A 446868-nucleotide genomic window follows, 5' to 3' on the forward strand; every position below is an offset into this window, starting at 1 on the left:
GCGAAAATGCCAAGGCCTACTCGGATGAACTTGCAAAGGGGACGTTCGACATCGAACGCAACGATATTCTTCAAATAATTCGAAGAGACTTTGACGCTGCAGGAGTGGTTCAATCCGACGACCAAATTCTGGCGATCATGACCGAATCATGGCTGGAAGCCGGTGGAGACGCGGCGAACTCGGATGCCAGCGATGCCGCGCTGGTGCATATTGCCCGTACTCTCATGGGATGATGCCACCTGCAGGTCCGCGAATTCGTTATCGAAGATCGCTCTTGCCGTTCTTTCCGATCAACGCGCGAATGCGCTCGGCCACGGCAGGATCGACAGGATTGTAGACGACCAGGTTGAGATCGGGCCTGCCGTCCACTGCAAAGCCTGAATACTCCAATTCAATGTCGCCCAGAACGGGGTGTCTGAGGCGCTTGGTTCCTTCGCCATGGGAGATCACTTCATTCTCCCGCCAAAGGGCGGCGAATTCCTGGCTTGTATGGCAGAGTTCTTCGACCAGGTCCGTGATCTCCGACGTCGCTCCGGCACGGGCCACGTCCGCACGGAACGCTCCGACGACGAACCGGGCCATTGCTTGCCAGTCATGCTGAACGTTTCGGATCGTGCGGTTAGAGAACAATAGACGCAGAATGTTCCGATCGCCTGGGGCAAGTTTGTCGTAGTCCGTCATGACCACCGTGGCGGCCCGGTTCCAGGCGACGATATCCCATGCCGCGGTCCGCACCAATGCAGGGCTTGCATCAAGGGTGTCGATCAGACGCTGGAGGCGCGGACTGATGCCCTCAACCGAGCGATAGCGGACCTCGGGTGGATGACCGAGGCCGAGCATGAAAAGATGCTCACGCTCCGGTTCCGTCAGCATAAGGCCGCTTGCGATCCGGTTCAGAACATCGGGCGAAGGCGCGCCGCCGCGCCCCTGCTCTAGCCAAGTGTACCATGTGGAGCTGATATTGGCGCGCTGCGCGACCTCCTCCCGTCTCAGGCCGGGTGTGCGTCTGCGTCCGGAAAATCCGAAGACCGCCGGATCGAGACGTGCGCGACGATCCCGCAGGAATAGGCCCAAAGCATTGCTCTCGGTGGTCATGGCTTACCTGTTGGCGATTATAATAGGATAAACTCACTACTTTAACATCATAAAGGATAGCGTAATTGTCGGGTCCTTATCAATAAGGAGATATACCATGCGCATCTTCCTGACCGGCGCGACCGGCTTCATCGGATCGGCCATAGTGCCTGAGCTCTTGAAGGCAGGCCATCATGTCATCGGCATGACCCGTTCCGACGCCGGAGCAAGGACGCTCGAAGAGGCAGGCGTCGAAGTCCATCGCGCAACGCTGGAAGAGCCGGAGAGCCTGCGCCGCGGCGCGGAAAAGGCGGATGCCGTCATTCACGCCGCTTTCGATCATGACTTTTCCCGATTCGTCGAAAACTGCCAGAAGGACAGTCGTGCAATCCATGCGCTTGGCGAGGCCTTCAAGGGATCTGACCGTCCGCTGATCATCACCTCGGGCACGGGACTGGGCAATGCCGAACTCGGAAAGCCGGCATCGGAGGACATCTGTAACACCGCGCACCCCAATCCGCGTGTCGCCTCGGAACTGGCAGGCAACTTGCTGCTCGAGGCCGGAGTGAACGTTTCCGTCGTGCGGCTCCCACAGGTGCACGACACCTTCAAGCAGGGCCTCATCACCCCGCTTGTGGCGATTGCCCGGGAAAAAGGCGTCTCGGCCTATGTCGGAGAAGGCCGCAACCGGTTCCCTGCGGGCCATCTGCTCGACGTGGCGCTACTCTACAGGCTCGCGGTCGAAAGGGCCGAACCCGGTGCGCGCTATAACGCCGTCGGCGAGGAAGGCGTTGAAACTCGTGCGATCGCGGAAGCACTTGGCCGCGGTCTGAAATTGCCAACCGTATCGATTGAGCCGGAGAAGGCCGCCGAGCATTTCGGCTGGATGGCGATGTTTGCGGGGCTGGATTTCCCAGCTTCCAGCGCAAAAACGCGGCAGGTGCTCGGATGGCTCCCGAAAGGACCGGGCCTGATCGCTGACCTCGACGCAATGAACTACGACAATTTGGCGGCCTAGGTGTCACGCGGGAAGCTGGCGTCTGGATGGCGCCAGCTTCCCGGATACGCTCAAGGCGCGAAAAAGAAATGATCGTTTACCACGCTGTTTAAAGATGTTGCCAACTTATTCGGCGATAGTGCCCGCACTGGAAAGTGAAGGGACGCCGTGTTCAGCATCGCAACAGGACTGACAATCTGGTGTACGGAAGCGTTGACGCTTGCGTTCACGCTTTTTCTTGCCTGGCGATATGATCGGCAATCGCCTAACTATCTGATGTGGTCCGCGGGCTTCGCGGTCGGCGCGATCGGTTTCGCAATGGTTGCGGCACGCGGCTTCATTCCCAACATCCTGTCGATCGAGATCGGCAACGCAATTACGCTTCTTGGCGAAAGCGCCTGGATCGCCGGCTTTCGCCAGATGGACAAGCGCAAGCTGCAGCTGACCGCGCTGCTTCCGCCTTTGATCTGGACTGCTGGCGTGTGCCTGCCCTGGGTGGCTAGCAACTTCACCAACAGGGTCGCCCTTTACGATCTCTCCAGCGCAGTCGGCGCGACACTTCTTGTCATGGTGGTCTTGCCCCATGGCGAACATCGCGAGCAATCGCGAATCCATCTCAGCTTCATCTTTCTGACGCTCGCCTGCGTGAATTTCGTCAGTGCGCTTGCGATCGTGATCATGGGCTTTTCGGACGAAGTGGCGGCAATCTGCCGCGCCATTTCGGCCCTCAGCAGCGCTCTCATGATCACGCTTGCGATCGCGTTTACCGGACGTCTGCTGATGGAGCGCTCCGAACGACGGTGGCATGCGCTTTCGATCACGGACTACCTCACCGGTGCTCTCAATCGCAGGGGCCTGCAGGACGGCTTCCGGCAGATGACCGGCGATTCCGCCGACGGCTCCAGGAAGATTGCAGCACTTCTCTTCGATCTCGATCACTTCAAAAGCATCAACGATCGCCACGGCCATCAGGCGGGTGACCACGTCCTGTCTGAATTTGCCCGCATCGCAAAGCGTTTCATTCCGCGAGACGGCATCTTCGGACGCATGGGCGGCGAGGAATTCATCGGCTTCATCGTGGTCGACGACCAGACGGAAGCGGAAGTCATTGCAGAACTGATCCGGGCGGACTTCTGCCGTGTCCCGCTGCTCGCCGGCGCAGCCCTGATACCCGCCTCCGTCAGCGGCGGGATAGCTATCCTGCCGATCGCTGAGGCAGCATGGGACAATCTCGTTTCCGCGGCCGACCGGGCGCTTTATGCGGCCAAGAAAGCAGGCCGCAACTGCACGGTCGTCTTCGGCGAAGAGGAGGCCGCAAACGCGACCAATTCGCCCCCCGACCCCAACGGCGGCGAACTCGTTCCTACGCTCGACGACCAGATCCACGCGCTACGACGGATGGGGACGCTGTCGCGGATGTGAGAGAGGTTTGCACCGCTCTCTGTCTCCTCACAGATTACTCCTCGATAGGATGAAACGTGCACATTGCAGGCCGTGCAGCGACGCGGTCACCGGGGCCTCCCGCAAAAAATGATCCCTGTCTTTCCCTCTTCCCGCACTTGCGCTACTCCTGCGCTCATGATGATACCCCCAGCGCTTTCCATCGATCCCGCCACGCGTCAGGTCTCCCTCGACGGTCGAGACCCCGCTTTCTACAGCAACCCTAATGCCGTCTATGCCGCTCTGCATGCGCATTGTCCCACTTTCTATTGGGAGCAGCAAAAGCAGTGGTATTTCACCGGTTACGACTATGTGAACGGGCTGCTTCGCGACCGCCGCTTCGGCCGGCAGATCCTGCATATCGCAACAAGGGAAGAGCTCGGCATGGCCGAGCCGTTGCCGCATCTGAAAAACTTCGACCTTGCTGAACAGCATTCGCTGCTGGAGATCGAGCCGCCGGAGCACACGCGGCTTCGAACGCTGGTCAACCGGGCCTTCGTCTCCCGTCATGTGGAGAAGATGAAGCCCGAACTGGCGGAACTCGCGAACGGGCTGATCGACAAATTCGAAAAGAAAGGTGAAGTCGAGTTGCTTTCGGCCTTTGCCGATATCATCCCCGTCACGATGATTGCACGGATGATCGGCATTCCCGAAGAAATGGGCCCGCAACTGCTGAAATGGTCGCATGCCTATGTGCGCATGTATATGTTCGGCCGCACGCGACGGGACGAAGATGCCGCTGATCAGGCCGCCAGAGAATTTGCCGACTATGTGAAGAGCGTGATCAAGGAGCGCCGCGCCAATCCGCGCGACGATCTCCTGACCCATATGATCACGACAGAGCACAAGGGCCAATACCTGACCGAGGACGAGCTGGTCTCGACGACCATCGTGCTCCTCAATGCCGGCCATGAGGCGACGGTGCACCAGATCGGCAATTCGGTCCGCGTCATCCTTGAGAGCGGCTATGATCCGGCCAAGCTGTTCAGTGATGAAGGCACCACGGAACGGACCGTGGAGGAGACACTGCGCATCTGCGCGCCCGTCCACATCTTCCAGCGCTGGGCGCTGGAGCCAGCCGAAATCGACGGCGTCTCCTTCCAGCGAGGCGACAAGGTGGCGATGATCCTGGCGGCGGCCAACCTCGATCCGACAAAATTCTCCGATCCGCTGGCTTTCAAGCCTGATCGCAACGAGGCTCCGAACCTGTCCTTCGGCGCCGGCATTCATTTCTGCATCGGCGCGCCGCTGGCAAGGCTGGAGCTCAACGTCGTGCTGCCGATCCTTTTCCAGCGGTTGCCCGGATTGAAAATCGCCCGCACTCCCGAGGTCAAGGACGTCTATCATTTCCACGGGCTGGATAAGCTCGAGCTGACCTGGTGAAGTCAACGGCAGCGCTGCAGGCGGCTGCCGTTGCAACAATGATCGACGGTTAGCGGATGCCGTATCGGGCGGCCGGCTTGTCATGCGACAGGTTCGGGCCAAGGACGCCGCGGGCGGCATCAAGCGCCTGCCAATCCGCGGGATCGGGCAGCGACGGAATGGTGATCAGTTCGCCCTGATCGAAGCCTGCAAGGGCTGCATCGACCATGTCGGTCGCTTCCATGACCATCTTCGGGTCGAGATCGTCCACCGAACCGCCGGCGCGCTCGAAGATTTCGGTGCGCGTCAGGCCTGGCATCACGGCCTGGACCTTGACGCCCCTTTCTGCCAGCTCCGCGTTCAGCGACTGCGTGAGGCTCAACACATAGCTCTTGGTGGCGCTGTAGGTGCCGTTGAAAAGCTCCGGAACGATCGCAACGACAGAGGCGATGTTGATGATTGCGCCTTTGCTGCGCGGCGCAAAGGTCTGGGCGGCCGCAACGGCCAGACGGTTCACCGCAGTGATATTGAGCGCGATCAAGCGGTCGAGCGCATCGACATCGCTGTCGAGCAGCTTCAGGCCATAGCCGATGCCGGCATTGTTGACGACGAGCGTGACGGCGGCGTCTTCGCGGATCCGCTTCTCCACCTTGCGCACATCTTCAGCCACGGTCAGATCCGCCTGCAGCACATCCACCTTCACGCCATGCGCGGCGCTCAGGCGGGCACTTGCCTCGTTCAACCGGCCGAGATCGCGAGCGACCAAGATGAGGTCATAACCGCGCTTTGCAAGCCGCTCGGCATAGGTTGCGCCGATGCCAGACGAGGCGCCCGTGACGAGTGCCGTTCCGAGATTTTCCTTCGACATGTTCCAATCCTTTCGTTGATCTGGAAATTACTGGTATATGCCACTATATTGATGGGACGAGATGATTTTGCAAGAGGCGCCGTGAAGTTTATAAGCTGCGGCCAAGACCGATTGGACCGTCTCGCGCCTGTTGGCGTCACGGCACGAAGGAACGACGATGGAAAATCGAAAAGCGGAGCCCGACACCTGGGAACTGTGCTCCAACACAGCGGTGCGGCGCGCCTCGCGCCAGCTGGGACAGCTCTATGACGACGTCCTGGAGCCCAGCGGTCTGCGGCTGACACAGGTAACGCTGCTCATCCAGATCGACAAGATGAACGGGCCTTCGCTGAAAGCGCTGGCCGAGGCATTGGTCATGGACCTGTCGGCGCTCGGCCATACGCTGAAGCCGCTGATCCGCGACGGCTTTCTCGAACTGGTTCCCGATACGCAAGACCGCCGTGTGAAGCGGGTCCGCCTGACGCCGTTCGGCGACAGCAAGCGCCGTGAAGCGATCGGCCTCTGGCAGGAGGCCCAGCATCGCTTCGATCGCGTCTTCGGGACGGAAGCTTCAGCGGCGCTGCGCCAGACAATGGCGCTGATCTCGTCGAAGGATTTCGCTGCGGCCTTCCGAACGAAGCCGCAAGGGTGACTGCAACCATGGTATGGGGCTGCTGGATGATGCTAGCTGCGGCGGACCACTATATGCCCAAAACGAAAATGGCGCCCTAGGAGGCGCCATCCGTGAATTCCAGTATGGGGCCGATATCAGCCGTAACGACCGGTGATGTAGTCTTCCGTGCGCTTCACCTTCGGAGCCTGGAAGATCTGTTCGGTCGGGCCGTATTCGATGAGATCGCCGAGATACATGAAGGCGGTGTTGTCGGAGATACGGCTCGCCTGCTGCATGTTGTGCGTGACGATGACGACCGTGAACTCGCCCTTCAGCTGCGAAACCAGTTCCTCGACCTTGGCTGTCGAGATCGGGTCGAGGGCCGAGGTCGGCTCATCGAGCAGCAGCACTGATGGCTTGACCGCGATGGCGCGGGCGATGCAAAGGCGCTGCTGCTGACCGCCGGAAAGGCCAAGTCCGCTCTGGTGCAGCTTTTCCTTCACTTCGCTCCACAGCGCCGTGACCGTCAGCGCCTCTTCGACGCGGGCGTCCATTTCCGCCTTGGAAATCTTTTCATAGAGGCGGATGCCGAAAGCGACGTTTTCATAGATCGACATCGGGAATGGCGTCGGCTTCTGGAACACCATGCCGACCTTGGCGCGCAGATCGTTCAGATCGACGTCCTTGGTGAGGATATTGCGACCGTCCAGCAGGATCTCGCCCGAAACCGACTGGCCCGGATAGAGATCGTACATGCGGTTGAAGGTGCGCAACAGGGTGGACTTGCCGCAGCCCGACGGACCGATGAAGGCAGTGACCGCGTTCTTGCGGATGTTCATATTCACACCCTTCAGAACGCGATGGCCGTTCTGATAGGTAAAGTCGAGGTTCTTTACCTCAAGCTTCGCGAGCGCGGCATCCGACAGGGGGGCGGCGTCCTTCCCCGGCTGTGTGGTGACGCTCTGGAAATTGCTGTCGCTCATGTTCATGGTCGTATTCCTATCGTTCGGCGGCTGCGTCAATGGCGGCGGCCACTCAAGACACGGGCAAGGATGTTGAGGACAAGGATGGCAACGGTGATGATCAGCGCGCCGGCCCAGGCCAGTTGTTTGAGATCCTCGCCTGGATCAGCGGCGAGCGTATTGATGGCGACCGGCAGTGTGGCGATCGGACCGGTCAGGCCCAAATTCGTGAATTTGCTGTAGCCGGCCGTGAAGAGAAGCGGCGCGGTTTCGCCGCTGATACGAGCGACGGCCAGCAGGATGCCAGTCAGGATACCCGTCCATGCGGACTTGTATATGACCATGGTCATGGACTTCCAGCGTGGCGCCCCCAGCGCGGCGGTCGCCTCACGAAGAGCATTCGGTACCAGCAACAGCATATCCTGCGTCGTGCGATTGACAACAGGAAGGGCGATCAACGCCAGTGCAAGGATGCCGGCGATGGCCGAGTTGCCGTGCATCGGTACGACCACGGCGCCGTAGATGAACACGCCAATGATGATCGAGGGTGCAGACAGCAGGATGTCATTGATGAACTTGGCAACCTCGGCAATCTTGCTGCCATTGGCATATTCCACCAGATAGGTGCCGGCGAGAATGCCGATCGGCGCAGCGATCAGGATCGCGAGACCGGTGACCATCACGGTGCCGTAGATTGCGTTGACCAGGCCGCCACGCGAACCCTGTGCCGGGATCGACATCGTGAACACGTCGAGGCTGAGCGCCGTTACACCACGATAAAGCAGGGTCACAAGGATCACGCTAAGAAAGAATATGCCGAGGACGGCCGCGAGGAAGGACAAGGCCATCATCACCCGGTTCTTCCCGTAGCGCCGCGATACTATACCCTGACGAATTGCATTTTCCATGGTTTTTTCCTCAGAGCGAGTCGACACGGCCGATCATCCACCTTGCCAGCGCAAGCACGCAGAAGGAAAGGATGAACAGGAGCAGGCCGAGCGCCATCAAGCTTGAAAACTGCAGACCGTCGGCATCGCCGAAATTGTTCGCGATCTGGGCGGAAATGGTGGTGGACGGCGAGATGATCGACGATTGCAGACGGCTCACCGAGCCGACAACGAAAGTGACGGCCATGGTTTCGCCGAGCGCGCGGCCGAGGCCGAGCATGATGCCGCCGACGAGGCCGCGGCGTGTATAGGGGATCAGGATGTTGCGGGCCACTTCCCACGTGGTCATGCCCATGCCGTAAGCGGATTCGCGCAGCATCGGCGGAACGGTGCTGAACACGTCGCGGGAGATCGCGGTGATGAACGGCAGGATCATGACGGCCAGCACGAGGCTTGCGGTCAACAGGCCGACGCCTGGCGCTGGCGGCTGGAACAGCAGGCCGATCAACGGCACCTGGCCGAGCGTCATCATGAGGAAGGGCAGAATATAGGTCTGCATCAGCGGCACGAGAATGAACAGACCGACGATGCCGTAGATGATGGAGGGAACGCCAGCAAGAAGCTCGATCGCGGTGCTGATCGGACGACGCAGACTGCCGGGGCAGAGTTCCGTCAGGAAGATGGCAATGCCGATGCCCAGTGGAACGGCGATCAGCATGGCGATAACAGAGCTCACCAGCGTACCGACCAAAGCGGGCACAGCACCATAAATATTAACGGGAACACTCCACCTCGTGCCCCAAAGGAACGAGAGGCCGAATTGCTGGAACGTCGGCACGGCGTCGATGACGAGGATCGCAAGAATCGCCAACAGCAGAAGCACGACAAGAGCAGCCGAGCCAAGCGTCATAAAAAAGAAAATCCGATCCTGTGCCCGGAACTTCCTGGTGCTGGCGGTGGTATCCAGTGCCTTAAAGCCAGCCGTATGAGTCGCGTCGGCCATCGATTTGCCCCTTGTCCTGTGACGAAAGGCGGACAGGGCCATGCCCTGCCCGCCGTAGCTACTCAGCCAGCATTACTTGGCTGCGAAGTCCTTCTTCCAGGACTCTTCGACAACCTTAGCTACAGTTTCCGGAACCGGAAGGTAGGACAGGTCGGTTGCAGCCTTCTGGCCCTTTTCGTAGGACCACTTGAAGAACTTCAGAGCTTCTTCGTTGGCAGCAGCGTCAGCCGGCTTCTTGTAGAGCATAACCCAGGTCGAAGCAGCAATCGGCCAGCTCTTTTCGCCCGGCTGATTGGTGATGATCAGGTTGAAGTTCTTGGCGTGAGCCCAGTCAGCGTTGGAAGCAGCAGCCTTAAAGGTGTCGAGGCTCGGCTCGATAACCTTGCCGGCAGCGTTCTTCATCTTCGCGAAACCGATGTGGTTGGCGACGACGTAGGAGTATTCAACGTAGGAGATCGAGCCAGCCGTCTGGTTGACGGTGGTGGAAACGCCTTCAGAACCCTTGGCGCCGAAGCCGACCGGCCATTCAACAGCCGTGTCCGAACCAACCTTTTCCTTCCACTCCGGCGAAACCTTCGAGAGGTAATCGGTGAAGTTGAAGGTCGTGCCCGAGCTGTCAGCGCGATAAACGACGGAGATCGGCGTGGAGGGCAGCTTCAGGCTCGGGTTGAGAGCCTTGATGGCGGCGTCATCCCACTTGGCAATCTTGCCGAGGAAGATGTCGGCCAGCGTCTTGCCGTCGAGAACGAGTTCGCCGGCCTTTACGCCTTCGATGTTGTAGGAAACGACGATACCGCCGGAGATCATCGGGAACTGAGCAATGCCGTTCTTCTCGAGGTCAGCGTCGCTCATCGGCTTGTCAGAAGCGCCGAAAACGATCGTCTTGTCGAGGAGCTGCTTGATGCCTGCGCCCGAACCAACCGACTGGTAGTTGACGACGTTGTTCGTCGCAGCCTTGTACTGTTCAGCCCACTTGGACAGAACCGGAGCGATGAAGCTCGAGCCGGCACCCGTGATGTCTGCGGCCATAGCCGAAGCAGACATGGTAGCGACCAGGGCTGCGGAAAGGCAAAGTGAACGGATTTTCTGGTTAAACATGATAAACCACTTCCTCGAGTGATGAAAGGATGGCGGGCGGGAGTTCGGCGTATGTCGCCCCTATTGCTGTGACGTCCTCACCTGTTCTCCCGGCTACAAGGATGGCTCTATAGCCGCAATGTTTCAGTTTGATGACAATTCGGTGAAAGGCGGGTGACACATCCGGGAAGGGAAAATCATCGGGACGCATCAGGCATTTAAGCCGCCGTCCCGGTCATCGAAAAACTGGCGCCAGCGTCGCTATCCGGCTCAAATGTTGATGACCTTGCAGACGGGTTGTCAGAGCCGAACAACATAATCCTTGCGTGTGGTTTCGACGACTTCCCATGTGCCGGTGAAGCCCGGCTTGAAGACCATCCGATCCCCTGCCCGGAGATGGAATACGTTGCCATTATCTCCGGTTACGATGGAATATCCCGAAAGGATATGAAAATATTCCCATTCTTCGTAGATAAATCGCCACTTTCCCGGCGTCGCTTCCCATATGCCCGCATATATTCCGCCCTCGGCCTCGTCGAGGTTCCAGGTGCGGAACTGGGGGGCGCCTTCGATTACCCGATCGGCGGCCGGCGCCCCGATTTCGGGGGCCGATTCACCGGTTTCAAATCGTAAACAAGCTGTCATAAATCCCCTCCCCAGCGGCGAACCGCCTCCCCGTCAGACCTTCGCAAGCGACTGTTCGAGATCGGCGATGATGTCCTTGATGTCCTCTATGCCGATCGACAGGCGAACGACGTCAGGCCCAGCGCCGGCCGCGATCTTCTGTTCGTCGGTGAGCTGCTTGTGGGTCGTCGAGGCCGGATGGATGACGAGGGAGCGCGTGTCGCCGATATTGGCGAGATGGGAGAACAGCTGTAGCCCTTCGACAAAGCCTTTTCCAGCCTCGTAGCCGCCCTTGAGCCCGAAGGTGAAGACGGAGCCGGCGCCCTTCGGCGAGTAGCGCTGCTGCAAAGCATGGTTCGGGTCATCCTCCAGCCCGGCATAATTCACCCAGGCAACCTTGTCGTGGCCCTTCAGCCATTTCGCAACGCCCAAAGCATTGTCGCAGTGGCGCTGCATGCGCAGCGGCAGGGTCTCGATACCGGTCAGGAGGAGAAAGGCGTTGAAGGGCGAGATGGCCGGCCCCAGGTCGCGCAGGCCCAGCACACGGCAGGCAATGGCAAAGGCGAAATTGCCGAAAGTGGCATGCAGCACCATGCCGTTATATTCCGGGCGCGGCTCGGACAGCATCGGATAGTTGCCGGAGGTCGACCAGTCGAAGGTCCCGCCATCGACAATCGCGCCGCCCATGGAGTTGCCGTGACCGCCGATGAATTTGGTCAGCGAATGGATGACGATATCGGCGCCATGCTCAAGCGGACGAATGAGGTATGGGGTCGCCATGGTGTTGTCGACGATCAGCGGCAGGCCGTGGCGACGAGCGACCTCGGCGATGGCTGCAATATCGACGAAAGTGCCGCCGGGATTGGCGAGGCTCTCGATGAAGATGGCGCGGGTGCGGCCATCGATCTTGCCGTCAAAACTGGATGGATCGGATGGATCGGCCCAGCGCACATGCCAGTCGAAATTCGCAAACGCATGGCCGAACTGGTTGATCGATCCGCCATAGAGCCTGGTCGCGGCGACGAAATTGTCGCCCGGGCGCATGATCGCATGAAAAACCAGCATCTGGGCCGCATGACCGGAGGCGACCGCAAGGCCCGCCGTCCCGCCCTCCAGCGCCGCTACCCTCTCCTCCAGCACGGCCTGCGTCGGGTTCATGATGCGAGTATAGATATTGCCGAACTGCTGCAGCCCGAAGAGCGCGGCAGCATGGTCGGAATCATTGAAGACATAAGCGGTGGTCTGGTAGATCGGCGTGGCGCGAGCGCCCGTGGTCGGATCGGGTTGCGCACCCGCATGAATTGCCAGCGTGTCGAAACCCGGATTGTTTGCCGCCATGATGTTCTCCCGTCGCGATTTCTAGTCTTGGGAGAGGATCATAGCGCCTCACTCGGTAAAGTTAACCGCGATCTTTCCCCGATCCCCGGTTTCGGTAGAAAATCCATCGCGTTGGGAACGCGGCGGGCGACTGTTTCAGGCCGCGAGCAACCGCGGATATTCGATCGCCGGGCAGCGATTCATGACGACATAGATCCCGGCGGCTTCGGCCACCGATGCGGCTTTATCGTCACGCACCTCCAATTGTCCCCAGATGACCGACGGAAGCGGCTTCAATGCCAGGGCTTCGTCGACGACGGATTGAAGATATTCAGGCGCGCGGAAAACATCGATCATATCTATGGGCTCGGGGATATCGGCGAGCCTGGCGTAGACGGTCTGCCCAAGGATCTGCTTGCCGGCCTGCCCGGGATTGACGGGAATGACGTGATAGCCATGCGCCAGGAGATAGGCCATGACGCCATTGCTGGGGCGGGCCGGATTGGGAGAGGCCCCGACCAGTCCAATGGTCTTAACCTTGCGCAGGATATCGGCAAGGTAGGAATCGTCGTAGTGGTCATGGTTCATCACGTAGCCTCCGGCTGGATCACAACTGCGTTCTCAGGGCTTACCGCGCCGAGCCGGTTCGCCCATCTCTTCTTACATGGTCACGGAGATTATTCATGATGAGGGTCGAGCCAATGAAAAAAATCATTCTTGTAGGATTATTTGCAGTTTGCGCATCGACGCCGGCTTTGGCGATCGGCCGATATAATGCTCTCTCCTACACCTGCGCCGGCGCGCAGGATTTGATTGCGCACGAACGCGCGGTCATCTTTCGCTACCCTGCAGACCGCACGAAAAACATGACGCTCTACGACCGCTACGTGCTGGATACCCGCTCCTGCGACTTTGGCTACTATGCGTACCAATCCTATATGCCGACAAAGGACAACGGGACCTGCCCCGTTTACACCTGTCGGCCGGCGACCGATTTCGGTGGTCACGACAAGATAATCCCTTAGGAGTAGGAGGGGTTACAACCCACCGGGATCGGACGTGCAAGGAAATGCAAGTTTTTGCATTTCCCAAAAGTTTAGCAGGATTGAGCGCATGCCCTTGTTCTCTTTTTGTATGTGGTAAATTTCTCTTCTGTTCACTGCTCTATTAGAGACATCTCATAGTTGAGTGACCGCTTTTGATTGAACGCCCATGGTGCAGTGCATCATTTGCAAAAATTTGCGAGTATATTTTCCCAAAACTGAAAATAACCACAGATAGCCTAAAAAATATCAGATATTGCATCATTTTGCGGTAGATGGCGGCAAGTTCGCCACATCTGGCCAATCGTTGGCCCTGCCCGTTCTCGGGCAATGTACCCACGGCCCGTCCTGCGCTTTCGCTCCGGTTGCACGCGACCGCACGCAATGACAAACCAGAGCGGGACAAATCACCGGTTCCGGCGGCATCATGCCTGCCGGCAGGCCGGCATCGGGCTATTCGCCCGTCCAGACTGCCGGCCGCTTTTCGATAAAAGCGCCGATGCCTTCCCTGGCATCGGCCGTCATCATATTCTCGGTCATGACGCGAACGGCATGGTCGTAGGCGTCGGCCACAGACATATCGATCTGCGCGTAGAAGGCTTCCTTGCCGATCCGCTGGGTCAGCGGCGATTTCGAGGCGATGACATCGGCATATTTGTCGACTACCTGCGTCAGATACTGCTTCGGGACGATGCGGTTGACGAGACCGAAATCCTTCGCTGTCGAGGCATCAATCGTCTCGCCGGTCAGAAGCATTTCCATTGCCTGCTTGCGGTGGGCCGCGCGAGACACCGCGACCATCGGGGTCGAGCAGAAAAGGCCGATATTGACGCCGGGCGTGCAGAAGGTCGACGTATCGGTGCAGATGGCGAGATCGCAGGAAGCCACGAGCTGGCAGCCGGCGGCCGTCGCCAGCCCATCGATCTCGGCAATGACCGGCTTTGGCAAATGGGTGATCTTCAGCATCAGATCTGCAAAGAGGCGGAAGGTCTCCTCGAAGAAGGCACGACCGCCATCCTCGTCCGTGCGGTGCGCCGTCATTTCCTTGAGGTCGTGGCCTGCAGAAAAGACGTTTCCGCTCGAAGCGATGATGACGACGTGAACGGCCGGATCGGCGCCTGCGGCATCGAGCGCCTCCATCAACAGCCGGATCATGCCGATAGACAGGATGTTGGCGGGCGGATTGTTGAGCGTCAACCGCAGGACATTGTCTTTTCGCGTGACCGCCAGAGGCTGGGTGTCGCCCTCTTTTTCCTTCCGGAACGATACGACTTCGGCCATGGCCCCTCTCCCTCATTTCCGTCTATGCTAAGACCGTTCTGCCATAGGCCGAAGCCAAGAGCCAGCGGAAGCGAGGAGCCGACAATCGATGAAACCCGTCATGACGATCGACGAGATCCATGCTTTCCTGGAGACCGATTTTCCGCAGATTCACACCGAGGGCCGGGTATTTATTGTGAAGGCCGTTGAAGCGGGCCGGCTGAGGATGACACTCGATCCTTCGGACCGACATCTGCGTCCGGGCGGCACCGTTTCCGGCCCGACGCTGTTTGCATTGGCAGATGTCGCGGCCTATGCGGTCGTCCTTGCCCATATCGGGCCGGTGGCGCTTGCTGTCACGACCAATCTCAACATCAATTTCCTGCGCCTGCCGGCGCCGAAACGGCTCATCTGTGATGCGAGGCTGCTAAAGCTTGGCAAGCGGCTGGCCGTCATCGAGACCTCGATTTTCCAGGACAATGAGGAGGAATTGGTGGCTCACGCGACCGCAACCTACTCGATTCCGTCGCGCTAAATGTGTGGTATCATAATACACCATATTTAATGCATTGATTTTGCTTGCTTATTTTTGCGACCTTAGAAATCGGTCATATTGACGTTCCGGGGCGTCCGCTTTATAAGCCGCACCAGAACGCAGCCTTTCCGGGCTGCTTTCTTTTTGGCACGGGTCAAACCTGCCAAACCAAGCAACAAGAAACGCCCTGACGCCTTCGGGCCAAGGGATCCTAATAGAGAGTATTCAACATGGCTACCTTCTCCCAGAAGCCTGCAGAGGTTGAGAAGAAGTGGGTCCTCATCGACGCCGAAGGGCTTGTCGTTGGTCGTCTCGCTTCCCTGATCGCAATGCGTCTGCGCGGCAAGCATAAAGCTACCTTCACGCCGCACGTCGACGACGGCGACAACGTCATCGTCATCAATGCCGACAAGGTCGTCTTCACCGGCAAGAAGTACGAAGACAAGGTTTACTACTGGCACACCGGTTATGCCGGCGGCATCAAGGAGCGCACCGCTCGCCAGATCATCGAAGGCCGCTTCCCGGAGCGCGTCCTCGAAAAGGCTGTTGAACGCATGGTTCCGCGCGGCCCGCTCGGCCGTCGCCAGATGAAGAACCTGCGCGTTTACGCCGGCACCAACCATCCCCACGAAGCCCAGCAGCCCGTCACTCTCGACGTCGCCAAGCTGAACAAGAAGAACGTAAGGAGCGCCTGATAATGGCTGACCTCTCCTCCCTGAAGGAACTCGGCACGACCTCCGAAGCCGCTTCGGCTCCGGTTCACGTCCGCAAGGTCGACTCGCTCGGCCGCTCCTACGCGACCGGCAAGCGCAAGAACGCCGTTGCCCGCGTATGGGTCAAGGCTGGATCCGGCAAGATCATCGTCAACGGCAAGGACTTCACGTCCTACTTCGCCCGTCCGGTGCTCCAGATGATCCTGCGCCAGCCGATCGTCGCTGCTGCCCGTGACGGTCAGTTCGACATCGTCGCAACGGTTGCCGGCGGCGGCCTCTCCGGCCAGGCCGGTGCTGTTCGCCATGGCGTTTCGAAGGCCCTCACCTACTTCGAACCGGGCCTGCGCTCGGTCCTGAAGAAGGGCGGCTTCCTGACCCGCGACAGCCGCGTCGTTGAACGTAAGAAGTACGGTAAGGCCAAGGCTCGCCGTTCGTTCCAGTTCTCCAAGCGCTAATCGCTTTCGACATTATCGCATGCGAAAGGCCGGAGTTTTCTCCGGCCTTTTTTCATTTTTGGCTGACAGCAGAAGGCTCTGCCGCGATCAGTTGCTCAGAAGCCCGCGGCCTCAAAGCTCAGGTTTGTGGAAATAAGCCTCGAGCCGGTAGCCGTCGGGATCGATGGCGAACGCGGCGTAGTAGAACTGGCCGTAATCCGGGCGGATACCGGGCGGTCCGTTATCCTCCGCGCCATTCGCAATAGCGGCCTTATAGAAGGCGTCGACCGCTTCCTCGCTTGGCGCGACAAAGCAGAAATGCAAGCCCGACTTCATATCGGGAATGACGGGACGCTCGACTTGCATAAGCCAGAATGCCGGTCTTTCGGCGCCATAGCCACTCTGCACGCCGAAATTGGACTGGCGCTCATAACCGAGCGGCGACAGGATAGCGTCATAGAACTGGCGTGATTTTTCGATGTCTTTTACACCGATGGAGATGTGGTCGAACATTGGATGGGAACTCCTATTCGCTCTTGTGCGGCCGTGAAAACCATGCGCGCAGCACAACGGTCGCTTCCCAAGCCGCTCTGTTCAGTCTTTTCGTTCAGTCTGGCGGCAAACATCTTTCAAGCACTTTTCGAAGTCAACCGGATGCTCGTCGGAGGAGACAGGCTGGCGCTTGCAATCGCCGCACCGGTCGCTTACCCCTTCTCGGCAAAGGGAGCATACCATGCCAGATAGTGACCAACTGAAGCGCTTCGCTGCTACGCCCGAACCACCTTACTACGTCGTTGCCTTCTCCTCGATCCGCACCGAGGGCGATAACGGCTATGGCGCGATGGCGGACAGGATGGAAGAGCTGGCGCTGGAGCAGCCGGGCTGTCTCGGCCTCGAATATGCCCGCGACTCCGACGGATTCGGCATCACCAATTCCTTCTGGCGCGACGAGGACAGCATCCGCGCCTGGAAGGCCGTCGTGGCGCATCTGGCTGCGCAGAGGCTCGGTCGCGAGCGCTGGTACGAGCGCTATCAATTGCGGATCGCCAAGGTCGAGCGAGCCTACGGCTTTTCGCGCACGGACGAAATCTGAGGGGAACGACATGGAAAAGACGATCGACCATGCTTTCACGGCCAAGGACCTGACATCGGCCGCCACCGACCCGACCTATGCCGGCGTCCTCTCCTTCATGCGCCGCCGCTACACCAAGTCGCTCGACGGCGCCGATGCCGTGGTCTGGGGCATTCCCTTCGACGCCGCGACCTCGAACCGCCCTGGCGCTCGCTTCGGGCCGCAGGCGATCCGCCGCGCCTCGGCAATCTTCGACAACGACCCACAATACCCATTCCAGCGCGATCTCTTCGCCGAGATGGCGGTGATCGACTATGGCGACTGCCTGCTCGACTATGGCAATCACGCTGCAACGCCTGAGGCGATCGAAAAGCAGGCCGCGACCGTTCTCGACAGCGGCGCCTTCCTGCTCTCGCTCGGCGGCGACCATTTCGTCACCTGGCCGCTGCTGAAGGCCCATGCGGCCAAGCATGGACCGCTGGCATTGGTGCATTTCGACGCACACCAGGACACCTGGTACGACGACGGCAAGCGCATCGACCACGGCTCCTTCGTCGGTCGCGCAGCGCGCGAGGGATTGATCGATCCGGATCGCTCCATCCAGATCGGCATCCGTACCCATGCGCCGGAAGATTGCGGCATCACGATTCTTTACGGCCACCAGGTGGAAGATATGTCCGCCGCCGACATCGCGTCGCAGATCATCAGTCACACCAAGGGCGCGCCCGCCTATCTGACCTTCGATATCGACTGCCTCGATCCGGCCTATGCGCCGGGCACAGGGACGCCTGTTGCCGGAGGGCCGTCGAGTGCCAAGATCCTGTCGGTTCTGCAAAAACTGCACCAGCTCGATATCAGGGGCGCAGATGTGGTCGAGGTGGCGCCAGCATACGATCACGCCGATATAACCGCCATTGCGGGGGCGACGGTCGCGATGTATATGCTCGGGCTGCATGCCGAACGGCGTGCGGCCGGTCGCTGAGCGTAATATTGAAAGATGCCGCGGCCGTTATCATTTTGAATCAACAACATGGCAAACTGATTCCGGAAACATCCTCAACCCTTTGAAAGAGCAGGACTAAAATGACAGCGAAGATCTTCATCGACGGCGAAGCGGGAACGACGGGTCTGCAGATCCGCGAGCGCCTGGCTGAGCGCCGCGATATCGAGCTGCTGTCCATTCCTGCCGACAAGCGCAAGGACACGGCTGTTCGCGCCGAGCTGCTGAACGCGGCCGACATCGCGATCCTCTGCCTGCCCGATGAGGCGGCAAAGGAAAGCGTCAGCCTGATCAAGAACGACACGACCCGCGTCATCGACGCCTCGACGGCCTATCGCGTCGCCGAGGGCTGGGCCTACGGCTTTGCAGAAATGAGCAAGGATCAGGCAGAGAAGATTGCCACTGCCAAGCGCGTCGCCAACCCCGGCTGCTGGCCGCAGGGCGCTATCGCGACGCTGCGCCCGCTCGTCGAGGCCGGCCTCCTGCCCGCCGATTATCCCGTCACGGTCGGCGGCATTTCCGGTTACACCGGCGGCGGCCGCTCGATGATCGAGGACTATCAGGCAAAGGGCGAGGATGCGCCTGAGTACATGCCCTATGGCCTCGGCTTCAAGCACAAGCACCTGCCCGAGATGAAGGCCTATGCGAAGCTTTCGCATGTGCCGCTATTCCAGCCGGTCGTCGGAAATTTTGCACAGGGCATGCTGGTCAGCGTGCCGCTGCAGCTTTCGATCCTGCCGAAGCAGCCCAAGGGTGCGGATATCCATGCCGCTATCGCCGATTACTATGCCGGCCTGAAGAACAGCGTTGTTGAAGTTGCGCCGTTCGAGACCATCGAGCGCACACCGGATCTTAACCCGGAGATATTCAACAACACCAACCGCATGCGCCTGCATGTTTTCGGCAACGACGACACCGCTCAGGTGGTGCTGATCGCCGTCTACGACAATCTCGGCAAGGGCGCATCGGGTGCAGCCGTCCAGAACATGGACCTGATGCTCGCGGCCTGAGGCCGTGACGATCGACAGCATACCCGTATGTCTAAGAAAACGCTGGCACATTCGTGCCGGCGTTTCCATTGCCGATACGCGCAGCAGCCATGTCTATCGCGTCGAGCGCCAGGATGCCGATCCGGCCATCCTGAAAATCCTGAAGCCCGAGGGCATGAACGAACTGCCCGGCATGGCCTTCCTCGAATGGCGCGCCGGCAAGGGCGCGGTCCTGCTGATCGACCGTTTCGAGAATGCCTGCCTAGTGGAGGATGCGGGAAGGCAAATCCTTCGCGACCACTATACCGAACATGGCGACGAGGCCGCGATCGAGATCATTCTGTCGGTCCTCGCGGACCTGCATTCGTCATCACCGCTTCAGCCGCCGAAGGGACTCGTGCCCCTGCGCCGGCATTTCCAGTCGCTGTTCCAGGCGGTTGACCGCGGCGCTTATTCCGACCATGCCGATCTGCTTCGCTGGGGTGCTGCGCTCGCCGAAAGGCTGCTGGCCGAGCAGACCGATATTCGTCCGCTGCATGGCGACCTGCATCACGACAATATCGTCACCGGCGGCCCGCGCGGCTGGCTTGCGATCGACCCGCAGGGATTGATCGGCGATCCCGCCTATGACGTCGCCAATGTCTTCGGTAATCCTCTCGGCGGAGCGAAGGATATCCTCGATCCGAAAAGGATTGCCCGGCTGGCCAAGTCTTTCTCAGAAGTCCTTGGATGCTCGGAGCGCAAGATCTTGAGATTTGCAGGAGCCCATTCTGCCGTGTCGGTCTGCTGGTCGATGGCGGCTGAGCCATCGACTGATAGCCTGGAGAATATTGCCGAGCGCTCAGCCTTCGCACTCATCGTCCGGCGGATGCTCGGCAGTACGCACTGACCCGCGTCATGCCATGCGCTTCGTAAAGCCGGGCCTCCACGCCAAGGTCTCGCCCGGCCCGTGAACGGCCGCGAAGAGCAAGCCGGCCAGGAAGGTGAAGTGGTCGATAAAGAAGCCGAATTCAGCCTGGTTTCCGGTCCAGCGGTTAGGTCCGTGGAAGGAGAAGGCCAAGAATATCACGTAGATGCCGGCCAGCAGAGCGGCCTGCGAGAAGAAAGCGCCGGTCAGAAACGCCAGTGCCAGCCCGAGTTCGAAAAATGCGGCGATCCAGGCGAGAAACAGCGGAATTGGGAAGCCCGCAGCGGCGATGAAATTTGCCGTTGCCTGAATGTCGAAGAACTTGAAGCTCGTCGCCATGAGAAATACGGCTGCGAAAATCAGCCGCGCCACCAGAATTGCGATCGTCTTGCCCATAACAATATCCTTCCTTCCCTCAATGGGTGTTGTCGTCTCCACCCAAGGACGTAGGAAAGGTTCGTTTCCCGACATCCTTTCATCTCCGCAGAAAGAAATTCGGAAAAGCGGCTTCTGCCATATCGTCGAACTATGTGGAGAGCAGGAATATGCTACCTCTTCACAATGACGGCCTACGCCTCGAAGCAGGTCTGCTTCAGGGTGGCGGGCAAGGCGACATGATGGGAGACGAGACGTGGGAAGACTGGATGGCAAGGTTGCCTTGATTTCGGGCGCCGCCCGTGGACAGGGAGCGGAAGAGGCGCGGCTCTTTGCGGAAGAAGGCGCAAAGGTCATCTTGGGCGACATCGAGCATGAGGAAGGACAACGGGTCGCCCAGGAAGTGGGCGGGATCTATGTTCCGCTCAACGTTGCGAAGGAAGCCGACTGGATCGCGGCAGTGGCAGTTGCCGAAGAGAAATTCGGCGCGCTCCACATCCTCGTCAACAATGCCGCCATCCTGCGTCGGGCGCCGATCGAGGATTGCACGCTTGAGGAATACGAGCAGGTGATCGCGGTCAATCAGACCGGCGTCTTCCTCGGCATAAAGTCCGCCGTGCGGCTGATGAAACGGACGGGTGGCAGCATCGTCAATATCTCGTCCACGGCGGGCATTCGCGGGCCGGCAAACAACGTAGCTTATGTCGCCTCGAAATTCGCCATACGCGGCATGACCAAGGTGGCGGCAAACGAATTTGCCAAATACGGGATAAGGGTGAACTCCGTGCACCCGGGCCTGATCGAGACGCCGATGATCGATCCCTTTTTTGATGACGAGGCAATCAGGACCTTCGCGGCCCGGCAGTTGATCAACCGGTTGGGCACATCCCGCGAAGTTGCTGAAATGGTTCTGTTCCTTGCCTCCGACGCATCGTCCTATTCAACGGGCGCTGAATTTATCTGCGACGGCGGCGTGACGACGGGCAATCGTCCATGAGCGGTGGAATGGAGGCTCGTCAGGGTCATTCCTCGGTTCAAGAAGCCGCAGGCTCCCCGCCTCCACTGCGACCGGCAGGATCGGCATCGGAGGTGTTGCGGACATTCCTCAAGCTCGGCCTTACATCCTTCGGCGGTCCCATCGCTCACCTCGGCTATTTTCGTGATGAACTGGTACTGCGGCGCAAATGGATCAGCGAGACGGAATATGCCGATCTCGTGGCGCTCTGCCAGTTTCTTCCTGGGCCGGCCTCGAGCCAGGTCGGCTTTGCCCTCGGTCTGTTGCGTGCCGGCTTTCCGGGCGCCTGTGCGGCATGGACTGCCTTTACCCTGCCCTCGGCCCTGCTTTTGATCCTGTTCGCATTCGGGGCGGCAGAATTCGGCGGACCTGTTGGAACGGGACTGATCCACGGTTTGAAGATCGTCGCCGTTGCCGTCGTCGCCCAGGCCGTCTGGGGCATGGCGCAACGATTGACGCCGGACAGGCGGAGGGCCGGCATCGGCCTTGCGGCGGCGCTGGCCGTTATCTTCATCGGCAGTGCAGTGGGGCAGATTGCGGCAATCGTCTGCGGCGCCTTGGCAGGACTGTGGCTCTGCCGGGATCTGCCCGTTCCGGACAGCGATCATCTGGCCTTTCCGATCTCGCGGCGCGTCGGAGTGACCGCACTTGCCCTGTTCTTCGTCCTGCTGCTGTTCCTGCCTGTCGTATCGGACATGCTCTCGTGGCGAGGCCTGACGCTGTTCGATTCTTTCTATCGAGCCGGAGCGCTCGTGTTTGGCGGCGGCCATGTGGTCCTGCCGCTTCTGCAGGCGGAAGTGGTGCAGACGGGATGGGTCGGCGCCGATTCATTTCTCGCCGGATATGGGGCAGCCCAGGCCGTTCCGGGACCTTTGTTCACCTTCGCCGCCTATCTCGGCGCCGTGATGAAATCCCCGCCTAACGGGGTCGAAGGCGCGGTGATCTGCCTCATCGGCGTCTTTCTTCCCGGCCTGCTGCTCGTTGTCGGAGCGCTCCCCTTCTGGTCCGCCTTTCGCATTCGCCCATGGGCGCAGGCAGCAATGCGCGGCGCCAACGCCGCCGTGGTCGGCATTCTCGCCGCAGCGCTTTATGATCCGGTATGGACCAGCGCCATCCTCAATTCCCGCGATTTCGCGCTGGCGCTGACCGGCTTCCTTCTCCTCACGGTCTGGCAGACGCCGCCATGGATCGTCGTAGTGGCGCTGGCTTGCGGAGGTGTAGCGCTCGCCCTCTAGGTGCCATGGCAACGATGGCGGCAGTGAAAAGCTGCCACCGCGCCGCGTGGCATGCAGTCGTCACCGGATCAATTATCCAATTCCTGACGTCCTCGCTATCTCGATACGAAGCGTAAAACCACGACCTTGTTACCGTAACGTACTTACCTCGCTCCCTCTCTCATGTTTCGCTTGGCACCGCGGAGGATCGATCTTCGCGGTGCTGGAGGGTGACGTGAGCCTTGTCGACATCTTTGCCTGGATCGTTCTGGTCATTCTCCTGCTCAGCACGGTCGCCGTTATTGTCTTCCTCGCCATGTTGCCGGGGATGATTGCCAAAAGCCGCAACCATCCCTGGGCAAAAGCCGTGACCGTCGGCGGGTGGGTCACCTTGCTGCTCGGCTTTGCGCTCTGGCCCATCGTCTTGATATGGGCCTATGTCGACGTTCCGCGTGCTCAAGGCATGGAGCGCAAACCATGATCGTCGTCCTTCTGAACGTCTATCTGGTCATCCTTTTCTGCCTTGTGAAGCTGCGGATTGTTCCCTTCAACCTTTTCTGGAAAGTCTCGCCGGTCCTGGTGCTCCTGCTGCTTCTGATCGGGCTCTTCATTCCGATGGGCTGGGGTGCGCCCCAAGGCTCAGCGCTGGTCGTCCGTAACTCGGTGGCAATCGTTCCAGACGTCGCGGGCGAAGTGATCGATGTACCCGTGCTGGCAAACACATCGCTGAAAGCCGGGGACATATTGTTCCGGATCGACCCTGTCCCCTACCAGTCGAAGCTCGACGCCCTGAAGGCCCAGCTCGCACTCGGCCAGCTGAGGGTATCGGAGACGACGGAGTTGCGATCCCGCGGTGCAGGCCGTGCGTATGACGTCGAGCAAGCGCAGGCTGAGGTCGATCAACTGCAAGCAGAGATCGTCGAGGCGAAGTGGAACCTCGACAAGACCGTCGTTCGCGCACCCGCCGACGGCTATGTCACCAATCTTGCGCTTCGCAAGGGCGCCCGCGTCTCCAACCTGCCCTTGTCGCCCGTCATGGCCTTCATCGATACCGCGGAGACGATCATCGGCGTCGAGGTGCCGCAGATTGACGCCCGCTACATAGACACCGGCCAGCCGGTCGAAGTCACCTTCAAGTTCATGCCTGGCAAGGTCTATACGGGACAGGTCGAAAGCGTTCTTCAGGCGGTTGCCAGCGGCCAGACCCAGACTTCGGGCGCGGCCGTCACTTCCAGAGCGATCCTGAGCATGCCGCTTGTCGTTCGGGTGAAGCTTGATGACAACGGCTTCGCCGATCAGCTGCCTGCCGGAAGCACGGGAGTAGCGGCCATTTTCACCGACCATGTCAAACCCGCGCACCTCATCCGACGAGTGCTATTGCGGCAGGTCGCGATCCTGAACTACGTCAATCCTTTTTGACGGTGGTCATAAGCTGAGGCACCGACCGACAGCAACGGCGCACCTCAATCTCTGAGGGCAATTTCCGTTTCGCGCGGATATTCGCCATAGAACCCCCGCCAGTTGGCGATGGCGAAGCCGAAGACGATCAGTGCACCCGCCTGATGTGTCAGCGCCAGATGCAGCGGCACCTGCATCAGCAGCGTCGAGATGCCGAGTGCGGCCTGGATGGTCACAAGCACCAGAAGCACGATGGAGCGGCGTGCGTGGGTCGTGTGTGGCGCGGCATGCAGCGAGATCACCATGTTGATCAGCACCACGGCGAACAGCGCATAGGCGCCGAGGCGGTGAACATATTGCACCATCTTCGGGTTCTCGAAGAAATTGACCCAGGCCGGCATCTGGGCAAAGAGGCCGTCGGGCACGATCGCGCCATCCATCAGCGGCCAGGTATTGTAGGAGAGGCCGGCATGGAGGCCTGCGACAAGGGCACCGAGATAGATCTGGAAAAGGGCCAGGAAGGCGATGAGACCTGCAAGCCTGCGGGAATAGGGCATTGGCGCGGCATCACTGGAATGGGGCGACAATGCCCGCATGACCCACACACAGGACGCGAAAATCAGGCAGGCCATGACAAGGTGCGTGGCAAGGCGGTACTGGCTGACTTCAGTACGCGCTTCGAGGCCCGAGGCCACCATCCACCAGCCGATCGCACCCTGCAGGCCGCCGAGCAGAAAGACGCCGACCAGCGGCCAGCGCAGGCTCTTTTCAATGCGGCGGGTGACGATGAAATAAATCAGCGGCACGGCGAAGATGACGCCCATGGCCCGGGCGATCAGCCGGTGCGCCCATTCCCACCAGAAGATGCTCTTGAAGTCATCGACGGTGATGTCCTTGTTGATGATCTGGTATTGCGGGATGCGCTTATAGAGGTCGAACTCCTCCTGCCATTGCGCTTCGTTGAGCGGCGGGATGACGCCGTGGATCGGTTTCCATTCGGTGATCGAGAGGCCTGAATTGGTAAGCCGCGTCGCGCCGCCAACAAGAACCAGACAGAAGAGTGCAAAGACGACGAAACCAAGCCAGATGCGCACGGCGCGGCGATTGCGGTCCTGCCTTGCGATTTCGCTTAGGACGGCCTGTTCCGAGGTGAAATTTGCGACAGCCATGGTCTCTCCTTCGATCCGCATGTTGATTTGCCCGATAGGGCCGTGCAAAACAAGGCCCAAGGCTTTGCGGCATGCCGTCGCGGAAGAAACGCCGCGCCGATGCCAAAGCCGAAGGGGAGGAAGAAGACATGCCCGTACGCCTGCGCAAATTCATCGGTACGATCCTGCTGATCGTGCTCGTTCTCGGCTATGCCTGGCTGGCGAATTCTGTCGCGGTTTATGCGCTCGGCAACGCGCCCTGGTGGACGCAGTTCCTCTACTTCCTGCTCACCGGCCTCATCTGGATCCTGCCGGCCATGCTGCTGATCAAGTGGATGGCGGGGCCGAAGAAGCGGTAATCCCGCCCCGATTAACGCAGGGATAACCCTGATCGGCGGAAAATCCGCAAACTTCCGTGCCATAAACCAAAAATAGGCGAGCCAGGCCTATGGTCTCCAGCGTTTGGATTTACGGGAGACATCCGGTGCAGACGCCGAAGCTGGATATCGAAACTATGCCGGTCGCTAATGCCGCGCCTGACGGCATCGCTGCGTCGGCACGTCGGGCTGCGAATGACACGCTGCGGATCGAAGTTTTCGACAGCATGGAGCCGCTGGAAAGCGAGTGGCGGGCACTGGAACGCGACAATCTCGCCTCCCTGCATCAGGGCTATGACTGGTGCTCCGCCTGGGTCGCGACCTACAACAACCCGCTCGCGATCGTGCGCGGCTCGTTCGGCGCTCGGACGGCCTTCATCCTGCCGCTGGAAATCGTCCGCGCCAATATGGTGCGCAGCGCCCAGTTCATCGCCGCGCGTCGTAGCAATATCAATACGGGACTGTTTTCGCGGGAATTCCTCGAAGCGGCAGAAGGCGGGCTGACGGCCTCGCAGCGGGACGCGATCGCGCAAGCGCTGCAGGGCAAGGCCGATCTCGTGGTCCTGCAGAACATGCCATTGGGCTGGCGCGGGCGCAGGAGCCTCCTCTCCCATATGCCGCTGGTCGAAAACCAGAACCATGCCTTCCAGCTGCCCTTCCTCTCCTCTTTCGACGAGACGCTGAAGCAGCTGAACGCCAAGCGCCGGCGCAAGAAGAACCGTCAGCAGACGCGGCTGCTGCAGGATCTCGGCGGCTTCGAGCATATTGCCGGCGGGCCTGTTGACGAGCAGCATATGCTTCTCGATCTCTTCTTCCAGCAGAAGGCCGTTCGCTTCAAGGAGGCGGGGCTGCCTGATGTCTTCCAGTCGCCTGACGCAAAGGCCTTCCTGCATCGGCTGATCGATAGCGTCCGGAGCGACCCGTCTTCCGTGCCGCTCGAAATGCATGCGGTCCGGCTAAAGGGCACGCATGAGGGACACGTCCCGGCGGTTGCCGCGATCTCGCGCAAGGGCGATCATGTCATCTGCCAGTTCACCTCGATCGACGAAACCGTCGTGCCGGCATCGAGCCCAGGCGAGTTGCTGTTCTGGGTGATGATCGAGCATTTCCACAAGCAGGATGTCGCGCTCTTCGACTTCGGCATCGGCGACCAGCTTTACAAGCGCTCCTGGTGTCCTGCCGAAACGGTGCAGTATGATGCCATCCTGCCGATCTCGGCCCTCGGCCATGTCGCAGCCTTCGCGCAGCGCGGCGTCACGCGGACCAAGGCAGCGATCAAGGCCAATCCGAAGATCTATGGCTTCATCCAGCGGCTGAGGTCACAGGCAAGCCATGCGCCGACCGCCGAGCCGGTGGACAAGGATTAAGAAACGCTATGGCTGAGGTACATGAAAGCGCCGCATCTCTCCGTTTTCATGGGGACGACATTGATCCCGAAGAGATATCGCGCATCCTCGGCTGCCAGCCGACGAGCGGCGCGAAAAAAGGCGGTCTTTGGACCACGCCCAACGGGACACAAGTCGTGGCTCGGACGGGCCGCTGGCTGCTAAAAACGCCCCAGGAAAGCCCCGGCGATCTCGACAAGCAGGTGGCCGCGCTCTTTGCCGACTTAAGGGATGACCTCGACGCGTGGAAGGCGCTTGCGGGGCGCTTTCGCGGCAACATTTTCGTCGGCCTGTTCCTCTCCACCTATAATGAAGGAATTGGTCTCTCTCCGAACACGCTCAGTGCAATCGGATTGCGTGGATTGGAACTCCAGCTCGACATCTACAGTGGCCGCGACGACCCGGAGATCGACTAAAGCCGTCCAGTATAAGTTTGCTGAGCAGGACAGGCGAGCGCTTACGTCACGCAGCGTGGCGCTGCGTGCCCGGTTCGCCCTCGTCGCGCCAGCCGGACATCAGGATCAGATGTTCGTAGCCGGCCTTCTGGAATTCCGTCATTGCCGCAACGAATTGCTTCTCGTCAGGCTCCGGCATGGAGAGGACGATCTCGACATCCTTGTTGCGGGTTAGCCGTGCGACGCCATCGACATCGGCAGCGCCGCACTCGACCAGCACCAGATCATAGGCAGAAGACAGCGCTTCGAGGATGATCGACAGGCGGTCGGCTCCGCGCATGGCGCGGCGGAGATCGCTGGTTCCTTGCGGAACGAGATGGGCGTCGGACAACCGGTCCGGATGGATGGTGTCGACAAAGGCTGCTTCATTGCAAAGCAGATCGGTGATACCGGGCAGATCCGCCGCTTCAGCCATCAGCCGCGTCGGGCAGCCGGTGCCGGTCATGTCGACGAGGACGATACGGTGACCCGTATCGGCAATCGTGCGCGCCAGCATCACCGATGCCGTAGAGCCGTTGTCACCGCTCGGTGAGATTGCCGCCACGATCTTCGTATCCAGTCGGATGAGATAGTCGGCAACGGACTGGATCGAAAAGTCCTCTTCCTCCTCGGCAGGGGCGGACTGTTCGACATGAACGGATTCTTCCATTTCCCGAGCCAGTTCCTCGTCTGCCGCAACCGAGAGCATGCTCGCGGGTACATCGGCACGCTGGGCGACCGGCGCCGCGGCAACAGTCTCCCGCTCGACGACCTTCTCCCTGGCGTCGGTCGTTTCGGCTTCGACTTTGCCGGTTGGGCGCAGGGCGCGGCCGCTGAAGAGCTCCATCAGCATGATGACGATCGAGCTTAGGATAAAGGTTGCGAGCGTGGCGACGACGACGATCGGCCCGACCTTCGGAAAATAGGGATCGACCGGCTCGACAGCCTTGGAAACGACGCGGGCGTCGGCCGGGCTGGAGTTCTTGTCGGCGCGGGATGCGGCCTCGCGGTAGCGGGCAAGATAGGTCTCGAGCAGTTGGCGCTGGGCGGTCGCCTCGCGCTCCAGCGCGTTGAGGCCGACCGTGCTTTCGCCTGCCTGGGCGCTGGCGGCCTTGAGCTTGTCGGCCTGCTGCATCAGCTGCTGCTCGCGCAGATCGGCAACCTTCGCCTCGTTTTCGATGCTGGCGAGGATTTTCTGGGTCTCACGATCGATCTGCTGGCGGATGTCGGCGAGCTGGGCGCGCAGGGCCTTCAGGCGCGGATGCCCGTCCATCAGCGTCGTGGAGAGATCGGAGATCTGCGATTCCAGATTGGACTCTGTCGCCTTCAGGCGCTGCATGTTCTGCGAGCCGGAAACATCGGCAAGCGTATCGGTTGATCGGCCGGTGGAGAGCGCATTGCGGACTGCCTGTGCACGCGCCTCGGCATTGGCCTTGTCGCCGCGAACCTGGGCGAGCTGGCCGGAGATATCGGAGAGCTGCTGGCCGGCAAAGGTGTTGGTATCGCTGGTCTGCAGCAGGCCATTGGCGGAACGATAGTCGGCCACCTTCTTCTCTGCGTCGCTGACCTTCTGGCGCAGGTTTTCGATTTCAGGCTCCAGCCAGCGGGTCGCCTCGGAGTTGGAGTCCAGCTTCGCGCCGCTCTGCATGGAGAGGTAGACCTGCGCCATCGCGTTCGGGACGCTTGCGGCAAGCTGCGGGTCGCGGGAGGTGAAGGTGATGCCGATGACGCGGGAGCTGTTGATCTGGTAGACCTGCAGGCGATCGGTGAAAGCGTCCAGCATGCGCTCTTCAGGCGCCTTGTCCATGACGCTCTTCTTAAGGTGCAGCAGGACCAGGATCTTCGACATGGCCGAGCTTTCGTCGGGAGCCTCGAATTCCGGCTGATCGTAAAGCTTCAGATTGGTGATGACCTGCTTGATGAGATCGGCCGACTGAAGAATCTGCACCTGACTGGCGATATTGAGTTCATCGAGAACATTGCTCGACGTCGCATCCGCCCCTCCGGGCGCCGTCGTCGCAAAGGCCGGAGCGCGCTGCTCGATGAGAATACGGGTTTCGCTGCGATATTCGGGGGAGACGAGTTTGGCGATCACCAATGCGGCGCAAGCACCAATGACGGTGATGATCAGGACCCTTACGCGCCGCTGCCAGACAGCTCGAAAAAGCTGACCAAGATCAATATCCACATCCTGCTGGCTGCTGTTTACGCCGGACATACCCGTACTCCACACTATGAGTTCGCGAAAGCGTAAACGACCATGGTAACGCAACGGTTAATATTGGCCCTTCCCCGGCGTTACTGGCCCCATGTTACTTGTCGTAACGATATCAAATGGAATTGATCGGCCTCTTTACCCGCTGTTAACCCTAACGGATCGATAACAGCGTCATGATTTCCATCTTCCTGTGAGCATGCGGATGTCTTTCGCAAAGCCTAAGATTGTTCTGGCCCTCGGCATGGCTGCGCTCGGCGTAGGCCTCACCGGCTGCATGAGCTATCAGCCCGCGCCGCGGGCTTTCAATCAGGCAACGATCCAGCCCTATACGCTGGATAGCGGCGATCGGCTGCGCGTCACCGTCTTCGATCAGGAAGGCCTGACCAACACCTATACGGTGGATCAGGCCGGTTACATCTCCTTCCCGCTGATCGGTCAAGTCACCGCTCGGGGACGCACCATGCAGCAGCTTTCCGGCGAGATCGCCCAGAAGCTTCGGCAGGGCTATGTGCGTGATCCTGACGTCACGATCGACGTCGATCGTTATCGCTCGGTCTACATCATGGGCGAAGTTGGCCAGCCGGGCCAATATTCGTACGTGCCGGGCATGACGATCCAGAATGCTGTCGCAGTTGCAGGCGGATTCTCGAGCCGCGCCAACCAGGGCACTGTCGACGTTACCCGCAAGATCAACGGTCAGGTCATGACCGGGCGCGTCAACATTTCCAATCCGGTGCTCGCAGGCGATACGATCTACGTTCGTGAACGGTTGTTCTAACCATTCATGAACACCCCCCGCCCCCTCCGCATCCTTCATTGCTTCAGGTCCCCGGTCGGCGGAATTTTCCGCCATGTGCGCGATCTGGCGGAGGAGCACAGCAAGGCGGGACATGATGTCGGCATATTGTGCGACAGCTCGACCGGCGGCGAACATGAGGATCGGCTGTTCGATGACATTCGTCCTTATTTGTCGCTCGGGCTGACGCGGATGCCGATCCAGCGCTCCGTCAGCCCGGCGGATTTCGGGGCGCTGTGGGAAGGTTACAAGACAGTCAAAAGTTTGCGGCCGGACGTGCTGCATGGGCATGGCGCCAAGGGCGGCCTGCTTGCACGCGTCATCGGCTCAGCCCTGCGGGTGAACAGGTATCGCGTAGCCCGCCTTTATACGCCGCATGGCGGCAGCCTGCATTTCTCTCCCACCATGCCGCAGGGCAAGCTGGTGCTGTTTCTGGAGCGCTTGCAGGAGCATTTTACCGACGCGCTGATCTTCATCTGCGATTTCGAACGGCAGACTTACGAGCGCAAGGTCGGCATCCCCAAGGCGAAGACGAGACTGATCTACAATGGCATCAACGAGCGCGACTTCAGACCCATACCCACACGGTCCGACTCGGTCCATTTTGTCTATATCGGCATGCTTCGGGACCTTAAGGGTCCCGATCTCTTTGTGGACGCCTTTGCCAAGACCGAGCGGCGCGTCGGGCGGCCGCTGTCGGCGCTGATGATTGGGGACGGGCCGGATCGCGACAAATATCGCACCATGATGGTCGAGCGTGGCCTCGGGCATCGCATCGGGATATTGCCGGCCATGCGCATCGATGAAGCCTTCGCCATGTCGCAGAACGTCGTCGTGCCCTCGCGCGCCGAATCCATGCCCTACATCGTGCTCGAGGCACTTGCGGCCAGCAAGGCGGTCATCGCTTCCAGAGTGGGTGGTATTCCAGAAGCACTTGGGCTGGAAAGCCCGGCTTTGGCCGAGCCGGACAATGCCGATGATCTGGCGCGGGTCATGGCAGAGGCCGTGGTCACACCACGGTGGGGAGATCGTGTCATGCCCCCCACTGAATCCATCAAGTCTGTCTTCTCCGCGCCCGTTATGGCACGGGATGTCCTAAAACTGTACTATGAAATACTTGGCATTCGTGGCGATGCGTAAAATTTAACCTTTTCTTCTAAGCGTTCCTTAGGTGCTTTTCTGCTAGGTCGATTTCCGGCGAGGACCGGATATTCAAGACCATGAATCAGATAGACAAGCCTGAGCAATTCAACATCGAAAACATTCGCAGGCAGGTCTCCGAAGTACGGGCCCGGTCGGCTGACGAAAAGGCAGGCGAGACTACGCCTCCTGCCATCAATCCGTTTGCAGCCAAGATCGCCGAGCAGTTCCGCGAAGCCAACCAGACGCCTTCGATCATCATCGGGCAGTTTCGGCTTTTCGAGTTCCTGTCATTTCTCGCCATCGGACTTGGTGTCTCCTATGCCTATATCGATGCGTACGTGCAGCCCTTCCTGATCCAGGCGGCCGTCGCGATCGGGCTGTCTGCACTGACCGTCTTCATCCTGCAGGTGGTCGACGCCTATCAGATCCCGGCGCTTCGCGCTCCGCTTCATTGCGTGCGACGTCTGTTGCTGGCCTGGGGGGCATCCTTCATCCCGCTTCTCGTCCTGGTCGCGCTGCTGCGGGCCGGCTCGATATATTCCCCGCGCCTGCTCATTACCTGGCTTCTGACCGGTATCGTCTTCCTGTTCGTCGAGCGTATCGCCTTTGCCTATGGCATTCGCAACTGGACCAGAAACGGCGTCATGGAGCGACGAGCCGTCATCGTTGGCGGCGGCGAACCGGCCAGAGACTTGATCCGTGCGCTCGAAAGCCAGCAGGACAATGATATCCGCATCTGCGGCATTTTCGATGACCGCGGCGAAGGCCGCTCGCCGGTCGTCGTCGCCGGTTATCCGAAGCTCGGCACAGTCGTCGAACTGGTCGAATTCGCCCGGGTTGCCCGCATCGACATGCTGATCATCGCGCTGCCGATGAGCGCCGAGAACCGCATTCTCCAGCTTCTGAAGAAGCTTTGGGTGCTGCCTGTCGATATCCGGCTGGCTGCCCATGCCAACAAGCTGCGGTTCCGCCCGCGCGCCTATTCCCACGTCGGCGCCGTGCCGATGCTCGACATCTTCAACAAGCCGATCCGCGATTGGGATTCCGTCGCCAAGCGGATCTTCGACGTCTTCTTCAGCCTGGTTGCGCTTTCGCTTCTCTGGCCGGTCATGATCGGGGCTGCGATCGCCGTCAAGACGACGTCCAAGGGGCCGGTCTTTTTCATGCAGAAGCGTCACGGCTTCAACAACGAGATCATCAAGGTCTTCAAGTTCCGCTCGATGTACACCAACATGAGCGATCCGTCGGCGCGCAACGCTGTCACGAAGAACGATCCGCGCGTCACGCCGGTCGGCCGCTTCCTGCGCAAGTCCTCGATCGACGAACTGCCACAGCTTTTCAACGTGCTGATGGGAAGCCTATCTCTCGTCGGCCCGCGCCCGCATGCCGTCCTCGCGCAGAGCCATGACCGCACCTATGCCGACGTCGTCGAAGGCTATTTCGCGCGCCATCGCGTCAAGCCGGGCGTAACCGGCTGGGCGCAGATCAACGGCTGGCGCGGCGAGATCGACAATGACGACAAGATCAAGTTCCGCACCGCCTACGACCTCTTCTACATCGAGAACTGGTCTTTGTTCTTCGACCTGAAAATCCTCTTCCTGACGCCCTTCCGCCTGCTCAACACGGAAAATGCATATTGAGCGCTATCGCAACCACTACGCTGCACGTTCCGCAGCCGCAGCTTGCCGCCATGCGTCTTGTCGGCACAGCTTGCGTTGCGTTCGGTGTCTTTCTCTCCGGCTTCGTCATTGACGAGCCGGCGCCGTACGAGCTTTGGCTGACGCTTCTGATCGGCGTCTGGTTCATTCTGGGTCTGCGCATTTCGCGCAGCACCGCGCCGCTATTGGCCCTGTTCCTCACATTCAACGTCGGCGGCATGCTGTCGATGACGCAGATGCGGGATCTCACCAGCAGCGAAATGGACGCCCCCATTTATATTGCGGTGTCGACGTTCCTTGCGCTCAGCTCCGTGTTCTTCGCAGCCATCGTCGAAGACAATGCCAATCGCCCGCCGCTGATCTTCAAGACGCTGACGGTCGCGGCAATCATCACTTCGATACTCGGGATCATCGGCTATTTCCACGCCCTGCCCGGCTTCGAGATCTTCACGCGCTACGACCGCGCCATGGGCGCTTTCCAGGACCCGAACGTGTTCGGACCCTATCTGGCCGCGCCCGCGCTCTATCTGATGCATGGCATCCTGATCGGCGATCTGAAGAAGGCGCCGCTGAAGACGGTTGGCCTTGCGATCCTCGCATTCGGCATATTCCTGTCCTTCTCGCGTGCCGCCTGGGCGCTCTTTGCATTTGCCGCCGCGATGCTGATTTTCATCATGCTGCTCAAGCATCGCAGCAACGCCTTCCGCCTGCGCATCCTGATCATGTCGCTGACCGCCGTCATCCTTATGGTCACGGTGCTTGTTATCGCGCTGCAGTTCCATCAGGTCAGCGACCTCTTCTCGCAAAGGACGCAGCTGGTGCAGGATTATGACGGCGGCCACCTGGGGCGCTTCGAGCGTCACCGCATCGGCTTCACGATGTCGATGGAGAAGCCGCTCGGCATCGGCCCGCTGGTCTTTGCGACCATGTTCAACGAGGACGAGCACAATATCTGGCTGAAGACGCTGACCACCTATGGCTGGCTGGGCTTCTTCTGCTGGGTCACCATGATCTGCTGGACGATCTATATCGGCTTTCGCTGCCTGCTCAAGGAGCGGCCGTGGCAGCCCTACGTGATGATCGCCTGGATCGTCATTCTCGGCCATGTGGGCATCGGCAACGTCATCGACACCGACCACTGGCGCCATCTCTACATGCTGATCGGGATCGTCTGGGGCTGCTGGGCGCTGGAACAACGCCATCAGCATCGCCTCGCCCGGGGAGAAATCGTGACATGAACGTCAACGTATCGATCAAACGCCTCTCGCTGCTGCAAGTCCTGGAGCCGAGCGGTGGCGGATCCGGTCGCCATTTCCTCGATCTCTGCCGCGCCATGCAGCGCCGTGGCCATTCGGTAACCGCGATCTATTCGCCAGTCCGGGCCGAAGACGCGTTCGTTGAAGAACTGGAGGGAATGGGCCTCGACGGCGTGCTCCCCGTCATGATGCATCGCTCGCCCGGAATTGCTGATATTCCGGCCTGGTGGAACATCCGCCAGATCGTTTCGAAACACGGTCCCTTCGACCTGATCCATGGCCACAGTTCCAAGGCGGGTGCGCTCACGCGTCTGCGCCTGCCCGGGGTGCACACGCCGGTGATCTACACGCCTCACGCCTTCCGCACCATGGATCCGACACTGGGTTCCAAGGGTCGCATGATCTATGGCGGCATCGAGCGTTTCCTCGGCAACGCCCTCTCGGATCGTGTAATCTGCGTCTCGCGCGACGAATATGAGCATGCGCTGTCGATCGGCTTGCCTCAGGACAGATTGCGGGTTGTCGCAAACGGCGTCGCCTCGCCTCCTCCCGGTCAGCGCGCTGCTATCAGGTCTCGATACGGCATCGGCGACGACGCGCTACTGTTCGGCTTCGTTGGTCGACTGACTCAGCAGAAGGCGCCGGAGCGTCTGGTCAATGCCTTTGCCCGGATCGCGGCAAAGCTCCCGAACGCTCATCTGCTGATGATCGGCACCGGGGAGCTGGAGGCCGAGATCGACGCACGCATCAAGGCACTCGGGCTCCAGGGTCGCGCACATCTAAACAGCAGCATTCCCGGCGCAGTCGCGATCGATGCCTTCGACGCGGTGGTGATGCCCAGCCGCTATGAGGCCATGTCCTATGTAATGCTGGAGGCAGCAGCAGGCGGCAAGCCGCTGGTGCTGACGAAGGTCGGCGGCGCCAGTATGGTGCTGGAGGACGGGCGGAACGGCCTGCTCGTCGCCAACAGCGATGATCCGGAGCCGCTTGCCGACGCGATGATGCGCCTGGCGGATCCTGATATCCTGCGCCGGTTCACGGTTGAGGCGCGGCGGCGGAAGGATCGCAATACGATTGCTGGTATGGCTGACGAAACCGAGGAAATCTATTTCGAATTGCTGGGTTATCGCTCGCCGGCCCTCTTGAGAATGGGTGAGACGGCGCTACAATTGCAGGCATGATCACCTCTGCACAACTCCGCGGCGCCCGCGCCATGATCGGGCTTTCCATAGAAGAACTCGCAGCCGACAGCCGGCTGTCCGTCGCCTCCATCGAAGCCCTTGAAGCGGATGTCGGATCTGCCGAGCATCACATGCTTGCGGCGGTACGCGCAGCACTGGAGGCGCGAGGCATCCTGTTCCTGGCGAGCGGCAGCCAGGGGGTCGGTGGACCCGGCGTGCGGCTGAAATCCTGGGATGAAGAAGAAGGCATTAGGCCGGAAAACCTGAACGCCACGAACGACGACTAAGGCGACTTACGAACGCTCTCATGGAACCAGATTAGGATTTCGCGCGTTTATGTTGTGAAATCATCGGTTTACATGGGGGTTCGAAAGATGAATCGCAGCAATGGCCTGTATCTTATTATCGGCGCTTTGGTGGTCGTGGTCATCGGTCTTGGGACCTATATCTATCGCGAGCAGACCAAGCCCGAAGGCATCCAGATGAATATCGGCAAGAACGGCATCTCCGTCGAGCAGAATTGACGACGAGACTGCTGGGTCTCAGCGCTGATCAAGCCGCCAGGAATGGACCATTGCTTCCGGCGCTGAGACAGGCGCCGGCAGCATGAAGCGCTCTGTCTCGTTTGAAGGGTTGCGGTTTGCGCGCGTTGCGCGGACCGGCAACCCGTGACCGAAATCATCGAGCGTCACCAGTTCCACAATCGTCCTGCCGCGGCTGTCCTGCCATCGCTTGCGGGTGGCGCCGTTGCGTCGGTCGTCTTTCGCCTGCGCCCAGTCCAGCCCATGCAATGCCAGCCATTGTGATAGCGAGGCTTCAGCATTGCCGATCGCCACGACCTGGTCGGCGGCTCCGTGCCAGATGGAAACGGCTGGAAAGTTTACGGCGTCAGGGGAGACATGGTGCACGAACTGCGCCCATTCATCAGGCGTATGCTGCACCGGATTTTGCATGACATGCAGGGCAGACATCGCGTCCCGCGCGGAACCGAAGGGTAGACCGGCAACGATCGTTCCGGCGCCAAAGAGATCGGGATAGGTGGCAAGCAAGGCGGCCGCCATGGCGCCGCCAGCGGAGAGGCCCATGACGAATACACGATCAGCATCGATCGAATGGCGCTCGGACGCAAAAGCGATCATCTCCCTGATCGATCCCAATTCGCCACGGTCGCGTGTGACCTGGCTCGGCCGGAACCAGTTGAAGCATAGGTTGGAATTGTTGGAGGGCTTCTGCTCCGGATAGAGCACCGCAAAACCGTGCTGCCGCGCCAGTGCGGTCCAGCCGCTCGCCTGATCGAAATCCGCAGCGTTCTGCATGCAGCCGTGGAGAACGACGACCAGTGGCATGGCTTTGCCGGCCGGCCTCGGCGGCACATATTCCAACATCCTGAGATTGCCGGGATTGCGACCGAAGCCTGTTACCTCGACGAGACGCCGCGCCGGGGATCCTTGCCCGCGATCGGGCTGATCGGACCCAAAGGGAGATTCCAGTCCGGACAATATCTGTTGTTGAAAAGCAAAGGGGTCGGCGAGCAGACGGCTGAGCCGTGTGGGAAATTTCAGACGCATTCGGAACCTTTCCGGTTCGATCAGGAACCGTCACTTTTGCCGCCACCGCAATGCGATAATATTTGTGCACCGCAGCAATAATAGGGCAAAAGTTGCTTCCGGATAGGCCTAAAATGCCAAGCCGTCGAAAATCATCCAAAAGATGGAATTGATCGGTGGGGAATCAGAGATAGGCCTTGGCAAGGGCCAGCAGCTTTGCGTCTTCCTTGACGCCATGGCGATAGAGCTGAATGATCACTGCGCCGAGCCGTTCGGCTTCAGGACCCTTTCGGGCGATGCCCCGCTCCTTGCATGCCGCCGCCAGCACGCCGTCGAGCACGTCAAGATCGTCCGAAAACAACGGCAAATCCTGCGGATGAATGGAAGATTTCAACATCTACGCCGCCACTTCTTGCCAAAAATTAGATGAGACTGGGTTATCGCCAGCCCCCTCTTTTAGCCGCCGATGAAATGAGTATGCTCTCCGACCTTACCCTTGGCAAGAAAGCTTTTCGTGATTGGAACAAATAGAGCGGCGATGCGTTTCATGACTTTATTTGCGCTGTTTCCGAGAGCAAGTGAGGGAAGCGGCAAGGTCTTCACAGGTAAGCCAAAATCGGGTTTGCGCCTTACGATCCGATCTCGATCCTGGCGCATTCAAGGCGCCTGCCATGGGACCACTTTTCTGGCACTCCGGCAGCGCGGTTTTACTCATTCGGCTGCCATCTGCGGATTGCTGATGGACATGGTGGGCATCGTGGACGCCGAAAAGGCGTCCACGGGAGGAAAATCGATCTATCGGGGCATCTCGCTGCGGATCCATTCCGTGATCGAGGTTGTCTTCGGCTTCCATCCCAGATCCCTGGTCGCGATATGGCCCCTGACGCGGCTGTTGGAGCCCAGTCCGAACACGGCCATTTCACGTCCCCAGGTGGCAATAGCCTCGTCCGCTGACATGGATCCCGCTTCGCCCAGTTCAAGACGGTCGGCGACGGCACGCACGACATTGCCGAGTTCTTCCTCACCGCTTTCGACATAGAGGAAAGTGCCGGGCTTCGCGCTATCAAGGGCAAGCAGGTATAGATCTACGACATCGGCGATATGGACGTTGGACCAGCGGTTGAGGCCGCGTCCGATGTAGCGTGCCTTTCCTGTCTCGCGCGCGTTACGGGCGAGGCGCGGAACCTGGACGCTCTCGGCCGGAGTGCCGAGCGTGTTGCCGTAGATCATTGTGTTGCAGAGAACCACGGAGCGGACGCCGGACGCGCCGAGCACGAGCTGGTCGATCGCTACGCGGGCGACCTTGTCCGGCTCCGGCTCGATCTTGGCGTCTTCGTCATAGATGCTGTCCGAGGGCTCGCCCATGGCTTCGTCACCGACAATGCTGCTGCCGCTCGTATGAAGGAACGCCTTGCCGCTTCCCTCGATCCCCCTAAGGATGGCTTCGACCGCGCCGCGATGATCGCTGCTTGCGGTATTGATCACAGCGTCCGCCGCGCGGGCCTCTTCGGTGAGGAGCGAGGTGTCATCAAGGGTTCCGATCACGGGTTCGATGCCCGTGCGCACCACATCGGCCGCCTTTGCCTGATCGCGGACGAGGCCGCGAACGGTATGCCCCTTGGCGACGAGGGCAGCGCCGACCGAACCACCGATATAGCCGCTGGCGCCTGTGAGGAAGATTTTCATGTTCGAATTCCTTTCCGGGATGTTTGTCCTCATTCCAGATAGACATGTCGGGCTGCGATTATTATATCCGCAGGGAGAACACTTATTGTGAACTGCAGGACATAATGTCGAAGCTGGTCATGGAGCGCCTCGGCGAAATGGAGGTCTTCGTCCGCGTCGTGTACGAAGGCGGTTTCTCGAAGGCCGCGAGAAGTCTGGACCTGACCCCGTCAGCCGTCAGCAAGCTGATTGCGCGACTGGAGGAGAGGCTTGGCGCGCGTCTGCTGGTACGCACCACCCGCAGCCTGACACTCACCGACGAAGGCCGGGCGTTTTTCGAGGCAAGCGGCCGAATCCTTCAGGAGGTCAGCGACGCGGAAGATGCCGCCGCCTCCGGTTCGGTTCGTGGCAGACTGAGGATCACGTCCTCGCTGACGTTCGGCAACATGTTCGTGGTCCCTCACCTCGATGATTTTCTCGCTCGCAATCCGGACCTTGCCGTGGAGCTCGCCTTCACCGACGACCTCGTCAGCCTGCTTGCCCAGCAGGCAGATGTCGCGATCCGCATCGGGCCGCTCTCCGACAGTTCGCTGACCGCCCGCAAGATCGGCGACGTTCGCCGCGTGGTTTGCGCGTCGCCGAACTATCTCGACAAACATGGGGTGCCCGCCGTTCCGGCCGACCTTGAACCCCACCAATGCATGAGCTTCACGTTCAGGACACCCAAGGACCGGTGGCCTTTTCTGATCGAAGGAAACGTCGTGGAACAGTTGACGCCCGGCAGCATCGAGGTCAACAACGGCGAGACGATGCGCCACCTCCTGCTTGCCGGCGCCGGCATCGCCCGGGTCGGCCGTTTCATCGTCGCGAATGATATCGAGGCCGGCCGGGTCGTGCCTCTTCTTGAGGATTTCAATCCCGGCGACGTGGAGACGATCCATGCCGTCTATGTCGGCGCCGGCCCCCTGCCACGCCGCGTCCGGGCCTTTATCGACTTTCTCATGGAGGTTATCCCGCCCCGGCTCGCCGTTCTATGAACGGGTAACCAGGGCGGTGCAGCACCGCCATGCCGTGGCTCTAGGTTCGCAGGGACCGGAAGGATTCGCGCAATTCCTCGGTGAAGACGGTGGGCTGCTCCCAGGCAGCGAAATGTCCGCCCTTCTGAGGCCTATTGTAATGGATGAGCTTTGGATAGGCTTTTTCCGCCCAGCTCTGCGGCGCCTGATAGATCTCGTCGGGGAATGCGCTGACAGCCACGGGTATCTTGATACCCCTCGGGTCGAAGAAGCCGCCTGACGGAAAATGCGCGTTGTCCCAGTAAAGGCGGGCGGAGGAGATCGCCGTATTCGTCAGCCAATAGAGTGTCACATTGTCGAGGATATCGTCGCGTGTCAGCCCTTCGGGCTTACCGTCGAAGACGCGAGCAATCATGTCGTAGCTGCGGATGTCATGGTCGAGCATCCACGCTGCAAGGCCGATCGGAGAATCCACAATCCCGTAAAGGGTTTGCGGCCGATTGTTCATCTCGATCGCATAGCCGAGACCATTCTTGTAGAAATCGTCAAGTTGCTCATAGGCGTGCTTTTCGTCGGGCGAAAGATCCGCCGGCGCCGGCGCGCCCGATGCGAGTGCCTTGGCGATGTCGGCTGGGACGGTGGCGGCCATGTTGGTGTGAATGCCCAGCAATCCCGGCGGTTGCTGCACGGCCATCAGCTCGGAGATGGCATTGCCCCAGTCTCCGCCCTGGGCGACATATTTGGTGTAGCCGAGGCGGTCCATCAGTACGGCCCAGGCCTTCGCAATACGCGGCGGATTCCAGCCCGGTTCGGTCGGCTTGCCGGAGAAACCATAGCCGGGGATCGACGGAACCACGACGTGGAAGGCATCCGACGCAGTGCCCCCGTGAGCCGTCGGATCCGTCAGGGGAGCGATGATCTTCATCTGCTCGATGATCGAGCCCGGCCACCCATGCGTGATGATGATGGGCAGCGCATTTTCCTGTTTCGACTTCACATGGATGAAGTGAATCTCCACGCCGTCGATTTCGGTTACGAATTGCGGAAGGGCGTTCAGCCGCGCTTCGACCTTGCGCCAGTCATAGTTCTTGGCCCAATAGTCGGCGAGCTTTTTGATCGTGGCAAGCTGCACCCCTTGGGTATGGTCGTTCACCGTTTCCTTGTCCGGCCAGCGGGTCGCTACGACACGCTGATGCAGATCCTTGAGTTCTTTGTCGGTCGCGGAGAAATGAAAGGGCTTGATGGAGGCGCTATCATTGGTGGCGGCAAATGCTGCCGGCACGAGACCCGCGGCGCTGGCGGCGGCGGCAGTGGCAAGTATGCTGCGCCGGGTGACCGGCGATGATAGGGCCGACATGGCTTCCTCCTATGCGTTGGTGTTGATCTACGCGGCTTGAGGGTCGTCACTTAAATCGGGCTGCATTCAATAGCTTTGGATCGGCTTGGACCGGTACACCGGCGCTCTGAAGATCAGTCGCTCGTAGTCCGCGAGCATTGCCGGCTGCGGGGTCAGGATGGCCAATTCAGGACGGCTATTCTATTGTACCATGGTGTCGCCGATGGCCCAGCATTTGCGGGCACGGGTAACCTTGGGTTTGATGGCGTTCGCAGCCACGCCACCCGTCCACATTGATATGCTGAGTTTCCTCGATCAAGCGGGCCGAAGGGTCGCTTGATCGGTGCTAACTGTCAAGCAGCAACCACAGCCTTGCCGAGAGCGACCAGAGCAGTCTCGTAGAGCGTTCGGTCTCTCCAAAGATTTATTGTACCTCGGTTCCGGCCTTTGTTGTTGCCATCCGAACCAACATCCGCCGACACCTTGGTGCAATAGTCGTCCCCTCAATTTCGCGCGATGATCCACTCAGTCGACGGGCGACGAAGTCACCGGGCGGTCGACACAAATGCAGATCGGCAGTGAATTCGAGGTGATCTCCCCTGGATGACCGCCACGCGAACGGCTGCCGTTTTCGCATCCAGAGACACGGAGGCAGGAATGGATTCGAACAAGACCATCTTGATCACCGGCGCATCCCAAGGCATCGGCGCCGGGCTCGTGAAGACGTTTCTCGACCGTGAATACAACGTCGTCGCGACGTCGCGGAACATCAGCGAGACCGCAAGATTCGACCGATCGAGCCGGCTGGCGCTGGTCGATGGCGACATCGGCGACCCCACTACGGCGGAGAAGGTCGCCCGCACCGCCATTGAAAAGTTCGGATCGATCGACGCGGTTGTGAACAATGCCGGGATCTTTTTCACGAAGCCGTTCCTAGACTACACGATCGAGGACTTCAGACGGCTTTCCTCGACCAATATCGAAGGTTTCATCTATCTGACGAAGCACGCGATCCGACAGATGCTGCGCCAGAAATCCGGGGGAAGCATCGTCAGCATAACGGCATCGCTGGCCGATCATCCCATTGCCGGCATAACAGCCTCTGTCGCGATGATCACCAAGGGTGGCATCAACGCCATCACCAAAAATCTCGCCATGGAATTTGCGCGGGAGAAGATCCGGGTGAATGCCGTTGCGCCCGGCAGCGTCGAGACGCCGCTGCATGAGCGCAGTCCAAAGGACTTCCTCAGATCGCTATCGCCGATGGGCACGATTTCCAGTGTCCAGCAGATCGCCAATGCGGTCGTCTATCTGACCGAGGCAGAGGATATTACCGGGGAGGTGCTGCACGTCGACAACGGCGCACATCTCGGCAAATGGTAGGCGTGGGAAAAGCTGCCGGCATCGAGCCGGACCGTCGCCTGGTTGAGCTGGACATCGCCCTTCCACCTGCGCCGACGCCCTTCGGCGCCTATGTCGAGGCGATCCAATGCGGGCCTTTTTTATTCCTCAGCGGCATGCTTCCTGTCATCGGCCATGATCCGAAATATATCGGGCGGATCGGCGATGAGTTGGGAGTTGCCGAGGGTTACAACGCAACAAGGACGGCCTGCCTTAGCGGACTGGCCGCCGCGAAAGCTCACCTTGGTTCCCTCAACCGGATAAGCAACATCGCCAAGCTTGGCGTCTATATCGCCACCGCAGGCGATTTTCGAGAACATCCCAAGGTCGCGGACGGAGCGTCAGAATTGCTGCTGGAACTGTTCGGAACGGACAGGGTCCCTCCCCGCATCGTCCTTGGTGTCGCCAGCATACCGCTGGGGATGCCGGTCGAAATCGAGCTCGTCTTCGAGATCAAACCCTAGCGATCATCTCGCTTATCAACCTTCGTATGGAGAGAGTCATGGAAGTCAAATCACCTGCCCAGATCAAAGTTGACAAGCGCACGCCTGGCTACTGGCGGGTGACGTTCAACAACCCTCCATTCAACATCTTCGGGCCTGAAACCATTCCGCAGTTCGAGAAGGTGATCTCGGCCATCGAGACTGATCCGGACCTCAAAGTCGTTGTCTTCGACAGCGCCGTGCCGGGCTTCTTCCTGACCCACTACAATTTCACGCCACCACTTGCGGAATCCACCGGCCTGCCTTCCGGGCCGACAGGGCTTCATCCGCTCCCCGACATGCTGGTGCGGATCAGCAAGTCGCCGGTCGTCTCGATCGCCCTCATCCGCGGAAGAGCAACCGGCGTCGGCAGCGAGCTGGCGCTGGCAAGCGACATGCGCTTCGCAAGCCGCGAGAAGGCGATCTTGTCTCAATGGGAAGTCGGCGCAGGCCTGGTGCCCGGCGGCGGCCCGATGGCGAGGCTGCCACGGCTGATGGGACGAGGACGGGCGCTTGAGGTCCTGCTTGGGTCCGACGACATCAATGGCGATCTCGCGGAAAGATATGGCTATGTCAATCGTTCTTTCCCCGACGATCAACTGGATCCCTTCGTCGACGCACTGGCTCTCAGAATATCCGGCTTCGACCGGCAGGCGATCGCGGATACGAAGAGGCTGGTGGACTTTGCAAGCCTCCCCTCGAATCCCGAGATCGGGGCGGGCTGGGATGCGTTCATCACCTCGGTGCAACGCCCGACGACGCAAGCCAAGATCGGAAGACTGATGGAGATGGGGCTTCAGACGAATGCCGACATCGAAAGAAGGTTAGGCCATTACACCCAGACCTTGGCTGGCATATAGGCTGGAAGGTGCCCGCGCCGGCGGTCTATAACAGGCAGCGCGGGCACCCAACTCGCAGTTCTAGGAGTCGAGGCCGACGCCGAGCTTGGCGGACATTTTGACCAGATCCGGGAGAGAGCGTGCGTTCATCTTCCTCATCACCTGTCCGCGATGCGCCTTGACCGTGATTTCGCTGATACCCAGCTCGAAGCCCACCTGCTTGTTCAGCATCCCGGTCACGACGAAACGCATCACCTCACGCTCGCGGCGGCTGAGGGAATTATAGCATTCCCGCAGCACCTCCTGCTGGGCCTCCAGTCCCACCGTCTCGGCACTCCGTTCAAGCGCGCTCTCGATCGCGCCGATCAGGACCTCATCGCTGAACGGCTTCGTCAGGAACTCGACGGCTCCGGCTTTCATCGCCCTGACCGTCGTGGGTACGTCTCCGAATCCGGTGACGAATATGATCGGCATGTCTGCGCGATCTCCGGATACCAGCTCCTGCAGCTCGAGCCCGCTCAGATCCGGGAGATTGACATCCAAAATCAGACAACTCGGAACATGCATTCTCGGGAACGAGAGAAAGTCCTTCGCCGAACTGAACAGCTCCGGTCGCCATCCGGCCTGGCGGATGAGCAGTTCGAGCGATTCCCGTATCGAGATGTCATCATCAACAACGAAGACGACCGGCATGATATCTTTCGTGGCAACCGCACTCAGTTCTTGTGGTCTGGTCATCAGAAGCCTGTACATGCGATCTCTCCTTGACGTCGCCAGTTAACAAACAAATCAGTGGGATTGGAAAACGAGATCGAGCGCACCGCGCAGGTCGGTGTCGCTGAATGGTTTGAACAAGCACTCCACCGCACCGGACTCAAGCAAGGGCTCGCGATCCGCCTCTTCGCGGTGAGCGGTGATGAAAACGACGGGAATGGTCTTGCCGCGCCGGGTGAGTTCGCTCTGAAGTTCCGGCCCCGTCATCCCGGGCATTGCGATATCCAGGATCAGGCATTCGGTCTGCCCCAGAGCCCCGGAGACCAGGAACTCCTCTGCCGAGGAAAAGGCCTCGACCTTAAATCCGAACTCTCTGAGCAGGTCGGGCAGCGACTCTCTGACTGACTCGTCATCATCGACAACGGATACGAGGGAGGACAAGGGTTTCATGGCCGCTCCGCCTTACGCAAGACATGGACAGGGGCAAGCGAAATGGCTTCGGAAGCGATATCCGTTTGAGTGTAGGCAGGAACGGAAAACGCGAACGTGGCGCCTGGGCCGTCATTGGCCATCGCCCAGATCCGTCCCTTGTAGCTTTCAATGATAGATCGGCTGACGGAAAGGCCGATGCCCATCCCCTGCTCCTTGGTGGTATAGAAAGCCTGGAAAAGACGTTCACGCTCCTGGTCGCCGAAGCCCGGGCCGTTATCCTCGACCAGCAGGCAGACATTCCGGTCGCGCTGGAGTTCGGTGCGCATCACAAGATGCCTGGGACGATCACTGACCGAGCTCAGGGCTTCGGAAGCGTTGCGCAACAGGTTCATGATGACCTGTTGCAGCTGAATGCGGTCGCCGCTGACAAGTGGCAGGTCATCGGCGTATTTGACGTGAAGATCGACCTTGCCTCTGCGAAGGTCGCTCCACAGGAGTGCGACAACCTCACGCGCAGCCTCGTTTAGGTCAGTCTTCTCGACGACCGCAGCCTTCTTCCGGAACAGCGCACGCAGGCGCGCAATCACATCAGCAGCTCTGTTGCCGTCGCGGATGGTCCGACGCGCTGTCTCCAACGCGCCGGCAACATTCGGCGGATCGGCCGAAAGCATCCGCAGACAGGTGCTCGCATTGGTGACGATCCCCGCCAGCGGCTGATTGACCTCATGCGCAATCGATGCCGCCATCGTGCCGAGGCTCATAATCCGGGTCACTCTGGCAAGCTCGGTTCGAACTTCATCGCGCGATTCCTCTGCCAGGCGCCGCTGCGTGACATCCTGGACGGCCCCGAGGCACTCGAGCCTGCCGTCCCCGTGGTGGATGACATTGGCCGTTACCCGCACATGCTTGATGGCCCCGTCCCTGCCCTTCAGCCTGATCTCGTATTCCGAATTGTCCAATCCGTTGCGGACCTGCTCCATCTTTTCGGTCAACATCGCCAGGTCGTCGGGATGAATGCGATCGACGATATTGTTGATGCTCACCGCTGTACCGTCTTCGAACTCGAAGATTCGGTTCAATTCCTCGGAGAAAGTCATTTCGTCGGTATCGATCCGCCAGGAAAACGTACCCGTCAGGCTGATCCTCTGGCCTGCCGCCAGAAACATCTCGCTGCGCCGTATCCGCTCCTCTGCCCGCCTGCGTTCATCGATGTCCGTCAGGAGAGCATACCACCGGATGATGCCATTGCTTGCGTCGCGAAACGGCAGGCCGCGCACCTGAAACCAACGGTAGACACCATCAGAACGTCGCATGCGCGCTTCGAAATCATAGGGCTCTCCCGTGCCGATCGCCTTTGTAAAGTCTCTGATGACTTGCGGCAGGTCGTCGGGATGGACGAAGTCACTTGTCGCCCATTGCTTGAATTCCTCAAGTGTCAGTCCGGAGTATTTGACGAACTGATTGTTGACCGCTTCTACCTCGCCCAGCGGGGTAAAGATGGCGACCAGTCCCGAAATGCTGTCGACGATCAGCCGCGAGTTGCTCTCGCTGTCGCGAAGAGCAGCCTCTGCTCGTCGACGCTCGGCGATCTCGCGCCTGAGGGCCTCGTTGGTCGCCGCAAGTTCAGCGGTCCGCTGCGAAACCCTGGTGTCGAGTTCCGAGGCAAGGCGCCTCTGCACCGATAGCAACCGCGCTTCCTTCAGGGCTACCGTCGCCTGGTTGACCGCAACGCTGATCAGCAGCCGTTCTTCCCGCGACGGAAACTGAGGGCGACGGGAGCCCGCCACCAGAATGCCTTCCTCCCCCTGCATCCCAAGCCTCAGCAGGGCCACCGAGAATGCGATGCCGTCCAATGTCAGCACAGCTCTCTGCGGCCACGCCGCGAGGCTTTCACCGAGCGTTGAATAGAGCGCCTGCCAGATATCCTGGGATCGGCCGAACTGTATCGCATCCGCCATCCTGGCTATCGCAGACGGAATGCCGTCGCCTCCATCCGCCGAGCGCAGAAGCAGGAAGTCGACATCCAGCATGGTACGCAGGGCATCGGGCAAGGTATTGGCGATCTGGGCAAAACTGCCTCCGGCCCACATCGCTGAAAGCGTGAGAAGGCCGACAAGGTCGTTCATGCAACGGCGCAAGCCGTCGACCTCAGCGGAGGCGCGCTCAAGTTCCATCATCATTTTCTACCTCAGAACATGTCCAAGGGGACCCGGCGGCTCGTCGGCTGCGGAACTCTTCCAGGAACTGCGCGGGAGGAACGAAGAACGGATTTTCGTGCAATATCCCGCCGATGACGACCAGGGGATGACTTCTCATAACGTCCACGACGGTGTCGCCGCCGAATTTCGCCAGGTCGTAGACGCAGATCACCACGTCATCATGCTGGGACCAGACATCGTTGACCCGCGCTTCGAACTCGATCAGGTCGGCGACGTGGGAGCGACCGTCAGCGGCCCAGTCCATGTGGCAAACAATCCTGCTGAGCGGATATGGCCCCTCGGCATTGCCGCTGGCAAGTTCGGTAAAAACCGCAATCATCCGATCCTGATCAAACCGGCCGTCAGAGAGATAGGTGTCCGTATTGGTGCTGAGTTCCAATTGCCCGCTTTGCTCGGCCGCCTGCGTATTGATCCCGGCCTGTGAGAGCCGCTCGAGGTGGTTGGCGCGCTCGCCCGGATTGAGGAGATGCACAGCCTTGTGGCCACAGCAGAAACCATCGGCAATGAAGGGCAGAAGCACGCGATAGGCTTCTTCGTCGCTGTTGAAGAACGCGCAGACATGTCGTCGCTGGCGTAGCTCGAATCCGGCAAGGCGAACAGGCTCAGCATCAGATTTCACCCGAAACCCTCCACGTCTTGGTAACAACTTTGCCTGCCATCATGGAGGGCCGCATCAAGGGCGCATCGCCGGCCGCACTCCCCCTCGCCTCAGGATGCGCCTTTTGCGATCAAAGGTCTATTATTCCTTGGTGTCGATCTATCATTTCAGTCGCCCCATCTACCATTCCGCCGTCATGCGCCTAACATACAAGACGGCCCACAGAAACAATCGCAATATTGGCTTTCACCTCTACCGGAGAGACACTCCAATGATCGAAATACTCAGCCGAGACGAACTCGAGACCAGAATTGCCGAGGTCAGTGAAAACATTCGCACGCTGATCGAGCAGGCCGCCGCAGTCAGCGGACCCGCCGATGAAGAGCGGATCAACGACCGGATCGAAGAGCAGCAGGCGCTCTACGAGGAACTCGTCAAGCAGCGCGACGCCCTTGATCGATCGAAATAACTTGAGATTCCAATAAAGGAGCGCGGACAGAGTGGGTTTGCGCTCCCGTACTTGCCAACAACTCAAAGGGGGAGACCAGAGATGGCGGATTTCAAGGCCGAGGACGAAGCGATCGGAACGTTGATCCTAATGGAGGAACTGTTTCAAACCATGGTGAAAGCAGGCGTATTGCCGGCGGCCGATATGGCGGACGTGGTCCGCGGCGCGGTCGCGAGGCTGGATACGACCGATCATTTCGGTGCAGGCGCCGCTATCCGGCACTATTTCGAAAATTGGCTGTCGAAGTAAATGGAGCGCCGAGCTTCCACTACGAAAACTCGATTTTCGATTTTGACTAGGGATATCAAGGATTTAAATGGTCGGGGCGACAGGACTTGAACCTGCGACCCCTTGACCCCCAGTCAAGTGCGCTACCGGGCTGCGCTACGCCCCGACCTGCCGAAACGGCTTGCATGCTTTATGAAATTGGGTTTCCAAGCGCAAGCGGAAAATCGCACGGGCGTAAAAAATCGATCTCGGGGCAACGGGAAAAGACAAACGAGCGTAGTTGCCTGCGGAACCAATCCGGCCCCTATAGGCTTCCTCCTTCAAAGGAGAAGCCTTATGTCCACCAATGATCAGAATGTGAAACCCGAGCAACGCGCGCCGAAGGATGTTCACAGGATACCGGAAAAGCCGGAGCCCGCGGACGAAGAATCCGTTGCTACGCCGACGGTGCAGCCGGCTGGCGCAAAGGACAAAAGCGAGCGCCCGGTTGTCGATCCGATAACTGGTGGCGTCGTCTGAAATCGCTTGGGAAGCACGTCACATTCGAAGCAGTCACGGGAAAATGAGGCCTTGGTGCCGTCTTCCTTGAGGCACCCATGCGCGTCCACGGAAGTGGCATATTCGAACGCCAAGACCGTCGCGCCATCGATCATCATCGATGGCTTGACAGTGTGATGTATCGGTACACATTACCCCAATAATCAGGGGGATTTTAGGATGGGAATGAACGGACGTATCCTGATCGTCGAGGATGATGCGCTGATTGCCATGGTGCTGGAGGATATGCTGTCCGAGCTGTCCTACGAGGTTGCCGGCAAGGCAGCCGATCTGAATGAGGCACTGGCATTGGCAGGCAGCATCACATTCGACGCCGCAGTGCTTGACGTGTCACTGGCAGGCAAGAGTTCGCTGCCAGTCGCCAAGCTGCTCGACGAGAAGGGCAAACCTTATCTTTTCGCGACCGGCTACGGCAGCCTGCCTGATGGGATGGCAAGCGGCAATCATCAGGTGCTGAACAAGCCCTACCAGCTTCATCAGCTGAAGGCGGCGCTCGCCAGCCTTAAGACCACATCCTGATTGATATCGGAATTCAGCGCACCTGATCGAGCAGACGCTTGCATTCGAGAAGATCGTAGAGCGTTTCCTGCAGCAGGGCCCTGTCCTCCTTGCCGACGCTCGATTTGCCGAGAGAAACCTCCGGCATGTCGTCGTTGCCGCCGAAATTGAAAAAGCGGCGGCTGACCGGCGCCTTGGCTCTTCCGACGATCTGGTCGTCCTCGGGGCCGCCAACCCGCGGCTCTGCCGGCGCCGGCTCCTGGGCTGTCGAAAGCGCCTCGACGCTTGCCAGGTCGCCGTGGCCAACGGCAATGACGAACTTGTTGCCGTTCGTCTTCAGGAGCTTCTGCACGCCCTTGATCGTATAGCCATGATCGTAGAGGAGATGGCGGATGCCTTTGAGAAGATCGACATCTTCCGGACGGTAATAGCGCCGTCCGCCGCCGCGCTTCATCGGCCTGATCTGCAGGAAGCGCGTCTCCCAGAACCGCAGGACGTGCTGCGGCAGATCAAGATCATCCGCAACTTCGCTGATCGTGCGAAAGGCATCGGGGCTCTTGTCCATCGTCATACTCCCAACGCAGCATCAAACATGAAGGCGCTCCCTAGAACGACTCATCATATTTCAACGGTTTGCAGGAAGAAATTCAAGTCACATCTTGAATTGTTTCACAGCGAAACGACCGATACCCCACCGGAAAGGCAAAGAAAGGATCCCATTTCGGCAGACCTGGATATGTAGAATGATGGTAAGCGGACGCTGCTCAGGAGGCAGGGTTTTGCGGCCGTGCCTTTATCTTGCGGCTCGCATGCGACTTCAAAATCCGCGTCTTCAAGACGTTGGAAGCCTTGAAGGTCATGACGCGGCGGGGCGAGATAGGGACCTCTTCGCCGGTCTTCGGATTGCGACCGATGCGTTCATTCTTGTCGCGCACCTGAAATGTCGCGAAAGAGGAGAGCTTAACCGTTTCGCCACGGACGATGGCATTGCAGATCTCGTCGATAACCGTTTCGACAAGCTCTGCCGATTCTGTCCGGGACAGGCCGACTTTCCGGAACACCGACTCCGCCAAGTCCGCCCGCGTCACTGTCTTACCAGTCATGGTTCCCCGCCCGTTTTGCAATCGAATTTTGTGTAAGCCGCACGAGACTATTGCCCTTGCGCCAAGCGGTCAAGCTCTTGTTCGGAATCAGATTTTAGGTATTGGGCGCGCTACCAGCGCAGCAGAACCGCACCCCAGGTAAAGCCGCCGCCCATGGCCTCCAACATCACGAGGTCGCCCTTCTTGATGCGACCGTCGCCGGCTGCCGCAGCGATGGCCAAAGGGATGGACGCAGCCGACGTATTGCCGTGAAGATCGACCGTAATCACAACCTTCTCGGGAGCAATTCCAAGCTTCTTTGCGGAGCCTTCGATGATGCGGCGATTGGCCTGGTGCGGGACCAGCCAGTCGAGGTCATCGGCCGTCGTGCCTGTGGTGTCGAATGCCGCCTGGATGACGTCAGTGATCATGCCGACCGCATATTTGAAGACCTCGCGGCCCTCCATGCGCAGCTGGCCGACCGTGCCGGTCGACGACGGGCCACCGTCGACATAGAGCTTGTCCTTGTGGGCGCCGTCGGAGCGCAAGCTGGCCGTCAGCACACCGCGGTCTTGAGAAGTCCCCTCGCCTTCAGCGGCCTCAAGAATGAGGGCGCCGGCGCCATCGCCGAAGAGAACGCAGGTCGTGCGGTCCGTCCAGTCGAGGATGCGCGAGAAGGTCTCCGCGCCGATGATCAGCACGCGCTTTGCCAATCCGCCGCGGATATAGCTGTCGGCGGTGGTCACGGCGTAGACGAAGCCGCTGCAGACGGCCTGCATGTCGAAAGCAAAGCCGTGATGCATGCCAAGGCGGTTCTGAATGTTGACGGCCGTTGCCGGGAAGGTGTTATCAGGCGTCGAAGTGGCGCAGATGATCAGGTCGATATCGGCAGCGGTCAGGCCTGCATTGTCGAGTGCCGCGCGGGCCGCCTGCTCGCCGAGGGAAGCGGTCGTCTCGCCTTCGCCGGCAATATAGCGCTGGCGGATACCGGTACGCTGGACGATCCATTCGTCGGACGTTTCGACAATCTTCTCCATATCGCGATTGGTGACGACACGCTCTGGAAGAGCCGCCCCAAACCCGCGAACAACTGAACGGATCATGCTGATTTTACCTCGCCCTCATGCTGCTTCCGGCCCGATGGGTGGCTGCCGCTTGGCATGATATCTTTTAAGATCGTTTTCTATTTTCTGAGTAAGGCCATTCTTAGCCATGTCGTAACCGACATCGATGGCCGCGGCAAAGCCCTCGGCATTTGCGCCGCCATGGCTCTTGATGACGATGCCGTTGAGGCCGAGGAAGACGCCACCATTGACCTTGCTCGGATCGAGCTTTTCACGCAGGAGGTCGAACGCACCCTTAGCGAACACATAGCCGATCCTGGCAAGCAGCGTGCGCGACATAGCGGCCCTTAGATAGCCGGCGATCTGCTTTGCCGTGCCTTCCGCCGTCTTCAACGCGATATTGCCGGAGAAACCTTCCGTCACGACGACGTCGACCGTGCCCTTGCCGATATCGTCGCCCTCGACAAAGCCGGCGTAATCCAGCGATTCGAGATTAGCCTCGCGGATCAGGCGGCCGGCATCCTTGACCTCTTCCTGCCCCTTGATCTCTTCCACGCCGACATTCAGGAGGCCGACGGTCGGACGCTCGATCTCAAAGAGCGCGCGCGCCATGGCGCCGCCCATCAGCGCGAAATCGAGAAGCTGCTGCGAATCGGCTCCGATCGTCGCTCCGACGTCGAGAACGATGCTTTCGCCCCTGAGGGTCGGCCAGATTGCGGCAATTGCCGGACGCTCGACATTGGCCATGGTGCGCAGACAGAATTTCGCCATGGCCATCAGCGCGCCGGTGTTGCCCGCCGAGACGACGACATCGGCCTCATTCTTTTTCACAGCCTCGATCGAGCGCCACATGCTGGAGACGTAGCGGCCGCGGCGCAACGCCTGGCTCGGCTTCTCGTCCATGGCGACCGCGACCTCGCAATCGTGAAAGACCGATTTTCCCTTGAGCTTCGGATATTTATGGAGGAGCGGTTCGCATTGCTCCTTCAGGCCGTACAGTAGAAAGGTTATATCGGGATGCCTTTCCAGCGCCTTGGCTGCGCCGGGGATGACAACTTCCGGACCAAAGTCGCCGCCCATGAGGTCGAGAGAAATTCTGATCACGCGTCCCTGATCCTTGCTTTTCGCCACTTCCAGCGAAATTGGCGCCAAAATACCGTTTCTGCCTTCGCTTACAACTAATTTATGTCGAATGCGATGCAGGCTAGTCCTTTTTCCAGTCTTTCAACGCGGCAAAGGGGGAAGGTTTCCGGTCGGCCTCGCCGGAGTCTTCGATATGGCCATCGAATTCGATTCCGGGCTTGCGCGGATAGGGATCGATGGCGAGTGCTGCGAATTCGGTGACGACAGCACCGACATCGATCGTGTCGCCGCTGAAGCTCTCCGGCAGGTCAGGACCATCGGGATCGAGAATCATCTCGCCCGCCTCTCCCGACGGAGCGCGCGCAAGTTTGGAGCCTTCCGGAACGAAGATCTGCTCCAGGTCCTCGGAGATCTCGGAAGGAACCGGGTCGAGCGTCACGACACAGGCCTGAACGAGCTTTGCCCGCACGTTGCCCTTGACGCGGATGCCGTCGCGCTTCCAGCGAGAGATCTTCAGGTCGGCGGCGAGACTCTCTACGGACAGCACGTCCCAGAGCTTGGCAAGATCCTCCAGTTCGGACTTGTCCGCCTCGATATGCACGTCTACCGGATTGGCGGAGATATGGCCAACCTTCACCGGATAGGAAAAGGGGTTCTCCGGATCTCGCTTTGTCTTCGTCATCGTCTTCATCCTACGCCGGCAGCGGCAACGTCGCAGAGCCGGTCGCTATCTCGGTCTCCGAAACAGCCGTCAAATGGCGTTCGGCAACCATCATCCATTCCGCAAGATCATCCATCGCAGGAGCGCTCTCGTCTTGCTGCGGATAGATATTGCGTCGAAGCGCGGATGCCAAGGCCGCGCAATCATTGCCGTCCATCGCCGCCGCGTAGGATTCCAACCGCCCGTAGAACATTCCGGCAAGCTTCTTCATGCGCTTGGGCACGCTGTTGTCGCCGATCCCCAGTTCGCGGATCGAATAATCGATATCCTGGAAAAAGGCATCGACGATCTCCTGGGCGATCTCCTGCCCGCTCGTTTCGGACGAGCGCGTCCGGCGAAAGAACAGGATCATGACAACGGACAGCATTTCGAAGCGGCCCATGACCGTATCCGGCACAGCCAAACGCTCGTAGAAAACCGGCGTCCGCGCAATCGCGGTCAAAGCCGCATATTGCCGTTCGACGATGATGTGATTGTGGTTTTTTTTGCCAAAGAGCCCGAAGATCATGAAAATTCCCAGAATAGGCTCATTCTGAGCGCTGAGCGGCGTAAGGCCTTGTTGCATCCATCAGAAAGCTGGTTTACCGAAGCAGGCGCGAATTGCAATGCCGTTTGTGCCCGCTTCGAGGACCCGCCCCCCAACCTGTCGTCACGCACCTGCAACGATCGGTCATGAAGAGTGCCGGACAAACATCGCCATGGTTTTCCGTTTATCGCGGAAAGGCCACAATGATGTGCACAGCAAGGTCGGGCCGTTTTGGCCAGAGGATTGATTACATTAGGGGAGATGTCGTTGAAGAGACGGGATTTCAAGTCTGACAGAACTTTCATCAGCAACGCCGCCATCGCCCTTGTGATCGCGACCGTAAGCCTTTCCAGCTGCCAGACCAGTGAGGTCATCAACGGCGGCTACATTTTCGATCAGCAGTCGCTCAATCTCGTCCCGGTCGGTTCCAGCCGCGAGCAGGTCCTCCTGTCGCTGGGCACGCCGTCGACAACAGCGACCTTCGATAACGAAGTCTTCTATTACATTTCCCAGAAGCGCGTGCGCCGCGCTGCCTTCATGAAACAGCAGGTCGTCGACCAGCACATCCTTGCGATTTATTTCGACAAGGACGGCAACGTCTCGCAGCGAGCCGACTACTCGCTCAAGGACGGCAAGGTCTTCGACAACATCAAGAGCGTAACGCCGACGGGCGGCAAGGATCTTACCTTCCTGCAGCAGATTCTGCAGGGCAGCGGCACCGGTGCCGGCGCTGCGAAGAACTTCCTCAACAACCTCAATCCCGGCCAATAAGCCATCGGGCGACGGAACGAAAAACCCGCGAAGCTCTCGCTTCGCGGGTTTTTCATGCGGTTCGCTTCACTGCTGAAATCAGGCGAGAACGGCCAGCAGCAACAGCGCGACGATATTGGTGATCTTGATCGCCGGATTGACGGCCGGACCTGCCGTATCCTTGTAGGGATCGCCGACGGTATCGCCGGTCACCGACGCCTTGTGCGCCTCCGAGCCCTTCATGTGACGGACGCCGAGCTTGTCGACGAAGCCGTCTTCGAAGCTCTTCTTGGCATTGTCCCAGGCACCGCCGCCCGAGGTCATCGAGATCGCGACGAACAGGCCGTTGATGATGACGCCGAGCAGCGAGGCGCCGAGAGCCGCGAAAGCGGATGCCTTGGAGCCGGAAATGATCAGCACGCCGAAATAAACGACGAGCGGTGCCAAAACGGGCAACAAGGACGGGATGATCATTTCCCTGATTGCCGCCTTCGTCAGAAGGTCGACGGCACGGCCGTAGTCCGGGCGCTCCGTACCCTGCATGATTCCCGGCTTCTCCTTGAACTGACGGCGAACCTCCTCAACGATCGCTCCCGCCGCACGACCTACCGCCGTCATGGCGATGCCGCCGAAAAGGTAGGGAATGAGACCGCCGAACAGCAGACCGGCGACCACGTAGGGGTTGGAGAGATCGAAATTGATCGCCCCGATATTGGCGAAGTACGGGTACTGGTCGCCATGGGCCGCAAAATACTGGAGGTCGTTGGAATAGGCAGCGAACAGGACAAGCGCGCCGAGGCCGGCAGAGCCGATGGCGTAGCCCTTGGTTACGGCCTTGGTGGTGTTGCCGACTGCATCGAGCGCGTCGGTCGACTTGCGAACCTCCGGCGGCAGATGCGACATTTCGGCGATACCGCCGGCATTGTCGGTGACCGGGCCGAAGGCATCGAGGGCGACGATCATGCCGGCGAGACCGAGCATGGCAGTAACGGCAATGCCGGTACCGAACAGGCCGCCCAGCTGATAGGTGGCGAGGATGCCGCCGACGATGACGAGCGCCGGGAGTGCGGTAGATTCCAGCGAGACAGCCAGGCCCTGGATGACGTTGGTGCCGTGGCCTGTGACCGAAGCCTGGGCGATCGAGACGACCGGGCGCTTGCCCGTGCCGGTATAATATTCGGTGATGACAACGATCAGGGCGGTTACGATCAGGCCGACGAGACCGCAGACGAAGAGACGCAAGCCGGTAATCTCAAAATTGGCGACGGTGCCGAGCGAACCCCAGCCGACCGTCAGTGACGTCGCGGCGGCAAAGCCGATGATCGACAGGACGCCGGTTGCGATCAAGCCCTTGTAGAGCGCACCCATGATCGATCCGTCGGTACCGAGCTTGACGAAGAAGGTGCCGATGATCGAAGTGATGATGCAGGCGCCGCAAATGGCCAGAGGATAGGTCATGGCGGCGCTGAGAACGGGCGTGCCCGCAAAGAAGATCGAGGCCAGCACCATGGTGGCGACAACAGACACCGCATAGGTTTCGAAGAGGTCGGCCGCCATGCCGGCGCAGTCGCCGACATTATCGCCGACATTGTCGGCGATCGTCGCGGGATTGCGCGGATCGTCTTCCGGAATGCCGGCCTCCACCTTGCCGACGAGGTCACCGCCGACGTCAGCGCCCTTGGTGAAGATGCCGCCGCCGAGACGGGCGAAGATCGAGATGAGGGACGCGCCGAAGCCGAGCGCCACCAGCGCATCGACGACTTCACGCGAGCCATCCGGCAGGCCGAGTATCTTCGTCAGGATGAAATAGTAGATCGAGACGCCAAGCAGGGCGAGGCCCGCGACAAGCATCCCGGTTATGGCGCCCGATTTGAAGGCGATCTCGAGGCCGGCTGCCAGGCTGTGGGACGCTGCCTGTGCAGTGCGGACATTGGCACGGACGGAAACATGCATGCCTATGAAGCCTGCGGCACCCGAAAGGACGGCGCCGATCAGGAAACCGATGGCAGCTGCACCCGACAAAAGGAGCCATGTGGCGATAAAGACGACGACGCCGACAACAGCAATGGTTCTATACTGGCGCGTCAGGTAGGCCTGAGCCCCCTCACGAATATAGCCGGCGATTTCCTGCATGCGTGCGTTGCCCTGATCGGCAGCAAGCACCGATTGGGTTGCCCATATGGCATATACCACAGATAGCAATCCGCATACTATTACGCCTATAAGAATGCTCATGTTGCTTTTTCCTCTCCCCAAAAAGCCGGAAGTCCGACAGACCTCCGTGGCAGTCGGCAATGCGTGCCTCCCCCTCCAAGGATGGCAAACATGGCGCATGGCGAGATTGCTTTTGCGACAACGGCGCGTCAAGAGCGACGGGCCGGAAAATACGACCCTTCTTTGAAAGAATATTCGCAAGTAGTGCAAAGGTGCAAAAGGCTGGTATTGCACGTATTTTTACGAGAAGGCCCGATCGCCGACAACCGAGCGGCCGAAGTCGGCGTTGGGCTCGCTGGCGCATTCGGCCCGCGACAAATCAGCCTACTTCTTGACTTCGCCGCGAACCTGCTTGGCAATCCGGTCGAGAACGGCGTTGACGAGCTTAGGTTCGTCTTCCTCGAAGAAGGCGTGAGCGATCTCGACATATTCCGTCACGATGACAGGAACGGGCACGTCCTTGCGATCCAGGAGTTCGAAAGTGCCGGCACGCAGGATGGCGCGGACGGTGCTGTCGAGGCGGGAAAGAGCCCAATCGTCCTGCAGGGCGGAGCCGATCAACGGATCGAGCTTCTTCTGGTCACGGACGACACCCGACACGATGGAGCGGAACCAGGATGGGTCTGCCTTCAGATAGGTCTCGCCGTCCAGCTCCTGGCCCAGGCGATGCGCTTCATATTCGGCGACCACTTCGAGCACACCGGAACCGCCGATATCCATCTGATAGAGCGCCTGCACGGCCGCAAGGCGCGCCGCGCCTCGCTGGTTGGCCGTCTTTGCAGGTCGCTCGGCATCCTGATTGCTCATATCTTATGCACCCAACTTCTTCTTCAGGGCGATCATGGTGAGCGCCGCACGGGCGGCAAAACCGCCCTTGTCCTTTTCCGAACGGCGAGCGCGCACCCAGGCCTGGTCGTCGTTCTCGACCGTCAGGATGCCGTTGCCGATTGCCAGCGACTCGCTGACGGCAAGATCCATCAGCGCCCGCGACGATTCATTGGAGACGATATCGAAATGATAGGTCTCTCCGCGGATGACCATGCCGAGCGCGACATAGCCATCATACTCCGTTCCGCCGTTGTCGGCACCATCCAGCGCCATGGCAATCGCAGCCGGAATTTCCAGCGCGCCGGGAACGGTCACGACATCATAGGTTGCGCCGGCTTCGTCGAGGGCCGCCTTTGCGCCATCGAGAAGAGCGTCAGCCATGTCGTCGTAAAAACGTGCTTCGACGATCAGAATATGCGCATCAGAAGAGCTGGACATACATCACCTGCAGATGTGGGAGGGCGAAACGCCGAACAAGCGGCGGTCAAACCACGCCGCACCGCGCTTGGCAAGTGTTTTTCGGCCTTTCACGGGGATTTGGGGATCAGGACCGCAGAAATCGCGCCTTCCCCGATGGGGATCGGTTCTATAACAATTGGCGCCGAATTGGAGGGTATGAAATGAGCGAAGACCCACGTCCCGTTATCAACGTCGGAGAGCTCAAGCTCGAACATTGGACGCAAGGCGACTTCTTTGAAGGCCGCGATGCCTCCTTCGGTGCTTTGCTCGGACTGAAGGATCTCGGCATCAGCTATAACGAAGTGCCGCCAGGCAAGTCCGGCTGTCCCTTCCACAACCACCATGTCGAGGAGGAGATGTTCTTCATCATCAGCGGCGAAGGTGAATACCGGATCGGCGCGGACCGGATCGCCGTAAAGAAAGGCGACGTGCTGGCAGCCCCTGCCGGCGGGCCGGACACGGCGCATCAGCTGATCAATACCGGATCGGCTCCCCTCGTCTATCTCGCCATGTCGACCAAGGCGAAGGCGGAGATCGTCGAATATCCGGATTCCGGAAAATTCATGGCCAAGACCTATGCCACGCGCGAAAGGCCTGTCCGCTTCAGCTTTGTCGGCCGCGACGATACGGCCGTCGACTATTGGGACGGCGAGCCCGGCGCATAGTGCCGGGAGCCCGACAAGCATTCTTCCCTATTCGTTTTTGAAAGACGCCCTTTATGCCTGATATGCCGACCATTGAAACGGAACGCCTGATCCTTCGCCCGCATCGCCTCGACGATTTCGACGCCTGCAGCGCCCTGTGGGCGGATGCTGATGTCGTGCGTCACATCGGCGGAACGCCCTCGACCCGCGAGCAGAGTTGGGCGCGAATGATCCGCTATGCCGGGCTCTGGCACCATCTGGGCTTCGGCTTCCTGGCCATCGAGGAAAAGAGCAGCGGTCGGTTCGTCGGCGAGGCCGGCTTCCATGAAGTGCTTCGGGATATAGTGCCGTCCATCGAGGGGACACTCGAAGCCGGCTGGGCATTTTCACCCTCGGTCCATGGACGCGGCTATGCCACGGAAGCTCTTCAAGCCATGATAGGCTGGGCCGAGGCCAAACTCCCCGACCGCCGCATGACCTGCATCATCGCGCCGGAAAACGCCCCTTCCCTGCGCCTGGCGGAAAAGCTCGGCTTCCGGCAAATCGCCTTGACCACTTATTCCGGCAAGCCAACCATTCTGTTTGAGCGTTCAGCGGAAAACTCCGTCGCCTGATCCAATCGATCGATAACTGCAGAGCGTTGGGACAGCGAAACAGGTCCGTGGGGGCGGTTGCGGACGAGCCTGTGGTCATGTGCGCACGAGGAAGCTATTGCGGGTTCTTGGGATTTCTCTCCAGCACAACGGTCTGTGCCTGGGGGTGAAAACCACGTTTTTCGGCGACCAGCTTATATCCGGCGCTCAACAATACGTCCTCATGGACCGGATTGTTATAGATGGCGATGACCGATTGGTTCTGAAGCTTAGCCAAAACCGGGCGCAATATAGTCTCGTCAAAAGGGTGATAGAGATAGACGATAACGTGCCCACCCAATATGCTGTAGTCGAATTCGGTGGCGTCGGCGCAAAAGAAAGCGCCGTCCTTTCCAATGACTTTTCGATAGTTATATTTCGCCTGCTCAATCAGATAATCATAATAATCCATTCCATAGACGTTTTGCTCAAGGCGGCGCTTTCGAAGCATTTGCTTCCATTTGATCGCCACCTTCCCGCGGCCGCATCCGATATCGATGAAAGCGTATTTCTCAAAGTCCGGGCCGAGCTTGTTTCGGCATATCTCGAAACCGAAGACTATTTCGCTGGTCCAGGAACTCGAATAATGGACACCATGCGCCAAATTATTGATTCTGCTTGAAAAAGCGCCTTTCTGTACCTGTGTGATCGTGTCTATTCCATTGACGGCATCGAACAGTATGCGTTCCTTCACGTTCGCGTAGATCAGGCGCAGACTTTTCTGCCTGACATACTTCAGAATTGTCGATGGACCGCCGCCAAAAATTGAACCCATCCGCCACCTGCCGGCAAAGTTAGCCCCATTGGAAATTGATCGTCGCCTGACGTCTTCTTGTCGCGCGGCATGAGAGGCGCGATCTTGCCAAGCCCGACCACTCCGGCTGCGTCAGCGTCTCGTCGTCAACCGGCCCCATGACGAAAGCACCTCTTCCGCCCGTTCGATCGAAGGCGCAGCGGATGGCGCTGAGAAGCGTGTACCAGCCCACACCGGCGACCGCGTGCTCTGCGCCTCCTTCAAGATAGAAGATATGCCTTCCCACGTCGACGCAGGTAGCAAACCCTAGGACGGTCTCGTCTTTCCGACAAACGACCGACCGGATATGTTTCCTCAGGACTGCATATCGCAAGACATGCCGCAGCAGAGTCAACGGAATTATATTCCCGATCTTCTTCCTGAGAAACGTTGCGTTTTTTAATCGGAACAACGCGAGCGTATACTTAAGGCCATTTATGGCTTCGTATATTTTAAGTCTTTCCGCTTCTTGCGTGTTGTTTATTTTGTTGAAGTTACGCCGCGCGTTTGAACTGATGGACTTCCAATAGCTGCTCCAATCGGGCCAGGTCTCGAATTCGACAACTTCCAGATAGACGGGGCGAACATTCTTGATCTTTAAACCGTCTATACATGCCAAATCCTGATCTCTTGCGATCTCGGTAGACCACTCGGATCCGTAGATATATTCTCCGGGGCCAATATTTTCGAGCACCCCGAGCAATGCATCTTTCCAGAGATAGTTATAATCGGGCAACAACTGAATTTGGTCAGAGAACGTGCGAACGCTTGAACCTACCAAAACCGCACATTGACCTACCTTCAGCAATCCTCCTTCACTCTGAACAAAGAAATCAAATCTTTTTATGTATATTGCTCTACTAGCCAGTAAATAAAAAAGGTTAGCCCTATATAGGCATCGATAAGAAACGTCACACCTTCCCGCGAAAAGATCCCACTCTTCCGGATTAGATTTACTTCGCCTAACTAGTAATTTTAGTTCGACATGTGTGAGCATAAACTTTTTTTATATTCAATTCACGCATTTTTCAATATATCCGCTGATCGCTTTCGATTTTAATTTTTGGCGACACTTGATTTCTATTATCTTCTGGATGGTGCCGTTAAAGATTTTTTATTTCGGATCTTGCTTCTTCGGGCTCATAACCGAGCAGTTGAGCTGATTTCTGATCAAGATTCCCGATGGAGCGCCGGACACAAACAGGCCCGGCGCCCGATTGATCAGCTGATCGGCAGCATGCGCTTCAGGACGTCATCCTTCAGCAGGTAGTGGTGGGTCAGAGCCGCAACGGCGTGACCAAGAGCAAGGATAATGATTGTCCAAGCAGCGTAGTTGTGCAGCCATTCGAACCATTCAGCGAGCGGCTTGCTGGGACCAAAGAGGCTCGGAATGGAAAACACGCCGAAGAACATGAAAGGTTCGCCCTGCGCCCAGCGCAGGAGATAGCCAAGCACGATCTGCGCGGTCAGCAGGAGGTATAGCAGATGATGCATGCCCTTGGAGAGGACGCGCATCAGGCCTTGTTCGGTCGACGCCAGCTTGCGGCCGCTCGTGTTGCGCCAGTAGAGCCGCGCGATGAAGACCACCGTGAAAAGAATACCGAGGGAGATGTGCAGCGCCTGCAGGAACTTGCGCGGCGGCGAGCCTCTCGCAAACTCGTTGTTCCAGAGATAGGCGGCGACGAAAAGCGCGATGACGAGAAGCGCGGACAGCCAGTGAAGGGTGATCGTCACCCTGTCATATCGGGATTTCGGGCTTTCAACAGAAGTTACAAGGGTTTGGTCGACGGCCATGGGAGGTCTCTTCCTGCAGGTTCGAATTGGGGCTAAATCGAGGCCCGCGACATAACGCGCAGCAAAAAACCCTGCAACAGCAATAATTTAAGAGATTCTTGACAGTCAGGATTTCAATGCCGCTAAAATATGATTGAAATTATCATCTTAAGCCCTAAAATTTATGAGATTTACAGACAAGAATCCATTAATCACAATTGCGTGTGATCGAACTCATGACCTGCAAATGCAAGAGGGCGGAGATGATCTCCGCCCTGTTGCATGGATCCCAAAGCTCGACGAGATGGATCAGATGGCTTTCGACGCCGGGAATTCGGCAAGCCGCGCGGCATAGCGCGCCATGGTGTCGACCTCGAAATTGACGAAGTCGCCGGCCTTCCGTTCGCCCCAGGTGGTGACTTCGAGCGTATGGCGGATGAGAAGCACGTCGAAATCCGTGCCCTCGACGGCGTTGACCGTCAGCGATGTGCCGTCGAGCGCGATCGAGCCCTTGGGCGCGACGAAACGGGCAAGGTGTTCGGGGGCCCGCAGGCGGAAGCGGGTGGCGTCACCCTCCGCTGTTACCGACAGGATTTCCGCCTTGCCGTCGACATGGCCGGAGACGATATGGCCGCCGAGTTCGTCGCCGATCTTCAGCGAGCGTTCCAGATTGATATGGCTGCCGGACTTCCAGGCGCCAACAGTCGTCAGGCGCAGCGCCTCTTCCCAGGCTTCCACCTCGAACCAGCGACCGTTGCTGCCCTCTTCCGGCAGGCCGGTCACGGTCAGGCAGATGCCGGAATGGGAGATGGACGCGCCCATGTCGATGGTCGCGGGATCGTAATTCGTCGCAACCCGCAGCTTGATGCCCTCCTTCAACTCCGAAACAGTCTCAATCGTGCCGATATCGGTGACAATGCCGGTAAACATCAAAGCTCTCTTTCAAATTCATCGCTGCGATCCTCGCCGAACTGGCGCGTGGCGACATGTGTAAAACCGGAAGGCATATCGGTTGCCTTGAGCGGCGATTCAATACCGCCCTCGCCGATCATGTCCGGCCCCTGGAACAACAGGATTCGGTCGACCAGGCCAGCCTCAAGGAAAATGCGCGCCGTTCTGGCTCCACCCTCTACCAGAAGCGAGGAAATGCCGCGCGACGCCAGCCCCGGCAGCAGTTGATCCGGGTGATACGGGCGGCAATAGAGGATTTCGACGCCTGCGGCCTCAAGAGCGGCGCGGCGCACATCGCTGCCTGCCGCCTTTTTCCTGTCGGAGGGACTAAGATCCTCGTCGCCGCCCTCTTCGGGGGATACTTCCTCATTGGCAACGGAGATCACAGGCACTTGCCTGGCGGTCCGCGCGAGCTTGCCGGTGACGGGCAAATCAAGCCACGGATCGAGGACGATCCGGATTGGCGAGCGATGTTCGTCGCCGGGTATCCTCACAGTCAACTCCGGATCATCGGCAATAGCGGTTCCTATCCCGACAAGGATCGCGTCGCTCTCGGCGCGCAGGGTTTGGACTGCGGCGCGGGCGGAATCGCCGGTTATCCTTATCTGCCCCGCGCCCTGTCGGCCGATCATTCCGTCAGCGGAAACGGCAATCTTCAGAGTCACATAGGGCCGCTTGCTCGTCTGGCGCATAAGATAGCCGGCAAGTGAGCGGCGGCCCTCCTTTTCCAGAATTCCGGTATCGACCGTAATGCCAGCGTCCCGCAACATCTGAATGCCCCGTCCAGACACCCGCTCATCGGGATCGGTGACGCTGATGGCGACACGCCCGACCTTTGCCGCGATAAGCGCGTTGGCACAGGGTGGTGTCTTGCCGTAATGCGAGCAGGGTTCCAGAGTGACATAGGCGGTGGCGCCTTCAGCGCGTGCGCCAGCTTCGGCCAAGGCTTGGGGTTCGGCATGCGGACGGCCGCCGATCGCGGTAACCGCGCGCCCCACGACGGCGCCGTCCTTGACGATCACGCAGCCGACGGATGGATTAGTACCGGTCTGGCCGAGATGGCGGCGCGATATCTCGATCGCCTCCGCCATGAACCGTTCGTCGTCCGCCGCTGTTGTCATGGCTCAATGGTCCAATGGATCACGCGCTATCTTGGCATTGATCTCGGAAATAAGCTTCTCGAAATCCTCGGCATGCGTAAAATCACGATAGACCGAGGCATAACGCACGAAGCCGACGTCATCCAGGCTCTTCATGGCTTCGAGCACCTGCAGGCCGATCTGCTCGGAGCTGATTTCCGTCTCGCCGGAGCTTTCGAGGCGGCGGACGATGCCGGATACGGCGCGCTCGATGCGTTCCCGCTCGATCGGGCGCTTGCGCAACGCCACCTCGAAGGAGCGAACGAGCTTGTCGCGATCGAAGGGAACCTTGCGACCGGTCTTCTTGATGACCATGAGCTCGCGCAGCTGCACGCGCTCGAAGGTCGTGAAGCGGCCGCCACAATCCGGGCAGATGCGCCGCCGGCGGATGGAGGTATTATCCTCCGCCGGGCGCGAATCCTTGACCTGGGTGTCTTCCGAGCCGCAATAGGGACAACGCATGAGCTGGCTTAGCCCATGTAGTCGTACATCGGGAAGCGACCGGTGAGATCGACGACCTTTCCGCGCACCGCAGCCTCGACGGCCGCATTGCCCTCGTCGGAATTGGCAGCCTTCAGGCCATCCAGAACCTCGATGATGAGATTGCCGATTTGCCGGAACTCGGCTTCCTTGAAGCCGCGCGTCGTGCCGGCCGGCGCGCCAAGGCGCACGCCCGAGGTGACGAAAGGCTTTTCCGGATCGAAGGGAATGCCGTTCTTGTTGCAGGTGATGTAGGCGCGGCCGAGGGCGGCTTCAGCGCGCTTGCCCGTTGCGTTCTTCTTGCGCAGGTCGACCAGCATCAGGTGGTTGTCCGTGCCGCCAGATACGACGTCGAGGCCGCCCGCGATCAGCGTTTCGGCCAGCGCCTTGGCGTTCTTGACGATCTGCGCGGCATAGTCCTTGAACTCGGGCTGCAGCGCCTCACCGAAGGCAACGGCCTTGGCGGCGATGATGTGCATCAGCGGGCCGCCCTGCAGGCCGGGGAAGACGGCCGAGTTCAGCTTCTTTGCCAGTTCTTCGTCATTGGTCAGAATGACGCCGCCGCGCGGGCCGCGGAGCGACTTGTGCGTGGTCGTGGTGGCAACATGGCAATGCGGGAATGGCGACGGATGCTGGCCGCCGGCAACGAGACCGGCGATGTGGGCCATGTCGACCATCAGATAGGCGCCAACGCTGTCGGCGATTTCGCGGAAGCGCTTCCAGTCCCAGATGCGGGAATAGGCCGTGCCGCCGGCGATGATGAGCTTCGGCTTGGTTTCCTCGGCCTTGCGGGCGACTTCGTCCATGTCGAGCAGGTTGTCGCCTTCGCGAACGCCGTAAGAAACGACGTTGAACCACTTGCCGGACATGTTGACCGGCGAACCATGCGTCAGGTGGCCGCCCGAGTTGAGGTCGAGGCCCATGAAGGTGTCGCCCGGCTGCAGCAGCGCCAGGAACACTGCCTGGTTCATTTGGCTGCCGGAGTTCGGCTGGACGTTGGCGAAATTGACGCCGAACAGCTTCTTGGCGCGTTCGATCGCGAGTTCTTCAGCAATATCGACGAACTGGCAGCCACCATAGTAGCGCTTGCCGGGGTAACCCTCGGCATATTTGTTCGTCATGATGGAGCCCTGCGCTTCGAGAACGGCGCGGGAAACGATGTTTTCCGAGGCGATCAGCTCGATTTCATGCCGCTGGCGACCCAGCTCCTTGCCGATCGCGCCAAAGATTTCCGGATCGGTTTCGGCAAGCGAGCGATTGAAGAAGAGTTCGGTGGAAGCGTTTGTCATGGTGAAGGCTCCTGAACGGGAATGGCGAAGGTATTAGCGTTCCGCCATTCCAAGAGCAATACGATCAGCGACATTTGCTGGGCAAACTACGGTGAGACGAAATGAAGGAGAGGATGCCGAAGCCCGTGGCGGCATGCTGGTGGCATGTTCCAGCAAAATCCGGGAATTTCAGAACAATAGAGATAACTAAAACAGCATCCACGGATTGACAGATCATTACAGCCAGAGCTAGAAGAAATGACGGTTTACTCGCAGGTCTTCTCCAATGCGCATCGCTGGCGGACTTTTGCAATCGGGTGCATCAGTCGGTTCTGCCGTCGGGGGCAGAGGCGCAAAACTTGCCTGCAAGTCCGCAACAGCTCGCGATACTTCTATCTATATTTCAAGCTATATATTTGCAGTAATCGCCTCTGCTGCTGGACAATTTCGTCTCTGTATTTCCCATTATGAGATGACCTCTCGATCAAATCTTGCGATTTCATTCCCTAAATTTCCAAAAATATTTCCCGATATTCCGCCGCCCCGGGATTTCGGTCCTCTTGGCATTTGGTGTAACGTTTTATGCTTCACCTTTGCCATTCTTACCCTGTGAATTTGGACCATGCCCGGTTCGAAGACAGGTAGCGCTCACAAAAATGGGGGTCGTAAGAAATGTATTTTATTCTCTGGATCATCATTGGCTGCATCTGCGCGGCCATCTGCTCAAACATGGCCAGAAGCCGTGGACGCGGCAGCGGCCTTTGGGCGGTTCTCGGCTTTTTCCTGGGATTGCTGGCAATCCTGATCCTAGCGGTCATGGGGAATACCAACGAACGGCTCACGGTCAGTTCCGCCTCAAGGGGCGAGGAAATCGCTAAGCTCAAGCAGCTCCACGACGAGGGCGTGCTGACGGAGGATGAATTCGAGCAGGAAAAGCGCCAATTGCTGGCAAGGGGCTGAACGCCACGTGCATCGAATGGCCGGATTTCGGGATCCGGCCATTCGATGCACACGGATCAGCCACTGTTGCCGGCTGGATCAATCGGCTATTGGGCCTTGCGGCAAAATAGAGCGGCGGCAGCCCAAGAAAAAAGGGGCTTGCGCCCCTTTTCAATCACGAAAGTCTTTCGCCCTAGGCCTCTCCCGCAAGAGAGGGCTACAGGCAAATGCCGCTTACTGAACCGGCTGCTCCATGCCCTGCGTCGTGTCGAGCGCGAGTTGGGCGTTGCCATCGAGCTGATAGATGTCGTCACGGAACTGCACGACATTGTTCTGCATGGCCCAGGCGGAGATATAGGCGAAATACACCGGCACTTCTTCCGGCAACTCGATCGGCGTGTTGACGCGGCTGGCGATGACGCTCTCGATACGCTGGCGCGGCCATTCCGGGTTTTCCGACAGCAGCCAGACGGCAAGGTCGCGGACGTTCTGTACGCGCACGCAGCCCGATGAGTCGAAACGCATCAGCTTGTTGAACAGGCCCTGCTCCGGCGTGTCGTGCATGTATTCGTTGTTCGGATTGTGGAAGTTGATCTTCGTGGAGGCCATGGCGTTGTTCTTGCCCGGGTCCTGACGGAACATCAGGTTCGGCGCCTTGTCGGCATTCCAGTCGATCGTCTCCGGCGCAATTTCCGTGCCCTTGGGATCGAAAAGGCGGATGTTGTTCTTCGTGAGGTAGGTCGGGTCCTTGCGCATCAGCGGAACGATATCCTTCTCGATGATCGAGCGAGGCGCCGTCCAGTAAGGATTGAGCATGACCTCGTAGATCTTCGAATTGATGATGTGCGTCGGGCGGCTGATGCGGCCGACGATCGCCTCGTGGCGTAGCGCCACCTGACCATCCTGAACCGCTTCGACATAGGTCGCCGGGATGTTGACCATGACGTGACGGCGGCCGAGATCGGCCGGAAAGGTCTGCAGGCGGATGAGGTTGGTGTTCAGCTGCTGCAGGCGAACGTCAGCCGGCACGTTGAGCGCCTTGATCGTGTATTCGCCGAGCACGCCATCCGGCGGCAGGCCGTGACGGGCCTGGAAGCGCTTGACGGCACCGTCGACGTAGGAATCGAAGGAAGACGACATGCCAGCGCCGCGCGGCAGGTCGCCGACGATCGCCAGATGCTGGCGCAGAGCCTGGACGGCTGGATCGGTCACGCCGAGCTGCAATTTCTGCTGACCGGCCGGGTTAACCTGCGGCCAGCCGCCATTGGCAACAATGCTCTGATACTGGGCAATCGCCTGCTGGATGTTCGGAACCGAATTCGGGCTGAGGATCGGAGTGTTGGACAGCACCGGGATCGCGGTACGCGAGGCGGCGCCTGCATCGAACTGGTCGTCCCAGTTGCCGCGAGAGCGCGCATTGATCAGCTCATCTAGCGCCGATTGCTGCGCAAGGGCGGGGGCTGCCAAGGCTGCCGCACCAAAGGTTGCCGCCGACCGCAGGAAAGAGCGGCGCGAGAAAGATCCAGTTTCGTTTTTCTTCGACATGTCCCACCGTTAAAAGCTGCAGGGAATTTTGCCGTCCGCAGCCGAGAGCGAAATGAGTTTCAACTCATGCACCTAACGCAGTCCCTACCAATCGGTTGCCCCTGCACACCATAGAAACTTCGCGTCCGGACATCACAATATTGCGAGCCCAGAACGCAGGGCATGATAGATAGTGATCATGAAAGCGCTGGTTGCCGTGTCTTTCCGCTCTCACACCATTATGGCCAATTCGTGTTCCGCGGCATGAAACTTGCCTTCACGCGGGGTCAGGAGGCCGATAGCTCTGTGGATTGCAGAAAAACCACGGTATTGGCGGGGTTAATAGCGCAAGGCATCGGAGCGTCAATCGCTCAAATGACGCCGGTTGGCGCAATCCGCAAAGTTGCGGTGGAGCGTGGCAAAAACCGCACAGCCTAGAGATGCGGAATCCCAAATGGCAGTTCTAGCCCGGCCTGATATCGCCGCTTGACTCATTCATAGCTGTCTGGCTATACGTTAATTCATAGCCAACGAGGTATGAATTAGTGTCTGACGCTCATGACGTGCTCTTCAGGACCCTTGCCGATCCGACTCGCAGGGCGATTTTCGAGCGGCTGTGCCGTGAAGGAGAAAAGACGGTCGGGGCGCTGACGGCTCACGCCGGCGTCTCGCAGCCGGTCGTCTCGAAACATCTAGGCCTCCTGAAGCGCGCCGGCCTTGTACTCGACCGCCACGAGGGCCGCCAGACGCACTATAGCGCCAAGGTCGCAGCGCTTGCCCCGCTGGTCGACTGGACGAGCCAGATGGCCGGGTTCTGGGAAAACCGCTTCGACGATCTCGAAGACCTGCTCCAAAGGATGGACCAATGAACGAAGCATCGGCCGAGACACGCACCGTCGTCGTCGAGCGCAACATCCCTCACCCGCCGGAAAAGATCTGGCGCGCGCTGACGCAACCGCACCTGATCGAGGAATGGCTTATGAAGAACGACTTCAAGCCTGAGGTAGGTCACCGTTTCAATCTTCGAGGAGACTGGGGCGGCGTTCTGGACTGCGAGGTCCTGACCCTCGAGCAGAACAAGAAGCTCTCCTACACCTGGAATTACGTGCACGACGATGCTGCCTACGACCTGAGGAGCGTCGTGACCCTGACCCTCACGCCGACGAGCACGGGGACCCATCTGCGCATGGAACAGTCAGGCTTCAGGCCGGGCCAGAAGCAGGCCTACAACGGCGCGCATCACGGATGGCAGGGCTTCTTCGGAGCTCTCGAGAAAGTTCTGGCACGGATAGATTGAGGTCTGCCTGGCGCCACTCGATGACGAACATTTTAAAAGAACGGACGCACCGGAAAGGTGTCAAACGGAGGAAATACCAATGAAAATCAAGCTGACCACCCTATATGTCGACGACCAGGAAAAGGCACTGCGCTTTTACACCGACGTGCTGGGCTTCACCAAGAAGGCCGATTTCAGCAATGGGCCGTTTCGCTGGCTGACGGTTGCCTCGGCCGACGAGCCCGATGGAACCGAACTGCAACTCGCGCTCAACGACAATCCGGCGGCAAAGGCCTATCAGCAAGCCATGTTCCAGCAGGGCCAGCCCGCACTCATGCTCTTCACAGACGACATCAAGGGCGACTACGAGCGCATCAAGACGCGCGGCGGCGAGTTCAAAATGCCACCCACCGAGGTAACCGGCTCGACCATCGCCCAGTTGAACGACACCTGCGGCAACCTCGTTCAAATCACCCAGCTGGCGCGGTGGTAAGGCCGGCGTTCACCGGTCGGACAGATCCACGATAGGCAGCCAGTACTCAGCTTGTTCTCAACAGGAGATACCATTGAACTGGAACAAATATCTTCGGCAGGCCCACCGCTGGCTGTCGATCATTTTTACGCTGACGGTGATCGCCAACTTCGTTGCGATGGCACTGGGGCAGCCACCTTCCTGGGTGGTCTACTCGCCCTTGCCCCCGCTCTTCCTGTTGCTGTTCAGCGGGCTGTATTTATTCGCGCTGCCGTATGCAGCGACGCGGCGCGGCGTCGGACGGGTACGCGGATAGAAGTGCGTCGATAAGGCACGTCTCGAACACGCAACAAAGCGCAACGCGGCGTCTTCTCTCGCCCCGTTGCGCTCTTTTGTGCCATGCAGGAGGTCCGGTGGGCCGGAGGGAAGGCCGGCCTAGGCGGAGATTACAGGCGGTAGAGGATTTGGTCGTTCCAGAAGCGGTCGAGGCGCTGCAGGAGCTTGTTCATCTGGGTGAATTCGTCGGTGCCGATGCCGCCGACCTTGTCGATCGAGGCGATGTGGCGCTCGTAGAGGCGGCCCACGGTTTCGGCGATATCCTGGCCCGTCTCCGTCAGGCTGATGCGGACCGAGCGGCGGTCGATGCGCGAGCGCTGATGGTTGATGAAGCCGAGGTCGACCAGCTTCTTGACGTTGTAGGAGACGTTCGAGCCGAGATAGTAGCCGCGCGAGCGAAGCTCGCCTGCAGTCAGCTCGGAGTTGCCGATATTGAAGAGAAGGAGTGCCTGGACGGCGTTGACGTCGCTGCGGCCCTGACGGTCGAACTCGTCCTTGATGACGTCGAGAAGACGGCGGTGAAGGCGCTCGACAAGATGGAGGGACTCCATGTAGAGATCACGGATTTCTTCGACCTTCTGGTCACGCGGATTTGCAACGGCCTGCGGCTTGATTTTCGTGTTCATGATGACTGCCTCACTGTTTTGTTTGGCGGTGTTGGTTTTCTTCCCGCCTTGAGACAGACCCTATCGAATACACATAAAATTCTACTTAAACCGCAGGCTTAACAGCGTCTTACCGGAAACCCTTCGTTGTCTCAGGGTAAATCAACCATTACCCGTTGCCGCTGGCGGCGCTTTTCAAGCCATAGCGCGATACGGAAGGCGCAATAGAGAATGGCGACACCCCCGTGTAGGATCATGATCAGCGGATTATAGCCGAAGATCGCTGGCCAGAGGCCGTACATCAGGATCTGGCCGCCGGCGGCAACGATCCAGATGACAGGTCCCCAGGAGACCGTCAGCCACAATCCAAGCGCAGCAACCGGGAATACGACCGCAAGGCCGACGCCCGCGACTTTCCATGGAAGATCGAGCAGATCAAAGCGCGCATGTCCCGCCAGCGAGTAGCCGACGAGCATAGACCAGTATTGCAGACCGAACCAGAAGCAGACGATCGCGATCAGGCGCAGGAAGACGACGAACAGAATGTCCGTGAGTGTTTGTTTGGGCAGGGTCGAAGAATCAGGTTCCATACGCGAACAATAGGTGCGGGCCAACGGACGGGCCAGACCGATAATAAATGCGGCCTTTCGTCCGGTTTCGCATTACACTTACGACATGATAAGCAGTCCGCCAACCGCCCAGGTGGGCAGAACGCACAAACAAACAACATAGACAGATATGCAAGAAGGACGACGGGCGATGCAGGACAAGACGCATCTCGTTGACGACATAACCGGGCATCGCCGCATGCGGCGCAACCGCAAGGCGGACTGGACCCGCCGGCTGGTGCAGGAAAACCGACTGACAGTCGACGATCTGATCTGGCCGATCTTCCTGATCCCCGGCGATGGCATTGTCGAGCCGGTCGACGCCATGCCTGGTGTCAACCGCATGACGGTCGACAAGGCGGTGGAAGCGGCCAAGGAAGCAGCCGACCTCGGGGTGCCGGCGATCGCGACCTTTCCCAACATTGAAATGCACCTGCGCGACGAGACCGGCTCGAACAGCCTTGTCCGCAACAACCTGATCAATCTCGCAACGGCGGCCATCAAGAACGCCGTTCCTAATATCGGCATCATCACCGACGTGGCGCTCGATCCCTTCACCAGCCATGGCCATGACGGCATCCTGCGCGAAGGCGAGATCGTCAACGACGAGACTGTGGAGCAGGTGGCCAAAGCCGCCGTCATGCAGGCCGATGCCGGCGCCGATATCATCGCGCCATCGGAAATGATGGACGGGCGCATCGGCGCCATCCGCCGCGCGCTCGACGCCGCCGGCCACCAGGGCGTCGGCATCATGAGCTATGCCACGAAGTTTTCCTCCGCCTTTTACGGCCCCTATCGCGAGGCGATCTCGACCGGCGGGCTGCTGAAGGGCGACAAGAAGACCTATTACATCGACCCGGCCAACGGCACCGAGGCGATCCGCGACGCAGCCCTCGATGTCGAGGAAGGCGCCGACATGCTGATGGTCAAGCCCGGCCTGCCCTATATCGACATCTGCTGGCGTATGAAGGAGGCCTTCGGCCTGCCCACCTTCGCCTACCAGGTGTCCGGCGAATATTCGATGATCAAGGCGGCGGGCGCCAATGGCTGGATCGACGAAGAACGGGTGATGCTCGAAACCCTGCTCGCCTTCAAGCGGGCCGGCTGCGACGGTATTCTCACTTATTTTGCGCCTGCGGTCGCGCGGCTGCTTTCGAAGAGAGGCTAGTCGGGCCTCGGACGTCGACCCCATCGAACAGATTTGAGGACTCGCTTGTCGATAGCGATAGCCGCTGCTGACCGGGAGCGGCTATCGCTATCGCCTGAATACAGCGCCCCTCACATCAGGGCGCTGCGTCTTCGCCGATTTACCACTTCATACGGAAACCAGCAGTGCCGCTCAGTGCGTAGCTGTCGCCAAAGTCCTTGAGCGAGGATTTGGCCGCCACTTCGCCGTAGAGCGAGAAACGATCACCATTCCAATCGTAGGAAGTGCCGAGAGTAAGGCCTCCCCAGACGGGGTCGTTCTTGCTCTTGAAGCCGACACCCGACACATCGACCGTGGTGCGATCCAGGGCCTCGCCGTAGAGGTTGGCAATACCGTAGAACTTTGCCCGTGCCGTCTGGCCGTTGGCCCGCTGCCAGCTTTCCTCGCGGTCGAGCGCCACACCGAGACGGCCGATCAGGCTGTCGCCGTCGCCGGACGAAACCCTGGCGCCGAACCGGTCGTCAAAGCTGTCGAAATCGACCGCGGAATAGATGACCTGCGCCTGCGGCGTGATCGACCATGGGCCGGAGGTCGCAAAACGCTTCCCTGCCTCAAGGCTGAGCGCATAGCCGAAGCCCTTGTTGCTATTCTCCATCGTGCCGGCGAGATCGGATTTCAGGTCGCTGTCGTACCAGGTCAGCTGGCCCTGGGCGTCAGCATAGAAGCCGTCATTGCCATACCAGGTCAGCGTCGCGCCGCCGCCGTAGCCGTTGGTATCGACATCGCCGTTGCCGTAGAAGGAGCTGATATTGCCTGACAGGGTCTCGTAATGCGCGGTGACCCCGCCGATCAGCGTGCCATTGCCGTTCGTGTAGAGCTCGCCGTCGGCACCTGCCTGAAGCTTCCAGAAATCATAGTCGTAGCTGGTGGCGCTGGTGCTGGAATCCGGCTCTACCCTGCTGTGCAGACCCTCGGTCCGGATCCAGGCGCCTTCCGCTGCCGTGCCGGGTGCGCCTTCGCCATTATTGGACCATTGGCGGTTGCCGACACGCTGCTGCAGCGTCGGCAGCGTGTTCGCGTCGAGCAGCAGCTGCGCATAGGCTTCGTAGAGCGGGGCACCGGGCTGGTAGAGCGGCGCTGATGGCGTTGTGGGATCAGCCGGAGTGCCGGGAGAACTATCGGGATTGATCAGCGTCGAGCGGAGATACCAGTCGCCATCCGTCGGCGTGGAGACGCCATTCTTGTAGAGCCGATAGGCGTAGGCACCCCCAACAACGGCCTGGTCGCCCTGGAAGACATAGTCGCCCTGCAGCGTGAAGGTTCCGGAGGAGATGCCGCCGACGTCGACGACCTTGATGCCCTCGACGGTCGGCGCACCGGCGCCGCCGACATTGATCACCTTGACGTTCGTCGTACCGGCGGTGTTGCCCGTGACGACGAGGCGGTCGCTCGGCGAGGCGTCGTTGCCAAGCTCGGACTCGATCTCCAGCGTGCCGGCGTTACCGGTATAATTGCCTGATATCGTCAGCGTGCCGATCGAGTTGCCGGGTGCGATGGTGCCGTTGGCAGCAAGCGTGAGATCGCCGCCGAGGATACCGATCCCCTTCAACGTGCCACCGTCGGCGACGAGGTTCGTGCCAGTCACACCCGAGTAATCGCCATTGACGGACAGGACGCCTGCATTGATGGTCGTGCCACCGGTATAGCTACCGGTGCCATCAAGGCGAAGCGTGCCGTCGCCGCTCTTGGTCAGCCCGCCCGCGCCGGTCATCGTACCGTTGAGAGTGAGCGTCGTGCCATCGTCGGTCGAGATGGTGCCGGCGGAGTTCAGGTTCACAGCGCGGCTGGACGTCATGTCGGCCGTCGTGTGCAGGGTGCCGCCGTCGAAGGTCAGCGCACCAGTCGTGCTGCCGAGGTTCGCATCGCTGGAGATGGACAGCATTCCGCCCTGGATCGTGGTACCGCCGCTATAGCTATTACCGACCGTGCCGGTAAGGTCGAGCGTTCCGGCGCCGGTCTTGATGAGGCCACCCGCGCCGCTCAGCGAGCCTCCTGCGGTCAGGCTTGCTCCGGAAGTCACGTCAATGGTGCCATCGCTGTTGAAAATCATGTCGCGAGTGCTGGCTACGCTGGCGCCCGTCACCTGCAAGGTGCCCCCATCAAAGGTCAGGCTGCCGGTCGGCGCGCCGAGATTGGCATCGCTGGAGATGGACAGCGTGCCATCGGTCAATGTCCAGGCGGTTTCCTTGGAGGTCGTTCCCGTCAGGGTCCAGGTACCGGCTCCGGCTTTATCATAATGCTCGAAGCCATCATATTGGCCGCCGGCATCGAAACGGGAAACATCGAAGCTGTCGCTGGTCGTGCCCCCGAGCGCGAAGGTGTCGTCAGTGCCGCCGGCCACGATATTGCCCACGATGCTCGAGCCGGACCAGATTTCCAGCCTGTTGCTACCGCCGGTGAACTCGACGGCATTGCCGTCATTTCCGCCAACTCCGCCGCTAGAGCCGCCGGTGATCGTACCCTTGTTGACGACCGTTACGCCTGAACCCTTGATGCCCGCGCCACCGTTGCCGGAAGATGTTGTGGGATTTGTCGTCGTATTCAGTGTACCCAGACCACCCGCGCCGCCGGTGATCGAACCGCCGACTTCATTGATGATGGTTCCGCCATTCAAAATCTGCACGCCAGCGCCGCCATTGCCGCCGCCTGAGTTTGCGCTTGCTGACCCACCCGCACCTCCGGTCAGAGTTCCGCTGTTGCTGATGGTGCTGCTGCCGGTTAGCACGACAGCTGCTGCTCCTCCGCCGCCGCCGCTGCCGAAGCCTCGCCCGCCCGCGCCGCCGGTGACCTGGCCGTTTGCCTGAACCGTTACATTGGCATTCGAGAAAATGCCGACTCCGCCGCCGCCGCCGCCGCCACTGAGGGTGGGGCCTGTGCCGCCGGCCCCAGCGCCGCCCGTTACCTCCCCGGTTCCCGTCACGGTAACATCCGCTGTGGCCGACACACCCACGCCGCCACCGCCGTGTCCGCCCGCCATGCGTGCCGAGTTGCCAGTCTGGCCTGTGCCGCCTGCCCCACCCGAGATCGCCGTCGAGATAGTGGTGGCCGTCGTGACGCTCGATCCCATGGTACCCGTTGTGCCCGCGGTGCCATCAGGGCTGCCGACAGCCGTATTGACGGAGGATGCCCCACCTGCGCCACCGTTGCCGGTCGTAAGGTCGACACCGCCGCCACCGCCCCCGGAAAAGGCGGAGCCGCTGGTGGTGGCATCCCTGCCGGTCGCATCGGCCAGCGAGCCGTCGACACCACCGAGACCGCCTGCTCCAACGCCGATCGTCGCCTGCCGGCCCGCGCCGCCGTCAGCCAAGGCAGGCACCGCGCCCAGAACAACTCCGCCAGCCACGATTGCGACTGCGGAAACGCTGGCACCAAGCAACAGGGTCGGCTTGCCGAAATTGCGAACATGAAAACCAAATATTGGATCGAGCCCCTTCAGGGAGCGAAGAACTACCCCCTGAGGAAACTTCGATTTTCCGGTACCTCTGCTGCCCACGCCGCCGCCCATGACTGGCTCCTCAAAGTTGATTCGAGTATGAAATAAGTACGATTTTAAGGTGCACGTCTGTTGCACTTGGACGTGCCGATCGGCAACTATTCAACCGAGAAAAAAGCGACAAATTCTTGATCAAAAACGGCATATGTTGCGGCGCAGCAACAAAAATGGAAATGTGACATTATTGTAAATCAATGCGTTACACGTTTGTTAACCGAACGAACTATCGCTCGCAGAATCCGCTGGCAGCAAGCGAAATATGCGCTCGCTAGAAGCGTGACCACGGTGCTTCGCGATACCTCAATCATGACGGGCCGCGGCAACGCTCCAGAGTTTGAACGAGCGGGGACTTCGTCCGCAAATGGTGCACGGATGCACCAAGCTCGCGGGCATCCGTGGGGCGCGAGATCGGCCCGATCGCCGGCATGGTTCGGGTGGTCCGCTTATTGCATTCCCCCCTGCCCACACCATATTGTGGTGGACCTTTCGAAGGAGGAAGCAATGAGCTGGACACCTGCACCGATTTATGGAGCACCTGACGATTGGCGCGCCTATAGCGGCGTGCTCAGCAGGCGCGTATTTGCGTTCATCGTCGACTACATCATTGTCGCGCTTCTATGCATCCCGGCAGCGGTCGTGCTGTTCTTCGTATCGATCGTAACGCTCGGGCTCGGCTTCCTGCTTTACCCTGCGCTCTTCGTCATCGTGGCCGGCCTTTACTTCGGCCTCACGCTCGGCGGTCGCAACCAGGCTTCACTCGGCATGCGCGCCATGGGCATTGCGATTGTCCGCGTTGATGGGCGACCAATGGATTTCCTGACCGCCATCGTGCATCTCGCACTTTTCTGGATCCTCAACTCCGTGCTCACGCCGCTGATCCTGCTTGCGGGCCTTTTCATCGAGCGCAGCAGACTGATCCACGATCTTCTCTTGGGAACGGTGATTGCCCGGACTGCTTGAGGGCGCCGGACAACACTAAAAAACGCCCATGCCAGCTTGGTCACAAAAGGACCATCTGATAAAGAAAAGACGAAAACAACACTTCCGAAACCAAGGACGCTGTTGACGTTTTGTAATCTTGAGCCATGCTTGAAAAAAGCGCGACGCCGAATGAAAGGTTGACCAGCGGCAAATGAACACGCAGTCGACGCCATCCCCTCAGTTTTATCTGACGGCTCCGGCTGCCTGTCCCTATCTGCCGAGCGAGATGGAGCGAAAGGTCTTCACGCATCTGGTCGGACCGCGCGCAGCCGAGATGAACGACATTCTGACACAAGGCGGCTTCCGCCGATCGCAGAACATCGCCTATCGCCCCGCCTGCGAAGCCTGTCGCGCCTGTGTCTCCGTTCGCATACTTGCGGAGGAATTCGAGCCGACGCGATCGATGAAGCGGGTGATGTCTGCCAATTCAGATGTCGTCGCCACCGAATTTCCGGCGCAGCCCTCCAGCGAACAATATTCTCTCTTCCGCCGCTACCTCGACTATCGCCACCAGCAGGGCGGCATGTCCGACATGACCGTGCTCGATTACGCGATCATGGTCGAAGACACGCATGTGAATACCCGCATCATCGAATATCGCCGGCGCGAGGAAGGTTCCGGCCTTGAGCAGCGCCCCAAGGGCGAGTTGTTGGCGGCAGCGCTGACCGACGTCATGAGCGACGGGCTGTCGATGGTCTATTCCTATTTCAATCCCGACGAGGACCGCCGCTCGCTCGGTAGCTTCATGATCCTCGATCATATAAAGCGGACCCGTGCTCTTGGCCTGCCGCATGTCTATCTCGGCTACTGGGTCAAGGGTTCGCGCAAGATGGATTACAAGACCCGTTTCCAGCCGCAGGAGCACCTGACACCGCGTGGATGGGAACGGTTCGACCCCGCAGAGCTTGGGGCGGATCCCTTGTAAATGTCATCCTCAGCTTTGTCGGACCATAGAAAAGGCTTGCTGCTGACGGCTGTCGGCGGCTTGGCAATATCGTTCGACATGCCGCTCATCCGACTGGCGGAGGGGAATGTCTGGTCGACCCTCACCCTTCGCGGCACCATCATGCTGACGGCGACGGTGGTAGTCCTGGCGCTTCTGCGGCTGTTTTCGAAGGCGCGACCGGTCCTGATCCCCGGCGTATGGGGCCTTCTCACGCTGGTTTTCTACGGACTGACCACGGTCTTCTTCCTGGTCGCGATAGCCTATGCGCCCATCGCCAACATCGCCTTTCTCCAGACCTTCAATCCGATGTTCGGCGCGCTGCTCTCCTGGTTCTTTCTAAAGGAACGCCCCTCCGGCGCGACGCTTGTCGCCATGGGCGCGATGACTGTTGGCGTCGGGCTGATTGTCGGCGACGGGATGGCGAGCGGCCATCTCTTCGGCGATGCGATGGCGCTGTTGACGGCATTGCTGATTGCGGCCGCCATCACCATGACGCGCGCCTCGGGCCGCGACATGGGCTTCGTGTCGCTGATTTCAGCCCTCGTCCCGGCAGCACTCGGTCTTTATCACACCATCCCGGCGGGATTGTCGGTCAATCATCCGGTCTGGATCTTCATCGACGGCGGCCTCGTCATGCCGATCGCCTTCTGGTGCCTGGCGACCGGTCCGCGCTACCTCTCCGCCCCCGAGGTCGGCATGTTCTACATGCTGGAGACGGTGCTCGCACCGATCTGGGTCTGGCTGATCTTCGCCGAGGCGCCGACGCCGATGACCATGCTCGGCGGTCTCATCCTGCTGCTCGCGCTGATGGCGCATTCGCTCTGGCAGGTCAGGGCAAGGCGGAATGCCGCGGCTTGAGGCGGCAGTCTCCTGATGTTATAACTTTGTTATTACATCAGGAGAGCGAGCCATGAACGTCACCATCCGCAAGATCGGCAATTCGGAAGGCGTGATCATTCCGAAGGAATTGCTTGAGCAGCTTGGCGTCCAAGCCGGTGATGAACTTGATATCCGCGTCGAACACGATCGCATCTACCTAGAGCCTGTCGACAAAGATTTCGCGCGCCAGATGCGCGCCGCCTTCCTATGCATGGAGAAATATAAGGTCGCGTTGAAAAAGCTCGCCGATTCATGAGCTCTCGGTTGTTTCTCAGCCGAAGGCTTATCGACCGCGCGCAAGAACGACTGATCACCCGCTTCAAAGGAGCTCACGGACTGCGTGACGGTACTTTGTTGGAATCGGCTCTTGGGCGGCCAATCAACAAAGCGCAGTATGGCGACAGCAATGTCTTCGAACTCGCCGCCTCGTATCTTTTCGGCCTGATCAGAAATATGGCTTATGTCGATGGCAACAAGCGCATTGCTGCCGTCGCGGCTTTCGTGTTCCTTGCAGAAAATGGCTATCGCTTGGAGACGAGCGACGCGGCCCTGTATGTCTTTGTCCTAGCCGTTACGAACGGCGAAATCGACGAAGACGGGGCGACGCGCTTTCTTCAAGATTTTTCAATCCCGATCGGCCCCTGAGTCGGCCATCATGCCGCCAGCCCTCCCTCACCCCGAAAACTTGCCGCTGCGTGGGAAGCCCTTCGGCACGGTGCGGCCGGCGGAGGCGCGGTCGGCCAGCCATTCGGCGAGCTCGTCCTTGTTCTTCGTGAAGAGCCGGCCGGCGCTGTCTTCCCAGGTCAGGCCATCGGCAATCGCGAAGCAGCGGACGTCGGAAATGCCGCCGTCCTTGTAGCGCTGCAGGCGGACACCCTTGCCGCGCGACATTTCCGGGACCTGCGATAGCGGGAAGACCAGCATCTTGCGGTTCTCGCCGACGACGGCCATGTGATCGCCCCGGACGGGCAGGATCATCTTGGTTTCGTCGGGCATGGAGACATTCATGATCTGCTTGCCCTTGCGGGTATTGGCGGCCATTTCCGCTTCCGGCACGATGAACCCGTTGCCCGCGGTCGAGACGATCAGCATCTTGCGGCTTGCGTCATGAACGAAGGCGGTCAGCACATCCTGATCGTTTTCCATGTCGACCATGATGCGCAGCGGCTCGCCGTGGCCGCGGCCGCCCGGCAGCTTGTCGGCGCCGAGCGTGTAGGCCTTGCCGCCTGTCGTCACGATCAGGATCTTGTCCGTCGTCTGCGCCGGGAAAGCCACCTTGAGGCCGTCGCCTTCCTTGAAGGTCAGCGTCGAAGTATCGGAAATATGGCCCTTCAACGCGCGGATCCAACCCTTTTCCGAGACGACGATCGTGACCGGCTCCTTCTCGATCATGGCCTGCTGGATGGCCTGCTCGTCCGCCTCCGGCGCATCGGCAAACTGGGTGCGGCGGCGACCGAGTTCGGTCGCCTTGGCGAACTTCTTCTTCACCTCGCCGATTTCCCAGGCGACGGTCTGCCACTGCTTGTCGTCGGAAGCGAGCAGCGCCTCGATATCGGCCTTTTCCTTGCTGAGATTGTCGAATTCGGTGCGGATCTCGAATTCTTCCAGCTTGCGCAAAGAGCGCAGCCGCATGTTGAGGATCGCCTCGACCTGATTGTCGGTCAAACCCCAGCGCGCGATCATAACCGGCTTCGGCTCATCCTCCTCGCGGATGATGCGGATGACCTCGTCGATGTTGAGGTAAGCAATCAACAGGCCACCGAGGATTTCCAGGCGCCTGTCGATGGCGGCAAGGCGGAAGCGGGAGCGGCGAACGAGGACTTCGCGCTGATGGTCCAGCCACTCCTTCAGCACATCGTTCAGCGCCATGACCTTGGGGATGCGCCCCATGGAAAGCACGTTCATGTTGAGCGGAAAGCGGCTTTCCAGCTCCGTCAGCTTGAACATGGATTCCATCAGGATGGTCGGATCGACGGTCCGGTTCTTCGGCACCAGAACGACGCGGACGTCCTCGGCAGATTCGTCTCGGACGTCTTCCAGCAGTGGCAGCTTGCGGGCAAGCAGCACCTCGGCGATCTTTTCGATCAGCCGCGACTTCTGCACCTGGAAGGGAATCTCGGTGACGATGATCTGATAGCCGCCGCGGCCAAGATCTTCGGTGTGCCACTTGGCGCGGGTGCGGAAGCCGCCGCGGCCGGTCTTGTAAGCCTCGATGATGCTTTCGCGGCTGTCGATGATGATACCGCCGGTCGGAAAATCCGGACCGGGAATGAAGTTTTCGACCAGCGTTTCGACCGTCGCATCCGGATGCTTGATCAGATGAAGCGCAGCGTCGCAAAGCTCATGCGCATTATGCGACGGAATAGAGGTCGCCATGCCGACGGCGATGCCGGACGAGCCGTTGGCGAGCAGGTTCGGAAACGCGCCCGGCAGAACGACGGGCTCGTCGTCTTCCTCGTTATAGGTCGGGCGGAAGTCGACGGCGTCCTGGTCGATGCCTTCGAGAAGCAGCGACGCGACCTCGGTCATGCGCGCTTCCGTGTAACGATAGGCGGCGGCGCTGTCGCCGTCGATATTGCCGAAATTGCCCTGCCCGTCGACGATCGGATATCGCTGCGAGAAGTCCTGCGCGAGACGCACCAGGGCGTCATAGACCGATTGGTCGCCATGCGGATGGAACTTACCGATGACGTCGCCGACGATACGGGCGCACTTCTTGAACGCGGAATTCGACCGGATGCCCATCTCGCTCATCGCGTGAATGATGCGGCGATGGACAGGCTTCAGGCCATCGCGGACGTCAGGCAGCGCGCGGTGCATGATGGTCGACAAGGCATAGGCGAGATAACGCTCTTCGAGCGCCGCCTTGAGGTCGACCGGATGAATACTATTGTCGTCTCCGCCAGAAGGCGGCAAAATCTCTTGTCCCATGGGCTATGTGACTAGCCGAGATGCGCCAAAACGGCAAGGAAACAAGGCTATGCGGCTGTGGATGACGCCATGCATTCGCCGCGTTAAGCGGGCAAAGCATTGATTGAAACAATTGTAGGTCATTCTATTTTGCACTTTCATAAGACTTTTAGAAACGATCGAATATAAACCGCTCGACTATGAGCCAATCTCCGTTCAAATCTTTCGCCCCATACCAACGAGGAAACGCCATCATGAATTTTTACCGGACAACACGGCTGATGCTGTCGAGCGCCGCGATCCTGTCGTTCGCAAGCTCCGCTTTTGCGCTTGATGGCGTCGATCTTCTGAAGAAGATCAATGCTGCAAGCACTCTGCAGGGCAGCACGCTTGCAGCTGATGGCGTCGATGTCGAAGGCACCACTGTCACGCTCAAGGGCGCGACGATCAAGCCTGCCGCTACGCCCGATAAAGGCATCGCGCTCGGGAATGTGACGATGAACGGCGTCGCCGAGCAGAGCGATGGTGGCTACCACATCGACCAGGTGAGCTTTGCCGATACGGCCGTCACCGATGATGGCGTCAGCATCAGCGTTACCGACATGAAGCTTGGCGGCGTCAACGTTCCGGCCGATTCAACGAAGGGCGGGCTGGACTCCCTGCTGCTCTATCAGACCGCCCATATGGGTGCAGCGACGGTCACCAAGGACGGATCGCAGGTCTTTGCCATCAAGGAAATCAATGCCCACCTCAATCCGCGCGGCGATAAATCCGGCTTCGATTTCGATGCCGGCGTGACGGGCCTTATGGCAGACCTTTCCAAGGTCGACGATCCGAAGAGCAAGCAGGTCATCGAAGACATGAACCTGCAGCATCTCAACGGCAATATCAGCGTCAACGGCAACTGGGATCTCGGCCCGGGCACGATCAACGTCAAGCAATATGCCTTCGACTTCAAGGATATCGGCAAGCTCGATATCGCGCTGAGCATCTCCGGCTATACGTTGGACTTCATCAAATCGATCCAGGATGCCATCAAGGCTTCGGAAGCCAATCCGAACAAGGAAGAGGCGCAGCAAGCCATGGGTCTTGCCATGCTCGGCCTGATGCAGCAGCTGACGCTGAACAGCGCCCAGATCCGCTTCGACGATGCCTCGATCACGAAGCGCGCGCTCGACTATGCCGGCAAGCAGCAGGGTGTGACAGGGGAGCAGATGGCCAACACGCTGAAGGGCCTGACCCCGATCATGCTGGCGCAGCTCAACATTCCCGAGCTGCAGAATGCCGTGACCGCAGCCGTCAATACCTATCTCGACAGCCCGAAGAGCCTGACGGTCAGCGCTGCTCCGGACAAGCCGGTGCCGCTGCCGATGATCGTCGGCGCTGCGATGGGCGCCCCGAACACCATTCCGAAGGTCATTGGCCTCAAGGTCTCGGCAAACAACTGATCGCACTGGTTTTCCTGCTGAAAGGCCCGGCGGCCAAGCTGCCGGGCCTTTTCCATCTCCGTTAAATCGCTATAGTGCACGGCAAAGTTCAACTTCGATATTTTTCACTTATTACAGGCGGTTATCAGCACACGATGCTTTCATGGCTCGATCGCAAGACGGAGATCGTCGAAAGTCTCGACACCGGCCGCCGATTTTTCGAACCTGCCCATTCTGCATATTATAACGGAAAGCCAGGCCAGCCGATCCAGCTTCTGTTGCAGGCAAGAAGTGACTTTCTTTCCATATGGCGGCGCGGCGACTATGTGGAAAAGATCACCGATTTCAAACTCTTGGGCCGGCAGCTTGTCGTCGTTAACTCACCTGAGGCGATCCGCTATGTCGTCGCCAAACGGCACCAGAATTTCGAGCGCAAGACGCCGCAGATGCGCCGAGCACTCGAACACCTCTTAGGCGACGGCCTGTTCATCTCCGATAAGGAAACGTGGAAACAGCGCCGTCCCCTCGTCTCCGACATCGTCCACAAAAACCGGGTGCCCGCCTTCGGACCGGTCATGCAGAACACGACGAGCGAACTTGTCGAGCGTTGGCATGCACTGGGAGACGGCGCGAGTGTCAACGCGCTCCACGAAATGGCGGGACTCACGGCTGAAATCATTTCCCGCAGTATTTTCGGCAACCAGCTAGGCGAAGACGGCGCCAATGGCGTCACGGAAGGTTTCAGCAGCTATCAATCGCTGATTGATTCGATCAATATCGGCTATTTCCTCGGCTTTGACGAAGGCCTGCCTGTTCTGAAAACGCCGACGTTGCGGCGCTCGGTCAAACGCATCCATCGCATCATAGACAAGGTGATCGAGGATCATCTGGCCGGCAACGGCGATAACACCTCCATGCTTGATCTGCTGATCCGCCGTCAGCAGCGCAATCCGGAGCTGAAACTGGATGTCGTTGCGTTGCGCAACGAAGCGGCAACGATCTTCATGGCCGGCCATGAGACGACTGCAGCAACCCTGACCTGGGCCTGGTATCTGCTCTCAAAGGCCGCGTGGGTGGAAGAGGCAGTGCATGCGGAAATCGAAAGCGTCTGCGGCAGCAATGTACCAACCATAGATGACGTGCCTCGTCTCGACTGGTGTCGCGCCGTGATCGAGGAGACGCTGCGCCTCTATCCGCCCGTGCCGATCCTGGCGCGGCAGGCGACGGATGCCGACACGGTCGGCGGAGTTGACGTCAAGCCGGCGGCATTGGTGCTGATCGTTCCATGGATACTGCACCGCACGGAATCGCTTTTCCCTAACCCGCATGAGTTCCGGCCAGAACGCTTCATGAGCGGCGATGGCCCGACGCCATACAGCTATATTCCCTTTGCCGCCGGACCTCGCGTCTGCCCCGGACTGCAGTTCGGCCTGACAGAGGCGATCCTATGCCTGGCAATACTCGCGCAACGTTTTCGCGTGCGCATTCCCGGGGGTCACAAGGTCGAGCCGCAATGCCGTCTCACGTTGCGACCCAAAGGCGGCCTGCCGGCAACCATCCATCGACGTTGAGCCGAGACATGACTGAGGAACCCGCTCGGACTGAGCATCTCAGAAAACGGAAGGCTTGGACTTATGAGTCCCCTGTCGCGCCGCCATTCGCCGATTTTCGCGCCGGCGGAGAGCGGCGAAGGCTTTTCCTGAAATACTGGCTGCACGACAACATCGACAATGTTTTCGATATAGCAATGTTCTTCGCCCTGAAGCTGTTGCCGGCGCGCGACTGCTCGAATCTTGGTGCCTTTCTCGGCCGGTTCTCCGTTCCCCGCTGGCACAAGGCTCAGCAATCGCGCGCGAAGGAGAATCTGAAGGCGTTGCGGCCAGACGCGACCGAAGCTCAGATCGAGGCCCTGCTCCTTGCCTATGCCGAATCCCAGGGGCGGCAGATGACGGAATATTCCGTTGTCGACCGGCTGGCACGCAACGCATGCGGCATCCGTTTTCATGGCACGGAGAGATTCGCCGAACGCTGCGAACAGAGGCCGGTGATCTTGATCGCAGCGCATATCAGCAATTGGGAGGTTCTGACACACTGCCTCGTCAACCTGGGGCTTGTCGTCACGCTGAACTACGATCCGCCAAAACGCCGCGCCCGCCACTGGATCGTCAACCGCGTACGCAAGGGCGGAGGCCTTCGCCTCCTGAAGCCAGGCAGACATTCCGTGCGTCCCGCCCTGCGCGTTCTCGAAGAGAACGGCAATCTGCTTATCTTTTGCGACGAGGGTTTCAACGGGCGTATGCGTGCGCCCTTCTTCGACAACCCGCCGCACCTCGAAGGGAACTACGCCTTGATCGCGCGCATGGCCAGAAAGACGGATGCCCTCATTTACCCCGTCTATCTCGAGCGCGATCATGGCGTGAACTTTTCGTTCCACGCGCTTGAGCCCTTTAAGTTGCCGCCGGAGGAGAAGCCCGGCGATCGGCTGGCCGATGACGTACTGCTTTTGAATTCCGTCATCGAGCCGATCGTCAGGAGCCATGCCGCGCAATGGTATTTCATCGACAATCGCATGCCGGACCGCCACAAGTCCTGACGTCGATCGCGGTGTTGATGCAGAAGGCGCAGGACCTCTTTGCACCCCGCCCGAAGGCATTCTATTGTCGGAAGGTTTTGACTGCTCTGGGAGTATTGAATGTTGTCACGGCCGCTCTCGAAATTCTCGATGTGGTTCTATGGAGCGGTGGCGGCAGTCGGGCTTTTGACGGTCGCAGCACTCACCGTGCCTGACATGGATGCGCAAACCAGGCTTGATCTGCGGGTTTTGCTCGTCGTTGTGTGGGCGATCTTTGTCCTGCAACTGATCCAGGCAATGGTCGTACCGCGGGCAAAAGGCGCTGAAGCCGGAATGCCCGTCATCGTGATCGACGTGCTTGCCGTCCTGGTTCCTCTCGCCGCATTCCTGTTCGTCAGCGGGCGTGATCAGAGCCTTTATTGCGCCGTCTGGCTGCTGAAACCGTTGCGCGATTCGATTTTTTTCCGACTGCTTGGCAGGGTCGTGAAGAACGAAGCGCACAATCTCATCGGTGTCACCACGATCTTCGGCATCGTTCTTTTTGGTGCGGCGGTCGCGGCCTATGTCCTTGAGCGCGACGTTCAGCCCGATCAGTTCGGCAGCATACCCAAAGCGATGTGGTGGGCAGTGGTGACGCTGTCGACGACAGGCTATGGCGACGAGATCCCTCGAACCATTGCCGGACGCGTGCTTGCCGGACTGGTCATGATGAGCGGCATCGGCATATTTGGCCTCTGGGCCGGCCTGCTGGCCACCGGTTTCTACGAGGAAGTCCGGCGCCAGGATTTCGTGCGGAATTGGCAGCTGGTTGCGGCGGTGCCGCTGTTCCAGACGCTCGGTTCGGCCGCACTCGTCGAGATCGTGCGGGCGCTGAGGCCTCGCATCGTGCCAGCAGGCACGATCATCTGCCGCCAGGGCGAAAGCGGCGACCAGATGTATTTCATTGTCGAGGGCCGCGTCAGCGTCGCCACACCGAACCCCGTAGAGCTTGGGGCCGGCAGCTTTTTCGGCGAGATGGCGTTGATAACGGGAGAACCGCGTTCTGCGACGGTCAGTGCCGTCAGCGAAGTGTCGCTGCTCTCGCTCTTCTCCGTGGATTTCCAGATATTGTCGAGCAGCAACCCCGATATTGCCGACACCATCCGCAGGACCGCACTCGAGCGGCGTGGGGCAACGCCGAAGTCTTGAAGCCTTGCGGCGTTCAGCAAAACTGAAAGAAGTCCGTAAAATCCGGCATGAAAAACCGCCCGCAAAATTCATTGCGGGCGGTTCAGCATTTCAGAATATCGGCCTTGGGCCGCGCGCCCTGAGGCTAGCTCAATCCTTCTTGACCGGCGGGATCGGGCGGATCGCCAGTTCGCGCAGCTGCGTCGGGGTTGCCGGCGTCGGGGCGCCCATCAAGAGGTCCTGTGCCTGCTGGTTCATCGGGAACAGCGAGATTTCGCGCAGGTTCTTGGCGCCGACGAGCAGCATGACGATACGATCGATACCGAAGGCAGCGCCGCCGTGCGGAGGCGCGCCGTACTGGAAGGCGCGGTAGAGGCCGCCGAACTGTTCTTCCACTTCCTGCGCCGACTTGCCGGTCAGTTCGAAGGCCTTGACCATGACTTCGGGAAGCTGGTTACGGATCGAGCCCGAGGCGATTTCGAAGCCGTTGCAGACGGCGTCGTACTGGAACGCCTTGATCGTCAGCGGATCCTGGTTCTGCAGCGCCTCAAGGCCACCCTGCGGCATCGAGAAGGGGTTATGCGCGAAGTCGATCTTCTTCTCGTCCTCCAGCCATTCGAAGAACGGGAAGTCGACGATCCAGCACAGCTCGAAACGGTCGCGGTCGACGAGGTTCAGTTCCTCGCCGGCGCGGGTGCGGGCTTCGCCTGCGAACTTGTAGAACTTGGCCGGCTCGCCGGCGACGAAGAAGCAGGCATCGCCAGCCTCAAGGCCGAGCTGCGTGCGGATCGCCTCGGTGCGCTCTTCGCCGATGTTCTTGGCGAGCGGGCCGGAGCCGGCGATCTTGCCGTCCTCTTCCTTCCAGAAGATATAGCCGAGGCCGGGCTGGCCGGTCGACTGCGCCCAGGCGTTCATGCGGTCGCAGAAGGCGCGCGAGCCGCCTGTTTTGGCCGGGATCGCCCAGATCTCGACCTTCGGGTTGGAGGCGATCATGCCTGCAAACACCTTGAAGCCGGAACCTGCGAAATGCTCGGTCACGCCTTCCATGACGATCGGGTTGCGCAGATCGGGCTTGTCGGAGCCGTACTTGCGGATCGCCTCGTCATAGGGGATGCGCGGCCATTCCTTGGTGACCGGCTTGCCGTCGGCGAATTCTTCGAAGACCGAAGTCATCAGCGGACCCATCGTGTTCCAGACGTCTTCCTGGGTCACGAAGCTCATTTCGAGGTCGAGCTGGTAGAATTCGCCCGGCAGGCGGTCGGCGCGCGGGTCTTCGTCGCGGAAGCATGGCGCGATCTGGAAATAGCGGTCGAAGCCGGCGACCATGAGGAGCTGTTTGTACTGCTGCGGCGCCTGCGGCAGGGCATAGAAATTGCCGGGGTGGATGCGCGACGGCACGAGGAAGTCGCGCGCGCCTTCCGGCGAGGACGCCGTCAGGATCGGCGTCGTATATTCCGTGAAGCCGGCAGAGCCCATCTCGCGGCGCATGGCCGAGATCACCTGCGTGCGCTTGACGATGTTCTTGTGCAGCGTCTCGCGGCGCAGGTCGAGGAAGCGATACTTGAGACGAACATCTTCCGGATAGTCCGGCTCGCCGAAGACGGGGAGCGGCAATTCCTTGGCAGCCGAGAGAACCTCGATTTCCTGGGCGTAGAGCTCGATCTCGCCCGTCGGCATCGTCTTGTTGACGGTGTCTTCGGTGCGGGCCTTGACCAGGCCGTCGATGCGGATGACCCACTCGCCGCGGACGGTCTCGGCCGCCTTGAAGGCCGGGCTATCCGGGTCGGCGACGATCTGCGTGATGCCGTAGTGATCGCGAAGGTCGATGAACAGCACGCCGCCATGATCTCGGACGCGATGGACCCAGCCGGAGATGCGGACGGTCGAACCGACGTCGGACTTGCGCAGGGCGGCGCATGTGTGGCTGCGATAGCGATGCATAGTATCAATCCTGGGCTTGGCGGCCGGTGGCGAAAGCGCATAAAAGCACCTCGCCTGCCGACGATAAAATCGGGCGGAAAAGCGCATGACCCGCCTGATTTGTCAAGGCTTGAACGCGGTTGCGCACCGTAAGTCGCCTTTGGGCTTTCCGCTTCACAAATACGACAACGGCCTGGAATGCGGCAGTTTGGCGGCCCCGGGGCTATTGCTGAAAGTTCTGCTCAACTTTAAACAGGGGCGAATTCCTGACTGCCGGAGCGCCCAATGCCCATTCTCACCCGCCGCAACCTGCTGAAAGCTTCCGCCGTCGCCGGCGCCTATGGTGTTGGCCTGGGGCTTGCGGGCAGGTTTACCGCAGCGCAAGCGGCGCCCGAACCCATGGTGCTCAAGACGCAGAAGACCGAGGCCAAGATCATGGATGTCGGCCCCACGAAAAACATGCTGACCTGGGGCGAACACGGCATGCCGCCCGTTATCAGAATGAAGAAGGGCGAACCCTTTGCCGCGCGCCTCATCAACGGCATCGACGACCCGACGACGATCCACTGGCATGGGTTGCGCATTCCAAACAAGATGGACGGCGTGCCCTTCCTCACGCAGCCCTATGTCTATCTGAACGACGCGTTCGACTACGCCTTCACGCCGCCTGATGCCGGCACCTTCTGGTATCATCCGCATTGCAACACGATGACGCAGATGGGGCACGGCATGACCGGCGTGATCGTGGTGGAGAATCCGAAAGATCCGGTCTTCGACGCCGAGATCGTTCTCAATCTGCGCGACTGGCGCCTCGGCGGTGACGGGCAGTTCATCCAGCAGTTCAAGCCTCGCGACGCCGCCCGTGCCGGCACATTCGGCACAGTGCGCTCCGCCAACTGGCAGCAGCAGCCGCAATATGACGCACCGGCCGGTGGCCTCCTGCGACTGCGGCTGGCGATTGCCGATGTCACGCGCATCTATTCCTTCAAGCTCGACGGTGCGGCCGGAACGGTCATCGCCATCGACGGCAATCCGGTGCCCGAGCGCTTCACGCTCGATACGCTCGATCTCGGGCCGGGCGAGCGGCTGGAGCTTGCCATCCGCATGCCCGACGACGAGGGCGCCATTGTCTCGCTCAGCGACATCCACAGCACCAACCCGGCCGTGCTCGCCACCTTCCGCGCCGTCGGCAATTCGCTGAAGCGCGACGTGCGCGATCTCGGCCCGCTCGACGCCAATCCCGTCGCCAAGGCCGATCTTTCATCCGCCGAACATATCCCGCTGCAGCTCAGCGCCTCGGCCGACAAGGGTCCGAGCGACAGCATCTGCGGCTCGCTCGGCTATACGTTCTGGGCGATCAACAAGGTGGCCTGGCAAGGCGATACGCCCGATCCAACGGCGCCGCTCGCCGAGCTCAAGTTGGGCAAAAGCTATGTCATCGACATGGAAAACCTGACGCCGCATCTGCATCCCATTCACCTGCACGGAATGAGCTTCACGACCGTCTCTTCCAATACCAAGCAGGTGATGCCCCTGGTGTCGGACACCTATCTGATCGAGCCGAACGAAAAGGTGCAGCTGAGCTTCGTTGCCGACAATCCGGGTGACTGGCTGCTGCATTGTCACATCATAGAGCATCAAAAAACTGGTATGACGAGCTATCTGCGCGTCGTTTAGCCAGATGAGGCTTGCTTCATATTGACATATCAGACCGAAAGGGGAAGGAAGGTTAATCGAACTGTTTTCCGATGAATGTGTTGAGATGATCGAAACTACCGCCGAATTGGAGGCGGCCTGCAAAGAGCTGGCCAAGTCAGAATTCATTACCATCGATACCGAGTTCCTTCGCGAGACCACTTTCTGGCCCGTGCTTTGCCTCATCCAGATGGCAAGCCCGACCACCGAAGTTCTCGTAGACCCCCTCGCCCCGGGCCTTGATCTTGCGCCCTTCTTCGAGTTGATGGGCAATTCTTCGGTGCTGAAGGTATTTCATGCTGCCCGGCAGGACATTGAAATCATCTTCAATCGCGGCAATCTCATCCCGCATCCAATCTTCGACACGCAGGTCGCGGCCATGGTCTGCGGTTTCGGCGATAGCGTTTCCTACGACCAGCTCGTCAGCCGCATCAAGAACGTCCACATCGACAAGTCGTCGCGTTTCACCGACTGGAGCCGCCGGCCGCTTTCGGAAAAGCAGCTCGACTATGCGCTGGCCGACGTCACGCATCTGCGCGACGTCTATCTGGCGCTGCAGGCGCAGCTCGACCGCGAAGGCCGCTCTTCCTGGCTTGCCGAGGAAATGGCGATCCTGGAATCGCGCGAGACCTATGATATGCATCCCGACGATGCCTGGCAGCGGCTGAAGATGCGGCTGCGCAAGCCGCAGGAGCTGGCGGTGCTGAAATATGTCGCCGCATGGCGTGAGCGCGAGGCGCGCAACCGCAACGTTCCCCGTTCACGCGTGCTCAAGGACGACGCGATCTATGAGATTGCCCAGCAGCAGCCGAAGGACAGTGAGGCGCTGAGTCGCCTGCGCACGATCCCCAAGGGCTGGGAACGCTCTGCTGCCGGCAACGCGGTTCTGGAGGCGATCAACGAGGCGCTTGCGCTGCCCAAGGCTGACATGCCGCATGTGCCGCGCCACACGCAGGCGCCCGAGGGAACCGCGGCAGCGGCCGAACTCCTGAAGGTGCTGCTGAAGCTCACGGCGGAGAAGCATGGCGTCGCGCCGAAGGTCATCGCCAACAGCGAGGATCTCGACAAGATCGCGGCGGAAGGCGAAAGCGCCGAAGTCGCGGCTCTGCACGGTTGGCGGCGCGATCTTTTCGGCGAAACGGCATTGCAACTGATCCAGGGACAGGTGGCGCTGCGCTTCGTCGGCAAGAAGGTTGAAACCGTCAGTCTCTGAGGGCTACAGGGAGCAGTTACTCCTTTTCGCCGAAATAGCGGAACAGAATCTGCTTCCATTTTTCGTCATGGATGGCCTGAAGAATCGCGACGTCGATCGTGCGGCGGTAGCTGCTGTTCAGCGGCATCGCCATGGCATAGCTCTGAGGCTCGAAGACGCCGTCGAGCACACGCACGCTGCCTGAAAACTGCTGCTCCACCGTCCAGGCGAGCAGCGGCTTGTCATAGACGAAGGCGTCGAGCGCTCCTGATGTCAGCGCTCTCAGCCCATCCTGCACGGTGTTGAAATCGCGATGCTTGATGCGCTCCGCGTCAAGAAACCCTGTTGTCGCCGATCCCGCCAGCGCGCCAACCCGTACGGTCGGCAAATCTTCGACGCCGTTGACAAGCCCCCGGATCTGACGTGTCGTCAGGGCCGAGGTAACGCTGGCGGTGAAAACAGCGATGGTGATGATGGACACGACCATCCAGATAATCGCAAGCGCCCGCCCGGCGATCGTCACCGGAGCCCGATGGCCGGTGCTTGCCTGGGTCATCGCTTCGGCCGACCACCAGATGCTCGCGCCCAGACCCTTGGCTGCCGTCCCACCGAAATGTTCATTGTGACGACGCTCGAAGAGCCAGATCAGCGCGCCCACCAGAAGCGAAATGCCGATCAATGCGCCGGCCGCCTGCAGAAACCCGAAAGACGTCATCGTGCGGATGATCTCATGCCACACGGAAACGCTATCTGCCGGCACGGCGATGCCGAGGCCCGTGTCGTAGAAGGGCTGCGAGAAATCGACCATTCGCGCACGCTCGGCCGTGACGGTGATTGCCGCGACCGACAGGTCGTAGTCTCCACGCGTGGTTGCCTCGACGAGGCTCTGTACGGTGGGTTCCTCCACGAGCCTGAACTTGACGCCGAGTGTTTGGGCAACCTGCGTCCAGAGATCGATGGAAATGCCGGTCCACGTTCCGTCGGGACCTTTCATCGCAAAGGGAGGAGCCTGTTTGGTGCCGATGACGAGTTCGCGATTTGGGAAGTTTTCCGCGCCTCCCGGATCCGATGGTGTCTTTCCTTGACCGAGGGCCGGCGTCGCGAGCGCGATTGCGACGAGAAAGAATGGCAGGAGGGCCGGGCACGACAGCAATGGCCGCCGACGCCCGCTCATTTGGCGCCCGCGACCTTCATTGGCTTGGCCATCGACAAGGGTACTGAGACGACCGGAAAGACAGGCTGCCGGTCAGAACTTATATGAGCAGATTGAAAGAAAAAGCTGATAAATCCGATTGCTGGTAGAGCGGAGCATATCGTTTTCACAACACGTCTTCCTTGTGGTTACGATTAACTCTACTCCGCGTGTGTCCATGTCGCAACTCGGCAGTACATCGTGCTGTCGACACGGCAATTCGGGTTTCAGGGTTTGGCGAGCCGCCTGCCCCTTGGATGTGTCCGAGAGCATTCACTATATGATACCCGAAAGACGGCCCGGTTCCGCCATATGCTCGCCACTTGACGATTGCATCACGATGGCAAGGATAGAATTGGCAGGCGGACCGGGATCGGTCGGCCAAGGGATCGGACAGCATGGGTAGAGTACCATCAGCATTCAGCTGGGTTTTCATTGCGGTCTTCATCGCGGCAACGGGGTTTGCCTATAATTTCATATTCGCAGGACCGGCTCATCCTGCCATCGCCGTCGTATACGCCCTCTTCTGCGGCATGCCGCTGGTCGCCTTCGAGCGCGGCGCCATTCTGCCGCGCCTTTACCACTGGATGCACCGGCTGCCGACGCCGGTCTACGTCATCGTCGCCCTCGTTCTGGATTTCATCCTGATCAGTGTCGGCTTTGCCGCTGCCGGAACGGTTTTGAAATCCGTCGGGCTGATGTCAGCGACCTGGTCGGAGGTTACGATGTTGCCCGCAAGGGTGCTCATCTACGCGCTGACGATGACTGCCATTCTCATTCTGGTGCTCAGGGTCCGCGAGCTTCTCGGCCGCGATATTTTCCTCAGCCTGCTGACGGCCCGTTATCGCAAGCCGGTTGCGGAGGAGCGCGTTTTCCTTTTCGTCGATCTCGTCGGATCGACATCCTTCGCGGAGGAATTCGGGGATCTCAGGGCACAGCAATATCTGGCATCGCTGTTTTCGGATTTTGCAAGATCGGTTCGGCGCCACAAAGGCGCCATCGACGACTATGTCGGCGACGCGGCTATCATTACCTGGCCAATGGCACGCGGCGTAAAGGACGCCCGCTGCGTCCGCTGCATCTTCGACATATTTGACGATATCAAAACACATGAGGCCATGTGGCTTCAGACATACGGGCGCGTGCCGCAGCTTCGCGCCTCGCTGCATGGCGGCCCGATCATCACCGCGGAAATCGGCGTCGATCACCACAAGATCACTTATTTCGGCGACACGGTGAACACCGCAGCGCGGCTCGAGAGCCTTTGCAAGGTGCTGGACAAGCGCATCCTGATGTCGACAGATCTTGCCCGGCGGATGACGCTTCCCGGCAACGTGCTTGCCGAGGACTTGGGCGAACATGCCGTCAAAGGCCGGGACCAGACCGTTGGCGTAGTGGCGTTGCGAGGTCTCGGCGAAGAGACCAGTGTCGCTCCCCTTGGCCGAAACGAGCGTTTCCGCTCATCGGTCAGAACCGCCCCAGCCTGAGGTTGATCGACGCTTCGTAGGCCTTACCAACAGTCACTCAAGCTTCACCTAAGCGTTAATCGGCCGACACTACTCGCCTGTTAAGCGAGGAACGTTCATCATTCCTCATACACAGGTGACACGATGTCCAAATTCCTTTTTGCCTCCACGGCGCTCTTCATGCTGATTGCTGCTTCGGCCTCCGCCGAAGAGAAAGCCTTTCCCGCGACATTGACCTCGCAGGCCATCCTGCCGGCCAACACGATCGTTCCCGCACCGGCAGATGCGCCGGAATTCCTCAAGACCTCGGGCAAGTTCACGACACCGGACCGCAAGCGTACCGAAGCCCTCGGCACGATTCCCGGCATGGACGGCAATCGGCCGACTGGCCTTTCCCTGCCCTTCGCCGGCCAGGCCGTCCAAGGTTTTTCCGGCATCAAGACCATGCCTGACGGCACGTTCTGGACGCTGACGGACAACGGTTTCGGCTCCAAGGCCAATTCCAGCGACTCCGCGCTCCTCCTGCACAACATCAAGTTCGATTGGGACAAGGGCACGGTCGAGATCGTCAAGAACGTCTTTCTGTCGGATCCGAACAAGAAGGCTCCCTTCCCGATCGTTCTCGAAGGCGCCGACAAGCGCTATCTGACCGGCGCCGATTTCGACATCGAATCCATTCAGCCGGTCGCCGACGGTTTCTGGATCGGCGACGAATTCGGACCCTACCTCCTGAAGGTCGATAGCGAAGGCCATCTGACCGACGTCATTTCGACCACGGTCGACGGCAAGCCCGTCATGTCGCCCGACAATGCCATCCTCAGCCTGCCGGGCAGCCCCACCGGCAAGATGCCTGCCTTCAACCTGCGTCGTTCCGGCGGCTTCGAAGGCCTTGCCATGTCCAAGGACCGCAAAAAGCTCTACGGCCTGCTCGAAGGCGCGCTCGTCAAGGACGACGGCACGCTGGAACAGGCTGACGGCCACACCGCGCTGCGCATCATCGAATTCGATATCGCCTCCAAGGCCTGGACCGGCCGCACCTGGTTCTACCCCTTCAGCGATCTCGGCGAATCCATCGGCGATTTCAACATGATGGACGACACGACCGCCCTCGTCATCGAGCGCGACAATGGCGAAGGCACCGCCGACAAGGCCTGCCCGGATCCGAAGAACCCGAAGCCGGATTGCTTTGCGACGCCTGCCAAGCACAAGAAGATCTACAAGATCGAAATGACCGACGCGAATGTCGGCAAGGCAGTGCGCAAGATCGGCTATATCGACCTGATGCACATCAGCGATCCTGACCACAAGCGTCGCCAGGGCGGCGGCGAAGGCTTCTACGACATGCCTTTCGTGACTATCGAGAATGTCGACCGCATCGACGCGACCCACATCATCGTCGGCAACGACAACAACCTGCCCTATTCCGCAGGCCGTGCCCTCGACAAGGCTGACGACAACGAGTTCAGCATCCTCGAAGTCGGTGAATTCCTGAACGCGAAGTAGGTCCCATAAGCGGCGGCGCCATTCTGCAGTTATTGCGGAACGGCGCCTCCGGCGTGATCCTGACCTGAAGACCATCATAGAATGCAGGCGCTTTCGGAAGCATTCAGTCACCTGTCAGGAGAAACAACTATCTCCGACCCGGGCTGAAGCTGGCAGAAAGGCCGATTAAATGATGAAATTACCGCATTATGTTCTGGCTACATTCACCATTCTTTCCCTCGCCGCACCAACGTGGGCGGCCGGCACCATCAAGGTGATGGAGGGAGGCGAAGGCGGCGGACCGATGACGCTGACGCTCGATCAGTCGACCGTCAAAGCCGGGGATACGATATTTCTCGTCCACAACGACGCTATGACTGAAAATCATGAGATGGTTCTTGTGAAGCTGAAGTCTTCCGACCAAAACATCCCGTTCATCAATACCAAGCATCGCGTCGACGAGAAGCAGTTGAAGAGCATCGGCGAGGTTTCTGATTTGAAGCCGGGCGCAGATGGCCAAATGAAGGCCAAGCTTGTGCCTGGTTCATATCTCCTGCTCTGCAACATCAAAGGCCATTACGAGGCCGGCATGCACGCGAAGCTGACGGTTACGGAATAGCGAGACCACTCAGGCCAGGGCTCGCGATCCAATGCGAGCCCTGGATCAACGGCGGCGGACTACTCGACCCGTCGAACGCAAATGCCGCTGTCGATCGGCATCAATCAGATCATAGGAGCCATCACTTTGGAATCCTTCTCCATCCCGCAGCGTATTCTGCACTGGCTCACAGCCGCGCTCGTCCTGTTCAATCTGTTGCTGCCAGATGGCATGAACGAATGGAAGCGCGCCATCAGGCACACAGGCACGGCAACGGCCGATCAGGTCGCAGGCGCCAATATTCATGCCTATGTCGGCATCGGAATCCTGCTTCTGGTGATTGTCCGTCTTCTGCTTCGCCACAAATCGGGCGTGCCGGACGCCCCGGCAGAAGAGCCGGCGATCTTTACCTTCGCCTCAAAGCTTGCCCACGCCATCCTCTATCTGCTGCTGATCGCCATGCCGCTGACGGGCATGGCGGCCTACTATCTCGGCTATAACAGCGCCGGCAATATTCATGCCGATGTCCTGAAGGTCATTCTTTGGGCGGTCATCGGTACCCATGTTCTCGGCGCATTGGTCCACCAGTTCTACTGGAAGACCAACGTCTTGCGTCGCATGACGATCGGTTGAAGCGGGCGGCGTCCCGTCAGGCGTCCGACATGGCCGAGAACGAGCCTTCTTCCTCCGGCTGCTGGAACTTGAAGGCGAGCCGGCGGTTGGTGAGCTTGGCGAGTTGCTGCAGGCGGCCCTCGATGCGCTCTCCGGCGAAATCGTGATATTCCGGCGGCACGACGAATTCGAGGTCGATATCCGGGTTCGCCGAACGCTGGAAGGTCAGGTTGCGGACGACGCCGGGCATCGAGGCGGAGAACAGGTAAACGACCCGCAGGAGCCCGCCAAGCAGCTTGGCCCGCTCGATCAACTGCGGAGTTGCGATCGTCGCTAGCGGTCCGGTGGCGCTGTCATCGCTCAGTCCCTCGAAGCGATAGTAGTTCGCAAGCGCAATGAAGGCGCGGCCGGCATGGGTGATGCCAACGAAGGACGTATGGGCGATGATATTCAGCGCCTGCAGCCCGCGGTAGTCAGGATGCGCGCGCCAGCTGATATCTGCCAGAAGGCACGCGGCCTGACGATAACGGCTTTCCTCTTCGGTTTCGGTGATGCCGAAGAAGGGCATCATCCGGCCGGTCCAATCCGCCAGCTCTCTCGCATGCTCCGGCGAGCGGGCGCGCAATATAGCAAGCTCGGCGGCTGCGGACAGAAGCGGATCACTGGCGCGTTCTGCCTCGCTCAAGAGCGAATAGAGATAGCCTTCGCGCACGCCTTGCGCCGAGAAGGAGACCACTGACGGCTTCATGGCCGTCAGCACTTCCCTCATCGCGACGGCACCGAAGGGAAGCAGCGCACGCCGGTGCTTCGAGACCGCCTGGAAGGCCGGCTCCTTGCTATCCTTTGCCTGCTCGACCAATTCGAGAAAGCGCAGCATCTCGTCGAGCGGCACTTCGTAGCCCTGCATCATGTGCAGCGGGTACTTGCGGATTTCCATGTGCAGCTTGGCGATGTTTCGCCATGTGCCGCCCACGGCATAGAAAGTCCGGCCCTCGCCCTTTGCCAGCAGTTTTGCGGTCTTGACGTGCTTGCGGGCAAAGCTGTGAGCCTTGCTGATGGAACCGCCGGCATATTCCGACAGCCGCAAACCGCCGAGCGGCAGGGTGATACCCTGGCCGATCTGCTTTCCCTTGATGTCGATGAGTTCCAGGGATCCGCCGCCCAGGTCGCCGGCGATGCCGTCGGCATTGAAAAAGCCGCTGACAATGCCGAGCGCGGAGAACAGCGCTTCCTCTTCGCCCGACAGAACGCGAACCTTGCGTTGAAGGATCGTTTCGGCCTTGTGGATGAAGTCCGGCCCATTGCTCGCCTCGCGGGCAGCGGCCGTCGCCAGCACGTACATGGTGGCAGACCGCGCCTGGTCGGAGAGCGCCTTGAAGCGATGCAGGGCGCCGAGCGCGCGTGCGACGCTGTCCTCGTCCATCTTGCCCGTCAGCGCGATCCCCTTGCCGAGACCACACAGGACCTTTTCGTTGAAAAGGATCGTCGGCGAGCGGGAATGTCCCTCGTAGACAACGAGACGGACAGAGTTCGAGCCGATGTCGACGACGGAGACAGGGGCGACACCGGGAAGACGCCCCTGGGCTTCGGATTCAACCATGCAGTTCCAGTTTTATAGCTTGCGGCCTGACAGCAGGCCGGCGATGAGTTTCGGCGCGCTGGATTTCAGAGCCTCGCCGCGCCCCGAAAGGCTCGGATTGGTCATGAAATACTGCTGCGCGTTGAACGGTTCCTCTCCCTTGCGCACCTCCATGCGCCTGGATGTACCGTCGGGCAATATCTCGTAGCTTTGCTGGTTGTCAATGATGTTGCCGAGCATGATCTGGGACAAAACCTGCTCATGCACAGTCGGATTCGTCAGCGGAACGAGCGTTTCGACGCGCCGATCGAGGTTTCGAGGCATCATATCGGCCGAGCCGATATAGACCAGCGCCTTGTCGGACGGCAGGCCGTAACCATTGCCGAAGCAGAAGATGCGGCTGTGTTCGAGGAAGCGTCCGATGATCGATTTGACGCGGATATGCTCCGACAGGCCAGGCACTTGCGGGCGCAGGCAGCAGATGCCGCGCACGACAAGATCGATCTCGACGCCGGCCTGGCTGGCGCGATAGAGCGCGTCGATGATATCCGGGTCGACCAGCGAATTCATCTTCATCCAGATCGCGGCCGGCGCACCGTTCCCGGCGTGCTCGATTTCCTGCTCGATGTGCTTCAGGATGCGCGCGCGCAGCGTATAGGGCGAAACGGCGATCTTCATGCCCTTCTCTTCCGGCTCGCCATAGCCGGTGATGAAGTTGAAGATATTCGCCATATCATGGGCGATCTTCGGATCGCAAGTGAAGTAGGACAGGTCGGTGTAGATCTTTGCCGTGACCGGATGGTAGTTGCCGGTACCTAGGTGGCAATAAGTTCGCAGCTTGCCCTCTTCGCGGCGCACGACCATCGACATCTTGGCGTGTGTCTTGAGCTCGATGAAGCCGAAGACGACCTGCACGCCGGCTCGCTCCAGATCCCGCGCCCAGCGGATGTTAGCTTCTTCGTCGAAGCGAGCCTTCAGCTCGACAAGCGCCGTCACCGATTTGCCGAGGTCGGCGGCGTCGATCAGGGCGCGCACGATCGGGCTGTCGTTGGAGGTGCGGTACAGGGTCTGCTTTATCGCCAGAACGTCAGGATCGCGCGCAGCTTGGAGCAAAAACTGAACCACCACGTCGAACGATTCATATGGATGATGGACGACCATATCCTTTTCGCGAATGGCGGCGAGGCAGTCGCCGGCGTGCTCGCGGACACGTTCGGGAAATCGCGCATTGTAGGGTTCGAAGCGCAGGTCGTCGCGCGGCGCCTTGGCGATTTCCGAGAGGGTGTTGAGTGCCAGGAGGCCAGGGAGAACGGCCACGCGATTATCCGGAACGCCGAGTGCGGCAACGACGAAATGGCGCAGCGAGGCCGGCATTTCGGAATCGGTTTCGATGCGGATGACAGAACCGCGGCGGCGGCGCTTCAGCGCGGTCTCGAAGAACCGAACGAGATCTTCAGCCTCTTCCTCGACTTCGATATCGCTGTCTCGGATGATGCGGAACGTACCGGAACCCTTCACCTCATAGCCCGGATAGAGCCGGTGGATGAAGATGTTCACCACGTCTTCGAGGGTGATGTAGCGAATGACGTTGGTTGAATCAGGCAGGCGGATGAAGCGATCGAGCGCCGGCGGCAGGCGCAGCAGCGCGGTCATCGGCTCGCGGCCGTTCATGCTGGTCAGCTGCAGCGCGATCGAGAAGCCGAGATTGGGGATGAAGGGGAACGGGTGCGCCGGGTCGATGGAGAGCGGCGTCAGCACCGGGAAGATCGCGGCGTCGAACTCGCCGGCCAGCCACTGGCGATCGGTCTCCGACAGCGCGGCCGGACGGACGATCAGGATGTCTTCCTTGGCAAGATATTGCTGCAGAACGGCCAGCGATGCCTGCTGCTCCATCTGCAGATTGTCGATCTCGCGGAGGATGTCGTCGAGCTGTTCGGCCGGCGTCTTGCCGTCGGGGCTGCGAACGACGATCTTCTGGCGGACCTGGCCTTCGAGGCCGGCGACGCGCACCATGAAGAATTCGTCGAGGTTGGCGGCCGATATCGACAGGAAACGGATGCGCTCCAGGAGCGGGTGCGCCGTGTTGAGCGTTTCCTCGAGTACGCGACGATTGAACTGCAGCCAGGAGAATTCCCGGTTGATGAAACGCTGCGGACTGTTGAAGAGCTCGCTGACCGAGGGCTGAACCTCTGGCGCCAGAGCATTGGAGTCCTGATGTTCCGCGACTGTCGAGTCCATATTTCACCCACCTCCATTAGCTTCTCAGCGACCTATTACAGTTTGACGACGGAACTGTGACAGTCAATCCGAGGAGCCGGAATTTCCCAATTCATTCAATACTTCAGCGGCCAGCAGCCGCGTAATTCTCGTGCCGCGCGCCAAGGCCAGCCGATCGAGCCGATCGACGATGGTCTGCGCGGCATTCAGGGACCGTTCCATCCTGTTGACAATGTAAAGTACAAGTTTGTCATCGATGTAAAGCTGGCGATCCGCAAAGAGCTTGACGATGACCTGCGCCAGCAGGTCCTCGTCCGGTTCGCCGATCTCGACGACGGTCGCAGCCTTCAGTCGCGAGCGGAGATCGGGCAATGTCACCGTCCACGACATCGGCCAGAGACGGCTGGTCATCATCAGGCTCGTACCATTCTCCCGCACGCTGTTGATGACGTGGAAAAGCTCGGTGTCGTCGAAACCCTGCCGGCCCACATCCTCGAAAATGACGGGACTGTTGGCGGCAACGACGGCAGCACCAGAGCCGGCCTTAGGATGAATTTCCAAAGCGCCGCTTCTTTGACGCCAGATACTGGCCAGATGCGACTTTCCTGAGCCAACCGGGCCGGTCAGGATGACGACCGGCGACGGCCAACTGGGCCAGGAATCGACGATTGTCACAGCCGCACTCAGGGGATCGGAGATCAGCAGGTCGTCCCTGCCGCTCGCGGGATCGTGGGTAAAGGCCAGGGGAAGCTGCTCGGCGCCCTTCCACCTTGATCCAGCGCTCTTCGGATCGTTCATATTATTTGGTCTCGGGATTGCGAGCCTTCGTCCTCTGGACGGGCTCTTCGGGCGTGCGTCCGTGATAAAGGTCGCTTTCAAGGTAACGCGAAATGGCAAACCGGACAAGGACGCCACAGGCAGCCGCTGCTGGAACCGCCACCAGAAGGCCGACGAAACCAAAGAGCGCACCGAAGGCAAAGAGGGCAAACATCAGCCAGACAGGATGCAGTCCGACGCTTTCGCCCACCAGCTTCGGCTGCAGCACGTTGCCTTCCAGGAACTGGCCGGTGAAGAAGACAACGAGCACGAGGCCGACCCAGAGATAATCCGGCCAGAACTGCACCAGCGCCACACTCAACGCAAGAACCAGGCCGACCATCGAGCCGACATACGGAATGAAGCTGATCATGCCGGCGAAGAGGCCGATCAGCAGGCCGAAATTAAGACCGACGAGCGACAGGCCAACGCCGTAATAGACGCCAAGGATGATGCAGAGCGAGCCTTGGCCGCGAATGAAGCCGGCGATCGCCTGATCGACTTCGCTGGCGATCTGACGGACGGTCGCCACATGGTCGCGCGGAATCCAGGCGTCTACTTTGGCAATCATGCGGTCCCAGTCGAGCAGCATATAAAAGGCGACGACAGGGGTCACGATCAACAGCGAGATGATGTTGACCAGCGCCTTGCCCGAACTCCAGATCTGCGCAAACAGGCCGGCAATGAAGCTCAGGCCCTCCGACATGAGATTGGAGAAATTGTCCTTCAGCGCACCGGCCTGGCTGCGGATCCATGGCGGCAGGAAAGAAGTCTGCGCGTGTTCGACGAATTGCTGCAGCTGCCGCACATATTCGGGCACATGCTGCACGAAATCATTGAACTGGCTGACGATGATCGGAATGAAGATGGTGAGTGCCAGCGCGAAGATCAGGATAAAGGCGATCAGGATCACGACCGTTGCCATCATGCGGCTGAGACCGAGCTTTTGCAGGCGGTCCGCCACCGGATCGAGGAAATACGCAACCGCCATGCCGGCGATGAAGGGCAACAGGATCGAGCTGAAAAGATAGAGAAAAACGATAAAGGCGGCGAGCACCAGCAGCCAGAAGACAACCTGCTGCTTTAGGCCCGAACCGCTGACCTTATGTTCCATCATCTTCCCCGATTGCCGTTCAGCCGAGGTTAAGCACATAGGATGGCGCCTTTATTATGGTCAAGCGAGTTTACGCCCCGTCAGCTTCAGGACTTGGGGGTGGTCAGCTACGTCGAATGGCCGAGTTGCTACCATGCTGATCGAGCGTAAGATTTGCTTTACCTGGGGGACCAGGTAGCCGCCGAGATTCCGCGACGCCGCACCTCCTGCCAAAGTCTCGGCGGCTCCCTCCCCATCCTCGAAAGCGGGCTATTTCTCTTGCTCAGTTGCCGCGCTGATCGTTCGATGCGCAGTTTGAAGTATTCGTCGAGAACGCACCGCAGAAGCCGCGCCATAAAAATTTGAACACCGGCGGCGGCTTTGGCGATTGAGTACGGCCCGATACCTCTTAAAGGTGACCAGGCTTCCCAAAAGTTTCCCTACCAAAGCCGTGGCCATCCGCAATGATGGGTCAGCCGCACTCTCGCGGCGCAGGGCTCGTTGCGCGTCCCCACGCAATCCGTTCAAGCCGCGGATAGGCGAGCCCTGTCATTCCTGTTTGAGCCAACAGCAGCCGGCCAAAGCCTGTAAGCCCGACATGAGACGAATGTGCGAAGGGAGCGGAAAGCCTTCTCCGTACCCTTCGCGGTGTCAGATCAAGGCCAAGTTCGGGAGATGGTCAGGCTGCAGCGCTGAACCGAACTTCGCCGTCGTTCAGGAAGCACGTCTTGTTGAACAAGGTCAGATCTACCGGGTTCGGCAACCGGACGTCGTCCATATCAGGGCATGGTTTTTTCGACGGATCATAGGAACGGTCGATCTGGGAAATGAACACCATGATCAGTCCCCTCTCCCGAGCAAAGGATTTCAGTGCGCGGACCTGAACCATCAATTCAGGATTTTCGCGCCTCTGATCGAGCAGCTGTAGATAATCCACGGCGACCAGCATGCCGCGGGGCGCTAAGGCCAATTGCTCCATCATGTAGCCGGCGCTGACCGCATCGGAATCATCGAACAAGAAGCGATCGGCAAAACGCGCCGGATCGACCCCGATCGCGTTGAACCGGCTGAGGACATCTCCCTTTGTGTAATCAAGGGAGAAGAAGGCGCTGCGGTGGCCGGCCTTCATGGCTTCCACCGCCAGTTCGAGGCTCAGCAGGGTTTTGCCGTGCCCCGGCCGGGCGCCGACCAGCACCAGATCGCCCGGCGCAAGCCGCGGAAACAGCTTGCCAGCCGGTGCTGTCTCCGATGCTTTCGAGACCAATAGGCTCCAGCCTGCGAATCCTTCCTTGGCCGCAATGCGCTCAAGCGCCTCATGCAGCGGGATTTTTTCGTCACGGGACAGGAGTTTTGCTTTTCGCTTCAAATGATAGATAGGCGCAGACAGTTTCATCCAGAAACCTCCTATTGCGAGCCATGATCGCAACCCCTCCTTATGCCTTGTGCTCGAACAGTCGGTTTGGAGATCGACCAGCCCTGCATGAATGATACTTTCCCGAACGGAGGGGGGAGGCGTGGGCTGCGCCAGAATCAGATGATAGCTGAAACCAGGTTCGCCGGACATCCGCGCAACTGATGGAGTTGAAAAAATCGAGCTGGCTGGACACTCTCTTTTCAACCTGTCGTCCGCCTTGAACGCACGTTGACAAGGCGGCATGAATGGACGACGACGACTGCAAGCGGAAGGTTGGCCAGCGTCGCTTCAGGTTACCTCCGATCATAACGAGAGCCCTACCCTGCACATGCATATCCCTCCTGCCCGTAACTCCGCCCGTCTGCCTCTCCGCACAGAGACCATGCGATGAGCGCGACAGGCACAGACAGAATCATGCACGATATCGCCGCTGTCGGCGAACTGACGCGGCTGGCCGCCGAGCGCTATGACGGGGTCTACGTTTCCCTGCGCGCTGCGATGATGGAAGCGCTTTCGCAGGCCGCCGATCTTGGCGACGGCGCGCGTGCCGTCATGGACATGGCGGATGCCGCCGCCGGCGCCATCATGGAGCATTATCCCAACCAGCCCGTGCGCGCCTGTCGCGCCGGTTGCGATGCTTGTTGCCACCTCCATGTCATGATCCCACCGGGCATTGCCGAGGCGATCGCCGCCTATCTGACGGAGCGGTTGGAGCCGGAAGCCCTTTTGACGCTGCGGGGCGAATTGCGGAAAGCGGCGGATGCGGCAGCGGGTCTCGCCGATCCCTCGGCGCTTGTGCATCGCTGTCCGCTGCTCGGGGCCGATGGGCTCTGTACGATCTATGACGTGCGGCCGCTGACCTGCCGCGCCTTCACCTCGAGATCCGCAGCCGCCTGTCGTTCGATGGTCTTCGATCCCGAAAGCGCGGTGACGACGATCACGCAGAACCCGGCGCAATTCCGCGTTTATGTCGAGGCAACCGGCGCACTCGAACAGGCGGCACGCCTGCGGGGACTGTCCGCACAACAGAAAGGTCTTTCAGCGGCGCTGCTCGAGCTTTTGCCTGACTGAGATATTTTCGAACCGCAGGGAACGGGGAAAATACGCCCCTTTTGCCCTCAATCCCTTGCATAACAGCCCCCATCGTGCAATTGCGACCCGCATGTGACGCCGGTACATTGGCGTCTGGCGGACATCGGAGATCAGCATGAGCCAGTCTGGGAAAAACGGCCTGACCTATAGCGACGCGGGCGTGGATATCGATGCCGGCAATCTGCTGGTGGAGAAGATCAAGCCTGCCGTGCGCTCGACGCGCCGTCCCGGCGCCGATGGCGAGATCGGCGGGTTTGGCGGGTTGTTCGACCTCAAGGCTGCAGGCTTTACCGATCCTGTGCTGGTCGCCGCCAATGACGGCGTCGGCACCAAGCTCAAGATCGCCATCGACGCGGATTATCACGACACTGTCGGCATCGACCTTGTCGCCATGTGCGTCAACGATCTCGTCGTCCAGGGCGCCGAGCCGCTGTTCTTCCTCGACTATTTCGCGACCGGCAAGCTCGACCCTGATCAGGGCGCTGCAATCGTGTCCGGTATCGCCGCCGGCTGCCGCGAGGCAGGCTGCGCGCTGATCGGCGGCGAGACGGCCGAGATGCCCGGCATGTATTCGGATGGCGACTACGATCTCGCCGGCTTCGCGGTCGGTGCGGCAGAACGCGGCCAGTTGCTGCCGTCGGGCGATATCGCGGAAGGCGACGTCATTCTCGGCCTCTCCTCCTCGGGCGTTCATTCCAACGGCTTTTCGCTGGTGCGCAAGATCGTCGCCGTCTCTGCCCTTGCCTGGGACGCGCCTGCGCCCTTCGCCGAAGGCAAGACGCTCGGCGAAGCGTTGCTGACGCCGACCCGCATCTATGTGAAGCCGCTTCTCAAGGCGATCCGCGAGACCAAGGCGCTGAAGGCGCTCGCCCACATCACCGGCGGCGGTTTTCCGGAGAACATTCCGCGCGTGCTGCCGAAGCATCTGGCTGCCGAGATCGATCTGGCCGCAGTCAAGGTTCCCCCCGTCTTCTCATGGCTTGCCAAGATCGGCGGCGTCGAGGCGAAGGAAATGCTGCGCACTTTCAATTGCGGCATCGGCATGATCGTCGTCGTCGCTGCCGAGAACGTGGCTGCCGTCTCCTCGGCTCTGGAAGCGGAGGGCGAAACCGTGGTGACGCTCGGCCGCATGGTTGCCCGGTCCGAAGGCGCTGCGGGCACGATCTACAAGGGTACGCTCGCACTATGAGCGGTTCCGGCGTCAACGGTGCGCGCAAACGCGTCGTCGTCTTCATTTCGGGCGGCGGCTCCAACATGCTGGCGCTCGTCAAGGCGGCGCAGGCGGGTGACTATCCGGCCGAGATCGTCGGGGTCATTTCCGACAAGGCGGATGCGGGCGGGCTTGCAAAGGCAGAAGCGCAGGGCATCAGGACCTTTGCTTTCGTGCGCAAGGATTTCGCCAGCAAGGATGCGCATGAGGCGGCGATATTCGCCTGCCTCGATGAATTGCAGCCGGATATCCTTTGCCTTGCCGGGTATATGCGTCTTCTGACCGGCGAGTTCATCCGCCGCTATGAGGGCCGGATCATCAATATCCACCCTTCCCTGCTACCGCTCTTTCCCGGCCTGCACACGCATCAGCGCGCCATCGACGCCGGAATGCGGATCGCCGGTTGCACGGTTCATTTCGTGACCGAAGGCATGGATGAAGGCCCGGTTATCGGCCAGGCGGCTGTGCCTGTCCTGTCGGGCGACAGCGCGGAGGCGCTGGCAGGACGCGTGCTGACCGTTGAGCACCAGCTCTATCCGCAGGCGCTGCGCCTGTTGGCGGAGGGCAAGGTGCGGATGGAAGGTGGCAAGGCGGTGAGCGACGGTACGGGCGCCGGCTCGGCCTCAACGCAGCAGGTTATTTCGCTGCCGGTTAGTGACTAAGCTGTTGGCTTAGAATGGATGACTTCGGGGCTATGTCGTGAGAACCCCTCATCCGCCCTTCGGGCACCTTCTCCCCAAGGGGAGAAGACACTTGCGGCCTCAACATCGATCACATTGAACGTTTTTTTGGTAGAGGTGCCGGCAGTGCGGCATATATCTTCTCCCCTTGGGGAGAAGTCCCCGGCAGGGGATGAGGGGTTCCAATAGCCAACCCCGTCACCAACACCCGCCTCAAGCAACCATCAAGCAGCCGCCAGAGCCCGTAGCGGATGCAGCGTACCGTCGCTGTAAATCACACGGCCACTACGGAAGGTGGCGCGAATGCGATGGACGGCGCCGTGCTCGATTGCCACGAGATCGGCTTTCTGGCCGATGGCGATTTCGCCGCGGTCGGTCCAGCCGGCGGCGCGAGCGGCATTCTTGGTTGCCATGGCCACGGCGGCGGCGAGGCCGCCCTTGGCGACTTCGGCAAGCTTGAAAATGGCGGGGACGAAGGCTGCCGGGTGATAATCGGCAGCGATGATGCCGAGAACGCCGGCGCTGGCAGCATCCTGTGCGCTCAAATTGCCGGACATGGATTTGCCGCGTAGCGCATTCGGCGCGCCCATCAGTGTCCAGAGACCGCGACGGCAGGCTTCCTCGGCAGCGTCCATGCTCACGGGGAATTCGCTGATGGTCACGTTGAAGTCGTGCATTTCCGCGACCTTCGCGGCGCTATCGTCATCATGCGAGGCCAGCGACAGCTTGTGCTTCAGCGACAGCGCGACGATCTCGCGGAGCTTGGCTTCGATCTCGGGATTGCTGCGCAGCGCGATGCGCTTGGCGAGGATTTCCTCGGCCTGCGCGCGCGAGATGGAACGGCGCTCGGACATGCTGAGCAGATAGGCCTCGATATTGTTGTACTGCCCCTGCCCCGGCGTGTGGTCGGTCAGCGAGACCATGTCGACTTGGCCGGCATCGATCAGTCGCTCCAGCGTGGGTGCAGCACCGACATTGGTGATCTCGTAGCGGGCGTGGACGCGGTGGTCGATCAGCAGCTGGCCGTGCAGGCGCTTGATGCCCTCGATGACGGCGGAAGTCGTTTCCAGCGAGCGGACATGGCCGTAGACGCTTTCGGTCGCGAAGGAGACGGCGGCGAAGGCGGTCGTGACGCCCGATGCGGCGAGCTTCTTGTCCAGCTCGTGGATGCCGAAATCGATTGGCATCGTCGCATTCGGCCTCGGCGCGATTTCGCGCTCGATCATATCGCCATGCAGATCGACAAAACCCGGCATCAGAAAGCGGTTGCCGCCCTCGAAGGTCGCCGATGCGACCGGCTCAGACCTGATCTCGGCAATGACGCCGTCCTCGACCCGCACGGATCCGTTTTCGATCACCTCATCGGGCAGGACGAGGGTAAAATTGCTGAGCCACATCGATTTTCTCCTGAAATCCATAGGGTCGCACTATGCGACAAAGAGTTGAATGCGTTGAGACAACAACAGGAAATCCGCGCTATCCAGCATCGGCTGCCGTCATGTCGCCGATCTCCAGGCTGTTGTCTATGGTGAACTGAATGCGGTCTCCCGGCCACATGGCCTCGCTATAGGCGATCGGCACGCCGTTCAGATCGGCGTCGACCTTGCGGGTGACGAGGACCGGCTGGCGCGGTGGCAGGCGAAGGACGCGTGCGGTCTCTGCCGTCGGCATAGAGGTCGAGATGGCAGTCTTCAGCCTGATATAATCATGCACGCCATAGGTCTTGTAGATTTCCGTCAGGCGCTGCCGGCTGCGGCGGGCCTTGTCGATATCGGGAAAGCGATCGACAGGATGGTAGCTGACCGACATGTTGATCGGCACATCATCGGCGAAAGCGTAACGAACGATCATGTAAACCGGCGCGCCCGTCTCGATATGCAATGCCGCGGCGACGTTCTGCGGCGCAGGGACCATTTCTTCCCTCACCGGCTGGTCGGACGAGACGCGCCCCAGTTCAGCCAGATTGTTCGAGGCGCGCGTGCGCAGGGAAATGCGGTAGTCAAGCACGCCTGTACGCTGGACAAAGCTGCCCTTGCCGTGTTCGGTGCGGATCAAGCCTTGATGCGCGAGTTCCGCCAGCGCGCGACGCAGGCTGTGCCGACCGCCGCCGAAGCGTTCGATGAGCTTCGGCTCGCTCGGCAAGCGACTGCCATCGGGAAACGCGCCCGCTTCGATCCCCTCGCGGAGGCCGTTGTACAGTTCCTGCCATTCCACAACGGCGTTGCGTGCCACGGACAACTCATTCGAATGTCTTTATCGATGGTCCGGACGAGTAGACCGGATTCGTGACAGAAGAATGAAGGCTTCGCGGATTTTCGTGCTCCGGCCGGCACCGAATGCTCGGCGTAACGTATCGAATGTTGCATTTACCGTAACGTACTTACGCGATGTCCAAGGCCGATGCAGTCTTTCCCAGCAAAATGGCGATCCTGTCCCCGGCAGCGCCAAACCTCTGCAAAAAGGAGAGCAAGATGTTGGACAACCGGAAGAATATCAGGAGGATGCCATGAAGATCACATTCTCCAGAAGTTTGCGAGCAGCGACGGCGGCCGTCGCAATGAGTTTGACCTCTGTGGGCATCGCTCCCCTGGCATCCTATGCCCAGCAGGCGGCACCCGCCTCCCCGACACCTGCTCCGGCTGACACCGCCCCTGAGCAAACCGAGAAAACCGATAGCTCGAAGCCCAACATCCTTGTCATCTTTGGCGACGATATCGGCCAGACGAACATCAGCGCCTATTCCTTCGGTGTCATGGGTTACCGGACGCCGAACATCGACCGCATCGCCAAGGAAGGGTTGATGTTCACCGACTACTATGCGGAAAACAGTTGCACGGCTGGCCGCTCGACCTTCATCAGCGGCCAGGTCTGCCTGCGCACCGGCCTTTGCAAGGTGGGGATCCCCGGCGCGACAGTCGGCCTGCAGCCGCGCGACATCACTATCGCCCAGGCGTTGAAGCCACTCGGCTATGCCACAGGCCAATTCGGCAAGAACCATCTCGGCGACCGCGACGAATTCCTGCCGACCAAGCATGGCTTCGACGAATTCTTCGGCAACCTCTACCATCTGAATGCGGAGGAAGAGCCGGAGCGGCCCTACTATCCGAAGGACGATCAGGAGTTCGTCAGGACGAACTCGCCACGCGGCGTCATCCACTCCTATGCCGACGGCCGGGTGGAAGACACCGGCGCGCTGAACACGAAGCGCATGGAGACCATCGACGACGAGACGACGGCAGCCGCGATCGATTTCATGGGGCGGCAGGTCAAGCAGGGCAAGCCGTTCTTCACCTGGATGAACACCACGCGCATGCACGTTTTCACCCATGTTCGGCCTTCGATGCAGGGCCAGAGCGGCATGCCGGGCAATGAGTATGCCGATGGCATGATCGAGCATGACGGCGACGTCGGCAAATTGCTCAAGGCACTCGACGACCTCAAGATCGCCGACAACACGATCGTCGTCTACACGACGGACAACGGCCCGAACCAATGGTCATGGCCGGATGCCGCCACCACAGCATTCAGAAGCGAAAAGGACACCAATTGGGAGGGTGCCTTCCGCGTTCCCGCGCTGGTCCGCTGGCCCGGACACATCAAGGCCGGCGAGGTTTCCAACGAGATGATGTCGGGCCTTGACTGGTTCCCGACGCTTGTCGCAGCCGGTGGCGATCCGAACATCAAGGACGAACTGCTGAAGGGAACGAGCATCGGCGGAAACCAGTTCAAGGTTCACCTCGACGGCTATAATCAGCTTCCCTATCTCACCGGCAAGGAACCCAAATCGGCACGTCAGGACTTCTATTACTTCGACGATGACGGGCAGATGGTGGCCTATCGCTACAACAATTGGAAAATCGTCTTTTGCGAGCAACGCCAGCCGGGCGGCTTCCAGGTCTGGGCCGACCCGTTCGTCTGCCTGCGCGCGCCGAAGGTCTTCAATCTGCGCATGGATCCTTACGAGCGCGCAGATATCGTCTCCGACCAGTATTATGACTGGCTGGCGAAGAACGCCTATCTCATCCAATACGGCGTCTGGCGCGTGGCGCCCTTCCTGCAGACCTTCCGCGACTATCCACCGAGCCAGCGTCCGGCGAGCTTCAGCATCGATCAGATGATCGATAGCCTGATGTCCTCCTTGGAGCATGGCCCGGCATCGGCTGGACAATAGACGAAATCGAACGGGCGCGGTCGATGAGCCGCGCCCGTTCGGCAACCGGCTGCCATTGGGCGGCACGCCCATATTGCTGCACTCAACGGCAACGTCACGTGGCACAACAACTCATTCGAATATCTTTATCGATGGCTCGGGCGAATAGACCGACTTTTGGACAAGGAAAGAAGAACCGACGGCATCAAGTTTCAGAAATGAACGACCAGGCCCAGGATTGGGCCGTGCTCGACGATATCGTTCGTAAGGCTTCCATTCGAATAGTTGACGCCAAGCGCCCTGTAGCCGGCGACGGCGGAAATCGACTGCTTGAACTTGTAGCCGAGGCCCGCCATCACATCCCAGTCGAGATCGGCTCCGCCAGCGCCGATGAGGCCCCAGCCCGTCACGTAGAATTGAGGCGTAATCGAGTAAACGCCTTTAAATCCTGCCAGACCATCGACCCATGTCGCATCGTCGCGTGCCGAACGTCCACCTAGCGGCCCTCCGCTGAATGATATCGTTGTTTCCGTCCACCAGAGCTTTGCGCCACCGACGACGTCCAGGCGGCTCTCTTCGTCGCCTAGGACCGTATAGCCCGCTCCCATAAAGCCCGTGAAGGTTTCCTGCTTGAGGTCCACCGAGTCCGCGAGTACGCCTCGCGGCGTCGCAGAATCGGTTGTTATTCGTGAATAGATTATGTCCGTGACAACGCTGAATTTCCCATATCTGGCTTCGCCAGCCCCCATGAAGCCGAAATCGAGATCCTTCAGAATGTCTCCGAAGTTCTCGTCAATATGGACCTCCGGGAGCCCGAAGACGCCGGTGTCGCCATTGATCCCGGCAGCCCAGAAATAGGGCGCGAAGGAGAAGGTCCAGCGATCCGGCTGCTGTTGCTCGGCAGGTTGGGGTGCAGTGACCGGAAGAAGATCGGCGGCGTCTGCCGGTATGGTCGCCATGAGCGTGGCGCTGATCGGAAGTAGACCGTAGACGATCCAGCCGAGCAAAAACCTCGTAGAACGGCCGCCCAGTTGATGGCTTGCTTGCCTTCCGAAGTCGCCCTCTTTCATCGCACGCTCCCCTCAGACGCAGTACGCGATTAAGTGTGCGGTAATGGTTACACGACGGAAAGTTGAATGTCGATTGTGTATATTAGTGAAACAAATCAACGTCACCGATAGTGTTAAATCCGCAACGGGCCAATAGCGGAGGGTCGTTCTGCCTCAATTATATTTGTATACACGGCCCATTCTGCTGGCCATCATGTATAGTTCCTCCATCCGGCCAAAGCCTGCGCTGTTTCCCAATGCAGCCCAATCCGCCTTGCTCTCGGGATAATCAGCGGCCCTGATATGGGTATCGACGGCTGCAAATTCCTCGTCGGTGAGCGCGCTCCATTCCGTGCGGATCGCCGTGAATCGATCGAGCCATGCCGCCCGATCCTCGTCTTCGAGCAGCGTCGGCTCCCAGATGAGGAACAGACCGTTGCGGGGCAATATCGCGCGGATACGCTGCATGAACGGAAGCTTTTCAGCCGATGGCAGGTGGTGAAGAGACATGCCGACCCACACGACATCGACGGGTTCAGACCACTGACCGATGGCGTCGGCGAAGTTCTGGCAGCGTAACTCCACCGGGCACGAAAGCATCGCGAGCGCCTGTTTGGCGACGTCAAGAGATTGGGTGGAAATGTCGATGCCGATGTAGCGTCCGATATCCGTGCCGATCAGGGCAGCCGCAGACGAGGACGCCGTTCCACACGCCACATCCAGAAACCTGAAATGCTTCGGTGCCTCCCTGACCAGAATCTCGTGAAGCTTCCCATAGACCTCCCGGTGAAACATCAGATTTTCACGGACGATCTTCTGATAAATGGCGAGTCCTGCGGCAAACAGTTCCTGATCAGTCGACATATGCGCCCCCACGCTTTGTGACTTTGCCGTTGGGGATCATATCCCAGATCTGTCGATGTGACACCAAGGTTGCATTAGTCTTTTTGCATATAAATGCAATGCCGTCTCGGACCGACCACGTTTGGCGATCGGCAGCCGTCGAGCAATTGCCTTCCATACGTCGTTTGCCGGTGGTGCAGTAATCACTTTTGTGGAAAAGTGATTACTGCACGTTCAGAGGAAAAGCATGCTTCCCAATCCGTTCGATGACAAACGGTCCGAGGTTAAGACCAAGGCGGCGATAACCTATATCCTTCTCATCACCGCGAACGTTGCGGCCTGGGCATGGGCCTGGATCGCCTTCGCGGAGCGGCCGGTCCTGCTCGGCACGGCGTTCCTTGCCTATATGTTCGGGCTGCGTCACGCATTCGATGCCGATCATATCGCCGCAATCGACAATGTCGTGCGAAAGCTGATGCAGGAGAAAAAGAGCCCCTATTCCGTCGGGTTCTTCTTTTCGCTCGGGCATTCCAGCATCGTCGTTCTCGCCTCGGTCGCAATCGCGGCGACAGCGGCGACCATGCAGAATAGACTGGGCGATTTCCACGACATCGGCGGCGTGATCGGCACGACGGTCTCGGCAGCGTTCCTGCTCGTCATCGGCCTTGCCAATCTCTTCGTCCTCAAAGGCATCTGGGCGGCCTTCAATCGCGCCCGTCGCGGTGAAAAGATCGTCGACGAGGATCTGGACATGCTTCAGGCCGGTCGCGGCCTCATCGCCCGCATCTTCCGGCCGGTGTTTCGCGTCGTCTCGCGTTCGTGGCATATGTATCCGATCGGGTTCCTGTTCGGCCTCGGCTTCGATACGGCGACGGAAATAGGACTGCTCGGCATATCCGCGAGCCAGGCGGCGCAGGGCGTGTCCTTCTGGACGATCCTGGTCTTTCCGGCGCTGTTTACCGCCGGCATGTCGCTCATGGATACGACGGACAGCGTATTGATGACGGGAGCCTACGGCTGGGCGCTCGTCAATCCGATCCGCAAGCTCTGGTACAATCTGACGATAACGGCCGCCTCGGTCGTGGTTGCCGTCTTCATCGGCGGGCTGGAAGCGCTTGGGCTGATTGCCGACAAGCTTGGCCTGGAGGGCGGATTCTGGAGTTTCGTCGGCGAGATGAACGGCAACCTCGCCAATTTCGGCTACGCGGTCGTCGGCATATTCGTGGCGAGCTGGATCATCTCGACGGTGATCTATCGGTCCAGAGGCTATGACAGCTTGCAGGCCGGATAGGCTCATTCATGACGTGAGCGGCTCATCGACGGAGCTACGTGCCGCCGCAGAAACGCCACCCTGCGCATTGAGCGCCCGAGGGTGGCGTCAGCTTTTCAAGCAGTTTTATCGCTATCGTGTAACTGCCTCGTCTCAAGGCACCGATAGCTCATGAGCAATCAGACCGGGCCTGGCCCAAATCCGTGCAAGCCACCCAGCAGCCAAAGAATGAGCAGCACGACAATGACCAGCCCCAAGACGCCTCCGAGGCCCCTGCCGCCATATGAGCGGTGCGCATAGTAACCACCACCGCCACCAAACAGCAGGATCAGGACAATAATCAGAAGAATCAATCCCATACTGGCAGTTCCTTTCCGTCAAAACACAGGGTTGAAACGCTGTGAGATGCTGAAAGGTTCCTGGCACAGCCGAAGAATTGCCGTTCAACCGCTAGCGTGGGACACGCCTGCCAATCGCCGCATCGATGCAAGTTTTCTGTCGTCGGGGGCCAGCCCAGACGAAGCTCACTCGTAGCCATTATCGCCATATCAGGCCCCCAGGCTCGCCCTATTGAGCATCGCCCATTGCAGCAGCATGATCGTCTTGGCATCGAATATCTCGCCGGTCTCGACCATCCGCATGGCATCCGCGAGCGGCACTTCCATCACTTCGATATCCTCATGCTCGGAGGCAAGGCCACCACCGGATGCGATACGATCCGACGTATCAACCGAGGCTGCGAAGAAGTGGACGATTTCAGTGATAGCGCCCGGAGCGGTCATGGCCTTGAAGAGGAAGCGAACGCCGCGGACGCGGTAGCCGGTTTCCTCCATCGCCTCACGGCGGATCGCCTCTTCGGGTTGTTCTCCATCGAGCAGGCCGGCCGGCACCTCGATCATCCAGCCAGCATGGCCTTCCAGGCAGGCCGCGAGGCGAAACTGGCGGACAAGGACGACAGTCTCACGCTTGACGTCGTAGAGCAGAATGCAGGCGGCCGGCGTGCGGTGATAGATCTCCCGCCTCAGCCGATGCGTTTCGCCCTTCGAATCCCGATAGTCGATGTCGTAACTCGAAAGCTTGGTCCATTCGTTCGACAGCGTCCTGTCGCTGACGATTTTTACGCGCGCCTTGTCCTCGGTCATATCCTGCCTTCGCATTTGCTGTAGTCGGTGCTGCTCGCCTCCCTGCCCTGTATCAGACGGCGTCGCGGCGAAGCCAGACCTTGTTGTCGTGGACGGCGGCACCGCCAAAGGGTGCAATCGGATCGGCTCCGGTCAGGATATTGATCCCCTCGCCATCCACATGCGCCTTGTTCGGCCACAGACCCTCGGCAATCAGCACGCCGGGCTTCACCTCGGTCGTGACACGCGCGTGGATGCGAAGGTCGCCGCGGGTGTTGCCGATGCGGACGAGATCGCCATGTGCGATGCCGTAACCTTCCGCATCCTGCGGATTGATCATCACTTCCGGCCGGCCTTCTTTCTGGCGGGAGGTCTTGGTCTCCGAGAAGCTCGAATTCAGGAAATTGCGCGCTGGCGAGGTGGCAAGCCGGAAAGGATGCTCCGGATCGGCAAGCTCGATCACGTCGACCTGGTCGGGGAATACGGGCAGCTCGATATGCGGGCCGAGCATACCGATCGAGGCCGGCGGACGGTTCGAGGCCGGCTGATTGACCCAGTCCGGGCGGAAATGGAACTTGCGGTCCGCATGGGCAAAGCCGTTGAGGAAATGCGCATCCTCGAAATCCGGTTGGCGGTCGAACCATTTGTGTTCGAGGAAATGGTCGTAGTCAGGCAGGCCGCTTTTTTCGAGCATGCGATCGACCATTTCGCGGGCGGTAAAGCCGAAGCCGGGGCGATCGGCAACGCCGAGCCGCTTGGCCAGTTCCTCGATGACGAAGAGATTGGTGCGCACGCTCAGTGGCGGTTCGACCAGCTCGGGGCCGAGCAGGATATGGCTCTGGCCACCGGCCTTGTAGATGTCGTCATGCTCGACGAACATGGTGGCGGGTAGGACGATATCGGCCATTTCGGCCGTCTCGGTCATGAACTGCTCGTGGACGGCGACGAAGAGATCGCTCCGGGCAAAGCCGCGCTTCACCAGCCGCTGTTCGGGCGCGATATTCATCGGATTGGTGTTCTGTATCAGCATCGCCGTGACCGGGCCGCGATGACGCAGCGCCTCGGCATCGCCGGTCAGCGCGCGGCCGATCTGCGACTGGTCGATCATGCGGATATCGGGATCCTTCATCGAGCGGCCGATGACTTCCGAATTGTCCATCCGGAAGATATCGCCGTTGGAATAGAAGGCGCCGCCGCCCTCATATTGCCAGGAGCCAAGAACCGTGGCGACTGACGCAGCCGCATGCATGGCGACGGCACCGTTGCGCTGGCGGGTAAAGCCGTAGCCAAGACGGAAATAAGTCTTCCTGGTTCTGCCGATGAGACGAGCGAAGGCCTCGATTTCATCGACCGGCAGGCCGGTGATGCCGGCTGCCCATTGCGGCGTCTTCGATTTCAGATGCGCTTCGAGACCGGCGGGGTCATCGGCATATTTCGCCATATAGTCGCAGTCGGCATAGCCGTCGCGGAACGCGATGTGCATGACGGCGCAGGCAAGGGCCGCATCCGTGCCGGGCCTGACGATCAGCGCCATGTCGGCCTGCTTCATCGTCGGATTGTCGTAGACGTCGATGGCAACGATCTTTGCGCCGCGTTCCTTGCGCGACTTGATCGCGTGGGTCATCACGTTGACCTGGGTCGAGACCGCGTTGGTGCCCCAGAGCACGATGCAATCGGTGCGGGCCATCTCGCGCGGATCAGGACCGCGCAAGGTACCGGCCGCCATCAAGAAGCCAGTGGTTGCGGGCGCGGTACAGATCGAGGAGAAGAAGCCGGAATAGCGCTTGGCATGGCGCAGGCGCTCGATCGAATCGCGCTGCACCAGGCCCATCGTGCCGGCATAAAAATAGGGCCAGACCGCCTCGCTGCCATCCTTCGCCTCGGCCTTGATGAAAGCTTCGGCGATTTCATCAAGCGCGTCGTCCCAGGAGATCTGCTGCCACTGCCCCGCCCCCTTGGTGCCTGCGCGGCGCAGCGGATGCATCAGGCGATCGGGGTGATAGAGCCGCTCCGAATAGCGGGCGACCTTGGCGCAGATGACCCCCGACGTGTAGGAGTGATCGTTGGCCCCTCGCACCCTGCCGATCCTGCCATCCTCGGTCAGGTCGACCTCGAGCGCGCAGGTCGAGGGACAGTCATGGGGACAGGCCGTGTGGCCTATTTTCGCTTTGGCGTGAATGGGGGTCGCAATGTTCATGAGACTTCTATATTTCATGCCGGGACCGGCCAAAAGACCTCAAGCGGTCCATCACAACAAATCATGCGGGCTTCACTCGAAATGAACTACCGGCATATCTACCATGCGGGCAATTTCGCCGATGTGCTGAAGCACGCGATATTAGCGCGGCTCGTCCGCTACATGCAGAACAAGGACAAAGCTTTCCGCGTGCTCGACACCCATGGCGGCATCGGGCTCTACGATCTGTCCTCCGAGGAAGCGCAAAAGACCGGAGAATGGCGCGACGGCATCGGTCGCATCATGGAAGCCGAGCTTTCGCCGCAAGTGGCCGATCTGCTGGAGCCCTATCTGTCGGCCGTCCGCGAGCTCAATCCCAATGGCGGTGTGCGCTTCTATCCCGGTTCGCCGAAGCTTTCGCGCATGCTTTTCCGGCCGCAGGATCGCCTTTCGGCGATGGAGCTTCATCCCGAAGATTTCAACCGTCTGCACAGACTGTTCGAAGGCGACCATCATGTGCGCATCACCGAACTCGACGGCTGGCTGGCGCTCGGCGCGCATCTGCCGCCGAAGGAGAAGCGCGGCATCGTGCTGGTAGATCCGCCTTTCGAGGAGGACGGAGAATACGAACGGCTGGTGGACGGCCTGATCAAGGGCTACCGGCGCTTCCCGGGCGGCACCTATTGCCTGTGGTATCCGCTGAAGAAGGATGCACCGATCAAGAAATTTCATGAAGCGCTGCAGGCATCCGAAATTCCGAAGACGCTCTGCGCCGAGCTTGCTGTCAGGAGCGACCGCGACACGACGGGCCTCACCGGCTCCGGCCTGATCATCGTCAATCCGCCCTTTACGCTGAAGGACGAGCTGCACGCGCTGCTGCCGGCGCTGAAGGATATGCTGGCGCAGGACCGTTTCGCCTCGCACCGCGCCTTCTGGCTGCGCGGGGAAAAATGATAACGCATATGCGGCCGAAGGAACGGCTGTTAGTCCAAAGGTGATTTAATGAAGCTCCTCTTTTCCTCCACCTCTCCCTTTTCCAGCAAGGTGCGGATGGCCGCCCGTTATCTCGACATCGAACTCATGGAAGTCCGCGTCGACACCAATGCCGGCCCAGCAATCCTCGTCGACAACAATCCGCTCGGAAAGATCCCGACGCTTCTGACGGACGATGGCATCTCGATCTTCGATAGCCGCAGCATCACGCATTACTTCCACCGGATGAAGGGCAAGAAGCTCTACCCTTCGAAGGAGGCGAAGCGTACCGAAGCCGAGGTGTTGGAAGCCCTTTGCGATGGCGCTTGCGAATGCCTTCTCTCCATCGTCTACGAGCGGCGTCTCCGCAGCGAAGAAAAGGTGTTCCAGCCCTGGATCGACCGGCAATGGATGAAGGTCAACCGCACGCTCAACCATCTGAGCGTCGACTATCCGAAAATCGGCAAGAAGCTGCACGGCGGCCATTTCGCGCTGGCGGCGCTGATCGGCTATCTGCAGCTGCGCTTCGAGGGTCAGTGGGAAGACCATCACGGCGAACTCATCGCCTGGGCTCGCGCCTTCGAGAAAACCTTCCCCGACTATGCGGAGTTGAAGCCGCAGGCCTAAACAGGTTCAGCGGTTGCCGGCTTGTCGTGCCGCGTCTGCCTTGATGAAATCCACGAAGGCCCTCAGCGCCGTCGGCAATTGTCGGCGGCTCGGATAATAGAGGAAGAAGCCCGGATAATAGGGGCACCAATCCTCCAGTACGCGGATCAACTTTCCCTCAGCGATATGCGACTGCACCTGCTCTTCGAACAGATAGGCCAGCCCTGCCCCGTCGAGTGCTGCGCCCAACATGATGTCCTGATCGCCAAGCGTCAGCGGCCCCTGCACTTCGATCTCCAGTTCAATGCCGCCGCGCTCGAACTCCCAACGGTAAAACGAACCGCCGGCAAAACGATAGCGGACACAGGAATGGCTCTTCAGATCGTGCGGCGTCAGCGGCTTTCCGTGGCGCTCGAAATGTGAGGGTGCGCCGACCACGGCAAAGCGATGACGCGGCCCGAGCGGCACCGCAATCATATCGGCCGCAATGCTTTCCCCGAAACGCACGCCGGCGTCGAAGCCGGCCGTGACGGTATCGACAAAGGCGTCGTCGATCACCACCTCGACTTCGACCGCCGGGTAGGCTTCCAGGAAACGTGAAACGACCGGCAGAAGCGTCAGCCTCGCGGCGATGCGCGACGCATTGATGCGCAGCTTGCCGTACGGCTCGCTGCGGAAATTATCCAGATCCTCCAGCGCATCCTCGATGTCGAGAAAGGCGGGACGGATGCGGTCGAACAGCCGCTCGCCCGCTTCCGTCAACCCCACGCCGCGGGTCGTACGGTTGACGAGGCGCACATCCAATCGCTCTTCGATCGCACGCAGGGAATGGCTGAGCGCCGAAGGCGTGACGCCCAGCTCGACCGCTGCCCTGCGGAAGCTCCGGTGCTGGGCAATGGCCAGAAAGATGGCGAGGTCGCTGGATCGAACGCGTTTCATTGATGAGAAATTCTCAGCTCTTCATGGAAGAGAAAGTAGATTATCTCATCACGGGTCACAAGCTACCTTTCTCCTCGCAAGCAAATTCCAATCCTTGCCAACCCATTGAAGGAGAATGTCATGCGTGTTTGGTTCATCACAGGCGCTTCCCGCGGTTTCGGCGCCCTCATCACCCAGGAAGCCCTCAATGCCGGTGACGCCGTCGTCGCCACGGCCCGCAATCCGGAGGGCCTTGCCGCCAAGTTTGGCAACCATGCAAACCTCTTGACCGTCGCCCTCGACGTCACGAATGAGGAGCAGGCCAACAAGGCGGCGGAACAGGCGGTCAAGCGCTTCGGCAGGATCGATATTCTGCTCAACAATGCCGGCTTCGGCCTGCTGGGCGCGGTCGAGGAAGCCAGTGCTGCGGAGATCGAAAAGGTCTATGCGACCAACGTCTTCGGCCTTCTGAAGGTAACGCGGGCGGTCCTGCCCCATATGCGCCGCCAGCGCTCGGGCCACGTGCTCAACGTCTCCTCGATCGGCGGCTATGTCAGCTATCCCGGCTGGGGCATCTATGGTTCGACCAAGTTTGCGGTCGAGTCGCTTTCGGAAGCCCTTGCCATGGAAGTCGAAGCACTTGGCATCAAGGTGACGGTCGTCGAGCCCGGCTTCTTCCGGACGGACTTCCTCGACGACAGCTCGCTTTCCATCAGCCCGAGCTCGATCCCCGACTACAATGAAACGCCCGTCGGCGCGATGCGCGCTTTTGCGGCCGATCACAATCATGCCCAGCCGGGCGACCCTGCCCGCTTTGCAAAGGCAATGATCACGCTCGCCCATTCCGAAAACCCGCCGCTGCGTATGCCCTTCGGCAGCGACACCGTCGCGGCGATCGAAGCCAAGAATGCAAGCGTCGCGAAAGAGCTGGCCGCCTGGCGGGAACTCGCGGTCTCCACCGACTTCCCGAAGGACGCCTAAGACGATATCGCAAAATAGAAAAAGCCGGGGCGCGCGCCCCGGCTTTTCACGATCAGCGAATGATCGAAACTTAGAACTTGAGGCCGATACCGACCTTGACGCTGTTCTCGTCGTAGCCACGCGAAACGTTGCCGGAGTCGAGGTCGAAGTTCTTCTTCTGGTAGTCGGTGTAACGGTATTCAACACGAGCAGTAATGTTGTTCGTGATCATCGTTTCAGCGCCTACACCTGCGGTCCAGCCGACTGCCGTTGCGCTGTCGGAAGAAGTGGCGTCTTCAACCTTGTTCTTGCCGAGAGCAAGACCAGCCGTGCCGTACAGCAGGAAGGGGTTGAAGTCGTAGCCGAGGCGGCCGCGAACCGAGCCGTTGAACTCGTTCTTGTTCTTGTAACCGTCATGGGTGTTGTCGAGACCGGAGTAGCCGAGATCTGCTTCAACGCCGTAAACGATGTTGCTCTGTTCCCAGTTGTAGCCGGTATAGACCTGACCGCCGAAGGCGTAGCCATTGTCACCACCATGGGTGAACTTGCCCATGTTGTAGGTGCCAGCGCCACCGAGGTAGAAGCCGGCCCAGTTGGCTGGCGGAGGTGCAACGTCCTGGGCGACGGGCGGCTGCGGGACCTGTTCGACAGCGTCAGCTGCGTGAGCAGCGGTAAAGCCTGCAATAGCAAAGGTCGAGGCCATGAGGGTCACGATAAGCGTACGCATATTCCATTCTCCTTTTCATCTCGTTTCGCCCGGCATACTGTCTCTACACCCTAAGCATCACGAGTAATCACCAGATGTCCCTCCCGGATCGAGTGTCAAATTGGCGTCCAATTGAGGAATTGGAAGAGCCAAATTATGATATCATTGTGGCACACACATGGCTGAATTTCGATGTTGCTTCATCGCAACACAGAATCTATTAACCTTAATCATCCGTAAATCCAAGAATACATAAATTTACCCAACTATTTCTAAAGCTTTACACAGAACAACAAAGGTATGCATCGAATAAGGACAGGCCTTTTCAGATGATGTACCGGCATCCTATATGTGTGACGGTTGGGTAACGGCAGTGAAAAGGCAAGAACTTGAGCGACGGTAAACTGCGCAGCGCACTGATCACGGGCGCATCCAAAAGAATAGGCCGGGCGATTGCAGAAGATTTGGCGGCTAATGGCTTCGGCGTCGTCATTCATGCCAACCAATCGCTGAAAGAGGCCGATGCCTTGGTGACGGAATTGCGGCAAGCCGGCAAAAGGGCAATTTCGGCACGTGCGAATTTAAGTGATATTGCCGAAACATCGGACCTCGTCGAAAAGGTCGTATCCGAGTTCGGACCGCTCGATCTTCTCGTCAATAACGCCTCCATCTTCCAGGGGGATACGGCCCACCAATTCGATGCCGCGGCATTCGACGCCCATTTCGCGGTCCATGTTCGTGCGCCCTCGATCCTTGCCGCAGCCTTCGCACGCCAATTGCCGAAGGGTGCCCACGGCCTCATCGTCAACATCATCGACCAGCGCGTTTGGGCGCTCAATCCACGCTTCTATTCCTACATGCTGTCGAAGTCCGCGCTCTGGACGGCGACGCAGACCATGGCGCAGAGTTTTGCCCCCAATATCCGGGTCAACGCAATCGGGCCGGGGCCGACCATGCCGAGCGAGCGGCAATCGAAAGAGGATTTCCAGAGGCAGGTCGACGGGCTGATCCTGAAAGCCGGCCCGGGCCTCGACGAATTTGGGCGGACGATCCGCTTTCTTTTTGACACGCCCTCGATCACGGGCCAAATGATTGCCCTGGATGGCGGCCAGCATCTTGCCTGGCAGACCCCGGACATCTTGGAGAGCCTGGAATGAATGGACGAAAGCTGCCGGACGGCGGCGTTCTCTATGACGAATCGGAAGAGATCGAAGACGACATCGAGGTGGAAAGCGATGCCGCCCCCTCTCCCATTGCAGCCGTCGACTGGAACGAAGGCGGCAAGAACGAGAGCGGGCTGAAAGGCGCCGACCTGATCGCCGAGTTCGTCAAGCGGCTGCCGAACAGCCCCGGCGTCTACCGCATGTTTAACGAGGCCGGCGACGTTCTCTATGTCGGCAAGGCCCGCAGCCTGAAGAAGCGCGTCGGCAACTATGCGATGGGTCGCGTCCACTCCAACCGCATCGCCCAGATGGTTCGCCAGACGGCAAACATGGAATTCGTGACGACGCGCACGGAAACCGAAGCGCTGCTGCTGGAAGCCAACCTGATCAAGCGCTTGCGGCCGCGCTTCAACGTGCTGCTGCGCGATGACAAGTCGTTTCCCTATATCCTGATCACAGGTGATCACCGCGCGCCTGCCATCTTCAAGCACCGTGGCGCGCGGGCGCGCAAGGGAGAGTATTTCGGTCCCTTCGCCTCAGCGGGCGCCGTCGGGCGCACCATCAATTCGCTGCAGCGCGCCTTCCTGATCCGCACCTGCACCGACAGCGTCTTCGAGACGCGCACGCGGCCTTGCCTGCTCTACCAGATCAAGCGCTGTTCCGGCCCCTGCACGCACGAGGTCAGCGATGCGGGCTATGCCGAACTGGTGCAGGAAGCCAAGGACTTCCTTTCCGGCAAGAGCCAGAACGTCAAAGCGCACATGGCCGAGGAGATGAACGCGGCCGCCGAAGACCTCGATTTCGAGCGGGCGGCGATCTATCGCGATAGGCTTGCCGCGCTATCCCATGTGCAGAGTCATCAGGGCATCAATCCGGCCGGCGTCGAGGAGGCGGATGTCTTCGCGATCCATCACGAAGGTGGGATTTCCTGTATCCAGGTCTTCTTCTTCCGCACCGGGCAGAACTGGGGCAACCGCGCCTATTTCCCGAAGGCCGATCCGCAGTTGTCAGGCGCCGAGGTGCTGAACGCCTTCCTGGCGCAGTTCTACGACGACAAACCGGTGCCGCGGCAGATCCTGCTGTCGGAGACGGTCGAGGAGATCGAACTGCTGGCGGCTGCTCTCGGCGAAAAGGCAGGCCACAAGGTCTCGATCCTGGTGCCACAGCGCGGAGAGAAGAAGGATCTCGTCGATCATGTCGTCGCCAATGCCCGCGAGGCGCATGGACGCAAGCTTGCCGAAACGGCGTCGCAATCGCGACTCCTGGAAGGTTTCAAGGAAACGTTCAAGCTTCCCTACACCCCGCAGCGCATCGAGATCTACGATAACTCCCATATCATGGGCACGAATGCGGTCGGCGGCATGGTGGTTGCCGGGCCGGAAGGCTTCGTCAAAGGCCAGTATCGGAAGTTCAACATCAAATCGACCGACATCACCCCCGGCGACGACTTCGGCATGATGAAGGAAGTGATGACCCGGCGCTTCTCGCGCCTGCTGAAGGAAGAGGGAATTCCCGACCGCAGCGCTGTGCCTTCGGCGGCCGATGCGGCCGACCTGCCCTTCCCCGCCTGGCCCGACGTTATCCTCATCGACGGCGGCCAGGGACAGATGACTGCCGTACGGGCTATTCTCGAAGAGCTCGGCATCACCGACAGCGTGATCGCCATCGGCGTCGCCAAGGGCGTCGACCGCGAAGCAGGACGCGAACGCTTCTTCCCGCCGGGCGGCGATAATTTCACGCTGCCGCCGCGCGATCCGGTCCTCTACTTCATCCAGCGTATGCGCGACGAGGCGCACCGTTTCGCGATCGGCTCACATCGAGCACGACGCAAGAAGGAAATGGTGAAAAACCCGCTCGACGAGATCGGCGGGATCGGCCCGTCGAGAAAGAGAGCATTGCTGCAGCATTTCGGTACCGCGAAGGCGGTTTCGCGGGCGGCGCTTTCGGACCTGACGGCGGTCGAGGGTATCTCCGAGGCTGTCGCCAAGCAGGTTTACAATCACTTTCACGACGACGCCGCGAAATAAATCCGCGCAGTCGCAAATTCCACGCAATGGCGACGAAAAAACAGAAACAATGTTGACGCTAAAGCTCTAACACATCATCTACCGCTCCGACCCCAGAGAAAACGGTTTCCATGGCATCGCGCGCATATAGCATCCCCAATCTGCTCACCTATGGCCGCATCCTCGCCGTGCCGCTGATCGTGCTGTGTTTCTTCGTCGAGGGGAAGCTGGCGATCAGCAACACATCGCGATGGGTGGCCTTGTGGATTTTCATCATTGCCTCGATCACGGATTACCTCGACGGCTATCTCGCGCGCATCTGGAACCAGACGTCGAATATCGGCCGCATGCTCGATCCGATCGCCGACAAGCTCCTCGTCGCCGCGGTGCTACTGCTCGTCGCCGCCGACCAGACGATTGCGGGCTGGTCGATCTGGGCGGCCATCATCATTCTTTGCCGCGAGATTCTCGTTTCCGGCCTGCGCGAATATCTGGCGGCGCTGAAGGTCAGCGTGCCCGTGACACGGATCGCCAAGTGGAAGACGACCGCCCAGATGGTGGCCATCGCCTTCCTGCTCGCAGGCCCCGCGGGCGACGAGATTTTCCCTTATACGACATCGCTTGGTATATTGCTTTTGTGGGTCGCGGCGCTGCTGACGATGTATACCGGCTACGACTATTTCCGCGCCGGCCTGAAGCATATCGTGGATGACGAAGCATGACGCGACTTGTCTATTTCGCATGGGTGCGTGAACGCATCGGCAAGGCGGAGGAAGAAATGTCCCTGCCATCAGAAGTCGTGACCGTTGGCGATCTATTGAATCATCTCAAGGGACTGGGCGAGGAATATGAGATGGCGCTTCAGTTTCCCGAAGCCATCCGCGTTGCCATCGACATGGAACATGTCGAGCACGACGAGCCGATCGGGAATGCCCGCGAGATCGGGCTGTTTCCGCCGATGACTGGGGGGTGAGGAACGATCCGGCGGAGCCGGAGCAATCGATCTAGTGAATCGATTGCAGTGACGAACGCCCGGAGCCATGCAAAGGGCCGGGAAGTGTTGCATAGGAAACGCCCATGACCCCCACCATCCGCGTCCAACGCGAGGATTTCAACCTCCAGGCCGAAGTCGACAGACTGACCAACGGCCAACCCGGCATCGGCGCCGTCGTCACCTTTTCCGGCCTCTGCCGCGACGAAGGCGGCACGCTCGGGGCGCTGGAGTTGGAGCACTACCCCGGCATGGCGGAGGCGGAGATCACGCGCATTGCCGAGATCGCCATCGAGCGCTTCCACCTGCTGGGACTGACGGCCATCCATCGCTACGGCAAGATCGTGCCCGGCGAAAACATCGTGCTGGTCATCGCTGCGGCGTCACACCGGCAAGCCGCTTTCGACGGCGCCAATTTCGTCATGGATTTTCTCAAGACCTCCGCGCCCTTCTGGAAGAAAGAGCACGGACGGGACGGCACGGAAGGCGACTGGGTGACGGCAAGAGACGCTGACCAGACCGCCCGGGACAAGTGGCATAAGCTCTAAAGTCTTTCTAGGGTATCGCCCGCTCGCGCCGACTAAGCACCAGAACCAGAACGAGCGCCGAGAAGATCACCATTTCACGCCACATGAGGGGGCCATAGGCACCCCAGAGGGTTTCGGCCACGCCGACCAATGCAGCCCCGCCCGCCGATTTCAGCGGATCGGAATAGCCGCCGGCGGCGGCAATCATCAGGACCTTGAGGCCGAATAGCAGGCCTACACTGAAATCCATCGTGCCGTAATAGGAGGTCGACAGGATGCCGCAGAGCGTGGCGATGAGCGTCGATGCCCCATAGGCCACGAGGAAGACACGGCCGGCGCTGGCGCCGCACAGTTCGGCGGCGAGCGCATCGTCGGTGACGGCACGCCAGATGCGGCCCCAGGACGTGTATCGCATGATGGCGGCTCCACAGAGAACGATTGCGGCCATCAGCCCAATATTGAGAAGCTGCAATTGGGTGAGCGCCACCTTGAAGGCGCCGTCGTCCCAGAAGACGATCGACCGACTCATCAGCGGCGGCAGCCAGATGCTGCGCGCATTGGAAGCAAGCCGCGCCGTTTCGCCGAGGACGATGACCATGCCCAACGCTGCGACGATGACGGTGTTCGGCGATTTCTTCGCCAGCGGCTGCATGATCGTCCGGCCGATGAAGAGCCCTGCCCCGACAGTATAGACGGCAGCCAGTGCGCCTCCGAAGGCAATCGCCGCAGGCAGGACCAGAAACATCCGGTTGTAGCCGAAATCGGTAAAGAGCAGCAGGAGCTGGCCCGAGAAGGCATAAAGCGCGCCATAGCTGATGTCGGCACGGCGTGTGACGCCGAAGCCGATGGCATAGCCGAAAGCAAGCGCCGCATAGAGCGCGGCGAGCGGAACGGCATTTGCCAACTGCTGCAATAGATAGGCCATGGAGAACTCCGGCGATCGTCAAATAATAACTGGCAAAATTGCTTTTACCAGTTATATTTTGACCATGAGCTTTTCCTGGACCCCCCACCGCTTTTCCGGCGGCGCACTGGCGCTCGATGTCGCCAACAGCGTCATCCTGCGGCATGACGAGACGCGCCGGATCGATCGCTTCGAGGCACCGGGGCAGATTGAGAGTTTTCCGAAGGCGGCCGCCAATTTCTGTGCCGAGCGGGCGCTTTTCGGCGATATAATTCCTGTTCATGCGGACGGCAGACCGGGCTTCATCCGGCTGCGCGAGATGATCGACCGCTATTTCCGCGCCCGCGTTCTCAAGGAGCCAAGCAACGGGCTTCTGGCCGAGCTGCTGGCGGCGCTGTCGGAAACCTTGAGCCGAGCGCAATCACCCGAGGGACTGGATGCGGCGACCGTACATTCGACGCTGCGGTTGATCGCCATGCCCGACGAGGAACGGATGAAGATCTGCGGCAATTGCGGCTGGCTCTTCATCGACCGCAGCAAGAACAAAAGCCGGACCTGGTGCGACATGGCCGTCTGCGGCAACCGCGCCAAGGCGAACCGGCACTATCGCCGCAAGAGAGAGGAGGCGCCATGAGGAACCGTTTGATCACCGTGATGGCTGCGGCCGGACTTTTGCTCTCGGCCTGTCAGAGGCAGGCGGAGAACATGCTTGAGGTGACCGGTCATCTGTTCGTCTTCAACTATCGCGTGGCGAGCGCCACCTATCTACTGACGCTGAAGAAGACGTCACCGATCCCCGATGGGTCGAAGCTCGTTGCCGAATTCGAAAATCCGCAGGGTGGCGCGCCTCTCGTCCTGGATCAAAAGATTTTCCCGATCGATGAAAACATCTCGCTTCAGAGCGAGAACCTGCATTGCGTCCGCAAGGACCGGCCCTACTCCGTTAGCGTCAAACTGGTCGACAAGGACGGCAAGGTCCTGCAGGAGCTGAAGGCGGAATTTAAATCCGACGTCGATCAGTCGATACTGCCGAGCAAGCCGCTCGTCGTCGGCGCCGGTTATGAGAAGAACCCCGAGGTCTTCAAGGCCGATGGCACGACCGATTTTTCCAATACCGACAAATGCCCGGCATAGGCTTCACGGCACAACGCAAAAAGCCGGGACGAGCCCGGCTTTGAGGAGTCAATTCAAGGCATTCGCGCGGAATGCTGAAAGGCTGAATCAGCCGACGATTTCGGTGTCGGAGAACCAGTACTTGATTTCCTCAGCAGCGGTTTCCGGAGCGTCGGAACCGTGAACCGAGTTTTCGCCGATCGAGAGGGCGTGAACCTTGCGGATCGTGCCGTCAGCAGCGTTGGCCGGGTTGGTTGCGCCCATGATTTCGCGGTTCTTCAGGATGGCGCCTTCGCCTTCGAGAACCTGAACGATCGTCGGGCCCGAGGTCATGCCTTCAACGAGTTCGCCGAAGAAAGGACGATCCTTGTGAACGGCGTAGAAGCCTTCAGCTTCGCGCTTGCTCATCCAGACGCGCTTGGAGGCGACGACGCGCAGGCCGGCATCTTCGAGCATCTTGGTGATGGCGCCCGTCAGGTTGCGCTTGGTGGCATCAGGCTTGATCATCGAGAAGGTGCGTTCAATCGCCATGGGTCAAATCCTCTGTTTTACTGGAAAAGTGGGCGGTCTTTACCTGCCCCTTTGCCCGAAAACAAGGGGGACGCGCCAATTTCACGCCGCTGTCACAGTCGAGCGCATCGTCCCGCCAGGCAATTTCATGACTGGCGCCTAACACAACATTCAATTCATCCTTGAAATCATTTCATTGCCACGGAGGGAGCAAACAATGCCGAGACATCTACAAATGTTCGCGAACTATAACCGCTGGGCGAACCGCCTGCTTTTCGACGCCGCCGCCACACTGACCGACACCGAATACCATAGGGACATGGGCGCATTTTTCGGCTCGCTTCATCGAACGCTGGATCATCTGATGGTTGCCGACATGATGTGGATGCACCGCTTCACCGGGTCGGGCGACCTGCCGCAAACGCTCGGCATCGCGCTATACGAGACGCTGGAAACGCTTGATGCCGCCCGGCAGCGGCTGGACCAGCGGATCATCGACTGGGTCGCGATACTGGACGAGGCCGCACTCTCCCGCGACATCACCTACAGGCCCGTCACCCGGCCGATGGAATTCACCCATCCGCTTGGCCCGACACTCTTTCATCTCTTCAACCACCAGACCCATCATCGCGGCCAATGCCATGCCATATTGACCGCGCTCGGCAAGCCGAGCCTGGAAATGGACCTGATCTATTTCCTGCGCGGCGACGGTCAGGAATGGCTCTACGGCTAAATCCGGACCTCATCGCCCAACCATCCCTGATGAGTGCAGGTGACAGTGCCCGCAACTTCGCGTTAACTTCATCTGCTGATAGAGCAGGAAAATCATACCCGTAGCGCCCGGCGTTCATCCGGTTTTAACTGCCCACCCGGCTATTCTTATCGCAAAGAACCAGGGCCCTGAACCAGCGGGCCGATGCCGAACAGGGGGCAGGGATGGCTCATTCACATGCGGGCGCATTGGCGCACCATAGCGGAATACAGGACGCGGAAGCGCCGATCGATCTGCAGAAGATCGGCCACTACATGGCCAAGCTGAAGGTCCAGGGGCTGCCGCGCAACTATCAGCTCTTCCACGAAGCGCTTTTCGGCCATAACCGCGAGATCGCCGCCGAGATCGGCGCGCTCGGCTCCAATCCTTCCCAACCCATGCTCGACGAGATCGGCCTCAAGCATCGGCTCGTCAGCCATTGCGGGTTGGTGGCGGACAAATCCAATGCCGACGCCGCAGCGATGTTGCGCGAGGTTGCCAGCCAACTGAACGAGGGACTGCAAAAGAAGCAGGGTTTCATGCGCGCCGTCGAAACCGTCGCCCATTCGGTCGCGGAGGACCAGAACCAGAGCCTTGCCCAGTTCACCGCCGAGATGGATTTCCTCAACGCCTCGCTGACCAACCTCATGCTCTACGAAACCGAGCTGACGGAGAAGCTGAAGGACGAGATGGAAAAGCTGGAGGCGCTGGAGTCAGGCAATGCTGCAATCCGCGCCGCCGCTGCCACCGATCGCATCACCGGGCTGCCGAACCAGATCGCCCTCATCAACCGGCTGACTGACCTTTACGAGGACGGTCGCGAGGCCGGCACCGCGCTCTTCCTCGTCGATATCGACGACTTCCGCGCCTTCAACAACAAATATGGCCCCCAGCCTGCCAATCATCTCCTGAAGAAGCTGGGCATGGTCTTCCGCAAGTCGGTAAAGAAGAACGATTTCGTGGCCCGCCTCGGTGGCGACGACTTCAGCTTCATCTTCAGCGATGTCGGAACGGAGGATGCGCTGGCTATCGCCACGCGCTTGCGCGCATCCGTCGAGGAAAATCTGGTCTATGCGACCTCCGACAAGACCGACCCCGGCAGGCTGACGATCTCGATCGGCATCGCACTCGGCACGGACGCTTCATCGGCGGCCCAGCTGATGGGCCATGCCGAGAAGGCGCTCACCGCAGCCCAGGCCAATCGCCGCAAGCCGATCCAGATCTTCCAGCGATAAGGCGTCTACCAGTTGGTGAAATTGCCTGAGCACCAGGGATTGATAATAAGGGCATGCACCGCTCGCCGCGCGAGGAACTAAATCATTGCGAGATCGTTATGCGACCACCGCAACCGGGAGGTCCGCCATGCTCAAAGTTTCGCTCGCTGCCGCTTTAATAATAGTCGCCACACTGTCGTCCTGCGCCAATACCGCGAAAGGAATGGCAACCGATGCGAAACAGACCGGACAGGCGCTGGGTTCCAGCACAAGCGACGTCATGAAGGCGGGCGCAAAGGGCAACAAGGCTGCGCAATAAGCTGCGTCGACTGTGGCCCCCGTCCGCCGGGTGAACGGCGGAGATGCATCCCTGCCTGCCGACTTCGGCTAAAGCAGCATCGTAATTATGATCAGGTATTTCCTCCCGTATTGTTGAGGCGCCTGCTTCTCGACAATGCCAGCGTCTCGCTACGCACCGGAACGAGGCGGGAGTAGGGATGGCATATCAGCCATCCCCTCGCCGCTCGACCGTCAGTACCATGGGCATCGCCCAATTCGCGCTGCTTATCGGCCATCTGAGAAGCCTGACCTCGTCGCCATAGACCTGTGCCTCCCATTTCGCGTAGAATTTCCGCTGAAATCCATTCAGCCTCACGCTTTGGCAGGCGATCGGGCCGCCATCGAAGTTCAGCGCGATCTTCAGGTTCAGTGGCGATGCCTTCAGGAAATCGGCGAGGCGATCGAGTGGAAAGAAGGCTTCCTTGGTCGTGCCGACAATCATACGTCCATCGCCATCCTTGGCCACGAAGGTTCGGTTGGCGAGCCATCGGCTCTTGACCGGCACATGTGTCTCACCGTCAGGCCCGAGCAACAGCGGATAGGACACCATTGCATTGGTTGCACCTTGAAAAGCCGTTTGCCATGTCTGTGCGGACAGATCCTTGATGTCCGCGAAGCCGTCACCGGCAATGAAAACGCCGGCCTTGGCATCGTAGTCTTTCGGCCCCATCGGCACACCCTCGCTTAGCATCGGCGTATCCGGCGCACCTTTGAGATTGTAGTAGCTGCCGTTGACGATCAGCACCGCTTTCGGAAGTACCTTCTCCCATTCGTCGATGCCCATATTCCCGGCCGGCGCATTGCGCGCCACGAAGCGATATAGCGCGGGATCGATGCGATTGAGCAGGATGGTATCGACCTGACGGCCACCGACCATGACGGGAAGCTCGGAGACCTCGAAGCCCTTTTCCACCTCGCGCCAAGCAAACGGTCCGGCTGTGGCGACAGGTTCGGGATTGCTGAGGGATAGCTGCATTGCCGGCGAAAGGCGCGGATCATCGGCCTTGATGCTGATCCAGTATGTGCCGCCTCTCCGCCATATCGAATTGAAGCCATAGGCGGCCGACCGATTCCACAACCAAGCCGAAGCTCCCAGGACAACGACCAAAACAATGCCTACTGCTGCAAAGAAGACTCTGACTCTCAACGACATGTGATACTCTGAATCTAAAATTCTTCTTAAAATGGCGTTTTCAGAAATTTCACCGGAAGAGTTGCAGTCTGAACAAAGCTTTTTTGCGGCAACAATTCCGGCTCAAGACGATGCGCCGGCGGAACTCGTGCCTCCGACTGACCAAGTGGATGGACGACGCCGTGGATTTACAGCCAAACAAGCTATTCGCGTCCACCCGCTGAGCCCTTGCCTTCCCCGCCGACTTCGGCCAAAACCGCGCCATGATCACGATATCAGACATTTCCGCCCGTATTGCCGGGCGCCTGCTTCTCGACAATGCCAGCGTCTCGCTGCCCTCGGGCACAAAGGCAGGCCTGGTCGGGCGCAATGGCGCGGGCAAGTCAACGCTTTTTCGCATCATCACCGGCGATCTCGGCGCGGAGACCGGATCGGTCTCGATCCCGAAGAATGCGCGCATCGGCCAGGTGGCGCAGGAAGCGCCGGGCACCGAGGATTCGCTGATCGAGATCGTTCTGTCAGCCGACAAGGAGCGCACCGCGCTGATGGCGGAATCGGAAACCGCGACCGATCCCCACCGCATCGCCGAAATCCAGATGCGTCTTGTCGATATCGATGCACATTCGGCGGAAGCCCGCGCGGCCAGCATCCTTGCCGGTCTCGGCTTCAGCCAGGAGGCGCAGGCGCGCCCGGCATCCGCCTTTTCCGGCGGCTGGCGCATGCGCGTGGCGTTGGCCTCCGTGCTCTTTGCCGAACCGGACCTTCTGCTGCTGGACGAACCGACCAACTATCTCGACCTCGAAGGCACGATGTGGCTGGAGGATTATATCCGCCGTTATCCGCATACCGTCATCATCATCAGCCACGACCGCGACCTTCTGAACAATGCCGTCAACTCGATCGTGCATCTGGACCAGAAGAAGCTCACCTTCTATCGCGGCGGCTACGACCAGTTCGAGCGCCAGAAGGCCGAGAACGACGAGTTGCAGATGAAGGCGAAGGCGAAGAACGAGGCCGCCCGCAAGCATCTGCAGAGCTTCATCGACCGGTTCAAGGCGAAGGCTTCAAAGGCCCGGCAGGCGCAGAGCCGCGTCAAGGCGCTGGAGCGCATGGGCACGGTTGCGTCGGTTATCGAGGATCATGTCCAGCCGATCACTTTTCCGGAGCCAGACAAGCAGCCCGCCTCCCCGATCGTCGCGATCCAGGGAGGAGCCGTGGGCTACACGCCGGGCAATCCCATCCTGAAGGGCCTCAATCTCCGCATCGACAATGACGACCGCATCGCGCTTCTCGGCTCGAACGGCAACGGCAAATCGACCTTCGCGAAATTCATCTCCGGACGGCTTGAGCCAGAGAGTGGCGCGGTCAAGCTCGCTCCCAGCCTGAAGATCGGCTTCTTCGCGCAGCACCAGCTCGACGACCTCGTTCCCAACGAGACGCCGGTCGAACATGTGCGCCGCCTGATGCCTGATGCGCCCGAGGCGAAGGTACGCTCCCGCGTGGCGCAGATGGGCCTGGCGACCGAGAAGATGGCGACGGCCGCCAAGGACCTTTCGGGCGGCGAGAAGGCGCGCCTGCTGATGGGGCTTGCCGCCTTCCATGCGCCTAACCTTCTGATCCTCGACGAGCCGACGAACCATCTTGATATCGACAGCCGCCGGGCGCTGATCGAGGCGCTCAATGACTACGAGGGCGCCGTCATCCTGATCTCGCACGACCGCTATCTGATCGAGGCGACCGTCGATCGGCTCTGGCTGGTCAACAACGGCACGGTCACGACCTTCGAAGGCGATATGGACGAGTATCGCGACCTGATCGTTTCTTCCGGTAAAAAAAAAGAAGAAAAGCCGCAGCTAGCTGAGGACGCAGGCTCGAAGGCCGACCAGCGTAAACTGAATGCGGACCGCCGCGCCTCGCTCGCGCCGCTCAAGAAAAAGATCAACGAAATCGAATCCTTGACGGCGAAGCTGGAGAAACAGATTCAGGCGCTTGATGCAGAACTTGCAGATCCGGCGCTCTATGAAAAGACCCCGGCAAAGGCTGCCGACAAGGCCAAGCAGCGTGGCGAAGCGGCGGCAAAGCTGGCGGCTGCGGAAGAGCAATGGCTGGAACTTTCGTCGGAATATGAAACGGCGATGGCGGGTTAAGTCTAAGGGCCTGCGGGATTATTGCGCCCTAGCAGACGGCAGACACCCTCTTCACGTTGGATCAAAAATTGCGATTCACGAAGGAGTGAATGGCATGATTTGGAGAAATTTGATCCGAATCACGCTATCCGGTTCCATCACGGGTGGCGGCGCACGGCTGCCGAGCCCGCTTTTTTTGGGAAAGCTGATCACGTGCGGTCGACCTCAAGCCACTGGACTATTCGCAAGACTATCGGCCTCGCCGGCGTAGCGGCCCTCCTCTTTTGCGGCCCGCAAGCCTCCGTCGCGGCACAGCAGCCGAGCGTTCCGGCCTGGCTCAGCGCGCATGTCGGCTTCGGGCCGGGGCAGATCGCCTGGCCTGTGCTTTCGAGAGCGCGCGCGCTCTACATGCAGCGCGTCAGCGAAGGCAAGGTGAAGAACCCCTGCTACTTCGCGATGGACGCGACGAAGCCGAACGATCCGAGCGGCGAGAAGACAGGCGGCCGGTTCTACGTCATCTGCGAGGCCAGCCAGTCGTTTCGCGCCATTTCGGCCGGGCACGGCAGTGGCCGCGACCTGAAGGGTGCCGCCGATTTCTCCAATGGGCGGGAATGCGCGCGGAACTTCGGCAACGCCATGGATTCAAACCTGACGACCGGCGGCTCCTATATGACCAGCGAGGTCAAGACCACGTTCAAGGGCTATTACCGAGCTTCGGGCATGAAGGATGCAGCCTACGTGCGCTCGTTTCTGCAGTTTGACGGGGAAGGCGAAACCGCCAATGCCCGCCAGCGCGCCATCGGCGGCCATGCGGCTGCAAAGGTCTCGGGCATATGCATGATGAAGAACCCGCAAAGCCCCTATGCGAACCACGACGGATATGTTCCGTTCGGCACGCTGGTGACCTATGCCGGCGGCCGCAGCGACGGCTGCACCAGTTGGACACCCGCCGACGCCACGCAAGTCATGTCCATGACGAAGGACAATCCGACGACGCTTTATATCTACCCTGAATCGGCAGATATCGCCGCGGTCGCCAAGGCTGTGGGAACGCACGCCTCGTTGAGCCAGGCCGGGCTCTACTGGAACGACGATTGCCTGAAGGAAATCAGCACTCCGAAATTCTGGCCGAAGACGACGCTCGAGCCGATCATCGTCAAATACAAGCAGGACCATCCGCCACCGCCAAGCAAGCCTATTCCGATCTGCGCGACGCAGTAAGGCGGGGCCACAGGAGCAATCCTTTAACGGCTGCAACGTCTGACCGCTGCGTGTCTACGGGCGCGGGCTGGTATGGCGTTGGCCATCCCTTGCGCCTGAAATCGGCCGGAAGCGTCCCGTATGCCCCAAAGACACACTCCCTGTTTTGGTCCGCGTCTAAGGCCGGTTTCCCGCTCAATTTAAACCGAACGTTAACCATAATCGGAAAAATTACGCCCAACATTCATTGATTTATATGTTGAACGGTTCCGATGTCTTTTCGCGTACTGCTGGCAAGCCTTGCCATTTCCCTCTCCGTTGCCGGCTGTGCGACCAAACCTCCGGAATCAGCGGCTTCGCTGAAGACGGCCTATGCGGCGTCCCCCACCGAAACGAAGGCTCTGAAAGCCAACGATCCTGTTTCGATGGAGCCTTCCTCCTGGGGCGGCACACAAACCGCCGAGTTGGACCCGGTCACCACGCATTCCGTCTTCGGTCATCATCTCGCGGGGCGCACGCTCTACGTTTCCTCGCTCAGCGACATCAAGCTTGCCGACAAAGAAGTGATCCTGACCTTCGACGACGGCCCGATGCCCGGCAAGACCGAGCATATTCTGGCCGCGCTCGACGAATTCGGCGTCAAGGCCTCCTTCATGATGGTTGGAGAGATGGCGCAGGCCCATCCGGAGATCGCCCGCAAGGTGCTCGCCGACGGCAATACGATCGGCAGCCATACGTTCAAGCACCCCGATCTCGACAAGATGAGCTTCGACCAGGCGATGGCCGAGATCCAGCGCGGCGAAAACGCCGTGGTGAAGGCCGTCGGTTCAGACGTCAATTTCTTCCGCTTCCCCTATCTCGCCGATTCGAAGAAGCTGCGCGCTGCCGTTGCGATGCGCGATCTTGTCGTCATGGATGTCGATGTCGACAGCAAGGACTATTTCAGCGTGACGCCCGTCGCTGTCATGCAGCGGACCATGAACGAGCTGCACAAGCGCGGCCGCGGCATCATCCTGATGCACGACATCCACACGCGCACCGCAGCCATGCTGCCGACCCTGCTCAACCGGCTCGAAAGAGAGGGATACAAGGTCGTCACGCTGCGCTATAACAAGCGGCCCGTGTCCTCGGACGTCGTCGCGCAGGCGGACACCCGGACGATCCGCTGATCGCCGCGGAGAAACGTTTGCCGGCCTTGCTCGCGGCCGGCTTTCTGCTACAACACCCGCAATAATCATACTTTTCGAGTGAACCATTCAGAGCGAGCAAGCCCATGTCTGCCATCAACCTTGCCATCGTCGGCGTCGGCAAGATCGTCCGCGATCAGCATCTTCCCTCCATTGCAGCCAATGGCGATTTCAAGCTTGTGGCGACCGCGAGCCGGCACGGCACCGTCGACGGCATTCCCGCCTATACCTCGATCGAGGCGATGCTCGAGGCAGAGCCCTCTATCGATGCCGTCTCGCTCTGCATGCCGCCGCAGTATCGCTATGAGGCTGCCTACAAGGCGCTCGTCGCCGGCAAGCACGTCTTCCTTGAAAAGCCGCCGGGCGCGACGCTTTCCGAAGTAGCCGACCTGCAGGAGCTTGCGGACAAGCAGGGCGCCTCGCTCTTTGCCAGCTGGCATTCGCGCTATGCGGCCGCCGTCGAAGCGGCCAAAAGCTTTCTCGCCTCGACAACGATGAAGAACATGCATGTCATCTGGAAGGAAGACGTGCGCCACTGGCACCCGAACCAGGAATGGATATGGCAGGCCGGCGGCCTCGGCGTCTTCGACCCAGGCATCAATGCGCTGTCGATCGTCACCCACATCCTGCCGAAGCCAATGTTCCTCACCGCCGCGACCCTGGACTTCCCGGAAAATCGCGACGCGCCCGTTGCTGCCGACCTCTATTTCCGCAATGCCGATCACGTGCCCGTCCATGCCGAATTCGACTGGCTCCAGACCGGCAAGCAGAGCTGGGACATCATCGCCGAAACCGAGGCGGGCCGCATGGAACTCAACGAGGGCGGCTCGAAGCTGTCGGTCGATGGCGAGCTGAAATTCTCCGCACCCGAGGCCGAGTACCCGGCCCTCTACCGCCGCTTCGCCGAGATCACCAAGGCCGGCACGTCAGACGTCGACCTTGCACCCCTCCGCCACGTAGCCGACGCCTTCATGCTCGGCAAGCGCAAGGTCGTGGACGCGTTCTACGACTGAGAAGGCCGCCGAGATTGAAAAAGGCCTGGGATCGACCCGGGCCTTTTGTCGTTTTGCCGTCGAAATCCTGGAATCGGATGACGGCGACATCAGCCTGCCATTACGCCTTTTTTGAGCACTGGCATCCATCTTGCGCAGAATCACGGGCACGGGCATTTTCCAGATATGGCGTTTTTCCTGAAAGAGCTCTCCATCGCGATCGGTCTTCTGACCAGTGACCATTCACCGGTCGCCAATGCCGACGGTTGGAAAGACTATGTCTGGAGAATTCGCCCCGTTGATCAGTGCATTGCCAAGGATAAAAGAGGCTTCTGCCGGATCGTCGACGACAAGTGGGACTGGAAAAGGGACCAGCACTACAGCTTCGCTTTTCATATGGATGCGAAGTCAAACACGCTGACCGGCAATCTTAGCCTGGACAATCGTGATCCGATCGACGACGATTTTGTCTGCGTCGTCGCCATCTTCACCGACAAGAACGATGACGAAGTGGCTGTTCTTTATCAGAACTGGCATTCGCTCCATGGCCGCTCGATCGAGCGGGACGTGCCGGTGCGCCCTTCCCTGCCCGTCAGCTCGATCGTCAAGGTCGCGGTCGGCTCGAAGCAATGCGATGTTCATGCTTCGCCCGATGCGGCAAACTTCTATCGGACACGGCTGCAGCTGAACCAGCGATGAGTTGCCGGGCATCATTGCCGGTCGCTCACTTAGCCAGCCATTCATTCACCTAGAATGTCTGCAGAATCTCGTCATGGGTTGAGCCTGCGATAAAGCATTGGCTGGCTTCCCCGAGCATTTGCTGAAACTCGATATCAGTGTTGATTTTCTGATGGTCGCGCTCGTAGGCCTGCAGGTCGTCGTGCTGGGCGTACCAGAATATCCGGGTCGGATTGCCGGCAAGCGCGCGGCTTGCAACTATCTTGATGGCATACTTCTCTTCGATCAGCTTTGCCGCCTTTTTGACGAAGGCAAATGCGTCCGGGACTTTCCCCGGGGCGATCGCTGCACTGCGAATCCATGTGATCATGGAAGCTCCCTTTGGCTCTTGATGAAGACTTTGCGGGGAGGACACTAGGTCAGCCTGCTGTCAGATTTTGTCAGCAGCCTCAGGAGAATGATTGGGCAAAGTTTAAGCTATCTAGCTTCGAGTGCGGATCCCGTATCTGGCGGGCGACGTCAAGGTCGACGCTTGAGATTCGCGTCCTCGGGCTTTCCCCGGACAAATTCCAGCGCCACCGAACCCGCTCGTATGACTCCGTTCAAGCCGTAAATCGGCACGAACTCTATCTCCACGTCGGTATTCAACCATTTTCTCGGGTAATAGATACTACGTTCACACCGCTCCAGCAGGGGACGGATGATCAGGTCGCCGATCACATTCTGGTGGCTGAAATTCTCGAGTTCGAGATCAATGATGTCGTCTATCAACAAGGTCACGACAGCGTGCTTGCCAACCTCGCCATTCCCCATGCCCCAAATGTGAATTGAGATCCGGCTTGTGCTGCGTCTGTTGAGAATGACCTGCGTTATCTCGCCGTCGTGGAATATCGGGATATGGCCGAAATAGGCTGTAAGCTCATCGCCGCCGGGAAAGGCTTTCCAAGCATGTTCGTCCATGCGCTCCATGCCCTGTCGTCCACCTTTTTGAAGCCCTACGCCTTCTTCTCCCAGCGCCCTTCCGGGGTCTGCTGCCAGTAAGTGAGCTTATGCCCCTCGCCTTTCAGCTTCTTCCATTGCGTGCGGGCGCCTTCCAATTGGCCCTGGTCGTAGCCATCAAACATGAAGACCACGCGATCATAGGCCTCGACCGTCGACGCATCGGCGCCGTCGACGAGGAAGCGGACGGTTGCGGCGTTGCGGTTATCGGTGGTGGTCGTCAGCAACACCGGTTGCTCTTCCGGCATGTCGCCTTCGTCGGTCCCGTGCGGCAGAAAGCTGTCCTCGCGAAAGGTCCAGAGATGGGCATCGAGCAGATCGCGTCTTGCCGTCTCTCGCGTCTGGACGGCAACGCGCCAGCCCCGCTCGACGCTCTTGTCGAGCAGCGGCGGCAGCGCGTCTTCCATCTTCGATTCCGTCAGGTGGTAGAAAAGGACCTCGGTCACGCCGCAGCCTACTTCTCGCTTCCCGATTCGTAATTTGCCCGAACCAGTTCATCGAGCAGGCGTACGCCGAAACCGGAGCCCCAGGACTGGTTGATCTCGTCCTGAATGGAACCCATCGCCGTGCCTGCGATATCGAGATGCGCCCAGGGCGTTTCCTGGACGAAGCGCTTGAGGAACTGTGCAGCCGTGATCGAGCCGCCGTTACGGCCGCCGGTATTCTTCATGTCGGCGAACTTGCTGTCGATCAGCTTGTCGTAATCCCGACCGAGCGGCATGCGCCAGAGGCGCTCGTTCGTCGTCAGGCCTGCCGCTATCAGCTGGTTCGCCAACTGGTCGTCGTTGGAAAACAGGCCGGCATGCAGATTGCCGAGAGCGACCATGATCGCGCCCGTCAGCGTGGCGAGGTTGATCATGAATTGCGGCTTGAAGCGGTCGTTGGTGTACCAGAGCGCATCGCTGAGTACGAGGCGACCTTCAGCATCCGTGTTGATGATTTCAATGGTTTGGCCCGACATCGACGTGACGATGTCGCCGGGACGCTGCGCATTGCCATCAGGCATGTTTTCGACAAGGCCGATGACACCGATAGCGTTGACCTTGGCCTGGCGGGCAGCAAGCGTGTGCATCAGGCCGGTCACCGCGGCCGCGCCGCCCATGTCGCCCTTCATGTCTTCCATGCCGGCTGCCGGTTTGATCGAAATACCGCCCGTATCGAAGACAACGCCCTTGCCGATGAAGGCGACCGGCTTGTCCTTTGCCTTGGCGCCCTTCCACTGCATGATCGCCAGGCGCGGCGGGCGAACCGAGCCTTGCGCCACGCCGAGAAGCGCGCCCATACCGAGGCGGCGCATTTCGCGCTCCGTCAAGATTTCCACTTCGACGCCGAGCTTTTCGAGCTCCTTTGCCTTGGCCGCGAATTCGACTGGACCGAGGACATTCGGCGGCTCGTTGACGAGTTCGCGGGCAAGGTTGACGCCCGATGCGATCGCCTCGGAGTCGGAGAAGCTTTTCTTTGCCGCAGAGGCATTCGCAACGACGATCGTCACCTTGACCGATTTTGAACTCGCCTTGTCTTCGTCGTCATTCTTCTTGGTCTTGTAGGTATCGAAGCTATAGGCGCGCAACAGCATGCCCAGAGCGAAATCGGCTGCTGCCTTTCCGCTCGCCTCAGCGCCCGGCGTATCCAGGAAGATTGCGACCTTCTCGACATTCTTTATCCGCGCTGCGGCGGCGCCACCGAGCTTCAGCCAATCATGGGCATTAAGATCGGCCACCTTCCCGCCGCCGATGACAAAGATGCGATCCGCAGGCGAACCTTCCGGCGCGACGATGTCGAGCGCGTTCAGCCCCTTGGCAGAATAGCGGGCAATCCGCGCCGCCTTCGCGAAAACATTTGCCGGATCCGCGATCGCGGCACCCGCCGGCAACTCGTTGTCGATATCTTTCAAGAGAATGGCAAGACCGCCGCTCAGCCGTACTGACTTTGCGAAGGTAATCTCGAATTTTGCTGACATATCTGCTCCGGGGGAAGGCACTGAAAGTAATTGGACCTTATTAGCCTCGATCATTCAGGGTTTCCGCATCGAATACAAGCTGCTGGCGAATCTTTCGACCGGGAAATCCACCGAAGACCTTCAAATCCCTGTCATTTGGAGCTGCTAAAGGAACCCCGAAGCTTGTCTGCTGCGATGCAGCAAGTATCGCTTTTCGACGGAATTACCTTGATCATCAATTTTGAAAGCTCAGAACGAGGGGGGCTTTTACCGACCCTCTTGCGCCCGCAGACGGCTGGAGATGCTTTCATCCTCCTGTTCTGTCTCTGGTGGCTGCTGCTGGCTATTTTCGCCACCTTCCCTGAGATCGATCTGAGCGTCGCAGGGCTTTTCTTCAAACCCGAGCAGTGTCCGGTTGCGGTCAAAAAGATTTGCGGCGATTTCCCCTATGGTGAAGATCCGCATCTGCGTATTCTGCGCGAAGTCTTCTTCCAGCTGCCCTACGTCGTCGCCATTGCCCTTTGCTGGATGCTGTTCGACTGTCTGCAGCATCATGGTGCGACCTTCAATGTCGTGCGTGCCCGCAACCTCAAGATCGCGCTCGGCTCGCTGATCGTAGGGCCGGTGATCATCGTCAATCTCTGGCTCAAGGCGTTTTCCGGTCGCCCCCGCCCGCGGCAGACGGACCTTTTCGGTGGAATGCTCGATTTCGTGCATGCCGGTTCCTTTGCCGGCAAATGCGTGAGCAACTGCTCCTTCATATCCGGAGAGGCGGCCTCAGCGGGCTGGATGTTCTGCCTGATTTTCCTGATTCCGCAGCCGGCCCGCTCGGCTCTTGCGTTGCCGATCGGCGTTGTATCGATCCTCATCCCCGCCCTTCGGGTCGCCTTCGGCGGACATTATCTTTCAGACGCCGTGCTCGGCTGGCTTTCATCGCCCGTCATATTTCTGGCTCTTTTCGCGCTATCCCAAACGACACACAGCAGAAAAATTTCTGAATTTTAACGAAATTTTTTCAATCGGGTTGTCGCAAAAAAATATCAAACATCGTAGAGCAATGAATCTCTGCCGGGCCATCGTGCTGCGGTGGGGCATTGTATCCAAGGGCCGGCATGAAACTACTCGAGATATATATCATTCGGCGTGTCGGCCAAATGTTCCTGGTAGCCCTGCTGCCGGTTCTCGCGATCATCTGGACCACCCAGGTGTTGCAGCGCATCAATCTCGTGACCGATAGCGGTCAGTCGATCGGCTCCTTCGCGAAGCTCGCCACCCTCATCCTGCCGACCATCATTCCGGTCGTGCTGCCCTTTGCCATGGTGATCGGTATCGCTCAGACGCTGACAGCGATGAACAATGATTCGGAGCTGACGGTCATGGAGGCGGCGGGCGCGAATCGCAGCGTGATCATCCGACCGATCATGCTGCTTGCTCTTGCAGTGAGCGTCTTTTCCTTCTTCGTGGACAACATGGTCGAGCCTCGGGCGAAGGTTGCGGCGCGCCAGATGGTGGCTGCCGCCTATGCGGATCTGCTGTCGACCGTTATCGAGGAAAAGAATTTCCGGCGTATCGAAGACGGGCTTTACGTCCAGATATCGCAGCGCCTGTCGGGACGTATCCTCAAGGGCCTTTTCGTCGCGGATTCGCGCGATCCGGCCTCCGATCTCATCTATTATGCCAAGGAAGGTGCGGTCGATCCCTCCGGCACGTCACTGCTGATGAAGGATGGAGAAGTCCACCGCAAGACGCCCGATGGCAACGTTTCCATCGTCAAGTTCGCTTCCTATTCGTTCGATCTTTCGGATATGACGGCAAACAAGGGTCAGGCGACGCTGCGCTCGAGCGACCGTGATCTCGGATTCCTGCTTCACCCTGATCCAAACGATCCGGATTATCGGGCAAAGCCGGGCGGCTATCGGGCCGAACTTCACCGACGCCTCACGGATTGGGCTCTGCCTGCAGTCTTCGCACTCATTTCGCTTGTCATTGCCGGGGACGCGCGTTCGCACCGCGAGGCACGCCTGCATCCGCTGGTCTCGGCGCTAACCATCGCATTCGCGCTGCGTTGGGCGGATTTCTATGCCGCGAACCAGATCGAGAATTCGCCTTTCTATATATTCGTGCTTTACGCACTGAATATCGGGGCAGCCCTCATCGCGATTCTGTTGCTCAGTCGTTCGAAGCGGCAAATGATGCCGGCCACGATCGGCAGCCGCCTTTCCGCCGTCTGGGTTGCGATACAGGGGCGCATGCCGAAGAGATCGAGCGGAGGCGAAGCATGATCTTCGATACGCTCGGCCGCTACTTCTTTATCTTCACTACGCTCGGCCGCTACTTCTTCGTCCGCTATATGCTGACGACCTTCTGGTTCTTCCTCGGCGTCATCTCGATCGTCTTTCTGGTCGACTTCAGCGAAACCGCCGGCCGGCTTGCCGGTCTGCCGGGCTACACGGTAACGGTCGGCCTGGTGATGACAGCGGTGCGGCTTCCGCTTATTCTGCAGCAGACAGTACCGTTCATCGCGCTGTTCGTGGGGATGACGGTGCTGATCGCGCTCAACCGGCGCCTGGAACTGGTCGTGGCGCGCGCGGCCGGCGTTTCAGTCTGGCAGTTCATGACGCCCTTCGTAGGTGGTGCGATCGTTGTTGGCCTATTGACCATGCTGGCGCTCAATCCGGTCGCCGCCTGGGGACAAAGGCAGGCGGAAGCCATCGAGGGAGACCTGCGCGGCGATCCCTCCTACCGCAATACGCTCACTGTTCCGTGGCTTCGCCAGATCAGCGGCAAGGACGACGTGATCATCGGCGCCAAGGCCATCCAGAACAATGGATTAACACTTATCAACCCGGTCTTTATCCACTTTGATTCACAGGGGAACATCGTGCTGCGGCAGGATGCTGCCATGGCAAAATTGGAAGATGGTTACTGGCTTCTTAACAACGTCGTCGAGAGGGCGCCGGGTGAAATCCCGGCTCACAAGACAACGGTACAGGTTCGTACGAATCTGAAACAGGACTTCGTCTCCCAGCGTTTGGTAGATCCGGAAACCATTGCTTTTTATGATCTTTCTAATCGAATTACGATTGCAAAAGATTTCGGCATCTCAACCAAGGCGTTGGAGACACAATTTCACTCGTTGCTGTCGCAGCCATTCCTTCTGGTGGCAATGACGCTGATCGCAGCAACCGTGTCCCTAAAATTCAGTAGATTCAACCAATCACGTTCGGTGATTCTGGGTGGCATCATTTCAGGCTTCGTGCTTTATGTGGTCACCGTGCTTGTAAAGGCATTCGGAAGCAGCGGCGTGGTTCCCCCCTTCGTAGCGACCTGGATACCAGTCATCGTCGCGTTGGCTCTCGGGGCAACGATTCTGCTTCATCAGGAGGACGGCTAGTGGCGGTCAGTAACCGCAAGCGTATTGGCAAAATCGTAGCTGCCCTGCTCTCGGGTGCGGCTGCCTATGTGTTCGTCGTGGCGAGCCCGGTTGTCGTCTATGCACAGGCAAATGACGCGGCGGCAACAACGCCAGGCACGAAAGTTAAGGTTCCTGAAGGATCGAAGCTCGTTCTGTCCTCGAACGAGCTCATCTATAACAAGGATACGCAGATCGTAACGGCGAGCGGCGCCGTGCAGATCAATTACGGCGGCTACCGCATGGTGTCGCAGCGCGTCGAATATAATCAGAAGACCGGCAGGATGACGGCGACAGGCAATGTCGAACTGATCACGCCTGACGGCAACCGCATGTACGGTGACCACATGGATGTCACCGACAATTTCTCGGATGGTTTCGTTGACGCATTGCGTCTGGAAATGCCCGACAATACCCGCCTTGCCGCTGAAAAGGGCGAGCGCGTGGGCGGCACCCAGATGATCCTGACCAAGGGCGTCTATACCGCCTGCCTGCCGTGCTCCGCGGTTGGGCGTGCTCCGCTGTGGCAAGTCAAGGCGCAGCGTGTCGTGCAGGATGGCAAGACGCATACCGTCACCCTGCATCACGCCCGGATGGAGCTTTTCGGCCAGCCGATCGCATATGTCCCGTGGATGCAGGTTCCGGATAATACCGTCAAGCGGAAGTCAGGCTTCCTGTTCCCGAGCTTCGGCATCAACGAAAATCTCGGTTTCAGCGCCTCCGTTCCCTACTATTACGTGATCTCGCCAAGCATGGATGCGACGGTCACCGGCACGTATTATACGAGCCAGGGGTTCCTTCTGCAGGGCGAGGTTCGCAACCGCTTCGAAAACGGCACCCACACGCTGCGTTTCGCTGGGATAGATCAATCGAATCCCAACCAGTTCAACTCGGGCACGACTGACTCGAAGCAGACAACGCGCGGATTTGTAGCGTCCAAGGGCGACTTCAAGATCAATCCGCGCTGGGCGTTCGGCTGGGATGCGATGTTGCAGAGCGACAACGATTTTGCTCGCACCTACAACTTGACCGGCTTCAACCAGAGCACACATACCAACCAGGCCTATTTGACGGGCATTGGCAAGCGTAACTATTTCGACGCGCGGGCCTACTATTTCGACGTGCAGAATGCAGCGACGGACCCGGATCTTTCGGCCGTGACCGCCGAGAAGCAGCAGTCGATCGTCTATCCTGTCATCGACTATCATTATGTCGCGCCGGAATCCGTGGAAGGCGGCGAACTTTCCGCCACCGTGAACTTCACGAACCTGTCCCGCGATACGGCGAGCACGCTCAGTCCGGCAGACTTCAACAACAGATTCCTAGGCTTGTCCGGAACTGACACGCGCCTGACGACGGAAGTGCAGTGGCAGAGAACGTTTACGACTGACGAAGGCTTGCAACTGACACCGTTGCTCGCAGCACGTGGCGACGCGTTTGGCCTTGGTATGGATTCACCGAGTTCGCAGGGTCTATCCTATACGGGTAGCTTCGATGACAACAGCACTGCCACGCGCGGCATGCTGACTGCAGGGCTTGAGGCGAAGTACCCGATCCTCGTTTCGACCAGCAACAGCACGCATGTGTTCGAACCGATCGCGCAGATCTATGCGCGTCCGAACGAACAGCTTGCGGGCGAGCTTCCCAACGAGGATGCGCAGAGCTTCGTCTTCGATGCCACCAATCTGTTCGACCGCGACAAGTTCTCCGGCTACGATCGGGTGGAAGGCGGCACGCGCGCCAATCTCGGTATTCGCTATACCGGCAGCTTCGACAGCGGCTACAAGCTGCAGAGTATTGCCGGTCAGTCTTATCAGGTCGCGGGCATGAATTCCTTTGCGACACCCGATCTGGTCGGTGCCGGGGCGGAATCGGGTCTGGAGACGCGGAGTTCCGACTACGTCGGAATGGTGGGAGTGACGACGCCGCAGGGCATTTCGCTTTCGACCTCCTACCGCCTGGATGAACAAGATCTAAGCTATAAGCGCGGTGATACGGCCGTCAGCTATAGCAATCCGGATTTCCAGAGTTCGCTGGTCTATACTCATATTGCAGCTCAGCCGAACTATGGGTTCCTGGAGAACCAGGACGAAATCCAGGGCAGCGCCAAGTACAAGTTCAAGGACTACTGGTCGATCTTCGGTACGGTTTCGTATGACTTGAACAACGACGAGATAACCCGCGAGGGGGTTGGACTTTCCTACGAGGACGAGTGCACCATTTTCACCCTCGCCTTTATCTCGCGTAAGGACTCAACCAATGAGACGGCGAGCGACTGGTCGGTTGGCGCTCGCATCACCTTCCGTACGCTGGGTGATATCAATTTGGGTGACACTCAGAACACAACGTTCTGATCCAGAGGAGACGACCTAGCGGCTGCCGCCTGGTCGTCTCTTCCGTCGCGCGATTATAATCCACACTGGATGTCATTGTTTCGCCGCAAGGATTGTGCAATTCACGGTCCTTGCTGTAGATGTATGGCTCAAAATCGCCGGTGTCGTTCGACTTAATCCGTAGATGTGACGATGCCCGATACGCGACCTTTGGGAAGGGGTAATTGATGTTTTCTGCAAGGACACCGATGCGCGCCATGGTGATTGGAGCCGCCGTATTGGCGATGGCGGCAATTGCAGTGCCGCAGGCCTACGCGGCGACCGGTGGCGGTGGCAGCGAAGTGAAGGCTGTCGTCAACAACACCGCGATTACCAGCGGCGACGTCGCCAAGCGCGTCAACTTCCTGAAGCTGCAGCACCAGAAGGGCGATCTTGGCAAGCTTGCGGTACAGCAGCTCGTCGATGAAACGCTGAAGCGCCAGGAAATAACGCGTGTCCACATGTCTGTCAGCACGCAGGATGTCGATGCAGCCTTCGGCCGTTTCGCCACGAGCAACAAGATGTCCACCGAACAGCTTGGCCAGATTTTGGACAAGATGGGCGTCGGCGTCGACCATTTCAAATCCTATATCGCCGTTTCCATGAGTTGGTCCCGTGTTATCAATGCGCGCTACGGATCGGCCAAGATGTCGAACGACGACCTCGTCAAGCGCATGACCGAGAACAAGGAAAAGCCTGCGACGACGGAATATTTCCTGAAGCAGGTCATCTTCGTCATCCCGGCGGCCAAGAGGAATGCGATCACCGCGCAACGAAAAGCCGAAGCAGAAGCGTCGCGCGCGAAATTCCCCGGCTGCGACCAGGCCAAGGTCTTTGCTGCCACCATGCATGATGTCTCCGTTCGAGACCTCGGTCGTGTGCTGGCGCCCGAGCTGCCGGACGGCTGGAAGCCGCTGATCGAAAAGGCGTCGGGCAATACGACACCGACGCTGGTCACCGATCGCGGCGTCGAGTACCTCGCCATCTGCTCACAGCGGCAGGTCAATGACGACGTTGCAGCTGCCGCAGTCTTCCGCGCCGAGGATATCGGCAAGGGCGGCGATCAGGCGGTCAGCGCCAACGACAAGAAGTATATGGACGAACTGCGCTCCAAGGCCCAGATCCTCTATCGCTGATCGAGTTCATGTCGTCGCTCTTTTCGCGCCCCCTCGCCCTCACTCAGGGCGATCCCGCCGGCATAGGTCCGGACATCACGCTTGTGGCATGGACACGGCGTACGGAGCTTGGATTACCGCCCTTTCTTTTCATCGGCGACCCAAAAGTCCTTGAGAGCAGGATGCGGCAGCTCGGCTTGACCGTGCCTCTGCGTGATGCGGACGCCGCGACCGCTTGCAGCGCCTTTGCCAGCGCCCTGCCCGTGCTCCCCATTGCATCAGGCGTGGATGTCGTTGCCGGCGAACCGCATATGGCAACAGCCAAGGGAACGATTGCTGCGATCGAGACAGCTGTTTCCCTCAGCATGGCGGGCGAGGCGCTAGGGGTCGTGACCAATCCGATCGCGAAATCGGTTCTTTACGAAGCGGGTTTCGGCTTCCCGGGACATACGGAATTTCTGGCCGATCTTGCGATGCGGGCAACAGGAAAGCCCGTCATGCCGGTCATGCTTTTGGCCGGGCCGAAGCTTCGGGCGATCCCCGTCACCATCCATATCCCGCTGAAGGACGTTCCGGGTGCTCTGACGACCGATCTTATCGTCGAGACGTGCCGGATCACCTATGCGGACCTCAAGGCGCGCTTCGGCATTGCCCACCCCAGACTTGCGGTCGCCGGGCTCAATCCTCATGCGGGAGAGAACGGGGCGCTCGGTAAAGAAGACGATGCGATCATCCTGCCGGCGATCCAGACATTGCGGGCGGAGGGCATCGACGCTTTCGGTCCGCTGCCGGCCGACACGATGTTTCACGACGACGCCCGCCGCAGATACGATGTGGCGATCTGCATGTATCACGACCAGGCGCTTATTCCCGCCAAGGCTTTGGGCTTCGATGATTCCGTTAATGTAACACTGGGTCTGCCCTTCGTTCGCACGTCGCCAGATCACGGCACCGCATTCGGTATCGCCGGCAAAGGCGTTGCCAAAGAGCACAGCCTCGTCGCTGCGCTCAAGCTTGCGGCCGAGATCAGCCGCGCATCCGGAAGCCGTCTCTGATGGCAGCACTTGACGGCCTTCCGCCGCTGCGTGACGTCATCCAGCGTTACGGTCTGGATGCTCGAAAGGCGCTCGGCCAGAATTTCCTTCTCGATCTGAACCTGACGCAGAAGGTCGCCCGACAGGCCGGACCGCTCGAAGGCGTCACCGTTTTCGAGGTCGGGCCTGGCCCCGGCGGGCTGACCCGTGCAATCCTGGCGCTCGGCGCCAAGAAGGTCATCGCCGTTGAGCGGGACTCGCGCTGCTTACCGGCTCTGGCGGAGATCGCGGACCATTATCCCGGCAGGCTCGAGGTCATCGAAGGCGATGCGCTGAAGACCGATTTTGCCACGCTCGCTGCAGGCGAGCCGGTGCGCATTATCGCCAATCTTCCCTATAATGTCGGGACGCAACTGCTGGTCAACTGGCTCCTGCCACCGCAATGGCCGCCGTTCTGGCAATCGCTGACCCTGATGTTCCAGAAGGAAGTGGGCCAGCGCATCGTCGCTCGCGAGGATGACGATCATTATGGCCGTCTCGGCGTGCTCTGCGGCTGGCGAACGGAGGCCCACATGACCTTCGACATCTCGCCCCAGGCCTTCACGCCGCCGCCAAAGGTGACCTCGACCGTCGTGCACCTCACGCCGAAGGCAAATCCCATCCCCTGCCCGGTCGCCAAGCTGGAAAAGGTGACAGAAGCTGCGTTCGGCCAGCGGCGCAAGATGCTGCGCCAAAGCCTGAAATCGATTGGCGGCGAAGCTTTGCTTGTCAAAGCCGATATCGATCCGACGCGACGCGCCGAGACGCTGTCGATCGAGGAATTCTGCCGTCTGGCGAACTTCCTTTAAAGCTGGGCGATTTTAGAGCTTCGGCTCTTCTTCCAGCAGCCCGCGAACGAAATAGAACATGCCATGGCGGCGGTCACGACGCAGGCGCTCGGCGCGGACAATGGACTGCACCGCTTCGAAGGCAGCATTCAGATCGTCGTTGACGATGACGTAGTCGTATTCTCGCCAATGCTCGATTTCCGATCGCGAATTGGCAAGGCGCGTCTGGATGACAGCTTCGGAGTCCTCCGCGCGGCGATGCAATCGAGATTGCAGTTCGGTCATAGTCGGCGGCAGTATGAAGACCGAGACGACGTCGGCCGACATCTTTTCCTGAAGCTGCTGGGCGCCCTGCCAATCGATATCGAACAGCATGTCGCGGCCATCGGCCATCGCCGTTTCGACAGGCTCGCGCGGCGTTCCATAGAAATTTCCATGGACTTCTGCCCATTCGAGCAAAGCGTCGGAATCGCGCATCCGTTCGAATTCGCGCACGCTCTTGAAATGATAATGAATGTCCTCGATTTCGCTCGGACGGCGCTGGCGCGTGGTGACGCTGACGGACAGGCTGATCTGCTTGTCCGTTTCCAGCAGAGTACGGGCGATCGTCGACTTGCCGGCACCCGATGGCGATGAAATGACAAGCATCAACCCTCGACGGGCGATCTGAGTACGCGAGGTTGATACCGGCTTCATACCTACTCCAAATTCTGAACCTGCTCACGAAACTGGTCGATAACGACCTTGAGATCGATGCCTGCAGTTGTGACGGCGGCAGAGTTCGATTTCGAGCAGATTGTATTCGATTCCCGGTTAAATTCCTGTGCAAGGAAATCAAGCTTGCGGCCGACGGGGCCACCCTTTGCAAGCAACTCGCGGGCGGCCGCAATGTGGCCTTTCAGGCGGTCGATTTCCTCGCGCAGATCAGCCTTGGTGGCCAACAGGGCCACCTCGGCATGCAGGCGTTCGCGGTCGAGGCCGGATGCGCCATCCAGAAGCACGGCCACCTGGGCGACCAGTCTCGAAGCGATCTCGGATGGAGAGCGCGAAGGATCGCGCTCCACGGTCGCAGTCAACGTCTCGATGGTCTCGACATGACCAAGCAGCACCTGACCGAGCGCCCGGCCCTCATGCTGGCGCATGGTCCGCAAATCGTAGAGGGCGCCTTCGAGGCCAGCCATGATATCCGCGTCTCGTGCTGCAGCCGCCTCTTCGCCCTCTTCCGTCTCGCGGAATTCGACAATGCCGCGGATCGACAGAAGCGTGTCCAGCTTCAACGGAGCCGGGTCGATAACGCCCGCGAGTTGCTCGCGTACCGCCATGACGGCAGAGAGGGCCTGCTGGTTCAGAACAGCCTCGAAACGGCTCTCATCGGCGGACAGGGAGAGGGAAGCCTGGAGATTGCCACGCGCGAATTGTTCAGCGATCAGTCGGCGAATATCGGTTTCCAGCCGGTCTACGCCGGGCGGCAACCGCAGCCGCAGGTCAAGGCCCTTGCCGTTGACCGATCGCAACTCCCATGCCCAGCGATAACGCCCGCTTGTGCCTTCGCGCCGCGCAAAACCGGTCATGGACTGCAGTGCCATCCGAGCCTCCGTTAAATGCTATGAGGTCAAGTCTCAATTCGTCTTCTTCCTGGGCTGTGCCCCGCCGCCGCTCGCACCCGCAGCGCTGCTGGCGTCATCGGGCTGGCCGTCGACCGCGATCGCGCTCGGGTCCTGGCCCTTCTCCGCCAGTATCTTACGCCACCGCTTCACGTTCGCATTGTGCTCTTCGAGCGTCGCGGCGAAGACATGGCCGCCCGAGCCGTCAGCCACGAAATAGAGATCCTGCGACTTCCAGGGGTTGGCGACGGCCTCGAGCGCATCCTTGCCTGGATTGGCGATCGGCGTCGGCGGCAGACCCTTTATGATGTAGGTATTGTAAGGCGTCTCTTTCTTGAGATCCGACTGGTAGATCGGGCGATCGGTCGGCTTGCCGTCACCACCGAACAGGCCGTAGATGATCGTCGGATCGGATTGCAGACGCATGTTCTTGCCAAGACGATTGAGGAAAACGGACGCGACATGAGCGCGCTCGTCGGCAAGTCCGGTCTCCTTCTCCACGATCGACGCAAGGGTCACGAAATCCTGCTTGTTGGCGATCGGAAGATTCTGATCACGCTTCTCCCAGATCTCGTCGACGAGCTTCTGCTGGGCCGCCTGCATCTGGTCGACGATTTCCGACCGCTTCGTTCCGCGCGAGAACTTGTAAGTGTCCGGCCTGAGGCTGCCTTCCGGAGGCAGCGCCGAGGGCAGATCGCCTTCGAGGACCGGATCGGCCTGCAGCTTGTTAAACATCTGGCGAACCGTCAGTCCTTCCGGCAGCGAGACCGAGTAGAGGATCGACTTGCCTGATTTCAGCAGTTCCATGATATCGCGCATGGAAGCGCCAGCCTTGATCTCATATTCGCCTGATTTCAGCGTCTCGCCGTCGTGCAGATGTGTGGCGGTCAGGTAGCGGAAGACACGCGCATCGGAGATGATGTTGCTCGCTTCCAGACGGGAGGAGATCTCGCTGATACCCGCACCATTGCGGACGATGAAATTGGTATTCGTCGTCAACGGGCCGGCCGCCTGATAGACCGAAAGGGCATAGTAGGTGCCGGCAATCGCCAATGCGAAGGCGAAGACGACCAGCGTCATGAGGAAGTTCAGGAAAATGACGGTCTGGCTGCGTGCCTTCCGGGAGCGCTTCGGAGGCTCGGGGACACGTTCAGGGCGCAAAGCTTCGCTGGCCGATTTTGGAATGATCGGCCCTTTCTGCCCCGTCTGGCCTTCGTGGCCGTTCGGGGCGCCGCCGCCCTGGTTCGTATCGCTCACCAGCAATCCCTTCTTTTTGTCATTGCCTGCTCTTTGGCCAAGCAATGCGGCAAAAACAGGTTCAGGAGACATGGAGGCCCCGTTAGCCTCCATCTCGAGCCGATCAGGACCTGTCGTTATGCCTCATAGCGACGCAGCACAAGTGACGCATTGGTGCCGCCGAATCCGAACGAGTTGGACAGCGCTACGTTTATTTCTCGCTCACGAGCCTTGTGCGGGACAAGATCGATCGCCGATTCCCGTTCGGGATTGTCGAGGTTGAGTGTCGGCGGCGCAATATTATCGCGGATTGCCAGCGTCGCAAAGATCGCCTCGATTGCACCGGCGGCCCCCAGCAGATGGCCGGTGGCCGACTTGGTGGAAGACATGGAGATGCGCGAGGCGGCATTGCCGACGAGGCGCTCAACCGCGCCGAGCTCGATCGTATCGGCCATGGTCGAGGTGCCATGGGCATTGATATAGTCGATGTCGCCCGGCGTGATGCCGGCACGCTTCAGAGCCGAGGTCATGCAGCGGAAGGCGCCCTCGCCGTCTTCCGACGGAGCGGTGATGTGATAGGCGTCGCCGGACAGGCCGTAGCCAACGACTTCGGCATAGATCTTGGCGCCACGCGCCTTGGCATGTTCCAGTTCTTCGAGCACCACGATGCCCGCACCTTCGCCCATGACAAAGCCGTCGCGGTCGCGATCATAGGGTCGCGATGCCTTCTGCGGATCATCGTTATGCTGGGTAGAAAGCGCCTTGCAGGCGGCAAAACCGGCCAGCGAAATACGGCAGACAGGCGCTTCAGCGCCGCCGGCCACCATGACATCGGCATCGCCGAGCATGATCAGCCGTGCTGCGTCGCCGATCGCATGGGCGCCAGTCGAGCAAGCGGTGACGACGGCGTGGTTCGGGCCACGCAGCTTGTGACGGATCGAAACCTGGCCGGATACGAGATTGATCAGGCGACCGGGAATGAAGAAGGGAGAAATGCGGCGAGGACCCTTGTCGCGAAGCGTATAGCCCGCCTCGACAATGCCTTCGAGACCGCCGATGCCGGAGCCGATCATGACGCCCGTCGCAATCTGATCTTCGTCGGTGGCAGGGTGCCAGTTCGCATCGGCCAGCGCCATGTCGGCAGCGGCCATGCCATAGATGATGAAGGGATCGACCTTGCGTTGCTCCTTCGGCTCCATCCAGTCATCGACATTGAATGTGCCGTCGGTACCATCGCCAACGGGAATGCGGCAGGCGATTTTGGCGGGGAGATCCTCGACCTCGAATTCGGTGACAAGACGCGCGCCGTTGTGGCCAGCGATCAGCCGTGACCAGGACACTTCAGTGCCGCAACCCAATGGCGATACCATGCCGGTACCAGTGATAACGACACGTCTCATCGACTGCGGGCCCCCGTCTTTTTCTTCATGTCATGCGTCGCAAAATACATCCGGCACCCCCGGACGAAAAAGGGCGGACTCCCGGAGCCCGCCCTTTTCAACCACAAGCGATTAAGCCTGGGCCTTTTCAATGAACTTTACAGCGTCGCCAACCGTCAGGATGGAGTCGGCAGCGTCGTCCGGAATTTCTACGCCAAATTCTTCTTCGAAAGCCATGACGAGTTCAACGGTGTCGAGCGAGTCCGCACCGAGGTCATCAATGAAGCTGGCGCTTTCAACAACCTTGTCGGCATCGACGCCAAGATGATCAATAACAATTTTCTTCACGCGTTCTGCGATATCGCTCATGTCGGTTTTCCTCGACCTTATATCCTAATCAGAATGCCGTATGACATCCCTACCCTGTTTCAACCTGCGGCGCCTAAGCACCGCCGCTGGCAAACTCGTTCAACCCGGCTTTCATATCCGGACCAGCCATTGAAAAACCGGCCGATCCGTCTGCATCATTCGGGCGACTGTTCACAGTCATGGCCCGCTTAACACGGTTTAAGTCTGTCGCAAAGCCAGAAAATCAAACGTGTTGCGTTGCTCAACATGCTATTGGAACGAAAAAACCTCCCAACAGCCAATTCCTTTTTAGATCATAGCCATGCCGCCGTTGACGTGCAGAGTCTGGCCCGTCACGTAGGCTGCTTCAGACGAGGCGAGATAGGCGACAGCCGAGGCGATTTCGCCGCCGGTTCCCATCCGCTTCATCGGGATGGCGCCCATGATCGCTTCCTTCTGCTTGTCGTTCAGCTTGCCTGTCATCGCGCTTTCGATAAAGCCCGGCGCCACGCAGTTGACGGTCACGTTGCGCGTTGCGATTTCCTGCGCCAGTGACTTGGTGAAGCCGATCATACCTGCCTTGGAGGCACAGTAGTTTGCCTGGCCCGGATTGCCGGTTACCGCAACGACTGACGTGATGTTGATGATACGGCCGTAACGGCGGCGCATCATCGGATGCGTCAGCTCGCGCGTCAGGCGGAAGGTCGAGGTCAGGTTGACTTCCAGCACGGCGTCCCAATCCTCGTCGCTCATGCGCACGAAGAGACCGTCCTTGGTGATGCCGGCATTGTTGACGAGGATGTCGACGCCTTCCAGCTCTTCCTCGGCCTTGGCGCCCAGCGCCTTGACTTCGGCGCGGTCCGACAGGTTGGCCGGAAAGATCTTGACGCGATCGCCCAGCTCGCCTGCCAGTGCCTCCAGCTTTTCGACGCGCGTGCCATGCAGGCCGACGATCGCGCCTTGGCGATGCAAGAGCCGGGCGATCTCTTCGCCGATCCCGCCGGATGCGCCGGTTACCAGGGCCTTGCGGCCGCTCAAGTCAAACATCGTGTTGTCCCTCTTTTTCGAGTTTCGGCTCAGCCGAGCAAGCCGGCAAGCGCTGCGTCGATATCGGCAGGCGTGTTGACCGCAACGCCGTTGACCGATTTGTCGATGCGGCGGGCGAGACCCGTCAGCACCTTACCTGCGCCGATTTCATACAAAGTTGTCACATTGTTGGCGGCGAACCATTCAACGGTCTCGCGCCAGCGAACCTGTCCTGTCACCTGCTCGACGAGCAGGCCGGCAATCTCCGCGGCATCGGTGACAGGTGCTGCGCGAACGTTGGCGATGACGGGCACGACCGGGTTCGACTTGGCAACGCCGGCCAGCGCCTCGCGCATGGCCTCGGCTGCCGGCTTCATCAGGGTCGAATGGAAGGGCGCGGAGACCGGCAGCAGGATGGCGCGCTTGGCACCCTTGACCGTTGCAAGCTCGGCCGCTTTTTCAACAGCCGCCTTTTCGCCCGACACGACGATCTGGCCGCCGCCATTGTCATTGGCGATCTGGCAGGCGCCGACAGCAGAAGCTTCTTCGCAGACGGCCATCACATCAGCATGTTCCAGCCCGATGATTGCGGCCATCGCGCCGACGCCGACCGGAACCGCCGCCTGCATGGCATTGCCACGGATGCGCAGCAGACGTGCCGTGTCCGCAACAGAGAAAGTGCCGGCTGCGCAAAGGGCGGAATATTCGCCGAGCGAATGGCCGGCCACATAAGCAACGTTTGCCTTCAGATCGAGGCCGCGCGCATGCAGCACGTGAACGACTGCCATCGAGACGGCCATCAGCGCCGGCTGGGCGTTGGCGGTCAGCGTCAGCTTGTCTTCGGGGCCGTTGAAAATGACGTCGGAGAGCTTTTCCCCGAGCGCGTCGTCCACTTCTTCAAAGACGGCGCGGGCTTCTGCGTAGTTGTCGGCGAGGTCCTTGCCCATGCCGACGGCCTGGCTTCCCTGGCCGGGAAATGTGAAAGCAACGGTCATTATATTGGCTTCCTTGGGGTCGTTTTGCTCCCAATTGACATTCTTCCTCCCGGAGTCAATAGCGCAAGGCCTGCTTTTCCAGGCTTTTGCCGTTGCGAAGGCAGTAGATTTTCCTATTGCGCTTGCGTCTTTCCTGTCTTACTTCGCCTGATCCTCCCAGATCGAGTTTTCCCGATATGACCAAGGTTTTCCCATGAAATATAGGAATTTAGGCCGCACCGGCATCTCCGTTTCCGAAATCTGCCTGGGCACCATGACCTGGGGCACGCAGAATAGCGAAGCCGAAGCACATGACCAGATGCACTACGCCGTCGAAAAAGGCGTCAATTTCTTCGATACAGCCGAACTCTATCCGACAACGCCCGTCTCGGCCGAGACGCAGGGCCGCACCGAAGAATATATCGGCACCTGGTTCGAAAAGACCGGCAAGCGCAGCGACATCGTGCTTGCAACCAAGGTTGCCGGCACGGGCCGTGAGTACCTGCGCGGCGGCGAAGGCGCCGACGCCAAGAACATCCGCCTTGCGATCGACGCCAGCCTGATGCGTCTGAAGACGGACTACATCGACCTCTACCAGGTGCATTGGCCGAGCCGCGGCCATTTCCACTTCCGCCAGAACTGGCACTACAACCCGTTCGGCCAGGATCGCGAAGCCGCAATCGCGAATATCACGGAAATCCTTGAAACTTTGGGCGAGCACGTGAAGGCCGGCAAAATCCGCGCGATCGGGCTTTCCAACGAGACGACCTGGGGTATCCAGAAATACCTGACGATCGCTGAGCAGAAGGGCCTGCCGCGCGTCGCCACGACACAGAACGAGTATAATCTTCTCTACCGGCACTTCGATCTCGATCTGGCGGAGCTTTCACACTATGAGGATGTCGGCCTTCTCGCCTATTCGCCGCTCGCTGGCGGCATTCTCTCCGGCAAGTATGTCGGGGGCGCACGCCCAGAAGGTTCGCGCGGCTCGATCAACCGCGATATCGGCGGACGCCTGCAGCCGCTGCAGGAACCGCCTGTGAAGGCCTATCTCGAGATCGCCGCCAAGTATAATCTCGACCCGTCGAAGATGGCGCTGGCTTACTGCCTGACCAAGCCCTTCATGGCCTCAGTCATCATCGGCGCCACCACGATGGGCCAGTTGGAGACCGATATCGCATCGGTCAACGTGACGCTCAGCGACGAAATCCTGGCCGAGATCGAAAAGGTGCACCGGCTCTACCCGATGCCGATGTAACGGAGTTCGCCTTATCCCTCTCCCGCAATCAGGGAGAGGGAATTCGCGCTGTTGGGGCTTCGGTGGCGCATGCCCTGAGCTCGAACAGCTCCGTCTCTCCTGTGCGCCCCTTGACGCTGACTGTCCCGATGGGAGCGAGCTCGAACATTTCGCCGACCAGACAGCGGACCTCGCCGCTTACAAGGATCGAAGTTCCATACTGCCGATTGAGGCCCTCGAGACGCGAAGCGACGTTCACCGTGTCTCCAATGGCGGTATATTGCCGACGTGTCTCGGCGCCAAAACTGCCCACAACGGCCGGTCCGGTATGCAGGCCGAAGCGGGTGAAGAGTATGGAGCGGCCGGCCGCCTCATTGGCGGCGTTCATGACGTCGATCGCCGCTTTCATCGCAAGAGCGCAGCGGCAGGCATTTTCGACATGCCGATCATCGGGAAGCGGAGCGTTCCACATGGCAAAAAGCCCATCTCCCATATACTGAACAATCGTGCCGCCGTGGCGCTCGATGATATCGTTGAGGGCTTCGAAATAGCTCGATAGAAGGGCGACGACTTCCTCTGGCGAGCGCTGTTCCGCAATGGTGGTGAAATCGCGTATATCGGTGAAGAGCACCGTGATCTCCTGCCGGACCGCTGCACCCACGACGGCCTGGCCTGCAGCGACGATCCTGCGCACAAGCTCCCGCGGCACATAGAGAGAAAAGGTCCTGATGGCATTGCGTGCGGAGCTCTGCGCCTTTGCGAGTGCATTGACCTCAGAAATGAAGGAATGCGTGACACGGCTTTCGCCAAATTCGAGCTTGCCCATGTGCCTGGCTTCTTCGGCAAGGGCATACAATGATCTGCTGATCAGCCTGGAGATGATGAGCGCTGCCAGCACACCCCCGGCCAGAAAGACGACCGCGATCGCAAGGTTGCGCTTGAGCCTGCGTTCGACGGGGGCGACCAACTCGTCGAGCGGCGCAGCTATGACGACTGAATATTTGCCAGCCAGCCCAGCGACCTCCTGGCGAAAGATCTGCGCCAGATATTCGCGCCCGTGTACCGGAAAATGCACGACCTCGCCCGTTCCCACGCCGTTCGCTGATGCGACTAGTTTGGCAATTGGCGGAATTGCGGGATCCGCCTGCGCCAAGGTTGTAACCGACGGTTCCTGACCGCGACGCAGCTCGCTCCTGATTTCATTCATGACATCCTTGTCGGAATGAGCGATCAGGCGGCCTCTCGGGTCAAAGACGTAGCCGAGGGCCCGCTTCGAAAGCGCGCTCACGTCGACAATCTCGCCCAGAGTTAGCAACAACACATCGGCCGCGATCACCACGCGGTCGCCCTCCCCTGCGGGCGTCGCCAGCGTCATCGTCAACAACCTGGTCGATGCCGAGACATAGGGGCCGACCGATACCGTCTTGCCCTCGCCAAGGGCTGCGAGATACCACGGCCGATAACGTGGATCGAAGATATCATCACGGTCGGCGTGGCTGCTGATCGGACGCGTATCCCTGTCGTAGAACGTCCAGGTCGTATTGGACCCCCCATCAATCTTCGTGATCACTCGGATTGCAAATGCTGTCTCCTTGGGCGTGTCCAGATCATTTCGCCATTCCGGATTTGCTGCGACATTGACAGCCTGCACGAAGCTCCCATCTGGATAAGCCGCATATACGCCGTCGATGCGGAAGGATGACTGCAAGATTTTCAGCAGAAAGTCCTGTTTTGCCTTCAGATCCTCTGGTGGCGCAGTCAGCATTTCCGGAACGACCGAGCCGGTTCCGATCGCAGCGTTTCCGCTGTTGAACACCTGAGTGTAATCCTCGATCGCGCGAAGCCCAAGCTGGCGCATCTCGGCCTCGCCGGTCGACAAGGCCGTAAACTTTCCTTGTTCGTAACCCATCCATACGAGTGGAAGCGAGGTGCAGGCGAGCAGCCCCATGATGATGACGCTCAGATGCAGCCGTAACGGCAAGGCCCACTCAGAGAGTGTGTCCTTCTTCTCGCTCCGGGCCTGCATCGCATGGCGTTTCATGCTCGACCATCCAGTACCACTGCAACTGCAACCAGAACCCGCATCAGGCCGGGCCTACGATCAAGTTGTATTAGCAGGTCCAGAACTACAATTGAATATCCCGAAAGTACTCCAACTGATGCTTTCCGCGTGTTGAGCGGCGATTAGATCAATCCCGCTCTTGCCTTTCATTCAAAAATCCGTATAAGCCGCCCTGTTCGCAAACCCGGTCTTCTGGCTGGTGGCTGAACGGAGGGCCGGTCTCACCATGGTGAGATCGTTCGGAACGGAAGCGTTCCAGCCTCCCGTGTCTCCGCTCTCGACCGTCTCGGAAACGCTTTTCTTGCCTGGGTCCGCCCATCAGGAGCAGTCGTTGAGGCTTAGCCGCCGAATATCGGGTTGAACCAACGCAAGAAAGGCAAAGCTGTCATGGCTCTTTATGAACATGTATTCCTTGCCCGGCAGGATATTTCCGCTCAGCAGGTCGATGCCCTCGTAGAACAGTACAAGGGCGTGATCGAAGCAAACGGCGGCAAAGTCGGGCGTATCGAGAACTGGGGCCTCAAGTCCCTCACCTACCGCATCAAGAAGAACCGCAAGGCTCACTACGCCCTGATGGACATCGACGCTCCGGCGGCTGCCATCCAGGAAATGGAACGCCAGATGCGCATCAGCGAAGACGTCCTGCGCTACATGACGATCGCTGTCGAGAAGCACGAAGAAGGCCCGTCTGCCATGATGCAGAAGCGCGATCGTGACGACCGTCCGCGCCGCGATGGCGACGATCGTGGCCCGCGCCGCGACTTCGGCGACCGTGGTCCGCGCCCGCCGCGCGAAGGTGGCTTCGGTGACCGTGAAGACCGTCCGCGCCGTCCGCGCGAAGACCGCGTATAAGGAGATCTGAGAATGTCTGAAGCTTCCTCCGCACCGGTCCGCCGCCCGTTCCATCGCCGCCGCAAGACCTGCCCGTTCTCGGGCGCAAACGCTCCGCGGATCGACTACAAGGACGTCCGTCTTCTGCAGCGCTACATTTCCGAGCGCGGCAAGATCGTTCCTTCGCGTATCACGGCCGTTTCCCAGAAGAAGCAGCGCGAACTCGCTCAGGCGATCAAGCGCGCCCGCTTCCTCGGCCTGCTGCCGTACGTCGTCGCGTAAGCGACCGACAACTTAGAATTCGAGGGAAGGCATCCGTGCCTTGCCTCACTCCTTCCACGATGGGCGTGGATCGAGACCGTTAAACCCCATGTTGAGGCTCTTCCGAGATTGAATCGGAAACTTCCTCTAACTGCTTGAACAAGCAGGACAGCGACGTGAACAGATTGAACCCAAGATTGCTGATGATCGGCGCGCTCGCCGGCCTGACCGCCACCCTGCTCGTGCTCGGTGCGGATGCGCAGCCGTCTTTCAGTGCGGTTCTCTACGCTGCTTCGGCACTTCCTATCCTGATCGCCGGCCTCGGCTGGGGCAATGTCGCAGCGATCGTTTCGATCGTGACCGCGTTCGTGCTCGGTGCGATTGCCATCTCGCCCTCCTTTGCCCTGATCATGACGCTGGTGACGCTCGCGCCGGCCGGGTGGCTCAGCCACCTCGCCAACCTGGCGCGGCCGGCTTCCGAGCTTGGCGGGCCGGACCATCTGACGGCCTGGTATCCGCTTTCGGATATTCTGCTTCACCTTTGCGCTCTCGTCACGGTCGCAGTCATCGTCGTCGGCTTCATGATCAGCTACGGCCCGGGCCTTACCGACCAGATGGTCGATGCGCTGATGGATTCGGTCAAGCAGCAGGAGCCGGCCTTCACGCCTGACCCGGCCTCGATTGCTCAGACGAAGTCGCTGGTGGTCTTGATGCTGCCGGCACTGCAGGGTGCGATCTGGGTTCTCATGCTCTTTGCCGCCTACTATGTCGCGACGCGCATCGTCACGGCGTCGGGCAGCAATCTTCGCCCGCGCGAGGATATTCCCTCCACGCTGAGGATGAACCGGAATTCGATCTTCGTCTTCCTCGCCGGTCTGCTTGCCTGCTTTGCGGGCGGCGTTCCGGCAATGATCGGCGCCACGCTGTTTGGCGCCTTCGGTGCCGGTTTCCTGCTTGCGGGATTTGCAGCACTTCACTTCCGCACCCGCGGAAAGGAATGGCGGCTGCCGGCCCTGATCCTCTGCTACCTGGCATCGACCATGGTCATGCCGATCCTCTTCATCCTCGTTCTGGGGCTCGCCGACACGCGCAAGGCGATCGCGCTGACCCCGAACAAGGATGGCAATGCCTCGAAACAACCTGATACGAAACTCTGAAATCGAAAGGACAAGAACATGCAAGTCATCCTCCTCGAACGCGTACCGAAGCTCGGCCAGATGGGCGAAGTGGTTAAGGTTCGCGACGGCTTTGCCCGTAACTACCTGTTGCCGCTCGGCAAGGCCCTGCGCGCCAACGACGCCAACAAGAAGCGCTTCGAATCCGAGCGTGCGACGCTCGAAGCCCGCAACCTCGAGCGCAAGAGCGAAGCTCAGACCGTAGCCGACGTTCTCGCCGGCAAGTCCTTCATCGTCGTGCGCTCCGCCGGCGAAACCGGCCAGCTCTACGGCTCGGTTGCTGCCCGTGACGTCGTCGACATCCTGGCTGCCGAAGGCTTCAACATCGGCCGCAACCAGGTTCACCTGAACACGCCGATCAAGGCTATCGGCCTGCACAAGGTCACGATCGCGCTTCACTCCGAAGTCGAAATCGAAATCGAACTCAACGTTGCCCGTTCCGCTGAAGAAGCAGAGCGCCAGTCCAAGGGCGAAACCCTCACTTCTGCCGACGCCATCTACGGCGTCGACGAAGATGCACTTCGTCCGGAAGATTTCTTCGATCCGGAAGCTGACGGCATCGAAGACGAAGAAGCTTGATCGCTTCTCAGTTTTAGAAATGCGAAAGCCCGGCCATGTGCCGGGCTTTTTGTTGATCGGAAAGATTCAGCGGCTACCGCGCGGCCCCGGCCGGCTGGGGTTGCGAATTCTTGTCGATCGAGACGACGACGGACATACCAGGCGACAGAGATGCCGCAAGCGGCTGGCCTGGGTCGATGGAAATGCGAACGCCGACGCGCTGGGCAATCTTGGTGAAATTGCCTGTTGCATTGTCCGGGCGGATGACGGCGAATTCGGAGCCTGCGGCTGGCGAGAAGCTCTCGACATGCCCGGTCATTCGCTCATGCTGCAGCGCATCGACGGTAAAGTAGGCCGGCTGGCCGACCTTCATGCCGTCCAGCTGCGTTTCCTTGAAATTGGCGATGATCCAGACGTCCTGGGGCACCAGCGACATCAGCTGTGTGCCCGCCGTCACATACTGGCCGATGCGCACACCCACTTCGCCGACACGGCCGTCTTTCGGAGCGACAACCGTCGCATTTTCCAGGTCGATGTTCGCGAGCTGAACGGCAGCCTCCGCATTGCTGACACCCGCTTCGAGCGAGGCGCGGTTGACGATGATGGTCGTAAGGTTCTCGTTGGACACTTCGACCGCCGCCTGCGCCTGATTGACCGAGGCTTTCGCCTGCTCCAGCGTTGCCTGCGCGGTCTCAGAGTCGCTGGTGGTCGAGACACCCTTGGCGACCAATGTTGCCACACGATCCCAAGCGAGCTGCGCCCGCTTTTGAGCGGCATCGGCGCTGTCGACCTGGGCTTTGCTTGAGGCGATGCCGGCCTTTGCAGCAAGTTCCTGCTGTCTCGAATTGGCCAGGGCGGCCTTCTGGCCATCGAGCGCTGCCTGCGCTTGCGCTACCCTTTGCACATAGATGCGGTCGTCGATCTTCACCAGGATCTGGCCCTGCTTCACGACTTCGTAGTCCTTGACCGGCACGTCGGTGACGTAGCCGCTTACCTGGGGGCTGATCGTGGTGACATAGCCTTTGACATAGGCGTTGTCCGTTACCTCCACCGAGGTCTTGAAGGGCGGCAGATGCCAGGCATAGAGCACCAGCATCACTCCTCCCACTCCGGCGAGAACGGCAACGACTTCAATCGGGGAACGGACGAGCTTCGACATGGAGCGCTTTCATTTCCTCATGCGTTGGATGTCGCTTCAGCCACCGGCTCTGTTGCCAGACGGGCTTTCACGGCTCTGAAGACGAGATGCAGGATTAGACCGGCCAGCGCCAGCACAGCGATGACGCCGGCAACGAAGAAGGCGTCGCCATAGGCAAGCGCATTGGCCTGAAGCGTGACCTGGATGCCGAGAAGCGCCAGCCCCTCGCCCTTCAGGAGCGCGGCGTCGCCGATAACCTTGCTGTAGGCGGCGGAAAGCTGGCTGGCACGCAGGGCGACGTTGGGATCGGTGAGCAGCACGTGTTCAACCAAGACGTTCGAATGGAATTTTTCCCGGATGGTGATCAGCGTGCCGAAGAAGGCCGACCCGATCAGACCGCCGATGCTCTGAGTAAAAAGAAAGATCACGAAGAAACTGACGAGATAGGGGGGCCCCTTGGCGAAGGCGGCTTTGAATCCGTCCGATATGGTCGGCGGTAGGAAGAGCGCGGCACCCGCCGACATCAGGGCCTGGCTCAGATACATTTGCTCGGGCCGCGTCAGGCTGGTCAATTGACTGTCCATGAAAGCGCCTGTCGCCATCATGATCAACGCGGGGATCTGAATCTGCCAGGTGAGACCGTAATTCATCAGGGCCGCGCAGATGAAGCCACCCACCAGCGAAAAGGCCAGGATGATCCAATAGAGGGTCATCAGCTGATCGTAGAGCAGGTTCGCGACGTTCTGGTAGTAGGTCCAGACGCTGTACGTTTGTTCGGCGATGATCAGGCGAAAGACCAGCAGAACACCCGTCATGTGGATATTCGGCCAACTACAGAGCCAGCGGACGTCTATCAGCGGCAGACGCCGGTGCAGGTCGATCACCATCGCCAGCACGATCGTTACGATGGAGACGACCAGGACGATGCCAAGCCAAGGTACTTCGAGCCACCAATAGACGCGTCCGACCGAGAGCGCGACCGCCAACGCGCCGAAGCCGACCGCGATCAACAAATAGACGAGGATATCGCCGGGTACGATGACCTTGACCCTCGGCGGCGCGGTCAGCGGCAGCAGGTAGATGATCGGGATGACGAGCAGCGCCAGCCCCATCTCCAGCGTATAGAGGCCGCGCCATTCACCGAAATCGAGCAGCGACGGCGAAACAAGCCGCGTGACGGGAGCGGCAAGCGTCGTATTCATCATGGCAAGGCTGACGCCGACCGTCAGTTTCTTGGCCGGCGTAAAGGCCTCCAGCATATAAAGAAAGCCGAGCGTGGAGAGCGGCGCCGAGGCAATGCCGCTGAGGAAGCGCACGACGATCGCCGACTGCAGATCCGACACGAAGAGATTGAGCAGCGAGGCGATGACGAAGCCCATGATGCTGATCTCGGCGAAATTACGGATACCGTACTGCATCCGGATTTTCACCAGGGCGATGGCGAGGCTGACATTCGGCGCGAGATAGGCTGCCGACAACCATACGGATTCCGTGGTCGTCGCGGCGATCGAGCCCTGGATCTGGGTGAGATTGGCGAAGGCGAGGTTCAGACCCAGTCCCTGGGTCAGGAAAAACAGGACAGAGGATAAAAAGTAGAGAAACGCCTTCCATTTCGGAACAGGCGGCGGCGCGGGGGGAACGGCCGGTTCAACAGGTGCGGCCTCTTTCGCTTCCTCTTCTGGAAGCTCGACGATCCGGGCCGCCTCGGCACTCATGCCTTCACCTCACCCTTTGCCGACATTCGGGAGGTTCGCGGCCATGGCACGGATGACCTTCAGGGCGACTGCGATATCCTCGTCCGATATTCCCTCCAAGATATCCGAGCGAACGCTTGTCGCAAGCGCATCTATCTCGGCGGCGATCACTTTTCCGGAATCGGTGGTGTGAATGAGCTTGGCGCGCCGGTCCGCCTGAGCAGCACGGCGCTCGATGAAATTCTGCGCTTCCATCGCATCGAGGATGCGAACCAAAGTTGGCGTCTCGAGTTCGAGCTCGTCGGCAAGCTCGCGCTGATTGATGCCATCGCGTTTCGAGAGCGCAAAAAATACGCGTGCCCGCGCCAATGTCATGCCATGCTCGCGCACGAGAGCATCGAAGCTCGCCCGCAACTTTCTGTTGAAGGACGACAGTTCATCGAACAGTTGGCGGTTCGTCGGCTTCCCGGACATTATGGCCGTTTCATATGATTAGTATGCTAATTTATACCAGTCGATGTAACCGGCTTCCAATTCACATTCAAGGAAGTTTATCACATGGGCGGATGCAAGCATCCCTAGATCCGGCTAATATCCCGCTGTGGTTGGTGTGCGCAGCGATTCGCCTGAAACGACCCGTTGCAAGGAAGCGACAACAGCCTTTTTTGTTTATTTGGCTGCTCCCTGTGGATGAGTGGAACAACGTGGAATAGGTCGGGTGAACGAGGCCCACGCGCTCGTTATTCCCCTGGTGCTGTTGACCCGGCGGCGCTATGGCCGCAAACCTCGGACCCACAAAAAGAGATCGAGACAAACGACGATGAATGAAACCGCGCGAAAGATCGCTGCCGTTGCCACCGCTGAACAGCACTACCGCGAAGCGCCGAACAATATCGAAGCCGAGCAGGCGCTTCTGGGCGCGATCCTGGTCAACAACGACGCCTATTATCGTGTTTCGGATTTCCTGAAGCCGGTTCATCTCTATGAGCCGCTGCATCGCAAGATCTTCGAGGTTGCCGGCGACATCATCCGCATGGGCAAGACCGCGAACCCCGTCACCATCAAGACGTTCCTGGCGGCCGACGACAAAGTCGGCGACCTGACCGTCGCGCAATATCTCGCCCGCCTTGCCGCCGAAGCCGTCTCCATCATCAATGCCGAGGACTATGGCCGCGCGATCTACGATCTGGCGCTGCGCCGCGCGCTGATCACCATCGGCGAGGACGTCGTCAACATCGCCTATGACGCCCCCCTCGACATGCCGCCGCAGGCGCAGATCGAGGATACGGAGCGCCGTCTTTTCGAACTGGCCGAAAACGGCCGCTACGACGGCGGCTTCCAGTCCTTCAACGACGCCGTGGCGCTTGCGATCGACATGGCGGCGGTTGCCAAGGAGCGCGATGGCGGCCTCTCCGGCATTTCGACCGGCATCCATACGCTCGACAGCAAGATGGGCGGATTGCAGCGTTCGGACTTGATCATCCTTGCCGGCCGTCCCGGCATGGGCAAGACCTCGCTTGCGACCAACATCGCCTATAACATTGCGGCTTCCTACGAAGGCGAAGTGCAGTCGGACGGCTCGATGAAGGCCAAGAACGGCGGCGTCGTCGGCTTCTACTCGCTGGAAATGTCGTCCGAACAGCTCGCCACACGTATTATCTCGGAGCAGACGGAAGTTTCCTCCTCCAAGATTCGCCGCGGCGACATCAATGATGCCGATTTCGAAAAGCTGGTCGCCTGCTCGATGATGATGCAGAAGGTGCCGCTCTATATCGACCAGACCGGTGGTATCTCGATTGCACAGCTGTCGGCCCGCGCGCGTCGCCTGAAGCGTCAGCGCGGCCTCGATGTCCTCGTCGTCGACTACGTCCAGCTGATGACCGGCTCGGGCAAGTCGAACGAAAACCGCGTTCAGGAAATCACCCAGATCACCACCGGCCTGAAGGCGCTCGGCAAGGAACTCAACGTTCCGATCATCGCGCTGTCCCAGCTCTCACGTCAGGTCGAAAGCCGCGACGACAAGCGGCCGCAGCTCTCCGACCTTCGCGAATCGGGCTCGATCGAGCAGGACGCCGACGTCGTGCTCTTCGTGTTCCGCGAGGAATACTATGTGAAAAACTCCGAACCCCGCGATCCGGCCGATCCGAAATATGCGGAATGGGAAGCGCAGTTCGAAAAGGTGAAGGGCACGGCTGACGTCATCATCGCCAAGCAGCGCCACGGACCGACCGGCACGGTGAGGCTCGCCTTCCAGGCCGAGTTCACCCGGTTTGCCGACCTCGCCGATTCGTCCTTCATCCAGTACGAGGAACATTGAAAACGCTTGGCGGCGCAGAGCAGTCATGCGCCGCTTGAGACTTTCTATCGACAGAAATCATCTTTACTCTGGCCGGAGATCATCCCCCTCCGGCCACTTTTTTTATTCAAGGCGATTCCATGACAGATTTCTCCGACGACTACGATGCCTTTGACACCGCCGGCGTGCGTCTGACAGTCGATCTGGGAGCCATCGTCGAGAACTGGCGTGATCTGGCCCGCCGCTCCGGACGGGCGCGCACGGCCGCCGTCCTGAAGGCTGACGCCTATGGACTCGGCACGGAAGATGTCGGTGAAGCGCTCTATCTTGCCGGCGCGCGCGACTTCTTCGTTGCGACGGCGGAGGAAGGGGCAACGCTTCGCCTCTATGCGCCGGACGCGCGCATCTTCGTACTGTCAGGCATCTGGCCCGGCATGGAACGGCTCTTCTTCGAAAACGATCTCGTTCCCGTCATCGCGTCGGAAGAACAGCTCAGCTTCTGGACGGCCGTGCTTGCCGATTATGGCGACTACCCCTGCGCTTTGCAGGTCGACACCGGCTTCAACCGCCTTGGCCTGTCTGTCGACGAGGCGCTCATGCTTGCCGACGATGTATCCCGGCCGGCAAGCCTGGCGCCGGTGCTGATCATGAGCCACCTTGCCTGTGGCGACGATCCCTCCCATCAGATGAACAGGCAGCAGCTTGAATCATTCCGGAAGGTTAGCGCTGCATTCGAAGGTATCGAATCAAGCCTGGCAGCCTCGGCCGGCATCTTCCTGGGCCCGGAATATCACTTCGATCTCACCCGCCCCGGTATTGCGCTCTATGGCGGCGAGGCAGTCAGAGGCATTGCAAATCCGATGCGGCCGGTCGCAACCGCCGAGGCCAGGATCATCCAGACGCGCTCAGCCAAGGCGGGCGAAGGCGTCGGCTACGGCCAAGCTTTCCAGCTGACGCGCGACAGCCGGCTCGCGGTCGTCGCCGCAGGCTATGCCGACGGTTATCTCCGCAGCTTCTCGAGCGGCGGCGTACCCCTGCGCGACGCACTTCCGCAGGGTGGCAAGGGCTTTATTGCCGGCCACCGTGTCCCAGTCGCCGGTCGTATCGCCATGGACATGACGATCTTCGACATCACCGATGTTCCAGAACATCTGGTGCGGGCCGGCGACTATATCGAGCTTTTCGGCAGCAACATCCTCGTCGACGATGCAGCCCGTGCGGCGGGTACGATCGGTTACGAGTTGCTGGCCAATATGGGGCTGAGGCACCAGCGGCGCTATATGGCCGAGGAGCAGGAATAGAGCCGGAAACTTCCTAGCGTGTGCTGATCGCAAGCCGGATGCCGAGGGCGACGAACAGCGTCCCGAGGCCGCGATCCAGCCAAAGCCCGAATTTGCGATTTCGCGGGAGCGCTCCGGCAAGGCGCCCGCCGAGCAGAACGAGCGGCGGCTCTATGAAGGCGGCAACTGCGATGATCAGGCTGCCGTGCAAAAGCAGCTGAGCCCAGGCGGGACCGGCGCCCTCGACGACGAACTGCGGCAGGAAGGCCAGGAAGAAGATGGCAACCTTGGGATTGAGCAGGGATACGAGAATTCCCTGCCGGTAAATGCGGCTTTTGGCAGGCGCTTGATCCGTCTCCCTGATCCAGCCGCCGTCGCCCGTTGAGCGCAGTGCCTGTATCCCCAGCCATATCAGATAGGCGGCACCAATCCATTTGACCGCCGAGAACGCAAGCGCCGATGCGGCCAATATTGCCGACAGGCCGGCCGCCGTCATCAGCACGTGAATGCAGGCGCCGCTCCATACGCCGAAAAGTGCGGCAAAGCCGGAACGAATTCCGCTTTTGATCGTATGACCCAGTATGAAGGCGATATCCGGACCCGGTGAGAGATTGAGCAATACCGCGGCCGATACAAACGTTACCCAATGCGCAAGCGTATAATCGAACATCTCTCACCATCCATTCCGTCCCCAGGGAATGCTGTCACCAATGCCGTTGATACGGAAATCATTAGTTTTGATCCTTCAGGAAAGTCATTATCTGGCAGTCGGCAGCGATTCGGATCGATTTCCGGAGCGCTCGAAAGTGAAAGCGGCATTTAATGGCGAAGAGCCGAACCCAATTCATCTGCCAGAACTGCGGCGCGGTCCATAATCGCTGGGCCGGCAAATGCGATGCCTGCGGCGCATGGAACACCATCGTCGAGGAAGACCCGATGGGCGGCATCGGCGGCGGTCCTACAAGGACGCCGCGCAAGGGCAAGCCTGTCACGCTGACTGCACTTTCGGGCGAGATCGAGGAAGCCCCCCGCATCCATACCGGCATTTCGGAACTCGACCGGGCAACGGGAGGCGGCTTCGTGCGTGGTTCCGCGGTGCTTGTCGGCGGCGATCCCGGTATCGGCAAGTCGACGCTGCTGATGCAGGCGGCCGCCGCCCTTTCGCGACGGGGCCACAAGATCGTATACGTCTCGGGCGAAGAGGCCGTCGCGCAGGTCCGCCTGCGCGCCCAGCGGCTGAAGGCCGACGATACCGACGTGATGCTCGCCGCCGAGACCAATGTCGAGGATATCCTCGCGACGCTGGCCGAGGGCAAGCGGCCCGATCTCGTCATCATCGATTCCATCCAGACGCTGTGGAGCGAGCTTGCCGAATCCGCGCCCGGCACCGTCACACAGGTTCGCACCGGCGTGCAGGCCATGATCCGCTTTGCCAAGCAGACCGGCTCCGCCATGGTGCTGGTCGGGCATGTGACCAAGGACGGCCAGATCGCCGGCCCGCGCGTTGTCGAGCACATGGTCGACGCCGTGCTCTATTTCGAAGGCGATCGCGGCCATCACTATCGCATCCTGCGCACCGTCAAGAACCGCTTCGGGCCGACCGACGAGATCGGCGTCTTCGAAATGTCCGACATCGGGCTTCGGGAAGTCGCCAATCCGTCCGAGCTTTTCCTTGGGGAGCGCAATTCCAAATCGCCAGGTGCTGCCGTCTTTGCCGGCATGGAGGGCACGCGTCCGATCCTGGTCGAAGTGCAGGCACTGGTTGCGCCGACATCGCTCGGCACGCCGCGCCGTGCGGTCGTCGGCTGGGATTCGGCAAGGCTGTCGATGATTCTCGCCGTGCTCGAAGCGCATTGCGGCGTGCGGCTCGGCCAGCACGACGTTTATCTCAATATTGCCGGTGGTTATCGCATTTCCGAGCCTGCAGCGGACCTTGCGGTAGCCTCTGCACTGGTTTCATCCCTGGCCGGTCTTGCCCTTCCGGCGGATTGCGTCTATTTCGGCGAAGTCAGCCTGTCGGGCGCCGTTCGGCCGGTTGCACATACCGCTCAGCGCCTCAAGGAAGCCGAGAAGCTGGGCTTCTCTGCGGCGCTTCTGCCGACCGCTTCTGCCGAACTGCCGAAGGGCAATGGCGGACGCTGGAGCGAGATCGACAGCCTGCCGGATCTGGTGGCGCGTATCGCCGGATCGAAGGGCGCGCTCAGGCAGGCGGAAGACGACGATTGATTCTTTCATCGCCCGCAGGCGATGATACGGAATAGGCATTGAGGCAGACGGCGGCCATGCCCGTCATGGCAAGTCTTGGAGTGGATTGTATATGCCCATTACGATTTTCGACGGCATTGTTATCGGCGTCGTATTGTTTTCCGCCGTCCTTGCGATGGTGCGCGGTTTCTCCCGCGAAATTCTCTCGATCGTAAGCTGGGGCGGCTCGGCGGCGGCCGCCTATTACCTCTATCCCCTGCTCGTGCCCTATGCGAAGCGCTATACGGATGATGAGCGCATCGCGATCGTCGGATCGGCCGCAGTCGTCTTCCTGATTGCGCTGATCGTCATTTCCTTCATCACCATGCGGATCGCCGATTTCATCATCGACAGCCGCATCGGCGCGCTCGACCGGACGCTCGGCTTCCTGTTCGGCGCGGCTCGCGGCCTGCTGCTTCTCGTCGTTGCTGTCGCCTTCTGGAACTGGCTGGTCGATCCGGCCCATCGCCCGGCCTGGGTCAACAATGCAAAGTCGAAGCCGTTCCTTGATTCGATGGTCGTGAAGCTGGAATCGGCGCTGCCGGAGCAGCTGGCGCAGATGATCCGCACAAACGTCATCGACAAGATCCAGCCGGAAAAGGGCGGACAGCAGCAGGATGACGAGGACAATGGCGCGAGCAACGATAGCGCGCCGTCCGACGATGCGCCCGCGCAACCCGCGGCACCGACCGCACCGCAGAACAGCAATTGATAGTGTTTGGCGCTTGACCCCAAGGGAAACAATCGCCATTTGAGCGAAACCGACGACAGCCATCCGGCCAGGCATTTTGCCCGGCCGGATTTTCAGCTATTTTGGACACAGCCGTTACGCTGCCAACCGACCCCATCGAGAAAAAAGGCCCGCACCTATGAACGAGTCCCATTCCTTTTCGATCAAGGACGATCTCGACGGCGACACGCTGCATGAAGAGTGTGGCGTCTTCGGTATCCTGGGGCATCCGGATGCGGCTACGCTGACTGCCCTTGGCCTTCACGCCTTGCAGCATCGCGGCCAGGAAGCTGCCGGTATCGTCACCTTCGACGGCAAGCAGTTCCATACTGAAAAGCATATGGGCCTTGTCGGCGACCATTATACGAACCCGGCCGTGCTCGCGAAGCTCCCGGGCTCGATATCGATCGGCCATACGCGCTATTCCACGACCGGCGAAGTGGCGCTGCGCAACGTCCAGCCGCTCTTTGCCGAGCTCGAAGTCGGCGGCATCGCGATCGCCCACAACGGCAACTTCACCAACGGCCTGACGCTGCGCCGCCAGATCATCGCGACCGGCGCGATCTGCCAGTCGACGTCGGACACGGAAGTTGTCCTGCACCTGATCGCCCGCTCACGCCATGCCTCAACGACCGACCGCTTCATCGACGCCATCCGCCAGATGGAGGGCGGCTATGCGATGGTGGCCCTCACGCGCACCAAGCTGATCGCCGCACGCGATCCGATCGGCATCCGCCCGCTTGTCATGGGCGAGCTCGACGGCAAGCCGATCTTCTGCTCCGAGACCTGCGCGCTTGATATTATCGGCGCCAAATACATCCGCGACGTGGAAAACGGCGAAGTCATCATCTGCGAGATCCAGCCAGACGGCTCGATTGCCATCGATGCGCGCAAGCCGGCCAATCCACAGCCCGAGCGCCTCTGCCTCTTCGAATACGTCTATTTCGCCCGGCCGGACTCGGTCGTCGGCGGCCGCAGCATCTATGTCGCCCGCAAGAACATGGGCATCAACCTCGCCAAGGAAGCGCCCGTCGACGCCGATGTGGTCGTGCCCGTGCCCGATGGCGGCACGCCCGCGGCGCTCGGCTATGCGCAGCAGAGCGGCATCCCCTTCGAATATGGCATCATCCGCAATCACTATGTCGGCCGCACCTTCATCGAGCCGACGCAGCAGATTCGTGCCTTCGGCGTCAAGCTCAAGCATTCGGCCAACCGGGCGATGATTGCAGGCAAGCGCGTGGTACTCGTCGACGATTCGATCGTGCGTGGCACCACGTCGCTGAAGATCGTGCAGATGATCCGCGATGCCGGCGCCAAGGAAGTGCATATTCGCGTCGCAAGCCCGAAGATCTTCTATCCGGATTTCTACGGCATCGACACGCCTGACGCCGACAAGCTGCTGGCCAACCAATATGCCGACACGGAAGCGATGGCGAAATATATCGGCGCCGACTCGCTTGAATTCCTCAGCATCGACGGCCTCTACCGCGCCGTTGGCGGCGAGGATCGCAATTCCGCCCGTCCGCAATTTACCGACCACTATTTCACCGGCGACTATCCGACGCGGCTTCTCGACAAGAATGGCGAGACCGCGGGCCTCAAGCTTTCCGTAATGGCCAGCAACGGTTGATGTCTCGACTCTTTGGCTGATATGGGGCATTCCCTTGCCCCGCATCTCGGAGGAATGAGGCATAATGACGGTCAATCTGAACGACAAAATCGCGCTGGTGACAGGCGCTTCGCGCGGTATCGGCTATTTCACCGCGCTGGAACTCGCCAAGGCGGGAGCGCATGTGATTGCCTGTGCCCGCACGGTGGGCGGCCTCGAAGATCTCGATGATGCGATCAAGGCTGCCGGCGGCTCCGCGACGCTGGTTCCCTTCGACCTTGCCGACATGAAGGCCATAGATGCCCTGGGTGGTTCGATCTTCGAGCGCTGGGGCAAGCTCGACATCCTGATTGCCAATGCAGGCGTGCTCGGCACGATCTCGCCGATCGGCCATGTCGAGGCCAAGGTGTTCGAGAGGGTGATGAACATCAACGTGACTGCCACCTGGCGGCTGATCCGCTCGACGGAGCCGCTTTTGATGCGCTCCGACGCCGGCCGCGCCGTGATCCTCTCGTCCAGCGTTGCGCATACGGCTCGTCCGTTCTGGGGTCCCTATGCCGCCTCCAAGGCTGCCGTCGAAGTGCTGGCCCGCACCTGGGCGGGGGAAACGCAGCGCACGGCGCTGAGGATCACCAGCGTCGATCCCGGCGCCACCCGCACGGCCATGCGTGCCCAGGCCATGCCTGGCGAGGATCCGGACACGCTGCCGCATCCGCGCGAAGTGGCACAGGCACTGCTGCCGCTCGTTTCACCCGACTGGACGGAGACGGGCAAGCTGTTCGTCATCAAGGAGAATGCCCTGAAGGACTACCGCCTGCCGGAATAGGCGGCAGCACCAAAGGTGTCAGCCGCCCGTAAGCGTGCTCGTCGTGACCAAACTGGCACCGGCGGAAGCAAATTCGCGATTGTGCCGCCGGATGATTTCGGCGGCATTTTCGACCGGGCTATCCAAGGTACTGTGGGCATCGGAAACGATCGTTACCCCCAGTCCCGCACCCATGGCGCCCTTCATCGTTGCCGCCACGCAGAAATCAGTCTGTGCGCCCAGCAATATAACCTCTCTGGCGCCCTGCCCCATAACCCATTCACCAAGCGCTGGATTGCTGAAAGCATCGCCCACGCTCTTGGAAAACGTCGGTTCATCCTTTACCTGACCGAGGGCAGGCCATATCGGCCAGCCCGGTTCGCCAGGAGCCAAAGGGTCTCCTTCCGGGCCGTCATGCCTGACGAACGCGATCTTGCGTCCCTCCGATCGAGCCCAGCCGATGATATCTTTCGCACGAGCTACCGTGCCGTGGGCATCATGGATCGGCGGTTCGAGGAGACCGTCGAACATGCCGGTCTGCAGGTCGATGACGATCACGGGTGCGAGGGTGGGTGCTTCTTGCTGTGACATGGTCGGGAAGCTAACGCCGTTGGTTCTTGCGTCAAGGATGAGAGTGGTAAGAAAGAGGACGGCAGAATTTGCGTTCGCGGCGCCCCCGGCCCTTCGCCTGGGCTTCGGGCGTTCGGCGCTGCAATCGATTCGCCGGATCGATTGCTCAGGCTTCTCCCGACCGCTTTTCCCCCCCTTGACCAGCCCCGGCTTCCGCGCCATAACGCTGCTCATGAAAACGGTCGTCTGCATTATTTGCCGGAAGATTATTCGCTAGCGTTACCGCTGGCCTGGCCGTTTTCGTCTCCCAGATACCCAAGATGACAAACGTCCCGGTCCGCCGGTGGATGCATTTTGAATTGCATTTGGGAGATGGGAATGGGCACGGTGCTCAAGCTTTACAACACGCTGACACGCGAAAAGGTCGATTTCAAGCCGATCGATGCGGACAATGTCCGCCTGTATGTCTGCGGCCCGACCGTCTATGACTTCGCCCATATCGGCAACGCCCGCCCGGTCATCGTCTTCGACGTACTGTTCCGGCTTCTGCGGCATGTCTATGGCGAAGCCCATGTCACCTATGCCCGCAACATCACCGACGTTGACGACAAGATCAACGCGCGGGCTCTGCGTGATTTTCCGGGCCTGCCGCTGAACGAGGCCATCCGCGCCGTCACCGAAAAGACGGAGACGCAGTTCCTCGAGGATGCCAAAGCGCTGGGAAGCCTGGAGCCGACGATCCAGCCGCGTGCGACCGATAACATCGCGCAGATGGTCGAGATCATCGAAAAGCTGATCGCCAAGGGCCATGCCTACCAGGCGGAAGGCGAAGTGCTGTTCGATACGAAATCCATGGCGGATTACGGCCAGCTCTCGAAGCGCAATCTCGACGAACAGCAGGCCGGCGCCCGCATCGCCGTCGATGCGCACAAGAAGAGTCCGGGCGATTTCGTGCTCTGGAAGCTGTCAGACGAGAACGAGCCGGGCTGGGAAAGCCCCTGGGGTCGCGGCCGTCCGGGCTGGCACATCGAATGCTCCGCCATGAGCGGTCGCTATCTCGGCGACGTCTTCGACATCCATGGCGGCGGTCTGGACCTGATCTTCCCGCACCATGAGAACGAGATCGCCCAGTCGCGTTGCGCCCACGGCACGGATGTGATGGCGAATGTCTGGATGCACAACGGCTTCCTGCAGCTCGAAGGCCGCAAGATGTCGAAATCCGAAGGCAATTTCGTTACCATCTATGAGCTGCTCCATACGGAGAAATTCGGCGGCCGCAAATGGCCGGGCGAAGTGCTGCGGCTGGCGATGCTGATGACGCATTACCGCGAGCCGATCGATTTTTCGGTAAAGCGGCTGGAAGAAGCCGAACGGCTGCTCGCCAAATGGCCGGCGGCTGAGCCAAGCACGGTTGCTCCCGATGCAACGGTGCTGGCTGCGCTCGCGGACGATCTCAACACCGTGGCTGCAGTTCAGGCGATCCATGCCCTGGCGCAGGCTGCAAACGCCGATCCGGCCCAGCTCCCCGCCTTTGCCGCAAGTGCCGCCCTTCTCGGCGTCCTGCCGGTCAAGGCAGAGGTGGACGAAGCGGTCGCCGAGGCGGTGGATGCGTTGGTCCAGATGCGGCTGGAGATGCTGAAAGCGAAGAACTTCGCCGAGGCGGACAAGATCCGCAACGACCTTGCCGCCAAGGGCATCCAGCTGAAGGACGGCAAGGATGCCGCGACCGGTGAGCGGGTGACGACTTGGGAGTTGAAGCGGTGAGGTTGTGCGGGCGATAATTTTGGCCTATGCTAAGGCATATGCCAACGGGAGAGCGTCATGGATACCGAACGACATGTGAAGCTATTCAGGAACGGCCGCAACCAGGCCGTTCGCATTCCCGTGGAATTCGAGCTTCCGGGCAATGATGCGATCATGCGCAAGGATGGGGATCGGCTGATTATCGAGCCGGCCAAGACATCAGGCCTGTTGCAATGGCTTGCCACGATCGAACCGTGGGACGAAGAGTTTCCCGATGTCGACGAGGGACAACTCCCGCTTGAGGATGCCGAGTTGTGAGCGATCGCCGCTATATGCTCGATACGAATATCGTGTCGCACATGATCCGCTATCCGGATGGCCCGGCCGTGAAACAGGCGTCGCTCGCGGGCGAGGAGAACCTTTGTGTCAGCGCCCTTGTGGCATCAGAATTGCGCTATGGCGCCGCGAAGCGCGGATCTAAGAGACTGACGGCTCTGATCGAGAACATTCTGAAAAGATTGGACGTCATTCCTTATGATGATCTGGCGTCACACCGCTACGCCGCGATTCGCAGCGAACTCGCGCGCAGCGGCAATCTCATAGGTCCTGTTGATCTCTTTATCGCCGCCCATGCTCTCGCCCTCGACTTGACCCTGATCACCGACAACGTGCGCGAATTTTCACGCGTTGGCGGCCTTGCAGTCGAAAACTGGCTGGCGGAGGAGGCGTAACATGACCGACCGACCCCACACCGGCGGCTGCCAATGCGGAGCCATCCGCTTCCGCGTCACGGGCACGCTCACAGATTCCTCCGTCTGCCATTGCCGCATGTGCCAAAAGGCGTTCGGCGCCTATTATGCGCCCCTGGTTTCCACCCGCGGCGCGGAACTCACATGGACGCGGGGGACGCGCAAGACGTTCCGCTCCTCGAATTTCGTCGAGCGCGGCTTCTGCGCCGATTGCGGCACGCCGCTGACCTATGAGGCGCCCGACGGCGTTGCAATCGCGGCCGGAGCCTTCGACGATCCTTCGGCGCTGCCGCCCGTCGTGCAGTTCGGCACCGAGGGAAAGATCGGCTTTGTTGACCACCTGCACGAGCTGCCGGGACATGCGACCGAAGAGGATGCCGAAGCGGCTCCCTTTGTGCTTCAGATCGTCTCCTATCAGCATCCCGATCACGATACCGAAACCTGGCCACCGGAGAACCATCATGACTGACGTTGTGCGAACAGGCGGCTGCCAATGCGGCGCCGTGCGCTTTCGCATCAGGGGAGCGCTCGGCCGCCCCTCCATCTGCCATTGCCGGATGTGCCAGAAACAGTTCGGCGGCTTCTTTTCCGCGCTGGTGACGGCGCCCGAGGAGGGGTTCGAATGGTCGCGCGGAGAGCCGACCTATTTCCAGTCCTCGGTCAACATCGAGCGCGGTTTTTGCAAGGATTGCGGCACGCCGCTGACCTATCGCCATCCCGGCGGCCTTGAACTTGCCATCGGCAGTTTTGACGACCGAAGCGACCTTGCCCCGCAAATCCAAGTAAACCACGGCGCGCGCCTGCCCTGGGTCGAAACGATCTTCGACCAGCCGCTGCATCAAGACCCCGATTTCTACGCCCGGCAGGAGGCCATCATCTCCTTCCAGCACCCCGACCACGACACCGATGTCTGGCCCCAGCAAGGTTTGAAACTATGACCGAACTCCTGCGCACGCTCTATCCCGAAATCGAGCCCTATGCCTCCGGCCATCTTGATGTCGGCGACGGCCATGTCATCTATTGGGAGCGTTGCGGCACGCCCGGCGCAAAGCCGGCCGTCTTCCTGCATGGCGGCCCCGGCGGCGGCATCTCGCCCAGCCACCGCCGCGCTTTCGATCCTGATCTCTATGACGTCACGCTGTTCGACCAGCGCGGTTGCGGCAAGTCGACGCCGCATGCGGACCTCAACGCCAACACGACCTGGCATCTGGTTGCCGACATCGAGCGGCTGCGCGAGATGGCAGGCGCCGAGAAATGGCTCGTTTTCGGCGGCTCCTGGGGGTCGACGCTGGCGCTCGCCTATGCCGAGAAGCATCCGGAGCGGGTTTCCGAACTCGTGCTGCGCGGCATCTACACGCTGACGCGGGCGGAACTCGACTGGTACTATCAGTTCGGCGTCTCGGAAATGTTCCCGGACAAATGGGAGCGCTTCATCGCGCCGATCCCGCCGGAAGAGCGGCACGAGATGATGGCTGCCTATAACCGCCGCCTGACGCATGCCGACAAGGCGATGCGCCTGGAGGCCGCCAAGGCCTGGGCGATTTGGGAAGGCGAGACAATCACCCTTTTGCCCGAGCCCTCGACCAGCAGCAAGTTCGAAGACGCTGAATTCGCTCATGCCTTTGCCCGCATCGAGAACCACTTCTTCGTCAATGCCGGCTGGATGGACGAAGGCCAGCTGATCCGCGATGCCTACAAGCTCAAGGATATTCCTGGTGTCATCGTCCACGGGCGCTACGACATGCCCTGCCCGGCCAAATATGCCTGGGCCCTGCACAAGGCCTGGCCCAAGGCGGAATTCCACCTGATCGAAGGTGCCGGCCATTCCTTCTCCGAACCCGGCATCCTGGACCAGTTGATCCGGGCGACGGACAAGTTTGCTGGGAAGTAAGCACGACACCTGCATGCTCGCGGCCCCGTCTCTCTAAGACGTGGGGCCGCGACACATGACGACAATCAATGCCCGGGAGGCATCGCGGTGACCAAGGAAAGAATCTACCTCTTCGACACGACCCTGCGTGACGGGCAGCAGACGCCCGGCATCGATTTTTCGGTCGAGGACAAGATTGCGATCGCCACCATGCTGGACGAATTCGGCATCGACTATGTCGAAGGCGGCTATCCGGGCGCGAACCCGACGGACACAAGCTTCTTCAGCGAGAAGAGGACGCAGAAATCCTCCTTCGTCGCCTTCGGCATGACCAAGCGCGCCGGCGTTTCCGTGTCCAACGATCCGGGGCTTGCAAGCCTGATCCAGGCCAAGAGCGATGCGATCTGTTTCGTCGCCAAGAGCTGGGACTACCATGTCGAAGTCGCGCTCGGCATTTCCAACCAGGAAAACCTCGACTGCATCGCCGAGAGCGTCAAGGCGGCGGTCGCGGCCGGCAAGGAGGCGATGGTCGATTGCGAGCATTTCTTCGACGGCTACAAGGCCAACCCCGCCTATGCGCTCGACTGCGCCAAGACGGCCTATGAAGCCGGTGCGCGCTGGGTCGTGCTCTGCGACACCAATGGCGGCACGCAGCCGCCGGAAGTGCGCGCCATTGTTGAATCCGTCATCGCCCATGGCATTCCGGGGCGCTGTCTTGGCATCCATGCGCATAACGATACCGGCCAGGCGATCGCCAATTCGCTGGCGGCCGTGGATGCCGGCGTGCGGCAGGTCCAGGGCACTCTCAACGGCATCGGCGAGCGCTGCGGCAATGCCAATCTTGTCACGCTGATCCCGACGCTGGCGCTGAAGAACAGCTACAACGAATTCTACGAGACGGCGATCGATGCCGAGCGGCTGCAGGGGCTGACGGGGCTGTCCCATGCCTTTGACGAGTTGCTCAACCGTTCGCCCGATCATCAGGCGCCCTATGTCGGCGCCTCGGCCTTTGCAACCAAGGCCGGCATCCATGCCTCTGCGCTGCTGAAGGATCCACGCACCTACGAACACGTGCCCCCGGAAACCGTCGGCAATTTCCGCAAGGTCATGGTGTCGGACCAGGGCGGCAAGGCCAATTTCATCAATGCCCTCAAGCGTCGCGGTATCGACGTCCCGAAGGACGATCCGAAGCTCGACATGCTGATCTCCATCGTCAAGGAACGCGAGGCCTCTGGTTATGCGTACGAGGGCGCGGATGCGAGCTTCGAGCTTCTGGCGCGCCGCACGCTCGGCACGATCCCCGAGTTCTTCGCCATCGACGGCTTCCGCGTCATGGTCGAGCGCCGCTTCGATTCCCATGGGCGGATAAAGGTCGTCTCCGAAGCCGTGGTAAAGATCGTGATCGACGGGCAGACGCTGATGTCTGTTGCGGAAGCCGAGGGCCCTGTCAACGCGCTCGACCTGGCGCTGCGCAAGGATTTCGGCAAGTACCAGCACGAAATCGACGATCTTGTTCTCGCCGACTTCAAGGTTCGTATCCTCAACGGCGGCACCGAGGCAATCACCCGCGTCCTGATCGAATCCATCGATTCCAGCGGCGTGCGCTGGTGGACGGTCGGCGTTTCGGAAAACATCATAGACGCCTCCTTCCAGGCGCTGATGGATTCCGTCATCTACAAGCTGATGAAGAACCGGCACATGGCAGGCAGGATCGCGGCGGAATAGACACGTCCGCCGCATCAACGGCCTTGAAGGCATCGTCAAGGAAATGAATTGGTCCATTAGCAGTAATTGAGATACACCCGGCCGCAAAAGATCGGGATGGAACACCTCAATGACGAGCGATATCTCCACGCCGGCCGCCAGGAGCGACGACGGGACACGCGGCTTTCTCTATGTGCTGACGGCCTACCTGCTTTGGGGCGTGCTGCCCTTCTACATGAAGGCGCTGGGGCACATTCCGGCCATGGAGGTCATTGCGCACCGGATCGTCTGGTCCGTGCCCGTGGCGGGCGCCGTTCTCCTCTCGCTCGGGCGATTGGGTGACCTGAAGGTCGCATTGCGCACGCCGCGCACCCTTGCGATGGCGTCGATGACGGCCATCCTCGTCACCATCAACTGGGGCACCTATGTCTGGGCAATCGGCAACGGCCATTCGCTGGATGCGGCCCTCGGCTATTTCATCAATCCGCTCTTCAGCATCGCACTCGGCGCCATTCTGCTGAAGGAGAAGCTCGGAAAGGCGCAAATCGCCGCGATCGTGCTTGCCGCTGTTGCGGTCGTGATCCTTGCGGTCGATGCCGGCAGCCTTCCCTGGGTTGCCGTTGCGCTGACACTGTCTTGGGGATTCTACGGCTTCTTTCGCAAGACGCTTCCCATCGGGCCGAACCAGGGCTTTCTGCTCGAGGTCCTGCTGCTCAGCCTGCCGGCGCTTGCCTATATCGTCTATCTCGAAGCACAGGGCGAAGGGCATCTCTTTCGGACCGGCACCTACGACACGTCGCTGCTCGTCGGCTGCGGGCTGGTCACCGCCCTGCCCCTGATGATCTTTGCCAATGGCGCCAAGCTGCTGCGGCTCTCGACGATCGGCATCATGCAATACATCGTGCCGACCATGATCTTCCTGATCGCCGTCTTCGTTTTCCAGGAGCCGCTCGGCACAGCGCGGACGATCGCCTTTCCGCTCATCTGGGCGGGGCTCGTCCTCTACAGCTGGTCGATCCTGCGTCAGAGCCGCAAGCGCTGACGCGGACCAGACAGCGTTAACGAAACCTTTTCAGAGCTTGGCGAGAACGTCTGCCGCGCCGCTGCGGCTGCCGCGGATCTCGTCCGCCTGCTTGCGAATCGCCGGGATGATTTCGGGGACGGTATCGATGACCAGCGGCTGGACGCGATGGGCGGTATGGATGAAGCCCGACTCGTTCATATGCCGAATCAGCTCCATCATCGGATCCCAGAAACCGTTCACATTGGCAAAGACCATCGGCTTCTCGTGCTGGCCGAGCTGTGCCCATGTCATGATCTCGACGATCTCTTCCAGCGTGCCGATGCCGCCCGGCAGGGCCACGAAGGCATCCGAGCGCTCGAACATGGTGTGTTTGCGCGTATGCATGTCAGGGGTTATGATGAGCTCGTCCAATTGACCCAGCGAATGGCGAGTCGCTTCCATGTCGACGAGGAATTCCGGGATGATCCCGGTCACCTGACCGCCATTGGAAAGAACGCCGCTTGCGACCGCACCCATGATTCCTTTGGTGCCGCCGCCATAGACCAGCCGCAGTCCGCTTTCGGCGATAGCTTTGCCCAGTTCACGGCCTGCAGCGATATGGGAAGGATCGCGTCCCGGCTGAGAGCCGCAGTAGACGCAGATGGATCGAATTGGCACAGATTCTTTTGTCATGTGACCAAACAACTATGCTGCAAGTGCTCCGTCAAGAAAATTAAAGGAAAACTTGCGTGCAAGCATTCGGAAATAGCTGAGAAAGCTTGTAAAAAACGCGGAAATCGTTAGCAATTTCAGAAGTTGCTGCGGCGATGCCGCCTGGAGAGGAATGATGATGAAAAACCGCGCCGGCTTGCTGGCATTGTTGGTCCTGGTGATAGCGAGCGTGATCATGATCTTTTTCGTCATGCCGAGGCTCGGCATCGACAAAAAGCCGGTCGGCGATGCCATCAACCAGGCAGGCGACGCGGTGAAGAACATCATTGCCGACACCCAGAAGGCAGGCGATGCGGCAAAGGACACTGCGAAGGCCGTTCAGAACGACGCGACCAATGCTGCAGATGCGACTGATACCGCGACCAAGCTGGGCGGACTGACCACGACTGCGGCGAAATCCCTGGCGGACCTGAAAACGCTGTTCAGCGCCGGCAATAGCCCGGCAGCCGAGGCTCTGGCCACCGCCAAGACGAATACCGTCTCGGCGCTGCAGGCGATCGTCGACTTCGCGCTGCCGCAAGGCTCCAATGCCGCGACCACCGCGCTCGTCACCCAGGCGCATAGTGGTGCCGGGAGGGCGCTCGGGATCATCAAGGCTCTTCCGGACAATGTCGCCGACGCGCTCGCGGCAATCACCAAGGCAGAGGCCGACCTCTTCGGCAAGCCGGAGCCGCAGGCACAGGCCAATGCCGGCCCGCGCAAGCCCTCTTTCGACGTCCTGCGCGTCGAGCCTGATGGTTCGACCGTCGTTGCCGGGTCTGCCGAACCCAATTCCAAGCTGCAGATCATGGACGGCGACAAGGTCATCACCACGACCGATGTCGGTCCGAGCGGCGATTTCGCCGCCGTGCTCGACAATCCGCTGCCGCCCGGCGACCACGAGCTGGTGCTGAAGGCGATCGGCAAGGACGGCAATGCGCTGACATCAGAGGAAGTTGCCACCGTTTCCGTGCCCAAGGACGGCAGCACGCAATTGCTTGCGATGGTCTCCAAGCCGGGTACGGCAAGCCGCATCATCACGGCACCGACCGCCAAGCAGCAGCGGGTCGCATCGGACGCACAGCCGGCCAATAACGGCAACGGCAATGCCGGCAGCGACAAGGCAGATACCACGATGGCATCGGCATCGCCGACGACCAATCCGCCGCCGACCGCAACCGCTCCGGACAATGGCGTGACGACGGATACTCCCGACGTCATGGTCAATGCGGTCGAGATCGAGAACGACAAGATATTCGTGGCCGGCAGCACACGGCCCCGCGCCAAGGTCCGCGCCTATGCCGACGACAAGCTCATCGGCGAGGCAGCAGCGGGGGTGGACGGCCATTTCGTCATCGACGGGACGATGCCGCTCGCCGTTGGCGATCACAAGATCCGCGTCGATATCGTCGACGCAGCCGGCAAGGTCCTGGCGCGCACCGCGGTCAACTTCAACCGGCCTGCGGGCAACCAGGTGACCGTGGCCGCGCAGACGCCGCCGGCAGTAGGCAATCAGCAAACCGCAGATGCTTCGATGGTGCCGCTGGATGAAGGCGAGCTGGGCAAGCTGAAGAACGATACCAACAAGGCCTTCGGCCTGCTGAAGAAGCTTTATGCCGATGGCAAGACGCCCGGACAGGAGGAGCTTGCCGCGGCTCGTTCGGGCACCGAGATTGCCCTGAAGTCGCTTGCAGACTTCCGGCCGGCGATCGACGCCAGCGTTGCGCTCAGAGACGCATCCGCGATGGTTTCGAGCAGCGCCGCCAAGGCACTTGCCTATCTGCACGCGCTGCCGGGCGATCCGAAGTCGGTGGGCAATGCGCTGGCTCGGCTCGACCAGATGATCGCCGAGATCACCAAGCCGGTTGCCGATGTGCCCGCCCAGGCGTCGGTACAAACGGCATCGAACGATCCGGACGGAACCAAGACCTATCAGCAGGCGCCGCTCTCTCAGAGCAACAGCGCCGTCATTATCCGGCGCGGCGATACGCTCTGGCAGATCTCCCGCCGCACCTACGGGCTCGGCGTCCGCTACACGACGATCTATCTCGCCAACGAAGACAAGATCAACAACCCGGACCGCATTCTACCTGGCCAGGTCTTCGGCGTGCCGAAGGACGCGCTGCCGAACTCGGAAGAGCTGCATCGCAAGCGTATGTCCGGGCAGCATCTGTAAGCCGGATTTTTCCGATCAGGCCGGTGTTTAGACACCGGCCTGTCATTTCCTTACCTATAAAAATGATATAAGCGTGCCGCCGACCTCCCGGCCCGCCGAATTCCCGACGCGGCCCTCAGGTGCGCCGCGCGATGAGCAAGCTGCCATCCGGCGCCTTAGACATCGTGCCGGAGACCCCTGATGGCAGAGCGCAAGAAGACCATATCGGCGGATTCGAAGAATCCCCTGCAGACGATCATCAATCTCTGGCCTTACATGTGGCCGGAGGGGCGCATGGATCTAAGGATGCGCGTCGTCTGGGCTTCGGTATACCTGCTCATTTCGAAATTCGTGCTGCTGCTCGTCCCCTATTTCTTCAAGTGGTCGATCGATGCGCTGAACGGCAAGCTGGACATGCAGGGCATCCTGCCGACCTTCATGATCGGCGCTATCGCCCTTGTCATCGCGACCAACATCACGCGCCTGCTGCAGCTCGGCCTCAACCAGCTTCGCGATTCGCTCTTTGCCAGCGTCGGGCAATATGCTGTGCGCCAGCTCGCTTTTAGAACCTTTGTCCACATGCACCAGTTGTCGCTGCGCTTCCATCTCGAGCGCAAGACCGGCGGTCTCTCGCGCATCATCGAGCGCGGCACAAAGGGCATCGAGACGATCGTCCGCTTCACGATCCTCAATACCATCCCGACCTTCATCGAATTCCTGCTGACGGCGATCATCTTCTGGCGTGGCTACGGTTTCTCCTACCTGGCGATAACGGCCGCAACCGTCTGGCTCTACATCTGGTTCACTGTGCGGGCGAGCGACTGGCGTATTTCCATCCGCCGCTCGATGAACGACAGCGACACCGAAGCAAATACCAAGGCGATCGATTCGCTGCTCAACTTCGAAACCGTCAAATATTTCGGCAACGAGGAGATGGAGGCGCGGCGCTTCGATCAATCGATGGAGCGCTACGAAAAGGCCGCAACCGATGTCTGGACGTCGCTCGGCTGGCTGAACTTCGGCCAGGGCGTGATCTTCGGTCTTGGCACCACCGTCATGATGGTGCTGTCCGCCTATGCGGTCCTCAACGGCAAGCAGACGGTCGGCGATTTCGTTTTCGTCAATTCGCTGCTGCTGCAGCTTTCCGTGCCCCTCAACTTCATCGGCTTCGTCTACCGCGAAATCCGCCAGGGCCTGACTGATATCGAGGCGATGTTCGATCTGCTCGAAGTCGAGCCCGAGGTGAAGGATGCGCCCGACGCGGTGGACCTAGATATCAGCCGGGGCGCGATTGCCTTTAACGACGTGCATTTCGCCTATGATCCGGCGCGTCCCATCCTCAAGGGCATTTCGTTCGAAGTGCCGGCGGGAAAAACGGTTGCGGTCGTCGGCCCATCGGGTGCGGGAAAGTCGACCCTGTCGCGGCTGCTTTACCGGTTCTACGACGTGCAGGAAGGCGCAATCACCATCGACGGCCAGGATGTGCGCAAGGTGACGCAGAAGAGCCTGCGCACGGCAATCGGCATGGTGCCGCAGGACACGGTGCTCTTCAACGACACGATTGCCTACAACATCCGTTATGGCCGGCCGGGAGCCGATGAAGCGGCGGTCATGGCTGCGGCTGACGCTGCCCAGATCAGCCATTTCATTCGCATCCTGCCCGAGGGTTTCGACACCAAGGTCGGCGAACGTGGACTGAAGCTCTCCGGCGGCGAGAAGCAGCGCGTCGCCATTGCCCGCACGATCCTGAAGGCGCCGCCAGTTCTCATCCTCGACGAGGCAACGTCGGCGCTCGACACCACGACGGAGCGGGAAATTCAGGCGGCGCTGGACGTCGTCTCGAAGAATCGCACGACGCTGGTCATCGCGCATCGTCTCTCCACCGTCATCGGCGCGGACGAGATCATTGTGCTGAAGAGCGGCGAGATCGCCGAGCGCGGCACGCATGGGGAACTGCTGGCGCGAAATGGCCTCTATGCCTCGATGTGGGACCGCCAGCGTGAGGCAACGCAGGCCGAAGAGCATCTCAAGCAGGTTCGCGAGAACGACGAACTTGGCGTCGTCAACAGGCTTGCTCCGGCAACGTAAGGGGCTGGTGAAGATCGGCGCAGGGGGTGACGGCCCCTCCAGCATTGCTCATGACGGCGTTTGCCTGTAGTCAGCGTCTTCCGGAACAATTGCAGGAGTTCGCGCTCGATGAGTTTGCACAATACCATACGCAACACGATAGTCCCCGTGCACAAGGAGGGTTATCCCTTTGTCCTGGGGTTCTTCGTCGTGTCGCTGGTGTTGGGCTGGCTCTTCAAGCCGCTCTTCTGGATCGGCCTCATCCTGACGCTCTGGTGCGCCTATTTCTTCCGCGACCCTGAACGGATGACGCCGCAGGACGACGATCTCGTCATCTCGCCGGCGGACGGAAAGGTCTCGGGCGTACAGATGGCCACGCCGCCGGCCGAGCTCAATCTCGGCTATGAGCCGATGCTGCGCATCTCCATCTTCATGAATGTCTTCGACTGCCATGTGAACCGCTCGCCGATGCGCGGCCGGATCGAGAGCATCGCCTATCGCGAGGGCAGCTTCCTCAATGCGGATCTCGATAAGGCAAGCGAACAGAACGAGCGCAACGGCCTCGTCATCGAGACACGCCACGGCCAGGTCGGCGTCGTACAGATCGCCGGCTTCGTCGCGCGCCGCATCCTCTGCTTCGTTCACCCGAGCGAGCCCATCGATGCCGGCGAGCGTATCGGCCTCATCCGCTTCGGATCGCGCGTCGATGTCTTCCTGCCGGCCGGAGCGGTCGCGCGGGTTTCCCTCGGCCAGAAGGCGGTCGCCGGTGAAACGGTGCTTGCGGAGTTCGGCTCCACAAAGGGTCCGATCGTCAGCCGACGCAGCTAGCCGGCAGTGGGAGAACAAGAGATGAAGACACCGTTCCCACCCTTTGAGCCCAATGGTCCCAACGACGAGGCGCGCGGGCCGCGTCTCAGGGAAATTCCGTTGCGGCTGATGGTGCCTAATCTCATCACAGTGCTTGCCATCTGCGCCGGGCTGACCGGCATTCGTCTTGCCTTCGAAAACCGCTTCGAGCTTGCCGTCACCATGGTTCTGGTCGCGGCTTTCCTGGATGGCGTCGACGGGCGCGTGGCGCGCCTCATGAAGGCGTCGTCGAAATTCGGCGCGCAGATGGATTCGCTTGCCGACATCGTCAATTTCGGCGTCGCGCCGGCCCTCGTCGTCTATGTCTTCGTACTCGATCAGGCGCATACGATCGGCTGGATCGCCGCATTGATCTACGCTATAGCCGCGGGTCTCAGGCTCGCCCGCTTCAACGTGATGGCCGAGCGGGAAAACAAGGCGTCGTGGCAATCGGAATATTTCGTCGGCGTCCCCGCCCCGGCCGGCGCAATGCTGGTGCTGCTGCCCGTCTATGTCGGGTTCCTGGGTTTCGAGCAGACGACTGCCTTTGCGCTCGGATCGGCCGCCTATACCGTTATCATCGCCTTCCTGCTCGTCAGCCGGCTGCCGGTCTGGTCGGGCAAAAGCGGCAGCCGCATCCGTCGCGACTTCGTGCTGCCGATGATGCTCGGCGTGGTCGTCTATGTGGCGCTGCTGATGAGCTACACATGGCAAGTCATGGTCGTGACGGTGGTTTGCTATCTTCTGTCGCTGCCTTACGGCGCGCGCCTATGGCAGAAGAAATACGGCACCTACACGATCAACGGACCTGCGGATCCGGATGTCGACGATGCCAATGACGACATCGGTCGTCATATTTAACGGAAAATAAACTTCTAAATTAGACATTTATAGACTTCGTTCCCAACCGCGTGGCTCGCGGAATGTGGTGTGCAGTCACAAAAGCTGATTGGCAAATGCCTCGGTTTTGTCGCGATTTACGATGAAAAGCACAATCACAAAACGATTCTAGGGAACACGTAAAGGAGAGAGTATCGTGACCTCGATTAAGGATAGCATCGTCCGCCTCGTTGAGCAGCAGCCGGTGAAGACCGATCTTGCAGCACTCTATCGTCCGCTCGGCCTCAAGGCCGTTCTGGCAGCCCATGTCGTGCTGAAGAGCAAGCCGCTCAATAAGCAGACCGCCTGAACCCGGCTCCTAGTCGCCGGCAAAGAAACGGACGAGCAGGCTCAGCGCCAGCAACCCCATGACAATGCCGATCACGATATCCAGAACCCGCCATGCGGCGGGTCTGGCGAAAACCGGCTGAAGCAGCCGGGCGCCATATCCAAGCGCAAAGAACCAGACGAACGACGCCAAGGCCGCGCCGGCGCCATAGGCCACTCGGCCCGCGCCCTGATAGGCGGCCGAGAGGCTGCCGAGCAGCACCACGGTATCCAGATAGACATGCGGGTTGAGGAAGGTGAACGCCAGGCAGGTAGCAACGGCTGCCCGCAGGCTCAATCCATTGCCGGTTTCGGCGCGCATCGCATGCGGCTTCATGGCGCGGCGAAATGCGATCACGGAATAGCTGCCGAGGAAGATCGCGCCGCCGAGGGTCACGACCTCGATCAGTACCGGCGACCGCGAGACCAGGGTGCCGAGACCGCCGACGCCAGCCGCGATCAGCACAGCATCCGACAACGCGCAGATCAGGCAAAGTACGAAGACATGCGAGCGCAGGAGACCCTGGCGCAGGATGAAGGCATTCTGAGCGCCGATTGCAATAATCAGGGACGCGCCGAGGAAGAAGCCGGAGACGGCAGCGGACAAAGACAACATAAAGAGATTTCCGTGGAAGACAGGGACTGCAGCGGATCAGAGAAGGCTCAATTGGCCATCATCGGGATCGCGCTTCTTCGGCGGTTTCGTCGGCGGCTGGACGGCGACAGGCTCCTGGAGTTCCGGCCCCATATTGGCGACCTTGTTGACGCGGTCGGAAACCGGGATCGCCTCGAAGAAATCCTCCTGCACCGGCGCCATGAGATCGGCGACGTCGCGAGGCTCCTGCGTCTTGCAGTCGAGCCAGCGGGAAAAATCCTGCGGCTGGATGACAACAGGCATCCGGTCGTGGATGGACGCCATCATGCCGTTGGCGGCCGATGTCAGGATCGCGCCGGTATCGACTTCCGAACCGTCGGCGGATGACCAGGTTTCCATCAGCCCGGCAAAGGCGACGACACCGCCGTGGCGCGGCCGGACCCAATAGGCCTGCCCCTTGCCGCCCTCTTCTTTCGAGGGGCGATGCCATTCGTAAAACCCCGATGCGGGTACCAGGATGCGCCGGTGGCGCATGGCGGCGCGGAAGGAGGCCTTGCCGACAGCGGTCTCCGCACGGGCATTGATTAGCAGCGGAAATTCCTTCGGGTTCTTGACCCAGGAGGGCGTCAGGCCCCAGCGCACCAATAGGGCTCGGCGCTCCGGAAGATTGCTGCCCGGCTCTTGCCGCTCGCCCGATATGACGATGAGGATGGGCTGTGTCGGGGCAATGTTGTAGCGCGCGGGAAAGCCTTCGAGCTCATGGAGATCGAAATACTCCGCCACGTTTCCGGGCACCGCCGTCAATGCATATCGTCCGCACATGCCGTTTCTCTTGCATCGCTGGCACGTCAGGTCAAGGATCGCGGCTCAGCCGCGGGGTCCAAACAGGATGATTGCCGTCCCGGCAAGGCAGACGGCCGCGCCTGACATGTCCCAGCGATCCGGCGTGCGCCCCTCGGCCAGCCAGAGCCAAAGTACGGAGGCTGCGATGTAGATGCCGCCATAGGCCGCAAATGTCCGCCCCGCCGCCTCGCTCGGCACCAGCGCCAGCAGCCAGGCAAACAGCGCCAGCGAGACCATGCCCGGCGCCAGCCACCAGACAGGTTTTGAAAGCCGCAGCCACGCCCAGAAGGAGAAGCAGCCGGCGATTTCGGCCAAGGCCGCGAGGGCATAAAGGGCGTAGGTGATCATGATTGGATCGTCCGGGAATCGGAATTGTGAATGCTCATCGAGCCTAACGAAAGCATGCCCGGGAAAGTAGGAGAAACGCGCTGGAAGCCTTGGTCATCGCATGGCATTGTCTGCTCTTCCTCGACCTTGTTGAAAGCAATATGAGCTCCTCCCCCCGCCCCGCCTCGTCAGCCATCCTGCAACGCGATGGCCGTTTCCTGCTGGTGCTTCGCCGCAATCCGCCTTCGGCCGACATGTATGCTTTTCCCGGCGGCCGCGCCGAAGAAGGTGAGATGCCTGACGAGACGGCGTTGCGCGAATTTGCGGAGGAGACCGGGATCATGGCGCGCAATCCCCGGCTTTTCAGGACCTACGACCTGCTGACGCGCGCCGAAGACGGGACTGTCAGCAGCCATTTCTTCCTCTCTGTTTTTCTCGTCGATGCCGATGAGGATCAGGTGGCGGTCGCGGCCGATGATGCGGCCGATATCGGCTGGTTTACGCTGGAGGAAATCCGCCGACTGCCGGTCCCGCCCAGCGTGCTGGAATGTGCGGAACTCATCATCAGCAGCTAATAAGCGTGGAGAATCGGGGTTCTGCCTTGCTCAGGTCATGTGCAGGGTATCAACTGTGGATATGATTCTCTGCCGCACTGTCGCCGCATCTCTGCTGTTGTCTGCCCTCGTCGTAGCGGCGGGGCCCGCATTTGCTCAGCCCAAGGCTGATACGGCGACCGTGGCGACGCCGCCGCCCGATATCGAGCGTCCGGCGCCTTATGACGACGATCTGCTGCGGCTCGCCGAAGTACTTGGTTCCGTCCACTACCTCCGCAATCTGTGCAATCCTGGCAAGGAAGATCACTGGCGTGCGGAGATGCAGCAACTGCTGGATTCGGAAACGAAAGACGAGCCGAAACGCAAGGAACGCCTGACCGCAGCTTTCAATCGAGGCTACCGGTCCTTCGCATCGGTCTATACCGATTGCACGCAGCAAGCCATCGTGGCAGAGGAGCGCTACCGTAACGAAGGTGCAACACTTGCCACAGAAATAACCGCGCGCTTTGGAAATTGACGTTTTATTAACCCCTTTTCACGGCGAGCCGTGTCGTTTTAGGAAAAGGCTGATAAAGTCGTTAACCGAGCGGTAAGGACATGGACGCCTCAAGGAAAGAAGCAATGGAACCAAGCCTCAACGACATCGACGACATGATCGTCCACGAAAAGATGCAGGCGGCTCTGGAGTATCAGAACGAAGCATGGGCGGACGGCATGGCCGATGGAATCGAGCCGGAAATTATCGCTGATGCAGCGATCGCACATGCGATCCGCGAAACGATCCGCATCAAGGGTGAACAGGGCGCTGAGGCCTTGCTCGAATCGTTGCGGGAACGCATGCTTGCCGGCGAGTTCTCAATGAGCCGCACCCTGCAATAACCGCAAGAGATGTTCCATGCGTCGCTTAAAGGGCAATGATCTGCAACGATCGGTCGCCTCGCTTCTGGCTGCAACCACTGTTGTGGCTGGCTTTGCCTCCCCATTACCCGCCCTTGCCTTTTCCTCGCTGCATGTGAGTCCCCTTGCGCCTGCGCAGGCAGGTAGGGAAAAGCCTGTGGAGCAGGCGCTGGAAGCGCCTTCCAAGGGCATTCCCATGCCGGATCCGCTGGTCAACAATCAGGCGGGTCAGGCTGCGTCGAGCGACAGTTCCGCAAACCCGACGCCCGATGGCAAGCCCGCCGAAGTGCTGTTCGATATCAACAAGGCTCCGGAGCCGGTGCGCAAGCTGCGCGAGGCGATCGTCGAAGCGGCTGCATCCGGCGATCTCGAGCGGTTACGCCCCCTTATGAATATCGGCGGCGGCCTCAATCAGACACAGGTCTCGGCAGACGATCCGGGCGAAGACCCGATCAAGACGCTGCATGATCTCTCGGGCGATCCTGACGGCATCGAGGTTCTGTCCATCCTACTGGATGTCATGTCGACCGGCTTTGCGCATGTCGGACAGGGTACGCCCAACGAAATGTATGTCTGGCCCTATTTCGCCGAGAAGGACATCAAGACGCTTAGCGCACCTGAGAAGGTCGACCTGATGCGCATCGTCACGGCCGGCGACTATTCGGACATGCTGGAATTCGGCGGATACAATTTCTACCGGGTCGGCATCACGCCCGACGGGAAATGGAAATTCTTCACCGCCGGCGAATGACGCTGGCGGCTCCAGTGAAAACCTGAAATCGAGAATCGATTCAAGGGCAACGCCTCCTTGCCTCAGGCTTTGATTCATCCTGCTCAACCGCCACTTCATGCTCGCTGCCGGAACTTGCGGTTCAGGCGTTGAGCGCTTACCTGTTGCTTAAAGACATGAACACGATGGATCGACCATGACCGCCGTATTTCTTGAAGGCCGCCGACTGCTCCATGTAATTGGTGCGGATGCCGAAAGTTTTCTGCAGAATTTGATCACCACCGATCTTTCCGCGCTCGGCACCGATGATGCAAAGCCGGGGGCGTTGCTGACGCCGCAGGGCAAGATCCTGTTCGACTTCATGATCTGGCGCGACGGAAGCGGTTTCGTCTTGGAAACCGATGCGGAACAGCAAGAGGGCTTGCTGAAGAGACTGACCATGTACCGGCTGCGTGCGGCCGTCGAATTGAGCGTCGATGAGGTCGAGGGCGTTACCGTCTCCTGGGGTGACGACGCGTCGGAAGGCCGGGAAGACAGCCGCTTTGCCAAGGCGGGCATCCGGCTGCTGCGCCGCGTCGGCCAGCATGGCGCTGATGCGGAAGCGCTCTATGAGGCGCTGCGCATCGAATGCGGCGTTGCTCTCTCGGGCGCGGATTTCGCCCTTTCCGACGCCTTTCCGCATGATGTGCTGATGGATTTCAATGGCGGGCTTTCCTTCCGCAAGGGCTGCTATGTCGGCCAGGAAGTCGTCTCCCGCATGCAGCATCGGGGCACGGCCCGCCGTCGCGTCGTGATCGTCAGTGGCGAAAACGCGCTGCCTGTGGCCGGAACTGAAATTTCGGCTGGCGGCAAGCCGATCGGCACGCTCGGGTCGGTGGTCGGCAACCATGGACTTGCGATCGTGCGGATCGACCGGGCCGGCGAAGCCATGGCAGCGGAAACGCCGATTCTCATCGGCGATGTGAAAGCTTCCCTGGCGCTGCCGGCATGGTCGGGCCTTGCCTTCCCCGCCAGTGCCGACGAGGCGACGGCGTGACGGACGCCCCGCGCGCATGGCAGCGCATGCTTTCCGGCCGGCGACTGGATCTACTTGATCCGTCGCCGCTGGATGTCGAGATCGGTGACATCGCCCACGGCCTTGCCCGCGTTGCGCGATGGAACGGGCAGACATCGGGCGAGCATGCATTCTCCGTCGCCCAGCATTGCCTCGTGGTTGAGACGATTTTCTGCAGGCTCGGAGCGACCACGGCGGACGAGCAACTGGTCGCATTGCTGCACGACGCGCCGGAATACGTGATCGGAGACATGATCTCGCCCTTCAAGTCGGTCGTCGGCGGCGGTTACAAGGCGGTCGAACACCGGCTCGAAGGCGCAATCCATCTGCGCTTCAGCCTTCCGGCCCACCCCTCCCCGGAACTCAAGGATCGCATCAAGAAAGCTGATACCATCGCGGCCTATTTCGAAGCGACGCTGCTTGCCGGCTTCAGCCGTGAGGAGGCGAAGAAGTTCTTCGGACAGCCGCGTGGCATTACGCAGGATATACTGCCCATCGATCCCATGCCTGTCATGGAGGCCCAGAGGCTCTTCTGCGAGCGTTTCGAAGCGATCGAAGCCGTGCGAGCCGACGCCAAAGCGGGGCTTCGTTCATGACGACCATCATCGTCTCTCCCCTCGCCCGCATTGCCGAAATGGCCGTCCGCCATGGCGCCCGCGAGATGATCAGCCTCATGGCCAAGGAACAGACCTTTCATCGCCCAGCGGTCATTCGGGCTGATCGGCATCTGCTCCTCAACATGAACGACATCACATTTGCCGGCACCGGCGATCTCGTGGCGCCCCAGGAATTACACGTCCGGCAGATCATCGATTTTGCACAAAGCTGGGATCGGAGCGCACCGCTGGTCGTCCATTGCTGGATGGGCGTCTCCCGCTCGCCGGCGGCAGCGCTGATCGCAATGCTCGCCGTTCATCCGGAAGAAGACGATCTCGCTTTGGTGGGGCGTCTGCGGCTCGCTTCGCCCTATGCCACGCCGAATGCGCGGCTTATTCAGATCGGCGACGCGATGCTCAATCGTGGCGGCCGGCTCGTCGAAGCGGTCCGCTCGATCGGCCGTGGCGCGGATGCCGACGGCAACGCCCCCTTCATTCTGGCCTCGGAAACCGAGAAACTCTTTGGTTGACTGACCTGACGGTCGCCCCATCTACCCCGTTCGACCTTGCGTAACGGATAGACGGCGGACATATGGAACAGCAGGCAACGGACTTCATCGTGGCAACACGGACCGCGCTCAGCCAGGCGAGCGCCCTTGCGGTCCAGTATTCCTTCTCGGTGCTCGGCGCCCTCATTCTTCTCATTCTTGGATGGGTGCTCGCGGGCATCGTCAGCCGCTCGGCCTATGAAGGACTGTCTCGCATCCACGGCATAGACGAGACCCTGGCGCGTTTCTTCACCAACGTCCTTCACTACGCGCTTCTCATCCTGGTCTTCGTCACCGTCCTTGCGCAGTTCGGCGTCCAGACGGCCTCGATCATCGCCACGCTGGGTGCTGCAGGCCTGGCAATCGGCCTGGCCTTGCAAGGCACGCTGCAGAACATCGCGGCCGGCATCATGCTGCTTGTGCTGCGGCCCTTTCGCGTCGGCGAGTATATCGAGACGGGAACGATCACCGGAACCGTGAAGGAGATCGGCCTTTTCGCCACGGAGCTGACGACCAGCGACGGCCTTTATCGGCTGGCGCCCAATTCGACGCTCTGGAATACGCCGATCACCAACTACAGCCGCGAGCCGACCAGGCAGCATCAGGTCACAATCGGAATTGTCTCGAAAGACGATCTGGAGGTTGCGCTTTCCACGTTGCTGGATCTCGCAAATGCCGAGCCTCGCATCCAGAAGAGGCCGGAGCCGCAGGCATATGTCAACAGTATCGGCGCGACGGTCAGCATAACATTACAATACTGGGTCAAGACCGGCGAGTGGGCGAGCGTCAGCCGCGAAATGATCATGAGGGTGAAGCGCACACTCGACGAAAAGGGCATAGCCATCAGCTGAGTGATTGTCCCCGGCGGAATCGGACAGCATCGCCCGACAAAAGAAAACCCAGGCCCGATCGGGCCGGACCCGGGTTCAGAAGATAGAGGCTCAATCAGGCGGAAAGAGCATCCGTCGGGTCGGAAGCATATTGACCATAGGTGTTCTGGTAGACGCTCATGGCCGCCTGCATCTCGGCAAGGAGATCATCCGACGAATTCTGGCCGGAGGTTGCTGGGCCGGAATTGCTGCCATTCGAATTGGACGGCTCCAGCGAGAGGACATCCGCAGCTGCCGAATCCGTCGAACCCAACACGTTGAGCCCTTCGGAGAACTGATCCTTATCGAGAGAGCCCGCGTTTTGGGTATCGAGCTTCTTGAACAAGGCGGTAGCATCGTCCGCGCTCATGTCCTTCGGGCGCCCGGCGACGAATTCGTCGGACGAAACCTTGCCGTCGCCGTTCGTGTCCATGCTCGCAAAGAGCTGATCGATCGGCGACTGATCCGTGGTGCCGTCGGTCGACGTGCTGCCGGACTGGGAGGCGCTGCTCTCCTGCATCTGCAGCAGCATGCTCGCCAGATTACCGGAAAATTTATCGGTCGCGCTCGGATCGCTGTTGTCATCCTCGTCGCCAAGGATGCTCGCCGAGAGAAGACCGGACTTCGCTGCCGCCTGCAGTTCTTCGGCGGAAACAACGCCGTCGCCGTTCGTGTCGAGCGGGCTGATATAGGCTGCGCTCGTGCTTGAACTGCTTCCGACGGAAGAAATACCACTCATATTGATCTCCTATAGTGGACGCGGCCGGGCCTTGCCCACGCCGCGTGAGAGGATTGCTGAAAATCAAATGTTGGGAAAACCGATCCGCGAGGGGAATGAGAACGATTCCCGCCCATCACACTGCGCATTCATCGCGCCCGGCACATCTCGGCTTTGCTTGTTCGGGGTCGCCCCCACGCTTTCCGGATAATCCCAGGACCAAAATGCAGGCAAAACCCCACATCAGCACCAGTCAGCACAGCTCACGCCCTATCCTTCAAACAGCAAGGCGATCATTGAAAGGCGATGATTTTCGTCAGCAGTCAGATCTGAGGATAGATGCGCAGAACAAGGTTGCCCGAGGCTGGCGGCCTCCTTGTCTTTCGCAATTCCGGATGCAGCCGCGCCTTTACTCGACGACTGCGCAGGCAAGCCGCTTCCCCGAGGAACCACTCGGCTGGCTGCGATTGTCGTCCGAATTCTCATGAATCATCAATGTGCGCCCGCGAATGGCATTCTTGTCGTCGAGCGTCACCATGCCGTTGAAGACCTGGGCGCGCAGCACGCCGTCCTGTCCAACATATTGGTTCGGCATGTCGCCCGCATGAGGGCCATTTGCCGCCAGGAGGCCGTGTTCCGCCTTGTCGGGATTGAAGTGCCCACCTGCCGAATCATACCCGTGGGCGGCATCGCATTTTCCCATCTCGTGAATGTGGAACGCGACCCACTTGTTGGCCGGCAGTCCCGAGATCTCCAACTCGATCAGAACCCCTGTTTTCGAAGCTGTCAGTGCTGCGCGACCGGATTGCTTGCCGTCTTCGCCGACGAAATTCGCCACTGCCGTCTGCTTCTCCTGAGCAAGGACGGGAGAGCCGGCGGCAGCGGCGAGTAGCGTAATCACGAGAAGCGCTTTCATGGAATATTCTCCTTCCAGGGTTTTTATTCCAACGCATCGAGGGAAAAGCTGTTCCGAGATATGAGCATTCCGCGGTAAGCCATAAGCAAAACGGCCCGTCTTTTGGACGAGCCGTTAAAACATATCACGAAATATCGCGGATCACGCAGCCATAGTACTCACGTCATACTGACCATAAGTGCCGCGATAGGCATCGCTTGCTATCTCGAGCCCGGAGTCCGTTGCCGAGCTCCCTGGCGTTGCGGCACCGTACGCTTCCTGCTTGCCGTTCGGAGCCGATTGAATCAGCAAAGCTATGATATTGCTCAGTGCAGCCTGGGAATTGCCGCTGCCGCTATTGGTGCTGTCATCGCCATCTTCGCCGAGAATTCCCGGGCGTTCGCTGGCTTGGATTTCTTCTTGGCTAAGCACGCCGTCACCATTCGTGTCGAGACGCGAAAGCGTTCCGTGAAAGGCATACGAACTACTGGATATGGAAGAAACATGGGACATACAAACCTCCTGAAGAAGGAGCCGCCTCATGCGACGTCGTTTGTACGCAATACAATTCGTTAACAGACAATAAGAATCTAATAAGCTGATTCGCCCAATACTTCAAAACAAATTCTTAATGGGAATTAACGATAATTTCCAAGTCGTAAACGCTCTGGATCGGGAACATTCGTCAAACCCTGGCTCGCCGAGATTGCGAGGTTTGGATGGCCGACGGGTTTCTTCATTCGCCGGCCAACATCTCTTCGCCCTTCTGCATCAACCCGAAAAAGGTCCTCCCAAGAACTGGAAGCGTGGCAGGACGCGGGTGCAGGAAGTTCGTTTCTTGCGCCCCAAGAAATGCCCTAAATTTTTAGGGGATTTTTCCCGGCCGGCCTCAGATTGACGGCATATTTAGTCAGTTCCTACATTTTTCCATTCTAAAGAATATGGAAAATCTTGTATCTTTTCAATATTTTGCAACTGATTATTAATAGGCGATGATCACTGTGCATCGATAGCGTGACAGCCGTGACCCGGTGATAGCAACCGGGCAAAGCCGTCGGATTACCTCGAGCGAATTTTCTAATTTGAGTTTTCGGAGAAAGGCATTCGATGCGCCTCATGCGCAAAGACGCCATCGGGTTCGATGCGAGGAAAGACAATGCAAACGTCCGGCATGAGCGTCGGGTTCGCGTCGGGGGATGTTCTCTGCTCAATGGATTCAGGGAGACCGCCCCTTATGCCGGATGCTGAGGCGCTCCTTAGAGAACAATACCGCCGCGCCGTTAAGAAAGACGGATCGCTGGACCAGCAGCGCCTGCTGGATATGATCGTCGATACATACCGGGAGCAGCGTACCGAAATAGTACGCACCGACGATGCGATCCACGCGATTCATCTCCAGAATATCTCGCTGAAGGAAGAACTCGCCGATACTTCCTCCAACCTGTCGAAGCAGAACGCGATCATCGAGGCGATCGTTCACAATCTTCCGCTCGGACTGAGCGTTTTCGACGCCAATCAGAGGCTCGCCGTCTGCAACGCGCGCTTCCGCGATCTTTTCGGCTTTTCAAACAAGGACGTCGAAGTCGGTACGCCGATCGCAACGTTGCTGTCGCGCGTTCCGGGGATAGAGCATACCACCGGACAGCCTATGCCGGCACGGCCGGTGAAGCGCCTTCCGAGAGGAACGAAACTGCGCCGGCGCGAATGGCAGATGCATGACGGCCGATCGATCGAAAGCATCGTGACGATCCTGCCCGACGGCGGCAGCGTCTCGATCCACGAGGATGTCACCGACGAACGCAGGGCCGCCGAGCGAATTGCTTATATCGCTCATCACGATCCGCTGACGGGTCTGCCAAACCGCATCAAGTTCGGCGAAGAGGTCGAGCAGGCCCTGGGCAGGCTTGGGCCGGGAGAGCGTCTTGCTCTCGTGCATCTCAATCTCGACCGGTTCAAACTGGTCAACAACACGGTCGGCCTATCCATCGGCGACGACATCCTGCAGCAGGTCGCCGAACGGCTTCGATCGAGCGCCGGCAGCCGAAACATACTTGCGCGGCTTGGCTCCGATGAATTCGCGATCCTGCAGGTGGGGCGCCAGCAGCCGCTGAATGTCACCGCACTTACGGAACAGATCAGCCGCGAACTGGCGACGCCCTTCATCGTCGGCGACAAGCAGGTGGAACTCAGCGTTTCGGCCGGCATCGCGATCGGTCCGGAGGATGGCGCCGAAACCCACATCCTGATGAAGAATGCCAGCGTCGCGCTTGCGCATGCCAAGGCGGATGGCGGGCGACGCAGCCGCTTCTTTACCGGCGAGATGGAAGCGCAGATCCAGGTGCGCCACGCCTTGGAAGCCGACTTGCGTCACGCGGTGAAAAACGAAGAGTTCGAGCTTCATTACCAACCGCTCTACGATGTCGCGCGCGCCCGGATCTCCGGTTTCGAAGCGCTGTTGCGCTGGAATCACCCCGATCGCGGCCGGATATCGCCGATGGAATTCATCCCTCTTGCCGAAGAGATGGGGCTGATCGCCGATATTGGCCGCTGGGTATTGCTGCAGGCCTGCCGCGATGCAGCCAAATGGCCGGGCGACATCAAGGTCGCTGTCAACGTATCGGCCATCCAGTTCCGCAATGGCGATCTTCCGGGCGATGTCATGGCCGCCATCGCCGCCGCCAATCTATCGCCCTCGCGGCTTGAGCTTGAAATCACCGAAAGCGTCCTGATGGAAAATCGCGATCAGACGCTGCCGACGCTTCATGATCTCAAAGCCCGCGGCATCCGCATTTCCATGGATGATTTCGGCACCGGCTATTCATCCCTCGGCTATCTCAGAAGTTTCCCCTTCGACAAGATCAAGATCGACAAATCCTTCGTCAACGACATCATCGACAACAGGGAAGCGCAGGAAATCATGCACGTGATCATCCTGCTCGGAAATGCGCTCGGAATGCGCGTCACCGTCGAGGGGGTCGAGACGAAGAGCCAGTTCGACCGGCTGCGTCGGGAAGGATGCGACGAGATCCAGGGCTATTTCATCAGCCCGCCGAAACCCGCCGCCGATGTCCCGGTTCTTCTGGCCGCGCCCCTCGCCTCCCTGTAGTCAGCGGCTCTCCTGGGAATTGCACAGATTGTCTGTGCCCGGTAGGAACGATGGACGATCCGATTCCGGGAATGGCCAATGGACACGAATTCTATGTCGGGAGCATTCGCCCCGTTCGAGACGCTTGCAGCACAGCTTGTCGCCCACGCAACCGAGGGCGATGACGGCTCGCATGACATCGCGCATATTCTGCGCGTCTTCCGCAATGCGATGCGCATCCAGGCAGAGGAAGGCGGCAATGCCCGCATTTTGACGGCCGCCGTGCTGTTGCATGATTGCGTATCCGTCGAGAAGAATTCTCCGCACAGGGCTCAGGCTTCGGCGCTGGCCGCCGAAAAGGCCGCTCGCCTTCTTGGGGAACTCGGCTGGACCGAGAGCGATATCGGCGCCGTGGCACACGCGATCACCGCGCATAGTTTCTCTGCGAATATTCCGCCCGAAACGCTGGAAGCCAAAATTCTGCAGGACGCGGACAGGCTGGATGCCATCGGCATGGTGGGTGCGGCTCGCTGCTTCTATATTGCCGGTCGCATGGGCTCCGGCCTCTACGATCCTTTCGATCCGATGGCCGAGAACCGGCCGCTGGATGACAAGCGCTACGCCATTGACCATTTCGAGACGAAGCTGTTCAAACTGGCGGATGGGTTTCAGACCGAGACCGGCCGCATGTTGGCCCGCGAGCGGCATGCGCGGCTGAAGACTGTACTTGACCTGTTCATCGAGGAAATCTGAGAGCGCCATGCTGGTCAGCGATCTCTTCATCTATCCGCTCAAGAGTGCACGCGGCATTGCGAGGACCTCCTCGCCAGTCGATGCCTTCGGCCTTGTCGGCGACCGGCGGGCGATGATTGTCGATCCTGCAGGCCACGGCATCACCCAGCGCGAGTTGCAGTCCCTGGCGCAGGTCGGCGTCGAGATCGGGCCTGATCTCATTCGCCTGACCAAGGACGGAAAGGCGGATATCATCGCACCGCTGCCGCCGGCCGACAGACGCATGGATGTCGATATCTGGAAATCCGTCATCAGCGCCGCGATCGCCGATGACGAAACGAACATCCGGCTCTCCGAATGGCTGGGGCGGGATGTGAAGCTTGCCCATTTCGATGGGCTTGCAAGGCGTTCCGCAAGTATCGAGTGGGCCGGCGACGATACGCCCGTCACCTTCGCTGACGGCTATCAGATCCTCGTGACGACGACGGGCTCGCTGAAGGCGCTGAACGCCGATCTTGCGTCTCATGGCGAGGGATCGGTCGGCATGGAGCGTTTCCGCCCCAACATCGTCATCGATTGCGACGAGGCCTGGCCGGAAGATCGCTGGGTAGCGATCGAGATCGGCGGCATCCGGCTTGATCTTGTCAAGCCTTGCGCGCGCTGCATCATGACGACACAGGACCAGTTGAGCGGCTCTCGCGAGGTTCCCAATCCCATGCCCGCAATGGGCCGCATCCGCATGTCCGCCGACCGACGCGTGCCAGGCCCATTGTTTGGCTGGAATGCAGTTCCGCGGAGCGAAGGGACCATTTCAATCGGGGATGCCGTCACCGTCATCGAGACGCGTCCGGAAGGCTGGGCGTTCAAAATACGCAATCGCGCCTAGAGCATTTCCGCTCTTCTTCGAATCGCGGAGGCGCTCCATCTCTTTGACTTGACGCAATTCTGGACGCAAAACCGTGTGACACTTTTGCTGGAATTGCTCTGGCCTTATTTCCTCTTGAAGCGGCCCGAAGTCGCTCAGGCCGAGATCTTGCCGGACGGATGGGAATCGGCCTTCTCTTCACCGTTCAATGCCTTGAGTGCCGCCTGGATGAAGCCGTCGCGCGCGGCGCCGAAGTCGAGACCGCGCGGCTCGTAGACATGGCGATGCAGAAAGAAACCGGTCATGCGGAAAGCGGCGGCGAGGCTCTCGCGATCGGCAGCTCCGCCGTCTCCCGTTCTCAGAAAAGCCGGTAGCGCGAACATCTTGTCGGCCCAGGGCGCACCGGCGCTGCGGCAGACTGCGCGACCGGATTTGGGCGAGACATAGGCCAGATCCTCGCGCGTGCCGGTCGCGGCGCATTCGGTCAGGTCGAGACCGAAACCGAGATCGTTGAGAACCGCAAGCTCGAAGCGGACGAAAAGCTCGCCGGCATCGGCCGGATCGTGAAGGTTTTCCAGGATGACCGCCAGTGCGTCATAGAGATGCGGATGCGGGTCCCGCTCAGGCAGCAGGCGCAACAATGCGCCCATGGCCTGGACGCCATAGACCGAGGTCGCGGCTTCCATCAATCGCGCCGCCCTGAGCGTGACCGGCTCGATGCGGAACTCGCCCAGATGTTCGTGCAGGCGCGCACGCCATGTCACGTCGACCTCATTGCCTGCCTGCAGCACCGGCTGCATGGAACGCGACCGCCCGGAACGCACCATGCCGAGGTGTCGCCCGCGATCGCGCGTCATCACCTCGGCGATGACGCTGGTCTCGCCGTGACGCTTGATGCCGATGATGATTGCGTGGTCCTGCCACTGCATGCAGGGTTCTTCCTATGAACGGTCCGATTCCATTTTAGAAGAAAGAAGCGGCGCTGTCATTGACGCCGACAAGGCTCACGCGAGGCCCAACGCTTTCAACCCAGGTCGCTGAGGCCGACGCGCGTGGGGAAGACCCTGTTCAGGAATGCCAGCATGGCGCCTTCATTGAAGGGCTTCACCAGCAAGGGAATATGCTGCAGATCTTTCGGGAAATCCTGTGTGTCGGAATAGCCGCTGACGAAGCCGAACGGTATCCCACGCTCGATCAGTATCCGCGCGAATCCAAAACTCATCGCTTCGCCAAGATTGACGTCGAGCATGGCGCAATCATATTGCCCGCTGTTGATCGCATCGGTTGCCTGGGACAGGTTTCCGACGATATCAACCGTCTCAGCGCCAATCTCCCGAAGAATCTCCTCGGCCTCCATGGCAATGATCAGGCTGTCTTCAAGAATGAGAACCCTGCTCGCCATCATGATAAAGCTGCTTCCATATACGCGCCCCCGCAAGCGCTGTCTGGCCTAGATTCCCGCATCGATTCCTCTGGCCCCACACGGCCCGTTGTCCTTCCGGATAGCGCCCGCCAATCCGTGTTTCTCAGCCGCAATTCACTGCTCGTTAATAAAATCTAAAACTGGTCGAAAAGTGACAATGTCGTCAACCTATTCCGTTCCCACTCATCATAGCATTTAAAAAAGACACTGCGCCTATAGGAATGCTAGATAAAGGGCCGCCTGGTTTCGCCGAGGCCTTCCCAGCCAGCCAGTTCCGACAGGCCCTCACCGTTCAGAATTTCGCATCCACGCTCCTGCCAGCGGATCAAACCGCGCTGCGCGAGCTTCTTGAGCGTCTTGTTGGTATGAACGATCGAAAGGCCCAGCGTATCGGCTATGTGCTGCTGCGTAATCGGCAGGAAATCCTTTGTAGAGAATAGCTTGAGCACCGTGGCTCTTTGGTACAGGTAGGCGAGCAGATAGGCGGCCCTTTCAAGCGCGGTCCGCCGCCCGACACTCAGGAGATGCTCATCAAGGATGCGCTCCTCACGCGCTGCGATCCAGGTGAGATCGAAGGCAAGGGACGGATGCGTGTTGTAGAGCGTCATCAGCTTGTCTCGCTCGAAGACGCAAAGCGTCACCGGCGACAGCGCCTCGACCGAATGCTGCATTTCCCCCATGATCGTGCCCTGCAGACCGACCAGATCGCCGGCCATTACATAGTTCAGAATCTGCCTTCGACCATCTTCCAGGGTTTTATAGCGGAAACCCCACCCGGAAAGCACCGTATAGAGATGGGCACTGTGCGAACCTTCGACAAGGATGGTTGCGCCGGCATCGATCGCGAGTTCGCCGCGCTTGAAATGCGAAACAAAATTTAACTCGTCCGGGGTGAATTCTCGGAAATGCGGCAAGTCTCTTAGCGGACACATCTCGCAGGATGTCTTCAAGGCATGCGTAGCTGGCGTCTTGGCCATTGGTGACCTTATGAAATTTCGGCGGGACAGCCCCTCACGCCCAGGCAGTTTCAGACACACTAATGCACAAAACCGAGCCCAGTTCTACGATGATGTTTCCTGTCGGGAATACTGTCCGCCAAGTCTCACGGGGTCAAATGGCGCTTCCTCAACGAGGAAATTCGAGGCCCATTTCGCGGAAGCGTTCGGGATCGTCGCCCCAGTTCTCGCGCACCTTGACGAACAGGAAGAGATGTACGGGCTGTTCGAGGATTTCCGAGAGTTCCTTGCGCGAAGCGGTCGAGATCGCCTTGATCGTCTCGCCGGCCTTGCCGAGCGCGATCTTCTTCTGGCTTTCACGCTCGACGTAGATCACCTGCTCGATGCGAACCGAGCCGTCCTTGCGCTCCTCCCACTTTTCCGTTTCCACATGCGAGGAGTAGGGAAGCTCCTGGTGAAGGCGCAGGAACAGCTTTTCCCGGGTGATTTCGGCGGCAAGCTGGCGCATCGGCAAATCGGAGATCTGGTCCTCCGGATAGTACCAGGGTCCTTCCGGCAAGGTTGCGGCGAGATAATTCATGACGTCGTCGCAGCCGGAGCCGTTTTCGGCCGAGATCATGAATGTCTGGTCGAACTTGATCTTCTCGTTGGCGGCAGCGGCGAGCGCCAGCAGGTCTTCCCGCTTGACGCGGTCGATCTTGTTGAGAACGAGGATTTTCGGCTGGTGGACTTCGTTCAGCCCTTCCAGAATGGCCTCGGCATCGCCGCGCAAGCCGCGCTCGCTGTCGATCAGCAGCATGATGAGATCGGCATCCTTGGCGCCGCCCCAGGCGCTCGTCACCATCGCACGATCGAGACGCCGGCGCGGCTTGAAGATGCCTGGTGTGTCCATGAAGACGATCTGCGCGTTGTCATGAATTGCGATGCCGCGCACGATGGCGCGCGTCGTCTGCACCTTGTGGCTGACGATCGAAACCTTCGCGCCGACCAGCCGGTTGACCAGCGTGGATTTGCCGGCATTTGTCGGGCCTATCAAGGCGACAAAGCCGGAATGGGTCGGACGATCATTGGTTTCGGGCGCGCCGTCGCCGGGCGCCATGTCTTCGTTTTCTGTCATTCTATCCGTCATTTCCTGGCGGGCAACGCCTGCCATACACCTTCCCGCTCCAATATCCGTGTCGCGGCCACCTGTTCGGCAGCGCGCTTGGAGCGGTCTATTCCGGTCTCGGGCGCAGTTCCGGCAACTTCCACCGTCACTGTGAAGCGGGGATCATGGTCCGGTCCGCTGCGCTCTTCAACCCGGTAATTCGGCGTCACGCCAAACTTTGCGTGCGCCCATTCCTGCAATTCGGTCTTGGCATCCCGTCGGGCGCCGTCAGGATGTATAGCACGGCCTTCCCAGTAGCGCAGGATGAACTTGCGCGCTACCTCAAGTCCGCCATCAAGGTAGAGCGCTGCAATCAGGCTCTCGACCACATCGGCGCGAACGTTCAGCATCCGCTTGCCTGTCAGCTTCTTTACGTCGGCGCCGGTGCGGATGAAGAGATGCAGTTCGAGCTCGTCAGCGACCTGCGCGCAGGTTTCGGCGCTGACAAGCTGATTGAGGCGAACGGAAAGCTCACCCTCCGAAGCAGCGCCGAAGGTCTTGAACAGCAATTCGGCGATGCAGAGGCCGAGCACGCGGTCGCCCAGAAACTCCAGCCGCTCGTAATTGGCACCCTTGACGCTACGGGCACTGGCATGGGTCAGGGCCCGGTCTAGGCGCTCCCTTTCCGCAAACTCATGTCCTATGGCAAGTTCCAGCCGGGCACGGTCCGCCGATGAGAGCGTCAATGATTTCGTCATTCGACAACCTTGAAGAGACGGTCCCAACGCATGTTGGTCGGCCATTTCCAGATCTCGCGGAACGAGGTGTCGTTGCCGAGCGAGAAGAAGATGATGCTGGCGCGGCCGACAAGGTTTTCCGCAGGCACGTAACCGACGTCAAAACGGCTATCGAGGGAGTTGTCGCGGTTGTCGCCCATCATGAAAAAGTGGCCCGGCGGAACGATGAATTCCTGGGTGTTGTCGCCGCGGGAAACCGGGGACTGATCGAGCGTATCGTAGGTCTTGCCGTTATCCAGCACTTCCTTGTAGACGGGCACGTCTTCGCCGGGATCGAGCTTGTAATCGGACGTAAAGGTACCATCCGGCTGGCGCGGCACGGCCTTACCGTTGATGTAGAGGATATCGTCCTTGACCTGGATATGATCGCCGGGCAGACCGACCACCCGCTTGATGTAGTCGATGTCAGGGTTGGGCGGGAAACGGAAGACCACGACGTCGCCGCGCTTCGGATCGCTGCCGAAAATACGGCCGCTGAACAGGTTGAGACTGCCGGGCAGCGAATACTTCGAATAGCCGTATGCGAACTTGTTGACGAAGATGTAGTCGCCGACGAGAAGCGTCGGCATCATCGAGCCGGAGGGAATAGTAAAAGGCTGAAAGAACACCGTTCGGATGACCAATGCCAGGAGCAACGCCTGGATAATGACCTTGATGTTTTCCAGAAGGGCATTCGATTGTTTTTCGGCTTTCTCGGACACGCGGTCTTATTCCTTTTTCGCACACCCACGGCGTAATTTGCTGAGGCACTCTCTAACCGCTTCATATCACGGCGGCAATGGTATGAACATTAAAAGCCGTCAAGGGGAGCGGATCACGCCTGGGATGGCAGGGCTTCGATGATCACAAAGGCTTGAGCCAAAGGAAAGTCATCCGTTATCGTCAGGTGGATTGCGGCATGGTGGCCTTCAGGCAGCATGGAGGCCAATCGGCTCGCCGCTCCGCCTGTCAGTTGCATCGTGGGCTTGCCGCTCGGCAGATTGACGACACCCATGTCACGCCAGAAAACGCCCTGGGCCAGCCCGGTGCCGAGAGCCTTGGAACAGGCCTCCTTGGCAGCAAAGCGTTTCGCATAGGAGGCGGCCCTGTTCTTGCGCCCATCCGACTTGGCGCGCTCGATATCGGTAAAGCAGCGCTGGGTAAAACGCTCGCCGAAGCGCTCGATCGACTTCTCGACGCGCCTAATATCGATCAGATCGCTGCCGATCCCGATGATCATGAGAAGGACCTCTCTTCTGGCATGGTGAAGCCGGCGCTCCGTCAGACGCTGGAAGCATTGTCCGCAGCGAGCGTCATGCGCGCCCGCGCACGCTCCATGAGACGATGCCTTCGCCGCGTCTGAAAACTCTTCACGCCATAATATGTCACGGCGTAGACGATGACGCCCGAGATGATCGCCGGAGGAATCCCGCCAATCAGCATCGGCTCCAGCACCGGGCCCCACAGTTGCGACAGGTCGAGCTTATGGAACAGTGCCGGCAGGTCGATGCCGTTCTGCTGGCCGCCATCCCTTTGCAGGATGATGTGGCCGATCTCCCAGGTGATGCCCCAGATGAACGGATAGGTGATCGGATTGCCTGCCGCGAGACAGCCGAGCGCTGCCGCAACCAGATTGCCGGCAACGAGATAGGACAGGACGATCGCCATGATGATGTGGACGCCGATGAAGGGCGTCCAGGAGACGACGATGCCGGCGGTAAAGCCCGCCGCGATCGCGTGCGGCGACGCAGTCAGCCGCACGATGCGCTTCTGGAAGTAGAGAATCGGGCGATGGAACCCTTTGCGCGGCCACAAGGCCTCGCGCAACTTTTCCTTTAATCCCGGTGGTTTTCGGCGACGGAACAACATGTCGCCTATGTAGTGCAACGGACGCCGCCATGACAAGGGCGGCAAGACATATTACGCAGCCAATAGCCTGTTGCAGTTCTTTACTCGCAAGGGGCGTTGCGAATCTGCCGCCCCTACACCAACTTCAAAGTATTAATCAGCTATTAATACCGACGGAACAGGCCGCGGTCTACCTGGCGCTGACGATACTCAAGATCAAAGCGGTCATGCGAGTTGTTCAGGTAAGCCATTTCACGTTCTTCAACACTCGGAACGCGCAGGGCACGGGCGATCTTCTTGATAGGGGTAAACATTGGTTCTTCCTTTTTTCGGTTTCGATTATCCGATGACCAGAAGATAGGCCCTGCAAAGATTAATTACCACCTCTCTAAAATAGAGACAGCCATGCTTAGGACGCATGTCTAAGCCTCCATATCGGAGAAATTGATCATAAAACGATCACAAAATGTGCAATCGCCTCCAAAATGAGGCGATAGAGCGGCTTAACTATTCGTAAAGCCGCTTTACCGTGGCGATGCAATCGAGCTCCTTCAGCTGCACCAGGAGCTGGTTGAGCTGCCGGAGATCCCAGACTTCGACATCGAGCTGCATTTCCGTAAAGTCCGCCGCCACCCTCACCGTGTTGAGGAGGCGAATGTTGACATCGATGTCAGCAACGGTTTGGGCCACCTTTGCAAGCGTGCCGGGCTCGTTCAGTGCATTGACGAGGATGCGGGCGGCGAAGCGGGATTTGTTGGCTTCGTCGAGATCCCAGCGCACGTCGATCCACCGCTCCGGCTCATCGTCGAAGCGCTGCAGGACCGGCGACTGGATCGGGTAGATGGTGATGCCCTTGCCCTTCTCCATGATGCCGACGATCCGATCGCCCGGAACGGCTCCGGTCGGTGCGAAATGCACCTCAACATCGGAGGCTAGCCCGCGGATCGGCAATGCCTCGGCTCCCTCTAGAACGGCGATGTCCGATGTGCTTCCATCCGGGATCTTGAAGATCATCCCCGACGCGCTGCGCACGTTGAACCAGCCTGCATCGCCGGCGGGCTTGACGGTTACGCGCTCGTCCTGATGGTCGGGATAGACGGCGCGCAACACATCAAGCGACGACATCTCCCCTCGCCCGACGGCGGCGATCGCGTCTTCAACGTCCTTTTGGCCGAGACGATGCAGCGCCGGTTTGAGGCCCTCACGGGAAAAGATCTTGCCGGCTCGCTCGAAGGTGCGCTCCAGAATGCGATGGCCGAGGCCGGCATATTGCTTGCGGATCGCCATGCGTGTCGCACGGCGGATGGCAGCGCGCGCCTTGCCCGTCACCACGATCTCTTCCCAGGCGGCGGGAGGAACCTGCACGCCTGACCGGATGATCTCGACTTCATCGCCATTGTTGAGGCGAGTAACCAGCGGCATGATCCGGCCGTTGATCTTGGCGCCGACGGTCGTGTCGCCGATGTTGGTATGGACCGCATAGGCAAAGTCGATCGGCGTCGCACCGCGCGGCAGCGCGATCAGCTTGCCCTTCGGCGTGAAGCAGAAGACCTGGTCCTGGAAGAGTTCAAGCTTGGTGTGCTCCAGGAATTCTTCGGGGCTATCGCCTTCGGCCAGAGCCTCGATCGTATGGCGAAGCCAGGAATAGGCATTGCTCTCGCGCGACAGCAGTTCGCCCTCGGCGTTGACGCCTTCCTTATAGAGCGTGTGGGCCGCAATGCCGTATTCGGCAATCTCGTGCATGCGCCGCGTGCGGATCTGCAGTTCGATACGCTGGCTGGACGGACCGACGATGGTGGTATGCAGCGAGCGGTAATCGTTCTGCTTCGGCGTCGAGATGTAATCCTTGAAGCGGCCGGGAACGACGCGCCAGCGCGTGTGGACGATGCCGAGTGCGCGATAGCAGTCGGGGATATCTTCGACGAGCAGCCGGAAGCCATAGACATCGGACAGCTGCTCGAAGGAGAGCGACTTCGACTGCATCTTGCGAAAGACCGAATAGGGCTTCTTCTGCCGGCCCTTGACCACCGCGTGCGAGAGGCCGTTGACGACAAGGAGATCGCTGAGCTCCGTCTCGATCTTCTTGACCAGACCCTCATTGCGCCGCGACAGCTCCTCCAGCCGCTTGGTGACCGTGTCGTGTGCCTCAGGGTTGATATAGCGGAAAGAAAGCTCCTCCAGCTCGTCGCGCATGTCCTGCATACCCATGCGGCCGGCGAGCGGCGCATAGATATCCATCGTCTCTTCGGAAATGCGGGCGCGCTTTTCCTGCGACATGTGCTCCAGCGTGCGCATGTTGTGCAGCCGGTCGGCAAGCTTGACCAGGAGAACGCGGACATCGTCGGAGATGGCAAGCAGGAGCTTGCGCAGATTTTCCGCCTGCTTCGCCTTCTTGGTGACGAGGTCGAGCTTCTTGATCTTCGTCAGGCCCTCGACGAGACGACCGATGTCTTCACCGAACAGCTCGTCGATTTCGGCGCGCGTGGCGGTCGTATCTTCGATCGTGTCGTGCAGGAGTGCTACGGCGATCGTCGATTCATCCAGGTGCATGTCGGTGAGGATGGCGGCGACTTCGAGGGGATGCGAGATATAGGGGTCGCCGCTGGCACGTTTCTGCTGTCCATGCTTCTGCATGGCGTAGACGTAGGCTTTGTTGAGAAGAGCTTCGTTGGCGTCGGACTTGTATTTCTGCACGCGCTCAACGAGCTCGTATTGCCGCATCATCCAACGTTACTCCCAGCAAAAAATAAAAGCGCGCCGTTCGGACGACCGGCGCACGCAATTACTCATATTATCGCTCTGGGATAGAGCATCAAGATTGACGATTAGTAATCGTCGCTCTTTTCCGGCGGAACAAGGCCTTCGATACCGGCAAGAAGCTCTTCTTCCGACATCTGATCGAAGGTGACCGCTTCCGGCTGGTCTTCGTCCGCATCGCTTTCGGTCGAAGCGACAGCGCCGGCAGCAGCAAGGCTTGCCGGATCGGGTTCCGGCTCGTCGACTTCGACATGCTTCTGCAGCGAATGGATCAAATCTTCCTTGAGATCGTCGGGAGAAAGCGTCTCTTCAGCGATTTCGCGCAGAGCAACGACCGGGTTCTTGTCGTTGTCGCGGTCGATGGTAATCGCAGCGCCCTGCGAAACGAGGCGGGCGCGATGGCTGGCGAGCAAAACGAGCTCGAACCGGTTCTCTACCTTATCAATGCAATCTTCTACTGTGACACGGGCCATTGCCTGTCCTTTACGGTCATGATGTCTTCGACATGTCTGGAGTTAGCATGCCCGATACAATCAAAAGAAGGCAAATTCAAGTTTTTCCTGCCTCCCCCCTCCCAATTGCTTGTTCTTACGCTAAAATTCCTTATACAAAAACACGCATTCTACTTATGGTTGCTTGGAATATCCCGAATCGTGCCCTAAATCTCGTTTATATGAATGATTCATAAAGTAAGTGAATTATTCCGCGCCATCGCGCAAAGCTTTGTTTTGATTGCATTTTGGCGAAGGTAATTGCGTTTTTGATAACAATGGATAAGCAAGTGATGTTTGACCCACGCGAAAAAATTGCACTTTTCATAGATGGCGCCAATCTCTACGCTGCATCAAAGAGCCTTGGCTTCGACATCGACTACAGGAAGCTGCTGAAGGCCTTCCAAAAGCGGGGCTATCTGCTGCGGGCCTATTATTACACGGCCCTTATCGAAGATCAGGAATATTCCTCGATCCGCCCGCTGATCGACTGGCTCGACTACAACGGCTACAAGGTAATTACCAAGCCTGCCAAGGAGTTCACTGACTCCATGGGTCGCCGCAAGATCAAGGGAAACATGGATATCGAGCTGGCCATCGACGCGATGGAACAGTCCGAAACCGTCGACCATCTGGTGATCTTTTCCGGCGATGGCGACTTCACCACGCTGGTCGAGGCGCTGCAGCGGCGGGGCCGAAAAGTATCGGTCATCTCGACGATGGCAACACAACCCCCGATGATTGCCGACGACCTGCGCCGGCAGGCCGATCACTTCATCGACCTCATTTCCCTGAAGGCCGAAATCGGCCGCGACCCGTCCGAACGGCCCGTCCGCCAGACGGAACCGACGACGACAGAGGCCGATCACTAAGTTCAGTGGGTTGGCGGATATCCGCCAACCCACTCCGCTTCCATCACTCGGCCGGCGGCAGACGTGTCAATTCGTCGGCGCTGTCGAAGGTAAGATCGTCCTTGCCAGTCCTCACACCAAACGTCGTTCCATGACTGCGCAACGACCGCTCCGAGATATCGATGAGCGGCTGCGCCTGGATCTGGTGAGCGAGCGGCAGAGATTCGCCATGCTCTTGCGATGAGGGATCATTCACGAGGATGCTTGCGCGTTCGCCGCGGGCGACTTCGAGCTGCCCGGCCATGATCGCGCGCTCCGCTCTCAGTTGACGAATTTCGGCTTTGGCAATTTCGAGGCTCGTCCGCAGCTGGTCGACATCATGACGGTCGGTCTCTGCGCGCATGTCCATGTCGCGGCGCAAGGTCTCTGTCTCGCGGTCGCGTCGGCTACGGAGCCCTTCGGATTCCTTCAGCCGAATGGTCAGCTCATTGCACTGCGCAGCAAGGTCGCGGCGGGCGGCTTCGCTTTCGGCTGCAGTCGTACGGACCCGGGTAAGCTCCGACTCGAACCGCTCGGCGCGCGACGAAGCCGTTGCAAGATCGGACCGTACGCGCTTCAGTTCGGCCCTTGCGGTCTGCAGCTCTTCATCGGTCATCTTGTTGCGGCCATTGGCCGTCAGCAACAGCTTCTCGACGAGTTCCGCCTTGGATCCTACCGCTTCCTGCTTGGTGTTAAGCTGCGCGATCTCCAGAGCGGAAGAGGCCTGCAGATTTTCAAATTCTTCTTCAAGCCGCCGATGCCGCTCTTCGAAGATGGAAAGCTCCTGCTTGAGGCCTGAAGCGCTGGATTGGAGATTGCGAACCAGAGCCTCTTGCTGGGCGAGGCTGCTTCTCAGATGGCTTCTCTCTTCGTTCAGGCGCGCCAGTTCGCGGGTATGAATCCCGTTCTCCCGGCGCGTGGTCTCCATCAGAAGCTGATGCGCTGTCGTTTCCTGGTCCAGCTTGTTGCGCGCAGCGGCGAATTCGCGGCTGCGCAGGTCCAGCTCCTGCTGGGTCCGCTTGAGAAGCGTCGTCGCCTGATCATATTGACCGGCCTGCTCGGCCAATTCCCTTTCGACATCGAGCAGGCGCGTTTCGACGATCGTGAACTCCTTGCTCTTCACTTCATGCAGGGCCTGCAGCTTCACAAGTTCGTCGTGCACTGCCTCGATCTCGATAAGGAGCTGCGCGTTGTCCGACCTCATCCCCTTGTTCTCAGTGGCGAGGCGAACGCTGTCCTGCTCGAATTTGCGGCGGGCGCTACCCTCGTAGTCCAACAGGGAGGTGACACGCGCGCACTCGGAGCGCAGTGCGCCGACTTCGTCCAGCGAGCGGCTGTGGGCTCCAAGCAAGGAAGACACACGCTCCTGAATGGATGCCAGGCTGGACATCAACTCGTGCGAGGACTGCTGATTTTCCTCCAGCGCGGAGCCGAATGCCTCATAGTCGGAGACGTCAGGAGCAACAAATGGAGCAGCTACGGATTCAGTGGCCAGTGTAGATACCGGAGCGAAAACGCTCTCGTTCCTAGGCATCGCAAATCCGCCCTTTGCGCTGTCCTCGTTGCGACGAAAAAAACTTCTGACCATCCGTAGACCCCATTGGATATGAAATTTCTATAACGCTTCTATGTCGATATGATTTTGTACTAATAAAGGAGATTATGCACCAATAACTACTTTAGCTTTTTGAGTTAAACTCCCGGTTGGCGCAAGTAAAACGCGCCTAAGATTGCAAGTCAAAGACAGCGCGCCGGCGGAGGATGATCCGCAAGGGGAAATCAACAGCTTTTTTCATCGATCGAAGAAGGCGCCAGAATCCCGGGCTCATCATTCCCCTGATTATTGAGGGGAATGATGAGTGCGAGCCACAGCGAACTCAGATTCCTGCCAACGCGACGGTCGGCAGGAATGCACAAACTCACTCTGACGAGATGATACCGGCAGCAGTTCGGCTCTGCGGTTCAGCCGTTGTCCTTGAGCAGGCGGCTCTTCTGCCGGTTCCAATCGCGTTCCTTTTCGGACTCGCGCTTGTCATGCAGCTTCTTGCCCTTTGCCAGAGCCAGTTCCAGCTTGGCGCGGCCCTGGTCGTTGAAATAGATCTTCAACGGGATCAGCGTCATGCCTTCGCGGTTTACCCCGACACGCAGGCGACCGATTTCGCGCGACGACAGCAGCAGTTTGCGGCGGCGGCGGGGCTCATGGTTGAAACGGTTGGCCTGCAGATATTCCGGCAGATAGGAATTGATCAGCCAGATTTCGCCGTCCTCGTCGGATGCATAGGATTCGGCGATGTTTGCCTTGCCTTCGCGCAACGACTTGACCTCGGTGCCCATAAGCATGAGCCCGGCTTCATAGGTGTCGATGATCTCATAGTTGAAGCGGGCCTTGCGGTTCTCGGCCACAATCTTCTTTACGACGCGTTGGCTGCCTTTGGGTGCCATTGTTCCATCCTCGAAATTCCAGCAGCGACTTGCGCATACGAGAATGCGGGGCCCACTGACTTACAAGCCTTAAATAAGCGAGCGCGTCGATAATGTGAAGACGGCAGCGGGAGACACGTCCTGTGCCCCCCGTCATCTCTTCAGTTCAGGAGACCTGCGTGACGCATGGCGGCGTCGATTGCGGCTTCCGTGGCTGGCTCGAGCGTCGACATCAGCGGCGAGCGGACGTTGCGGCTCATGCGGCCGAGGCGCCAGAGGCCGTATTTGGCGCCGCAGACGCCGGGCTCCATGAAGATCGCCTTGTGCAGGGGCATCAGACGATCCTGATACTCCAGCGCGCTTGCATAATCGCCGGAAAGCGCGGCGGCCTGAAACTCTGCGCTCAGGCGCGGCGCGATATTTGCCGTTACCGAAATGCAGCCGACGCCACCATGAGCGTTGAAGCCAAGCGCCGTTGCATCCTCGCCGGACAACTGACGGAAATCCTTGCCGCAAGTGATGCGCTGCTCCGAGACGCGCTCGATCTTGCCGGTCGCATCCTTGACGCCGACAATATTGGAATGAGCGTTTGCAAGCGCGCCCATGGTCTCCGGTGACATGTCGATGACCGAACGGCCCGGGATATTATAGATGTAGATCGGAAGCTTCACGGCCTGCGCGACCGCGGAGAAATGGGCGAAAAGGCCCTTCTGCGTCGGCTTGTTGTAATAGGGCGTCACCAGGAGAATGGCGTCGGCGCCAACCTCTTCGGCGTACTGAGCCAGTTCGATCGCTTCGCGCGTATTGTTGGATCCTGCGCCTGCCATGACTGGCACCCGCTTCGCGGCGACCTCGATGCAGAGCTCGACTACCCGTTTGTGCTCAGCATGAGACAGGGTCGGCGATTCACCGGTCGTGCCGACGGGCACGAGCCCGCTGCTTCCTTCCTTGATCTGCCAGTCGACATGGGACGCGAAAGATGCCTCGTCGAACTTGCCTTCATCGGTGAAGGGAGTAACGAGAGCGGGAATGGATCCCTTGAACATGCAAGTCTCCTCAAGGCCGGACATTCATGCTTCGGCCGCATTCCATAGTTATGAATCCGCGCACCATAAAGCGACGACTTGACTGCGACAAGCGCGCTTTGCATGGTTCAGGGCAAATTCCGATATCATAATTGATTGAAATTCAGTGCCTGCGCTAAGGTTTCGTTAAGATGCCTTTCGGCAAATGGAGGGGGCCCGATTTTCTTGTTGCGAGTACCTGGATGAAAAAAACCGTCCTGATCCTGTCCGCCGCTGGCATGGCCTTCGCGTGGAGCAGTGTCGCATCGCAACTTCCTGGGCAAAACGTACCGACGCCGGGCAGCAAACCGACCACCGACGTGGCCATGACCGTGCCGGAAGAGGATGTCATCACCGGCTCCATCCCCCGGCCTTCGGGGGAAACGCCGGTCAATAGCGACCTCAAGGTGGGTCTTGATGCCCTCTCCTCCAAGAACCCGCAAAAGGCGCTTTCCGTTCGAGACGGGATGGCTGCAGGCTCGCTGGATCGACACATCCTGACCTGGGCGATCGTCACATCCGGCCAGCCCGGTGTGCCTTCGGCCGAAATCGCCGCTGCTGCGCGCGAATTGTCCGGCTGGCCCGGTCTCGGCAGCCTGCGCGGAAATTCCGAACGCGCGCTCTATAATGAGAACCCGCCCGCCGACCAGGTGCTTGCCGCCTTCGGCAATACGCTGCCGGAAACACCTGAAGGTGCCGTCATCCTCTCTCGTGCGCTTGTGGCGCGCGGGCAGTCGGCAAAGGCTGCCGGGTTCATCTCCAGGATCTGGCGCACGGAAGCGCTCGACAAGCCGTTCGAAGACAAGATTCTCGTAGAATTTTCAGGGCTGCTCACCGTCGCCGACCACAAGGCGCGCATGGACCATCTTCTCTATCGCGACCGGACCGCACAGGCGAAGCGGTTCGGCGACCTCGGCAAGGCCCAGCCTCTCTATAATGTGCGTGCCGCCGTCAACAATCGCGCCGCCAATGCCGGTGCGCTGCTCAACGCTATGGACCCGAAATGGCGCAGCGATCCGGGCTATCTTTTCGCGCGTATCGAATATCTGAGACGCCAGGATCAATATGACGACGCCGCAGCCCTGTTGCGGCAGATGCCGCGCGACCGCGCAGCGCTCGTGAACCCCAGCCAATGGTGGGACGAGCAGCGCATCATCAGCCGCGGACTGATGGATCAGGGCGAGTTCAAAGCCGCCTATAACGTCGTCGACAGCAATGTCGCAACGAGCGCATCCGATATAGGCGAAGCGGAATTCCACGCGGGCTGGTATGCGCTTCGCGGCCTGCAGAATGGCGCGGCGGCGGAAACGCATTTCCGCAAGATACTTGACGTCTCCAAGGGGCCGATTTCGATGTCGCGCGCCTGGTATTGGCTGGGCCGCTCTGCGGAAGCCGGCGGGCCGGGCAAGGCTGCCGACTTCTATGTCAAGGCTGCCGGCTATCCCAGCACCTTCTATGGCCAGCTTGCCGCCGAAAAGCTCGGACGCAGGACGCTCGACGTCACCTACCCAACGCCGACGCCTGACGACAGGCAGCATTTCCAGTCACGCGAGGCGGTGCAGGCAATTTCTCGCCTTGAGGCGGCCGGTTACGGCTGGCGGGCCGATGCTCTCTATCGCGCGCTCGCCCAGCAGCTGCAGAGCCCGGGTGAGATCGCCATCCTCGCTGCGCGCGCGGAACGCGCCGGCAATCACCAGCTTTCGCTGCAGGTCGGCAAAATCGCCTATAGCCGCGGCATCGACGTCGCCGCGCTCGCTTTCCCGATCGGCGTCATTCCCGATAACGCCAATATTTCGGGTTCCGGCAAGGCGCTTGCCTATGCCATCGCCCGGCAGGAAAGCGCTTTCAATCCCGAGGCCGTATCCGCGGCAAATGCGCGTGGCCTTTTGCAGCTTCTGCCGAAGACGGCAAAGGCCGTGGCCGACCGCCATGGCATTGCCTACTCCGCGAACAAGTTGACCCAGGATGCCGGCTACAATGCAACGCTCGGCGCGCACTATCTCGGCGAGCAGATCGACGCATTCGGCGGTTCCTACATCCTGACTTTCGTCGCCTATAATGCCGGCCCCAACAAGGTTCCGAACTGGATCAGCCGCTATGGCGATCCGCGCGGCAAGTCGCTCGACGATGTCATCGACTGGATCGAGCGGATCCCCTTCCCCGAGACGCGCAACTATGTCCAGCGTGTCATGGAGAACTACCAGGTTTACAAGGCGAGGCTCGGCCAGAAGACCGATATCGAGCACGACCTGGTCTACGGTCGAGGCTAGGCACAGCAGCCCCCTCAACGCATCTGTCGCAGTCTGAGACACCCTTGCGTGCGTATCCCCTAAATTAGAGGGGGTTACTCGAAGGGAGTAGGTTGTCGAAACCCCTAAAATACAGTTACAACTGTCGCGCGGAATGACGTCCGCGAGGTGCGCCGATGACCAGCGATTATGAAACTGGCTTTCTTGCTCGGATATTCACGGCCTCTGATGGGCTGAAGCTCTATGCGCGCGACTATGGACACGACAACCCATTGACCGCCGACCGCGCCCCCGTTCTCTGCCTGCCGGGGCTGACGCGAAATTCCCGCGACTTCCACCAACTTGCTCTGATCCTGTCGCGCGATACGATCGCGCCGCGCCGGGTGATCACGGTCGACGCGCGCGGCCGCGGCCTTTCGACATGGGACGACGACAAGAGCCATTACAATCTGAACGTCGAGGCGGATGACGTGCTTTCCGCCTGCGCCGTTTTCGACATAGCGCAGGCTGCCTTCATCGGCACGTCGCGCGGCGGCCTTGTGCTGCACATAATTGCTGGCACGCGCCCCGATATTCTGAAAGCTGTCGTGCTAAACGATATCGGCCCGGTTCTGGAAACGGAGGGATTGCACGACATCCGGACCTATCTCAATCGCGAGCGGAAGCCTGCGGACTGGGATGACGCTGCAGAGATACTCAAGGAGAATCACGGCGCGAGTTTTCCGGCGCTGATCGCGGACGATTGGCAGGACATGGCCTACGCCATCTATGCCGAGATCGAGGGAAAGGTTACGGCGGATTTCGATCCGGCAATTGCGACGCAAATGCTGGCGCTCGACCTGGACGCGCCGCTGCCCGATCTCTGGCAACAGTTCGACGGCTTCAACAGCATCCCGATGATGGTGATTCGCGGCGAGAATTCAAAGCTTCTGTCGGCCGCGACGGTCACGGAAATGGAAAAACGGCATCCCGGCATGATCGCAGTCGAGGCGATGGGACAAGGTCATGCGCCGCTTCTGCATCTCGACAATATTCCGCACGCGATACAGAGCTTCCTGGCCGCAAATTCATAAAGGCGGTTTGCCGCTAGGGGCGCCGTCCTCAGAGCGTTTCTGCTCTTCCCCGAAACACTGACGGGCTCAACTCTTTGTTTTTCCGAAATTGCGGACACAGGGTCGCCGCGGCCGGAATTGCCTCAGCCTTGAAAACGAAACTGGCCCGGGTGGGAGACCGGGCCAGCCTTGATTGATCGGAGGTTAATCAGATCAACTTGATATTAGAAGTTACGCTGGAAGCGGATTTCGCCAGCCCAGGTGTCTTCGTTCAGGCTGTCGTAGTTGACGTAGGTGACTTCCGGCTCGATGGTCAGGCCCTTAACCGGGGTGAACTTCACGTTCGTCGTAGCTTCGAAGGTCTTCAGGTCGTTGTAAGCGAGCTGAACGTTCCACTTGAGCTTGTCGTTAAGCGGAACGCCAACGCCACCCCAAACTGCCCAGTCGCCCCAGCCTACACCAGCGCCGCCAGCAGCAGCGTACTTGTTCAGCTTGTCGCCCTCGGTGTTCCAGCCGCCCATGACGAAGGCCTGAACGCCAGCGATGTTGGCGTCGAGGCGAGCCTTGATAGCGCCTTCTTCGACAACCGAATCGTAGCCGCCAACAACCTTGAAGCCGAACTGCTTGGTCGTGTAGCCGAAGCCGAGGACGCCGTCCGGAGCGTAGTGGTTGGAGCTGTCTTCGCCGTTAACGCCCTTTGCGCCAGCGCCGGAGTTGTTGTCTTCAACCGAAGCTACAGCCGTGAAGCCGTTGCCAGCGTCGTAAGTGTAGGTGATCTGGTTCAATTCGTCGGTCGAGTTGATACCGTATTCGATCACGTCGTCGTTGATGACGTCGCCGGCGTAGCCGAGGTAGGACGAATACTGCGAGTCAGCCTTACCAACCAGGAAGCCGCCGAGGCTGATGTTGCCCCAGAGGAGCTTTACAGTCGTGGCATTGCCTTCGCTCCAGTCGAAGCGATAGGTCTGGTCGGTCTTCAGAGCACCCCATTCCGTGTCGGTAGCGGTGTCCATGCTGAACTGGTTACGCGTATGCCAGAAGGTACCACGGCGATATGCGGACTGGCCCTCAACAGCGTAAGCGTTACCCCAGGTACCTTCGGTACGGATGTAACCGCCGAACTTAAGGCAGGTCTCGGTACCAGGAATGTAGAAGTAGCCAGCGCCGTAGGCATCGCAGATGCGAACGTATTCGAGCGGCTCCGGCTCGGCAGCAACAACAGCGTCGGCTGCATGAGCACCGGATACTACTGCCAGAGCGGCAGCGGAGCCGAGAAGAAGGCTCTTGATGTTCATAGTAACTCCAGTTCTTAAAATAATTAGGTATGAGAATTGGCGTCTGCTTTGACGTACCTACCCTACCCCGGTTCAATGGATCCCTTGCGGGAGAACCAAGACGCTCCGGCCTTGTTTCCGAAGCTGAAATTACAGATCGAATTTTACAGAGCAATATCAACGGCAGACTATAGCGTCATATGACAGCGCGTTTGGAATATCGCGTTGCACAAAAAACACGTCACATAATTGTCACAAATAGAGAATGATAAGATATACTTAGTATCTAAGTCTAAAAACTGGAATATTGGGAAATAATATTGCACATAAATCGATTATATGCTTCTGTAGCACCTCAATATATACTTTTATACTACATTAGTATTTAATACTAAGCTAATTTATCTATTTCTTATTTATTGGCCAATTCGACTGCACGTGGGAGTGATTCTCGAAGAGAGTTCTCGATCGACGAAGAGTGTTCGCAAGCGACAAGGCACAGACCAAAAAAAAGCCCGGCTCGAAAGCCGGGCTTTTCCATTGGCCGAAGCCAACGATATTAGAAAGTACGTTCGAAGCGGAGGATACCGGAAACGGTGTCGTCGCTGATGTAGTCGTAGTGAACGTAGGTGATTTCCGGCTCGACGAGCAGGCCCTTAACAGGGGTGAACTTCAGGTTCGTCGTAGCTTCGAAGATCTTGCTGTCGCTGTAAGCGAGCTGCAGGTTCCACTTGAGCTTGTCGTTGAACGGAACGCCAACGCCACCCCAAACAGCCCAGTCGCCGATGCCGCACTGGGCTTCGTTAACAGTACCGTCCTTGGTGCAAGCAGAAACGTTCTGGTTGGTGCCGGCATACTTGTTCAGCTTGTCGCCGTCCGTATTCCAGGTACCCATCAAGAAGGCTTCTACGCCACCGAACTTGGCATCGAAGCGAGCCTTGATAGCGCCTTCTTCGACGATCGAGTCGTAACCGCCAACAACCTTGAAGCCGAACTGGCCGGTCGAGTAGCCGAGACCAGCGACGACGTCAGGAGCGTAGTGATCCGAGCTGTCTTCGCCGTTCGCGCCGGTAGCGCCAGGGCCAGAGTTGCTGTCTTCCAACGAGATCACGCCCGTGAAACCGGTACCGGAATCATAGTTGTAGGTGATCTGGTTCAGTTCGTACGGGCCGTCATAGATCACGTCGTCGTTGATGACGTCGCCGGCGTAACCAACGAACTGGTTGAAGTAGGAGTCCGTCTTACCGACGAGGAAGCCGCCGAGGCTGATGTAGGACCACAGCAGGTTGGTGCTGGTGGCGTTGCCGTCATTCCAGTCCCAACGGATGATGGTTTCCGTCTTCAACGCACCCCATTCGGTGTCGGTCGCGGTGTTGACGTTCAACTCAGCACGGGTGTGCCACTTGGTGCCCAGGCTGCTGTCCGGGTTGTAAGCGTCGTACCACTGACCTTCGGTACGAACCTTGCCGCCGATCTTGAGGCAGGTTTCGGTGCCCGGGATGAAGAAGTAACCAGCGCCGTATGCGTCGCAGATGCGAACGTATTCCAGCGGTTCTGGCTCAGCAGCAACAACAGCGTCTGCTGCATGAGCGCCAGATACTACTGCAAGAGCAGCAGCAGAGCCGAGAAGAAGGCTCTTGATGTTCATATTGACCTCCAATCAAGTTTCAATCGGATCTGAGAACTTGCCCAAAGGCAATTCCCTGCCCCAGCTCCGTGTTTCAAGAAGTCGGACGATCAACGCCCTTGCTTCCGAAGTTGAAAATACAAGACGCCGTCCGTCACGCAATCGACATCTTGCTAGAACGGGGTGTTTGCCCAAGCCTTCCACAATTCCTGTTGCCGAAAGGACACAAGTCCATCATGCGGCCCGTCGCTTTCTTTATAGTTCGTTAAGAAAAGCCTTACGCGGCAGGAACTTAACCGGCTTCGGCAAGGGCGGGGCTTTCCATGAGCCGGACGCCAGCACCCTCACCCCCCCTGACTTAAGGGACATCATAGCGGCCAAACGGGCCCAGCCGTGCCATCTTCCGACGGGAATTCACGGATCTGAACGCTTGTTGAGGCACGTAAACGCTTTGAAAAGCCGTTCGAGACGGATCCGATTCGGAGAATCAGCACCCTGTCTGCAACCATCTCGATTAGGCGCTGCCATATGGGCCGATCGACTTGGAAATCATGGTCGTTGGATTTGGCCAGTTGGGACCAGATAGATAAGCGACGGAAAAAAGGCCCGGAGGGAAACCGGGCCTTCTCTCTTCTCTGATTGGAGGTCAATCTAATCAGGTCAGAAGTTGCGCTCGAAGCGGAGGATACCGGCAACAGTATCGTCGTTGATCGAGTCGTAATGGACGTAGGTCAGTTCCGGCTCGACGAGCAGGTTCTTGACCGGGTTGAACTTCAGGTTCGTCGTAGCTTCGAAGATCTTCGAGTCCGTGTAGGCCAGCTGCAGGTTCCACTTCAGCTTGTCGTTGAACGGAACGCCAACGCCACCCCACAGAGCCCAGTCGCCCCAGCCGCAAAGCTCGGGACGGTCGGCCGGGCAAGCCGAGCGGTCCTGGTTGGTGCCGGCATACTTGTTCAGCTTGTCGCCATCGGTGTTCCAGCCGCCCATCAAGAAGGCTTCCACGCCGCCGAACTTGGCGTCGATACGAGCCTTGATGGCACCTTCTTCAACGATCGAGTCGTAACCGCCGACAACCTTGAAGCCGAAGTTATCGACCTTATAGCCGAGACCCGCGACAACGTCAGGAGCGTAGTGGTTTTCCTTGTCGTCAGTCCACCAGCCGGCACCGTAGGAAGCCGAATCCGTGGATGTGGAGTTGCTATCTTCCAGCGAGATCACGCCGGTGAAACCGGTGCCGCTGTCGTAGCTGTAGGTCAACTGGTTCAGTTCGTACGGACCGTCATAGATCACGTCGTCGTTGATGACGTCGCCGGCATAACCGATCCACTGGTTATACTGAGAGTCCGTCTTACCGACGAGGAAGCCACCGAGGCTGATGTAGGACCACAGCAAGTTGGTGCTGGTGGAGCCGCCGTCGTTCCAGTCCCAACGAACGATGGTTTCCGTCTTCAACGGACCCCATTCAGTGTCGGTCGCGGTGTCGACGTTCAACTCGGCGCGGGTATGCCACTTGGTACCAACCCGGCTGTTCGGATTGTAGGCGTCATACCATTCGCCTTCGGTACGAACCTTGCCGCCGATCTTGAGGCAGGTTTCGGTGCCCGGGATGAAGAAGTAGCCAGCGCCGTATGCGTCGCAGATGCGAACGTATTCGAGTGGCTCCGGCTCCGCAGCGACGACGGCGTCGGCTGCATGAGCACCGGAGACTGCTGCGAGTGCAGCAGCGGAGCCGAGAAGAAGGCTCTTGATGTTCATTTTAACTCCAATCTGGTGTCGATTGGGCATGAGAATTCGCGTCAGAGCGACGCGTCCCCCCCATCCCAGTCCTAGTTCCCTAAACAGACGAAGCACTAAGCTTCGCGTATGATTTGTGGCCTTATGATCAGCCTATTGCAATATGTACTAAGGCGGACTGAGTGTTCTACAGGGCACAAGTGCGCGCGATGTTGCAAAAAGCACACAAACCGTGATCGCGGCGGGGCGACTTCTTTATATTCCCTTAAGATTGAGGAGGATGGCATGCGTTAGCCCGCACTTGCGCGGCGCGTCCGGTTGCCCTTCGAGGGCAGGATTCTGTCTGGAATGAAATTAGCCCGGTAAAAGATCAAGCTCAGTTGAAAGGCTGAAATGTCCGGGAAACAAGAATGGCGGAGAAGATGGGATTCGAACCCACGATACCCTCTCGGGTATACTCCCTTAGCAGGGGAGCGCCTTCGACCACTCGGCCACCTCTCCGGTGGGAGCCCTGATAGGGCCATTCGCCGGGATAATCAAGTTGCAATTTGCCGGCTGATAAATTTCCCCAAAAGCGACCTTAGACGAGAGGGCGCGAAGCTGCTTTGGTTGGGCAATATCCGATCAATAGCTGGGCGGTGTCCGATCTTCGTTGACGTCCGCCTGCCGGTAACGGCTGGAAAGGCGTTGGAGCGCTGCCGAGAATTCGGCCACATCCGCTCCGACAGCCACGAAACTCGCGCCAAGCTCCAGATAGCGGCGATTGAGCTTTTCGTCGAAGGTCAGGATACCCGCGGGCTTGCCGGCCTTCAAAATAGCAGCGATTCCCTTTTCTATGGCCGCCTGGACCTCAGGCGCGCCGAGATTGCCGGGAAAGCCCATGTCCGCAGCCAGATCGGCCGGACCTATGAAGACACCATCGATGCCGTCGATCGCAGCGATTCGTTCGATATCGGCCATCGCAGCGCGAGTTTCGGCTTGAACGACCAGGCAGATGTCGTCTTTGGCTCTCTCCGCATAGTCGGCGACGGTACCGAAACGCGAGGCACGCGCGATCATTGCGCCCATGCCTCTGATGCCATCGGGCGGATATCTGACGGCGCGGACCAGCGCCTGCGCCTGTTCGGCAGAATCGACCATGGGAATCAGCAGCGAACGGGCGCCGATATCCAGCGCCTGCTTGATCATCCAGGTTTCGCCGACCGGCAGGCGAACCACCACTTCGGACGGCGACCCCTGCAGCGCCTGGAGCTGCGCCATGATGCTGCGGAGATCATTCGGGCCGTGCTCGCCGTCGACGACGAGCCAGTCGAAACCGGCATAGCCTGCGAGTTCGGCGGCATAGGCATTGGCCATGGCCAGCCAAAGTCCAATGATCGGGCGGCGGTCGCGCAATGCGGCCTTGAAGCCATTCGGCGGAAGGGTCATGGGCTTATCCAAGCAAGCTTTTGAGATCGGAGGCGGGGTCGGCAAGGACGGCACGGTCCGGATTGAGGCCGGTTTCCAACAGTTTCTTGCCGGTTACATAGGCACGGGCGTCGTTGATCGCATCGACGGCGATCAGCTTACCCTCTTTGAAATACCAGACGGAGGCCGAGCCTTCGCGAGAGCCGGCGCGCAGCAGCGTCGAATCATAACCCTGGTTGAAGCCGGCGATCTGCAGTTTGACGTCGTACTGATCCGACCAGAACCAGGGGTTCGGATCATAAGCTTCATTGCCGCCGGCGATGATTGCGGCGGCAGCCTCTGCCTGGTCGACAGCATTCTGCACCGATTCCAGGCGAATTCGCTCGCCGTTCCATGGCAATGCCGCACAATCCCCGACCGCATAGATTGCTGGATCCGACGTGCGGGCAAGCGAATCGACGACAATGCCGTTTGCGACTTCGAGACCCGCTTCCTTGGCGAGCTGATCGTTCGGCACGACGCCGATACCGACAATGACGAAATCGACCTCGATCGTAGAACCATCGGAGAGCTCGGCGGCGGCGACGCGGCCATTGCGGCCGACAAGGTGTTTCAACCCGGTCTTTTCGCGGATGACCACATCGCGGTCCTGATGGATCACGCGCATGATATCGGCCGTTTCCTTGGCGGCGACACGCTGCAAGATGCGATCGCCCATCTCGATAACGGTGACCTCGAGGCCGCGATGACGGGCAACGGCCGCAGCTTCCAGACCGATATAGCCGCCGCCTATTATAAGGACTCGGCGCCCCGCCCGCATTTCGCCCGCCAGGAGATCGGCGTCGCGCTTGTCGCGGGCGACGTAGACCCCGTCGAGATCGCCGCCGACTGCAGCCGGCAGGCTGCGCGGAGTCGAGCCGGTCGCAAGCGCCAGCGTCTCATATTCAAGCCTGGAGCCATCCTGGGTGATTACGATTTTCTTGTCGCGGTTGATCTGCTCGACCCAGGTGGAGAGGCGAATCTCGACATCATTGTCGGCATACCAGTGCTCGGGCCGAAAGAGCAGACGATCAAAGCTCATCTCGCCGAGGAGATATTTCTTGGTAAGCGGCGGACGCTGGTAGGGAAGACAATCCTCAGCGCCGATGATGGTGATCGGCCGCGTGTCCTTCAGCGCCCTCAGTTTCGCAGCAAGCGCAAAACCCGCCTGCCCTGCCCCGACGATCACCAACCTGCCCGTCACGATCCGCACTCCTATATATAAGGAGAGGTTTCGCCCTTCGGCGAACCTTTCTCCCTCATTGCTGGCAGGCGTAACGCCTCTCCGGGAAGGCGTCAACCATGGGCGAGTTGTAAGGTAGGATGGGGATGGCTGAGGGCAATAAGCAATTAGCCGGGCAGCTGAAAATCAGCCCGCGATCTCGATCCACCGCCTCTCGTGGAAGGATTGCGCCATGGCATGGACAGACTTCTCGATGCGCAACCCGTTGGCAAAATCGACCGTCGATGAAGGCTTGCCTGAAATGGCATGGATCAGCTCGTGGCATTCGATGATCTTCAGATCGTTAAAGCCGAGGCCGTGACCGGGTGCGGGAATGAACCGCTCATAGGGATGGTGGTCAGGTGCCGCCAATATCTTGCGGAAACCCTGTTCCGTTCCCCGCCCGTTTGCCTGGTAGAGTTCGAATTCGTTCATCCGCTCCTGATCATAGGCGATCGAGCCTTTCGAGCCATAGATCTGCAGAGCGATGCGGCCCTTGCGACCCCAGGCGGCGCGGTTCGCCATCAAAACAGCGGAGATGCCGCCGCCGAGCCGCATCAGAACGCTTGCCGCATCGTGATTCTCGACCACTCGACGACCGCCCTCCTTCAAGGGACGATCCGCGTAGGGCTTCAACATGTCGGTGATGACAGCCTCGACATGGCCGAAGAGGAACCAGAGCAGCGACAGCGGATGAACGGCGAAATCATCGAGCGCGCCATAACCGGAAGACAGCTCGCTCTTCCAATAGAAGAGCGCTTCCGGATCGGCCATGAAATCCTCGTCCATCTCGACACGGACGTGGTTGACGGAGCCGATAGCGCCTTCGCCGATCAGTTGCTTTATGTGCCGCATGATCGGGTTCTGTATGTAATTATAGCCGAGGACCGCGACCTTGCCCGAAGCCTCGGCGGCTCCAAGCATGCGTTCGGCGGCATCGTAGGAGGGCGCCATCGGCTTCTCGCACCAGACATGCTTGCCCGCCTCCAAGGCAGCAATCGCCATTTCGGCGTGGAACTGATTCGGTGTGGTGACCGAAACGACATCGACCTCAGGATCAGCGATGAGGGCGCGCCAATCGGCCGTTGCCTTCTCGAAGCCGAATTCGGAGCCACGCGCCGCTGCGAGTTCCGCATTGGCTTCGGCGAGATGAACGAGCCTCGGGCGCTCCACGTCACCAAAGACGGTCTTAACAGCATTCCAGGCCAGGGCATGACATTTGCCCATGTAACCGGTCCCGATCAGACCAACACCCAACGGTTTCATGCATATCCTCCTCAAGCCCTCTCCGCTTTAATGCGATTTTTGGAATATTTGGACCGTTTTTACAAGGTGGGATTCTTCGCGCCGATGGCGCAGAGCGCTTGGATTTCGCGATTAATCACGATAATTCATATGCTTAAAAATATTCGTGCCGTGACCGTTGAAATCCGCTATGGTCAAAATATGGAATGTTTATTTCATTGACGGATGAAATTCGCGAAGGGCCAGCGATGGATAATGAGGTAAAGGCACAGCCGAAGGTGCCGCGTGATTTCGAGAGCCTGCGCAGCACCATCATCGAGCGAAAGAATGCGATGCCGAAGCGGCTTGCGCAGGTCGCAGCCTTTGCCCTCAGCAACCCCGACGAAATCGCCTTCGGCACGACGGCCAGCATCGCTGCCGCCTCCGATGTGCAACCCTCGACGCTTGTGCGGCTGGCCCATCATCTCGGCTATGAGGGCTTTTCCGATCTGCAGAGCATCTTTCGCGAACGCCTGCGCGACCGGACACTGAGCTATGAAGAGCGGCTGATTTCGCTGGAAGAGGCCGGCGGCGAAGACGAGGATGCCAATCTTCTCTCAGGCTTCATCACGGCGGCCAGCCAATCGATCAACCGGCTTGCCGCGACCGTCGAGACCGACACTTTCGCAAGGGCGGTCGACATACTGGCAGCGGCAGAAACCATCTATCTAATCGCCAAGCGCCGCTCCTATCCGCTGACGGCGCATATGACCTATGCCTTCTCGAAACTGAATATCCGCCACCAGATCGTCGCCTCGCCCAACGGTGTCGATCCCGAACTCGTGCAGTTCGCCACGCCCAAGGACGCGGCAATCGCCGCCAGTTTTTCCCCCTATGCAGCCGATAGCCTTGTTCAAAGCCAGGAGCTGGCGAACCGCGGCGTTCCCGTGATCGCGATTACCGATTCGGCCTTCTCGCCGCTTGCCGCCTGCGCCACGCATTGGTTCGAGATTGCGGAGGCGGATTTTGCCGGCTTTCGCTCGCTCTCGGCGTCCATGGCGCTCACCATGGCCCTGCCTGTTGCCATTGCCGAACGGCGGCGCAAACGTTCCGGCACAAAACACACTGCGCGGAAAATGGAATAAATATTCCGAATTGACAAAATATCGGAACCAATGTTTCATTATGCCAACCAGATGCAGACACCGGGAGATGTCTGCCGCGATCTTTACGGGAGGACATCATGGCGCCATCCAATCCCGGCTCCTCGCCGGAGCCAACCCTCGATGTGATCACCATCGGCCGTTCCTCCGTCGATCTCTACGGTCAGCAGATCGGCTCGAGACTCGAGGACATTGCCAGCTTTGCCAAATCGGTCGGCGGCTGCCCGTCGAACATTGCGATCGGCACGGCGCGGCTGGGGCTCAAATCGGGTCTGATCACGCGTGTCGGCGATGAACAGATGGGCCGCTTCATCCGCGAGCAGGCGGCGCGCGAAGGCGTTGCGACCGATGGGATCGTCACGGACAAAGAGCGGCTGACGGCGCTGGTGCTTCTTGCCGTCGAGGCGGAAGGCGTCTCGCCGATGATCTTCTACCGCAGCGACTGCGCCGACATGGCGCTTTGCGAGGAGGATATAGACGAAAGCTTCATCCGTTCGTCCGGTGCCGTGCTGGTATCGGGTACGCATTTTTCCAAGCCGAACACCGAAGCTGCACAGCGCAAGGCGATCCGCATCATCAAGGCCAACGGCGGCAAGGTGATTTTCGACATCGACTACCGGCCGAACCTCTGGGGTCTTGCCGGCCATGCGGAAGGCTTCGAGCGCTACGTCAAGTCCGATCGGGTTACCGACAAGATGAAGACGACGCTGCCCGACTGCGATCTCATCGTCGGCACCGAAGAGGAAATCCTGATCGCATCCGGCGCCGACGACGTGCTCGGAGCGCTGAAGGAAATCCGCCGCCTGTCATCGGCAACAATCGTGCTGAAGCGCGGCGCCATGGGCTGCATCGTCTATGACGGACCGATTTCCGACAATCTCGAGGATGGCATTGTCGGCCAGGGCTTTCCGATCGAGGTCTTCAACGTACTCGGCGCCGGCGATGCCTTCATGTCCGGCTTCCTGCGCGGCTGGCTGAAGGGCGAAGCGCTAAAGACCTGCGCCACATGGGCGAATGCCTGCGGCGCCTTCGCGGTCTCCCGCCTGCTCTGCGCGCCGGAATATCCGACCTGGGCGGAACTCGACTTCTTCCTGACCAAGGGAAGCAAGCACCGGGCGCTGCGCAAGGACGAGACGATCAACCACATCCACTGGGCTTCGACCCGTCGAGACGAGATTCCGCTGCTGATGGCGCTGGCGATCGACCACCGCTCGCAGCTCGTCAGCGTCTGCGACGAACTCAACGTGCCTTATGAGCGAATCGTCGCCTTCAAGCGGCTGGCCGTCGAGGCTGCCGCGCGCGTCGCCAATGGCCGGCAAGGCTACGGCATGCTGATCGACGAGCGATTCGGCCGCGACGCCTTCTTCGATGCCGCAACCAAGAACTTTTCCTGGATCGGTCGTCCGGTGGAGCTGCCGGGCTCGAAACCGCTGCGCTTCGAATTCAGCCAAGACATCGGCTCTCAGCTGGTGGAATGGCCGACGAACCATTGCATCAAATGTCTCTGCTTCTATCATCCCGACGATCCGGCGGATCTGAAGACCGAGCAGCAGGAGAAGCTCCGTACGCTCTTTGAAGCAGCGCGCAAGGTCGGCCGTGAGCTGCTGGTCGAGATCATTTCCAGCAAGAACGGACCTTTGACCGACGACACCGTCTCGACCGCCATGGAAGAACTCTACGCGCTCGGCATCAAGCCGGACTGGTGGAAGCTGGAGCCGCAGGCCTCGGCGGCGGCATGGAAAAAAATCGATGCCGTGATTGCCAAAAATGATCCATGGTGCCGCGGTATCGTGCTGCTTGGCCTGGAGGCGCCGGCGGAGGAATTGCTGAAAGGTTTCGAGGCGACGCTCGCCGCACCATCGGTCAAGGGCTTTGCCGTCGGCCGGACGATCTTTGCCGATGCCGCCCGCGCCTGGATGTCTGGCGGCATGAACGACGAGGAAGCGATATGGGATATGGCCGGACGCTTCAGGCATCTGACGGAAGCGTGGCTTAGGACGCGCGGTTTGAATTGAGAATTTACCCTCCCCTTGAGGGGGAGGGTCGAGCGAAGCGAGGGGTGGGGTGATCTGCCGCGATCTCATACGTTGAGGCGTGTCACCCCTACCCGCGCGTTCCGCGCGACCTCCCCCCTCAAAGGGGAGGTTAAGGCAAATAGAGCGAAGGTTCGGGAGGACCCGATGGGCAAGACGATCAGACTGACGATGGCGCAGGCCGTCGCACATTTCCTCGCCAAGCAGATGACCGTGATCGACGGCAAGACGGTGCCGATCTTCGGCGGTGTCTGGGCGATCTTCGGTCACGGCAATGTCGCGGGCATGGGCGAAGCGCTCTACCAGGTTCGCGAGGAACTGCCGACCTATCGCGCCCATAACGAGCAGGGCATGGCGCATGCCGCGATCGCCTATGCCAAGGCGAGCTTCCGCCGGCGCTTCATGGCCTGCACGACCTCGATCGGCCCCGGTGCGCTCAACATGATCACTGCTGCGGGCGTTGCACATGTCAACCGCATCCCCGTCCTCTTCCTGCCCGGCGACGTCTTTGCCAATCGCGCGCCCGATCCCGTGTTGCAGCAGATCGAGGATTTCGGCGACGGTACGGTTTCGGCCAATGACGCCTTCCGTTCCGTTTCCCGTTATTTCGACCGGATCACCCGACCCGAGCAGATCATGTCGGCGCTGAAGCGGGCCATGCAGGTTCTGACCGATCCGCTCGATTGCGGTCCCGTCACGCTGGCGCTCTGCCAGGATGTCCAAGCCGAAGCCTTCGACTATCCCGAGAGCTTTTTTGCCGAGCATGTCTGGACGCATCGCCGGCCGCAGCCTGACGCCGATGAACTGGCCAACGCCATCGCCCTGATCCGCAAGGCCGAACGGCCCGTGATCATCGCCGGCGGCGGCGTGCTCTATTCACAGGCGACCAAGGAGCTGACGAGCTTTGCTGAAACGCACGGCATTCCCGTTGTGGTTACCCAAGCCGGCAAGTCGGCGATCGACGAACGCCATCCGCTGGCGCTCGGCTCCGTCGGCGTGACGGGAACCTCAGCCGCCAATGCGATTGCCGAGGAAACCGATCTTGTGATCGCGGTCGGCACGCGCTGCCAGGATTTCACGACAGGTTCCTGGGCGCTCTTCAAGAACGAAAAGCTTCAGATGATCGGGCTCAATATCGCCGCCTATGATGCCGTGAAGCACAATAGTCACCCCCTGGTGACCGATGCCCGCGAGGGGCTCAAGGCCCTGTCCGCCGGCCTCTCCGGCTGGAAGGCATGGCCAGCGCTCTCTGAGAAGGCCGCGAGCGAAAAGAAAGTCTGGATGGAAGCCGCCGCCAAGGCGATGGCGCCGACCAATGCCGCCCTGCCCTCGGATGCGCAGGTCATCGGCGCCGTGTCGCGCACTATGGGCGGCGAAAACACGATCCTGCTCTGCGCCGCCGGCGGCCTGCCGGGCGAATTGCATAAGCTGTGGCCGGCCACCGCGCCGGGCAGCTACCACATGGAATACGGCTTTTCCTGCATGGGATACGAGATCGCCGGCGGGCTCGGCGCCAAGATGGCGCGGCCGGACAAGGACGTCGTCGTTATGGTCGGCGACGGCTCCTACATGATGCTGAATTCCGAGCTGGCGACCTCGGTCATGCTCGGCCTGAAGATAACTATCGTCCTGCTAGATAATCGCGGCTATGGCTGCATCAACCGCCTGCAGATGGCGACCGGCGGGGCTAACTTCAACAATCTGCTGAAGGATGCCCGCCACGAGATCATGCCGGAGATCGACTTCCGGGCACATGCAGCTGCAATGGGTGCGGTTGCAGTCAAGGTCTCCTCGATTTCGGAGTTGGAACAGGCGATCGAGGCTTCGAAGAAGAACGACCGCAGCTCCGTCATCGTCATCGACACCGATCCGCTGATCACCACGGATGAAGGCGGCCACTGGTGGGATGTCGCCGTGCCCGAGGTCAGTCCTCGCGATGAGGTCAACAAGGCCCGTGCGGCCTATGAGAAGGCGCTGACCGCGCAGAAAATCGGCTAAATGGATACTGAGCGTTAGCGCAAGGAGCCCCTCATCCGCCCTTCGGGCGCCTTCTCCCCGTTGGGGAGAAGGGGGAACGAGACGGCGCGGCATCCCCTTCTCCCCACGGGGGTCCGAAGGACGGGACGAGACCGGTGGCTCGTCCCCGGGTGGCGGCAGCCGGATGAGGGGGCCGCGCTCACTGATTTGAGAGAATGACGAGGAGAAATAGCAATGAAGGCCAAACTCGGCATGTCGCCCATCGCGTGGTGGAACGACGATCTTCCTGAACTCAGCGACGACGTATCGCTGGAGGAATGCCTGCGGCAATCACGCGGCGCCGGCTTTACCGGCATGGAACAGGGACGCCGCTTCCCCAATAATCCCGCCGAGATGCTGCCGATCCTGCGCGCGGCTGACGTCACACTCTGCGGCGGCTGGTTCTCGGGCACGCTCGTCAATGAAGAGCTTGCCTCCAACAAGGACCGCATCGGGCCGATGATCGAGCTCTTCAAGGCGGTCAACGCGCCGTGCATCGTCTATGGCGAAGTCGGCCGCTCGATCCAGGGCGACCGCTCGAAACCGCTCGCGACCAAGCCACGACTCTCGGACGACGAGATGAAGGCCTATGGCCGCCGCGTCACCGAATTCGGCGAATGGTGCGCCGATCAGGGCATGCCGCTTTCGTACCATCATCACATGGCCGCGGTCGTCGAGACGGAGCCGGAACTCGATGCCTTCATGCGCAACTCAGGCGCGGGCATTCCGCTTCTGCTGGACGCAGGGCACCTCGCCTTTGCCGGCGGCGACGTGCTGCGGGCGATCGACAATCACCATGCCCGCATCAACCACGTTCACGTCAAGGATATCCGCCAGCCTGTTATCGACGGGCTCGATCGTAACCGGCAATCCTTCCTCGACGCGGTGGCGCTCGGTGCCTTCACCGTGCCGGGCGACGGCTCGCTCGATTTCGGCGCGATCGTCAAGCGCTTTGCCGATTACGGCTATGAGGGCTGGTTCGTCGTCGAGGCCGAGCAGGATCCGCGCAAGGCGCCGCCGCAGAAGATGGCCGAGATCGGCCATGCGGAGCTGATGCGTGTGATGACGGCTGCGGGCTATACGGTGGAGACGGAAGGGTTTCCGAAGGGGTGATAGGGTCGCAAGGCCTCTCCCCAACCCCTCCCCACAAGGGGGAGGGACTTAATTCGCGGCGCCCCCTCGCCAAATTCGGGCCTCCAGCTGAATGCAATGTGTCTGCGGGAATGCAGACGGTGCAGCGGGTTGGCCCCTCCCCTTGTGAGGAGGGGTTGGAGAGGGAATTTCTCGAAACAACTGAGGAGAAACACCCATGCCAAACCTCAAGGTAAAACCATCCGGCACCCATGGCCGCGTCACGCATGTCACTCCCGAAAACGCGGGTTGGACTTATGTCGGCTTCGACATGCATCGGCTGAAGGCGGGCGAAACCGTGTCGGGCGAGACGGGCGAGCGCGAGGTCTGCCTCGTCTGGGTCAGCGGCAAGGGCACGGCGAAGGCAGGCACGCGGGATTTCGGGCTGCTCGGCGAGCGCATGAGCCCGTTTGACGGCGCGCCGCATGCGCTCTACATCCCAATGGAATCGACATGGACGGTCATCGCCGAGACGGATCTCGAGCTTGCGGTCTGCTCGGCGCCGGGCGGCGGCAGCTATGAGGCGAAGGCGATCCCGCCGGGGACGCATCCGGCGCTGACACGCGGCAAGGGCACGAATGTGCGCTACGTCAACAATATCATGCCGGAGGACGACGGCTCGGCGCATTCGCTGCTCGTCGTGGAGGTGATCACGCCGGGCGGCCACACCTCATCCTATCCGCCGCACAAACATGATCAGGACGACCTGCCGAACGAGAGCTTTCTGGAGGAGACCTATTACCACCGGCTCAACCCGCCGCAGGGCTTCGGCTTCCAGCGAGTCTATACGGACGATCGCTCGCTCGATGAGGTGATGGCGCTGGAAGACGGCGACGTGACGCTGGTGCCCAAGGGCTACCATCCCTGCGCCGCCTGCCATGGCTATGATCTCTATTATCTCAACGTCATGGCCGGGCCGAAGCGCGTCTGGAAATTCCACAACGCCGTCGAGCATGAGTGGCTGTTGAAGGCGTGATCCTCGGCTTCTCCCTCATTCCTGTGCTTGTCACAGGAATGAGGGTCAAGTTTGCCGGCGCGGCTGCACTATCAAGCGGCACGCCTCATCAAGCGGGCAACAACCCATACCGCCAGCCGCGCGCCTTCGCGAGCCTTGAGAGCACGACGGCGCCGATGACGAGCATGCCGCATTCCGCAAAGACCGGAACCATCCAGATGCCGATTTCGCCGAAGATGCGCGGCAGCAGGAAGGTCAGCGGCAGTATGAAGACATAGGGCCGCGACAGGCCGAAGATGGCTGCCCTCTTGGCATCACCGATCGCCTGAAAATATCCTGACAGCACGATCATCTGGCCGAAGAGGAAATAGGCGCCGACCGTCCAGGGCAGGATGCGGGAAACCTCGGCGATGAGAACGGGATCGGCGACGAAGATGGCGCCTAGCCGGGTCGCAAGACTTTCGACCGACAGCTCTACGGCGGCGCAATAGATGAGGGCCGACAGAAGCGCGATCTGCACGCTGCGCCCAACGCGATCCATTCGTCCGGCGCCAAAGTTGTTGCCGCAGATCGTTTGGAAGGCGATGTTGAGGCCGAGCAGTGGCAGGTAGGCGAAGGTCATGATCCGGGTGATGATGCCGTAGGCGCCGACGGTCGCGACATAGTTCGAGCTTTCGAAGAGCGACAGGTTGAAGATGACCGCCGCCGATCCCAGCGAAATACCGATGAAGCCGAGGCTCATCGGCGCGCCCAGCGCGATGATCGCCTGCCATTCGCGCGGATGAAATGTCCTGATGGGGCGAAGTGCCGAGGCATGCCGCCAGCGGAAAAGCAGGACGGCCGCGAGGCAGATCGCCTGCGCGGCAACGGTGCCGATGGCGGAGCCTGCAACGCCCCACTGCATGACAGCAATGAGGAACCAGTTGGCGAGGATATTGAGCAGCGTCGAAGCAAGCGTGACCGCCGTCATGAAGCCAATCCGCCCCTCGCATCTGAGGGCATCGATGTTGAGCGACAGGAAGAAGGCAACCGGCGAGGAAGCGATCATGACCGCCATGAACTGCCCGGCATAGGCCGCGACTCGGCCATCTCCCGCTGCCGCCGCTTCTATGATGCCGGGGCCGATCAGCCAATAAACGGCGTTCAGCGCTGATATAACAAGGATAGCAAGGACATGGGCAGCGGCGAAGGTCTGGCGGGCAGCCTCGCGATTTCCGGCGCCGAACTGGCGCGCCAGGATGCTCGCCATGCCGTTCGACACCAGCGACTGCAGCGCCACCATCACCATCAGGCCGGGGAAGATCAGCGTCACGGCCGAAAGCGCGTCGGGACCGACATAGGCTCCGAGAAAATAGGCATCGACCACGGCAAAAAAGCCGCTGATCGTGGTGATCAGGATGATCGGCGCTGCCGTGCGGGCAAAGACCTGCGGCAGCGGGCCGGTGAGAAAGCTATTCTGTTCGGGATTGTCTCTCATCTTGTAAAATCCATTAATCGGCCTCCCGCGAAAGCGAGATGGTCGACGAGAACCACAGGTTGACGCAATTAGAGGTCGAGCACCAGATGCGGCACACCATTCGACGTCTTGCGCGGCGAAATGCCGTTCTCGTCGATTTGGGCGTTGATGCGCTGGCGGAAGGCCGAAAAGCTCTCGAAGGTCACCACATCCACGGGCTCGTCGAAGTGGATGGTGATTTTGTATTGGCCGCTGCCGGAAAGTTCCTGCAAGGCGAGCACCTTGCCGGTAAAGGTTTGGTCGAGATAGCGGCCCTGGACCTCTGCGCCGACCGAAATTCGGCTTGCCGGCGGCGTGTTGGGCTTGGCGGCGAGCGCCGACAGCGTGTTCCAGTCGCGCGCGCCATGTTGCTGCGCCACGAGTTCAAGTGCGGCGCTATGCGATACGGGCGTGCCGCGATCGGTCATGGCCTGGCGCAAACGCTTGGCCTGCGCCTTGAGGTCGTCGATGGAGGGATAGAGAGTCGTCACGGATTCTGGCCTTTCAAGGCATGCCATTTCGACTTCGCAGGGGGCTCGCATTACCAACAGTCAGCATGCACCGGATTGGCTGTGACGTGTCTCAACAAGGCTTCACCATGGACTCTTCGTCCGCGAGCGGCAGGTGCCTTGAACCGACAGGTGATATGCGTGAAATAGCCGGCAATGTCAATTCAGCGCCGGATGAGCCATTTGCTCACCTTGGGATGAGCCATTTGCTCACCTTGGAATGTCTCATCTGCCTGTTTTTCCGACACCGGCCACAAAAATTGTGCAACAATATCTTGCATTTGAGTGATCTAGGTCGGGCTTTCTAAACAATCATGTCCTATTCTGATCCCATAAAAACAGCGGAGGGTAACATGCCCTTTCAGACGCACCTCGACAAGCAGCATCCCCAGCCCGAACGCGCATTGGAAGAATTCTCCATCGACCGTCCCGGGGGCATTATCCTCATCGGCCATCATCTCAGCACCAGCCAGCAGATTCGCTGCCTCATTCGCACGATCTCGCTTTCGGGCGCTGTCATAGAGGTCAATTCCGGGATCGAAGTGCCCAACCACTTCTTCCTCGAAATCCTCGGCATCAAGGACGAAATCGGCTCCACGCTCGTCAAGCGCGACGGCGCCATGGCGACCATCAGCTTCAACATGCTGCTCAATCCGGAATTCCTGCATCACGTCCTGCGGCTGGACTTCGAGACCAGTCACTGAACGGCAAAGGCGCGGCCCGCCCAAGCGGACCACGCCTTGTTTTTCAGCTTAGCAGGGGATGTCAGGCTGCAAGATGCCGCTCGATCTGATCGATGGGGAAATTCGTCAGGTCTTTCGGGACCTCCACTGATATCGCAGCCTGTACGTCGGCACTAAAATTCGCGCGCAAGGCGCCGAGCGCCTTCGGTGGCGCTACGATCACGATCCGCTTTGCCTCCTTCTCATGCACCAGTTCGTTCAGCTTTGTTGCAACCTCCTTCAGAAACTGCTCTTCTGCCTGATCGTGCCAACTGATCTCTTCGACGGCACTGCCGCTCATGCCATCCGCGGCATGCGACCGGCCCGGCTTGTCGGTTCCGATCTCCCGGTCCGCCTCGTTCGGTTGCGTCAGGGTTTCGTGCACCTGCAGGTTCAGCAGTTCGGCGTCGCCGGCGTTTTGCAAGATCAACGCTTTGGCACCATCGCAAACCACCACCCACGACTTCCACGGAACCGTGATTCTATCCATTGTTCTGTCCTCGCAATGTTTGTTCAGCGCATCCTTGCGATGTGCCATCTCACCATGGACTAACGTCCGACGGCGCGGAGGGTTCGAAGAAATGTGGCAGCATTTTACCTGCGCCTGCGCTCCAGCGTTGATGGGGCACCCCGACACGGCAACCCTGCAGAGCAGACGGCGAAAGACCGCGAGCGGGGCCACTCACAAATCACGGAGTTTCTAAAATTCTAACGTTCTCGTTGACGAAAGCACAAAACCTTCGTGCAAGCCTCGCCGGTGTAGGATCGAAATCAGTTCGATCGACAACGAGGAATGACTATGCTTCGCGCAACGCATCTGGCTAAGGTCAAATCCGAAGTTTATGAGCACCAATGGGAGCGCTTCTATGTGCAGCGGCCTGCACGCCTCGTCGCGGTGCGACCCTGTCTGACAGGGGTTTCCATTCGTAGCGCAGAGATCATCGATATCTCCCAAGGCGGCGCCACATTCGTCGTCGGCACGACTGTCGGGCTGTCGCAGCATTACTATCTCAATATTCTCGGCCTTGCCTATCGTATCGGTTGCGCGGAGAAGCATCGCAGCGACAACAGGGTCACGGTCCGCTTCATCAATCTGCTAACTCCAGAGACGCTCCGCCTCGTCGTCCGCGCCGATTTCATGATCGGCAATACGGAGGCAATGGCGGCGCGCGGTATTCGTAGGCACTGACGCCAGGATCACTCGGACTGTTGCAACGGCGATGCAAGCGCCTATTGTGCGTGCGTCTTGCAAACAGTCCGGGAAAACAGTCAGAATGTCCGCCTTCTCGCGCATCACGCCGCTGATCAGCGCCCTGCCCTCCACAGTTCCTTTCGTCGGTCCGGAAGCGCTGGAACGCCAGCGTGGCCTGACCGTCCAGGCCCGCATCGGCGCCAATGAAAACGGCTTCGGCCCAGCGCCCTCGGTGCTGCAGGCAATGCGCGAAGAAGCCGGCGATATCTGGAAATATAACGATCCGGAAAACTTTGCGCTGAAGGAGGCACTGGCCGCCCATCTCGGCGTCAAACCGGCCAATGTCTGCGTTGGCGAAGGCGTCGATGGACTGCTCGGCCTGATCGTCCGAATGGTGGTCGAGCCGGGCACGCCTGTCGTGAACTCGCTGGGCGGCTACCCGACCTTCAATTTCCACGTCGCCGGATTCGGCGGCCGACTGGTCACCGTTCCCTATGTCGATGATCGCGAGGACATCGGTGGCCTTCTCGACGCCGTCAAACGCGAGAACGCGCCGCTGGTCTATTTCGCCAATCCGGACAACCCGATGGGAAGCTGGTGGGATGCCGACAAGGTCGTAACCTTCGCGCGGGCATTGCCGGAAACCACGCTTCTCGTGCTCGACGAAGCCTATTGCGAGACGGGGCCGGCAAGTTCCGTGCCCGCGATCTCCGACCTGATCGATATGCCGAACGTGCTGCGCACCCGCACCTTCTCCAAGGCCTATGGCCTTGCAGGCGCTCGCGTCGGCTATGTCATCGGCACGCCGGAGACGGTTCTCACTTTCGACAAGATCCGCAATCATTTCGGCATGAACCGGCTCTCGACCGTTGCGGCACTCGCGGCGCTGAAGGACAAGGCCTATCTGAAAGACGTCATCGGCCGCATCCATGCGGCGCGCGAGCGCATCGGGAGGATCGCTCGCGACAACGGGCTTTCGCCGCTCGCCTCCGCAACCAATTTCGTGACCATCGATTGCGGCCGTGACGGGGTCCATGCGAAAGCCATCGTCGATGGTCTGATCCAGCACGGCGTCTTCATCCGCATGCCCGGAGTGGCGCCGCTCAACCGCTGCATCCGCGTCAGCGTGGGGCCGGATCGCGATCTCGATCTCTTTGCCGAAGCCCTGCCGAAAGTGCTGGGCACGCTTCGATAGCGCATAAACGAAAAGACCGCGCCGGCCTTGTTTCGACCGGTCGCGGTTCTTTCATATGGCCGCCGCCCCTGTCCGGATTGCGGCCGCTTCCCCCTCTTTTGAGGTTGTTATTTCTGGAGTCTCGTTGAACTGCGCCGAGTTGCCTCAGTGCATCGTCATCCATTCGCGAGCGGCGCGAAGGGCAGCAGCCAGTTCCATCTTGGAGAGCGTAGCACCGACGTCGGCGCGCAGCTCGGCCGCACGATCGCTGCCCTTGATGGCGGCGATGTTGAGCCATTTGTGCGCGGCGACGAGATCGATGTCGCAACCGCGGCCGGTTGCGTACATCAGACCCATTTCACAGAAGACGTCGGCGTTATTGTCGCCACCCATGGTGGCCATTTCAGAAGTCGTCATTTCGAAGCGTGCCATTGGTTTTAATCCCTGTTTCAGCCTGTTGGTTACTACCCTGTCTTACCTTCCGGACCGCGCTGTCTATCGCAGCTTTTTGTCCTTCCGGGCGGCGGGTTTGCCCCGCTCGTTTGATGGCTTCACTATCGCAGACGGCTTTCAAAAAACGCCTAAAATGCATGATTAATTCGATGCAAACAAAGTGCAAATGCTTGGTAAACTTGGGTTTTTGTTAAACATCACATCCCTTGCAAATTAAGGACTTTTGCGAGACTTTTACGAAAAATTCAGACTTGGATTTAAACGGATTATTCACCCTAAAATCAGCTCTCTTTCGAGCCGATGTTATTTTCTTCCCATCAGAAGCCCCGCAAATCCCGGCTTTTCGAGCTCGCGCTTCCACCGTTCAAGGGCATCGCACCGGTATGATGTTCAGTCGCTCCCGGTATTCACCAAGCTGAACGCCCGATGAACCCGCCTCTCAGCAACGGTTCAGCCCAACCATGTCAAAACTGCGTCAACGATGGGGCAGGTTCAGATGCAGGACACGAGTATGGTCGTCATGGCGCGGCGTTTGGTAATTATCATGCTGTTTGGTGCGATCTTCGCATTCACGTTTTCGACTGCCGTTCAATATGGCGGCCGCAGCGGGGCACAGTCGCATTTCGGCGCCAGCTTCACCTGCGTGCAGCAGGGAAGCCCATATTGCACGACAATCCAGTAAAAACCGGCGGGCCAGTAAGAATCGGCGGGTAGGAGACTAATTTCCGTCCAATCCGAGCAAATCCGCTCGAAAATAGCGGCGAAATCTTCCTTTGGGCACCTTCGCGTCGTTTGCTTGTCAAGGACAACCCTCTATAATGCGCCATGACAAAACGAATCTCTTCTTTACTCGACATCTCCTCGCCACCAGCATTTCATCCGCAAAGCTTCGACGACCCCGCAAAGGCCGTTGAGGTCATCATAGAGCTTTACGAGCGCAACACCGCTTTCCTGATCAACAGCTTCGCTGAGCTGGCGAAGGGCGCGCCGATCGAGCAGCGCTACCGCGCCTTCTATCCGCAGGTCAGCATCGAGACGACAAGCTTCGGCCATGTCGACTCCCGCCTCTCCTATGGTCACGTCACGGCTCCCGGCGTCTATACGACGACGATCACACGGCCGAAGCTTTTCCGGCATTACCTGGAAGAACAGCTTGCGCTGCTGATCCGCAGCCACAATGTGCCGGTCGTAGTTTCGGAATCGGCGACGCCGATCCCGCTGCACTTCGCCTTCGGCGAAGGGGCACATGTCGAGGCTTCGGCTTCGGCCTTCGTCGATATCCCGCTGCGCGATATCTTCGATACGCCCGACCTCAACACCACGGACGACGAAATCGCCAACGGCGAATATATCCCGCCGCCGGGCGAGCCCTCGCCGCTTGCCCCCTTCACGGCGCAGCGCATCGACTATTCGCTTGCCCGCCTCGCCCACTATACGGCGACGAGTGCCGCGCACTTCCAGAATTTCGTGCTGTTCACGAACTATCAGTTCTACATCGACGAGTTCTGCAGCTGGGCCCGCAAGCTGATGGCGGATGGCGGCGACGGCTACACCGAGTTCGTCGAACCCGGCAACATCGTCACCAAGGCCGGCTCCAGCCAGCCGGAGACGGATGCCGTGCTTTCGCGGCTGCCGCAGATGCCTGCCTATCACCTCAAGAAGAAGGGCCATGCCGGGATCACGATGATCAATATCGGCGTCGGCCCTTCCAACGCCAAGACGATCACCGACCACGTTGCTGTGCTCCGCCCGCATGCCTGGCTGATGCTTGGCCATTGCGCCGGCCTGCGCAACAGCCAGCGCCTTGGCGACTATGTGCTGGCTCACGCCTATATGCGCGAGGATCACGTGCTCGACGACGATCTGCCGGTCTGGGTGCCGATCCCGGCGCTGGCCGAAGTCCAGGTGGCGCTCGAGGCGGCCGTTGCCGAGATCACCGGCTATGAGGGCTTCGAGCTCAAGCGGATCATGCGTACCGGCACCGTCGGCACGATCGACAACCGCAACTGGGAACTGCGCGACCAGGCAGGGCCCGTGAAGCGGCTCTCCCAGGCGCGCGCCATCGCACTCGACATGGAGTCGGCAACGATTGCCGCCAACGGCTTCCGTTTCCGCGTTCCCTACGGCACGCTGCTTTGCGTTTCCGACAAGCCGCTGCACGGCGAGCTGAAATTGCCGGGCATGGCGACGGCCTTCTATCGGACACAGGTCAACCAGCATCTGCAGATCGGCATCCGCGCCATCCAGAAGCTGGCGGCCATGCCGACGGAAGCGCTGCATTCGCGCAAGCTCAGAAGCTTCTTCGAGACCGCTTTCCAATAGACCTGCCGCGGCTCATTCCGCGTCGGACGGACCTTGCAAACGATCGGCTGCAATTGCCTGCAGCCGGTCGTTTTTGTTTTCATAGGCCAGGTTCAGCGACCCGACCATAAGGGCAAAGACCCCGAAGCCTATGGCAAGCCGCCAGCCGAGGCCTTTCATCTCCCCCGACTGCATGAGTTCTTCTTCCGTCAACCGTCTCGGGCGCAACAGCGCGAAACCCCAGGGGTACATGAGCGTCTCTCCTCATTTGACATGACGGAAGCTTATCGAATGGGGAGTCGCGTTTTCGACAGCAGTCGATGATCGAAAAAAATCGAATGTGAAGGCATGATGGCTGTCGATTTGCCCGATGCCCGTTCGTCCATGTCCGTCAGCAGATGCAGGGAGGAGAATCCGATGAAATATCTTTGTCAGGTCTGGTTCGAGAGCGCGAAGCTCGAAGCCATGTCGAAGGAGGAGAAGGAGACGCTGGACCGGGACTCGTTGGCTTATGACGAGCGACTGGTGGAGAGCGGGCATATGATCGTCGCCGAAGCGCTGCAGTCGCCACGCTCGGCGGTAACAGTCAGAATGCGCAATGGCGAGATCTTGGCGACCGACGGTCCCTATGCCGAAACCAAGGAGCAGCTCGGCGGCTTCATCCTGATCAATGCCAAGGACCTCAATGAGGCGATCCGCATTGCCGGCGGCATCCCACTTGCCAAGATGGGCAGTATCGAAGTCCGGCCGATCCATTCCTTCGACAAGTAAGCCGGGAGGCGATCATGAAATTTCTCTGCCAGGTCTGGTTCGATACCGCCGAGATCAGCAACATCTCCGAAGAGGACGGCAAGCGGCTGACCGCCGACTCCATCGTCAACGACGACAGATTGCGAGCGAGCGGACATCTCCTGGAAGCGCAGGCGCTTCGCGCACCTTCCACGGCGATGACAGTCAGCGTCAGGGATGACAAGATGTCTGTCACCGACGGCCCATTTGCGGAGATCAAGGAACATCTCGGTGGTTTCGTGCTGATCGAGGCCCGCGACATGGAAGAGGCAATCCGCATTGCGGCCACCTTCCCCGTCGCCAGATATGGCAGAATAGAAGTCCGTCCCGCCTATTCGATCAAGGAGGAGTGTTGAGCCATGCGTTATGTCTGCCTCATTTATAATTCCGCCGATACCGACGGCACGCTGACATCTGAGGAAACCGATGCGCTGATCAAGGCGCATTTCAGCTTCGACGACACACTCCGGCAAAGCAGCGCATTGATCTATGCCGACGCGCTTGAAATGCCCGACAAGGCATCCGTTCTGCGCGTGCGCGACGGACATGTTTCCCTGACCGACGGTCCCTATGTCGAGACCAAGGAGCATCTCGCCGGTTTCTATGTGATCGAGGCGGCCGACGATGCCGAGGCACGCGAGATCGCGGCCAGCATCCCTTCAGCCCGATATGGCGCAGTGGAATTGCGGCCTGTCCGACTCCTAACATTGCCGGAATGAGGTATCCCGTTTGGAGACAGTGATCGAGGAGGTTTACCGATCCCAGTCGCGGCGCGTGCTTGCGACGCTGATCCGCCTGCTCGGCGATTTCGACCGTGCGGAGGAAGCCTTGCATGACGCCTTTGCCGCGGCGGCGCGGCAGTGGCCGGTCGATGGCCTGCCCGGCAATCCCTATGCGTGGCTGGTGTCGACCGGCCGCTTTCGCGCCATCGACCAGCTACGGCGACGTGCCCGTTTCGACGCTTCGCAGGCTGATATCGTCGACAGCCTTTATCCGGAGGGCGAGATGATCGAGAGCATCGATGGCAACGAGATCGAAGACGACATGCTGCGGCTGATCTTCACCTGCTGCCATCCGCTCCTGCCGAGAGACGCGCAGATGGCAATGGCGCTGCGGGAAATCTGCGGCCTGACGACTGAGGAGATCGCGCACGCCTTCCTCGTGCCTGCACCGACGATTGCACAGAGGATCGTGCGGGCAAAGAGCCGTATCCGTACGGCCAACCTTCCCTACGAGGTGCCGGACAAGGCCGCCTTACCGGACCGGCTGGGAGCAGTGCTGCACGTGATCTATCTCGTCTTCAACGAGGGATATCTCGCCTCGTCAGGCGAGGAGCTGATCAGGGCCGATCTGGCCTCGGAGGCGATCCGCCTCGGCCGGACGCTCGCCGGCCTGCTGCAGCACTCCGAAATCTCGGGCCTGCTGGCGCTGATGCTGCTGCAGGATTCGCGGCGGTTTGCCCGAACCGATGCGAAGGGCGAGCTCATCCTTCTATCGGATCAGAACCGCTCGCTCTGGAACAGGGAGATGATCCGCGAAGGGCTGGAATTGGCAGACGATGTCCTGCGTAACGGGGAGATTGGCCCCTACACGCTACAGGCAGCGATCGCGGCGGAACATGCCCGTGCGGCGCGGCCGGAAGACACGGACTGGAGCCGGATCGCAGATCTCTACGGGCGCCTGCTCGAGATCCAGCGCTCGCCGATCGTCGAGCTCAATCGGGCCGTGGCGATTTCGATGCATGAGGGACCGGCGAGCGGCTTGCGGCACGTGAATGCCATTCTGGAACGCGGCGATCTCCAGAAATATCATCTTGCGCACTCCGCAAGGGCTGACTTTCTGCGCCGGCTGGGCCGAACCGAGGAGGCGCGGCAGGCCTATGAGACCGCGTTGATCCTTTGCCATCAGGCTTCCGAACAGGCCTTCCTGCGCCGGCGACTGGCCGAGCTTGCGGCAAGCAAAGAGGATTAGGGTGTAAACCCATGAACTTGGCGGCATATTAATGCTAACGCTTGCCTGACAAATCTCGATTTTCCAGTATATTGATGGGAGACTTTTGTTTTGAGCGTCTTTGGGTTTAGCAAAACGGAGAAGGTCTGGGGGCTGAGACGCAGCATAGTCCTGGATATGATCGGTTGGTGGATCGAGCAAGCCGGGCCTCGACCGTATCTTCTTAAAATCAAGCAGAGCTACGACCACGGATACAATCACGGTGACCTCACGGAGGTTGAGGACATCGATAAGGCCGAGTTGCGCGATTTGGTGCAGTTGATGTTGAAGATCGGTTACGAGCGCCAATTGCGACGGGACGAGGCGGCGACATCGCGAGTGCGGGAGAGCCTAGCTGAGTTTCTGTGGCTTCTTAACGGCGAGCTTGAAGGTACGCCATTTCATCAGCAGATGGACAGCTTGGAATAGCCTGATCGGCCGGTCAGTCCACATCTGGCTACGCGTTTATGATTGAACGTCCTAGCGCCCGATCAGCGCGTTTTCCGCTTGGGCACGAGAAGCGCCAACGCCGTGCCGGTCAGGGCTGACACGACGATCAGGAGATGGGTGTTGATGCTTGCCTGCGCCAATATATCCAGCGCCTCCTTCTGCCGCGATGCGCCGAAGGCGATGGCGCCGGCGGTAATGCCGGCGGGATAGGTTCCGACGCCGCCCGGCGCATGCACGGGGAGAACCGACGAGAGTTCACCGCCGAGCGCGCCGCCGAAGCTTGCGGCAAATGGCGCCACCTGCATCAGGCCAAGCGCCCAGGCGAGGACCGCGACCTTGACCAGCCAGTTCACGATTGTCGTCATCCACGCGCGCGCAAAGGCAGCGGCATCTGCCGGCAGGCCGCGCTCGATTTCGTCCACCAGCGCCTTCGCCTTGGCGGGCAGCACCTTTGCAGCAAGCCGGATCAGCGGTCGTCTCAGCGCGAAGGCTGCGACGGGTACCAGCAGGAAGCAGAGCCAGACGACCCAGGCAAGAATGCGATGAGGCGACGCGATCGCAAGGCCGACGCCCGCTGCAGCGAGCAAGGCGTGAAGATCGAGAAGCCGCATGACGAGGAGCGCCGACGTGGCCCGGGCCAACGGGATGCCGAATTCGGAGCGCATCAAGACGGGGAAGCTGGTTTCTCCCGTGCGAAAGGGCATCATGATGTTCAGCAGATTGTGTATCTGCGTGACGCGGAACAATGTGCCATAGTGGCCAGCCGTTTCGCGCGGAAAATAGTCATAGAAGCGCCAGGTGCGAAGAAAATAGGTACTGGTCAGCAGGAGCAGCGCGACCAGTATCGGGACCACGCCGACTTCAGCCCACTGCGCCAGGATGGAATTCCATCCCCAGAACCACTCAATGAATGCGGCATAGGCGAAGACGACGACCAGTGTCAGCAGCATCATGCGGTTGCGAATAAACCAGGATTGTCGGCTGGCAACCATCGGAGTCTTCATGTAGTTAAGGCCCAACACGAGCGACGGCTGGCAGCCGGACATACCGCTCAATCCGTCCGACCGTTTGACGGTCTTTTAGGAGAAAGAAGAGTTGCAGACAACGGCAGAGTCTATCCGGGCAGTTACGGATGCAGCGGGCCCGGTCGAGCTTTCGCTGGTCGTGCCGGTTTTCAACGAGGAAGAAAGCGTCGGGCCACTGATCGAGCGCATCACTTCGGCGATGGTCGGTTTTTCCAGGCCTTGGGAACTGATCCTTGTCGATGACGGCAGCACCGATGCCACCCTTGTCAACGCTCGCCGTGCTCTCGGCCAGGAAGGCCTGGTTCTTCGCATCATCGAGCTGCAGCGCAATTTCGGCCAGACGGCTGCCATGCAGGCCGGTATCGATGCCGCGACCGGCCGGCTGATCGCCACCATGGATGGCGACCTGCAGAACGATCCGAAGGACATCCCCTCGATGGTGGCCGAGCTGGAGCGGCGGGAGCTCGACCTGCTCGTCGGCTGGCGTCAGAACCGGCAGGACGGCCTGTTTCTTCGCAAGATCCCGTCCTGGTGCGCCAACTATCTGATCGGCCGCATCACCGGCGTGAAGCTCCACGATTACGGCTGCAGCCTGAAAATCTACCGCGCCTCGATCATCAAGCAGGTGAAGCTGATGGGCGAGATGCATCGCTTCATCCCGGCCTGGGTCGCAGGCGTCGTTCCGAGCTCGCGCATCGGCGAGATGGTCGTCACGCACCATGCCCGCCAGCACGGCAAGTCGAAATACGGCATCTCGCGCACCTTCCGCGTTATCCTCGACCTGCTCTCGGTCATGTTCTTCATGCGCTACAAGGCGCGGCCGGGGCATTTCTTCGGCTCGCTCGGGCTTGGGCTCGGTGCGCTTTCAGTGCTGATCCTGCTGTGGCTTTTCGTTTCGAAGTTCATCTTCGGCGACGATATCGGCAACAGGCCGCTGCTGCTGGTCGGCGTGGTCCTGCTCTTGGGATCCGTGCAGATGATCACGACCGGCATCCTCGCCGAAATGATCGCGCGCACCTATTATCGCGACGACGCATCGCCAAACTACATCGTCCGCAAGATCTTCGATCGGGATAATAAGGATGCATAAACTTCTGGTCCGCCGACCAGATGCCGTCATTCTTCTGATCGCCGGCTACTTCGTGCTCGAATTCCTGACGCGCATGGCGATGCCGCACAGCATGCGCTACGACGAGTCGCAGCAGGTCTTCTTCTCGCAATGGCTGACGCTCGGCTACGACTCCCAACCACCGCTCTACAACTGGCTGCAGACGCTGTTCATATCGATGTTCGGCCTGTCGCTGGCGGCGATCTCGATCGTCAAGAACATCGTCCTGTTCCTGATCTACCTGACCTATTACAAGCTGGCGCGGCTAGTTCTGTCAGACAAGGTCTTTGCCGTCATCGCGACGCTGTCGCTCTTGACCATCCCGCAGTTTTTCTGGGAGGCACAGCGCGATCTGACCCATACCGTCGCGCAGCTGCTGACGATCAATCTCTTCCTCTACGGTATCATCCGCACCCTGAAAGCGCCGTCGCTGACGACCTATCTCTTCATGGGCGCAGCGCTCGGCCTCGGCATGCTGTCGAAGTACAATTTCGCGCTGCTGGCAGCGGCAGCCCTTGTTGCGGTTTGGATGCATCCGCAGGGCAGAGCGCGGCTGTTCGACAAGCGTTTCCTGCTGACGGTCGTCGTAGCAGTTCTCATCTTTCTGCCGCACGGCCTGTGGCTCGTCCACAATCTCGGTCTCGCCTCGGGCCGCACGCTCGGGATCATGGAGCAGGATGCGCCGAAAGACGGCATCATAAAGATCATCCAGGGACCGCTTGAGTTCATCGAACTGGTGGCGGTCATCTGCGCGCCGACGCTCGTGTTCTATTCGCTGGTCTTCGGCAAGACGCTCTTTGGCAACCTGCGCCAGACGGACGAATGGACGCGTTTCTTCGAAACGCTGCTGCTGGTCATCGGACTACTGGTGCTGGTGCTGATCCTCGGCATCGGGATGACGGCACTGCGCGACCGCTGGCTTTTGCCCTTCCTGTTCCTGCTGCCGATCTATCTCTGCCGGAAGATGGAGATCGCGGGCGTGAGAGGCGAGGATTTCGCCAAGCGCTTCGTCTATATCCCGCTGGCAATGATGCTGATCATCCCGACACTTCTGCTGACGCGGGTGACTTTCCCCGGGCTCTTCAAGTCCTACGAAGCCTACAACGTGCCCTATGCCGCCTTCATGCAGCAGGTGGTGACCGAGGAAGGCAAGAAGCCGGGTCTGGTCCTGACCGACGACTGGTTGCCTGCCGGCAATCTGCGCCTGCAGGTTCCCGATGTGCCTGTCATGTCGATGTTCTTCTCGAACCTGAAGATTGGCTACCAGTGGACGGCCGACAAGCCCATCCTGCTTGCCTGGCTGCCGAAGAAGGGTGCGGATGACATGCCGGCCACGCTGACCGCGTGGCTGCACGACACGCTAGGCCCGGACTATGCCGCTCCGGCAGTCAAGCAAGCGCAGGTTCCCTATATCCACGGGCGGGATGGCGATACTTACCGCTTTTACTATTCGTGGGTCTATCCGAAGTAAGACCGCCGGACGGCCGGGACAAAAGCAGAAAGCCTAGGCTCGCCGCTCCTGCCAGACGGCGTCGAGCGCCTGACGGGCGATACGGACCATCGTGTCCACCTCTTCATGGGTGATGATCAGCGGCGGAGAAGCCAGCATACGGTCGGAGGTTGCGCGTAACACAAGCCCGTTTGCCAGCGCGTGATTGCGGACCGCCGTGCCGGCCGCATCCGGCTTGGCGAAGCGGCGGCGGGTCTTCTTGTCGGCCGCAAGCTGCAACGCGCCCATCAGCCCGACACTGACAGCCTCTCCCACCATGTCATGATCGGCAAGGCTGCCCCAGGCCTTCGCGAAATAAGGGCCGATGTCGTCGCGGACGCGCCCGACCAGCCGCTCCTCCTCGATGATCCGCAGGTTCTCGAGGGCCGCGGCCGCACAAACGGGATGACCGGAATAGGTGAAGCCGTGATTGAATTCACCGACCTCGTTGATGAACACATCGGCGATGCGGTCGCTGATCAGTACGCCGCCGATCGGCAGGTAGCCTGACGACAAGCCTTTGGCGACGGGGACGACATCGGGCTCGACGCCATAATATTGATAACCGAACCATTCGCCGAGCCGCCCGAAACCACAAATGACTTCGTCGGCGACCAGAAGGATGTTCCGCGCCTTGCAGATACGGGCAATTTCCGGCCAGTAGGTCGCGGGCGGGATGATCACTCCGCCAGCGCCCTGGATCGGCTCGGCGACGAAAGCGGCGACATTCTCTTCGCCGAGTTCGTCGATCTTCTCCTCCAACTCCCTTGCGACCTTCAGGCCGAATTCTTCCGGCGACAGATCGCCGCCCTCGGCATACCAATAGGGTTGGTTGATATGAACAACGCCCGAGATCGGCAGGTCGCCCTGCTCGTGCATGTATTTCATGCCGCCCATGCTGGCGCCGGCGACGGTCGAGCCGTGATAGGCGTTGCGCCTCGCGATCACGATCTTCTTCGTCGGCTTGCCCACCGCACCCCAGTAGACGCGCGCCATGCGGAACCACGTATCGTTGGCCTCGGAGCCTGAATTGGTGAAGAAGACATGGTTGAAATGCGCGCCGGCATGGGCACAGACCTTCTCCGCCAGAAGTGCTGCCGGCGTGGTCGTCGTTCCGAAGAATGTGTTGTAGTAGGGAAGCTCGTTCATCTGCCGCGCCACGGCCTCGGCAATCTCGGTTCGGCCATAGCCGATGTTGACGCACCAGAGGCCGGCAAAGCCGTCCAGATATTTCTTGCCCGTCGCATCGAAGATGTGCGAGCCCTCCCCGCGCTCAATGATGCGCGTGCCCTCCGCGTTCAGCTTCTTCATATCGGTGAAGGGATGAATATGGTGGGCGGCGTCGACGGCGGCGAGGTTGGACGGGCGGCTTGTGTCGGACATCGTTTGCAACAATCCTTCATCTGCTTGGCCTTGGGGCGGCTTGCCCCGGGGGTCCGTTCGGAAAGGCGGAATTGAAAGGCCGATCCCGATCGTTTACGACCATGACGTCGGCAAGGGGGATTTTCAAGAGCATGTCGGATGGAACTGCAACCGGAAAGACAGGTGGCGGCATGCCTCGGATCGAGGTGCTGACGATCGACATGAATGGCCGGTTGCGCGGGAAGCAGTTGCCGATCGATGCCGAAAAGAAGATTTGGGAGGGCGGCGTCCGCCTGCCGCTGTCGACGCAATCGCTCGACATCTGGGGCGACGACAATGACGATCTGACCGGGCTGTCGCTGACAATCGGCGATCCGGATGGAACCTGCGTTGCCGATCCGCGCACCCTGGTCGACATGCCCTGGGCTGCGGCGGGATCGCGGCAGGTGCTGGCAAGCATGTACGAACTCGACGGCCGGCCGAGCTTCATGGATCCTCGCGCCATCCTGTCTGCGATGGTCGACCGCTTCAAGGCGATGGGGCTGACGCCTGTCGTCGCGACGGAACTGGAATTCTACATTGTCGGGGATGACTGGCGCGAGCGCGGCATCCCCTCGCCGCCGTCAAAGCTGACCTATCGCGGCGAACCGAATGGCTTCCAGCTCTACGACATGGATGCGGTCGACCTGCTCGACGACTATTTGGAAACGCTGCGCAACTATGCGAAGGCGCAGAACCTGCCGGCGGATGCGACCACTGCTGAGTTCGGCCCCGGCCAGTTCGAAGTGAACCTTTTGCATCGCGCCGATGCATTGGCTGCCGCTGACGATTGCATCCTGCTCAAGCGGATTGCCGAGCAGGCAGCGCGGCGGCATGGTTTCAAATCCACCTGCATGGCCAAGCCCTATACGGACCACGCCGGATCCGGCCTGCATGTGCATGTCAGCGTCATCGACGAGCAGGGCCTCAACATCCTGGATGCAGCGGGTGGCGAGCCAACCAAGCTGAAGTCCATCTGCGCCGGCCTGCTGCAGACATTGCAGGATGCACAGCTGGTTTTCGCGCCCTTCGCCAATTCATACCGACGCTTTCAGCCGGGCTCCTTCGCACCAATCGATCTGACCTGGGGGTTTGGCCATCGCGGCACCGCCGTTCGCATCCCCGAACAGAATGGACCGGGGGCACGAATCGAACACCGTGTGGCCGGCGCCGACGCCAATCCCTATCTGGTCGTGGCCGCAATTCTTGGTGGAATTCTGCGCGGGCTGGAATGCGATCTAGATCCCGGCGAGGAGACGACGCCGAGCCATGTGCCAACAGATGCGCCAAAACTGACTCACGACTTCCTGACTGCCGTCGAGCGTCTTCGCGCGTCCGTCTTCATTACCGACATCTTTGGCGATCGCTATCAACGACTCTATGGCGACACCAAATACAAGGAGGCGGTGCGCCATCTGCGAACGGTGTCGGACTTCGATTATCGGACCTACCTGCCGCGACTCTGATCGGCGTGCCCAGAGCATTTCCGAACGCAAACCGCATGACACTTTTGCTGGAATTGTTCTAGACGGCTTCGCTTTCCGCTTCCCGGGCCAGCCGTCTCGCAGTCCCCTGCCTTACCATCACCTTCAGCTCGCCTGGATGCGCCCTTAAGGAAACGTCCTGTGCCAGCGGTGAGAGTTCGCCATCCATGACACAGTTGGCCTTGGGACTCATTTTCGGGAAATGCAGGTCCAGCATTTGCGTATGCATCACCTTGAGGTCGGCATTCTCGCGAAAGCGGCCGCGCAACATGTCGACGGCCAGGCGGGCGACGCCTAAGGGCTTCATGGGCTTTGCGGTGTAGAAACCGAGCGTGCCTGTCGTCAGGTCGTCGGCATAAAACAGCGTGTTTTGTCCGAACGGATTATTGGACACCGATATCGCGGAAACATGCCGGCGCTCGCGAATTTCGTCAGCGCAGAACTCCACATCGAATTCCGGAGGATTGAACACGACGCCGAAGGCGGCGCGCATGCTTGCCGACATCTTGCCGATGCGGGAGCGATAGGTGAAGTTGTTGCGGTACCGGACCATGCGGGCATGCATGCCCGCCGAAAACTGGTGGATGAAGGGCCTGCCGTTGGCGCTGCGGATATCGACATGTTCGACATCGCCATAGGCCAGCACGTCGAGAACATTCCATATGTCCAACGGCAGGCGCAGTGAGCGAGCAAACAGGTTCATCGTGCCGGCCGGGATGACGCCCAGCGCAATACCATTTCTCCAGGCAACGCTGGCGGCCGCCGAAATTGTTCCATCCCCGCCGCCGGCGACGATGCCATCGATATCGTCACGTCGGGCGGCGCGCTGCATTGCAGGGACGATATCCCTGCCGGCGATTACGATGCCTTCGAAATCGTGGCCCGCCTCACGAAAAACCTGTTCCGCCCTCTGCTCATAGACAGCCATGTCAGTCGTCCTGAACGTACCGCCGTCGCGATTGAAAAAGCCGATCAGTTTCATCGAGGATCCCGGTTTTCCTCAGCCCAGCACCCGCGCCAAACATGACGCGCAGGGCAGCCGTGACACTTTCAATCTGCTCCACAATTTCATCCCTCGATCGATGCCGTTTCAAAGGAATTCTACAGGAGCCTGGCGCATCTGAAGGACAACCCACTCCTTCGATGCATCTGGAGAAATGGTCTCCCCAACAGCCATTTCAAGCAGTTGACCCATTCCTTTCACGATAAGAATCAACCGGAGGTCGCTGCACCAGCGCAAGGCACTTATGCACCGAGCGCCATACTGCACTGCAAAAAATGCACACGACAGCGACAAGCCCGTGAATCATAAGTCTTATTAGGGCGTTTTGCGCCTTCCCAACCAATTTTCCAATATGTCGTCCCAGCCCCCAACCGTCACGATCGGCTCGCTTCAGACGATATTTGCATGACAAGCGCCAAGGAGCAGCCGTGAGCGATATCGCAGTTGAAACACTCGATTCGGCAAGCGTGGCGGAAGCCCCTTCTGGCGCTGCAATCGCGCTTGTCACGCTTGCGCTTGCGGTCGGAAGCTTCGGTATCGGCACCGGCGAATTCGTGATCATGGGCCTGCTGCCCAATGTCGCCGACACGTTCGGCGTTACCACGCCGCAGGCGGGCCATGTGATCAGCGCCTATGCGCTCGGCGTCGTCATTGGCGCCCCTGTTATCGCAGTTCTCGCCGCAAAGATGGCGCGACGCACATTGCTTCTTCTGATGATGGCGATCTTTGCGATCGGCAATATATCCAGCGCGCTTGCCCCGACCTTCGAAAGCTTCACCATCCTGCGCTTCATCACCGGCCTGCCGCATGGCGCCTATTTCGGCGTTGCGGCGCTGGTGGCCGCTTCGATGGTGCCCGTTCAGCGCCGCGTCCGCGCCGTCGGCCAGGTGATGCTCGGACTTACCATCGCTACGCTGATCGGTACGCCGATCGCAACTTTCCTCGGTCAGCTTTTGAACTGGCGCGCCGCCTTCATGATGGTCGGCAGCATCGGCATCGTGACCATGTTGCTGATTGCCCTGTTCCTGCCGCGCGACAAAGTCGAGGAAGGCGCCAGCATCGCCCGTGAACTTGGAGCGCTCCGCCGCATACAGGTCTGGCTGACGCTTGGCGTCGCAGCGATCGGCTTCGGCGGCATGTTTGCGATCTTCAGCTACGTGGCTACGGCAACGACCGACGTCGCGCGTCTGGGACCCGAAATGATCCCCGTCGTGCTGGCACTCTTCGGCATCGGCATGAATGTCGGCAATATCGTCGGCTCGCGCCTTGGCGACATTTCGCTGAAGGGAACGATCGGCGGCATGATGGCGCTTAACATTTTCATCATGGCACTCTTTGCCCTGACGGCTGCCAATCCGATCATGCTGTGCCTTTGCGTCTTCCTCGTCGGCTGCGGCTTTACCGCCTGCCCGGCCGTTCAGACGCGCCTCATGGACGTCGCTGCCGACGCCCAGACCCTGGCTGCTGCATCCAATCACTCGGCGTTCAACATCGCGAACGCCGTCGGCGCATGGCTCGGAGGTCTCGTGATTTCCTGGGGCCTTACCGCCGCTGCAACGGGTTATGTCGGCGCGGTTCTCTCCGCTGCCGGCCTCGTCGTGTTTGCGATCTCAGTTTCCCTGGAGCGCAACGGCCGGACCGCATAGGACTTCTGCGGAAACGTCGCGAATGTGGCGCCCGTCCGGGCGGCAGAAGACATATTCATCACCCCAAGCCGCCAATGCCAGTATGACGGGCTTCAGCGTCTGCCCAAGCGGTGTCAGCGCATATTCCACGCGCGGCGGGACGACAGGATAAACGGTCCGCGACACGAGACCGGACTCTTCCAGTTCCCTCAATTGCTTCGTGAGCATGCGCTGCGTGACCGCAGGCAGCTTGCGCCGCAATTCGTTGAAGCGCAGCGTGCCGTCCATAAGATGGAAAAGGATGACGCCCTTCCATTTTCCATCGAGAAAACTCAGTGTCGCCTCGACCGGACAGCCCGGGAAATTCTTGAGCAGCTTGGCGCGGGGGAGCGACATTGACGGTATCCTTTTTGGTACTACGTACAGAATTTGTGCATTCTTGCGCTTATCGAACATAAGTCGCATCTAGCCTCCGTGCAACAAACACAGGAGTTCCCCATGCGCGCCGTCGGCTACAAGACCCCGCAACCGATTTCCGCCGAAACCTCGTTGATCGACATCGAACTTCCAGTCCCGGAAGCCCGAGGTCGTGACCTTCTGGTCGAAGTGAAAGCCGTTTCCGTCAATCCCGTCGATGTGAAGGTTCGCGCGAACGCCGCGCCCGAATCGGGCCAGGCACGCGTGCTCGGCTTCGACGCCGCCGGCGTCGTCAAGGCCGTCGGATCAGATGCGAGCCTCTTTAAGGTCGGTGACGAGGTGTTCTATTCGGGCGTCATCAACCGGGCGGGCTCCAATGCCGAGTTCCAGCTGGTCGACGAGCGCATCGTCGGCGTCAAGCCGAGGAGCCTCGACTTTGCGGCAGCGGCCGCCCTGCCCCTGACATCAATCACAGCCTACGAGACGCTGTTCGACCGGCTGAAGGTCCAGGATCCCGTTTCCGGCGCGGCGAATGCGATCGTGATCATCGGCGGCGCCGGCGGCGTCGGTTCGATCGCCATCCAGATCGCCCGCACCCTGACCGACCTCACGATCATCGCCACCGCCTCGCGGCCGGAAACCCAGGCCTGGGTGAAGGAGCATGGCGCTCATCATGTCGTCGATCATTCCAAGCCGATCGCCCCGCAAATCGCGGCACTCGGTATCGGCGCACCCGGCTTCATCTTCTCGACGACCAATACCGATCGCCATATCGCCGATATCGTCGAAGCCATCGCGCCGCAGGGCCGCTTCGCCCTGATCGACGACCCGAAGGTGATGGATGTCATGCCGTTCAAGCGCAAAGCGGTCTCGATCCATTGGGAACTGATGTTTACCCGCCCGCTCTTCGGCACGCCCGACATGATCGAGCAGCACAAGATCCTCAACAAGATCTCCGAGCTTGTCGATGCCGGCAAAATCCAGACGACGCTGACGGAAACTGTCGGCACGATCAATGCCGCGAATCTGAAGAAGGCGCATGCCCTCGTCGAGAGCGGCAAGATGAAGGGCAAGGTCGTTCTGGCCGGCTTCTGACCCTCACCCTTGAGCTGTCCGGCCGCCGGAACAAACGCGGCCGGATTGCGTTTTTACCTTTTGGAAACAGAAATTTAATCCTCGGTTCAGGCTGTTAGCCGCCAAACTAAAAACACGCTGCGACATTCTGGCATTAACCCACTCCGTCTCTTGACTTTTCACGATATCGGAGCGACCTATCGCCACGTGGAGAACATGCAGTTTTTCATACCGATTAACCGGAGCCATCTCACGATGCCTAGCGACAGTAGTAGTCGATTGCCTTTGCCGTCCGCGGCGTTCGTGCTCTGACCGACTCCTGTCGGCTCGCCACGATCTGCTGCGACGGCGGATCGACAGAAAGGCGAGCATATGAACATCAACAGCTTTCCTATCCGGGCTGGTAACGCTGCCCGCGCCCTCATGGGCAACACCCGCGGCACTTCGATCGCGGAACGCGTTGAGGCGCTGAACGCGCTTAGCGTGTCTGAAGCCGCTCGCACCATTTCGCACATGCCGCTGGAACGGGCCGTTGCGGTCCTCGACCGGCCGGAACTGCGCAATGCAGCACCCGTGCTCGCGCATATGAGCGCCGATGCGGCAGCCAAACTGCTTCACGGCATGTCGAATGACCGCGTTGCAGACGTCCTGCTCGAAATGGACGACGACATCCGCGCTCACCTGTTTTCGCGGCTCGATGAGCCCGTCCAGGTCGCGATCTCGCACCTGATGGGCTATCCGCCGCGCACGGCAGGCAGCATCATGACGACGGAATTCGTCAGCGTCTATGCCAGCTGGACCGTTGCGCAGACGCTGGATCACGTTCGCCAGGTGGAGCGTTCGCGCGAAACCGTTTATGCGATCTATGTGTTGGATGACGACACTCATGCCTTGCTGCATGTGGTTACCCTGCGTCGTCTCATCACCGGCCAGCCGGACGCCTGCATTCTCTCGATCGCCCAGAAAGGTACGCCTATCACGGCAAGCCCGCTGATGCGTCAGGAAGACGTTGCGCGCCTGATCCGCAAGCACGATCTGCTCGCCCTGCCCGTCACGGATGAAAACGGTCATGTGCTCGGCATCGTCACGGTCGACGACGTGATCGACACGATGATTGCCGACACCACCGAATCCGCACAGCGTTTCGGCGGTATGGAAGCCCTTGGCAAGCCGTACATGAAGATCAGCTTCGCCGGCATGATCCGCAAGCGCGCCGGCTGGCTCTGTGCCCTCTTCCTCGGCGAGATGCTGACGGCAAGCGCCATGCAGCATTTCGAAGGGGAGCTGGAGAAGGCTGTCGTGCTGACGCTTTTCATTCCGCTGATCATGAGCTCTGGCGGCAACTCAGGTTCGCAGGCAACGTCGCTGATCATCCGGGCACTTGCTGTCGGCGAGTTGAAGCTCTCCGATTGGTGGCGGGTACTGCTGCGCGAAATTCCAAGCGGCATCGTGCTCGGCGCCATCCTCGGCATCGTCGGCATGGCACGCGTCATCTTCTGGCAGCAGACCGGCCTCTACGACTACGGTCCGCACTGGCAGCTGGTCGCCTTGACGGTCTTTGCCGCCCTTGTCGGCATCGTCACGTTCGGCTCTCTCTCCGGCTCGATGCTGCCGTTCATATTGCAGAAGCTGCGTCTCGATCCGGCAACGGCATCTGCGCCCTTCGTCGCAACGCTGGTCGACGTCACCGGGTTGGTCATCTACTTCTCGGTGGCGTTGCTGATCCTCAGCGGCACGCTGCTCTGATCTCAATCCAACGGGATTTCGAAGGGGCCGGAGACGGCCCCTTTTTTCATGCGCCTTCCGGCAGCTTGAGCACGCCGCCGGTCTTCATCGTGCGGATCGCGAAATTCGAGCGGATATCGCTGACATTCGGCAGGGTCAGCAGCGTGTCGGTCAGCAGCCGCTCATAGGCAGCCAGATCTTCCACGACCACTTCGGCCAAGAAATCCGCCGTTCCCGATATGAGGAAACAGGAGACGATCTCCGGGATGGCCAGCAGCGCCGCCTGCTGCGCCTCGGAATTTTCGCGGGTGTGATGTGCCACCTTCAATTCGACAAAGATCGTCAATCCGAGACCGACCTCCTTTCGGTCGATGTCCGCACGGTAGCCGCGGATGACGCCCGATTTTTCGAGGTTACGAATACGGCGCAGACAAGGCGACGGCGAAAGGTTTACCTTTTCTGCAATCTCGACATTGGTGGCGCGCGCATCCTCCTGCAGGCATTTCAGGATGGCGAGATCGAATTTATCCAGATTTGGCATCTTTTGTAATTCTGATGATAGAATTTGGCAGATCATTGCTGATAGCACGATTTTGACGCCATAGATAGCAAGGACATGCCCTGCCCATTGGCAGTATCTTTTTCTTCGACCGGACAGGATCCGGATGGAGAAAAGGAGTAGATCGATGAGCGCTCTGACATTTTCGACCGAGAAGTCTTCGTCTCCCGCCGCAGGCTATGTCGGCGGGGCCGTGACAGTGCTGATCTGGGCCACCTGGATTCTCGCCACGCGCCACAGCGCCGCGACCAAGCTTGGGACGATCGACATCGGGCTCATCCGATATGGCATTCCGGCGATCGCTCTCGCGCCGGTCTGGCTGAAGACCGGTCTGTTGCCGAAGCAGGTTCCGTTGAAAATCCTGGCGCTGATGGTCACTGGCGCCGGGGCAGTCTTCTTCCAGTTGACGACGCACGCGATCCATTCCACGCCCGCGGCCTCCGCCGGCATTCTTTTGGGTGGCTCGATGCCGCTTGCAACCGCACTGATCGGCGTCGTGCTCTTCAAGGAGCGCCCCGATATCACGCGCTGGGTCGGGCTTGGGGCAATTGTCGTCGGCGTCACGATCCTGCTGTTGCGCAGTCTTTCCGATGCGAGCCTTCCCGGAACGAGCTTCATCTTGCTTCCCGCCGGCGCCGTCCTCTGGGCCTGCTACACCCACGCCTTCCGCCGCTCCGGCCTCACCGCCATCCAGGCAAGCGCGCTGATCGCCATCTGGTCCTTCCTGATCAACCTGGCACTGGCCTTCGTCTTCGGCACATCGCTGATGGAGGTGCCGCTTCCGGAAATCGGCCTGCAGGCGCTGAGCCAGGGATTGCTGTCAGGGCTTGCCGCAACCGTGGCCTACGGCATTGCCGTGCAGCGGCTCGGCGGCACACAGGCAGCGACCTTCACCGCGATCACGCCGGTGCTGGCAACGATCGGAGGCGGCGTGCTGCTCGGCGAAGAGATCGGTTTTGCCGAGATTGCCGCCGCCGTCATCACCGGCGCGGGGGTGGCATTGTCGACAGGAATTCTGAGCAAGCGGTAGCGCTGCATCTCCAGCGAATATCTCAAGCGTAAAACGGGCCGAAAAAACAAAGCGGCCCGTCGTCGTTATTCTCGCGAAGCGCGTCTATTACATATTCGGATAGACCGGCCCCTCACCGCCCTGCGGGGGGACCCAGTTGATATTCTGGTTGGGGTCCTTGATGTCGCAGGTCTTGCAGTGGACGCAGTTCTGGGCGTTGATGACGTAGGTTTCCTTGCCGTCCTTCTCCACCCATTCATAGACGCCGGCCGGACAGTAGCGGGTCGACGGACCTGCGAAGATGTCGTGCTCGGACGACTTCTGCAGCGCCATGTCCTTCACCTTCAGATGGACCGGCTCGTTCTCCTCGTGATTGGTGTTCGACAGGAACACCGAGGACAGGCGGTCGAAGGTGAGCACGCCATCCGGCTTCGGATAGGCAATCTTCTTGTGCTTGGCGGCCGGCTCCAGCGACTGGGCGTCCGTCTTGCCATGCTTCAGCGTGCCGAAGAAGGAGAATCCGAAGAGCTGGTTCGTCCACATGTCGAGGCCGCCAAGGCCGATGCCGACGAGCGTGCCGAACTTCGACCAGAGCGGCTTGACGTTGCGCACCCGCTTCAGGTCCTTGCCGATCGCCGACGAGCGCCACTCGTTCTCGATCTCGATGACCTCGTCGTTGGCGCGGCCCGACGCGATCGCTGCCGCGATCTTGTCGGCGGCCAGCATGCCCGAGAGTACAGCATTGTGGCTGCCCTTGATGCGCGGCACGTTGACGAAGCCGGCCGAGCAGCCGATCAGCGCGCCGCCGGCAAAGGTCAGTTTCGGCACGGACTGATAGCCGCCCTCGGTGATGGCGCGGGCGCCATAGGAGAGCCGCTTGCCACCTTCGAATGTGCCGCGGATCGCCGGATGTGTCTTGAAGCGCTGGAATTCTTCGAAGGGATAGAGATAGGGGTTCTTGTAGTTCAGGTGCATCACGAAGCCGACGGCGACGAGATTGTCTTCCAGATGATAAAGGAAGGAGCCGCCGCCTGTATTCATGTCCAGCGGCCAGCCGAACGAATGCTGAACGAGACCCTGCTTGTGGTTTTCCGGCTTCACCTGCCAGAGTTCCTTGATGCCGATGCCGAATTTCTGGGGCTCGGCATCCCCCGACAGGTCGAATTTGGCGATCAACTGCTTGGCCAGCGAGCCACGCACGCCTTCGCCGATCAGCACATATTTGCCGAGCAACTCCATGCCGCGCGTGTAGTTGGGGCCGGGCTCGCCATTCTTCTCGATGCCCATGTCGCCGGTCGCAACGCCGATGACGGCACCTTCGTCATTATAAAGGACTTCGGTTGCGGCAAAGCCCGGATAGATCTCGACGCCGAGACCTTCGGCCTTTTCGGCCAGCCAGCGACAGACGTTTCCGAGCGAGACGATGTAATTGCCGTGATTGCTCATCAGCGGCGGCATGATGAAATTCGGCAGGCGGATCGATCCGGCCGGACCGAGAAACAGGAAATGGTCGGCGGTGACTTCGGTCTTGAAGGGATGCCCCTCCTCTTCGCGCCAGCCGGGCAGCAGGCGGTCGATGCCGATGGGATCGACGACGGCGCCGGAAAGAATATGCGCGCCGACTTCCGCCCCCTTCTCGAGCACGACGACGGTCAGATCCGGATTGACCTGCTTCAGGCGTATCGCAGCCGACAGGCCGGCCGGGCCTGCGCCGACGATCACAACGTCGAATTCCATGCTCTCGCGTTCGGGCAGTTCACTTGCTTCGGTCATTCAAATCTCCGCCGGTCGTATGCGACCCCATTTCCCCGTTTTGGCTTTATCTCTTGTCAAAACATAAAGGGATTGTCGAGCCGTCAAGCGACAGGCAATGGCTCAATTCGCACCTGATGAAAGTGGTGGGCACAATCGCCCGCATATGCCCTTTCAATGTCTGCCCGCCTCGATCATAAATTCCCTGATATCGAAGTTGGATTTCGCAGAGAAAGGCCCCGTCATGGATCTCGGTATAAAGGGAAAACGCGCACTCGTTCTGGCTTCTTCCAAGGGCCTCGGTCATGGCATTGCCGTCGCGCTGGCGCGGGAGGGGGCAAATGTGCTGCTTTGCGGCCGCAGCGGCGAGATCCTTGAGGCAAACTGCGCGGCAATCAATGCCGAGGGCCACGGCAGAGCCGACTGGATATGGGCTGACCTCACAGACGAGAATTTCATTGCGACCGTCGGCAGGGGCGTTGCCGACAAGTTCGGCGGCCTTGATATTCTCGTCAACAATAGCGGCGGCCCGACACCGGGCACGACCGAGGACATGACGGAGGAGAAGCTGGAAACCTACTTCATCTCCATGGTCGCACGCATCATCTCGCTGACGAACAGCCTGCTGCCCGGCATGAAGAAGCAGGGTTGGGGCCGTATCCTGACCGTCGCGTCCTCCGGGATCATCGAGCCGATCACGAACCTGGCGCTCTCCAACACCATGCGACCGGCTCTCGCCGGCTGGAGCAAGACGCTTGCAAGCGAGGTTGCGAGCCACGGTATAACGGCCAATATGCTCCTGCCGGGAAGCATCGCCACTGCCCGCCTTAACGACATCGACACTGCGAACGCCAAGCGCACGGGTAGAAGCATGGACGATATTCGCGCCGAAAGGCAGGCTCGAATCCCCGCCGGACGCTATGGGCGAGTCGACGAATTTGCCGCTACCGCCGCCTTTTTGTGCAGCGAGCCGGCGAGCTACATCACCGGCGCAATGATCCGCTGCGACGGAGGTGCGGCCCGATCGGTTTGATTCTCACCGAGATATCTCGAAAATGTGAAGGGCGGCGCCCTGCCCGCCGCCTTGCAATCATATTGCCGCTCCGGCGCAGATTCGGAGCTGCAGCCATCCATTTGAATGACAATTGACGCCTTAAGAGGCCTTTGAAGCGCTTCGAATGACAGTTTCAGCATCAAAAACCGGAGCTTTTTATCGTCCGGATGATGCACCGCAACATGACCGCGCCCACCAAAGCTTTCCAAGCTTTAATTTTTCGGCTGGGTGAACTGTGTTAAGTTGAGCGTGAACTAGCGTTCATAATTTGACGTTATAGGGATGAGAAAATTGTCCCAGAATGGTGGTTGGTGGCGATGTGATTGGCTGTGGCGGCCTGTAATTTGTTTTGCGCCGCAAAAAGTCAAATTGCCGGTTACCGCTTGCGCCCCACAACTCGCCTCGACCGGTTCTTAAATATGAAGAAATTTTGGCTTACCTTCGGCATTCTCATTGTTGCCGCCTTCGCGGTTTGGTCCTACCGCGATCGCATTCCTTACGTCTCAGCGCTCATCGACAAAGCGTCTGCTGCGACGAAAAGCGGCGACACGACCACCGCCTCCAAGTCTAAGGCCAAACAGGCCGGGCCGATCAGTGTAAAGACGGTTGCCGCTGTCAAGACCGCGCTGCCGATCGATGTTTCGGCGACCGGATGGGTAGTGCCGATCGACTCGACGACGATCGCGGCGCAAGAAGCCGGGCTGATCACGCAGATCGCGGTTAAGGACGGTGCGACCGTCAAGGCCGGCGATCTGATCGCCAAGCTCGATCCGCGCACAGCGCAAGCTGCCGTCACCAAGGACCAGGCAAATCTTGCCAAAGACCAGGCAAACCTGGCCCAAGCCGAAACGGCATTGACCCGCGCAAATAGCCTGCTCACCAGCAATGCCGGCACTCAGGCGACCGCCGACGAAGCCCGCGGCGCGCGAGACGCAGCCGTCGCGACCGTGAACGCCGACCAGGCACAGATTGCTTCGGATCAGGTTCTCCTCGAACACACCGATATCCGCGCGCCCTATGACGGCCGCCTCGGCGACGTTCAGTTGAGCCTTGGCGCCTATGTCAACCCCGGCACCGCAGTCGTGACCATCAGCAAGTACGATCCGGCATACATCAAGTTCACCATGCAGGAAAACAACCTGCGCGAACTGCAGGAGCAGATGGCCGCAGGCCCGGTCAAGGTCACCACCGTTCCACGCTCCGCGCAGGGCAAGGCCCGTACCGGAACGATCACCTTCTATGACAACACGGTTGACCAGGCTTCCGGAACGATCGCCGTCAAGGCAACCTTCGAGAACGCCAACGGCGCTTTATGGCCGGGACGCTCCGCGAACGTCATGGTCCATTTTGCCGACAACGAGCAGTTAGTCGTTGTTCCGACCGTTGCGGTCAGCCCCGGACCGGATGGCTACATCGCTTTCGTGGTGAAGGACAACAAGGTCAAGGTCACGCCGGTGACGATTGCGCGCGCCAACGGCAGCCGCACGGCCGTCGCTACGGGCCTCTCGGTCGGCGACCATGTCGTCGTCGAGGGCCAGTCGCAGCTGAACAACGGCACCGAGGTCAAGGAACAATTCAGCGACAATCCGAGCGAGAAGGTCGCCTCGGCCGATGATGGCAAGACCGAAACCATCGCAGTTGGAGCACAGCAATGATCCCAGCCTTCTGTATCCAGCGACCGGTCGCCACAACGCTTCTTGCCATCGGCGTGGTTCTGGCCGGTCTCGCCGGCTACCAGCTCATCCCCGTCGCGGCGGTGCCGCAGGTGGACTTCCCGACGATTAACGTTTCGGCCCAGCTGACAGGGGCCTCGCCGCAAACCATGGCGACATCGGTCGCCACGCCGCTCATCAAGCAGTTCGAGACGATCCCGGGCATCAGCGAAATTTCCTCGACGAACTCGCTCGGCAATACCAGCATCGTGCTGCAGTTCAACCTCGACCGCAACATCGACGCCGCCGCAGGCGACGTGCAGGCGGCGATCTCGACCGCACAACGGAAACTACCGAACAATCTGACCACGCCGCCGAGCTACAGGAAGACCAATCCTGCCGATGCGCCGGTCATGCTCATCGCCGTACAAAGCGATACGCTTCAGCGCAGCAAGCTCGACGATATCGCCGAGAACATCATCGCTCCATCGCTTTCGACACTGCCGGGCGTTGCCGAAGTGAACGTAAACGGCGCGCAGACCTATGCCGTGCGTATCGACGTCGATCCGAACAAGCTTCTCGATCGCGGTATCGGTATCGATTCGGTCAATAGCGCCGTCGTCAACGCCAACAACCAGGTCCCGGTTGGTACGCTGCAAGATGCCGCGCAAAGCATGACGATCAATGCGGATACGCAGCGCGTCAACGCCGACCAGTTTCGCACGCTGGTTATCGCCAATCCCAACGGCAATCCTATCCATCTCGGCGATGTCGCCGATGTGCAGGACAGCGTCCAAAATCAGAATATCGGCAGCTGGTACGATGGCCAGCGGGCGATCATCCTGGCTATCCAGCGCCAGCCGGACGCCAATACGGTTGATGTCGTCGACTCCATCTACAAGACGTTGCCGAAGCTGAGCGCCGAAATGCCGGCTTCCGTCAAAATGACCGTCATGAACGACTCGGCCCAGCCGATCCGCGAGGCCATTTCCGACGTCAAGTTCACGTTGATGCTGACCATCGGCCTCGTCGTTCTTGTCATCTACCTGTTCACGGGCCACGTTACGGCAACGATCATTCCCGGCCTCGCCGTGCCTCTATCGCTGATCTCGACCTTCGGCATGATGTATGTGCTCGGCTACAGCGTCGACAACATCTCACTGCTCGGATTGACGATCGCCGTGGGCCTCGTGGTGGACGACGCGATCGTCATGCTGGAGAATATTCTCCGGCATATGGAAGAAGGCATGCCTGTGCGGCAGGCAGCCCTGAAGGGTGCGGCTGAAGTCAGTTACACCATCATCTCAATGTCGATCTCGCTGATCGCGGTCTTCATCCCCATCCTTCTGATGGGCGGTGTCGTCGGCCGCATCTTCAACGAGTTCGGCATGGTCGTGGCGATTGCCATCGTCTCTTCGGCCATCGTTTCGCTGACCGTCACGCCAATGCTTGGCTCGCGTCTCTCCAGCGCCCACAGCCATCCTCCCCTGCCTGTCCGACTGTTCAACAAGGGCTTCAACTGGACTGAAGTGAATTACGGCAAGGGCGTCGAATGGTGTCTTCGCCATCGCGTCACAGTGATTGGATGCTTTCTTGCCTCGGTGGCTCTGTCCGCCTATCTCTTCGTCACCTTGCCGGCCAGCTTCTTCCCACAGGAAGACATCGGTCGCCTGCAAATCTCGACCCGTGCTCGCCAGGATATTTCCTATCCGGCCATGCGTGATCTGCAGAACCAGGCCGCGGCCGCGATCAAGGCAAATCCGGCTGTCGAGCATGTGATGTCGGTTGTCGGCGCCAGCGCTCGCCAAACCCTCAACAACGGCACGATCTATGCCCAGTTGAAGGATAAGAAGGATCGCGAGCCGCTCGACAAAACGCTGCGTGAAATGCGCGCCGCGGTGTCGCAGATTCCGGGCATCCAGGTCTTCATCAACCCGCAGCAGAGCCTGCGCTTTGGCGGACGCCAGACCGCCAGCCAGTATCAGCTCATCATCCAGGCCCTCAATGCTGACCTGACGAACCAGTGGGCCAACAAGATGCTGCAAGAAATGCGCAAGGATCCGCGGTTTACCGACGTGACCACCGATGCGCAGTACAACGCGCTTCAGGCCAATGTCGTCGTCGACATGGAAAAGGCAGCCGCCTACGGGATCAACAACAACCTGCTGCGCACGACGCTCGAAGAGGCCTTCTCCGACTACGCAGCTGCGCAGATCCAGTCGACCGGCGACAGCTATGACGTGATCATCGAATACGATGCCAACCAGCCCTGGGACGACCAGAAACTGTCGCGCATCCATGTCACGTCCTCGAAGGGTGAGCAGGTTCCATTGTCGGCCTTTGCGCACATCGTACGCAATACCGGACCGGTAACGATCAACCAGACGGGCCAGCTCGTTTCAACCACCGTGTCCTTCAACCTGCCGGCCGGCGAACCGCTTGGCGACGCAACCGGCGTGATCGAACAGATCAAGAAGGACATCAACATGCCGGCTGACGTCTTCACGTCATACGGCGGCACGGCACAGATCTTCCAGCAGTCGCAGGGCAGCACGCCTTACCTGATCCTGGCGGCCGTTCTGACGATCTATGTGGTGCTCGGCGTTCTCTACGAGAGCTTCATCCATCCGCTGACCATTCTTTCCGGTCTGCCGGCTGCCGCTCTCGGTGCACTGCTCGCGCTCAAGCTTTTCGGCTTCGACCTCTCGGTCATCGCTCTCATCGGCTTGCTGATGCTGATCGGTATCGTGAAGAAAAACGCGATCATGATGATCGACGTGGCGCTGGAAACATTGCGATCGACCGAGGGCATATCGCCGATCGAGGCGATCCACGAAGCCTGCGTGCGCCGTTTCCGCCCGATCATGATGACGACGTTCTGCGCTCTGCTCGGCGCTCTGCCGATCGCGCTCGGCGGTGGTGCGAGCTCGGAGCTGCGCCAGCCGCTCGGTATCGCTGTCGTCGGCGGTCTGGTCGTCTCGCAGGTCCTGACGCTGTTCATCACCCCTGTCATCTTCATCGAGATGAACCGACTGAACAATTTCGTCGGCCGCCTCGGCCGCAAGAAGCACCAGGAGCCGGAAGAACACGTTCCGACCGCCATCGCGGCGGAGTAAGACGGGAATACATCATCGAACGGGCGCCCATTCGGCGCCCGTTTTGTTTGAGCCTTGCGCTTGAAGCTTAGCCATGCCATGACGCGCCCTCTTTGATGAAAGGCGCGTCTCGCCTTTTCCGGGGCTCCGTTCCCCTTCCAGACATTTTTGGCAGTAAGGAGTGCGAGCATGGCTCAGGCACTGGGTTTTGACTTCGGTACGACGAATACGGTGCTGGCGCTTGCCGACGGGCGCGACACACGGTCGGTCGCGTTCACCAGCACGGCGGGTACGGCAGACAGCATGCGCACCGCGCTGTCCTTCATGAAGGATCCTGATCTCGGCGCCTCTGCGCTGAAGGTCGAGGCGGGGCATGCCGCGATCCGGCAGTTCATCGACAATCCAGGCGACTGCCGCTTCCTGCAGTCGATCAAGACCTTTGCGGCAAGCGCCCTCTTTCAGGGGACCTTGATCTTTGCCAAGCGCCACTCCTTTGAAGACCTGATGGAAATCTTCGTGCGCCGGCTCCGCGCCTATGCAGGCGAAGGCTGGCCATCGGGCATCGGCCGCATCGTTACCGGCCGGCCAGTCCATTTTGCCGGCGCCAACCCCGATCCGGCGCTTGCCACCCAGCGCTATAACGAAGCCCTATCGCGTTTCGGATTTCCGGAGATCCACTATGTCTACGAACCCGTCGCCGCCGCGTTCTATTTCGCCCAGAACCTGAAATCAGATGCGACGGTCCTGGTTGCCGACTTCGGCGGCGGTACGACGGACTATTCGCTCATCCGCTTCGAGACCAAGGCCGGAAAGCTGACGGCGCAGCCGATCGGCCATTCGGGTGTCGGTGTAGCCGGCGACCATTTCGACTTCCGCATGATCGATAACATCGTCTCGCCGGAGATCGGCAAGGGCAGCCAGTTCAAGAGTTTCGACAAGCTGCTGGATGTCCCCTCCTCCTACTATGCGAATTTCGGCCGCTGGAACCAGCTTTCCATCTTCAAGACCTCGCGTGAGTTTGCAGAATTGAGGAAGCTGGTGCGCACCAGCATGGAACCGGAAAAGCTGGAGACCTTCATCGAGCTTGTCGATCACGACGAAGGCTATCCGCTCTACCAGGCCGTCTCGGCGACGAAGATGGCGCTATCGGCGACTGACGAAGCAGAGTTCAATTTCCCGCCGCTCGGGGCCGCCGGGCGCAAGACGGTACGTCGCGCCGATTTCGAGAGCTGGATTGTCGATGATCTGGCACGGATAGAAGGCGCGCTCGACGACGTCCTGGAGAAGACCAACACGGCCGTAGGCGATATCGACAAGGTCTTCCTCACGGGCGGCACATCGTTCGTTCCCGCCGTGCGGCGCATTTTCACCGAGCGCTTCGACGCCGATCGCATCGAGACCGGCGGCGAACTGCTGTCCATCGCCCACGGTCTGGCGCTCATCGGCGAGCGTGACGACATCACCCAGTGGACCGCATAGGGAACGGAGCGTTGACGGGTGAAGACGCCCTTCCCTACCTGCCGGCACTTCGATAGACTTTGCCCATGATCTCCGCCAACGACCTCTCCCCGGCCGAACTCGCCGCACTTCTGCATTTCCATGCAGATGCCGGCGTCGACTGGTTGTTGGAGGAAGAGCCCGTCGACCGCTTTGCGGAATTCGAGGCAATGAAGCTAGCGCGGCAAGGTGCGCGCACAAGCCAGCCGAGAATTGACACGCCGTCGCAGGCGCCTGCGTCAGCCGCTCGCGCGCAGACGGAACGCCGGCCCGCCGAACGCCAACCGGCACCTTCGGCCTCACCACAATCGCGCAATGCGCCAGCCATTCCCGACGATCAGGCTATCGAGCAGGCAAGGTTCGCCGCCGAGAGCGCACGCTCGCTCAGCGAACTGAAGACAGCGCTGGAAGCCTTCAATGGCTGCAATCTCAAGAATAGCGCCCGCTCGACCGTCTTTGCGACCGGCGATCTGGAAAGCCGCATCATGGTGATCGGGCCGATGCCTGGCGCCGACGACGATCGCGAAGGAATTCCTTTCGCCGGAAAGGCCGGGCAGATGCTGGATCGGATGCTCGGGGCTATCGGCCTTAATCGCCAGCAGATCATGCTAACGAACGTCATTGCGTGGCGGCCGCCGGGCAATCGTGCGCCCTCGGTACCGGAAATGGAAATATGCCGACCCTTCATCGATCGGCAAATCGCGCTGGCGGAGCCGAAGGTGCTGCTGCTGCTCGGCAACTTCACGGCGCGATTCTTCTTCGGTGGCAATGACACGATTCTTGGGGTTCGTGGCCAGTGGCGCGACGTCTGGATATCGGGAACCAAGATACCGGCGATGGCGAGCCTCCATCCACAGGAATTGCTCACCGCCCCAATCAACAAGAGATTGGCCTGGAACGACCTTTTGGCGTTCAAATCGCGTGTTCGGACGGAATTCCCCGGCTAAAGTTTCGGCAATATTAAAGTAAAATGAAACAAGCCATGTATTTTTCGCATAGCAGTACCACATTTGGGCACATTGCAGAATCAATGCTGCACTGCAATATTAGCGTTGTGTCTTGGGAGGAAACCCGATTGTCAGGAACCAAGGCCATGACCGCACGCTATCGTCCTATCCATTGTGGGTTTGAAACCCTCCGCCATGCCAGCGAATCGGCACGCAACAGCCAGACCTACCGCCGCATCGGTTCCGCTGCCAATGAGCAGATGATTGCCCGGGGCACAGGTATTTCCGCGCGTGTTGCCCGTCCAACAGCCATTTTCTCCGATTTTCGCGAGTGCTGATCTGTGCTTGTCACCAACATCATGCAGGGCCAAGCGCAGCTGAAATCCAATGCGATTTCGGCAAGGGCAGGATGAAAATCCTGCCCTTTTTATTTTCGCATTTTCAGTAGACCTTTTCATCACGCAAGCGCCGGGCAATTTGCCCGGCGTTTTTTATGTGCCGCTTGCGCCCATATCCTGGGTCGCCCAGGCAAAGGCTTCGTCGACAATCGAAAGCTTGACGGCCTGCCAGCCGCAATATTCGTCGAGAAAATCGCGTGACATCCACAGCTGCGTTTTCTTCGGAGGATCGTACCAGCCGACGCAGCCTCGACCAGCCGCCTTCCGCAACAGTCGCTGCAGATGCGTTCGCGACATCATGAATTGTCCGGCGAGAACACGCGTGTCGATCCGGCCGATATCAATCTGCTCACTGTTCCGAACCTGGCAATCGAGGTTAGCGATCAGATGATCGACCACCAATCCACCCGCTTCCGTCCACAGGAAGAGCCCTACCCGCTCCGGTGGCTCGCGCCAACGAAGATCGTTCAGGCAATTGCGAGCCACCCGCGGCTGCAAGAGATGCATGAGGTGCGGGTTGGCGGAGAGGACATCGGCGCGATTGCCGTTGTCGAGCAGATCGAGTGCGGCCAGATTGGCAAGGCACCATCCGAACATCGCCTTCTGACTGACATCAGTTGGCACATATCGCCGTGGACGGCGTCCCTCCTCCTCTGAAGGGGAGAGGATGAAGCGATAGGTCTTCAGCTCTTCGATGAAACTCAGAACGGTATTCCGGCTCGCGACGCGATATTCGGTGATCGCATCCCTCAGGCCCACCGTGGTCAGCCCCGAAAACGGCTGGGCCGGATCACGCTCGTGATGGAGCGCATAGGCAACCTGCGTCAGAAGCCAGCGTTGATGGGACGCGAGAAGACGGGCCAGCCTCGGCCCATTGTCAAAGCGCTCTCGCAGAGTTTTCGCCAGAAAGCGAAGGGAAGGAACAATGTTGGGATGACGAGCAATCTGCTCGGCTGGGAGCGTCAAGATGGGCCTCCTCATGCGCCCAAAACACACAAAAGAATTCTTCCGGACAAGAACGTCCGGCTTATATTTTCGTTCGAGATGCCACTCCAGGCAGGACCCCGGAGCATCACATAGCATGCTATAATTGTGCGAAAGCTCCGATCATGCAAGATCATTCACTTATAAATTATCGCTGTTCTCCGAGCAACGCTGACCGTCGCAAAGACGTGCTTCGGTGTCCATGATGTCGCTTGCGTCAGTGCCTGTCGCGATTGATCGCGCCTGGTTCGTAGGATAGAGCAAGGTTCACTCTGAACGCGGTCATCCACTCAAAGACTGGAAATCCCATGCTGGTCAGCCTCGTCTCGATCGCCAGTCTCATGTTGTCAACGCTGTTGATGATGATTGGCTACGGTCTCATGAACTTCGTCGTGCCGATCCGCTCTGTCGCGGAAGGTTGGTCGACCTTCACGATTTCCTGTATCGCAACGGGCTACACGTTCGGGTTCACGATCTCGTGTATCATTACGCCCAAATTCGTCCAGCGCGTCGGTCACGTCAGGGTTTTCGGGGCGTTGATATCGCTGCTCTGCATCGGCGTTCTGCTTTGTGCGCTTATGGTGGATTGGCGCGCCTGGATCGCCTTCCGCTTCATTAGCGGTTTCGGCATAGCGGGAAGCTATCTCATCATTGAAAGCTGGCTCAACGAGCGTGTCACCAACGACAACAGGGCGACGATCTTTTCCGTCTACATGATCACCTGCCTTGTCGGGTCGATCGGCGGCCAATATCTCGTTCCGCTCGGCGATCCCAAGACAACCTATCTCTTCATCCTCTGCGGCGTCATCTTCTCGCTTGCCATGTTGCCGACGGCCCTGTCGACGGCGCAATCACCGACGCCGATCGCCCAGGCCAAATTCGACCTGCCGAAACTATACCGGCTGTCGCCGATCGCCTTCGTCGGCTCACTTCTGTCGGGCGCTCTCTCGGGCACCTGGAGCAGCCTGGGCGGTGTCTACACGCAGAATATCGGGATGAACACCGCGCAGGGCGCCACGCTTCTCTCCTGCGTTCTGGCGGGCGGCGCGGTTTCGCAAATGCCGATCGGGCGCATTTCCGATATGATCGACCGACGCATCGTCATGATCGTCTGCGGCGTGGTCGGTGTCATCGCCTGTGTTTCGATGACGCTCCTCAGCGTGGAGTCGCAGGTCGCTCTCTATATAGGCGGCTTCTTCGTGGGCACGATGCTCTACCCGATCTATTCCATCAACGTCGCCCATGCGAACGATCGCGCCGCGCCGGACGAATATGTGACCATATCGAGCGGCATCATGATCCTTTACGGTCTCGGAACGGTTTCCGGACCGCTCGTCGGCGGCGCCTTGATGCAGTTTGCCGGCCCCCCCGGACTTCTGTGGTTCCTTGCCCTCGTCTTTGCATTTTACGCCGGCTATGCCGGCTGGCGCATGGCAATGCGCAAGGCGAATGAAGGCCGAATCGAAAAGACGGGCTTTCAGTCCCTGCCCATTCCGGTCCGGGGGACCGATGCGACGCCACGTTCCGCGATATCGCCAAGCGAATAGTTAGCCGCCCACCGGCGGCAGCACGGCTGCGTTCAATTTCCGGTGAACAGACGGCGACTTCGGCCACAAATAAAACTTGCGGTAACCCTGCCAGCAAAACTTGGAAACTCCGTCGAGAGGCTTTAAGTTTAGTTCAGAATTTAATGTAATTGTACCAACAGAAGTCTCCATCCGACGTCTTACCCCGAAGAGCAAAACCGGGGACGGCAGGCCTGACCAGGAAACACCATGCGCACAGATACCGGCCAGATCATTAATCTGGCAGACTACCGTCCCACCGATTTTGTCCTTGAACGCGTGGATCTCACCTTCGAGCTCGATCCCACCGAAACCAAGGTCGAAGCCCGGCTGATCTTCCATCGCCGCGAAGGCGTCGAGCCGAGTGCTCCGCTTGTTCTCGATGGCGATGAACTCACGCTCTCCGGTCTCCTGCTCGACCAGTCGGAAATTCCGGCCGAGCAATATACGGTCCTGCCGGAAAGCCTGACCATTCGCGATCTTCCGGCAACGGCTCCGTTCGAAGTGACGATCACCACGATCATCAATCCGGAAGCCAACACCCAGCTGATGGGGCTTTATCGCACCGGTGGCATCTACTGCACGCAGTGCGAAGCGGAAGGTTTCCGCCGCATCACCTATTTCCCGGATCGACCCGATGTATTGGCGCCCTTTACGGTCAATATCATCGCCGACAAGGCTGCGAACCCGTTGCTGCTGTCGAACGGTAATTTCCTCGGCGGCGCCGGCTATACCGAAGGCAAACATTTTGCGGCCTGGTTCGATCCGCATCCGAAGCCGAGCTATCTCTTCGCACTGGTCGCCGGCGATCTCGGCGTCGTGGAAGACACTTTCACCACGATGTCGGATCGCGAAGTCGCCCTGAAGATCTATGTCGAGCACGGCAAGGAGCCGCGTGCAGCTTACGCCATGGACGCGCTGAAGCGCTCCATGAAGTGGGACGAAGAAGTCTTTGGCCGCGAATATGATCTCGATATCTTCATGATCGTCGCCGTCTCCGACTTCAACATGGGCGCGATGGAGAACAAGGGCCTCAACGTCTTCAACGACAAGTACGTCCTTGCCGATCCCGAGACCGCGACCGATCAAGACTACGCCAATATCGAGGCGATCATCGCGCATGAATATTTCCACAACTGGACGGGAAATCGCATCACCTGCCGCGACTGGTTCCAGCTCTGCCTCAAGGAAGGCCTGACGGTCTATCGCGACCACGAGTTTTCCGCCGACCAGCGCTCGCGCCCGGTCAAGCGCATTGCCGAAGTGCGGCACCTGAAATCCGAACAGTTTCCGGAGGACAGCGGGCCGCTCGCCCATCCGGTCCGCCCGACGAAATATCGCGAGATCAACAACTTCTATACGACCACGGTCTACGAGAAGGGCAGCGAAGTCACGCGGATGATCGCGACCTTGCTCGGCAAGGACATGTTCAAGAAGGGCATGGATCTCTATTTCGAGCGGCATGACGGCCAGGCCGTAACGATCGAGGATTTCGTCGCCTGCTTCGCTGAGGTCAGCGGCCGCGACCTCACCCAGTTCTCGCTCTGGTACCACCAGGCTGGAACGCCGCTGGTAACGGCATCCGGCAGCTATGATGCCGCCGCCAAGACATTTTCGCTGTCACTCGAGCAGATGATCCCGGCAACGCCCGGCCAGTCGTCCAAGGAGCCGATGCATATCCCGCTGCGGATGGCGTTACTTTCCGAAGACGGTTCGCTGATGACGCCAAGCTCGGTGACATCAGCGGAACTGACCGACGATGTACTGCATCTGAAGGAGCGTACGCAAACCGCAGTCTTCCATGGCATCCCGTCCCGTCCGGTCCTGTCGCTGAACCGCAGCTTTTCGACGCCGATCAACCTGCATTTCACACAGAGCGCCGCCGACCTGGCGCTGGTTGCCCGCTTCGAGACCGATCACTTCGCTCGCTGGCAGGCGCTGACCGATCTGGCGCTGCCGAACCTCTTGCAGAGTGCGCGCGACGCCCGCCAGGGCGCGCCGGTGACCTGCGATCCCGCCTTCATCGACGCGCTGCTGGCAGCTGCGTCGGACGAAAGCCTGGAACCTGCCTTCCGCGCACAGGCTCTGAGCCTGCCGAGCGAAACCGACATTGCGCGCGAGCTCGGCAGCAACAATGATCCCGACGCCAACCATGCCGGACGTCAGGCGGTCCTCACCCAGATCGCCGAGGCTGGAAGGGACATCTTCGCCGCACTTTACGAGAGCATACAGACCCCGGGCGACTTCAGCCCGGATGCAGCCAGCGCCGGCCGCCGGGCTCTGCGCAATGCCGCACTCTCCTATCTGTCGCTCTCCGACAACGTACCAGCCCGTGCCAAGGCGGCGTTCGACGCCGCCAACAACATGACGGATCTCAGCGCCGGGCTGACGATCCTTGCTCATCGTTTCCCGGATTCGCCGGAAGCGCAGGAGGCGCTGTCGACCTTTAAGGATCGCTTCGAAAACAACGCGCTCGTCGTCGACAAGTGGTTCGTGATCCAGGCAGGCATTCCCGGCGCAGGCGCGCTCGAGCGCGTTCAGGGCCTGATGGAAAGCCCCCTCTTCAAGCGCACCAATCCCAACCGTGTGCGCGCCCTTATCGGCACTTTCGCGTTCGGCAACCCGACGGGCTTCAGCCGTGCCGACGGCGCCGGATATCGCTTCCTGGCCGACGAAATCCTCGACATCGACAAGCGCAATCCGCAGCTTGCCGCACGCATTCTGACCTCGATGCGCTCATGGCGGTCGCTGGAATCAGATCGTGCCGACCATGCACGTTCAGCCCTGATGCAGATCGATCGCGCGGCAGATCTTTCGACCGACGTGCGCGATATTGTGGAGCGCATTCTCAAGGAATGAATCGGCGCTTGCATGAGTGATTCGCAAGGCGGGTGTTTTTACATCCGCCTTTTTTCGTTGAGCCTTGCAACAATCGTTACGGTGCCGACTCGTTCGCGAAGAAAATCGTGCGCGTGCAAACAGTTAAGAAAGTTTTACCGCAGGCTCTGGACAAGGCGAATCAGCAATGATTCATTACGACAGGTTCGGGCGAGCGGCGCAGCGAATCATACGAGGGACAAGGCTAACGAGATGGTGGACGTGCGGCGGGCAACCGCAGCCGATGGACGGCTGCGTGTCAATTTCGGCGGGCTGAAATCGTGGCATGGCGGCCTTTCCGGCCGGACAGGATTGAACGCCGCCGCTGTCTCACGGCGCTTTCCCCAGATCGAACTCATCCTGAGACGTGCCATCCCCATCCTGATCGTTGCCTTTCTTGCTGTCGTCGCTGCGTCCCGCATGTTCGGCATGATGACGGAGCATTCGCGGATAGAGTCGGCTTCGCGGCATGCAACGTCGCTCTCCGCTGCTGCCGCATCCGCCGCCTTCTCCAATGATCCCGGTCTGTTTCAGGCCGCGGATCGTGGATCGGCCGAAAAAAGACTTTCCACCTATCTGCCGCAGGACCGGCTCGACGGCGGTGCCTTCATCCTCCTTGTGCAGGCGAGCGGTCGGGTCTTTGCCTCATCCGCAGCGGGCTCGTCCTATGTTGGTCTTTCGATTTCCGATTTCTTTCCCGAGGTTTCGGCCATCCGTCACTTCGGCGACCGCGCAGGCGTGATAGAGACAACGATCGCTGGCGCTCCCTACTACGCGGCAATCTCCCTCATCGGCGACCGCGGCGATTTCATCATCTCGGCGGCGTCGCTTAACCAGATCGACGAGCTCTGGCGGCAGGAACTGACCCTCAACGTCACGCTTTTCGCCGGTATCTCGTCCATCCTTCTCGTCATCCTCTATGCCTATTACACGCAGGTCCGCCGGGCCCGCGATGCGGACGAGATTTTCCTGGAATCCAACCTGCGCGTTGAAACCGCCCTGTCGCGTGGTCGCTGCGGGTTGTGGGATTTCGATTTTTCCAGCCGCGAATTCTTCTGGTCACGATCCATGTACGACATGCTCGGCTTGCCGGCATCCGACAAGACCCTGTCCTTCGGCGATGCGGCGCGGCTGATGCATCCGAACGACAACAGCCTCTACAAGCTCGCCCGCACCGTCGCCAAAGGCAATGCCGGCCAGGTCGATCAGATCCTGCGCATCCGCCACGCCAAAGGCCACTACGTCTGGATGCGGGCTCGCGCGCAGGTCATCCGCACCAATTCCGGCCGCGTCCACATGATCGGCATCGCCATGGACGTCACCGAGCAGCACCGTCTGGCGCAGCGCTATGCAGAGGCCGACCAGCGTCTGGCCGATGCGATCGAATGCACGTCCGAGGCCTTCGTCCTCTGGGACAAGAACGACCGGCTGGTGATGTGCAACGCCCACTATCAGCAGGCCTACGGGCTGCCCGACAACGTGCTCGTTCCGGGCACCGAGCGTTCGGTTGTCAATGCGGCGGCGGCCCGCCCCGTCATCGAGCGACGCATCGCCGATCCCGATCGATCCGGCTACTCGCAGACAACAGAAGTGCAGCTCGCCGACGAGCGCTGGCTGCAGATCAACGAGCGCCGCACCCGCGACGGCGGCCTTGTCTCGGTGGGCACCGACATCACCCTCCTCAAGCGCAACCAGGAGCGCCTACGCGAATCCGAGCGCCGCCTCATGGCGACGATCAACGACCTCTCAGCGTCGCGGCAGATCCTTGAACGCCAAAAGGCCGAGCTTTCCACGGCCAACACCAATTATCTGGCCGAAAAAGATCGTGCCGAGGCCGCGAACAAGGCGAAATCCGAATTCCTCGCCAACATGTCGCACGAGCTTCGCACGCCGCTGAACGCAATCCTCGGCTTCTCGGAAATCCTGCAGAACCAGATGTTCGGCCCGCTCGGCTCCGGGAAATACAACGAGTATGCCAAGGATATTCATGACAGCGGCAAGCATCTGCTGAACGTCATCAATGATATTCTCGACATGTCGAAGATCGAAGCCGGCCATATGAAGCTTTTCTGCGAGAAGATAGATCTTGCACCGCTGATCGAGGAATGCCTGCGCTTCACCTCGGTACCTGCAGCCTACAAGGATATCGTCGTCGAGCAGCGCATCTCGTCGGATATCAGGCTGGTCGCCGATCGGCGCGCCATGAAGCAGATCCTGCTCAACCTTCTCTCGAACGCCGTGAAATTTACCAATAATGGCGGACGGATCGCTGTACGCACACGGGAAACCCGCAACGGCGTGGTATTGACAATCGCCGATACCGGCATCGGCATTCCGAAATCGGCTCTCGGCAAGATCGGCCAGCCCTTCGAGCAGGTTCAGAGCCAGTATGCCAAGAGCAAGGGGGGCTCGGGTCTCGGCCTTGCGATCTCCCGCTCGCTCGCCTCGCTGCACAATGGCCGCATGAAGATCCGCTCATGGGAAGGCCAGGGGACGGTGATTTCCGTCAGCATTCCCGACCAGGGCAACGGCCGGACCACCGCCGTCTAGAGCATTTTCGCTTTTCTTCGAATCGCGGAAACGCTCTACCTATTTGATTTGACGCAATTCCGGACGCAAAACCGTGGCACGCTTTTGCTGGAATTGCTCCCATTTCATGCAGCGACGGTCCGCTGAAAGACAGCACGCACCGCCTTCGACAGCCGCCGCAGCTCTGCTTCCAGCGTCCTGATATCAGGGCAATCCCCTGCCCGGCAAACCAGCTCGATCAAGCCCGCCGGCGCCTTTTCCGGATCGAAGGGACCGTCGACACACAGGCGAATAAGCTGCGACAGATCCGTATAGAGCCGCAACGCCTCCAGGCAAAGATCGAGATCATTTCGATCCATCAGCCGCTCGCCCAGCTGCCGCAGCGCCTCATCGGTGCTGACGCCGTTGGTATTCAGATGCAGGGCTTTCGCGGGCGCGATCAGTCGCAGATATTGCGCGATAAACTCGATATCAATCAGCCCGCCGGGAATGAGTTTCAGATCCCAAATACTGGCTGGCGGCTTCTCCTTCTCGATCAGCGCCCGCATCTCGGCGACGTCTTTGGTGATCTTGGCCAAATCCGGTTGAGTTGACAGCACCTCGTCAATAACGCGCTCTGCATCACTGATGAGACCGGCGTCGCCGGATAGAAGACGGGCGCGGCTCAGCGCCATGTGCTCCCAGGTCCAGGCTTCCTCGCGCTGATACTTCTCAAAGGAGTTGATGCGGGTTGCGACAGGGCCCTTGTTGCCCGATGGTCGCAAGCGCATGTCGACCTCGTAAAGCACGCCTTCTGAAGTTGGGGCGGACAGCGCGGAAATCAGCCGCTGGGTGATGCGCGTGAAATATCGCGTTGCATCCAACGGCTTGGCGCCATCGGAATCGTCCGCGGCATCATCATAATCATAGAGCAGGATGATATCGATATCGGAGCCGGCCGTCAGTTCGAAGCTGCCAAGCTTGCCCATTCCCATCACGGCCACGCGACCGCCTGGATAATTGCCATGCGCTGCCCTGATCTCCTTCAGAACGGCATCAAGCGCGGCTTCGACGATCAGGTCTGCCAGATGGGTGAAGGCATGCGCGGCCATGGCGCCGTTGATCGAGCCTGTCAGCAGGCGGATGCCGATCAGGAAGCGCTGCTCGGAGGCGAAGATGCGCAGCCGGTCGAGCGTTTCCTCATAATAACGCGCCGGCGCCAGAAACCCCTTGATCCGCTCTGCCAGATATTCCCGCGTCGGCAATTCTGCCATCAGGCCGCGATCGAGCATGCCGTCGAAGACATGCGGCTTGGCCGCGATGATCTCGGCGAGGCGCGGTGCTGACGACATGATGTTGACGATGAGGGACAGCAGCGCCGGATTGTTGCCCAGGAGCGAGAAAAGCTGGATGCCGGCCGGCAGTCCGGAAATGAAGTTGTCGAAACGCAGCAAAGCCTCGTCAGCCCGCTTGCTTTCGCCGAAGACGCGAAGCAGTTCCGGTATCAGTTCCGTCAGCCGCTCGCGCGCCTCAACCGATTGCGTGGCGCGGTAACGGCCGTAATGCCAGGTGCGGATGACCTGCGAAATGTCGGAGGGCCTTTCGAAGCCGAGCCTGCGAAGGGTCTTGAGCGTATCGGGATCATCCCCCTGCCCGGTGAAGACAAGATTACCCGTCTCCGTCGACAGCCTCGCCTCCTGCTCGAAAAGCTGGGCGTAGCGATGCTCCACGATCCTCAGAATGGACACGAGCCGCTCGGAAAAGCTCGACGTGTCATCGAAACCCATCATGAAGGCGATGCGCTTCAGCTCTACCTCCGTTTCGGGCAGAAGGTGGGTCTGCTCGTCGCGAACCATCTGGATGCGGTGCTCGACATCGCGCAGAAACCAATAGGCCTCTATCAGTTCGTCGCGTGTTTCGGCATCGATCCACTTTGCCTTGGTAAGCTCCCCCAAGGTCTGCTCGGTCGCGCGGGACCGCAATGCCGGCATTCGCCCGCCGGCGATCAGCTGCTGCGTCTGGACGAAGAATTCGATCTCGCGGATACCGCCTCGCCCAAGCTTGACGTTGTGGCCCTTCACGGCAATTGCGCCATGTCCCTTGTGAGCATGGATCTGCCGCTTGATGGAATGGATGTCGGCGATCGCGGCATAGTCCAGATACTTGCGGAAGACGAAAGGCACGAGGTCGCGAATGAAGGCAGCACCCGCGTCGAGATCGCCGCCAACCGGGCGCGCCTTGATGAAAGCGGCACGCTCCCAGTTCTGGCCCCTGCCCTCGTAATAGATCATGGCCGCATCGACGGGGATGGCGAGCGGGGTTGAGCCGGGATCGGGCCGCAGACGCAGGTCAGTGCGGAAAACATAGCCATCGGCCGTGCGCTCCTGAAGGATGCGCACCAGGCGCCGCATCAGCCGCGGGAAAATGTCGATCGCATCGTCGGGATTGGGAACGATGCCCGCCGTTTCATCGAAAAAGACAACGAGATCGATGTCGGATGAATAGTTCAGCTCTTCCGCGCCAAGTTTTCCCATGCCGAGAACGATGACGCCGGAGCCTGTGCTCGGAGTGGAGGGATCGGGGAGCACGAGCTTGCCGCTTTCGTGCGCCGACAGGAGCAGGTGATCGATGGCGGCGGAAATGGCAGCTTCCGCCAACGCGCTTAGCCACCAAGTCGTCATGCGGCCATCGAAGATACGGGCGAGATCCGCAAGCGCAATCAGGAAGGAAGCCTTGCGCTTGGCGATGCGCAGGCGGCTCATCACATCCGATTCCGAGGGCGACCCTGCGCCTTCGGAAGGAAGCCACGCCCGCCGCGCCTCGGCGACCAGTTGCTCGATCTGCGGTTCCAGGGGTTCGCTGATTGCCGCCGCCAGCAACGCGGGATCGAGGTTGGCCATTTCGCGCAGATGCGGCGACAGGGTCAGAACGCTGACAACGAAATCGCGCAGAGGCGTTGCACCATCGACAAGGGCGGCAATCGTCGGCTCCGTCGCGCCGATAGCCTTCAGATCGGCCAGCGCGGATTTCGCCTCCGTCTGGTTGAGAGGCCGCAGCAGCGCGGATGGAACGTCCTGAATGCGATGATCGGATTTCGTCATGCGGCTTTTCCGATTGATGGGACAATGGCGGAAGCCGCAGGAGGAATCACGAAGCGGCCTGCAGCCTAAACTAGGGCCAGCTTTCGTTTGCGCCAATAGTGGACTTGGCCGGAACGCCGACACATCAAGCAGGACGGCTCAGGCGGCCTTTGCGGGAAATACCATGCTGGCCGTCAGGCCCCGCGCAACCATATTCTCGGGATCGGTATCAGAGAGCTGCAGCTTGCCGCCGTGAAGCTCCATCACGGCCTCGATCAGGGAAAGGCCAAGCCCCGTGCCGGGTTTGGAACGACTTTCATCCAGCCGGTAGAAACGCTTGATGACGTCCTCGCGGCTCTGTTCGGGAACGCCGGGGCCGTGATCGGCGACGCAGAGGTGAACGCCGTCCGGCTTGCGCGCCAGCCTCAACACGACTTCAGGCTTGCCCGCGCCGCCGGGCGCGTATTTGACCGCATTGTCGATGAGGTTGAAAATCGCCTGACCGATGAGTTCACGATTGCCCTGCACTTCGACGCTGGGCTCGATATCTGTCGTCAGCGACAGGCCCGCCTCTTCGGCAACCGGCTCGTAGAGTTCGGCGGTATCGGCAACGATCGAGGAAATATCGACCGCCGTCATCTCCGCCGCAACCGACCCTGCCTCGACGCGGGAAATCATCAAGAGCGCGTTGAACGTGCGGATCAACTGATCGGATTCGCCGATGATGCCCTCGAGCGCGATGCGACGCGCCTCGTTGTCGCGGGTTTCAAGCGCGTCGGCCGCCTTGTTGCGCAGCCGGGTCAGCGGCGTCTTGAGGTCGTGGGCGATGTTGTCCGAAACCTGACGCAACCCCTCGTTCAATTTCTCGATGCGCTCCAGCATATTGTTCAGCGATCCGGACATGCGATCGAACTCGTCGCCCGATCCGCCGACCGGCAGACGCTGGGAGAGATCGCCGGCCATGATCTTGCGGCTGGCGTCGGTCATCCGGTCGATGCGCTTCAGCGCATTGCGGCCAATGCCGAACCAGATGACGAGCGCGCCGAGCCCCATGATGGCAAGCGCCAGCATCAGCGCCTGGCGGACAAGTAGACGGAAGCGCTCGGGTTCGCCGAGGTCGCGGCCGATCAGAATGCGCAAACCGTTATCGAGGGTGAAGATATTGGCGAGCGCCAGATGCCGCCGCTCCGCTCCGGTATCCGTATAGCGCTCATAGAGGAAGGGAATTTCCGTCCAACCGGCGTCGTCGAACACGCCCGGCTGTACCGAAGCGACGTTGCCGGCCAGGATGTCGCCGGACGGGCTGGCGATGACATAGAGATTGGCGCCCGGCTGTCGGGAGCGACGCTCCATGGTGCGCAGCAGGAGGTTGAGCCCGCCCGCGTCATAGGCACGCTTGACCTGGTTCACTTCCTGCTGGACGGCATCACGGATCTGCCCGGTCAGCAGACGCTCGGACATGGCCGTTACATAGAAGACAAGGGTGGCTGCGCAGAGCGCAAACAACAGGATATAGAGGGCGGAAAGGCGGACTGCGGTGGACTTGAAGAGGACGCGGAAGCGACTCATCCCTCGTCCTTGATCATATAGCCGGCACCACGGATCGTCTTCAGGATGGGCTGGTTGAAGTCCTTCTCGATCTTCGAGCGCAGACGGGACACGTGGACGTCGATGACATTGGTCTGCGGATCGAAGTGGTAGTCCCAGACATTTTCGAGCAGCATGGTGCGCGTCACCACCTGACCGGCATTCTTCATCAGATATTCGAGCAGGCGGAACTCGCGGGGTTGCAGGAGGATCTCCTTGCCGCCGCGCCGAACCTCGTGGGAGAGCCGGTCGAGTTCAAGATCGCCGACGCGATAGAGAACATCCTGATCCGGAGATCCCTTTCTCCGGCCGAGGACTTCGACGCGGGCGAGAAGCTCGCTGAAGGCATAGGGCTTCGGCAGGTAGTCGTCTCCGCCGGCGCGCAGGCCGGTCACACGGTCATCCACCTGGCCGAGGGCGGAGAGGATGAGGACAGGGGTGTGCACTGCCTTGCGCCGCAGCTCGCTGATGACGGAAAGTCCATCGCGGCGCGGCAACATGCGGTCGATGACGATGACGTCATAGGTGTTTTCGGTGCCCATGAAGAGGCCGCTCTCGCCATCGCTGGCGTGATCCGCAACAATACCGGCCTCACGAAAAGCCTTGGTCAGATAGGCAGCCGCTTCGAGGTCATCTTCGATAATCAGAATCTTCATGTGCGTGACATTACCTGCCGGTCCCGCTTCTGCACAACCGGATTCGGAAGGCTCGATAACGTGCTGACTACCTGTGGTCATCTTTTCACCCATGAACTGATTATCGATCGCAAGACCCTAAGCAAAGAGCCGCGCAAGCCGTCAGCCTGCGCGGCTCCTTTTCATTCAATGGGACTGAAATCAGCCCTGACCGTTGATCGAAAGCGCGACGAAGCGGCTTCCGTCATTCGACTGGATCTGGAAGAGCGCCCGGGTGCGGCCGTTCTTCTTGGCATCGTCGATAGCCTTGGCGATATCCTGGGCGTTGGTGACGTCCTGATTGTTGACCGAGGTGATCTTCTCGCCTTCCTTCACGCCCTTGTCGGCGGCATCGGAGTCCGGATCGACGGAGGTGATGGCAACACCCTTGCCGTCATCCGACGGGCCGACTGCCAGGCCGAGATCGGCAAGAGCCTTCTCGGAAGCCGGCTGCTGCGGCTGGGGCTGCTGCTGATCCTTGTTGTCATCGGAGGCCTGGTTCTGGTCTGCCGGCAGCGTGCCAAGATCAACCGTAACCGACTGTGCCTTGCCACCGCGCCACAGCGAGACTTCCACCTTGGAGCCCGGCTGCATCGCACCGATGCGACGGGCGAGATCGCGCGGATCCTTGACGGTTTCGCCATTGACCGCCGTCACGACGTCGCCGTTCTTGATGCCGGCCTTCTGGCCCGGAGAGCCATCCTGCGGGGAAACGACCAGCGCGCCGCTTGCCTCGGACAGGCCGACGGATTCGGCGATATCCTTGGTGACGGGCTGGATCTGTACACCGAGCCAACCGCGGGAAACATTGCCCGACTTGATCAGGTCGGCCACGACGCTCTTTGCAGTCGTGGACGGGATTGCGAAGGCGATGCCAACGCTGCCGCCCGACGGCGAGAAGATGGCGGTGTTGATGCCGACGACTTCGCCGTTCAGGTTGAAGGTCGGACCACCGGAGTTGCCGCGGTTCACGGCGGCATCCACCTGGATGTAATCGTCATAGGGGCCGGAGCCGATATCGCGGCCACGGGCCGAAACGATACCTGCGGTGACAGTGCCGCCGAGGCCGAAGGGATTGCCGACAGCCACGACCCAGTCGCCGACGCGAACCTTGTCGTCATCCGCCCACTTGACGTAGGTGAACTTGCGCTTGTCGTCGACCTTCAGGACGGCGAGGTCGGTGCGCGGGTCCTTGCCGATCAACTTGGCATTGAGTTCGGTACCGTCATTCATCACGACGACAAATGCCGCGCCATCCGAGACGACGTGGTTGTTGGTGACGATATAGCCGTCTTCGGAGATGAAGAAGCCGGAGCCTTGGGCAACAGGACGCAGACGACCCTTGCCTTCGTTCTGGCCCTTCTGCTGGTTCTGCTGGTTGTGACCGTTCTGCTCCTGGCCGAACTGGCGGAAGAACTTCTTCAGCGGATGATCATCGGGGAGCTCATCGAAACCACGGCCGAGGCCGAAGGAATCATCGTCATCCGCAACGGGATTGACGCGGGATTCAACGCGAACTGAAACGACGGCCGGAGAAACGGCATCAACGACATTGGCGAAGCTCGGAACCTGGGGAGCCTGAACGCTGACAGCGTCGGCATAAGACTTGGTGATTTCGAGCGGAATACCGGTCGCGAGAACGGCGACAGCCAGACCAGCAACTGCCGAAGCCTTCACGGCGGTGCTGCGGGACAAACGGTCCTTAATATTCCTGAACATGTGGGTACCTTCTCTTCTCTCGTCTGATTTTTATTGGACCGGTGAGACCGGCGGCGATCAGTTGATAGTGCGAATATAGGAAGTCTGAGGTTACAGCGAACTGTCTGAGGAATGAAAAGTTCGTAATGTGGCGGAATGTTGCGCTGACGGTAAAATTCCTCGAGCGAACGTTACTTGCCGAGTATTTCGTCCAGGCGCGTTTCCTCCTCCGCCGTCAGCCGGGTCCCTGTCGGCTTGCCGGCACGGCGCCTTGCGAAGACCACGAGGGAAATGCCGCCGAGGACGAACAGCGCGATCGGCGCACCCCAGAGCAGCCAGGTCTTTTCGCTGAAACGCGGCTTCAGCAATACGAACTCGCCATAGCGCGAGACGATGTAATCCACCACCTGCCGGTCGCTGTCGCCGTCCACCAGACGCTTGCGCACCAGAAGACGCAGATCGCGGGCGAGATCGGCGTTGGAATCATCGATCGACTGGTTCTGGCAGACCATGCAGCGCAATTCCGCAGAAATCGTCCGGGCACGCGCCTCGAGGGCCGGATCGGGCAGGACTTCGTCGGGAATGACAGCGAAGGCTGGCAGCGGGGAGAGAAGCGTGAGCGCCAGCATGAAAAGAAGTGCGAGCCACCGCTGGAGTTGGACCCGCCTCCTCATTCCGCAGGCTCCACCACGTGCACGACCGCGGCCTTCGCGGCCCTCGTCCGCCTGCTCGGCGCGCCCACGCGAAGACGGCGGTCGCTGAGCGAGACGATGCCGCCCAATGCCATGATGATTGCGCCGCCCCAGATGCAGATGATGAACGGCTTCCACCAGATACGAACGACCATGCCGCCATCCCTGCTGGCATCGCCGAGCGAAACATAGAGCTGGTTGACGCCAAACGTCAGGATGCCGGCTTCCGTGGTCGCTTCACGCCGCGCGGTAAACAGGCGCTTGGCCGACGAAACCTCGGCAACCGCCACGCCGCCGCGGATAACGGTGAAGTGGCCGCGGTCCTCGGTGAAGTTCGGGCCGACGCCGGCCTGCATGCCATCGAAGCGCAGCGTGTAGCCGCCAAGCTCCGCCGTGCCGCCTGGCTTCATTTCAGTGATATTCTCCGTCTGGAAGGTGGAGACAGCAACGATGCCAAGGACGGTGACGCCGAAACCGGCATGGGCGAGCGCCGTGCCGAAAGCCGAACGTGGCAGGCCGCTCAAACGGCGCCATGCGACATCCAACGAAACCTTGCCGACGCCGGCACGAAACCAGAGATCGGCGACTGCGCCGAAGATCAGAAAGAAGCCTGCGGCGAGACCGAGGATCGCCAGAACCGGGCCGCCATGCTTGACGTAGAAAAGCACCAGGCCGGCGATGAAAGCCAGGATCGCCGCGACGTAGAGGCGCTGCATCGCGCCCAGCAGATCGCCGCGCTTCCAGGCAAGCAACGGCCCGAACGGCACGGCCACCAGAAGCGGCGTCATCAACAGGCCGAAGGTCAGGTTGAAGAAGGGCGGGCCGACGGAAATCTTGTCGCCATTCAGCGTTTCCAGCGCCAGCGGATAGAGCGTGCCCGTCAGCACCGTGCCGCAGGCGACCGTCAGGATGAGATTGTTCAGCACCAGCGCGCCTTCGCGCGAAATTGGCGCAAACAAGCCCCCCGACGTCAGGACCGGCGCACGGAAGGCGAAGAGCGACAGCGCACCGCCAATGAAGATCAGCAGAATGCAGAGAATGAAGACGCCGCGGGTCGGGTCGCTGGCAAAGGCATGCACCGAGGTCAGCACGCCGGAGCGGACGAGGAACGTGCCGAGCAGCGACAGGGAGAAGGTCAGGATCGCAAGCAGCACCGTCCAGATCTTCAGCGAGTCACGCTTTTCCATGACCAGCGCCGAGTGCAGCAGCGCCGTGCCGGCAAGCCAGGGCATGAAGGATGCGTTTTCGACCGGGTCCCAGAACCACCAGCCGCCCCAGCCGAGCTCGTAATAGGCCCAATAGGAGCCCATGGCGATGCCGAGCGTCAGGAACGTCCAGGCGGCAAGCGTCCAGGGCCGCACCCAGCGAGCCCATGCCGCATCGATGCGACCTTCCATGAGTGCCGCAACAGCAAAGGAAAAGCAGACCGAGAAGCCGACATAGCCGAGGTAAAGCAGCGGCGGATGGATCGCCAAGCCGATATCCTGCAGAACCGGATTGATATCCTTGCCCTCTGCCGGCGCCGGATTAAGGCGAAGGAAGGGATTTGAAGTCAGCAGGATGAAGACGAGGAAGGCAACCGATATCCAGGCCTGCACCGATAGTACATTGGCCCTGAGAGTATCCGGCAGATTGCGGCCGAAGAGCGCAACGAGCGCGCTGAACAGCGACAGGATCAGCAGCCAGAGCATCATCGAGCCTTCGTGATTGCTCCAGACGCCTGACACCTTGAAGATCACCGGCACCAGCGAATGCGAATTCTCCCAGACGTTTGCGACGGAGAAGTCGGAAACGAGATAGGCGTAGGTAAGGACGCCGAAGGAGAAGACGACCAATCCGAACATGGCGAAGGAGCCGGGAATGGCAACGTCCATCATCGACTGGTCCAGACGTCTGGCGCCGAGTGCGGGAACGATCGAGACGATGATCGCGGTCGCCAGTGCCAGAACCAGCGCGTAATGCCCGAGTTCGATGATCATTGGCTTGCTTCCTCGCCCTTCCAGACACCATCAGCCTTCAGCTTGTCGGCGACTTCTTTCGGCATATAGCGCTCATCATGCTTGGCGAGCACGCTATCGGCAACGAAAACATTGCCGCCGGGTTCAAACTTGCCCTCGGTAACGACGCCCTGTCCCTCGCGGAAGAGATCAGGCAGGATGCCCGTATATTTGACGTTGACCGTGTCCTTGCCGTCGGTCACGGCGAACTGCACCGTCGTTCCGTCGCCGCGGACAACGCTGCCTTGTCCGACAAGCCCGCCGAGCCGAATCAAGGTACCGGGGCTGACGGGATTCTTGGCAATGTCGGCCGGCATGTAGAAATAGGCGACCGACTGGCTGAAGGCGAACATGACGAGCAGCACGGCCGCAATGATGAAGCTCATGCCGCCGCCGATCACGGCCAGACGTTTCTGTTTACGGGTCACCGCTGCGTCTCCTCCGTCGCAACACCGAGTTCCTTTCCGAGCGCCAGAAGCTGCTGCCCCTGCCCGCCATCGGCCGGGAAGGCCGACAAGCCGCGCTTTAATGCATCGGCCGCGCGGTCCTTGTCATTCAGCACGGCATAGGAGCGGATGAGGCGCATCCAGCCTTCGAAATTGTCGGGATTTTGGCGGAGTTTGGCATCGAGACTGTCGACCATGCCGCGGATCATCTGCTGGCGGTCGCCCGAATTCATGGTGTCGGCGGTCGCGACCTCGTCGGCGCTCGGATTGCCCGGAGCATCCGGATTTGCGGCCGCAATCTCGGGCGTGCCGCCGTTCTTGGCGATATGCTCGTTGACGAGCGGCAGCCAGGGCGCACCGGCGGGCGATGCCTTGGCAAGAGCGACAAAGGCGTTCTTCGCATCCGCCTGCTTGCCATCCTGCTCCAAAGCCAGCGCCAGATAGAATTCGGCGCGCGGATTGTTGGGCTCCAGCGACAGCGATTGTTGCAGCGCCTGCCGCGCATCCGCCGTCACGACGCCATCGGAGGCCGCAATGAGGGTTTCCGCCAGACCTCCGAGACGCTCGGGAGTAGGGCCCAACAGGCGAATGGCATTGCGATAAGCAAGCTCCGCATCGCCGACGCGCATCGACTTGAAATATATCGGGGCAAGAATATCCCAGCCCTTACCGTCGTCGGGGTGTTCGGCGAGATGCCGTTCCGCCTGGGCGACAAGCACGGCCATGTCGTTGCCCGGATTTTTCACGCGCGCCGACAGCGGCTGCGACGGCAGGCCCGGATTGCCGACCGTCAAGTAAAGACAGAGCCCGATGGCGGGCAATAGAAGGATGATGAAGGCCTGCGTGAGACGATAGGTCGATGCGCGAGCCGGCTTGCCGGCGACCGGCTGGGCAGTCGAAACGGCAAGCAGCCGGCGGCCGATTTCGGCGCGGGCATAGGCTGCTTCCTCCGGGGTGATCAGGCCGCCGGTGAGATCGCGATCGAGTTCGCGAAGCTGGTCTCGATAGACCGCAGCCTCGCCGGCACGGCCACCGTCTGCCGCCTTTGCTATGCGCAGAAGCGGATAGAGCAAAACGGCGCCGACACCCGCCGTCAGAACGGCCACGAGAATCCAGAAGAGCATAGACGCCCAATACTTTACCAGGGCGCTTATTCCAACCGTGAAAGCGGAAATGACGAAGATTTGAGGCGTTTGGCCGCGATTCTCGGCCGCTGCACACGTTTCTTGAACGATCGTATATTGGTAACTGTTGATAATAGTTGTTAGTCGTGCGGTTAAATCTTATGATTGGGGAAACGGAGGCCAACCCAATGGCGAGCTTTGCCCTAAACGAACACTATGAAGAATTCATCCGAAAGCAGCTCGAAAGCGGGCGCTACAACAATGCGAGCGAGGTGGTAAGAGCTGGTCTTCGCATGCTGGAAGACTATGAAGATGCGCGCGAGCGCTGGTTGCGCGAGGAAATTCCGAACCGCTACGAGGAAGTCAAACGTGATGCTTCCAAGGCGGTCACCCTGGACGCCGCCATATCGCGTTTCCAGGCAAAGCACACCGCCGAAATGAAAAAAGCAAAATAGCGATGGAATACGTCGTCAGGCTCCACGAACGTGCTGAAGCCGAACTCGATCAGATGTATGACGACATAGCCCTAGTGGCTGGTCCCGAGATCGCAGGAAAATATGTCGGCGGTCTCTATGAGCTGATCGGCGGGCCGGCAACTTTTGCAGAACGGGGCACCGTGCGCGAGGGTCGTATTCCCGGGCTTCGCGTCATCGGATATAGACACAGCGTTTCGATCGCCTTCGTCGTCGAAAAAGACCAGGTGACGATCTTAGGCGTTTTCCGTCGCGGAAAGAACATAACTTCGGAAATTCTGGAAGACCGGATTTAGCTCAGGCGCTATTTCCAGGCTTGCTTCTATTTCAATTCAGCAGCGACCACGTCCCATCGTCATTGCGGCAAGCAGCGCCGCGCGCCTGGGTCTGGTTGCCGCTGACGGTCACGGTATGGGTATATTGGCGGCAATTCTGCGAGCCGACCTGATAGGGCGCTGCGGCCACGACCTGGCCGCTGACGCCCCGACCGCTCCAGACGACAGGCTGGCCGCCCGGGGCAGCTTCCAGAGCGCGATACTCCGCTTCAAGCGCGCGCTGCTGATCGCTATCGCTCAATTTCACGCCCGTACGGCCGACAATGCCGCCATCCAGCGCCTTGATATAAGGGGCGGAGGGGCTCGGCTTTGATGGAGAAAGCAGGCTGAGTGTTCCACCTGTCCCACTTGTTCCGTGCGTCGTGTTGCAGGCGGAAAGGGCGGCCATGACAAGAAACAGGCTTGCGGTCGTACGTGGTATGCAGCGATTCATGCAATTCAACCAGATTGGGGGACGAACCGGGTTAACGTATACTGCGATGCGGCATCCTCATGATGCGCTTCGCCTTTCTGTCATTAGAGCGAGTGTCACGCAACATCCTTCGTCACTCCCGGCAGAATAAGACTGGCCCTCAGGCCACCCCATGTGCCGCGGGAAAGCTCCAGCCTCCCCTGATATTCATTGGTTATTTCGCTGACGATCGAAAGGCCGAGGCCTGTGCCCGGCTTGCTTTCGTCCAGACGGCGGCCGCGCTTCATCGCTTCGCGAATCTGGTCCGGCTCCAGTCCGGGTCCGTCATCCTCGACGACAAGTTCGACCCAGGATTTTCGAGCCGGATCGATGCCCCTCACCTCCGCTGGCGCCTCGCTGGCTGCGACACGAACCTTGTGCTCGGCAAAGCGGGCGGCATTTTCGAGCAGATTGCCGACCGTCTCCTCCAGGTCCTGCTGCTCCATCGCAAGCGCGAGGTGCGGCGTGACTGACAGCTCGAACTCCTTGTCGGCATTCAGGCGACGCATGACGCGCACCAATCGCTCAAGAGCCGGCTCGGCATCGGTGCGCGCAAGCACGGACTCCCGTTGAGCGGCGATGCGGGCGCGGTTGAGATAGGACTGCACCTGCCCTTGCATGGATTCGGCCTGATGCTTCACGAGATCGCCATGGGAGCGCTCGAGCACCCGCGACTCGTTGAGCAATACGGCAATGGGGGTCTTCAGCGAATGCGCCAGATTGCCGACCTGCATGCGCGCCCGCTCGACGATGCGCCGGTTGCTGTCGATCAACGCATTGACTTCGTTGGCAAGGGGAAGGATTTCGCGGGGGAATTCCCCCTCCAGCCTTTCGCGATCGCCGGCGCGGATGCGCTCCAATGCCCGACGCGCCTTATCGAGCGGCCTGAGCCCGTAAAGAATGGCGAGCGCGTTGACGATCAGGCTGCCGACACCGAAGCCGGCCAGCGCCAGATAGAGGCTATGGGAAAATGTGCGCACATCGTCCTCGACGACGGCGATATTGCCGGTAACGCGGAAGCGCGCTGCGCGGCCGTCGGTATCGAGCACCACCTCGGTTTCCGCAACCTGGACGTGATTTCCGAAAGCATCCGTGACGATGTAATAGCGCTCGTAATTCTTGTCGAACGGTGCCTCAAGCACTGATAGGACAGGCAGGGTCGAAGCACCGAGCGACGGGGAGACGAGCGGGGCCGCCGTATAAGTGCCCAGGGGCTCGACCATCCAGTACCAGCCGGTCTTCGGCTGGGCGAAACGCAGGTCGCCGAGCTGCGGGCTGCCGGCAAGGGCACCCTGGTCGCCGATCGTCACTGAATTGATGACGTTATAGAGCTGGGCGCGCAGCAGATCCTGAAAGCCGCGCTCGGCGCTCTTGCGATAGAGCGTCGAAATAACAAGACCGATCACCACGAGCGCTACCGCCGACCACAACGTGGTCAGCAGCAGCACACGCGCGGTGAGCGATTTAATTCGCAGTGGACGGGGCTTGGATTCGATAGCCTAGTCCTCGCACGGTCTCGATCAGGTCCACGCCCATCTTCTTGCGAAGGCGGCCAACGAAAACCTCGATCGTGTTGGAATCGCGGTCGAAATCCTGGTCGTACATATGCTCGACCAGCTCCGTGCGAGAGACCACCTCGCCCTTGTGATGCATGAGATAGGCTAGGAGACGATATTCATGAGAGGTAAGCTTGAGCGCCTTGCCGTTGACTGTCGCCTTCGAACTCTTGGTGTCGAGGCGAACAGGGCCGCAGACGATTTCGGAAGACGCATGGCCGGCAGCGCGGCGGATCAGCGCGCGGATGCGGGCGAGCACTTCTTCGACATGGAAGGGTTTGGCGACATAATCGTCGGCGCCTGCATCGATGCCGGCAACCTTGTCGCTCCAGCGATCACGGGCAGTCAGGATGAGAACAGGCATGCTGCGGCCGGCAGCACGCCATTTTTCAAGCGCGGTGATCCCATCCATTTCGGGCAGGCCGATATCAAGGATGATCGCGTCGTAGGGTTCGGTTTCGCCGAGAAAATGGCCCTCTTCGCCATCGAAAGCGACATCGACAACATAGCCGGCCTCTTTCAAGGCCTCGGCAAGCTGACGGTTCAGGTTGATATCGTCTTCAACTACGAGAATGCGCATGTTTCCGCCCAATTTTTAGCCGATTCGCGAGGCCTCTGCGGAGCTTACTACATCGGCACCTTCACGGTCACCTTGCGTGGCCGCTGGCCGTTGCCCTGGACGAGAACGGTGATGACACAGCTGTCACCGGATGGCTGGGCGGAAAGAAGCTGCCCCCCGGTCTTGGCGACGACCTGGGCGGCAGCATCGCTGCAATCGCCGCCGGCGCGCGCGACCAAGGTCGGCGTCGTCACCGGCAGCACAGCCGACCCCGCCGTAATGGCGGCCGCTGCTGCTACGCTCAAGAGTGATGCCATGCTCATACTTCCACAGGGACATTAACTTGAGCGAATATGTACCCAAACCCGCCTGAATGGCAAATGAATGGGTGGTAACTTTCTGTTGGGCAACCGCTCGACTGGGTGCCAGGCTATCAGATTGATTTAATTGCGGAAGTTGCCGTCACTCGGCCGTAGATGGCGACCAGACTGCCCACCGCGCCGGCGATTGCGACCGCCGAATCGGCGATGGTGGATTGGTCCGCCGCGCCGACCTGAATGCCGGTGAATTGCAGCGCCGAAGCACCAAGCGCGAGCAACGCACCCCACACGGTTTTCGAAAGATACCACTGCTTGACGTCTTCCATGGAACACTCCTTTTTGGGTTGGAAGCTAGGGGGTGACGATCGCGACAGCCGGGATGCCAAGCGGCACCCGCTGGCCCATCTGGGCGACGATCACCTGAAGTTGAGATTGTTTCGCGCCAAAATCGGCGAGTTCTTCGGCGGCGGAATAAAGCCATGTCGGCTGCGTCACCTCGACCTGCCGAACGACCTCGCCGCTCTTCATGATCTGCAGCTGGTAGCGCTCCGTCGGCTCATCGAGCGGGATATCCGGCGGGATCCAATTGTCGGCATCGATGCGGCCGCGCCTGATCCAGCTGATCGCCACCGCGCCATTATCGTCGCGACTGGCCGTGATATGGACGGGCGACAGCGGCGTTTGCGCGCGCAGCCCACCCTCGAAGACAAAGGGACCTGCCATGCCCTTTGCGCCGGCCGCTTCGGCGATCCAGTTGAGGGCAAGGCCCATTTCCTCGCTGGCGAGCCCAAGCGGCTGGACCGCATCATCGAGAAAGACGATCGTCGCTCCCGCTTCAGCGCCCGATGCCATCGCAGCCTCGGTGCCGGCGAGCCCGCGCAACAGGCCCGTGAGCTGCCATCGATTGGCGGCAATCTCTTCGGCGTTCAGAAAGGCGCCGATCTCCCAGACGCCGCTGATCGCCTGCAAGGCGAAGAGATTGCCGCCGTTCAGAACCGAAAGTTCAGGCAGTGAACTCAGCCCATCGAAGGGCAGATCGACGAGGAGCGGCTGCGACCAGTCGAAACGACCGCTCACGCCCGCAACGACGGGGGCGACCAAGCTCCCGATCTTCGCCGGCTTGTCGAGGAGAACCCGCGTTGCATAGCCCTCCGATGACGGAGAAGCGGAAAGCATCGTGGTTCGCCAGGGTTTCGCATAGGCCGCCCCGCGGGCGAAACTCGAGGCATCGCCGCTTGAAAATTGCGGCAGATCCATGAGCTCGACGATCGGGGCAAACAGGCTGGAAGCGATGCCGGAGGAATTCCGGCCGGATCGGCTGCTTTCGGCAGCGACGCCGCCGGCAAGCGGCGCGAACTCACGCGCCTCAATCTTGCGTGACGTGCCATCCTCGATGCGGGTCACAAGAAAGCGGCCATCCGGCCCATCCTCAATATCAAGCACATCGCCGGGCTGAACGGCGATCTCGGTCGGCGCAAGGGAGAGTGTCAGCGAGCGACGCGAGATGCGGTTGTCGCGCAGCAGAGCCTCGGCCGCCGCCAGCGCGGCCTCCTCGGGCATGGTGGCGCCGAGGTCATAGCGCAAGGTGCGATTGGACGAGGACGGCGCACGGCGCGATCTGACGCTCGATTGCTCATAATCCGCGTCAGGATCGAAGAAGGTGACGATCGCGTCGGCGGCATAGTCGCTGTCATGGCCGCGGACCTCCTGCCAGAGCGGCTGATTGTCGAGGTCGGCGACCGTCGTGATCGGAATGGCCGGCAGGCTGGCGCGTGTGCGCGAGCGGAAACGCAATACGCTGCCATCCTCTATCACGTCGATCTGGAAGACCTCCAGCAGCGGATCGATCAAGCTACGGGCGGAGGTGACGTCGCCCTGGACATATCCGGTCAGATCGCCGCTGACGTCAGACACGTCGAAATCGGTAAAATTCTGATCCCGCAGGATTGCCGCAATTATATCGGCCAGCGTCCCGGAGCCGAGCCTGCCGTTCAGCCAATGGCCGGTGCGCCAATTGCCGCCGTCGCTCCAGATCGACGTGTCCAGCGGAAAGGCCGGATAGGGCCGCGCATCCCAGGTCCAGACGAAGATATGGGTGGGATCGACCATGCCTGAAGGCGCAGCAGCGCTGCTCCAATGGTCATGATGCGCTTCGAGAAAGCGGCGCTGTATGCTGTCGGCACGCATCCGGTTGGAGAAATAGGGTGCGGCCGACTCGACGGACTTCGGATCGAGGAAGACATTCGGCTGGTTGGCGCCCTTGTCGATGGCAGGGCAGCCGAGCTCGGTGAACCAGATAGGCTTGCTGCGCGGTGACCACGCCGTCGCAGCGGCATGCTCGGCGCCGCCCGTGCGCTCGTGATGCGGATTGGACCACCAGCTTTCGATATCCTTGTAGCGGAATATCCAGGGCTTGCCCGCCAGACCATCTGAAATAGCGGATCTCTTGCGATCGAAACGGTCTGCATCGCTGGCACAATACCAGTCGAAGCCTTCGCCGCTGGTAATGGCGGCACCCATGGCCGCGAGATCGTCGGAAACCTTGAAGCCATCAGGATTCGGTGCGGAGAGATCGTCGTCCCGCCAGTCGGCCAGCGGCATGTAGTTGTCGATGCCGATGGCATCGATGTCAGGCGAGGCCCAGAGCGGATCGAGATTGAAATAGACGTCGCCACTGCCATCGGCGGGATGGTAGCCGAAATATTCGCTCCAGTCGGCGCCGTAGGTCAGCTTCGTTCCCGGTCCGAACACTGCCCTGATATCGGCCGCCAGGGTCGCAAGTGCCTGTACGAACGGAAAGCTGCCGCTGCCATCGCGCAATTGCGTCAACCCGCGCAGTTCGGAGCCGATGATGAAGCCATCGACCCCGCCGGCGGCTGCGGCCAGATGGGCGTAGTGCAGCACCAGTCGCCGATAGCCCTCATCGATGCCGTGATAGGCGATGGATTGCCCGTCCACGGAGAAATCTCCGGCTGACGCATTGCCGCAGAAAGCCGTAATCTGCGCGCCCGCGGCACTGGTGCGATCCGCCGTGCCGGGCTGACCAATCGCGGGGAAACAGGTGATCCGCCCTCGCCAGGGATAGGTGGCCTGACCGGCGCCACCATAGGGATCCGGCAGCCCGTTACCGGCCGGGATATCCATCATCAGGAAGGGATAGAGGCAGACTTTCAGCCCGCGCGCCTTAAGGTCCGCAATCGCCTGAAATACGCTGAGGTCGTCTGGTGTGCCGCCATAGGCAGGCCCGCCATCGCTGAGGCTGATCAGATGGGCATCGGCGCGCGAGATGCCGGACACGGACCAGGGACTGCTTTCGCTATCGCGGGCATTGGCCTCGACACCAGGCACGATGCGGCAATTGCCGGCGCGCAGATCGGTTCCGAACCAGGCGACGACGAGCGCCACGCTTTCGAGATTGGGGCAAAGGGCAGTGAGTTCGTCCAGCGAGGCCTGCCAGTCCGTGGAAGCCGTCAGCACGTTGCGGTTCATGATCCGGGCGCTGCCGGCGCCGGTCTTCTCGGTCACATCAGTGGTGGCGTAGCCATGTTCCGTCGAGCCGGGAACGAGGGTTACTGCGCGGAGCTGGCTCTCAAGCCGGCCGATCGGACGCACCACCTCGAACTGGAAGAGCGGAATGCGGTTGCCGTAGGGGTCAAGCGGCAGATGATCGAAGACGACATAGGCAAGGCCGCGATAGGCCGGCGCATCACCCACCCCCTGCTTCGCCTCGATCAGCGGGTCCGGCAATTGCGTCTCGCTGCCGGTGTAGACCCGCATCTCGATTTCGGTGAGATCAATCTCCTTGCCGTCGGCCCAGACGCGGCGGATGCAGGCGACAGGCCCTTCGCAGAGCCCGATCGCGACATTGGCGAAATAATGGAAGGTCTCGACCTTCGGGCCGGTCGCCTTGCCGCCGGTGCGCTCGGTCGACACCTGTTCCTCGAAGCGCGTCGCCCAGATCAGCGTGCCGCCGAGGCGCGCGCTGCCATAGAGACGGCTGATGCCCGTGCCTTCATCGGCGCCCGGAATGCGCGCAGTTGAAAGCCGAGCGCCCGATATCGTCTGGCTGCCGTTGATCAACGTCTTGTCGAGAACGCTGCCGGCAAGAGCTCCTGCAGCCTGGCCGATGATCGCGCCGACAGGACCGAGCACGCCGCCGAGCGTTGCGCCGGCCGCCGCAAAGAGAATGGTTGCCATTGGGGCTCCTGAAAAACGGCGCGTTCACGCGCGAATAGTTCGCGCCGACAGACGGTCGGCTTGAAAATGCTCTTTAAAATTGCACTAAATTGGAGCGATCGAGCGCTGAAACAGCGCGTGCCGCACGGGCCGGCATATCGGTGAATAGACCGCGCCGACCTACGTCGGAAGCTTCATGACCCAATCCCGTTGAGCATCGGTGTCTGGGATTGGCAAACCTCTCGCCTTTTCGATTGCCGATAGCGCTGCAGAGGGAATGACGCCCCTGGCAATCAATATGGCGGCGGCCATGACAGAAGATCGACCGATCCCGGCTCGACAATGAATGGCGACCGTCTTGCTTTTGCCCGCCACCTCTGTCGCGAAACGCATGGCAAATTTGACATCGTCGGGAACACCCCGATCGGGAATGGGGAACGACAGAAATTCAACGCCGTTGTTCTCGCAGAGCGCTGCCTCCATGCCCAGCCCGAGATCGCCCACCTCGTCACGTTCCAACAGGCTGATGACGATCTCCACGCCTGAACGCTTCCAATGCGCGACCTCGTCTTCCAGCCAGTCACCTGCTCGCGGCCTCGCCATAATGGCAAGTTTGTATGGGCCAGCAGCCTCGATCCAATAGAGTTCTGAGTGCATTTGTCCGATTAAACCTGGTGCCGCCGACCTTTGCAAGACGCAACCAAACCTGGCTTTTCATCGATCTGGAAACCGGAAGGTGCCGGCAATGCGTCGTCGCCAGGAGGGCACGAGAGCGGAGCGGACGACGGTTGCCTGTTCGTAGGCGTGAATGAAATGCCGCCCGGCGCAGAGGATGCCGGCATGCTTGGCGGCACAATCGGGCCGCCAGCGGAACAGCACGAGATCGCCCGGCGTGCCTTCGCTTATCGGGATCGAGGGCCCGAAATGGCGGATCGCGGCGTTCATCAGCCGCTCTTCGCCATTCCGTTCCGCCCAGTCGCGGGCATAAGGACCGGGCAGCTCCGGATCGCGACCATAGAGTTCGCGCCAGATGCCCCTCACAAGTCCGAGGCAATCGCAGCCAACGCCCTTGGTGGAGCCTTGATGGCGATAGGGCGTGCCGATCCAGCTCTCGGCGATCGAGAGCACTTGTGCCCGAATATGCTCACTCATGAAAACAACGGGCTCCCGTCATGCAGGCTGATGCCGTCGGCATAGGTGTAGGCGAAATCGGCGCCGGGCATGTGGGGAAAACCACGGAAATTCTGAGGGTTGGCGAATTTCGCGCGGCAGGTCGCAAAGGCCTTGTCGCATCCTGCCGTCAACACGATGCAGTCGCCGACATCGGGCATGATGTTGAGCGGCAGCCAAAGCGTCACCTGCAATCCGGCATTGGTTGCTGCATGGCTGTCGATATCTGCCGAAAGCCCCGCATTCGCGCCCTCAACGAAGGTCAGCTTGCCATGCGCGAAGAAGTCAGCCGCGACGTCGCCTGTGCCTGACAAGACAAGCCGCGTCGCGTCCAGCACCGCCGCGACGGTCCCTTCGGCCCGATATTGCGGCAGGCCGAGATCGATGCCGCATCTGGCATCGCCGAGGACGGCGTCGCAGCGCCTGACGTAAATGCGGCCCTGCGGCTCGGAAAGCCTCGCGGCAAAGCTGCGCAGCTCCGCCTGGAACTGACCGGTCTGCGGCGTGACTTCGCCGATCTCCTGTACTTTGAGCAGCAGATGTTGGTCCGGCACTGCCCAGTTGACGAGATAGACCTCGACGCGTGCTCCGTCATAAAGCCCGGCGTTCAGATCCGCCTCGGTGATCGCATCATGGGAAAAGCCGCCGGCGACATTGCTGGTTGCCGCCGGCAATCCCGCCTCTTCCTCACCATCGCTGGCGGAAAAGCCGCTTGCGGCCAGGAACTGCGTGCCGGCAAAGCTGAGGTCATGGTCATGCTCGGTGAAACCGAGGACGACGCCATCGCGGCGGAGAACCCGCCAGCAGTGACAGAGCGTGGTCGCATCGCCGGACAGATGCGCGGCCAGATCAGGATCGATCGCTCTCAAGGGATGATCTCCATCAGGGGAATGGACGGGATGCGGCCGGCATTGAAGGCCGACAGGTTGATGTCTATGCGGTCGATGGCGAAGCGGACGGGGACATCGAATTCGAAACCGGCGGTGATGGTGTGGCCAGCCGGTGGGATAGCGGTTGGCTGCAAGGTGACGATCCCTGTTGACGGATCGCAGGCAACATCCGCCGCTGGCTGGATCACGCCATTGACGGCGACGATCACTGAACCCGCGACCGGCTTTGCGATTGAGCGCACGGAGCGTCCATCGGCATCGCCATAGGCTTTCGCGAGCTGGAAGCCCGTGGCCGAGCCATCGCCGGTCCCGATCACTTGATCCATGGCGGTGATCGGCGCGCCGGGACGTCCGGAGGTGAAATCGACCGGATCGCGGAAACGAAAGCCATAGAGTTCGCCGCTACGCGCCTCGAAGAATTCCAGGACGTCGTAGAGATCGGCGACCGAGCGAATGCCCGAACCGGCATCATAGCTGCGGCGAGCGTCGCGCCAGCGGCTGTTGCGGCTCTCCCGGCCGTTCGAGAGATTGACGATATCGGTGCGCCTGATCGGGCCGCCTGATGTCGCCAACGACAGGCGCAAGGGGAAGCGGACCTCGTGAAACCCTGACGTCATGGATGTCTCCTCAGAGATTGCGCTGGCCGCGCATCGCCGTGCGGGCCAGCATGGCCGAGATCTGCGCTTCGCTTTTCTGAAAACTCTGCGCGTCCGGCGTCGAGACGTTGAAGACGATCTGCTGCGATCCGCCGCCTGATGTCGCGACACCCAGCGAACCGTCCGAGCCGCGCTTCAATGGCAGGACGGCTTCGGTTCCCGCCTCGCCCATCAGGCCGAGATCGCCACCCATCGGGAAATAGGTGGGCGAGGAGACTACCCCGCCGTCGGCAAAAGCCGTCACCCGCCCCGGCACGCCGCCCTTGGCGAAGGCGAAGAGATTGCCGATGCCGCTTGTAAGGCTCGTCACGCCGCCGCCGATTGCCGTTTCGAGCGGTTTCAGCCCTGCCGAGAGCGCTATATCCGTCAGGCGATTTCCGAGGCTTTGCAGGACGGTGTCGAGGCTCTTGCCGCCTGTCGTCGCAGAGGTCAGCGCGCTCGCCAGCGCAGAGCCGAAGGAGCGGGAACGGCTGTCGAGATCGTCGAGGGTTTGCTTGAGGGTATCCGCCTGTTCCGTCGTGGCGGAAAGGTCGGTGTCTTCGATGGGCATGGTGTGTCTCCAGATGTGGCCGATGTTTTTCGCGCAGCCCCTCACCCTACCCCTCTCCCCGCATGCGGGGAGAGGAGACATGCCCCATGCAACGTTCGCGAGGGAGGAAAGGCAGGCGGCATATCCCTTCTCCCCGCAAGCGGGGAGAAGGTGCCGGCAGGCGGATGAGGGCGCCGCACAACGCTACCGATCCGGAAACCGCTCCATCATCGCCCGCAATACCTGCCGATCGAGCCTCGCGGCCCTTGGCGATAATCCGCCGGCCATGGCGTGGAATTCGATCGGGGTCATCGCCCAGAAAGTCTCAGGCGGAAGCCGCAGCAGGCAGAGGCCGACATGCAGGACACGGCGCCATGGAAAAGGCTTTGGCGCATGAGCGTCCACGGTGTCGAGGGCCTCGCCGGCTGCGGCTAGCGGGGGTCCGGGGCTGCGTCGGCTCCCTCCCCCAGGAATGTCGCCGAAAGCAGGTCGCGGACGAGTGCGGCATAGGCCGCGATCCCGCCCTCGATGCCTGATGCCGCGACATCCTCATCAGAAAACAGATTGCCGCCGCCGCGAAGGCCTGCGCCGATGATGCGGACCATGTCGGACGCCTTCAGCCGGCCGGCGGAAAAGCGCGTGGCGAGGCCGGTCAGGTCGTCGACGGCAAAGGCCGCCTCCAGCTCGGCAAGCGCGCCCAGCGTCAAGCAGAGGATGCGCCGCTCGCCGTCGATGACAGCTTCGATCTCGCCGCGGTGGCGATTGGCGCGGGCAGATGGTCTCGGTCGTAGCATCAGAGCGCCCCGAAACTGATAACGCCCGCCGATTCCAGCGCGATGTCGAACGTCACCTCGCCATTGTGCTCGCCGGAATATTCGAGTGCCGTCGCCTGGAATGGGCCGCTGACCGTGCCGAAATCCGGAATGACGATCTGCCAGGAGAGGATCGAGCCGTTGAAGAAGGCATTGCGGATCAACTCGTCCGACGCCTGATCCTTGAACAGGCCGGAGCCGGAAAGCGAGGCGCGCTGCACCCCTGCTCCTCCCAGGAGCTCGCGCCACCGCCCGGCGCTTTCGGCATCGGTTATATCGACGGTCTCCGCATTGAACGAGAGCTTCTTTGTCCTCAGCCCGGCCACCGTCTCATAACCGCTGCCATTATAGATTTTCAGGAGCAGGTCCTTGCCCTTCTGCGCCGCCATGGCGTGGTCCTTTCAAAGAAAAGCGCCCCGGCTGGAGCGTTGTACCCGATTTGTTCGATTTGGCCTTTCGCGTTGCAGTTGAAGCTGCTATCGCTCCGGGGCTTTTCATTCACTTCATTTCAGAATCCATGCAGAACTCATTTTCGCTCCGCACCTCGCAGACGATCGCCGTGCTCGCCGTCAGCCAGTTGATCGGCTGGGGCACCACTTTCGACATGCTCGGCGTGATGGGCCGCATCATCGCGCCTCAACTGGCACTTCCGAACGAGGTGATCTTCGCCGGTCTCACGGTCATGATGGTGATCAGCGCGCTTGCCGGCCCCGCCACGGGGCGCTGGCTCGGCCGTTACGGCGCGGCAAAGGTGCTCGCTGCCGCGTCAGTCACCTTCGCGATCGGCCTGCTGCTGCTCGCAGGAACCACCAATATCATGGTCTACACTGTCGCCTGGGTCGTGATCGGCCTCGGCGGCGCGCTCGGGCTCTCGGCGCCCTGCTATACGGCGGTCGTCGAGCGCGAAGGCGCGAACGGCAAGCGCGTCATCGCCATTCTCATGCTGTTCACCGGTCTCTCGGCCACCATCTTCTGGCCGATCCTGACGCTGCTCAACGATGCCTTCGGCTGGAGCATCACCTTCCTCATCTGCGCGGCTTTGCACATTTTCGTCTGCCTGCCCCTGCATCTCTTCGGCCTGCCGAAACCGGTTGCCAGCCACACGCAGGGAGCGGCGGCCGAAACGCCGCCGGTGGAGCTGACGCCGACCGATCGCCGCAAGGCCTTTCTGCTGATCGCAGCGGCCACCACGCTCTGCAGCTTCATCAGTTTCGGCATTGCGCCGTCGCTGCTCGAAATGTTTCGCCAGTCCGGCGCAACGCCAGCCTTTGCGCTGCAGCTGGGGTCAGCACGCGGCGTGATCGGCATTTCGGCCCGGGCGCTCGACATGCTGCTCGGCAAGCGTGGCAATCCGATCCTCACCTCGGCCATGGGCGTCGGCCTGATGCTGTTCAGCTTCTTGATGCTCCTGCTCGTCCCACCATCGACATCGCTGCTCATCACTTTCGTTTTGATCTATGGCTTCGGCTCCGGCGTGCTCGCGGTCGCCCGCGCGCTGCTGCCGCTCGCGCTTTTTTCGGCGAAGGAATACGGTCTTCAGTCGGGCCGCCTGTCCACGCCGCAGAACCTCGCCAACGCGATTTCACCCGTCATCTTCACCGCCATGCTCGACTACGCCGGCGCCGGTGCGACGATTCTTGCCTGCGCGGGCCTCGCCGCTATCGCAATGGTTTTCGTGATTGCCCTGATGGGGCTTGTGCGCAACGCGGTTCCGAGTACGCAAGCGGCGTAAGCGCTAGCCCTCCGTCACCGCCCGAAACCGCATCTCGGCGCAGAAGAGCCGCGTCTTCGGCTCGCGTCGCGTTTTCGTCGAGACATGCTGCAGGTTGATCAGCCTGTGGGTTGCAAGCGGCAAGGCCGCATCCTGCAGAAGCGCGACGATCAGGCCGGCGATCATCTGCGCCTGGCGTTGGCCCTGCATGTCGGACCATGACTGGAGGATCAGCAGATGCTCCTCGCCCGGCTCGGTCGCGGTCGAATAGTCGTTTGTGGTGACCTCGGCGATGACGAGGACCGGCAGGTGTCTGCCAGAGACCAGCCTGTCGCTGATGCCGTCGGGACCGATCAGCGCCATCAGGTCGGCATTGGCGGCGAGCGTGGTGCAAATGGCCTGGAGCAATTCGTTGGCGGCGCTCATTTTCCGCTCCTTTGAGGGCGTGGTGTTGCGGGCGCTGCAACCATCTGCCGGAGGGCGGCTGCGAGATTCGGGATCGTGATTGTCGCAAGAACGCTCATCCGCTCTTCTCCTCGCAATGGCAGATCAGGTATCGCCTGGTTTCATCAGGGTCCTGCGTGGCGCCGATCCAGAAGATGCGGGCGCCCTTGCGCAGTCGCATGCCGGCTGCAACGTCGCTGCGCCACCTCAGCCAGATGCGATGGGTGAGCGTGAAGGTCTCGCCGCCTGCCTCCTCTTCCACGGTGTAGGTCACCGGTTCGATCAGAGCCCAGGCAGCGGCCCTTTCCTCGAAGACAGTGGTTGCGCCGCCCTGGCCATCCGGCGTTTCGACGGGAGCCTCCAGCTCCAGCCGGGCGTTCATCCGGCCGGGATCGAAGAAAGTCGAGCGCATGATCACAGACCCCGCAGCAGGAAGGGCGCGATCAGCCGGTCGTATCCCGGCGGGACCAGGGCCGGCTGGTCGTCCGTCGCGACCACACCGCGGCAGGAGAACATCTGCGCGACATGGGTAAGCATCGCTCGCTTCAGCGTACCGGGAACATCGGTCGCGGATGCGCCGAAGCCGGCGGTGAAATCGACTTCGATGCCGTTGATGACACGACCGGGCCGCACCCGCTGTGTCAGCATCAGCCGCGCCGGGCGTCCCTGCCCATCCAGCACATGGCCTTCGAGCGACACGGAGGATGCCGCGCCGTCTCCATCGTAAATCGTCACGGATTCAATGGATTGCACCGGCCCCCTGGCAATCTGAATCACGCCGTCTTCAGAAACTGAATCAAGATAGAGCCGCCAGCCCTGCGTCATCAGACATAGGCCAGTGGTGCGCTCCAGATGCTCGCGGGCGACGCGGATCAGCGCGGTGACGAGATGGTCTTCGTCCGGCGTATCGAGGCGCAGATGCGCCTTGGTCTCGGCAAGGGTCAGCACCTCCGCCGATGGCGGGGTGATCAGGGCGTAGGTCATGGACGTGTCCTGCTTTCTACCTCCCCCTTGAGAGGGGAGGTCGCAGCGAAGCTGCGGGTGGGGGTGATGGGTGGGGATCATCCCACCCGGACCTTCGGTCCTCCGGGCGAGCCACTGGTCTCGCCCGTCCTTCGGACTCCCCTCAAGGGGAGGGTAAGTCCTCAGCTCGCCGCAAACTTGATGAGCTTGATTGCCTCAAAATCCTGCACGCCGCCGCCGACACGCTTGGTCGTGTAGAACAGCACGTAGGGCTTGGCGGAATAGGGATCGCGCAGGATGCGCACCCCGGTGCGGTCGACGACGAGATAGCCCGACCGGAAGTCACCGAAGGCGATGGCGAAGGCATTGGCTGCGATATCAGGCATGTCCTCGGCCTCGGCGACCGGGAAGCCCATCAGCGAGGCGGGCTGGCCGGCTGACGCAGGCGGCTGCCAGAGATAGTGGCCGTCCGCATCCTTGAACTTGCGAATTGCCGCCTGGGTGCCGCGGTTCATGACGAAGGTGCCGTTCTGGCGATGGCCGGCCTTCAGCGAATAGACCGCATCGACCAGCACATCGGACGGACCCGTGGCGCTGAAGGCGCCGGCAGCGCCCGTCGGGACATAGCCGATATTGCCCCAGCTCCAGGCAGCTTCATCGACCGTGGGATAGGAGAGGAAACCCTTCGGCTTGCTGACGCCATCGCCGGATACGAAGGCAGCGCCCTCCTGCTCGGCAAAGACGATGTCGATCTCGCTCGAGATCCAGGCGTCGATGTTGACCGCCGCATCGTCGAGCAATGCCTGGGTGGCCGCCGGCATGGCATAGAGTTCCATGGTCGGGAAGGTCAGTTCGGCGAGCTGCGGCGTCGATGTCTGCGGGCGGGCAGCCGTCTCCGCCACCCAGCCGGCGGCGAGACCCGCCGTCGTGAACGGCTTCTTCAGCACCGAGCCGGAGACCTGGCGAACGGTTGCGAGCGAACGGAGCGGCGAGACCACGGAGAGGCGGCGACCGATTTCGCTGTCGGTCTCGTCAGGTACGAGATAGCCGCCATCGCCATCCGAGCCGACCGAGAGCGCCTTTGCCTCGAGCTCGCGCAGGCCCGTCTCGTCGCCGCGGCGGATATAGGTCTCGAAGGCGGCCTTGTGTTCGGCGGTCTCCGGCGAACCGGCACCCGACCGACCAAGCGGCGGGCGGGCCTTCTTCAGCGCCAGCTGGTCCAGCACCTTCTTCTGCTCGTCCATGGCGCGGTTGATGCGGTCGACCTTGTCGCGGGTGACGACATCAGAGGTCAGCTTCTGCTCGATCTCGCCGAGGCGGCGGTCGTTTGTCTCCTTGAAGGCCTCGAAAGCCTCCATGAAGTCGTCGAAGGCGGCCATCATGGTGTCAGGCACGGCCTTGATTTCCAGCTCGGCACGCGCGTGAGCCTTGTTGGCGATATGCTCATTCATTAAGATCATCCTTATCTGAATAGTTCTGGGTCTGAAGTTTCAGGGTCTGAAGGTTTCAGTCATCAACATCCGGGCTGCACGCCGCATCTGGCGGACAAGCTCGGTTTCACGATCGCGGAACCACCGCGCATTCTTGACGTTCTGAACGCGGGCCGAGGGCAGCATGGGGAAGGTCACGACAGAGATCTCCCAGAGGTCGGCCTCCAGGATGCGGCGCACGCCGGACTTGGCATCGGTCCTGGCGCGTACGGTGCGAAAGCCGATCGAGAGACCGTCGAGAGCCGCATTCTTCAGCAGCTGATGCACCTCCCTCGCCCGCGCCACGCCATCGGCGAGCACGCCCTCGACATAGAGGCCGCGACTGTCCTCGCGGATCGTCTTCCAGGCGCCGATCGGCTCTGAGGGATCATGCTGGAAGAGCATACGCACGCCCTCCGGGCCGCGCTCGGATAGGGACTTGCGAAAGGCGCCGCGCTCGACCGTGTCCTTGCCGAGATCGACTTCGCCGAAGACGCTGGCGTAGCCGGAAAACGTGCCGTCCTGTCTCAGCGCGCGCAGCTCGAGGCTGGCGAACTTGCGGGTGTCGGCGCCGGTCGCCGCACGCGTGCGAAAATGCGCCTCGGCGGTGCTCAAGGTCATGGCAGGCTCCTGATTGTCTGATGGGATGTGCGGGGGGTGCCCGGGATTCCTGATGGGATGAGTGTCGTTGTTCCAAAACCGCTGCGCAGTTCTGGGCAGCAAGCATCAGCGGCCGAAGCGGCCGGCGACGCGATGGAGGATTCCAAGCCCCCACCAGGCGCAGAGGCTGGCGGCGGCGGAACCCGACACCATGGTCTCAAAGGCCGACAGCGTATCGGAAAGCGCCAGCCGTTCGGCGATCCACACGCCGGCCGGACCGCCGAAAATGATCCCGCAGGCAAGGCCGGTAAAAAAACGGCTCGCCGCCTCCCGCCTGTTCTTCGGCAGGAGATAAATCAGCGACACGGCGGCACCCGCCGACGCACCGACCGCCCTAGCCGTCCAGAGCCCGGCATCGTTGGAAAAGTCAGCCATTTTTAAGCTTTCCTGAATAGAATGATTTCATCGATGCGCGAACGGCGCATCCGAGGCCGGCGGCGATGCAACCGGCCAAGGATCGCCTGACCTCGGCCCGGCGCCGCGGTTTTCATGAGTCTTGTGAATCGGTTGGAGCGAAGCCTTCGGAAGTTGAGTCCGGGACTTCAGGGATTGAGTGAGCGTGCTCCCGACTTGTCCCCACTATCCAAGCATCGAGACTACGCCGGTAGCGATGTCGTAGCGCGCGGCGACGACCTTCAGTTTCCCCTGCTTTGTGGCATCAGCGATCACGGTCGAGGTTCGGCTGAGCAATGTTGCCTGCATCTTCGCGTTCGCATCGATGGCGGCATCAAGATCGTTGCCTGCGGCATTCACGGCCGGCCAGATCGGCGCGTAGAGGGCACCGATCTGGCCGGGAACGGCTTTGCCCTCGATGGTCGCCTTGACCGCACCGCAATTGCTGTGGCCAAGGACCATCAGCAGATTAACGCCGAGGACTGCAATGCCATATTCGAGGCTGGCGGTGATTTCGGGCGTGGCGACATTCCCTGCGACGCGCACCACAAACAGGTGCCCGATGCTCTGGTCGAACACGAATTCGACCGGCACCCGTGAATCGGCGCAAGACAATACCGCCGCGAAAGGCTCCTGCTTTTCCGCCGTCTTGGCCTTCAGGATGGCAAGGTCCTCATTCAGGGACTGAAGTCGCCCTTCGGTGAAACGCTTGTTTCCATCCATCATTGTCTGAAGCGCCTCGTCAGGCGTCATCGTGCTCTGCGCTGATGCCGGCCTTGCGGATAGAGCGACCCCACCGGCCATGACTGCCGCGGTCCCGAGCGTAGTGCAGAGGAAGCGGCGACGCGAGAATGCCGCGTCTCCGCCGCGTGCCTCCCCTGAACAGGCAGTGCAGCCGCAGGCCTCACCAAAATGTTGCGCTATAGTGCTCATCTTCCCCTCCCAAGGCTGATCGTGTCGAAGAGCTGCCCTGCATGGCAACGCGAGTGCCGCTCTTTCGCAAGTAGCCAAAATGGATGAGTAGTGAAGCCTCCCTTTCAAAATTGCGGGTTGAGCGACCTTCGACGGCCACCAAGTGGCACCCTCAATAACCCACTGCCTGGCGCTTTTCCTCATCCGTCAGGAAGTCGGCATTGCCGACCCGCGTCCAGAGCTCGCTGCGCTCGGCGGCAAGCCCGGCGATCTGGTCGAGGTCGGGGGTGAGCTTCAGCACCTCGCCATAAGCACCTGAGAACCAGGCGGAAAGTGCCGCTGCCGTGCGGGTGAGCAGCGGCAGGACGGTCAGGCGGTAGAAGGCGCGGTTGGCCTCCTGGTAGTTGGCATAGGTGTTGTCGCCAGGAATGCCGAGCAGCATGGGCGGCACGCCGAAGGCGAGCGCTATGTCACGCGCCGCACCGTTGCGCGCCTCGACGAAATCCATGTCCTTCGGCGAAAGCCCCATCGACTTCCAGTCGAGCCCACCCTCGAGCAACAGAGGCCGGCCGGCGCGCATCGGGCCGGAATAGCCGTCGTCGAGCTCCTGCTTCAGCCGCTGATATTGATCAGGCGAAAGATTGCCGCCTTCCTTCGGTTGGTAGACGAGCGCACCCGACGGCCGGGCGGAATTGTCGAGCAGCGCCTTGTTCCAGGTGGCCGCAGAATTGTGCAGGTCGAGCGCTACCTGGGCTGCGGCGAGCGGCGGGAAGCCGAGATGGTCGTCGAGCGGATGGAAGAGCTTCAGGTGCAGCAGCGCCAGCCCTTCCGCCTCCGCCGGAAACCGCCGGACGAGCCCACCGGCGCGATATTCATAGGCCTCCGGCCAGCCGTCCCGACCCTCGATGACGCCGATGCGATCCGGCCGCAGCAGGTGCAACTCACGCAGCTCGGAGCCGACCGTGAGCGGCTCGACATAGGCATTGCCTGATAGCAGCAGGTGGCCATAGAGCGCCTCGAAGAAATCCGGGCCGCCCATGCGGGCGTTCGGCTGGCGCATCAGGGACAGCAGCGGATGATCCGGGAGTTCACGGTCGCCGACATAGAGCAGCCAGACGACCGAAGCAGCGGCCTCCGCGACCAGCCGCACCGAGCGATGGGCGACCGGATTGCGCATGAAGCCCTCGCGGGCAAGGGCCGAATAGGAGCGGCCAGTCCACTGCGCCCTGCCCTCGCCGGCGAGCGCCACAAGACCGCCCGATGCCTTGGTTTCGGGCATGGCTTTGCGGCCCGCCGTGGTGCGCCACGGCAGAGAAAAACGGATTTTCATGTTGGGCTCCCTTGGCGTTTCTCTTAAAGGGCGTGCTCTGCCTCGACTTAGGTTTTTGCCGGCGACCTTCATTTCGCCTGTGACTACGAGGACGATGGAAACGGGTTGCAGCCGCTGATATGTCTTTTCGGACTTGGGAAGCAGAGGAGATCGTAATGCCGAAATTCACTGTCAGCATCGAATTGGAGATCGTTGCCGACGACGAAGCCCATGCTGCCGCGCTTGGCTACAGGGCTCTGAGCGACAACCCTCCTCCGCTCGCCTACACCGTGACCAATGCCAATGGACAGAGCAAAGACATCATGGTGGATAGAGAAGCCGCTGAAATGTTCAGAGAGACCGACGACACGTTCAAGATTGCCGACAGCCTGTTTTCGGTCTTCAAATAAAAGCGATAGTAGCAGTCGCGCCTTCAATCAAAGACGTCACGCGACCCCGCCCCTCGTTCCGATTGTGGCAGATCAACTCCGAACGAAGCCGGAGGAAGGCATGGGAGCATCCGAACCTGACTGCGGGCCAAACCGATTTGATCCCGGCGTCGAACGAGAGCAGAGGAAGACCAGAATTGTGATCGTCCCAACGATCGGGACAAGCATAAAAAAGTACCATGCGCCAGTGCGATCGGTATCGTGAAGGCGACGAACGAAAACTGCGAGCGACGGAAGACAATGTATCAGCCCAACGAGAGTGCCGATGATCATGAAGCGCGGCCTGCCGGCCCAGAGAACGGTGTCCAGGCCCCATGACCCCATGTTGAGGAGCGTCGAAACAAGCATGAACATCCAGAATTCAGATCTGGTGGCTCGACCGCTGAAGGTCGCGTATTTCGACATCGCCGCAATATAGGAATGCATCAAATCTTCCCCTGCTTCGGGTGTTAACCCATTAACTTCTGATGCAACCTATTGCAGATTTTTGTGAAAGTCGTCAGCAACTCTCGCGAAAGCCGAATATTTCCCTACAATGGTGATGCGACCTCGGCGAGTGGTTATAGTGTAGCGGAAGATTGTCGACCCAAAAGTGCTGCCTTCTCGGCCACATAGCCGGATCTCAGTGCAGCTCATTCAAAATATTGCGGCAGCTTTTCATCAATTCCAGGATATTTTCCTCGGTTAAAAGATGAGTTCGAGCGACTTCATCAGCCACGTACGCGAATAATATTTTCTTTTGGAAATCTGCTTCGCAAACGACGCTTATCGTCGCGTATTCTTTCTCTTTTTTGTCTATCAGATATTCTTTTCTTAAAAACTCGTACCCATAGAATGGGAAAACACTTCTGACCAAGCGTTTTAGCATCTTCGGCTCACTTCCATACTGGATGTAAAGTTCGATGATGACCTTCAATTCAAAATTTTACTACCATGAATTGGGAAACGGCAGGAGTTTAACCTCTAGATCCGCGTCCTTACCGCCTTGTCCGTATCATAGTCAGCGGCATAGCGCATTTCGCGGATGGGGCGGACGCGGGAGGTGGAGAGCTGGTAGTTCGGATGGGCCTTATAGGCGGCAAGTGCTTCCTCGTCGTCGAACTCGCCATAGACGACGAGATCGATCTCGGTGCCGAACTGGTCGGTCTTGACGTTGGTGCCGATCTCCAGCAGCCGCGCATGGGGGATTTCCGTCAGGATCGACAGGCCGGCGCGCACCTCGTCGAGATTGGCGCTCGATGCGGTGAAGAAGACGATATGGCGGATCATGGCGACGCTCCCGGAATGCAGATGTCGCTGCGCGATATCACGCCGGTCCGGGCAGTTCAACGATCGAGCTACAGGTCACACCGTATAGCTGATCGCGGCATAGTAGGCTTTCGCGTCCACGGCGACCCGGTCGCCGGGCTCGCCGGGATTGACGATGCCGCGGGCGCCGACCCAATTCGCGGTCGTTCCCTTGAAGTAGTCGGACAGCTTCTTGCCGGTGAATTTTCCGTTGATCATGCCGTCGAACAGGATGTCGACCGCCTTTGCAGGTTTGAGCGCATCGGTCGGCGTCGCGATACCGAATTTGGCATAATTCGCCTTACCGGTGATCTGCACCAGGCCGCGACCGCGATAGCGCCAGCCGTCACCGCTCTCCTCGTTGCCGTTTCCGATCTTATTTGCGTAGGCTCGGTTGGCGATCCTCTCCGGCTGGTGCGCATAGTCTTCGGCCTGCGCCACGGTGAACTTCGCCGGGAAGACCTGGCGCAGCCGCTGCGCACTGTAATTCATGTTCTCTTCGATCGGCTGCATGCCGGCACCGGCCTCGCGGTGAGCGGTCCCCATGATATAAGCGAGCCAGCGGTCGTCACTCGCCGAATATCTGGCCTCCCATTCGTCAAGAATGGCCTCATGGCCATCCACCTGCTGTTGGTTGAGGCCGTTCGGATAGAGCCTGTCATGCAGGTGGTCGAAGAAGAAATCCCGGTTGATCTTGCTCATGCTTCGTTCCTCACAGCTGTCAAAGGCAGAACGCAAAAGTCGCAGGCTGCGCGGAAATTCGCGCCTCGTTTTCGCATTGCTCTTGATCGGTTTCATCCCCTTGGGCACGCCTTCCGGCGCCGCCAATTCGATTGTATATTTTTAAGATACAACCCGAAAGCAACCCAGGTGTTACATGGCTGAACACACCGAATGGGCGTTTACTAATCCAAAAGATTATTTTCTTTCAATCGTTTAAAATAAATTCAATCGTTTAAAGTTTAGTAGACCCTGATTTACAATTCAGTTTCCATGTGGAACCTTCGTGCTCGTTCGACGTTTCGTCGCCGTCCAATCAAGAGAGGATCACATGCAAAAACAGACTGCACCGCAGCCCACCATTCCCCAGCATGTCGTCGAGCGCATGGAAGACGAATGGCGCCAGATGCGGCCTGTCCGCGAGACACCTCCTGCCAAGCCGGCACCGCAGCAACCGGCCGAATAATCGCCGGATCACCCGGATCAAATGCCCCGTACGCGGGGCTCTCCATTTCCCTCCAGCATCAGTGCCGTCAGCGCCCAGACCAGGGCATCCAGCCGGTCGGGCGACCGGCCTAAGGACAATCCGTCCGGGCCGAAATCGCACATCTGGTCTTCCAGAGCCGTAAACCGCGCCGCATGGGCCACCCGGCCCTGCTCGTAGAGCGCTGCAACCGGCTCGGCCCGCAGGAATTTTCCCCGTGTGGCCCTGACCGTCGAAACCGGCAGGACGGCGTCGACGCTTCTGAGCATCGCCGCCACCATATCGCCGCCCTGGTTGATCTCGGCGACGACCCGGTCGGCATCGAAGCGGCGATAGGCGCGCACCACGGCCGCCGCCCAGGCGGCTGGGCTTGCGCCCTCCACTGAGCAATCCGCCAAGACAACCGCCCGGCCGGAAGCTTCCAGTCCAGCGACGACAATACCGCAGCACGATTGCGCGCCGGCAGCCGCCGGCGGGTCGACCGCGACGACGATGCGTCTGAGCGCGCCGGCAAAGCGGATCGTGACCGCCTCGATGGCCTCGCGCTTCCACAGCGCATCCTCGCGATCCTCGATCAGCTCGCCGTCCAGTTCCTGCCGGCCGAGCCGGGTGCCGCCATAGCGGGCGGAGAGCGCATCGATGAAGCCGGGCGCCAGGTTATCAGTATTCGACAGCGTGCTCATGCGGGTCAGCCGCGTTCCGCCATCGGCCATCAACCCTTTCAGCAGCGGCACCGGCCTTGGCGTCGTCGTCACCAGTTGGCGCGGCGCCGTCCCCAGTCGCAGGCCGAATTGCAGCATGTCCCAGGTCTCCTGCCCGTGCTTCCATTTGGCAAGTTCGTCGCACCAGGCGAAATGAAACTGCGGCCCGCGCAGGCTCTCGGGATCTTCCGACGAAAAGAGCTGCGCCACCGCGCCGTTCGGCCAGACGAGCCGGCGGCGCGAGATTTCGAATTCCGGTCTCTTTGGCCCGGCGATTCGGCAGATGCCCGAGACGCCGTCGATCATCACCTCGCGGGCGTCACCGAGCGTTTCGGCGACAAGCGCGATGCGCAGATCCGATCGTTCCCCGGCGCTGGCGATCGCCTGCACCCATTCGGCGCCGGCCCTCGTCTTGCCGGAACCGCGACCGCCGAGGATGAGCCAGGTGCGCCAGTCACCCTTGGGAGGCTGCTGATCCAAACGGCCGGCAATGCTCCATTCCCTCGGCGAATGATCGACATGGGCCATAGCGGCGACCGTATCGGCGATCTCGGCATCCAGCGACGATCCGTTTTGCTGCGAACCATCGGACGAAAGATGGGTCCCCGCCATCGGATCGTTACTCTCACCTATGGTGCTGTCGATCGCGGCCGGCGGGAGCGGTTCACGCTCCATGTCCGCTGCCAGCTTCCGGCCGGAATTCAGTCCTGCATTCGCCTGCCGGCGCAGGCTGTCGATTGTGTTCATTCGCGCTTCATAGGCATCAAGACATTCTCGCAGCCGCCGAAGCAGCTCATCGGTCGAACGGTGTTTGAGCGGCGGGCGTTCGGATGGCAGGCGGGCCGGTGTCGGCAATTGCATCGTCCGGTCCGGATTGCCCTTCAGCGCCATCCCCTGCCCGGGCGCTAGCAATGTGCTCACGCTGCTTGACAATCGCGTCCACGCGCTCCTGGACCCGTTTCTCGATGAGCTCCATGAGAAGCCGTTTCTTTTCCTCATATCCCAGGCTGTCGGCATTGCGCTCCGCCTCCATCTCGCGGTCGCGCGCCAGCTGTCGCTGCAGCGCATCGACCTTTTCCAGCGTGCGCACGATCAGCGACATGGCGTCCGTCGCCGCCTTGATATCTGCGCGGGCAAGCTTTGCCGCCGCGTCGTCCGCATCGGGTCCGCAGAGCAGCTCGGCCGTGGCCCGGAGCTTGCGGAAATGATCGAACTGCTCGCGCATCTCGCGCGTCATATCGTTGAGGAGAAGTCGCAGGTCTTCGGGCGGCACATCCGCTGATTTCGTTTCCAGAAGGATATCAGCTGCCTGCCGACGACATTCCGCCTCGCTCCAGCCGATCTCACCAGCTTCGAGCCACCCGTCATAGGCCGGTTTCTCCGGCCATGCGCCAAACAGCGCCGGATCGAAATTGTCGATACCCTGCATGAAACCCTCCGGACGCGGAAAGACGCCGCCAGCCCGAAAGCTGCGGAGACCACGGTCAACGATGTTCTGAAACTCAGCGGATGCGCGGCCTTACGGATCAGCTTCCCGAAACCAGGAAGCGATGCCCTGCAGCCGCAACTTTCCGACTATGCCTGAACCCTATCAAACCACCGTCACGCCGTCAAGGATTATTTTCCTATCCTTGCGATTTTTCTTCCGACCGAAGTTCGAGCGGGGATCCCAGATGGGGATTATCGGCTCCGGCGGGCGACGCATCGGCCGCTTCCGCCGGAGCCGAGTTCGTCAAACCTGCTTGTCGATCTTTCTAAACTGCCTTGCGCCCTTCTTGTAATCCGGGCGCGGCGCGTCGGATTTGATATCGGTCAAGGCTACGTCGAAGCATTCGTCGAACAGGAACATGCGCCATTCCGAAACCGGCGGCATGCTGCTCTCACCATCCACCTGCCAGGCATTCATGGCCGACTTGAAGGCCGTCGTCGTTCCGACCGTGTGGACCTCCACCACGCGCGGCAGGCCCTCATAGGTCAGCGAGAGGCAGATCCCCTTTTCGATCGCCGAAATCGCCAACGCCTTATTCTGGGTGGCCTGCGCAAGGTTCTTGGGCTTGTAGTTCTTGATTTTGTGGGCGACTTCGCCAGCCCGGAAAGATGATTGATTGGCCACGTTCTGCTCTCCTTCATAAACTGAAGGGATAGTTTATACGATTCTGACGGGGACGTACGGGGATAAAGGACGAGACTACTTTCCTATCCGCCATTCGTTTTGATTAGACCCGCACCACCCGATCGCGCGATTGTGAGAGCTCCTTGCCCAGCGTATCGTGCCCCCGGTTTTTTCGCGACCATTGGGGGAATTCGAGATGCGATCCAGTCATTTCATGGCAGCCATGCTGCTTGCTTCCTGCTGTCTTGGCGCCGCCTCCCTGCAGGCGGCCGAAAGCACTGTCGCGCGGGGCAAATATCTCGTGCAGGTCGGCGGCTGCGGTGATTGCCATACGCCCGGCTATTTCCTCGGCAAGGCCGACGAGAGCCGCTATCTCGGCGGTTCCGATGTCGGCTTCAAGATACCGCCTGGAACGTTCGTCGGCGCGAACCTGACGCCGGACAAGGAGACCGGGCTTGGCAGCTGGTCGGTCGAGCAGATCGTCACCGCCATGACCAAGGGCCAGCGGCCGGACGGACGGATGCTGTCCGAGGTCATGCCGTGGCGCGACTTTGCCCATCTGACGCCTGCGGATGCCAAGTCGATCGCCATGTACCTGAAATCGCTGCCGCCGGTGAACCACAAGGTCCCCGGCCCGCTCGGGCCGAACGAAAAGCCGGACTTTCCAGTGCTGACGGTGGTTGCGCCCTGATATTGCGGAATGCCCTCATCAGCCTTGCAGCATTCGCTTGTGTCATTCAGGCGGTATGATAGGCTTCAAACGCAATGAGACGTTGCAACTAATTTCATTCCGAGTGAATTCCCGAGATTTTTTACACCCTTTAGAGGAGATATCCATGTCTAAGATGATGATTCTCGGCGTAAAAGGCGAAGACAAACTCTGGCTGGTCGACTTCGAGGCGGGCAGCGTAACCGCCATGGATGGAACGCGGGAAGACTATATGGCCCGCCGTGACGCGGAAGGCGCCACCTCGGACGTAGACGTCGCGGTTGCGGTTGAACCTGCTGAATCCGCATTTTCGGGCCGTATGTACAAGACGCCGGAAAATGCCGAGTTTACCCTCGTATTCGACACTGAAGAGGCGGCATTTTCCGGGCAATATTACAAAACTCCAGCTTCCGGCAGCTCTGCTGTAGACGTCGCGGTTGCCGTCGAAACCGTCGAATCCCCATTTTCGGGCCGTCTTTACAAGACGCCGGAAAATGCCGAATTTAGCCTCGTATTCGATACTGAAGAGACGGCATTTTCCGGGCAGTATTACAAAACTCCAGCTTCCGGCAGCTCTGCCACGGAACGCTCGTCTCACTGACGCGCCGGCCCGACTCGGGCCCGCAAGGGCCTGAGTCTCCTGGACCACAGAGTTTACGGCGCAACATTGACCACCTATTCCGATCGTATCTGTTCGCCTGATGAGACGATGGCGCGTGTCGTGCCGCTCCTCAGCCGATATGGAATAAGTCGCCTGGCTCGGCTGACGGATCTGGACAAGATCGGCATTCCGGTCTGGAACGCGATCGCCCCGAACTCCCGCTCGATCGTGATCAATCAGGGCAAGGGAATAGAGGACATCGACGCAAAGGTCTCAGCGGCGATGGAAGCCCTGGAACGCGCGGTTGCCGGCGATCCGAAGCTTGAGTTGCGCAACGCCAGTCAACGCGAACTGTTATCCGAAGGTTTTGGTGCCGAGACACTCGATACGCTGATTTTGGCTGGCCAACGCGAAGTCCATCCGGAAGAAAGTTTGTCGTGGACGATCGGTTTCGACATCCTGCAAAAGCGCCCCACCTGGGTGCCTGTCAACGCGGTCCAGCTCGACGACAGAAGCGTCAACAGGTTCTGGCAGTCGTCGGACGGCCTGGCCTCGGGAAATACGCTGTCGGAGGCGACGTTCCACGGGCTATTGGAGCGCATCGAGCGGGATGCCGAGATTCTGTCGCAATTCATCCCCGCTGAGGAGCGCAGGCTGAATTGCGTAGACCCGAAGTCTTTTCGGGATCCGGTCGTCGACAGCCTCGCCGCAAGGGTTCGCGCAGCCGGTTTCAGGCTCCAGATGTTCAACATCACCAGCAATGTCGGCGTTCCCTGCATCGAGGCTTTTATCGCCCCGGCGATGCCGGCCGGCGGCGTCATGCGCTACATCGAGATGACGCAGGGTGCCGGAGCCCATCCCAACAGCGTGCGCGCCGCAATCCGAGCTATCACCGAGGCAGCGCAATCGAGGCTGACCTATATCAGCGGGGCCCGCGACGACATCCTTCCGGAAACATTTGTCCGGCCGCTTCCCGATCATCTTCTCAAACTTCTTTCCATCGAGCCAACGGAAGCTCCCGCCAAGTTTGAGACCATTGCCGGAACGACGGTCGATGAAATGCTGTCGTCCATCGTCGACCGGCTGGTCGCGGTTGGGATCAAGTCGATCATCGTCGTAGACCTCAATCCCGGCGAAAAAGCTTTCAGCGTCGCGAAAGTCATCGTGCCCGGGCTGGAAAATCCCGACGGGCGACGGAAACGAAGGCTTGGACCCCGGGCGCTCAAGCGGATCATGGGGGCGAGGTGAAAATGCGTAGCCCCGGTGCTGACGGTGGTCGCGCTTTGTCGCAAAAAACATTCGTTAGTCCCGCCCGGCTTCCAGATCGGATCCGGCGGTGACGGGCGGTCCCATCAAGAGGTTGACGAGCACCAGCAGGGCGATGGCGCCGAACATGCCGACGAGGCGGTCGATCGCCGGCAGCAGGCTCGACGGCGGTCCTGATCCCTGCACCAGCGTCAGGATCAGTGCGACCGCAGCCTGAATGCCGAGGCCGGAAATGCCGTAGCGTCCGCTCTGCACCTGCATGGCCACGAAGGTGCCGGCCATGATCGCCATCAGCCATGGGAGGAGAAGCTGCATCAACGGCAGGGCCTGCAGAGCAAGGCCGATGGCGCCGCCGATCGCGCAGCCGGCGGCGCGCTGAAGCATGCGCTGGTTGATTGCCCGCTGGTCGGCGTCGGCAAGGCCGGTCAGGACGGGAACCGCCATGACCGCGCCGATCGATATGGCCATCTGGCTGAGATTGGGCAGCTCCAGCTGTCGCCAGATCAGCGGCACGAAGGCGATCGTCGTGCCGGTGCGCGTCGCATGGGACAGGACGTGCCAGTTGGGACCGAAAAGGCTGCCCCAGCCGGGTGCTGCAGGCGGCGCCTTTCCCTCCGGTGGAGCGAGCAGCCACGTCATCGACAGCGCAACAACCGTGCCCACAACGATCTCGGTTGCGCGATAGAATGCGATGGGTAAGGCCATGTCAGGATCGTCCAGCGCGCCCAAAATCACCATGACGGCCGTGATTCCGCCCAGCAGCCAGGCATAGCCGTGCGGGCTCAGAAGCGCGCCCATGATGGCGAGCGTTCCGGCGCAAAACAATAGCAGCATTGTGGCGAGCGGATCATAGGCCGCCCAGGGTGTAAGGATGAAGCCTGCGAGCGCCCCTACTGCCGTACCGATGATCCGCATTGCACCCTTCTGCAGCGATTGCGGGTGGCTTGCCTGCGTGCAGACGAAGGCGCTGATGCCAGCCCACCAGGGGTCTTCGAGCCGCAGCGCCAGTGCCGCCAAGATCGCGACGCCGACGGCAAGGGCAGCGTTCGTTGCCTGCCTTGCCCGGGGACCGGAAAGCGTCAGTTCGGCCGCCTCGGCGCGGATCGCCTTTGCCAGTTCCCCGATCATTGGAAGATCAGCGCACGGGCATCAGCGCCCATGTAAAGCATGAGACCGGCCGGCGGATCGACCAATGTCAGCGTGACCGGAAAGCGGCGCTTCAGCCGGATCCAGTCAGTTGTCGGCGCGACGTAGGGCAGAAGCCGACCTTCTGCCTCGTTGCGGCTGATGCCGCGCGCCACACCTTCGATACGGGCGCGGTAGAAGCGCCAGGGATGGGTGTCCAGCCATACCCAGGCGGTTTCGCCCTCGTGGAGGCCGGCAATGTAGCTTTCCTTGTAGTTGGCGACGATGCGCCAGCCTGCGGCATCGACGATGCCGATCAGCGGCGTGCCTGCCGTCGCAGTATCGCCAGGGTTGACGCCGAGATTGTTGATGGCGCCATCGGCCGGCGCGCGGATCTCGGTCTGCGTCAGCTGCCAGTCGGCCAGATCGAGCGCGGCGCGGGCCGCGGCAACGGCAGCGGTGCGCATTTCGAGCGCCCGGTTTGCCCGATCGAGGCCAACTGTATCGCCGGTGCCGTTCGCAACACCCGTCTGCGCGACCTCAACCGCGTCGCGCGCCGCATCCAGCTCTGCTGTTGCGACCTGCAGCGCAGCCTTTCGCCCGGCGACAGCGAGCCTGAAGGGCGCATCGTCGATAACGGCCAAAAGATCGCCCTTGTGCACATCCTGGTTGTTCTCGACATTCACGCGAGCGATCACGCCTGTCACCTGTGGCGCGACCGCGATGAAGTTCGAGGCGACATAGCCGTCATCGGTATAGGCGACCAGCGATGTCAGGACCTGCCAGAGCGCGAAGACGGCCAGAATGCCGGCAATTCCGACCATGAACCTGCGAAGCCGCTGCCGCCGGACTTTCGAGGCGACGGGCAGCACGGCGGTCGGATCGTTCTCAGGGGTCCCAGCGGTCATTCTGCCACTTTGCCGCGAATTCGATCTTCTGCCAAGACCACCTGCCGGCAGCACAAGACGGCTCGCCTATACATTTGATTATACTAATATTATAATCCCGGCATGACCAGGGAGGAGCTCATAGCCTTCGCGCTCAATCTGCCGGAGGCCACCGAAAGCGCGCATTTCGAGAGGCGGGCTTTTCGTGTGCGCGGGCGGATTTTCATGACCTTGCCCGGCGGCGATTATTGCGTGGTGCGGCTGAAGCCCGACCAGCAGAAGATGGCGCTCGCGATTGCGCCTGACGTGACTGTTGTCGTTCCCGGCGGCTGGGGCGAGCGTGGGGCGACGCGGCTCTATCACGCGGCCGCCGACGACCGCACTGTGCATGACCTTGTCCAGCAGGGGTGGAAGAACGCAGCACCCAAATCACTGATTTCGAAGGAAGAATAGGCGGCGCTCGGCCATTCGCCTTTGCGGGCGGCTCGGCTGGATCATCGGCGTTAGAACCTTGTTTCAGCTACGGCGCTCAATTATTTGGTTGCGCATCAGAATTGAGTTCGAGCATCGCTCGAAATTAAACTTTCCCGTTCTCTCTTCAGCCTATATTGTATTTATACGGCTTCGATCAAACGGCCCCATGCGTTCCACCGCACTCAAGTATCGTTTGCCTCGCCTCCATGCATAGTAAATTCAATATGGTATTACTGCAAATTTTGAACTTTATCTAGGAATTACAAATGCCGGAATATGCCATGTATATTCTTCTAGTTCCTTTTGTTTTATTTGCAATATATCGGAGATTTAGGACACTCAAGAAAACTCAACGATGGAAAAAAGTCGTAGCCATTGTCGATAGCTCATATACTCGAGGCGCCGGAGAAGGATCGCAAGATTACGTCGATGTGCACTACGAACTAGGTGGGCAAAAATTTCGCGTCACGCGTGTTCGCCACGAACAAACATTCAATATTGGGGACAGCATAAACCTCTTAGTCGACCCAGAAAATCCGGCAAACTGCATGACGGATACGACCGCTCTGATCGACCGCTTCTTAAAGCCGCATCTCGCGTCCAACCTCTAGATTTTCTTCTCCATCTGTTCCTCCGCATCATCCCCGACCGTCAGCGGCCAGTCGACCACGTAATCCTCGTAGTCCTCGATATCGATGCCCTCTTCGCTGATCGTGCGGCCGCGCGCGGAAATACCGGCCTGATGGACGGTTTCTGGATCGCCTGAAATCAGCGGATGCCACCAGTAGAGGTCGCGGCCCTCATTGACCAGCCGGTAGCCGCAAGTGGGCGGAAGCCAGGCGATGTCGGGGACATTTTCCTTGGTCAGTTGCACGCAATCGGGCACGAAATCCCAACGATTGGGGTAGCTGGAGCAACGACAGCTCTCGCCATCGAGCAGCTTGCAGCGGATCGAGGTGAAATAGACGTCGCCGGTATCCCATTCCTCCAGCTTGTTCAGACAGCAGAGGCCGCAGCCGTCGCAGAGGCTTTCCCACTCCTCGGTGTTCATCTCGGCCAGCGTCTTGCGCTTCCAGAAAGGCAGTTCGTCCATCATTCCTCGGTTCTTGGCCTCAGTTCTTGGGCCTTTGTTCTCAAGTCTCAGTCTTTGGGGCGCTAGCGCAGACGTGACCATAAAGCACAGCCCGCCGCATCTCTCTTGTTCTTTTCCCCAAATCAACCAATTATTCAATCAGGCGCGATTATGAGTGAATCCTGACCTTCTTAGGTCGGGTTCGGCAAATCAGGCCAATTCGGGCGGGAATTCGGGACGTGCAGGATCCAACCAATCCAGAAGAACAGCCGGAAGGCCGCAAGCCAAGGAAGCGGCACCTTCTGCTGCGCATCGATTCCTGGATCGATTCCACGGTCTGGAACGCCGGCTTCCGCGCCGCCGAAATCTGGGAAGACATCACCATCTTTTCCCGCCGTTTCCGCGCCCGCGGCTGGAAGCGCATCGTCTTCGAGCTTGCCGGCGAGGCCATGACGCTCGGCGTGGCAGGGACAGTCGTCATGCTGGCGCTTGCCATGCCTGCCTTCGAGGCTACACAGGGAGATTGGCGCAATCGCGGCAATTTCGCCGTTACCTTTCTCGATCGCTACGGCAACGTCATCGGCCATCGCGGCATCATCCATGAAGATTCCGTGCCGGTCGATCAATTGCCCGATTATTTCGTCAAGGCGGTCCTGGCGACCGAGGACCGGCGCTTCTTCGACCATTTCGGCATCGACGTCTTCGGCCTCTTCCGCGCATTGACCGTCAATGCCCAGGCGGGCGGCGTCGTCCAGGGCGGCTCGACGCTGACGCAGCAGCTCGCCAAGAACGTGTTCCTGACCAACGAGCGCTCGATCGAACGCAAGATCAAGGAAGCCTTCCTCGCCATCTGGCTGGAAGCCAACCTCTCCAAGAAGGAAATCCTCAGCCTCTATCTCGACCGCACCTATATGGGCGGCGGCACCTTTGGCGCTGCTGCCGCGGCGCAATATTACTTCGGCAAGAGCATCACCGACGTCAACCTTGCGGAGGCGGCCATGCTCGCCGGCCTCTTCAAGGCGCCGACCAAATATGCGCCGAGCGTCAACCTGCCGGCTGCCCGCGCCCGCGCCAACGACGTGCTCTCCAACCTCGTGCAATCAGGCTTCATGACCGAGGGCCAGGTGATCGCCGCTCGGCGCAATCCGGCCTCCGTCGTCGACCGCGCACAGTCCGAATCGCCGGACTTTTTTCTCGACTGGGCTTTCGACGAGGTGCAGCGGCTTTCCTCCCGCTTCCCCCAACGCACGCTGATCGTGCATACGACCGTGGACATGAGCCTGCAGAAGGCGGCCGAGGACGCTGTCGAATCGAGCCTGATGCAATATGGCGAGCAATATCACGCCAAGCAGGCGGCGAGCGTGCTCATCGAGAACGGCGGTGCGGTGCGCGCCATGGTCGGCGGGCGGGACTATGGCGAGAGCCAGTTCAACCGCGCTACCAAGGCACTGCGCCAGCCGGGATCGTCGTTCAAGATTTACACTTACTCGGTCGCGATGGAGAACGGCATGACGCCGGCGACCACCATCATCGACGCGCCGATCTCCTGGGGCAACTGGAGCCCGCATAATTTCGAAAACCGCTACGAGGGCAAGGTGACGCTGTTGCAGGCGATCACCCAGTCGATCAATACGATCCCCGTGCGGCTCGCCAAGGAGCATTTCGGCATCCAGCCCATCCGCGAGATGGCCAAGCGCTTCGGCGTCGAAACGCCGATCCGCAACGACAAGACGATCCCGATCGGCACGTCGGAAGTCACCGTTCTCGACCAGGCGACGGCCTATTCCGTCTTCCCCGCCGACGGCATGCAATCGCGCCGCCACGGCATCCAGCAGATCACCGGCTATGACGGCAAGGTTCTCTACGATTTCGACCGCGACGAGCCGCCGCCACAGCGCGTGCTGTCGGAAAAGGCGCTGTCCTACATGAACACGATGCTGATCAACGTGCCGCAAAACGGCACGGGCCGAAAGGCGCAGCTCGATCATGGCATCCTGATCGGCGGCAAGACCGGCACAACGTCTGCCTATCGCGACGCCTGGTTCATCGGCTTTTCCGGCAACTACACCTGCGCCGTCTGGTTCGGCAACGACGACTATACCTCGACCAACAACATGACGGGCGGCATGCTGCCGGCCATGACCTTCAAGAAGATCATGGACTATGCCCATCAGGGCATCGTGCTGAAGCCTATCCCAGGCATCGAGAATCCGTTCCCGCCGCAGAAGCCGCAGACGGTTGCCGCCAAGAAGCCGGCGCCGCCCAGCGACCAGCCGGTCCAGCCGCCGCCCTTGCGCCCCCGCACGCTCTCGGCGGATTCGACCAAGATCCTGCACGACCTGGGCCAGAAATTGCGGGAAGCAACGCCGCTCAATCCACAGAAAGTGGCGACCGCCGGCTGACGATGAGCCGCGTTCAACGGGGCAAATGAACGACATCCCTTTATCGATTTAGCGAGCCGGTAGATCACGGGCGGCGGCCGCAATGGTCAGCCCAGAGCAAGGCGTGGCCATTACGATAAGCTTTATTTATAGTTTATGCCCCGCCCCACCTATCCCCCTAGTTGAAAGCCGCTTTTTATGGGCCTGCAGCTTGATCATACCGCATCCCACCCATCAGCGCTCGTTGCCATCCTGGAACAGGTTTCCAGCTTCATGGACGCCGGTGACGACAATGCCGCCATCGCCGCACTTCTCTCCGTGCAGGAGCCTGTCCGTCTGGATCCTTCCGCATGCCGTACACTTGCCAATCTGCTTCTGCGTGCCGGCAGGCCGCAGGATGCCATCTTCTGGTTCGATGCCGTACTTAGCATGAGCCCGGGCGACGCCGAGGCAATCGCCGGCCTCGGCACCGCCTGCCAGGCTGTCGGCGATCTGACACGGGCGTTGCAATGCTGCGAAGCGATCCTCGTATTCCGCTGGAAGGATGCCGATGCCTGGTACGATCATGGTGACGTGCTCGCTCGAATCGGCCGGCTGCCTGAATCGCTTGTAAGCCTCGACCGCGCGATCGAACTTAAGGCCGACCACGTCCCGGCGCTGACGAAGCGCAGCCGGGTCCTCTCGGTGCAGGGCAAGGTCTCAGAGGCGGTATTCTCGGCCTTGCGCTGCTGCGACCTGATGCCGAACGATCCGGCGCCCTGGCTCTTGGTCGGCGATATACTCAAGGAGGGTGACGACCTCGGGCGGGCGATATCGGCCTATGAAAAGGCGCTGACGATCGCCCCCAGGGATGTTGTCTGCCTTTGCAAGAAGGCACAGGCGCTGAAGGATGCCCGGCAGAAGAAGCTTGCCGTGACCTATGCCCGCACCGCGCTTCGCATCGAGCCGAACCACAGAGAGGCGCTGCTCCTATGCGGCGGCCTGGAGCACGATCTTGGTAACGAAGAAGCAGCGCGCGCCTGCTTTCTGAAGGTCGCGACTTCAGGAGCCGCCCGCAACTATACGGCCGAGCGCCGGCCTGCCAGTTTCAAGGCGCTGATGCTCTTTTCGCCACTATCCGGCAATACGCCCTATGAAGACCTGATCAGCGACAGTTCTTTCGACACCGATGTCATCCTCATCCTGCCCGATCATCACTACGACCCGCAGACAATAAGCGCGGACACCGACGTCGTCGTCAATCTGGTGTCGGAGGCGGATCTCGGACGCGATATCATTGCATCGCTGGTGGACTTCGCCGATTCCCTCGGAAAGCCCGTGGTCAATCATCCCCGGCTGATCCTGCAGACGGATCGCGCGACCATCGCGGAGAGCCTTGCCGCCATATCGGGCGCGATCATGCCGGCAACCGTCCAGGTCGAAGCCGCCGTCCTGCGGCAAATCCTGCGCAGTGGCGCGGTCACGAGCATCCAGACGATCGTCCGCCATGCCGGCACCCATGGCGGCGACAAGATGGAACTGGTTTCGACGCCGGAAGAGTTGCTTGCCTTTGCCGAGGAAGCCGGAGACCAACCGCTCTACCTCACCGATTTCGTCGACTACAGGTCCGCCGACGGCTACTTCCGCAAATATCGCTTCGTCTTCGTCGGCGACGAGATTTTTGCCTATCACCTGGCAATCGGCGATGTCTGGAAAGTGCATCACATGTCGACGCGCATGGCCGATGTCGCATGGATGCGCGACGAGGAAAAAGCCTTTCTGGAGCAGCCGGATCGCGTCTTCGGGGCGGAAGCCATGGCAACACTCGATGCCATCAGGCGCAAGGTGGGGCTCGATTATTTCGGCATCGACTGTTCGCTGGATGCCGAGGGCCAGGTCGTGGTGTTCGAAGTCAATGCTTCGATGCTGATCCATCTACACAACAAGGATTTTGAGTACAAGACGCCGCATGTGATGAAGATCAAGGATGCTTTCGAGCGCCTGCTGCAACGCCGGGCCAACGAGGGAAAAGCGCCCGCACCGGATTTGCCGCAACCTGCTGCCAAGGCGGGATAGAGCCACGCCCTACCCCGCGTTTGAGCTAATCGAGCTCTTCTCGCAGGAATTATCGGCGAGGCCTTCCGGCGTCGCCGAGCAAGAGCCGCCGACAGACATCACGAAATCCATCATCGGGTTCACGCGGAACCTCGGTCTTCTTCGTCCAGACGATTCGCGCGCTACGCGGCATCGTTCGTCCGGCAAGCAGCCAATAGATGAAGCCACTTGCGCAGCCGATTATGATGGAGGCCACGCCAACGTGGCTGGCCAAGAGCGAACTCGAAGGCGGCGGCGGTGGGCCGTAGCTTTCGAGCAGCAGACCAAGAAACCCGCCGGATAAAACGTAATAGAGCTTATTTCGCAAGCTCATCACTTCACCGACGACAATGATCAGGCCTGCAGGAAAGAAAAGCAGGTAGACGACGAACGGAAATGCAACCGCAGCAAACTCGATGACGGCAGCGAAATCGCCAGATGTCCCATAATGTTGCGGCGCCGTGTCCTTGATCACCATGAAGGCGGCCATGAGGACGCAGGCAACGAGCACGGCGGCGAGATAGCCGCCCAGAGCGACTGCGAAGCGAACGGAAACATAGGCCACAGATCTCCAGCCAAGATCTGCAGCCTGTATCAACCCGCCGTATACTATGCCGAGCCTCTCAAAGCTGCGCATCAGAGATATAGGGTTCCCACCTTCAGCCGCTTTGACTGTATCACGGGTCATCTGCGCGATCCAAAAACATATCATTCCTGGGTTGCAAACTGGGAGCGACCGGCAACGGGATTGAACGTTTTTGGGGTGTGCCAGATTGTCTTTGAATATTAGGGAAGCTGCCGGTGATAAGCTCTCGTTAACCATCCAGCGGGTATAAAAAAGGATCAATTCGACCGATTGCGAGCACCCCCGTTTTTGTAGCCGAGTAGCCATGTCCATCATCCATGCCTTCAGCGCGAATAGCGGCCGTCTTATCGAGCTGACGTTCGGCCCCGGATCGCCCAGCCGGCGGCAACATTCGACGGGTAAAGGGCAGGCGAAACTGGCGAAATCCCGTATCCTCGTGCTCGTCTGCGCCCTGGCGATTGCCTATGTCGCCATCTTTACAAAGCTCACCTATCTGGCAATGACGCCGGAGGACCTCACATCGTCCATTCCGCCAAGCCAGGCGCCCGCATTCCGTCCAGACATCGTCGATCGGAACGGCGAGCTGATGGCGACCGATATTCGCACCGTATCGATGTTTGCGGAACCGAACCGCGTTGTCGACGTCGATGAAACGGTCGAGAAGCTCGCTGGCGTCTTCCCGGATCTGGACAGAAAATCCCTTTACCAGAAGCTCTCGGACAAGCGGTCGCGCTTTGCCTGGCTGCGTCGGCAGCTGACGCCGAAACAGCAGAACGCAGTCCTTGCGCTCGGCCTGCCGGCGATCGGGTTCCGCCCGGAAGTTAAACGTTTCTATCCCGGTGGTCGCACCGCCGCGCATATCCTCGGCTATGTCGACATCGACAATCACGGCGTGGCGGGGATGGAGAAATATCTCGACATGCAGGGTCTCTCGGATCTGGCCGCAACAGGCATGACGCCGAGCGACGCCGCGCTGCAGCCCGTGCGACTGTCGGTCGACCTGCGCGTCCAGAACATCGTCCATGACGTTGTCGCGGCGGCACCTGCGACCTATCAGGCCCAATCGGCCGGGGCCGTCATCCTCGACATCCATACCGGCGAAGTGCTGGCCATGGCCTCGGCCCCGGATTTCGATCCCAACGACCCGCAGACCGACGTCAAGGGCTGGCTGAACCGCATGTCGAACGGCACCGACGAAATGGGCTCGGTCTTCAAGACCTTCTCGATGGCGATGGCCTTCGATACCGGCACGGTCAAGCTCACCGACACGTTCGACGCCAGCACGCCGCTGCATTACGGCGGCTTCACCATCCACGACGACCGCGACGTGCCGCGCCGGGTACTGTCGATCCCGGAAATCTTCCGCTACTCCTCCAACGTCGGCACGGCCAAGATGATGGAGAAGGTCGGCATGGAGAACCAGCGCGCCTATCTCAACCGTTTCGGCCTGCTATCCAGGATGGACACCGAGCTGCCCGAGGTGGCGAAGCCGAGCCAGCCGAAGGTCTGGAAGATGATCAACTCGCTGACCGCCGCCTTCGGTCACGGCGTTGCCACAACGCCGATGCAGACGGCGGTTGCGGGTGCTGCCCTCATCGACGACGGCAAGCTGATTGAGCCTACCTTCCTGCCGCGTACCCAGGAAGAGGCTGAAAAGACCGCAAAGATCGTCGTCAAGCAGAGCACCAGCGACGTCATCAAATATCTCTTCAAGCTCAACGGCGAACAGGGCTCGGGCAGGATGGCCGATGTTGCCGGCTTCCACGTCGGCGGCAAGACCGGCACGGCCAACAAGGTCATCAACGGCGTCTACTCGCACAAGCTGAGCTTCAACTCCTTCCTCGCAGCCTTCCCCATAGATCACCCGAAATATGTGGTTCTGTCCTTCATCGACCAACCGCTAACGGGCGTGCACAACCTGAACCTCGCCGCAGAGACGGCCGCACCGATGGTTCATGACATCATCAGCCAGGCGGCACCGCTGCTGGGCATCGAACCGAACTTCGGTAATGTTCTGGCTTCGTATTGAGGGCTTGAGGAAGCCGCGTCTTGGCAAGCGGCCAGACGACACACGGCCGCGCTCTAAATATGCATGATTGGGTAGCCCGTTGCCATCAGTGGCGGGTCACGGCTGAAGCGGTCGTCAATGGAGTAAGAACCAAAGCTTAACAAGGACCGGTATCGTCACGCCGGCGATCGCGACTATGCCTGCCTGCCGTAGCAGCCTGCGCCCTAGTTTTATCTGCCTTTCCCGCTTTTCGGCGAGCGAAGCCGGCTTTTCAGGCGCGGATCGGAGTCGTGTCCGTTTGGCATTCAGCCAACAGGTATCGAAGATGGCCCCCATTGCGACAATGGCGACCAACCACTGAAATATCGCAACGCTGAGCCCACCGCGGACATAGAAATACAGGCTGAAAAGTGCCACGGCTGAGACACTTAGGATCAGCGTCCTTACGAGATCGCCGCCCTTGATTTCACTTAGCATATCCAAAACCTCAGCAGACTAACGCGTAGTGACCACGTTGCAGGTTGCTGAACAGCGTTCAACTTTGCAATCAAAAATTGCTGCACAAAACATCTATGCCTAATGATGGTAAATAGCCGCTTATGCCGCCATTCTCGCGTTAACATCGCCAGGGATGGCTGGTGGCATTTGCTGCCTGACATAGCAAATATGACCTCCGATGTAATTGAGACACCTCCTGGCGGGGCATAGTTTCCAGGCATCTCAAGACGAGATCGGCACTAACCGTGCCGGAGAGATGCCTCACGAAACATCGGAGAATGAATAATGACCGAGAAGACGTTTACCATGCGCGAAGCCCCGGAATGGCTGCTTTCCTTCTGGAGGGAAATCGACGACAAGACTTTCGGCGAAGGCTTCGATTGCTTTGCTGAAAATGCGACTGCCAATCTCGGCATCGCCGAATGGAGAGGCCGCGAGACGATCCGCGAGAGCCTGCGTGCTTTTATCGACACGGGCTTTACCGCCCATCACGACGTGACCGAGTATTGGGATGGCGGATCGCTGAAGGTGTTCCGCGGCTTTGTGACAATGACGCCGGACGACCGAAGTCACCCTGTCGTCAAGCCCGTCATGACCCACTTTTTCTACATGGACGAAGCAGACCCCACTAAAGTGCGCCACTGGTTTGGCTCCGTCGGTCCGGTTCAGTTCTGATCTTTTCGGTTCGAGCGTTTCCGTTCGGTACCGTGCGGATATGGAAACCAACATGCCTCGCGGGCCCTTTCCTCCTCGAAGGGACTGCGAGGCATAAGCACAGGGAGGCCTGCATGAACGGCAACGGGAGAGGCATGGCGATATCGAGAGAGCCCGGACCATTGCTGCGTCACTGGCGGGAAGTGCGCGGCAAGAGCCAACTCGACCTTTCCATGGATACCGGCGTGTCGCAGCGTCACATCAGCTTTGTGGAAAGCGGCCGCAGCGTTCCCAGTCGCCAGCGGCTGATGACGGTTGCCGAAGCACTGGAGGTGCCGTTTCGCGAACGCAACACGCTGCTGCTGGCGGCCGGCTACGCGCCGCTCTATTCGGATGACTCCTGGGATGCACCCGACATGCAGCCCGTGGTGGAGGCCTTGCGTCGAATGCTCAGACAGCACGAGCCCTTTCCCGCCGTTGTCATGGACCGCTACTGGAACGTTGTCATGTCCAACGACGCAGCGCCCCGCTTCTTCAATTGCTTCGTCGACATGGCAGAGCGCAAGCTGCCGCGCAACCTGCTGCACCTGATGTTCGACCCCAAAGGCATGCGCCCCTTCATTCAGGGCTGGGCCGAGACCTCAAAGAGCCTTCTCGCCCGTGTACATCGGGAATCGATCGGCCGGGTGATCGATGACAAGACGAGGGAACTGTTGAAGACCTTGCTTGCCTATCCCGATGTCGATGTCGACTGGAAGGCGCTTGACGCTCCCGCCAGCACGCCGATCGTTCCGCTGAATTTCGTTAGGGATGGCACGACGTTGAGCTTCTTTTCGCTGATCACGACAGTCGGCACGCCGATGACGATCGCGGCTCAGGAATTGAGGGTCGAATCCCTATTTCCGACCGATGCGGAAACGGAAAAGCTCTATGCCGAGATGATGAAGGACGCACCAATGCCGGTCCTGCCGACGGATCACTGAACGAGCCTCGACCTACTCATTCCGTGCAATTGCCGGACGCCGAAACCGACCAATATGGCTGCCTGCAGAGGTATCGACGCTCCGGATGATGCGTTGCGGCCCACGACGTCCACAGGGAGGTACTTATGGACGATACGGCGATTTTGACGGTTCCTGTTTTCAGCACTCTATGCAACGAGGCTTTCCGGCTCCGGCGCGAGGTATTCATCGTCGAGCAGAATGTGCCCGAGGAAGAGGAATTCGATGTCGGGGATTTCACGGCCTTTCACGTGGTGTCCATCGGTTCCGGCGAAGTCCGCGGGACGCTGCGGGTGATCCATGCCGAGGAGCATGTGAAGATCGGCAGGGTCGCCGTCGGCATCAGGTGGCGCGGATGCGGCATTGCCAGCGCCATGATCGGCTACGCGATGGAAACCCACCGCGCGGCACGCGACAACCGCTTCTACCTGACCGCCCAGAGCGACAAGGTTGCGCTTTACCAGCGCTTCGGCTTCACCGCATTCGGCGATGAATTTTTCGATGGGGGAATGCCGCATCTTGAGATGAAGAACTACTGATCGTGTTTCCTCGCGCGCACTTGATTGTCTCCCACTATCTTTGACATACAGGCCGACGGTGTCCGGCGAGGAGAAGCCTGTGGTCAAGCGACAAGAAGCAATCATAGGCCATTATGAACGGTCGTGGGGGACGCGTCCGCAGAAGGTAGATTTCTCCGAGGGACCGATCCATCAGCTCCCGCCCGATTTCGCGGTGTTAAAGTTCGGCCCCAGCGCTGATCGAGACATGTGGACCTATTCAACTGCATGCATGTCGCAAGAAGGAGATAAGAAGGCGCTCGAACTTCATGTTCATAGTCCCTACGAAACTGACGACGTGGCTGAACTGCTCGTGGCGACGGCGCATTATCACAGGACCGGAGCGATCCTGGATCTAGGTCATTCCGTTAATTTCGGCCGCCCTTGGTTGAACCATGCGCGCGCTGATCATGGCCTTATCTTGTTGCCCTATTTGGACGGGCCAAGCCTCGAAATCTTCAATTTGGAAGGCGGCCCAATTCATTTCTATTGGCTTCTGCCGATTACGCGAGAAGAAATCACATTTAAGAAAATACATGGACTGGAAGCATTGGAGACCGAATTCGACAAAGTTGGTCTCAAATATTTAAGCCCCGACCGCGGCAGCGTGGTTTGAGCGTTTCTGGTAGAACGCGAGCTTATTGCGATACAATAGATTGGAATTGCCGAAGATGAGAGTATTTCCTCAGATCACCTTTTTCGTCGCTTCTATTTTGGCCTCTGTATCTTACGCACATGAGCTAGGGCCAATACCAGAAAATGCGGGATTGGGCATAGCAGCGGTAAGCATGAATGTCGCGATGGTCTGCGATCTACAATTCAAGCGTCCGGAAATGGTTCGTGATGCAAAGGCCCTTTTCTTAAAGTTCGCGAAGAAGGAATTTAAGCAGCCAGAAGTTGCGACCGAGAGGGCTTTCGCTTATCTGCGACGTCAGGTGACGAGGGAGCGATTGGCTGAATATCACAAACAAACCCCGAAAAGTTGTGATGAGTTTTCAAGAATGTTCCGTCGGGAGCTTTCCCGCTGACCAGCGGATCGGCTTTGGCGGCCAGAAGCCGTCATCAGTGATGTTTTTCCAGCGCTACAATGGTTTCGCCCTGTCTGCCAGACCATTCCGACGCGGCCAGAAAGAAACCATTGGGGTAATCGTCAAGATGGTGTTTCCCATCCTCGAAAAGGTTGGGCTTAATAGCCTTCCAGTAATCGAAACGGTCTGATTCGGGCACCCAACGGAGCCTCTTTCCGACGTCTGCCTCAACGAACTGTACAGGCCCAGCTTTCAGCAGCGTCCTGATGTCTTCGGTCGTCAGGTCTCGAACCTTCCGACCAAAGTCGCCCTTGTCGTCCCAAAGGACTTCCAACGGCATCGTTAAAGCCCACCCGTATAAATCGCGGTGCAAACGTCCGTCCACCATTCAACTCCCCATCGATAGCGGCGGCCCTCCCAAGGAAAGCAGTCGGCCCATGGCGATCATTGCGCAGCCTCACCGACGCGTCCAGTGTACGGCGACAAGGCGAAATGCAAGCGCGACGGCGCAGAGACCCCACGGCGCCATGACTAGGTAAGATGTGGCGGTCGCACCGACACATTCGCTTTCGTCAATTTGACAGCTTTGAGCGACACCAAGCCACAGGTACATTGCTGCAACCGACACCGAGAGAGCGGCGAATATCAGGGATGCCCAAGTCCACACACCTCGGCGCATAAATGACGCGGAAATGATAATTGCCAAACACGGAAGTATCGTAAGCCCCAATAAGGAAGTCATGTCTGGCCCCGGCTTTCCCATGACGTGCCGGCGGCAAATGTAGCTGCTTCGCAGACGATCGCAATGGTCGCTCATGGGGCCGTGAGCAGACTCAGGTCAGGCTGGCAATCGACCATTTCCCCTGACCGTAAGGACCGGGCGGTCGACGTCCTCGATGGCACTTGCCGTCGAATTCCTGAGATTCGCCTTTCTCCGGTGGAGCGCGCACAACCCTGCCTTTCCCCTCATTGCAGAATCAGGGATAAGCTATTGGTTCCAATAGTCACGAGGAAACCAAGGTGTTCCGGGTTCCCCTTCTGGTCGCGCTTTCGCTCGTCATAGCTTTCGGCGGCGGCATCATGTTCACGCTTTATGCGCTGGACGCGACCGCCGGCTTTGGTGCGATCAGGCTGGGTGCCTGGGAGGCTTTTCCGAGCCTGCACACTGCTGAAGCAGATCCTTACGCCAAATCCCATCGCGCCCGCGCCGGAAGATTGCTCTATGGCACCGCGGAGGGCCTCGTCTTTACCGCGCTCGATGACGATAGCGGCGGCCGGCTGACGGCGGGCTGCCGTTACCGCATCAGCGGCCAGACACCCCCTGCCCGTCTCTGGACGCTGTTTACGGCCGGCGAGGACAGCGAGCCGCTGCCGCCGATCGAAGGCCGTCCTTCGGCGCTCAATTCCTGGACGGTGCTGCGCAATGCGGATTCGAGCTTCGACATTACCGTGTCGCAGGACGCCCATGCCGGAAACTGGCTGGCGCTGCCCGCATCCGGAGATTTCCGGCTGGTGCTGACGCTGCTCGATTCCCCCGCCGCCGGCAATTCGGGACTGATCGACCTTTCCATGCCGAAACTCGAAAAGATCGGTTGCGGCCATGTTTAGGATCATCTCTGCCGTTCTGACGGGGATTTTCGGTGCGGCCCTGCTCCACCTCGTCATCATCCTGTCGCTGCCGCATTTTTCCGATCGCGACGCCTATACGCGCGTCGAGGATGAAGGGGACGAGAACCACTTCTACATGCTTGATGACAAGGATGACGATGCCGGGCTTTCCAACGGCGATCCCTATATCAGGACGGCGGTCTGCGCCTTCGATATCGGCGACCAGCCAATCCGGCTGACGGCGGCCGGCAAGGTGCCGTTCTGGTCGCTCTCGATTTACGACAGGGCTTCGAACGAGGTCTTCAGCATGAGCGACCGGACGTCGGTCGGCGGCCTGCTGGACGTTCTGGTCGCCTCGCCGATCCAGCTGACGACCCTGCGCAAGGCGCTGCCGCCGTCGCTTTCCCAATCGATCCTTGTGGAGATGCCTCATCCTGAGGGCTATGCGGTGCTGCGGACGATGGCGCCGCAGTCAAGCTTTGACGAAGCCGCGCGCGGCTTCCTTGCGGAAGCGGGCTGCGACGTCTTTGACGGCAGTTAGGCGACACGGGAGGGGCCGACCGTCGCGCCGTCTGCGAAGTCTATTTGTTCTTTGCCCGCTTCGGACCCGTTCCCGGCCGATTCGAGCTTGCTTCCAAGCGCTCGTAGCGCACGCCGGTGAAGAGAAGGATCTTCGCCTCGACCGGCTCCTTCTGCACGCGCCGCGGCATGCGCGACTGGCGTTCCAAAAGGGAAATGACCTTTGCCATGCTCGTCTCCAATTGCAGCTCGAGACGGATGAACTCGCGATTTATTTCATCCTGCCCGCTTGCGGCGGGCTGACGCTCCTCTTGAGAAACCGGGCCTTGCCCATCTCCGGAGGCATTTGCGTCCTTTCTCACGGCATTTTCATGCTTACTGGATACCGTGGCATGACCGCTGACCCTTCAGCGATCATGAGAATCAGCATACGATCAAATACTGCAAATCGCACTGTTCCAACCCGAATTGAGACACACCATAGTTAACAGAACGCTAATGTGAATGACGCGATCCCGTGATCGCAGCATCGCAGATAAAATAACGCAGCGTGTTGCGATTTGGTTTCATCGGTTTGGGCAAAAAAATTGCGAGGGTCGAACCATAAAGTAATATAAAATCATATTCTTAAATAAAACCAATGGCTCACCAGCCGCTGGGAACAACAATTCCAACTGTTGCAAAAAAGTGTCACGCAAATATAATTTGCCAATCACTAATTTAAGCGTATGGTGCGCAAATCGGTCGGCAGGGACCGGTTCAAGAGATCATAGGTGCTCTTGCCTTTTATGCGGAGGACACGTGATGACTTTATTTATGGGTTCGCCCTTTTCCTTTGAAGATGTTGAAGTTATGCGCGGCGCGCTTGATAGCTGGTGCGTGGAAAAAAGGATCGACGTGAAAAGCGCGGACGCACAGTTTGCGGCCTCTGCAGCGATCGACCTCTTCCAATCGGGCCACAACACCGCCGAGAAGTTGCTGGACGCATTGCGGGAACACAGGGCTCTGTAGGGCTTCATCTCTTCTGCCAGTGGATCATCCGAAGCGCCTCACGGGGCGCTTTTTTGATGCGCGGGCGCGCGCCGGGCCAAGTTCCCCGAAAATGCGCTAAGCCACCAAATTTTCTTATTTTCGATGTTCACAAAACCGTCATCTTGGCGCAAGCTACGCGCGTAACTTTGATTAGGATTTTAATAAAGTCTTCACGAGCTGTTAACCTTGCGAGCCTTACTCTTTCCCCATAACCAGATCTGGATGACCGTCTACGCGTCGGTTCCGTCCGTGTTGGCTCGCCCGGAGAAAGAGATGCGGGCAAGGCGATACGGTTTCGGGATAGCGCCCCCGCCGATGCGTCCTTCGGTCCGGTTCCCGTCCTTGTTGTTCTGCGTATCTGTATGGGTGTTTGCGTGCGCGACCGGTTTCGAGACCTTGAAGGACCGCTGGCTGTCCGGAAGAAGGACGTTGTCCTGATGGCGACCGTCACCAGCTTCGAAAGCCTTTCGCATCCGTCGAAATCCGAACTCCGCCAATTCGCCGAGTTGTTCACGCCGCTCTTCCAGGCCTCGTCTGAGGAAGCCAAGCGTCAGGCGGTGGCAGCTTTGTCGCAATGCGCGCATGTGCCGCCGGCCGTCGCGCTCTTCATCGGCTGCCAGCCGATCGGCATTGCCGCTCCCTTTCTTGCCAGCTCCCAGATCATTGACGACGATACGCTGATCACGATCGCCCGCACCCAGGGTGCTGCCCATGCTAAGGCGATCGTTCGGCGGGAATCCCTGTCGCCGAAGGTGATCGACGCGCTTGTCGGCCTGCGGCAGGCCGAACCTCGCCGCGACCCGCTGGCCGTGGACACGATAGAACCTCTTGCGGCGCCCCCGCGGACCGTGGAAAGCCAGGTTCCGGCAATCGAGGCCGCTGAACCCGGCCGCCTTGAGCGCGAAGAGGCTTTGCGCCGCGAGATCAAGCAAATCGCCAACCATCTCGCCCATGAGCCCGACGACCGTCTGGGGCTGCGTACCCTCTCGCAGGTGCAGGAAGCGCTACTGGTACGCTTTGCCCGCGAACGTGAAGCGACCCATTTCGCCACGACCCTTGCCGACGCGCTTTCCGCAAGCCGCTGGCTTGCGGAGCGCATCATGCTGGATCTCTCCGGCCAGCAGCTTGCGGTAACGCTAACCAGTCTAGGCATGAATTTCCCCGACGCGGTCTTCGTGCTTGAGCACTTCTATCCGCATCTGGCCGAAATCAAGGGCAGCGTCAGCCGTGCATGGCATGTGCTCGAAGATGTCGATCCCTATGAGAGCGACGAGCGCGTCGAAGCCTGGCGCCGGGCCGACAGCTACACCTACCTGCCGCCGGAAGAACCTGCCGCGCCGGCAGCGTATGCCAGCGAGCCGCGCTTCATGCGCCAGGTGCCGCCGGCCCGCGACATGCGCAAGCTTTCCAAGGCTTTCGGCCGGTCGCGCTAGGCCGCCCTGCTCTGGCCTCTGGGCAGTCGCCACTCGATGAACGGCATATTCACCTAATGTTCAGATCGCGATGACCATATTCAATATGGTTTTTTTAGCTGATTCGAACGCTCCTGGTAGTGGTTGGATCCAGCACTTCGGAGTTGGCAATGATCAAAAAAGCAATGCTCTCGGCTCTCGTTCTCGCGACACTTGCGGGAAGCACGCTGGCGACCGTCAGTCAGGCGCAGGCGCAGCAATATGACAATTCGCAATGGCGTCACCATAACGACCGGTACGACCCGCCACCGCCGGACCGTCATCACCACCATCACAACAACAATGGCGCTGTCATTGCCGGCGGTATCGCGGCAGGCGTGATCGGCGGCATCCTGGGTGGTGCGATTGCCAATGGCAATGCCGGTTATGCTCCCCCTCCTCCGCCTCCGCCGGAATGCTGGTTCGAAAGACGGGCTGTCCAAAACGAATATGACGACGGCTGGCACTACGAGCGCATGCGCGTCTGCAACTGATATTGCAGACATACCGATATCTTAAAAGTCCGGGCGGGACGAACCCGCCCTGACAGCCCCCTGGGGTAAGCCGGGGGTCTCAGGCGCCGTTTGCGAGCGGTACGATATCGGCGATATCGTCAGCCTCCAGTTCAACGATCCACAAATCGGAATCGAATCTCGCCTCGCGGTCGAGCATCTCGCGAATCGCCTCGGCGCTTGTGCGCGCAAGACGGATTTCGAACAGGCGATCGCCGCTTTCATCCGCGTCGAAGAAGCTTTGCGGCGCCGGCCCGTAGAGCGTTTCCAGGCCATCGCGGAAGCGCTGACGGATGAAGATCGCGCCTGCCTCCTCTGCCCCCTTGCGCTCGACGGCGGCGAAATCGCCCCGACCGAACACACGGCGAAGCAGAGCGGATACGAAGATATCGGTGCGCAATCTCATGGCAGAGCTATAGCGGCGCTGCCTCGAAGTGACAATCGACTTCGATTCAACCAATCGCCTCATGCCTGGTTCGTCCCGGACTCACGTCCTGGCGGCGTTCTGTGCGGCCTCGAAGACTTCGCGTGGGGACGTCGTACCCGCAACGTGCTCTGTACCCTCGGCTCCGAGGTCCATCCATCCTGCGTTCACGGCCTCAAACATTTCTTCGGCAGGCCCGGTGTGGCCCTTGGGGATACCGAATTGCTCGAACGCTTCCGCCCACCTTGCACGCGGGATGGCAAAGGCTTTCACGTCGAGCTTCAGGACTTCGCCCAGTTGCCCAGCGACCTGATCGGCACTGACCATTGAACCAAGCTCGATGATGCGCCGCCCTGTCCACGCCGGTCTGGTCAAAAGGGTTGCGACCTCCGCGCCGATATCTTTCGTGGCGACCATGGTCGATTTCCGGTCAGTCGGATTGTAGTAGACTGGCAGCGTTCCGCCTTGGGCAACTTGCAAGCCGTAGAGGAAATTTTCGAAGAATCCGCCTGCACGCACGAAGGCGACGGGAGACGTCAGGTCGCGAAACCCTTGCTCCAGAAGCGACAGGGCTGTGATCATTCCGAGCCCGCTGGTTCTGTTCGCACCCATCGACGAGAGCGCTACTACTCGCGGCGGCGCTGCATTGGTGAGTGCTGCAACATAGTTCGCAATCATGCCCCGCGCTTCCTTGTAGTCAGGTGACGGCGCCCATACAGAAGGCAACATCACGAACGCACCTTCGGCGCCTTTGAGCGCCTGCTCGATGGCCGCCGCGTCATTCCAATCGCCGTCCACCAGTTCCACGCCCCGGTCAGCCCAGCTTGACGCCTTTTCGCGATTACGGACGAGTGCACGCACTTTCTGGCCCTGCGCCAACAGATGTTCCGCCGTTGCGCCACCCACTTTTCCGGTAATTCCCATGACTAAAAACATGCGTATTCTCCTGATTTCCTGGGACAAAGCGTTGCCCCCTGTTGTTTCAATGGATGAGCGGCAGAACGGCCCGGATACGGGGATCGCGAAGGTAGAGGCCGCCCCATGTCGTCGCGCCCAGAAGCAGGGAAATAAGTTCCGGCGGCGATCCCAGTTCACCGATACGGACATGGGCGCAGATCGCGCCTCCTAGAAAGCCGGTCACCAGGATCGCGCCGAGGACGGCGGTGGCCGGAATCGCGTAAAGGATGGCGCAGACGAGTATGATCGGACCCACGATGCGGGTCAGATCCATCGCGAATCCGGTTTCCTGCAGCATGCTCGCGATCTGTGCCGGCGCGAAAAGCTGAATAGTGCCGTCTGCTATCAAGGCGACGACGACAAACGCACTCACTATCCGCCCGGCCCACGGGGCGTGATCCCTGGTCATAGCGTCAGGCACATGATGGTGGTTCATAGTTTCGGACATTGTCATTCTCCGATGGGGATTTTGATATGCGAAACTTACTGTGTCTCCCAGATGTGATAAACACCAAGGAAAGGAACTCACCGTTCTCTCAGAGGAGAACAATACCGAGGCAAGGAAATGCAGAACCTCGAACCCATACTTATATTCGTAACGATAGCGGAAATGGGGAGCTTCACCCGCGCAGCCGATAGCCTGGGCATTCAAAAGGGACGGGCGTCAACGGCGGTCCGGAAGCTGGAAGAAGATGTCGGGGTCAGACTCCTGCATCGGACGACGCGCAGCGTGCAGTTGACGGAGGACGGACGGGCATTTCATGTCCGCGCCCGCGCTCTGCTTGCCGAAGTCGATGACCTGCACTCGATGTTCGCAGGCGATCGCGTGGCGCTCCGCGGCCGTCTAAGGGTGGATTTTCCGACCGAGGTGGCGCGGATGACGATCGTGCCGGCCTTGCCGGATTTCATGGTGGCTCACCCGGAGTTGGAGCTGGAAGTGTCGAGTAGCGATCGGCAAGTCGATCTGGTTCAAGAGGGATTCGACTGTGTACTGCGGCTTGGACCCATAAGGGACGAGACGCTGATTGCCCGTCCACTGGGCCTGTTGCGCATGGCCAACGCTGCCAGTCCGGCCTATCTGGCCCGCCACGGCGTCCCTCGATCGCTGGAAGATCTTAAGCGTCAGGAACATCGGACAATTCATTTTTCAACGATGCTGGGCGCAAGACCCTATGGATGGGAATATCCGGACGGCGACGGCTACGCGACGCTTCAGCTTCCAGGGACGCTACACGTCAACAGCGCGCAAACCTATGAAGCCGCGGCCCTTGCTGGCCTCGGCCTGATCCAGGCGCCACTCTTGGGGATCGGTCGATACCTGGAGAGTGGAGCGCTTGTGGAGATCATCCCCGATTTGCGTCGCCGGGCGCTCCCCGTGTCCCTCGTCGTAGCACATCGGAGCAATCTGTCGCGCCGAGTCCGCGCATTCATGAAATGGATCGAAGGTGTGCTCACGCCGTATCTGGAATAGCGTGACGAACATTTTCCTCTGGCTCTCCAAATCAACATTGTGGGGGTATGTCTGGCCGTTATCGGACGGCGCACGATTTCGACTAGCCGGCCGCCGGCGGCCCCGTGGGCGGTATCGCCGATCAGAGCGCGCCGATATCCTGCAGCTTCTTCAGTACGGCGACATCGGGTTCGCCGGTTTCGGGCAAGCGGTAGTGCTTCTGGAAATGCCGGATCGCCGCCTTGGTCTGATCGCCGGCCACGCCGTCGATGCTGACATTGCTGTAGGCGATATTGCTCAGGCCCTTCTGGATCTGCATGACCAGCTTGGCCGTATTCGTCGGGTCGGACGAATTGATCGGATCGGTGGGCGGCTTCTTCGGTGAAGAAGCGGTCTTGACGTTCTTTTCCGCGCTCATGATCGCGGCTGCGACCGGATCGACTGCGACAGCCTTGGAGTGAAGGTCGACCGGCGGGCGTTCGGCCGGCACGGTAGCCGTCGGCTTGGCGCTTGCAGTGTCGGCCGCAATCCCGCCCGTCTTGTCGCCGGCCTGCAGGGCGGCCAGCAGTTCGGGGCTTGCTTCGCCTGTCTGGGCAAGGCCCGCGGTTTCCTGGAAGAAGATAATCGCAGCTGATGTGCGCGGCCCCATCACGCCATCGGCATTGCCGTTGTAGAGGCCGAGGCGACCCAGCGCTGCCTGCACATCGGCGACAAGCTTGGCTGCAGGCGTCGTGGCGGCAGCCGTCTGTCCGGCCGGGGCAGAGGCTGCAGCCGGGGATGTCGCCGCATCCTCGTCCGGACGCTCGATGCGGAACGTGGTGACATCGGCGGGGTTCTGCTTCTGCATGCTGAAGAAGGGTCGGCGGCCGAGCGAATTCGGCGAGGACGGGTCGCGCGTGCGGAAGAAGGGCGACGGATGCGTGCCCGGCTGATACCAGAGGGCATTGGCAGCGACGAAACCGAAGATGACGGCAAAGGCCATGGCGCCGCCGGCGATCGACGGATAGCGGCCGATCATGCCGCCGAGCGCGCCTGCGCCGCGCATGCCGAGGACCCCGAGCATGCCGGCACCGCGCAAGCCGAGCGTCCCGACCGCGACTGCCCCCTGGGAGGCCAGTCCCGGCTGGCGCCGCTTGCCCTTTCCCTTAGGCGATTTTCGCTTCCGCGTGGCCATCTACGTCTTCCTTCATGCCGCCATATGTCGTGCGGTCTTCTGAAAACTCCATTGCATTTCTGAGGCGTGGGGGGAAATCCACAGTCTTGTCCTGGTATCCCTGCTGACGCTCCGCGCCCACGGCGCCCGATCCGTCCAGTGGGATGAGAATGGTGATCGCCGTCCCTTCGCCGGGGGCACTCGAAATGGTGAAGCTGCCACCGTGCAGCGCCACAAGGCCCTTGACCAGCGACAGGCCGAGACCCGTGCCCTCGTAACGGCGGGTATATTCGTTCTGGATCTGCACGAAAGGCTGGCCGAGATTGGCGAGCTTGTCGGCCGGGATGCCGATGCCGGTATCGCTGACGGTCAGCTTCAGCATGTCGCCTGATGCCGCCGCATCGACGCTGACGACGCCGCCGGCCTCCGTGAACTTAATAGCATTGCCGACGAGGTTGATGAGAACCTGCTGGAGGGCGCGCTGGTCGGCCACGACCTCGCCAAGGCCGCGCTGCACGCGGCTGGTCAAGGTCAGGCCCTTTTCCTTGGCCTGCAGGCCGAGCATGGCCTCGCATGCCCGTATGGAAGCGCCGATCGAGAAGGGCTCGACCAGCAGTTCGTAGCGGCCCGCCTCGATCTTGCTCATGTCGAGCATGGTGTTGACGACGGAGAGCAGATGCGCGCCTGATTGACGGATCAGCCCGACATATTCGCGCTGGCGGTCGTTTTCGAGCTTGCCGAAATATTCTCCGATCAGAATGTCGGAAAAGCCGAGGATGGCGTTCAGCGGCGTGCGCAGTTCGTGGCTGACGGCAGCCAGGAAGCGGGATTTCGCATCATTGGCCGATTCGGCTTCCGATGCCTTGCGGGCGGCCTCTTCGCGCAGGTACTGCTCATGGCTGACATCGCGCGATTGCGTGACAATGCTGCGCAACGCGCCGTCAGCATCGCGTCTGGCTGTCATGTCCACACGAATATGGACGAATTGATCCCTGTCGGCGCCAACGGTGTAGCGCTCCAGGCGCAGGTCGATCGTCAGGGCGTCGCGGCCCTGCCGCAGTTCATCGATCGCCTGGAGGAAGACGATACGGTCGGAAACATGCACCTGCTCGATGAAGCCGCGACCGCGCGGGCTGCGCATCCAGGCAAGGAATTCGGCGCGGTCGCGGCCACCTGTTTCGGTGACATTGGCCTGCGGATCGAAAATGAGCACGAGGCCGGCGGCGGCTTCGAGCATCAGCTCTTCCTGCTGTTCAGCGACGGCAGGCGCGATACCCGGCAGCGGCTTCTGGCGCGAAAGCGCGATTCCGCCGACGGATGAAAAGAGGAAGGCGGCGCAGACGGTGGCAACGCCGGCGGGCAGTGCCACGGCAGGGCTCGTGATGAGGGAGAGGCCGGCGGGAACGACGAGCATCGCCGCCGACGACATGAGGGCAAGCCGGCGCAGGATCGCGAGTTCCCGCTCGCGCACCTCGCCGTTACCACTCGTGCGTGCGAGCCAGCTTCCGCCTGCCCTATCCACGAGGGCAACCGCCCTGCCAACAATGTCACTCAATACGCGCAAACTAGACTCGCACAAACGCCATTTAACGGGCCGACAATAGGCCTTCGCGGCTTAAAGAAAGGATAAGGTGAGCGGGCGCCAGGGCCGCGAAAAAGGCCGAAAATCCCATTTTGAGGCAAGGACAAGCGGCTTTGTCTCTTGTGGTTAATGGGGGGTAAGCGACGGATTTATCTTGCATTTCGGCTTTGCGTTAACCTTTGTGGCAGTCGCGCTCCGCAATAGTCGCGGCTTTTCAGGCAAGGCCCTGCCCACATGCTTAACAGCAGTCGCTACAATTTGACGAAAATGCGTCTCAAATGCCGATAATTCGAATTTGAGCCAAATTTGCCGAAAATACGTCCCAGTTTTGAAAAACGATGTCAGCATCTACCGCGTAGGGTTCAATCAACGCCGGACAAACCGGTTCGATTCGGCACCAAGACCGAACGATAAGACAGGATGGGCAACACGATGTGGTTTCTGATCAAGACGGCCTTCTGGTTCTCGCTGGTACTGGTGCTCCTGCCGGTCTTCAGCTCGCAGAGCACGTCCAGGCTTGAGAGCGATCCCAAGGTGCAGGTTTCCGATGCGGTCTCGGCTGCAACCGGCGCGTTTCAATATGTGAGTGCCCTCTGCTACGAACGCCCCGACGTCTGCGTGAAGGGTGGGGAGACCCTGACCGCACTTGGCTACCGGGCCCGCGAAGGCGCCCGCGTTGCCTATGAATTCCTCGATCAGCAGCTCGGTAGCGGCCAGTCCGGCAATAACAAGATCGGCGAGAAGCTCGCAGCCGCCGCCACGTCGCTGAAGATCGACCCCGCAACCATCAGCAAGATCGAGCAGGCAGCGGCATCACAGCCGATGCCGGCAAAGCTTGCTCCTTCCGAAACCGCCGATGCCGTCGTGACCGGCACGGTCTCGCATTCCTTCATTCCGGTGCCGCTGCCGAAGCCCGCCATCTGACATTTCTTGGATCGCTGCCGGTTCGTTACCTTGGGCGGCATCCGCAAAGCTTCATCGGGCCGGCGCAAGTGCCGACCGACCCGATGCGTGACGTGCCTGCCTGTTGACTTTTTCAGCTTGTTGCTGCGCCGTGAGGGAGCCCATCCCCCACGGCGTTCTTTTTTGCATCGGGTTCAAATTCCTTCGGATATGACCTATATGCGGAGCGTAGACAGACAGGACCGGCATGATGGCGACGCTTGAGCAGATCATTGAAGACTTTTCCTTCCTCGACGATTGGGAAGACCGCTATCGCTATGTGATCGAGCTCGGCAAGGCGCTGCCGCCCCTGCCCGAAGAGAAGCAGACGCTGGAAAACAAGGTGATGGGCTGCGCCAGCCAGGTCTGGCTTGTGACCCATACATTGGGCAATCCCGATGATCCTGTCATGACTTTCGAGGGTGATTCCGACGCCCATATCGTCCGCGGCCTCGTCGCCATCGTCCTTGCCACCTATTCCGGCAAGCACGCCTCCGAAATCGCCAAGCTCGACGCGATCGAGGTCTTCGGCAAGATCGGGCTGGTCGAGAACCTCTCCACCCAACGCGCCAACGGCCTGCGCTCGATGATCAAGCGCATTCGCGAAGAGGCGATGCTCAGGGCTGCCGCATAGGCCTTCATTGCTATGTGCGCCGGAAGCGGCGCGCTCGTTTCTTGCAAGCTTGCTGTGCTGATCCTATTCTGCCGACGGACCCGGACGCGGGTAGCATCCGTTTCGTCGGCAACGCGTCCGTATAAATATAAAGATCCGGCAATAACCTCGCGTGGGCTCATGTGGAGATCAAAATGGCGGACACGCGCGAGACCGATTCCATCAGAACCCTTCTGAGTTCCAAGCCCCGGCCGGTCGGCTGGGCCGAACGGCGACAGCGTCTCGACGAGGTCGGCGCGATCTGGCCCGTCGCCGACGATATCAAGCTTGAACGTGTGGATCTGGGCGGGGTTTCCGCTGAATGGTCGATCGCGCCCGGCAGTGACGCATCCCGCGTCCTGATGTTCTTTCACGGCGGCGGTTATTGTTCGGGCTCGATCATCAGCCATCGGCGCCTGGTGACGGAGGCCGGGCGGGCGGCGGGAGTTCGAACTTTGGCTGTCGGCTACCGCCTGGCACCCGAGAACCCGTTTCCCGCAGCGCTCGACGATGCGACGGCTGCCTGGCGCTTCCTGCGCGAGAGCGGCATTGCGGGCGAAAGCATTGCCGTGGGCGGAGACAGCGCCGGCGGCGGACTTACCGTCGCGCTGATCAGCCGGCTGCGCGATGCGGGCGAAGCGTTTCCCGCTTGCGGCTGGCTGATATCGCCCTGGACCGACCTGACGATGTCGGGCGAGACGCTCGCCACGAAGGACGCGGTCGATCCGCTCATTCATAAAGCCTATCTCCACGAGCTTGCCGACGCATACCTGCCGGCTTCGACCGATCGCAGGGACCCGCGCGTTTCGCCGCTCTATGGTGAGCTGAAGGGTCTGCCGCCGCTCCTCATCCAGGTGGGCTCGGCCGAAACGCTGCTTGCGGACGCGACACGGTTCACAGCCGCTGCCGGCGAGGCCGACGTGCCTGTCACGCTGGAAATCTGGCCGCAGATGATACACGCCTGGCCGCTTTGGAACGCCAGGCTGGAAGCCGGACGCCAGGCCTTGGCATCCGCCGGACGATTCCTGAGCGCCCATCTTGGACCGACGGACGATCGACCATCGTCTGAGGCGACAGGTTGAGAAAGAAATGGCCGATCCGCGTTTATCTGACCGGATCGAACCGGCTGACCTCGAGGCCGTTGCCGACAGGCAGGAGGACGCTCGAAATGCCCGGCTTCGCGCGAACGGCGACGCCATACTGCTTCACATAGTCATCTCCGGGCCAGATCATGTTGTCGGCGACGATGATCGCGCCCGGATTGAGCTTGGGATAGAAACCCTCCAGGCATGGCAGATAGAGATCTTTCCAGAGATCCACGAGCACGAAGTCGATGCCATGCGACAACTCGGCGATCATCTTGACAGCATCGCCCACCCTGAAGTCGATGTGCTTCGCCAAGCCCGCCCTCACTGCCATATCGCGGGCGTAGGCAGATTTATAGTCGTGCAGTTCCATGGTGATCAGCCGGCCTGAAGAGGCGCGCGCCGCCTCCGCCAGCCAGATGCCGGAATAGCCGAAGGAGGTGCCGAGCTCGAGAATGGTCGGCTTACCCAGGCTTTTTGCAAGGATATTGATGAACTGACCGGTCTCGGGACCAACAGCGCGCATGCGCCTGTCCTGTCCGCCATCGCGACCGCCGGGAGGGACTTCGGTTGAGCGGCTCTCCTCTTCCACGATCATCTCGTGATAAACGTCGAGCACGGCCTTGATCTGATCGTCCATGGCTTCCTCTTGAGATCTCTGGCGACATCTGGCCCGAGCCGGAGCGACGGGGAGAACTGTCTCTCTGGGAGCTATATAGGCACCTTTCGCCGACGGCATCCCTCCAAAGCAAGGAAATGCCGTCTGCTAAAGCTCAGGCCGATAGTCATCCGTACCCCAATGCTGCATCTGATGCGTCCGCCGCGGCGGCGGGGCATAGTGCCGGGACAGGGCCATCAGCGCGGTGCGGAGCATCAGCTTTGCCGAGCGGGCTGGCCATTGGCGCTCGCGTTCCACCGTCTCCAGTCCCTTCATGAAGCAGCAGACATCAAGGGCGACGCCTGACAGTTCCGGCCCCATGGCTTCGATCGCACGGTTGACGGCAAGCCGCGAGGCAACAGCGCTGTCGGCGAGATCCGCCATGCCGCCGCGTCCGCGCTTGCCATGCGATGAGAGACGCGGCTCCCAGGAGGCCGTGACTCTCGGCTGAAGCTGGGCGCGGGTAAAATCACTTGCCAGATGCTCGCCTGCCGCAATCGCCTCCGCCGGCAGAAAAGGCGATCCGTCGCGATCCCTGAGGCGGGAGAGCGGGCCGAGCGGCGATTCGGACAGATTGACCCGCACCTTCTGCCGCCCGCCGTCGATGTCGATCGTCCCGCTTTCGATCTCGCCATGCTGGGCAAGGAAAGCCTCCTCCTTGTCAGCGGCTGCGCGCCGCAGGAAGGCGCGTGCATCCTTCGTGAGCTTCAACTGGGTTCCCCTGCGGGAGATGAGGCCGAGAGCTGCGGCGCGCTCGACGACCTGGGGCCGAAACACCTGGCTGCGGCCCTCGGCGGTTTCGATATCGACATTCCCGTCATTCCGCATGCCGACGACGGCATCGCTGCTGCCCAGCAGTTTCAGCAGGCGTAGCAGTTCTTTCCTTTCGCTTGCCACTGCTGCCTCATTCATGCGCTGCACTCCCCGAAGTGCTGAAAACGGACGTTACGATGCGCTCCACAGCGGCGACGAAATCGTCGAAGGCAGGATCGTCGCGACGGTCTTCCACCACATGGCAGGCATGGCCGACCGTGGTGCGATCCCGGCCGAAGGCAAGGCCGATCTCGTGAAGCGGGATCTGCAGGGCGACGTGGCAGACATACATGGCGATCTGGCGCACATGGCAGAGCGTGCGGCGGCGATCGCGCCGCAATTGCACGCGCGCGCCGACAAGGGCGACCATCTCGCTTGTCATGTGGCCGACGATTCGGCAGATGCTGCGCACCGGGAGGGACGAAGGACGCGGGATCACCGCGGCCTCATCACTCAAGAGCGCCTCGTCGCTCGGGGTCGCAAAGGACGAAAGGACGGGCGGCGCCTTGGGCGACCCGGCCTTGCCGACCGGGTTTTTATTGAGGGTCATATCAACTACTCCTACGAAATAGGAATTAATTCATACACCCTAGAGCATGAATGGGGACGAGCGGAACAAGCCAACCACAACTTAACATTGTTTTCTTTGGTATTTTCCGCATATCATGGAAAAAATATGGGATTATTTTCCTCTTTCAGTTCCCTTGAGGCCGGCACCGACAAACAAAAAACCGGGCACGAAGGCCCGGTTTTAAGACATTCTGAATGCGATGCGCTAATTAGCGGCCGCCGCGCTTGCGACGCTGGCCGAGGCCCATCTCCTTGGCGAGGCGCGAACGGGCTTCCGCATAGGCGGGCGCGACCATCGGATAGTCGGCCGGCAGATCCCATTTCTCACGGTATTCCTCGGGCGAGAGGGTGTGGTGTGTCATAAGGTGACGCTTCAAGGACTTGAAGCTGCCGCCGCATTCCAGGCAGGTGATCTGGTCGTCCTGAACGGATTTGCGAACCGAGACGGCAGGCTTCTGCTTTTCAATCACGGTGACTGCAGGGGCCGGCGTGGACGTATTGCTCAATGCGGAATGCACGTCGGAAATCAGATTCGGAAGGTCGCTTACCGGAACCACATGGTTGCTGACGTAGGCGGCGACGATGTCCGCGGTCAGTTCAACGAGTAAATCCGGCCCGTTGCCAAGAGCCACATCTGTCATAGTTTTCTCCTGTTCATATGCTTGCCCAGGCAGACCTTCCCTTCAAAAGGTCTGCCTAAATTCGTAGCGTTTTCCAGCAAAGAGAAGAGAAATTCACAGCCATTCTGGAACCCAGATGAAATCCACCCCTAGACTTCAAGCAGTGAAACCTACTTCCATACCGTCCGATGAGAGAATCAGCAGAAGCGGCATTGCGCCGCTCTCCTGCTCCGGAACAAAGCCTCAGACCTTGCTATTGTTTCAAGAAACATCCAAGCATCTGGTACTTAATGCCGGCCTGTAATAACTCAACATCAGAACTCTACTTGAATCTGAATTAGCATTCTTTCTGCAAATGTCCAATTATTATTTCTACCAGTTCTTGGCAAAATTTCTCACATATTAAGATCTCATAATTAAGATCGCAAATTTGCATTCCCTTTACAGACAATGAAATCGTTGCGAATGCTCAGTTTCGCAAAGCATAAGTTTTATTTTTCGTTCAGATCATCGCGCACGGATTGTGACGACAAAGAATAGCCTGCCTTATAGGCAGATCTGGCTAAAAGATGGGCTGAAAGCGGCGCGGTCAAGATAAAAAATAGAATACCTGTCATGGCCCGAACGAAGATCGGCAAGCCTTCAGCCGCGATCCCCACCGCGAGCAGCAGCAATCCCGAACCGACCGTGCCGGCCTTCGAGGCTGCGTGCATGCGGCTGTAGATATCAGGCAGACGAACGATGCCGATCGCGGCGATCAGGCAAAAGAGCGAGCCGGCGAGCAGCAGCGCAGACACTACGAATGCCAGAACGATCTCCATCATGCCTTTCCCTTGTTACCTTGGCCTCTGCCGCCTTGGCCCCTGCGATTCGCGACCTTGCGCATATTCCTGGCTTTTCCCTGTCCTTTTCCGACCTTCTGCGTAACCGTTTTTTCTCCGTGACCCCTGCCCGATTGCGGCGCCTGTGCCAGAATGAAGCGTGCAAAAGCGACGGTTGCAAGAAAGCCCACCAGTCCGAGCGCGATGGCGATATCGATATAAAGCGCAAACCCCGTCTTGACGGCGATGACAGCGATGAAGCCGATGGCGACGGCGACAAGCATATCGAGGCCGAGTACGCGATCGGGCAATGTCGGCCCGGAAACCACGCGAAAGATCGTGACCAGGAAGGCGAGCCCGAGGATTGCCAGCGAGAGCGTTGCCGCAATGGAGATTATGCCTGAAGGCGTCATTGGAATGCCTCCCGTATCTTCCGTTCGAATCCCTCCGCGATCGACCGTTTCAACCCGTCGGGATCGGAGCAGTCTAGCGCATGCACATAAAGCGTCCTTCGATCGTCCGATACGTCAACCGACAGCGTGCCCGGCGTTAGCGTGATGAGGTTTGCGAGCAGCGTGATCTCGAAATCGCTGTCGACTGTGAGTGGGAAGGCGAAGATGCCCGGCTTCACCATCATGTTCGGCCGCGTGACCGTCATCGCCACGGCCCAGGCCGATTTCAGAAGCTCGCGCAGGAAAAGAATGGCGAGCGACAGGATGCGCCACATGCGTCGCAAGCCCAGTCGGCCGCCATAGGGAACTCCGACAATCGCGAGTACCGCCGCCGAAAGGACGAAGCCAAGCAGGAGATTGGGAACGGAGGCGCTGCCTGTCATGGCGGCCCAGACGATTGCCAGCAAAAGGCTGAGGGTCAACGAAATCATTGCCCTCCTCCCGGAAAGACGGAAGCCAGATAGGCGGCGGGATCGGTCAGGTTCCTCGCAGCACCTTCGGTCAGGTGCAGAAGCGGCTCGGGAAACAGACCGACGGCGATAATAAGCGCGGTCAACGCTCCGAGCGCACCCATCTCCTGCCAGGCCGGCGATTGCGCGGCCGCGCCTGTGTGCGTCTGCCCGGTTGCGACGGGGATCTGGCGCGGACGCCAATAGGCAAGCAGGAAGAGCCGGCCGAAAGCGATGGTGGTGAGGAAGCCGCTGACGAGAATAGTCGCAGCCAGCCATCCGGAACCGGCATCCAGTGCCGCCTTGACCAGGATTACCTTCGGCCAGAAACCGGAAAAGGGCGGCAGGCCGGACGCGGCAAGGAAGAGAACCAGCGAAAGCCCGGCGAACCAACCGCTTCTCCGCCAGAGACCGCCGAGCTCGATTACCGAATAGCTGCCGCCGAGCCTTGCTGCCTCACCGGCCACGAGATAGAGCGCCGTCATCAGGATGATGGAATGCAGCGCATAGACGATCGCCCCGTCGATGCCATCCGCCCCTCCGAGCGCGATGCCGGCCAGCATGTTGCCGATGCCCGAGATCACGACATAGCCGAAGAGCCGGCGCATGTCGGTTTCGGACAGCGCGCCGAGCGCGCCTACGATCATGGTCAAGCCTGCAACCATGCCGACCAGCGAAGCGAGTTCGGCCCGCTCGACGGGAAACAGCATGACCAGAACCCGGATCATCGAATAGATGCCGACCTTGGTCAGCAGCCCGGCAAAGAGCGCCGAAACCACGATTCGCGGTGTATGGTATGACGCCGGTAGCCAGAAATTCACCGGAAAGGCCGCCGCCTTCATGCCGAAGGCGATGAAGAAGAGCGCGGCGAGCGTCATCAGCGGCGCTGTGCCGCCGAACTGTCTTGCCTTGGCGGCGATATCCGCCATGTTGAGCGTGCCGAAGATCGCATAGAGATAGCCGACTGCGATCAGGAAGATGGTCGTCGCGATCAGGTTCAGCACCGCATATTTCAGCGCGCCATCGATCTGTTCGCGTTCGGAGCCGAGGATCAGCAGGCCGAAGGACGAGATCAGCAGCATCTCGAACCAGACATAGAGATTGAAAATATCGCCGGTCAGGAAGGCGCCGCTGACGCCGGCAAGCAACAGCATCAGGAACGGATAGAAGCCGTAGCGACGGCCCACGTCCTCGATATCGCCGAGTGCTGCGACGGCTGCCGCAAGCCCTACGATAGCCGCCGCCAGCGCCATCAGCGCGCCGAAGAGATCGACGGTGAACGCTATCCCGAAAGGCGGCAGCCAGCGGCCCATGACCATCGTCACAGGACCTTCGTTCGCCACCCGGTAAAGCAGGCCGGCGTCGATCAGTACAAGCAGGACTAAGCCCGGAATCGCGATCCAGCCATGGATGCTCGTGCGCTCCCTCAGGATGAGGAGAAGGGCGCCGAGGCCGACGCAGAGCACGACGGGGAGGACGACCAGCCAGTTGCCTGGAGGCACCGGCGCGGTGATCATGGCGGCGGAGAGATCGATGCTGGCGGAAGTGGCCATGTCAGGCGGCCTCCCGCGACCTGTTGCGGCATCTGCTCAGTCCTACGCGGGAGCTACCCCCCTCTGCCCTGCCGGGCATCTCCCCCACAAGGGGGGAGATCAGGGATGCGAGCAACCACGAACCATTCGCATCAGAGAGAGAGGCGAGACTGAGTACCGAGGCGAGAGCAAGACGGCGCAGCACACCAATCTCCCCCCTTGTGGGGGAGATGCCCGGCAGGGCAGAGGGGGGTACCAAGTGCACCAGTGCAACCATCATCCTCAATACCCCATCGGCGGCAACGGCCGTTCCCGCGGTTCGGCAGTGCGCATCTGGTCGGTGTCGTCGGTCTTCAGCGTCTGATAGGCGCGATAGGTCAGCACCAGCAGGAAGGCGAGCAGCGAGAAGGATATGACGATCGCGGTCAGGATAAGGGCCTGCGGCAGCGGATTGGCCGCATCTGATGGCAGCGTGTCCATGCCATCAGGAATGATCGGCGGCACTTCGCGCGTCACGCGGCCTGCTGTGAAGAGCAGCAGGTTGACGGCGTTGCCGAGGATGGCGATGCCGAGCATCAGGCGGATCGTCACCTTCGACAGCATAAGATAAAGAGCGGCTGCGAAGAACAGCCCGACGAGGATGGCGAGAACCGGCTCCATCATTCAGCCTCCTGTTCTTCCAGCGCAAGCGCGATCGAGGTGATGGCGCCGAGAACGACGAGATAGACGCCGGTATCGAACAGCAGGACGCTCGAAAGCGGCACTTCGACGCCGAACAGGTGTGGATAGATGCCGAGGGCCGTCATGAAGGGCACTCCTGACATCGCCGACAGCAACCCGGCCGCGGTCGCTCCCAGCAGGCCGAAACCGGCAATGGTAAGCGGATGAAAGAACAGAATGCGGCGCACGGCGGTAACCCCATGTGCGATCGCGTAGATGGCGAAGGCGGAGGCTGCGATCAGCCCGCCGATGAAGCCGCCGCCCGGCTCATTATGCCCGCGCAGCAACACGAAGACGGAAAAAAGCAGCATCAAGGCAGTCAAAAACGGTGCGACGGTGCGGAAGATGAGCGTGTTCATCAGCGCTTCACTCCGATGTCGGCCGGATGATCCGGCGCGTCATCCACCAGCTTGCGCTCGGTGCCGGCCTGCAGCCGGACCAGCGCCAGAATGGCAAGGCCAGTGATCGTCACCACGGCGATCTCGCCGAAAGTGTCGGTGCCGCGGAAGTCGACGAGGATGACGTTGACCACGTTGGCGCCGTGCGCGATCAGCTTGGAATAGTGGTTGAAGAAATCCGTCAGCCTGGCGTCGAGGGGAGCCTCGGTCGTCCGCATCAGGAACAGGGCGAAGCCGAGACCGCAGGCGATAGCAATCGTGGCATCGACAACCATCCGCGCCGGCGGCCGGCGATCGGTGACGGACAGTTTCAGCCGTGTCATGACCAGCGCCAGGATCACCACCGAAAGCGTTTCCACCATGAACTGGGTAAAGGCGAGATCAGGCGCCCCGAAGAGGAGGAAGATCAGGGCGACAGCAAAACCCTGGATGCCGAGCGAGACAATCGCCGTCAGCCGATCCCTTGCGGCAACGACGGCGGCAAGGCCGATGACCGATATCAGGAAGATCGCCGCCTCGTGCCACTGGATATCGACCGGCCAGGAGGGCATCGACGGCAGTTCGCCATATTGGAAGGCGGGGATGAGCAGGGTTGCGCCGAGGCAGATGAATGTGACCATGGTGTAGGTCCTGAGCCGCCCCGGCTGCAAGAATCGCGTGACCGCATAGGCAAACGTCACCAGGCCGCCGATGAAACTATCGAAGCCGTGGTTCGGCCCTGGACCCAGCGCGCGCATCACGATCGACATTGCGAAGCGGGCACGATCGAGCTGCCAATAGACGACGATGCCGATCACGACTGTCAGCAGCGAGAGCGCGAGCGGCAGGCCGAGATGCGGTTCGAGCGAAATCGAGATCGTCGTCGCCTGCCCCTTCACCACTGTCGCCATCGGCGACGAGACATAGGCATGGGAGAGGTTCGAGAAGAGTGCGAAGGCAAGGCCCAGCAACGCCAGCACAACCGGCCCGAGCCATAGCAGCGGCGGTGCCTCGTGCGGCTTGTTCGGCGTTTTGCTCAATGTGCCGAGGAAGGGTTTCATCGCCACGGCAAAGGCGACCGCAAACATCAGCGCATTGCCGATGACGGCAATTGCGGTGAACGCGACCGAGCGGAGATCGCCGTGGGCCAGCGCCGTATAGATTTCCTCTTTGGCAAGAAAGCCGAAGAATGGCGGCAGGCCGCCCATGGATATGGCAGCGCCAAGCGCCGTGACGAAAGTCAGCGGCATGGCGTTTCGCAGACCGCGCAGCTTGGTGATATCGCGCGTTCCGGTCTCATGGTCGATGATGCCGGCGACCATGAAAAGCGCACCCTTGAAGAGCGAATGGGCAACAAGATAAAGCACCGCCGCTTCCACGGCATAGGGCGAGCCGAAGCCGGTCAGCATGACCAGCAGGCCGAGCGAGGAGACGGTCGTATAGGCAAGCTTCAGCTTCAGGTCCGTCTGGCGGATGGCGAGCAGCGTGCCGACCAGCAGCGTTACGCCACCGAAAACGGGCAAGATGATTTCCCAGGCCGCGGTTCCGCCCATGACCGGGTTCAGCCGCATCAGCAGATAGACGCCGGCCTTCACCATGGTCGCGGAGTGGAGATAGGCCGAAACAGGCGTCGGCGCCTCCATGGCGTTCGGCAGCCAGAAATGGAACGGAAACTGCGCCGATTTCGTAAAGGCGCCGCCGAGCACGAGGATCAATACCACGAGATAAAGCGGGCTGGCGCGTAGCCGATCGCCCGATGTCAGCAACTGCGACAGTTCCGTGGATCCAGTCAGGTTCCAGATCAGCAGCAACCCGGCAAGCAGCGCAAGGCCACCTCCGCCCGTGACGACCAGCGCCTGCAGCGCTGCGCGGCGAGAGGCCTCGCGCTTGTGGTCGAAGCCGATCAGCAGGAAGGAGGTGATCGACGTCAGCTCCCAGAAGACGAACAGCATCAGCAGGCCGTTCGATACGACAAGACCGAGCATCGATCCCATGAAGAGAAAGATGAAGGAGAAGAAGCGGCCCTGATCCGGATGGCCTTTCAGATAGCCGCCAGCGTAAAGGACGATCAGCGCGCCGATGCCCGTTATCAGCAGCGCGAAGGTCAGCGACAGCCCGTCCAGCAGCCAGGAGAAACACAGGCTGAGACTGGGCACCCAGTCAAACCCGGCGACGACGGATCCTCCACCGGCAATTGCGGGAAGAAAAGTCGCGAAATGGAGGAATGCGAGGGCCGGGACAAGTGCCAGCAACCAGGCGGCGTTGTGCCCGAGCGCACGTGTCAGCACCGGCGCAACCACAGCGCCGAGAAAGGGCAAACACAAGGCTAGGAACGTAAGGCCCGTAAACCCGGCCATATTTCCTCCTGGAGCACGGAATCAGGCAAATCAAACGTTCCTCCGGGATAGGCAAAGGGTGACGCTCGCTCAAGAGCCGAGGTCAATAAAGCGGGGTATAACCCCGGAAATCGACCATAGACCCCCTGCTACCCAGGGGTGAACCTCACACCGGCATCAGGATTCGCAACGCTTCGCCACATTGTTTGACCAAAAGCCGGGCACACTCCTTTCGCCGGTAGGGAAAAAGGGGCCCATGTCATGACCGTCACAACGATCTATCCCAAGGTCGAGAAGACCGATTCGGAGTGGAAACAGCAACTCACGCCCGAGCAATATCGCATCACGCGCCAGCACGGAACGGAACGCGCCTTCACGGGTCCCCATTGGGACTCCTTCGAAAAAGGCCTTTACCGATGCGTCTGCTGCAACGCGCCGCTCTTCAGGTCCGACACAAAATTCGACTCGGGTTGCGGCTGGCCAAGCTATTTCGAGCCGGTCTCATCAGGCGCCGTCACCGAACACAACGACACCTCCTATGGAATGGTCCGCACCGAGATCCGCTGCGGCACCTGCGACGCCCATCTCGGCCACGTCTTTCCGGACGGCCCGCCGCCGACGGGGTTGCGCTACTGCATTAACGGGCACGCGATGGTGTTCGAAGCAGAGGCAGCAAACATGGATGAGCCAAGCCGGGATTGCGCCTAAATTATTGGAACCGGGGCAAAGAGATGATCGAATAAAACAGCTCCGTTGGCTGTTCACTTCCGGTCGCGCGCATCGTGCGCCGACTGCAAGAAGGGATCGACCTCACATGTTGCTGAAAGCCATCTCCTCCATCGCTTTGCTCGCCCTAGTCTGCCTTGGCGTTTCCGCCTGCACGACTGCAGGGGGCGGCTCCAAGCCCGCGCAAACCGCGGGGTCGACGGGCGGCGGCGGATACTAAGATCTGATTGCCGCTTCCTTGCGGATATAGATCATCGATGCGATCCGGCGTCAGAAAGACGTCTTCCCGGCGGATGACGGATCGCCTTGCCTTATCCTGCCTCAGACTGCCTCGGGGACAGCATCGAATGCTGTCTTATGCCATCGACAATCTCCTCCGCCGCGAGCCGGCCCATCAACGGCGCGAGTATGACGCCAGGATGGCCCACGGCTACATAAGCGCCCTCGACGTCGGGCAGGAAGCCCAATCTCGGCAGGCCATCGGAAAATATCGGGCGTTGGCCAACGACCGCTTCGACGAGATGCATGTCATCCGGCGCTGCGAAGCGTTTCCTGATCTTCGTAAGCGCCCGCTGCCCAACTGCAGCGGGCGAGTTTTCCTCCGCATCGTCTCGATAGGCTGCGGCAACGAAAAGCGAATGATCGTGCCATTGCCTGACCTCGAGACCGGGGCCGCAAAGGATGCGGTTGATGAACGGCGCTGAGGCGGAATAGCGCAGTAAGACTGCCGGCGAGCTTTCGACGCCGATATCAGCGCCAAGTGCCGAAGCCAGTCTGCCTGTCGCGACGCCGGCAGCCAGCACCACGATATCAGCCGACTGGGAGCCACTTGTCGTCCGGACGCCCGTCACCTTGCTGCCTGAAGTCTCGATGGCGATTATCGTCTCGCCGAAATGCGCCGTTGCTCCAGCGGCCTGCGCGTCTTTTACGAATGCGTCCGTCAATGCCGCCGGGGACAGGGCGAGATCGCCGGGTGAATAGGCGGCGCATGGCGGAACGTCGCGCAGATGCGGCTCCAGTTTCGCGATCGTCACGGCATCCACCAGCTCGACGCCTGCCCCTTCCGCCTGATGCTCGCGGATCAGTTCCTCGGTTTCTTCCGCAGTCTCCAGCCAAACCAGCGAGCCGGGCCTGATATCGCAGACGGCATCGGGAAGGACCGTGGCCAAACGCCGGTATTCTTCGACGCCGTCGCGCCGGAGACGATAGTCCTCCGGACGGGTTGCGGGAGAGCCGTTGATGAAATTGATCCAGCCGAATGCACGGCTTGTTACGCCGGATGCCGGTCGCGGGCCTTCATCGAACAGATGCACGGATGCGCCGCGACGGGCGAGATGCCAGGCGATGGCAGCGCCGACGACACCCGCGCCGATGACGGCAATGCGTAAGCCTTGTTTCGTCATCGTCATACCCCGTTGGTCGCCGGCCACTTACAACCAGCGCGGGATAACGATCGCATATGACATATGAATGACGGACCTGCGGCCTATCGGGCTTTATCGATGCGCAGTTCCATGCAGGTCAGGTCCAGCCAGCGGCCGAACTTGATGCCCACTTCGGAAAAGGTGCCGGCGATGCGGAAGCCGAGCTTTTCGTGCAGGCGGATGGAGGCGGTGTTTTCCGCTTCGATGCCGGCGATCATGACGTGGATTTCGGCAGCGGCTGCCCGAACGATCAGTTCGCGCATCAGCCCCTCGCCGATGCCCAGACCACGGCAATCCTTCTCGACATAGACGGAATGTTCGACGGTGTGGCGATAGCCGTCGAAGGCGCGCCAGTCGCCGTAGGAGGCATAGCCGGCGACCTTGCCGTTGCGTTCGGCGACGATGACGGGAAAGCCCCTGCCCTTGCGCGCCTTGAACCACTCGCGGCGGTTTTCGACGTCGACCAGCGTCTCGTTCCAGATCGCGGTCGTGTGCTCCACGGCGTGATTATAGATGTCGCGGATCTCCGGTAGATCGGCTTCGGTGGCATCGCGCAGCAGCACGGTCTGGTCCATGGATCGGTCCGTCATCTTAAATTGGAATATTCGGCACATACGCCGCGAAATCAGCGAAGTAAATCAGCTATTTCCGCATGGCTCGCAATCAAACTGTAATCTTTTTGAGCTAAGTTTGTAACGTTCCCTAAATCGGCACGAGATTCTTGCTCAGAAATGCGCTAGTTTCGTGCCGATACCCCTCTTCGCCTCCCGGTAATTGCAATGCTTCCGCGCATTCTGGCCATCCTGCTGCTTTCTGCCGCTCCGGCTTTTTCGGCCGATTGGTGGCCCTATGACAATGTGCGCTACGGCTACACGATCGAGCTGCCGCCGGAATTCGGTCTTTCGATCTATCCCGACAGTGGTGACGGGCTGACGCTGACGCCGGCCGACCAGTCTGCCAGGCTTAGGGTCTTCGGTACAACCGTGCTCAACGGCGACCTGGCATCGGAAGCAAAGATCCGCATGGCGGTCGCCAAGGTCGACGGCTGGCAGATCTCCTATTCGAAGCTGAGTTCGCACGGCGCAAGCTTCTCCGGCATCCGCCAGGACCGTATCGTCTATGTCCGCGGCGTGGCGCTCTGCAATGGTGGCGCGGCCTTCTTCCAGATCGATTATGCGAAGGCGGACATGCACCGTTTCGACGCTGTGGTCATGCGGCTGGTGCGCAGCCTCCAGCCGATCACGAAATGCACCAACAGCACGCAGGCTTTCAAACATTTGCCTGCGACAGGCTGAAACAAGTCAGCACTGCAGAGTAATGGACCGCGGCTGCGGCAACGACGAAGCCGTGCCAGATGGCGTTCTGGAAGCGCAGCTTTTCCCAGACATGGAAGATGACGCCGAGCGAATAGATGACCCCGCCGATCAGGATCAGCGCCATGGAGGTCGTAGGTATGCGCGAGGCGACAGGTTCCGCAACCAGGATGCCACTCCAGCCCATGGCAAGATAGAGCAGAATCGCCAGCCGATCGTAACGGCCGGGAAAGCAGCATTTCAGGCAGATGCCGGCCGCCGCGAAGAGCCAGATCGCAATCAGCATGGCGCGTAGCAGCGGGTCGTCGGCGCCGCGTTCCAGAAACGGCGTATAGGTGGCGGCAATCAGCACGAAGATCGCCGAATGATCGAAGCGCCGCAAGATCCATTTCGTGCGCGAAACCGGCCAGATATTATAGGAAAAGGACATGGCCAGCGTGAGGACCAGGCCAAGGCCATAGATCCAGGCAGCCGCGATCTCGCCATAGGAACTCCAGACCGTTGCATAGAAAATGAGGACGGTGGCGCCGATGACAGCGAATATGACACCCACGCCATTGACGATGGCGTCAGCGATCAGCTCATACCTGTCGTAAGCCCAGCGGATTCCGTTGAACTCGGTCATGCGCGCCATTCCCTTCGATCCTTTTGGATCGTTGCATCTCTTGAACGGCAAGGCAACGGGACGCGGCGCCGGACGCGGTAAAACTTCGTGAACGGCTGTCTCAGTGCCGATCGATCAGGACCGAGCACCGGGCGTGGCGAACGATCCGGTCGGCATTCGCTCCGAGAAAGTAGTTGGAAATATCGGGAACATGCGACCCGAGCACGATCAGATCGGCATCGCGTTCGCCGGCCACCGTCAGGATCGCTGAAGCGCATTTTCCGGCGCGGACCTCCACGACGGCGCGGATACCGGTCTTTGCGCAGAGCTCCTCGAGCTTCTTTTCCGCGGTCATGATGGCCCTGTCGACATAGTCCTGGGCCAGATCGGCAACGAGATAGCCCGGCACGTCTTCGATGACGCTCATGACAATGACTTCGCCGTCTTCGTCCGCCAGTGCGTCAGCCCGGCAGAGAATCCGCTTTGCCCTGTCCATCTTGGCGATATCCACCGCAGCGATGATCCTTTTATACATCTGAAATCCCCATGCCTTTCACCGAAAACGTCTTTGCGATTAGACACCGAAGACGGCGATAATTCCATAATAAGAATCGAATCTACCCCGGATGCTGTCAACGAATAGTGGACGCTTCATCATCAAAAAGCAGGCTTCTGTGAACAATCAAAATCCGGCATAAAGATTCCAAGTACAGCGGGCCAATGGAACTTGAGGGGATAGAGCCGGCGCCTATTTACAGGCCTGCCACAGGCGACATGCTTGTCGCCCGCGCCGGTCCCTCCCCCTTCACAACGGCGGCCCCACAACAGCGGACAGAAACGATGACCGAACACGAAACCTCCTATGCACTGACGCGGCCCGCCTATGTCGGCCAATCGCATCTTGTGGTGACGGACCTTGCTCTGGTCTCCGGCTTTTACCAATCGATGCTGGGGTTGAAGGTCATCGAAAAGACGCCGAGCGGCGAAGTGCTTGGCGTCGGCGGCCAGCCTCTTCTGACGCTGACGACGGATGCGAATGTCCGCGCTGCGCCAAGGAATGCCGCCGGTCTCTTCCACACCGCTTTCCTGCTGCCCGATCGCGTCGAGCTTGCCCGCTGGCTGCGCCATGCAGCGCACAACAATGTCGCGCTCGAAGGGGCTTCGGACCACCTCGTCAGCGAGGCGATCTACCTTTCGGATCCCGAGGGCAACGGTATCGAAATCTATGCCGACCGGCCGCATGAAAAGTGGAAGTTCCATCAGGATGGCATGGTGGAGATGGCAACGCTCAGGCTTGACCTGCAGGCACTCTACAACAGCGCGCCCGACGACAGCTGGGACGGCATGCCCGACGGGTCGGCCATCGGCCACATCCACCTTCAGGTCGGCAACATTCCGGAGGCAGACGCCTTCTATCGCGACGTGCTGGGGCTCAAGCTGATGGCACGCTATCCCGGCGCCAGCTTCTTTGCGACCGGAAGCTACCATCACCACGTCGCCGCCAATATCTGGAACAGCCGCGGCGCCGGCGTGCGCACCGAGCATATGACCGGCCTCTCCGACTACACGCTGCGCTTCAACGACAAGACCGCGCTCGACAAGGCGGTTGCGAAGCTCGACGAACTCGAAATCAAGAGCGAGAAGCGTGACAGCGGCGTCTCGCTCAGGGATCCCTGGGGTATCGGCCTGACGCTGACGGCGTAAGACCGATCGGAGCGGGATGCGCGTCTAGCCCTTCCTCGTGGAGAGCCACATTTCAAACTGATCCACGCTGTCGACTCCTCCGTCGACGACCGCCTCGTAGACATGCGCGCTCGGGATCTTGTCTGATCTTGCCGCCAGCTCGCGCTTGATCGTCAGGATGATCCGGCGGTGCTTGTCGGTGATACGTGGCAAAAGCGTCCGCAGGTGCAACAGATCCGGCTGCCGCTCGGGTTGATCGACCGCCCATATATCGACCGTCCAGTCGGCTCCCTCTTCGGTGCGGACGTTTAGTCCGAGGTAGAGCCCGTCGGGATAGGATGCGGGTTCCTTGTTCCAGCGACCCGTGTCATTCCTGAAGCGGACGGAAACCACGTGGCTGTCCATCAACATCAGCCTTGCCGCAATCTGAGCGAAGGCGGCGCGGGTTTCCGGCCCGAGGTTCTCGCAGATGACGGTGATATCTATATCCCGTCGAACCATGAGCCCCATTGCTGAACTCCCCACCCTTATCGGGCGACCGAGATCGCGAAGCATCGTTTCCAATTGCAGCAGGTCGGCAACCTGCTCTGCTTCCTTTTGAAGAAGGCTTTGCTCTTCCAATGAATCAGACATTCGTCACCCGGCAACAGCGCATGTTGCCTTCCTATTGCCGCGTCATGTCAGCTATTTAAAGTAGAGCCGATCTGGAAGCAGAGCGTCTTGGGATGATCGACCGTTGCCCATCAATTTCATTGGCTGGACGTCATCATCTGGTTGTAATAAACTTCTAATACTCATTCCATAACGCAACTTTTAATAGATTTCACAGCTGATCTCGATCGCATCGTTCCTGCATATTGACTGAGGGTCCGCATGCGGACCGAGGGGGCAGAATGACTGTGGAGGACTCCAAGCGTGTGCGTTTGGTCGCACAGCAGGTTGCAGATGCAAGCTCGCCTGACGTGCAGGCGGATATCGACGCGCTGAAACAAAGCCGCGAACAGCCTGCCTGGGTTCAGGAAGCCGGCAGCGCCATGACAACGCGCTATGGCGGGCTGCGTGCATTGATGAACCCGCCACCACCGGTCTACGAAGAGGTCGAGGCCAGAGCAGCTGGCGATGTCGGTGGCGTACCATCTGGGGGTGGCGGAGCCCGAACGGCAGCCCCGCCGCCGCCTCCGGGCAATGACGAGACCATCGTCTTTGCGGTTGGGACGCCGGTTTTCCTTGTTCGAAACAACGTGGTCGATATCGATAGCGCCCGGCAAGAGGCCGTTGCCTGGCGACGCCTTCTCACCGCGAATGCCGCGGTCATCAACAGGACAATGGTGTCGATCGGGCGGGTCGATGTGAGCAATGCCGACCGGGACTATGCCGGCACGGCCTGGGTGATCGATGACGGTCTGGTCGTGACCAACCGCCATGTCGCAAATCTCTTTGCCGAGGCAAGTGGCACCGGCTTCAAATTCAGGATCGGTTTCGACGCGCGCCACGAGATCGGCGTGGATGTCGATTTCCTCGAAGAATTCGGCAACGCTGCCTCCGACGAGGTCAAGATCGACCGCATCGTATGGGTGGCGCCCGAGAATGGACCTGACATCGCCTTCCTGAGGCTCGAGCAGATGTCTTCACCGGTCGGCCGGCTGAAACTCGACCTTTCCGACGAATTCCCGCAAGCGAAACTGCCGGTCGCGGCGGTCGGTTATCCGGCCAGCGATTCCCGTTTTTCCGACCAGACGCTTGCCAACAAGGTTTTCGGCGGGGTCTTCAACAAAAAGCGGCTTGCCGTCGGCAATCTTCTTGGCGTTGGGGATGACTTGCTTACCCATTCCTGCGCGACCTTCGGCGGCAATTCCGGCTCGCCTTTGCTCGACATCGGAACAGGCAAGGTGACCGGACTTCATTACCGAGGCGTCGAATTCATCGAGAATGACGCCATACCAGCCGCAGTGCTGCGGCGCTGCCTGCAGCGGGCGCGCGGACTGCTCGCACCGTCGACGGAGGAACTGAAAATGAGCGAACAAGGCAGCGGTAGCAGCGGTGGCGGTGGTGGTGGCGGAGGCAAGGTGACCTTCACGGTGCCGCTGAAGATTACGATCGAGCTGGACACGGCGACGCTGCAATCGGCCATTGCCGCGGCCCCAGCCGGCGGCTTGCCCATTGCGACGGTGTCGGCCACAACAAGCAGCGCTCCGACGCCGCCGGCTGATGCGATCGTATCGCCGACGAAAGAGCAGGTTCAGTCTGCGGTGCGGACAGCGCACACGCTGCTTGCCAACCGCGAAGATGTGGTCGCCATCAAGCCCGGTTACCGCTTCGAGAACGGCGAGATCACCGACCAGCGGGCGGTGGTCATCGCGGTGAAGCGCAAGATCGAACCGGGCGCGCTGGAATCGCGTGGCGTCACCCAGCTTCCGAAATATATCGACGGCGTACGCACCGACGTTGCCGTTGCCTCGGCAGCGGACATGCTTGGGATCGACCTTGGCGATGAGGCATTCACGCCGAGCTGGCACACCAGCTACAAGCCGCGGCCGGACCTGCCGCTGACGCGCCGCAAGACCAATACGAAATTCGTCATCCATTCCGGACCGGATGCGAGCTGGCCACAGCTGGGCGCGTTCCTGTCACAGACCCGCAAGTCCCTTGTCGTCGCAATGTATGATTTCGGCGCGACCAACGTCGCCGACGGCGTGCTGGATGCCGTGAAGAACAAGACCGAGACCATGTCCCTGGTGCTGCAGATGGGCGGCAAGGTGCACACGGGCGATCTGACCGATTACGAGGCGGTCGCCAAAATCCGGCAGGCCAAGGGCGACAAGTTCGATTTCGCCCCGGCGAGCGTCGGCAAGACCGGCATTTTCGATTCCGCCTACCATATCAAGGTAGCAGTGCGCGATCATACCGCCATGTGGCTGTCGAGCGGCAATTGGCAAAGCTCGAACCAGCCGAACATATCGCCGCTGACCAAGCCCGCGGATGCCGCCTCGGCGCTGCGGCTCTACAATCGCGAATGGCATGCCATCCTGGAAGACGAGGCACTGAGCAAGCTCTACGAGGAGCATATCCTGCGCGACCTCGATGACGCCAAGGCAACGCCCGAAGCGGAGGTCGCCGCCGAGCCGATGGTCTTCCTGCCCGCGGACTTTGCCGGCGAGGCATTGGAGGCAGTGCAGAAGCCGCGCTATTTCGAGCCGATTACCGGCGAACGCGAAATCGACGTCCAGCCGGTTCTGACGCCCGACAACTATATCGACACGGTCGTCCCCTTCATCCAGTCGGCCAAGACCCGGATATTCTTCCAGAACCAGAGCTTCAACACCAAGACCGTGGGCGACGGGTATCGGCGACTGCTCGACGCATTGCTCGAAAAACAGAAGGCGGGTCTCGACGTGCGCGTCATCTTCCGCAGCTTCGGCTCGGAAGACCGCGATACGATCAGCAATGCAAAGGACTACGGCTTCGACAGCAAGACAATCAGAATACAGAAGAACTGCCACACGAAGGGCATCATCATCGACAGCGAGGCGGTGCTCGTTGGAAGCCATAACTGGACGACCGCCGGAACCGGCTTCAACCGCGATGCCAGCCTGATCTTCTACGATGCCGAGATCGCCAAGTTCTACGAGGAAATCTTCCTCTACGACTGGGGCAGGATCGGGCCTGCCAAAATCAACGACAATCTGCCGCCGCCCATTCCTGTTACATCGGACAATGAAATGGCGCCGCCGCCCGGATATGTCGCTGTGCCGCTTTCGGCAGCACTTGGACGTTAGAGCTCAGTCGATATCGGTCGCTGGAACAGAACCGACCCAAGCGCGTTTATGTCGCAACGCAATGGGGCTTCGGGGAAACAAACCAGGATGGGTATCGCCAGTGGCATCCGCAAGCAGGCGGCAAAGACGGCGGCCGAGCGCCAGATGCATCTCAGCAGCTGGGCAAGGACGCTGAGAGCTGCCACCGAGGAAATGGCGAACGAGGCGCCGGTCCGTCGCGTAGAGAAGGACGGACTTGATGTCGTTTCCGCCTGGTCGATCATCGGCATCTTTCTCGTCCTTGCGGTCGCCGGCCTTTACCTGATGTCGACCATCCTGATCCCGATCACGCTTGCCGTCGTCGTCGGCATGATCCTCGGCCTAGTGGCAGAGAAACTGAGCAAGCTCGGTGTGCCGCGCATCCTGAATGCACTGTTGCTGTCGACATCAGTCGCACTTCTCATATTCCTGGCGGTCAATACCATCGTCGGACCGCTTGGGTCGCTCGCCAAGCAGGGACCGGACATGGTCCAGAAGTCGATCGATCGTGTATTGCCCTTCCTCGAAGGGATTAAATGGTTGCACATCACGCCGCAGACTTTCGAAAGCGGACCGATGTCGATCAACGCGCTTCTGGAAAATACCGGCAATATCCTGCATGTCGTCGCCGGCAACCTGACGCCGGCGCTTGTCCAGGGACTGGTCTTCTTCGCAGCGCTGCTTCTGTTTCTCGTCGGCCGCGTCAATCTGCGCAAGACCATCATCATGGCCTTCTCGGCGCGCGAACACCGTCTGGCCGCCATCCGCATCATCAACGCGGTTGAACAGGTGCTCGGCTTCTATTTCGCTACCGCCGCGCTGATCTATGCCTGCCTCGGCGTCGTCATGACGATCATTGCCTATTTCGGCGGGCTGAGCGTGCCGGCTCTCTGGGGCATCTTTGCTTTCGTCTCCAGTTTCGTGCCCTTCCTCGGGATTGCTGTCATGACAACTTCGGTTGCGATCGCCGGAATTCTGACCCACGACACGCTCATCATCGGGCTGATACCGGCGGCGGTATTCTTCTGCTTCCATCTTGCTATGGAAAACCTGATTTTTCCTGCCGTCATGGGTCGACAATTGGAGCTCAATCCCTTTCTTGTTTTTCTAGCTATCCTATTTTGGACATGGATGTGGGGAGCCGTTGGGGCTATGCTGGCGCTGCCGCTGTCACTGATCGTGATGGCTGTCGTCAGCGAGCTGTTCGTCGAGGAAAAGGCTCAGCCGCAACTGCCGAAATAGATGGTTTCAATATATGCGACGACCGGGGAGTCATCACATATCATGTCGTCCGAGATGCCGCTTCCGCAGTCTGCTCAAGGCCAGTTGGTCAATGGCCGTTCCCTCTGGGGACGGGCGGCGGCCAGGCCGATCTATGCGCCGCTTCGCCAAAGCCTCTCCTTTGACGTGGCAATCGTTGGCGGCGGGATCACCGGCGCGCTTGCTGCTGAACATCTGACGGCACGCGGCCTTTCAGTCTGTGTCATCGATCGGGAAACGCCTGGCTTGGGCAGCACGGCGGCAAGCACCGCCATGCTGCAATGGGAGACCGACACGCAGCTTTCCGAGCTCTCGCTCTTCTACGGCTTCGAAAAGGCGGCGGCGATCTATCGTCGTAGCGCGGTTGCCGTTTCCGGCCTCGCAAAACTGATCGATCGCCTCAACATCATCTGTAAATATCGCCCGCGCTCGTCCCTCTATCTCACCAGCAGCCCCGGAGGCGCCCGTGAGTTGCTGCAGGAGCTGGAACTGCGGCATCGGGCGGGACTGCCGGGCGAATATCTCTCGCACCCCTATCTGATGACGGAATTCGAGATCGAGCGGGATGGCGGCATTTTCTCGCCCGGCTCGGCCGAGGTCGACCCGCTGCTGCTCACCTGGGGATTGCTGGAAGTCGCCCTGAAGCGCGGCGCACGGCTTGTGAGCGCCTCGGCGACCAAGCTTCACAGCGAGGGCCAACGGGTTACCGTCGAGATGGACGGGCCTTACTCCATCGAGGCCAGACACGTGGTGCTGGCGACCGGCTACAGCATGCCTGGTATCGACATGCCGAAACTGCATCGGTCTACCTCGAGTTGGGCGATGGCAACAGTGCCCCAGGATCGGTCGCGGCTCTGGCGCGAGCGGGCGCTGATCTGGGAGGACAGCCATCCCTATCTCTATGCCCGCACGACGGCCGACAATCGCATCGTGATCGGTGGGGAAGATGACGAGACGATCGATCCGCAGGCCCGCGAGGCCAAGGTGCCGGAAAAGATCGCGACCCTGCGGGAAAAATTGAAACTGCTATGGGCGCAGGCGGATACGCGCGTCGATTATGCCTGGTCCGGCACTTTCGGCACGACGTCGGACGGATTGCCGCTGATCGGGCCAGTTCCCGCTATGCCCCGCGTGCTCGCTGCCTATGGCTATGGCGGTAACGGTATCACCTTCTCCTTCATGGCGGCGCTGATGATCGGCGCCATGGTCACCGATACCCGTCGCGACTGGTTCGACGATTTCGCGCTTGACCGGCCGGAACCGGGATTGGGGATGCGGCACTATGCCGGCGGGGGCGACCCGCTCATGGCCACCGTACCGCATTGAACGCGCTGGAAAGCGCAGCTTGCCTTCAGGTATTAGCCCTCAGCGAGAATTGGGAAAGCGCATCACTGCGTCGTGTCGTCGTCGCCGCTCTCGGCGATATCCTGCAGGCGAACGAACTGCACACCCTTCGCCTTCAACGCCAGAATGCTTGCAGCCACGCCCTCGCCTGAAGCATGGGTCGGCTGGTTGATGTGCGAAATGATGACGTCGCCGTCCTTGGCGGAGGCATATTGCTTCTCGACCATTTTCGGGATCAGCGAGGCGCCGGCATCGCCATTCACGGAATAGCCGGCGATGCGGTATCCCATGGCGCGGATCTGCGCGATCGAGGACAGGCTGTATTTGGCGGTGGCGCCGCGAAACCAGTGCGGCTGCGGAATGCCGTGCGCGACCATGGCGTCCGCCCCACCCTTTACCTCCTGGGCAACCGCTTCCGGCGAACCGGCGGCAGGGATGCCGTAGACGAGGGTCGGGTGATCCACGGCCGGGATATGGTTCTGGCCGTGATCCTCCAGCTCGAACTGCTCGGGATGGGCAAGGAAGATGGCAAGCGTTTCCGGATTGGTCTTCAGCCAGCGGGCGGTGACGAAGATCGTTGCCGGAATGTGTTGCTCGAGCAGCGTATTGAGGATACGCGGATCGGTCTTGCCCATGCAGGCATCGAAGGTCAGCGCGATGCGCGGCGCGCCCTTGCCCGATCGTGTCACATGCAGATGTGGTTCCACCAGCTTGATCGCCGAGGCATTCTGGACTGGCTTGCTAGGCAGGGTCGGCAAGGGCTCGACCGTTGCAGCTGACGCGGCCGAGGCTGCGGAAAGCAGTAGCACTGACAATGCGATCTGACGGATCATGGAGGCGGCCACCATTCGATATAACAAGCAGGTCCGGCGCAAATCTTGCTCGGCGACATACCGCCGCTTGCGTCCGGCAACGCCATCCGCCCGCAAGCCGTCGGAAATAAGGCAGTTCCACAGATATTGCACGAGGGTCGCGGAACTTTCCGGTAATTTTGAACCGCGGCGTTTTCGGCATCTTCCATTGCCGGTCAGGTGGCGCCGCCATTTTGAGATCCCTCCCAGCGCTCTTTGAAATCCAGCGTTATAGCCCCGCCGCCGGGCCGTTTGCCCGGAGACGAGACGTTTCGTTCGGAAAGATAAGGAAGAAGCCCGCCGACGCGGTTCACGATAAAGGGCGGGATACTTCCTTGACGCCTTTACACAGTCATAGCGGCATCAACGCGCTCCAGAGCGAGGGGCCGAGATACCCTATTCCAGCTCTATGACTTCAGCGCTTCAAGCGCTTCCGGCAGAGTGGATCCGGGGTTGTCCTTGCAGTAGTCGGCAACCTTTTCTGCGTTGGCGTGTGCCTTGTCGCCGTCAATCATCGCGTTGCCTGCTTTGCCGTGAACGTAGCCGTTCACCCACATCGCGACACCGATTTTCTTTGCCGCGGGCATTGCGCCGACCTCCTTGCAGGTCAGCTTCGACATGTCCACTTCCGCGGCCATTGCCGGGCCAATCAAGCCGATACCTGCGAGTGCGAGTGAGATTGAAAGCAAGCGTCTCATGGTCGTCCTCCCAAAGTTCGCCCCTCAGGGCAAGTGGTTGTACCAACAATTGCATTCCTTGCTTTGGAGAATTGCAAGAACGACACGACCGCAACCGTATCGGTCAAAAATCGCTCTAAAGCAAACTAAGAGAATACCACAATTCCATTGAATCAGTATGTACAAATATCAAAATTATGGAATTAATTCGATTAACGTGAGGCAATTCTCACAATAATACAGTTATAATTGCATTTTCTACATATAAATTATTCTATTTTTGATGGAGATTTACAACTTTCCGGAGGATCTGCTTCTTGCGCAAACCTCGGACTCGCAAGGCTTGGGCGGTTTGAAGCCGCTATCGGCGGAAACGGGAAAGCTGCTCGGCACGCCAACCAATTACCAGTCTTCGGCGTGACTTAATCTCGGACTTTCCGCCGTGACAAGCTCGACGCGCTGACCGGCGATGTCGATGACGGCACGATCACGCCGGCCCCTCGAATAGATACGCGAAGTTCATCTCCTGTGGGAAAGCGCTGATTTTCTACCGCTGACATCTGGTCGTCTTGCAGCCGTCGCAATAGTTCGCAGGTGCCCCGCCGTCTGAAGGGGCAGACGCCCGGTTTTTGTGCACAGCGTCCGGGTAGTGAATTGCAATGACAAGACCTGGAGATGTTGAAATGAAAAAGCTCATCGCGTCCGCGCTGCTGGCAGCGGGACTCCTTGGCGGCCTGGTGGGATCGGCGAATGCCGCTTGCGGCTCGGTATCGATCGCCGAGATGAACTGGGCATCCGCCGGCGTTGCGGCGAATGTCGACAAGATCATCCTCGAAAACGGCTATGGCTGCTCGGTCGATCTCGTCACCGGCGACACGCTGCCGACCTTCACCTCCATGGACGAAAAGGGCCAGCCCGACGTAGCACCTGAGCTCTGGATCAATGCGGTCCGCACGCCGCTCGACAAGGCCGTCTCCGAAGACCGGCTCGTCATTGCCGCCCCCCTGCTCTCCGACGGCGGCCAGGACGGCTGGTGGATCCCGAAATTCATCGCCGACGCGCATCCCGACATCAAGACGGTTCAGGACGCGCTGAAGCATCCCGAACTTTTCCCAGCGCCCGACGATCCGTCCAAGGCCGCGATCTACGATTGCCCGCCCGGCTGGCAATGCCAGTCGTCGCTCGAAAATCTCTACCGGGCGCTCGACATGGAGAAGAAGGGCTTCAAGCTCGTCGACACCGGCTCGGCCGCCGGCCTCGACGGCACGATCGCCAACGCTTTCGAGCACAAGACCGGCTGGCTCGGCTATTACTGGTCGCCGACCGCCATCCTCGGCAAATACGAGATGGTGCGCCTCTCCTTCGGCGTTCCGCATGACAAGGCGGAATGGGACGCCTGCACCTCGGTGACCAATTGCGCCAATCCGAAGGTCAATTCCTATCCGGTCTCCGAGGTGTACACCGTCGTCACCAAGTCCTTCGCAGACAAGGCGGGCGTTGCGATTGATTATCTCAAGACCCGCAAATGGACCAACGACACCGTCAACAGCATCCTCGCCTGGCAGACCGACAACCAGGGAACCAACGAGGACACGGCCCGCCAGTTTCTGAAGACGCGGGAAGACGTCTGGACGAAATGGGTGAGCCCGGATGTTGCCGCCAAGGTGAAAGCTGCGCTTTGAGCCGGATCTGAACGGGCGATTTTGAATGAGGGCCCGGCGGATGCGTTTCGCCGGGATAGCCGCAAGCAGTTGTCCGCCGCCTATGCCACCGTCAGCGACAGGAGATGGCTGATTTCATCACCCGCGCTCCTTTGCATCCTTAACGTGCTTGCAATAGTCTCCATGCCATGATCGGTTGGGTCAATGACGACTCAATGCGAAAGTGATGCAAGATGAGCGGCGAAGTGGAACTGAACGAAGCGGGAAATGTAAAAATTTCCCCTTTGTTGGACTATGAGACGCATTTGATCCCCGGGGTCGCGGTCATCCTGCGCATAGGCTATGCGGAGGACATGGAAGGAATGCAGTCGCATACCACTGAGCACCTGCAACTTACGCTGACGCCGGGACAATGCCGATCGCTTGCGGAAACCTTGCTCAGGGCGAAATCGCAGGTCGAGGCGCAATCGAGCATCGCAGCGCAGGCTGGGGCCGCTAACCCTTATCAAAATTAGCCGCCAGGGCACGTAACGCGTCCCGGTGTGGGACAAGGGGGCCCAAACAGGGGAGACCGCTGCCAGATCTCATCTAATGTCCGGCAACGGCCCCAGGCCCATGCATCTCCCAAATGGGCTACGGAATATATTATATTCCTAATAATACCATATTCCCATGTGGATGATCACTTTTCCACGATATTCACAGAGCTGATTGTCGAGCTCGGCCAGCGCCGGAAGCAGGCCTTCTTCCTTCTTCAGTGCCGTTGCGCTGATTGGCGAGGGGTCGCATCTGGTTACAAGCGTCCCCATACAGCCAACAAATGCTGGCCACGGCGGTTGTCTTGATAGCGGGCGATACATATCTTTCCGCTTAACCAATCGGAGACATCCATGAGCCGTGATCCCTACGAGCTTCTTGGGGTGAAAAAGGACGCGTCGCAAAAAGAAATCCAGAGCGCGTACCGGAAGCTTGCCAAGAAGCTGCATCCAGACCTCAACCCCGGCGACAGCAAGGCCGAGGAAAAATTCAAGCAGGTGTCGGCCGCCTATGGCATCGTGGGCGACGAGGAGAAGCGTGGCCGCTTCGACCGTGGCGAGATCGATATCGACGGCGTCGAGCAGGCGCCGCGCAACTATTATCGAGACTATGCCAATGCCGAGGGTCCGAACGGTCCCTATCACAATAGCGGCGGCTTTGCCGATTTCGGCGATGCGGACGATCTCTTCTCCAGCTTCTTCACACGCCGCAGCCGAGGACAGACGGGAATGCCGGGACAGGACCGTCACTATTCCATGGAAGTCGATTTCCTGGATGCCATCAACGGCACCACGACGCAGATCACGCTGCCTGACGGTCCGGCGCTTGACGTCCGCATTCCGCCCGGCACGCGCGACGGCCAGACCCTGCGCCTGCGCGGCAAGGGCGAGCCCGGCATCGGCACAGGGCAAGCCGGCGATGCGCTGATCGAGGTCCATGTTCGCCCACATCGCTTCTTCACCCGCGATGGCGACGACATCCGTTTCGAATTGCCGATCTCGCTCAGCGAAGCGGTGCTCGGCGGCAAGATCCGCGTGCCGACCCCGGGCGGCGCCGTTGCCGTTACGCTTGCGCCCAATTCGAATACCGGCAAGACCTTGCGTCTCAAGGGCAAGGGCGTGCCGAAGCGCAATGGCGAAGCCGGAGACGCCTATGCGACGTTGAAGGTCGTGCTCCCCGAAGGAGCCGATGCCGCTCTCACCGCCTTCGTGGAGGGTTGGGAGGCAGGCAAGACATATGATCCGAGAAAGAACATGGGAGCATGACCATGGACGAGCTTGAATTCCGTGTCTGCCTGAAGATCGACGTGACCGTGCTGGACGTCTGGGTCGAACAGGGCTGGGTCGTTCCACGGTCGACGGAAAAGGGGCGGCAATTTCGCGACGCCGATGTCGCGCGCGGCCGCCTGATCCTCGATCTCATCGATACGATGGGGGTCAACGAGGCAGGCGTGGATGTCGCCATGGATCTGCTCGACCAGGTCCACAGCCTGCGCGGCACGCTGCGCGAACTGGTCGAGGCGCTGAACGCGGAAGATGAAGCGGTAAGGCGGCGCATCGTTGCCAAAATAGAAACTATCGCCGAATAGAGATCGCGGCGAAGACCCGTCCGCTGACGGATTTGGGTGCCGCATACCATGCTGCCGGACCTAAAGCGCGTCGCGATCTCTAGGATTCGCTTGCCGCACTTTAGGTCCTTGTTGCTGCATGTCGTTGTCGCAAAACCGCTTCACACCTTTGCGCGAGATGCTTTGGTATCGGTGCGGTAACGAAGTATTGCATTTGAACCACGCGATTAACCTTTTGGTTATTTTTAGCGCGGCACGACTATTCTTTCCGAAATTGTTGTGCGAACCTGTGGCCGGATGTTCTTTCAGAATTACTGAATTATATCTAGCCGACAAACGAAGACTACATCGTATTGCTTAAAACGAGAGCGTCATTGGCGTTTTCAAGCATATTTTGGCTGGCCATGCGCGTTGTCGATATCGGCAGGGTCGATATCGACAGGTGAGATGGCCTTTGTCCGCACTATTTTTTGGATCATGGTGGTATGGCGAAAGAAATTAGAACGTTTACGGGCATCAGAGGTCTGGCCGCTTCCCTCATTGCCCTTTACCACTTTGTCACCTTCAAGACGATCGCGCCTTCCAGTCCACTGACGTTCAGCGGCGCCTATATGTCGGTCGACGCCTTCTTCATCCTGAGCGGTTTCGTGCTGGCGTTCAGCTATGCGAAGACATTTCAGCATCGCTTCCAGTGGCGGGACTACCTTCAGTTCATGTATCGGCGGTTCTGCCGAATATATCCTGCCTATTTCGCCCTGATGCTGCTCTACATCGCAAAGCTGATCGTCAACGTCAGCGGCGACGGCGCACTCGGCCACTTCACGCCTGTCGACTTCATATCGAACTTTTTCATGCTGGGGACTTGGGCGATCAATGCCCGACCCATCATCGGTCCCTCATGGTCGGTCTGCGTTGAAGTCTTCTGCTATATCGTGTTCCCGTTCTTGGTCCTTGCCGTCCTGCGCAACATCACATCGGCGATCGTAAGCCTTGTTGTCGCCTACGCCGGTATTTTGCTCATAGCCTCCTTGAATATCGGCGTCGAAGGACGACTCGACGTGGTTTTCGGCGATACGTACTATCCGACATTGCGTGCATTGTGCGGCTTTGTCATCGGTATGAGTTTCTTCAAGGTTGCGCCGCTGGTAACGAAGCACAAACGCAAGTGGGATATTGCGGTTGCGGCCTCGCTCTTGCTGATCGGCATCTCGATCTATGGCGGCCTCGGTGACGAGATAACCTATATTGGCATCGCCGTTCTCGTCTTTTCCTCGTCCTTCGAAGGACCCATTGCCAAATCGATATTCGACAATCCGGTTTCGTATTTCCTCGGCAAGATTTCCTATTCGCTCTACCTCGTTCATGCGCTGCTGGTCACGCTTTTTCCGAAGATCCTTGTGGCAGCGGAAACGAAGCTTCCTCATGCGATCGGCTTCTACTTGGTCATCGCGATATATTTCGCGATAGCTGTCGTATTTGCCACGGTGAGCTACATGCTCTTCGAGGTCAGGGCGCAGAACGGCCTACGCCGACTATGGCGCCCGCGTCAGGAAGCGGTCGCCGCCGCCTGATTTGCGACGACTTGCGAAAATTCGGCTACGACTAAAGATAGATGCCGCCGGTAGGCGCAATCCGCTACCATCGGGCAATGGATATCATCGAGGCATTCCAGCGTCTTAGTCTTGCGCTTGCAATCGGCGTCCTCGTGGGCATCGAGCGCGGGTGGCAGGAGCGCGAGGAGGCGGCGGGGAAGCGAACCGCGGGCATCCGAACCTTCGGCCTTACCGGTTTTCTCGGCGGGCTCGCCGGGTTTCTGCAGCCATTCGTCGGTCCCATGCTGCCGGCTGCCCTGCTCGTCGTGTTCGGCATCGCCTTCGTGGTCTTCAAGAGATTTGAAGCAGAGCAGAGCCAGGATTACAGCGTCACCAGCGTGGTGGCCGCGCTCGTCGTTTTCGCGCTGGGAACCGTGGCTGTTGTTTCGAACATGTCGGTCGCGGCGGCCGGCGGCGTCGCCGCGACGGCGCTGCTCGCCGCGCGCCACAGCCTGCACGGATTCCTTAGAAATCTTACCTGGCTCGAACTCAGGGCCGCACTCGTGCTTTTGGCGATGACGCTGGTGGCGCTGCCGCTCTTGCCCGACAGGACGGTCGACCCCTGGAATTCCATCAATCCGTTCCAGCTCTGGCTGCTGACGATCATGATCGCCGCCATTTCCTATGCCGGCTATCTCGCGATACGCATCGTCGGACCGAAATACGGGATCCTGTTCAGCGGTGCTGCCGGCGGCTTCATCTCGTCGACCGCCGTCACCCTGTCCTTCGCCCGCATGTCCGCCGCAAGCGCACAAGCCGCAACCAACCTTGCGGCGGGAGCCTCGATCGCGGGGGCGCTATCGATCGGGCGCGTGCTTGTCATCAGCGGCATCATGGCTCCCGTTCTCGTGCCGCTGCTGGCCGTGGCGCTCGCTCCCGTCATTCTCGTCCTTCTCGTGGCGAGTTTCTGGCTGGCGAGGCGGTCGGCGTCCGAAAAGGGTGCCGCTGATGTCCATCTGGACAATCCCTTCGAACTCATGACGGTGCTTCGGTTCGGGGCGTTCCTTGGCATCATCATGTGCCTGTCGCGCGTGATGATCGAGCGCGTCGGCACATCGACGATCTACGGCGTCGCCCTGCTTTCGGGGGTCGCCGATGTCGATGCCATCACCTTGTCGACGGCGCAGATGGTTGGCTCGGTGCTCACCAAGGAAATCGCTGCGACCGCGATCCTCTTGGCTGCAGCCGTCAATCTGATCGTGAAGATGGTGCTCGCCATTGTTTTCGGCGATCGCGGTTACTCAATACCGTTCAGCATCGCAACGATCATCGGCATCGTTGCCGGCGCCGCCGGTTATGCTGGTGCGACCATGATCAGCTGATGAAACCGGCTCGCCTAGGGACAGGCAGCGGCGTCAATCGTAGAGGTAATATTTCGTCCAGGTATCGCGCGGCACCTTCTGGCCGATCTGAAAATCCAGCGAGCGCACGTTGATGTGATGGGGGCCTGTCACGCAATCGTAGGTGAGATGATACCAGTCGCCCTTGCTGCGGAAGACGGCGCCCGGTGCCTTGATCGAGTTCTCGCCCATGTCGGGGTCGCTGAAGGTGTAGGCGATCACCTTGTCGGGCTTATAGCCGTCTTCAGCTGCGATCTTGCGCATCGCCTCCGTGTCGCAGCTCTGTTCCATGCGCTCGGAAGGATCGAGCTTCTGCAGCTGCTGCTTGATCTTCGGATCGACCGCAAAAGAAGAGGTCGCGAGGCAGACGGCCGGCAGCAGAACGGCGACGAATTTCAGCATGAATCACTAGTCCCTTGCTTATTTCCAAGCCCGAATCAGGCGCAAAACAAGGCAAAAACCCGCCTAAACGCTTGAACAGACTTGTCCCAAGGCTACGGCACTTTGTTAAAGAATGTGGTGACATCAAGGCAACGTGGAGCCACGTTGCCGCATTCCGCTGAATCAGGAAACCATACAGAGGCTTGCTTGCGCGAGGATGGAGGAGGCCAGTTGGCGCTTGATCCGGCGCGTGCCGGTCTCTATCTCTCTTCCACCAGCAGCCTTCACAAGCTTAGAGCAGAAAGCGATCGCCGTGCCGATATTCAAGGATCTTCCCGCCGCCCCCGAAGCCCCGAAGCGGCCGGCCAGCGACACACGCCACGGCATTACCCGCACCGATGATTACGCCTGGCTGCGCGCCGACAATTGGCAGGCCATGTTCAAGGATCCCTCGATCCTCGACGCCGATATCCGCAAGCATCTGGAAGCGGAAAACATCTACATGAACGCTGCCATGGCCGACACCAAGGACCTGCAGAAGACGCTCTTTGCCGAGATGAAGGGCCGCATCAAGGAAGATGATTCCTCCGTTCCCGTGAAGGACGGCCCTTTCGCCTATGGCACGCTCTATGTGACCGGCGGCGAGCAGCCGCATTATTTCCGCACGCCCCGCGATGGCGGCGAGAAGATAGTCCTGCTTGACGGCGACAAGGAAAATGCCGGCAAGTCCTACTTCCGTCTCTCCGGCATCGACCATTCCACCGACCACAGCCACGGCATCTGGGGCTATGACGACAAGGGGTCGGAATATTTCACGCTGAAGATCCGCAACCTCGAAACCGGCGAAGACCTGCCTGATATCGTCGAGAATACCGGTGGCGGGGGCGTCTGGGCGCCCGATGGCAAAAGCTTCCTTTATTCGGCGCTGGACGAGAACCACCGGCCGTCGAAGGTCTTTCATCACGTCGTCGGCACGCCGCAATCTCAGGACAGGCTGGTCTACGAGGAAGACGACGCGGGCTTCTTCATGGGCGTCGGCGGCTCGCTGCTCGACGACTATGTGTTCATCGACATTCACGACCACGAGACATCTGAATACCGCATCCTCTCCACCAAGGACCTGACGGCGGAGCCGAAGGTTGTTGCAGCGCGTGAGACCGGCATCGAATACGAGATGACCGAGGGCGGCGACGTCTTCTACATCCTCACCAATGATGGCGGCGCCAAGGATTTCAAGATCATGGAGGCGCCTGTCGCCACGCCAGAGAAGGAACATTGGCGCGAGGTGGTGGCGCACAAGCCCGGCACGCTGATCCTGTCGCACATGGCCTATGCCCGCCATCTTCTCTGGCTGGAGCGCAAGGACGGCCTGCCGCAGATCATCATCCGCGATCGCCGCAGCGGCGAGGAACATGCCATCGCCTTCGAAGAGGAGGCCTATTCGCTCGGCCTGCAGGGTGCTGCCGAATACGACACCGATGTCATCCGCTTCTCCTACTCGTCGATGACGACGCCGTCGCAGTTATACGACTACAACATGGTGACGCGCGAACGCACACTCCTGAAGACGCAGGAAGTGCCGTCAGGCCACAATCCTGACGACTATGTCACCCGTCGCGTCTTTGCGCCGGCCTGGGACGGCGAACAGGTGCCTGTAACCCTGCTCTATCGCAAGGATACGCCGCTCGACGGTTCTGCGCCCTGCCTGCTCTATGGCTACGGCGCCTATGGCATCACCATTCCCGCCGGCTTCAATACCAATTGCCTCTCACTCGCCGATCGCGGCTTCGTCTATGCCATCGCCCATATCCGCGGCGGCAAGGACAAGGGCTTTGCCTGGTACGAAGACGGCAAGATGGGCAAGAAGACCAACACCTTCAAGGACTTCATCGCGGCCGCCGACTATCTGAATCAAGAGAAGTTCACGTCTTACGCCGGCATCATTGCGGAAGGCGGCTCGGCCGGCGGCATGCTGATGGGCGCGGTCGCCAACATGGCACCGGAAAAGTTCGCCGGCCTCATCGCTGCCGTTCCCTTCGTCGACGTTTTGAACACCATGCTCGACGACACGCTGCCGCTCACCCCGCCCGAATGGCCGGAATGGGGCAACCCGATCGAGAGCAAGGAAGAATACGACCAGATCGCCAGCTATTCGCCCTACGACAATGTCGAGGCAAATCCCTATCCGCCGATCCTGGCGCTCGGCGGCCTGACCGACCCCCGCGTCACCTACTGGGAACCGGCAAAATGGGTCGCCAAGCTGCGCGACAAGACGACGGGCGACGGACCGATCCTGCTCAAGACCAACATGGACGCCGGCCACGGCGGCGCCTCCGGACGCTTCCAGCGGCTGGAAGAGATCGCGTTCGAATATGCGTTTGCGATCAAGGTCGCGGGCAAGATGTGACCGGGAGATATCCGTGACGGCACAGGATGGTAATACCCTAAGGTTTTATGCCACGGAGGCTGTCGCCTACGCATCGAGGGGCGCAAAGCCGAACTACCGCCATCTCGATAGATTCATGTCCGTGTTACCTGCCGGAGGCTCCGTTCTCGAACTCGGATGCGGCGCGGGGCAGGACAGCGAGGTGATGATATCTCAAGGCTTCGATGTAAGCCCCACGGATGGAACGCCTGAGATGGCAGAGGCCGCCGAAAAGCGCCTGGGAAGGCCGGTGGCGCACCTCCTGTTCAATGATCTCGACGCGGTCGAGGCATTCGACGGGATATGGGCAAATGCGTGCCTCCTCCATGTGCCACGGGTCGATTTGCCGGGAATTATCTTGCGCATTCATATCGCCCTGAAGACGGGCGGCGCTTTCTTCGCCAGCTTCAAGGCAGGGGACGCGGAAGGGCGCGACCAGTTCGGCAGGTACTACAATTACCCCTCGGAGAACTGGTTGCGAGAGCTCTATTCGACTGTCGCCTGGGAAGACATTTCGCTCGTGGCGGATCGTTGGGGTGGCTATGATGGCAAGCCAACCGACTGGCTCTACGTGATGGCGATCAAAGGCAAATAGAGCGGAGAAGCCTGGAAAGGAAACGAATGCCCGCCTATGTCGCACTGCTCAGAGCCGTCAACGTTGGCGGTACCGGCGCCCTGCCGATGGCCGAATTGAAAGCGATCTGCGAGGGGCTCGGGTTTACCGATGTCACCACCTACATCCAGAGCGGCAATGTAGTCTTCCGTTCCGATGAGCCGAAGGCAAGCGTCCAGAAGCGGCTTGAGACAGCGCTTGCCGAGAGAATGGGGGCGTCGCCGGGCGTGATGCTGCGCAGCCGGAAAGAACTCGATGCTGCAGCCGGGGGATCGCCCTTTCCGCATGCCAAGCCGAGTTTCCTGCTCGTCTATTTCCTGCCCGAACCGCCGCCTAAGGATGCGCTGGACAAGCTTGTCGCCCCGGATGGCGAAGAGGTGAGCATCGCCGGTCGGGAGATCTATGTGCATTATCCAAACGGGTCGGGCCGGTCGAAGCTGAAGCTTCCCGCGCTCAAGGTCGGCACCTCACGAAATCTCAACACCACGATCAAGCTTGCCGAAATGGCAGCCGCGCTCGAGGATGGTGAGGGATGATCGCCCGTTTAATATCCGGGAAGCGCTAGGCGCTTCTCAACTGTTGATGCGAAGCCTTGCGGAGGCCGGTAAAATCAACCGGGCATACTTCCCCTCGGGCCGCGCTGCCGTTGTAAAGCCTTCTCAGCAATTCGATATCGCTCGCCATGGCATCGCGCTTGGCAAACCAATCGTTCAAGGCTTCAGCCATGATTTCGTCGGTATCGATATAGGTGCTCGATGCGACCGCCCGGCGGAGGGCGCCTGCCTGTGCTTTGGAGAGTTCGACTGTCAGCTTCTCGTTCATTGGCATGTAAACCTCCCGTGGAAGCGTGCGGCGCGCAATATACCACCGGCTCAACGGTCAGACAACGCGCTGTCACAAAGCGTGATGGAACCCCTACATAGGGTGGAAAAGCAGTTTGACCAGTGTGCGAAATACCAGAACCTGATCTGCAAGCGCCCTGGGCTCCTTCAGCGCCTTTGAAATGACGATTCCGCCTTCGACGACGGTCGAGACCATGTCGGCGAGCTGGTCGACATCAAGGGGCTCGCGCGGCGTATGGACTGCCGTGATTTCCTCAAACATGCCACGGAAGCGCCGGCGCCACATCAGTGCCGCCTCGCGATTGATCGCCTGGATTTCCCGGTCGAAGGCGCGCTCGTAATAGCACATGGTCGCGACGAGGCAGCCGGGGTGGCCATTCGGTAGGTCGGCAAGGAGTTCCGAAAGAAGCTTCAGGCCCAGCAAGAAAGATTGCAGCGGATCATCCACGAGTTCGCGGGCGCGGCCGAAGATGTCGTCGTAGATCTTCTCATCGGCCTCGATGTAGCGATAGAGCAATGCTTTGGCGAGTTCGTTCTTGTCACGGAAATGGTAGAAGAAGCCACTCTTGGTGATACCGGTTTCGGCGATCAGTTCGTCGATCGAGGTTCCGCCGAAGCCCTTGGCAAGGACGGCAGCCTCCGCAACTTCCAGGATCCTGACACGCGTTTCTTCACCCTTACGCATTAGCGACTCCTGTACCGGCGGTGCGGTTCCCTAGACCGACTAACCCAAAGTCATCCTCTCCATTTCTCGAAACCTGGCCCTTAAGCCCTTGAATCGGCATAACGATCAAGTTTTCTTGCTTAAGTGTACCGCAAGCCTTCTATTTTAGCATGCGATAATACGCCATCCTCCTGACTATGCCCCACATTGCGAAGGTCAAACGACAAGCGAAAGCTGGAGATCAACATGGCTAAGTATAGGAACAGCCTGCCGCAAATCAGCGATGGATTATTCCTGAGCGACGGGGGCATGGAAACAAGCCTCATCTTCCAGGATGGCGTGGAATTGCCGCATTTTGCATCCGTCATTCTTCTGGAACGGCCGGAGGGACGCGAGCAGCTGAAGCAGTACTATCGGCGTTATCTGGCGATTGCCCGCCAGCACGGGACGGGCTTCATCCTCGATACCGCCACATGGCGCGCCAATGCGGACTGGGGCGAAAAGCTCGGCTATGACGCTCAGGCGCTGAAGGCGCTGAACGAGAGCGCAGTCGATTTGCTGATTGATCTGCGCCGTGAATATGAGCGGCCTCAGGTGCCGATCGTCATAAACGGCCCGATCGGACCGCGCGGCGACGGCTACAAGGCCAGCGACATGGGTGCCGCCGAGGCAGAGGACTATCACAGCGCGCAGATCGCCACTTTCGCCGGCACGGAAGCCGATATGGTGACGGCACTCACTTTAACCAACATTGACGAGGCAATCGGTATTGCAACCGCGGCCAAGAAATACCACATGCCTTGTGTGATCTCCTTCACCGTGGAGACAAACGGTCATCTTGTAACCGGACGTACGCTCCGCGACGCGATCGAGAGCGTCGATGCCGCCACGAATGCGGCACCGGCCTATTACATGATCAACTGCGCCCATCCGAGCCATTTCGAGGGCGTACTAGATCATGACAGCCGCTGGATCAAGCGCATAGCAGGGCTCAGGGCCAATGCCTCGAAAATGAGCCACACCGAACTGGACGAGAGCGATACGCTGGATGCAGGCGATCCTGCAGACCTTGGACGCCGGTACAGCCATCTCGTCAGCCGCATGCCGCATATGCGCGTTCTTGGCGGCTGCTGCGGCACAGATGAGCGGCACATCGCGGCCATCTGCGAGGCCTGCCTGCCGCAGCGAGCGGCAAGCGCCTGATACAAACTAAAAAAGGAATGGGACGATGACGAAGGTACAACCACAGTCGAACGAGCAGCATGGTCTGCTGCCCATAATCAATACCCTCTTTACGAGGTTACGCTCGCGGCCGACCAAAGGGTTCCCCCACTTCGACACTCTGGATTCGCATACGGAAGAGGATATCGGCTTTCACCGCGACGGACGGCTGCATGAAAAGGATGAGTGGCGGTTCTGACACCTGCCGGAAGCGCTCTCAGGCTTTCAACAGGGTCTCGTAATCCCTGCCGCCGGAGAAGACGTTGGTGATCCAGACGGTTTCAGCCTCGATCGTATAGAGGATCACCACACTCTTTTCGAAGACGGTCATGCGGATACCAGGGCCAAGGTCTTCGCGCGCGACGCCACCGAGAGGGGCGTCGCCGATCCTTGTGCATCGAGCCTGGATGCGATCAAGATAGCTTTCTGTCGTGTTTATGTTCCGGCTCTGGTCGAGAATGTAAGCCGCAATGTCGAGGAGATCTTCGGAAGCCCTCGGTCGATATTCAACCGGATATCGCTTCATAAATCAGCGATGCTTCTCAAAGAAATCGGAAAGCTTAGCCTTTACTTCCTCGCCGGTCAGATTTGGCCTTGGATCGTCCAACGAAGATTTGACGCGCGCCCGAATGGAAGCGATGCGTTCCCGGTGTTCTTCCTCCTGCCGCATCCAGACGCGCATCGCCTCGCGCAGCACTTCGCTGGTGGAGGCATAATCCCCCGCTTCCACCCTCGTCTTGATAAGGTTCACCATTTCCGTCGGCAGGGTGATACTCAGCTTCTCGTTCATGTCACTCTCCTTTGTGCGGGAGGATAAAGTAGGATTATATCCTACCATCAACAATCGCCTTGCGCCACCTTGCCCGCGACCCTACCTTAGGTCCATGAGCCTCTCCCTTGACGACAGCACCGCGCTTCAGGCGCCCTTTTCGTTCGACAACAGCTATATCAAGCTGCCCGCGCATTTCTTTGCGCGGCAGGTTCCCTCGGCGGCGACCGCGCCGCAGTTGATCAAGCTGAACGAGGCGCTTGCCGAAGAGCTTGGGCTTGATGTCGAAGCCCTGCGCTGCGACGGCGCGCAGATATTTTCCGGCAATATCGTGCCATCGGGCGCGGAGCCCCTGGCCATGGCCTATGCCGGCCATCAGTTCGGTCAGTTCGTGCCGCAGCTTGGCGATGGGCGGGCAATTCTGCTTGGCGAAGTCGTCGACCGCGACGGCAATCGCCGCGATATCCAGCTGAAGGGTGCCGGACAGACGCCGTTTTCACGCCGTGGGGATGGCCGCGCCGCACTCGGGCCGGTGTTGCGCGAATATATCGTCAGCGAGGCCATGCATGCGCTCGGCCTTCCGACGACAAGGGCGCTGGCCGCCGTCACCACAGGCCAGCCGGTCTATCGCGAGGAGGTCCTACCCGGCGCGGTCTTCACCCGCGTGGCCCCGAGCCATATCCGCGTCGGCACCTTCCAGTTCTTCGCCGCGCGGGGGGATACCGAAGGCGTCAAGACGCTTGCCGACTATGTCATCGACCGCCACTACCCTCGGGCCAAGGAAAGCATTCGCCCCTATCTCGCCCTGTTCGAGATGGTAGCAGAGCGGCAGGCGTCGCTGATCGCGCGTTGGCTGCATGTCGGCTTCATCCATGGCGTGATGAATACGGACAATATGACCATTTCAGGGGAAACGATCGATTTCGGTCCCTGCGCCTTCATGGACACCTACGATCCGGCAAAGGTCTTCTCTTCGATCGACCGCAACGGACGCTATGCCTATGCCAACCAGCCGGCGATCGGGCAGTGGAACCTGGCGCGGCTGGGCGAGACCTTGCTGCCGCTCTTCGACACCGATCAGGACAAGGCGGTGGATCTGGCAAACGCGGTCATCAAGGGTTATGGCGAGCGCTTCCAGGCCCATTGGCTGGAGGGCATGCGTCGCAAGATCGGCCTTGTGACCGGCGAAGACGGCGATCTCGATCTCGTCCAGGCGCTGCTTGCATTGATGCACGAGCAGGAAGGGGACTTCACCCTCACCTTCCGCCGCCTTTCGGCCTCTGCCGAAACCCACGCGAACGAAGCGGCTTTTGCAGGCAGTTTCAAAATGCCCGAGGCGGTCAGTCCGTGGCTGACCCGCTGGCACGAGCGTCTCTCTCGCGACCCGCAATCCCCGGCGGAAAGGGCGAAAGCCATGCGGCAGGTCAACCCTGCCTTCATTCCGCGCAACCATCGGATCGAACAGGCAATCGAAGCGGCGGTCGAAGACGGTGATTTCTCGCTGTTCGAGGCGCTTCTCGTTGTCCTTGCCAAGCCCTACGAGGATCAGCCTGATTTTGCGCCCTATGCCGAACCGCCGCAGCCCTCCGAACGGGTGCTGCAGACATTCTGCGGCACCTGAGGATCGCTTTCGGAAGGATTGAACGCGCCCGTTGACAGGCCTCCGCGAGGTCCCGGATCAACGGGCTTCGTGCCCGTAAATCCGCTGAAATTCCTCGATTTTCTATAATCACCACAGCCTGTTTCCGGCCATTGAAAGCCCCATTCTTCGCGCTATCTGCGTTTCTGTCGGATGGCGAACTATTTTTTTGCAACCCTCCGTCGTGTCCTTGCCTGCCTTCGATCAGCGGGAGACTGCGTTCATGGCGATCGTCCTCACCTCCATCCTATTCATCCTCATTGGACTGGCGCTTAGCGGCGGAGGTGGCTGGCTCATCGCTCTCGATGGCAGCCCGTTTTATCTCTTCGCCGGGCTGATGTTCCTGATCACGGCCGTGCTGCTGATGATGCGGCAGGCCATCGCGCTGTGGGTCTATGCGTTTCTTGTTCTCGCAGCGCTGATATGGGCGATATGGGAGGTTGGCTTCGACTGGTGGCAACTCGGTCCGCGCGGGGGCCTCATCATCCTCCTGGGGCTGTGGCTGCTGACGCCGTGGATCCGCAGGCCGCTCGGCTTTCGAAGCTCGACCGGGTTCTACCCCGCCAATCCGTGGCCATTGGCCGTTCCTGTCATTCTCGGCATCATTGCAGCGGGCTACTCGATGACGACGGATCCGCACGATCTCGAGGGGTCCCTGCCCGGTGTCGTCACGGCGAGCGCTGCACCTACTGACAGCGTTCCGCCCGGCGAATGGCACCAGTATGGCCGCACGCCGCTTGGTCAGCGCTACTCGCCGCTCGACCAGATCACGCCCTCCAACGTCGCCAGCCTGAAAGTGGCCTGGCAATATGAGACGGGCGACAAGCGGCGGCCGGACGACGTGGGCGAGACGACCTATCAGGTCACGCCTCTGAAAATCGGAGACACGCTCTACCTCTGCACGCCGCATAATTGGGCAGTCGCCATCGATGCGGCGACCGGCAAGGAGAAATGGAAATACGATTCCAGTTCCGGCATGAACCCCAACCGCCAGCACCAAACCTGCCGGGGCGTCACCTACTATCACGAACCATCGGCGGCACCGGGAACGCCCTGCGCCGATCGCGTCTACCTGCCGACCTCGGATGCCCGGCTGATTGCGCTTGATGCCGCCAATGGCCGGGTCTGTGCCAGCTTTGCCAACAAGGGCACGCTGGACCTAACCCAGAACATGAAGTTCAATCCGGCCGGCTACTATTATTCGACGTCGCCGCCCGTCGCCGTCGCCGGTAAGATCATCGTCGGGGGTGCCGTCAACGACAATTATTCGACGCAGGAGCAGTCCGGCGTCATCCGGGCTTTCGATATCAACACCGGTGCACTGCTCTGGAACTGGGATTCGGGCAATCCCGACCAGACGGCGCCGCTGCCGTCCGGACAGACCTACACCACCAACTCGCCGAACAGCTGGTCGATCTCCAGCGTCGACGAGGCGCTTGGGATGATCTATGTGCCTCTCGGCAACCAGCCGCCCGACCAGCTCGGCATGAACCGTAGCGCCAATGTCGAGAAATACTCATCCTCCGTCGTCGCGCTCGACATCAATACCGGACAGGCCAAGTGGGTGCGCCAGATGGTTCATCACGATCTCTGGGACATGGATGTGCCGGCTGAACCCTCCCTACTCGACATCACCAAGCCTGATGGCAGTACCGTGCCGGCGCTCGTCGCCGCCACCAAGCAGGGTGATATCTACGTTCTCGACCGACGTAACGGCCAGCCGATCATTCCGGTCAGGGAGGTGCCCGCACCCAGTGGAACCATACAAGAAGACCATTCGTCTCCGACCCAGCCCTTGTCCTCGCTGAGCTTCATGCCCGATCCGCTGAAGGAAAAGGACATGTGGGGCATTACCCTTTTCGACCAGCTCGCCTGCCGCATCCGCTTTCATCAACTCAATTATGAAGGCCGCTACACGCCGCCATCGCTGAAGGGTTCCATCATCTATCCCGGCAATTTCGGGACCTTCAACTGGGGTGGCATCGCCGTCGATCCGGAGCGGCAGATCATGTTCGGCATGCCGACCTATCTCGCCTTCACCTCGCAGCTCGTTCCCGCCAGCCAGATTCCGCCGAAGGGACAGGACGAAAAGGCCAGCGAAGAAGGGCTGAACCGCAATGAGGGCGCGCCCTACGGCGTGTTCATGGGTCCGTTCCTGTCGCCGATCGGCGTTCCCTGCCAGGCCCCGCCGTGGGGCTATGTCGCGGGCGCCGACCTTCGCACCGGCCGGATCGCGTACATGCACAAGAACGGCACGGTGCATGACATGACGCCGCTGCCGCTGCCCTTCAAGGTCGGCGTGCCCGGTATTGGCGGACCAATCGTCACCAAGGGCGGCGTCGCCTTCCTTGCTGCATCCGTCGACAACTATCTGCGCGGCTATGACGTGACGACGGGCCAGCAACTCTGGGAAGCCCGCCTTCCGGCCGGCGGCCAGGCCACGCCGATGACCTATGCGGTCGGCGACAAGCAATATGTGGTGATCGTCGCCGGCGGCCACGGCTCGCTCGGCACGAAGGCTGGAGACTACGTCATTTCCTATACGCTGCCCTAAGCATTCCAATCGGTGATCGGCATCGACGCGCAAGGCCCGGACAGGCTTGGCGAGTCATTTTCGCGCCAGCCAAAGGGAGATACTCCGATGAAAGTGCACAGCAGCCTGCAGAGCTCTTACACCAGCATATTCCAGTCGCAGCCTAGCAGCGGCTCGGACGACGATACTCCGTTTTCTCTTCCGGATGACACCAGCGACCAGCAGCAGCAACAGTCGAACGCGCCTTCTGTCGCGTCGAGCGGCGTGCCTTCGTCGCTGTCGTCCTTCTGGATCAACCAGGCCGATGATCCGACCGCTGAAACCGCAAATGGTGGTCAGTCGAGCCAGTCTATCGCAGACGAATTCGGCGACCTCGCCAATATGACGCCGGCCCAGAAGATCCGCGCGCAGTATCTCGAAGAACATAATATGACGGAAGACCAGTTCAACGCGCTGCCATCCGATCAGCAGAAGGCGATCAACGACGCCATCGCGCAGGAAATCAAACAGAAGCTCGGCGACGACAGCAAGAACGATAGCACAGATACGAGCGACAGCGCCGCATCGGCCCTCGCGCTCGTCTGAGACCAACTACAGCATTGCATGAACTGGATAAGGCGGAGATTCGCATCTCCGCCTTATCTATTTGATCTGCAATATTTTTACGGTTAGAAAGTCAGCTCGCCATACCTGACACAAGCTTGCCAACTGCGGCGAAGACGTCGTTCAGATCCTTCATCGGCGCAGTCGCTTCAGCGATGTAGACGGCGACGATGAAGGGGCCGCGATCCGGTGGCCAGATCACGGCGATGTCGCCGAGCGCGCCATTGTTGCCGGTGCCGGTCTTGTCGCCGATCTTCCAGTCCTTCGGGACGCCGGCCCTGAGGCGCGCATCCCCGACCTTGTCGGCAACCATCCAGTCTATGAGATGGTTGCGGGAGGCTTCGCTCAGCGTATCGCCAAGCGTCAGCAATCCGATCGTGTCGAGCATGGAATCCGGCGTGGTCGTATCCTGCAGATCGCCCTTCTTCGCCTCGTTTAGGTCTGGCTCGCGACGATCCAGCCGGGTCTCGTCATCGCCCGTCGCCCGCAGCCATGCCGTCAGTGCGGAAGGTCCGCCGAAACTGTCGAGCAGCAGGTTGCCTGCCGTATTGTCGCTCATGGTGATCGCGGCTTCGCAGAGCTCTGCGACGGTCATGCCGTCAGTGCCTGCATGCTTCTCGGTGACCGGAGAATAGGAGACGAGCGCATCCTTGCCGAACATGACGCGGCGATCGAGCTTTTCCTCGCCCTTGTCGACGCGCGCCAGCACGAAACCGGCGGCCAGCGCCTTGTAGGTGCTGCACATGAAGAACCGCTCGTTCTCGCGGTAGCCGAGCGAAATATTGGTTTCCGTATCCAGCACCGCGACGCCGAGCCTGCCGCCGGTCTTCTTTTCCAGCTCGGCGAGCTGCTTGTCGGCGTCGTCTCCCTCGCCCTCAGTCTTCTGCTGATCCTGCGTGTTTTCATCGGCAGGCGGGGTCGCAGTATCCGCCGGCTTCGTCGGCTGGGCCTGCTGCGCGACGGCCAGGGACGGCGTCAGCGTCAAGGCGGGAAGCAGCAAAGCCGAGCCGGCCAGAAGGCGGCGGCGGGTGATCGACTCAAGCATTGTGAAGTTCTCCGGCAGAATCAGCGGGATAATGCGCTACACGGAGATTATGGCAAGCCTCTGTTGCAGCCATTTTTACGCGGCCGCCGTGACCTCGATCGTCACATGCGAGAGCTCATGCAGCTGGCCGAGCTTTTCCTTGTAGAAGGCCGGCTCCTTCGGCTCTGGTGTCAGGACGGCGACGATCGCTGCGTGATGACCGGGGCCGACCTGCCAGACATGCAGGTCGGTTATCCGGTCCCTGCCGGTTTCGATCGCCCCGCGAATCTCGCCCGGCAGGTCCTCATTGCTCGGTACTACATCGAGCAGCACACCACCTGCCGACCGCATCAGGCTGAACGACCATTGCGCGATGATCAGCGCACCGACAATGCCCATGACCGGATCGAGGAAGCTCCAACCGAAGCGGCTGCCGAGCAGGAGGGCCGCGATTGCGAGAACCGAGGTCAGTGCGTCGGCGATGACATGGACATAGGCCGAGCGCAGATTGTTGTCGCTGCCGCCATGGTCGCCGTGATGATGGTGTCCATCATCGTGATGGTGATCATGACCGTGATCGTGGTGCTGGCCGTGATGATGGCCATGGTGATGATGGTGATCTTCGCCGCGCAGCAGCCAGGCGCTGGCGATATTGACGGCAAGGCCAACCGCCGCAATCAGGATCGCCTCCTCGTAGTTGATCGCGACAGGGTGCTGCAGGCGCAACAGGCTTTCCCAGCCCATCAACAGGGCGACCAGCGCCAGGATGATCGCGCTCGCAAAGCCGGCGAGATCGCCGAGCTTGCCGGTACCGAAGGTGAAGCGCGGATTGCGCGCCTGTCGGCGGGCATAGAGATAGGCGACGGCGGAAATCAGAAGCGCGCTCGCATGCGTCGACATGTGCCAGCCGTCGGCGACTAGCGCCATGGAGCCATAGACCGTTCCGGCGCCGATCTCGACCACCATCATGGCTGTCGTCAGCGCAATGACGAGCCAGATGCGACGCTCATTGCGCTGGTGATCGTCGCCGAGAAAGACGTGATCGTGGGTTTGGACTTCATGGTTCACAGCTTCGGAGGAAACGCTCATCGCTTCCGGCTCCTTTTGAATACGCAACGACTTGAATGCGCGACTATTTGAACGAGACTGCGGTCAGCGCAGATAGGTCTTCAAAACATCCGATATTTCATCGACGGCTTGCCTTCGGGCCTCGTCGCTCTCGGCCTGCAGAACATGCTCTTCGAGATGATCTTCCAGAATTTCGCCGGTCAGCCCCGTCAATGCGCCACGGATCGAAGCCAGCAACTGCAAGACCTCGCCGCAGGGCCGCTCGCTCTCCAATGCACGCTCGACCGCCTCCATCTGGCCTTTCAGCCGGCGGACGCGGGACAACAGCTTGGTCTTCTCACGAATGGTATGCGACATGGCGATCTCGATCTATAATATAGGGGGGTATACTATATTTTTCATCTGATGGAAAGACCCGCCCTGCCCCCGTCACGGCTTGACAAAGCTTCGGTTTGGGATCATGAAGTCTGCCATGATCAAGCACGCGCCCCACAATCGCTCGTATTTTTGGCTGTACCTGTAAAGGGCGGCCGACAGATCATCATGTCAACAAGCCGCCGTCAGGCGGCTTTGTTGTATGCGACAGCGTCCTGACGGCAAAACTAAGAAGGACGCAGACCGCAATGCTCGACGATAGCGAAATCTCACTTCTCCGCCCGCCTGTTGTTACCATCCGCGCCGCCAAATCGCGCGACCTTCCCGAGCTCAACGAGATGATCCGGATGCTTGCCGCCCATCACGGCGATGCGGCCGCGATCACGCCCGACCAGCTCGAGCGCGACCTCTTCGGCCCCGTTCCGTGGATCACGGCCCTGGTCGCGGAATCGGATGACGGCCTTCTCGGCTACGCCATTCTCGTGCCGCTCTACAGGGCACAGGACGGCCAGCGCGGCATGGATCTCCACCACCTCTTCGTGCGCGACGGCCACCGCAGCCACGGCATCGGCCAGCATCTCGTCGACCGCGCCCGCGAAACCGCCCGCAAGGCCGGCTGCGGTTACCTCTCCGTCAGCGCCGCCACGGGCAATGTTCTCGCCCACCGCTTCTACGAACAGATGGACTTCAAGCCGCGCCCTGTTACGGGCATGCGCTATTTGCAGGCCCTGGCCTAAGGGCCCGGCGACGGACATGACGGCAGGAGGAAGGCGCCGCCTTCCTTCTTCGTGGTTGGAGCCATTTGAGCGTTCCACCGAATTTGACAGGCCTTGGCTTTCGCCGGCAAGCGGCCGGTAAATCCCCCACTTTCTACAGCCTTTTCTCTCGTTCGATCAGGACGAAACCGGACATCCGACAAAAGACCCTTGACGATAAGAGTATATGCTCTTACATTCACATAATTAAGAGCATATGCTCTCAATTACAACGGAGGCACGATCATGAGCGAAGCTGAGATACTCGTAAGCGGTGCAACGGGACGGACCGGAGGCGCTGCCGTCGACGAACTGCTGAGGCTGGGCAAAAGCGTGCGCGCCTATGTGCGCTCGGACGACGAGCGGGCGGCGGCGCTGAGGTCTCGCGGGGTCGACATCGCGGTCGGCGATTTCACCGATATCGATCAGATCAGGGCGGCCATGGAAGGCATCCAGTCGGCGTATTTTCTTTACCCGATCGCACCAGGGATCATTGGCGCGGCCGCCTATTTCGCTCAGGCGGCAAAGGAAGCGGGTGTTTCCGCGATCGTCAACATGTCGCAGATTTCGGCACGCCGCGAATCGGCAAGCCACGCAGCGCAGGACCATTGGATCTCCGAACGGGTTTTCGACTGGTCCGGCGTTCCGACCACCCACCTTCGGCCGACGTTTTTTGCCGATTGGCTCGCCTATCCGCATTTCGCAGGGGATATCTGGGCGGCGAAGACGATCTCGTTCCCCTTCGAGAACGGACGGCACGCGCCTATCGCCTCCGACGATCAGGGCCGAGTGATCGCTCATATCCTGGCTAATCCGAAGGGTCATGAAGGCAAAATCTATCCGCTCCATGGTCCGGTCGAGATGAACTACACCGAAATCGCCGCCATCGTCAGCGACGTGCTCGGCACGAAGATCGAATATGCGCCGTCTTCGATAGAGGCGTTCAAAAACAAGATGGAAAATCTCTTCAAGTTCCCGCCGTTCCTTGTGCAGCATCTTGTCGAAGTCGCCCAGAATTATCGCGACGGCATCTTTGCGGGCACCAATGATGTGGTCGAGCGGATCACCGGAACGCCGGCACTTTCGGTCCGGCAGTTCGTTTCCAACAATCGCGCCGCCTTCGTTTAATCGGCGCCAAGACAAGTCGGAGACTTCATAATGTCACATGCTCAAGAAGAACGTCATCCCTTTCTGGATGACCTGACTGCGGACGCGGAACTCGTAAGCTCCGTCTTGCGCGGTCCCGTCATCGGACGCGACCAGATCAGGCTTGCGGTCAACGCCGTTGGAAGCTTTTACGCCTCGCAGACGCCAACATACCTCCAGACCGTCGGCTCCCGCCTCTTTCTCGAATATGAGGCCGTTTTGACCAGCGGGGAGAAGCTGACCGCGGTGGCGGTCGTCGATCATGCGTCTGATGGCTCGGTACCGCGGGTCAGCGTGCGCATGAGCCCGCTGACCGCTGTTCTGTCGCTCGCCACCCATTTGCGTGAAGCGCTTTCGAGCCAAGTGCCGGAAGAGCTTTTTCTCTGAACCCAACCAAACGCCGGGCCAGCAACCGAACACCGCGTACGCTGACCTGGGCTTCCTGAAAGGAAATTCGTTATGGACGTCGCCAACAACACAGTCTTTATCACCGGTGCCAATCGCGGCCTGGGCCTGGCCTTTGCACGGGAGGCACTCCGCCGCGGCGCATCGAAGGTCTACGCAGGCATGCGCAATACGAACGGCTTCAACGAGCCGGGCATTGTTCCGGTCAGGATCGATGTGACGGACAAGGCATCGATCGCTGCAGCCGCGGAACTGGCGGCCGACACCGCGCTGCTGGTCAACAATGCCGGGATCGCCGCCCTGATCGACAGCCCCTTGGCAGATGATGTCGAAGAGCAGTCGCAGCGTCTCTTCGATACCAACTATTACGGCGTGGTGCGCGTCTCGAAGGCCTTCGAGCCGATCCTGTCGGCTAAGCCCCAAGCCGCCATCGTCAACGTGCTGTCCGATATCGTCTGGCTTCCGCGGCCTATTCTGACCCCTTATGCGGCTTCCAAGGCGGCGGCGTGGAGCTATACGAACCAGCTGCGCTTCCACCTTCGCGACCGCGGAATCCAGGTCCTTGGCCTGCATGTCGGCTTTTTGGATACCGACCTGACCAACGGCATCGACGTGCCGAAGAGCAGCCCGGACGACGTGGTGCGCCAGACCTACGACGCGCTCGCCGCCGGCAAGAGCGAGGTCATGGCAGATCGTGGCACGACCTTGCTGAAAGTGCCCGGCTACATCACCCCGCCGGAAGGGGTATTTTAACTCCGTCAATGGCAGGAGCTACCGGCGCGCGCGGAGCTTTCCGGGCTTCGCGCCACGGCGCCGGTAAAGAACGGAAATCGAAAGGAACGCAGAATGTTGTCGGCCAACCAACCGCTTGGTATCGATCAGTGCAACTGCTCCGCCATGAGAAAGGCGAGCCGACAGATCACGCGGCTTTACGACAGCCATCTTGCGCCGGTCGGCCTGCGCATCACACAGTTTCTCATCCTGGCGGCTCTCGGTGAGGCCGAGGGCGCCACGGTCAACGTTCTCGCCGAGCGGCTCGACGTCGAGCGGACGGCGATGGGCAAGATGGTCGGCTTCCTGGAACGCGACGGTTTCGTGACCGTCACGCCGTCTCCCACGGACGGCAGGGTCCGCATCGTCGAACTCACCGAGGAGGGCCATCTTCTGCATAAGAGAGCGGAGCCTCTCTGGGAGAAGGCCCAGCAAGAATTCGAGCAGATGAACGGTGCTGCCAATGTTGCCAGTCTGCGGGAAGGATTGAGAGAGATGGCGGTAGGCGAGCCCGCGAAGGTTTCGTCGGAGGACTGAGGCTTTGATCGAGCGGCTGGGCAGCCTGGAAGGCTCTCCGAAAAGGGCGTTCCTTCTTTGTGATTGAGGCCGCCTGGGCATCTCATTGAATTTGGTTGCTGTAGTTTTGTGCCGGAAGCGGTCGCAGCAATGCTGCGATGAAACCAAAGGAGAGGATGGCAAGCCCACCCAGCAGCGCGACCAGGCCAAGTGAAAGCGCAATACCGATCTTCGCCATCGCGAAGGCCAGCACGAACGGCGCCAGGGCGGAAAGAATCAATCGCGCCGCCATCGTCTTGCCCTGAAGCTTGCCATAGCCATCGCTGCCGAAAAGGTGAAGCGGAAGCGTACCGCTGACGATACTCAACAAGCCGTTGCCCATGCCGAAGATCACGGCGAAGAGCATCGCACCCGCTACGGATGGGGCCGAAAGCAAAAGCACCAATACACCGCCGGGGATCAGCATCGCCGCGATCACCGCCAAATGAACTGCGGGCAGGTTCTTGCCGAAGACCATGTTGATCAGCCGGCTGGCGACTTGCGAAGGACCAAATAACGTACCGACCAAGGCGGCGGTTGCACCGAGCCCAAGCCCGGACAGCAACGGTACCAGATGCACCAGCACAGCCGAGCTGACCAGCGACATGAGCGAGAAGCCCGTGACCATCACGGCAAAGCCGATCCGGCGTTGCGAAGGTGGCAACATACCCTCCAGACGTGGCGAGGTGGTCGATACCACTGCTCGGAACGTGGTCGGTCCAAGCGACAGCCATGCATGGGTCGGCAAGCAGATAAACAGGTTGAGGGCGGCAAACACCAAATAGACGCTCTGCCAACTCAGATATGCATGAAGGGCTGTGGTGACCGGCCAAAATATCGTCGAGGCGAAACCGGCAATCAGCGTCAGATAGGTAATGCTGCGGGAAGCGACCTGTGGCCGGAGCTGCACAAGCAGTGCGAAGGCTGCCCCGTATTGAACGAGGTTGGCAGCAACTTCGATGGCAATGAGTGCGACCACGTAGACCGCTTTGTTGGGAGCAAAGGCGCAGACAGTCAGCGCGAGAGCCGCCACGAAAGAGCCGATCGTCATCGCCCGGCCAGCGCCGATCTTGTCGAAAAGCACCCCAAGCCACGGCGCCGTCAGCCCGCCAACCAGAAGCGCTGCCGAGAGCGCGCCGAAGACCCATTCACGCGACCAGGCAAATTGGGTCGCCATATCAGGCGCAAGAATGCTGAAACTGTAGTAGAGGGTGCCGTAGCCGATGATCTGTGTGAGGCCGAGCGCGAGCACGGCTGGAAGCGGCACTCGTTCAGACAAGGCGCTTGCCTTGGCTATCCAGAACCTGCTCGCCATCTTCCTTGGCGAACGCCCCCTTGTGCGTGTCGGGCAGGATATCCAAAACCGCTTCCGAAGGCCGGGCAAGTCGTGTGCCGATCGGCGAGACGACGAAGGGGCGGTTGATCAGGATCGGATCCTTCAGCATGGCATCGAGCAATTGGTCGTCGGTAAGTGCCGGGTTGTCGAGGCCGAGTTCGGCATAGGGCGTGCCCTTCTCGCGGATCGCCCCGCGCACGGCCAGGCCTGCATCCGCAATCATCTTGACGAGTTCATCCCGGCTCGGCGGGTTTTTCAGATATTCGATGATGGTGGGTTCGATACCGGCATTGCGGATCATTGCCAGCGTGTTGCGCGAGGTGCCACATTCCGGGTTGTGATAGATCGTGACATCCATGGTCATGGGGTGGGTTCCGTCTCGGTGAGAGTTTGAGGATTGCGGGCTTCCATCAACAGCCATCCCGTAAGCATCAGCGCAAGCAATGCGCCGAGGACTTCCGCGACGATAAAGCCCGGCAGATCGACCGGGCGGATGCCGGCGAATGTGTGTGTCAGGGATCGAGCGATCGCGACAGCTGGATTGGCAAATGAGGTGGACGCTGTGAACCAGTAGGCTGCCGTTATGTAAAGGCCGACAAGCCACGCCACAGCATCGGAGCGAAACCGCAGACCGGCGAGGATGACGAAGACGAGGCCGAAGGTCGCCGTCACTTCCGCCAGCCATTGCGCGCCGCCGGTTCGAATGGTGGCCGAGGCCTGCAGCAAGGGAAGTGCGAACATGGCATGAGCAAGCATCGTGCCGACAATTCCGCCAAGGACTTGAGCGGCGATATAGATCGAAAGGGACGTGGCGGTCAGCTCCCGGCGGAGCGCGAAAACCAGCGATACGACCGGATTGAAATGAGCCCCGGAAATCGGCCCCAGCACGGTGATCAACACAACAAGGATCGAACCTGTCGCCAGCGTGTTGGCGAGCAGGGCAAGCGCGGTATCGCTCGTCAATCTGTCCGCCATAATGCCCGAACCGACGACTGTGGCGACCAGAATGGCCGTGCCCAGGGCCTCGGAGACAAGGCGACGCGAGAGCGGAAAAAGAGTCATCACCTCTTTTCCCCAACGGTTCCGCAGCACGCTGCGACCTCCGCTGCCGGCGCGCAGATTTCGGGATGGCCTGCGCAACAGTCTTCCATCAGGAAGCGCACCAACCCTCCAAGCGCATCGTAACTGGCGGTGTAGATGATCGAGCGGGCTTCCCGCTGCTGGCTGATAAGACCTGCGCGATCGAGCTCTTTCAGATGAAAGGAAACGTTCGAAGGCGAAACTTCGAGCCTTTCTGCAATCGTCCCCGCTGCCATTCCGTCGGGGCCGGCAACGACAAGCATGCGGACGATCTGCAGGCGGGTCTCCTGAGAAAGTGCGCCGAACGAAGCGAGGGCTTGACGTTCATCCATAATTCAATAATCCTTGAAATGTTGAAACAAGGAGTACCTCAGATGAATGCGATCGACAAGACCCTATCTTCGGATATCAGCCTCGGCCTTCTTCTTGAGGCCTTGGCCGCCTCCCGCGACCTGCCCTTGGTGTTCCGGTACGATGGTCGGCCTGTGAAGCCGGGCTACCATGTCACCGAAGTCAAAGCAGGGCAGTTTTCGGCACTGGATTGCGGGGCCAACCCGGAAGCATGGGCGGAGATTTTCGTGCAGCTCTGGGATATCGAGGAAGGAGACCGCACGCATATGCCGGCAGGCAAGTTTGCCGCCATCGTTCGCAAGGTGTCGGAGCATGTGCAGCTTGATAGTTCAGCGAAACTAACCTTCGAGGTAAGCGATGGCGTGGAGCCGATGCAGCTTTATTGCGCAGCCACGCCCGTCGTCGGGGACCATGCGGTGCATATCGAGCTGGTTCCGCGGGCGGCGAGTTGCAAGCCACGTGACAGGTGGCTGGCCGAACAGCGCCAGTCGACATCCTGCTGCGGTTCATCCAATTCAGAAAAATGCTGCGGCTAATACGTCCTATGGCAGCAAGGGGCGGCTGCGACTGCCTCCCGGTGCCTGCATGCCGCCAATCTGGAAATAGCTAACTGGTGCTATCGACGCTCATCCTGTACCCGCCAGCCTGGAAGACAGTCCTCTCGTCAAGCACATTCGACTCTGCTAATCTTAGCCAATAAGCGTGCTATGGGGGAACGGTCATGCGCCTGGGGTTAGCAATCAGCATGGTCGTGTTGATGCCTTTGGCGGCCTTTGCCAAGTCTCCATCCGATGTCGCCGACCTTGTAGGTGCGCGTGCCGCCGGGGCCGAGAGCGAGATGCAGGCGCGGGGCTATGTCGATGCCGGCGGCAACAACACGTGGTGGAATGCCGACAGAAAGCAGTGCGTAAAGGTTCGCGTCTCTCAGGGACGTTATGCGGCCATATCGCAGCTCAAGGCTTCTTCATGCGGCCAGAAAACCACGAGCGCTCAAAAGTGCCCTCCCGACCTGTCGCAAGCAGATCTTTATAGGTATCCCGGCTGTAGCCTGTAGTGGGTCCCGCGAACAGCCATCAATGACAGATGGCAATTCCCCGCCCCGCAAAGAAGCGCTCGAAATCGGCAAGCGGCAGTTCCGCGTTCTCCCGTGTCGCGTCGACATGGCCGGAGGGGTTGTGGAAGCGGATCGTTTCCGGCGTCGCTGATGTCACCAGCACCAGATGGCCGCCCTTTGACGGCGGCTCCCTTTCGGGCCAGCGGATGAAGTGATGGACGGAGGCGATGAAGAATTCGGCCTGGGCCAGGATATCGGGAATGTCGCCCGACGAGATGCCTGTGACGACCTTGGCGTTGAGGGCAAAACGGTCCTTCACGAACTGGACGAAGGGCGCGTAGATCAGCCCCTTGATGCCGCCCTCCGGCTGGACGACGTAGCCGCCATATTCCTTGCACTGAAGCGCGAGCGGAACGATCGGCAGGGCCTCGCCGGTACGCGCAGCAAGGATCATCTTCAGGCAGGCCATGCCGCAAGCGTTGCCGGCCCAGAGCGCATATTCCTCGACATCGGAAGCGCCGGAGGATGCCCAGAGCGGATCCTTCAGCAATGCCGCCTTGGCCCCCTCCTCGACGACAGCCATCGTCATGTCAGGGGTTTCCCATTGGCTAAAATAAGGAACCTTCCGCGCCGTCGTCCCATCCATGGTCTTGCCCCTCTACAACCCACACCCAGCGGCGTGCTAATTTCAACCCAAATGCGCTAGAATAAAGGCGGCGCCTATCCTGGCGGCAGTCTGCATGGGGAAATGGTGATGGAACGACGCTTTACCTTCGATGCATCAGCCAAGCTCTATGACGACGTCCGTCCGCAATATCCGGAAGCCCTCTTCGACGATATCATCGACTGGACCGGCCTTGGCCCCGACGACGCCATTCTGGAGATCGGCTGCGGCAGCGGACAGGCGACACGGGGCTTCGTGAGCCGGGGATTTTCCGTCGCCGCCCTCGATCCCGGTGCAACCCTGCTTCAGATAGCGCGGCAGAAACTCGGCCACTTTCCCAAGGTCGAATTCATCGAAACGACCTTCGAGGCGTTTTCGCCAGGTTCGACCGCCTTTGGCCTCGTGGTCGCAGCGCAATCATTGCACTGGGTCGCGCCCGAAATTCGTTTCGCTAAGGCGGCTAAAATGCTTGCGCCGGGAGGATCGCTGGCGGTCATGGCGAATGTGCCCATGCCAATCCGGTCTCCCCTGAGGCAGGCATTCGAGCAAATCTATGCCGCGCATGCCCCATCGCTGACAGGGCCGCCACCGGAAAACTGGTATTTGCCCGATGGACCGATCGCTGCCTTGTGGGAAGCGTCGGAATATATCGATCCGCCGGTGCATCGGTCCTATCCTTGGAGCCGGATGCACACCGGTTCCAGCTACATCGACCTTCTCGGAACGCTCTCCAGCCACACTCTGCTTGCGCCTTCTTCGCGCAATCAGCTTTTCGGCGCCATCGCCGACGCTATCGAAAACCATGGCGGCGAATTCGAGATGCGCTATGAAGCGCATCTCTACATGGGGCGCCGACGCGGCGGCATGGCTGCTTACTGAAGCGTCCGGATCTGGATCTGTGCCGGATCCTGCATCGTGGCGCCCGGCTTGTTCGTGAGGTCCTTGCCGGAAAGTGTGCCGTCGAGACCCGTTGCTACGACCGACACACGGAAGGCGCCGTCCAGCTCACGATCGAAGATCGCGCCGACGACGATCTCGGCATCCTCGTCGACTTCGTCGCGGATGCGGGTCGCGGCTTCGTCGACTTCGAAGAGCGTCATATCCATGCCGCCTGATATCGAGACGAGCACGCCCCTGGCGCCCTTCAGCGACATGTCGTCGAGCAGCGGGTTGGCAATTGCCGCTTCCGCCGCCTTGATCGCCCGGCCCTGCCCGGCCGCTTCGCCGGTTCCCATCATCGCCCGGCCCATGCCGCGCATGACCGATTTCACGTCGGCGAAATCGAGGTTGATCAGGCCTTCCTTGACGATCAGGTCGGTGATGCAGCCGACGCCGGCATAGAGCACGCGGTCGGCGATGGAGAAGGCGTCGGCAAAGGTGGTCTTTGCGTCGGCAATGCGGAAGAGATTCTGGTTCGGAATGACGATGACGGTGTCGGCCGCCTGGCGCAGCCGCTCGATGCCTTCATTGGCGGCGTCCATGCGGCGCTTGCCCTCGAAGGTGAACGGCTTGGTGACGACGGCGACCGTCAGGATGCCTGCGTCGCGCGCGGCCTTGGCGATGATCGGGGCAGCGCCCGTTCCCGTGCCGCCGCCCATGCCTGCCGTGACGAAGCACATATGCGTGCCGCGCAGATGATCCATGATCTCGTCGATGGATTCAACCGCTGCGGCCTGGCCGACTTCGGGAAGCGAGCCGGCGCCGAGGCCTTGCGTCACCTGGGCGCCGAGCTGGATCAGCTTCTGCGCCTTGGACATGGTCAGCGCCTGCGCATCCGTATTGGCGACGATGAAATCGGCACCCTTCAGCCTCTCGGCAATCATGTTGTTGATCGCGTTGCCGCCACCGCCGCCGACGCCGATGACAGTGATCTTCGGTCTCATCTCCGAGACTTCAGGCTTTGCGATATCTGTCATGTCTTGTCTCCTTGCGCGCGCCTTCAGGCTCGATGTCGTCAATTTCAGCTGTTCGCCGGCAAGCATGCCGACGCGAATCAGAGTTGTCACAGTTTAGCGTCTTATAAAGGCAAAGAGCGGGCATTGTCGCAAAATGCTGACGCAATGATGGGAGCTCGCAGTGTCGCCCGAGGTCGCAAAAATAATCCGCTTGATTTCTGTGGACGATAAGCGGGTTATGCTGTTCCAGCAACAGGAGTAACGGGAATGGCCAAAGGTCAAGTTAGAAGCAATAAAGAAGCCCGGAAACCGAAGAAAGACAAAGCAGGCGAGAAACCATCCTCGGCCCCGGGCATGCAGGTAAAAAACAGCGAAAGCACGATCAAGAAGAAGTAAGCTCGGTCTTGCTATGTGGAAGCGGCTTCAGCTCGTGGTGGCGGCGGGATGGTTGCGGCCGCCATCCCCGCACCATGCCGCGGCTCAATGCTCGATCGGCCAGGGCCAGCTGCTCCCGTAGATGACGAATGTCCTCGAGCAGGGTTGCAATCGCAGCCTTGGGGTCTTCGTCGTGCCAGGCCAGCACCGCCTCGACCTCCCAATCCACATCAATTGCCTTTCCGGGTTGCATCAACTGTCGAGCCTCAGGGACAGCTGCACGCCATTCTTGGCGTAAGGTATCGGCCGGCTGAGCTCGATACGCTTCTGCCACTCGGCGCGGCGCTGCAAATCACGCTCCCGCTGCGCCCTCAGCGCCGCCACCAGGGCCATGCTCCGCTCGATCACTTCCTTCGACTTGTTCATGGACGCCTCCATTTGTTCACTTTATGTTCTCATTCAATTAGCAAGGAGTCAAGGAAGATTCGAGAATGCCACTGATGGGACGCGGGGCGACCGGTCTGCGCTCGAAATAGGCGAAGTGCCGTCGTCTTCGTCTGTGCAGGCCGGCGGAAATGTGGCATAAGGGTGGCATGGCAATCAATGTCTTGGCAGTCCATCGCGACACTGTCGGGACGGAACAGGCGGCGGGCAATTCGCTTGCAGCGGCCTATTCCGTGGGCATTCTCTGCTGGCTGCTATCGGCCGGCGTCTATATTGCCGCGAAATGGGTCTCTTCCGAGATGCCGCCCTGGACGCTCTGTTTCTGGCGCGTGCTGATCGCCTGGGCGATCCTGATGCCGATCGTGCGCCACCATTTCGGCGACATGGTCGCGCTGGTGCGGGCTCGCCCCATCGAACTGCTCATCGTCGGCGGCATGGGACTGGCGATCTGCCAGGGCATGATCTTTGTCGGCCTGCAACATGCCGATGCGACCACCGCCGGCATCATCATCGCGCTGATCCCGATCATCACCCTCGTCCTTGCCCGATTTCTTCTGGCCGAGCCGATGGGACGCTGGCAGGTGATCGGTTCGATCCTGGCCTTTCTCGGGATCGTGGTCATCATCATAAAAGGCAGCCCGGCTGCGCTGATGCGCCTCGACCTTAACCCCGGTGAACTCTGGATCGTCGCCGGCGCCTTCTGCTTCAGCCTCTATACCGTCCTGCTCCGTCGGGCAAAATTCGACATAAACCGCCTGGCGCTGCTGGTGCTGCTGCTCGGTGCGGCTGTGGTGACGGCATTACCCTTCTACCTCTTCGAGCTTTTCTCCGACGAACGGTCGACGCTCAACGGCAGCGGGCTGATCGCGCTTGCCTATGTCGCCATTCCCGGCGGCGCGATCATGTATTATCTCTTCAATCGCAGCATCGAGGCGCTGGGCGCCGGCCGGGCCGGCATGCTCCTCTATATCCAGACGATCTTCATTGCGATACTCGCCTATCTGATCCTCGGCGAACAGCTGCACCGCTATCATCTCGAAGGTGCCGTGCTCATCATCGCCGGCCTGCTTCTCGTCATCCTGCTGAAGCCGAAGACCAAGGCGGAGGCGGCCAAGGCCTGAGGGCGAGTGCGGTGGCCGGGCTCCTCCGACTCAGGAAATGCTCCCTGCCACTTTCCCGATACCATTCATGGACATTCCGGCCGCTGTCCGCCTCGGGTTGACGCACTGGTTCGATATGCTTGAAATGGCCGGTGCCACGAAGCGAAACCTGGGCGAGAGAGATGATCACTGACATCGAGGACTTCTTCACGAAGGGATGCGGACGCTGCGAGCGCTTTGCAACGCCGGACTGTTCGACGCGGCAATGGATCGACGGTCTCAACGAACTTCGCCGGATTTGCCTCGCGGCAGGCCTCATCGAGACGGTGAAATGGGCGCATCCGTGCTACATGCACAGCGGCCGCAATATCGTCGTCCTCGGCGCCTTTCGCGGCGATTTCCGTGCGAGTTTCGTCAACGCCGCCCTGCTGAAGGACCCTGAGGGCGTGCTCGAAAAACAGGGGCCGAACACCCGGCATCCCGACATGATCCGCTTTGTCGATAATGCACAGGTGGCTGACATGGAGCCCGTCATCCTCGCTTACCTGAAGGAAGCGATGGGATATGCGGAGGCTGGCATCAAGCCGCCAAAGGAGACAAGCGAAATCGAATTGCCCGACGAGCTGGTCGAGGCCCTGGATTCCGATCCCGAACTTGCAGAGGCCTTTCACGATCTGACGCCCGGGCGGCAGAAAAGCTATGTGATCAATCTCAACGGGGTGAAGAAGTCAGAAACGCGCACGTCACGCATTGCGAAATTCCGCGATCATATTCTCGCGGGAAAGGGTGCAACGGAGCGGTGAAGCGGGTTCAGGAGCGGCTGGGAGCGGCGCAAAGCCAACGCTCTCGATGAGAGCCTACGCCAGAAATTCGGTTGAAAGCAGGCCCATCATAAGGTCGTCATGCCATTTGCCGTCTACAAAGGCGGTTTCCCGCTCCCGTCCCTCCACCACGAAACCGCATTTCTGATAGGCTCGGATTGCGCGTTCATTATAGGCAAGCACCCTTATTCCGATGCGATGGAGTTCCAGCTCGGTGAAGGCATGCCGCAAAAGCAGCCGGATCGCCTCGCTCCCCAGTCCCTTTCCAAGGAACGCCGGGTGATAAATGGCAATCGCCATTGATGCCCGCCGATCCTGGAAATTAAGGCTGTGAAGTTTGATTTCTCCGATCAGGCGCTCTTCGACATCGATCATCCAGGCGTAAGGATTTTTCGCCTGGCCCTGCGCCCATTCTTCCGCCGCATCTCTCGTCACTGGTTTTACATCCGACCCGCTCACTCCGAACATTTTCGCAATGTCGACATCCGTTCCCAACGAAAACCGAGCCTTGGCATCATCAGGCGAAGCGGGCCTTAATCGCACCCCAGCACCTTCCAGACAAACCATGGATATCATCCAATATCAAAGCCGATCAGTTGCACCAATTTATGCGAAACTCGTTATGGGGCAATGACCACTTGGCGCGCAGATTTAAGTCGCTCGCGTCAACGACGTTCACTCTCCAAGATTTCGCTGAAAAAATGCAACCACTTCGGCATTGAACGTCCTGTGGAAAGCCGCCCGGTCAAAGCCGGGCGCGTCGATGCACGCTTGCGAAGACGTATCGATCTTTGGGCACATCGTCAGAAACGACATATGGACGGCCTTGGGCACAATCCTGAAGTCAGGCTTTTTCGGGAGTACATGGATAAGCGTCGCAACATCTTCCGGTGATGCCCCGCCGCCGCCGCCAAGCTCCGATCCCCAGACTTGAAGCGGAACTGTGACATCTTTCACACTGTCTGTCGTCTGAAAGACAATACTGAGAGGCTCCGCGACCACCATCGCCCTGATGCGGTGATCATGCGTCAACGTCTGGAGTATCGGCGATGGCCGCGGAGGGCGGGCTTGACTGGTCTGCGGACAACCGACTGCTTTCGGATCGGCGCAACGTGACGGCAATTTGCTGAAATCCGGATTTGCGCCGGCAAGAACAAGACCCGTGTAGCCGCCCTGAGAGAAGCCATAGAAACCGATCCTTTGCGGGTCGATCCTGGCGGAATCCCGGAAGTCGGTGAGCATGAAATCAATGGTTCGCTTGATATCGGCGGGTCGCGCGATCAGCACGCTCAAACCATTCGCCCGGCTCATGTCGGCGTAATTTGCGTAGGGATGATTGATAGCGACCACGACGAAGCCGGAATCGGCCAAGGCCTCGGCCGTGTCGTGATGGCCAAGGTACCAGCCGCCATAGCCATGCGAGATGATCACGAGCGGCAGGCTTTCTCCGGCAATCGGGCAATCCGGGACTGCCGGAATTGTGAGCGCTCTGATTTGCACGTGTTCCGGCGCTCTGGCACACGGCGACCACATTACAGCATCGATTGGCGGATCATCCTGTCCGCCGGGGATATGAAGATATTTCATGCCTGCCGCCTGCGCAGGCGATAGAGCGAGATAAAAAGCGACCGCGAGAGCCAAGCATATGCGTGTCATGGCGATTGTTCCGACGTGAGAGAAATTGTCCGGCAACTCGGCCTTTTGCCGCGCGGCCCGGGTTGAAAATGAAAAATTCAGCACCCCTGCTTCACTACCTTGCAATAACAGGTAGCGTGCTATAAACAGTCTGTAAATACGGGAAATGACATGGCCGACTCTATTCAAGTTCAACTGAGAAAAGGCGCACTCGATCTGTGCGTCCTAGCCGTGCTGTCACGGGGAGAGAGCTATGGCTATGAGATCGCCAGCACCTTGGTCGCGGCTGTCGGCATGGGCGAAGGGACGATCTATCCCCTGATGCGCCGCATGCAGAATGATGGCCTTGTGGCCACCCGCCTTGTCGAATCCAGCAGCGGGCCGCCGCGAAAATATTATCGGCTCACGCCGCTCGGCCAGACCGTTTTCGAAGCGCACCGCAGCGACTGGCGCTCCTTTGCGGCCGCGGTCGATAAACTTCTTGAGGATTTATCATGACCAAGGATGTCTTTCTGAACACGCTGCGGCGTGGGCTTGGCGGCCTTCCAACCGAAGAGATCGAAGAAATCATAGCTGACTATTCGGACCATTTTGCCGAGTCCGCGATGCGGGGACGCAGTGAGGCGGAGGTGGTCTCAGCGCTCGGCGATCCCGCAAGGATCGCGCGGGAACTGCGGGCAGACATTGGACTGAAACGTCTCGAAACACACTGGAGCCTGTCGAACCTCATCGCTGCGGCCATCGCACTGGCGGCACTGGCGATCGTCGATATCCTCTTCCTGCTGCCGCTGCTGATGCTGGCCATACTGCTGGCAGCTGGGCTTGCAGTTGGACTCGTGGCGATCGGCGCAGCGGGATTGAAGGTCATCGTCACGGCTTTGCTCTCCTCCCAAGGTGACACATTGACCGCTCTGCTGGCGCGCCTGTGCATCGGCGCTGGACTTGTGAGCGGCTTCGTCGGAGGCGGCGCTTTACTTCTGATGGGGTTGGGAGCTGGTATCCGCGCACTTGGTCACTACGCACGACTGCATTTCCGGCTGGTCGAACCGGATCGACACGGCAACTGACATTTTTAGCAGGTCATCGAAGGAACGAGACATGGGACGGACAATGGCATTCATCGCAACGGGTGGCCTGTTTGGTGCCGCCGCCTTTCTAACACTCGGAACCATTCTTTCCGGGTCCGGCTGGGCCAGCGCAGCATATTTATGGAGCGGAAGCTCGACATGCGGACCCACAAGCGGCACCCAGCAGCAGGTCGCGCTGCCTTTTGTTGCGGGAGACAGGCTGGTGATCGCCCTGCCCGGCTCCATCCACTATCAGCCAGGCGAAAAGGCAGAGGCCATCATCAGTGGAGATTCAGTGCTGCTCAGTCACCTGCGCATTGAATCCGGCCGACTTGGCCTCGATTGCGAGCCCGGCTGGTCCTCGCCGCAGCTCGATGTCAAGTTGTCGGGACCAGCAATCGCCAGATGGGACTTGCTCGGCAACGGCGACCTGACCCTGTCGCAGATCAATCAGCCGGAGCTGCAGGTGAACATCAAGGGCAGCGGGAATTCCACCGCGAGCGGAATTGCAGACGCAGTCAATCTCAGCATTTCCGGCTCGGGCGACGCCCGGTTCGAAGGCCTGACCGCAAAGTCGGCAACTGTGAAAATCCGTGGGAGCGGCGATGCAAAGGTAACCGCACAAGCAGATGCGGATGTTTCGATTTCCGGCAGCGGCAATGTCGAGTTATCGGGGCATCCGGCGATGCGACGCGCGGAAATCAAGGGTAACGGTCGCATTGTGCAGGTACCGTGAACCACAAGGACGGCAATCCGGCTCGGCGGGTCAACAGCCGCGCACCCTGAACCAGGTTCCAAACCTTGTGAAAGCCTGGGCAACTTAATTCTATCTGTGCGAGGTGCGATAGCCTCAATGATCGCAAACGGTCGCAATCCAGCCTTCGCTCACCTCAACAAAGAATCGACTCTTTTCTAAGACTTTCGGCATTTCCGTGCTAAGTGCGCAGCTTGAAACAAAGACGGAGATTTTCGCAAGCATGATTGAACTGACCCCATCGCAGATCGCTGGACTGAAACTCGCCCAGCAAGGGGACCTATATCCGCAGTCGCCGAAGAAATGGACCCACGAGAACGCGACTGTGACCTTCGCGAAAACCGACCGCTGGAAAGAACGCCCGCAAAAGATAAAATCTGTGAGCGACGCCACATTAAGCCAACTGACGGAGACTGGCCTTCTAGACCGGCGCCACCTGGATGACGACGCTGCAAAGGACGTCTACGGTATAACGATGGCCGGGAAGATCTGGCTGTTGCAGAACAAGTAGATTCCGACCTATCTCGTTTTCTTCGGCGAATGGCCGGCATTCCTTATTTAGGGAACAAGAAAGTTACGACAGCCCGAACGCCCCAGCCGTCCGGGCCGTTTTCAGGCGAATCCGCCCAGTAACGCGCGCCTAAGCCAAAGCTCACAGGCTGTTCGCCAAACTTCACGACCTTCGAGACCTGAAAGTTGATCGGGACCGACCACTCATCGTTTTCCCAATCGTAGGTGCTTTCCGTGTTCAACGAGAAAGTCCACGCCTCCGGCGTCGTGTAGGAGATGAAGGGTTGCAGGAATGTCGAGCTGACGTCGGCCCTGGCACTCTGCCCGGCAAACGACCACACATGGTTCGCCAGTATCCCTAGGGTCCATGGTCCTTCCTGCTTGAGCGCCACTCCGGTTGGACCCGCGCCCCATTTTCCGCTTCCGAGAAGCTCGTCGGTCCCTGTGGGAAGCAGGAACGCTGGGCCAACGCCCCAAATGATACCACTCTCAGTTGGTTTGGCGGGCGAAAGGAAGAAGCTCTGCAGCGTGTCGCCGAAGCCGAACTGTTCCCCTGACGGTCCAGCGATATCGTTTTGCCAGGTCACAGGCAGGATCGTTCGGGAAATCAGGTTCCAGTCTTCGTTGAGCGAAAACGGAATCACCGGCTGGATATTCATCGTGGCGTGGTTGCCGTCGCTGGGTCCGTACCCTTGGTCATAGTTGAACTGGAATGGGACGCTGATCAGCGAGGCAATCGGGTTTGAGAGTTTCTTCGCGAGCTCCTCGCTGGATTGGGCATGTGCCGAAGCGGCAATCGATGTCAGAAGGGCGGCGTATCTCAACAGCTTGAGAGAACCTGAAACCACAGCCATGCTCCTATCCGAGTGTCATTGTGGCGAACCCGGCGGGGCCACGCTGCCTCCGGTTGCGTTCTGCACAATGATTAAGATGTCGCTAATGTTGACGCAAGTGCATGGCGGCAACACATGCCGCAAAATGGCCCTTCTCATCGACGCTGACATGAGCGCCATTGGACCCAGTCTGACATCAGTCTCAACCGGCAGATCGAAAGCTATGCTTTAGGCTTTGCATCATTTCAACGCAAATCGGCATCAGCTTCCCATATATCTGATAAAGTAACGTCTGGCATGTAGCGCTTGGGCATGGCCGCTTTTGACTGTCTATAATTGAATTTTTGCTCGACTGTGCGAGCGTGATACATCTGCCCGGTCGGACTATAGTTTCTGACAGTACGAACAAATTTACCTGTTGCGGCGGAAACCCATATATCGATCGGAACCATTGGCCCCTCCTCGGTCATCCACGCTGAGTAGTGAATTTCCTTCACTGTCGCCGAATGTCGAACGCAGATATGAAACATGGCACCTTGAGGTGTTATAGGCAGTTGCATCCGTAGATCGTGACGGCTCCACTCGCCGCCGCTTCGCTTCAGATACAAAGCGTTGTCGACAACTCTCGCCTCCTCGCTGATGGGGTTGAGCTTCCCGTCGTTCACAGCTTTGATCCTATAGCTGAAACGTGAGGTGCCGACGGTTCGCTCAAATGCTGCATTGACTTCAGCGCAGGCATCATCGAGCGGCGCTGGTCGCCTGTCGACAGGCGCCGAAAGTACAGCTTCTTCGGCATTTGCGCCTATACAGGCGGAGAACAACGCAAAGGATGAAATCACAACTGTAATCGCGGACGAAATCCACTTTGGAACGCATCTCGTATTCATTCTCATCTCCTCAACCAATGCGAGAATAAAGACGATGATGGTGCGATGTCAAATGGGTGCGGCAGTCCACGTGCCGCGAAGACAATAGTTTGCTATCCGAGAATCCTGACGCCATAGCTTCTGGCGTCAAGCCGCCTTCGCTCTCACGCCTTGGCCGAGATAGCACTCAGTTCCTCGAGATCCAGATCCCGTTCCAGTTCGTGCAGCGTCTCGTCATCTATATCGCCGGCGCGATGGAGCCGCAGAAGTTCGCGGCGCCCGGTCGCGACCGCTTCGAGGACGACGTCGAAATGGGCGTGGAGTACGGGCGAGTATTGTTCGGTGCGCGCGGCATAATCGACGATCGCAACCGCCCGGCGCTGATATCGCTCCAGCAATTGGGGATGGATGAGCTTTCCCTCCCCATCATAGGCAAGATTTTGGACGGTCGCGAATTGCGCCTGGGCCATGGCGGCTTCGGCCTGGCTCATCGTGAGGCGCGCCTTTTCCGTATCCGCTTCGGTCAGCCTTGCCCAGGTGATCACGCGCCCCAGCGTCATCCCCTGGACGAGCACCGTTCCGACAATGACCGCAAACGACGTTACCAGGATGAAGTCGCGGCCGGGAAAGCCTTCGGGCACGCTCAGCGCCAGGGCCAGTGTGACCACGCCGCGAACGCCTGCCCAGCTTATGACGGTTACGCCGCGGGCGCCGAGCGGCTTGTATCGGCGAAGCCCCAGACCATTGCAAAGTTTGATCACGAGGTCGGATCCGAAGACCCAGGCGAAGCGCGCGAGGGTAAGCGCAATCAGGATCGCCAGTATCGGCAATCCCATCGTGGCGGCCACGACATCAAAGCCGCCTCCACGCTCGACGACGCCGCGCAGCGACAGGCCGATCAATATGAAGACCGCGGCTTCCATCAGAAAAACGATCACGTCCCAGAACGACGTGCCGCGCATGCGCGTAGAGGCAGTGAAGACCGTGTGCTGGTGCCAGCTCATGATCAGGCCGGTCGTGACAGTCGCGATGACGGCGGAAACATGGAGCTGCTCGCCGAGCAGATAAGCGGTCCAGCACAACAGGGTCGAGGCGGCGATCATCAGATATTCGTCGCCGAGACGACGGACGAACAGGACCCAGACCGTCCCGACCACGATGCCGACAAGAGCGCCGCCCACCGCCAAGACCAAAAAGCTTCCTGCCGCATCCGCGGCGCTGAAAGCACCGGTGACAGCGGCGGCGACGGCAAAACGGAAGAGCACCAGGCCGCTGGCATCGTTGAGCAGGCTTTCCCCTTCGAGCAGGATCTGCAGGCGCCGGGGCAATTTTACCCGTTCCAGGACGGCGCGGGCGGAAACTGCGTCGGGCGGCGAAACGATCGCGCCGAGTGCTGCACACGCCGCCCAGGGCAGCGATGGAAACAGGAGATGAGTCACCACGGCGACGGCAGCGCAAGTGAAGAACACCGCGCCGATGGCAAGCGAGGCAATGCCGATCAAATGGCGGCGCAGTGGTCGCAGCGCGATGGACCAGGCTCCGTCCATGAGCAGCGGCGGCAGGAACATGACGAGGACCAGATCGGGGTCGACTGTAATGGTGGGCAGACCCGGCAGGAAGGCAAGCAACCCGCCGCCTGCGAGCAGCGCCACGGCTGGCGGCAGACCCAATCTATGGGCGGCATAATGCAGGGCGATGATCGCCACAAACATCCCGATAACCAGCTCGAACAAGTGTGTTGGGTCCATGCGCCTCTGCCCTGATAGGAGGTCTGTTATACTCGGCTTTATTACATGTTGTGATCGGTCTTATTACAAAGTGCGTTTGATCGAAACGCAATTGCCCAACGACGCTATTGGACCGGAGCCAGCGGAAAATGCCGCCTCGAGCCGGCGTCGCTCGAGTTACCAACCGAATAGTCGGTCTTGATTATCCGTTGTCGTGGCGGTTGAGCACGACCGCAAATGGCGCAAACTTGGCGAGGCGGCACTACGCCTTCAGCGATTATTGGCCGGATAGCTCTGCCAGCACTAGTGCGTCTGCGTCGGCCACGCTGACATTGCCGTTTCCGCGAGATCATCCAGCTCGGCTTTCGTTGCCCCGTCATGGGCCTGGATGCCGATACCCTGAACGATGGCGACATAGAAGCGCGTGAGGCTGGCAATCTTTGCCGAAGCAGGCAGTTCACCCCTATCCCTGGCCGCGGTCAGACAGGCGCCGATAACGTCGAGCCAATCGCGCCTTGCTTTTCTGATGGCGCCGACGACAAGGCTCGGCATGTCCTCGTCCACCAAAGCCAGCGTCGTCCAGCAGCCGACCGGATGCGATGCACTGTCCGTCATAATGGCGACGAGGGCTTCAAACATGTTCCTCAGCCCCACGCGGGCCGGATCGCCTTTGTCGAGATGCGCCCAAAGCAGGTCCTGGGTTGCCTTCATGTAAAGTCCGACGGATTCCACGAAGAGTTTCTCCTTGTTGCCGAAAGCGGCATAGAGGCTCTTCACGTCGATCCCCATGGCTTCGCAAAGTTCCGGCATCGACGTCGCATGATAGCCGTTTGCCCAGAACACCATCATGGCGTCCTGCAGCGCCTTATCGCGATCGAATTGTCTTGGGCGACCTCTCGGCATCCAGCTCTCCTGCGTGTTCCCAAAAAATATTCAGTGATCGATGAATAAATGAGTTGACGACCAAAATCAATGTCGCTAGGAATTATTCATCGTTCACTGAATAAATCAAAACGAATCCGACAACCCCTGCCGGCGTCGCCCGGCCCACCTGAGAAGAAGATCACCATGTCTAAAATCGTTCTCATCACCGGCACTTCGAGCGGCTTCGGCAAGGACACCGCGCTAACCCTCAAGGCCGCCGGCCATCGCGTCTTCGGCACGATGCGCGGCATCAATGGCAAACATGCAGAAGTCGCCCGCGAGTTGCAGGCGAAGGGCATCGAACTGATCGAGCTTGACGTCACCGACGACGCAAGCGTCGATGCCGCGTTCAAGAGCCTCTTCGAACGGACGGACGGCAAGCTCGACGTGCTGGTCAACAATGCGGGCCGGATGGTTCAGGGCGTTTCGGAGGCTGTCACCACCGAGCAGACCCGCCAGATGTTCGACGTCAACGTCCTGGGTATCCAGCGCGTGCTCCGCGCGACTCTTCCGCAACTTCGCAAGAACGGCTCGGGCCTCGTCATCAACATCGGCTCGATCCTCGGCCGCGTGACCATTCCTTTCCTCGGCCTCTATGGCGCGACCAAATTTGCGGTCGAAGCGATGACGGATAGCTATCGCTATGAACTCTCGCAACTCGGCATCGATGTCGTGCTGGTTCAGCCGAGCGCATATCCGACCAGTCTCTATGAAGAGATCGGCGCCAGCGATGTGAGTCGCGAGCATGAATATGGCGCGGTCGCCGACGTGTCGAAGGCATTCAACACTTATATTTCCGGCCTGCTTTCCGGCCCGGACGCCCCCAACTCGCATGATGTTGCCGAAGAAATTGCCAGGCTGACAGTGACGCCTGCCGGTCAGCGTCCGGCGCGCGTCGTGGTCGGCAATGGATTTGGCGCCGACGCCATCAATGCCGCCGTTGCCCCGATCCAGAGCGGCATGATCAACGCCATCGGCATGGCAGCCCTCGAAACATTGAAAGTGGCATGAACCCAGGTCCCGGAAGGACGGCGGCGTGAGCACCCGTCCTTCCGTGCCGACGCCTGATGTATTTGTCCAATGGAGAAAAGCGTGATGGATAAGCGCTTGCTGATACTAGCCCTAGGAATGTTCGCTCTGGGAACGGACAGTTTCGTGATGGCCGGCATATTGCCGGAGATCTCCCAGAGCTTTGACGTGCCGATCGGGGTCGCCGGGCAGGTCACGACGGTCTATGCCGTTACCTATGCGCTCTTGGCGCCGACGGTTGCCGCGATTGCAGCGCATGTTCCGCGCAAGACGCTGCTGCTGCTCAGCCTTGCGACCTTCGTGGTGGCGAACCTTGCGACCGCGATCGCCCCGACCTTCGGTATTGCCCTGGCAACACGCGTTCTCGCAGGCCTCGGAGCCGCGATGTTCGCGCCGACGGCGACCGGCGCTGCCGCAACCATGGTCGCACCGGAAAAACGCGGCTTTGCGCTCGCCGTCGTGATCACCGGCCTGACGGCCTCGACCGCGCTCGGAACGCCCATCGGCGCGATGATCGGCGGATTCGGCGATTGGCGGCTGACCATGGTGTTCGTCTCGGCCCTCGCTGCCGCTTCGGGGCTTGGCATCTGGGCGCTTCTGCCCCATCTTCCGTTGCCGCCGAAGATCACTCTTGCACAGCGCGTGGCGCCCATCCGCGATTCACGAGTCGCTCTGACGCTGCTGACCGGTCTCGTCTACCAGACAGGGCATTTCATCAGCTACACCTACTTCACCGTCGTCTTCGACGGCGTGCTCAATCACAATTCCCTGCTGATCGGCGCAATGCTGGTGCTCTGGGGAACGAGCGGCATGGTGGCCAACCTGATCGCCGGTCGCCTCTCCGATACGATTGGTAACCGCAAGGTCATCTTCGGAGGCCTGATCGCCCTGACACTGACGATGGCCCTGCTGCCGCTCGCCAGCGTCAATATCTGGACGAGTGCGATTGCGGTTGCCGTCTGGGGCGCTGTTGCCTGGGGTCTTCTGGCGCCGCAACAGCATCGGCTTGTCGCCGCCGCCGCGCATTCTGCCCCTGTCGTCCTCGGCCTGAATACATCGGGCACCTATCTCGGCGTTACCGCTGCGGGGGTCGTCGGCGCGCTGGCAATTCCGGCCGTCGGCGCCCACAACCTCGGCTACATCGGCGCTATCTTCGTCATCGTCGCGCTTGTCCTGGCAGAGCTTGCGACGCTTCGCATCGATGCGGCCAATCGCAGGCACCCCGATGAATCCGCAGCATCAGCCTGATGATGCGGCGACGCACCACGACTTCACGGAATTGACAGCAGGCAACGGCAGCGTCGTCGCCTGCAAACCAAGAGAAGGAAAATCTCATGACCCAGAATGAAAAGGCTCGCCAGTTTTCAGCCTTGCACGTCAAAGGCAATCCACTGCAACTCTTCAACGCCTGGGATGCGGGCAGCGCAAAAGCCATTGCTGCTGCCGGGGCGCCGGCGATCGCGACCAGCAGTTGGGCGGTTGCGGCAGCCCTTGGATATCGCGACGGCGAGGATCTTCCGCTTCCTCTTGCCCTGGAGACGATCGGTCGAGTCGCTGCCGCGGTCGAGATTCCGGTTTCTGCGGATTTCGAAGGCGGCTATAGCGATGACGACGCCACGCTGGCCGAGAATGTCGCCCGGCTTCTGGACACCGGCATTGTCGGCATCAATTTCGAAGATCGCATCGTCAAGGGTTCGGGACTCTATAGCAGAGAACGCCAGGCCAAGCGCATTGCAGCCATTCGCAAGGCGGCGGACCGAAGAGGCGTCGAGCTGTTCATCAACGCCCGGACCGATTTGTTTTTCGAGCATTTCAAGGATGCAGAAAATTTCGTCGACGAAGCGGTCGACCGGGCAAGAGCCTATGCTGAAGCCGGCGCATCGAGCGTCTTTGTCCCCGGCCTCGTTGACGACAGGCTGATCGAACGGGTCGTGAAGGGATCGGTTCTGCCGGTCAACGTCATGGTCATGGACGGTGTATCGACCCCTGACCGCCTGGCCGCTCTTGGCGTTGCACGGATCAGCTTCGGCAATATTCCGTATGTGGAAGCGATGGGGGCTCTGGGGGCCGCTGCCAAGCAGGTCTATTCGAGCTGACGACAAACAATGGGAAGGCGGTCAGCAGTCCGGACCGCCCTCCCATATGGATCTTCAGCGGAGGCGATGACTGCTTCCGGGGCCGAAAGCGGACAACAGCTTTCGCATTTCACTTTTTTGGGCTTGCAAGCCAGTCTTGCCAAAATTCGCGCTGTCGTTCGACAGATGACGGGATAACGTCCGCTGCCTCGGCAAAAATCTCAACAAGCTCTTCTGCGCGGTGACCCTTCTTCAACTTGTACGCCTTTAAGCCCCTTCCCATGTCACGGGCCATACCGGAAGGGTAGACGTTCAAGCTGGCTCCATAGCAGAATGGGATCAGGCCATCGGTCGCCATCATATTTCGCACGACGCAAAGTGCTTCGAAAAAGTCGGAGGCCGTCGCTTCTAACCGGCGGTCGCGGTATTCGCATTGGAGGCGACAATTTGGATACTCATCGATAAGGTTGAAAAGAGCGACTTCATCCTCTCCGCCGCCAATCAGATGTAATTCGACCTGCTTCATTGCACTCTTCTTCTCTCGTATTTGAACCAAGTCGTATTCAGGCCCCAAGCAGCCAAAGCCGGCCGCATTCCCAGCCAGTCCTCAAGCGAGTTGAGCCCGGAACGCCGCGCATCTTTCCCTGTAGTCCGGCGCCGAAAAGAAATCGCTGCCGACGACGAATGTGTCGGCTCCGGCATCCGCAATTGTACGGATGTTTCCAACCTTGACGCCGCCATCGACCTGAATTCGTGCCGCCCTGCCCGCATTGTCGATAAGCTGTCTTGCCTTTTCGATCTTCGGCAACGCGGCGGGAATGAGTGACTGTCCCCCGAAGCCAGGATTGATGGTCATCACCAGCAACATATCGATATCGTCCATCACATACTCGATGGCTTCGACTGGCGTCGAGATATTCACCGCGAGACCTACTTCGCATCCGAGCGACCGTATTCTCACAAGCGCTCGCTGGACGTGGCTTGTTGCTTCGAAGTGAATGGTGATGCTGTTTGCTCCCGCCTCGGCACAATCTTCGACGAGCCGGTCAACGTCGTTCGCCATGATATGCACGTCCACGAAGCCGGAGAAACCGTCGCTTCTTAGCGATTTCAGGAGAGGCGCACCGAAAGAGAGATTGGGAACGAAAGCGTTATCCATCACATCGAAATGAATAAAATCACCTCCGGCTTCGAGGGCCGCATGGCATTCTTCAGACAATCTTGCAAGGTTGCAGGCGAGTATCGAGGGAGCGATACGGGCGGGCATTTTCATAGCATCAATCCAACGCAGCGAATCCAATAGGTTAACAATACGAATTCCGAGAAGAGGCGCAACAACCGTAGATTTTCCCGGATGACCGCCAGCGTCATTGATTAAGCGGGATGGCAAGAGTAAATTTTGACAAGCAGCAGATGCCGGAGGGGCGACGTGAGCTGCTTCGCCAGGGCAAGTCCCGAAAACGACACCGGACCGATGATCGACAAGACCGGAGCCGCCCCCGATCTGATCCAACCTGACTGATCTGAACGGGCGAGCCGTCGTGGCTCTGCGCAATGGAGGGCGTCGGCATGGATTTTCCCGTACCTGATAACGAGAGTGAACGCTTCGCCGCGGTGCGTGTCTATGAGGTATACGGCACCGGTCCCGAACCGGCATTCGACGATCTCACCGACCTTGCCGCCCTGATTGCCGGTGTCCCGATCGCGATAGTCAATATCGTCGGCGACACGAAGATATGGCTCAAGTCCCGTCACGGCGTTCCACCCGGCATCGAGGAACTGCCTCGCGGCGGCGTCTGCTGCGCTCACGCGATCTGCCGCAGCGACATGCTGGTGGTTCCTGACACCCACGCCGACGACCGCTTCAAGGCGCTGCCTTTCATCGCGACCGAACCTTTCGTCAGCTTCTATGCAGGCATGCCGTTGATCGATTCAGGCGGTCGTGCGCTCGGAACACTCTGCATCATGGACCTTGCACCACGCGAGCTTGGCTTCGAGGCTGCCGAAGGCATCCGACGCCTCGCGCGGCAGACCATCGCCCAGCTCGAACTGCGCCTGAAGCTCGCCGAGGTCTTGCGATCGCAGCAGGCGCTGGCCGCCGAAAAGCAGCGCTCGGACAGCCTGCTCCTCAACATCCTGCCGCCCAAGATAGCTGCTGAACTGACGGAAAATGGCCGTGTCGAACCCCGTCACCACCCGTCCACGACGATCCTCTTCACGGATTTCGTCGGCTTCACCACGTCTGCCGCCGAACTCTCACCCCGAGCGTTGCTTGATGACCTCGACATGTATTTTTCCGAATTCGACAACATCGTCGCGCGGCATGGACTGGAAAAGCTCAAGACCATAGGAGACTCCTATATGTGCGCCGGCGGCCTGATGCTCGGTCGCAAGGACCATGCGGTGCGCAGCTGCCTTGCCGCTCTCGAAATGCGGCGCCTCGTCGTGACCTCGAACGAGCGCTGGACTGCGACAGGGCAACGGCCTTGGCACCTTCGCATCGGCCTCAACACCGGCAGCGTGATGTCCGGCATCGTCGGTCGGAAGAAATTCAGCTACGACATCTGGGGCGACACGGTGAATATCGCGGCGCGCATGGAGAGCACGGATGAAGCAGACCAGGTGAACATCTCCGAAAGCACCTACCAGCACGTAAAGTCCTATTTCGACTGCACGCCGCGAGGCGCCCTCGATGTGAAAAACAAGGGCAAAATGACAATGTATTTCCTCGACCGGCTGAAACCTGAATATGCGAAGGATGCAGAGGGTGTGGAGGCAAACGAGCATCTGAGGAGAACGCTCGCTGGCAGCTCGGTCGCCTGGTCCCTGCACTGAGAAACCGCATTTCAGTGCGGCATGCGACGGGAAGCTCGGCACGCAGCCTAGTCTCTCCCCACTGGATATGCCGGTGGCCTGGCTCTATATACCCACGAGTGGGTGGGGAGATTGATTTTATGAGCATTCTAAAATTTGTCGCAGCGATAGGTCTCACGGGCCTTTCGCTTGCGGGCTGTGTTGACAGTGCAAGCTACGGCGACGGCGGATATGCCTATGGCAGCGGCGTATATATCGGCGGCTACGACGGCGGATACGACAGGTACTATGGCGGGTATGACAATCCATACCGCTACAGGCGCTACGACCGCTACCCCGGTCGCGACTGGGATAACCGGAACGACTATCGCCGTGGGAACGATTATCGCCGGGGAAACAACGACTGGCGGGGGAACAACGACCGGCCGGGACAGGGCGGCAACTCCGGCGCAGGACGCCCAAGCGGCCCGCGTCCTGATCGCCCATCCAATCCGGGTCCGGCAAGAAATTACCCGATCGGGCCCTATAGCCCCAACTCCTGTGGCGGAGCCCTCGATTGCACCGGGATTTCAACGCGCGGGTCCAATCGGTAATTGAATGGGGTGCGCTTTCGTCGATCGCAAAGCGCACCCGCATATCCAAGAAACAATGATCCGGCCTAGCTTGATGATGCGATAGATTCGCACGCGGGACGTCCAATGCTGGCGTCCCACAAGGCAAGAATTCCACGCCGGCTGCCTAGTAGCACAACCAGATTGCCCTCGTGCGCGGAATCCGGGAATTAACATTCCTCTAATATTCGTATAGGTTCGAAATTCAGGGCACTGTTTGCCCTGATTCGTCACCAACGATTGGTCGGGTCAATCGTTCGTGGCTGTGCTTAGTCGGCGAGCCGCATCGCATGCAGGCGTCTGTCTGCTTGCCGATGTGGTGTGCGAGAGAATGGGGGTTCTTCGCCGTGATCATTTCCTATCGGCATAGCTTTACCTTCCTGCATTGTCCAAAGACTGCGGGAAGTTCGATAAATGTCGCTCTGGCGCCATTTCTCGGTCCGCGGGACATTCTCCTGGGTGCCCAGCGGGAACGGGAAAAGGCGGCAATCAAACTCAACCTTCGGGCCCGATGGGATGCCTTTCGATGTAGGCCGGACAGGATAGGATCAATTGTCGTTGCAAATGCCCGCCGGCAACGCAGCGTTCTGTCATTCCAGGACAGGCTCTATGAGCCTCATTTCGGACAAGTCACCGACCATCCATTCGCTGAGGAGGTGCGGCGTTTCGATGAGGCGGCCTGGAATCGCAATCTCAAATTTTCCTTCGTGCGAAATCCCTATGCACGGATGGCGTCCTTCTATTTCTACCTCACCGGCCGGCCAGGTTACCCGGACATGTCCTTCTCGCAATTCGTTCCACGGCTGATTGCAGGCGAAGGCCGTTTGAGCAAGTGGCAACGGCTGGTGAGCACGTGGCCCATCTACACGATCAATGACCGGGTCGCCGTTGATTTCATTGGAAAGTTCGAGCAGCTGCCGAGGGACTTCGCGGAACTGTGCGGGCTGCTCGATCTGCCCGTACAAGAGCTTCCGCATGCCAAGGCGGCCACTCAATACGACTACCGCGAATTGTATGACGAGCCTACGCGTGTGCTGGTCGAACGCGCCTGCGAGAAGGAAATAGATCACTTCGGTTATCGCTTCCAAACCTTAGAGACAACCACGCGCAAAACTCTGCCAACTTTGTCGACTGAAACCTCCGAAAGGAAAATCATGCGTAAAATCCTGATCATGGGCTTACCTGGTTCCGGCAAGACGACACTCGCAAAGGCGCTGGTTCCCCGGTTGAGCGCGGTTCATCTGAATGCCGACGAGATAAGGGCGAACATCAACAAGGACCTTTCCTTCTCGGTACCGGACCGTGTCGAACATGCCCGTCGGATGGGCTGGCTCGCAGACAAGATTGCCGCTTCAGGATCTTACGTCATCGCCGATTTCGTGTGCCCAACACCGGAAACACGCGAGGCCTTCGGAGATGCAGCCGTCATTTGGGTCGATAGGATCAGGGAAGGCCGATTTGCCGACACCAACAAGCTGTTCGTCGCGCCTAACCATAGCGACATACGCGTCACCGCCGAAGGCAGCCCGGAATACTGGGCCGAGCAGATATGCGGAATGCTGCGGCCGGTTTTCGACCCGAAACGCCCAACGGCCTTGTTCGTCGGGCGTTACCAGCCCTTCCATGACGGGCACAAGGCATTGATCGAGGAAGGGATTCGCCGTGTGGGCCAGGCCTGCATAGCGGTTCGCGATACCGGCCAGCTGGACGAAAAGAACCCCTATGGCTTCGAACATGTCCGCAGCCGGATCGAGGAAGGCCTGCGCCATTATCTCGGCCGGTTCACAGTCGTCCAGATCCCGAACATCACCGGGATCTACTACGGGCGGGACGTCGGATATGTCGTGGAACGGATCGACTTGAACGATGAACTGCACGCGATTTCAGCGACCAAGATACGGAAGTCGGTCTTGTTGAATGGCGATCCAAAAGGAGTTCCGGTTTCACCGAATGCCTAGAGGCCTTTTGGTCACCCCCACCCATACTTCGGGTGTGGGTGACCGTTTTCGGGCGCCGATTACGGACGCTGAGCCTCAAACGACCCTAATGCTAATCAATTGCTTCCCCGCCAAAATCGGCCTCCTCATAGTCTATCACGTCCCAGTCGGTGAATTTCACAAGCTGGTTGTAAACTTCTCGGACATTGTTTGGCGACGTCGACACAGAGTAAAGAATGAACGTTTCTCGGAAATCGTCACTAATTTCGGCAATTGGCCGAAGGGCAGAAAGGAGCTGAAAAAGTTCGTCTTTTCGAAGGTCTGTTCCTTCGTCGCGAATCCTTCGAAATATGAACCGAAAGGTTGAATTGCCGGACTTTCTGACTAATCGTTTGAAAACGGCTTGCCCCTGTTCCAGAGAACATTCAATGATGTCACCTTTAGACATTCCAACTACAAAAAAGGGGCATGCGCTAATTCGGAAAAGGCCGTCCTGAAGCTTCTGACAACCAAGCAATTCAAAAGAGTAGCCATGCCAATCCGACGGCTCTAAGTTGAAGCGAACTACCTCACCGCCAGTCATACGCAAGCCTCCAACGCCCCAAATCAGTTGGTCGAGCCGCGAATAGCCACTATCCTCCGCGATCGTCAACGTCCCGCGCTATTAGGGTACAGGCCATCTTCGCAAAGTGTAAGTAGCGGCGCCCGCCATACCTGGGGTGGCGCGCCCCATGATCGGATGCGACCCGTCCCATCCTCACCCTGCGATGATGGTAGTAAAGTGAGTTGATCAAATGACCATCGAAGAAACTGCTCAAGTCGACTTTATAAGTAAAGGATCCTCTGGGGAGATTTGGCTCACAATCAGCGATCACTTACCCTGGACTGAGAACGAGGGCTATCACCTCGAATTGCTTCAGGATAAGCTGAACGCGTACTTGGAATTTATCGAGATTGGTCAACTTTTGAAAACAAAGCCGGAATCTAGCGGCCTTCCCATCATTATAAATCTTGTCGCAAAATATCCCCTTAGCGGTGAAGCTGCGAAATTTCTCGGATTGGCCGATCGCTTCATTACCGATGCTGGTTACACATTGCGATTTGAATTAGTCCAGCCAAACTAGCCGAACCAAATCACTCCCACCCGTGCCATTTATTAGGAGGAAGTGACCGCTATCGGCCCGAACCAGACATGATATCGATAAGTCGCTTAGCTACCCTGTGAGGTCAAACATGTCCAAAGTTTATGATGACGAACTGGAAGCCATTCGGAAGAGGAGCGAGTTGGCATCGAGAGGCCCATGGAAATCGTTCGTCGAGGGCCGTGACCATTTCAGCGGATCAAGTTTCATCATGACCGGTCCCGAAGGCAGCCGAGGCAGCGACATCGACTTATCCGGTGCGACCGTTGCGGATCAGGATTTTATCGCGGGCGCTCGCCAAGACATCCCTCGGTTGCTTGCCGAAATCGACAGGCTTAGGGCCGTTCTTCAAGAGAAGGAGTGAGGCGAGGCCGCTGTTGGCGCTTTGCTGCCACCCCTGTGGCTAGGGTGGGGGGTGGTAGATACAGACGATGGCAGCGCTTGACTCACTCTCTCGCATGGATGACTTGATATCAATCAGCCATCAGCGCTCCGAAGAAAAGATGACCTCGCTACCCGGTTTCGATCGAATGTCAAAGGTGCGCAAAATCGTTGCCTTCACTCTCAGTTGCGCCGGCCTTGTCCTTGCAGGTTGGCTCGGCTTTCACCTGGCCGGCATTATCGCCATGACGCTCTCCGCCCCGCTTGGAGCGCTCGGTGGTCTGGTTCTGGGATGCATGCCGCTGGTGGATATTCTTGAAATCGTCGGCAGTCTTATTCGATAACGTTTCCTTTTTGCCGGAATAAGCCGCCCTTTGATACTCGATTAAGTGGGGGTGGCTTAGATCACGATCGCCATGGCCGAATGGGACCCCGTTGTGAATGACGTTCCGTGGGCGTAGAACGCCCTTTGACCGCCACACCTGCAGCCCAAAGGCGCAACCAACTCAACGCGACGGCACGGCCTTGAGATAGGCAGCAATCGCCTCGATGTCCGCCTTCGGCAGTTTCGCGATATTCTGCTGTACCTCTGCCATCTGCCCGCCGGCGGAATCGAAGTCCGGGGTGAAGCCCGTTTCCAGATAGTTGGCGATATCGGCCTCGCTCCAGTTGCCGATCGCTTTCGAACCCGGGGTGATATCGGGAATGGTGCCCTTGCCTTCCGGGTTCGGCGCGCCGGCCAGCCACTTGTCCTTCAGGAAGCCGCCGAGCGCGTCGCGGGGCGTATGGCACTCGCCGCAATGGCCGGGGCCCTCGACCAGATATTGGCCGCGCTTCAGCTTGTCGTCGGCATTGGCGAGGGTCACGCGGGGCGCATCGTTGAAATAGAGGAATTTCCAGCCGCCCAATGCCAGGCGGATATTGAAGGGAAAGGGCAGCTCGTGTGGCGGCGCGACATTGCTGCTTTTCGGCAGGGTCTTCAGGAAGCCGAAGAGATCGTTGACATCCTTGTCGCTCATGCGGGCATAGGAGCCGTAGGGAAAGGCGGGATAGAGATGCTCGCCGTGCTTTCCGACGCCGCGCTTCATGGCATTGCCGAAATCGGCCAGCGTCCAGCCGCCGATGCCGGCCTGTTCATCCGGCGAGATATTGGGGACATGGAACGTGCCGAAAGGGCTCTTCAGCGCCAGCCCGCCAGACAGGACTAGCTTGGCATCTCCCTGCGCACCCGCCGCCGCATGACAGCTGGTGCAGCCGCCGGCCCAGAAGACCATCTCACCATTCTTGACGTCGGGCGCTCCGAGATTTGCCCAATGGCTTTCCGGCAGCGGCGACGGCGCCGTGATGAAATAAAAAGCGGCAAAGCCGATGATGGCAATGCCGATCAGACAGAGCAGCCATCTCACAAATCTTGCGACCATGCTCTCATCATCCCCGATGCGCCAGAAGCGTCAGATAGTAGAAACCGCATCGGCGGCAAGGCCGACGCGGTTTCCGCAATTCAAGACTGGGAAGGACCTACCGCTTAGTTCTTGGTGATGCGATAGGCCTGATGACAGGCGCCGCAATCAGCACCGAGCGTCTTCAGGGCCTCGCCCACGCCAGCCTGATCGGCAGGAAGGGTGGCCAGCGCCGTTTCGGCATCGGTCGAAAGCTTGGCAGCCTTGGCCTTGAAGTCGTCCATATTGTCCCAGAGCTTCGGATTGACTTCGGGATCGGTCTTGTCGCTGTTGGGGCCGAACTGGTCGGGGAAAGCCTTGGCCGTCTCGGCGATCGTCGTCAGGGCAGCCTTCACGGCATCGGCGTCGTAGGGCTTGGTGCCCTTGGCGACGGCACCCAAAGTGCCTGCAGCTCCGCCGATCTTCTTCATCATTGCAATACGGGAATCATGCGTGCCATCCGCCGCAACGACGGAACCAAAGGCCACACCGGCAAACACCGTTGCGGCCACAATCGCCTTCCAATTCATAATCCCACTCCTGTAAATCGCCGCGGATGCGGCTGGCGCCTATTCGCGGGAGCATATTGGACGAACTTCATGGCGGCAATGAAGTCACAAAATGGTGAGAAGGCAATAAAATCAGTATCATATTTCCTTCAAGAAATGCCGGGATCGGAACGTGCGGGTCTCACCGGGCGGCAATTTGGAGCCTTCAAGCTGCGCCTGAACCGGTTGACGATCCGATTCACCAGGGACAGTCCATCTCCTTGATTTCCTTGACGTCAGATTGCTCGCCAGCCATGCCAGAGGCCAAAGAGCGATACGAGGACCAACAACAGGCCGGCGGCTCGCCCAACGATGACAGTCGCCTTCGGGTTGGAGATCAGAAAGGAGCGGCTACGCCCAGCCGTCACGGCCAACGTGCCATAGATGGCGAACTGCGTGCAGACCGTCATCAGCCCCATGATCAGCCCCTGGACCCAGATGGGGCCATAGGCCGGCTTCAGGAATTGCGGATAGACCGCAAGCATGAAGAGATAGGCTTTCGGATTCATCAGGCAGGTTATCGCGCCGCGGCGGAACGCACGCCATGAAGTGCGGCTGCCATCCGGTCCGCCGCCGTCGACGGTGATCGAGCTGCGGATCAGGCTGATTCCGATCCAGGCCATATAGAGCGCGCCGACAACAAGCAATGGATTGAAGAGCCAGGGAAGGAAGCTTGCAAGCAGGCCGATGCCGAGCGCGCCGTAGAGCGCATGCACCGCCCCACCCGCCATGATGCCCGCCGTTGCCGCCATGCCGGCGCTGCGGCCGCCGGTCAGCGAACTTGCCAATACGAAGAGCATGTCCATGCCCGGCACGATGATGATGCCGAAGAGAAGAATGAAGTAGAGCCAGAGGTTTTCGCTGTAAGCCATGTCAGTTGCCCATCGTCAAAAACGGCCGATCCATTGGGGATGCCATTGATTTTCAATTCGATAAGCGCTCCTATAAACCAGCCCAACTGACAGGGTATTGTCAGTAGCGTGGAAGTGGGAGCTCACATGCGCAAGGCGTCGCGGCTGTTCGAGATCATCCAGATCCTGCGTCTGGCGAAGAGGCCCGTCACCGCAGCTATCATCGCCGAACAGCTGGAAGTGACGGTGCGGTCGGTCTATCGCGATATCGTCGCGCTGCAGGCCATGCGCGTGCCGATCGAGGGCGGCCGGGGCATCGGCTATATCCTTAGGCCTGGCTTCGACCTGCCGCCGCTGATGTTCTCGATCGAGGAGATGGAGGCGATCGTGCTGTCGCTGGCGCTGCTTGAGCGAACCGGCGACGGCGAGCTGAAGCAAGCGGCCGCGCGCATCGGCCAGAAGATCGCCGGCGCTGTACCGCCGCCCTTGCGGCAGGCGATGGATGCGAAGGCGCTCTATGCCTGGGGTTCGATAGCGCCCTCGCCCACCGCGGATCTTGCCTCCGTGCGGCGTGCCATCCGCGACGAGCAGAAGCTCGATATTGCCTATCGCGACGAACTCGGCCGGGAGACTCAACGCGTCATCCGACCGATCGCACTGATCTATTATTCCCAGACCGCCAATGTCGTCGCCTGGTGCGAGTTGCGCGAGGCGATCCGCAATTTCCGCAGCGACCGGATCGAGGCTTGCGAGGCCACCGGGCAGTTCTTCAAGGGTGACGGCGAGCGGTTGCGGGCGCTCTGGGTCAGCGGATGGGAGATCAATGCGGGGCGACAGGCGGGGTAGAACATTTCCGCATAATCGTCTTCCGGTCCGAAGCGGACCTCCCATTTCACTGAGTGGGAAATGTAGTTTTTCTCGCGACGAACAAGTGGTATATTTTAGATCTTTCTTATGTAATCGCATTGGTTCATCTGCAGCAGGAGGGGTCCGCCATGACCATTGGCCGGAGCATGCTTGTGGGTGCGGCGTTCTTCGCGATTGGCTGTACGTCAGCCTGGCCTCAACAGGTGACGGGTACGCTTGGCGAGGCTGGGGCGACCACCACGATCACCGGAAAACAACTTCCGCCGCCTGATGCGAGCTTTGGCGGCGTGATCAACCAGCGGGCAGATCAATCGCGCCAATGGTGGCCACCGCGCGTCGTGCCGCCAAAAGGCGCGCCCAACGTCCTGCTGATCATGACGGATGACCAGGGTTTTGGCGCACCTAGCACCTTTGGCGGCGTCATTCCTACTCCGGCGATGGATCGCATCGCAAAGGAAGGTCTCCGGTTCACCAATTTCCACTCGACTTCGCTCTGTTCACCGACACGGGCAGCCTTGGTCACCGGACGCAACCATCACTCGGTCGGCTTCGGGGTGGTGGGTGAGATCGCGACCGGCTTTCCCGGCTACGATTCAATTATTCCGGTCGAAAAGGGCACAATCGGCACCATCCTGAAAGAAAATGGTTATGCCACGTCGTGGTTCGGCAAGAACCACAACACGCCCTCCTATCAATCCAGCCAGGCGGGGCCTTTCAACCAGTGGCCGACCGGTATGGGCTTCGATTATTTCTACGGTTTCGTCGGCGGCGACGCCAGCCAGTGGCAGCCGAACCTCTTCCGCAACACGACGCCGATCTATCCCTTCGAGGGCAAGCCGGCCTGGAATCTAGAGACCGCCATGGCGGACGAGGCGATCGGATACATCAAGCAGCTCAAGGAGCTTGCTCCCGGCAAACCTTGGTTTGTCTACTATGTACCGGGTGCGACACACGCGCCACACCATCCGACAACGGAATGGATCAAGAAGATCAGCGACATGCACCTGTTCGACGACGGCTGGAACAAGGTGCGTGAAACGATATTCGCCAACCAGAAACGGCTCGGCATCATGCCTGAGAACGCCAAGCTGACGGCTTGGCCGGAAGGGCTGCCGCAATGGGATTCCCTGAACCTGGAGGAGAAGAAGCTTTTCACCCGGCAGGCGGATGTCTATGGAGCCTATCTCGCCTATGCCGATCACGAAATCGGGCGCGTCATCCAGGCGGTGGAAGACCTCGGCGAACGCGACAATACGCTGATCATCTACATCGGCGGCGACAACGGCGCCAGCGCCGAGGGCATGGTCAACGGCACTCCGAACGAGTTCACGACCTTCAACGGCATTCCGGTGCCGGTCAAGGATCAGTTTCTCTGGTATCCGTTCTGGGGGTCGGAGCGAACCTTCCCACACTACGCCGCCGCCTGGGCCTGGGCCATGGACACGCCATTCAAGTGGGTAAAGCAGGTGCCCTCGCATTTCGGCGGCACCGCGCAGGGCGTCGTCATGTCGTGGCCGGGTCGCATCACAGACCAGGGCGGCATTCGCCGCCAGTTCCACCATGTCATCGACATCGTCCCAACCATCCTCGAGGCTGCAGGCATCCCAGCGCCAGATACGATCAATGGCATCCAGCAGAGCCCGATCGAGGGCGTGAGCATGGTCTACACCTGGAACAAAGCCAACGAGACCGCGCCAACCCGGCATGAAACGCAGTATTTCGAGATGCTCGGCAACCGCGCCATCTACCACGACGGCTGGGTGGCTGCGACGACGCCTGCAACACTGCCATGGGGGCTGAGCACCGCGACGCCACCTGACGTGATCACCGGCTACCATTGGGAGCTCTACAACGTCGGTGAGGACCCGACCCAGGCAACCGACCTCGCGACCCAGCTGCCCGACAAGCTGAAGGAGTTGCAAGACCTCTTCTATTCCGAGGCGAAGAAGTACAATGTTCTGCCGCTCGACAACTCGACGCTTGCCCGTTGGAACACGCCGCGCCCGAACCTCACGGCCGGGCGAACGGAGTTTACTTATTCCGGAGAGCTGAGCGGCGTGCCGGCGAGTGCCGCGCCCAGCATCATGAACAAGTCCTACACCATCACCGCCGACGTCGATATTCCCGAGGGCGGTGCGGAAGGCATGATCGTCACCGAAGGAGGACGCTTCGGCGGCTATGGCCTCTTTCTCAGCAAAGGCGATTTCGGTGTCGGAAGAGGCAAGGTGGTGTTTCTCTATAACCTCCTGGACCTCAAACGCACCACATGGGAGGGGCCGGAACTGGAATCCGGCAGACATAAGATTGTCTTCGACTTCAAGTCCGATGGGCCGGAACTGGGCAAGGGCGGCACGGGAGTGCTGTCGGTGGACGGCACGGAAGTGGCCAAGAACTCCATAGAGCACGGTATCCCCGTTACCTTCCCGGAGGACGAGACCTTCGACATCGGTCTCGACACGAGAACGGGGGTGGCGCTTATCGAGTATCGTTATGATCCGCCGTTCAGATTTACCGGCAAGATCGACAAGCTGACCTTCGAACTGAAACCGGGGACGATTGCAGTGCCCTGATGGCCTGATCAATTAGCAGAAATGGCAGGCGTAAGCGACGAGAGGCAACGCACAATGATGATCAGGGTGCTTGATTTCGCCGCTGTCGGCGAAATCGTTACAGGTGTTGCCTTGTTGATCGCGCCGTCCTGGGTGGGGCAAGTACTGCTCGGGGAGCCGCTCGTTGGTGTTGCCATCGCACCGGCTCGGGTGGCCGGGATTGCGTTATGTGCCCTTGGCGTCGGCTGCTTGCTGAACTCACCTCTTCTGGGCATGTCGGCATACAGCGCCGCTGTGGCACTGTATCTGGGTTACGTCGGTTCGATTGGTGGGCTCGCAGGCATGCTTTTGTGGCCGGCGGTGGCGATCCATGCTGTCCTTTCGATCTTGCTTTTTCGAATCTGGACCAAAACATAATTCGCGGGCATCCGGCCGGCATTCAGCGAGAAAACTCAAGCGAACCTCCCCAGGCGAGGGCCGCGCAAGGGATGATGGAGATGGAGGACCCTTATCTGCTCCGGGCCAATGCCCGATCCGCAGGAAGCCTGATGAAATCGCCCATCGGCGCGACCTCGATTGCGATCGCGGTCGACCGCAAACACGATATGGGGCAAAATCACCTGCGATTGCCGCCCACTCCACTATCGAAGATGCGTCATCATGATCTCTATCCCCCTGCCCTTCGTCGTATCGCTGTTCCTGATCACCATCCTCGTGCAGATGATCCGGCGCGCCGAGGGACAGCTGCGCGAAAGCCGGTTCTTCCTGCTGCTGATCGGGGCCTATGCGCTGCAATCGGTGCTGATCGGCATCCGCTGGGGTTATGACACCAGGGCGATCATGCCTGCGCAGGCGGTGCTTGCGACCGTCATCCCACCGCTCGCCTGGCTGAGTTTCCGCAGCCTCGCCGCCGAAGGGAATGGACCTTCCTGGCTGCTGATCTCGGCCCAGTTTTTGCCGGCCTGCCTGGTTACGCTGCTTTTGATCGTCTGGCCCGATCCGGTCGGGCCGGTGATCACGCTCGTCTTCCTTGGCTATGGAGCGGCTCTCGTCTGGATGGCGCGCCTCGGTCCTGACAGTCTCGTCGCTTCGCGACTCGACGGCGCCGTGCGTTCTTACCGCTCGCTACAGGTCACCGCCTTTGCAATCCTCGGGTCGGCGGTGACGGATGTCGTCATCAGCTATGATTTCGCATCGACCGGCGGCCGGTATTCAGCGTCGATCATCGCCGCGGTCAATATGATATCCCTGCTCGTCCTCGGTGCCGCGGCATCGGTCACCAGCGCCAATACCGCCTCCGACCCGTCGGAGACTGCTGATGAACCGGCCGAGGTCGCGCTGATCGCAACGGAGGAAGATTCACGGATCGCGGCCAATGTCGACAGCCTCATGCGGAGCCGCGAACTCTATCGGGATGTCGACCTGAATCTTGCCAAGATCGCCCGGCGACTTCACCTGCCTGCCCGGCAAGTCTCCAATGCCATCAACCGCATCCATGGCATGAGCGTTTCGCAATATGTCAATAATTTCAGGGTGATGGCTGCCTGCCTGCTATTGGAAAGCACGGACGATCCCGTCACGCGCATCGTCTTCGATGCCGGCTTTCAGACCAAATCGAATTTCAACCGGGAATTCCTGCGGGTGACCGGCCAGAGCCCGACGGCCTGGCGGCAGATGCACCGTCAGCCGCCGAGCAATGTGGCGCGGCTGGAGCGCAAGGCCGCCTCCTGATTGATGCCCCCGCCGCTGACCTACAGCGGCAGTGTCCGATCCCCTTCCCGACCGAAACCCTCAATCTCGAGCCTGTCGGAATAGGCGGAGACGATGGCGTAAGCGTTCAGGTCAGGCGTATCGACCATGCCTTTGAAATTGACGAAATAGGTGCTGTCCCTAGCGCCGAAATTGCCATGGTGATTGTGGCCGCTGAAATAGGCGATGACGTTGTCGTAGCCGGCAAGAAGGTCGAGGATCTGTTCGCTGTCGAACGCGTTGTGATCGTTGACGGGGAAGACGGGATAGTGGTTCAGGACGAAAACCTTCTCACCGTCAACCTTCGCCCTTTCCAGCGTCTCGCGCAGCCAGAGGAATTGCGCGCTGCCGATCGCGCCATTCCAGCGCTTGCCGTTGCTCGCGCCTGCAGCATCCAGCGCCTTCATCCATTGCTTGGCTTCCTGCCTGTTCGGATGGCCCTCCGGCCAAGCGTGCATGCTGACATCGTTGCCATCGAGCGCGATGAAGCGATAGCCATCCTTCGCAAAATCATAATATGCGGCCGGCATGCCGACCCGTGACACGACGGACGAGAGCCGCTCGGGCGCGACCGCGAAATCGTGATTGCCGAGCAGGAAATGGCGCGGGTGATGCAGGGTCTCGTAGACGGGGAACACCGCGTCGAAGCTCTCCCAGATGCCGTCGATGATGTCCCCGAGGGTGACGACAAAGGCCAGATCATGGCGATTGAACTCGGCGATCGCTTCCTGAAGCTTGCCCAGGCTGTTTGCGGGATAGCGGTTCAGCGCAAGATTTGGCTCGATGGGCGCATATTGCGGGTCGGCGATGACGCCGAAGCGGAAGAGAGGTTCTGTAAAGGACATAGGCTTCTTCGGGTCGGGTGGCGTGCCAATACCATATCAAACAAAACACCCGGCGTATGGAGGCGCCGGGTGCGATAATTGACGGCAGGTTTGCCGATTACTTGGTAGCGGCTTCGTAGCGCTCCAGGACGTAGTCCCAGTTGATCAGGCTGTCGACGAAGGCTTCGAGGTACTTCGGACGGGCGTTGCGGTAGTCGATGTAGTAGGAGTGTTCCCATACGTCGACGCCGAGGATCGGGGTTGCGCCGTGAACGAGCGGGTTTTCGCCGTTCGGGGTCTTGGAGATTTCGAGCTTGCCGTTCTTGACGGAAACCCAGGCCCAGCCGGAGCCGAACTGCGTTGCGCCGGCAGCGGCGAAATCAGCCTTGAACTTGTCGTAGCCGCCGAGGTCGGAGGTGAAGGCTGCTTCGAGCTTGCCCGGCAGCTTGTTGCCGCCGCCGCCCTTCTTCATCCACTTCCAGAAATGGATGTGGTTGTAGTGCTGGGCAGCATTGTTGAACAGGCCGGCATTGGTGCCGAAGGACTTCTTGACGACTTCTTCCAGCGGAAGGTCGGCCATCCCTGCTTCTGCAGCGAGCTTGTTGCCGTTGTCGACATAGGCCTTGTGGTGCTTGTCGTGGTGAAACTCGAGGGTTTCCTTCGACATAAAGGGCGTAAGTGCTTCGTAATCGTATGGAAGTTCAGGCAATTCGAAAGCCATGGTCATATCTCCTCTTGGCAATAGATTGCGTCCTTTGGCAGGTGAGCGGGAACATAGGAGCGGAGTGTGAACGTGGCAACACTCGAACTGCCAAAAATCGGTACGCTTTCGGAAAATTTGCCTTTATTTTCCGAAGGACTATCTGGCACCGACGACGTCCAAATCCTCAATTCACGCATCGGTTTATTGTTCCCAACAAGTGAACCGGCGCCGGAGATCGGAGTTTCGAAAACATGACCGGCAAGACAGCCGCGACCATTGCAGCCTTTACGGCAACAGCATTCCTGGCGGGCAGCGCGCTTGCTTCTTCGGACGATGCCTGGAAGCAGTTTTCCGCCGATGTCGAGGCGAAATGTAAGGCGGCAGTCGTCGACCAGCTGCCGCACCCGCGCATCGTCGTCGACCCGACCGGCAGCGAACATTATGGCCTTGCGCTTCTGACCGGCATTCCTAAGGGCGGCAAGACGCAGGCGAGTTTCCTCTGCGTCTACGACAAGCAGGCGAAGACCGCTGAAATCGGCAGCGAGATCGGCGCCGACAAGATGAAGGTGCTGCTTCCCGGCAAAGCGAACCCCGGTAAGGCGAAGGCCGGCAAGACGCCCTGATTGCCCGCAACAGGAGACGCATTTGCAGACGGAGGAAAACCCATGCGTCACATCGCCCTGATCCGCAGGAGCCCTATCCGCCGGATGCTCGCCGCCGCTTCGATCCTTGCCGCGACATCCGTCCTGCCGGTCGCCCCGGCACATGCGGCCGCGCCGAGCTTCGATTGCAAGAAGGCGAAGGGCCAGGTGCAGGAGCTCGTCTGCGGCGATGCCCAGCTTTCCGCACTCGACCGCGAGGCGATGCGGCTTTTCGCGCTGGCGCAGGACAGCAAGCCGAAGGCTTCCGACCGGAAGGCGCTGGCGGCAAGCCAGCAGAACTGGATGAAGGCGCGGGAAAATTGCGCAAGCGCGACCGAAATGCATGATTGCGTGGTCGCCGGCTACCTGAAGCGCATCATGGAGCTCAGGGGCACCTATCCGGTCGCGCGCTCGGCCGACAAGAAAGGCATTAGCCTCGGACCCGATACCGTCACCTGCGAGGGCCTGCCCGCACCGATGACAGTCGTGTTTGCCAATACGCAGACACCGCTTGCCTATCTGAGCTGGGCCGACCGGGCGCTGGTGACCAAGCTCGGCCCCACCGGCTCCGGCGCTCGTTACATTGCAACATCCGGAGATGGCGAAACGGTGTTTTGGATCAAGGGTCGCGGGGCGATGTTCACGCTGCCCGACGGCAAGACGCATCAGTGCAGGATTGCGGAGCCGAAGTAAGCGCCGGCATAGAGCCGATCGGTAGGGCTCAATTGCTGCCGCCAACATCCGCCGATCTGGTCAGCACGGTCATAGCCCGAAGTTCCGCGGTTCCAGGATCGCGATCAAGCACGACCTCGATTACGATCAAGGTCGAGTTTCACGATATTTTCCCTCAGATCGACCGCTGTCGTCACATTGCAGAGGGAAACGATGAAGCTTTTGAAAATCTCGATCGCGCTTTCGATCATCGCCCTTTCGGCGTTGATGGTGCAGCCAGCCTCCGGCGCCAGCGATAATGTCGGCGTTCGCCAGATCTCGGCCCGCTCCGAAGAGCGCGGGACCAATCTCGACGTCACCGTCTGGTACCCGGCGCAATCAGGGGGAACGTCGGTCACGCTTGGTGAAAGCCCGTTCGTTACCGGCACTTCCGCCATGCGCGATTCGCCGATTTCAGAGGGAAGATTTCCCCTCATATTGCTCTCCCATGGCGCCGGCCTCGCGGGATATGCGCAAGCGGTAAGCTGGATTGCGACGCCATTGGCAAAAGCGGGATTCGTCGTCGCGGCCCCAAACCATCCCGGAAATGGAGGCGCTAGTCGATCGGCAGCGGAAACGATGAAGCTTTGGCTGAGGCCCCGGGATATCACCGAGACTCTGAATGCTGTCGAAAAGGACGCTTTCTTCAGAGAGCACATCGACAATGACGAGACCGGCATCCTGGGGCTTTCCGCCGGCGGCAACACCGTGTTGTCGATTGCCGGCGCCCGCATGGATCCCATACGCCTGGCCGCCTATTGCGATACGGACGCGCTCAATGCCTCCCTTTGTGAATGGGTCAGGCAAAGCGGTGTGGATCTTCACACCATGGATTTGCGGCCCGCCAGTCGTGACAACGAAGACAAGCGCATTCGCTTTGCGATGGCGATCGACCCCGCTCCTATCGATATCTTTGATTTCAAGACATTTTCGCAGATCTCAATTCCCGTCGAGATCATAAACCTGGGGCAGCCGGGGAAAATCCCTTTGACTGCCGATGCCTCCCAGATCGCGAAAGCCATTCCGAACGGCACCTATTCCGTGATCGGAGATGCCAGTCATTTCAGCATGTTCGCCGAGTGCAAACCGGGCGCGACTGACATGGCCGAAGCTGAAAAAGTCGGCGATCCGATTTGCTCGGATGGCGGCGGTCGCACAAGAGGCGAAATTCATGCGCAGCTGATCGATATGACTATCGACGCCTTCACCCACGCGCTCAAGACAAGCCGCTAGCAACACGGAAGCGGCTTGAAACAACCAAACTATAAATTCCGCCCGAAATAGACCGTCACTTCAGCGACCTTGTCGCCCTCGAAACGGATCGTTTCGATGTTGCGGAAGCTGCCGCCGCCGATCTTGTCGGCGCGGTAGCCGACGATAACGTCGTCGCCATCGGGCACGAGATGCTCGAAATGAAAGCCGCTGAACACCCTTTCCTTCGGCCAGCAGCGCTCGAAATAGGTTGCCCGGTCGATATGGTCGTCGCGCGGGCTCGAGAAGGTGAAGCCATCGGTCAGCATCGGGCGGACGAGATCGGGGCGCTGGTCGATATAGGCGGCGTAGAGATTGCGGACGGTTTCCAGTCTCGCATCGCTTGTGGACGTCATGATGCATTCCTCGTGTTTTTGTCTCAACGCACCGCGGCGTCGAGACGATCCAATCTGATTGCAAAATGCAATCGGTTTATAGCAGAAATGATAGTAGGAGGCAACTGATGAAGCCTTGCGGCGGCTTGGCAGGGGTTCCCGCATCGTCCAGATTGGGCTGAATTGAGCATGCCGAAAGGACCGCCTCCATGCCCGAGGCCCGACAGATACTGGACCGCCTGAGCCGCCTTGCCGCGAGGGACAATCGCCCCTCGATACCGATTGCCGACATCAAGGGTGCAGCATCGCTTTTCACCTTCGTGACGCATGAGCGCGAGCGCATTGCCGGCTGCGCTTTTTCGCGCGTCTCGATCGTTGTCATCGTGGAGGGCGCCAAGGAAGTGATCAGCATGGGCCGTCACCTGCGGTTTGCTGCCGGGACGGTTCTGGTGCTGCCGGGCGGCTGGAGGGGCGATGTGGTCAACGATCCCGATCCGAAGAGTGGCGCCTATCGCGCCATCTTCATCGATTTCCCGGATGATATCGTGCGCCGGGCGGCCAGGGCCTTGCCTGTCGTCAAAGCCGAGCCGCATTTCTCGCTGCCGCTCGATCCCGTGCTTGCCGCGGCGATCCATCATGCCGGGGAAGGCATCGCCTCCGGCGACCTGCCTGTTTCGCTGGTCAATCATCGCATCATGGAGGTGCTGATCGTGCTCGGCATGCGCGGCGCGCTGCCCGTCAAGCCGGAGACGATGGCCGATCGGGTGCGCGCACTGATCCGCTGGCAGCCGGATCGTGCCTGGACGGCGGAGCTGATCGCAAGCGAGCTCGGCACCAGCAATGCCACCCTGCGCCGCCGCCTCGCCGACGAGGGCACCGGCTTGCGCGAGGTGATTGCAATCGAGCGGATAGCGGCGGCGCAGACGATGCTTGCCGAAGACGGCCTCTCGCTCAACGAAGCGGCGCTCGCCACGGGATACCGATCGACGCGCCTCCTAGCAGACCGGCTTCGGGCTGCCCGAACCGAATTGCATCAACCTCTGACCTCTTGAGCGTTTTCAGACATATTTTGAGCGTTTCGACGCATGAACAGCATAAAGGGTCTGCTAGACCGGCATTCATCCGCTTCACACGAAAGGGCAAGACCATGCAGAGCACGACCCGCCTTCTCCGCGTCATGACAATCGCCGCAGCAGCAACGACTGTCGCGCTCTCCGCCTCGGCGGCCGATCTGAAGGTGCATTTCGACAAGACGGAGCCGGGCGACATATTGCCTGCCCAGAACGCCGCCTGCGTGCCGACGCGGCAGGGCAAGTCTGCACCGGGGCGGAATGTCAGCCCGGCAATCCTCTGGTCGAAAGGTCCGGCAGGGACCAAGTCCTATGCGCTTGCGCTTGTCGACCCGACGGTGCCGACGGATCGCTCCAACTTCAACAAGGAAGGTGTGACTATCGACCGGGATGTTCCCCGCTCCGAGTTCGTGCATTGGGTGCTGGTTGACATTCCAGCCTCGCAACTCCACTTGCCTGCCGGAGCCGATGGCGAAGGCCTGAGCAAATCAGGGCTGCCGCTGAAGCGCACGCTGCATGGGCTTCGCGGCCAGAACGGGGCCGGCGACGGCACGCTGAAGAACGGCCAGCATGGCGGCTACATGGGTCCCTGCCCGCCCTGGAATGACGGGCGCATCCACGAATATCAGCTCACCGTCTACGCTCTCGACGTTTCGGCACTCAAGCTTCCACCCGTCTTCAACCGGGCCGAACTTCTTGCCGCTGCGAAGGGGCATATCCTGGCGCAGGGGACCGCGACGGTGAATTACACGATCAATGAAAGAGCAAGGAAATGACCGAGACCAGATGGGAAGCAGGCGCCACCACGGAGCCTGAAACCGCGCATTGGATGAGAAACATGGTGATCTGCCTCGTCGGCTCCTTCACCACCATCATCGCCATGACGCTGCTGCTTCCCTTTCTGCCGCTTTATGTCGAAGAACTCGGCGTGACAGACAAGGCCGCCATCGTGCAATGGTCAGGCATCGCCTATGGCGCGACCTTCTTTGCAGCGGCCATCGTCGCGCCGATCTGGGGCCGGCTTGGCGATATATACGGCCGCAAGCTGATGCTGATCCGCGCCAGCCTCGGCATGACGATCGCCATCTCGCTGATGGGCATGGCGGGCAATGTCTGGCAGCTGGTCGGCCTTCGCCTGTTTACCGGGCTTGCCGGCGGCTATGCCTCGGGCTCGATGGTGCTCGTCGCCAGCCAGACGCCGAAGCATCGCTCCGCCTGGGCGCTCGGCATGGTGTCCTCGGGCATCATGGCCGGCAACTTGGTTGGCCCGCTGATCGGTGGCGCGCTGCCGCCCATCATCGGCATTCGCACCACGTTCCTGGCGGCCGGCGCCGTGATCTTCCTGACCTTCCTTGCCACGACCTTCCTGATCAAGGAAGACAAGTCGCCTGCGCGCAAAAAGGCGGCGAAGGCAGGCGGCGGCTGGAAATCGATTCCGGACAAGCGGCCTGTCATCGCCATGCTGGCGACCGGCATGCTCTTGATGCTCGCCAACATGTCGATCGAGCCGATCATCACGGTCTATGTCGCGCAGATCGTTCCCAACCAGGCGCAGGTAACGATGATCGCCGGCGTCGTCATGTCGGCCGCCGCGCTCGGCAGCATTCTCTCGGCATCGAGGCTCGGCAAGCTCGCCGACCGCATCGGCCACTGGCCGGTCATATCGGGGGCGCTGTTGTTTGCAGGGCTGCTGTTGATCCCGCAGGCTTTTGTGACCGCGTCCTGGCAGCTGATCGTCCTGCGCTTCCTGATGGGGATTGCGCTCGGTGGGCTCCTGCCCTGCATCACGGCGGTCATTCGCCACAACGTGCCCGATGCCGCGATCGGCAGCATCCTCGGCCTGTCGATCTCGTCGCAATATGTCGGCCAGGTCGCGGGTCCCGTCCTCGGCGGCTTCGTCGGCGGCCACATCGGCATGCGCGCCGTCTTCCTCGGCACCTGCGTGCTGCTGGTTGCCGGGGCGGCCTATAGCTGGATGGTGAAGCCGAAAGAACAGGAATAGATTTTTCTGCCGGGAGTATCGGGTTCTTACCCCTGCTCCCGGCCGCAGATCATGTCCACGCCTGACCGGGCAATCGCCTCCAATGTCTCGCGGCTGTCGCCAGCGCGGGCACGGACGGCAAGGGAATGCATGACAGCGGATGCGAGCTTTGCCAGTGCTTGCGGATCTGCGCTTTGCGGAAGTTCGCCGCGCTCGACCGCGAGCTGCATCCGATTTTCGATCTCATCGTCGAAATCGTTGAGACTGCGGCCCAGCACTTCACGAATGCGGACATGCTGAACGGCTTCCGCTGCGGCCGTGCCGATCAGGAAGCAGCCGCGGGCCGCGGTCTCGCCATGAAGATAGATTGCCAACGCGCCGGCATAGACTCGCGCGATGTTTTCCCGGAGCGGCAGGGATGGATCGAGGGCGTCTGCAAGGACATCCATGCTGTCTTCGCGATATCCCTCCAGAGTATCCAGATAAAGCTCTTCCTTGTCGCCGAAGGCCCCATAGAGGCTTGGCCGGTTGAGGTTGGTTGCGGCGCTGAGGTTGTCCAGCGAAGCCGCGGTAAAGCCCCGATCCCAGAAAACCTCGCGGGCCTTCCCGATTGCAGCCTTTGCGTCGAAGCCTCTCGGCCGGCCGCGTTTCTTCTCATCCTTCATTTTTGTACCGATCCGCATAAAATATCTTGACCCCTCGAATTTTATGCGAAACAGTACAAATGTCCAATGAATATTGACGCGACACTTTCGGATCGCGCTGCCGGAGAGGAAACGATGAAGCTTTATATGCACGCCGCCGCATGCTCCCTGTCCCCGCATATCATCTGCCGTGAGTTGGGTATCGATATCGAACTGATCGACGTCGACCGGCAGACGTTCAGGACGAGCACGGGCGAGGATTATCTCGCCATCAATGGCAACGGCTATGTGCCGGCGCTGGTGCTCGACGACGGCAAGGTGCTGACGGAAGGTCCGGCGATTGTCCAATTCCTGGCGGAAAGCGCGCCGGAAGGCTCATCCCTTCTACCGCCGGCCGGCACTTTCGCACGCAGCCAGGTTCAGTCCTACCTGAATTTCATCACCGCCGAGTTGCACAAGCCGATGGCCCTGCTCTTCAATGCGACCTATGCCGGCGCCCATGAAGGCATCCACGCGTTGGTCTCGAAGAGGCTGCGGTGGGTGAACGACCAGATCACAGGCCCCTATCTCACGGGCGACGATTTCACGGTTGCGGACGCCTATATGTTCGTCTGCCTCAACTGGTCGCCCTGGATCAAGTTCGACCTCACCCGCTGGCCGGCCATTCATGCCTTCATGGCCCGCGTCGGCGCAAGACCTGGAGTGAGGCAGGCGCTTCAAGCGGAAGATCTCGAAGCCTTCGATGCGGATGGCATTTTCTTCGCCCCGCAATCCTATATCGCCTCTACCGGAAAATCGGGGACGCCGGTCAGGCCATGACCGCTCGATCGAGCGGCCGGCAAGGGATATCTGCCTGTCTTGATGCGGTCGCACGGCTTCCGCATCAAGAAGTGGTACGCGCTCAGTCTGCGGAGTTGTTCCGCCCGTAGGCCCAATCCATGTAGAGGTCCAGCGCCTTGCGTGTAACCGGGCCGTGCTGGAATTCGCGGTCGTCGAGCTTGATGACGCTGACGACCTTGGAGTAATTGCCGCTCGTGAATATCTCGTCGGCGTCCATGAAGTCCTCAACCGTGAGCGTCGCTTCACGCACGTCGAAACCGGCCTGGCGCAAAAGGCCTATGACGCGGGCGCGGGTGATGCCGGCGAGGAAGGTGCGGTTGGCGACAGGGGTGTAGACGACGCCGTCCTTGACCATGAAGATATTCGAGGATGCCGTCTCGACGACATTACCGTTCAAGTCGCGCATCAGCGCGTTGTCGAAGCCGCGGCTTTTTGCTTCCCTGACGGCGCGGCCGCTATTGGGATATAGCGCGCCTGCCTTGGCATCTGTTGTCGCCGACTCCGGCGACGGACGGCGATAAGGGGAGACGGTCAGCGAGAAGCCGTCACGGCCGCCCATCGGCGCTTCGAAGAGGCAGAGCGCAAAGCGGGTCGATTCGCCGTCGACCATGACGACGCTGCCGGCCGAGCCGTGTTCGCCCCAATACATCGGCTTGATATAGACCGGTGTCTTGCCGTCGAATTTCTTGACGCCTTCCCAGGCGAGCGCCTCGATCTCTTCGGCCGTCTTCAGCGGCGTCAGGCCCATGGCAACCGCCGAGCGATTAACGCGCTGGCAGTGGAGGTCGAGGTCGGGCGCAATGCCGTCGAACCAGCGGGCGCCGTCGAAGACGGTTGAGCCGAGCCACATGGCATGCGAGGTCGGCCCGATCAGCGGCGGGTTGCCGGAAATCCACTCGCCGTCGACATAGGTCCAGGTGGCGGTTCGGGGCGATGTATCGACAGACATGATGAAATTCCTTTTGCAACTATCGCGAAGTGAAAGCCCCGCCTCCCGAGCGGTCAAGCGGAAATTGCCCGCCAAAAACCATTCGCAAGAAAGCGCCCCGTGCCACCCTATGTCACGCAATTTTCATGCGCGGAAACAACAGCTTGACGAATGGGTCCATCAGGAAAAATGATAGGGTACGTCAAAGGCTATGAAAGCGGGAGATCCCCATGAAAGCGATGTATTACGAGGCCTTCGAGGCCGCCCCCGAAATTCGCACCCTGCCGGACCCGACACCCACGGAAGATGGCGTGGTGATATCCGTCGGCGCGACGGGTCTCTGCCGCAGCGACTGGCATGGCTGGATGGGCCATGACCCCGATATCCGCCTGCCGCATGTGCCGGGCCACGAGCTTGCCGGCAAGGTGGTGGCAACAGGCAGGGGCGTCATGCGCTTTAGGGTTGGCGATCGCGTCACCGTGCCATTCGTTTCCGGTTGCGGACATTGCTCCGAATGCCATTCCGGCAACCAGCAGGTCTGCCCGAACCAGTTCCAGCCGGGCTTCACCCATTGGGGCTCGTTCGCGGAATATGTCGCGATCGATTATGCCGATACCAATCTGGTACATCTGCCCGACAGCATCGACGATGCCACGGCGGCGAGCCTCGGCTGCCGCTTTGCCACCTCCTTCCGTGCCGTTGCCGACCAAGCGCGCACGAAGGGCGGCGAATGGATCGCTGTGCATGGGAGCGGCGGCGTCGGATTGTCGGCGATCATGATTGCCAGCGCCCTCGGCGCCAATCCCATCGCCATCGACATTTCCGAAGAAAAACTGGCCTTTGCCCGTGAGTGCGGAGCAGTGGCGACGATCAATGCGTCCGATGTGGCTGACGTGGCAGAGGCGGTCCGGGAGATCACCAAGGGCGGCGCGCATGTCTCGATTGACGCGCTCGGCCATCCCGTCACCTGCTGCAACTCGATCCGGAATCTCCGCCGCCGTGGCCGGCATGTGCAGGTTGGGCTGATGCTTGGCGAACATGCGATGCCGCAGATCCCGATCGGCCAGGTGATCGGGCATGAGCTGGAGATCTATGGCAGCCACGGCATGCAGGCCTGGCGCTATGACGCCATGCTCGACATGCTGGCGGCAGGCAAGATCGCGCCGCAAAAGCTGATCGGCCGCAGGATCAGCCTGGAGGAGGCAGTGCCGGCATTGATGACGCTCGACAAGGCGGAGGGAACCGGGATCAGCGTGATAACGCAATTCTGAGCGGGCACTCCCCTGCCCTTTGCTCAAAAGACGAGCGGATCAACCGCTGGCGGGACAATCTCGTAGGGATTTCGCCAGCGCGGCCGCCGGCCATTGCACCATTGATCGATCGGACGGCAAGTCTGTTATGCGCATAGCGCAATACTCATAGGCCGGACATTCCCTATATGCAACCGGCTCGTGACGCAAAAAACGTTACGTTTCGGGCGCCTGTGGCATTCCGATCAAGGCGGATCGCCATTTCATGCCGACGGGATCTGCCAATCGATTCGCGGCCTGTTCCGATTTTTCAGCTGTTGCCAAACCATGAACGAAGGTTTAACAGCGCCGGCTCCAAAAATAAGAAAGAGACATCCATGTCCGAAAAGATCGACATTCAACTTCAGAAGGCCCCGGCGCGGACCTTCTTCATTTTGGGCGACCGGATTGAGCGTCGCGCGCGCCTGGAAGGCAACTGGCTGAATATCTTCGACATCACCGTGCCGGCCGGCCACGGCACGCCGGCGCACAGCCAGGCAAGCCCTGAAGTCTTTCGCGTCCTCGAAGGCCAGCTCAAGGTCTGGCTGATGACGGATGTGGGCGAGGAAGAATTCGAACTCGGCGTCGGCGACATCATCACCATCCCGGCTCGCGTGACGCATGCCTATTCCAATCCCGGTTCCGAGCCGACGGTCTTCTCCGCGCTTGTCGACAAGGACGTCGCCGATTTCATCCAGTCGGCCGGCACCAGCAATCCGCCCGAGGCGGACCTGACGCAGGAGGCCGTTGCCCAGATCGTGGCTGACGCCAGCGCGCACGGGATCGTCTATCTCGCAGCCTGACAATGGATGCCGGCGACCCCTTGGCGGTTCGCCGGCAGCGCCCTCAATCCGGAATGGTCAGCGGACCGCAATCGTCATCCGCGATGAAGGTCGCCAGAATCTGCGCTGGCTCCGTCTTGCTGGCATTTTCCGCGAAGAGATGGATAGCGCCCGGTGGTTCGAACCAGGATCGACCGACCGTGTAAGTCTCCGCCGGCTCCCCTTCGAGCTGTGACCGCAACGTTCCCTTGATGACGAATGCCGCCACCGAGCCTGGATGCCGGTGGCGAGGCGTATAACCATTCGGCGGGAAGTCGACGAGGGCCAGCGTCAGCGACTTGCCAGGCACGTTCGGCAATTTCTGGCAGGAGATCGGCGTCACCGTCGTCGCCGGTCGTCCGGCCGCCCCGGATGACTCGCTGGCCATCATGTGCGCCATATTGTGCATCGAGTGGTGATCCACGACATCGGGCGCGATGGCGATGCGCGTTGTGGCAAAGCCCAATGCCGTGACGGCGATGGCGGCAAGGATTGCCGGGCGCAGCCGGTTCCTACCGTTTCGCCGTTGCTGTGGCAAATGCAGATCCGGAAATGTCATATCCTTGATCCCTGATGAGAGTGTCTTGAGGTTATTTCGCCAGCCGGAAGGCCGGGCTCCAACCAAGCGTCCTCACGGCCTTCGCCGATGTCAGCTCACCGCTTGGCTCGGCGATGTTGAAAATGCCGTGCTCGCCACGCTCGACCGCGAGCAAGGCCGCATGGGCGGCGGCGTCGACATGCACGGTGATCGATCCGTTTGCGGCATCGCCCCCCGTGCCCGGCCCGTAGATGCGGCCGTAACGCAAAACGATGCCTGTCAACGGCGGTGACTGAAGGGTTTTTGTTTCCAGCGCGACAACGCCATTCACGCTCGTCCGTCGCGGCTCGAGCGCATCGAGATCCAGCGGCGCCTGCTCGTCATGAGGTTCGCCGCCGGGTGCGTAGGTCCAGGCAATGCTCTGGGCGATCATGCGGCGGGCGCCCGATGCCAGGGCCGCCCTGACGAGATTGTCCGTTCCTTGCCCGCGGATGCGGGCATTGCGTGCGGCAAATTCCGTCGCCTTGGTCGGATCGACCGAGGCCGGCAAATCCGTCAGCTGATGGATCACCACATCCGGCTTGGCGTTGACGACGATCCGCGCCAAAGCGTCAGCATCGAAGACATCGACGATGACGGGCTCGACGCCGAGCGCCCGCAGATTCTCGGCCTTCTCCGGCGAGCGGGTGGTTCCGATGACCGAATAGCCTGCTTCGACGAGGAGGGGCACCAGCCGCCTGCCGATCGCACCAGCGGCGCCGGCAAGAAAAATTCGCTTGGACATGACAGTTCCTTCCGGCATTCGATTTCGGTCGGAGTTTGCAGGCTGGATCGTATAGACAAAAGCACCAAGAACGCTTCGAAATCCTGTACCGTTGATCGCAATGACCGATCTCGCCATCAAACTCGACCGCACCGCCAAGTCTTCGCTCGCAGAGCAGCTTCGCCTTTCCATCGAAGCCGCGATCCTTGATGGGCGGCTGAAGCCGGGGACGCGATTGCCGTCCTGGCAGGACCTCGCCACACAGCTCGGCGTGGCGCGCGGTACGGTGCGCGTCGCCTACGAGCGCCTTCTGGATGCGCAACTGATCGTTACTTCGGGGCCTGGCGGAACGCGGGTCACGGAACATCTGCCCTCGAGGCGGCCGGAGCGAAAAGCCGAGGAACGCCCAAGCTTGCCGATCATGTTTTCGGACTATTCGACGCCGCCGCGGATATTCCAGATGGGCGTACCGGCGCAGGACGCCTTTCCGTTCAAGACATGGTCGCGCACGCTTTCCCGAGCGGCAAGGCAAGTCGCGGCCCTTCCCGTCAGCTATCCCGATCCGCGTGGCGAACGGGCTTTGCGGCAAGAGATCGCAGGCTACCTCGCGGTCGCCCGGTCCATGACCTGCGGCGAGGAGCAGATTTTCATCACCGGCGGCTATAATGGTGCGCTTAGCCTCGTCATCCGTGCCCTGCAGCTCGAAGGCAGGCCTGGATGGATGGAGGAACCCGGTTATCCGATCGCCCGCGCAGCCCTGCGCATCGCCGGAATTACGCCTGTTGCCGTTCCGGTCGATGCCGACGGGCTGGATGTCTCGCTGGGATTGGAGATCGCGCCCGCTGCCGCCTTCGCGCTCGTCACGCCCGGCCAGCAGGCGCCGCTTGGAATGACCATGTCATTGCCGCGCCGGCGGGCCCTGCTGCAATGGGCACAAGAGGCGAAAGCCTGGATCATAGAAGACGACTATCTCAGCGAATTGCAGCTGAAGGGCCGTGCTGCGCCGGCGCTCGCTTCCATCGATCATGGCGGCCGGGTCATTCACATCGGCACCTTCAGCAAGACGATCAGCCCGGCGCTCAGGCTCGGCTTCATCGTGGTTCCGCCGTCGATGGCGCCTCGGTTTGCCGAGGCGGCGGCCTATCTCGCCCCGGCGCCGTTTCCCGGCATCCAGCATGCGGTCGCCGAATTCCTGCGCGACGGTCACTACATTCGCCACCTGAGAAAGATGAAGCGTCTCTATGCGCAGCGGCGCGATCTCCTCAAGCAATGGCTGGATCCCGGCCAGTCTGTCGAGGCCATGGCGGGGCTTGCCCTCGTGCTGCGGCTTCCCAATGGAACGCGCGATGTGGAGATCGCCAAGCGCCTGCTAGCCTTCGGGCTTGCGCCCGGTCCCCTTTCCCCGTGGTATGCAGGTCAAGAGCCCGCCGCCGGGCTGCTGCTCGGCATCACCAATCTCGTGCCGGAGCGGATGGAGGCAAGCTGGTCGACACTGCAGAAGATCATCCGGGAGTTTTCCTGATGCAATCAGGCCTTCCGAGAAGGGATTTTCGCCGCCCCCCTTGCACATGACGTCTTTCATCTCCAAATTGCGCGCCATGCCCGAGAGCGAGCCGTCCAGTTCCCAATCCCGCACGCCCGACCGGTTTACGCCGGACGATGCGGATGGCGATGGCTGTAGCAAATCTTCGCTGCCGGCCTTTTTGAGCCTATCGGATTTCTTATCGAACATAGATCGTAACATTTCTTTCAGCATGCCTGCCTTGCGGTCGCGCGACCTTGTCCTTGCAGCAAACCCCATATTCCAAACAGAGGAGAGAATTGGCAGGTCCGTCCCGGCCGATGCCAAGCTTTATTGATTGATGGTCTTCGACTGGATTTCCGACCCGTCCGCCTGGGTCGGGCTTGCGACCCTGATCGTGCTCGAGATCGTTCTCGGCATCGACAACCTCGTCTTCATCGCCATTCTGGCCGACAAGCTGCCGCCGGCCCAGCGCGACAGGGCCCGCCTGACGGGCCTCTCACTCGCGCTTCTCATCCGCCTTGCGCTGCTTGCCTCGATCGCCTGGGTGGTCACGCTGACGCGGCCGCTCTTTACCGTCATGGGCTTCGGCTTTTCCGGCCGAGACATCATTCTGATCGTCGGTGGACTGTTCTTGCTGTTCAAGGGCACGATGGAGCTGCACGAACGACTGGAAGGCCAGGAAAAGGACGGCGAGAAGAAGATCGTTCATGCCGTCTTCTGGCAGGTGATCGTGCAGATCGTCGTGCTCGACGCGATCTTCTCGCTCGACAGCGTCATCACCGCCGTCGGGATGGTGCAGGAACTGCAGGTGATGATGATCGCCGTGATCATTGCCGTCGGCATTATGCTGTTGCTCTCGAGGCCGCTGATGCTCTTCGTGTCGAAACATCCGACTGTCGTTATTCTCTGCCTCGGCTTCCTGATGATGATCGGTTTCTCGCTGATCATCGAGGGCTTCGGCTTCCATATTCCGAAGGGCTATCTCTATGCCGCGATCGGCTTCTCCGTCATTATCGAGGCGCTGAACCAGCTTGCCCGCCACAACAAGGAACGGCTGATCACGCCGAGCAACATCCGCGACCGCACGGCGGATGCGGTGCTCGGCCTTCTCGGTGGCAAGCGTCCGCAGGGTACGCTCGGCCAGACGGCGGAACTGATCGCCGAACATGCCGAGGAGAAGCAGGTCTTTTCCACAGAGGAAAAGGACATGATCCAGGGTGTGCTCACGCTTGCGGACCGCTCCGTCCGCTCGATCATGACGCCGCGCCCTGACATCGACTGGCTCGACCTCGACAAGCCCGAGGCCGAATTGCAGCACCATATCGTCGAGGTCGGCCATTCGCGCTTTCCGGTGGCACGCGGCAGCCTGGACAATTTCATCGGTGTGGCCAGCGCCCGCGACCTGATGCGCGACATATTGAAGGACGGCAAGGTCGATCCGAAGCGCTCCATACGCCAACCGCTCGTCGTCCATGAAAGCATCAGCGCACTGAAGCTGATGGAGCAACTGCGCCATTCCGGCCAGGCGGTCGCCGTCATCCTCGACGAGTATGGCGAGATCGAAGGCATGGTGACGACGACGGACCTGCTGGAGGCGATCGCCGGTGAATTCCCCGACGAAGACGAGGAAAAGCTGACGATCGAGAGGGGTGAAGACGGCTCGCTGACGGTCGACGGCTGGATCGACATCCGCCACGCATCAAGGCTGGTGGAAGCCGATCTCGTCGACGACACCGATCGATACTCGACGCTTGCCGGCTTCATTCTCTGGCAGCTCGGACACCTGCCGCACGAAGGAGAATCCGTCATCGACGGCAATCTGCTCTTCCAGGTGGTCGCACTGAAGGGTCGCAGCATCGACAAGGTGCGGATCCGCCGGATCGAAGGCGCAATTTGACGCGGCCCTTGTTAGTGCAAGCCGTGTCATAGAAGCGTCATTCGGCGCGCCTATGAGCGCCGCAATTGCTTTGATTGACAGGCAGGAGATTTCCCATGGCATGGTCCGCAAATCAGTATGTGAAATTCGAGGATGAACGCACGCGCCCGGCGCGCGATCTTCTCGCGGAGGTGCCGCTCGACAGCGTCACCTACGCGATCGACCTTGGCTGCGGGCCCGGCAATTCGACCGAACTCATCGTCGAGCGTTTCGGCAAGGCCGGCGTCTCGGGCCTCGACAGCGACCTGAACATGCTGGAAGCGGCCCGCAAGCGCATGCCCGACACGCCCTTCGTCGAGGCCGATCTTGCCACATGGCA

The 446868-nt window shown here is 60.0% G+C and carries 463 protein-coding genes, 2 tRNA genes and 1 pseudogene (2 of these 466 only partly in view); 247 read left to right on the top strand and 219 right to left on the bottom strand.

The window, feature by feature from the left end; genetic code table 11:
* Positions 1-233 carry the 3' portion of an ATPase inhibitor subunit zeta gene (locus EV561_RS01450; RefSeq protein WP_281024706.1) on the top strand. Its footprint begins 115 nt before the window's first position, so only the last 233 of its 348 coding nucleotides appear in the window; its start codon lies off the left edge, out of view; the stop codon is at positions 231-233.
* 25 nt (positions 234-258) lie between these two features.
* Here EV561_RS01450 and EV561_RS01455 read toward each other — a convergent pair whose 3' ends face one another.
* A complete protein-coding gene (locus EV561_RS01455) occupies positions 259-1095 on the bottom strand; it encodes a helix-turn-helix transcriptional regulator (RefSeq protein ID WP_132516881.1) in 837 nt (278 codons plus the stop codon).
* A 97-nt stretch (positions 1096-1192) separates the two neighbouring features.
* On the opposite strand from EV561_RS01455, the gene EV561_RS01460 reads away from it, so the two are divergent.
* The 3 genes from EV561_RS01460 to EV561_RS01470 all read left to right on the top strand — a co-directional run bounded on the left by EV561_RS01460 (position 1193) and on the right by EV561_RS01470 (position 4894).
* The gene (locus tag EV561_RS01460; protein WP_132516883.1) at positions 1193-2092 is read left to right on the top strand and encodes an SDR family oxidoreductase; all 900 of its coding nucleotides are present in this window, start codon (positions 1193-1195) and stop codon (positions 2090-2092) included.
* A gap of 147 nt (positions 2093-2239) precedes the next feature.
* Positions 2240-3493 (top strand): GGDEF domain-containing protein, encoded by a 1254-nt coding sequence (locus EV561_RS01465; RefSeq protein ID WP_132516884.1) that lies wholly within the window; start codon positions 2240-2242, stop codon positions 3491-3493.
* Between the two features lie 156 nt (positions 3494-3649).
* On the top strand, positions 3650-4894 hold the full coding sequence (locus EV561_RS01470; protein WP_132516886.1) for a cytochrome P450: 1245 nt from the start codon (positions 3650-3652) through the stop codon (positions 4892-4894).
* Between the two features lie 49 nt (positions 4895-4943).
* On the opposite strand, the gene EV561_RS01475 is transcribed toward EV561_RS01470, so the two are convergent.
* Positions 4944-5741, bottom strand: a complete 798-nt coding sequence (locus EV561_RS01475; protein WP_132516888.1) for an SDR family oxidoreductase — start codon at positions 5739-5741, stop codon at positions 4944-4946.
* 157 nt (positions 5742-5898) lie between these two features.
* On the opposite strand from EV561_RS01475, the gene EV561_RS01480 reads away from it, so the two are divergent.
* Positions 5899-6372 carry a MarR family winged helix-turn-helix transcriptional regulator gene (locus tag EV561_RS01480; protein ID WP_132516890.1) on the top strand — a complete coding sequence of 158 codons (474 nt, stop codon included), beginning with the start codon at positions 5899-5901 and terminating at the stop codon, positions 6370-6372.
* Positions 6373-6488: 116 nt separating this feature from the next.
* Here EV561_RS01480 and pstB read toward each other — a convergent pair whose 3' ends face one another.
* The 7 genes from pstB to EV561_RS01515 all read right to left on the bottom strand — a co-directional run bounded on the left by pstB (position 6489) and on the right by EV561_RS01515 (position 12791).
* Entirely contained in the window at positions 6489-7322 is an 834-nt protein-coding gene (gene pstB / locus EV561_RS01485) for a phosphate ABC transporter ATP-binding protein PstB (protein ID WP_132516892.1), read from the bottom strand.
* A gap of 29 nt (positions 7323-7351) precedes the next feature.
* On the bottom strand, positions 7352-8203 hold the full coding sequence (pstA, locus tag EV561_RS01490) for a phosphate ABC transporter permease PstA (protein ID WP_132516894.1): 852 nt from the start codon (positions 8201-8203) through the stop codon (positions 7352-7354).
* 10 nt (positions 8204-8213) lie between these two features.
* The gene (gene pstC / locus EV561_RS01495) at positions 8214-9185 is read right to left on the bottom strand and encodes a phosphate ABC transporter permease subunit PstC (protein ID WP_132516896.1); all 972 of its coding nucleotides are present in this window, start codon (positions 9183-9185) and stop codon (positions 8214-8216) included.
* Positions 9186-9257: 72 nt separating this feature from the next.
* Positions 9258-10283 carry a phosphate ABC transporter substrate-binding protein PstS gene (pstS, locus tag EV561_RS01500; RefSeq protein ID WP_132516898.1) on the bottom strand — a complete coding sequence of 342 codons (1026 nt, stop codon included), beginning with the start codon at positions 10281-10283 and terminating at the stop codon, positions 9258-9260.
* Positions 10284-10562: 279 nt separating this feature from the next.
* Positions 10563-10907, bottom strand: coding sequence for a cupin domain-containing protein (locus EV561_RS01505; RefSeq protein WP_132516900.1), 345 nt, complete (start codon positions 10905-10907; stop codon positions 10563-10565).
* A gap of 33 nt (positions 10908-10940) precedes the next feature.
* Positions 10941-12224, bottom strand: a complete 1284-nt coding sequence (locus tag EV561_RS01510) for an O-acetylhomoserine aminocarboxypropyltransferase (protein ID WP_132516902.1) — start codon at positions 12222-12224, stop codon at positions 10941-10943.
* A gap of 135 nt (positions 12225-12359) precedes the next feature.
* Positions 12360-12791 (bottom strand): CoA-binding protein, encoded by a 432-nt coding sequence (locus EV561_RS01515; protein ID WP_132516904.1) that lies wholly within the window; start codon positions 12789-12791, stop codon positions 12360-12362.
* A 95-nt stretch (positions 12792-12886) separates the two neighbouring features.
* Between EV561_RS01515 and EV561_RS01520 the strand changes: the two genes are divergently transcribed.
* Positions 12887-13228 carry a hypothetical protein gene (locus EV561_RS01520; protein WP_245512559.1) on the top strand — a complete coding sequence of 114 codons (342 nt, stop codon included), beginning with the start codon at positions 12887-12889 and terminating at the stop codon, positions 13226-13228.
* 471 nt (positions 13229-13699) lie between these two features.
* Here EV561_RS01520 and EV561_RS01525 read toward each other — a convergent pair whose 3' ends face one another.
* On the bottom strand, positions 13700-14527 hold the full coding sequence (locus tag EV561_RS01525) for an enoyl-CoA hydratase (RefSeq protein ID WP_132516906.1): 828 nt from the start codon (positions 14525-14527) through the stop codon (positions 13700-13702).
* An 88-nt stretch (positions 14528-14615) separates the two neighbouring features.
* On the opposite strand from EV561_RS01525, the gene EV561_RS01530 reads away from it, so the two are divergent.
* The 3 genes from EV561_RS01530 to rpsI all read left to right on the top strand — a co-directional run bounded on the left by EV561_RS01530 (position 14616) and on the right by rpsI (position 16209).
* Positions 14616-15041, top strand: coding sequence for a PaaI family thioesterase (locus EV561_RS01530; RefSeq protein WP_132516908.1), 426 nt, complete (start codon positions 14616-14618; stop codon positions 15039-15041).
* Positions 15042-15271: 230 nt separating this feature from the next.
* Complete coding sequence (gene rplM / locus EV561_RS01535; RefSeq protein ID WP_132516910.1) at positions 15272-15736, top strand: 50S ribosomal protein L13; 465 nt, start codon at positions 15272-15274, stop codon at positions 15734-15736.
* Positions 15737-15738: 2 nt separating this feature from the next.
* On the top strand, positions 15739-16209 hold the full coding sequence (rpsI, locus tag EV561_RS01540; protein WP_132516912.1) for a 30S ribosomal protein S9: 471 nt from the start codon (positions 15739-15741) through the stop codon (positions 16207-16209).
* 111 nt (positions 16210-16320) lie between these two features.
* On the opposite strand, the gene EV561_RS01545 is transcribed toward rpsI, so the two are convergent.
* On the bottom strand, positions 16321-16701 hold the full coding sequence (locus EV561_RS01545) for a VOC family protein (RefSeq protein WP_132516914.1): 381 nt from the start codon (positions 16699-16701) through the stop codon (positions 16321-16323).
* 220 nt (positions 16702-16921) lie between these two features.
* Between EV561_RS01545 and EV561_RS01550 the strand changes: the two genes are divergently transcribed.
* From EV561_RS01550 to EV561_RS01565, 4 genes are all read left to right on the top strand, one after another.
* Entirely contained in the window at positions 16922-17281 is a 360-nt protein-coding gene (locus EV561_RS01550) for an antibiotic biosynthesis monooxygenase (RefSeq protein WP_132516916.1), read from the top strand.
* Between the two features lie 10 nt (positions 17282-17291).
* Positions 17292-18242 (top strand): agmatinase, encoded by a 951-nt coding sequence (gene speB / locus EV561_RS01555; protein ID WP_132516918.1) that lies wholly within the window; start codon positions 17292-17294, stop codon positions 18240-18242.
* 101 nt (positions 18243-18343) lie between these two features.
* Positions 18344-19270, top strand: coding sequence for an N-acetyl-gamma-glutamyl-phosphate reductase (gene argC / locus EV561_RS01560; protein ID WP_132516920.1), 927 nt, complete (start codon positions 18344-18346; stop codon positions 19268-19270).
* 4 nt (positions 19271-19274) lie between these two features.
* Positions 19275-20138: an aminoglycoside phosphotransferase family protein gene (locus tag EV561_RS01565; protein ID WP_132516922.1), complete on the top strand. Its 864-nt coding sequence runs from the start codon at positions 19275-19277 to the stop codon at positions 20136-20138.
* A gap of 6 nt (positions 20139-20144) precedes the next feature.
* On the opposite strand, the gene EV561_RS01570 is transcribed toward EV561_RS01565, so the two are convergent.
* Entirely contained in the window at positions 20145-20552 is a 408-nt protein-coding gene (locus EV561_RS01570) for a DoxX family protein (RefSeq protein ID WP_132516924.1), read from the bottom strand.
* A gap of 235 nt (positions 20553-20787) precedes the next feature.
* On the opposite strand from EV561_RS01570, the gene EV561_RS01575 reads away from it, so the two are divergent.
* The 4 genes from EV561_RS01575 to EV561_RS01590 all read left to right on the top strand — a co-directional run bounded on the left by EV561_RS01575 (position 20788) and on the right by EV561_RS01590 (position 24179).
* Entirely contained in the window at positions 20788-21528 is a 741-nt protein-coding gene (locus tag EV561_RS01575; RefSeq protein WP_132516926.1) for an SDR family oxidoreductase, read from the top strand.
* 92 nt (positions 21529-21620) lie between these two features.
* On the top strand, positions 21621-22781 hold the full coding sequence (gene chrA, locus EV561_RS01580; protein ID WP_245512560.1) for a chromate efflux transporter: 1161 nt from the start codon (positions 21621-21623) through the stop codon (positions 22779-22781).
* 214 nt (positions 22782-22995) lie between these two features.
* Complete coding sequence (locus EV561_RS01585) at positions 22996-23241, top strand: DUF3302 domain-containing protein (protein ID WP_132516928.1); 246 nt, start codon at positions 22996-22998, stop codon at positions 23239-23241.
* Complete coding sequence (locus EV561_RS01590) at positions 23238-24179, top strand: efflux RND transporter periplasmic adaptor subunit (protein ID WP_132516930.1); 942 nt, start codon at positions 23238-23240, stop codon at positions 24177-24179. The genes EV561_RS01585 and EV561_RS01590 overlap by 4 nt, the downstream gene beginning before the upstream one ends.
* A gap of 44 nt (positions 24180-24223) precedes the next feature.
* Here EV561_RS01590 and EV561_RS01595 read toward each other — a convergent pair whose 3' ends face one another.
* Positions 24224-25327, bottom strand: coding sequence for a COX15/CtaA family protein (locus tag EV561_RS01595; protein WP_132516932.1), 1104 nt, complete (start codon positions 25325-25327; stop codon positions 24224-24226).
* 128 nt (positions 25328-25455) lie between these two features.
* Here EV561_RS01595 and EV561_RS01600 point away from each other — a divergent pair, with 128 nt between their 5' ends.
* The 3 genes from EV561_RS01600 to EV561_RS01610 all read left to right on the top strand — a co-directional run bounded on the left by EV561_RS01600 (position 25456) and on the right by EV561_RS01610 (position 27484).
* The gene (locus EV561_RS01600; protein WP_132518032.1) at positions 25456-25665 is read left to right on the top strand and encodes a DUF2842 domain-containing protein; all 210 of its coding nucleotides are present in this window, start codon (positions 25456-25458) and stop codon (positions 25663-25665) included.
* Between the two features lie 125 nt (positions 25666-25790).
* Positions 25791-27050: a GNAT family N-acetyltransferase gene (locus tag EV561_RS01605; RefSeq protein WP_245512561.1), complete on the top strand. Its 1260-nt coding sequence runs from the start codon at positions 25791-25793 to the stop codon at positions 27048-27050.
* Between the two features lie 8 nt (positions 27051-27058).
* Positions 27059-27484 carry a DUF4279 domain-containing protein gene (locus EV561_RS01610; RefSeq protein WP_132516934.1) on the top strand — a complete coding sequence of 142 codons (426 nt, stop codon included), beginning with the start codon at positions 27059-27061 and terminating at the stop codon, positions 27482-27484.
* A gap of 46 nt (positions 27485-27530) precedes the next feature.
* Here EV561_RS01610 and EV561_RS01615 read toward each other — a convergent pair whose 3' ends face one another.
* Positions 27531-29720, bottom strand: coding sequence for an exopolysaccharide transport family protein (locus EV561_RS01615; RefSeq protein WP_132516936.1), 2190 nt, complete (start codon positions 29718-29720; stop codon positions 27531-27533).
* 202 nt (positions 29721-29922) lie between these two features.
* Between EV561_RS01615 and EV561_RS01620 the strand changes: the two genes are divergently transcribed.
* The 7 genes from EV561_RS01620 (at position 29923) to EV561_RS37030 (ending at position 36278) form a co-directional block, all read left to right on the top strand.
* A complete protein-coding gene (locus EV561_RS01620; protein ID WP_132516938.1) occupies positions 29923-30498 on the top strand; it encodes a polysaccharide biosynthesis/export family protein in 576 nt (191 codons plus the stop codon).
* A 6-nt stretch (positions 30499-30504) separates the two neighbouring features.
* A complete protein-coding gene (locus EV561_RS01625) occupies positions 30505-31656 on the top strand; it encodes a glycosyltransferase family 4 protein (RefSeq protein ID WP_132516940.1) in 1152 nt (383 codons plus the stop codon).
* Positions 31657-31736: 80 nt separating this feature from the next.
* Positions 31737-33299, top strand: coding sequence for an undecaprenyl-phosphate glucose phosphotransferase (locus EV561_RS01630; RefSeq protein WP_132516942.1), 1563 nt, complete (start codon positions 31737-31739; stop codon positions 33297-33299).
* Entirely contained in the window at positions 33296-34555 is a 1260-nt protein-coding gene (locus EV561_RS01635) for an O-antigen ligase family protein (RefSeq protein ID WP_207910487.1), read from the top strand. Before EV561_RS01630 ends, EV561_RS01635 begins: the two co-directional genes overlap by 4 nt.
* Positions 34552-35754, top strand: a complete 1203-nt coding sequence (locus EV561_RS01640) for a glycosyltransferase family 4 protein (protein ID WP_132516944.1) — start codon at positions 34552-34554, stop codon at positions 35752-35754. The genes EV561_RS01635 and EV561_RS01640 overlap by 4 nt, the downstream gene beginning before the upstream one ends.
* Complete coding sequence (locus EV561_RS01645; protein WP_132516946.1) at positions 35751-36041, top strand: helix-turn-helix domain-containing protein; 291 nt, start codon at positions 35751-35753, stop codon at positions 36039-36041. Before EV561_RS01640 ends, EV561_RS01645 begins: the two co-directional genes overlap by 4 nt.
* Before the next feature lie 87 nt (positions 36042-36128).
* Positions 36129-36278, top strand: a complete 150-nt coding sequence (locus tag EV561_RS37030) for a hypothetical protein (protein ID WP_165927733.1) — start codon at positions 36129-36131, stop codon at positions 36276-36278.
* 18 nt (positions 36279-36296) lie between these two features.
* Here EV561_RS37030 and EV561_RS01650 read toward each other — a convergent pair whose 3' ends face one another.
* The 3 genes from EV561_RS01650 to EV561_RS01660 all read right to left on the bottom strand — a co-directional run bounded on the left by EV561_RS01650 (position 36297) and on the right by EV561_RS01660 (position 38987).
* On the bottom strand, positions 36297-37322 hold the full coding sequence (locus EV561_RS01650) for a PHB depolymerase family esterase (RefSeq protein ID WP_132516948.1): 1026 nt from the start codon (positions 37320-37322) through the stop codon (positions 36297-36299).
* 163 nt (positions 37323-37485) lie between these two features.
* On the bottom strand, positions 37486-37698 hold the full coding sequence (locus EV561_RS01655) for a hypothetical protein (protein ID WP_132516950.1): 213 nt from the start codon (positions 37696-37698) through the stop codon (positions 37486-37488).
* A gap of 398 nt (positions 37699-38096) precedes the next feature.
* On the bottom strand, positions 38097-38987 hold the full coding sequence (locus tag EV561_RS01660; protein WP_132516952.1) for an NAD-dependent epimerase/dehydratase family protein: 891 nt from the start codon (positions 38985-38987) through the stop codon (positions 38097-38099).
* Positions 38988-39091: 104 nt separating this feature from the next.
* Here EV561_RS01660 and EV561_RS01665 point away from each other — a divergent pair, with 104 nt between their 5' ends.
* Positions 39092-40003 carry a LysR family transcriptional regulator gene (locus EV561_RS01665; protein WP_132516954.1) on the top strand — a complete coding sequence of 304 codons (912 nt, stop codon included), beginning with the start codon at positions 39092-39094 and terminating at the stop codon, positions 40001-40003.
* A 40-nt stretch (positions 40004-40043) separates the two neighbouring features.
* On the opposite strand, the gene EV561_RS01670 is transcribed toward EV561_RS01665, so the two are convergent.
* Positions 40044-41339 (bottom strand): epoxide hydrolase family protein, encoded by a 1296-nt coding sequence (locus tag EV561_RS01670; RefSeq protein WP_132516956.1) that lies wholly within the window; start codon positions 41337-41339, stop codon positions 40044-40046.
* A 636-nt stretch (positions 41340-41975) separates the two neighbouring features.
* Here EV561_RS01670 and EV561_RS01675 point away from each other — a divergent pair.
* Genes EV561_RS01675 through EV561_RS01685 form a run of 3 tightly spaced genes read left to right on the top strand, consistent with a single transcriptional unit; the run spans position 41976 to position 44061 of the window.
* Positions 41976-42701: an SDR family oxidoreductase gene (locus tag EV561_RS01675; protein ID WP_132516958.1), complete on the top strand. Its 726-nt coding sequence runs from the start codon at positions 41976-41978 to the stop codon at positions 42699-42701.
* Positions 42695-43183: a RidA family protein gene (locus EV561_RS01680; protein WP_132516960.1), complete on the top strand. Its 489-nt coding sequence runs from the start codon at positions 42695-42697 to the stop codon at positions 43181-43183. Before EV561_RS01675 ends, EV561_RS01680 begins: the two co-directional genes overlap by 7 nt.
* A gap of 2 nt (positions 43184-43185) precedes the next feature.
* Positions 43186-44061, top strand: a complete 876-nt coding sequence (locus EV561_RS01685; protein WP_245512584.1) for an enoyl-CoA hydratase/isomerase family protein — start codon at positions 43186-43188, stop codon at positions 44059-44061.
* A 60-nt stretch (positions 44062-44121) separates the two neighbouring features.
* On the opposite strand, the gene EV561_RS01690 is transcribed toward EV561_RS01685, so the two are convergent.
* From EV561_RS01690 to EV561_RS01705, 4 genes are read right to left on the bottom strand one after another with little or no spacing between them, the layout of a single operon-like run.
* Complete coding sequence (locus EV561_RS01690; RefSeq protein ID WP_132516965.1) at positions 44122-44793, bottom strand: response regulator; 672 nt, start codon at positions 44791-44793, stop codon at positions 44122-44124.
* Positions 44794-44829: 36 nt separating this feature from the next.
* Positions 44830-45204, bottom strand: coding sequence for a response regulator (locus tag EV561_RS01695; RefSeq protein ID WP_132516967.1), 375 nt, complete (start codon positions 45202-45204; stop codon positions 44830-44832).
* Positions 45201-47366: a PAS domain-containing protein gene (locus EV561_RS01700; protein WP_132516969.1), complete on the bottom strand. Its 2166-nt coding sequence runs from the start codon at positions 47364-47366 to the stop codon at positions 45201-45203. Before EV561_RS01700 ends, EV561_RS01695 begins: the two co-directional genes overlap by 4 nt.
* Positions 47350-48024, bottom strand: coding sequence for an MEDS domain-containing protein (locus EV561_RS01705; RefSeq protein WP_132516971.1), 675 nt, complete (start codon positions 48022-48024; stop codon positions 47350-47352). The genes EV561_RS01700 and EV561_RS01705 overlap by 17 nt, the downstream gene beginning before the upstream one ends.
* Positions 48025-48274: 250 nt before the next feature.
* On the opposite strand from EV561_RS01705, the gene EV561_RS01710 reads away from it, so the two are divergent.
* Positions 48275-48472 (top strand): hypothetical protein, encoded by a 198-nt coding sequence (locus EV561_RS01710; RefSeq protein WP_132516973.1) that lies wholly within the window; start codon positions 48275-48277, stop codon positions 48470-48472.
* 81 nt (positions 48473-48553) lie between these two features.
* Complete coding sequence (locus EV561_RS01715; RefSeq protein ID WP_132516975.1) at positions 48554-48760, top strand: hypothetical protein; 207 nt, start codon at positions 48554-48556, stop codon at positions 48758-48760.
* Positions 48761-48828: 68 nt separating this feature from the next.
* Here EV561_RS01715 and EV561_RS01720 read toward each other — a convergent pair.
* A tRNA-Pro gene (locus tag EV561_RS01720) sits at positions 48829-48905 on the bottom strand.
* A gap of 170 nt (positions 48906-49075) precedes the next feature.
* Between EV561_RS01720 and EV561_RS01725 the strand changes: the two genes are divergently transcribed.
* Positions 49076-49258: a hypothetical protein gene (locus EV561_RS01725; RefSeq protein ID WP_132516977.1), complete on the top strand. Its 183-nt coding sequence runs from the start codon at positions 49076-49078 to the stop codon at positions 49256-49258.
* A 204-nt stretch (positions 49259-49462) separates the two neighbouring features.
* Positions 49463-49816, top strand: a complete 354-nt coding sequence (locus EV561_RS01730; protein ID WP_132516979.1) for a response regulator — start codon at positions 49463-49465, stop codon at positions 49814-49816.
* Between the two features lie 13 nt (positions 49817-49829).
* On the opposite strand, the gene EV561_RS01735 is transcribed toward EV561_RS01730, so the two are convergent.
* From EV561_RS01735 to EV561_RS01760, 6 genes are all read right to left on the bottom strand, one after another.
* Entirely contained in the window at positions 49830-50366 is a 537-nt protein-coding gene (locus EV561_RS01735; RefSeq protein WP_132516981.1) for a MerR family transcriptional regulator, read from the bottom strand.
* Between the two features lie 193 nt (positions 50367-50559).
* Positions 50560-50898 (bottom strand): integration host factor subunit alpha, encoded by a 339-nt coding sequence (locus EV561_RS01740; protein WP_132516983.1) that lies wholly within the window; start codon positions 50896-50898, stop codon positions 50560-50562.
* Between the two features lie 110 nt (positions 50899-51008).
* The gene (locus EV561_RS01745; protein ID WP_132516985.1) at positions 51009-51980 is read right to left on the bottom strand and encodes a beta-ketoacyl-ACP synthase III; all 972 of its coding nucleotides are present in this window, start codon (positions 51978-51980) and stop codon (positions 51009-51011) included.
* Positions 51981-51998: 18 nt separating this feature from the next.
* The gene (gene plsX / locus EV561_RS01750) at positions 51999-53045 is read right to left on the bottom strand and encodes a phosphate acyltransferase PlsX (protein WP_132516987.1); all 1047 of its coding nucleotides are present in this window, start codon (positions 53043-53045) and stop codon (positions 51999-52001) included.
* A gap of 100 nt (positions 53046-53145) precedes the next feature.
* Complete coding sequence (locus EV561_RS01755; protein ID WP_132516989.1) at positions 53146-53706, bottom strand: DUF177 domain-containing protein; 561 nt, start codon at positions 53704-53706, stop codon at positions 53146-53148.
* A 10-nt stretch (positions 53707-53716) separates the two neighbouring features.
* Positions 53717-54310: a ubiquinol-cytochrome C chaperone family protein gene (locus EV561_RS01760; protein WP_188079952.1), complete on the bottom strand. Its 594-nt coding sequence runs from the start codon at positions 54308-54310 to the stop codon at positions 53717-53719.
* A 222-nt stretch (positions 54311-54532) separates the two neighbouring features.
* Between EV561_RS01760 and EV561_RS01765 the strand changes: the two genes are divergently transcribed.
* Positions 54533-55042, top strand: a complete 510-nt coding sequence (locus EV561_RS01765) for an outer membrane protein assembly factor BamE (protein ID WP_132516993.1) — start codon at positions 54533-54535, stop codon at positions 55040-55042.
* Between the two features lie 78 nt (positions 55043-55120).
* Here EV561_RS01765 and EV561_RS01770 read toward each other — a convergent pair whose 3' ends face one another.
* The 3 genes from EV561_RS01770 to EV561_RS01780 all read right to left on the bottom strand — a co-directional run bounded on the left by EV561_RS01770 (position 55121) and on the right by EV561_RS01780 (position 58501).
* Positions 55121-57256: a sodium-translocating pyrophosphatase gene (locus EV561_RS01770; protein ID WP_132516995.1), complete on the bottom strand. Its 2136-nt coding sequence runs from the start codon at positions 57254-57256 to the stop codon at positions 55121-55123.
* 303 nt (positions 57257-57559) lie between these two features.
* Entirely contained in the window at positions 57560-58042 is a 483-nt protein-coding gene (gene nusB / locus EV561_RS01775; RefSeq protein WP_132516997.1) for a transcription antitermination factor NusB, read from the bottom strand.
* Positions 58043-58045: 3 nt separating this feature from the next.
* Complete coding sequence (locus EV561_RS01780) at positions 58046-58501, bottom strand: 6,7-dimethyl-8-ribityllumazine synthase (protein WP_132516999.1); 456 nt, start codon at positions 58499-58501, stop codon at positions 58046-58048.
* Positions 58502-58683: 182 nt separating this feature from the next.
* Here EV561_RS01780 and EV561_RS01785 point away from each other — a divergent pair, with 182 nt between their 5' ends.
* Together EV561_RS01785 and EV561_RS01790 are read left to right on the top strand one after the other, a co-directional pair.
* Positions 58684-59187 carry a cupin domain-containing protein gene (locus EV561_RS01785; protein WP_132517001.1) on the top strand — a complete coding sequence of 168 codons (504 nt, stop codon included), beginning with the start codon at positions 58684-58686 and terminating at the stop codon, positions 59185-59187.
* Between the two features lie 53 nt (positions 59188-59240).
* Positions 59241-59780 (top strand): GNAT family N-acetyltransferase, encoded by a 540-nt coding sequence (locus EV561_RS01790; protein ID WP_132517003.1) that lies wholly within the window; start codon positions 59241-59243, stop codon positions 59778-59780.
* Positions 59781-59874: 94 nt separating this feature from the next.
* On the opposite strand, the gene EV561_RS01795 is transcribed toward EV561_RS01790, so the two are convergent.
* The 7 genes from EV561_RS01795 to glyA form a co-directional block, all read right to left on the bottom strand.
* The gene (locus EV561_RS01795) at positions 59875-60573 is read right to left on the bottom strand and encodes a class I SAM-dependent methyltransferase (protein WP_132517005.1); all 699 of its coding nucleotides are present in this window, start codon (positions 60571-60573) and stop codon (positions 59875-59877) included.
* A 19-nt stretch (positions 60574-60592) separates the two neighbouring features.
* The gene (locus tag EV561_RS01800; protein ID WP_132517007.1) at positions 60593-61399 is read right to left on the bottom strand and encodes a hypothetical protein; all 807 of its coding nucleotides are present in this window, start codon (positions 61397-61399) and stop codon (positions 60593-60595) included.
* Positions 61400-61812: 413 nt separating this feature from the next.
* On the bottom strand, positions 61813-62385 hold the full coding sequence (locus EV561_RS01805; protein ID WP_132517009.1) for a cytochrome b: 573 nt from the start codon (positions 62383-62385) through the stop codon (positions 61813-61815).
* 288 nt (positions 62386-62673) lie between these two features.
* The gene (locus EV561_RS01810) at positions 62674-63294 is read right to left on the bottom strand and encodes a riboflavin synthase (protein WP_132517011.1); all 621 of its coding nucleotides are present in this window, start codon (positions 63292-63294) and stop codon (positions 62674-62676) included.
* Positions 63294-64436, bottom strand: coding sequence for a bifunctional diaminohydroxyphosphoribosylaminopyrimidine deaminase/5-amino-6-(5-phosphoribosylamino)uracil reductase RibD (gene ribD / locus EV561_RS01815; protein WP_132517012.1), 1143 nt, complete (start codon positions 64434-64436; stop codon positions 63294-63296). Before ribD ends, EV561_RS01810 begins: the two co-directional genes overlap by 1 nt.
* 3 nt (positions 64437-64439) lie before the next feature.
* Positions 64440-64916, bottom strand: a complete 477-nt coding sequence (nrdR, locus tag EV561_RS01820) for a transcriptional regulator NrdR (RefSeq protein WP_132517014.1) — start codon at positions 64914-64916, stop codon at positions 64440-64442.
* An 8-nt stretch (positions 64917-64924) separates the two neighbouring features.
* Positions 64925-66223: a serine hydroxymethyltransferase gene (gene glyA, locus EV561_RS01825; protein WP_132517016.1), complete on the bottom strand. Its 1299-nt coding sequence runs from the start codon at positions 66221-66223 to the stop codon at positions 64925-64927.
* A 265-nt stretch (positions 66224-66488) separates the two neighbouring features.
* Between glyA and EV561_RS01830 the strand changes: the two genes are divergently transcribed.
* Positions 66489-66815: a hypothetical protein gene (locus EV561_RS01830; RefSeq protein ID WP_132517018.1), complete on the top strand. Its 327-nt coding sequence runs from the start codon at positions 66489-66491 to the stop codon at positions 66813-66815.
* Positions 66816-66874: 59 nt separating this feature from the next.
* On the top strand, positions 66875-67162 hold the full coding sequence (locus EV561_RS01835) for an SHOCT domain-containing protein (RefSeq protein WP_132517020.1): 288 nt from the start codon (positions 66875-66877) through the stop codon (positions 67160-67162).
* 213 nt (positions 67163-67375) lie between these two features.
* On the opposite strand, the gene EV561_RS01840 is transcribed toward EV561_RS01835, so the two are convergent.
* Positions 67376-68686 carry a L,D-transpeptidase family protein gene (locus EV561_RS01840; protein ID WP_132517022.1) on the bottom strand — a complete coding sequence of 437 codons (1311 nt, stop codon included), beginning with the start codon at positions 68684-68686 and terminating at the stop codon, positions 67376-67378.
* 524 nt (positions 68687-69210) lie between these two features.
* Here EV561_RS01840 and EV561_RS01845 point away from each other — a divergent pair.
* The 4 genes from EV561_RS01845 to EV561_RS01860 all read left to right on the top strand — a co-directional run bounded on the left by EV561_RS01845 (position 69211) and on the right by EV561_RS01860 (position 70729).
* Complete coding sequence (locus tag EV561_RS01845; RefSeq protein WP_132517024.1) at positions 69211-69534, top strand: metalloregulator ArsR/SmtB family transcription factor; 324 nt, start codon at positions 69211-69213, stop codon at positions 69532-69534.
* Positions 69531-69962, top strand: a complete 432-nt coding sequence (locus EV561_RS01850; protein ID WP_132517026.1) for an SRPBCC domain-containing protein — start codon at positions 69531-69533, stop codon at positions 69960-69962. Before EV561_RS01845 ends, EV561_RS01850 begins: the two co-directional genes overlap by 4 nt.
* A 79-nt stretch (positions 69963-70041) precedes the next feature.
* The gene (locus EV561_RS01855; RefSeq protein WP_132517028.1) at positions 70042-70434 is read left to right on the top strand and encodes a VOC family protein; all 393 of its coding nucleotides are present in this window, start codon (positions 70042-70044) and stop codon (positions 70432-70434) included.
* Positions 70435-70507: 73 nt separating this feature from the next.
* Entirely contained in the window at positions 70508-70729 is a 222-nt protein-coding gene (locus EV561_RS01860) for a hypothetical protein (RefSeq protein ID WP_132517030.1), read from the top strand.
* A gap of 130 nt (positions 70730-70859) precedes the next feature.
* Here the strand turns inward: EV561_RS01860 and EV561_RS01865 are convergent, their stop codons facing one another.
* A complete protein-coding gene (locus EV561_RS01865) occupies positions 70860-71375 on the bottom strand; it encodes a MarR family winged helix-turn-helix transcriptional regulator (RefSeq protein ID WP_132517032.1) in 516 nt (171 codons plus the stop codon).
* A gap of 131 nt (positions 71376-71506) precedes the next feature.
* Positions 71507-71944, bottom strand: a complete 438-nt coding sequence (locus EV561_RS01870) for a DUF6163 family protein (RefSeq protein WP_132517034.1) — start codon at positions 71942-71944, stop codon at positions 71507-71509.
* 169 nt (positions 71945-72113) lie between these two features.
* Between EV561_RS01870 and hemB the strand changes: the two genes are divergently transcribed.
* Positions 72114-73130: a porphobilinogen synthase gene (gene hemB / locus EV561_RS01875; protein ID WP_132517036.1), complete on the top strand. Its 1017-nt coding sequence runs from the start codon at positions 72114-72116 to the stop codon at positions 73128-73130.
* Between the two features lie 139 nt (positions 73131-73269).
* Here hemB and EV561_RS37035 read toward each other — a convergent pair whose 3' ends face one another.
* A complete protein-coding gene (locus EV561_RS37035; protein ID WP_165927734.1) occupies positions 73270-76674 on the bottom strand; it encodes an autotransporter outer membrane beta-barrel domain-containing protein in 3405 nt (1134 codons plus the stop codon).
* A 489-nt stretch (positions 76675-77163) separates the two neighbouring features.
* Between EV561_RS37035 and EV561_RS01900 the strand changes: the two genes are divergently transcribed.
* From EV561_RS01900 to EV561_RS01920, 5 genes are all read left to right on the top strand, one after another.
* Complete coding sequence (locus EV561_RS01900) at positions 77164-77622, top strand: RDD family protein (RefSeq protein WP_132517038.1); 459 nt, start codon at positions 77164-77166, stop codon at positions 77620-77622.
* Between the two features lie 172 nt (positions 77623-77794).
* Positions 77795-78568: an arginyltransferase gene (locus EV561_RS01905; RefSeq protein WP_132517040.1), complete on the top strand. Its 774-nt coding sequence runs from the start codon at positions 77795-77797 to the stop codon at positions 78566-78568.
* Positions 78569-79447 carry a DMT family transporter gene (locus EV561_RS01910; RefSeq protein WP_132517042.1) on the top strand — a complete coding sequence of 293 codons (879 nt, stop codon included), beginning with the start codon at positions 78569-78571 and terminating at the stop codon, positions 79445-79447. It abuts the gene before it with no gap.
* A 52-nt stretch (positions 79448-79499) separates the two neighbouring features.
* Positions 79500-79724: an AbrB/MazE/SpoVT family DNA-binding domain-containing protein gene (locus tag EV561_RS01915; protein WP_132517044.1), complete on the top strand. Its 225-nt coding sequence runs from the start codon at positions 79500-79502 to the stop codon at positions 79722-79724.
* Positions 79721-80113 carry a type II toxin-antitoxin system death-on-curing family toxin gene (locus EV561_RS01920; protein ID WP_132517046.1) on the top strand — a complete coding sequence of 131 codons (393 nt, stop codon included), beginning with the start codon at positions 79721-79723 and terminating at the stop codon, positions 80111-80113. The genes EV561_RS01915 and EV561_RS01920 overlap by 4 nt, the downstream gene beginning before the upstream one ends.
* Before the next feature lie 27 nt (positions 80114-80140).
* On the opposite strand, the gene parC is transcribed toward EV561_RS01920, so the two are convergent.
* The gene (gene parC, locus EV561_RS01925; RefSeq protein ID WP_132517048.1) at positions 80141-82399 is read right to left on the bottom strand and encodes a DNA topoisomerase IV subunit A; all 2259 of its coding nucleotides are present in this window, start codon (positions 82397-82399) and stop codon (positions 80141-80143) included.
* Between the two features lie 233 nt (positions 82400-82632).
* Here parC and EV561_RS01930 point away from each other — a divergent pair, with 233 nt between their 5' ends.
* The 4 genes from EV561_RS01930 to EV561_RS01945 all read left to right on the top strand — a co-directional run bounded on the left by EV561_RS01930 (position 82633) and on the right by EV561_RS01945 (position 87565).
* Positions 82633-83826, top strand: coding sequence for a hypothetical protein (locus EV561_RS01930; protein ID WP_132517050.1), 1194 nt, complete (start codon positions 82633-82635; stop codon positions 83824-83826).
* 134 nt (positions 83827-83960) lie between these two features.
* On the top strand, positions 83961-85376 hold the full coding sequence (locus EV561_RS01935) for a cytochrome P450 (RefSeq protein WP_132517052.1): 1416 nt from the start codon (positions 83961-83963) through the stop codon (positions 85374-85376).
* A gap of 8 nt (positions 85377-85384) precedes the next feature.
* Positions 85385-86398, top strand: coding sequence for a lipid A biosynthesis lauroyl acyltransferase (locus EV561_RS01940; protein ID WP_132517054.1), 1014 nt, complete (start codon positions 85385-85387; stop codon positions 86396-86398).
* Between the two features lie 99 nt (positions 86399-86497).
* On the top strand, positions 86498-87565 hold the full coding sequence (locus tag EV561_RS01945; RefSeq protein ID WP_132517056.1) for a cyclic nucleotide-gated ion channel: 1068 nt from the start codon (positions 86498-86500) through the stop codon (positions 87563-87565).
* A 129-nt stretch (positions 87566-87694) separates the two neighbouring features.
* On the opposite strand, the gene aspS is transcribed toward EV561_RS01945, so the two are convergent.
* A complete protein-coding gene (gene aspS / locus EV561_RS01950) occupies positions 87695-89485 on the bottom strand; it encodes an aspartate--tRNA ligase (RefSeq protein ID WP_132517058.1) in 1791 nt (596 codons plus the stop codon).
* 264 nt (positions 89486-89749) lie between these two features.
* Between aspS and EV561_RS01955 the strand changes: the two genes are divergently transcribed.
* Positions 89750-91141 (top strand): multicopper oxidase family protein, encoded by a 1392-nt coding sequence (locus EV561_RS01955; RefSeq protein ID WP_132517060.1) that lies wholly within the window; start codon positions 89750-89752, stop codon positions 91139-91141.
* Between the two features lie 85 nt (positions 91142-91226).
* Positions 91227-92372 carry a ribonuclease D gene (rnd, locus tag EV561_RS01960; protein WP_132517062.1) on the top strand — a complete coding sequence of 382 codons (1146 nt, stop codon included), beginning with the start codon at positions 91227-91229 and terminating at the stop codon, positions 92370-92372.
* 16 nt (positions 92373-92388) lie between these two features.
* On the opposite strand, the gene EV561_RS01965 is transcribed toward rnd, so the two are convergent.
* On the bottom strand, positions 92389-93525 hold the full coding sequence (locus EV561_RS01965) for a transporter substrate-binding domain-containing protein (protein ID WP_132517064.1): 1137 nt from the start codon (positions 93523-93525) through the stop codon (positions 92389-92391).
* A 416-nt stretch (positions 93526-93941) separates the two neighbouring features.
* Between EV561_RS01965 and EV561_RS01970 the strand changes: the two genes are divergently transcribed.
* From EV561_RS01970 to EV561_RS01985, 4 genes are all read left to right on the top strand, one after another.
* Positions 93942-95030 (top strand): adenylate/guanylate cyclase domain-containing protein, encoded by a 1089-nt coding sequence (locus tag EV561_RS01970; RefSeq protein WP_132517066.1) that lies wholly within the window; start codon positions 93942-93944, stop codon positions 95028-95030.
* A 123-nt stretch (positions 95031-95153) separates the two neighbouring features.
* Positions 95154-96512, top strand: a complete 1359-nt coding sequence (locus tag EV561_RS01975) for an esterase-like activity of phytase family protein (protein WP_132517068.1) — start codon at positions 95154-95156, stop codon at positions 96510-96512.
* Between the two features lie 169 nt (positions 96513-96681).
* Complete coding sequence (locus EV561_RS01980) at positions 96682-97110, top strand: plastocyanin/azurin family copper-binding protein (protein WP_132517070.1); 429 nt, start codon at positions 96682-96684, stop codon at positions 97108-97110.
* An 81-nt stretch (positions 97111-97191) separates the two neighbouring features.
* Positions 97192-97722, top strand: coding sequence for a cytochrome b/b6 domain-containing protein (locus EV561_RS01985; RefSeq protein ID WP_132517072.1), 531 nt, complete (start codon positions 97192-97194; stop codon positions 97720-97722).
* Between the two features lie 16 nt (positions 97723-97738).
* Here the strand turns inward: EV561_RS01985 and ppx are convergent, their stop codons facing one another.
* The 5 genes from ppx to EV561_RS02010 all read right to left on the bottom strand — a co-directional run bounded on the left by ppx (position 97739) and on the right by EV561_RS02010 (position 104799).
* Positions 97739-99301: an exopolyphosphatase gene (gene ppx, locus EV561_RS01990; RefSeq protein WP_132517074.1), complete on the bottom strand. Its 1563-nt coding sequence runs from the start codon at positions 99299-99301 to the stop codon at positions 97739-97741.
* 12 nt (positions 99302-99313) lie between these two features.
* The gene (locus tag EV561_RS01995) at positions 99314-101518 is read right to left on the bottom strand and encodes an RNA degradosome polyphosphate kinase (protein WP_132517076.1); all 2205 of its coding nucleotides are present in this window, start codon (positions 101516-101518) and stop codon (positions 99314-99316) included.
* A 63-nt stretch (positions 101519-101581) separates the two neighbouring features.
* A complete protein-coding gene (gene hdaA, locus EV561_RS02000) occupies positions 101582-102295 on the bottom strand; it encodes a DnaA regulatory inactivator HdaA (RefSeq protein WP_132517078.1) in 714 nt (237 codons plus the stop codon).
* A gap of 1 nt (position 102296) precedes the next feature.
* Complete coding sequence (locus EV561_RS02005; protein WP_132517080.1) at positions 102297-103427, bottom strand: AI-2E family transporter; 1131 nt, start codon at positions 103425-103427, stop codon at positions 102297-102299.
* 658 nt (positions 103428-104085) lie between these two features.
* Positions 104086-104799: a DNA helicase gene (locus tag EV561_RS02010; RefSeq protein ID WP_132517082.1), complete on the bottom strand. Its 714-nt coding sequence runs from the start codon at positions 104797-104799 to the stop codon at positions 104086-104088.
* Positions 104800-105207: 408 nt separating this feature from the next.
* On the opposite strand from EV561_RS02010, the gene EV561_RS02015 reads away from it, so the two are divergent.
* The 3 genes from EV561_RS02015 to purN all read left to right on the top strand — a co-directional run bounded on the left by EV561_RS02015 (position 105208) and on the right by purN (position 107784).
* Positions 105208-105891 (top strand): YkgJ family cysteine cluster protein, encoded by a 684-nt coding sequence (locus tag EV561_RS02015; RefSeq protein ID WP_132517084.1) that lies wholly within the window; start codon positions 105208-105210, stop codon positions 105889-105891.
* Between the two features lie 136 nt (positions 105892-106027).
* On the top strand, positions 106028-107101 hold the full coding sequence (purM, locus tag EV561_RS02020; protein WP_132517086.1) for a phosphoribosylformylglycinamidine cyclo-ligase: 1074 nt from the start codon (positions 106028-106030) through the stop codon (positions 107099-107101).
* A complete protein-coding gene (purN, locus tag EV561_RS02025; RefSeq protein WP_132517088.1) occupies positions 107098-107784 on the top strand; it encodes a phosphoribosylglycinamide formyltransferase in 687 nt (228 codons plus the stop codon). Before purM ends, purN begins: the two co-directional genes overlap by 4 nt.
* Positions 107785-108026: 242 nt before the next feature.
* On the opposite strand, the gene EV561_RS02030 is transcribed toward purN, so the two are convergent.
* Both EV561_RS02030 and phnF read right to left on the bottom strand, forming a co-directional pair.
* A complete protein-coding gene (locus tag EV561_RS02030) occupies positions 108027-109199 on the bottom strand; it encodes an alpha-D-ribose 1-methylphosphonate 5-triphosphate diphosphatase (protein ID WP_132517090.1) in 1173 nt (390 codons plus the stop codon).
* A gap of 79 nt (positions 109200-109278) precedes the next feature.
* Entirely contained in the window at positions 109279-110034 is a 756-nt protein-coding gene (phnF, locus tag EV561_RS02035; RefSeq protein WP_165927735.1) for a phosphonate metabolism transcriptional regulator PhnF, read from the bottom strand.
* A gap of 274 nt (positions 110035-110308) precedes the next feature.
* Between phnF and EV561_RS02040 the strand changes: the two genes are divergently transcribed.
* The gene (locus EV561_RS02040; protein ID WP_132517094.1) at positions 110309-111973 is read left to right on the top strand and encodes an arylsulfatase; all 1665 of its coding nucleotides are present in this window, start codon (positions 110309-110311) and stop codon (positions 111971-111973) included.
* A 191-nt stretch (positions 111974-112164) separates the two neighbouring features.
* On the opposite strand, the gene EV561_RS02045 is transcribed toward EV561_RS02040, so the two are convergent.
* The gene (locus tag EV561_RS02045) at positions 112165-112911 is read right to left on the bottom strand and encodes a hypothetical protein (RefSeq protein ID WP_132518040.1); all 747 of its coding nucleotides are present in this window, start codon (positions 112909-112911) and stop codon (positions 112165-112167) included.
* Between the two features lie 264 nt (positions 112912-113175).
* Positions 113176-113865 (bottom strand): class I SAM-dependent methyltransferase, encoded by a 690-nt coding sequence (locus EV561_RS02050; protein ID WP_132517096.1) that lies wholly within the window; start codon positions 113863-113865, stop codon positions 113176-113178.
* Between the two features lie 226 nt (positions 113866-114091).
* Here EV561_RS02050 and EV561_RS02055 point away from each other — a divergent pair, with 226 nt between their 5' ends.
* Entirely contained in the window at positions 114092-115135 is a 1044-nt protein-coding gene (locus EV561_RS02055) for a HoxN/HupN/NixA family nickel/cobalt transporter (protein WP_132517098.1), read from the top strand.
* A gap of 158 nt (positions 115136-115293) precedes the next feature.
* Here EV561_RS02055 and EV561_RS02060 read toward each other — a convergent pair whose 3' ends face one another.
* The 3 genes from EV561_RS02060 to EV561_RS02070 all read right to left on the bottom strand — a co-directional run bounded on the left by EV561_RS02060 (position 115294) and on the right by EV561_RS02070 (position 118432).
* Positions 115294-115473: a DUF3309 domain-containing protein gene (locus tag EV561_RS02060; RefSeq protein WP_132517100.1), complete on the bottom strand. Its 180-nt coding sequence runs from the start codon at positions 115471-115473 to the stop codon at positions 115294-115296.
* Positions 115474-115662: 189 nt separating this feature from the next.
* Entirely contained in the window at positions 115663-116256 is a 594-nt protein-coding gene (locus EV561_RS02065; protein ID WP_132517102.1) for an NUDIX domain-containing protein, read from the bottom strand.
* Between the two features lie 52 nt (positions 116257-116308).
* Complete coding sequence (locus tag EV561_RS02070) at positions 116309-118432, bottom strand: molybdopterin oxidoreductase family protein (protein ID WP_132517104.1); 2124 nt, start codon at positions 118430-118432, stop codon at positions 116309-116311.
* Between the two features lie 81 nt (positions 118433-118513).
* Here EV561_RS02070 and EV561_RS02075 point away from each other — a divergent pair, with 81 nt between their 5' ends.
* Both EV561_RS02075 and EV561_RS02080 read left to right on the top strand, forming a co-directional pair.
* Positions 118514-119365 (top strand): 23S rRNA (adenine(2030)-N(6))-methyltransferase RlmJ, encoded by an 852-nt coding sequence (locus EV561_RS02075; RefSeq protein ID WP_132517105.1) that lies wholly within the window; start codon positions 118514-118516, stop codon positions 119363-119365.
* Between the two features lie 48 nt (positions 119366-119413).
* Positions 119414-120010, top strand: coding sequence for a glutathione S-transferase family protein (locus tag EV561_RS02080; protein ID WP_132517107.1), 597 nt, complete (start codon positions 119414-119416; stop codon positions 120008-120010).
* A gap of 6 nt (positions 120011-120016) precedes the next feature.
* Here the strand turns inward: EV561_RS02080 and EV561_RS02085 are convergent, their stop codons facing one another.
* Positions 120017-120928 (bottom strand): LysR family transcriptional regulator, encoded by a 912-nt coding sequence (locus tag EV561_RS02085; protein ID WP_132517109.1) that lies wholly within the window; start codon positions 120926-120928, stop codon positions 120017-120019.
* A gap of 120 nt (positions 120929-121048) precedes the next feature.
* On the opposite strand from EV561_RS02085, the gene EV561_RS02090 reads away from it, so the two are divergent.
* Positions 121049-121888 carry an oxidoreductase gene (locus tag EV561_RS02090; RefSeq protein ID WP_132517111.1) on the top strand — a complete coding sequence of 280 codons (840 nt, stop codon included), beginning with the start codon at positions 121049-121051 and terminating at the stop codon, positions 121886-121888.
* Positions 121889-121958: 70 nt separating this feature from the next.
* Here EV561_RS02090 and EV561_RS02095 read toward each other — a convergent pair whose 3' ends face one another.
* Positions 121959-122594 carry an outer membrane protein gene (locus EV561_RS02095; RefSeq protein WP_132517113.1) on the bottom strand — a complete coding sequence of 212 codons (636 nt, stop codon included), beginning with the start codon at positions 122592-122594 and terminating at the stop codon, positions 121959-121961.
* A gap of 368 nt (positions 122595-122962) precedes the next feature.
* Here EV561_RS02095 and EV561_RS02100 point away from each other — a divergent pair, with 368 nt between their 5' ends.
* The 5 genes from EV561_RS02100 to EV561_RS02120 all read left to right on the top strand — a co-directional run bounded on the left by EV561_RS02100 (position 122963) and on the right by EV561_RS02120 (position 127281).
* A complete protein-coding gene (locus EV561_RS02100) occupies positions 122963-123730 on the top strand; it encodes an SDR family oxidoreductase (RefSeq protein WP_132517115.1) in 768 nt (255 codons plus the stop codon).
* Positions 123727-125763, top strand: a complete 2037-nt coding sequence (gene uvrC, locus EV561_RS02105) for an excinuclease ABC subunit UvrC (protein ID WP_132517117.1) — start codon at positions 123727-123729, stop codon at positions 125761-125763. Before EV561_RS02100 ends, uvrC begins: the two co-directional genes overlap by 4 nt.
* Positions 125764-125873: 110 nt before the next feature.
* Complete coding sequence (pgsA, locus tag EV561_RS02110; protein ID WP_132517119.1) at positions 125874-126464, top strand: CDP-diacylglycerol--glycerol-3-phosphate 3-phosphatidyltransferase; 591 nt, start codon at positions 125874-125876, stop codon at positions 126462-126464.
* Entirely contained in the window at positions 126461-126715 is a 255-nt protein-coding gene (gene moaD, locus EV561_RS02115) for a molybdopterin converting factor subunit 1 (protein ID WP_132517121.1), read from the top strand. The genes pgsA and moaD overlap by 4 nt, the downstream gene beginning before the upstream one ends.
* A 104-nt stretch (positions 126716-126819) precedes the next feature.
* Positions 126820-127281, top strand: coding sequence for a molybdenum cofactor biosynthesis protein MoaE (locus tag EV561_RS02120; protein WP_132517123.1), 462 nt, complete (start codon positions 126820-126822; stop codon positions 127279-127281).
* A 7-nt stretch (positions 127282-127288) separates the two neighbouring features.
* On the opposite strand, the gene EV561_RS02125 is transcribed toward EV561_RS02120, so the two are convergent.
* Entirely contained in the window at positions 127289-128185 is an 897-nt protein-coding gene (locus tag EV561_RS02125) for a branched-chain amino acid ABC transporter permease (RefSeq protein ID WP_132517125.1), read from the bottom strand.
* 64 nt (positions 128186-128249) lie between these two features.
* On the opposite strand from EV561_RS02125, the gene EV561_RS02130 reads away from it, so the two are divergent.
* Positions 128250-128798, top strand: coding sequence for a CGNR zinc finger domain-containing protein (locus EV561_RS02130; protein ID WP_132517127.1), 549 nt, complete (start codon positions 128250-128252; stop codon positions 128796-128798).
* Positions 128795-129298, top strand: a complete 504-nt coding sequence (locus EV561_RS02135; protein ID WP_132517129.1) for a hypothetical protein — start codon at positions 128795-128797, stop codon at positions 129296-129298. The genes EV561_RS02130 and EV561_RS02135 overlap by 4 nt, the downstream gene beginning before the upstream one ends.
* Positions 129299-129385: 87 nt before the next feature.
* Here EV561_RS02135 and ndk read toward each other — a convergent pair whose 3' ends face one another.
* Positions 129386-129808, bottom strand: a complete 423-nt coding sequence (gene ndk / locus EV561_RS02140; RefSeq protein WP_132517131.1) for a nucleoside-diphosphate kinase — start codon at positions 129806-129808, stop codon at positions 129386-129388.
* Positions 129809-130004: 196 nt separating this feature from the next.
* On the opposite strand from ndk, the gene EV561_RS02145 reads away from it, so the two are divergent.
* From EV561_RS02145 to EV561_RS02155, 3 genes are all read left to right on the top strand, one after another.
* The gene (locus EV561_RS02145) at positions 130005-130520 is read left to right on the top strand and encodes a DinB family protein (protein WP_132517133.1); all 516 of its coding nucleotides are present in this window, start codon (positions 130005-130007) and stop codon (positions 130518-130520) included.
* 203 nt (positions 130521-130723) lie between these two features.
* A complete protein-coding gene (locus tag EV561_RS02150) occupies positions 130724-131773 on the top strand; it encodes a GGDEF domain-containing protein (protein ID WP_132517135.1) in 1050 nt (349 codons plus the stop codon).
* 127 nt (positions 131774-131900) lie between these two features.
* The gene (locus EV561_RS02155; protein WP_132517137.1) at positions 131901-132071 is read left to right on the top strand and encodes an entericidin; all 171 of its coding nucleotides are present in this window, start codon (positions 131901-131903) and stop codon (positions 132069-132071) included.
* Positions 132072-132257: 186 nt separating this feature from the next.
* Here EV561_RS02155 and EV561_RS02160 read toward each other — a convergent pair whose 3' ends face one another.
* Positions 132258-133169 (bottom strand): phosphodiester glycosidase family protein, encoded by a 912-nt coding sequence (locus tag EV561_RS02160; RefSeq protein WP_245512562.1) that lies wholly within the window; start codon positions 133167-133169, stop codon positions 132258-132260.
* A gap of 317 nt (positions 133170-133486) precedes the next feature.
* On the opposite strand from EV561_RS02160, the gene EV561_RS02165 reads away from it, so the two are divergent.
* The 5 genes from EV561_RS02165 to EV561_RS02185 all read left to right on the top strand — a co-directional run bounded on the left by EV561_RS02165 (position 133487) and on the right by EV561_RS02185 (position 139427).
* Positions 133487-135370 carry an ABC-F family ATP-binding cassette domain-containing protein gene (locus EV561_RS02165; protein WP_132517141.1) on the top strand — a complete coding sequence of 628 codons (1884 nt, stop codon included), beginning with the start codon at positions 133487-133489 and terminating at the stop codon, positions 135368-135370.
* A 192-nt stretch (positions 135371-135562) separates the two neighbouring features.
* On the top strand, positions 135563-136570 hold the full coding sequence (locus EV561_RS02170; protein ID WP_132517143.1) for a hypothetical protein: 1008 nt from the start codon (positions 135563-135565) through the stop codon (positions 136568-136570).
* A gap of 251 nt (positions 136571-136821) precedes the next feature.
* Entirely contained in the window at positions 136822-137718 is an 897-nt protein-coding gene (locus tag EV561_RS02175) for a polysaccharide deacetylase family protein (RefSeq protein ID WP_132517144.1), read from the top strand.
* Between the two features lie 104 nt (positions 137719-137822).
* A complete protein-coding gene (locus EV561_RS02180; RefSeq protein ID WP_132517146.1) occupies positions 137823-138749 on the top strand; it encodes a Gfo/Idh/MocA family oxidoreductase in 927 nt (308 codons plus the stop codon).
* Between the two features lie 165 nt (positions 138750-138914).
* Positions 138915-139427 carry a hypothetical protein gene (locus EV561_RS02185; protein ID WP_132517148.1) on the top strand — a complete coding sequence of 171 codons (513 nt, stop codon included), beginning with the start codon at positions 138915-138917 and terminating at the stop codon, positions 139425-139427.
* Between the two features lie 49 nt (positions 139428-139476).
* Here EV561_RS02185 and EV561_RS02190 read toward each other — a convergent pair whose 3' ends face one another.
* From EV561_RS02190 to EV561_RS02205, 4 genes are all read right to left on the bottom strand, one after another.
* Positions 139477-139776, bottom strand: a complete 300-nt coding sequence (locus EV561_RS02190; RefSeq protein WP_132517150.1) for an NIPSNAP family protein — start codon at positions 139774-139776, stop codon at positions 139477-139479.
* A gap of 149 nt (positions 139777-139925) precedes the next feature.
* Positions 139926-140375, bottom strand: a complete 450-nt coding sequence (locus EV561_RS02195; protein ID WP_245512563.1) for an Imm50 family immunity protein — start codon at positions 140373-140375, stop codon at positions 139926-139928.
* A 26-nt stretch (positions 140376-140401) separates the two neighbouring features.
* Positions 140402-140851, bottom strand: a complete 450-nt coding sequence (locus EV561_RS02200) for a DNA polymerase III subunit chi (protein ID WP_132517152.1) — start codon at positions 140849-140851, stop codon at positions 140402-140404.
* A gap of 8 nt (positions 140852-140859) precedes the next feature.
* Positions 140860-142365 carry a leucyl aminopeptidase gene (locus EV561_RS02205; RefSeq protein ID WP_132517154.1) on the bottom strand — a complete coding sequence of 502 codons (1506 nt, stop codon included), beginning with the start codon at positions 142363-142365 and terminating at the stop codon, positions 140860-140862.
* A 207-nt stretch (positions 142366-142572) separates the two neighbouring features.
* Here EV561_RS02205 and EV561_RS02210 point away from each other — a divergent pair, with 207 nt between their 5' ends.
* The 7 genes from EV561_RS02210 (at position 142573) to rsmA (ending at position 151125) form a co-directional block, all read left to right on the top strand.
* Positions 142573-143349, top strand: a complete 777-nt coding sequence (locus EV561_RS02210; RefSeq protein ID WP_132518044.1) for a phosphatase PAP2 family protein — start codon at positions 142573-142575, stop codon at positions 143347-143349.
* A gap of 107 nt (positions 143350-143456) precedes the next feature.
* A complete protein-coding gene (locus EV561_RS02215) occupies positions 143457-144626 on the top strand; it encodes an LptF/LptG family permease (RefSeq protein WP_132517156.1) in 1170 nt (389 codons plus the stop codon).
* Positions 144623-145738, top strand: coding sequence for an LPS export ABC transporter permease LptG (gene lptG / locus EV561_RS02220; RefSeq protein WP_132517158.1), 1116 nt, complete (start codon positions 144623-144625; stop codon positions 145736-145738). Before EV561_RS02215 ends, lptG begins: the two co-directional genes overlap by 4 nt.
* The gene (locus EV561_RS02225) at positions 145738-148110 is read left to right on the top strand and encodes an LPS-assembly protein LptD (protein ID WP_132517160.1); all 2373 of its coding nucleotides are present in this window, start codon (positions 145738-145740) and stop codon (positions 148108-148110) included. The genes lptG and EV561_RS02225 overlap by 1 nt, the downstream gene beginning before the upstream one ends.
* 206 nt (positions 148111-148316) lie before the next feature.
* Positions 148317-149264, top strand: a complete 948-nt coding sequence (locus tag EV561_RS02230; protein ID WP_132517162.1) for a peptidylprolyl isomerase — start codon at positions 148317-148319, stop codon at positions 149262-149264.
* A gap of 8 nt (positions 149265-149272) precedes the next feature.
* Positions 149273-150298, top strand: a complete 1026-nt coding sequence (gene pdxA / locus EV561_RS02235; RefSeq protein ID WP_132517164.1) for a 4-hydroxythreonine-4-phosphate dehydrogenase PdxA — start codon at positions 149273-149275, stop codon at positions 150296-150298.
* Complete coding sequence (rsmA, locus tag EV561_RS02240; protein WP_132517165.1) at positions 150298-151125, top strand: 16S rRNA (adenine(1518)-N(6)/adenine(1519)-N(6))-dimethyltransferase RsmA; 828 nt, start codon at positions 150298-150300, stop codon at positions 151123-151125. Before pdxA ends, rsmA begins: the two co-directional genes overlap by 1 nt.
* Before the next feature lie 12 nt (positions 151126-151137).
* On the opposite strand, the gene gmk is transcribed toward rsmA, so the two are convergent.
* The 7 genes from gmk to fabD all read right to left on the bottom strand — a co-directional run bounded on the left by gmk (position 151138) and on the right by fabD (position 157692).
* Positions 151138-151800, bottom strand: coding sequence for a guanylate kinase (gmk, locus tag EV561_RS02245; RefSeq protein ID WP_132517167.1), 663 nt, complete (start codon positions 151798-151800; stop codon positions 151138-151140).
* A gap of 2 nt (positions 151801-151802) precedes the next feature.
* Entirely contained in the window at positions 151803-152690 is an 888-nt protein-coding gene (locus EV561_RS02250; RefSeq protein WP_132517169.1) for a YicC/YloC family endoribonuclease, read from the bottom strand.
* A 33-nt stretch (positions 152691-152723) separates the two neighbouring features.
* Complete coding sequence (gene mltG, locus EV561_RS02255; protein ID WP_245512564.1) at positions 152724-153965, bottom strand: endolytic transglycosylase MltG; 1242 nt, start codon at positions 153963-153965, stop codon at positions 152724-152726.
* Positions 153966-154081: 116 nt separating this feature from the next.
* Positions 154082-155344 carry a beta-ketoacyl-ACP synthase II gene (fabF, locus tag EV561_RS02260; RefSeq protein ID WP_132517173.1) on the bottom strand — a complete coding sequence of 421 codons (1263 nt, stop codon included), beginning with the start codon at positions 155342-155344 and terminating at the stop codon, positions 154082-154084.
* 111 nt (positions 155345-155455) lie between these two features.
* A complete protein-coding gene (locus EV561_RS02265) occupies positions 155456-155692 on the bottom strand; it encodes an acyl carrier protein (protein WP_003547058.1) in 237 nt (78 codons plus the stop codon).
* 288 nt (positions 155693-155980) lie between these two features.
* Entirely contained in the window at positions 155981-156718 is a 738-nt protein-coding gene (gene fabG, locus EV561_RS02270; RefSeq protein WP_132517175.1) for a 3-oxoacyl-[acyl-carrier-protein] reductase, read from the bottom strand.
* A 29-nt stretch (positions 156719-156747) separates the two neighbouring features.
* Positions 156748-157692 carry an ACP S-malonyltransferase gene (gene fabD / locus EV561_RS02275; RefSeq protein WP_132517177.1) on the bottom strand — a complete coding sequence of 315 codons (945 nt, stop codon included), beginning with the start codon at positions 157690-157692 and terminating at the stop codon, positions 156748-156750.
* Positions 157693-157885: 193 nt separating this feature from the next.
* On the opposite strand from fabD, the gene EV561_RS02280 reads away from it, so the two are divergent.
* Positions 157886-158929 carry an aldo/keto reductase gene (locus EV561_RS02280; protein ID WP_132517179.1) on the top strand — a complete coding sequence of 348 codons (1044 nt, stop codon included), beginning with the start codon at positions 157886-157888 and terminating at the stop codon, positions 158927-158929.
* A 28-nt stretch (positions 158930-158957) separates the two neighbouring features.
* Here EV561_RS02280 and EV561_RS02285 read toward each other — a convergent pair whose 3' ends face one another.
* The gene (locus EV561_RS02285; RefSeq protein WP_245512565.1) at positions 158958-160949 is read right to left on the bottom strand and encodes an adenylate/guanylate cyclase domain-containing protein; all 1992 of its coding nucleotides are present in this window, start codon (positions 160947-160949) and stop codon (positions 158958-158960) included.
* Between the two features lie 408 nt (positions 160950-161357).
* On the opposite strand from EV561_RS02285, the gene rpsF reads away from it, so the two are divergent.
* From rpsF to rplI, 4 genes are all read left to right on the top strand, one after another.
* On the top strand, positions 161358-161822 hold the full coding sequence (gene rpsF / locus EV561_RS02290; protein ID WP_132517181.1) for a 30S ribosomal protein S6: 465 nt from the start codon (positions 161358-161360) through the stop codon (positions 161820-161822).
* Positions 161823-161834: 12 nt separating this feature from the next.
* Complete coding sequence (rpsR, locus tag EV561_RS02295) at positions 161835-162083, top strand: 30S ribosomal protein S18 (RefSeq protein WP_004680498.1); 249 nt, start codon at positions 161835-161837, stop codon at positions 162081-162083.
* Between the two features lie 155 nt (positions 162084-162238).
* The gene (locus EV561_RS02300) at positions 162239-163219 is read left to right on the top strand and encodes a DUF2232 domain-containing protein (RefSeq protein WP_132517183.1); all 981 of its coding nucleotides are present in this window, start codon (positions 162239-162241) and stop codon (positions 163217-163219) included.
* Between the two features lie 18 nt (positions 163220-163237).
* Positions 163238-163816, top strand: a complete 579-nt coding sequence (gene rplI / locus EV561_RS02305) for a 50S ribosomal protein L9 (RefSeq protein ID WP_132517185.1) — start codon at positions 163238-163240, stop codon at positions 163814-163816.
* Positions 163817-163889: 73 nt separating this feature from the next.
* On the opposite strand, the gene EV561_RS02310 is transcribed toward rplI, so the two are convergent.
* Genes EV561_RS02310 through EV561_RS02320 form a run of 3 tightly spaced genes read right to left on the bottom strand, consistent with a single transcriptional unit; the run spans position 163890 to position 167101 of the window.
* Entirely contained in the window at positions 163890-164954 is a 1065-nt protein-coding gene (locus EV561_RS02310; RefSeq protein WP_132517187.1) for an HlyD family secretion protein, read from the bottom strand.
* A gap of 17 nt (positions 164955-164971) precedes the next feature.
* Positions 164972-166648: an MFS transporter gene (locus EV561_RS02315; protein WP_245512566.1), complete on the bottom strand. Its 1677-nt coding sequence runs from the start codon at positions 166646-166648 to the stop codon at positions 164972-164974.
* A gap of 9 nt (positions 166649-166657) precedes the next feature.
* The gene (locus EV561_RS02320; RefSeq protein WP_132517189.1) at positions 166658-167101 is read right to left on the bottom strand and encodes a MarR family winged helix-turn-helix transcriptional regulator; all 444 of its coding nucleotides are present in this window, start codon (positions 167099-167101) and stop codon (positions 166658-166660) included.
* Between the two features lie 346 nt (positions 167102-167447).
* Here EV561_RS02320 and EV561_RS02325 point away from each other — a divergent pair, with 346 nt between their 5' ends.
* Together EV561_RS02325 and alr are read left to right on the top strand one after the other, a co-directional pair.
* The gene (locus EV561_RS02325) at positions 167448-168944 is read left to right on the top strand and encodes a replicative DNA helicase (RefSeq protein WP_132517191.1); all 1497 of its coding nucleotides are present in this window, start codon (positions 167448-167450) and stop codon (positions 168942-168944) included.
* A 119-nt stretch (positions 168945-169063) separates the two neighbouring features.
* Positions 169064-170224 carry an alanine racemase gene (gene alr, locus EV561_RS02330; RefSeq protein ID WP_132517193.1) on the top strand — a complete coding sequence of 387 codons (1161 nt, stop codon included), beginning with the start codon at positions 169064-169066 and terminating at the stop codon, positions 170222-170224.
* Between the two features lie 13 nt (positions 170225-170237).
* Here alr and EV561_RS02335 read toward each other — a convergent pair whose 3' ends face one another.
* On the bottom strand, positions 170238-170873 hold the full coding sequence (locus tag EV561_RS02335) for a LysE family translocator (RefSeq protein ID WP_132517195.1): 636 nt from the start codon (positions 170871-170873) through the stop codon (positions 170238-170240).
* A 152-nt stretch (positions 170874-171025) separates the two neighbouring features.
* On the opposite strand from EV561_RS02335, the gene radA reads away from it, so the two are divergent.
* From radA to EV561_RS02355, 4 genes are all read left to right on the top strand, one after another.
* Complete coding sequence (gene radA / locus EV561_RS02340; RefSeq protein ID WP_132517197.1) at positions 171026-172429, top strand: DNA repair protein RadA; 1404 nt, start codon at positions 171026-171028, stop codon at positions 172427-172429.
* Positions 172430-172520: 91 nt separating this feature from the next.
* The gene (locus EV561_RS02345; RefSeq protein WP_132517199.1) at positions 172521-173159 is read left to right on the top strand and encodes a CvpA family protein; all 639 of its coding nucleotides are present in this window, start codon (positions 172521-172523) and stop codon (positions 173157-173159) included.
* A gap of 157 nt (positions 173160-173316) precedes the next feature.
* On the top strand, positions 173317-174807 hold the full coding sequence (gene purF, locus EV561_RS02350) for an amidophosphoribosyltransferase (protein WP_132517201.1): 1491 nt from the start codon (positions 173317-173319) through the stop codon (positions 174805-174807).
* Positions 174808-174871: 64 nt separating this feature from the next.
* On the top strand, positions 174872-175612 hold the full coding sequence (locus EV561_RS02355) for an SDR family NAD(P)-dependent oxidoreductase (protein WP_132517203.1): 741 nt from the start codon (positions 174872-174874) through the stop codon (positions 175610-175612).
* An 18-nt stretch (positions 175613-175630) separates the two neighbouring features.
* Here EV561_RS02355 and EV561_RS02360 read toward each other — a convergent pair whose 3' ends face one another.
* Positions 175631-176182, bottom strand: coding sequence for an isochorismatase family protein (locus tag EV561_RS02360; protein ID WP_132517205.1), 552 nt, complete (start codon positions 176180-176182; stop codon positions 175631-175633).
* 357 nt (positions 176183-176539) lie between these two features.
* On the opposite strand from EV561_RS02360, the gene cysS reads away from it, so the two are divergent.
* The 8 genes from cysS to rarD all read left to right on the top strand — a co-directional run bounded on the left by cysS (position 176540) and on the right by rarD (position 183269).
* Positions 176540-177925, top strand: coding sequence for a cysteine--tRNA ligase (cysS, locus tag EV561_RS02365; RefSeq protein WP_132517207.1), 1386 nt, complete (start codon positions 176540-176542; stop codon positions 177923-177925).
* Between the two features lie 57 nt (positions 177926-177982).
* Entirely contained in the window at positions 177983-178222 is a 240-nt protein-coding gene (locus tag EV561_RS02370) for an AbrB/MazE/SpoVT family DNA-binding domain-containing protein (protein ID WP_132517209.1), read from the top strand.
* Positions 178223-178236: 14 nt separating this feature from the next.
* Positions 178237-178635: a type II toxin-antitoxin system VapC family toxin gene (locus EV561_RS02375; RefSeq protein ID WP_132518050.1), complete on the top strand. Its 399-nt coding sequence runs from the start codon at positions 178237-178239 to the stop codon at positions 178633-178635.
* A gap of 1 nt (position 178636) precedes the next feature.
* Positions 178637-179122: a GFA family protein gene (locus EV561_RS02380; protein WP_132517211.1), complete on the top strand. Its 486-nt coding sequence runs from the start codon at positions 178637-178639 to the stop codon at positions 179120-179122.
* A complete protein-coding gene (locus EV561_RS02385) occupies positions 179115-179591 on the top strand; it encodes a GFA family protein (RefSeq protein WP_132517213.1) in 477 nt (158 codons plus the stop codon). Before EV561_RS02380 ends, EV561_RS02385 begins: the two co-directional genes overlap by 8 nt.
* Positions 179588-180544: a prolyl aminopeptidase gene (pip, locus tag EV561_RS02390; protein WP_132517215.1), complete on the top strand. Its 957-nt coding sequence runs from the start codon at positions 179588-179590 to the stop codon at positions 180542-180544. The genes EV561_RS02385 and pip overlap by 4 nt, the downstream gene beginning before the upstream one ends.
* 87 nt (positions 180545-180631) lie before the next feature.
* Positions 180632-182248 carry a citramalate synthase gene (cimA, locus tag EV561_RS02395; RefSeq protein WP_132517217.1) on the top strand — a complete coding sequence of 539 codons (1617 nt, stop codon included), beginning with the start codon at positions 180632-180634 and terminating at the stop codon, positions 182246-182248.
* Between the two features lie 109 nt (positions 182249-182357).
* Positions 182358-183269 (top strand): EamA family transporter RarD, encoded by a 912-nt coding sequence (rarD, locus tag EV561_RS02400; RefSeq protein ID WP_132517219.1) that lies wholly within the window; start codon positions 182358-182360, stop codon positions 183267-183269.
* A gap of 30 nt (positions 183270-183299) precedes the next feature.
* Here the strand turns inward: rarD and EV561_RS02405 are convergent, their stop codons facing one another.
* The gene (locus EV561_RS02405; protein ID WP_132517221.1) at positions 183300-183923 is read right to left on the bottom strand and encodes a TIGR00730 family Rossman fold protein; all 624 of its coding nucleotides are present in this window, start codon (positions 183921-183923) and stop codon (positions 183300-183302) included.
* A 154-nt stretch (positions 183924-184077) separates the two neighbouring features.
* Between EV561_RS02405 and EV561_RS02410 the strand changes: the two genes are divergently transcribed.
* The 5 genes from EV561_RS02410 (at position 184078) to EV561_RS37040 (ending at position 190198) form a co-directional block, all read left to right on the top strand.
* Positions 184078-186117 (top strand): LysM peptidoglycan-binding domain-containing protein, encoded by a 2040-nt coding sequence (locus EV561_RS02410; protein WP_132517223.1) that lies wholly within the window; start codon positions 184078-184080, stop codon positions 186115-186117.
* 180 nt (positions 186118-186297) lie between these two features.
* On the top strand, positions 186298-188184 hold the full coding sequence (locus EV561_RS02415; RefSeq protein ID WP_132517225.1) for an ABC transporter ATP-binding protein/permease: 1887 nt from the start codon (positions 186298-186300) through the stop codon (positions 188182-188184).
* A gap of 60 nt (positions 188185-188244) precedes the next feature.
* Positions 188245-188991 carry a phosphatidylserine decarboxylase gene (locus EV561_RS02420; RefSeq protein WP_281024699.1) on the top strand — a complete coding sequence of 249 codons (747 nt, stop codon included), beginning with the start codon at positions 188245-188247 and terminating at the stop codon, positions 188989-188991.
* Between the two features lie 21 nt (positions 188992-189012).
* Positions 189013-189870: a CDP-diacylglycerol--serine O-phosphatidyltransferase gene (gene pssA, locus EV561_RS02425; protein ID WP_132517229.1), complete on the top strand. Its 858-nt coding sequence runs from the start codon at positions 189013-189015 to the stop codon at positions 189868-189870.
* Between the two features lie 175 nt (positions 189871-190045).
* On the top strand, positions 190046-190198 hold the full coding sequence (locus EV561_RS37040) for a hypothetical protein (RefSeq protein WP_165927720.1): 153 nt from the start codon (positions 190046-190048) through the stop codon (positions 190196-190198).
* A gap of 9 nt (positions 190199-190207) precedes the next feature.
* Here EV561_RS37040 and EV561_RS02430 read toward each other — a convergent pair whose 3' ends face one another.
* The 3 genes from EV561_RS02430 to EV561_RS02440 are packed head-to-tail and all read right to left on the bottom strand — an operon-like array spanning position 190208 to position 191998.
* The gene (locus EV561_RS02430) at positions 190208-190831 is read right to left on the bottom strand and encodes a LysE/ArgO family amino acid transporter (protein WP_132517231.1); all 624 of its coding nucleotides are present in this window, start codon (positions 190829-190831) and stop codon (positions 190208-190210) included.
* Positions 190832-190867: 36 nt separating this feature from the next.
* Positions 190868-191632, bottom strand: coding sequence for an SOS response-associated peptidase (locus EV561_RS02435; protein ID WP_132517233.1), 765 nt, complete (start codon positions 191630-191632; stop codon positions 190868-190870).
* A 45-nt stretch (positions 191633-191677) separates the two neighbouring features.
* The gene (locus tag EV561_RS02440) at positions 191678-191998 is read right to left on the bottom strand and encodes a YnfA family protein (protein ID WP_132518052.1); all 321 of its coding nucleotides are present in this window, start codon (positions 191996-191998) and stop codon (positions 191678-191680) included.
* Between the two features lie 143 nt (positions 191999-192141).
* Here EV561_RS02440 and EV561_RS02445 point away from each other — a divergent pair, with 143 nt between their 5' ends.
* The 8 genes from EV561_RS02445 (at position 192142) to EV561_RS02480 (ending at position 197210) form a co-directional block, all read left to right on the top strand.
* On the top strand, positions 192142-192555 hold the full coding sequence (locus tag EV561_RS02445; protein ID WP_132517235.1) for an NUDIX domain-containing protein: 414 nt from the start codon (positions 192142-192144) through the stop codon (positions 192553-192555).
* Between the two features lie 37 nt (positions 192556-192592).
* Complete coding sequence (locus tag EV561_RS02450; RefSeq protein WP_132518054.1) at positions 192593-193051, top strand: TIGR02301 family protein; 459 nt, start codon at positions 192593-192595, stop codon at positions 193049-193051.
* A 104-nt stretch (positions 193052-193155) separates the two neighbouring features.
* Positions 193156-193413: a hypothetical protein gene (locus EV561_RS02455; RefSeq protein ID WP_132517237.1), complete on the top strand. Its 258-nt coding sequence runs from the start codon at positions 193156-193158 to the stop codon at positions 193411-193413.
* 16 nt (positions 193414-193429) lie between these two features.
* The gene (locus EV561_RS02460) at positions 193430-194182 is read left to right on the top strand and encodes a hypothetical protein (RefSeq protein WP_132517239.1); all 753 of its coding nucleotides are present in this window, start codon (positions 193430-193432) and stop codon (positions 194180-194182) included.
* A gap of 175 nt (positions 194183-194357) precedes the next feature.
* Positions 194358-195197 (top strand): folate-binding protein YgfZ, encoded by an 840-nt coding sequence (locus tag EV561_RS02465; RefSeq protein WP_132517241.1) that lies wholly within the window; start codon positions 194358-194360, stop codon positions 195195-195197.
* A gap of 26 nt (positions 195198-195223) precedes the next feature.
* Positions 195224-195811, top strand: coding sequence for an HD family hydrolase (locus tag EV561_RS02470; protein ID WP_245512585.1), 588 nt, complete (start codon positions 195224-195226; stop codon positions 195809-195811).
* Positions 195808-196341, top strand: coding sequence for a tyrosine phosphatase family protein (locus tag EV561_RS02475; RefSeq protein WP_132517245.1), 534 nt, complete (start codon positions 195808-195810; stop codon positions 196339-196341). Before EV561_RS02470 ends, EV561_RS02475 begins: the two co-directional genes overlap by 4 nt.
* A 62-nt stretch (positions 196342-196403) precedes the next feature.
* Entirely contained in the window at positions 196404-197210 is an 807-nt protein-coding gene (locus tag EV561_RS02480; RefSeq protein ID WP_132517247.1) for a mechanosensitive ion channel family protein, read from the top strand.
* A 94-nt stretch (positions 197211-197304) separates the two neighbouring features.
* Here the strand turns inward: EV561_RS02480 and EV561_RS02485 are convergent, their stop codons facing one another.
* The 3 genes from EV561_RS02485 to EV561_RS02495 all read right to left on the bottom strand — a co-directional run bounded on the left by EV561_RS02485 (position 197305) and on the right by EV561_RS02495 (position 199354).
* Positions 197305-197967 carry an EF-hand domain-containing protein gene (locus EV561_RS02485; protein ID WP_132517249.1) on the bottom strand — a complete coding sequence of 221 codons (663 nt, stop codon included), beginning with the start codon at positions 197965-197967 and terminating at the stop codon, positions 197305-197307.
* Between the two features lie 388 nt (positions 197968-198355).
* A complete protein-coding gene (locus EV561_RS02490) occupies positions 198356-198862 on the bottom strand; it encodes a superoxide dismutase family protein (protein WP_132517251.1) in 507 nt (168 codons plus the stop codon).
* Between the two features lie 141 nt (positions 198863-199003).
* Complete coding sequence (locus EV561_RS02495; protein ID WP_132517253.1) at positions 199004-199354, bottom strand: hypothetical protein; 351 nt, start codon at positions 199352-199354, stop codon at positions 199004-199006.
* Positions 199355-200075: 721 nt separating this feature from the next.
* On the opposite strand from EV561_RS02495, the gene EV561_RS02500 reads away from it, so the two are divergent.
* From EV561_RS02500 to EV561_RS02510, 3 genes are all read left to right on the top strand, one after another.
* A complete protein-coding gene (locus tag EV561_RS02500) occupies positions 200076-201947 on the top strand; it encodes a bifunctional diguanylate cyclase/phosphodiesterase (RefSeq protein WP_132517256.1) in 1872 nt (623 codons plus the stop codon).
* A 78-nt stretch (positions 201948-202025) separates the two neighbouring features.
* Positions 202026-202679 (top strand): HD domain-containing protein, encoded by a 654-nt coding sequence (locus EV561_RS02505; protein ID WP_245512567.1) that lies wholly within the window; start codon positions 202026-202028, stop codon positions 202677-202679.
* 7 nt (positions 202680-202686) lie between these two features.
* The gene (locus EV561_RS02510; protein WP_132517258.1) at positions 202687-203544 is read left to right on the top strand and encodes an MOSC domain-containing protein; all 858 of its coding nucleotides are present in this window, start codon (positions 202687-202689) and stop codon (positions 203542-203544) included.
* Positions 203545-203678: 134 nt separating this feature from the next.
* Here EV561_RS02510 and recO read toward each other — a convergent pair whose 3' ends face one another.
* The 11 genes and pseudogenes from recO to rpoZ all read right to left on the bottom strand — a co-directional run bounded on the left by recO (position 203679) and on the right by rpoZ (position 212843).
* Positions 203679-204452 (bottom strand): DNA repair protein RecO, encoded by a 774-nt coding sequence (recO, locus tag EV561_RS02515; protein ID WP_132517260.1) that lies wholly within the window; start codon positions 204450-204452, stop codon positions 203679-203681.
* A 95-nt stretch (positions 204453-204547) separates the two neighbouring features.
* Positions 204548-204931, bottom strand: a pseudogene (locus tag EV561_RS02520) (hypothetical protein); the annotation flags it as partial.
* A 239-nt stretch (positions 204932-205170) separates the two neighbouring features.
* The gene (locus EV561_RS02525) at positions 205171-205923 is read right to left on the bottom strand and encodes a Crp/Fnr family transcriptional regulator (RefSeq protein ID WP_132517264.1); all 753 of its coding nucleotides are present in this window, start codon (positions 205921-205923) and stop codon (positions 205171-205173) included.
* A 148-nt stretch (positions 205924-206071) separates the two neighbouring features.
* Entirely contained in the window at positions 206072-207019 is a 948-nt protein-coding gene (gene era, locus EV561_RS02530; RefSeq protein ID WP_132517266.1) for a GTPase Era, read from the bottom strand.
* A gap of 8 nt (positions 207020-207027) precedes the next feature.
* Complete coding sequence (gene rnc, locus EV561_RS02535) at positions 207028-207747, bottom strand: ribonuclease III (protein ID WP_132517268.1); 720 nt, start codon at positions 207745-207747, stop codon at positions 207028-207030.
* The gene (gene lepB, locus EV561_RS02540) at positions 207744-208487 is read right to left on the bottom strand and encodes a signal peptidase I (protein WP_132517270.1); all 744 of its coding nucleotides are present in this window, start codon (positions 208485-208487) and stop codon (positions 207744-207746) included. The genes rnc and lepB overlap by 4 nt, the downstream gene beginning before the upstream one ends.
* 113 nt (positions 208488-208600) lie before the next feature.
* Positions 208601-209005, bottom strand: a complete 405-nt coding sequence (gene acpS, locus EV561_RS02545) for a holo-ACP synthase (RefSeq protein WP_132517272.1) — start codon at positions 209003-209005, stop codon at positions 208601-208603.
* Between the two features lie 41 nt (positions 209006-209046).
* Positions 209047-209634, bottom strand: a complete 588-nt coding sequence (locus EV561_RS02550; RefSeq protein ID WP_132518058.1) for a DUF2062 domain-containing protein — start codon at positions 209632-209634, stop codon at positions 209047-209049.
* Positions 209635-209777: 143 nt separating this feature from the next.
* Positions 209778-209927, bottom strand: a complete 150-nt coding sequence (locus EV561_RS02555; protein ID WP_132517274.1) for a DUF3563 family protein — start codon at positions 209925-209927, stop codon at positions 209778-209780.
* A gap of 193 nt (positions 209928-210120) precedes the next feature.
* A complete protein-coding gene (locus EV561_RS02560; protein WP_132517276.1) occupies positions 210121-212337 on the bottom strand; it encodes a bifunctional (p)ppGpp synthetase/guanosine-3',5'-bis(diphosphate) 3'-pyrophosphohydrolase in 2217 nt (738 codons plus the stop codon).
* 101 nt (positions 212338-212438) lie between these two features.
* Positions 212439-212843, bottom strand: a complete 405-nt coding sequence (gene rpoZ / locus EV561_RS02565) for a DNA-directed RNA polymerase subunit omega (protein ID WP_132517278.1) — start codon at positions 212841-212843, stop codon at positions 212439-212441.
* Positions 212844-213154: 311 nt separating this feature from the next.
* On the opposite strand from rpoZ, the gene EV561_RS02570 reads away from it, so the two are divergent.
* Entirely contained in the window at positions 213155-213733 is a 579-nt protein-coding gene (locus EV561_RS02570; protein WP_132517280.1) for an NYN domain-containing protein, read from the top strand.
* A 43-nt stretch (positions 213734-213776) separates the two neighbouring features.
* Here the strand turns inward: EV561_RS02570 and EV561_RS02575 are convergent, their stop codons facing one another.
* From EV561_RS02575 to dapA, 3 genes are all read right to left on the bottom strand, one after another.
* Positions 213777-215285: a hypothetical protein gene (locus EV561_RS02575; protein WP_245512568.1), complete on the bottom strand. Its 1509-nt coding sequence runs from the start codon at positions 215283-215285 to the stop codon at positions 213777-213779.
* Positions 215286-215713: 428 nt separating this feature from the next.
* Positions 215714-216193: an SsrA-binding protein SmpB gene (gene smpB / locus EV561_RS02580; protein ID WP_132517284.1), complete on the bottom strand. Its 480-nt coding sequence runs from the start codon at positions 216191-216193 to the stop codon at positions 215714-215716.
* 140 nt (positions 216194-216333) lie between these two features.
* On the bottom strand, positions 216334-217218 hold the full coding sequence (gene dapA / locus EV561_RS02585; RefSeq protein ID WP_132517286.1) for a 4-hydroxy-tetrahydrodipicolinate synthase: 885 nt from the start codon (positions 217216-217218) through the stop codon (positions 216334-216336).
* 221 nt (positions 217219-217439) lie between these two features.
* On the opposite strand from dapA, the gene EV561_RS02590 reads away from it, so the two are divergent.
* Both EV561_RS02590 and EV561_RS02595 read left to right on the top strand, forming a co-directional pair.
* The gene (locus EV561_RS02590; protein ID WP_132517288.1) at positions 217440-219506 is read left to right on the top strand and encodes a lytic transglycosylase domain-containing protein; all 2067 of its coding nucleotides are present in this window, start codon (positions 217440-217442) and stop codon (positions 219504-219506) included.
* 155 nt (positions 219507-219661) lie between these two features.
* Positions 219662-220558, top strand: a complete 897-nt coding sequence (locus EV561_RS02595) for an alpha/beta hydrolase (RefSeq protein WP_132517290.1) — start codon at positions 219662-219664, stop codon at positions 220556-220558.
* Positions 220559-220761: 203 nt separating this feature from the next.
* Here the strand turns inward: EV561_RS02595 and EV561_RS02600 are convergent, their stop codons facing one another.
* The 7 genes from EV561_RS02600 to EV561_RS02630 form a co-directional block, all read right to left on the bottom strand.
* Positions 220762-221832 (bottom strand): porin, encoded by a 1071-nt coding sequence (locus EV561_RS02600; protein ID WP_132517292.1) that lies wholly within the window; start codon positions 221830-221832, stop codon positions 220762-220764.
* A 538-nt stretch (positions 221833-222370) separates the two neighbouring features.
* Positions 222371-223459: a porin gene (locus tag EV561_RS02605; protein ID WP_132517294.1), complete on the bottom strand. Its 1089-nt coding sequence runs from the start codon at positions 223457-223459 to the stop codon at positions 222371-222373.
* A 639-nt stretch (positions 223460-224098) separates the two neighbouring features.
* On the bottom strand, positions 224099-225193 hold the full coding sequence (locus tag EV561_RS02610; protein WP_132517296.1) for a porin: 1095 nt from the start codon (positions 225191-225193) through the stop codon (positions 224099-224101).
* Between the two features lie 390 nt (positions 225194-225583).
* Positions 225584-225673 (bottom strand) — tRNA-Ser (locus tag EV561_RS02615).
* 123 nt (positions 225674-225796) lie between these two features.
* Positions 225797-226600 carry an HpcH/HpaI aldolase/citrate lyase family protein gene (locus EV561_RS02620; RefSeq protein WP_132517298.1) on the bottom strand — a complete coding sequence of 268 codons (804 nt, stop codon included), beginning with the start codon at positions 226598-226600 and terminating at the stop codon, positions 225797-225799.
* Between the two features lie 4 nt (positions 226601-226604).
* Complete coding sequence (locus tag EV561_RS02625) at positions 226605-227822, bottom strand: FAD-dependent oxidoreductase (protein ID WP_132517300.1); 1218 nt, start codon at positions 227820-227822, stop codon at positions 226605-226607.
* 165 nt (positions 227823-227987) lie between these two features.
* Positions 227988-229106 (bottom strand): Gfo/Idh/MocA family oxidoreductase, encoded by a 1119-nt coding sequence (locus EV561_RS02630; protein WP_132517302.1) that lies wholly within the window; start codon positions 229104-229106, stop codon positions 227988-227990.
* A gap of 227 nt (positions 229107-229333) precedes the next feature.
* On the opposite strand from EV561_RS02630, the gene EV561_RS02635 reads away from it, so the two are divergent.
* The 5 genes from EV561_RS02635 to iolB all read left to right on the top strand — a co-directional run bounded on the left by EV561_RS02635 (position 229334) and on the right by iolB (position 236383).
* Positions 229334-230209, top strand: coding sequence for a MurR/RpiR family transcriptional regulator (locus EV561_RS02635; RefSeq protein WP_132517304.1), 876 nt, complete (start codon positions 229334-229336; stop codon positions 230207-230209).
* Positions 230210-230307: 98 nt separating this feature from the next.
* Positions 230308-232242, top strand: a complete 1935-nt coding sequence (gene iolC / locus EV561_RS02640; protein WP_132517306.1) for a 5-dehydro-2-deoxygluconokinase — start codon at positions 230308-230310, stop codon at positions 232240-232242.
* Between the two features lie 165 nt (positions 232243-232407).
* On the top strand, positions 232408-234258 hold the full coding sequence (gene iolD, locus EV561_RS02645) for a 3D-(3,5/4)-trihydroxycyclohexane-1,2-dione acylhydrolase (decyclizing) (protein WP_132517308.1): 1851 nt from the start codon (positions 232408-232410) through the stop codon (positions 234256-234258).
* Positions 234259-234471: 213 nt separating this feature from the next.
* Positions 234472-235389: a myo-inosose-2 dehydratase gene (iolE, locus tag EV561_RS02650; RefSeq protein WP_132517310.1), complete on the top strand. Its 918-nt coding sequence runs from the start codon at positions 234472-234474 to the stop codon at positions 235387-235389.
* A 196-nt stretch (positions 235390-235585) separates the two neighbouring features.
* The gene (gene iolB, locus EV561_RS02655; protein ID WP_132517312.1) at positions 235586-236383 is read left to right on the top strand and encodes a 5-deoxy-glucuronate isomerase; all 798 of its coding nucleotides are present in this window, start codon (positions 235586-235588) and stop codon (positions 236381-236383) included.
* An 88-nt stretch (positions 236384-236471) separates the two neighbouring features.
* Here iolB and EV561_RS02660 read toward each other — a convergent pair whose 3' ends face one another.
* Both EV561_RS02660 and EV561_RS02665 read right to left on the bottom strand, forming a co-directional pair.
* Positions 236472-237839 (bottom strand): MATE family efflux transporter, encoded by a 1368-nt coding sequence (locus EV561_RS02660; protein ID WP_132517314.1) that lies wholly within the window; start codon positions 237837-237839, stop codon positions 236472-236474.
* A 68-nt stretch (positions 237840-237907) separates the two neighbouring features.
* Positions 237908-238348 (bottom strand): glyoxalase superfamily protein, encoded by a 441-nt coding sequence (locus EV561_RS02665; protein WP_132517316.1) that lies wholly within the window; start codon positions 238346-238348, stop codon positions 237908-237910.
* A 371-nt stretch (positions 238349-238719) separates the two neighbouring features.
* Between EV561_RS02665 and EV561_RS02670 the strand changes: the two genes are divergently transcribed.
* A complete protein-coding gene (locus EV561_RS02670; RefSeq protein ID WP_132517318.1) occupies positions 238720-239070 on the top strand; it encodes a hypothetical protein in 351 nt (116 codons plus the stop codon).
* 61 nt (positions 239071-239131) lie between these two features.
* On the opposite strand, the gene EV561_RS02675 is transcribed toward EV561_RS02670, so the two are convergent.
* On the bottom strand, positions 239132-239578 hold the full coding sequence (locus tag EV561_RS02675; protein WP_132517320.1) for a host attachment family protein: 447 nt from the start codon (positions 239576-239578) through the stop codon (positions 239132-239134).
* Between the two features lie 303 nt (positions 239579-239881).
* On the opposite strand from EV561_RS02675, the gene EV561_RS02680 reads away from it, so the two are divergent.
* Together EV561_RS02680 and EV561_RS02685 are read left to right on the top strand one after the other, a co-directional pair.
* Complete coding sequence (locus tag EV561_RS02680) at positions 239882-240277, top strand: PilZ domain-containing protein (protein WP_132517322.1); 396 nt, start codon at positions 239882-239884, stop codon at positions 240275-240277.
* A gap of 85 nt (positions 240278-240362) precedes the next feature.
* Entirely contained in the window at positions 240363-241475 is a 1113-nt protein-coding gene (locus EV561_RS02685; protein ID WP_132517324.1) for a pyridoxal phosphate-dependent aminotransferase, read from the top strand.
* Between the two features lie 144 nt (positions 241476-241619).
* Here EV561_RS02685 and EV561_RS02690 read toward each other — a convergent pair whose 3' ends face one another.
* Positions 241620-241886 carry a sel1 repeat family protein gene (locus EV561_RS02690; RefSeq protein ID WP_132517326.1) on the bottom strand — a complete coding sequence of 89 codons (267 nt, stop codon included), beginning with the start codon at positions 241884-241886 and terminating at the stop codon, positions 241620-241622.
* Positions 241887-242403: 517 nt separating this feature from the next.
* Here EV561_RS02690 and EV561_RS02695 point away from each other — a divergent pair.
* Together EV561_RS02695 and amn are read left to right on the top strand one after the other, a co-directional pair.
* Positions 242404-242589, top strand: coding sequence for a hypothetical protein (locus EV561_RS02695; RefSeq protein WP_132517328.1), 186 nt, complete (start codon positions 242404-242406; stop codon positions 242587-242589).
* Positions 242590-242732: 143 nt separating this feature from the next.
* Positions 242733-244229, top strand: a complete 1497-nt coding sequence (gene amn, locus EV561_RS02700; RefSeq protein WP_132517330.1) for an AMP nucleosidase — start codon at positions 242733-242735, stop codon at positions 244227-244229.
* A 12-nt stretch (positions 244230-244241) separates the two neighbouring features.
* Here the strand turns inward: amn and EV561_RS02705 are convergent, their stop codons facing one another.
* Positions 244242-244460, bottom strand: coding sequence for a hypothetical protein (locus EV561_RS02705; protein ID WP_132517332.1), 219 nt, complete (start codon positions 244458-244460; stop codon positions 244242-244244).
* Positions 244461-244625: 165 nt separating this feature from the next.
* Here EV561_RS02705 and EV561_RS02710 point away from each other — a divergent pair, with 165 nt between their 5' ends.
* From EV561_RS02710 to EV561_RS02730, 5 genes are all read left to right on the top strand, one after another.
* The gene (locus EV561_RS02710; RefSeq protein WP_132517334.1) at positions 244626-244979 is read left to right on the top strand and encodes a YciI family protein; all 354 of its coding nucleotides are present in this window, start codon (positions 244626-244628) and stop codon (positions 244977-244979) included.
* 14 nt (positions 244980-244993) lie between these two features.
* Entirely contained in the window at positions 244994-245353 is a 360-nt protein-coding gene (locus tag EV561_RS02715; RefSeq protein WP_132517336.1) for a YciI family protein, read from the top strand.
* 3 nt (positions 245354-245356) lie between these two features.
* Positions 245357-245716, top strand: a complete 360-nt coding sequence (locus EV561_RS02720) for a YciI family protein (RefSeq protein WP_132517338.1) — start codon at positions 245357-245359, stop codon at positions 245714-245716.
* Between the two features lie 10 nt (positions 245717-245726).
* A complete protein-coding gene (locus EV561_RS02725; RefSeq protein WP_132517340.1) occupies positions 245727-246968 on the top strand; it encodes an RNA polymerase sigma factor in 1242 nt (413 codons plus the stop codon).
* Positions 246969-247058: 90 nt separating this feature from the next.
* Entirely contained in the window at positions 247059-247415 is a 357-nt protein-coding gene (locus tag EV561_RS02730) for a hypothetical protein (protein WP_132517342.1), read from the top strand.
* Between the two features lie 62 nt (positions 247416-247477).
* Here the strand turns inward: EV561_RS02730 and EV561_RS02735 are convergent, their stop codons facing one another.
* Positions 247478-248440, bottom strand: coding sequence for a lysylphosphatidylglycerol synthase domain-containing protein (locus EV561_RS02735; RefSeq protein WP_132518060.1), 963 nt, complete (start codon positions 248438-248440; stop codon positions 247478-247480).
* Positions 248441-248531: 91 nt separating this feature from the next.
* Here EV561_RS02735 and EV561_RS02740 point away from each other — a divergent pair, with 91 nt between their 5' ends.
* Together EV561_RS02740 and EV561_RS02745 are read left to right on the top strand one after the other, a co-directional pair.
* Positions 248532-249551 (top strand): glycosyltransferase family 2 protein, encoded by a 1020-nt coding sequence (locus EV561_RS02740; RefSeq protein ID WP_132517344.1) that lies wholly within the window; start codon positions 248532-248534, stop codon positions 249549-249551.
* The gene (locus tag EV561_RS02745) at positions 249544-251040 is read left to right on the top strand and encodes a glycosyltransferase family 39 protein (RefSeq protein WP_132517346.1); all 1497 of its coding nucleotides are present in this window, start codon (positions 249544-249546) and stop codon (positions 251038-251040) included. The genes EV561_RS02740 and EV561_RS02745 overlap by 8 nt, the downstream gene beginning before the upstream one ends.
* A 33-nt stretch (positions 251041-251073) precedes the next feature.
* Here the strand turns inward: EV561_RS02745 and EV561_RS02750 are convergent, their stop codons facing one another.
* A complete protein-coding gene (locus tag EV561_RS02750; RefSeq protein ID WP_132517348.1) occupies positions 251074-252441 on the bottom strand; it encodes an aspartate aminotransferase family protein in 1368 nt (455 codons plus the stop codon).
* 101 nt (positions 252442-252542) lie between these two features.
* Between EV561_RS02750 and EV561_RS02755 the strand changes: the two genes are divergently transcribed.
* On the top strand, positions 252543-253925 hold the full coding sequence (locus EV561_RS02755; RefSeq protein WP_132518062.1) for a glutamine synthetase family protein: 1383 nt from the start codon (positions 252543-252545) through the stop codon (positions 253923-253925).
* Between the two features lie 58 nt (positions 253926-253983).
* Here EV561_RS02755 and EV561_RS02760 read toward each other — a convergent pair whose 3' ends face one another.
* Positions 253984-254925: a diacylglycerol kinase family protein gene (locus EV561_RS02760; RefSeq protein WP_132517350.1), complete on the bottom strand. Its 942-nt coding sequence runs from the start codon at positions 254923-254925 to the stop codon at positions 253984-253986.
* A gap of 449 nt (positions 254926-255374) precedes the next feature.
* Between EV561_RS02760 and EV561_RS02765 the strand changes: the two genes are divergently transcribed.
* Positions 255375-256592, top strand: coding sequence for an MFS transporter (locus EV561_RS02765; protein ID WP_132517352.1), 1218 nt, complete (start codon positions 255375-255377; stop codon positions 256590-256592).
* On the opposite strand, the gene EV561_RS02770 is transcribed toward EV561_RS02765, so the two are convergent.
* Complete coding sequence (locus tag EV561_RS02770; RefSeq protein ID WP_132517354.1) at positions 256557-256967, bottom strand: helix-turn-helix domain-containing protein; 411 nt, start codon at positions 256965-256967, stop codon at positions 256557-256559. The two genes, EV561_RS02765 and EV561_RS02770, sit on opposite strands and share 36 nt — an antisense overlap.
* 102 nt (positions 256968-257069) lie before the next feature.
* Between EV561_RS02770 and EV561_RS02775 the strand changes: the two genes are divergently transcribed.
* Together EV561_RS02775 and mgtE are read left to right on the top strand one after the other, a co-directional pair.
* Positions 257070-258083 carry a zinc-binding alcohol dehydrogenase family protein gene (locus EV561_RS02775; RefSeq protein WP_132517356.1) on the top strand — a complete coding sequence of 338 codons (1014 nt, stop codon included), beginning with the start codon at positions 257070-257072 and terminating at the stop codon, positions 258081-258083.
* A 351-nt stretch (positions 258084-258434) separates the two neighbouring features.
* Positions 258435-259808, top strand: a complete 1374-nt coding sequence (gene mgtE, locus EV561_RS02780; protein ID WP_132517358.1) for a magnesium transporter — start codon at positions 258435-258437, stop codon at positions 259806-259808.
* 46 nt (positions 259809-259854) lie between these two features.
* On the opposite strand, the gene EV561_RS02785 is transcribed toward mgtE, so the two are convergent.
* The gene (locus tag EV561_RS02785) at positions 259855-260328 is read right to left on the bottom strand and encodes an Lrp/AsnC family transcriptional regulator (RefSeq protein WP_132517360.1); all 474 of its coding nucleotides are present in this window, start codon (positions 260326-260328) and stop codon (positions 259855-259857) included.
* Positions 260329-260473: 145 nt separating this feature from the next.
* Here EV561_RS02785 and EV561_RS02790 point away from each other — a divergent pair, with 145 nt between their 5' ends.
* A complete protein-coding gene (locus EV561_RS02790) occupies positions 260474-261376 on the top strand; it encodes a DMT family transporter (protein WP_132517362.1) in 903 nt (300 codons plus the stop codon).
* Between the two features lie 87 nt (positions 261377-261463).
* Here the strand turns inward: EV561_RS02790 and EV561_RS02795 are convergent, their stop codons facing one another.
* Positions 261464-263128 (bottom strand): electron transfer flavoprotein-ubiquinone oxidoreductase, encoded by a 1665-nt coding sequence (locus tag EV561_RS02795; protein ID WP_132517364.1) that lies wholly within the window; start codon positions 263126-263128, stop codon positions 261464-261466.
* A gap of 223 nt (positions 263129-263351) precedes the next feature.
* Here EV561_RS02795 and EV561_RS02800 point away from each other — a divergent pair, with 223 nt between their 5' ends.
* From EV561_RS02800 to EV561_RS02825, 6 genes are all read left to right on the top strand, one after another.
* Positions 263352-264140, top strand: coding sequence for an SDR family oxidoreductase (locus EV561_RS02800; protein WP_132517366.1), 789 nt, complete (start codon positions 263352-263354; stop codon positions 264138-264140).
* A gap of 440 nt (positions 264141-264580) precedes the next feature.
* Positions 264581-265816: an efflux RND transporter periplasmic adaptor subunit gene (locus EV561_RS02805; RefSeq protein ID WP_132517368.1), complete on the top strand. Its 1236-nt coding sequence runs from the start codon at positions 264581-264583 to the stop codon at positions 265814-265816.
* Positions 265813-268929 carry an efflux RND transporter permease subunit gene (locus tag EV561_RS02810; RefSeq protein WP_132517370.1) on the top strand — a complete coding sequence of 1039 codons (3117 nt, stop codon included), beginning with the start codon at positions 265813-265815 and terminating at the stop codon, positions 268927-268929. Before EV561_RS02805 ends, EV561_RS02810 begins: the two co-directional genes overlap by 4 nt.
* Before the next feature lie 168 nt (positions 268930-269097).
* Complete coding sequence (locus EV561_RS02815; protein ID WP_132517372.1) at positions 269098-270387, top strand: Hsp70 family protein; 1290 nt, start codon at positions 269098-269100, stop codon at positions 270385-270387.
* 65 nt (positions 270388-270452) lie between these two features.
* Positions 270453-271352 (top strand): uracil-DNA glycosylase, encoded by a 900-nt coding sequence (locus EV561_RS02820; protein ID WP_132517374.1) that lies wholly within the window; start codon positions 270453-270455, stop codon positions 271350-271352.
* 146 nt (positions 271353-271498) lie between these two features.
* Entirely contained in the window at positions 271499-271690 is a 192-nt protein-coding gene (locus tag EV561_RS02825; protein ID WP_132518064.1) for a hypothetical protein, read from the top strand.
* Positions 271691-271843: 153 nt separating this feature from the next.
* On the opposite strand, the gene EV561_RS02830 is transcribed toward EV561_RS02825, so the two are convergent.
* Positions 271844-272716, bottom strand: a complete 873-nt coding sequence (locus tag EV561_RS02830) for a hypothetical protein (RefSeq protein ID WP_132517376.1) — start codon at positions 272714-272716, stop codon at positions 271844-271846.
* Between the two features lie 326 nt (positions 272717-273042).
* On the opposite strand from EV561_RS02830, the gene EV561_RS02835 reads away from it, so the two are divergent.
* The 3 genes from EV561_RS02835 (at position 273043) to EV561_RS02845 (ending at position 279726) form a co-directional block, all read left to right on the top strand.
* The gene (locus tag EV561_RS02835) at positions 273043-274281 is read left to right on the top strand and encodes an MFS transporter (RefSeq protein WP_132517378.1); all 1239 of its coding nucleotides are present in this window, start codon (positions 273043-273045) and stop codon (positions 274279-274281) included.
* Between the two features lie 228 nt (positions 274282-274509).
* The gene (pepN, locus tag EV561_RS02840) at positions 274510-277158 is read left to right on the top strand and encodes an aminopeptidase N (protein ID WP_132517380.1); all 2649 of its coding nucleotides are present in this window, start codon (positions 274510-274512) and stop codon (positions 277156-277158) included.
* Positions 277159-277389: 231 nt separating this feature from the next.
* Positions 277390-279726 (top strand): PAS domain-containing sensor histidine kinase, encoded by a 2337-nt coding sequence (locus EV561_RS02845; RefSeq protein WP_132517382.1) that lies wholly within the window; start codon positions 277390-277392, stop codon positions 279724-279726.
* A 104-nt stretch (positions 279727-279830) separates the two neighbouring features.
* Here EV561_RS02845 and EV561_RS02850 read toward each other — a convergent pair whose 3' ends face one another.
* The 8 genes from EV561_RS02850 to ccmI form a co-directional block, all read right to left on the bottom strand.
* Positions 279831-282785, bottom strand: coding sequence for a bifunctional [glutamine synthetase] adenylyltransferase/[glutamine synthetase]-adenylyl-L-tyrosine phosphorylase (locus tag EV561_RS02850; protein ID WP_132517384.1), 2955 nt, complete (start codon positions 282783-282785; stop codon positions 279831-279833).
* Between the two features lie 138 nt (positions 282786-282923).
* Entirely contained in the window at positions 282924-284333 is a 1410-nt protein-coding gene (locus tag EV561_RS02855; RefSeq protein WP_132517386.1) for an ATP-binding protein, read from the bottom strand.
* Entirely contained in the window at positions 284330-285088 is a 759-nt protein-coding gene (locus EV561_RS02860) for a response regulator transcription factor (RefSeq protein WP_132517388.1), read from the bottom strand. Before EV561_RS02860 ends, EV561_RS02855 begins: the two co-directional genes overlap by 4 nt.
* A 99-nt stretch (positions 285089-285187) precedes the next feature.
* Positions 285188-286744 (bottom strand): Do family serine endopeptidase, encoded by a 1557-nt coding sequence (locus tag EV561_RS02865; RefSeq protein WP_132517390.1) that lies wholly within the window; start codon positions 286742-286744, stop codon positions 285188-285190.
* Positions 286745-286914: 170 nt separating this feature from the next.
* The gene (locus tag EV561_RS02870) at positions 286915-287352 is read right to left on the bottom strand and encodes a cytochrome c-type biogenesis protein (protein ID WP_132518066.1); all 438 of its coding nucleotides are present in this window, start codon (positions 287350-287352) and stop codon (positions 286915-286917) included.
* Positions 287353-287393: 41 nt separating this feature from the next.
* Positions 287394-289394: a heme lyase CcmF/NrfE family subunit gene (locus EV561_RS02875; RefSeq protein WP_132517392.1), complete on the bottom strand. Its 2001-nt coding sequence runs from the start codon at positions 289392-289394 to the stop codon at positions 287394-287396.
* Positions 289391-289840, bottom strand: coding sequence for a cytochrome c maturation protein CcmE (gene ccmE / locus EV561_RS02880; RefSeq protein WP_132517394.1), 450 nt, complete (start codon positions 289838-289840; stop codon positions 289391-289393). Before ccmE ends, EV561_RS02875 begins: the two co-directional genes overlap by 4 nt.
* On the bottom strand, positions 289837-290982 hold the full coding sequence (ccmI, locus tag EV561_RS02885) for a c-type cytochrome biogenesis protein CcmI (protein WP_132517396.1): 1146 nt from the start codon (positions 290980-290982) through the stop codon (positions 289837-289839). Before ccmI ends, ccmE begins: the two co-directional genes overlap by 4 nt.
* 188 nt (positions 290983-291170) lie before the next feature.
* Between ccmI and EV561_RS02890 the strand changes: the two genes are divergently transcribed.
* Together EV561_RS02890 and EV561_RS02895 are read left to right on the top strand one after the other, a co-directional pair.
* Positions 291171-291437: a type II toxin-antitoxin system ParD family antitoxin gene (locus EV561_RS02890; RefSeq protein WP_132517398.1), complete on the top strand. Its 267-nt coding sequence runs from the start codon at positions 291171-291173 to the stop codon at positions 291435-291437.
* Positions 291438-291439: 2 nt separating this feature from the next.
* A complete protein-coding gene (locus EV561_RS02895; RefSeq protein WP_132517400.1) occupies positions 291440-291751 on the top strand; it encodes a type II toxin-antitoxin system RelE/ParE family toxin in 312 nt (103 codons plus the stop codon).
* Positions 291752-291782: 31 nt separating this feature from the next.
* Here the strand turns inward: EV561_RS02895 and EV561_RS02900 are convergent, their stop codons facing one another.
* From EV561_RS02900 to EV561_RS02970, 14 genes are all read right to left on the bottom strand, one after another.
* Positions 291783-292223, bottom strand: a complete 441-nt coding sequence (locus EV561_RS02900) for a hypothetical protein (protein WP_132517402.1) — start codon at positions 292221-292223, stop codon at positions 291783-291785.
* Positions 292224-292318: 95 nt separating this feature from the next.
* The gene (locus EV561_RS02905; protein ID WP_132517404.1) at positions 292319-293716 is read right to left on the bottom strand and encodes a HAMP domain-containing sensor histidine kinase; all 1398 of its coding nucleotides are present in this window, start codon (positions 293714-293716) and stop codon (positions 292319-292321) included.
* Positions 293706-294377 (bottom strand): response regulator transcription factor, encoded by a 672-nt coding sequence (locus EV561_RS02910; protein WP_132517406.1) that lies wholly within the window; start codon positions 294375-294377, stop codon positions 293706-293708. Before EV561_RS02910 ends, EV561_RS02905 begins: the two co-directional genes overlap by 11 nt.
* A gap of 47 nt (positions 294378-294424) precedes the next feature.
* Positions 294425-294673 (bottom strand): hypothetical protein, encoded by a 249-nt coding sequence (locus EV561_RS02915; RefSeq protein WP_132517408.1) that lies wholly within the window; start codon positions 294671-294673, stop codon positions 294425-294427.
* 116 nt (positions 294674-294789) lie between these two features.
* Entirely contained in the window at positions 294790-295002 is a 213-nt protein-coding gene (locus tag EV561_RS02920; protein WP_132517410.1) for a hypothetical protein, read from the bottom strand.
* 25 nt (positions 295003-295027) lie between these two features.
* Positions 295028-298873, bottom strand: coding sequence for a glycoside hydrolase/phage tail family protein (locus EV561_RS02925; RefSeq protein WP_132517412.1), 3846 nt, complete (start codon positions 298871-298873; stop codon positions 295028-295030).
* Between the two features lie 159 nt (positions 298874-299032).
* Complete coding sequence (locus EV561_RS02930) at positions 299033-299509, bottom strand: protein-tyrosine phosphatase family protein (protein WP_132517414.1); 477 nt, start codon at positions 299507-299509, stop codon at positions 299033-299035.
* 57 nt (positions 299510-299566) lie between these two features.
* On the bottom strand, positions 299567-300004 hold the full coding sequence (locus EV561_RS02935) for an NlpC/P60 family protein (protein ID WP_132517416.1): 438 nt from the start codon (positions 300002-300004) through the stop codon (positions 299567-299569).
* Positions 300001-300891: a DUF2163 domain-containing protein gene (locus tag EV561_RS02940; protein WP_132517418.1), complete on the bottom strand. Its 891-nt coding sequence runs from the start codon at positions 300889-300891 to the stop codon at positions 300001-300003. The genes EV561_RS02935 and EV561_RS02940 overlap by 4 nt, the downstream gene beginning before the upstream one ends.
* A complete protein-coding gene (locus tag EV561_RS02945) occupies positions 300888-301529 on the bottom strand; it encodes a TIGR02217 family protein (RefSeq protein WP_132517420.1) in 642 nt (213 codons plus the stop codon). Before EV561_RS02945 ends, EV561_RS02940 begins: the two co-directional genes overlap by 4 nt.
* 10 nt (positions 301530-301539) lie before the next feature.
* Positions 301540-302118 (bottom strand): phage tail tape measure protein, encoded by a 579-nt coding sequence (locus tag EV561_RS02950; protein WP_132517422.1) that lies wholly within the window; start codon positions 302116-302118, stop codon positions 301540-301542.
* Between the two features lie 183 nt (positions 302119-302301).
* A complete protein-coding gene (locus tag EV561_RS02960) occupies positions 302302-302502 on the bottom strand; it encodes a rcc01693 family protein (protein ID WP_132517424.1) in 201 nt (66 codons plus the stop codon).
* A 26-nt stretch (positions 302503-302528) separates the two neighbouring features.
* The gene (locus tag EV561_RS02965) at positions 302529-302891 is read right to left on the bottom strand and encodes a gene transfer agent family protein (RefSeq protein ID WP_132517426.1); all 363 of its coding nucleotides are present in this window, start codon (positions 302889-302891) and stop codon (positions 302529-302531) included.
* Positions 302891-303298: a phage major tail protein, TP901-1 family gene (locus tag EV561_RS02970; protein ID WP_132517428.1), complete on the bottom strand. Its 408-nt coding sequence runs from the start codon at positions 303296-303298 to the stop codon at positions 302891-302893. The genes EV561_RS02965 and EV561_RS02970 overlap by 1 nt, the downstream gene beginning before the upstream one ends.
* Before the next feature lie 128 nt (positions 303299-303426).
* Here EV561_RS02970 and EV561_RS02975 point away from each other — a divergent pair, with 128 nt between their 5' ends.
* Positions 303427-304641, top strand: a complete 1215-nt coding sequence (locus tag EV561_RS02975; protein WP_132517430.1) for an MFS transporter — start codon at positions 303427-303429, stop codon at positions 304639-304641.
* Positions 304642-304644: 3 nt separating this feature from the next.
* Here EV561_RS02975 and EV561_RS02980 read toward each other — a convergent pair whose 3' ends face one another.
* The 8 genes from EV561_RS02980 to EV561_RS03015 all read right to left on the bottom strand — a co-directional run bounded on the left by EV561_RS02980 (position 304645) and on the right by EV561_RS03015 (position 310791).
* A complete protein-coding gene (locus tag EV561_RS02980; RefSeq protein WP_132517432.1) occupies positions 304645-305046 on the bottom strand; it encodes a DUF3168 domain-containing protein in 402 nt (133 codons plus the stop codon).
* A gap of 94 nt (positions 305047-305140) precedes the next feature.
* On the bottom strand, positions 305141-305476 hold the full coding sequence (locus EV561_RS02985) for a phage head closure protein (RefSeq protein WP_132517434.1): 336 nt from the start codon (positions 305474-305476) through the stop codon (positions 305141-305143).
* Positions 305477-305478: 2 nt separating this feature from the next.
* Positions 305479-306048: a phage head-tail connector protein gene (locus EV561_RS02990; RefSeq protein WP_132517436.1), complete on the bottom strand. Its 570-nt coding sequence runs from the start codon at positions 306046-306048 to the stop codon at positions 305479-305481.
* Between the two features lie 161 nt (positions 306049-306209).
* Positions 306210-307478: a phage major capsid protein gene (locus tag EV561_RS02995; protein WP_132517438.1), complete on the bottom strand. Its 1269-nt coding sequence runs from the start codon at positions 307476-307478 to the stop codon at positions 306210-306212.
* 39 nt (positions 307479-307517) lie between these two features.
* Positions 307518-308117: an HK97 family phage prohead protease gene (locus EV561_RS03000; protein WP_132517440.1), complete on the bottom strand. Its 600-nt coding sequence runs from the start codon at positions 308115-308117 to the stop codon at positions 307518-307520.
* Positions 308118-308222: 105 nt separating this feature from the next.
* Complete coding sequence (locus EV561_RS03005; protein WP_132517442.1) at positions 308223-308531, bottom strand: DUF6107 family protein; 309 nt, start codon at positions 308529-308531, stop codon at positions 308223-308225.
* A 204-nt stretch (positions 308532-308735) separates the two neighbouring features.
* Entirely contained in the window at positions 308736-309482 is a 747-nt protein-coding gene (locus tag EV561_RS03010; RefSeq protein WP_132517444.1) for a carbonic anhydrase, read from the bottom strand.
* A 151-nt stretch (positions 309483-309633) separates the two neighbouring features.
* On the bottom strand, positions 309634-310791 hold the full coding sequence (locus tag EV561_RS03015) for a phage portal protein (protein ID WP_132517446.1): 1158 nt from the start codon (positions 310789-310791) through the stop codon (positions 309634-309636).
* A 155-nt stretch (positions 310792-310946) separates the two neighbouring features.
* Between EV561_RS03015 and EV561_RS03020 the strand changes: the two genes are divergently transcribed.
* Entirely contained in the window at positions 310947-311180 is a 234-nt protein-coding gene (locus EV561_RS03020) for a hypothetical protein (RefSeq protein ID WP_132517448.1), read from the top strand.
* Between the two features lie 1002 nt (positions 311181-312182).
* Here the strand turns inward: EV561_RS03020 and EV561_RS03030 are convergent.
* Entirely contained in the window at positions 312183-312488 is a 306-nt protein-coding gene (locus EV561_RS03030) for a Dabb family protein (RefSeq protein WP_132517452.1), read from the bottom strand.
* 75 nt (positions 312489-312563) lie between these two features.
* Entirely contained in the window at positions 312564-313208 is a 645-nt protein-coding gene (locus EV561_RS03035) for a hypothetical protein (protein ID WP_132517454.1), read from the bottom strand.
* Positions 313209-313557: 349 nt separating this feature from the next.
* On the opposite strand from EV561_RS03035, the gene EV561_RS38375 reads away from it, so the two are divergent.
* The gene (locus tag EV561_RS38375) at positions 313558-313692 is read left to right on the top strand and encodes a hypothetical protein (protein WP_281024700.1); all 135 of its coding nucleotides are present in this window, start codon (positions 313558-313560) and stop codon (positions 313690-313692) included.
* A gap of 17 nt (positions 313693-313709) precedes the next feature.
* Here EV561_RS38375 and EV561_RS03040 read toward each other — a convergent pair whose 3' ends face one another.
* The 3 genes from EV561_RS03040 to EV561_RS03050 form a co-directional block, all read right to left on the bottom strand.
* Positions 313710-314939 (bottom strand): terminase family protein, encoded by a 1230-nt coding sequence (locus EV561_RS03040; protein ID WP_132518068.1) that lies wholly within the window; start codon positions 314937-314939, stop codon positions 313710-313712.
* A gap of 265 nt (positions 314940-315204) precedes the next feature.
* Positions 315205-315840 carry a hypothetical protein gene (locus tag EV561_RS03045; RefSeq protein ID WP_207910489.1) on the bottom strand — a complete coding sequence of 212 codons (636 nt, stop codon included), beginning with the start codon at positions 315838-315840 and terminating at the stop codon, positions 315205-315207.
* A gap of 303 nt (positions 315841-316143) precedes the next feature.
* On the bottom strand, positions 316144-316524 hold the full coding sequence (locus EV561_RS03050) for a hypothetical protein (protein WP_245512569.1): 381 nt from the start codon (positions 316522-316524) through the stop codon (positions 316144-316146).
* Positions 316525-316747: 223 nt separating this feature from the next.
* Between EV561_RS03050 and EV561_RS03055 the strand changes: the two genes are divergently transcribed.
* The 3 genes from EV561_RS03055 to EV561_RS03065 all read left to right on the top strand — a co-directional run bounded on the left by EV561_RS03055 (position 316748) and on the right by EV561_RS03065 (position 319082).
* Positions 316748-317215 (top strand): cytochrome c, encoded by a 468-nt coding sequence (locus tag EV561_RS03055; RefSeq protein ID WP_132518072.1) that lies wholly within the window; start codon positions 316748-316750, stop codon positions 317213-317215.
* 154 nt (positions 317216-317369) lie between these two features.
* Positions 317370-317834 (top strand): hypothetical protein, encoded by a 465-nt coding sequence (locus EV561_RS03060; RefSeq protein WP_132517456.1) that lies wholly within the window; start codon positions 317370-317372, stop codon positions 317832-317834.
* A 66-nt stretch (positions 317835-317900) separates the two neighbouring features.
* Positions 317901-319082 carry a YcaO-like family protein gene (locus tag EV561_RS03065; RefSeq protein ID WP_281024701.1) on the top strand — a complete coding sequence of 394 codons (1182 nt, stop codon included), beginning with the start codon at positions 317901-317903 and terminating at the stop codon, positions 319080-319082.
* Between the two features lie 54 nt (positions 319083-319136).
* On the opposite strand, the gene EV561_RS03070 is transcribed toward EV561_RS03065, so the two are convergent.
* Together EV561_RS03070 and EV561_RS03075 are read right to left on the bottom strand one after the other, a co-directional pair.
* The gene (locus EV561_RS03070) at positions 319137-320228 is read right to left on the bottom strand and encodes an FUSC family protein (RefSeq protein ID WP_132517458.1); all 1092 of its coding nucleotides are present in this window, start codon (positions 320226-320228) and stop codon (positions 319137-319139) included.
* A complete protein-coding gene (locus EV561_RS03075) occupies positions 320225-321133 on the bottom strand; it encodes an efflux RND transporter periplasmic adaptor subunit (RefSeq protein ID WP_245512570.1) in 909 nt (302 codons plus the stop codon). The genes EV561_RS03070 and EV561_RS03075 overlap by 4 nt, the downstream gene beginning before the upstream one ends.
* A 102-nt stretch (positions 321134-321235) precedes the next feature.
* Here EV561_RS03075 and EV561_RS03080 point away from each other — a divergent pair, with 102 nt between their 5' ends.
* Complete coding sequence (locus EV561_RS03080) at positions 321236-321565, top strand: MmcQ/YjbR family DNA-binding protein (RefSeq protein WP_132517460.1); 330 nt, start codon at positions 321236-321238, stop codon at positions 321563-321565.
* Positions 321566-321852: 287 nt separating this feature from the next.
* Complete coding sequence (locus EV561_RS03085) at positions 321853-322197, top strand: DUF3592 domain-containing protein (protein WP_132517462.1); 345 nt, start codon at positions 321853-321855, stop codon at positions 322195-322197.
* Here the strand turns inward: EV561_RS03085 and EV561_RS03090 are convergent.
* Positions 322194-322679 (bottom strand): YcgN family cysteine cluster protein, encoded by a 486-nt coding sequence (locus EV561_RS03090; protein ID WP_132518078.1) that lies wholly within the window; start codon positions 322677-322679, stop codon positions 322194-322196. The two genes, EV561_RS03085 and EV561_RS03090, sit on opposite strands and share 4 nt — an antisense overlap.
* 218 nt (positions 322680-322897) lie before the next feature.
* On the opposite strand from EV561_RS03090, the gene EV561_RS03095 reads away from it, so the two are divergent.
* Positions 322898-325060, top strand: coding sequence for a PBP1A family penicillin-binding protein (locus tag EV561_RS03095; protein WP_245512571.1), 2163 nt, complete (start codon positions 322898-322900; stop codon positions 325058-325060).
* Positions 325061-325237: 177 nt separating this feature from the next.
* Positions 325238-327094 carry a tetratricopeptide repeat protein gene (locus EV561_RS03100; protein ID WP_132517466.1) on the top strand — a complete coding sequence of 619 codons (1857 nt, stop codon included), beginning with the start codon at positions 325238-325240 and terminating at the stop codon, positions 327092-327094.
* 49 nt (positions 327095-327143) lie between these two features.
* On the opposite strand, the gene EV561_RS03105 is transcribed toward EV561_RS03100, so the two are convergent.
* Positions 327144-328013 carry a hypothetical protein gene (locus EV561_RS03105; RefSeq protein ID WP_132517468.1) on the bottom strand — a complete coding sequence of 290 codons (870 nt, stop codon included), beginning with the start codon at positions 328011-328013 and terminating at the stop codon, positions 327144-327146.
* Here EV561_RS03105 and EV561_RS03110 point away from each other — a divergent pair.
* From EV561_RS03110 to EV561_RS03135, 6 genes are all read left to right on the top strand, one after another.
* A complete protein-coding gene (locus EV561_RS03110; RefSeq protein ID WP_132517470.1) occupies positions 328003-329727 on the top strand; it encodes a penicillin-binding protein 2 in 1725 nt (574 codons plus the stop codon). The two genes, EV561_RS03105 and EV561_RS03110, sit on opposite strands and share 11 nt — an antisense overlap.
* Before the next feature lie 762 nt (positions 329728-330489).
* Positions 330490-330879 (top strand): nuclear transport factor 2 family protein, encoded by a 390-nt coding sequence (locus tag EV561_RS03115; protein WP_132517472.1) that lies wholly within the window; start codon positions 330490-330492, stop codon positions 330877-330879.
* 113 nt (positions 330880-330992) lie between these two features.
* Positions 330993-331841 carry a helix-turn-helix transcriptional regulator gene (locus EV561_RS03120; protein ID WP_132517474.1) on the top strand — a complete coding sequence of 283 codons (849 nt, stop codon included), beginning with the start codon at positions 330993-330995 and terminating at the stop codon, positions 331839-331841.
* Positions 331842-331966: 125 nt separating this feature from the next.
* Positions 331967-332398 (top strand): GNAT family N-acetyltransferase, encoded by a 432-nt coding sequence (locus EV561_RS03125; protein WP_132517476.1) that lies wholly within the window; start codon positions 331967-331969, stop codon positions 332396-332398.
* A 79-nt stretch (positions 332399-332477) separates the two neighbouring features.
* A complete protein-coding gene (locus EV561_RS03130; RefSeq protein WP_132517478.1) occupies positions 332478-333032 on the top strand; it encodes a suppressor of fused domain protein in 555 nt (184 codons plus the stop codon).
* A 55-nt stretch (positions 333033-333087) separates the two neighbouring features.
* Complete coding sequence (locus EV561_RS03135; protein ID WP_132517480.1) at positions 333088-333444, top strand: hypothetical protein; 357 nt, start codon at positions 333088-333090, stop codon at positions 333442-333444.
* Positions 333445-333478: 34 nt separating this feature from the next.
* On the opposite strand, the gene EV561_RS03140 is transcribed toward EV561_RS03135, so the two are convergent.
* Complete coding sequence (locus EV561_RS03140; protein ID WP_132517482.1) at positions 333479-333832, bottom strand: hypothetical protein; 354 nt, start codon at positions 333830-333832, stop codon at positions 333479-333481.
* Between the two features lie 632 nt (positions 333833-334464).
* On the opposite strand from EV561_RS03140, the gene EV561_RS03145 reads away from it, so the two are divergent.
* Both EV561_RS03145 and EV561_RS03150 read left to right on the top strand, forming a co-directional pair.
* The gene (locus tag EV561_RS03145) at positions 334465-335052 is read left to right on the top strand and encodes a DUF1214 domain-containing protein (protein WP_132517484.1); all 588 of its coding nucleotides are present in this window, start codon (positions 334465-334467) and stop codon (positions 335050-335052) included.
* Positions 335045-335593 (top strand): DUF1254 domain-containing protein, encoded by a 549-nt coding sequence (locus EV561_RS03150; RefSeq protein WP_132517486.1) that lies wholly within the window; start codon positions 335045-335047, stop codon positions 335591-335593. The genes EV561_RS03145 and EV561_RS03150 overlap by 8 nt, the downstream gene beginning before the upstream one ends.
* 40 nt (positions 335594-335633) lie before the next feature.
* On the opposite strand, the gene EV561_RS37045 is transcribed toward EV561_RS03150, so the two are convergent.
* Positions 335634-335801, bottom strand: a complete 168-nt coding sequence (locus EV561_RS37045; RefSeq protein WP_165927737.1) for a hypothetical protein — start codon at positions 335799-335801, stop codon at positions 335634-335636.
* A gap of 574 nt (positions 335802-336375) precedes the next feature.
* Here EV561_RS37045 and EV561_RS03155 point away from each other — a divergent pair.
* The 3 genes from EV561_RS03155 to EV561_RS03165 all read left to right on the top strand — a co-directional run bounded on the left by EV561_RS03155 (position 336376) and on the right by EV561_RS03165 (position 338548).
* Entirely contained in the window at positions 336376-336582 is a 207-nt protein-coding gene (locus EV561_RS03155) for a hypothetical protein (protein WP_132517488.1), read from the top strand.
* A 395-nt stretch (positions 336583-336977) separates the two neighbouring features.
* Positions 336978-338036 carry a DUF2336 domain-containing protein gene (locus tag EV561_RS03160; protein ID WP_207910490.1) on the top strand — a complete coding sequence of 353 codons (1059 nt, stop codon included), beginning with the start codon at positions 336978-336980 and terminating at the stop codon, positions 338034-338036.
* 149 nt (positions 338037-338185) lie between these two features.
* Positions 338186-338548 (top strand): hypothetical protein, encoded by a 363-nt coding sequence (locus EV561_RS03165; protein WP_132517492.1) that lies wholly within the window; start codon positions 338186-338188, stop codon positions 338546-338548.
* Between the two features lie 79 nt (positions 338549-338627).
* Here EV561_RS03165 and EV561_RS03170 read toward each other — a convergent pair whose 3' ends face one another.
* The 3 genes from EV561_RS03170 to EV561_RS03180 all read right to left on the bottom strand — a co-directional run bounded on the left by EV561_RS03170 (position 338628) and on the right by EV561_RS03180 (position 340395).
* Positions 338628-338972, bottom strand: a complete 345-nt coding sequence (locus EV561_RS03170) for a DUF1491 family protein (protein WP_132518080.1) — start codon at positions 338970-338972, stop codon at positions 338628-338630.
* An 81-nt stretch (positions 338973-339053) separates the two neighbouring features.
* Positions 339054-339926, bottom strand: coding sequence for an NmrA family NAD(P)-binding protein (locus EV561_RS03175; protein WP_132517494.1), 873 nt, complete (start codon positions 339924-339926; stop codon positions 339054-339056).
* Between the two features lie 46 nt (positions 339927-339972).
* On the bottom strand, positions 339973-340395 hold the full coding sequence (locus tag EV561_RS03180) for a DoxX family protein (RefSeq protein ID WP_132517496.1): 423 nt from the start codon (positions 340393-340395) through the stop codon (positions 339973-339975).
* A 117-nt stretch (positions 340396-340512) separates the two neighbouring features.
* Here EV561_RS03180 and EV561_RS03185 point away from each other — a divergent pair, with 117 nt between their 5' ends.
* The gene (locus EV561_RS03185) at positions 340513-341418 is read left to right on the top strand and encodes a LysR substrate-binding domain-containing protein (protein ID WP_132517499.1); all 906 of its coding nucleotides are present in this window, start codon (positions 340513-340515) and stop codon (positions 341416-341418) included.
* A gap of 121 nt (positions 341419-341539) precedes the next feature.
* On the opposite strand, the gene EV561_RS03190 is transcribed toward EV561_RS03185, so the two are convergent.
* Together EV561_RS03190 and EV561_RS03195 are read right to left on the bottom strand one after the other, a co-directional pair.
* On the bottom strand, positions 341540-342571 hold the full coding sequence (locus EV561_RS03190) for a peptidoglycan-binding domain-containing protein (protein ID WP_132517501.1): 1032 nt from the start codon (positions 342569-342571) through the stop codon (positions 341540-341542).
* Positions 342543-344114, bottom strand: coding sequence for a HAMP domain-containing sensor histidine kinase (locus EV561_RS03195; RefSeq protein WP_132517503.1), 1572 nt, complete (start codon positions 344112-344114; stop codon positions 342543-342545). The genes EV561_RS03190 and EV561_RS03195 overlap by 29 nt, the downstream gene beginning before the upstream one ends.
* Before the next feature lie 450 nt (positions 344115-344564).
* Here EV561_RS03195 and EV561_RS03200 point away from each other — a divergent pair, with 450 nt between their 5' ends.
* The 3 genes from EV561_RS03200 (at position 344565) to EV561_RS03210 (ending at position 346808) form a co-directional block, all read left to right on the top strand.
* Positions 344565-345056 carry a DUF5330 domain-containing protein gene (locus tag EV561_RS03200; protein ID WP_132517505.1) on the top strand — a complete coding sequence of 164 codons (492 nt, stop codon included), beginning with the start codon at positions 344565-344567 and terminating at the stop codon, positions 345054-345056.
* A gap of 229 nt (positions 345057-345285) precedes the next feature.
* The gene (locus EV561_RS03205) at positions 345286-345708 is read left to right on the top strand and encodes a SufE family protein (protein WP_132517507.1); all 423 of its coding nucleotides are present in this window, start codon (positions 345286-345288) and stop codon (positions 345706-345708) included.
* A gap of 173 nt (positions 345709-345881) precedes the next feature.
* Positions 345882-346808 (top strand): alpha/beta hydrolase, encoded by a 927-nt coding sequence (locus EV561_RS03210; RefSeq protein WP_132517509.1) that lies wholly within the window; start codon positions 345882-345884, stop codon positions 346806-346808.
* 22 nt (positions 346809-346830) lie between these two features.
* Here EV561_RS03210 and EV561_RS03215 read toward each other — a convergent pair whose 3' ends face one another.
* The 11 genes from EV561_RS03215 to EV561_RS03270 form a co-directional block, all read right to left on the bottom strand.
* A complete protein-coding gene (locus tag EV561_RS03215; RefSeq protein WP_132517511.1) occupies positions 346831-347451 on the bottom strand; it encodes a class I SAM-dependent methyltransferase in 621 nt (206 codons plus the stop codon).
* Positions 347452-347577: 126 nt separating this feature from the next.
* On the bottom strand, positions 347578-348381 hold the full coding sequence (locus EV561_RS03220; RefSeq protein ID WP_132517513.1) for a DUF6456 domain-containing protein: 804 nt from the start codon (positions 348379-348381) through the stop codon (positions 347578-347580).
* Positions 348374-348832: a helix-turn-helix domain-containing protein gene (locus tag EV561_RS03225; RefSeq protein WP_245512572.1), complete on the bottom strand. Its 459-nt coding sequence runs from the start codon at positions 348830-348832 to the stop codon at positions 348374-348376. Before EV561_RS03225 ends, EV561_RS03220 begins: the two co-directional genes overlap by 8 nt.
* Before the next feature lie 229 nt (positions 348833-349061).
* Positions 349062-349493 (bottom strand): MucR family transcriptional regulator, encoded by a 432-nt coding sequence (locus EV561_RS03230; protein WP_132517515.1) that lies wholly within the window; start codon positions 349491-349493, stop codon positions 349062-349064.
* Positions 349494-349963: 470 nt separating this feature from the next.
* Positions 349964-350296: a monovalent cation/H(+) antiporter subunit G gene (gene mnhG / locus EV561_RS03235; RefSeq protein WP_132517517.1), complete on the bottom strand. Its 333-nt coding sequence runs from the start codon at positions 350294-350296 to the stop codon at positions 349964-349966.
* The gene (locus EV561_RS03240) at positions 350293-350706 is read right to left on the bottom strand and encodes a cation:proton antiporter (RefSeq protein ID WP_132517519.1); all 414 of its coding nucleotides are present in this window, start codon (positions 350704-350706) and stop codon (positions 350293-350295) included. The genes mnhG and EV561_RS03240 overlap by 4 nt, the downstream gene beginning before the upstream one ends.
* Positions 350703-351176: a Na+/H+ antiporter subunit E gene (locus EV561_RS03245; protein ID WP_132517521.1), complete on the bottom strand. Its 474-nt coding sequence runs from the start codon at positions 351174-351176 to the stop codon at positions 350703-350705. Before EV561_RS03245 ends, EV561_RS03240 begins: the two co-directional genes overlap by 4 nt.
* Positions 351173-352747 (bottom strand): Na+/H+ antiporter subunit D, encoded by a 1575-nt coding sequence (locus EV561_RS03250; protein WP_132517523.1) that lies wholly within the window; start codon positions 352745-352747, stop codon positions 351173-351175. The genes EV561_RS03245 and EV561_RS03250 overlap by 4 nt, the downstream gene beginning before the upstream one ends.
* A 261-nt stretch (positions 352748-353008) precedes the next feature.
* On the bottom strand, positions 353009-353386 hold the full coding sequence (locus EV561_RS03260) for a Na+/H+ antiporter subunit C (protein WP_132518084.1): 378 nt from the start codon (positions 353384-353386) through the stop codon (positions 353009-353011).
* Positions 353386-353805 (bottom strand): Na+/H+ antiporter subunit B, encoded by a 420-nt coding sequence (locus EV561_RS03265; protein WP_132517525.1) that lies wholly within the window; start codon positions 353803-353805, stop codon positions 353386-353388. Before EV561_RS03265 ends, EV561_RS03260 begins: the two co-directional genes overlap by 1 nt.
* A complete protein-coding gene (locus EV561_RS03270) occupies positions 353805-356180 on the bottom strand; it encodes a putative monovalent cation/H+ antiporter subunit A (protein WP_132517527.1) in 2376 nt (791 codons plus the stop codon). The genes EV561_RS03265 and EV561_RS03270 overlap by 1 nt, the downstream gene beginning before the upstream one ends.
* 240 nt (positions 356181-356420) lie before the next feature.
* Between EV561_RS03270 and msrB the strand changes: the two genes are divergently transcribed.
* Complete coding sequence (gene msrB / locus EV561_RS03275; RefSeq protein WP_132517529.1) at positions 356421-356867, top strand: peptide-methionine (R)-S-oxide reductase MsrB; 447 nt, start codon at positions 356421-356423, stop codon at positions 356865-356867.
* A 329-nt stretch (positions 356868-357196) separates the two neighbouring features.
* Here the strand turns inward: msrB and EV561_RS03280 are convergent, their stop codons facing one another.
* The gene (locus EV561_RS03280) at positions 357197-358288 is read right to left on the bottom strand and encodes an FAD-dependent oxidoreductase (protein ID WP_165927739.1); all 1092 of its coding nucleotides are present in this window, start codon (positions 358286-358288) and stop codon (positions 357197-357199) included.
* Between the two features lie 83 nt (positions 358289-358371).
* Positions 358372-358884, bottom strand: coding sequence for a GNAT family N-acetyltransferase (locus tag EV561_RS03285; RefSeq protein WP_132517533.1), 513 nt, complete (start codon positions 358882-358884; stop codon positions 358372-358374).
* A gap of 204 nt (positions 358885-359088) precedes the next feature.
* Here EV561_RS03285 and EV561_RS03290 point away from each other — a divergent pair, with 204 nt between their 5' ends.
* Complete coding sequence (locus EV561_RS03290) at positions 359089-359604, top strand: hypothetical protein (protein WP_132517535.1); 516 nt, start codon at positions 359089-359091, stop codon at positions 359602-359604.
* Here the strand turns inward: EV561_RS03290 and EV561_RS03295 are convergent.
* Both EV561_RS03295 and EV561_RS03300 read right to left on the bottom strand, forming a co-directional pair.
* Positions 359579-360256, bottom strand: a complete 678-nt coding sequence (locus tag EV561_RS03295) for a hemolysin III family protein (RefSeq protein ID WP_132517537.1) — start codon at positions 360254-360256, stop codon at positions 359579-359581. The genes EV561_RS03290 and EV561_RS03295 overlap by 26 nt on opposite strands.
* Before the next feature lie 91 nt (positions 360257-360347).
* The gene (locus tag EV561_RS03300; RefSeq protein WP_132517539.1) at positions 360348-360761 is read right to left on the bottom strand and encodes a universal stress protein; all 414 of its coding nucleotides are present in this window, start codon (positions 360759-360761) and stop codon (positions 360348-360350) included.
* Between the two features lie 305 nt (positions 360762-361066).
* On the opposite strand from EV561_RS03300, the gene EV561_RS03305 reads away from it, so the two are divergent.
* Positions 361067-361930, top strand: coding sequence for a VOC family protein (locus EV561_RS03305; RefSeq protein WP_132517541.1), 864 nt, complete (start codon positions 361067-361069; stop codon positions 361928-361930).
* Positions 361931-361954: 24 nt separating this feature from the next.
* Here the strand turns inward: EV561_RS03305 and EV561_RS03310 are convergent, their stop codons facing one another.
* On the bottom strand, positions 361955-362542 hold the full coding sequence (locus EV561_RS03310) for a hypothetical protein (protein ID WP_132517543.1): 588 nt from the start codon (positions 362540-362542) through the stop codon (positions 361955-361957).
* Between the two features lie 260 nt (positions 362543-362802).
* Between EV561_RS03310 and EV561_RS03315 the strand changes: the two genes are divergently transcribed.
* The 3 genes from EV561_RS03315 (at position 362803) to EV561_RS03325 (ending at position 368289) form a co-directional block, all read left to right on the top strand.
* Positions 362803-365685: a phospholipase D-like domain-containing protein gene (locus EV561_RS03315; RefSeq protein ID WP_132517545.1), complete on the top strand. Its 2883-nt coding sequence runs from the start codon at positions 362803-362805 to the stop codon at positions 365683-365685.
* Positions 365686-365772: 87 nt separating this feature from the next.
* Entirely contained in the window at positions 365773-366945 is a 1173-nt protein-coding gene (locus tag EV561_RS03320) for an AI-2E family transporter (RefSeq protein WP_132517547.1), read from the top strand.
* A gap of 42 nt (positions 366946-366987) precedes the next feature.
* Positions 366988-368289, top strand: a complete 1302-nt coding sequence (locus EV561_RS03325; protein ID WP_132517549.1) for an FAD-dependent oxidoreductase — start codon at positions 366988-366990, stop codon at positions 368287-368289.
* 62 nt (positions 368290-368351) lie between these two features.
* Here EV561_RS03325 and EV561_RS03330 read toward each other — a convergent pair whose 3' ends face one another.
* Together EV561_RS03330 and EV561_RS03335 are read right to left on the bottom strand one after the other, a co-directional pair.
* Positions 368352-369140: a polysaccharide deacetylase family protein gene (locus EV561_RS03330; RefSeq protein ID WP_132517551.1), complete on the bottom strand. Its 789-nt coding sequence runs from the start codon at positions 369138-369140 to the stop codon at positions 368352-368354.
* 425 nt (positions 369141-369565) lie between these two features.
* Entirely contained in the window at positions 369566-369856 is a 291-nt protein-coding gene (locus EV561_RS03335) for an HdeA/HdeB family chaperone (RefSeq protein WP_132517553.1), read from the bottom strand.
* A 662-nt stretch (positions 369857-370518) separates the two neighbouring features.
* Here EV561_RS03335 and EV561_RS03340 point away from each other — a divergent pair.
* From EV561_RS03340 to EV561_RS03365, 6 genes are all read left to right on the top strand, one after another.
* Positions 370519-371517: an ABC transporter substrate-binding protein gene (locus tag EV561_RS03340; RefSeq protein WP_132517555.1), complete on the top strand. Its 999-nt coding sequence runs from the start codon at positions 370519-370521 to the stop codon at positions 371515-371517.
* Positions 371518-371729: 212 nt separating this feature from the next.
* Positions 371730-372011, top strand: a complete 282-nt coding sequence (locus EV561_RS03345; RefSeq protein WP_132517557.1) for a hypothetical protein — start codon at positions 371730-371732, stop codon at positions 372009-372011.
* Positions 372012-372386: 375 nt separating this feature from the next.
* Positions 372387-373298, top strand: coding sequence for a J domain-containing protein (locus EV561_RS03350; protein WP_132517559.1), 912 nt, complete (start codon positions 372387-372389; stop codon positions 373296-373298).
* A 2-nt stretch (positions 373299-373300) separates the two neighbouring features.
* The gene (locus tag EV561_RS03355; RefSeq protein ID WP_132517561.1) at positions 373301-373621 is read left to right on the top strand and encodes a chaperone modulator CbpM; all 321 of its coding nucleotides are present in this window, start codon (positions 373301-373303) and stop codon (positions 373619-373621) included.
* A 464-nt stretch (positions 373622-374085) separates the two neighbouring features.
* Entirely contained in the window at positions 374086-375171 is a 1086-nt protein-coding gene (locus EV561_RS03360) for an acyltransferase (protein ID WP_132517563.1), read from the top strand.
* Positions 375172-375248: 77 nt separating this feature from the next.
* The gene (locus EV561_RS03365) at positions 375249-376514 is read left to right on the top strand and encodes a DUF4010 domain-containing protein (RefSeq protein WP_132518086.1); all 1266 of its coding nucleotides are present in this window, start codon (positions 375249-375251) and stop codon (positions 376512-376514) included.
* 33 nt (positions 376515-376547) lie between these two features.
* Here the strand turns inward: EV561_RS03365 and EV561_RS03370 are convergent, their stop codons facing one another.
* The gene (locus EV561_RS03370) at positions 376548-376934 is read right to left on the bottom strand and encodes a DUF930 domain-containing protein (protein WP_132517565.1); all 387 of its coding nucleotides are present in this window, start codon (positions 376932-376934) and stop codon (positions 376548-376550) included.
* Positions 376935-377226: 292 nt separating this feature from the next.
* Here EV561_RS03370 and EV561_RS03375 point away from each other — a divergent pair, with 292 nt between their 5' ends.
* The 3 genes from EV561_RS03375 to EV561_RS03385 are packed head-to-tail and all read left to right on the top strand — an operon-like array spanning position 377227 to position 380487.
* Positions 377227-379320: a S9 family peptidase gene (locus EV561_RS03375; RefSeq protein ID WP_132517567.1), complete on the top strand. Its 2094-nt coding sequence runs from the start codon at positions 377227-377229 to the stop codon at positions 379318-379320.
* A 13-nt stretch (positions 379321-379333) separates the two neighbouring features.
* Positions 379334-379933, top strand: a complete 600-nt coding sequence (locus EV561_RS03380) for a class I SAM-dependent methyltransferase (RefSeq protein WP_245512573.1) — start codon at positions 379334-379336, stop codon at positions 379931-379933.
* Between the two features lie 26 nt (positions 379934-379959).
* Entirely contained in the window at positions 379960-380487 is a 528-nt protein-coding gene (locus tag EV561_RS03385; protein WP_132517571.1) for a DUF1697 domain-containing protein, read from the top strand.
* A gap of 25 nt (positions 380488-380512) precedes the next feature.
* Here EV561_RS03385 and EV561_RS03390 read toward each other — a convergent pair whose 3' ends face one another.
* Both EV561_RS03390 and EV561_RS03395 read right to left on the bottom strand, forming a co-directional pair.
* Complete coding sequence (locus EV561_RS03390) at positions 380513-380779, bottom strand: type II toxin-antitoxin system ParD family antitoxin (protein ID WP_132517573.1); 267 nt, start codon at positions 380777-380779, stop codon at positions 380513-380515.
* Positions 380780-380866: 87 nt separating this feature from the next.
* Positions 380867-381478 carry a TetR/AcrR family transcriptional regulator gene (locus tag EV561_RS03395; RefSeq protein WP_132517575.1) on the bottom strand — a complete coding sequence of 204 codons (612 nt, stop codon included), beginning with the start codon at positions 381476-381478 and terminating at the stop codon, positions 380867-380869.
* A 225-nt stretch (positions 381479-381703) separates the two neighbouring features.
* Between EV561_RS03395 and EV561_RS03400 the strand changes: the two genes are divergently transcribed.
* Both EV561_RS03400 and EV561_RS03405 read left to right on the top strand, forming a co-directional pair.
* Positions 381704-382660 (top strand): homocysteine S-methyltransferase family protein, encoded by a 957-nt coding sequence (locus EV561_RS03400; protein WP_132517577.1) that lies wholly within the window; start codon positions 381704-381706, stop codon positions 382658-382660.
* Between the two features lie 25 nt (positions 382661-382685).
* Positions 382686-382877, top strand: coding sequence for a hypothetical protein (locus EV561_RS03405; protein WP_132517579.1), 192 nt, complete (start codon positions 382686-382688; stop codon positions 382875-382877).
* Positions 382878-382895: 18 nt separating this feature from the next.
* Here the strand turns inward: EV561_RS03405 and EV561_RS03410 are convergent, their stop codons facing one another.
* Together EV561_RS03410 and EV561_RS03415 are read right to left on the bottom strand one after the other, a co-directional pair.
* The gene (locus EV561_RS03410; protein ID WP_132517581.1) at positions 382896-383204 is read right to left on the bottom strand and encodes a type II toxin-antitoxin system RelE/ParE family toxin; all 309 of its coding nucleotides are present in this window, start codon (positions 383202-383204) and stop codon (positions 382896-382898) included.
* 3 nt (positions 383205-383207) lie between these two features.
* Positions 383208-383468: a ribbon-helix-helix domain-containing protein gene (locus EV561_RS03415; protein WP_132517583.1), complete on the bottom strand. Its 261-nt coding sequence runs from the start codon at positions 383466-383468 to the stop codon at positions 383208-383210.
* 94 nt (positions 383469-383562) lie between these two features.
* On the opposite strand from EV561_RS03415, the gene EV561_RS03420 reads away from it, so the two are divergent.
* From EV561_RS03420 to EV561_RS03430, 3 genes are all read left to right on the top strand, one after another.
* A complete protein-coding gene (locus tag EV561_RS03420; RefSeq protein WP_132517585.1) occupies positions 383563-385068 on the top strand; it encodes a protein adenylyltransferase SelO in 1506 nt (501 codons plus the stop codon).
* Between the two features lie 241 nt (positions 385069-385309).
* Complete coding sequence (locus EV561_RS03425; RefSeq protein ID WP_132517587.1) at positions 385310-387640, top strand: glucose/quinate/shikimate family membrane-bound PQQ-dependent dehydrogenase; 2331 nt, start codon at positions 385310-385312, stop codon at positions 387638-387640.
* Positions 387641-387727: 87 nt separating this feature from the next.
* Positions 387728-388204 (top strand): hypothetical protein, encoded by a 477-nt coding sequence (locus tag EV561_RS03430; RefSeq protein WP_132517589.1) that lies wholly within the window; start codon positions 387728-387730, stop codon positions 388202-388204.
* A 91-nt stretch (positions 388205-388295) separates the two neighbouring features.
* On the opposite strand, the gene bla is transcribed toward EV561_RS03430, so the two are convergent.
* From bla to dmeR, 3 genes are all read right to left on the bottom strand, one after another.
* Complete coding sequence (bla, locus tag EV561_RS03435; RefSeq protein WP_132517591.1) at positions 388296-389267, bottom strand: class A beta-lactamase; 972 nt, start codon at positions 389265-389267, stop codon at positions 388296-388298.
* A 75-nt stretch (positions 389268-389342) separates the two neighbouring features.
* The gene (gene dmeF, locus EV561_RS03440; RefSeq protein WP_132517593.1) at positions 389343-390335 is read right to left on the bottom strand and encodes a CDF family Co(II)/Ni(II) efflux transporter DmeF; all 993 of its coding nucleotides are present in this window, start codon (positions 390333-390335) and stop codon (positions 389343-389345) included.
* A 63-nt stretch (positions 390336-390398) separates the two neighbouring features.
* Positions 390399-390671, bottom strand: coding sequence for a Ni(II)/Co(II)-sensing transcriptional repressor DmeR (gene dmeR, locus EV561_RS03445; protein ID WP_132517595.1), 273 nt, complete (start codon positions 390669-390671; stop codon positions 390399-390401).
* Positions 390672-390937: 266 nt separating this feature from the next.
* Between dmeR and EV561_RS03450 the strand changes: the two genes are divergently transcribed.
* The 5 genes from EV561_RS03450 to EV561_RS03470 all read left to right on the top strand — a co-directional run bounded on the left by EV561_RS03450 (position 390938) and on the right by EV561_RS03470 (position 394303).
* Positions 390938-391426 carry a GNAT family N-acetyltransferase gene (locus EV561_RS03450; RefSeq protein WP_132517597.1) on the top strand — a complete coding sequence of 163 codons (489 nt, stop codon included), beginning with the start codon at positions 390938-390940 and terminating at the stop codon, positions 391424-391426.
* Between the two features lie 264 nt (positions 391427-391690).
* The gene (locus EV561_RS03455) at positions 391691-392572 is read left to right on the top strand and encodes an NmrA family NAD(P)-binding protein (protein ID WP_132517599.1); all 882 of its coding nucleotides are present in this window, start codon (positions 391691-391693) and stop codon (positions 392570-392572) included.
* Between the two features lie 30 nt (positions 392573-392602).
* The gene (locus EV561_RS03460) at positions 392603-392977 is read left to right on the top strand and encodes a hypothetical protein (RefSeq protein ID WP_132517601.1); all 375 of its coding nucleotides are present in this window, start codon (positions 392603-392605) and stop codon (positions 392975-392977) included.
* 72 nt (positions 392978-393049) lie between these two features.
* Positions 393050-393748 carry an SDR family oxidoreductase gene (locus EV561_RS03465; RefSeq protein ID WP_132517603.1) on the top strand — a complete coding sequence of 233 codons (699 nt, stop codon included), beginning with the start codon at positions 393050-393052 and terminating at the stop codon, positions 393746-393748.
* A 93-nt stretch (positions 393749-393841) separates the two neighbouring features.
* Positions 393842-394303, top strand: a complete 462-nt coding sequence (locus tag EV561_RS03470) for a MarR family transcriptional regulator (protein ID WP_132517605.1) — start codon at positions 393842-393844, stop codon at positions 394301-394303.
* Between the two features lie 82 nt (positions 394304-394385).
* Here EV561_RS03470 and arsK read toward each other — a convergent pair whose 3' ends face one another.
* The 4 genes from arsK to EV561_RS03490 are packed head-to-tail and all read right to left on the bottom strand — an operon-like array spanning position 394386 to position 397069.
* On the bottom strand, positions 394386-395636 hold the full coding sequence (arsK, locus tag EV561_RS03475; RefSeq protein WP_132517607.1) for an arsenite efflux MFS transporter ArsK: 1251 nt from the start codon (positions 395634-395636) through the stop codon (positions 394386-394388).
* The gene (gene arsC / locus EV561_RS03480; RefSeq protein ID WP_132517609.1) at positions 395593-396021 is read right to left on the bottom strand and encodes an arsenate reductase (glutaredoxin); all 429 of its coding nucleotides are present in this window, start codon (positions 396019-396021) and stop codon (positions 395593-395595) included. The genes arsK and arsC overlap by 44 nt, the downstream gene beginning before the upstream one ends.
* On the bottom strand, positions 396018-396719 hold the full coding sequence (locus EV561_RS03485) for an MIP/aquaporin family protein (protein WP_132517611.1): 702 nt from the start codon (positions 396717-396719) through the stop codon (positions 396018-396020). The genes arsC and EV561_RS03485 overlap by 4 nt, the downstream gene beginning before the upstream one ends.
* Entirely contained in the window at positions 396719-397069 is a 351-nt protein-coding gene (locus EV561_RS03490; RefSeq protein WP_132517613.1) for a metalloregulator ArsR/SmtB family transcription factor, read from the bottom strand. The genes EV561_RS03485 and EV561_RS03490 overlap by 1 nt, the downstream gene beginning before the upstream one ends.
* A 42-nt stretch (positions 397070-397111) precedes the next feature.
* Between EV561_RS03490 and EV561_RS03495 the strand changes: the two genes are divergently transcribed.
* Both EV561_RS03495 and EV561_RS03500 read left to right on the top strand, forming a co-directional pair.
* Positions 397112-397624, top strand: coding sequence for a DUF6428 family protein (locus EV561_RS03495; RefSeq protein WP_132517615.1), 513 nt, complete (start codon positions 397112-397114; stop codon positions 397622-397624).
* A 185-nt stretch (positions 397625-397809) separates the two neighbouring features.
* Positions 397810-398142, top strand: a complete 333-nt coding sequence (locus tag EV561_RS03500) for a hypothetical protein (RefSeq protein WP_132517617.1) — start codon at positions 397810-397812, stop codon at positions 398140-398142.
* A 19-nt stretch (positions 398143-398161) separates the two neighbouring features.
* On the opposite strand, the gene EV561_RS03505 is transcribed toward EV561_RS03500, so the two are convergent.
* Positions 398162-398788 carry a C39 family peptidase gene (locus tag EV561_RS03505; protein WP_132517619.1) on the bottom strand — a complete coding sequence of 209 codons (627 nt, stop codon included), beginning with the start codon at positions 398786-398788 and terminating at the stop codon, positions 398162-398164.
* Between the two features lie 108 nt (positions 398789-398896).
* Here EV561_RS03505 and EV561_RS03510 point away from each other — a divergent pair, with 108 nt between their 5' ends.
* Positions 398897-399685 carry a class I SAM-dependent methyltransferase gene (locus EV561_RS03510; protein ID WP_132517621.1) on the top strand — a complete coding sequence of 263 codons (789 nt, stop codon included), beginning with the start codon at positions 398897-398899 and terminating at the stop codon, positions 399683-399685.
* Here EV561_RS03510 and ftsZ read toward each other — a convergent pair.
* Complete coding sequence (gene ftsZ / locus EV561_RS03515; protein ID WP_132517623.1) at positions 399679-400722, bottom strand: cell division protein FtsZ; 1044 nt, start codon at positions 400720-400722, stop codon at positions 399679-399681. The two genes, EV561_RS03510 and ftsZ, sit on opposite strands and share 7 nt — an antisense overlap.
* A 246-nt stretch (positions 400723-400968) precedes the next feature.
* Between ftsZ and EV561_RS38380 the strand changes: the two genes are divergently transcribed.
* Positions 400969-401097 carry a hypothetical protein gene (locus EV561_RS38380; RefSeq protein ID WP_281024702.1) on the top strand — a complete coding sequence of 43 codons (129 nt, stop codon included), beginning with the start codon at positions 400969-400971 and terminating at the stop codon, positions 401095-401097.
* Here the strand turns inward: EV561_RS38380 and EV561_RS03520 are convergent.
* Both EV561_RS03520 and EV561_RS37050 read right to left on the bottom strand, forming a co-directional pair.
* Positions 401084-401329: a hypothetical protein gene (locus EV561_RS03520; protein ID WP_132517625.1), complete on the bottom strand. Its 246-nt coding sequence runs from the start codon at positions 401327-401329 to the stop codon at positions 401084-401086. The two genes, EV561_RS38380 and EV561_RS03520, sit on opposite strands and share 14 nt — an antisense overlap.
* On the bottom strand, positions 401329-401502 hold the full coding sequence (locus tag EV561_RS37050; protein ID WP_165927740.1) for a hypothetical protein: 174 nt from the start codon (positions 401500-401502) through the stop codon (positions 401329-401331). The genes EV561_RS03520 and EV561_RS37050 overlap by 1 nt, the downstream gene beginning before the upstream one ends.
* Before the next feature lie 167 nt (positions 401503-401669).
* Here EV561_RS37050 and EV561_RS03525 point away from each other — a divergent pair, with 167 nt between their 5' ends.
* Positions 401670-402641 carry a DMT family transporter gene (locus EV561_RS03525; RefSeq protein WP_132517627.1) on the top strand — a complete coding sequence of 324 codons (972 nt, stop codon included), beginning with the start codon at positions 401670-401672 and terminating at the stop codon, positions 402639-402641.
* 161 nt (positions 402642-402802) lie between these two features.
* Positions 402803-403423 carry a YdeI/OmpD-associated family protein gene (locus tag EV561_RS03530; RefSeq protein WP_132517629.1) on the top strand — a complete coding sequence of 207 codons (621 nt, stop codon included), beginning with the start codon at positions 402803-402805 and terminating at the stop codon, positions 403421-403423.
* A 54-nt stretch (positions 403424-403477) separates the two neighbouring features.
* Here EV561_RS03530 and EV561_RS03535 read toward each other — a convergent pair whose 3' ends face one another.
* Positions 403478-404017 carry a GNAT family protein gene (locus EV561_RS03535; protein WP_348633723.1) on the bottom strand — a complete coding sequence of 180 codons (540 nt, stop codon included), beginning with the start codon at positions 404015-404017 and terminating at the stop codon, positions 403478-403480.
* 99 nt (positions 404018-404116) lie between these two features.
* Positions 404117-405028 carry an alpha/beta fold hydrolase gene (locus EV561_RS03540; RefSeq protein ID WP_245512575.1) on the bottom strand — a complete coding sequence of 304 codons (912 nt, stop codon included), beginning with the start codon at positions 405026-405028 and terminating at the stop codon, positions 404117-404119.
* 219 nt (positions 405029-405247) lie between these two features.
* On the opposite strand from EV561_RS03540, the gene EV561_RS03545 reads away from it, so the two are divergent.
* The 4 genes from EV561_RS03545 to EV561_RS03560 all read left to right on the top strand — a co-directional run bounded on the left by EV561_RS03545 (position 405248) and on the right by EV561_RS03560 (position 407408).
* On the top strand, positions 405248-405574 hold the full coding sequence (locus EV561_RS03545) for a PadR family transcriptional regulator (RefSeq protein ID WP_132517635.1): 327 nt from the start codon (positions 405248-405250) through the stop codon (positions 405572-405574).
* A complete protein-coding gene (locus EV561_RS03550; protein WP_132517637.1) occupies positions 405571-406143 on the top strand; it encodes a DUF1700 domain-containing protein in 573 nt (190 codons plus the stop codon). Before EV561_RS03545 ends, EV561_RS03550 begins: the two co-directional genes overlap by 4 nt.
* Positions 406144-406174: 31 nt before the next feature.
* The gene (locus tag EV561_RS03555; protein ID WP_132517639.1) at positions 406175-406879 is read left to right on the top strand and encodes a DUF2807 domain-containing protein; all 705 of its coding nucleotides are present in this window, start codon (positions 406175-406177) and stop codon (positions 406877-406879) included.
* A 241-nt stretch (positions 406880-407120) separates the two neighbouring features.
* Entirely contained in the window at positions 407121-407408 is a 288-nt protein-coding gene (locus EV561_RS03560; RefSeq protein WP_132517641.1) for a hypothetical protein, read from the top strand.
* Between the two features lie 43 nt (positions 407409-407451).
* On the opposite strand, the gene EV561_RS03565 is transcribed toward EV561_RS03560, so the two are convergent.
* The 4 genes from EV561_RS03565 to EV561_RS03580 form a co-directional block, all read right to left on the bottom strand.
* Entirely contained in the window at positions 407452-408261 is an 810-nt protein-coding gene (locus EV561_RS03565; protein ID WP_245512576.1) for a transporter, read from the bottom strand.
* A gap of 224 nt (positions 408262-408485) precedes the next feature.
* Positions 408486-409127, bottom strand: a complete 642-nt coding sequence (locus tag EV561_RS03570; RefSeq protein WP_132517643.1) for a hypothetical protein — start codon at positions 409125-409127, stop codon at positions 408486-408488.
* Positions 409128-409270: 143 nt separating this feature from the next.
* On the bottom strand, positions 409271-410854 hold the full coding sequence (locus EV561_RS03575; RefSeq protein ID WP_132517645.1) for a Na+/H+ antiporter: 1584 nt from the start codon (positions 410852-410854) through the stop codon (positions 409271-409273).
* A 282-nt stretch (positions 410855-411136) separates the two neighbouring features.
* Positions 411137-411736 (bottom strand): TetR/AcrR family transcriptional regulator, encoded by a 600-nt coding sequence (locus EV561_RS03580; RefSeq protein ID WP_132517647.1) that lies wholly within the window; start codon positions 411734-411736, stop codon positions 411137-411139.
* Positions 411737-411901: 165 nt separating this feature from the next.
* On the opposite strand from EV561_RS03580, the gene EV561_RS03585 reads away from it, so the two are divergent.
* The 3 genes from EV561_RS03585 to EV561_RS03595 all read left to right on the top strand — a co-directional run bounded on the left by EV561_RS03585 (position 411902) and on the right by EV561_RS03595 (position 414882).
* Positions 411902-412768, top strand: a complete 867-nt coding sequence (locus tag EV561_RS03585) for an SDR family oxidoreductase (protein ID WP_132517649.1) — start codon at positions 411902-411904, stop codon at positions 412766-412768.
* 84 nt (positions 412769-412852) lie between these two features.
* Positions 412853-414034 (top strand): MFS transporter, encoded by a 1182-nt coding sequence (locus EV561_RS03590; RefSeq protein ID WP_132517651.1) that lies wholly within the window; start codon positions 412853-412855, stop codon positions 414032-414034.
* An 86-nt stretch (positions 414035-414120) separates the two neighbouring features.
* Entirely contained in the window at positions 414121-414882 is a 762-nt protein-coding gene (locus EV561_RS03595) for an isocitrate lyase/phosphoenolpyruvate mutase family protein (RefSeq protein ID WP_132517653.1), read from the top strand.
* A 109-nt stretch (positions 414883-414991) separates the two neighbouring features.
* Here the strand turns inward: EV561_RS03595 and EV561_RS03600 are convergent, their stop codons facing one another.
* Together EV561_RS03600 and rpe are read right to left on the bottom strand one after the other, a co-directional pair.
* Positions 414992-415387: a hypothetical protein gene (locus tag EV561_RS03600; protein ID WP_132517655.1), complete on the bottom strand. Its 396-nt coding sequence runs from the start codon at positions 415385-415387 to the stop codon at positions 414992-414994.
* Positions 415388-415468: 81 nt separating this feature from the next.
* Positions 415469-416374 (bottom strand): ribulose-phosphate 3-epimerase, encoded by a 906-nt coding sequence (gene rpe / locus EV561_RS03605; protein WP_281024703.1) that lies wholly within the window; start codon positions 416372-416374, stop codon positions 415469-415471.
* Positions 416375-416430: 56 nt separating this feature from the next.
* On the opposite strand from rpe, the gene EV561_RS03610 reads away from it, so the two are divergent.
* The 3 genes from EV561_RS03610 to EV561_RS03620 all read left to right on the top strand — a co-directional run bounded on the left by EV561_RS03610 (position 416431) and on the right by EV561_RS03620 (position 420244).
* A complete protein-coding gene (locus EV561_RS03610; protein ID WP_165927741.1) occupies positions 416431-417696 on the top strand; it encodes an adenylate/guanylate cyclase domain-containing protein in 1266 nt (421 codons plus the stop codon).
* A 119-nt stretch (positions 417697-417815) separates the two neighbouring features.
* Complete coding sequence (locus tag EV561_RS03615) at positions 417816-418268, top strand: hypothetical protein (RefSeq protein ID WP_132517659.1); 453 nt, start codon at positions 417816-417818, stop codon at positions 418266-418268.
* A gap of 332 nt (positions 418269-418600) precedes the next feature.
* Positions 418601-420244 carry an adenylyl-sulfate kinase gene (locus tag EV561_RS03620; RefSeq protein ID WP_245512587.1) on the top strand — a complete coding sequence of 548 codons (1644 nt, stop codon included), beginning with the start codon at positions 418601-418603 and terminating at the stop codon, positions 420242-420244.
* Between the two features lie 91 nt (positions 420245-420335).
* On the opposite strand, the gene EV561_RS03625 is transcribed toward EV561_RS03620, so the two are convergent.
* Entirely contained in the window at positions 420336-420806 is a 471-nt protein-coding gene (locus EV561_RS03625) for a DUF4265 domain-containing protein (protein WP_132517663.1), read from the bottom strand.
* A gap of 211 nt (positions 420807-421017) precedes the next feature.
* Here EV561_RS03625 and EV561_RS03630 point away from each other — a divergent pair, with 211 nt between their 5' ends.
* From EV561_RS03630 to EV561_RS03640, 3 genes are all read left to right on the top strand, one after another.
* Entirely contained in the window at positions 421018-421347 is a 330-nt protein-coding gene (locus EV561_RS03630; protein ID WP_132517665.1) for a DUF6572 domain-containing protein, read from the top strand.
* Between the two features lie 109 nt (positions 421348-421456).
* A complete protein-coding gene (locus tag EV561_RS03635) occupies positions 421457-421729 on the top strand; it encodes a hypothetical protein (protein ID WP_132517667.1) in 273 nt (90 codons plus the stop codon).
* Positions 421730-421868: 139 nt separating this feature from the next.
* Positions 421869-422090, top strand: a complete 222-nt coding sequence (locus tag EV561_RS03640) for a hypothetical protein (RefSeq protein ID WP_132517669.1) — start codon at positions 421869-421871, stop codon at positions 422088-422090.
* Positions 422091-422252: 162 nt separating this feature from the next.
* On the opposite strand, the gene EV561_RS03645 is transcribed toward EV561_RS03640, so the two are convergent.
* The 3 genes from EV561_RS03645 to EV561_RS03655 form a co-directional block, all read right to left on the bottom strand.
* Positions 422253-423167, bottom strand: a complete 915-nt coding sequence (locus tag EV561_RS03645) for a cytochrome c (RefSeq protein ID WP_132517670.1) — start codon at positions 423165-423167, stop codon at positions 422253-422255.
* A 104-nt stretch (positions 423168-423271) separates the two neighbouring features.
* Complete coding sequence (locus tag EV561_RS03650; protein ID WP_132517672.1) at positions 423272-423715, bottom strand: cytochrome c; 444 nt, start codon at positions 423713-423715, stop codon at positions 423272-423274.
* Between the two features lie 254 nt (positions 423716-423969).
* On the bottom strand, positions 423970-424605 hold the full coding sequence (locus EV561_RS03655; protein WP_132517674.1) for a LysE family translocator: 636 nt from the start codon (positions 424603-424605) through the stop codon (positions 423970-423972).
* Positions 424606-424731: 126 nt separating this feature from the next.
* Here EV561_RS03655 and EV561_RS03660 point away from each other — a divergent pair, with 126 nt between their 5' ends.
* The 4 genes from EV561_RS03660 (at position 424732) to EV561_RS03675 (ending at position 429731) form a co-directional block, all read left to right on the top strand.
* The gene (locus tag EV561_RS03660; RefSeq protein ID WP_132517676.1) at positions 424732-425430 is read left to right on the top strand and encodes a YafY family protein; all 699 of its coding nucleotides are present in this window, start codon (positions 424732-424734) and stop codon (positions 425428-425430) included.
* A 149-nt stretch (positions 425431-425579) separates the two neighbouring features.
* Entirely contained in the window at positions 425580-428021 is a 2442-nt protein-coding gene (locus tag EV561_RS03665; RefSeq protein ID WP_132517678.1) for an arylsulfatase, read from the top strand.
* Between the two features lie 54 nt (positions 428022-428075).
* Positions 428076-428417: a hypothetical protein gene (locus tag EV561_RS03670; RefSeq protein WP_245512577.1), complete on the top strand. Its 342-nt coding sequence runs from the start codon at positions 428076-428078 to the stop codon at positions 428415-428417.
* Positions 428418-428660: 243 nt separating this feature from the next.
* Positions 428661-429731, top strand: coding sequence for an AraC family transcriptional regulator (locus tag EV561_RS03675; protein WP_132517680.1), 1071 nt, complete (start codon positions 428661-428663; stop codon positions 429729-429731).
* 20 nt (positions 429732-429751) lie between these two features.
* On the opposite strand, the gene EV561_RS03680 is transcribed toward EV561_RS03675, so the two are convergent.
* Positions 429752-430594 carry a metallophosphoesterase gene (locus EV561_RS03680; protein ID WP_132517682.1) on the bottom strand — a complete coding sequence of 281 codons (843 nt, stop codon included), beginning with the start codon at positions 430592-430594 and terminating at the stop codon, positions 429752-429754.
* Positions 430595-430691: 97 nt separating this feature from the next.
* Positions 430692-431294, bottom strand: a complete 603-nt coding sequence (locus EV561_RS03685) for a superoxide dismutase (protein ID WP_132517684.1) — start codon at positions 431292-431294, stop codon at positions 430692-430694.
* A 72-nt stretch (positions 431295-431366) separates the two neighbouring features.
* Here EV561_RS03685 and EV561_RS37055 point away from each other — a divergent pair, with 72 nt between their 5' ends.
* The 4 genes from EV561_RS37055 (at position 431367) to EV561_RS03700 (ending at position 433861) form a co-directional block, all read left to right on the top strand.
* A complete protein-coding gene (locus EV561_RS37055) occupies positions 431367-431531 on the top strand; it encodes a hypothetical protein (protein ID WP_165927743.1) in 165 nt (54 codons plus the stop codon).
* Complete coding sequence (locus EV561_RS03690) at positions 431528-431899, top strand: hypothetical protein (protein WP_132517686.1); 372 nt, start codon at positions 431528-431530, stop codon at positions 431897-431899. The genes EV561_RS37055 and EV561_RS03690 overlap by 4 nt, the downstream gene beginning before the upstream one ends.
* 42 nt (positions 431900-431941) lie before the next feature.
* Positions 431942-432610 carry an MliC family protein gene (locus tag EV561_RS03695; protein WP_132517688.1) on the top strand — a complete coding sequence of 223 codons (669 nt, stop codon included), beginning with the start codon at positions 431942-431944 and terminating at the stop codon, positions 432608-432610.
* 192 nt (positions 432611-432802) lie between these two features.
* The gene (locus tag EV561_RS03700; protein WP_132517690.1) at positions 432803-433861 is read left to right on the top strand and encodes an alpha/beta fold hydrolase; all 1059 of its coding nucleotides are present in this window, start codon (positions 432803-432805) and stop codon (positions 433859-433861) included.
* Positions 433862-433890: 29 nt separating this feature from the next.
* Here EV561_RS03700 and EV561_RS03705 read toward each other — a convergent pair whose 3' ends face one another.
* Complete coding sequence (locus EV561_RS03705) at positions 433891-434235, bottom strand: nuclear transport factor 2 family protein (RefSeq protein WP_132517692.1); 345 nt, start codon at positions 434233-434235, stop codon at positions 433891-433893.
* A gap of 188 nt (positions 434236-434423) precedes the next feature.
* On the opposite strand from EV561_RS03705, the gene EV561_RS03710 reads away from it, so the two are divergent.
* The 3 genes from EV561_RS03710 to EV561_RS03720 all read left to right on the top strand — a co-directional run bounded on the left by EV561_RS03710 (position 434424) and on the right by EV561_RS03720 (position 437286).
* The gene (locus tag EV561_RS03710) at positions 434424-435266 is read left to right on the top strand and encodes a helix-turn-helix transcriptional regulator (RefSeq protein ID WP_132517694.1); all 843 of its coding nucleotides are present in this window, start codon (positions 434424-434426) and stop codon (positions 435264-435266) included.
* Positions 435267-435361: 95 nt separating this feature from the next.
* Entirely contained in the window at positions 435362-436060 is a 699-nt protein-coding gene (locus EV561_RS03715) for a YbhB/YbcL family Raf kinase inhibitor-like protein (protein ID WP_132517696.1), read from the top strand.
* Positions 436057-437286, top strand: coding sequence for a multidrug efflux MFS transporter (locus EV561_RS03720; RefSeq protein WP_132517698.1), 1230 nt, complete (start codon positions 436057-436059; stop codon positions 437284-437286). Before EV561_RS03715 ends, EV561_RS03720 begins: the two co-directional genes overlap by 4 nt.
* 26 nt (positions 437287-437312) lie before the next feature.
* Here the strand turns inward: EV561_RS03720 and EV561_RS03725 are convergent, their stop codons facing one another.
* On the bottom strand, positions 437313-437930 hold the full coding sequence (locus EV561_RS03725; protein ID WP_132517700.1) for a TetR/AcrR family transcriptional regulator: 618 nt from the start codon (positions 437928-437930) through the stop codon (positions 437313-437315).
* Positions 437931-438044: 114 nt separating this feature from the next.
* Between EV561_RS03725 and EV561_RS03730 the strand changes: the two genes are divergently transcribed.
* Complete coding sequence (locus EV561_RS03730) at positions 438045-438728, top strand: glutathione S-transferase N-terminal domain-containing protein (RefSeq protein ID WP_132517702.1); 684 nt, start codon at positions 438045-438047, stop codon at positions 438726-438728.
* An 82-nt stretch (positions 438729-438810) separates the two neighbouring features.
* On the opposite strand, the gene EV561_RS03735 is transcribed toward EV561_RS03730, so the two are convergent.
* The gene (locus tag EV561_RS03735) at positions 438811-439698 is read right to left on the bottom strand and encodes a branched-chain amino acid aminotransferase (RefSeq protein WP_132517704.1); all 888 of its coding nucleotides are present in this window, start codon (positions 439696-439698) and stop codon (positions 438811-438813) included.
* A 209-nt stretch (positions 439699-439907) separates the two neighbouring features.
* Between EV561_RS03735 and EV561_RS03740 the strand changes: the two genes are divergently transcribed.
* Complete coding sequence (locus EV561_RS03740; RefSeq protein ID WP_132517706.1) at positions 439908-440948, top strand: zinc-dependent alcohol dehydrogenase family protein; 1041 nt, start codon at positions 439908-439910, stop codon at positions 440946-440948.
* A gap of 356 nt (positions 440949-441304) precedes the next feature.
* Positions 441305-441769, top strand: a complete 465-nt coding sequence (locus EV561_RS03745) for a cupin domain-containing protein (protein ID WP_132517708.1) — start codon at positions 441305-441307, stop codon at positions 441767-441769.
* A 43-nt stretch (positions 441770-441812) separates the two neighbouring features.
* On the opposite strand, the gene EV561_RS03750 is transcribed toward EV561_RS03745, so the two are convergent.
* Both EV561_RS03750 and EV561_RS03755 read right to left on the bottom strand, forming a co-directional pair.
* A complete protein-coding gene (locus EV561_RS03750) occupies positions 441813-442346 on the bottom strand; it encodes a cupin domain-containing protein (protein ID WP_132517710.1) in 534 nt (177 codons plus the stop codon).
* Positions 442347-442377: 31 nt separating this feature from the next.
* Entirely contained in the window at positions 442378-443109 is a 732-nt protein-coding gene (locus tag EV561_RS03755; RefSeq protein ID WP_132517712.1) for an NAD(P)-dependent oxidoreductase, read from the bottom strand.
* Between the two features lie 100 nt (positions 443110-443209).
* On the opposite strand from EV561_RS03755, the gene EV561_RS03760 reads away from it, so the two are divergent.
* The 3 genes from EV561_RS03760 to tam all read left to right on the top strand — a co-directional run.
* Entirely contained in the window at positions 443210-444610 is a 1401-nt protein-coding gene (locus EV561_RS03760; protein ID WP_132517714.1) for a PLP-dependent aminotransferase family protein, read from the top strand.
* Positions 444611-444950: 340 nt separating this feature from the next.
* Positions 444951-446510, top strand: a complete 1560-nt coding sequence (locus tag EV561_RS03765) for a TerC family protein (RefSeq protein WP_132517716.1) — start codon at positions 444951-444953, stop codon at positions 446508-446510.
* A 95-nt stretch (positions 446511-446605) separates the two neighbouring features.
* On the top strand, positions 446606-446868 hold the beginning of the coding sequence (tam, locus tag EV561_RS03770) for a trans-aconitate 2-methyltransferase (protein WP_132517718.1). It continues 508 nt past the right edge of the window; only the first 263 of its 771 coding nucleotides appear in the window; it begins with the start codon at positions 446606-446608; its stop codon lies beyond the right edge, outside the window.

Origin of the sequence: Rhizobium sp. BK376, from assembly GCF_004341625.1 — a bacterium.
In the GTDB taxonomy this organism is placed as follows: domain Bacteria; phylum Pseudomonadota; class Alphaproteobacteria; order Rhizobiales; family Rhizobiaceae; genus Rhizobium.

Coding starts and splice junctions, on each gene's coding strand:
- EV561_RS01455 (WP_132516881.1), bottom strand. CDS start 1,095: ATGACCACCGAGAGCAATGCTTTGGGCCTATTCCTGCGGGATCGTCGC.
- EV561_RS01460 (WP_132516883.1), top strand. CDS start 1,193: ATGCGCATCTTCCTGACCGGCGCGACCGGCTTCATCGGATCGGCCATA.
- EV561_RS01470 (WP_132516886.1), top strand. CDS start 3,650: ATGATGATACCCCCAGCGCTTTCCATCGATCCCGCCACGCGTCAGGTC.
- EV561_RS01475 (WP_132516888.1), bottom strand. CDS start 5,741: ATGTCGAAGGAAAATCTCGGAACGGCACTCGTCACGGGCGCCTCGTCT.
- EV561_RS01480 (WP_132516890.1), top strand. CDS start 5,899: ATGGAAAATCGAAAAGCGGAGCCCGACACCTGGGAACTGTGCTCCAAC.
- pstB (WP_132516892.1), bottom strand. CDS start 7,322: ATGAACATGAGCGACAGCAATTTCCAGAGCGTCACCACACAGCCGGGG.
- pstA (WP_132516894.1), bottom strand. CDS start 8,203: ATGGAAAATGCAATTCGTCAGGGTATAGTATCGCGGCGCTACGGGAAG.
- pstC (WP_132516896.1), bottom strand. CDS start 9,185: ATGGCCGACGCGACTCATACGGCTGGCTTTAAGGCACTGGATACCACC.
- pstS (WP_132516898.1), bottom strand. CDS start 10,283: ATGTTTAACCAGAAAATCCGTTCACTTTGCCTTTCCGCAGCCCTGGTC.
- EV561_RS01505 (WP_132516900.1), bottom strand. CDS start 10,907: ATGACAGCTTGTTTACGATTTGAAACCGGTGAATCGGCCCCCGAAATC.
- EV561_RS01510 (WP_132516902.1), bottom strand. CDS start 12,224: ATGGCGGCAAACAATCCGGGTTTCGACACGCTGGCAATTCATGCGGGT.
- EV561_RS01515 (WP_132516904.1), bottom strand. CDS start 12,791: ATGAACCATGACCACTACGACGATTCCTACCTTGCCGATATCCTGCGC.
- EV561_RS01520 (WP_245512559.1), top strand. CDS start 12,887: ATGATGAGGGTCGAGCCAATGAAAAAAATCATTCTTGTAGGATTATTT.
- EV561_RS01525 (WP_132516906.1), bottom strand. CDS start 14,527: ATGGCCGAAGTCGTATCGTTCCGGAAGGAAAAAGAGGGCGACACCCAG.
- EV561_RS01530 (WP_132516908.1), top strand. CDS start 14,616: ATGAAACCCGTCATGACGATCGACGAGATCCATGCTTTCCTGGAGACC.
- rplM (WP_132516910.1), top strand. CDS start 15,272: ATGGCTACCTTCTCCCAGAAGCCTGCAGAGGTTGAGAAGAAGTGGGTC.
- rpsI (WP_132516912.1), top strand. CDS start 15,739: ATGGCTGACCTCTCCTCCCTGAAGGAACTCGGCACGACCTCCGAAGCC.
- EV561_RS01545 (WP_132516914.1), bottom strand. CDS start 16,701: ATGTTCGACCACATCTCCATCGGTGTAAAAGACATCGAAAAATCACGC.
- EV561_RS01550 (WP_132516916.1), top strand. CDS start 16,922: ATGCCAGATAGTGACCAACTGAAGCGCTTCGCTGCTACGCCCGAACCA.
- speB (WP_132516918.1), top strand. CDS start 17,292: ATGGAAAAGACGATCGACCATGCTTTCACGGCCAAGGACCTGACATCG.
- argC (WP_132516920.1), top strand. CDS start 18,344: ATGACAGCGAAGATCTTCATCGACGGCGAAGCGGGAACGACGGGTCTG.
- EV561_RS01570 (WP_132516924.1), bottom strand. CDS start 20,552: ATGGGCAAGACGATCGCAATTCTGGTGGCGCGGCTGATTTTCGCAGCC.
- EV561_RS01590 (WP_132516930.1), top strand. CDS start 23,238: ATGATCGTCGTCCTTCTGAACGTCTATCTGGTCATCCTTTTCTGCCTT.
- EV561_RS01595 (WP_132516932.1), bottom strand. CDS start 25,327: ATGGCTGTCGCAAATTTCACCTCGGAACAGGCCGTCCTAAGCGAAATC.
- EV561_RS01600 (WP_132518032.1), top strand. CDS start 25,456: ATGCCCGTACGCCTGCGCAAATTCATCGGTACGATCCTGCTGATCGTG.
- EV561_RS01610 (WP_132516934.1), top strand. CDS start 27,059: ATGGCTGAGGTACATGAAAGCGCCGCATCTCTCCGTTTTCATGGGGAC.
- EV561_RS01615 (WP_132516936.1), bottom strand. CDS start 29,720: ATGTCCGGCGTAAACAGCAGCCAGCAGGATGTGGATATTGATCTTGGT.
- EV561_RS01620 (WP_132516938.1), top strand. CDS start 29,923: ATGTCTTTCGCAAAGCCTAAGATTGTTCTGGCCCTCGGCATGGCTGCG.
- EV561_RS01625 (WP_132516940.1), top strand. CDS start 30,505: ATGAACACCCCCCGCCCCCTCCGCATCCTTCATTGCTTCAGGTCCCCG.
- EV561_RS01630 (WP_132516942.1), top strand. CDS start 31,737: ATGAATCAGATAGACAAGCCTGAGCAATTCAACATCGAAAACATTCGC.
- EV561_RS01640 (WP_132516944.1), top strand. CDS start 34,552: ATGAACGTCAACGTATCGATCAAACGCCTCTCGCTGCTGCAAGTCCTG.
- EV561_RS01645 (WP_132516946.1), top strand. CDS start 35,751: ATGATCACCTCTGCACAACTCCGCGGCGCCCGCGCCATGATCGGGCTT.
- EV561_RS37030 (WP_165927733.1), top strand. CDS start 36,129: ATGAATCGCAGCAATGGCCTGTATCTTATTATCGGCGCTTTGGTGGTC.
- EV561_RS01650 (WP_132516948.1), bottom strand. CDS start 37,322: ATGCGTCTGAAATTTCCCACACGGCTCAGCCGTCTGCTCGCCGACCCC.
- EV561_RS01655 (WP_132516950.1), bottom strand. CDS start 37,698: ATGTTGAAATCTTCCATTCATCCGCAGGATTTGCCGTTGTTTTCGGAC.
- EV561_RS01660 (WP_132516952.1), bottom strand. CDS start 38,987: ATGAAAATCTTCCTCACAGGCGCCAGCGGCTATATCGGTGGTTCGGTC.
- EV561_RS01665 (WP_132516954.1), top strand. CDS start 39,092: ATGTCGAAGCTGGTCATGGAGCGCCTCGGCGAAATGGAGGTCTTCGTC.
- EV561_RS01670 (WP_132516956.1), bottom strand. CDS start 41,339: ATGTCGGCCCTATCATCGCCGGTCACCCGGCGCAGCATACTTGCCACT.
- EV561_RS01675 (WP_132516958.1), top strand. CDS start 41,976: ATGGATTCGAACAAGACCATCTTGATCACCGGCGCATCCCAAGGCATC.
- EV561_RS01680 (WP_132516960.1), top strand. CDS start 42,695: ATGGTAGGCGTGGGAAAAGCTGCCGGCATCGAGCCGGACCGTCGCCTG.
- EV561_RS01690 (WP_132516965.1), bottom strand. CDS start 44,793: ATGTACAGGCTTCTGATGACCAGACCACAAGAACTGAGTGCGGTTGCC.
- EV561_RS01695 (WP_132516967.1), bottom strand. CDS start 45,204: ATGAAACCCTTGTCCTCCCTCGTATCCGTTGTCGATGATGACGAGTCA.
- EV561_RS01700 (WP_132516969.1), bottom strand. CDS start 47,366: ATGATGATGGAACTTGAGCGCGCCTCCGCTGAGGTCGACGGCTTGCGC.
- EV561_RS01710 (WP_132516973.1), top strand. CDS start 48,275: ATGATCGAAATACTCAGCCGAGACGAACTCGAGACCAGAATTGCCGAG.
- EV561_RS01715 (WP_132516975.1), top strand. CDS start 48,554: ATGGCGGATTTCAAGGCCGAGGACGAAGCGATCGGAACGTTGATCCTA.
- EV561_RS01725 (WP_132516977.1), top strand. CDS start 49,076: ATGTCCACCAATGATCAGAATGTGAAACCCGAGCAACGCGCGCCGAAG.
- EV561_RS01730 (WP_132516979.1), top strand. CDS start 49,463: ATGAACGGACGTATCCTGATCGTCGAGGATGATGCGCTGATTGCCATG.
- EV561_RS01735 (WP_132516981.1), bottom strand. CDS start 50,366: ATGACGATGGACAAGAGCCCCGATGCCTTTCGCACGATCAGCGAAGTT.
- EV561_RS01740 (WP_132516983.1), bottom strand. CDS start 50,898: ATGACTGGTAAGACAGTGACGCGGGCGGACTTGGCGGAGTCGGTGTTC.
- EV561_RS01745 (WP_132516985.1), bottom strand. CDS start 51,980: ATGATCCGTTCAGTTGTTCGCGGGTTTGGGGCGGCTCTTCCAGAGCGT.
- EV561_RS01755 (WP_132516989.1), bottom strand. CDS start 53,706: ATGACGAAGACAAAGCGAGATCCGGAGAACCCCTTTTCCTATCCGGTG.
- EV561_RS01760 (WP_188079952.1), bottom strand. CDS start 54,310: ATGCAACAAGGCCTTACGCCGCTCAGCGCTCAGAATGAGCCTATTCTG.
- EV561_RS01765 (WP_132516993.1), top strand. CDS start 54,533: ATGTCGTTGAAGAGACGGGATTTCAAGTCTGACAGAACTTTCATCAGC.
- EV561_RS01770 (WP_132516995.1), bottom strand. CDS start 57,256: ATGAGCATTCTTATAGGCGTAATAGTATGCGGATTGCTATCTGTGGTA.
- nusB (WP_132516997.1), bottom strand. CDS start 58,042: ATGAGCAATCAGGATGCCGAGCGACCTGCAAAGACGGCCAACCAGCGA.
- EV561_RS01780 (WP_132516999.1), bottom strand. CDS start 58,501: ATGTCCAGCTCTTCTGATGCGCATATTCTGATCGTCGAAGCACGTTTT.
- EV561_RS01785 (WP_132517001.1), top strand. CDS start 58,684: ATGAGCGAAGACCCACGTCCCGTTATCAACGTCGGAGAGCTCAAGCTC.
- EV561_RS01790 (WP_132517003.1), top strand. CDS start 59,241: ATGCCTGATATGCCGACCATTGAAACGGAACGCCTGATCCTTCGCCCG.
- EV561_RS01795 (WP_132517005.1), bottom strand. CDS start 60,573: ATGGGTTCAATTTTTGGCGGCGGTCCATCGACAATTCTGAAGTATGTC.
- EV561_RS01805 (WP_132517009.1), bottom strand. CDS start 62,385: ATGGCCGTCGACCAAACCCTTGTAACTTCTGTTGAAAGCCCGAAATCC.
- EV561_RS01810 (WP_132517011.1), bottom strand. CDS start 63,294: ATGTTTACCGGCATTGTCACCGATATCGGCACGATTGAGACTGTTTCG.
- ribD (WP_132517012.1), bottom strand. CDS start 64,436: ATGACAACAGCGGCGGACGACGAACGGTTCATGGCGGAGGCGATCGAG.
- nrdR (WP_132517014.1), bottom strand. CDS start 64,916: ATGCGTTGTCCCTATTGCGGCTCGGAAGACACCCAGGTCAAGGATTCG.
- glyA (WP_132517016.1), bottom strand. CDS start 66,223: ATGACAAACGCTTCCACCGAACTCTTCTTCAATCGCTCGCTTGCCGAA.
- EV561_RS01830 (WP_132517018.1), top strand. CDS start 66,489: ATGCGCATCGCTGGCGGACTTTTGCAATCGGGTGCATCAGTCGGTTCT.
- EV561_RS01835 (WP_132517020.1), top strand. CDS start 66,875: ATGTATTTTATTCTCTGGATCATCATTGGCTGCATCTGCGCGGCCATC.
- EV561_RS01840 (WP_132517022.1), bottom strand. CDS start 68,686: ATGTCGAAGAAAAACGAAACTGGATCTTTCTCGCGCCGCTCTTTCCTG.
- EV561_RS01850 (WP_132517026.1), top strand. CDS start 69,531: ATGAACGAAGCATCGGCCGAGACACGCACCGTCGTCGTCGAGCGCAAC.
- EV561_RS01855 (WP_132517028.1), top strand. CDS start 70,042: ATGAAAATCAAGCTGACCACCCTATATGTCGACGACCAGGAAAAGGCA.
- EV561_RS01865 (WP_132517032.1), bottom strand. CDS start 71,375: ATGAACACGAAAATCAAGCCGCAGGCCGTTGCAAATCCGCGTGACCAG.
- EV561_RS01870 (WP_132517034.1), bottom strand. CDS start 71,944: ATGGAACCTGATTCTTCGACCCTGCCCAAACAAACACTCACGGACATT.
- hemB (WP_132517036.1), top strand. CDS start 72,114: ATGCAGGACAAGACGCATCTCGTTGACGACATAACCGGGCATCGCCGC.
- EV561_RS37035 (WP_165927734.1), bottom strand. CDS start 76,674: ATGGGCGGCGGCGTGGGCAGCAGAGGTACCGGAAAATCGAAGTTTCCT.
- EV561_RS01900 (WP_132517038.1), top strand. CDS start 77,164: ATGAGCTGGACACCTGCACCGATTTATGGAGCACCTGACGATTGGCGC.
- EV561_RS01905 (WP_132517040.1), top strand. CDS start 77,795: ATGAACACGCAGTCGACGCCATCCCCTCAGTTTTATCTGACGGCTCCG.
- EV561_RS01910 (WP_132517042.1), top strand. CDS start 78,569: ATGTCATCCTCAGCTTTGTCGGACCATAGAAAAGGCTTGCTGCTGACG.
- EV561_RS01915 (WP_132517044.1), top strand. CDS start 79,500: ATGAACGTCACCATCCGCAAGATCGGCAATTCGGAAGGCGTGATCATT.
- EV561_RS01920 (WP_132517046.1), top strand. CDS start 79,721: ATGAGCTCTCGGTTGTTTCTCAGCCGAAGGCTTATCGACCGCGCGCAA.
- parC (WP_132517048.1), bottom strand. CDS start 82,399: ATGGGACAAGAGATTTTGCCGCCTTCTGGCGGAGACGACAATAGTATT.
- EV561_RS01930 (WP_132517050.1), top strand. CDS start 82,633: ATGAATTTTTACCGGACAACACGGCTGATGCTGTCGAGCGCCGCGATC.
- EV561_RS01935 (WP_132517052.1), top strand. CDS start 83,961: ATGCTTTCATGGCTCGATCGCAAGACGGAGATCGTCGAAAGTCTCGAC.
- EV561_RS01940 (WP_132517054.1), top strand. CDS start 85,385: ATGACTGAGGAACCCGCTCGGACTGAGCATCTCAGAAAACGGAAGGCT.
- EV561_RS01945 (WP_132517056.1), top strand. CDS start 86,498: ATGTTGTCACGGCCGCTCTCGAAATTCTCGATGTGGTTCTATGGAGCG.
- aspS (WP_132517058.1), bottom strand. CDS start 89,485: ATGCATCGCTATCGCAGCCACACATGCGCCGCCCTGCGCAAGTCCGAC.
- EV561_RS01955 (WP_132517060.1), top strand. CDS start 89,750: ATGCCCATTCTCACCCGCCGCAACCTGCTGAAAGCTTCCGCCGTCGCC.
- rnd (WP_132517062.1), top strand. CDS start 91,227: ATGATCGAAACTACCGCCGAATTGGAGGCGGCCTGCAAAGAGCTGGCC.
- EV561_RS01965 (WP_132517064.1), bottom strand. CDS start 93,525: ATGAGCGGGCGTCGGCGGCCATTGCTGTCGTGCCCGGCCCTCCTGCCA.
- EV561_RS01970 (WP_132517066.1), top strand. CDS start 93,942: ATGGGTAGAGTACCATCAGCATTCAGCTGGGTTTTCATTGCGGTCTTC.
- EV561_RS01975 (WP_132517068.1), top strand. CDS start 95,154: ATGTCCAAATTCCTTTTTGCCTCCACGGCGCTCTTCATGCTGATTGCT.
- EV561_RS01980 (WP_132517070.1), top strand. CDS start 96,682: ATGATGAAATTACCGCATTATGTTCTGGCTACATTCACCATTCTTTCC.
- EV561_RS01985 (WP_132517072.1), top strand. CDS start 97,192: ATGCCGCTGTCGATCGGCATCAATCAGATCATAGGAGCCATCACTTTG.
- ppx (WP_132517074.1), bottom strand. CDS start 99,301: ATGGTTGAATCCGAAGCCCAGGGGCGTCTTCCCGGTGTCGCCCCTGTC.
- EV561_RS01995 (WP_132517076.1), bottom strand. CDS start 101,518: ATGGACTCGACAGTCGCGGAACATCAGGACTCCAATGCTCTGGCGCCA.
- hdaA (WP_132517078.1), bottom strand. CDS start 102,295: ATGAACGATCCGAAGAGCGCTGGATCAAGGTGGAAGGGCGCCGAGCAG.
- EV561_RS02005 (WP_132517080.1), bottom strand. CDS start 103,427: ATGGAACATAAGGTCAGCGGTTCGGGCCTAAAGCAGCAGGTTGTCTTC.
- EV561_RS02010 (WP_132517082.1), bottom strand. CDS start 104,799: ATGAAACTGTCTGCGCCTATCTATCATTTGAAGCGAAAAGCAAAACTC.
- EV561_RS02015 (WP_132517084.1), top strand. CDS start 105,208: ATGAGCGCGACAGGCACAGACAGAATCATGCACGATATCGCCGCTGTC.
- purM (WP_132517086.1), top strand. CDS start 106,028: ATGAGCCAGTCTGGGAAAAACGGCCTGACCTATAGCGACGCGGGCGTG.
- purN (WP_132517088.1), top strand. CDS start 107,098: ATGAGCGGTTCCGGCGTCAACGGTGCGCGCAAACGCGTCGTCGTCTTC.
- EV561_RS02030 (WP_132517090.1), bottom strand. CDS start 109,199: ATGTGGCTCAGCAATTTTACCCTCGTCCTGCCCGATGAGGTGATCGAA.
- EV561_RS02040 (WP_132517094.1), top strand. CDS start 110,309: ATGAAGATCACATTCTCCAGAAGTTTGCGAGCAGCGACGGCGGCCGTC.
- EV561_RS02045 (WP_132518040.1), bottom strand. CDS start 112,911: ATGGCGACCATACCGGCAGACGCCGCCGATCTTCTTCCGGTCACTGCA.
- EV561_RS02050 (WP_132517096.1), bottom strand. CDS start 113,865: ATGTCGACTGATCAGGAACTGTTTGCCGCAGGACTCGCCATTTATCAG.
- EV561_RS02055 (WP_132517098.1), top strand. CDS start 114,092: ATGCTTCCCAATCCGTTCGATGACAAACGGTCCGAGGTTAAGACCAAG.
- EV561_RS02060 (WP_132517100.1), bottom strand. CDS start 115,473: ATGGGATTGATTCTTCTGATTATTGTCCTGATCCTGCTGTTTGGTGGC.
- EV561_RS02065 (WP_132517102.1), bottom strand. CDS start 116,256: ATGACCGAGGACAAGGCGCGCGTAAAAATCGTCAGCGACAGGACGCTG.
- EV561_RS02070 (WP_132517104.1), bottom strand. CDS start 118,432: ATGAACATTGCGACCCCCATTCACGCCAAAGCGAAAATAGGCCACACG.
- EV561_RS02075 (WP_132517105.1), top strand. CDS start 118,514: ATGAACTACCGGCATATCTACCATGCGGGCAATTTCGCCGATGTGCTG.
- EV561_RS02080 (WP_132517107.1), top strand. CDS start 119,414: ATGAAGCTCCTCTTTTCCTCCACCTCTCCCTTTTCCAGCAAGGTGCGG.
- EV561_RS02085 (WP_132517109.1), bottom strand. CDS start 120,928: ATGAAACGCGTTCGATCCAGCGACCTCGCCATCTTTCTGGCCATTGCC.
- EV561_RS02090 (WP_132517111.1), top strand. CDS start 121,049: ATGCGTGTTTGGTTCATCACAGGCGCTTCCCGCGGTTTCGGCGCCCTC.
- EV561_RS02095 (WP_132517113.1), bottom strand. CDS start 122,594: ATGCGTACGCTTATCGTGACCCTCATGGCCTCGACCTTTGCTATTGCA.
- uvrC (WP_132517117.1), top strand. CDS start 123,727: ATGAATGGACGAAAGCTGCCGGACGGCGGCGTTCTCTATGACGAATCG.
- pgsA (WP_132517119.1), top strand. CDS start 125,874: ATGGCATCGCGCGCATATAGCATCCCCAATCTGCTCACCTATGGCCGC.
- moaD (WP_132517121.1), top strand. CDS start 126,461: ATGACGCGACTTGTCTATTTCGCATGGGTGCGTGAACGCATCGGCAAG.
- EV561_RS02120 (WP_132517123.1), top strand. CDS start 126,820: ATGACCCCCACCATCCGCGTCCAACGCGAGGATTTCAACCTCCAGGCC.
- EV561_RS02125 (WP_132517125.1), bottom strand. CDS start 128,185: ATGGCCTATCTATTGCAGCAGTTGGCAAATGCCGTTCCGCTCGCCGCG.
- EV561_RS02130 (WP_132517127.1), top strand. CDS start 128,250: ATGAGCTTTTCCTGGACCCCCCACCGCTTTTCCGGCGGCGCACTGGCG.
- EV561_RS02135 (WP_132517129.1), top strand. CDS start 128,795: ATGAGGAACCGTTTGATCACCGTGATGGCTGCGGCCGGACTTTTGCTC.
- ndk (WP_132517131.1), bottom strand. CDS start 129,808: ATGGCGATTGAACGCACCTTCTCGATGATCAAGCCTGATGCCACCAAG.
- EV561_RS02145 (WP_132517133.1), top strand. CDS start 130,005: ATGCCGAGACATCTACAAATGTTCGCGAACTATAACCGCTGGGCGAAC.
- EV561_RS02150 (WP_132517135.1), top strand. CDS start 130,724: ATGGCTCATTCACATGCGGGCGCATTGGCGCACCATAGCGGAATACAG.
- EV561_RS02155 (WP_132517137.1), top strand. CDS start 131,901: ATGCTCAAAGTTTCGCTCGCTGCCGCTTTAATAATAGTCGCCACACTG.
- EV561_RS02165 (WP_132517141.1), top strand. CDS start 133,487: ATGATCACGATATCAGACATTTCCGCCCGTATTGCCGGGCGCCTGCTT.
- EV561_RS02175 (WP_132517144.1), top strand. CDS start 136,822: ATGTCTTTTCGCGTACTGCTGGCAAGCCTTGCCATTTCCCTCTCCGTT.
- EV561_RS02180 (WP_132517146.1), top strand. CDS start 137,823: ATGTCTGCCATCAACCTTGCCATCGTCGGCGTCGGCAAGATCGTCCGC.
- EV561_RS02185 (WP_132517148.1), top strand. CDS start 138,915: ATGGCGTTTTTCCTGAAAGAGCTCTCCATCGCGATCGGTCTTCTGACC.
- EV561_RS02190 (WP_132517150.1), bottom strand. CDS start 139,776: ATGATCACATGGATTCGCAGTGCAGCGATCGCCCCGGGGAAAGTCCCG.
- EV561_RS02195 (WP_245512563.1), bottom strand. CDS start 140,375: ATGGAGCGCATGGACGAACATGCTTGGAAAGCCTTTCCCGGCGGCGAT.
- EV561_RS02205 (WP_132517154.1), bottom strand. CDS start 142,365: ATGTCAGCAAAATTCGAGATTACCTTCGCAAAGTCAGTACGGCTGAGC.
- EV561_RS02215 (WP_132517156.1), top strand. CDS start 143,457: ATGAAACTACTCGAGATATATATCATTCGGCGTGTCGGCCAAATGTTC.
- lptG (WP_132517158.1), top strand. CDS start 144,623: ATGATCTTCGATACGCTCGGCCGCTACTTCTTTATCTTCACTACGCTC.
- EV561_RS02230 (WP_132517162.1), top strand. CDS start 148,317: ATGTTTTCTGCAAGGACACCGATGCGCGCCATGGTGATTGGAGCCGCC.
- pdxA (WP_132517164.1), top strand. CDS start 149,273: ATGTCGTCGCTCTTTTCGCGCCCCCTCGCCCTCACTCAGGGCGATCCC.
- rsmA (WP_132517165.1), top strand. CDS start 150,298: ATGGCAGCACTTGACGGCCTTCCGCCGCTGCGTGACGTCATCCAGCGT.
- gmk (WP_132517167.1), bottom strand. CDS start 151,800: ATGAAGCCGGTATCAACCTCGCGTACTCAGATCGCCCGTCGAGGGTTG.
- EV561_RS02250 (WP_132517169.1), bottom strand. CDS start 152,690: ATGGCACTGCAGTCCATGACCGGTTTTGCGCGGCGCGAAGGCACAAGC.
- fabF (WP_132517173.1), bottom strand. CDS start 155,344: ATGAGACGTGTCGTTATCACTGGTACCGGCATGGTATCGCCATTGGGT.
- EV561_RS02265 (WP_003547058.1), bottom strand. CDS start 155,692: ATGAGCGATATCGCAGAACGCGTGAAGAAAATTGTTATTGATCATCTT.
- fabG (WP_132517175.1), bottom strand. CDS start 156,718: ATGTTTGACTTGAGCGGCCGCAAGGCCCTGGTAACCGGCGCATCCGGC.
- fabD (WP_132517177.1), bottom strand. CDS start 157,692: ATGACCGTTGCTTTCACATTTCCCGGCCAGGGAAGCCAGGCCGTCGGC.
- EV561_RS02280 (WP_132517179.1), top strand. CDS start 157,886: ATGAAATATAGGAATTTAGGCCGCACCGGCATCTCCGTTTCCGAAATC.
- EV561_RS02285 (WP_245512565.1), bottom strand. CDS start 160,949: ATGAAACGCCATGCGATGCAGGCCCGGAGCGAGAAGAAGGACACACTC.
- rpsF (WP_132517181.1), top strand. CDS start 161,358: ATGGCTCTTTATGAACATGTATTCCTTGCCCGGCAGGATATTTCCGCT.
- rpsR (WP_004680498.1), top strand. CDS start 161,835: ATGTCTGAAGCTTCCTCCGCACCGGTCCGCCGCCCGTTCCATCGCCGC.
- rplI (WP_132517185.1), top strand. CDS start 163,238: ATGCAAGTCATCCTCCTCGAACGCGTACCGAAGCTCGGCCAGATGGGC.
- EV561_RS02310 (WP_132517187.1), bottom strand. CDS start 164,954: ATGTCGAAGCTCGTCCGTTCCCCGATTGAAGTCGTTGCCGTTCTCGCC.
- EV561_RS02315 (WP_245512566.1), bottom strand. CDS start 166,648: ATGAGTGCCGAGGCGGCCCGGATCGTCGAGCTTCCAGAAGAGGAAGCG.
- EV561_RS02320 (WP_132517189.1), bottom strand. CDS start 167,101: ATGTCCGGGAAGCCGACGAACCGCCAACTGTTCGATGAACTGTCGTCC.
- EV561_RS02325 (WP_132517191.1), top strand. CDS start 167,448: ATGAATGAAACCGCGCGAAAGATCGCTGCCGTTGCCACCGCTGAACAG.
- alr (WP_132517193.1), top strand. CDS start 169,064: ATGACAGATTTCTCCGACGACTACGATGCCTTTGACACCGCCGGCGTG.
- EV561_RS02335 (WP_132517195.1), bottom strand. CDS start 170,873: ATGTTCGATTATACGCTTGCGCATTGGGTAACGTTTGTATCGGCCGCG.
- radA (WP_132517197.1), top strand. CDS start 171,026: ATGGCGAAGAGCCGAACCCAATTCATCTGCCAGAACTGCGGCGCGGTC.
- EV561_RS02345 (WP_132517199.1), top strand. CDS start 172,521: ATGCCCATTACGATTTTCGACGGCATTGTTATCGGCGTCGTATTGTTT.
- purF (WP_132517201.1), top strand. CDS start 173,317: ATGAACGAGTCCCATTCCTTTTCGATCAAGGACGATCTCGACGGCGAC.
- EV561_RS02355 (WP_132517203.1), top strand. CDS start 174,872: ATGACGGTCAATCTGAACGACAAAATCGCGCTGGTGACAGGCGCTTCG.
- EV561_RS02360 (WP_132517205.1), bottom strand. CDS start 176,182: ATGTCACAGCAAGAAGCACCCACCCTCGCACCCGTGATCGTCATCGAC.
- cysS (WP_132517207.1), top strand. CDS start 176,540: ATGGGCACGGTGCTCAAGCTTTACAACACGCTGACACGCGAAAAGGTC.
- EV561_RS02370 (WP_132517209.1), top strand. CDS start 177,983: ATGGATACCGAACGACATGTGAAGCTATTCAGGAACGGCCGCAACCAG.
- EV561_RS02375 (WP_132518050.1), top strand. CDS start 178,237: ATGCTCGATACGAATATCGTGTCGCACATGATCCGCTATCCGGATGGC.
- EV561_RS02380 (WP_132517211.1), top strand. CDS start 178,637: ATGACCGACCGACCCCACACCGGCGGCTGCCAATGCGGAGCCATCCGC.
- EV561_RS02385 (WP_132517213.1), top strand. CDS start 179,115: ATGACTGACGTTGTGCGAACAGGCGGCTGCCAATGCGGCGCCGTGCGC.
- pip (WP_132517215.1), top strand. CDS start 179,588: ATGACCGAACTCCTGCGCACGCTCTATCCCGAAATCGAGCCCTATGCC.
- rarD (WP_132517219.1), top strand. CDS start 182,358: ATGACGAGCGATATCTCCACGCCGGCCGCCAGGAGCGACGACGGGACA.
- EV561_RS02405 (WP_132517221.1), bottom strand. CDS start 183,923: ATGACAAAAGAATCTGTGCCAATTCGATCCATCTGCGTCTACTGCGGC.
- EV561_RS02410 (WP_132517223.1), top strand. CDS start 184,078: ATGATGAAAAACCGCGCCGGCTTGCTGGCATTGTTGGTCCTGGTGATA.
- EV561_RS02415 (WP_132517225.1), top strand. CDS start 186,298: ATGGCAGAGCGCAAGAAGACCATATCGGCGGATTCGAAGAATCCCCTG.
- pssA (WP_132517229.1), top strand. CDS start 189,013: ATGAAGACACCGTTCCCACCCTTTGAGCCCAATGGTCCCAACGACGAG.
- EV561_RS02430 (WP_132517231.1), bottom strand. CDS start 190,831: ATGTTGTCTTTGTCCGCTGCCGTCTCCGGCTTCTTCCTCGGCGCGTCC.
- EV561_RS02435 (WP_132517233.1), bottom strand. CDS start 191,632: ATGTGCGGACGATATGCATTGACGGCGGTGCCCGGAAACGTGGCGGAG.
- EV561_RS02445 (WP_132517235.1), top strand. CDS start 192,142: ATGAGCTCCTCCCCCCGCCCCGCCTCGTCAGCCATCCTGCAACGCGAT.
- EV561_RS02450 (WP_132518054.1), top strand. CDS start 192,593: ATGTGCAGGGTATCAACTGTGGATATGATTCTCTGCCGCACTGTCGCC.
- EV561_RS02455 (WP_132517237.1), top strand. CDS start 193,156: ATGGAACCAAGCCTCAACGACATCGACGACATGATCGTCCACGAAAAG.
- EV561_RS02460 (WP_132517239.1), top strand. CDS start 193,430: ATGCGTCGCTTAAAGGGCAATGATCTGCAACGATCGGTCGCCTCGCTT.
- EV561_RS02465 (WP_132517241.1), top strand. CDS start 194,358: ATGACCGCCGTATTTCTTGAAGGCCGCCGACTGCTCCATGTAATTGGT.
- EV561_RS02470 (WP_245512585.1), top strand. CDS start 195,224: ATGCTTTCCGGCCGGCGACTGGATCTACTTGATCCGTCGCCGCTGGAT.
- EV561_RS02475 (WP_132517245.1), top strand. CDS start 195,808: ATGACGACCATCATCGTCTCTCCCCTCGCCCGCATTGCCGAAATGGCC.
- EV561_RS02480 (WP_132517247.1), top strand. CDS start 196,404: ATGGAACAGCAGGCAACGGACTTCATCGTGGCAACACGGACCGCGCTC.
- EV561_RS02485 (WP_132517249.1), bottom strand. CDS start 197,967: ATGAGTGGTATTTCTTCCGTCGGAAGCAGTTCAAGCACGAGCGCAGCC.
- EV561_RS02490 (WP_132517251.1), bottom strand. CDS start 198,862: ATGAAAGCGCTTCTCGTGATTACGCTACTCGCCGCTGCCGCCGGCTCT.
- EV561_RS02495 (WP_132517253.1), bottom strand. CDS start 199,354: ATGTCCCATGTTTCTTCCATATCCAGTAGTTCGTATGCCTTTCACGGA.
- EV561_RS02500 (WP_132517256.1), top strand. CDS start 200,076: ATGCCGGATGCTGAGGCGCTCCTTAGAGAACAATACCGCCGCGCCGTT.
- EV561_RS02505 (WP_245512567.1), top strand. CDS start 202,026: ATGGACACGAATTCTATGTCGGGAGCATTCGCCCCGTTCGAGACGCTT.
- EV561_RS02510 (WP_132517258.1), top strand. CDS start 202,687: ATGCTGGTCAGCGATCTCTTCATCTATCCGCTCAAGAGTGCACGCGGC.
- recO (WP_132517260.1), bottom strand. CDS start 204,452: ATGCAGTGGCAGGACCACGCAATCATCATCGGCATCAAGCGTCACGGC.
- EV561_RS02525 (WP_132517264.1), bottom strand. CDS start 205,923: ATGGCCAAGACGCCAGCTACGCATGCCTTGAAGACATCCTGCGAGATG.
- era (WP_132517266.1), bottom strand. CDS start 207,019: ATGACAGAAAACGAAGACATGGCGCCCGGCGACGGCGCGCCCGAAACC.
- rnc (WP_132517268.1), bottom strand. CDS start 207,747: ATGACGAAATCATTGACGCTCTCATCGGCGGACCGTGCCCGGCTGGAA.
- acpS (WP_132517272.1), bottom strand. CDS start 209,005: ATGATCATCGGGATCGGCAGCGATCTGATCGATATTAGGCGCGTCGAG.
- EV561_RS02550 (WP_132518058.1), bottom strand. CDS start 209,634: ATGTTGTTCCGTCGCCGAAAACCACCGGGATTAAAGGAAAAGTTGCGC.
- EV561_RS02555 (WP_132517274.1), bottom strand. CDS start 209,927: ATGTTTACCCCTATCAAGAAGATCGCCCGTGCCCTGCGCGTTCCGAGT.
- EV561_RS02560 (WP_132517276.1), bottom strand. CDS start 212,337: ATGATGCGGCAATACGAGCTCGTTGAGCGCGTGCAGAAATACAAGTCC.
- rpoZ (WP_132517278.1), bottom strand. CDS start 212,843: ATGGCCCGTGTCACAGTAGAAGATTGCATTGATAAGGTAGAGAACCGG.
- EV561_RS02570 (WP_132517280.1), top strand. CDS start 213,155: ATGTTTGACCCACGCGAAAAAATTGCACTTTTCATAGATGGCGCCAAT.
- EV561_RS02575 (WP_245512568.1), bottom strand. CDS start 215,285: ATGCCTAGGAACGAGAGCGTTTTCGCTCCGGTATCTACACTGGCCACT.
- smpB (WP_132517284.1), bottom strand. CDS start 216,193: ATGGCACCCAAAGGCAGCCAACGCGTCGTAAAGAAGATTGTGGCCGAG.
- dapA (WP_132517286.1), bottom strand. CDS start 217,218: ATGTTCAAGGGATCCATTCCCGCTCTCGTTACTCCCTTCACCGATGAA.
- EV561_RS02590 (WP_132517288.1), top strand. CDS start 217,440: ATGAAAAAAACCGTCCTGATCCTGTCCGCCGCTGGCATGGCCTTCGCG.
- EV561_RS02595 (WP_132517290.1), top strand. CDS start 219,662: ATGACCAGCGATTATGAAACTGGCTTTCTTGCTCGGATATTCACGGCC.
- EV561_RS02600 (WP_132517292.1), bottom strand. CDS start 221,832: ATGAACATCAAGAGCCTTCTTCTCGGCTCCGCTGCCGCTCTGGCAGTA.
- EV561_RS02605 (WP_132517294.1), bottom strand. CDS start 223,459: ATGAACATCAAGAGCCTTCTTCTCGGCTCTGCTGCTGCTCTTGCAGTA.
- EV561_RS02610 (WP_132517296.1), bottom strand. CDS start 225,193: ATGAACATCAAGAGCCTTCTTCTCGGCTCCGCTGCTGCACTCGCAGCA.
- EV561_RS02620 (WP_132517298.1), bottom strand. CDS start 226,600: ATGACCCTTCCGCCGAATGGCTTCAAGGCCGCATTGCGCGACCGCCGC.
- EV561_RS02630 (WP_132517302.1), bottom strand. CDS start 229,106: ATGAAACCGTTGGGTGTTGGTCTGATCGGGACCGGTTACATGGGCAAA.
- EV561_RS02635 (WP_132517304.1), top strand. CDS start 229,334: ATGGATAATGAGGTAAAGGCACAGCCGAAGGTGCCGCGTGATTTCGAG.
- iolC (WP_132517306.1), top strand. CDS start 230,308: ATGGCGCCATCCAATCCCGGCTCCTCGCCGGAGCCAACCCTCGATGTG.
- iolD (WP_132517308.1), top strand. CDS start 232,408: ATGGGCAAGACGATCAGACTGACGATGGCGCAGGCCGTCGCACATTTC.
- iolE (WP_132517310.1), top strand. CDS start 234,472: ATGAAGGCCAAACTCGGCATGTCGCCCATCGCGTGGTGGAACGACGAT.
- iolB (WP_132517312.1), top strand. CDS start 235,586: ATGCCAAACCTCAAGGTAAAACCATCCGGCACCCATGGCCGCGTCACG.
- EV561_RS02660 (WP_132517314.1), bottom strand. CDS start 237,839: ATGAGAGACAATCCCGAACAGAATAGCTTTCTCACCGGCCCGCTGCCG.
- EV561_RS02670 (WP_132517318.1), top strand. CDS start 238,720: ATGCCCTTTCAGACGCACCTCGACAAGCAGCATCCCCAGCCCGAACGC.
- EV561_RS02675 (WP_132517320.1), bottom strand. CDS start 239,578: ATGGATAGAATCACGGTTCCGTGGAAGTCGTGGGTGGTGGTTTGCGAT.
- EV561_RS02680 (WP_132517322.1), top strand. CDS start 239,882: ATGACTATGCTTCGCGCAACGCATCTGGCTAAGGTCAAATCCGAAGTT.
- EV561_RS02685 (WP_132517324.1), top strand. CDS start 240,363: ATGTCCGCCTTCTCGCGCATCACGCCGCTGATCAGCGCCCTGCCCTCC.
- EV561_RS02690 (WP_132517326.1), bottom strand. CDS start 241,886: ATGGCACGCTTCGAAATGACGACTTCTGAAATGGCCACCATGGGTGGC.
- EV561_RS02695 (WP_132517328.1), top strand. CDS start 242,404: ATGCAGGACACGAGTATGGTCGTCATGGCGCGGCGTTTGGTAATTATC.
- amn (WP_132517330.1), top strand. CDS start 242,733: ATGACAAAACGAATCTCTTCTTTACTCGACATCTCCTCGCCACCAGCA.
- EV561_RS02705 (WP_132517332.1), bottom strand. CDS start 244,460: ATGTACCCCTGGGGTTTCGCGCTGTTGCGCCCGAGACGGTTGACGGAA.
- EV561_RS02710 (WP_132517334.1), top strand. CDS start 244,626: ATGAAATATCTTTGTCAGGTCTGGTTCGAGAGCGCGAAGCTCGAAGCC.
- EV561_RS02715 (WP_132517336.1), top strand. CDS start 244,994: ATGAAATTTCTCTGCCAGGTCTGGTTCGATACCGCCGAGATCAGCAAC.
- EV561_RS02720 (WP_132517338.1), top strand. CDS start 245,357: ATGCGTTATGTCTGCCTCATTTATAATTCCGCCGATACCGACGGCACG.
- EV561_RS02735 (WP_132518060.1), bottom strand. CDS start 248,440: ATGAAGACTCCGATGGTTGCCAGCCGACAATCCTGGTTTATTCGCAAC.
- EV561_RS02745 (WP_132517346.1), top strand. CDS start 249,544: ATGCATAAACTTCTGGTCCGCCGACCAGATGCCGTCATTCTTCTGATC.
- EV561_RS02750 (WP_132517348.1), bottom strand. CDS start 252,441: ATGTCCGACACAAGCCGCCCGTCCAACCTCGCCGCCGTCGACGCCGCC.
- EV561_RS02755 (WP_132518062.1), top strand. CDS start 252,543: ATGACGTCGGCAAGGGGGATTTTCAAGAGCATGTCGGATGGAACTGCA.
- EV561_RS02760 (WP_132517350.1), bottom strand. CDS start 254,925: ATGAAACTGATCGGCTTTTTCAATCGCGACGGCGGTACGTTCAGGACG.
- EV561_RS02770 (WP_132517354.1), bottom strand. CDS start 256,967: ATGTCGCTCCCCCGCGCCAAGCTGCTCAAGAATTTCCCGGGCTGTCCG.
- EV561_RS02775 (WP_132517356.1), top strand. CDS start 257,070: ATGCGCGCCGTCGGCTACAAGACCCCGCAACCGATTTCCGCCGAAACC.
- mgtE (WP_132517358.1), top strand. CDS start 258,435: ATGAACATCAACAGCTTTCCTATCCGGGCTGGTAACGCTGCCCGCGCC.
- EV561_RS02785 (WP_132517360.1), bottom strand. CDS start 260,328: ATGCCAAATCTGGATAAATTCGATCTCGCCATCCTGAAATGCCTGCAG.
- EV561_RS02790 (WP_132517362.1), top strand. CDS start 260,474: ATGAGCGCTCTGACATTTTCGACCGAGAAGTCTTCGTCTCCCGCCGCA.
- EV561_RS02795 (WP_132517364.1), bottom strand. CDS start 263,128: ATGACCGAAGCAAGTGAACTGCCCGAACGCGAGAGCATGGAATTCGAC.
- EV561_RS02800 (WP_132517366.1), top strand. CDS start 263,352: ATGGATCTCGGTATAAAGGGAAAACGCGCACTCGTTCTGGCTTCTTCC.
- EV561_RS02805 (WP_132517368.1), top strand. CDS start 264,581: ATGAAGAAATTTTGGCTTACCTTCGGCATTCTCATTGTTGCCGCCTTC.
- EV561_RS02810 (WP_132517370.1), top strand. CDS start 265,813: ATGATCCCAGCCTTCTGTATCCAGCGACCGGTCGCCACAACGCTTCTT.
- EV561_RS02815 (WP_132517372.1), top strand. CDS start 269,098: ATGGCTCAGGCACTGGGTTTTGACTTCGGTACGACGAATACGGTGCTG.
- EV561_RS02820 (WP_132517374.1), top strand. CDS start 270,453: ATGATCTCCGCCAACGACCTCTCCCCGGCCGAACTCGCCGCACTTCTG.
- EV561_RS02825 (WP_132518064.1), top strand. CDS start 271,499: ATGACCGCACGCTATCGTCCTATCCATTGTGGGTTTGAAACCCTCCGC.
- EV561_RS02835 (WP_132517378.1), top strand. CDS start 273,043: ATGCTGGTCAGCCTCGTCTCGATCGCCAGTCTCATGTTGTCAACGCTG.
- pepN (WP_132517380.1), top strand. CDS start 274,510: ATGCGCACAGATACCGGCCAGATCATTAATCTGGCAGACTACCGTCCC.
- EV561_RS02845 (WP_132517382.1), top strand. CDS start 277,390: ATGGTGGACGTGCGGCGGGCAACCGCAGCCGATGGACGGCTGCGTGTC.
- EV561_RS02850 (WP_132517384.1), bottom strand. CDS start 282,785: ATGACGAAATCCGATCATCGCATTCAGGACGTTCCATCCGCGCTGCTG.
- EV561_RS02855 (WP_132517386.1), bottom strand. CDS start 284,333: ATGAGTCGCTTCCGCGTCCTCTTCAAGTCCACCGCAGTCCGCCTTTCC.
- EV561_RS02860 (WP_132517388.1), bottom strand. CDS start 285,088: ATGACCACAGGTAGTCAGCACGTTATCGAGCCTTCCGAATCCGGTTGT.
- EV561_RS02865 (WP_132517390.1), bottom strand. CDS start 286,744: ATGTTCAGGAATATTAAGGACCGTTTGTCCCGCAGCACCGCCGTGAAG.
- EV561_RS02870 (WP_132518066.1), bottom strand. CDS start 287,352: ATGCTGGCGCTCACGCTTCTCTCCCCGCTGCCAGCCTTCGCTGTCATT.
- EV561_RS02875 (WP_132517392.1), bottom strand. CDS start 289,394: ATGATCATCGAACTCGGGCATTACGCGCTGGTTCTGGCACTGGCGACC.
- ccmI (WP_132517396.1), bottom strand. CDS start 290,982: ATGCTCTTCTGGATTCTCGTGGCCGTTCTGACGGCGGGTGTCGGCGCC.
- EV561_RS02890 (WP_132517398.1), top strand. CDS start 291,171: ATGGCGAGCTTTGCCCTAAACGAACACTATGAAGAATTCATCCGAAAG.
- EV561_RS02895 (WP_132517400.1), top strand. CDS start 291,440: ATGGAATACGTCGTCAGGCTCCACGAACGTGCTGAAGCCGAACTCGAT.
- EV561_RS02900 (WP_132517402.1), bottom strand. CDS start 292,223: ATGAATCGCTGCATACCACGTACGACCGCAAGCCTGTTTCTTGTCATG.
- EV561_RS02910 (WP_132517406.1), bottom strand. CDS start 294,377: ATGCGCATTCTCGTAGTTGAAGACGATATCAACCTGAACCGTCAGCTT.
- EV561_RS02915 (WP_132517408.1), bottom strand. CDS start 294,673: ATGGCATCACTCTTGAGCGTAGCAGCAGCGGCCGCCATTACGGCGGGG.
- EV561_RS02920 (WP_132517410.1), bottom strand. CDS start 295,002: ATGGAAGACGTCAAGCAGTGGTATCTTTCGAAAACCGTGTGGGGTGCG.
- EV561_RS02925 (WP_132517412.1), bottom strand. CDS start 298,873: ATGGCAACCATTCTCTTTGCGGCGGCCGGCGCAACGCTCGGCGGCGTG.
- EV561_RS02930 (WP_132517414.1), bottom strand. CDS start 299,509: ATGCACTCAGAACTCTATTGGATCGAGGCTGCTGGCCCATACAAACTT.
- EV561_RS02935 (WP_132517416.1), bottom strand. CDS start 300,004: ATGAGTGAGCATATTCGGGCACAAGTGCTCTCGATCGCCGAGAGCTGG.
- EV561_RS02945 (WP_132517420.1), bottom strand. CDS start 301,529: ATGACGTCAGGGTTTCACGAGGTCCGCTTCCCCTTGCGCCTGTCGTTG.
- EV561_RS02950 (WP_132517422.1), bottom strand. CDS start 302,118: ATGCCCATCGAAGACACCGACCTTTCCGCCACGACGGAACAGGCGGAT.
- EV561_RS02965 (WP_132517426.1), bottom strand. CDS start 302,891: ATGCTACGACCGAGACCATCTGCCCGCGCCAATCGCCACCGCGGCGAG.
- EV561_RS02970 (WP_132517428.1), bottom strand. CDS start 303,298: ATGGCGGCGCAGAAGGGCAAGGACCTGCTCCTGAAAATCTATAATGGC.
- EV561_RS02975 (WP_132517430.1), top strand. CDS start 303,427: ATGCAGAACTCATTTTCGCTCCGCACCTCGCAGACGATCGCCGTGCTC.
- EV561_RS02980 (WP_132517432.1), bottom strand. CDS start 305,046: ATGAGCGCCGCCAACGAATTGCTCCAGGCCATTTGCACCACGCTCGCC.
- EV561_RS02985 (WP_132517434.1), bottom strand. CDS start 305,476: ATGCGCTCGACTTTCTTCGATCCCGGCCGGATGAACGCCCGGCTGGAG.
- EV561_RS02990 (WP_132517436.1), bottom strand. CDS start 306,048: ATGACCTACGCCCTGATCACCCCGCCATCGGCGGAGGTGCTGACCCTT.
- EV561_RS02995 (WP_132517438.1), bottom strand. CDS start 307,478: ATGAATGAGCATATCGCCAACAAGGCTCACGCGCGTGCCGAGCTGGAA.
- EV561_RS03000 (WP_132517440.1), bottom strand. CDS start 308,117: ATGACCTTGAGCACCGCCGAGGCGCATTTTCGCACGCGTGCGGCGACC.
- EV561_RS03005 (WP_132517442.1), bottom strand. CDS start 308,531: ATGGCTGACTTTTCCAACGATGCCGGGCTCTGGACGGCTAGGGCGGTC.
- EV561_RS03010 (WP_132517444.1), bottom strand. CDS start 309,482: ATGAGCACTATAGCGCAACATTTTGGTGAGGCCTGCGGCTGCACTGCC.
- EV561_RS03015 (WP_132517446.1), bottom strand. CDS start 310,791: ATGAAAATCCGTTTTTCTCTGCCGTGGCGCACCACGGCGGGCCGCAAA.
- EV561_RS03020 (WP_132517448.1), top strand. CDS start 310,947: ATGCCGAAATTCACTGTCAGCATCGAATTGGAGATCGTTGCCGACGAC.
- EV561_RS03030 (WP_132517452.1), bottom strand. CDS start 312,488: ATGATCCGCCATATCGTCTTCTTCACCGCATCGAGCGCCAATCTCGAC.
- EV561_RS03035 (WP_132517454.1), bottom strand. CDS start 313,208: ATGAGCAAGATCAACCGGGATTTCTTCTTCGACCACCTGCATGACAGG.
- EV561_RS38375 (WP_281024700.1), top strand. CDS start 313,558: ATGCAAAAACAGACTGCACCGCAGCCCACCATTCCCCAGCATGTCGTC.
- EV561_RS03040 (WP_132518068.1), bottom strand. CDS start 314,939: ATGGCCCATGTCGATCATTCGCCGAGGGAATGGAGCATTGCCGGCCGT.
- EV561_RS03045 (WP_207910489.1), bottom strand. CDS start 315,840: ATGCAGGGTATCGACAATTTCGATCCGGCGCTGTTTGGCGCATGGCCG.
- EV561_RS03055 (WP_132518072.1), top strand. CDS start 316,748: ATGCTGCTTGCTTCCTGCTGTCTTGGCGCCGCCTCCCTGCAGGCGGCC.
- EV561_RS03060 (WP_132517456.1), top strand. CDS start 317,370: ATGATGATTCTCGGCGTAAAAGGCGAAGACAAACTCTGGCTGGTCGAC.
- EV561_RS03070 (WP_132517458.1), bottom strand. CDS start 320,228: ATGATCGGGGAACTGGCAAAGGCGATCCGCGCCGAGGCGGCCGAACTG.
- EV561_RS03075 (WP_245512570.1), bottom strand. CDS start 321,133: ATGACCGCTGGGACCCCTGAGAACGATCCGACCGCCGTGCTGCCCGTC.
- EV561_RS03080 (WP_132517460.1), top strand. CDS start 321,236: ATGACCAGGGAGGAGCTCATAGCCTTCGCGCTCAATCTGCCGGAGGCC.
- EV561_RS03085 (WP_132517462.1), top strand. CDS start 321,853: ATGCCGGAATATGCCATGTATATTCTTCTAGTTCCTTTTGTTTTATTT.
- EV561_RS03090 (WP_132518078.1), bottom strand. CDS start 322,679: ATGGACGAACTGCCTTTCTGGAAGCGCAAGACGCTGGCCGAGATGAAC.
- EV561_RS03100 (WP_132517466.1), top strand. CDS start 325,238: ATGGGCCTGCAGCTTGATCATACCGCATCCCACCCATCAGCGCTCGTT.
- EV561_RS03110 (WP_132517470.1), top strand. CDS start 328,003: ATGTCCATCATCCATGCCTTCAGCGCGAATAGCGGCCGTCTTATCGAG.
- EV561_RS03105 (WP_132517468.1), bottom strand. CDS start 328,013: ATGATGGACATGGCTACTCGGCTACAAAAACGGGGGTGCTCGCAATCG.
- EV561_RS03115 (WP_132517472.1), top strand. CDS start 330,490: ATGACCGAGAAGACGTTTACCATGCGCGAAGCCCCGGAATGGCTGCTT.
- EV561_RS03120 (WP_132517474.1), top strand. CDS start 330,993: ATGAACGGCAACGGGAGAGGCATGGCGATATCGAGAGAGCCCGGACCA.
- EV561_RS03125 (WP_132517476.1), top strand. CDS start 331,967: ATGGACGATACGGCGATTTTGACGGTTCCTGTTTTCAGCACTCTATGC.
- EV561_RS03135 (WP_132517480.1), top strand. CDS start 333,088: ATGAGAGTATTTCCTCAGATCACCTTTTTCGTCGCTTCTATTTTGGCC.
- EV561_RS03140 (WP_132517482.1), bottom strand. CDS start 333,832: ATGGTGGACGGACGTTTGCACCGCGATTTATACGGGTGGGCTTTAACG.
- EV561_RS03150 (WP_132517486.1), top strand. CDS start 335,045: ATGTTTAGGATCATCTCTGCCGTTCTGACGGGGATTTTCGGTGCGGCC.
- EV561_RS37045 (WP_165927737.1), bottom strand. CDS start 335,801: ATGGCAAAGGTCATTTCCCTTTTGGAACGCCAGTCGCGCATGCCGCGG.
- EV561_RS03155 (WP_132517488.1), top strand. CDS start 336,376: ATGACTTTATTTATGGGTTCGCCCTTTTCCTTTGAAGATGTTGAAGTT.
- EV561_RS03165 (WP_132517492.1), top strand. CDS start 338,186: ATGATCAAAAAAGCAATGCTCTCGGCTCTCGTTCTCGCGACACTTGCG.
- EV561_RS03170 (WP_132518080.1), bottom strand. CDS start 338,972: ATGAGATTGCGCACCGATATCTTCGTATCCGCTCTGCTTCGCCGTGTG.
- EV561_RS03175 (WP_132517494.1), bottom strand. CDS start 339,926: ATGTTTTTAGTCATGGGAATTACCGGAAAAGTGGGTGGCGCAACGGCG.
- EV561_RS03180 (WP_132517496.1), bottom strand. CDS start 340,395: ATGTCCGAAACTATGAACCACCATCATGTGCCTGACGCTATGACCAGG.
- EV561_RS03185 (WP_132517499.1), top strand. CDS start 340,513: ATGCAGAACCTCGAACCCATACTTATATTCGTAACGATAGCGGAAATG.
- EV561_RS03190 (WP_132517501.1), bottom strand. CDS start 342,571: ATGGCCACGCGGAAGCGAAAATCGCCTAAGGGAAAGGGCAAGCGGCGC.
- EV561_RS03200 (WP_132517505.1), top strand. CDS start 344,565: ATGTGGTTTCTGATCAAGACGGCCTTCTGGTTCTCGCTGGTACTGGTG.
- EV561_RS03205 (WP_132517507.1), top strand. CDS start 345,286: ATGGCGACGCTTGAGCAGATCATTGAAGACTTTTCCTTCCTCGACGAT.
- EV561_RS03210 (WP_132517509.1), top strand. CDS start 345,882: ATGGCGGACACGCGCGAGACCGATTCCATCAGAACCCTTCTGAGTTCC.
- EV561_RS03215 (WP_132517511.1), bottom strand. CDS start 347,451: ATGGACGATCAGATCAAGGCCGTGCTCGACGTTTATCACGAGATGATC.
- EV561_RS03220 (WP_132517513.1), bottom strand. CDS start 348,381: ATGAATGAGGCAGCAGTGGCAAGCGAAAGGAAAGAACTGCTACGCCTG.
- EV561_RS03225 (WP_245512572.1), bottom strand. CDS start 348,832: ATGACCCTCAATAAAAACCCGGTCGGCAAGGCCGGGTCGCCCAAGGCG.
- EV561_RS03230 (WP_132517515.1), bottom strand. CDS start 349,493: ATGACAGATGTGGCTCTTGGCAACGGGCCGGATTTACTCGTTGAACTG.
- mnhG (WP_132517517.1), bottom strand. CDS start 350,296: ATGATGGAGATCGTTCTGGCATTCGTAGTGTCTGCGCTGCTGCTCGCC.
- EV561_RS03240 (WP_132517519.1), bottom strand. CDS start 350,706: ATGACGCCTTCAGGCATAATCTCCATTGCGGCAACGCTCTCGCTGGCA.
- EV561_RS03245 (WP_132517521.1), bottom strand. CDS start 351,176: ATGATTTCGTTGACCCTCAGCCTTTTGCTGGCAATCGTCTGGGCCGCC.
- EV561_RS03250 (WP_132517523.1), bottom strand. CDS start 352,747: ATGGCCACTTCCGCCAGCATCGATCTCTCCGCCGCCATGATCACCGCG.
- EV561_RS03260 (WP_132518084.1), bottom strand. CDS start 353,386: ATGGAGCCGGTTCTCGCCATCCTCGTCGGGCTGTTCTTCGCAGCCGCT.
- EV561_RS03265 (WP_132517525.1), bottom strand. CDS start 353,805: ATGAACACGCTCATCTTCCGCACCGTCGCACCGTTTTTGACTGCCTTG.
- EV561_RS03270 (WP_132517527.1), bottom strand. CDS start 356,180: ATGGCCGGGTTTACGGGCCTTACGTTCCTAGCCTTGTGTTTGCCCTTT.
- msrB (WP_132517529.1), top strand. CDS start 356,421: ATGACCGTCACAACGATCTATCCCAAGGTCGAGAAGACCGATTCGGAG.
- EV561_RS03280 (WP_165927739.1), bottom strand. CDS start 358,288: ATGACGAAACAAGGCTTACGCATTGCCGTCATCGGCGCGGGTGTCGTC.
- EV561_RS03285 (WP_132517533.1), bottom strand. CDS start 358,884: ATGGACCAGACCGTGCTGCTGCGCGATGCCACCGAAGCCGATCTACCG.
- EV561_RS03290 (WP_132517535.1), top strand. CDS start 359,089: ATGCTTCCGCGCATTCTGGCCATCCTGCTGCTTTCTGCCGCTCCGGCT.
- EV561_RS03295 (WP_132517537.1), bottom strand. CDS start 360,256: ATGGCGCGCATGACCGAGTTCAACGGAATCCGCTGGGCTTACGACAGG.
- EV561_RS03300 (WP_132517539.1), bottom strand. CDS start 360,761: ATGTATAAAAGGATCATCGCTGCGGTGGATATCGCCAAGATGGACAGG.
- EV561_RS03305 (WP_132517541.1), top strand. CDS start 361,067: ATGACCGAACACGAAACCTCCTATGCACTGACGCGGCCCGCCTATGTC.
- EV561_RS03310 (WP_132517543.1), bottom strand. CDS start 362,542: ATGTCTGATTCATTGGAAGAGCAAAGCCTTCTTCAAAAGGAAGCAGAG.
- EV561_RS03315 (WP_132517545.1), top strand. CDS start 362,803: ATGACTGTGGAGGACTCCAAGCGTGTGCGTTTGGTCGCACAGCAGGTT.
- EV561_RS03320 (WP_132517547.1), top strand. CDS start 365,773: ATGGGTATCGCCAGTGGCATCCGCAAGCAGGCGGCAAAGACGGCGGCC.
- EV561_RS03325 (WP_132517549.1), top strand. CDS start 366,988: ATGTCGTCCGAGATGCCGCTTCCGCAGTCTGCTCAAGGCCAGTTGGTC.
- EV561_RS03330 (WP_132517551.1), bottom strand. CDS start 369,140: ATGATCCGTCAGATCGCATTGTCAGTGCTACTGCTTTCCGCAGCCTCG.
- EV561_RS03335 (WP_132517553.1), bottom strand. CDS start 369,856: ATGAGACGCTTGCTTTCAATCTCACTCGCACTCGCAGGTATCGGCTTG.
- EV561_RS03340 (WP_132517555.1), top strand. CDS start 370,519: ATGAAAAAGCTCATCGCGTCCGCGCTGCTGGCAGCGGGACTCCTTGGC.
- EV561_RS03345 (WP_132517557.1), top strand. CDS start 371,730: ATGAGCGGCGAAGTGGAACTGAACGAAGCGGGAAATGTAAAAATTTCC.
- EV561_RS03350 (WP_132517559.1), top strand. CDS start 372,387: ATGAGCCGTGATCCCTACGAGCTTCTTGGGGTGAAAAAGGACGCGTCG.
- EV561_RS03355 (WP_132517561.1), top strand. CDS start 373,301: ATGGACGAGCTTGAATTCCGTGTCTGCCTGAAGATCGACGTGACCGTG.
- EV561_RS03360 (WP_132517563.1), top strand. CDS start 374,086: ATGGCGAAAGAAATTAGAACGTTTACGGGCATCAGAGGTCTGGCCGCT.
- EV561_RS03365 (WP_132518086.1), top strand. CDS start 375,249: ATGGATATCATCGAGGCATTCCAGCGTCTTAGTCTTGCGCTTGCAATC.
- EV561_RS03370 (WP_132517565.1), bottom strand. CDS start 376,934: ATGCTGAAATTCGTCGCCGTTCTGCTGCCGGCCGTCTGCCTCGCGACC.
- EV561_RS03385 (WP_132517571.1), top strand. CDS start 379,960: ATGCCCGCCTATGTCGCACTGCTCAGAGCCGTCAACGTTGGCGGTACC.
- EV561_RS03390 (WP_132517573.1), bottom strand. CDS start 380,779: ATGCCAATGAACGAGAAGCTGACAGTCGAACTCTCCAAAGCACAGGCA.
- EV561_RS03395 (WP_132517575.1), bottom strand. CDS start 381,478: ATGCGTAAGGGTGAAGAAACGCGTGTCAGGATCCTGGAAGTTGCGGAG.
- EV561_RS03400 (WP_132517577.1), top strand. CDS start 381,704: ATGGCTAAGTATAGGAACAGCCTGCCGCAAATCAGCGATGGATTATTC.
- EV561_RS03405 (WP_132517579.1), top strand. CDS start 382,686: ATGACGAAGGTACAACCACAGTCGAACGAGCAGCATGGTCTGCTGCCC.
- EV561_RS03410 (WP_132517581.1), bottom strand. CDS start 383,204: ATGAAGCGATATCCGGTTGAATATCGACCGAGGGCTTCCGAAGATCTC.
- EV561_RS03415 (WP_132517583.1), bottom strand. CDS start 383,468: ATGAACGAGAAGCTGAGTATCACCCTGCCGACGGAAATGGTGAACCTT.
- EV561_RS03420 (WP_132517585.1), top strand. CDS start 383,563: ATGAGCCTCTCCCTTGACGACAGCACCGCGCTTCAGGCGCCCTTTTCG.
- EV561_RS03425 (WP_132517587.1), top strand. CDS start 385,310: ATGGCGATCGTCCTCACCTCCATCCTATTCATCCTCATTGGACTGGCG.
- EV561_RS03430 (WP_132517589.1), top strand. CDS start 387,728: ATGAAAGTGCACAGCAGCCTGCAGAGCTCTTACACCAGCATATTCCAG.
- bla (WP_132517591.1), bottom strand. CDS start 389,267: ATGCTTGAGTCGATCACCCGCCGCCGCCTTCTGGCCGGCTCGGCTTTG.
- dmeF (WP_132517593.1), bottom strand. CDS start 390,335: ATGAGCGTTTCCTCCGAAGCTGTGAACCATGAAGTCCAAACCCACGAT.
- dmeR (WP_132517595.1), bottom strand. CDS start 390,671: ATGTCGCATACCATTCGTGAGAAGACCAAGCTGTTGTCCCGCGTCCGC.
- EV561_RS03450 (WP_132517597.1), top strand. CDS start 390,938: ATGCTCGACGATAGCGAAATCTCACTTCTCCGCCCGCCTGTTGTTACC.
- EV561_RS03455 (WP_132517599.1), top strand. CDS start 391,691: ATGAGCGAAGCTGAGATACTCGTAAGCGGTGCAACGGGACGGACCGGA.
- EV561_RS03460 (WP_132517601.1), top strand. CDS start 392,603: ATGTCACATGCTCAAGAAGAACGTCATCCCTTTCTGGATGACCTGACT.
- EV561_RS03465 (WP_132517603.1), top strand. CDS start 393,050: ATGGACGTCGCCAACAACACAGTCTTTATCACCGGTGCCAATCGCGGC.
- EV561_RS03470 (WP_132517605.1), top strand. CDS start 393,842: ATGTTGTCGGCCAACCAACCGCTTGGTATCGATCAGTGCAACTGCTCC.
- arsK (WP_132517607.1), bottom strand. CDS start 395,636: ATGGCGAGCAGGTTCTGGATAGCCAAGGCAAGCGCCTTGTCTGAACGA.
- arsC (WP_132517609.1), bottom strand. CDS start 396,021: ATGACCATGGATGTCACGATCTATCACAACCCGGAATGTGGCACCTCG.
- EV561_RS03485 (WP_132517611.1), bottom strand. CDS start 396,719: ATGACTCTTTTTCCGCTCTCGCGTCGCCTTGTCTCCGAGGCCCTGGGC.
- EV561_RS03490 (WP_132517613.1), bottom strand. CDS start 397,069: ATGGATGAACGTCAAGCCCTCGCTTCGTTCGGCGCACTTTCTCAGGAG.
- EV561_RS03495 (WP_132517615.1), top strand. CDS start 397,112: ATGAATGCGATCGACAAGACCCTATCTTCGGATATCAGCCTCGGCCTT.
- EV561_RS03500 (WP_132517617.1), top strand. CDS start 397,810: ATGCGCCTGGGGTTAGCAATCAGCATGGTCGTGTTGATGCCTTTGGCG.
- EV561_RS03505 (WP_132517619.1), bottom strand. CDS start 398,788: ATGGATGGGACGACGGCGCGGAAGGTTCCTTATTTTAGCCAATGGGAA.
- EV561_RS03510 (WP_132517621.1), top strand. CDS start 398,897: ATGGAACGACGCTTTACCTTCGATGCATCAGCCAAGCTCTATGACGAC.
- ftsZ (WP_132517623.1), bottom strand. CDS start 400,722: ATGACAGATATCGCAAAGCCTGAAGTCTCGGAGATGAGACCGAAGATC.
- EV561_RS38380 (WP_281024702.1), top strand. CDS start 400,969: ATGGCCAAAGGTCAAGTTAGAAGCAATAAAGAAGCCCGGAAACCGAAG.
- EV561_RS03520 (WP_132517625.1), bottom strand. CDS start 401,329: ATGCAACCCGGAAAGGCAATTGATGTGGATTGGGAGGTCGAGGCGGTG.
- EV561_RS37050 (WP_165927740.1), bottom strand. CDS start 401,502: ATGAACAAGTCGAAGGAAGTGATCGAGCGGAGCATGGCCCTGGTGGCG.
- EV561_RS03525 (WP_132517627.1), top strand. CDS start 401,670: ATGGCAATCAATGTCTTGGCAGTCCATCGCGACACTGTCGGGACGGAA.
- EV561_RS03530 (WP_132517629.1), top strand. CDS start 402,803: ATGATCACTGACATCGAGGACTTCTTCACGAAGGGATGCGGACGCTGC.
- EV561_RS03535 (WP_348633723.1), bottom strand. CDS start 404,017: ATGATATCCATGGTTTGTCTGGAAGGTGCTGGGGTGCGATTAAGGCCC.
- EV561_RS03540 (WP_245512575.1), bottom strand. CDS start 405,028: ATGAAATATCTTCATATCCCCGGCGGACAGGATGATCCGCCAATCGAT.
- EV561_RS03545 (WP_132517635.1), top strand. CDS start 405,248: ATGGCCGACTCTATTCAAGTTCAACTGAGAAAAGGCGCACTCGATCTG.
- EV561_RS03550 (WP_132517637.1), top strand. CDS start 405,571: ATGACCAAGGATGTCTTTCTGAACACGCTGCGGCGTGGGCTTGGCGGC.
- EV561_RS03555 (WP_132517639.1), top strand. CDS start 406,175: ATGGGACGGACAATGGCATTCATCGCAACGGGTGGCCTGTTTGGTGCC.
- EV561_RS03560 (WP_132517641.1), top strand. CDS start 407,121: ATGATTGAACTGACCCCATCGCAGATCGCTGGACTGAAACTCGCCCAG.
- EV561_RS03565 (WP_245512576.1), bottom strand. CDS start 408,261: ATGGCTGTGGTTTCAGGTTCTCTCAAGCTGTTGAGATACGCCGCCCTT.
- EV561_RS03570 (WP_132517643.1), bottom strand. CDS start 409,127: ATGAATACGAGATGCGTTCCAAAGTGGATTTCGTCCGCGATTACAGTT.
- EV561_RS03575 (WP_132517645.1), bottom strand. CDS start 410,854: ATGGACCCAACACACTTGTTCGAGCTGGTTATCGGGATGTTTGTGGCG.
- EV561_RS03580 (WP_132517647.1), bottom strand. CDS start 411,736: ATGCCGAGAGGTCGCCCAAGACAATTCGATCGCGATAAGGCGCTGCAG.
- EV561_RS03585 (WP_132517649.1), top strand. CDS start 411,902: ATGTCTAAAATCGTTCTCATCACCGGCACTTCGAGCGGCTTCGGCAAG.
- EV561_RS03590 (WP_132517651.1), top strand. CDS start 412,853: ATGGATAAGCGCTTGCTGATACTAGCCCTAGGAATGTTCGCTCTGGGA.
- EV561_RS03595 (WP_132517653.1), top strand. CDS start 414,121: ATGACCCAGAATGAAAAGGCTCGCCAGTTTTCAGCCTTGCACGTCAAA.
- EV561_RS03600 (WP_132517655.1), bottom strand. CDS start 415,387: ATGAAGCAGGTCGAATTACATCTGATTGGCGGCGGAGAGGATGAAGTC.
- EV561_RS03610 (WP_165927741.1), top strand. CDS start 416,431: ATGGATTTTCCCGTACCTGATAACGAGAGTGAACGCTTCGCCGCGGTG.
- EV561_RS03615 (WP_132517659.1), top strand. CDS start 417,816: ATGAGCATTCTAAAATTTGTCGCAGCGATAGGTCTCACGGGCCTTTCG.
- EV561_RS03620 (WP_245512587.1), top strand. CDS start 418,601: ATGTGGTGTGCGAGAGAATGGGGGTTCTTCGCCGTGATCATTTCCTAT.
- EV561_RS03625 (WP_132517663.1), bottom strand. CDS start 420,806: ATGACTGGCGGTGAGGTAGTTCGCTTCAACTTAGAGCCGTCGGATTGG.
- EV561_RS03630 (WP_132517665.1), top strand. CDS start 421,018: ATGACCATCGAAGAAACTGCTCAAGTCGACTTTATAAGTAAAGGATCC.
- EV561_RS03635 (WP_132517667.1), top strand. CDS start 421,457: ATGTCCAAAGTTTATGATGACGAACTGGAAGCCATTCGGAAGAGGAGC.
- EV561_RS03640 (WP_132517669.1), top strand. CDS start 421,869: ATGACCTCGCTACCCGGTTTCGATCGAATGTCAAAGGTGCGCAAAATC.
- EV561_RS03645 (WP_132517670.1), bottom strand. CDS start 423,167: ATGGTCGCAAGATTTGTGAGATGGCTGCTCTGTCTGATCGGCATTGCC.
- EV561_RS03650 (WP_132517672.1), bottom strand. CDS start 423,715: ATGAATTGGAAGGCGATTGTGGCCGCAACGGTGTTTGCCGGTGTGGCC.
- EV561_RS03655 (WP_132517674.1), bottom strand. CDS start 424,605: ATGGCTTACAGCGAAAACCTCTGGCTCTACTTCATTCTTCTCTTCGGC.
- EV561_RS03660 (WP_132517676.1), top strand. CDS start 424,732: ATGCGCAAGGCGTCGCGGCTGTTCGAGATCATCCAGATCCTGCGTCTG.
- EV561_RS03665 (WP_132517678.1), top strand. CDS start 425,580: ATGACCATTGGCCGGAGCATGCTTGTGGGTGCGGCGTTCTTCGCGATT.
- EV561_RS03670 (WP_245512577.1), top strand. CDS start 428,076: ATGATGATCAGGGTGCTTGATTTCGCCGCTGTCGGCGAAATCGTTACA.
- EV561_RS03675 (WP_132517680.1), top strand. CDS start 428,661: ATGATCTCTATCCCCCTGCCCTTCGTCGTATCGCTGTTCCTGATCACC.
- EV561_RS03680 (WP_132517682.1), bottom strand. CDS start 430,594: ATGTCCTTTACAGAACCTCTCTTCCGCTTCGGCGTCATCGCCGACCCG.
- EV561_RS03685 (WP_132517684.1), bottom strand. CDS start 431,294: ATGGCTTTCGAATTGCCTGAACTTCCATACGATTACGAAGCACTTACG.
- EV561_RS03690 (WP_132517686.1), top strand. CDS start 431,528: ATGACCGGCAAGACAGCCGCGACCATTGCAGCCTTTACGGCAACAGCA.
- EV561_RS03695 (WP_132517688.1), top strand. CDS start 431,942: ATGCGTCACATCGCCCTGATCCGCAGGAGCCCTATCCGCCGGATGCTC.
- EV561_RS03700 (WP_132517690.1), top strand. CDS start 432,803: ATGAAGCTTTTGAAAATCTCGATCGCGCTTTCGATCATCGCCCTTTCG.
- EV561_RS03705 (WP_132517692.1), bottom strand. CDS start 434,235: ATGACGTCCACAAGCGATGCGAGACTGGAAACCGTCCGCAATCTCTAC.
- EV561_RS03710 (WP_132517694.1), top strand. CDS start 434,424: ATGCCCGAGGCCCGACAGATACTGGACCGCCTGAGCCGCCTTGCCGCG.
- EV561_RS03715 (WP_132517696.1), top strand. CDS start 435,362: ATGCAGAGCACGACCCGCCTTCTCCGCGTCATGACAATCGCCGCAGCA.
- EV561_RS03720 (WP_132517698.1), top strand. CDS start 436,057: ATGACCGAGACCAGATGGGAAGCAGGCGCCACCACGGAGCCTGAAACC.
- EV561_RS03725 (WP_132517700.1), bottom strand. CDS start 437,930: ATGAAGGATGAGAAGAAACGCGGCCGGCCGAGAGGCTTCGACGCAAAG.
- EV561_RS03730 (WP_132517702.1), top strand. CDS start 438,045: ATGAAGCTTTATATGCACGCCGCCGCATGCTCCCTGTCCCCGCATATC.
- EV561_RS03735 (WP_132517704.1), bottom strand. CDS start 439,698: ATGTCTGTCGATACATCGCCCCGAACCGCCACCTGGACCTATGTCGAC.
- EV561_RS03740 (WP_132517706.1), top strand. CDS start 439,908: ATGAAAGCGATGTATTACGAGGCCTTCGAGGCCGCCCCCGAAATTCGC.
- EV561_RS03745 (WP_132517708.1), top strand. CDS start 441,305: ATGTCCGAAAAGATCGACATTCAACTTCAGAAGGCCCCGGCGCGGACC.
- EV561_RS03750 (WP_132517710.1), bottom strand. CDS start 442,346: ATGACATTTCCGGATCTGCATTTGCCACAGCAACGGCGAAACGGTAGG.
- EV561_RS03755 (WP_132517712.1), bottom strand. CDS start 443,109: ATGTCCAAGCGAATTTTTCTTGCCGGCGCCGCTGGTGCGATCGGCAGG.
- EV561_RS03760 (WP_132517714.1), top strand. CDS start 443,210: ATGACCGATCTCGCCATCAAACTCGACCGCACCGCCAAGTCTTCGCTC.
- EV561_RS03765 (WP_132517716.1), top strand. CDS start 444,951: ATGGTCTTCGACTGGATTTCCGACCCGTCCGCCTGGGTCGGGCTTGCG.